General features: G+C 59.7%; 324 protein-coding genes, 4 tRNA genes, 1 pseudogene and 1 riboswitch. Of the genes and pseudogenes, 236 read left to right on the top strand and 93 right to left on the bottom strand.

Annotated features, from left to right (window positions below):
- Window positions 1-231 precede the first annotated feature (231 nt).
- The 3 genes and pseudogenes from EDC14_RS26540 to EDC14_RS01590 form a co-directional block, all read right to left on the bottom strand.
- Complete coding sequence (locus tag EDC14_RS26540; protein WP_165907713.1) at window positions 232-378, bottom strand: hypothetical protein; 147 nt, start codon at window positions 376-378, stop codon at window positions 232-234.
- Window positions 379-523: 145 nt separating this feature from the next.
- Window positions 524-794: pseudogene (locus EDC14_RS01595) on the bottom strand (nitroreductase family protein); the annotation flags it as partial.
- A 34-nt stretch (window positions 795-828) separates the two neighbouring features.
- Window positions 829-1,848, bottom strand: coding sequence for an NADH:flavin oxidoreductase (locus EDC14_RS01590; protein ID WP_132012425.1), 1,020 nt, complete (start codon window positions 1,846-1,848; stop codon window positions 829-831).
- Window positions 1,849-1,972: 124 nt separating this feature from the next.
- On the opposite strand from EDC14_RS01590, the gene EDC14_RS01585 reads away from it, so the two are divergent.
- The gene (locus tag EDC14_RS01585) at window positions 1,973-2,317 is read left to right on the top strand and encodes a winged helix-turn-helix transcriptional regulator (RefSeq protein ID WP_132012440.1); all 345 of its coding nucleotides are present in this window, start codon (window positions 1,973-1,975) and stop codon (window positions 2,315-2,317) included.
- A gap of 679 nt (window positions 2,318-2,996) precedes the next feature.
- Here EDC14_RS01585 and EDC14_RS01580 read toward each other — a convergent pair.
- Window positions 2,997-3,866 (bottom strand): LysR family transcriptional regulator, encoded by an 870-nt coding sequence (locus EDC14_RS01580; RefSeq protein WP_132012424.1) that lies wholly within the window; start codon window positions 3,864-3,866, stop codon window positions 2,997-2,999.
- A 279-nt stretch (window positions 3,867-4,145) separates the two neighbouring features.
- Between EDC14_RS01580 and EDC14_RS01575 the strand changes: the two genes are divergently transcribed.
- The 3 genes from EDC14_RS01575 to EDC14_RS01565 all read left to right on the top strand — a co-directional run bounded on the left by EDC14_RS01575 (window position 4,146) and on the right by EDC14_RS01565 (window position 8,234).
- Window positions 4,146-5,045 (top strand): DMT family transporter, encoded by a 900-nt coding sequence (locus EDC14_RS01575; protein ID WP_132012423.1) that lies wholly within the window; start codon window positions 4,146-4,148, stop codon window positions 5,043-5,045.
- 278 nt (window positions 5,046-5,323) lie between these two features.
- The gene (locus EDC14_RS01570; protein ID WP_165907712.1) at window positions 5,324-6,478 is read left to right on the top strand and encodes an aldo/keto reductase; all 1,155 of its coding nucleotides are present in this window, start codon (window positions 5,324-5,326) and stop codon (window positions 6,476-6,478) included.
- Window positions 6,479-6,734: 256 nt separating this feature from the next.
- Window positions 6,735-8,234, top strand: coding sequence for an MBL fold metallo-hydrolase (locus EDC14_RS01565; RefSeq protein WP_132012421.1), 1,500 nt, complete (start codon window positions 6,735-6,737; stop codon window positions 8,232-8,234).
- Window positions 8,235-8,269: 35 nt separating this feature from the next.
- On the opposite strand, the gene crcB is transcribed toward EDC14_RS01565, so the two are convergent.
- From crcB to EDC14_RS01540, 5 genes are all read right to left on the bottom strand, one after another.
- Window positions 8,270-8,635, bottom strand: coding sequence for a fluoride efflux transporter CrcB (gene crcB / locus EDC14_RS01560; RefSeq protein WP_243662754.1), 366 nt, complete (start codon window positions 8,633-8,635; stop codon window positions 8,270-8,272).
- Between the two features lie 224 nt (window positions 8,636-8,859).
- Window positions 8,860-9,861 (bottom strand): GGGtGRT protein, encoded by a 1,002-nt coding sequence (locus EDC14_RS01555; protein WP_132012420.1) that lies wholly within the window; start codon window positions 9,859-9,861, stop codon window positions 8,860-8,862.
- Between the two features lie 21 nt (window positions 9,862-9,882).
- Window positions 9,883-10,575, bottom strand: a complete 693-nt coding sequence (locus tag EDC14_RS01550; protein WP_132012419.1) for an iron-sulfur cluster assembly scaffold protein — start codon at window positions 10,573-10,575, stop codon at window positions 9,883-9,885.
- Between the two features lie 203 nt (window positions 10,576-10,778).
- Window positions 10,779-11,540, bottom strand: coding sequence for a hypothetical protein (locus tag EDC14_RS01545; RefSeq protein ID WP_132012418.1), 762 nt, complete (start codon window positions 11,538-11,540; stop codon window positions 10,779-10,781).
- Window positions 11,537-12,520: an OmpH/Skp family outer membrane protein gene (locus tag EDC14_RS01540; RefSeq protein WP_132012417.1), complete on the bottom strand. Its 984-nt coding sequence runs from the start codon at window positions 12,518-12,520 to the stop codon at window positions 11,537-11,539. Before EDC14_RS01540 ends, EDC14_RS01545 begins: the two co-directional genes overlap by 4 nt.
- 394 nt (window positions 12,521-12,914) lie before the next feature.
- On the opposite strand from EDC14_RS01540, the gene EDC14_RS01535 reads away from it, so the two are divergent.
- Both EDC14_RS01535 and EDC14_RS01530 read left to right on the top strand, forming a co-directional pair.
- Entirely contained in the window at window positions 12,915-14,783 is a 1,869-nt protein-coding gene (locus tag EDC14_RS01535) for an N-acetylmuramoyl-L-alanine amidase (RefSeq protein ID WP_132012416.1), read from the top strand.
- A 149-nt stretch (window positions 14,784-14,932) separates the two neighbouring features.
- Window positions 14,933-15,520, top strand: coding sequence for a MerR family transcriptional regulator (locus EDC14_RS01530; protein WP_132012415.1), 588 nt, complete (start codon window positions 14,933-14,935; stop codon window positions 15,518-15,520).
- Here EDC14_RS01530 and EDC14_RS01525 read toward each other — a convergent pair.
- The 8 genes from EDC14_RS01525 to EDC14_RS01490 form a co-directional block, all read right to left on the bottom strand.
- Window positions 15,482-16,702 carry an MFS transporter gene (locus tag EDC14_RS01525; protein ID WP_132012414.1) on the bottom strand — a complete coding sequence of 407 codons (1,221 nt, stop codon included), beginning with the start codon at window positions 16,700-16,702 and terminating at the stop codon, window positions 15,482-15,484. The two genes, EDC14_RS01530 and EDC14_RS01525, sit on opposite strands and share 39 nt — an antisense overlap.
- Window positions 16,703-16,916: 214 nt before the next feature.
- Window positions 16,917-17,303 carry a nuclear transport factor 2 family protein gene (locus EDC14_RS01520; RefSeq protein ID WP_132012413.1) on the bottom strand — a complete coding sequence of 129 codons (387 nt, stop codon included), beginning with the start codon at window positions 17,301-17,303 and terminating at the stop codon, window positions 16,917-16,919.
- Between the two features lie 487 nt (window positions 17,304-17,790).
- Entirely contained in the window at window positions 17,791-18,615 is an 825-nt protein-coding gene (locus tag EDC14_RS01515) for a PHP domain-containing protein (protein ID WP_132012412.1), read from the bottom strand.
- A complete protein-coding gene (rpe, locus tag EDC14_RS01510) occupies window positions 18,612-19,313 on the bottom strand; it encodes a ribulose-phosphate 3-epimerase (RefSeq protein ID WP_132012411.1) in 702 nt (233 codons plus the stop codon). The genes EDC14_RS01515 and rpe overlap by 4 nt, the downstream gene beginning before the upstream one ends.
- Window positions 19,314-19,340: 27 nt before the next feature.
- Complete coding sequence (locus EDC14_RS01505; RefSeq protein WP_132012410.1) at window positions 19,341-20,813, bottom strand: rhamnulokinase; 1,473 nt, start codon at window positions 20,811-20,813, stop codon at window positions 19,341-19,343.
- Window positions 20,814-20,832: 19 nt separating this feature from the next.
- Window positions 20,833-21,615, bottom strand: coding sequence for a DeoR/GlpR family DNA-binding transcription regulator (locus EDC14_RS01500; RefSeq protein WP_132012409.1), 783 nt, complete (start codon window positions 21,613-21,615; stop codon window positions 20,833-20,835).
- A 308-nt stretch (window positions 21,616-21,923) separates the two neighbouring features.
- Window positions 21,924-22,529, bottom strand: coding sequence for a class II aldolase/adducin family protein (locus EDC14_RS01495; RefSeq protein ID WP_132012408.1), 606 nt, complete (start codon window positions 22,527-22,529; stop codon window positions 21,924-21,926).
- Window positions 22,530-22,550: 21 nt separating this feature from the next.
- Window positions 22,551-23,486, bottom strand: a complete 936-nt coding sequence (locus tag EDC14_RS01490) for a 1-phosphofructokinase family hexose kinase (protein ID WP_132012407.1) — start codon at window positions 23,484-23,486, stop codon at window positions 22,551-22,553.
- Window positions 23,487-23,862: 376 nt separating this feature from the next.
- Between EDC14_RS01490 and EDC14_RS01485 the strand changes: the two genes are divergently transcribed.
- The 6 genes from EDC14_RS01485 to EDC14_RS01460 all read left to right on the top strand — a co-directional run bounded on the left by EDC14_RS01485 (window position 23,863) and on the right by EDC14_RS01460 (window position 31,140).
- Window positions 23,863-24,867, top strand: coding sequence for a sugar phosphate isomerase/epimerase family protein (locus EDC14_RS01485; protein WP_132012406.1), 1,005 nt, complete (start codon window positions 23,863-23,865; stop codon window positions 24,865-24,867).
- A gap of 35 nt (window positions 24,868-24,902) precedes the next feature.
- Window positions 24,903-25,970 (top strand): zinc-dependent alcohol dehydrogenase, encoded by a 1,068-nt coding sequence (locus EDC14_RS01480; protein ID WP_132012405.1) that lies wholly within the window; start codon window positions 24,903-24,905, stop codon window positions 25,968-25,970.
- Window positions 25,971-26,131: 161 nt separating this feature from the next.
- A complete protein-coding gene (locus EDC14_RS01475; RefSeq protein WP_132012404.1) occupies window positions 26,132-27,373 on the top strand; it encodes an oxidoreductase in 1,242 nt (413 codons plus the stop codon).
- A 131-nt stretch (window positions 27,374-27,504) separates the two neighbouring features.
- The gene (locus EDC14_RS01470) at window positions 27,505-28,446 is read left to right on the top strand and encodes an ABC transporter substrate-binding protein (RefSeq protein WP_165907711.1); all 942 of its coding nucleotides are present in this window, start codon (window positions 27,505-27,507) and stop codon (window positions 28,444-28,446) included.
- A gap of 138 nt (window positions 28,447-28,584) precedes the next feature.
- Window positions 28,585-30,081 (top strand): sugar ABC transporter ATP-binding protein, encoded by a 1,497-nt coding sequence (locus EDC14_RS01465; protein ID WP_132012402.1) that lies wholly within the window; start codon window positions 28,585-28,587, stop codon window positions 30,079-30,081.
- Window positions 30,082-30,165: 84 nt separating this feature from the next.
- On the top strand, window positions 30,166-31,140 hold the full coding sequence (locus tag EDC14_RS01460) for an ABC transporter permease (protein WP_132012401.1): 975 nt from the start codon (window positions 30,166-30,168) through the stop codon (window positions 31,138-31,140).
- A gap of 24 nt (window positions 31,141-31,164) precedes the next feature.
- Here the strand turns inward: EDC14_RS01460 and EDC14_RS01455 are convergent, their stop codons facing one another.
- Window positions 31,165-31,455, bottom strand: coding sequence for a hypothetical protein (locus tag EDC14_RS01455; protein WP_132012400.1), 291 nt, complete (start codon window positions 31,453-31,455; stop codon window positions 31,165-31,167).
- 436 nt (window positions 31,456-31,891) lie between these two features.
- Between EDC14_RS01455 and EDC14_RS01450 the strand changes: the two genes are divergently transcribed.
- Window positions 31,892-32,482, top strand: a complete 591-nt coding sequence (locus EDC14_RS01450; protein ID WP_132012399.1) for a flavodoxin family protein — start codon at window positions 31,892-31,894, stop codon at window positions 32,480-32,482.
- Window positions 32,483-32,710: 228 nt separating this feature from the next.
- A complete protein-coding gene (locus EDC14_RS01445; RefSeq protein WP_132012398.1) occupies window positions 32,711-33,646 on the top strand; it encodes a ketopantoate reductase family protein in 936 nt (311 codons plus the stop codon).
- 179 nt (window positions 33,647-33,825) lie between these two features.
- On the opposite strand, the gene EDC14_RS01440 is transcribed toward EDC14_RS01445, so the two are convergent.
- From EDC14_RS01440 to EDC14_RS01430, 3 genes are all read right to left on the bottom strand, one after another.
- On the bottom strand, window positions 33,826-34,467 hold the full coding sequence (locus EDC14_RS01440; protein ID WP_165907710.1) for an HD-GYP domain-containing protein: 642 nt from the start codon (window positions 34,465-34,467) through the stop codon (window positions 33,826-33,828).
- Window positions 34,468-34,533: 66 nt separating this feature from the next.
- Window positions 34,534-35,061 (bottom strand): PAS domain-containing protein, encoded by a 528-nt coding sequence (locus EDC14_RS01435; protein WP_132012396.1) that lies wholly within the window; start codon window positions 35,059-35,061, stop codon window positions 34,534-34,536.
- Between the two features lie 21 nt (window positions 35,062-35,082).
- Window positions 35,083-35,952, bottom strand: a complete 870-nt coding sequence (locus EDC14_RS01430) for an HD-GYP domain-containing protein (RefSeq protein ID WP_132012395.1) — start codon at window positions 35,950-35,952, stop codon at window positions 35,083-35,085.
- A gap of 628 nt (window positions 35,953-36,580) precedes the next feature.
- On the opposite strand from EDC14_RS01430, the gene EDC14_RS01425 reads away from it, so the two are divergent.
- From EDC14_RS01425 to EDC14_RS01385, 9 genes are all read left to right on the top strand, one after another.
- Window positions 36,581-36,994: a helix-turn-helix domain-containing protein gene (locus EDC14_RS01425; RefSeq protein WP_132012394.1), complete on the top strand. Its 414-nt coding sequence runs from the start codon at window positions 36,581-36,583 to the stop codon at window positions 36,992-36,994.
- 327 nt (window positions 36,995-37,321) lie between these two features.
- Window positions 37,322-39,136 carry a sensor histidine kinase gene (locus EDC14_RS01420; protein WP_132012393.1) on the top strand — a complete coding sequence of 605 codons (1,815 nt, stop codon included), beginning with the start codon at window positions 37,322-37,324 and terminating at the stop codon, window positions 39,134-39,136.
- A complete protein-coding gene (locus EDC14_RS01415; protein WP_132012392.1) occupies window positions 39,136-40,773 on the top strand; it encodes a helix-turn-helix domain-containing protein in 1,638 nt (545 codons plus the stop codon). The genes EDC14_RS01420 and EDC14_RS01415 overlap by 1 nt, the downstream gene beginning before the upstream one ends.
- A gap of 40 nt (window positions 40,774-40,813) precedes the next feature.
- Window positions 40,814-42,094 (top strand): ABC transporter substrate-binding protein, encoded by a 1,281-nt coding sequence (locus EDC14_RS01410; protein WP_165907709.1) that lies wholly within the window; start codon window positions 40,814-40,816, stop codon window positions 42,092-42,094.
- A gap of 41 nt (window positions 42,095-42,135) precedes the next feature.
- Window positions 42,136-43,425, top strand: coding sequence for an ABC transporter substrate-binding protein (locus tag EDC14_RS01405; RefSeq protein ID WP_165907708.1), 1,290 nt, complete (start codon window positions 42,136-42,138; stop codon window positions 43,423-43,425).
- 199 nt (window positions 43,426-43,624) lie between these two features.
- Window positions 43,625-44,398: a polysaccharide deacetylase family protein gene (locus EDC14_RS01400; RefSeq protein WP_132012389.1), complete on the top strand. Its 774-nt coding sequence runs from the start codon at window positions 43,625-43,627 to the stop codon at window positions 44,396-44,398.
- 873 nt (window positions 44,399-45,271) lie between these two features.
- On the top strand, window positions 45,272-46,537 hold the full coding sequence (locus EDC14_RS01395; RefSeq protein ID WP_132012388.1) for an ABC transporter substrate-binding protein: 1,266 nt from the start codon (window positions 45,272-45,274) through the stop codon (window positions 46,535-46,537).
- Between the two features lie 126 nt (window positions 46,538-46,663).
- Window positions 46,664-47,596, top strand: coding sequence for a carbohydrate ABC transporter permease (locus EDC14_RS01390; RefSeq protein ID WP_165907707.1), 933 nt, complete (start codon window positions 46,664-46,666; stop codon window positions 47,594-47,596).
- A complete protein-coding gene (locus EDC14_RS01385; RefSeq protein ID WP_165907706.1) occupies window positions 47,586-48,392 on the top strand; it encodes a carbohydrate ABC transporter permease in 807 nt (268 codons plus the stop codon). Before EDC14_RS01390 ends, EDC14_RS01385 begins: the two co-directional genes overlap by 11 nt.
- A gap of 16 nt (window positions 48,393-48,408) precedes the next feature.
- Here EDC14_RS01385 and yihA read toward each other — a convergent pair whose 3' ends face one another.
- Window positions 48,409-48,996, bottom strand: a complete 588-nt coding sequence (gene yihA, locus EDC14_RS01380) for a ribosome biogenesis GTP-binding protein YihA/YsxC (protein ID WP_132012385.1) — start codon at window positions 48,994-48,996, stop codon at window positions 48,409-48,411.
- Between the two features lie 578 nt (window positions 48,997-49,574).
- Here yihA and EDC14_RS01375 point away from each other — a divergent pair.
- Together EDC14_RS01375 and EDC14_RS01370 are read left to right on the top strand one after the other, a co-directional pair.
- Window positions 49,575-50,300 carry an alpha/beta fold hydrolase gene (locus EDC14_RS01375; RefSeq protein WP_132012384.1) on the top strand — a complete coding sequence of 242 codons (726 nt, stop codon included), beginning with the start codon at window positions 49,575-49,577 and terminating at the stop codon, window positions 50,298-50,300.
- Between the two features lie 124 nt (window positions 50,301-50,424).
- On the top strand, window positions 50,425-51,510 hold the full coding sequence (locus EDC14_RS01370; RefSeq protein ID WP_132012383.1) for a Gfo/Idh/MocA family protein: 1,086 nt from the start codon (window positions 50,425-50,427) through the stop codon (window positions 51,508-51,510).
- 153 nt (window positions 51,511-51,663) lie between these two features.
- Here the strand turns inward: EDC14_RS01370 and EDC14_RS01365 are convergent, their stop codons facing one another.
- Window positions 51,664-51,948: a hypothetical protein gene (locus EDC14_RS01365; protein WP_132012382.1), complete on the bottom strand. Its 285-nt coding sequence runs from the start codon at window positions 51,946-51,948 to the stop codon at window positions 51,664-51,666.
- Between the two features lie 153 nt (window positions 51,949-52,101).
- The gene (locus EDC14_RS01360) at window positions 52,102-53,022 is read right to left on the bottom strand and encodes a DMT family transporter (RefSeq protein ID WP_132012381.1); all 921 of its coding nucleotides are present in this window, start codon (window positions 53,020-53,022) and stop codon (window positions 52,102-52,104) included.
- A 291-nt stretch (window positions 53,023-53,313) separates the two neighbouring features.
- Here EDC14_RS01360 and EDC14_RS01355 point away from each other — a divergent pair, with 291 nt between their 5' ends.
- Genes EDC14_RS01355 through EDC14_RS01345 form a run of 3 tightly spaced genes read left to right on the top strand, consistent with a single transcriptional unit; the run spans window position 53,314 to window position 55,073 of the window.
- Window positions 53,314-53,871: a LytTR family DNA-binding domain-containing protein gene (locus EDC14_RS01355; protein ID WP_132012380.1), complete on the top strand. Its 558-nt coding sequence runs from the start codon at window positions 53,314-53,316 to the stop codon at window positions 53,869-53,871.
- Between the two features lie 18 nt (window positions 53,872-53,889).
- Window positions 53,890-54,345: a hypothetical protein gene (locus EDC14_RS01350; RefSeq protein ID WP_132012379.1), complete on the top strand. Its 456-nt coding sequence runs from the start codon at window positions 53,890-53,892 to the stop codon at window positions 54,343-54,345.
- Window positions 54,345-55,073: a 4Fe-4S binding protein gene (locus tag EDC14_RS01345; RefSeq protein ID WP_132012378.1), complete on the top strand. Its 729-nt coding sequence runs from the start codon at window positions 54,345-54,347 to the stop codon at window positions 55,071-55,073. The genes EDC14_RS01350 and EDC14_RS01345 overlap by 1 nt, the downstream gene beginning before the upstream one ends.
- A 263-nt stretch (window positions 55,074-55,336) precedes the next feature.
- Here EDC14_RS01345 and EDC14_RS01340 read toward each other — a convergent pair whose 3' ends face one another.
- The 3 genes from EDC14_RS01340 to EDC14_RS01330 all read right to left on the bottom strand — a co-directional run bounded on the left by EDC14_RS01340 (window position 55,337) and on the right by EDC14_RS01330 (window position 58,071).
- The gene (locus tag EDC14_RS01340) at window positions 55,337-55,786 is read right to left on the bottom strand and encodes a DUF1284 domain-containing protein (RefSeq protein ID WP_132012377.1); all 450 of its coding nucleotides are present in this window, start codon (window positions 55,784-55,786) and stop codon (window positions 55,337-55,339) included.
- Window positions 55,787-56,171: 385 nt separating this feature from the next.
- Window positions 56,172-57,398 (bottom strand): aldo/keto reductase, encoded by a 1,227-nt coding sequence (locus EDC14_RS01335; RefSeq protein WP_132012376.1) that lies wholly within the window; start codon window positions 57,396-57,398, stop codon window positions 56,172-56,174.
- Between the two features lie 100 nt (window positions 57,399-57,498).
- Window positions 57,499-58,071: a TetR/AcrR family transcriptional regulator gene (locus EDC14_RS01330; protein ID WP_132012375.1), complete on the bottom strand. Its 573-nt coding sequence runs from the start codon at window positions 58,069-58,071 to the stop codon at window positions 57,499-57,501.
- Window positions 58,072-58,487: 416 nt separating this feature from the next.
- Here EDC14_RS01330 and EDC14_RS01325 point away from each other — a divergent pair, with 416 nt between their 5' ends.
- The 13 genes from EDC14_RS01325 to EDC14_RS01265 all read left to right on the top strand — a co-directional run bounded on the left by EDC14_RS01325 (window position 58,488) and on the right by EDC14_RS01265 (window position 71,964).
- Complete coding sequence (locus EDC14_RS01325; protein WP_132012374.1) at window positions 58,488-59,291, top strand: Mrp/NBP35 family ATP-binding protein; 804 nt, start codon at window positions 58,488-58,490, stop codon at window positions 59,289-59,291.
- Between the two features lie 91 nt (window positions 59,292-59,382).
- The gene (locus EDC14_RS01320) at window positions 59,383-59,745 is read left to right on the top strand and encodes a NifB/NifX family molybdenum-iron cluster-binding protein (RefSeq protein ID WP_132012373.1); all 363 of its coding nucleotides are present in this window, start codon (window positions 59,383-59,385) and stop codon (window positions 59,743-59,745) included.
- Window positions 59,746-59,863: 118 nt separating this feature from the next.
- Window positions 59,864-60,352 carry a DUF134 domain-containing protein gene (locus EDC14_RS01315; RefSeq protein ID WP_132012372.1) on the top strand — a complete coding sequence of 163 codons (489 nt, stop codon included), beginning with the start codon at window positions 59,864-59,866 and terminating at the stop codon, window positions 60,350-60,352.
- 858 nt (window positions 60,353-61,210) lie between these two features.
- A complete protein-coding gene (locus EDC14_RS01310; protein ID WP_165907705.1) occupies window positions 61,211-62,323 on the top strand; it encodes a mandelate racemase/muconate lactonizing enzyme family protein in 1,113 nt (370 codons plus the stop codon).
- 152 nt (window positions 62,324-62,475) lie between these two features.
- Window positions 62,476-63,753 carry an ABC transporter substrate-binding protein gene (locus tag EDC14_RS01305; protein ID WP_132012370.1) on the top strand — a complete coding sequence of 426 codons (1,278 nt, stop codon included), beginning with the start codon at window positions 62,476-62,478 and terminating at the stop codon, window positions 63,751-63,753.
- 66 nt (window positions 63,754-63,819) lie between these two features.
- Window positions 63,820-64,719: a carbohydrate ABC transporter permease gene (locus tag EDC14_RS01300; protein WP_132012369.1), complete on the top strand. Its 900-nt coding sequence runs from the start codon at window positions 63,820-63,822 to the stop codon at window positions 64,717-64,719.
- 28 nt (window positions 64,720-64,747) lie between these two features.
- Complete coding sequence (locus EDC14_RS01295; protein WP_165907704.1) at window positions 64,748-65,599, top strand: carbohydrate ABC transporter permease; 852 nt, start codon at window positions 64,748-64,750, stop codon at window positions 65,597-65,599.
- Window positions 65,600-65,729: 130 nt separating this feature from the next.
- Window positions 65,730-66,542 (top strand): GntR family transcriptional regulator, encoded by an 813-nt coding sequence (locus EDC14_RS01290; RefSeq protein ID WP_132012367.1) that lies wholly within the window; start codon window positions 65,730-65,732, stop codon window positions 66,540-66,542.
- Complete coding sequence (gene dapA / locus EDC14_RS01285; RefSeq protein ID WP_132012366.1) at window positions 66,532-67,419, top strand: 4-hydroxy-tetrahydrodipicolinate synthase; 888 nt, start codon at window positions 66,532-66,534, stop codon at window positions 67,417-67,419. The genes EDC14_RS01290 and dapA overlap by 11 nt, the downstream gene beginning before the upstream one ends.
- Window positions 67,420-67,478: 59 nt before the next feature.
- Window positions 67,479-68,426, top strand: a complete 948-nt coding sequence (locus EDC14_RS01280) for an ABC transporter ATP-binding protein (RefSeq protein ID WP_132012365.1) — start codon at window positions 67,479-67,481, stop codon at window positions 68,424-68,426.
- Window positions 68,423-69,256: an ABC transporter permease subunit gene (locus tag EDC14_RS01275; RefSeq protein WP_132012364.1), complete on the top strand. Its 834-nt coding sequence runs from the start codon at window positions 68,423-68,425 to the stop codon at window positions 69,254-69,256. The genes EDC14_RS01280 and EDC14_RS01275 overlap by 4 nt, the downstream gene beginning before the upstream one ends.
- Window positions 69,253-70,638, top strand: a complete 1,386-nt coding sequence (locus EDC14_RS01270; RefSeq protein WP_132012363.1) for a hypothetical protein — start codon at window positions 69,253-69,255, stop codon at window positions 70,636-70,638. The genes EDC14_RS01275 and EDC14_RS01270 overlap by 4 nt, the downstream gene beginning before the upstream one ends.
- Window positions 70,639-70,683: 45 nt before the next feature.
- Window positions 70,684-71,964, top strand: a complete 1,281-nt coding sequence (locus tag EDC14_RS01265; protein WP_132012362.1) for an iron-containing alcohol dehydrogenase — start codon at window positions 70,684-70,686, stop codon at window positions 71,962-71,964.
- 117 nt (window positions 71,965-72,081) lie between these two features.
- Here the strand turns inward: EDC14_RS01265 and EDC14_RS01260 are convergent, their stop codons facing one another.
- Window positions 72,082-72,504 carry a hypothetical protein gene (locus tag EDC14_RS01260; protein WP_132012361.1) on the bottom strand — a complete coding sequence of 141 codons (423 nt, stop codon included), beginning with the start codon at window positions 72,502-72,504 and terminating at the stop codon, window positions 72,082-72,084.
- An 11-nt stretch (window positions 72,505-72,515) separates the two neighbouring features.
- A complete protein-coding gene (locus EDC14_RS01255) occupies window positions 72,516-73,316 on the bottom strand; it encodes an undecaprenyl-diphosphate phosphatase (protein WP_132012360.1) in 801 nt (266 codons plus the stop codon).
- Window positions 73,317-73,670: 354 nt separating this feature from the next.
- Here EDC14_RS01255 and EDC14_RS01250 point away from each other — a divergent pair, with 354 nt between their 5' ends.
- From EDC14_RS01250 to EDC14_RS01210, 10 genes are all read left to right on the top strand, one after another.
- On the top strand, window positions 73,671-74,093 hold the full coding sequence (locus EDC14_RS01250) for a metal-dependent transcriptional regulator (protein ID WP_165907703.1): 423 nt from the start codon (window positions 73,671-73,673) through the stop codon (window positions 74,091-74,093).
- A 152-nt stretch (window positions 74,094-74,245) separates the two neighbouring features.
- The gene (locus EDC14_RS01245; RefSeq protein WP_132012358.1) at window positions 74,246-74,575 is read left to right on the top strand and encodes a FeoA family protein; all 330 of its coding nucleotides are present in this window, start codon (window positions 74,246-74,248) and stop codon (window positions 74,573-74,575) included.
- 2 nt (window positions 74,576-74,577) lie between these two features.
- Complete coding sequence (locus tag EDC14_RS01240) at window positions 74,578-74,814, top strand: FeoA family protein (RefSeq protein ID WP_132012357.1); 237 nt, start codon at window positions 74,578-74,580, stop codon at window positions 74,812-74,814.
- Window positions 74,814-77,153: a Fe(2+) transporter permease subunit FeoB gene (feoB, locus tag EDC14_RS01235; RefSeq protein WP_132012356.1), complete on the top strand. Its 2,340-nt coding sequence runs from the start codon at window positions 74,814-74,816 to the stop codon at window positions 77,151-77,153. Before EDC14_RS01240 ends, feoB begins: the two co-directional genes overlap by 1 nt.
- Before the next feature lie 184 nt (window positions 77,154-77,337).
- The gene (locus tag EDC14_RS01230; protein ID WP_165907701.1) at window positions 77,338-77,979 is read left to right on the top strand and encodes a DUF3793 family protein; all 642 of its coding nucleotides are present in this window, start codon (window positions 77,338-77,340) and stop codon (window positions 77,977-77,979) included.
- A gap of 34 nt (window positions 77,980-78,013) precedes the next feature.
- A complete protein-coding gene (locus EDC14_RS01225) occupies window positions 78,014-78,319 on the top strand; it encodes a DUF2325 domain-containing protein (RefSeq protein ID WP_132012354.1) in 306 nt (101 codons plus the stop codon).
- Complete coding sequence (locus EDC14_RS01220) at window positions 78,316-79,008, top strand: HD-GYP domain-containing protein (protein WP_132012353.1); 693 nt, start codon at window positions 78,316-78,318, stop codon at window positions 79,006-79,008. The genes EDC14_RS01225 and EDC14_RS01220 overlap by 4 nt, the downstream gene beginning before the upstream one ends.
- Before the next feature lie 69 nt (window positions 79,009-79,077).
- Window positions 79,078-79,230 carry a hypothetical protein gene (locus tag EDC14_RS26535; protein WP_165907700.1) on the top strand — a complete coding sequence of 51 codons (153 nt, stop codon included), beginning with the start codon at window positions 79,078-79,080 and terminating at the stop codon, window positions 79,228-79,230.
- A gap of 129 nt (window positions 79,231-79,359) precedes the next feature.
- Window positions 79,360-79,797, top strand: a complete 438-nt coding sequence (locus tag EDC14_RS01215; RefSeq protein ID WP_132012352.1) for a flavodoxin — start codon at window positions 79,360-79,362, stop codon at window positions 79,795-79,797.
- A gap of 102 nt (window positions 79,798-79,899) precedes the next feature.
- Window positions 79,900-80,955, top strand: a complete 1,056-nt coding sequence (locus EDC14_RS01210; RefSeq protein WP_132012351.1) for a helix-turn-helix transcriptional regulator — start codon at window positions 79,900-79,902, stop codon at window positions 80,953-80,955.
- A gap of 21 nt (window positions 80,956-80,976) precedes the next feature.
- Here EDC14_RS01210 and EDC14_RS26530 read toward each other — a convergent pair whose 3' ends face one another.
- Window positions 80,977-81,480 carry a hypothetical protein gene (locus EDC14_RS26530; RefSeq protein ID WP_165907699.1) on the bottom strand — a complete coding sequence of 168 codons (504 nt, stop codon included), beginning with the start codon at window positions 81,478-81,480 and terminating at the stop codon, window positions 80,977-80,979.
- 82 nt (window positions 81,481-81,562) lie between these two features.
- On the bottom strand, window positions 81,563-81,910 hold the full coding sequence (locus EDC14_RS27695) for a hypothetical protein (RefSeq protein ID WP_165907698.1): 348 nt from the start codon (window positions 81,908-81,910) through the stop codon (window positions 81,563-81,565).
- Between the two features lie 384 nt (window positions 81,911-82,294).
- Here EDC14_RS27695 and EDC14_RS01200 point away from each other — a divergent pair, with 384 nt between their 5' ends.
- The 3 genes from EDC14_RS01200 to EDC14_RS01190 all read left to right on the top strand — a co-directional run bounded on the left by EDC14_RS01200 (window position 82,295) and on the right by EDC14_RS01190 (window position 86,758).
- The gene (locus EDC14_RS01200; RefSeq protein WP_132012350.1) at window positions 82,295-83,092 is read left to right on the top strand and encodes a class I SAM-dependent methyltransferase; all 798 of its coding nucleotides are present in this window, start codon (window positions 82,295-82,297) and stop codon (window positions 83,090-83,092) included.
- Between the two features lie 111 nt (window positions 83,093-83,203).
- A complete protein-coding gene (locus EDC14_RS01195; RefSeq protein WP_132012349.1) occupies window positions 83,204-85,000 on the top strand; it encodes an ABC transporter ATP-binding protein in 1,797 nt (598 codons plus the stop codon).
- A gap of 27 nt (window positions 85,001-85,027) precedes the next feature.
- Window positions 85,028-86,758 carry an ABC transporter ATP-binding protein gene (locus EDC14_RS01190; RefSeq protein ID WP_207930690.1) on the top strand — a complete coding sequence of 577 codons (1,731 nt, stop codon included), beginning with the start codon at window positions 85,028-85,030 and terminating at the stop codon, window positions 86,756-86,758.
- An 18-nt stretch (window positions 86,759-86,776) separates the two neighbouring features.
- Here EDC14_RS01190 and EDC14_RS01185 read toward each other — a convergent pair whose 3' ends face one another.
- Complete coding sequence (locus tag EDC14_RS01185) at window positions 86,777-87,436, bottom strand: TetR/AcrR family transcriptional regulator (RefSeq protein WP_132012347.1); 660 nt, start codon at window positions 87,434-87,436, stop codon at window positions 86,777-86,779.
- Window positions 87,437-87,608: 172 nt separating this feature from the next.
- Here EDC14_RS01185 and EDC14_RS01180 point away from each other — a divergent pair, with 172 nt between their 5' ends.
- Window positions 87,609-88,184: a class I SAM-dependent methyltransferase gene (locus EDC14_RS01180; RefSeq protein ID WP_165907697.1), complete on the top strand. Its 576-nt coding sequence runs from the start codon at window positions 87,609-87,611 to the stop codon at window positions 88,182-88,184.
- Window positions 88,181-88,642: a YbaN family protein gene (locus EDC14_RS01175; RefSeq protein ID WP_243662753.1), complete on the top strand. Its 462-nt coding sequence runs from the start codon at window positions 88,181-88,183 to the stop codon at window positions 88,640-88,642. The genes EDC14_RS01180 and EDC14_RS01175 overlap by 4 nt, the downstream gene beginning before the upstream one ends.
- Window positions 88,643-88,696: 54 nt before the next feature.
- On the opposite strand, the gene EDC14_RS01170 is transcribed toward EDC14_RS01175, so the two are convergent.
- The 3 genes from EDC14_RS01170 to EDC14_RS01160 all read right to left on the bottom strand — a co-directional run bounded on the left by EDC14_RS01170 (window position 88,697) and on the right by EDC14_RS01160 (window position 91,553).
- The gene (locus tag EDC14_RS01170) at window positions 88,697-90,598 is read right to left on the bottom strand and encodes a heavy metal translocating P-type ATPase (protein ID WP_132012345.1); all 1,902 of its coding nucleotides are present in this window, start codon (window positions 90,596-90,598) and stop codon (window positions 88,697-88,699) included.
- A gap of 25 nt (window positions 90,599-90,623) precedes the next feature.
- On the bottom strand, window positions 90,624-90,899 hold the full coding sequence (locus tag EDC14_RS01165) for a metal-sensing transcriptional repressor (protein ID WP_132012344.1): 276 nt from the start codon (window positions 90,897-90,899) through the stop codon (window positions 90,624-90,626).
- Between the two features lie 252 nt (window positions 90,900-91,151).
- Window positions 91,152-91,553, bottom strand: coding sequence for a helix-turn-helix domain-containing protein (locus tag EDC14_RS01160; protein ID WP_243662752.1), 402 nt, complete (start codon window positions 91,551-91,553; stop codon window positions 91,152-91,154).
- 213 nt (window positions 91,554-91,766) lie between these two features.
- Here EDC14_RS01160 and EDC14_RS01155 point away from each other — a divergent pair, with 213 nt between their 5' ends.
- The 4 genes from EDC14_RS01155 (at window position 91,767) to EDC14_RS01140 (ending at window position 94,155) form a co-directional block, all read left to right on the top strand.
- Entirely contained in the window at window positions 91,767-92,117 is a 351-nt protein-coding gene (locus tag EDC14_RS01155; RefSeq protein WP_132012342.1) for a hypothetical protein, read from the top strand.
- A 78-nt stretch (window positions 92,118-92,195) separates the two neighbouring features.
- The gene (locus EDC14_RS01150) at window positions 92,196-92,906 is read left to right on the top strand and encodes a methyltransferase family protein (RefSeq protein ID WP_132012341.1); all 711 of its coding nucleotides are present in this window, start codon (window positions 92,196-92,198) and stop codon (window positions 92,904-92,906) included.
- 119 nt (window positions 92,907-93,025) lie between these two features.
- Window positions 93,026-93,226 (top strand): ABC transporter permease family protein, encoded by a 201-nt coding sequence (locus EDC14_RS01145; protein WP_132012340.1) that lies wholly within the window; start codon window positions 93,026-93,028, stop codon window positions 93,224-93,226.
- Between the two features lie 566 nt (window positions 93,227-93,792).
- The gene (locus EDC14_RS01140; protein ID WP_132012339.1) at window positions 93,793-94,155 is read left to right on the top strand and encodes a hypothetical protein; all 363 of its coding nucleotides are present in this window, start codon (window positions 93,793-93,795) and stop codon (window positions 94,153-94,155) included.
- Window positions 94,156-94,250: 95 nt separating this feature from the next.
- Here EDC14_RS01140 and rph read toward each other — a convergent pair whose 3' ends face one another.
- Window positions 94,251-96,917 (bottom strand): rifamycin-inactivating phosphotransferase, encoded by a 2,667-nt coding sequence (gene rph, locus EDC14_RS01135; protein ID WP_132012338.1) that lies wholly within the window; start codon window positions 96,915-96,917, stop codon window positions 94,251-94,253.
- 280 nt (window positions 96,918-97,197) lie between these two features.
- Between rph and EDC14_RS01130 the strand changes: the two genes are divergently transcribed.
- From EDC14_RS01130 to EDC14_RS01120, 3 genes are all read left to right on the top strand, one after another.
- On the top strand, window positions 97,198-97,953 hold the full coding sequence (locus EDC14_RS01130) for a GNAT family N-acetyltransferase (RefSeq protein WP_132012337.1): 756 nt from the start codon (window positions 97,198-97,200) through the stop codon (window positions 97,951-97,953).
- Window positions 97,954-98,009: 56 nt separating this feature from the next.
- The gene (locus EDC14_RS01125) at window positions 98,010-98,837 is read left to right on the top strand and encodes a DNA-formamidopyrimidine glycosylase family protein (RefSeq protein WP_132012336.1); all 828 of its coding nucleotides are present in this window, start codon (window positions 98,010-98,012) and stop codon (window positions 98,835-98,837) included.
- Between the two features lie 332 nt (window positions 98,838-99,169).
- The gene (locus tag EDC14_RS01120) at window positions 99,170-99,532 is read left to right on the top strand and encodes a demethoxyubiquinone hydroxylase family protein (protein ID WP_132012335.1); all 363 of its coding nucleotides are present in this window, start codon (window positions 99,170-99,172) and stop codon (window positions 99,530-99,532) included.
- 234 nt (window positions 99,533-99,766) lie between these two features.
- Here the strand turns inward: EDC14_RS01120 and EDC14_RS01115 are convergent, their stop codons facing one another.
- Window positions 99,767-100,552: a DNA-formamidopyrimidine glycosylase family protein gene (locus tag EDC14_RS01115; RefSeq protein ID WP_165907696.1), complete on the bottom strand. Its 786-nt coding sequence runs from the start codon at window positions 100,550-100,552 to the stop codon at window positions 99,767-99,769.
- 201 nt (window positions 100,553-100,753) lie between these two features.
- On the opposite strand from EDC14_RS01115, the gene EDC14_RS01110 reads away from it, so the two are divergent.
- The 5 genes from EDC14_RS01110 (at window position 100,754) to EDC14_RS01090 (ending at window position 106,212) form a co-directional block, all read left to right on the top strand.
- Window positions 100,754-101,566 carry an alpha/beta fold hydrolase gene (locus EDC14_RS01110; RefSeq protein WP_132012333.1) on the top strand — a complete coding sequence of 271 codons (813 nt, stop codon included), beginning with the start codon at window positions 100,754-100,756 and terminating at the stop codon, window positions 101,564-101,566.
- 367 nt (window positions 101,567-101,933) lie between these two features.
- Window positions 101,934-103,688 (top strand): alkaline phosphatase, encoded by a 1,755-nt coding sequence (locus EDC14_RS01105; protein WP_132012437.1) that lies wholly within the window; start codon window positions 101,934-101,936, stop codon window positions 103,686-103,688.
- A 152-nt stretch (window positions 103,689-103,840) separates the two neighbouring features.
- On the top strand, window positions 103,841-104,242 hold the full coding sequence (locus tag EDC14_RS01100; RefSeq protein WP_243662759.1) for a hypothetical protein: 402 nt from the start codon (window positions 103,841-103,843) through the stop codon (window positions 104,240-104,242).
- A 43-nt stretch (window positions 104,243-104,285) separates the two neighbouring features.
- A complete protein-coding gene (locus EDC14_RS01095) occupies window positions 104,286-105,017 on the top strand; it encodes an ABC transporter ATP-binding protein (protein WP_243662751.1) in 732 nt (243 codons plus the stop codon).
- Window positions 104,992-106,212: an ABC transporter permease gene (locus tag EDC14_RS01090; RefSeq protein ID WP_132012331.1), complete on the top strand. Its 1,221-nt coding sequence runs from the start codon at window positions 104,992-104,994 to the stop codon at window positions 106,210-106,212. The genes EDC14_RS01095 and EDC14_RS01090 overlap by 26 nt, the downstream gene beginning before the upstream one ends.
- Window positions 106,213-106,290: 78 nt before the next feature.
- On the opposite strand, the gene EDC14_RS01085 is transcribed toward EDC14_RS01090, so the two are convergent.
- The gene (locus tag EDC14_RS01085; RefSeq protein ID WP_132012330.1) at window positions 106,291-108,246 is read right to left on the bottom strand and encodes a heavy metal translocating P-type ATPase; all 1,956 of its coding nucleotides are present in this window, start codon (window positions 108,244-108,246) and stop codon (window positions 106,291-106,293) included.
- A gap of 27 nt (window positions 108,247-108,273) precedes the next feature.
- Window positions 108,274-108,639 carry an ArsR/SmtB family transcription factor gene (locus tag EDC14_RS01080; RefSeq protein ID WP_132012329.1) on the bottom strand — a complete coding sequence of 122 codons (366 nt, stop codon included), beginning with the start codon at window positions 108,637-108,639 and terminating at the stop codon, window positions 108,274-108,276.
- Window positions 108,640-110,000: 1,361 nt separating this feature from the next.
- On the opposite strand from EDC14_RS01080, the gene EDC14_RS01075 reads away from it, so the two are divergent.
- The 11 genes from EDC14_RS01075 (at window position 110,001) to EDC14_RS01025 (ending at window position 121,378) form a co-directional block, all read left to right on the top strand.
- Window positions 110,001-110,312, top strand: coding sequence for a hypothetical protein (locus EDC14_RS01075; RefSeq protein WP_132012328.1), 312 nt, complete (start codon window positions 110,001-110,003; stop codon window positions 110,310-110,312).
- An 18-nt stretch (window positions 110,313-110,330) separates the two neighbouring features.
- Window positions 110,331-112,289, top strand: a complete 1,959-nt coding sequence (locus EDC14_RS01070; RefSeq protein ID WP_132012327.1) for a V-type ATP synthase subunit I — start codon at window positions 110,331-110,333, stop codon at window positions 112,287-112,289.
- Window positions 112,289-112,753: a V-type ATP synthase subunit K gene (locus tag EDC14_RS01065; protein WP_132012326.1), complete on the top strand. Its 465-nt coding sequence runs from the start codon at window positions 112,289-112,291 to the stop codon at window positions 112,751-112,753. Before EDC14_RS01070 ends, EDC14_RS01065 begins: the two co-directional genes overlap by 1 nt.
- A 14-nt stretch (window positions 112,754-112,767) precedes the next feature.
- Complete coding sequence (locus tag EDC14_RS01060) at window positions 112,768-113,373, top strand: V-type ATP synthase subunit E family protein (protein WP_132012325.1); 606 nt, start codon at window positions 112,768-112,770, stop codon at window positions 113,371-113,373.
- Window positions 113,374-113,415: 42 nt separating this feature from the next.
- Window positions 113,416-114,396, top strand: a complete 981-nt coding sequence (locus EDC14_RS01055) for a V-type ATPase subunit (protein ID WP_132012324.1) — start codon at window positions 113,416-113,418, stop codon at window positions 114,394-114,396.
- A complete protein-coding gene (locus EDC14_RS01050) occupies window positions 114,383-114,718 on the top strand; it encodes a V-type ATP synthase subunit F (protein WP_132012323.1) in 336 nt (111 codons plus the stop codon). Before EDC14_RS01055 ends, EDC14_RS01050 begins: the two co-directional genes overlap by 14 nt.
- Complete coding sequence (locus EDC14_RS01045) at window positions 114,719-116,473, top strand: V-type ATP synthase subunit A (protein WP_132012322.1); 1,755 nt, start codon at window positions 114,719-114,721, stop codon at window positions 116,471-116,473.
- 3 nt (window positions 116,474-116,476) lie between these two features.
- Window positions 116,477-117,859: a V-type ATP synthase subunit B gene (locus EDC14_RS01040; RefSeq protein ID WP_132012321.1), complete on the top strand. Its 1,383-nt coding sequence runs from the start codon at window positions 116,477-116,479 to the stop codon at window positions 117,857-117,859.
- 36 nt (window positions 117,860-117,895) lie between these two features.
- Window positions 117,896-118,531 carry a V-type ATP synthase subunit D gene (locus EDC14_RS01035; protein WP_132012320.1) on the top strand — a complete coding sequence of 212 codons (636 nt, stop codon included), beginning with the start codon at window positions 117,896-117,898 and terminating at the stop codon, window positions 118,529-118,531.
- Between the two features lie 713 nt (window positions 118,532-119,244).
- Window positions 119,245-120,282, top strand: coding sequence for an aldose epimerase family protein (locus tag EDC14_RS01030; protein ID WP_132012319.1), 1,038 nt, complete (start codon window positions 119,245-119,247; stop codon window positions 120,280-120,282).
- A gap of 118 nt (window positions 120,283-120,400) precedes the next feature.
- On the top strand, window positions 120,401-121,378 hold the full coding sequence (locus EDC14_RS01025) for a carbohydrate kinase family protein (RefSeq protein WP_132012318.1): 978 nt from the start codon (window positions 120,401-120,403) through the stop codon (window positions 121,376-121,378).
- Here EDC14_RS01025 and EDC14_RS01020 read toward each other — a convergent pair whose 3' ends face one another.
- The 3 genes from EDC14_RS01020 to EDC14_RS01010 form a co-directional block, all read right to left on the bottom strand.
- Window positions 121,379-121,741 (bottom strand): cupin domain-containing protein, encoded by a 363-nt coding sequence (locus EDC14_RS01020; protein ID WP_207930689.1) that lies wholly within the window; start codon window positions 121,739-121,741, stop codon window positions 121,379-121,381.
- Between the two features lie 149 nt (window positions 121,742-121,890).
- Entirely contained in the window at window positions 121,891-122,349 is a 459-nt protein-coding gene (locus tag EDC14_RS01015; protein WP_341540137.1) for an Lrp/AsnC family transcriptional regulator, read from the bottom strand.
- Window positions 122,350-123,119: 770 nt separating this feature from the next.
- Window positions 123,120-123,869, bottom strand: coding sequence for an NAD-dependent epimerase/dehydratase family protein (locus EDC14_RS01010; RefSeq protein ID WP_132012316.1), 750 nt, complete (start codon window positions 123,867-123,869; stop codon window positions 123,120-123,122).
- A gap of 544 nt (window positions 123,870-124,413) precedes the next feature.
- Between EDC14_RS01010 and EDC14_RS01005 the strand changes: the two genes are divergently transcribed.
- From EDC14_RS01005 to EDC14_RS00975, 8 genes are all read left to right on the top strand, one after another.
- On the top strand, window positions 124,414-125,286 hold the full coding sequence (locus EDC14_RS01005; protein WP_132012315.1) for a DMT family transporter: 873 nt from the start codon (window positions 124,414-124,416) through the stop codon (window positions 125,284-125,286).
- Window positions 125,287-125,694: 408 nt separating this feature from the next.
- Window positions 125,695-126,012, top strand: a complete 318-nt coding sequence (locus EDC14_RS01000; protein WP_132012314.1) for a hypothetical protein — start codon at window positions 125,695-125,697, stop codon at window positions 126,010-126,012.
- 328 nt (window positions 126,013-126,340) lie between these two features.
- A complete protein-coding gene (locus EDC14_RS00995) occupies window positions 126,341-128,353 on the top strand; it encodes a sensor domain-containing diguanylate cyclase/phosphohydrolase (protein ID WP_165907695.1) in 2,013 nt (670 codons plus the stop codon).
- Window positions 128,354-129,067: 714 nt separating this feature from the next.
- On the top strand, window positions 129,068-129,334 hold the full coding sequence (locus EDC14_RS00990; protein WP_132012312.1) for a hypothetical protein: 267 nt from the start codon (window positions 129,068-129,070) through the stop codon (window positions 129,332-129,334).
- Window positions 129,315-130,586, top strand: coding sequence for an ROK family transcriptional regulator (locus EDC14_RS00985; RefSeq protein WP_132012311.1), 1,272 nt, complete (start codon window positions 129,315-129,317; stop codon window positions 130,584-130,586). Before EDC14_RS00990 ends, EDC14_RS00985 begins: the two co-directional genes overlap by 20 nt.
- 332 nt (window positions 130,587-130,918) lie before the next feature.
- Window positions 130,919-132,097: a Gfo/Idh/MocA family protein gene (locus tag EDC14_RS00980; protein ID WP_132012310.1), complete on the top strand. Its 1,179-nt coding sequence runs from the start codon at window positions 130,919-130,921 to the stop codon at window positions 132,095-132,097.
- Between the two features lie 34 nt (window positions 132,098-132,131).
- Window positions 132,132-132,305 (top strand): hypothetical protein, encoded by a 174-nt coding sequence (locus tag EDC14_RS26520; protein WP_165907694.1) that lies wholly within the window; start codon window positions 132,132-132,134, stop codon window positions 132,303-132,305.
- Between the two features lie 310 nt (window positions 132,306-132,615).
- Window positions 132,616-133,605 carry a sugar phosphate isomerase/epimerase family protein gene (locus EDC14_RS00975; RefSeq protein WP_132012309.1) on the top strand — a complete coding sequence of 330 codons (990 nt, stop codon included), beginning with the start codon at window positions 132,616-132,618 and terminating at the stop codon, window positions 133,603-133,605.
- Window positions 133,606-133,675: 70 nt separating this feature from the next.
- Here the strand turns inward: EDC14_RS00975 and EDC14_RS00970 are convergent, their stop codons facing one another.
- Window positions 133,676-134,152 (bottom strand): hypothetical protein, encoded by a 477-nt coding sequence (locus EDC14_RS00970; protein ID WP_132012308.1) that lies wholly within the window; start codon window positions 134,150-134,152, stop codon window positions 133,676-133,678.
- A gap of 484 nt (window positions 134,153-134,636) precedes the next feature.
- Between EDC14_RS00970 and EDC14_RS00965 the strand changes: the two genes are divergently transcribed.
- The 11 genes from EDC14_RS00965 to EDC14_RS00915 all read left to right on the top strand — a co-directional run bounded on the left by EDC14_RS00965 (window position 134,637) and on the right by EDC14_RS00915 (window position 146,764).
- A complete protein-coding gene (locus EDC14_RS00965; protein ID WP_132012307.1) occupies window positions 134,637-136,382 on the top strand; it encodes a two-component system sensor histidine kinase NtrB in 1,746 nt (581 codons plus the stop codon).
- 404 nt (window positions 136,383-136,786) lie between these two features.
- The gene (locus EDC14_RS00960; RefSeq protein WP_132012306.1) at window positions 136,787-138,451 is read left to right on the top strand and encodes a tetratricopeptide repeat protein; all 1,665 of its coding nucleotides are present in this window, start codon (window positions 136,787-136,789) and stop codon (window positions 138,449-138,451) included.
- A 30-nt stretch (window positions 138,452-138,481) separates the two neighbouring features.
- On the top strand, window positions 138,482-139,249 hold the full coding sequence (locus EDC14_RS00955) for an amidohydrolase family protein (protein ID WP_132012305.1): 768 nt from the start codon (window positions 138,482-138,484) through the stop codon (window positions 139,247-139,249).
- Between the two features lie 3 nt (window positions 139,250-139,252).
- Entirely contained in the window at window positions 139,253-140,509 is a 1,257-nt protein-coding gene (locus EDC14_RS00950; protein WP_132012304.1) for a phenylacetate--CoA ligase family protein, read from the top strand.
- 30 nt (window positions 140,510-140,539) lie between these two features.
- On the top strand, window positions 140,540-141,646 hold the full coding sequence (locus EDC14_RS00945) for a 3-dehydroquinate synthase II domain-containing protein (protein ID WP_132012303.1): 1,107 nt from the start codon (window positions 140,540-140,542) through the stop codon (window positions 141,644-141,646).
- A gap of 53 nt (window positions 141,647-141,699) precedes the next feature.
- The gene (locus EDC14_RS00940) at window positions 141,700-142,494 is read left to right on the top strand and encodes a 2-amino-3,7-dideoxy-D-threo-hept-6-ulosonate synthase (RefSeq protein WP_132012302.1); all 795 of its coding nucleotides are present in this window, start codon (window positions 141,700-141,702) and stop codon (window positions 142,492-142,494) included.
- 44 nt (window positions 142,495-142,538) lie between these two features.
- Window positions 142,539-142,742, top strand: a complete 204-nt coding sequence (locus tag EDC14_RS00935; RefSeq protein ID WP_132012301.1) for a hypothetical protein — start codon at window positions 142,539-142,541, stop codon at window positions 142,740-142,742.
- Window positions 142,743-142,862: 120 nt separating this feature from the next.
- Window positions 142,863-143,411 carry a hypothetical protein gene (locus EDC14_RS00930; protein WP_132012300.1) on the top strand — a complete coding sequence of 183 codons (549 nt, stop codon included), beginning with the start codon at window positions 142,863-142,865 and terminating at the stop codon, window positions 143,409-143,411.
- Between the two features lie 60 nt (window positions 143,412-143,471).
- Window positions 143,472-144,794 (top strand): phenylacetate--CoA ligase family protein, encoded by a 1,323-nt coding sequence (locus tag EDC14_RS00925; protein WP_132012299.1) that lies wholly within the window; start codon window positions 143,472-143,474, stop codon window positions 144,792-144,794.
- 503 nt (window positions 144,795-145,297) lie between these two features.
- Window positions 145,298-146,059 carry a hypothetical protein gene (locus EDC14_RS00920; RefSeq protein ID WP_132012298.1) on the top strand — a complete coding sequence of 254 codons (762 nt, stop codon included), beginning with the start codon at window positions 145,298-145,300 and terminating at the stop codon, window positions 146,057-146,059.
- A gap of 93 nt (window positions 146,060-146,152) precedes the next feature.
- Entirely contained in the window at window positions 146,153-146,764 is a 612-nt protein-coding gene (locus EDC14_RS00915; RefSeq protein WP_341540134.1) for a DUF3298 and DUF4163 domain-containing protein, read from the top strand.
- 101 nt (window positions 146,765-146,865) lie between these two features.
- Here EDC14_RS00915 and EDC14_RS00910 read toward each other — a convergent pair whose 3' ends face one another.
- Window positions 146,866-147,081 carry a hypothetical protein gene (locus EDC14_RS00910; RefSeq protein ID WP_132012297.1) on the bottom strand — a complete coding sequence of 72 codons (216 nt, stop codon included), beginning with the start codon at window positions 147,079-147,081 and terminating at the stop codon, window positions 146,866-146,868.
- 1,060 nt (window positions 147,082-148,141) lie between these two features.
- Between EDC14_RS00910 and EDC14_RS00905 the strand changes: the two genes are divergently transcribed.
- The 8 genes from EDC14_RS00905 (at window position 148,142) to EDC14_RS00870 (ending at window position 155,935) form a co-directional block, all read left to right on the top strand.
- Window positions 148,142-148,942, top strand: coding sequence for a Dam family site-specific DNA-(adenine-N6)-methyltransferase (locus EDC14_RS00905; RefSeq protein ID WP_132012296.1), 801 nt, complete (start codon window positions 148,142-148,144; stop codon window positions 148,940-148,942).
- Entirely contained in the window at window positions 148,939-149,448 is a 510-nt protein-coding gene (locus tag EDC14_RS00900; RefSeq protein WP_207930688.1) for a PD-(D/E)XK nuclease superfamily protein, read from the top strand. The genes EDC14_RS00905 and EDC14_RS00900 overlap by 4 nt, the downstream gene beginning before the upstream one ends.
- 448 nt (window positions 149,449-149,896) lie before the next feature.
- Window positions 149,897-152,029 (top strand): BglG family transcription antiterminator, encoded by a 2,133-nt coding sequence (locus tag EDC14_RS00895; protein WP_132012295.1) that lies wholly within the window; start codon window positions 149,897-149,899, stop codon window positions 152,027-152,029.
- 115 nt (window positions 152,030-152,144) lie between these two features.
- The gene (locus tag EDC14_RS00890; RefSeq protein WP_132012294.1) at window positions 152,145-152,417 is read left to right on the top strand and encodes a PTS sugar transporter subunit IIB; all 273 of its coding nucleotides are present in this window, start codon (window positions 152,145-152,147) and stop codon (window positions 152,415-152,417) included.
- Between the two features lie 35 nt (window positions 152,418-152,452).
- Window positions 152,453-153,715, top strand: coding sequence for a PTS ascorbate transporter subunit IIC (locus EDC14_RS00885; RefSeq protein WP_132012293.1), 1,263 nt, complete (start codon window positions 152,453-152,455; stop codon window positions 153,713-153,715).
- 90 nt (window positions 153,716-153,805) lie between these two features.
- Entirely contained in the window at window positions 153,806-154,639 is an 834-nt protein-coding gene (locus EDC14_RS00880) for a transketolase (RefSeq protein WP_132012292.1), read from the top strand.
- Window positions 154,636-155,568, top strand: coding sequence for a transketolase family protein (locus EDC14_RS00875; RefSeq protein ID WP_132012291.1), 933 nt, complete (start codon window positions 154,636-154,638; stop codon window positions 155,566-155,568). Before EDC14_RS00880 ends, EDC14_RS00875 begins: the two co-directional genes overlap by 4 nt.
- A 106-nt stretch (window positions 155,569-155,674) precedes the next feature.
- Window positions 155,675-155,935 (top strand): HPr family phosphocarrier protein, encoded by a 261-nt coding sequence (locus tag EDC14_RS00870; protein ID WP_132012290.1) that lies wholly within the window; start codon window positions 155,675-155,677, stop codon window positions 155,933-155,935.
- A 78-nt stretch (window positions 155,936-156,013) separates the two neighbouring features.
- Here EDC14_RS00870 and EDC14_RS00865 read toward each other — a convergent pair whose 3' ends face one another.
- The 3 genes from EDC14_RS00865 to EDC14_RS00855 all read right to left on the bottom strand — a co-directional run bounded on the left by EDC14_RS00865 (window position 156,014) and on the right by EDC14_RS00855 (window position 160,602).
- Window positions 156,014-156,637: a hypothetical protein gene (locus EDC14_RS00865; RefSeq protein WP_132012289.1), complete on the bottom strand. Its 624-nt coding sequence runs from the start codon at window positions 156,635-156,637 to the stop codon at window positions 156,014-156,016.
- Window positions 156,638-157,762: 1,125 nt separating this feature from the next.
- A complete protein-coding gene (locus EDC14_RS00860) occupies window positions 157,763-159,706 on the bottom strand; it encodes an endonuclease MutS2 (RefSeq protein ID WP_165907693.1) in 1,944 nt (647 codons plus the stop codon).
- A gap of 458 nt (window positions 159,707-160,164) precedes the next feature.
- Window positions 160,165-160,602 (bottom strand): hypothetical protein, encoded by a 438-nt coding sequence (locus EDC14_RS00855; RefSeq protein WP_132012287.1) that lies wholly within the window; start codon window positions 160,600-160,602, stop codon window positions 160,165-160,167.
- Between EDC14_RS00855 and EDC14_RS00850 the strand changes: the two genes are divergently transcribed.
- The 3 genes from EDC14_RS00850 (at window position 160,571) to darG (ending at window position 162,853) form a co-directional block, all read left to right on the top strand.
- The gene (locus tag EDC14_RS00850; RefSeq protein ID WP_341540136.1) at window positions 160,571-160,987 is read left to right on the top strand and encodes a DUF6713 family protein; all 417 of its coding nucleotides are present in this window, start codon (window positions 160,571-160,573) and stop codon (window positions 160,985-160,987) included. The two genes, EDC14_RS00855 and EDC14_RS00850, sit on opposite strands and share 32 nt — an antisense overlap.
- Before the next feature lie 192 nt (window positions 160,988-161,179).
- Window positions 161,180-161,803 (top strand): type II toxin-antitoxin system toxin DNA ADP-ribosyl transferase DarT, encoded by a 624-nt coding sequence (darT, locus tag EDC14_RS00845; RefSeq protein WP_132012285.1) that lies wholly within the window; start codon window positions 161,180-161,182, stop codon window positions 161,801-161,803.
- 15 nt (window positions 161,804-161,818) lie between these two features.
- Window positions 161,819-162,853, top strand: coding sequence for a type II toxin-antitoxin system antitoxin DNA ADP-ribosyl glycohydrolase DarG (gene darG, locus EDC14_RS00840; protein WP_207930687.1), 1,035 nt, complete (start codon window positions 161,819-161,821; stop codon window positions 162,851-162,853).
- Between the two features lie 251 nt (window positions 162,854-163,104).
- On the opposite strand, the gene EDC14_RS26515 is transcribed toward darG, so the two are convergent.
- The 6 genes from EDC14_RS26515 to EDC14_RS26510 all read right to left on the bottom strand — a co-directional run bounded on the left by EDC14_RS26515 (window position 163,105) and on the right by EDC14_RS26510 (window position 172,392).
- The gene (locus EDC14_RS26515; RefSeq protein ID WP_165907692.1) at window positions 163,105-163,251 is read right to left on the bottom strand and encodes a hypothetical protein; all 147 of its coding nucleotides are present in this window, start codon (window positions 163,249-163,251) and stop codon (window positions 163,105-163,107) included.
- Between the two features lie 516 nt (window positions 163,252-163,767).
- The gene (locus EDC14_RS00835) at window positions 163,768-164,970 is read right to left on the bottom strand and encodes an OmpA family protein (protein ID WP_165907691.1); all 1,203 of its coding nucleotides are present in this window, start codon (window positions 164,968-164,970) and stop codon (window positions 163,768-163,770) included.
- Between the two features lie 188 nt (window positions 164,971-165,158).
- Window positions 165,159-166,352: an ROK family protein gene (locus tag EDC14_RS00830; RefSeq protein WP_132012283.1), complete on the bottom strand. Its 1,194-nt coding sequence runs from the start codon at window positions 166,350-166,352 to the stop codon at window positions 165,159-165,161.
- A gap of 311 nt (window positions 166,353-166,663) precedes the next feature.
- Window positions 166,664-168,202, bottom strand: a complete 1,539-nt coding sequence (locus EDC14_RS00825) for a hybrid sensor histidine kinase/response regulator (protein ID WP_165907690.1) — start codon at window positions 168,200-168,202, stop codon at window positions 166,664-166,666.
- Window positions 168,203-168,415: 213 nt separating this feature from the next.
- Window positions 168,416-171,610, bottom strand: a complete 3,195-nt coding sequence (locus tag EDC14_RS00820) for a PAS domain S-box protein (protein ID WP_132012281.1) — start codon at window positions 171,608-171,610, stop codon at window positions 168,416-168,418.
- Between the two features lie 605 nt (window positions 171,611-172,215).
- Window positions 172,216-172,392, bottom strand: a complete 177-nt coding sequence (locus EDC14_RS26510; RefSeq protein ID WP_165907689.1) for a hypothetical protein — start codon at window positions 172,390-172,392, stop codon at window positions 172,216-172,218.
- Between the two features lie 467 nt (window positions 172,393-172,859).
- Here EDC14_RS26510 and EDC14_RS00810 point away from each other — a divergent pair, with 467 nt between their 5' ends.
- Together EDC14_RS00810 and EDC14_RS00805 are read left to right on the top strand one after the other, a co-directional pair.
- Window positions 172,860-174,578 (top strand): methyl-accepting chemotaxis protein, encoded by a 1,719-nt coding sequence (locus EDC14_RS00810; RefSeq protein WP_165907688.1) that lies wholly within the window; start codon window positions 172,860-172,862, stop codon window positions 174,576-174,578.
- 114 nt (window positions 174,579-174,692) lie between these two features.
- Window positions 174,693-175,193 (top strand): hypothetical protein, encoded by a 501-nt coding sequence (locus EDC14_RS00805; protein ID WP_132012279.1) that lies wholly within the window; start codon window positions 174,693-174,695, stop codon window positions 175,191-175,193.
- On the opposite strand, the gene EDC14_RS00800 is transcribed toward EDC14_RS00805, so the two are convergent.
- The 3 genes from EDC14_RS00800 to EDC14_RS00790 all read right to left on the bottom strand — a co-directional run bounded on the left by EDC14_RS00800 (window position 175,077) and on the right by EDC14_RS00790 (window position 176,708).
- Window positions 175,077-175,556 carry a hypothetical protein gene (locus EDC14_RS00800; protein ID WP_132012278.1) on the bottom strand — a complete coding sequence of 160 codons (480 nt, stop codon included), beginning with the start codon at window positions 175,554-175,556 and terminating at the stop codon, window positions 175,077-175,079. The two genes, EDC14_RS00805 and EDC14_RS00800, sit on opposite strands and share 117 nt — an antisense overlap.
- A gap of 100 nt (window positions 175,557-175,656) precedes the next feature.
- A complete protein-coding gene (locus EDC14_RS00795; protein WP_132012277.1) occupies window positions 175,657-176,259 on the bottom strand; it encodes an ImmA/IrrE family metallo-endopeptidase in 603 nt (200 codons plus the stop codon).
- Entirely contained in the window at window positions 176,256-176,708 is a 453-nt protein-coding gene (locus EDC14_RS00790; protein ID WP_132012276.1) for a DNA-binding protein, read from the bottom strand. Before EDC14_RS00790 ends, EDC14_RS00795 begins: the two co-directional genes overlap by 4 nt.
- A gap of 380 nt (window positions 176,709-177,088) precedes the next feature.
- Between EDC14_RS00790 and EDC14_RS00785 the strand changes: the two genes are divergently transcribed.
- The 9 genes from EDC14_RS00785 (at window position 177,089) to ppsA (ending at window position 186,051) form a co-directional block, all read left to right on the top strand.
- Complete coding sequence (locus EDC14_RS00785) at window positions 177,089-177,433, top strand: hypothetical protein (RefSeq protein WP_132012275.1); 345 nt, start codon at window positions 177,089-177,091, stop codon at window positions 177,431-177,433.
- Window positions 177,423-177,869, top strand: a complete 447-nt coding sequence (locus tag EDC14_RS00780; RefSeq protein WP_132012274.1) for a hypothetical protein — start codon at window positions 177,423-177,425, stop codon at window positions 177,867-177,869. Before EDC14_RS00785 ends, EDC14_RS00780 begins: the two co-directional genes overlap by 11 nt.
- Window positions 177,870-178,135: 266 nt before the next feature.
- A complete protein-coding gene (locus tag EDC14_RS00775; RefSeq protein WP_132012273.1) occupies window positions 178,136-179,011 on the top strand; it encodes a hypothetical protein in 876 nt (291 codons plus the stop codon).
- Window positions 179,004-179,387, top strand: a complete 384-nt coding sequence (locus EDC14_RS00770; RefSeq protein WP_132012272.1) for a hypothetical protein — start codon at window positions 179,004-179,006, stop codon at window positions 179,385-179,387. The genes EDC14_RS00775 and EDC14_RS00770 overlap by 8 nt, the downstream gene beginning before the upstream one ends.
- A 298-nt stretch (window positions 179,388-179,685) precedes the next feature.
- A complete protein-coding gene (locus EDC14_RS00765) occupies window positions 179,686-180,489 on the top strand; it encodes a hypothetical protein (RefSeq protein ID WP_132012271.1) in 804 nt (267 codons plus the stop codon).
- Window positions 180,490-180,587: 98 nt separating this feature from the next.
- Window positions 180,588-181,094, top strand: a complete 507-nt coding sequence (locus tag EDC14_RS00760) for a hypothetical protein (protein WP_132012270.1) — start codon at window positions 180,588-180,590, stop codon at window positions 181,092-181,094.
- A 114-nt stretch (window positions 181,095-181,208) separates the two neighbouring features.
- Window positions 181,209-181,586, top strand: coding sequence for a cupin domain-containing protein (locus tag EDC14_RS00755; RefSeq protein WP_132012269.1), 378 nt, complete (start codon window positions 181,209-181,211; stop codon window positions 181,584-181,586).
- A 217-nt stretch (window positions 181,587-181,803) separates the two neighbouring features.
- The gene (locus EDC14_RS00750; RefSeq protein ID WP_132012268.1) at window positions 181,804-182,121 is read left to right on the top strand and encodes a hypothetical protein; all 318 of its coding nucleotides are present in this window, start codon (window positions 181,804-181,806) and stop codon (window positions 182,119-182,121) included.
- A 1,308-nt stretch (window positions 182,122-183,429) separates the two neighbouring features.
- Window positions 183,430-186,051 carry a phosphoenolpyruvate synthase gene (ppsA, locus tag EDC14_RS00745; RefSeq protein ID WP_132012267.1) on the top strand — a complete coding sequence of 874 codons (2,622 nt, stop codon included), beginning with the start codon at window positions 183,430-183,432 and terminating at the stop codon, window positions 186,049-186,051.
- Between the two features lie 131 nt (window positions 186,052-186,182).
- Here ppsA and EDC14_RS00740 read toward each other — a convergent pair whose 3' ends face one another.
- Window positions 186,183-186,728, bottom strand: a complete 546-nt coding sequence (locus tag EDC14_RS00740; protein WP_132012266.1) for a Spy/CpxP family protein refolding chaperone — start codon at window positions 186,726-186,728, stop codon at window positions 186,183-186,185.
- 528 nt (window positions 186,729-187,256) lie between these two features.
- Window positions 187,257-187,928, bottom strand: a complete 672-nt coding sequence (locus EDC14_RS00735; RefSeq protein ID WP_132012265.1) for a bactofilin family protein — start codon at window positions 187,926-187,928, stop codon at window positions 187,257-187,259.
- 416 nt (window positions 187,929-188,344) lie between these two features.
- On the opposite strand from EDC14_RS00735, the gene EDC14_RS00730 reads away from it, so the two are divergent.
- The 3 genes from EDC14_RS00730 to aroA all read left to right on the top strand — a co-directional run bounded on the left by EDC14_RS00730 (window position 188,345) and on the right by aroA (window position 194,644).
- Window positions 188,345-189,607, top strand: coding sequence for a metallophosphoesterase family protein (locus EDC14_RS00730; RefSeq protein ID WP_132012264.1), 1,263 nt, complete (start codon window positions 188,345-188,347; stop codon window positions 189,605-189,607).
- Entirely contained in the window at window positions 189,594-193,217 is a 3,624-nt protein-coding gene (locus tag EDC14_RS00725) for an AAA family ATPase (RefSeq protein WP_132012263.1), read from the top strand. Before EDC14_RS00730 ends, EDC14_RS00725 begins: the two co-directional genes overlap by 14 nt.
- Before the next feature lie 125 nt (window positions 193,218-193,342).
- The gene (gene aroA / locus EDC14_RS00720; RefSeq protein WP_132012262.1) at window positions 193,343-194,644 is read left to right on the top strand and encodes a 3-phosphoshikimate 1-carboxyvinyltransferase; all 1,302 of its coding nucleotides are present in this window, start codon (window positions 193,343-193,345) and stop codon (window positions 194,642-194,644) included.
- A gap of 85 nt (window positions 194,645-194,729) precedes the next feature.
- Here aroA and EDC14_RS00715 read toward each other — a convergent pair whose 3' ends face one another.
- On the bottom strand, window positions 194,730-195,659 hold the full coding sequence (locus tag EDC14_RS00715; protein WP_132012261.1) for an alpha/beta hydrolase: 930 nt from the start codon (window positions 195,657-195,659) through the stop codon (window positions 194,730-194,732).
- 95 nt (window positions 195,660-195,754) lie between these two features.
- Window positions 195,755-196,387: a TetR/AcrR family transcriptional regulator gene (locus tag EDC14_RS00710; protein WP_165907687.1), complete on the bottom strand. Its 633-nt coding sequence runs from the start codon at window positions 196,385-196,387 to the stop codon at window positions 195,755-195,757.
- A gap of 479 nt (window positions 196,388-196,866) precedes the next feature.
- Between EDC14_RS00710 and EDC14_RS00705 the strand changes: the two genes are divergently transcribed.
- The 12 genes from EDC14_RS00705 (at window position 196,867) to EDC14_RS00650 (ending at window position 205,832) form a co-directional block, all read left to right on the top strand.
- Window positions 196,867-196,943, top strand: a tRNA-Met gene (locus EDC14_RS00705).
- Between the two features lie 15 nt (window positions 196,944-196,958).
- Window positions 196,959-197,034 (top strand) — tRNA-Lys (locus EDC14_RS00700).
- Between the two features lie 396 nt (window positions 197,035-197,430).
- On the top strand, window positions 197,431-197,706 hold the full coding sequence (locus EDC14_RS00695) for a hypothetical protein (RefSeq protein WP_132012259.1): 276 nt from the start codon (window positions 197,431-197,433) through the stop codon (window positions 197,704-197,706).
- Between the two features lie 21 nt (window positions 197,707-197,727).
- The gene (locus EDC14_RS00690; protein ID WP_132012258.1) at window positions 197,728-198,018 is read left to right on the top strand and encodes a hypothetical protein; all 291 of its coding nucleotides are present in this window, start codon (window positions 197,728-197,730) and stop codon (window positions 198,016-198,018) included.
- Between the two features lie 539 nt (window positions 198,019-198,557).
- Window positions 198,558-199,190, top strand: a complete 633-nt coding sequence (locus tag EDC14_RS00685) for a carbohydrate-binding family 9-like protein (protein ID WP_165907686.1) — start codon at window positions 198,558-198,560, stop codon at window positions 199,188-199,190.
- Window positions 199,191-199,321: 131 nt separating this feature from the next.
- Window positions 199,322-200,335, top strand: a complete 1,014-nt coding sequence (gene galE, locus EDC14_RS00680; protein WP_132012256.1) for a UDP-glucose 4-epimerase GalE — start codon at window positions 199,322-199,324, stop codon at window positions 200,333-200,335.
- Between the two features lie 127 nt (window positions 200,336-200,462).
- The gene (locus tag EDC14_RS00675) at window positions 200,463-201,383 is read left to right on the top strand and encodes a nucleotidyltransferase family protein (protein WP_132012255.1); all 921 of its coding nucleotides are present in this window, start codon (window positions 200,463-200,465) and stop codon (window positions 201,381-201,383) included.
- Between the two features lie 3 nt (window positions 201,384-201,386).
- Complete coding sequence (locus EDC14_RS00670; protein WP_132012254.1) at window positions 201,387-202,487, top strand: phosphotransferase enzyme family protein; 1,101 nt, start codon at window positions 201,387-201,389, stop codon at window positions 202,485-202,487.
- 39 nt (window positions 202,488-202,526) lie between these two features.
- Window positions 202,527-203,423: a LysR family transcriptional regulator gene (locus tag EDC14_RS00665; RefSeq protein WP_132012253.1), complete on the top strand. Its 897-nt coding sequence runs from the start codon at window positions 202,527-202,529 to the stop codon at window positions 203,421-203,423.
- A 127-nt stretch (window positions 203,424-203,550) separates the two neighbouring features.
- The gene (locus EDC14_RS00660) at window positions 203,551-204,561 is read left to right on the top strand and encodes a YeiH family protein (RefSeq protein ID WP_132012252.1); all 1,011 of its coding nucleotides are present in this window, start codon (window positions 203,551-203,553) and stop codon (window positions 204,559-204,561) included.
- 66 nt (window positions 204,562-204,627) lie between these two features.
- Window positions 204,628-205,464, top strand: coding sequence for a sulfite exporter TauE/SafE family protein (locus EDC14_RS00655; RefSeq protein ID WP_132012251.1), 837 nt, complete (start codon window positions 204,628-204,630; stop codon window positions 205,462-205,464).
- The gene (locus EDC14_RS00650; RefSeq protein ID WP_132012250.1) at window positions 205,461-205,832 is read left to right on the top strand and encodes a DUF1634 domain-containing protein; all 372 of its coding nucleotides are present in this window, start codon (window positions 205,461-205,463) and stop codon (window positions 205,830-205,832) included. The genes EDC14_RS00655 and EDC14_RS00650 overlap by 4 nt, the downstream gene beginning before the upstream one ends.
- Before the next feature lie 1,109 nt (window positions 205,833-206,941).
- Here EDC14_RS00650 and EDC14_RS00645 read toward each other — a convergent pair.
- The 5 genes from EDC14_RS00645 to EDC14_RS00625 form a co-directional block, all read right to left on the bottom strand.
- Window positions 206,942-208,348: an FAD-binding oxidoreductase gene (locus tag EDC14_RS00645; RefSeq protein WP_132012249.1), complete on the bottom strand. Its 1,407-nt coding sequence runs from the start codon at window positions 208,346-208,348 to the stop codon at window positions 206,942-206,944.
- Window positions 208,327-209,541, bottom strand: coding sequence for an electron transfer flavoprotein subunit alpha (locus tag EDC14_RS00640; protein ID WP_279388719.1), 1,215 nt, complete (start codon window positions 209,539-209,541; stop codon window positions 208,327-208,329). Before EDC14_RS00640 ends, EDC14_RS00645 begins: the two co-directional genes overlap by 22 nt.
- 93 nt (window positions 209,542-209,634) lie before the next feature.
- Window positions 209,635-210,423 carry an electron transfer flavoprotein subunit beta/FixA family protein gene (locus EDC14_RS00635; protein ID WP_132012248.1) on the bottom strand — a complete coding sequence of 263 codons (789 nt, stop codon included), beginning with the start codon at window positions 210,421-210,423 and terminating at the stop codon, window positions 209,635-209,637.
- A 65-nt stretch (window positions 210,424-210,488) separates the two neighbouring features.
- Window positions 210,489-211,184 carry a FadR/GntR family transcriptional regulator gene (locus EDC14_RS00630; RefSeq protein WP_132012247.1) on the bottom strand — a complete coding sequence of 232 codons (696 nt, stop codon included), beginning with the start codon at window positions 211,182-211,184 and terminating at the stop codon, window positions 210,489-210,491.
- Between the two features lie 270 nt (window positions 211,185-211,454).
- Entirely contained in the window at window positions 211,455-211,883 is a 429-nt protein-coding gene (locus EDC14_RS00625; protein WP_132012246.1) for a PspC domain-containing protein, read from the bottom strand.
- Between the two features lie 309 nt (window positions 211,884-212,192).
- Between EDC14_RS00625 and EDC14_RS00620 the strand changes: the two genes are divergently transcribed.
- The 5 genes from EDC14_RS00620 to EDC14_RS00600 all read left to right on the top strand — a co-directional run bounded on the left by EDC14_RS00620 (window position 212,193) and on the right by EDC14_RS00600 (window position 219,478).
- Window positions 212,193-212,933: a lipase family protein gene (locus EDC14_RS00620; RefSeq protein WP_132012245.1), complete on the top strand. Its 741-nt coding sequence runs from the start codon at window positions 212,193-212,195 to the stop codon at window positions 212,931-212,933.
- A gap of 213 nt (window positions 212,934-213,146) precedes the next feature.
- Complete coding sequence (locus tag EDC14_RS00615; RefSeq protein WP_132012244.1) at window positions 213,147-214,181, top strand: hypothetical protein; 1,035 nt, start codon at window positions 213,147-213,149, stop codon at window positions 214,179-214,181.
- Window positions 214,182-214,482: 301 nt separating this feature from the next.
- Window positions 214,483-215,094, top strand: a complete 612-nt coding sequence (locus EDC14_RS00610; protein ID WP_132012243.1) for a TetR/AcrR family transcriptional regulator — start codon at window positions 214,483-214,485, stop codon at window positions 215,092-215,094.
- A gap of 166 nt (window positions 215,095-215,260) precedes the next feature.
- A complete protein-coding gene (locus tag EDC14_RS00605; RefSeq protein ID WP_165907685.1) occupies window positions 215,261-216,319 on the top strand; it encodes an efflux RND transporter periplasmic adaptor subunit in 1,059 nt (352 codons plus the stop codon).
- A gap of 33 nt (window positions 216,320-216,352) precedes the next feature.
- A complete protein-coding gene (locus tag EDC14_RS00600; protein WP_132012241.1) occupies window positions 216,353-219,478 on the top strand; it encodes an efflux RND transporter permease subunit in 3,126 nt (1,041 codons plus the stop codon).
- Between the two features lie 149 nt (window positions 219,479-219,627).
- Here EDC14_RS00600 and EDC14_RS26505 read toward each other — a convergent pair whose 3' ends face one another.
- Window positions 219,628-219,819 (bottom strand): hypothetical protein, encoded by a 192-nt coding sequence (locus EDC14_RS26505; protein WP_165907664.1) that lies wholly within the window; start codon window positions 219,817-219,819, stop codon window positions 219,628-219,630.
- Between EDC14_RS26505 and EDC14_RS00595 the strand changes: the two genes are divergently transcribed.
- The gene (locus EDC14_RS00595) at window positions 219,814-221,322 is read left to right on the top strand and encodes a spore germination protein (RefSeq protein WP_165907715.1); all 1,509 of its coding nucleotides are present in this window, start codon (window positions 219,814-219,816) and stop codon (window positions 221,320-221,322) included. The genes EDC14_RS26505 and EDC14_RS00595 overlap by 6 nt on opposite strands.
- Window positions 221,319-222,518 (top strand): Ger(x)C family spore germination protein, encoded by a 1,200-nt coding sequence (locus tag EDC14_RS00590; protein WP_132012239.1) that lies wholly within the window; start codon window positions 221,319-221,321, stop codon window positions 222,516-222,518. The genes EDC14_RS00595 and EDC14_RS00590 overlap by 4 nt, the downstream gene beginning before the upstream one ends.
- A gap of 10 nt (window positions 222,519-222,528) precedes the next feature.
- Here EDC14_RS00590 and EDC14_RS26500 read toward each other — a convergent pair whose 3' ends face one another.
- The 3 genes from EDC14_RS26500 to EDC14_RS00575 form a co-directional block, all read right to left on the bottom strand.
- Window positions 222,529-222,684, bottom strand: a complete 156-nt coding sequence (locus tag EDC14_RS26500; RefSeq protein ID WP_165907684.1) for a hypothetical protein — start codon at window positions 222,682-222,684, stop codon at window positions 222,529-222,531.
- A gap of 21 nt (window positions 222,685-222,705) precedes the next feature.
- Complete coding sequence (locus tag EDC14_RS00585; RefSeq protein WP_132012238.1) at window positions 222,706-223,806, bottom strand: GerAB/ArcD/ProY family transporter; 1,101 nt, start codon at window positions 223,804-223,806, stop codon at window positions 222,706-222,708.
- An 806-nt stretch (window positions 223,807-224,612) separates the two neighbouring features.
- On the bottom strand, window positions 224,613-227,126 hold the full coding sequence (locus EDC14_RS00575) for a DsrE/DsrF/DrsH-like family protein (protein WP_132012237.1): 2,514 nt from the start codon (window positions 227,124-227,126) through the stop codon (window positions 224,613-224,615).
- 653 nt (window positions 227,127-227,779) lie between these two features.
- On the opposite strand from EDC14_RS00575, the gene EDC14_RS00570 reads away from it, so the two are divergent.
- The 3 genes from EDC14_RS00570 to EDC14_RS00560 are packed head-to-tail and all read left to right on the top strand — an operon-like array spanning window position 227,780 to window position 231,951.
- The gene (locus tag EDC14_RS00570; RefSeq protein WP_132012236.1) at window positions 227,780-228,310 is read left to right on the top strand and encodes an NADH-quinone oxidoreductase subunit NuoE family protein; all 531 of its coding nucleotides are present in this window, start codon (window positions 227,780-227,782) and stop codon (window positions 228,308-228,310) included.
- Entirely contained in the window at window positions 228,300-230,186 is a 1,887-nt protein-coding gene (gene nuoF, locus EDC14_RS00565; protein WP_132012235.1) for an NADH-quinone oxidoreductase subunit NuoF, read from the top strand. The genes EDC14_RS00570 and nuoF overlap by 11 nt, the downstream gene beginning before the upstream one ends.
- Before the next feature lie 10 nt (window positions 230,187-230,196).
- Window positions 230,197-231,951, top strand: coding sequence for an NADH-dependent [FeFe] hydrogenase, group A6 (locus tag EDC14_RS00560; RefSeq protein ID WP_132012234.1), 1,755 nt, complete (start codon window positions 230,197-230,199; stop codon window positions 231,949-231,951).
- Between the two features lie 164 nt (window positions 231,952-232,115).
- Here the strand turns inward: EDC14_RS00560 and EDC14_RS00555 are convergent, their stop codons facing one another.
- Window positions 232,116-232,295 carry a hypothetical protein gene (locus EDC14_RS00555; protein WP_132012233.1) on the bottom strand — a complete coding sequence of 60 codons (180 nt, stop codon included), beginning with the start codon at window positions 232,293-232,295 and terminating at the stop codon, window positions 232,116-232,118.
- Window positions 232,296-232,978: 683 nt separating this feature from the next.
- Between EDC14_RS00555 and EDC14_RS00550 the strand changes: the two genes are divergently transcribed.
- From EDC14_RS00550 to EDC14_RS00530, 5 genes are all read left to right on the top strand, one after another.
- On the top strand, window positions 232,979-235,990 hold the full coding sequence (locus EDC14_RS00550; protein WP_165907683.1) for a methyl-accepting chemotaxis protein: 3,012 nt from the start codon (window positions 232,979-232,981) through the stop codon (window positions 235,988-235,990).
- Window positions 235,991-236,660: 670 nt separating this feature from the next.
- Window positions 236,661-237,779, top strand: a complete 1,119-nt coding sequence (locus tag EDC14_RS00545; protein WP_132012231.1) for a sensor protein KdpD — start codon at window positions 236,661-236,663, stop codon at window positions 237,777-237,779.
- A 35-nt stretch (window positions 237,780-237,814) separates the two neighbouring features.
- Window positions 237,815-238,054 carry a hypothetical protein gene (locus EDC14_RS00540; protein ID WP_132012230.1) on the top strand — a complete coding sequence of 80 codons (240 nt, stop codon included), beginning with the start codon at window positions 237,815-237,817 and terminating at the stop codon, window positions 238,052-238,054.
- Window positions 238,055-238,069: 15 nt separating this feature from the next.
- A complete protein-coding gene (locus EDC14_RS00535; protein ID WP_132012229.1) occupies window positions 238,070-239,941 on the top strand; it encodes a HAMP domain-containing sensor histidine kinase in 1,872 nt (623 codons plus the stop codon).
- 92 nt (window positions 239,942-240,033) lie between these two features.
- Entirely contained in the window at window positions 240,034-240,636 is a 603-nt protein-coding gene (locus EDC14_RS00530) for a response regulator (RefSeq protein WP_132012228.1), read from the top strand.
- Here EDC14_RS00530 and EDC14_RS00525 read toward each other — a convergent pair.
- The gene (locus tag EDC14_RS00525; protein ID WP_132012227.1) at window positions 240,627-242,525 is read right to left on the bottom strand and encodes an APC family permease; all 1,899 of its coding nucleotides are present in this window, start codon (window positions 242,523-242,525) and stop codon (window positions 240,627-240,629) included. The two genes, EDC14_RS00530 and EDC14_RS00525, sit on opposite strands and share 10 nt — an antisense overlap.
- An 821-nt stretch (window positions 242,526-243,346) precedes the next feature.
- Between EDC14_RS00525 and EDC14_RS26495 the strand changes: the two genes are divergently transcribed.
- Entirely contained in the window at window positions 243,347-243,514 is a 168-nt protein-coding gene (locus EDC14_RS26495) for a hypothetical protein (RefSeq protein ID WP_165907681.1), read from the top strand.
- A 384-nt stretch (window positions 243,515-243,898) separates the two neighbouring features.
- On the opposite strand, the gene EDC14_RS00520 is transcribed toward EDC14_RS26495, so the two are convergent.
- On the bottom strand, window positions 243,899-244,282 hold the full coding sequence (locus EDC14_RS00520) for a response regulator (protein ID WP_132012226.1): 384 nt from the start codon (window positions 244,280-244,282) through the stop codon (window positions 243,899-243,901).
- A 398-nt stretch (window positions 244,283-244,680) separates the two neighbouring features.
- Between EDC14_RS00520 and EDC14_RS00515 the strand changes: the two genes are divergently transcribed.
- From EDC14_RS00515 to EDC14_RS00410, 23 genes are all read left to right on the top strand, one after another.
- Window positions 244,681-246,018, top strand: a complete 1,338-nt coding sequence (locus EDC14_RS00515) for a chloride channel protein (protein ID WP_132012225.1) — start codon at window positions 244,681-244,683, stop codon at window positions 246,016-246,018.
- Window positions 246,019-246,165: 147 nt separating this feature from the next.
- Window positions 246,166-246,309: riboswitch (cyclic di-AMP (ydaO/yuaA leader) on the top strand.
- Window positions 246,310-246,488: 179 nt separating this feature from the next.
- Entirely contained in the window at window positions 246,489-246,710 is a 222-nt protein-coding gene (locus EDC14_RS00510; RefSeq protein WP_132012224.1) for a hypothetical protein, read from the top strand.
- Window positions 246,707-247,024 (top strand): asparagine synthase-related protein, encoded by a 318-nt coding sequence (locus tag EDC14_RS00505; RefSeq protein WP_165907680.1) that lies wholly within the window; start codon window positions 246,707-246,709, stop codon window positions 247,022-247,024. The genes EDC14_RS00510 and EDC14_RS00505 overlap by 4 nt, the downstream gene beginning before the upstream one ends.
- A gap of 89 nt (window positions 247,025-247,113) precedes the next feature.
- Window positions 247,114-248,202, top strand: a complete 1,089-nt coding sequence (locus EDC14_RS00500; protein ID WP_132012222.1) for an NAD/NADP-dependent octopine/nopaline dehydrogenase family protein — start codon at window positions 247,114-247,116, stop codon at window positions 248,200-248,202.
- Window positions 248,203-249,753 (top strand): cobalamin-dependent protein, encoded by a 1,551-nt coding sequence (locus EDC14_RS00495; protein ID WP_132012221.1) that lies wholly within the window; start codon window positions 248,203-248,205, stop codon window positions 249,751-249,753. It abuts the gene before it with no gap.
- Window positions 249,754-250,766: 1,013 nt separating this feature from the next.
- Window positions 250,767-251,261 (top strand): hypothetical protein, encoded by a 495-nt coding sequence (locus EDC14_RS00490; RefSeq protein ID WP_132012220.1) that lies wholly within the window; start codon window positions 250,767-250,769, stop codon window positions 251,259-251,261.
- A gap of 59 nt (window positions 251,262-251,320) precedes the next feature.
- The gene (locus tag EDC14_RS00485) at window positions 251,321-252,268 is read left to right on the top strand and encodes a phage tail tube protein (RefSeq protein ID WP_132012219.1); all 948 of its coding nucleotides are present in this window, start codon (window positions 251,321-251,323) and stop codon (window positions 252,266-252,268) included.
- 275 nt (window positions 252,269-252,543) lie between these two features.
- Window positions 252,544-252,801 carry a hypothetical protein gene (locus EDC14_RS27145; protein ID WP_243662749.1) on the top strand — a complete coding sequence of 86 codons (258 nt, stop codon included), beginning with the start codon at window positions 252,544-252,546 and terminating at the stop codon, window positions 252,799-252,801.
- A complete protein-coding gene (locus EDC14_RS27645) occupies window positions 252,729-253,124 on the top strand; it encodes a DUF1799 domain-containing protein (RefSeq protein ID WP_341540135.1) in 396 nt (131 codons plus the stop codon). The genes EDC14_RS27145 and EDC14_RS27645 overlap by 73 nt, the downstream gene beginning before the upstream one ends.
- Before the next feature lie 5 nt (window positions 253,125-253,129).
- Window positions 253,130-254,776, top strand: coding sequence for a hypothetical protein (locus tag EDC14_RS00475; RefSeq protein ID WP_132012217.1), 1,647 nt, complete (start codon window positions 253,130-253,132; stop codon window positions 254,774-254,776).
- Window positions 254,777-254,782: 6 nt separating this feature from the next.
- Window positions 254,783-255,130: a hypothetical protein gene (locus EDC14_RS00470; protein ID WP_132012216.1), complete on the top strand. Its 348-nt coding sequence runs from the start codon at window positions 254,783-254,785 to the stop codon at window positions 255,128-255,130.
- 168 nt (window positions 255,131-255,298) lie between these two features.
- Window positions 255,299-255,790 carry a phage holin family protein gene (locus tag EDC14_RS00465; protein WP_132012215.1) on the top strand — a complete coding sequence of 164 codons (492 nt, stop codon included), beginning with the start codon at window positions 255,299-255,301 and terminating at the stop codon, window positions 255,788-255,790.
- Window positions 255,791-255,860: 70 nt separating this feature from the next.
- On the top strand, window positions 255,861-256,145 hold the full coding sequence (locus tag EDC14_RS00460) for a hypothetical protein (protein WP_132012214.1): 285 nt from the start codon (window positions 255,861-255,863) through the stop codon (window positions 256,143-256,145).
- A gap of 38 nt (window positions 256,146-256,183) precedes the next feature.
- Window positions 256,184-256,843, top strand: coding sequence for a DUF1833 family protein (locus EDC14_RS00455; protein WP_165907679.1), 660 nt, complete (start codon window positions 256,184-256,186; stop codon window positions 256,841-256,843).
- Window positions 256,821-257,255, top strand: coding sequence for a C40 family peptidase (locus EDC14_RS00450; protein WP_132012212.1), 435 nt, complete (start codon window positions 256,821-256,823; stop codon window positions 257,253-257,255). Before EDC14_RS00455 ends, EDC14_RS00450 begins: the two co-directional genes overlap by 23 nt.
- A 34-nt stretch (window positions 257,256-257,289) precedes the next feature.
- The gene (locus EDC14_RS00445) at window positions 257,290-264,609 is read left to right on the top strand and encodes a host specificity factor TipJ family phage tail protein (protein WP_132012211.1); all 7,320 of its coding nucleotides are present in this window, start codon (window positions 257,290-257,292) and stop codon (window positions 264,607-264,609) included.
- A gap of 79 nt (window positions 264,610-264,688) precedes the next feature.
- On the top strand, window positions 264,689-266,401 hold the full coding sequence (locus tag EDC14_RS27135) for a phage tail protein (protein ID WP_243662748.1): 1,713 nt from the start codon (window positions 264,689-264,691) through the stop codon (window positions 266,399-266,401).
- A 502-nt stretch (window positions 266,402-266,903) separates the two neighbouring features.
- Window positions 266,904-268,517 carry a hypothetical protein gene (locus EDC14_RS00435; RefSeq protein WP_132012210.1) on the top strand — a complete coding sequence of 538 codons (1,614 nt, stop codon included), beginning with the start codon at window positions 266,904-266,906 and terminating at the stop codon, window positions 268,515-268,517.
- A 16-nt stretch (window positions 268,518-268,533) separates the two neighbouring features.
- Window positions 268,534-269,577, top strand: a complete 1,044-nt coding sequence (locus tag EDC14_RS00430) for a radical SAM/SPASM domain-containing protein (RefSeq protein WP_165907678.1) — start codon at window positions 268,534-268,536, stop codon at window positions 269,575-269,577.
- Window positions 269,574-270,410: a hypothetical protein gene (locus tag EDC14_RS00425; protein ID WP_132012208.1), complete on the top strand. Its 837-nt coding sequence runs from the start codon at window positions 269,574-269,576 to the stop codon at window positions 270,408-270,410. The genes EDC14_RS00430 and EDC14_RS00425 overlap by 4 nt, the downstream gene beginning before the upstream one ends.
- Window positions 270,407-271,456: a radical SAM/SPASM domain-containing protein gene (locus EDC14_RS00420; RefSeq protein WP_132012207.1), complete on the top strand. Its 1,050-nt coding sequence runs from the start codon at window positions 270,407-270,409 to the stop codon at window positions 271,454-271,456. The genes EDC14_RS00425 and EDC14_RS00420 overlap by 4 nt, the downstream gene beginning before the upstream one ends.
- A gap of 403 nt (window positions 271,457-271,859) precedes the next feature.
- The gene (locus EDC14_RS00415) at window positions 271,860-272,402 is read left to right on the top strand and encodes a peptidoglycan recognition protein family protein (RefSeq protein WP_132012206.1); all 543 of its coding nucleotides are present in this window, start codon (window positions 271,860-271,862) and stop codon (window positions 272,400-272,402) included.
- On the top strand, window positions 272,399-272,953 hold the full coding sequence (locus EDC14_RS00410; RefSeq protein WP_132012205.1) for a hypothetical protein: 555 nt from the start codon (window positions 272,399-272,401) through the stop codon (window positions 272,951-272,953). Before EDC14_RS00415 ends, EDC14_RS00410 begins: the two co-directional genes overlap by 4 nt.
- Here the strand turns inward: EDC14_RS00410 and EDC14_RS00405 are convergent.
- Window positions 272,950-273,135 (bottom strand): hypothetical protein, encoded by a 186-nt coding sequence (locus EDC14_RS00405; RefSeq protein ID WP_132012204.1) that lies wholly within the window; start codon window positions 273,133-273,135, stop codon window positions 272,950-272,952. The two genes, EDC14_RS00410 and EDC14_RS00405, sit on opposite strands and share 4 nt — an antisense overlap.
- Window positions 273,136-273,612: 477 nt before the next feature.
- Between EDC14_RS00405 and EDC14_RS00400 the strand changes: the two genes are divergently transcribed.
- Window positions 273,613-273,816, top strand: a complete 204-nt coding sequence (locus EDC14_RS00400) for a hypothetical protein (protein WP_132012203.1) — start codon at window positions 273,613-273,615, stop codon at window positions 273,814-273,816.
- 174 nt (window positions 273,817-273,990) lie between these two features.
- Here EDC14_RS00400 and EDC14_RS00395 read toward each other — a convergent pair.
- Together EDC14_RS00395 and EDC14_RS00390 are read right to left on the bottom strand one after the other, a co-directional pair.
- Window positions 273,991-274,065 (bottom strand) — tRNA-Thr (locus EDC14_RS00395).
- A gap of 139 nt (window positions 274,066-274,204) precedes the next feature.
- A tRNA-Gly gene (locus EDC14_RS00390) sits at window positions 274,205-274,279 on the bottom strand.
- A gap of 264 nt (window positions 274,280-274,543) precedes the next feature.
- Between EDC14_RS00390 and EDC14_RS00385 the strand changes: the two genes are divergently transcribed.
- Window positions 274,544-274,711 (top strand): DUF362 domain-containing protein, encoded by a 168-nt coding sequence (locus EDC14_RS00385; RefSeq protein WP_132012202.1) that lies wholly within the window; start codon window positions 274,544-274,546, stop codon window positions 274,709-274,711.
- Window positions 274,712-274,806: 95 nt separating this feature from the next.
- Here EDC14_RS00385 and EDC14_RS00380 read toward each other — a convergent pair whose 3' ends face one another.
- From EDC14_RS00380 to EDC14_RS00365, 5 genes are all read right to left on the bottom strand, one after another.
- Window positions 274,807-275,010 (bottom strand): hypothetical protein, encoded by a 204-nt coding sequence (locus EDC14_RS00380; RefSeq protein WP_132012201.1) that lies wholly within the window; start codon window positions 275,008-275,010, stop codon window positions 274,807-274,809.
- 64 nt (window positions 275,011-275,074) lie between these two features.
- Window positions 275,075-275,518, bottom strand: a complete 444-nt coding sequence (locus EDC14_RS00375) for a GatB/YqeY domain-containing protein (protein WP_132012200.1) — start codon at window positions 275,516-275,518, stop codon at window positions 275,075-275,077.
- Window positions 275,519-275,781: 263 nt separating this feature from the next.
- Window positions 275,782-276,243: a cell wall hydrolase gene (locus EDC14_RS00370; RefSeq protein WP_132012199.1), complete on the bottom strand. Its 462-nt coding sequence runs from the start codon at window positions 276,241-276,243 to the stop codon at window positions 275,782-275,784.
- Entirely contained in the window at window positions 276,240-276,380 is a 141-nt protein-coding gene (locus tag EDC14_RS26490) for a hypothetical protein (RefSeq protein ID WP_165907677.1), read from the bottom strand. The genes EDC14_RS00370 and EDC14_RS26490 overlap by 4 nt, the downstream gene beginning before the upstream one ends.
- A 30-nt stretch (window positions 276,381-276,410) precedes the next feature.
- Complete coding sequence (locus EDC14_RS00365; RefSeq protein WP_132012198.1) at window positions 276,411-277,103, bottom strand: chemotaxis protein CheC; 693 nt, start codon at window positions 277,101-277,103, stop codon at window positions 276,411-276,413.
- A 180-nt stretch (window positions 277,104-277,283) separates the two neighbouring features.
- Here EDC14_RS00365 and EDC14_RS00360 point away from each other — a divergent pair, with 180 nt between their 5' ends.
- Together EDC14_RS00360 and EDC14_RS00355 are read left to right on the top strand one after the other, a co-directional pair.
- Window positions 277,284-277,961, top strand: coding sequence for an endonuclease III domain-containing protein (locus EDC14_RS00360; RefSeq protein WP_165907676.1), 678 nt, complete (start codon window positions 277,284-277,286; stop codon window positions 277,959-277,961).
- A gap of 133 nt (window positions 277,962-278,094) precedes the next feature.
- Window positions 278,095-279,096, top strand: a complete 1,002-nt coding sequence (locus EDC14_RS00355) for a DUF2268 domain-containing putative Zn-dependent protease (protein ID WP_132012196.1) — start codon at window positions 278,095-278,097, stop codon at window positions 279,094-279,096.
- Between the two features lie 80 nt (window positions 279,097-279,176).
- Here EDC14_RS00355 and EDC14_RS00350 read toward each other — a convergent pair whose 3' ends face one another.
- Window positions 279,177-279,908 (bottom strand): flagellar motor protein MotB, encoded by a 732-nt coding sequence (locus tag EDC14_RS00350; RefSeq protein ID WP_132012195.1) that lies wholly within the window; start codon window positions 279,906-279,908, stop codon window positions 279,177-279,179.
- 55 nt (window positions 279,909-279,963) lie between these two features.
- Window positions 279,964-280,791, bottom strand: coding sequence for a motility protein A (locus EDC14_RS00345; RefSeq protein WP_132012194.1), 828 nt, complete (start codon window positions 280,789-280,791; stop codon window positions 279,964-279,966).
- Window positions 280,792-280,843: 52 nt separating this feature from the next.
- Between EDC14_RS00345 and EDC14_RS00340 the strand changes: the two genes are divergently transcribed.
- The gene (locus EDC14_RS00340) at window positions 280,844-281,080 is read left to right on the top strand and encodes a hypothetical protein (protein ID WP_132012193.1); all 237 of its coding nucleotides are present in this window, start codon (window positions 280,844-280,846) and stop codon (window positions 281,078-281,080) included.
- 18 nt (window positions 281,081-281,098) lie between these two features.
- Here EDC14_RS00340 and EDC14_RS00335 read toward each other — a convergent pair whose 3' ends face one another.
- Entirely contained in the window at window positions 281,099-281,653 is a 555-nt protein-coding gene (locus tag EDC14_RS00335) for a hypothetical protein (protein WP_132012192.1), read from the bottom strand.
- A 259-nt stretch (window positions 281,654-281,912) separates the two neighbouring features.
- Between EDC14_RS00335 and EDC14_RS00330 the strand changes: the two genes are divergently transcribed.
- From EDC14_RS00330 to EDC14_RS00290, 9 genes are all read left to right on the top strand, one after another.
- On the top strand, window positions 281,913-282,602 hold the full coding sequence (locus EDC14_RS00330) for a hypothetical protein (protein WP_132012191.1): 690 nt from the start codon (window positions 281,913-281,915) through the stop codon (window positions 282,600-282,602).
- A 63-nt stretch (window positions 282,603-282,665) separates the two neighbouring features.
- Window positions 282,666-283,205 (top strand): SiaB family protein kinase, encoded by a 540-nt coding sequence (locus tag EDC14_RS00325; RefSeq protein WP_132012190.1) that lies wholly within the window; start codon window positions 282,666-282,668, stop codon window positions 283,203-283,205.
- A gap of 11 nt (window positions 283,206-283,216) precedes the next feature.
- Entirely contained in the window at window positions 283,217-283,597 is a 381-nt protein-coding gene (locus tag EDC14_RS00320; RefSeq protein ID WP_132012189.1) for a DUF1987 domain-containing protein, read from the top strand.
- 67 nt (window positions 283,598-283,664) lie between these two features.
- Window positions 283,665-285,512: a SpoIIE family protein phosphatase gene (locus tag EDC14_RS00315; RefSeq protein ID WP_132012188.1), complete on the top strand. Its 1,848-nt coding sequence runs from the start codon at window positions 283,665-283,667 to the stop codon at window positions 285,510-285,512.
- Window positions 285,513-285,636: 124 nt separating this feature from the next.
- Entirely contained in the window at window positions 285,637-287,274 is a 1,638-nt protein-coding gene (locus tag EDC14_RS00310) for a diguanylate cyclase domain-containing protein (RefSeq protein ID WP_132012187.1), read from the top strand.
- Between the two features lie 903 nt (window positions 287,275-288,177).
- Complete coding sequence (locus EDC14_RS00305) at window positions 288,178-288,744, top strand: hypothetical protein (protein ID WP_132012186.1); 567 nt, start codon at window positions 288,178-288,180, stop codon at window positions 288,742-288,744.
- A complete protein-coding gene (locus EDC14_RS00300; RefSeq protein ID WP_132012185.1) occupies window positions 288,744-290,222 on the top strand; it encodes an AAA family ATPase in 1,479 nt (492 codons plus the stop codon). The genes EDC14_RS00305 and EDC14_RS00300 overlap by 1 nt, the downstream gene beginning before the upstream one ends.
- A gap of 257 nt (window positions 290,223-290,479) precedes the next feature.
- Window positions 290,480-291,679 carry an AAA family ATPase gene (locus EDC14_RS00295; RefSeq protein WP_132012184.1) on the top strand — a complete coding sequence of 400 codons (1,200 nt, stop codon included), beginning with the start codon at window positions 290,480-290,482 and terminating at the stop codon, window positions 291,677-291,679.
- Window positions 291,676-292,242 carry a DUF4276 family protein gene (locus EDC14_RS00290; RefSeq protein ID WP_132012183.1) on the top strand — a complete coding sequence of 189 codons (567 nt, stop codon included), beginning with the start codon at window positions 291,676-291,678 and terminating at the stop codon, window positions 292,240-292,242. The genes EDC14_RS00295 and EDC14_RS00290 overlap by 4 nt, the downstream gene beginning before the upstream one ends.
- Window positions 292,243-292,504: 262 nt before the next feature.
- On the opposite strand, the gene EDC14_RS00285 is transcribed toward EDC14_RS00290, so the two are convergent.
- Entirely contained in the window at window positions 292,505-292,927 is a 423-nt protein-coding gene (locus EDC14_RS00285) for a DUF5362 family protein (RefSeq protein ID WP_132012182.1), read from the bottom strand.
- A gap of 115 nt (window positions 292,928-293,042) precedes the next feature.
- Window positions 293,043-293,903 carry a hypothetical protein gene (locus EDC14_RS00280; protein WP_132012181.1) on the bottom strand — a complete coding sequence of 287 codons (861 nt, stop codon included), beginning with the start codon at window positions 293,901-293,903 and terminating at the stop codon, window positions 293,043-293,045.
- 393 nt (window positions 293,904-294,296) lie between these two features.
- Here EDC14_RS00280 and EDC14_RS00275 point away from each other — a divergent pair, with 393 nt between their 5' ends.
- The 12 genes from EDC14_RS00275 (at window position 294,297) to EDC14_RS26485 (ending at window position 306,865) form a co-directional block, all read left to right on the top strand.
- Window positions 294,297-294,647: a CidA/LrgA family protein gene (locus tag EDC14_RS00275; RefSeq protein WP_132012180.1), complete on the top strand. Its 351-nt coding sequence runs from the start codon at window positions 294,297-294,299 to the stop codon at window positions 294,645-294,647.
- A complete protein-coding gene (locus EDC14_RS00270; protein ID WP_132012179.1) occupies window positions 294,644-295,333 on the top strand; it encodes an LrgB family protein in 690 nt (229 codons plus the stop codon). Before EDC14_RS00275 ends, EDC14_RS00270 begins: the two co-directional genes overlap by 4 nt.
- A gap of 222 nt (window positions 295,334-295,555) precedes the next feature.
- Entirely contained in the window at window positions 295,556-296,482 is a 927-nt protein-coding gene (locus EDC14_RS00265; protein ID WP_132012178.1) for a pseudouridine-5'-phosphate glycosidase, read from the top strand.
- A 51-nt stretch (window positions 296,483-296,533) separates the two neighbouring features.
- The gene (locus EDC14_RS00260; RefSeq protein WP_165907675.1) at window positions 296,534-297,472 is read left to right on the top strand and encodes a carbohydrate kinase family protein; all 939 of its coding nucleotides are present in this window, start codon (window positions 296,534-296,536) and stop codon (window positions 297,470-297,472) included.
- Window positions 297,473-297,515: 43 nt separating this feature from the next.
- Complete coding sequence (locus EDC14_RS00255) at window positions 297,516-298,148, top strand: SGNH/GDSL hydrolase family protein (protein WP_132012176.1); 633 nt, start codon at window positions 297,516-297,518, stop codon at window positions 298,146-298,148.
- A gap of 264 nt (window positions 298,149-298,412) precedes the next feature.
- A complete protein-coding gene (locus EDC14_RS00250) occupies window positions 298,413-299,690 on the top strand; it encodes an ABC transporter substrate-binding protein (protein ID WP_132012175.1) in 1,278 nt (425 codons plus the stop codon).
- A 195-nt stretch (window positions 299,691-299,885) separates the two neighbouring features.
- A complete protein-coding gene (locus EDC14_RS00245) occupies window positions 299,886-300,788 on the top strand; it encodes a carbohydrate ABC transporter permease (protein ID WP_132012174.1) in 903 nt (300 codons plus the stop codon).
- 40 nt (window positions 300,789-300,828) lie between these two features.
- Window positions 300,829-301,677, top strand: a complete 849-nt coding sequence (locus EDC14_RS00240; RefSeq protein ID WP_132012429.1) for a carbohydrate ABC transporter permease — start codon at window positions 300,829-300,831, stop codon at window positions 301,675-301,677.
- A gap of 193 nt (window positions 301,678-301,870) precedes the next feature.
- Window positions 301,871-303,736 carry a cache domain-containing sensor histidine kinase gene (locus EDC14_RS00235; RefSeq protein WP_165907674.1) on the top strand — a complete coding sequence of 622 codons (1,866 nt, stop codon included), beginning with the start codon at window positions 301,871-301,873 and terminating at the stop codon, window positions 303,734-303,736.
- Window positions 303,737-303,739: 3 nt separating this feature from the next.
- Window positions 303,740-305,371, top strand: a complete 1,632-nt coding sequence (locus tag EDC14_RS00230; RefSeq protein ID WP_132012172.1) for a response regulator — start codon at window positions 303,740-303,742, stop codon at window positions 305,369-305,371.
- A gap of 399 nt (window positions 305,372-305,770) precedes the next feature.
- Window positions 305,771-306,640, top strand: a complete 870-nt coding sequence (gene aroE, locus EDC14_RS00225; RefSeq protein WP_132012171.1) for a shikimate dehydrogenase — start codon at window positions 305,771-305,773, stop codon at window positions 306,638-306,640.
- 63 nt (window positions 306,641-306,703) lie between these two features.
- Window positions 306,704-306,865 (top strand): hypothetical protein, encoded by a 162-nt coding sequence (locus tag EDC14_RS26485; protein ID WP_165907673.1) that lies wholly within the window; start codon window positions 306,704-306,706, stop codon window positions 306,863-306,865.
- An 88-nt stretch (window positions 306,866-306,953) separates the two neighbouring features.
- On the opposite strand, the gene EDC14_RS00220 is transcribed toward EDC14_RS26485, so the two are convergent.
- A complete protein-coding gene (locus EDC14_RS00220) occupies window positions 306,954-308,237 on the bottom strand; it encodes an L-rhamnose isomerase (RefSeq protein ID WP_132012170.1) in 1,284 nt (427 codons plus the stop codon).
- A gap of 168 nt (window positions 308,238-308,405) precedes the next feature.
- On the opposite strand from EDC14_RS00220, the gene EDC14_RS00215 reads away from it, so the two are divergent.
- Window positions 308,406-309,302: a helix-turn-helix domain-containing protein gene (locus EDC14_RS00215; RefSeq protein ID WP_132012169.1), complete on the top strand. Its 897-nt coding sequence runs from the start codon at window positions 308,406-308,408 to the stop codon at window positions 309,300-309,302.
- Between the two features lie 32 nt (window positions 309,303-309,334).
- Here the strand turns inward: EDC14_RS00215 and EDC14_RS00210 are convergent, their stop codons facing one another.
- From EDC14_RS00210 to EDC14_RS00200, 3 genes are all read right to left on the bottom strand, one after another.
- The gene (locus EDC14_RS00210) at window positions 309,335-311,017 is read right to left on the bottom strand and encodes a DEAD/DEAH box helicase (protein WP_132012168.1); all 1,683 of its coding nucleotides are present in this window, start codon (window positions 311,015-311,017) and stop codon (window positions 309,335-309,337) included.
- A gap of 224 nt (window positions 311,018-311,241) precedes the next feature.
- The gene (locus EDC14_RS00205) at window positions 311,242-311,538 is read right to left on the bottom strand and encodes a zinc-ribbon domain containing protein (RefSeq protein ID WP_132012167.1); all 297 of its coding nucleotides are present in this window, start codon (window positions 311,536-311,538) and stop codon (window positions 311,242-311,244) included.
- A 333-nt stretch (window positions 311,539-311,871) separates the two neighbouring features.
- Window positions 311,872-312,252 carry a hypothetical protein gene (locus EDC14_RS00200; protein ID WP_132012166.1) on the bottom strand — a complete coding sequence of 127 codons (381 nt, stop codon included), beginning with the start codon at window positions 312,250-312,252 and terminating at the stop codon, window positions 311,872-311,874.
- A 343-nt stretch (window positions 312,253-312,595) separates the two neighbouring features.
- Here EDC14_RS00200 and EDC14_RS00195 point away from each other — a divergent pair, with 343 nt between their 5' ends.
- The 12 genes from EDC14_RS00195 (at window position 312,596) to EDC14_RS00140 (ending at window position 329,245) form a co-directional block, all read left to right on the top strand.
- Complete coding sequence (locus tag EDC14_RS00195) at window positions 312,596-313,405, top strand: S-adenosylmethionine decarboxylase (RefSeq protein ID WP_132012165.1); 810 nt, start codon at window positions 312,596-312,598, stop codon at window positions 313,403-313,405.
- A 644-nt stretch (window positions 313,406-314,049) separates the two neighbouring features.
- Window positions 314,050-314,682 (top strand): sugar transferase, encoded by a 633-nt coding sequence (locus EDC14_RS00190; protein WP_243662747.1) that lies wholly within the window; start codon window positions 314,050-314,052, stop codon window positions 314,680-314,682.
- Between the two features lie 48 nt (window positions 314,683-314,730).
- The gene (locus tag EDC14_RS00185) at window positions 314,731-316,218 is read left to right on the top strand and encodes a lipopolysaccharide biosynthesis protein (RefSeq protein ID WP_165907672.1); all 1,488 of its coding nucleotides are present in this window, start codon (window positions 314,731-314,733) and stop codon (window positions 316,216-316,218) included.
- 18 nt (window positions 316,219-316,236) lie between these two features.
- Complete coding sequence (locus tag EDC14_RS00180) at window positions 316,237-317,439, top strand: hypothetical protein (RefSeq protein WP_132012163.1); 1,203 nt, start codon at window positions 316,237-316,239, stop codon at window positions 317,437-317,439.
- Between the two features lie 180 nt (window positions 317,440-317,619).
- Complete coding sequence (locus EDC14_RS00175; RefSeq protein WP_132012162.1) at window positions 317,620-318,945, top strand: tyrosine-protein kinase domain-containing protein; 1,326 nt, start codon at window positions 317,620-317,622, stop codon at window positions 318,943-318,945.
- A 51-nt stretch (window positions 318,946-318,996) separates the two neighbouring features.
- Window positions 318,997-320,337, top strand: a complete 1,341-nt coding sequence (locus tag EDC14_RS00170) for a nucleotide sugar dehydrogenase (protein WP_132012161.1) — start codon at window positions 318,997-318,999, stop codon at window positions 320,335-320,337.
- 28 nt (window positions 320,338-320,365) lie between these two features.
- Complete coding sequence (locus EDC14_RS00165; protein WP_165907671.1) at window positions 320,366-321,457, top strand: glycosyltransferase; 1,092 nt, start codon at window positions 320,366-320,368, stop codon at window positions 321,455-321,457.
- Window positions 321,457-322,725 carry a glycosyltransferase gene (locus EDC14_RS00160; protein WP_132012159.1) on the top strand — a complete coding sequence of 423 codons (1,269 nt, stop codon included), beginning with the start codon at window positions 321,457-321,459 and terminating at the stop codon, window positions 322,723-322,725. The genes EDC14_RS00165 and EDC14_RS00160 overlap by 1 nt, the downstream gene beginning before the upstream one ends.
- On the top strand, window positions 322,676-324,040 hold the full coding sequence (locus EDC14_RS00155) for an O-antigen ligase family protein (protein WP_165907670.1): 1,365 nt from the start codon (window positions 322,676-322,678) through the stop codon (window positions 324,038-324,040). Before EDC14_RS00160 ends, EDC14_RS00155 begins: the two co-directional genes overlap by 50 nt.
- Entirely contained in the window at window positions 323,977-326,028 is a 2,052-nt protein-coding gene (locus tag EDC14_RS00150) for an alginate lyase family protein (protein ID WP_132012157.1), read from the top strand. Before EDC14_RS00155 ends, EDC14_RS00150 begins: the two co-directional genes overlap by 64 nt.
- Window positions 326,025-327,128 carry a glycosyltransferase family protein gene (locus EDC14_RS00145; RefSeq protein WP_132012156.1) on the top strand — a complete coding sequence of 368 codons (1,104 nt, stop codon included), beginning with the start codon at window positions 326,025-326,027 and terminating at the stop codon, window positions 327,126-327,128. The genes EDC14_RS00150 and EDC14_RS00145 overlap by 4 nt, the downstream gene beginning before the upstream one ends.
- Window positions 327,129-327,169: 41 nt before the next feature.
- On the top strand, window positions 327,170-329,245 hold the full coding sequence (locus tag EDC14_RS00140; RefSeq protein WP_165907669.1) for a glycosyltransferase: 2,076 nt from the start codon (window positions 327,170-327,172) through the stop codon (window positions 329,243-329,245).
- A gap of 14 nt (window positions 329,246-329,259) precedes the next feature.
- Here the strand turns inward: EDC14_RS00140 and EDC14_RS00135 are convergent, their stop codons facing one another.
- Window positions 329,260-329,703, bottom strand: coding sequence for a hypothetical protein (locus EDC14_RS00135; RefSeq protein WP_132012154.1), 444 nt, complete (start codon window positions 329,701-329,703; stop codon window positions 329,260-329,262).
- A gap of 375 nt (window positions 329,704-330,078) precedes the next feature.
- Here EDC14_RS00135 and EDC14_RS00130 point away from each other — a divergent pair, with 375 nt between their 5' ends.
- The 19 genes from EDC14_RS00130 to rpoN all read left to right on the top strand — a co-directional run bounded on the left by EDC14_RS00130 (window position 330,079) and on the right by rpoN (window position 353,576).
- Window positions 330,079-331,461 carry a lactate racemase domain-containing protein gene (locus tag EDC14_RS00130; protein WP_132012153.1) on the top strand — a complete coding sequence of 461 codons (1,383 nt, stop codon included), beginning with the start codon at window positions 330,079-330,081 and terminating at the stop codon, window positions 331,459-331,461.
- 357 nt (window positions 331,462-331,818) lie between these two features.
- The gene (locus EDC14_RS00125; protein ID WP_132012152.1) at window positions 331,819-333,024 is read left to right on the top strand and encodes a cupin domain-containing protein; all 1,206 of its coding nucleotides are present in this window, start codon (window positions 331,819-331,821) and stop codon (window positions 333,022-333,024) included.
- 1,101 nt (window positions 333,025-334,125) lie between these two features.
- Window positions 334,126-335,151 (top strand): sugar ABC transporter substrate-binding protein, encoded by a 1,026-nt coding sequence (locus EDC14_RS00120; protein WP_165907668.1) that lies wholly within the window; start codon window positions 334,126-334,128, stop codon window positions 335,149-335,151.
- A 60-nt stretch (window positions 335,152-335,211) separates the two neighbouring features.
- The gene (locus EDC14_RS00115) at window positions 335,212-336,741 is read left to right on the top strand and encodes a sugar ABC transporter ATP-binding protein (RefSeq protein WP_132012150.1); all 1,530 of its coding nucleotides are present in this window, start codon (window positions 335,212-335,214) and stop codon (window positions 336,739-336,741) included.
- Window positions 336,710-337,669 (top strand): ABC transporter permease, encoded by a 960-nt coding sequence (locus EDC14_RS00110; RefSeq protein WP_132012149.1) that lies wholly within the window; start codon window positions 336,710-336,712, stop codon window positions 337,667-337,669. Before EDC14_RS00115 ends, EDC14_RS00110 begins: the two co-directional genes overlap by 32 nt.
- A 2-nt stretch (window positions 337,670-337,671) precedes the next feature.
- Entirely contained in the window at window positions 337,672-338,655 is a 984-nt protein-coding gene (locus EDC14_RS00105) for an ABC transporter permease (protein ID WP_132012148.1), read from the top strand.
- A 141-nt stretch (window positions 338,656-338,796) separates the two neighbouring features.
- Window positions 338,797-339,600, top strand: coding sequence for an N-acyl homoserine lactonase family protein (locus EDC14_RS00100; protein WP_132012147.1), 804 nt, complete (start codon window positions 338,797-338,799; stop codon window positions 339,598-339,600).
- Between the two features lie 109 nt (window positions 339,601-339,709).
- Complete coding sequence (locus tag EDC14_RS00095; RefSeq protein WP_165907667.1) at window positions 339,710-340,927, top strand: Tm-1-like ATP-binding domain-containing protein; 1,218 nt, start codon at window positions 339,710-339,712, stop codon at window positions 340,925-340,927.
- 47 nt (window positions 340,928-340,974) lie between these two features.
- A complete protein-coding gene (locus EDC14_RS00090) occupies window positions 340,975-342,228 on the top strand; it encodes a RuBisCO large subunit C-terminal-like domain-containing protein (RefSeq protein WP_132012145.1) in 1,254 nt (417 codons plus the stop codon).
- 59 nt (window positions 342,229-342,287) lie between these two features.
- Window positions 342,288-342,752, top strand: coding sequence for a ribose 5-phosphate isomerase B (rpiB, locus tag EDC14_RS00085; protein WP_132012144.1), 465 nt, complete (start codon window positions 342,288-342,290; stop codon window positions 342,750-342,752).
- Window positions 342,749-343,546: a triose-phosphate isomerase gene (locus EDC14_RS00080; RefSeq protein WP_132012143.1), complete on the top strand. Its 798-nt coding sequence runs from the start codon at window positions 342,749-342,751 to the stop codon at window positions 343,544-343,546. Before rpiB ends, EDC14_RS00080 begins: the two co-directional genes overlap by 4 nt.
- 69 nt (window positions 343,547-343,615) lie before the next feature.
- Complete coding sequence (locus EDC14_RS00075) at window positions 343,616-344,218, top strand: class II aldolase/adducin family protein (RefSeq protein WP_132012142.1); 603 nt, start codon at window positions 343,616-343,618, stop codon at window positions 344,216-344,218.
- A gap of 123 nt (window positions 344,219-344,341) precedes the next feature.
- Complete coding sequence (locus tag EDC14_RS00070) at window positions 344,342-345,079, top strand: GntR family transcriptional regulator (RefSeq protein WP_132012141.1); 738 nt, start codon at window positions 344,342-344,344, stop codon at window positions 345,077-345,079.
- A gap of 564 nt (window positions 345,080-345,643) precedes the next feature.
- Window positions 345,644-346,822 (top strand): ROK family transcriptional regulator, encoded by a 1,179-nt coding sequence (locus tag EDC14_RS00065; RefSeq protein ID WP_132012140.1) that lies wholly within the window; start codon window positions 345,644-345,646, stop codon window positions 346,820-346,822.
- A gap of 144 nt (window positions 346,823-346,966) precedes the next feature.
- The gene (locus tag EDC14_RS00060; protein WP_132012139.1) at window positions 346,967-348,274 is read left to right on the top strand and encodes an ABC transporter substrate-binding protein; all 1,308 of its coding nucleotides are present in this window, start codon (window positions 346,967-346,969) and stop codon (window positions 348,272-348,274) included.
- 457 nt (window positions 348,275-348,731) lie between these two features.
- Entirely contained in the window at window positions 348,732-349,676 is a 945-nt protein-coding gene (locus EDC14_RS00055) for a carbohydrate ABC transporter permease (protein ID WP_243662746.1), read from the top strand.
- Entirely contained in the window at window positions 349,673-350,536 is an 864-nt protein-coding gene (locus tag EDC14_RS00050; protein WP_243662745.1) for a carbohydrate ABC transporter permease, read from the top strand. The genes EDC14_RS00055 and EDC14_RS00050 overlap by 4 nt, the downstream gene beginning before the upstream one ends.
- A 245-nt stretch (window positions 350,537-350,781) precedes the next feature.
- Window positions 350,782-351,852, top strand: a complete 1,071-nt coding sequence (locus EDC14_RS00045; RefSeq protein ID WP_132012138.1) for a hypothetical protein — start codon at window positions 350,782-350,784, stop codon at window positions 351,850-351,852.
- A gap of 284 nt (window positions 351,853-352,136) precedes the next feature.
- Complete coding sequence (rpoN, locus tag EDC14_RS00040; protein WP_165907666.1) at window positions 352,137-353,576, top strand: RNA polymerase factor sigma-54; 1,440 nt, start codon at window positions 352,137-352,139, stop codon at window positions 353,574-353,576.
- Between the two features lie 1,347 nt (window positions 353,577-354,923).
- Here the strand turns inward: rpoN and EDC14_RS00035 are convergent.
- From EDC14_RS00035 to EDC14_RS00025, 3 genes are all read right to left on the bottom strand, one after another.
- The gene (locus tag EDC14_RS00035; RefSeq protein ID WP_132012136.1) at window positions 354,924-356,375 is read right to left on the bottom strand and encodes an extracellular solute-binding protein; all 1,452 of its coding nucleotides are present in this window, start codon (window positions 356,373-356,375) and stop codon (window positions 354,924-354,926) included.
- Window positions 356,376-356,485: 110 nt separating this feature from the next.
- The gene (locus EDC14_RS00030) at window positions 356,486-357,340 is read right to left on the bottom strand and encodes a carbohydrate ABC transporter permease (RefSeq protein WP_132012135.1); all 855 of its coding nucleotides are present in this window, start codon (window positions 357,338-357,340) and stop codon (window positions 356,486-356,488) included.
- Window positions 357,341-357,377: 37 nt separating this feature from the next.
- Window positions 357,378-358,328: an ABC transporter permease gene (locus tag EDC14_RS00025; protein ID WP_132012134.1), complete on the bottom strand. Its 951-nt coding sequence runs from the start codon at window positions 358,326-358,328 to the stop codon at window positions 357,378-357,380.
- Window positions 358,329-358,790: 462 nt separating this feature from the next.
- On the opposite strand from EDC14_RS00025, the gene EDC14_RS00020 reads away from it, so the two are divergent.
- The 4 genes from EDC14_RS00020 (at window position 358,791) to EDC14_RS00005 (ending at window position 363,790) form a co-directional block, all read left to right on the top strand.
- Window positions 358,791-359,768 carry an ABC transporter ATP-binding protein gene (locus EDC14_RS00020; RefSeq protein WP_132012133.1) on the top strand — a complete coding sequence of 326 codons (978 nt, stop codon included), beginning with the start codon at window positions 358,791-358,793 and terminating at the stop codon, window positions 359,766-359,768.
- A 1-nt stretch (window position 359,769) separates the two neighbouring features.
- Window positions 359,770-360,633 carry an ABC transporter permease gene (locus EDC14_RS00015; protein ID WP_132012132.1) on the top strand — a complete coding sequence of 288 codons (864 nt, stop codon included), beginning with the start codon at window positions 359,770-359,772 and terminating at the stop codon, window positions 360,631-360,633.
- 311 nt (window positions 360,634-360,944) lie between these two features.
- Entirely contained in the window at window positions 360,945-362,372 is a 1,428-nt protein-coding gene (locus EDC14_RS00010; protein ID WP_165907665.1) for a GldG family protein, read from the top strand.
- Window positions 362,369-363,790, top strand: a complete 1,422-nt coding sequence (locus EDC14_RS00005) for a DUF4340 domain-containing protein (protein WP_132012130.1) — start codon at window positions 362,369-362,371, stop codon at window positions 363,788-363,790. Before EDC14_RS00010 ends, EDC14_RS00005 begins: the two co-directional genes overlap by 4 nt.
- Window positions 363,791-364,188 lie beyond the last annotated feature (398 nt).

Raw genomic sequence — 364,188 nt, 5'->3', positions numbered from 1 at the left:
AGTGTCAGCCTCCTTCGTATTGTAGCTCTGTTCTAAGCTCTCGCTTAGTTTAACCTACGTTTTGCGAATCGGATGCTGGCACTTCCATTATATCTTACACGGATCCTGGCATCCCTTACAAGGATGAAGAATATCCTAGTTGGACGGAAGACCATACCTGACATGAGGGGAGATCGACTGATATATTAGGTGGGCCGGGATGGAGGACGGAGCGCCGGGGAAGGCGGGTACTCAATACCCGAACAATATTCCGTCCATCAATCCCTCACTGTAAATCAATTCGTCCTGCCGGTTCATCTGATCCATCCGGCGACAATCATAACGGTCCAGGAGTTTTTGGTCGTCGGGAGTCAACTTGGCGGTGAGCTGTTTCAGCAATTGACCCGGTTCCTCGCCCAGTTCCCGGAATTCCGGGTCAAGGTTGACAATCTTCTCATGGATCTGCCAGAGACGATGGAGGATAAATTTTTAAATGCCTTTGCTGTCACCGGTTAACATGGCGGACCTCCTGGCTTCCCATATCTCTACCATCAACTGTTCTTTTCCAACTAATTGTATTGTCATAGCATACAAGTAAAGCTAAAGGTGCTTGAAAATGATATGGTGTGCATGTTTTCAGAATGTCTAAGCTATCCTCGGAATTTAAGCACAAGAATCCGTTGAGATTGATAATTCACAGCCGTTGGTGCAAGTCTGCCCGCTTCCAAAATCAAATCAACCTTTTCTTGCTCCACTCTTTTGTTGTTGAATTTTCTGACCGAACAGCGGTCTTTTACTAAATCTAAAAAATCCATTGTTACCCCCCCCAATCGTTTCCTACAATTTCAATTATGAATGGGCTTTGGCTATTATTTGTGCCGGACATTTTTCGCCATTTGTGAACCATTTACATTCGCGGCATTCAAAGCAGGGCTTATAGTCGCTGTCTTTCATGGAATGCTTTATGAAATCTGAATCGGCTAAAAAGGGCTTTCCATATGCCACAAAATCACAGCAGTTATTTTCAATCAATACATTTCCTCTGTCCAATGTCTTAATGTCATTCACAGCAATGACAGGGATATTTACATGCTTTTTAACATGGCATCCTGTGTAGACTGCATCATTGTATTCAAAAGCCGTAGGCAATTGCAGTTTCCTATCTTCGGGTATTCCAGTAGACACATGCAACATATCAATACCCATATTCTCCAGAGCTTGAGCTGTCTGGACATCTATATCCAGATTGTCACCCCAACCCATTCGATAGGATACAATAAAGTGATCTCCGGCGAAACTTTTAATCGCCTCCGTAATTTCCTTTACCAAAGTTAATCTTCCGATTAAATCACCGCCATAAGCATCCTGCCGTTTATTGGAATAGGACGATGCTATCATATTCAGAAAAAAGGTATGCGCTCCATGCAATTCAATACCATCAAGGCCAGCTTTTTTGCAAATCTCTGCGCCACAAATAAACCCATCTCTAATTTTGACTAAATCATTCTTTGTCAGCTTATTGACATCTTCCGAATTGTTATCATAAAAACTGAAACCAGGTAAACCAAGCTGCGCAAAAAATCTGGTTTCGTTTTTATGACAGGCTTCCGCTATTTTATTTAGATAGCCAATGTGCAGTTCAGAATAAGCGCCTGCTCCGCCTGCTATCTCTTTTTCGGCGGATATGGAAAGCACTTGGCTAATCATTAAGCCGATTCCTTTGTCTGACCGTCCTAAATAATCCTGTAAGAGTTTTTCACCCATAATGCCGTTTTTGCTTGGGTAACCGAAACGCACCATAGGGGCCATAACAACCCTGTTGGCAAAATGAATGTTTTTCACTTGAATCGGACTAAATATATTTGACATACAATCACGCTCCTAAACCTTTCTCAACCTTGAACATATTTACATTTTCTATTATAATGAATTATATTGATAAAAGAAAGTACGCACTATTTTGTAGTATACACACCGAAAGGAGAGTAATGGTATAGAAAATATATGCCGTAGCAAACAGGCCCCGTTTGAAAATACACTTGCTATTATTGGGGGAAAATGGAAATTAAAACTTCTGTATGAATTGGCCTGTGAAACAACATTGAGATATGGTGAGTTAAAGCGAAACATCCCATATATCACCCATAAAATGCTAAGCACGCAACTGAAAGAACTGGAAAATGACGGAATGATTGTGCGCAAGGAATATGCTCAAATTCCACCAAAGGTAGAATATTCCTTGTCCTCCAAAGGGTTATCATTTCTTCCTATATTGGATGAAATGTGCAACTGGGGCAAACAAAATACTTTAGTAATGAAAATAGAGGATAAGGATTAACCATCGGTGATAAACCAGACCAAGGAAGCATAACGACTACCAAGTACTACTTTGATCAAACATCATTCCAAAGTTTTAAAAACCTTCTGACCAAAGAAGATTACGTGATCGTCGAAGCCTGTACCAACGCCGCCTAAGTTTGTTGGAAAGCCGTATGCGGGAAAACCGCACGTACGGTTTGACGAGGGGGGAAGGCATCCGTGCCTTTCTCTACTCTACCATTCTGTCTGGCAACCAAGTTATGGCTTCCGTTGACGACCGCAGTTTTTCATCCTCCGTGCAACGACATGATCTTAAAAGCCATGTGATAAAGTCCTCAAATTCGGAAATCACTCTGTCAAAGGATTAAAAATCGACTTTATCACTTGCTTTTCTGAGCTTTTGTGTTCACCCTGACCTTCGGGCAGGGTTTATCACAACGCTTTTAAATCACATGATTTACGAAAAAACGGTAGATCGTTCGTTATTTTCGCAAATCATATACACTAGGGATTCATGTCGTTGCATTGGGAAAAGATGCGTCGTCCGCCTTCATCCCTGAAGGCGGTTGCTGTTTCGGAAGATAAAAGCTTCTATCGATATGTGAGTTTAATAAGAAATCAAAATTAAAGCAACATCCTGCCGTAATATGGGGACACCTTCCGCAGCCTTCGATCGTTCCGGCGCCGGAAATCGGACTTCAATCGCGATGACGGTACTGCAAATACTGGAGGAACCGTTTGACCGCCAGGGAAGCGGTCTTTGAATCCTTGATCGCCAGGCCGATCTCGCGGTAGGCGGGCACCTCCAGTTCTTTTTGCACAATCCGGTAGGGGTTGCGCTTGAGGATCAATTCCGGCAGGATGCTGATGCCCAGGCCGTTTTCGACCATGGCCATAATCGCATAGTCGTCCCAGGTCGTGAAGCGGACATTGGGGACGATATGATGCATTTTAAGAATCTCCGCGATCTCGCCTCTCCCGCCCTTCTCCAAAAGCATAAAGGGCTCCTCTGCCAAAGCGCCGAGCGGAAAGGATTCTCGTTCGGCCAGCGGATGGTGTTCCGGCAGTATCACCAGCAATCGGTCCCGCTCCAGGAAGACGCTCTCCAGATCGGGGTTGAACGGAAACGTAAGAAAGCCGCAGTCCACGCGGCCTTGGATGATCCAGCTTTCAATCTCGGTATAGTCGCCCAGGAGCAGTTCGAACTCGATGTTGGGGTAGTCCTTTTGGAACGACTTGATCATGTTGGGCAGCCAATGCGTGGCCACGCTGGAAAAGGTCCCGACCCGGATCAGGCCGGAGTTCAGTCCGTGCAACTCCTCGATCTCGGTCAGCAATTTCTGATGCGCGTGACAGACATTTTGCAGATGCGGCAGGATTTTGAGTCCGTCGGAGGTGATCCGCACGCCGGAGCGTTTCCGTTCCAGCAGCGCAATTCCCCACTCGGCTTCCAAGTCGTTCATCATGTGGCTGATTCCCGACTGGGTGTAACCGAGCGCTTCGGCCGCCTTGGTCAGACTGCCGTATTCCACGGTTTTAATGAAGGCCAGGTATTTCTGGATGCTCATCGCAGGAGACCCCATTCCGTTTTCTCATGTTGAAGATGAAGGAGATGCGTTTTTCTAATGGATCAACTTATATTATAATGGTTTAAAAGCCATGTGATAAAGTCTCCAATCCGGACATCATCCTTTCAAAGTGGACTAAAAACGACTTTATCACTTGCTTTTCTGAGCTTTTGTGAACGCCCCGACCTTCGGACGGGGTTTATCACAACGCTTTTAAACAAGGAAGTCAACGTTTCATCGGCGTTTAATCAGCAATTTGAAACGCAGCGGAGAATCGTCATGGGCGCCAGGCTAAAAATCATCGCCGCCATGCTCATCTGGGGCAGCATGGGGCTGCTGGTCCGCAACATCCCTCTGTCGTCGGGCGAAATTGCCCTGGTCCGGGGCGGAATCGGCGTATTTTTTCTTGTAACGGTCAGCTTTCTCATGAAAACCCCGCTTGCCAGGCGAGAGCTCATCCATAACCAACCGGTGCTGCTTGCCTCGGGGATTGCGCTCGGTGTGAACTGGATTCTCCTGTTTGAGGCCTATCAACATACCACCATCGCCAATGCGACGCTCAGCTACTATCTGGCCCCCGTCATCATCACCGTGCTGTCGCGCCTTGTTCTAAAAGAAAAACTGACCGTGATCAAAGGGATTTGCATTCTCGCCGCGCTGACCGGCTTGGCGCTGGTCGCTGGGGTATTTACGGCCGCGCCGCCAACAGCTGGCCATAATCTCGGGATACTCTACGGGGTGGCCGCGGCCGTGGCCTATGCCGGCTTCACGCTGCTGAACAAGTTCCTCAAAGGCCTGACGAGCCTCGCGGCGACCATCGCCCAGCTGGGAGTGGCCGCGCTGGTTCTGCTGCCGTACACGCTTTTCACGGGTGATGCGACCGCTGTCATCGCGGGCCGGACCGTCCTCTTGCTGATCATCCTGGGGATTATCCATACCGGGATGGCCTTCTGGCTGTTTTTCTCCGCCGTCAAGGATTTGAAGGCGCAGACCGTCGCGGTATTCAGCTATATCGACCCGGTGACCGCCATCATCTTGTCCGCCTGCCTACTGGACGAAAAAATGGGACCGGTCCAGATCCTCGGCGCCTGTTTGATACTGGGTTCCACGCTCCTCAGCGAGATCTGCGGCAGTTTCAATCTCCGGGTTGTCGCCCATAAGCCGGTCAAGACGGTGTAGAAGGGCGAGTTAAAACTTGGGGATTCGAGTTCCCCTGAGGAGTACCCAAAAAATTCAAAACCTGCGAATAGCAGGTTTTTTAATTGGTTTGCAGCAGGGGCAATGATCGTTATCAAAGCGGCACTGCGATCAACGCTTGACTTGGAGGTAACTCAAAGGTATAGGATGAAGATAAGGATTCGGATGAGAATAAGGCGGAGCGCTAGCCGCCGGAAGGACCGGATTCAGGAGATCATGCGGGGAATCATCTTCAGCTTGACGATAAGGAGTGGATGGGAATGCAACCATTGCAACGGCGCCGTTTCGGCAAGACCGGCCTGATGGTGACCGAGCTCAGTCTGGGAGCGATGAATCTGCGGCGGGCCGCCCGCTATGACCAGGTGGACCGGGTGGTTCATTACGCCCTGGATCAGGGGGTCAACCTGATTGACACCGCCCGCGCCTATAACGGCCAACTGCCGGGGGGCGAGACGGTGGAGAGCGAAGTGGTGGTGGGCCGGGTAATCGCCGGCCGCAAGGATCTGCGGGAGCCGGTGGTGATCGTCACCAAGGGCCACGGCTATACCCCGGAGAAGTTCGATGCCGATCTGGAGACTAGCCTCGCCAAACTGGGCGTGGCGGGCCGGCACGACTTGCGGATCGGCCCCAACCCCATCAAGCTGGTTTATTTCTTTCACGGTATCAGCGAAGAACGCTGGAGCGAGATGAAGTCCTCGGGCGTGCTGGACAAGATTCAAGCGGTCAAGGAAGCGGGCCTCATTCACTACATCGGGTTCTCCAGCCATTATAAGGATGCCGTCGAGATCCGGGAGGCCATCGAGAGCGACCGCTTCGACGTGGCTGAACTGCCCTATAACATCTTCAACCAGAGCCTGGCGCCCTTGATCGAGCTGGCGCACGGGCACGATCTGGGGATCATCAACATGAAAGCCTTCGACGGCAACGAAATGGCCGAGCTGTTCCGGCTGTTGAGCGAGCATATAGAGATCGGCTACCGCGAGATGCTGCAATTCTGTCTCGCCAACCCGTTCATTGCCACGGTCGACGCCGGTGCCATCTATCCCGAGCAATTCCAGGCCGACATCGCGACCGCTTTGGCGCCGTTGCCGGATGCTCCCCGCTTGGAGGAGTACCGCCGCATCGGTTTGCGGCTGGCGGCCGATCTCAACCTGAGCGAGTTATGCCGCGACTGCCGCCACTGCCAGGAGTATTTCGCCTGTCCCCAGGGGATCGACTTCCCGACGGTGCTGCTGCTATTATCCAGGTACCGCCTGGCCAGGATCTTCGGCAAAGACGCCGCCGCTTACAGCGCCGCCTACCGGGAGCTGAAGCCGGCCGCCGCCCAGTGTCTCCAGTGCGGCCAGTGCGAGCCGCTCTGCGAATACAACCTGAAGATTCCTGCGCTGTTGCAGGCGGCGGAGCGGGAATTATAGAGGTTTTCGGCGAGGACGTTCCCTTTTTTAAGAAAAAGAGCCGTGGATTCCATGGCTCTTTCATTTTTTCAACCCGAATTGCGGCAAAGCTGACTCGCCAATGAGATCGCAATTCTCGGATCGCATCGGTTTCGAGAGGAAAACTCGGAGCCTTTCGTGAATATTCTTATATCCATCCCGGCTTCGAATAATCTAAGCGGCGCAAGAGCGCTTTGCGGGTTATCAAGCATTTGAGGCCGTTACGAGGTGAAGTCCCATGCCGAGCAAAACCTATGTTACCAGCATGCCGGATAAGACCGGCGCTTTTCTGCTGGCCTCGCGCATCATCGCCAAGCATCAGGGCAATATCGTCCGGGTCAGCTATAACAAAGCGGTCGATCTGCATACGCTGTTCATTGATGTCGAGGCGGACGAGGGAAGTCTCGCCGAAATCGCCCGGGAGCTGGAAAGCGTCGGCTATCTCAAACGGGGCAATCCCGAGGTGCGGGTGATCGTCGTGGCCATCAAGCTTCCCGACCGGCCCGGCGCGTTGCTGCCGGTGCTGAAGGTGCTGGACCGCTACGACATTAACATCTCCTATATCAATTCCAGCTCCAATCATACCCCGTATCAGCATTTCAAGATGGGCCTGCTGATCGAGGACCCTCCGCTCATCAAGATGCTGCTGGACGAGATCAGCGAGCTCTACCCGATCGATATCATTGATTACGACGATTCCCAGGAGATCCTGGATAACACCATTTTTTACATCCGGCTGGCCAACGAGATGCAAAAATGCCTGGGCCTCTCCGCCGAAAAAACCATGGAATTCATCTCGGAGTCCAACCGCATCCTCCAGCTGTTGCAGGAGAAAGGCGAGAACCCCGCCAAGGTCTTCGACTCCATCCGGCGCTTCGCCCATTTCATCGGCGCACACCAGGGCAGCCGTTTTCAGGCGGATATCGAAAAGCTGAGGGTGAGCGAGGCGGTCGTCCTTTACAGCATTCAGCCGCCCTGCGGCAGCAATACCTATGTGCTCGAGACCTCCGGCGAGCTGACGCTGATCGATACCGGCTACGCGATCTATGCCGCCGAGATGTTTGCGATCCTGCGGCAACTGTTTCCCGATTGGGAGCGGCGGCTCAAGAAAGTATACATCACCCACGCCGACGTGGACCACTGCGGCCTGCTGTCCAAGCTGCCGGAGGTAACGATCGGCCTCAACCAAAAGAGCGCCGACAGTCTGCGCCGCCAGAGCATCGGAATCCCCGACTACCGGGAAACCCGCGACGCCGGGTTCGGCTACAGCAGGTTGAGCCGGATCATCTCCGGCTATCTGCCGCCGGATGCCGGGCAGTTTGAGCTGATCGATCAGGATACGCCGGGCGAACACGACGAGCTGATTCCCATCGGAAAGGTCGGCTTCGCGGACCTGGAGTTTGAGGTATGGGAGGGGAGCGGCGGCCACCTTGAGGGCGAGATGGTCTATCTTTGCCGGGCGCGCGGGATCGCCTTCACCGGCGACAACCTGGTCAATATCAGCGGCTTCTCTCCGGAACGGGCGGAATTCAATTCTCTGGCGCCTTATTTGATGCGGAGCGTGAATGTGGATTCCGGGAAGGCGACGGCCATGCGCCAGGCGATCATCCGCCTCATCGAGGAGGTCGGCAGGGACAACCGGAAGCCGTGCCTGATCTGCGGCGGCCACGGGCCGCTCTCGGTATACGCCGGGGGGAGGCTCACCGGTATCCAAGGGGGCGAGAAAATCACGCTGTGAGCCGCTCGGTCGGGAGCGGTTTGCGCCCGGAACGCTCAGATCGTCTTGCCGAGCCACAGGCCGAGCAGGACCAGGGCCAAGCCGCCCAGGTTATTGGCCGCGATATTGACCAAGGCCCCCGGCAGCTGGCTGCCCATGAAATTGGCGCTCTCCAGCGCATAAGTGGAGAAAGTGGTTAACCCGCCCAGAAAGCCGGTCATGAATAGCAGGCGGATGGGGGGCGAAAGCAGGTTCCGCCCCGCCAGCGAAAACCCCAGACCAATCAGGAAACAGCCGCTCAGGTTCACACCCAGGGTGCCCAGGGGGAAATGGTTCCCAAACCATTTCATCGCCAGCAATGAAAAAAGATAGCGGCAGGCGGACCCCAGTCCGCCGCCGATCATGACCAATAGGATATTCAACGTGATCCCGCTCCTATCCCGTAAAATCTGAATCGGAGTTGTCAGCCCGAGACAGGAGTGGGCGAACCCCGGTGTTTCTTAGAAGCCATGTGATAAAGTCTCTTTCCAACCGATTCGGTCTGGAAAAGTTTCAAAAAACGACTTTATCCCTTGCTTCTCTGAGCTTTTGTGTTCAACCTTGCCTGCGGCCGGGGTTTTATCACAACGCTTTGTAGAGAGGCGATTTACTTCGCCATGGCCTCTTCGATGGCCACCGCCACCGCGACCGTGGCTCCGACCATCGGGTTGTTGCCGATGCCCAGGAAGCCCATCATCTCCACGTGGGCCGGCACCGAGGACGAACCGGCGAACTGAGCGTCGGAATGCATCCGGCCCATGGTGTCGGTCATGCCGTAGGAAGCGGGGCCGGCGGCCATGTTGTCGGGATGGAGGGTCCGGCCGGTGCCGCCGCCCGAGGCCACCGAGAAATATTTCTTGCCAATCTCGTAGCATTCCTTTTTGTAGGTCCCGGCCACCGGATGCTGGAAGCGGGTGGGGTTGGTGGAATTGCCGGTGATCGAGACATCGACGCCTTCATGATGCATGATGGCGACGCCTTCCCGGACATCGTCAGCACCGTAGCAGCGGACCTTGGCCCGTTCGCCTTTAGAATAGGCAATTTCGCGGACGATATTCAGTTTGCCCGTGGCATAGTCGAATTGGGTCTGCATATAGGTAAAGCCGTTGACCCGGGAGATGATCTGCGCCGCGTCCTTGCCCAGGCCGTTCAGAATGACCTGCAAGGGTTCGGTCCGGACCTTGTTGGCCGACTTGGCGATGCCGATCGCGCCCTCGGCGGCGGCGAAGGATTCGTGCCCGGCCAGAAAGGCGAAGCATTTGGTCTCTTCCCGCAACAGCATCGCCGCGAGATTGCCGTGGCCCAGCCCGACTTTGCGATCGTCGGCCACGGTCCCGGGAATACAGAAAGCCTGCAATCCCTCGCCGATGGTCTCGGCGGCCTCGGCCGCCTTGCGGCAACCCTTCTTGATCGCCAGCGCCGCGCCGACTACATAGGCCCAGCAGGCATTCTCAAAACAGATCGGCTGAATGGCTTTGGTGATGGTGTAAGGGTCGATCCCTTTCTGCTCGCAGATGGCCTTGGCTTCCTCGATCGAGGAAATTCCATATTGAGAAAGAACGGCATTGATCTGCGCGATTCTCCGTTCATAGCTTTCAAACAATGACATGTCGTTTTCCTCCTCTTTGATTTATTCGTACCGCGGATCGATGTATTTCTGGGCTTCGTCAAACCTGCCGTAGCGCCCGGTGGCCTTTTGCAAAGCTTCATTGGCGTCGGTGCCCTTTTTGATCATGTCCATCATCTTGCCGAGGTGCACGAACTCATAGCCGATGATCTCGCCGTTGTCGTCCAAAGCCACCCGGGTGACGTAGCCTTCGGCCATCTCCAGGTAGCGCGGCCCTTTGGCGAGGGTCCCGTACATCGTCCCGACTTGGCTGCGCAGGCCTTTGCCCAGATCCTCGAGGCCCGCGCCGATGGGCAGGCCGCCCTCGGAAAAGGCTGTCTGGGTTCGGCCGTAGGCGATCTGGAGAAACAGCTCGCGCATGGCGGTATTGATGGCGTCGCATACCAGGTCGGTATTCAAAGCCTCCAAGATGGTCTTGCCGGAGAGGATCTCCGCCGCCATCGCCGCCGAATGGGTCATGCCCGAACAGCCGATGGTCTCCACCAGGGCTTCCTGGATGACGCCATCTTTGACGTTCAGCGTCAGCTTACAGGCGCCCTGCTGGGGAGCACACCAGCCCACGCCATGGGTTAAACCGGAGATGTCCTTGATCTCTTTGGCCTGAACCCAGCGGCCTTCCTGGGGAATCGGAGCCGGTCCGTGATTCGGCCCTTTTGCAACACACGACATTTTTTCCACTTCCGATGAGTAGATCATTCTGTGACCCCTTTCGTTCCATGTAATTGGGTTGAGGAAAAACTATTCCAACTTCAAAATATTAGATGAAAAATGCAAAATCCTTCTTTTTCGGTACTTTAAATATTCATAACAAAAAACTCCCCTGTTTTGGAAGCGGACCAAAACAGGGGAGCCTCGGTCTTGCGCGGCGGTTGGGGCCGGGCGGAGGGTCCGGCATCCCGTCACGGGATAAAATGCACCCCGATCGCCACCAGGCTGAGCAGGATGGCGATTCCGGGGAGAAGCCACTGGCGGTTGTTCCGGGGCGGGCTCAGCGGCCGGGGAGTTGGGGCGCTGGCAGCGGCCGCTTGTTTGAAAGCCGTCTGGAGCTCGTTCAGCCGTTGCTGGTTGGAGAGGTCCAGCGAACGCAGCAGCCGGCGGAGTTGATTGCCCTCTTCCTCCTGCTTTTCCCGGAGCGACTGGCATTGCTGGCTGAAGGCATTCTTCCAGCGGGCATAGTCGTGACTGAGCGAGGCCAGCGAACGGTTGAGTTCCTCCAGCGAATCGCGCAAATCATTGGAGAAGGTGACCAGCGAGTCGATCGTCTCTTGCTTGGTCTTCATTTCGACCACGGCTTTTTTGACGGTCAAAAGGTTGCTGAGCAACTCGCCGTCGGTGGCGTTATTCTGAATTTCGCTGATGGATTGGAGCACCAGGTCATACTCCTGCTTCATCGCTCCGGAGATCGCAAACAGAAACATGATCAGATCGAAAGTTTTCTGCTGAATCGTAACGACTTCGCCCACATTCCCCGCCAAGCTTTTGATATTCTCCGATTTATTCCAGAAGCTGTCCCACTTGCCCTGCGTCTTAATGGACAGGGATTGACTGGAGATCTCTTTCAATTTGGCGATGGAATTGGATACGCTGGCGCGGAATTCTCCGGAAAGCCTCGCATTCTTTTCGATTTCCAGCCGTTCCGGGACGGTGATGTCGGAGTTCATTGCAATTCCTCCTTCAATTCTTGGAGCGCCTGTTGCAATTCCAGTTTCCGCCGGCGGATCTCCTGGAACGTCTCGCGCGTCTTCCGGTCATTGCCGGCCCAGTCTTCGCTCAGGATGGAGCGAAACCGGGGATCGCGGCTCAGCTGTTGCAACCGGGTTTCGAAATTCTCCTGCCATATCCTGTCCAGCTCCCGGATGTCGGCCGCTTTGTTTTGGATCTGGCGCATCAGCTTCTGATATTCCAGGCAGTTGTCCAGCAAATGCCGGCCGGTGCAAAGGAGCAAACCGCCGATGGTCGAATGATGAAAGTTCAACAGCTCCATGACCTGGTTTGCGCCCGAGGTGATGGCATTTTCGGTGATATACGCGGAAAACTGGGCGATCATCTGCATGGCGTAAAAGCCGTTCTCCTTGAGGAGTCTTTGATGCGCGGCAAACAAATCCGCAAAATTGGTTTGGAGGCCGGGCGCGGCCAGCGGGCTGCCGGGAATGACTTTGAAGATGAAGGTATATCCCTGCAAGATAAAGCTCATGCAGGCGCAGTGCGGGATTTTTTGGAGATCGACCAGGATCTCGTTATGAAAGAGCTCCATGAAACCGGGCGCGTGTTGCAGCGCGGCGGGGACCTGAAACCCCAGCGACTGGAAGAACTCCAAAGTGCTCCGGTACGCATCCGGCGTCGCAACGGCCAGGGCGGCGCGGCCGGGGTGGATAAGTTGGCCGAATTTCTGGGCGAAGGCCGTTCCCAGGGTCGGGACATCCAGCCTCGGGAATTTCGACTCCCAAAAAAGCTTGGTGACGCCGCTGAGGAGGCCGGCGATGGAAGCGACCAGCACATCCTGGAGTTGGATGCGAATGGCGAATAATTGCGATACTTGGTCGGTCAGGCCGTCGATCTCCTTGCTTTTTTGCTCTTTCAAAGCGAGGAGATCGAATTGATTCATGACAAATTCAAGATCGCCGGGGAGCTCTTGGCTCATCGCGTCACCTTCCTGCCCGGGAAAGACGCTCCGCCGCCGCGTCGGGCGCTACGGCTCGTTTTCGCACGGTCCGATTCCACTAGTAAATTCTGTAAATTTTATTAAAATCCTTCCTGTAATGGAAAACCTGACAAAAAGAGGCGCATTTCCATCCTCATTAGGATCGGGAGCCCCAGCTGGGGAAATCATCCCTGCGGAACAGGCCGCGGCGGCGAGCGTTTCCAATCGGGATAGGCATGGTAATAAATACTTTTCCGGGAATCAGAAGGGGATTTGTTTTGGATATGGAAGTTACAGATAGGAAAGTCCGAAGGAAGAAAACCCTGTAATTGGTTTGAATTGGGATCTGGGGGACGAGGATCCCGACCGAGCAAAAAAAGATGAGGTTGAAGCGATGAAGATCATCCTTGTTTCATTATTTTTAGCCCTGTTGACGATGGGAGCGGTCCTCGCCGATTCCGGGGCGCTCCTTTCCAGCCCCGCGCCGCCGGCCGCTGTCGCGGAGGGGACGTCGCCGGGCGAGCGGATGCCGCTGCCGGCGCAACCGATCCGGATCGTCGCGCCGGCGGAGAACGCACAGCTGCCGGCGTTGGCTGCCACCTTCGTCTGCGGCGCGGTACCGCCGGGCGGGCAGCTCCGGATCAACGGCGCGGCGGTCGAGGTCCATCCGGAAGGCGGGTTTCTGGCCATGGTGCCGCTCGCTCCCGGCCCAAACTTGATCCGCGCCGAGCTGGAATACGGCGGCGCCCATTATGAGCTGACCCGGACCATCCGGGTGGCCGAGCCGGCGCGGCCCGCGCCGGTCCACCCCTTGACCGTCGAGTATGTGACGCCCGGCCAGGACCAGGAGTTGCTCCCCGGCGACGCGGTGACAGTGACCGCCAAGGGCAGCCCCGGCATGAAAGCCTATTTCACCGTGAGCAGAGTCCGCAAACGCTGGCCCATGATCGAGTCCGCGGAGACGCCCGGGATCTATCAGGGAGTCTACCGGGTCGGCGCCAAGGACCGGCTGAAGCAGTCGCGGATCAAGGTCACGCTGGCCGATGACCGGCACAAGCGGCGGTCGGCCGAGGCCAAGGGCGCCCTGTCGCTGTTCCCGGGCGATCTCCCGGTCCTGGCCGAAACGGTCTCCCCGGACGCGGTCCTGCGGGCCGGCCCCGCCGTCTCCGCCTACGACAGGGCCGGTTATCTGATGTTTCCGCCGCCCGGGACGCTCCTTCAGCTCACCGGCAGGAACGGCGATGAATACCGGGTCCGGCTGAACCGGACCCGCAACGTCTGGGTCAGCGCCGGCCAGATCAAGCTGCTCCCCTCGGGGACTCCTCCGGCCCGGGTGGTCGCGGGGAGCGTCGCCATCAGCGCCGTGGACGGCCGTTCGGCCCGGATCCGCCTGCCGCTGGGGCGGAAGATCCCGTTCCTGGTCGCGCCCGATCCCGGCGGACGGTATCTCGATCTCTCGCTCTTCGGCGCTACCTCCAATACCGATCTGATCGCCTATGCCGCAACCGGCCCGATCCGGCGGGTGCAATGGTTCCAGGACGACGAGGAGACCTACCGGCTGCGGATCGCCACCGTTCCCAGGAGTTGGTGGGGTTACGACGTCCGCTACGAAGGCAATGCGTTGGTGGTGGAACTGCGGCTGCCGCCGCCGCTGCCCGCCGGCGCGTCGCCCCTGGCGGGGCTGGCCGTGGCCGTGGATGCCGGCCATTCCCCCGACACCGGAGCCGTCGGCGTCACCGGTTATCTCGAAAAAGACGCCAACCTGGCCATCGCCCTCCAATTGCAAAAGCAGCTGGAGGCCGAGGGCGCCAAAGTCATCATGATCCGCCGGGGCGATGAGGGCGTCCCCTTGAACGAACGGCCCCGGATCGCCTGGCAAAAACAGGCCGACATCCTGGTGAGCATCCACAACAACTCGCTGGGCTACGGCGGGAACCCGCTCCTCAAGCACGGCTACGGGGTATACTATTTCACCCCCATGAGCCAGGCGCTGGCCGGGGAGATTCACCGGAGCTACGGCGAGACCTTCGGTCCCGGCGCCGCCTTCGGCTTGCGGGACGACGGCCTGTACTACGACAATCTGGCGGTCACCCGCGGCCCGCAGATGCCCGCGGTGCTCACCGAGTCGGCCTATCTGATCCATCCCGTCGAAGAGGCTTATCTCCGGAACGATGCCTTCCGCGCGGCCTGCGCCGCCGCGATCCGGCGCGGGATCGAGCGCTACGCCGGCCGCATGCGCCCGGTGATGGCGCCGGCGGAGTAGATTCCGGCGGGCAGCGGGGAACCGGCGCAAAAAAAGGCGTCCCCAAAGTCCCCCGGATCGTGATAGAATCAAAGCGACCGGTCCTTTCCGGTCACCGGACCCTGAAAGGAAGGCCGGGTTTGATAAAGATAGGATAGCGGGTGTTTCCAATGATCTCCATCGGCCGGTTGGCAAAGCAAATGAAAATCTCCCGGACGGCGCTGCTGTACTATGATTCGCTGGGACTCCTGCGGCCGGCGGCGGTCAGCCGGGCCGGCTACCGGATGTACTCGGAACAGGACGTCGAACGGCTGGGCAAGATCCTGGATTACCGCAAGACCGGTCTTTCGCTGGCCGAGATCCGGCGGCTGCTCGATGGGGAGGCGGGGGAGGACCGGGTGGTAGCGCTGTTGCTCAAACGGTTGGGAGAGATTAACGGGGAGATCGCCGGGCTCAAAAAACAGCAGGAGATCCTGATCCGGTTGATCCGGGCCCGGGAACTGCTCCAAACCCTCCGCCGCTCCGATCCCCAAAGCTTCGCCGCGATCCTGGAGAACGCCGGGATCGCCGCCGCGGATTATGACGCCTGGCACCAAAGCTTCGAAGCGCATTCGCCGGAACTGCACGCCCGGTTTTTAGAGGCGGCGGGATTCAGCGCGGCGGATATCCGCGAGCTGCGCCAAGAATTGCGGGCCCAGGCGCCGGCCCCGCAGGGTCATTCACGGCAGGCTGGGGAGGGCCCGGACCCGTTGCTTTAGAAAGCGATTGATCCTTTCCGAGCCGATCAGCATGGCCACGATGTAAAACGCCACCAAAAACGGGAAGATGGCGATGGTGGCGCGCGAGGCGATCAGGCCCAGCAGCGGCGGGAGAAAGGTCGTGCCGGTATAGGCGAGCGCCATTTGATAGCCGATGATCGTCTGGGAATGCTCTTTCCCGAAGCGGCTGGGCGTCTCATGCAACATGCACGGATAAATGGGGGCGAACCCCAGCCCGACCAGCAGCAGGCCGGCCAGCGAGGCCAGGGCCGGCAGCGGCAGCAGGAGCAGCGCCGCTCCTGCCAGGGAGACCAGCTGCCCCAGGCGGATCAGGGTGCGGTTGTTGACCTTCAAGGTAATAAAGCCGGCGATCAACCTGCCGATCGTAATTCCGGCGTAATAGATCGAGACCCATTGCGCCGCCGTCGCCGCGGGCAGTTGCTTCACATTCACCAGGAAGCTGCTGCCCCAGAGGCCCACGGTGGCTTCGGCGCCGCAATAAAAGAGGAAAGAGACCAGGGCCAGCTTGACCCCTTGGATCCGCAGCGGTTTGACGGGGGTCCCGGCCGCTTCGGCCGGAACCCCCGCTGAGTCTTCCGCCGCGGCCGCGGCGGAGCCGTCGTGAATCTCCCTGGCCACCCGGTCCCAGAGCGGCAGGGTGAAAAAGAGCACCCAGACCAGGCCGAACTGGATCGCCGCCACCACCAGGTAGCCTTGATGCCAGGAACCCCGGCCGGCGATGAAATGGGCCATGATGACCGGGCCGAGCGTCGCGCCCACCCCCCAGAAGCAATGGAGCCAGCTCATGTGATGGGCCTTGTAGTGCGCCGCCACGTAACTGTTCAGGCCGGCGTCCACCGAGCCCGCCCCCAGGCCGAGCGGCACCGCCAAGACGATCAGCCACATAAAGCAGGACGCCAGCGAGAACCCGAACAGCGCGCCGGCGGTCATCAGACAACTGATCAGGGTGACCTTGCCGGTGCCCAGCCATTGCAGCATCCTGCCGCTGGCCAGGCTGGAGACGATGGTCCCGCCGGCGATGATCATCGAGAGCAGCCCGGCGGCCTCGAGCGACGCCCCGCATTCATGCCGCATCACCGGCCAGGCCACTCCCAGCAACGAATCGGGCAATCCCAGGCTGATAAAAGACAAGTAGATCACAATCAGGAAAAGTGTCGCCATCGCCGGTCAAACCGCCTTTCAATGATGTAGATTGGGGACTCCGTCCCGGAGCGCCTGGCGGCCTGGGCGTAATGGCCTGAAACCACCGGGGATTTTCCGCTAATATTTTCCATGGAAACAACAGTTTATTATATATCATTCCGGGGGCGCATTGTCAAGCCGATTCCGTGCTAATTGCGGCGGAGGCCAGGCGAGCGATGAGCGGCCGCAGGGCTCAATAGCGCTCCGCGAACCCTCCCGCGATCCGCCATGGGGGCGGCGCGGCATTCTCCGAATAATACTCGGTCAGCTCGCGGATGAGGCCGTCTTCGAAACGGAAAAACGAAGTGGCGTAGAAGGAGGCCGAGCCGTCCGCGGCGGCCACCTCGGCCACGCTGATCACCTGGTCGGCCACGGACCACAGCTGCTCCAGCCGGATGCGCCAGCGCCCCGGATAACTTTGATTCATTTGGATGAAGGATTCGCTGCCGTGGAAGCGTTCCCGGGTGTTGGGCCAACGGATGACCGCGTCCGGCTTCATCAGCTCCCGGACCGCCGCGAAGTCGGCCGCGTCGAAGCACCGCCAGAATTCCCGGACCCGGGTCTCGTTCGAATGGTTCATGAGTTCTCATTCCTCCCGATGGCTGATGTTTCCAATGATACCAAACAAACGTTCGCATGTAAAGCCCCGCTTCTCCGATTGCCATCCGGCCCCCGGAATGGCAATCCTGCCTCCGGAAGTGCTATATCCGGCCGGAGAAAGGCATTTTCCATCCCGAGAATCGCACTTTCGGCTCGGAAAATCGCAATCGCCATCTCGAAAATTGGAATTCCGCTCCTGAGAATGGCAATTTCCATTCCGAGAAGCGTTTTTTCGCCCCGGTGAATTGCAAAATCGCGCCGGGAAATTGCATTTCCGGTCCTGAGAATTGCATTTTTGCTCCGGTAAATTGCAATATCGGAGTTGATAATTGAATTATCAACTCCGATATTGCAAATTCCAGCTTTAAAAATGAGTATTTCTTCAATAGTTATGAAAATTTTGAAGAAAAAAGTAGAAATAAGGGTTTTGAATCGGGAATCCGCAAAAAATAAAACCCGGCGGCGGCTTACCGGGAAAGCGCGATCAGGCCGGCAATAGCAGGGCCCGAACAGGTGAAAGAGCCCAGCGGATGAGGGACCTTGGCGTACGGACCGTGGAAATCGCTGCCGCCGGTGGCGATGAGGCGGTAGCGCTCGGCGATGGCGCCGATCCTGGCGCGGGTGGCCGCATCGTTGCGGGGATGGTTGTATTCGACGCCCCGGACCATCTTGGCGGCGGCCAGCTCCTCCAGCAGATCGGCCGAGTCGAACTGGCCGGGGTGGGCCATCACCGCGATGCCGCCCACTTGCCGGATGAGGCGCGCCACTTCCCGGACGTCGGGGTAGCGGTTCGGCACATAGCAGCTGCCGCGGCTGGAGATCAGCTCCTCCATGAGCGGGCCGATGGCCACGTTGGTATACCCCAGATCGGCCAGGGCCTGCATGATGTGGGACTCGTAGATCGACTGGCTCTGGCTGCTGTAGCGCTCGATATGCTCCAGCGTCACCGGATAGCGCGCCATGATCTTCGCGATCATCTGCCGCTTGGTGGCTGCCCGCGAGCGGAGCGTCCGGTCCAAAAAGGCTTGCAGCGTGACGGGGTCCCGCGGAAAATAGCAGAGCATATGCACGGGGCGATCGCGCTGGTCGTCGCGGCAGGAGATCTCCACCCCCGGAATGACCCCGACGCCCAGCGCCTGCCCGATGACCCGGGCGCGCTCGACTCCGGCCAGCGTATCGTGGTCGGTGATCGCCACATAATCCAGGCCGATCCGTTGGGCGTAGGCCAGAATATCGGCCACGCTCAGGCTGCCGTCCGAACAGAGGCTGTGGCAATGCAGATCGCCGGTCATGCCCTGCCCCCCTTTCCGCCGCCGGCCGCCCCCGCCGCAGCGCCGAGGGTTCGAAAGGCGGCGACTACGTCCGGGAATTCGGCGGGCGGGTGATTGAAGAGGCCGGAGGAGCCGAGGACCAGCACATTGGCGCCGGCCGCCACCAGCCGGGGGGCGGTGGTCTCCATGATCTGCCCGTCGACCATGATGTCCGGCGCCTTGCCGTGCTCGGCCAGGAGCCCGCGCAGCCGGGCCAGTTTCCCAAAGACGCCGGGGATCAGCGTTTGTCCGGCGAAGCCGGGCTCCACCGTCATCACCAGGATGACGTCGAGATAATCCAGGAGATAGGGAAGGGCGTTGATGTCCGTCGCCGGATTGAGGGCGATGCCCGCCTTCCGGCCCTGGCTCCGGATCAGTTTGAGGGTCCGGATGGGCTGGCGCAGCGCCTCCAGGTGCGGGATGAGGATATCCGCGCCGGCGGCGGCGAATTCCGGGATATACCGGTCGGGGTCCTCGATCATCAGATGGACATCCACCGGGAGGCCGGTCGCCTGCTTGACCGCTGCGACGATGCTCTGGTTCAGGCTGAAATTGGACACGAAGTGCCCATCCATTACGTCGATATGAAATTGATCCGCCCCCGCGCGCTCCAGCGCTTTCAATTGGCTCTTCAGCTCCAGGGGAGGGATGCACATCACCGAGGGAGAGATCTTGTTCATCGGCGCGCTCCCCGTCCGGGACCCCTGTTACTCCAGGTGGAATGCTTCCTTGAATTCGGCATACTTCTCCTCCCACAGGCGCGTCTGGCGCGGCTGATATTCGGCGATGGGAAAGGAATTGGCGATGACCGCTTTGCCCTGCTCGATGCCGGCGATCTCCCGGTTGGCCAAGAGCTGCAGCAGGATGTTGCCGAGCGCGGTGGCGTGGGGCAGCCCGGCCAGGACCGGCCGGTTGCAGGCGTTGGCCGTGAATTGGCAGAGCAGTTTGTCCTTGGAGCCGCCGCCGACGATATTGATGCAGGGCAGCGCTTTCCCGCTCAACTGCTCAATCTTCTCAATGGCCCAGCGGTATTTGAAAGCCAGGCTCTCGGCGGCGCAGCGCACGGTCTCGCCCATGGTCTGCGGGGCCCTGCCGTCGGTCTCCAGGCACTTGCGGCGGATCTTGTCCGCCATTCCCTCGGGCGAAAAGAAGAGGGGATCGTCGGGATCGATCCGGTGGGCGAAAGGAGCCGCCTGGCCGGCCGCGGCTTCCATCTCCGCGAAGCTGTAATCCGCGCCCTGGCGGTGATAATCGCTCTGCAGCTGCTGGATGATCCAGAGCCCCATCACGTTGCGGAGCAGGCGGTGCCGGCCCGCCAAGCCGCCTTCGTTGGCGATGTTGTAGCGGTAGCCCGCCGGCTCGATGATGGGCGCCGCCACTTCGGTGCCCACCAGCGACCAGGTGCCGCTGCTGATGATCGCCCGGTCGCCCCGGGATACCGCGGCCAGGAAGGCCGAGGCCGTGTCGTGCTCGCAGACCGCGATCACCTCGAATCCGGCGCTGCCGAGCTCGCGATTGTAGGCCTCCTTGGTCCGGCCGATGGCCGTGCCCGGCTGGACCAGCGGGCCGAGGATCCGCCGGGGGATGCGGTAGGCTTCCAGGATGGCGTCGTTCCAATCGCCGGTCCGGAAGTCGAACATCTGGCTGACCGAGGCGATGGTATACTCGGCCACTGTCTCGCCGGTCAAGAAATGGGCCAGCAGATCGGGGGTGAAAAGCATTTTGTAGGCGTTCTCCAACAGGTAGCCCTGCCCGGCTTCCTGCATCGCGGCCAGCTGCATCAGGGTATTGAAGGGCGCGATCTGGTTGCCGGTCAGCTCGTAAAGCTTTTCCGGGGCCATTTTGGCGTAAATGGCGTCCCGGTGCCGTTCGGTCCGGGGGTCCCGGTAGCAGCGCAGCGGCGTGAGCAGCTCGCCCTGGCGGTCGATGAAGGCAAAATCATTGGAGAAGGTATCCAGCCCCAGGGAAACGAGCGGCCCGGCGGCGAGCCGGGCCGCTTTGCGCACCCCGAGGTTCAATTGGTTGTAGATATGGAAGATGTCCCAGTAGAGGCCGGCGTTGAGGGAGATGGGATAGTTCCCGAAGCGGTGCGCTTCCTCCAGGCTGAGCCGCTCGCCGTCAAAACGGCCCAATAAAAGCTTGCCGCCGCTCCCGCCGAGGTCAAAGGCCAGACAATTCATGATGGCTCTCCTTAGTTGATCATTTGATCACGATCAGTTCGGTTTTATATTTCTTCAGATAGTCCAGGGCGGACAGATCGGTTTTGTTGTCGGTGATGATCGAGTCGATGGACGAGAAATCGGCCAGGAAGATCTGGCCCATTCTCAGGAATTTGGTATAGTCGGCCAGGATGATCACGCTCTGCGAGCGCTCGATCATCATCCGCTTGGTATCGACCTCCGCCGCGCTCGAATCGGTCAGCATCTGCTGTTCAGTAATGCTGGCGCAGGATAAAAAGGCTTTGCTGGGATAGTAATCCTTGGCAATCCGCTGGGGAATGGTGCCGGAGAAGGACATGTTGCTCTCCTTGAAGACGCCCCCCAGGCAGATGAATTGCAGATTGGGATTGTGGACCTGCACCGCCTCAAGCAACAGTTTCAGGGAGTTGGTGATGATGCAGACGTGAATGTCCTTGGGGATATACCGCAGCAGATAGATGGTTGTCGAGCTGTTGTCCACAAAAATGGTGTCCCCGTCGGCAATCATCGCCGCGGCCCGTTTGCAGATGACGAGCTTCTCTTCATAGCGCTGGATCTCGCGGACCGACACCGGGAATTCGACTTGCGCGGTCTTGGATGTGGAAACGTTGAGCACGGCTCCGCCATGGGTGCGTTTGATGACGCCTTCTTTTTCCAACTCGCGCAGATCGCGGCGGATCGTTTCCTTGCAGGCCCCGAACCGTTCGGCCAGAGAGTTGACATCGACCTTTCCGGCCCGTTCCAGAATGTTGATGATTTCCGATTTTCGTTCCAATCCAAACATCGTATCAGTCCTTTAGCGAGATTATCGTGGGATCGCGAAGCGCTTTGCGAAGATCGCGGCGGCCATTGTATCATCCGGTATGCAAGAAAGTATGGGCTAATTCCAGAGCAGTCCGGCGACTCACGAGTCGCTGCTGCCCGGAGATAAACCCGCCGTCGATTCGGCAACGGATCCACTCCTATTTTACCATAAATAGCAAAATTCTGTGGGCGATCCGGGCATTTTTCCGGTTAAAAATCGGTTTTCCGCTCCATCCGTTGGTTTGGGATGCCCGAATCCACGCGGGCTTGCCGCCGGCCGGGTTTTCTTTAGATATTGTTTTTAAAGATGCCGCACATTGCATCGCATTCGATCCGTTCCAGCATGCTGTAGGCCATGAAAATGTCGTCGCCGGAGACGACCACGCCGTGGAGTGGCAGGATGCAGCCGATGGGCTTCTTTTCGGCAATGGCCCGGTGCTCCTCGAAGTATTGGTAGACATTCTCCGATAACTCCCTGGTATAGGCCTTGGTATAGGGAATGCAGCCCACTTCGCCCCGGCCCATGGTGGCCTCGGAAATGTTGGGAATCGGTTTGCTCTGGACGACATACACCATGCAGTACATAGGATGGGCGTGAATGGTGCAGCCGATGTTGTCGAAGTTCTTGAGGATCAATTGATGCATGTAGCTTTCGCGCGAAAGCTTGCCCGTGCCCTCCAGGATATTCAAGTCGAAATCCACCAGCAGCATGTCTTCCACCGCCAGCTCGCAATGTTTGCGATCCGACATCAGGGAGGGGGTGATCAGCATGCGGTCGGGCGCGACCTTCACCGCGAAATTGCCGCCCGCGGCATTGGTCAACCGGCGGTCCCACATCATTTTGGCGACTTTCACCATTTCCTGGCGGGTTTCAATGAACGACAGATTACTCATTATCAAATTGCTCCTTCCACGTTATCCGATCTTTTTCACTTGACATTGGGCGATTAATTGGTCCGCGCGGGCGGGATCGAAGCCCACCGACAGAGAGGACTCGGCGGTGGCCGCCGAAACCGCGGTGGCGGTTTTGATGATCTGCTCGATGGGCGCGCCGGCGTTGAAGCCGTAAATCAGCCCGGCCAGATAACTGTCGCCGCAACCGATGGTGTTGCAGACATTGACCCGGGGCGGAATCGCCTTGAAGATGCCCTGCGGGCATTTGACGATGGAACCGTCCTTGCCCAGAGAGACCGCGATGATCTCCACCTGATACCGGTCCAGCGACTGCAGCGCCGCCAGAACGCTCTGGTCGTCGCCTGCAATTTTCTTGCCGCATAACAGCGATAATTCATCCAGGTTCGGCTTGATCAGAAAGGGGGCAACCTCGATGCATTTGAGCAGCGTCGGTCCGCTGGTGTCCAGGAAGATCTTGAGCCGTTTGTCCTTCAAATGTTCCAGGATTTCGTTATAGACCAGCGGGTCGGAGTAGTTGGAGGCATCGCCGGAGATCACCAAATCATCACCGGGGGCGGTCTTTTCCTTTAATAACGCGACGATTTCGTCCAGGTCCTCCTTGACGAGGGAGACGCCTTTTTCCGCGACGATGGTGCAGTCGTTGCTTTTCTCGACGAATAAATAGTTGGTGCGGCTGTTTTCATTCTTCCGGTGCAGAAAGGCGACATCCAGGTCGTATCTCCGTAGGTACTCGATGATTCGCTCGCCCGATCCGCCGTGGACGATGCCGAAGGCGCGGCTGTTCAGCCCCAGAAGCCTCAGATTGATCGAGACATGGGTGCCTTTGCCGCCGATGACGTCGGTCGAGTGGTCCACCCGGTTGGTGACGTTCTTCTCGAACTTATCCAGATACAAGACTCTATCGATGGCAGGGTTCAAGGTAAGTGTGTTAATCATCTGAAACAAACCCTTTCTGATGTGCGTTTCAAAAAAGCTGCATAAGACAACATTATCTGTGTTTATGCCCGTATCGTAACACCATTCGGGCATAAAGTCAATGTCTAATGTCGGGAAATAATTTGAGACATTTACGGAAAAGATAAGTGACGGTAATCTATACGGGCGAGGTAAATAAGAGATAAGCGGCTAATTGCAAAGACTTTGGGGACGCGGATGTCTCGAAGTTAACTTTTTTTTAAGTATTGCAAACTAACAAAAACGGTGATACAATGACCACGTAAACAAAAAAATGTGCGTTTTTCTGTTTTTGTTTTTGCGTTTGATGGGAGAAGCGGGCTTATCTGTGTTGCATCAATTAAGGAGGTATCCACTGATGAAATTGGGTTTTTTTACTGCCAATTTTACTGAAAAGCCGCTGGAGGATGTCGCCAAGCTGGCCGCAGACTACGGTTACGAATTGTTGGAGATCCCCGCCTATGAGGGAAACGGACAGCTGGAACCGAAGGAGATATTGAAAGGCAACAACGCGGCGGCGCTCAAAAAGATGGTCGCCAGTTACGGCCTGGGAATCGCCGCGCTGAGCAACCATCCCGAATCCTTCCTGATCATGGGTCCGGGCGGCGTTGAAACCGACTTTATTATGAAGGGAACGAAGGAAGAGAAAGTGGCCTTCGGCACCGAGGGCCTGATCCGGACCGCCCAAGCCGCCAACGCTTTGGAGGTTCCGGTGGTGGTCGGCTATCCCGGCATCGACAATTGGGGCCGTTTCTTCCCCTTTCCCTACGGGCAAGGCTGGGCCGATTATGAGGCGGAATTTGCCGCCAAGTTCGTCCCGATCCTCGACAAATTCAAGGAATACGGCGTTAAATTCGCGATCGAGCCCCATCCCAACAGCTTCGTCTATGACATTTATACGGCCGAAAAAGCCATTGAACTGGTGGACCATCATCCCTGCCTTGGCTATAACCTAGACCCGGCCAACATTATTTACCTGGGCTTGCGGGTCGAAAACTTCATTGACCGCCTGGGCGACCGGATCTTCCACGTCCATGCCAAGGACGGGGAGATCGTCGAGCATAATATGCCGACCGGCGGCATCCTGATGCAAGGCGACTGGCAGCGGCTGGACCGCACTTTCCGCTTCCGGATTCCCGGCTGGGGAAGTGTGCCTTGGAAAAAAGTCATCACCGAACTCTCGATGGTCGGCTACCACGGGGTTCTCAGCTATGAGCACGAGGACGTCACCATGAGCCGGATGGACGGCGTGGAAAAGACGGCCGCTTTCCTGAAACCGCTGTTGATCAAGGCCCCCTATGAGGGGAGAACTGATAAACTGTTCAGCGAATTGCAGGCAGGCAAGGTAAAACAGCAATATTGAATAAGGAAAATTCCGATGGTGAGGAGCAATGAAGAATGGGAAGAATGATGCGCGCCCAAGTAGTCGAAGCGCCGAACCGGATGGCGCTCAAGCAGGTCCCGGTCCCGGAGATCAACGACGATGAAGTGCTGATCAAAGTGAAAATATGCGGAATCTGCGGCACGGACCTTAAAATTTACGCCGGTCTGTATGCTGCCGATCATCTGCCGCTGATCTCCGGGCATGAATTCTGGGGCGTGGTGGAAGAGATCGGGCAAAACGTCCGCGGCGTCAAGGTGGGCGACCGGGTTTCGGCCGACATCTGTCTGACCTGCGGGACCTGTTATTTCTGCCGCCGGGGCGAAGGTTTGCTCTGCGAGAGCTTCACCCAGCTCGGCATCCACACCAACGGCGCCTTTGCCGAATATGTCAAAGCGCCGTGGCAAAACTGCTATGTCATCCCGGACGGGGTCAACGATTATTCGGCCGCCTTTATCGAACCGATGACCGCGGTCCTGGAAAGCTCGAAGAAGATGAACTGCACCATCTCGTCGAGCGTAGTGATCATCGGTTGCGGACTGGGCATTCTGCACGCCGCCATGGCCAAACTGCGCGGCGCCGCTCCGGTGATGCTGATCGGGGACAGCCAGTCGCGGCTGGAGATCGCTAAAAAAATGAATGTCGCCGACTACTATATCAATATCCACGAGGTGGACGACGTGGTCGCCGAGGTAAAAAAGCTCACCGGCGGCGTGGGCGCCGACTTTGTGCTGGAAGCGGTCGGGACGCCCGCCACCTATGAGCAGGCTTTCAAGATGGTGCGCCGCGGCGGCGTGGTCGAAGCCTTCGGCGTGGTGCCCCAGGGCCGGACCGCCCAATTCGAGCCCTACGAATTCGTGCTCGGCGAGAAGAAGGTCCGCGGCAGCTGCGCCGGGATCGGCAATGACTGGGCCGAGGTCATCAATCTCCTGTCTTACAAGCGGATCGACCCTACGCCGCTCTTCTCGGAGGTCGTTCCCCTGGAGGAGCTGGAGAATTCGCTGCATGAACTGAAAACCAACAAAGAGATCATTAAGATCTTCGTCTCCCCGGAGATTGACCGCAAGATCAGGATTAATGCCTAAAAGCCATGTGATAAAGTCTTTCGAAACGGAAGTCCGCTTGCAAAAAGATTTAAACGACTTTATCACTTGCTTTTCTGAGCTTTTGTGTTCACCCTGACCTTCGGGCAGGGTTTATCACAACGCTTCTAAAAAACATTGGATTGGAAAAGGAGATTATTCGCATGGGTTATAAAGAAACTTTGCTGAGCCCGATCAAAATCGGCCGGCGCGAGTGTCCCAACCGTTTTTTCATTCAGGCGATGGAGTGCAATGACGAGGATGAGACCGGCAATCCTTCCGAGTCGACCACCGAGCGCTACGAGGAGCTTTTCCGGGGCGAGGCCGGCCTGGTCAGCCTGGAGGCGATCTCGGTGACCCGCGAGAGCCGTTCGCGGGACAACCAATTGATGATCATGGCGCCGAACCGGGAACCGCTCACCAAGTTCGTCCAGCGGGTCAAGGCGGCCAACCCCAAATCGCTGTTTATCTTCCAGCTGACCCACTCCGGCGAGCTGAGCAACCCGGCCTTCTCGCGGCGGGTGACGGTGAAGCCGCTGCCCGGCTACGGCGGGGAGCTCTTGACCGAAGAGGAAGTGGATAAGATCATGGATGGCTTCGTGCTGGCGGCGGAGATCGCGCATGACGCCGGCGCCGATGGTATCGACATGAAGCTTTGCCACGGCTATTTCGGTTCCCAGATCCTCCGGCCCTACAACGACCGTAAGTGGAAATACGGCGGCTCGTGGGAGAACCGCAGCCGCTTCGCGTTCGAGCTGTACGAACGGATCGCCAAGGCGGTCAATGATCCCAATTTCCTGATCGGTTCCAAGATCTCGGCCTGGGAGGGTTTCCCCGGCGGCTTCGGCACCGCCGGCGTGGATTCGCCGGTGATCGACCTGACCGAACCGATCGCCCTTCTGAAAGGGTTGGAGGAGCGCGGCGCGCAATTCTTCATCCAGTCGGCGGGCAGCCCCTCGATCACGATCAGCCTGACCCAGGTCGACAAACATGTGCCGTACTTCGCCTACCTGCACCAGACTTTTTCCAAGGCTTTCAAGGACCATCTCAAGCCGGAAACGGTGGTCATCGGCTCCAACTATTCCGTCTTCCGCAACGGCAAGAACGGCCTCTGCGCCGTGAACCAGGAGGAAAGCTCCCTGTTGCATTTCGGGGCCAAATGCATCGAAGACGGCGTGACCGACATGATCGGCCTGGGCCGGCAGTCTTTCGCCGATCCCTACCTCCCCAAGAAGCTCCGGGAAGGCAAGGAGGCCGAGATCAAGTACTGCACCGTTTGCGACAATTGCCTGGAACTTCTGATTCAGCAAAGCAAGGTTGGTTGCTGCACCTTCAATAAACGTTACACCGATATCCTGGTCCAGACCCGGAAGGAAAAGGGCAAACTGACCGTTGCCCATACCTGATCGCGGCGCTGACCATCCTATTATAGAGAAAGGAGGAGGGCGGTTCAGAGGATAGGTTGATTCGGCCGGCCGGCTTCAGGAAACGGATGGAACCGGCTGACGGGGAATACCAAAAAACGGGAGGTTTTCAGATGAAAAAAATCATAGGCCTGATGATGATCTGCGTAATGATATTTGCCATGACTTTCACCGGCTACGCCGCTCCGAACGGACCGATCGGCATCGTTGTTCCTTCGGCCGACCACGGCTGGATGGCGGCGGTGTCCTACTTCGCCAGACAAAAAGCGTTGCAATTGGGACTCAAAGAGGGCATCGGCTACAAGCTGGTTACCTCGGCCAACGTCAACGAGCAGGCCAATCAGATCGACGAAATGATCGCCTTGAACTGCTCGGCCATTGTCCTTTTGCCGCATAACGACGAGGTATCGGTCGCCGCGGATAAAATCCTCAAAAACAAGATCAAACTGGTGCTGTTCGACCGGAAGGTCTCCGGCGACTACACGGCGTACATCGCCGGCGACAATGTCGGCCTCGGCGTGAAAGCTGCCGAGTATATCGGCAAAAAGCTGGGCGGCAAGGGCACCGTCGCCGTGATGAACACCCCCAGCGTGGGTTCGGTCAGCTCGGAGCGGGTGCGCGGCTTCAAACAAACGGTGGCCAAGAAATTCCCCGGTCTCAAATTGGTGGACGTCACCTCGGGCGGGTTCTCGATGGAAGACGGCCTGAAGATGGCCACTGACATGCTGGTCGCCTATCCCAAACTGGACGCGGTGTTCTCCATCGACGACGAGCCCTCCATGGGCATCCTGCAAGCCATCAAGGACGCCAAGCGCAAAGACATCAAATTGCTCTCCGGCGGCGGCGGAACCCAGACCTATTTCAAAACCATGGGCCAGAACACCGGCATCGACCTGTTTACCGTCACCTATAGCCCGTCGATGATCAAAGACGCCATCCAGGCGGCCTATGACATCACCAAAGGCAAGACCGTCAAGAAGAATACCATCATCCCGCCGACGGTAGTGAACAAAGACAACTTCGCCAAGTTCCTGGATAAAGGTTCGCCCTATTGATGGCCGGCCGGAACGGCGGCCGGAACATCACGGGATGAAGCCGGCTATCGGATTCGCGGCCCAAGGGTACGGACAGACTGAATTTACTGTTGGGGTATGGTGCAAATCATACCCCAACCAGTCATTGGGGTGCAGCAGATGTCAGATTATATTTTAGAAATGAAGTCCATCCATAAATCCTTCGGTTCCAACGAAGTCCTGCACGGCGTGGACTTCCGCCTGAAGCGCTCCGAGATCCACGCGCTTTTGGGCGAGAACGGGACCGGCAAAAGCACGCTGATGAATATCTTGGGCGGCGTTTTTCCGGCCGGGTCGGGGGAGATCCTTCTGGACGGCGTCAGGACCACGATCGCTTCGCCGGCCGACGCCCAGCAGAAGGGGATCGCCTTCATCCACCAGGAGTTGACGCTCATCAACGATCTGGCCGTCTACGAGAATCTGTTCCTCGGGAACGAGCTCAAAAAAGGCGGCTTTCTGGATGTCGCCCAGATGTGCCAGAGATCCCGGGCCGTGCTGGAACGGATGCGCGTCGATCTCGATCCCCGGACCCTCGTCAGCGAGCTCGACGCCTCCTACAAGCAGATCGTGGAGATCGCCCGCGCTCTCTTGCGCAACGCCCGGATCCTGATCATGGACGAACCGACCACCGCCCTGACCGAGGTGGAGATCCGCCATGTCTTCGCGATCATGGCCTCCCTGAAAGAGCAGGGCGTCAGCATCGTCTTCATCTCCCACAAGCTGAAAGAGGTGGTGGAGATCTGCGACAGCTACACAGTGATGCGCGACGGCCACAACGTCATCGCCGGGCCGGTCGACGACCGGGTGGATGAGACGCTGCTCGCCAAGCACATGGTGGGCAAGGAGCTGTCCGACGATGAATTGTATTGCCCGCGCCAGACCGGAGCGACCGTGCTCGAAGCGGTGGGATTGACCCGGGAAGGGGAGTTCCGCGACATCAGCTTCCGGGTGGGCAAGGGCGAGATCGTGGGCTTTACCGGTTTGTTGGGGGACGGCCGCAGCGAATTGTTCATGACCATCTTCGGCTGCAACAAGCATTACAGCGGCGAGATTTACCTGAACGGCGAGCGCCGGACGATGCATACCACCACCAGGGCGTGCGGCTGCGGCATCGGCTATGTGCCGCGCAACCGCAAGGAGAACGGCATCATCCGCGATATGTCGGTGTTGCAAAACACCTCGATCTCCATTATCAACAGCCTGAAACGGTTGCTTTTTATCGACCCCCAGAAAGAGCAGGAATTAACCGCCCAATTTGTGAATGACCTAAATATCAAAGTCAATTGCGTCGACGATTCGATTACCAGCCTTTCCGGCGGGAACCAGCAGAAAGTGGTCCTGTCCAAGTGGCTGGCGGCCAATCCGCAGCTGATCGTGCTCGACAATCCCACCCAGGGAGTGGATGTCGGGGCGAAGCTGGAGATCTATCACATTATTATGAAACTTGCGCAGCAGGGCATGAGCGTTATTGTTCTCTCGAGCGAGGCGCAGGAAGTCCTAAAGCTTTGCGATAGAATTTATGTCATGTATCACGGGGAGATCCGCAAAGAATTCCAGCGCGCGGAGGCGGACGCGGAGAAGATCATGGTCGTCGCCACCGGGGGCGTCGTCGCCTGAGCGGCGCGACGCGGGACCGGGAACGCCCCGGAGCCTGGCTTTTGACCGCGCTGCCGAATATTTATCGAGGGAGCTGAATGAAATATGCCATCCGCAACCAAAAGCTTTCATTTCAAAAAATTCATCGGGAACAACAGTGCCTTCGCAGCATTTGTCTTTATATTTGTGATATCCGTGCTTTTAAAGGGCAGCGTCTTTCTCTCGTACAATAATATCATCAATATCCTGCGCAACAACTCGATCATCGGCATCATCGCCCTCGGCATGACGCTGGTCATCATCACCGGCGGGATCGATCTGTCGGTGGGCTCGTTATTGGTCATCGTGGGCATCGCCGTCCTGGCGGTCACCAATTTCACCGGCAATATCCTGCTCGGGCTCCTCGTGGGCATCGTCGCCGGCATCCTGCTCGGGGCGTTGTCCGGCACTTTGGTGGCCAAGTTCAAGCTGCCCGCCTTCATCGTCACCCTGGGCACCATGAGCATTTACCGCTCCGTGTCGCAATATCTCCTCAACGGCGGCGGGATCATGATCGACGGCCGGGTCAGGGATCCTTTCATCGCCATCTCCAACACCAATCTGTTCGAGGTCCTGCCCATGCCGGTCCTGTACTGGATCGCCATCAGCATCGCCGCCTACCTTTTCGCCATGAAGACCACCACCGGCCGGCACGTCTACGCGGTGGGCAGCAATGAAAAGGCCACCCTGCTCTCGGGGATCAATGTGGACCGGGTCAAGATCATCGTCTACGCCATCAGCGGCTTCCTGGTCGCGCTGGCCGCCATCGTCGAATGTTCCCGGCTGGGCAGCATCAATTCGGCCTCCTCCGGCTCCTCCTATGAGATGGACGCCATCGCCGCCGCGGTGGTCGGCGGAACCAGCATGGCCGGGGGCAAGGGCAAGATCGTCGGCACCTTCTGCGGCGCGCTCACCCTGGGCGTGATCAATAACATGATGACCCTCTTGGGAGTCCCGCCTTTTCTGGTAGGGGCGGTCAAGGGCCTGATCATCATCGCCGCGGTGCTGCTGCAATGGAACCTGAACGAAAAGAACGCCTGACCCGCTTCGAAAATTCAACCGGCTTCACACCCCATCCTGATCAACCATTCCGGGAGCGCTGCTTCCGGAATGGTTTTTTTGGTTGTCAAGCGGGCCAACGCTTCCGGAAAACCGGCCGGATAGGCCGGAAATACCACTTTCAGTCCGGAAAATTGCAATTTCCATTGCGGAAATGCTATTTCCGGTCCGGATAAATGCATTTTCTGAGCGAAGAATTGTAATATCCGACCAGAGAATTGTATTTCCCATCCAGATAATTGTATTTTCGATCGTGACAATCGCATTTCCGGTCATGAGAATGGTATTTCCGATCATGGAAATTGAATTTCCAGTCCTTCAAATTGAAATATCTCGGTTAAAGAATCAATTTTTCATCAAAAAAATAAAATATTCGGTTAAAAATATAGGATAAGCGATTAAAAATGACTTTATGCGGATTGATTCGATAAAACCGGCCGGAAAATAATTCACACTACGAGCCAGGGGCGGGCGGAGAATGGGGCGGCGCGCCAAACCGCCCCTTTTCCGCTTCTCGCTTCTTGAGAACCCATCCGCCGCCAATGGTATATACATGGATACTATACCACCGGAAAGTGCTTACTGGTTTTTCCGGGCACGACCCGGTAAGATTGGGGTGGGGAGAAACTGCCGGGAACGTCCCTCCGGGCGAGGAGCCTGACGCGGGGAACCGCGGGCATTGCCCGAAGTGTGAATAACGGATCCGGCACGATAAGGAAAGGAAGCGAAGCAAATGCCAAAGATTGTCGCGCTCAACGGCAGCCCCAGGAGGCAAGGCAGTACCGCCGCCCTGGTGGAGGAGATCGTCAAGGGCGCCGTCCTGCAGGGGGCGGAGGCCGACATCTATGATCTGAACGGGATGAATATCCGGGGCTGCCAGAGTTGTTACACCTGCAAAAGCGAGGGCCGCTGCGCGGTGCAGGACGACATGCAGGAGTTATACGGCCAGATCGCCGCCGCTGACGGGCTCATCCTGGGCACGCCGGTTTATATGTGGCAGATGAGCGCCCAGCTGAAGCTGGCGGTCGACCGGCTGTTGCCGTTTTTGAAACCCGGCTATGTCAGCGCCCTGGCTCCGGGCAAGAAGGTGGTGCTCGCGGTGACCCAGGGCCGGGAGGGCACGGCCATGTTCCGCCCCTATTTCGAACAGGTGGCGAAAAACCTGCTCTTTTTGGGCTTCGGCGCCTGTGAGATCCTGATCGCCGGCGGCACCCGCCAGCCCGCCGATCTGCTGAAGCAGGCCGAAGTGCTGGCCGAAGCCCGGCGCCTGGGAGAGTGGCTGGCCGAAAGCGGGCCGGAAGATGCCGCGGATTCGCCGGAGTAAACAGAAACTGAACGATGGCTGGCGGTAGTGAAGCATCCGGGAAAGAACAGCAGCCGGAACATGATGAGAGGCGGGGAGGGCGAGGCCGGATCGCTCTCCCCGCTCTCTATTTCCCTGAGCAAAAGGAAACGGCTGAGGGAAAGCGAATAATACGGAAACGGAAAGACGGCTTCGCCAGCCCGGCGGGGTTGAAAAAAGCCATTTTGAGCGGGATAGGAGTGAAGCGACATGAAATTTGCGATCGTGGGAGCCGGCGCCATGGGCTGCCTGGTCGGGGCGATGCTGGCCAAGGCCGGGGCCGAGGTTTGGCTCGTCAACCGGAATGAGGCGATCACCGGGGCCATCCGGCGCGACGGCCTCAAGGTGACCCTGCAAGGCGAGGACGAATGGGTCCCGATCCGGGCGGTGCAGTCGCCGGCGGAGATCGGGGCGACGATGGACGTCATCCTGTTTCTGGTGAAAGGCTGCCATACCGAGGCAGCGGCGGCGGCCGCCCGTTGCCTGGCCGATGAGCGCACCTACGTCATGACCCTGCAGAACGGCATCGGCAATGTGGAGATCCTGGCCCAATGCTTCGCCCGGGAGCGGATTCTCTACGGCCTGCTGGAGTTCGCCGGGAAGATGATCGAGCCCGGCCATGTCCAGGGCTTCATCGGCGCGAATTCGAAGATCTGTTTCGGCCCGGCCACCAAAGTCGTCACCGAGGAGATGGAGCGGATCGCCGCCTATTTCAAACCCGGCATCAAGGTCATCCTGCGTCCGGACATCGACAGCGAGGTCTGGATCAAATTGCGGAACAACTCCGCCAATGTGCTCTTCGGTTTCCTGCGGCTCTCCATCGGCCAGGCGCTGGCGGCGGAAGGCGCCGCCGAATTGATCCAGGGAGTCCGGGAGGAAGTGATCGCGGTGGCCCGGGCCAAGGGGATCCAGTTCACTCCGGAAGAACTCCAGGTCAATGGCGGCAAGACCCCGGTCAATCCCGAACTCTACGCGCATATCCCCTCCACCGCGCTGGACATGAAGAACAAGAAACCCACCGAAGTCGAGTTCCTCAACGGCGCGGTCTACCGCGAGGGCTTGCGGGTGGGAGTGCCCACCCCTTATAATGAATTGCTCTATAAGATGGTCAAGATTTACGAAAATACCTATGAGTTGCAGTTTTGAGGGAGCTATATAAGTTGAATTAAATTTCTATTATGCATCATGTCCCTAAAGCCGGCCATGATGGATAAATTAAGGAATTTAATTCAACTTATTACCGCGGTAATAGGATGAAATAAATTCCGTTTTGATTCCATTTGCATTCGGCCTTAGGAATGCAAATCTTATTAAAGAAATTTATTTCATCCTATATAGCGCGACGGGCCGGCCAATGCCCGCCGCGGAGCGGGATGGGAGTCGAAATGGAAGCCCTGCTCCCGGAAGACCGCCAGGCAGGCGTCGACCACCGCCGGATCATAGCATACCGCCCGGTTGAGCGTGATCTCCGCCAGCGCTTTTTCCATTCCCAGAGCGGGCCGGTAAGGACGGTGGCAGGTCATCGCCTCAACCACGTCGGCCACTCCGAGGATCCTGGCCTCCAACAGGATTTGCTCGCCCCGGAGCCCCCGGGGATACCCCGAACCGTTCCAGCGCTCGTGATGTTGGAGGACGATCGGCGCGACGGGCTCCGGGAACGCGCAGGCGTTGATGATCTCGTATCCGGTCTGGGCGTGCGTTTGAATCAGCCGGTATTCGATCTCGTCCAGCTGGCCGGGCTTATAAAGGATCTCAAACGGGATGCGGAACTTGCCGATGTCGTGAATGAGGGCCGCCCAATAAACCGTACGGACTTGCGCTCCGGGTAGCGACAGCGCCGCGGCGATGGCCGCGGCCAGCTCGGCCACTCTTTCCTGGTGTTCGCGAAGATAGCCGTCGCGGAAGCCCACCAGGTCCGCGAGCGCCCAGATCACCGGCTCCGTCGCGCCGTTTTGCTTCCGCTTCATGATATTGCGCTGCATGTTGAAGATTCGTCCAATCTGTCAAATCGTTTGCTGTGACGGCGGAGCCGGTCAGACCGATATAAGGTCCGCGGCGCGGGGCGACGATTCATTCAGGCCGATCAGGTTCGAGACGTTGAGCAGATAATAGCGCTCATGGAACGGACTGTCCTGGATGGGCTTGATAGTCATCAAGAGCGGCAACCGCTCTCCGTCCTTGCGGAGGCCATCGCTCCGCAGCACCATCTCGCCGCTGGCGGCGGCGTCCAACCGCTCCAGGAATTCAGGATACCGTTCGGCCGGAAAAACCCGAACCACCGGCATCCCTTCCAGTTCCGCCACATCGTCGTAACCGAACAGATGCGCGAAGGAGAGGCTGACCTGATCGAAGACCCAATTCCGGTTCCGGCAGACGAGAAAGCCGGTGTAAGTATGAATATAGGCCAAGCGGTACTTGTGAGTCAACTGGCGGAATTGCTTCACGAGGAACCGGTTGGCCTCGCTCCTCACCTGCAAGACCTGGGCATAGAAAAAATTGAGCCGCCGCATATCCCGTAATTCGGCCATCAGCTGCCGCTTGGTTTTAAACTGGTAGATCATTGTGGAATCCTCCGTGATGGGCTACATTTCCGGCGATGGAGCGGGTGGGGGTCCTTCCCTGAATAATTCGACAAATTTATCGACCACCAGCGGCTGAAAATCGCCGCCCTTCGCCAGCAGCAACTGTTCAATCGCCTCGTCCGGCGATAAGACCCGGTTTTGAAAGATGGCCGAGGTCAGCCAGTCGAAGCGGTTGGCCACGCTGACAATCGCGGCATGAATATGGATCTGGTCTTCCTTGAGGCCGGCGGGATAGCCGCCGCCGGAATGCTTCTCATGATGTTGCAGCGCCACCAGGTAGACGCCTTTGCCCAACTTGTCGGCTGCCAGCAAATCCGCTCCGATCTTGGTGTGCTGCTGATAAATCAGATCCTGCCGCTCGAAGATGCCCGGCGTCTTCATCACCACCGCCGCCGGAAGCATGATCTTTCCGATATCGTGGTACAGGGCGCCCAACGCCAGATCGCGCAATGAACGCGCATCGAGATTCAATTTGTCGGCGATGGCCACCGCCAGCAGGGAAACATTGATCGAATGGGAATAAATGCTTTTGTATCCCTGGATCAGCACCTTTAAATGATTGCTCAACAGGGGGCTTTGATTGGCCTCCCCCAGAATGGACTTCATATATTTGGAGGCTTTTACGATGCTGGATAAGTCCAGTTTGGCGAAACGGGTCTCGAATTGTTTGGCCGCCTCGGTTAATGAATGGGTCGTCACGGCTAGTTGATCCGGGACGATCCGGTAAGGGATCATTTTATCTTCCAACTTCTGAATAATGGCGGGGGTGAGCGCCGCGCCTTCCGCCAACAATAACCGTCCGGAATCGTCGAAGACATCATGGGCGACATAGCCGGTCACAGGGGGCTTGTTTCTTGGCTTTACAGGCATCGTTCGATTCCTCCGAGTCAGATAACCAACGGCCGATCCGGCAGGTAAAGAAGCGAGCAGGTCTTGTTGCGATAGCTTACAACATCCGGGAAACCCATTGGGTTGCAGAATCCCATGCCATAAACCAAGTCTCGTTGGCTCTGCTCATGACTTCAGGGCGACAGGATAAGCTCGGGAAGGAGGAAACGCCAGAGGAAAGTGGTTTGATGGCGGCATCTCATCGTATACGGCGCCTTCGATATGGTATAATAGATGATATCAATCTTTCCAGCTGCGGCCCTTTCACCTCAGTCGGTCAGCCATGGAAGGCTGCTTGCCTTTCTAGACATACGGGATCACTTCATTTTCTGCGGACTTTACTTGCAAAATCGATAAGAGCGTTTCAACTGGGTTACCCTAACCGCGGTGACCGTCTTCCAAATGCGTCCGTAAACAGCTTTGAATACTAGCCATGGCAGGATAGTTGTTTTTGAGAGCCGGGTTCCGGATCAGCCCAAAACGATTGGACCGTTGCATTGATTTTAATGGAAATAGAAAGACGATTCCTTTTTACACTATTTATTAAAGAATTGACTTTATTATATTCTAAATAGGGACAAATGTCAACGGAGGGTTTCTAAAAAGAAACATGAACACCATTGGCGAACGCTTAAAAAAGGGACGTTTAGCGACGAATCTTTCAATTGTCGAAGTTTCGGACAAAACGGGCATTTCACGCGGTAATTTGAGCCGATTGGAAAATGACGTCAATAAACCGTCATCCGAGGCATTAATATTACTTTCCGATTTATATGACGTTTCGGTCGATTGGATCTTAAAGGGTCAGGAATATACCGTTGTTTCTAAAAAGAATCAAAACGAGATCATGGTCGTAGAGGATAAACGGTTGCGGGCTTTTTTGGAGCGGATCAACCGGCTTTGGGCGGAGGGGAACCGGGATGTCAGAGGCTGGATCATCATCCAATTATCGAAAGCTTTTCCGGAAATAGCCGAAGAGCTAAAAAAAGAGAATGAAAATGCTGCAACAGCAGAAACTGCGTAAACGAGGCTGGAAGATTTTTATAAATCGCCTCGTTTGTTTTTTTTGAATCGTTTTTGTTGCAATGATGAACAGTTCGAATACAAGCTCAAGTTTACCTGAATATCCGCTGTAGCAGCCGGTTCCGAGTTCGTAATATTATACCACATATTTCTGTAAAATGTGATGACTGATCTCTTAACGATAGAAAGCAGGAATTTTGGATTGTTTTAGCAAATAATTAAATTTATGGATTTTGCGGTAAGGAGGAGCCGATTTGATACCTGACGAAGGATTATCTCGGGTACTTGTTCCGCTGGCCTTCTTCCAGACCGACCGGAGAGCCGGGGCATGAACCTGCGTTGGATATTTGCAGGGACGCTGCGCCGGCAGTTATCCGTTTCCCTGATACTTTTGGTCGCCGGCGCCGTTTTTGCCATCGGTTTTGCCTCCATCACCATCGCCCAGGAAGTCATCCGCCATCATACGGCCCGGTTTGGCGGCAAGATGCTGACTCAGGCCGCCTACCGCTTGGGGAGTGTCATCGACAACGCGGAAACGACAGTGGATTCGCTGATTCTGGACCGCAGACTGGCGCCATTGCTGCAACGCTTGGCCGGCCCCGATTCGCGCACCAGCCAGGCGGCACGGACTGCGCTTCGCGATCTCCTGATACAGTATAAAGCCTCTCTGCTGCCAGGCGCCGAGCTGGTCGTGGTCGACCCGGCCGGCAATACGGTGACGACATACCTGCAGCAATCAATCCTCAAAAAAATTATCCCGGCCCGCTTCGCGAATCAGTCGAAAGCGTGGCGTTTGCGATATCTCCCCGACTATCAGGCCCATGAGCTCACCGGTTCCGGCCGGCTGCTGGAGTTGACCGCGCGGATTATCAGCCTGCCGGGCCAGGCCCAAAGCGGCTGGATCATCTTGCATCTGGATTACCGGATCGTCGAGTCGATCATGACCAATATCTCATTGCAGGAGAACAGCCTGAGCCGCTTTCAAAGCGACGCGACGGTTTTCGGCCCGGAAAAGCAGGTGATTTTTCCGTGGATTGCCCCCTCCGATCCGGTGGTGGCCAGCGCCTATCGAAAACTGGCGGGGCGGCTTCGCAATACCGAAACGCTTGAGGAAACCGTCGACGGTCGAAGGCATCTGGTCATCGCAACGGCGGTCCCCTGGACTCCTTGGGAAGTCTATATCGCGGCGCCGGCCAGCCGGCTTTATGACGGACTGGAGCACCTTTACGACAGCCTGTTCATCATCGGGTTGATCTGCGCCGTGAGCGCCGGCGGTTTGGCCGCCTTGATCTCGTTTTTCGTTACCAAACCGGTTCACCGGCTCCGGAAAGCCATGCGTCTGGTGGAGGAGGGCCAGTTCTCCGTCCGGGCGCCGGAGGGCGGTCCTTTGGAGATTCAGACCTTGGGCCGGGCCTTCAACCGGATGCTCCGAGAGGTCGACCGGCTGACCAAGCGGCTGGTGGCGGAGGAGAGTGAGCGCAAAACCGCGGTCATCAAGGCGCTGCAGGCGCAGATCGCGCCGCATTTTCTCTTTAACACCCTGGCGGCGCTGGCCGGGATGACCGCGAAGCGCCCTCCCGGGGAAGTGGCCGAGGCTTTACGCTCGCTGCGGCGGCTGCTCTACCTGAGCATCGGCAAATCCGGCGATTTTGTGCCGCTGGCCGAAGAGTTCGAGCATATCCACCATTATTTATATTTAATGAATATCCGTTATCCCGGCCGCTTCTCCCTGCAGCTGCAATTGCCGGAAGAACTGCGGCATTGCCAGACGCTCCGGCTGATCCTCCAGCCGATTGTCGAGAACTGTTTGCAACACGGTCTAAAGTCCCGGAGCGGACTGGTTCAGGTCGTGGCGTCCCGGGAGGGAGACGCCGTGATGATCCGGGTTACCGACAATGGGCAGGGGATGTCCCGGGAAGAACTGAGCGCCGTCTGGCAACGGGACCACCACCGGTCCGGGGTCGGCGTCCGGAACGTCGACGCCCGTTTGAAGCTGAGCTTTGGACCGGATTACGGGCTGGCCCTGGTGAGTTCGCCGGGAGAGGGAACCACGGCTTCGTTACGGATGCCATTCCGGGAAGTCCGCGAACCAGTTCGACTTGATCGGGAACAGGTCGATGAATTGCCAAAGGAGCGGGTGTGATGTGGCGGGTCATCCTGGTCGATGATGAAGAGTTTGTCCGGGCGGAATTGGCGGCGCTCTTTCCCTGGCGGCGGTATCAGTTCGAATTGGCCGGGGAGGCCGAAAGCGCCCAGGCCGCCATCGCTCAGATCGCGGCACTCCAGCCGGATCTGGTGATCACCGACATCCGCATGCCCGAGATGGATGGGCTGGCCTTCATTTCTTGGCTCGGCCGGCATCATCCCCGGCTGGTGGTGGCCGTGGTCAGCGCCTATCATGATTTTCCGCTGGTCCGGGAGGCGCTGCGGCTGGGAGCGGCCGATTATTTGATGAAAGCGGAAGCCACCGCGACGACGGCCGGGGCCTTTCTGGAACGGATCGCCGGCATCCTGGAGCGCCGCCACTCCTCCCGGCACCAGCAGGAGGAGCTAACCAGCAATATGGCCCGTTATCACCGCCTGGCGACCGAATCGTTCTGGCGCGACACTCTGACCCGGGCCTCCGATGAGCCGGAGCTTGAGAGCAGGGCGCGCCAGCTGGGAGTGGTGCTGGAGCAAGCCTGGTTTGGGCTGATCTTCATCCACGTTTCCGGCGAGCGCTCCGGCAGGCTCGATCCAGTCGCGCTCCGCCGGGAGTTGGAGGCCCAGATTGGAACCCGCTGGGATTGGGAGGGGAACTGGAAGCTGATTGATTTCGGGCGGGGCGATTTTGCCGTGCTTGCCAGCCGGATGGGGCCGAGACCGGCCGCGGAAGCCGCTGCCAAACTGCAGGAGATCGCCGGCCGGTTGGCGCTGAATACAGCGGAGGTCAAACGGACTACCTGCGCTTCTTCCGAGCTATGCCCATTCCCCGATCTGCCCCGGAGCTTCCGGGAAGTGCGTCAAGTCAATCTGCTGCGGTTGTACCACCGGGAGGGCGAGTGCATCGAAACAGGCGAGCTGGCAAGGTTGCGGCAAGCGGCGCCGCCCTCCACCCTTGAATTGCTGGCCGCCTGGGAGCGGATTTTGCGGGAAGCCGAGCCGGCGGCGGTCCATCATTTTCTGGATCAGGTCTTCGCGGCGATCCTGCCCCGGTCGCTGAGCCCCGAGGCCGCCCGCGGCTTGGTCCTGGAATTCATCAATACCTTGCGCCGGGTCTCATTAGAATACCAGGTGCGTTGGGAAGAGGGGGGATCCGGTGAGCCGGATCTCCCGGAAATTTTGGAACAAGCCGAATCGATCCAGGACTGGCGGATTCAAATCGAAGACCGGGTCGGCCATTATCTCCGCTCCGTCGGCGCCAATGCCCACCCGCAAGCCTCGGCGACGATCCGTAAAGCGCTGGCCTATATCCAGCTTCATTTCAGCCGCGATCTTTCCCTGGAGGAGGTCGCCAGCCATGCCGGGGTCAGCAAGAGTTATCTCTGCCGGGTTTTCCCCGAGTACGCCGGGGAGCATTTCCGCGACTACCTGCAACGGCTGCGCCTGGAACGGGCCAAGGAGCTGTTGCGGTTCACCAATGATCACATCTATGAGATCGCCGCCAAGGTCGGTTTTTGGAATAGCCGTTATTTCAGCAAGGTCTTTCATGAGGCGGTGGGGATGACCCCCGCCGATTACCGGCGCGTTCCGGTTTACGAAACTTCCGCCGCCCCGGGGTTGAAAGCGGGGGAAGAATGAGCTTCCTATATTTGACCAAACGGGGATGATGGAGGGAAAGATGATCATCCAACGATCCAAAGCCGGGACCATTGGGCGTTTGATTTTGACGGTGTTGTTCGGCTTGCTGTTGATGATCGTTCCGGCAACGGCCAAGCCGGCCGGGATCCGCATCTCCATCTGGACGATCAACCAACCGGGAATGGACGCGGTGGGGAACTGGGTCCAAAAGAAGATCGGCCAGTTCGAGAAGGCGAATCCCGGCATCTTTATCGACCATAGCTTTTGGGAGAACCAATCCTATAAAATTAAGCTGAAAGTGGCGATGTTTAGCGGGAAAGGCCCCGATATCCTCTACAACTGGGGCGGCGAGAGCCAGCTGGTCTATTCGCGCGAGGGTTTGCTGTACGACTTGACCGGGGATTTGGGAAAGCATCGATGGGGGTTGTCGCCGGGGATGTTCGCCACTCATAGTTACCGCGGCCGGATCTACGGTATTCCCATCTTTCCCACGGTCGACGTCGTTTGGTACAATAAGGAGCTTTTTGTAAAGCATGGCTGGAAAACGCCGCAGACCTGGCCGGAATTCCTGGCGCTCTGCGACAGGATCAAGGCCGCCGGGTACATTCCGGTGGCCATGGGCGGGCAGGAAGCGTGGACCATTCTCCATCCCTATATGGATATCGTGGACCGGATCGCCGGGAGCGGGCTTTACCCCGCGGCCAAGGCCCGTCAAGTCAGTTTCACCCATCCGGACTTCGTGGCGGCTTTCCGGATTCTCCAGGGCCTGGCCCAACGAGACTACTTGCCGGCCGAGGTTTTAAGCCTGAATTACACCGAAGCCACGCAACTGATGATGCAGGACAAAGCGGTGATGATGTTCATGGGCGATTGGCAGTACAGCCGTCTAACGAATCAAATGCACCGCGACTTCGATAAATGGGACTTTTTCCCCTTTCCGGTTTTTCCGGGCGGGAAAGGGCTGCCTCGCAATATTATCGGCGCGGTCGACGGCTTTTCGGTCAAAAACTCCAAGCATGCGAAAGCGGCCGTTAAGTTTCTGAAGTTTTTGGCCAGCCGCGACAGTTTGATTGAGAGCTATCAAAAGTCCGGTTTCCTGGTGGCGCTGGCAACGCCCTACCTGGATAAGAACGCCCGCCCCCAACTCAAAAGGATCGCCGCGTTGCTGGCCCAGGCCACTTCGTTGACGCAATGGTGGGACCAGGATCTGCCGGAAGCGGTCACCCAGGTGTTGCTCCAAAGTGCGCAGGATTTGATAGCCGGCCGGTGCAGCCCGGAAGAGGCTGCCGCGATGATTGAGGCGGCTTACCGGAAGAACTAGCTGAAGTTCCAGTTCAAATGGCGAGTCGTTGGGAGGAAAAGATGGCCAGTCGACATTTTCAATTCAAAATGACCGTGCACTGTTTTTTATTGCTGCTTTTATCCCTGGCGGCTGTCTTGCCGACCCTGGCAACGGCGCGGCAGACACGGATTACGGTCTGGTCCATCAACCAGCCGGTGCTGGATCTGACCGGCGACTGGATAGAGCGGGAGATCCGCAAGTTTGAAGCGGCCAATCCCGGAATCATGGTGGAACATCGTTTCTGGGAGAACCAGTCCTATAAGATCAAGCTGAAGGTGGCCATGTTCGGCGGGGAGGGGCCGGACATTTTATTCAATTGGGGCGGGGAAAGCCAGCGAATCTACTCCAGGGCGGGCCTTTTGTATGACTTGACCCGCGATCTGGGCAGGGACAAGTGGGGTTTGGCACCGGGGATGTTTGCCTCGCACAGTTACAAAGGGAGAATTTACGGTATCCCGCTCTTTCCGTCGGTGGAAGTCATTTGGTACAACAAAGAAATCTTCCTGAAACATGGCTGGAAGACGCCGCAAACCTGGCAGGAGTTTCTGGGGCTCTGCGAGCGGATCAGGACGGCCGGATATATCCCGATTGCCATGGGCGGCCAGGAACCGTGGATGATCCTCTATCCCTACATGTATCTGGTGGACCGGTTGGCTGGCAGTGGGCTCTATCCCGCGGCGAAAGCCCGGCAGATCGGCTTCACCCATCCCGATTTTGTGAGGGCTTTTCGGCTTTTGCGCCAGTTGGCCCGGCAAGGGTACTTGCCGGAGGAGGTTCTGAGCCTTAATTATATGGAAGCCACCCAGTTGATGATCCAAAACAAAGCTGCGATGATCTTTATGGGCGATTGGGAGTATCAACGCCTGACCCGGCAGATGCGGCAGGACTTCGACAAATGGGATTTCTTCCCCTTTCCGGTGCTGGCCGGGGGGAAGGGTTCGGCTCAAGACATCATCGGAGCGGTGGCCGGTTTTTCCATCAAGGCTTCCCCCAATTCGCGAACGGCGTTGAAGTTTCTGAAATTTCTCTCCGGCAAGGCCAGCTTGGTTGAGAGTTATCAAATGACCGGCAAAGTGGTGACCCTGGCAACCCCGTATATGGGAGAAAATGACCATCCCCAAATCAAAGGCATCGCCAAGCTCCTGGCCAATGCTCCGGCATTGACCCAATGGTGGGATCAGGATCTGCCGGAACCGGTTACCCAGGTTTTGCTCCAGAGTCTGCAGGATCTGCTGGCCGGGAGGTGTAGTCCGGAGGAAGCCGCCGTTGCCATTGAAACGGCCTATCGCAAAACGAGTGAAAAAAGATGAAACAGCTCGGCCCAGCCGTTTAGACTTGGACCGAACTCAATCTAAAAGCCATGTGATAAAGTCCTCAAATTCGGAAATCATCCTTTCAATGGACTAAAAAACGACTTTATCACTTGCTTTTCTGAGCTTTTGTGTTCACCCTGGCCTTCGGACAGGGTTTATCACAACGCTTCTAAATTGGAGAGGGGATTCATGATTTATGGCTGTTAAAGAAGCTTATCTGACCATCGATGACGCGCCCGGCAAAGATTTTCGCAACAAAGTCGCTTTCCTGGCGCAACATGACATCCCGGCCATCTTTTTTTGCGTCGGGGAAAACATTTTGCAACATGAGGAAGAGGTCATCGCTGCCATCCGCCGGGGCTTTGTCATCGGCAATCATTCCTGGACCCACCCGCATTTTTCCGATTTGCCGGTGGCGGAAGGGCAACAAGAGATCCGGCGCACCGATGAAGCCATCGAAACCGTTTACCGGAAAAGCGGCATCGCCCGGCCGGCCAAGGTTTTCCGGTTTCCCTTTTTCGACGACGGCGGCGCCGCCAATGCGGCCGAGTACGAAGCCCGGTCGGAACAACCGTCCGGGGAAAACCCGGTCTGTCCCCGGGAAGACCGGCGGGCCGCCCTGCAATCGTTTCTCGGCGAATTGGGGTATCGCCAGCCGGACTTCCGCGGGATCAACCTGCAATGGGCCAGCGGGCAAAAGTTATTGGACGGCTACGATGTCCGTTGTACGTTCGACCAGTTGGAATACTGGCTCAATCAACCCGGGGCTCCTGGGGGCCTGAACCAACCCGCGGCCATTCTGGCGCGGATCGAAGCGGACGACCCGGAGAACGGCAAAGCGTTGAATCGCTTGGACACCAGGGATATCATTTTGATCCATGATCACGATCCGGAGGCGTCCGTGGCGCTGTTTTATCAAATCATCCGCCGCTATCTGGAGAAAGGCATCCGCTTTATCACGCCTTTTTGAAAGCGGTTCGGGACCGTCTTGATTTGACAGCGAATCGGGGAGAGTAACACCATTCTCCGCAGCCCAAAGGCCTTTGGGCCCCGGAGCCCGATGGTTTCCCTGCCCGATTCGGGCCGAGGGTTAGGACCATAGACGTCCATGACTTATCCTTCAATCCCTTCCGTGAGTGAGCGGAGCTAACTTGATAATCATTAAGAGCTTTATCCGTCAAAGATAGCTCCGAAGTCACCCAAGATCGATCTGGAATCATCGCAGACCGATCTTTATCCACCAAAGGAACTACGGCGGTAATTGCCGTAGTTCCTTGATTAACAAAAGATCGATCTTGATCCGCAAAAGGAAGATCTTGATCCACAAAAGATCGATCTTTATCCACAAAAGGAACTATGGCGGTGATTGCCGTAGTTCCTTGATTAACAAAAGATCGATCTTTTGTGGATAAGTAAGTTACCGGAATCATCCGGGATGAAACCAGCCAGCCTCCGCCTGACCCCTCCGCGACTTCAATTCCATGGTCATCAATCTTGGCTTGTTTTTCGACGCCTTCCCATCCGGTCAGGTTGATCATAACGCTTTTATATTATTAGGAGAGAATTGCAATTACCATAATGCCAATATATAGTGATAAGCCCCGAATATATTGTGTTGCGAAGTTTTTGCCATGAAATTTGCAATTCGCTCTGTATCAAAGAGCGGTGAATTAACCCGAAAGTTACGGTTTCAAACTTTCGGGTTTTTGTTTTGCCCTGCTTTGAAGAAGTCAATAATTTGGCATATTCGGACAATGTTTGAGCACTGGCCCGTTGTTAACCTTTTTGATACATTGATCGATGGAGAACGTTTCAGACGTTAAGATGAAAAGGGAGGGTTTCGATGAAAAAGAAATTTTGGATGGCGGGAGTATTGATTTTGGTTGTTTTGGTGGCCGGAATGAGCATCGTCGGCGCCGCCGCCCCGGTGAAGCTGACCGTGTGGAGTTTGCAACGGCCCAACGAGACCGACTCACTGGGCTGGTGCATGATGAACCAGATTAAAGCCTTTGAAAAGGCCAATCCGGGGATTGATATCGAGTATAACTACACCGAAAATGAGGCCTATAAAACCAAACTGCAAGTAGCCATGCTGGGCGGCGCCGGACCCGATATCCTCTTTAACTGGGGTGGCGAAACCCAGGCCATCTATTCGCGGGAAGGGTTGCTTTACGATCTCACCAAAGCGGTGGGCAAGGATTACTGGGGTTTATCGAAAGGACTGTTCTCCAATCATGTTTATAACGGGAGGATCTATGGCATTCCGTTCTTCCCGACGGTGAATACGGTGTGGTACAACAAAAAGATGTTCGCCAAATACGGGATCACTCCCCCCAAGACCTGGTCGCAGCTGTTAACCGTCTGCGAAAAGCTGAAAAGCCAGGGCATTATTCCGTTTACCGTCGGCGGCAAGGATTCCTGGACGATCCTGCATGCCTTTATGTACATGGCGGACCGGGTCGCCGGAGCGAAAATGTATCAAGCCGCCAAAGCCGGCAAGGCCCGCTTCGACAATCCGGCTTTTGTCAAAGCCTTCGGATTGCTGGACACTTTGGTCAAAAAGGGCTATTTCCCGCCCGACGCTTTAAACCTGACCTATGGAGACGCCTGCCAGTTGATGATGAAGGATAAAGCGGCGATGATGGCCATGGGCAATTGGCACTTTACCGTGCTCACCAATGAGAACAAGTCGGACTTCGACAAATGGGATTTTTTCACCTATCCGGTGGTCGAAGGCGGTAAAAGCGATCCCCACTCCATTCTGGGCGCAGCCGACGGTTTTTCGATCAACCAATCCTGTAAAAATCCCGCGGCGGCCGTCAAGTTCCTGAAATTCATGGCCAGCAAGGAAAATATGGCCGAACGGTTCCAAAAGTCCAGCAGCCTGGCTTCCCTGGCCACTCCCTATATGGAGGACAACACGCTTCCGCAAATGAAAGGGCTCGCCAACGTCCTAGCGCATGCTTCCTCACTGACCCTGTGGTGGGATCAGGATCTGCCGGCGCCGATGTCCCAAGCTCTGCTCCAGGGGCTCCAGGAGATCATGGGCGGCGCCAAAACGCCGAAACAAGTCGCCACGGCATTTGAGGAAGCCCGTAAACTGAAGTAACGGCTTCCAACACTGGTTCGCTTGGCGGGGAGTGGCCGAAAAGGGGCCCCTCCCCTTTATGAAGTTTACGGCCGCTGTAATCGTGCGGACGAAGTATTTTTTTCAGCGATGAAGGGAGAATGGCTGATGTCAGATGGGGTACCAGCGGTAAAAAAGCACTCTTTCGCTTGGCGGCGTAAGCTGTTTGTCGGCTTATTGATCGGCCCGGCCCTGTTATTGATCCTGACCTTCGCCTACTGGCCGATTCTATCGACGCTGCAGTACTCATTCAACTCATGGAACGGTTTTTCCAAGGAGATGACTTGGGTGGGGTGGGACAATTACCTCCGTTTGTTGCGGGATCCGTATTTTTATAACGCCCTCAAAAACAATCTGCTGATCGTCGCGGTCTCATTGCTCATTCAATTGCCGCTGTCTTTTGTGACGGCTTATACCATTTTTAAGGTGAAGAATCGCTGGGCCGAATTGTCGAAAGTGATCTTTTATATCCCCTGCATTCTGTCGATGGTGATGATCGGCCTCTTATGGCGGTTTATTTACGACTATCAGTACGGCACGCTCAATACATTGTTAAAAGCGATTCATCTGCCGGGATTGGCGCGGGTGTGGCTGACCGATCCCCAAACGGCGCTGGGGGCGATCCTGGTGGTCGTGGTCTGGGTTTATTTCGGCTATCACTGCCTGATTCATTCGGCGGGCATCAATGCCCTGCCCGTGACCATTCTGGAAGCGGCCAAAATCGACGGGGCCAAAGGCTGGGTGATGGTGGGCGGCATCATGCTCCCGATGCTTTCCGAAGTGATCCGGGTTTCGCTCATCATCAGTCTGGTCGGTTCCTTCCAGTTCTTCGATCTGATCTGGATCCTGACCGGCGGCGGGCCCTTCCACCGCACCGATGTGCTGGCCACTTATATGTACAACCGGGCTTTTCAGGCCAGGGAGTTCGGCTACGGCGGCGCCATCGCGGTGGTCATTCTGCTGTGCGCGCTCGGCGCCACGCTGATTCAAAATCTATGGCAGCGTGAGAATGCCAAAGGGGGTCAGGCCAATGAAGTTTAAACTCGCCAAGTTGTTTCTGGCGTTGCTGAGTTTGGTGATCATGGTTCCGCTGCTGTACGTCGTTTATATCTCATTCCAGACTCCGGAGGAGTACTATAAGATGCTTTGGCCCCGGGCGCTCCAGTTTGACAATTACCGGAATATCCTTTGCGCCCCTTATTTCTGGCGCTGGGCCGTCAATTCGGGAGTTATCGCCCTGGGGACGCTGGTGATGGTGCTGATCATCGGGGCTATGGCCGGGTATGTGGTGGCCAAGTTCTCCTCCCGGCCCGTCCGGGTGGTGGCGGTGCTTATTTTGGGCGCCCTGATGATCCCGGTCCATATGGTGCTGATGCCGGTCTTCATCCTCTCCCGCCATTTAGGGATCATCAATACCCCCTGGTCGGTGATGGGCCCCGGCGTGGCCTTCGGCATCCCGATCGCCATGTATATCTTCCGGGGCTTTTTTATGAATATTCCCGACTCGCTCGCGGAGGCGGCCCGGATCGACGGCGCCGGCGAGCTTGGTGTATTCCTGAAAGTGATGTTGCCCATGACCAAGCCGGCCATGGCGACGGTCGGTATTTTCACTTTTCTCGGCGCTTGGAACGGCTTTTTATTCCCCCTGACCCTGCTGCAAAGCACCGAGACGTATACGTTGCCGGTCGGGTTGGCCACCATCGGCACGCAATATTTCACCAATTATCCGGCTCAGGCAGCGGCGATGCTGCTGGTCAGCCTGCCGCTGATTCTGTTTTACGCCCGGTTCAACCGACTGGTGATCCAGGGGATGGTCGAGGGGGCGGTGAAAGGCTAGGCGCGACAGTTCGGTTTTAGAGCCCGATTACCCCCTCGATCTGCCGCCAGATCTCATCCCGGCCCTGCCCGGTCACTGCCGAGAACGGAATGACCGGCGCCTCCGCGGCCATGCCGAGCACCTCCCGGATCGTCCGCAGCCGGATCGGGATCTGGCCGCGCGGGATCTTATCCAGCTTGGTGGCAACCACCAGGCTGGGCCGTTCCTGCGCCGCCAGCCACGCATACATCACCTGATCCTCGTTGGAAGGCGCATGCCTGATATCCACCAGCATCACAATCAGCTGCAACTGCTCCCGGGTCTGCAGGTAGGTCTCGATCATCCTGCCCCAGGCCTCCTTGGCGGCCTGGGAGACCCGGGCGTAGCCGTATCCCGGCAAATCCACAAAGTAAAGCGCCTCATTGACGAGGTAAAAATTAATCTCGCGCGTCTTGCCCGGCGTCGCCGACGCCCGGGCGAGACTCTTGCGGTAGAGCAACGCGTTGATGATCGAGGACTTCCCGACGTTGGACCGGCCGACCCAGGCCACCTCCGGCAGGTAGCGCTTGGGATATTGTTCCGGCTTGACCGCGGTGGTTTCATATTTGGCTTCTTTGATCTGCATGATGACTCCTTCGCGTAGTTTTGCCGCACCCCAAAGCCCGGCGGCGTCGTTGCTCCCGGGTATTCCCCATCGATAGTTTTGGCGATTTTCCGGCAAAGATTCGGACCGGGGCTTCGGCCATCGTTCCCGGCCCGGTCTGATATGATTATACTAAACAAACCGCCGGCGGCAAAGTCCAATCTGGCGGGGCGCCACCGGGGCCTGCGGCGCTACCAAATTTTATAAAAACAGGTTTCCGGAAGATAATTCAAATTATAGTGGAATATCAGAATTAAACATTTCTGAATGAAAATTTATAAATAAAAACAGAATATCATATATCGAAAATAAATTCCGATCGTGAAAATTGAAAAAACGATCTGGACAATTGAAATTTCAGACTTGGAAAGTAATTTTCCATTAATAAAAATCATAAATTTTGGTCCGGAAGGATGGCAATCGGAGTCCGAAAAATCGCCGCCCCGGCCGCAGAATAATTGCCGATGGGGCTTTATTCCAGAACGTATGTTTGCTATCATGGAAACAAACATCTGTTTGGGACGGCGGAAGCGCGGCTCATTCATGAAAGGGGATTCCCGATGGCCTTTGTGTCCAATGGAAATGTAACGATCCACTATGAGGTGGAAGGGGAAGGGGAGCCACTCGTCCTGCAGCACGGTTTCTTCGGCAGTATTCAGGACTGGTACGAATATGGCTATGTGGAAGCCTTAAAGCGCCGGTTTCGGCTGCTGCTGATCGACGCGCGCGGCCACGGCGCCAGCGCCAAGCCGCACCAGCCGGAAGAGTACTCGTTATACCTCCGGGCGCTGGATGTCGTCAAAGTGCTCGACGCCCAAAAGATAGAAAAATGCCATTACCTGGGCTATTCCATGGGCGGCTGGATCGGGTTCGGCCTGATGAAATGGTTTCCGGCCCGTTTTCGCTCTTTTGTCCTCAGCGCCATCCAGCCCTACGCCATGGAGACCCTGGGCATGCGGGAAGCTGTGGCGACGCTCGAACGCTGGGTTCCGCAGCTTCCGATCTCCGAAGCCCGGAAAGAGCGTTTCCTGAGCAATGACAGGGAAGCCTTGCTGGCGGCGGTGGCCGAGAACCGGACCGACAATGCCGAAGCCTTGCGGAACCTTACGGTGCCTTGCCTACTGATGGCTGGGGATCGCGATGCCATCTACCAAGCAGTACGGCAGAGTTCCCGGCTGTCCGGGCGGATTGAGCTGGTGACCATCCCGGGAGCCGATCATAATGCCACGTTATCCCGGAGCGACCGGGTAATCCCGGAGTTGAAGCGGTTTTTGGAAGGGACTTGATTCAGGCCTTCGTGTCATCCCCGGTGGAATATATTTCGAATTAAAAACAAAGAATCGCTTGTAAGACTGCGAAAACTTTACTTGGAACTTGAAATATGAGCCATCATTACAGGAGGACTCCATGATGCAACGTCCCAAGATTGTCTTCGGGATCGCCGGCAGCGGCTGGCGGGCCGAGTGTTTTCTGCAAGTCGCCCAATTGTTGCCGGAGCTTTTTGAGGTTTGCGGGGTGGTTACCCGCAGCCAAACCCGCAAAGCCGAGCTGGAAACGAAATGGGCCGCCCCGGTCTATCCGTCCGTCGCCGCGCTGCTGGCAGCGGCGCAACCCCGCTTTGTGGTGACCGCCGTGGCCCGGGAGGTCGCGGCCCGGTTCATCCTGGAGCTGACCGGCCAAGGCGTGCCGGTCCTGGCGGAAACTCCTCCCGCGGGCGATCTCCGGGAGTTGACCGAACTCTACGGCGCGCTGCGGCCCGACGCCAAAGTGCAGGTTGCCGAGCAATACCATTTGCAACCCATGCACCAGGCGCGGCTGACGCTGGCCGGGTCGGGCCGGCTGGGCGAGATTCATTATGCCCATGTCTCCATCAACCACAGCTATCACGGGATCAGCCTGATCCGCAGGGCGCTGGGGATCGGCTTTGAAAACGCGGTCATCAACGCCTTCGGATTCGAGCATCCGGCGGTGGAAGGGCCGGGCCGCAACGGGCCGCCCGACCGCGAACGGATCGTCCGGAACGATCATCTGTTGGCGGTCATCGATTTCGGGGCCAAGTCCGGCTTGTTTGATTTTGAGCAGAATCAGCACCGTTCCTGGGCGCGTTCCGAGCGGATGCTCATCCGCGGGGTGCGCGGGGAGATCCATAATGATTCCGTGAAGTATCTGCGGGATTTCCGGACGCCCGTCACTTTTGAGCTGAAGCGGCAGAGCGCCGGAGAGTATGAGAACGTGGAGGGCTATTATCTCAAAGGAATTCTGGGCGGCGAAGCCTGGCTGTATACGAACCCGTTTCTGCCGGGCCGGCTGATGGATGAGGAGATCGCGCTGGCGACCTGCCTGATGAAGATGGACCAATACGTCAGCGACGGCACGGAATTTTACAGCCTGGCCGAGGCCAGCCAGGATCAGTATCTGGCCCTGATGATGGAGGAGTCGCGCCGGCTCCGCCGTCCGGTGGAAACGGCCACCCAGATCTGGGCTCCGGCCCGGTAAATCGATCCTTTCGCTCCCCCGCTCTTTTTTACGATTATAGGACGAAAGGATCGCAGTTAGACTTCGAAGCGATTTTCCTGAGCAATCGGGGTGAGGAGCTGAAAGAGCTCATTTTGTGAAGCGCGGATCTCTTTGGACGGCTGAAGAGCTTGCTCAGTCGTTCAAGGAGCTCTTTTTGGGGAAAAAGAGTTCTTTCAATCGCCCAAGGAGCTCTTTTTGTGAATCAACAAGCTCCTTTTGTGAATAAGAGAGCTCGCTCAGTCGCTCAGCAAGCTCTTTTTGTGGATGAGTGAGCTCATTTTGTGACTGAAAGAGCTCTTTTTCGGAAGAATGAGCTCTTTCAGTCGTTGGGCAAGCTCTTTTTGTGAATAAACGAGTTCTTTTGGTGAATAAGCGATCTATCCATCCTAAAAACATCTTCCAACCGGTCCAAAGCAAAAAAATCCACCGAAAAGCACCTGATGAGCTCAGTTGCTTGGGGCGGTTTCTTATCGGCAGCTTACTGCTTCGGCGGAGCGAACTTGATATTCCGTTTTCCCCAAAAACCCGTCACCGTCATCCGAAGGACCGCGGCGGATTTCGTTTTTTCATTTAAGCTTCCATGGTCTCCTCGAGGATTTTCGGGGGCGCCTTTCTGCGCAACTCCGGCAGCTGGGACAGGAGCATTCCAACCAGCATCAGCAGGCAGCCCAGATAGCCCCGGAGCCCCAAGTTTTCCTGCAGAATCAGCCAGCCGCCGAGGCTCGCGAAGACCGCTTCCATGCTGAGGACGAGGGCGGCATGGGAGGGCTTGGCGTGTTTCTGGCCGAGCACCTGCAGGGTATAGGCGACGCCCACCGAACCGATGCCCCCGTAGAGCAGCGGGATCAGCGCCTGTTCGATCCCGCGGAGGGTAATCTTCTCAAAGAACAGGGCCACCGCCATGCTCAACGCCGCGCAGGTCAAAAACTGAACCACGCACAATTGCAGGGCATTCACCCGTTTCGACAAATGATCAATCACCAGAATATGCAGGGCCCAGAAGAAGGCTCCGGCCAGCACCACCAGATCGCTGCCGACAATGGTGAAATCCGCCGTAACGCTGAGAAAGTACAGTCCGGCGGTGGCGACGGCCACCCCCAGCCAGGCGCTGGCATGCAGGCGTTGCCGGAGAAAGATCCCCAGGACGGGGACGAGGACGATGTAGAGCCCGGTGATGAAGGCGGCCTTTCCCGCCGAGGTATGAATCAGGCCGATCTGTTGCAGGGAGGCTCCCATAAACAGCACGCACCCGGCGAGGATCCCGGCCGGGACGACGCTGACCGGTTTGGACCCGGCCGCCCGGCGCTCCGGGGACCCCTTCATGAAATAAAGCAACGGCAGCAAAGACAGACTGCCCAAGGCGAAACGGATCCCGTTAAAACTGAATGAGCCCAGGTATTGGGCGCCGACCCGCTGGGCCACGAAGGCCAGGCCCCAGATGGCCGCGGCCAACAGCAGCAGCAAATTGGCGCGGAGTTCTTGTTTCTTCATGGCGAATTCCTTATGTTTTGAATCTCGTACTCATAACCCATTGATTGTAACATAAAGCAATCCTCGGGGCAATGGAGACATTCCCGCCGCCGGATTCGGATCAAAACCGGCCGGGCGCGCAGGCAAGTACTTCTTTTATCTTCCGCGAGACTCCGGTTACCGGCTGTTCTTTCCCACTTGCCCCGGAAGGTTTGTTATCAAGTCCGGCGTCTGTTATGATGAAGTCAAGCCACGTAGCGAGGAAAGATTGTCAATGTCGTGGCATGCTGAGGCTGGAAAAGGAGGAATTTCATGATGATTCAGCTGTTTTGCTCCAGCGCGCTGAGGACGCTCTTGAGCGGCTACTTGACTTCCCGGGGCTTGGAGGTTGGCGAGGCGGGAGAGGTGGCGCTGGTGGAACGGGGTCAGGAGCCAGCGGGTCCCTTGCCGGGAGTGGTCATCAGTTTTATGCCGGAGCGCTTGGAGCATTTGACAGCGCTATTCGATAGCTTGGCGGGCCGGCGGCGGGAAGGCTTGCCCGGGGTGATCAGCGGCTGGCGCGAAGAGAAAGACACCTGTGAGCTGATTCCTTATGAGCGGATCTTATATTTTGAAGCCATGGGAAACGCGGTGTATCTTGTAACGCCGGAACAGCGGTTGACTGTCAAATATAAACTCTATGAGTTGGAACAAACGTTGCGGCCCCAAGGCTTCATCCGGGTCGGCAAGTCGCAGTTGGTAAATGTGGCGGGGATCCGCGAGATTATTCCCTGGTTTGGCGGCCGTTACATCCTGCGGCTGGCTAACCGGCAGGAACTTGAGGTATCGCGGATCTATGCCAAGGAGTTCAGGGCGTTTTTAGAATTGTAACGTGAGGGGGTTATCATCATGAATCGAACCAATCATCTCAAAGCCTACGGTTGGACGGCGCTGGCGTCCGGAGCGGCCGGATTCATCGTGGGAATGACCGCGTTGCTGACGACGTTTTATCGGCCGGGGATGCTCCGGGTTTTGCTGGCGTCCATTCTGGCCGGGGTAATCATCGGCTCGTTCAGCCAGGCAGTCTGCTCGGGACTGGCCAATCGTATCCATCACCGGCCGCTCTTGCTTTGGGGCCTGGTATTGGTAATCATCGGAGCGGGAACTTTGGGCGCGACTTGGTGCATCGGCGAGCTTCCGCCGGGAAAGGTGGCCATTCTGGTGGCGGTGGCCGAATTGTTGGGTTTGAGCATTGCGTATGCCAATTACCGGCATTTTGTCGTCATCAATCAAAAGTTGCGCCAAAAACAGGAACAGTTGGGAAACGGTCCTGCAGCAAAAAATCTTACAAAGGACAGAAAATGATGAAAAAACAAACCGTACGGAAAACGTTCATATTGATATCGTTTTTGCTATTTCCCATCACCATATTTTATCTGTCGCCCTATTTGATCATCCAGGCCGGCTTAAAGGGGATCGTATCCGGCAGTTTTGTAACGTTTGGCAGCTTGTTTTTAGGCTCCCTCTTTTGGGGCCGGGCATTTTGCGGATGGGTCTGTCCGGCCGGCGGATTGCAGGAATGCTGCGCCGCGGCGGTCGGCAAGAAAGCCAAAGGCGGCAGGCTGAACTGGATAAAATATCTGATCTGGCTGCCCTGGCTGGTGTCGGTTATCGCCGTATTCGTTGGCGCGGGCGGAATTAAAAAGCTGGATTTGTTTTACTCTACCGATCATGGAGTTTCGGTTAGCGGATTGTTGAGTTATATCCCCTATTTGGGAGTGGTTGCTCTGATAGTCAGTCTCTCCCTCGCGTTCGGAAAGCGTTCCTTTTGTCACTATGTCTGTTGGATGGCTCCGTTGATGACGATCGGCAGCCAAATCAAGAATAAACTGGGCTATCCATCGCTTCATCTGGAAGCGGATGGCGAAAAGTGCGTCCATTGCAAGCTTTGCAATCAGAAATGCCCGATGAGTTTGGATGTCCATGAAATGGTGCGCCAAAACAAGCTGAATCATCCGGAATGCATATTGTGCGGTGAGTGTGTGGACTCGTGCGGCAAAAAAGCGATCGGATTCCGGTTTACGCATCAATAGCATCGAATTGTGGGATTTGGGGATCCCGGTGGACCACGATGGTGTCAGGATAATATACATTCCTGGTCAAGCTGCCCAAACCGGGCGGGCTCCTACTGGCTGGAGAGCTGCTATTGCCCTTCACGGATCGGACCGAACTCCCGGATCGGACTGGATGGAAAGAGCCAATTGAAAAGCCAGGGATAAGTCTTTGAAATTATGGAACTGTCTTGAAATTTAATAAAACGGCCGCTTTTAAACCGCGCTCCAAGAATCTAACCGGCTCATTCCGCAGCTCGCTTTTGATACCACAGGCATTGCTCCCGCCAGCGGCAGTCGCCGCAGATGCCTTGCAGAGCGGCGCGGGTCTTGAACGCCGCGTTCACCCGGTCCCAGAGGGAACGGCCGCTGGCGCTGTATCCCGCCTCCAGATTCAGCCTCATTAAGATTTTGGCGTCCATCGACCGGATCGCGGCCGCCGCATCCGGATCTTTTTGACAGCCGGCGACGCCGGCATGGGGACAACAGGCGCAGACATCGTCGTTTTCGGCGACCAGTTCCACGAGTGTCCCGGGGTCGGCGTCCAGGATCGCGACGATCCGGGCCAGATTGGCGGTGAAGCCTTGGCTGTAGCCATAGCCTTGAAAGCCTTGCAAGCAGAGGAGATGGTGGGCCCGCAAGCGGATGCCGGCCGGCTTCCCGCTCTCGCAATGACGTTGTTTTTCCTGATTCATGAGCGGATCACTCCCATCGTCCCGGGGAGCGGGACGCAATGTTGATGATCAGGGATTCGGTTTTGCCGGCATTTTTCCCTGCTTCGCTGAGGCGCAGCGGATATTTTTTCGAGGTTTCGCCCCGGCTGTCCGGGGAGCGGGGCGGCTTTCCATGGATCAGGGAACGCCGGATGATTTAAAAGCCATGTGATAAAGTCCTCAAATTCGGAAATCATCCTTTCAATGGACTAAAAAACGACTTTATCACTTGCTTTTCTGAGCTTTTGTGTTCACCCTGGCCTTCGGGCAGGGTTTATCACAACGCTTTTAATCCCCTTAACAAGAAATCAACCCGGCCGTTGCGCACGGCTGGGTTGATTAGGCGGCCGGCCTTTGTCGGCCCAGGTTAATGTTCCGCCTGACGGGCTCCTTTGAAGAGACCCCGGATCTTGAAGTAGCCGCGAACCAGGCCCATCACGGGCTTGAAATAGAAGCGCTCCATGTCCGCGGCGACCTCCTGCAAATGGCGGCGGATGGGCAACCGCTGCGGACAATGCTTTTCGCACTGGCCGCAATTCCGGCAGAGCGAGGCGTAGGAGGGCTGCCCGCCGTCCACTCCGGCGGTAAAACCCAGATAGTTGAATTGGGGCATCCTGTCGTTGAACAGGTACTTATCATTGTACGAACTGAAACAGAGCGGGATATTCACCCCGGCCGGGCACGGCAGGCAATAGCCGCAGCCGGTGCAGCCGACCTTCATCATCTTGCCGAGTGTCTCCTTGACCTCGCCGACCAGCGCTAGTTCGGCGGCGGAGAGCGACTGCGGGAGGGCTTCCCCGGCGATCCGGATATTCTCGGCGATATGCGACTCCTCGTTCATTCCCGACAGCAGCAGCGACACTTCGGGATGGTTCCAGATCCAGCGCAGCGCCCATTCGGCGGGAGACCGTTTCACCGGGGCCCGGTCCCAGACTGCCTGCACTGCCGGGGGCATCTTGCCCACCAGGAAACCGCCGCGCAGCGGCTCCATGATCGCCACGCCCAAGCCTTTGGCGGCGGCGTATTCGAGGCCATCCCTGCCCGCCTGGTTGTGTTCGTCGAAATAATTGTACTGGATCTGGCAGAACTCCCAGGGGTAATCATCGATGATCCGCGGAAACTGGTCCTTGCCGCCGTGATAGGAGAAGCCGATGCGGCGGATCTTCCCGGCCTGCCTGGCCCGTTCGAGGAAATCCTCCACTCCGAGCTGCTTCAGCCGTTGCCAGCCCGCCATGCCCGTCAGCATGTGCATCAGGTAATAATCGATATGGTCGGTCTGGAGCCTTTTGAGCTGGGTATCGAGCAGCGTATCCATGTCTTTGCGCGAGTGGACCAGGGGCAGGGGCAGCTTGGTGGCGACCAGCACCCGGTCACGGTAGCCTTTGGCCAGGATCTTGCCGAGCACGGCCTCGCTCTTGCCGTTGTGATAGAAATAGGCGGTATCGAAATAATTGACCCCTTGCTCGATGGCCGAGACGATCTGCCTTTCGGTGCGCGCTTCATCGATCCTGCCGTTCTGCTGGGGGAGGCGCATACACCCATAGCCCAGGATCGAGACCTGATCTCCGGTCCGGCCCATCGGACGGTATAACATTCCGCTCAACTCCTTTTCGTCAAGATTTTTCGTTGGAACGAGAGTGAAAAGATTCCAGGAATGAATGTTCATTCCGTAACCGCGAAAAAAAGAGCAACTTTTAGCGTTTGATCATATCCCAGATGGCGGCGAGCCCGGTTTCATACCGGGGATCACCCAGTTGCATCGCCCCGGAAAGCTGCAATTTGGCCAAGGCGGTCACGCTGCTGTAGACCAGGGCGCCGATCATTTCGAACGGCAGCTCCTTTAACAGCTGTTCCGCCAGGGCCCGCCGGAACAGGTCCTGAATGGGCTGAAAGAGCCGGAGCAGCTCGGCGCGGGTGACGGCGGTGATCAGCGGCGAGTTCTCGTACTGTTCGGCGAAGGCGAGCTCCGCCGGATGCGCCACGCAGTAACGGACCAGGGCGTCCAACAGATGTTGAAAGCCCTCCCGGACCGGCAGCTGCTCCGAATAACCCTTGAGGATGCTCCGGGTGAGCCGGGACTTGATCTCAATATACAGGGCATTGATCAGATCGTCCTTGCTGGCGAAGTAGCGGTAGATCGTGCCGACCCCGATCCCGGCCCGTTCGGCGATCCGCGACATCGGCGCGCCGTGGAAGCCTTGCTCGGCGATGAGTTCCAGCGCGGCCTGGAGCGCGGCGGCTTTTTTATCCAGTGCTTCTTCGGTCATGGCCTCTCCCGGAGTTCAATTGGTCAGGAATGAATGTTCATTCCGCCTACCCCTTACTATATTTTATTCCGTGGCAATTGTCAAGCCGGCAGTTTTTTGCGCTCCGTGGCGGGGCGCCGGGTCGCAGTTCGTGCCCGGATAACCGGGCTATTCAGTGGAAAGAATTGAAAGAGTTGCAATTTTCCGAGGAAGAGGCGAATAGGTTATTGACATATGCCCATAATAAATTTAGAATAATTATGGGCATAAGCCAAAATGAATGTCGGACGAAAGCATCACGACCGCCAATCCGTTCGGCATTGCGCCGCGCGGGATCCGTTCGTCGGGACTCCGGTTCCGGCGTTGCATGGATCCAGCCCGGGCTCTACCCTGAATCGGCTTTGCGACGGATATCTTTAACGAATCGAGGAGCGATAATGGCAGATACGGAAGGATCGATCTTTGAAAAGAGCGTCAATCCCTACGGGATGATCAAGCGGGTGGTGGCGGTGATGAGCGGCAAGGGCGGGGTCGGCAAGTCCTCGGTCACGGCGCTGCTTGCGGCGGAGCTGCGCCGTCGGGGGCTGGCCGTGGGAATCCTCGACGCCGATGTGACCGGGCCCAGCATCCCCAAACTTTTCGGGCTCAAAGGCCGGGCCGGCCATAACGGCGTAGCGATGGAGCCGCTGCAGTCGGCCGGCGGGGTCAAGGTCATCTCCATCAACCTGCTGCTGGAGCAGGAGGACCAGCCGGTGATCTGGCGCGGTCCGCTCGTCGCCGGAGTGGTCAAACAGTTCTTTGCCGAGGTGGATTGGGGCGACCTGGATTATCTCCTGGTCGACCTGCCGCCGGGGACCGGGGATGTGCCGCTGACAACGATGCAATCGCTGCCGTTGGACGGGATGATCGTGGTCAGCTCGCCCCAGGAACTGGTGGAGCTGATCGTCAAGAAAGCCGTGCATATGGCGGAGCAGATGCGGACCCCCATTCTCGGGATGGTCGAAAACTATAGTTATCTGGAGTGTCCGGACTGCCACCGCCGGATCGACCTCTTCGGGCCGAGCCGGGCCGAGGCGGTGGCGGCCGATTTCGGCCTGGCCTTGCTGGGGCGGCTGCCGCTGGTGCCGGAGGTGGCGACCCTGGCCGACGCCGGCCGGATCGAGGCGGTGGCGGAGCAGGTGCCGGAGTTTTTCGCGCCGATCGCGGCCCAATTTTTGGCGAAGCTGCCGGCCAAAGCCTGAGACGGTGGTGGCGGCGGGTTCCGGCCAGGCCGGCGCGCCGTTTCCCGGCGGCGGAAGCGGCTCCCCGATAATCAGAAGGAGGAATGGTACCATGAAGATTGCCATTGCTACCGATGGCGGTGCGGTGGCGCAGCATTTCGGCCACTGTGAAGGGTTTACCTTGTATGAGGTGGAGAACGGGACGGCCAAGGAGGAAAAATTCATCCCCAACCCCGGGCATCAGCCGGGTTTCCTGCCCAACTTCCTGCATGAACAGGGCGCGGGGGCCGTCATTGCCGGAGGAATGGGGGACGGCGCGGTCCGCATCTTCCGGGAGCACGGGATCGCGGTGATCACCGGCATCAGCGGCTCCAAGGAACAGGCGATCGAACGTTACAGCCGCGGCGAATTGGTCTCCGGCGGGTCCGTCTGCCACGAGCACAGCCATGCCGGCAGTTGCGGCGGGCACGCCTAAGGAGAACGGAGGGAGGGCCAAAGTCCTCCCTTTTTTGATCCGGGCGGCCGCGCTTGCGGCGGACCCTCCGGAGATGGTAAGATGGACCTGACGAACACTGCAGATGGAGTTGAAATTCATGCCCCGTCCGGTCAAATGGCGTAAAGTTTCATTCATCCCCCCGGTCCGGCGCTTCGTCCCGGCCGGCCGGCCCCAGTGCGGACTGGAGGAGAACCTGTTGAAGGTGGAGGAGCTGGAGGCCATCCGGCTCAAAGATCTCGAAGGCTTGGAGCAGGAGGAGTGCGCCGCGCGAATGGAGGTTTCCCGCCAAACCTTCCAGCGGATCCTGCTCGCCGCCAGGGCCAAGATCGCCGACGCCCTGGCCAACGGCAAGGCGCTGCGGATCGAAGGCGGCAATTTCACCCGTAATATCTGCCCGATGCGCTGCCGGAACTGCGGCAAAGAGTGGCAGGAGAGCTATGAGCATCTCCAGCAGGTGCGGGAGGGTTCCTACGACTGTCCCTCCTGCGGCTCGCCGGAGATCATTTGCCGGTCCGGGAGCGGCCAGTGCTGTTGCGCCGGCGGCTGCCGGCATCCGGGTCCGGACGATCAGGCGCCGCTGGCCTGAGCGGCAATCCGGGGACTCCTTCCGGGTCCCCCAAATCCCCAATCCGTCCCGCCGCCATCCGCAAACTCCTTTTACTCCCCGATCGGGCCGCCTCGGTATGGCGGTTCCTTCTATGGCTGGGCCGGAAACGGCGCCGCTTTTCCGCAAGGGTTTCCTCTCAAAAAATATTATTTCTCTTCCTCGACTCAAATCGTTATTTTTCCGGCGGATTTTTCATCTCATTTGGCAAAAATCTTATTTTATGAGAGGTAATTTGCAATTTCAGGACGGAGAATTTAATTATCGGTTCCGATATTACAATTGTCGGGAGTGGAAATTCAACTCTCCGGATCGAAAATGCGATTTTCTAGTCTGATAATTTAATTCTCAGGACCGGAAATGCGATTCTCCGAATTGAAAATTCCATTCTCGGGATGGCAAATGCAATTCTCCGCGACGGAAATGCGATTCTCGGGCCTGAAACTTCATTTTCTACGAGTAGAATCGCTATTTTCCGGCGGGAATTTGAATTTGCGGCGGCGGAAACTGCCATCGGCCCGCCCCGGAAGGAGCATTCCGGTTAGGGAGCGGGGGCGATCCGCTAGCGCCGGTTTCCCTCTGCCAATCCCTGGAAGAAGCGGCATTTTGCAAAAAAATCTGGTTTGGTTGCAGGAAATCATCCAATTTTGTCAAAATACTTTTTTGATATCTGATATATCAGATATCAAATGGGAAATTTGCCGAATTCTTCAATCCGGACCTTGGCTCCCAAACCGCCGACGATTGCATCCGGGCCGCACACCCAAAAAGAGCCGGGACCCAAAGCCGTGCCGGGGAACGGGCGATTTCCCCCCAATACTGAAATGGAGGTCAGTTGGTTTGAAAATTACCAAGATCGAAACCTATCTGTACTTTTCTTCCTGGCGCAATCTGACCCTTGTCAAGGTGGATACGGATGAGGGCATCAGCGGCGTCGGCGAGGCGACCTGCCGCAACAAGGAGCTCGCCATCCGCGAGGCGATCCAGGAACATATCGGCCCCCGCCTGATCGGTACCTCGCCCTTTGACGTCGAAGCGCTGTTCCATAACTTCTTCACCCGCGACCCGTGGCGGAACGGCGCGGTCTTCAACAGCGCCATCAGCGGCATCGAGATCGCGCTCTGGGATATCATCGGCAAAAAGCTGGGGGCGCCCGTCTATCACCTGATGGGCGGCAAGATGCGGGACCGGATCCGGTTGTATGCCAATGACTGGTTCAAGGGTTGCCGGACCAGCGAGGAGTTTGCCGCCAAAGCCGTCACCACTGTCCGCGATTATGGCTTCACCGCGTTGAAATGGGATCCCCTGAAAGTGTCCGCCGCGACCGACGAGCGGGAGCGGGTCGAGGCCGGACTGGACTGCGTGGCCGCGGTGCGCCAGGCGGTCGGCAGCGAGGTGGATCTGCTGATCGAACTGCACGGCATGCTGAGCTACGACGGCGCGCTGGCCTTCGTGCGGGAGGTGGAAGACCTCAAGCCGCTGCTGGTGGAGGAGCCGATGCATCCCGATAACGGCGACGGCTACCGGAAACTGGCGCTGCGCGCCAACGTACCGCTGGCCGCCGGCGAACGCAGCTTCACCCGCTGGGGTTATCAGTCCATCTTCCAGGCCGGCAATTTATCGGTTATTCAACCGGATATCAGTCATATGGGCGGGATCCACGAGACCAAGAAAGTGGCCAGCCAGGCGGAGACCCTCTACCTGAAGGTGGCCCCCCACAATTCCAACGGGCCGGTCGCCTCCATGGCCAATGTCATGCTCGACGCCACGCTGCCCAACTTCCTGATTCAGGAGTTCATGTTCGAAAACCTGGAGCTGTCCCGGACGTTGCTGTCGGAATCCTTCCATTATGAGGACGGCTACATCCTGCTCCAGGATAAGCCGGGCCTCGGCATCACGGTGAACTTTGACGAGTTGGCCAAAGGGGAGTATAAAAACGTGTTTTCATTTTAAAATCCGCGCCGCGAACCCCGGTCGGGGGAGGCTTTTGAGCGGCAAGCGGCTAGATAGCAATAGGCGGGGATGAATCGTGGGCCCGGCGAAGGAGGTGTCAAGGACGGGAATCCCACCCTATGGAAATTCAAGAAAACAGGAGGTAAGATTGGATGAAAGCGAAAGTTTGTTTGGTTCTGGCATTATGCCTGATCGCTGCCTTGTTTTCGGTGAACGTTTTCGCCGATAGAACCGTCGAGTTGAAGTTCGTGAACAGTTCCGTCGTCCAAGCGCCCGACAAGGGGGCCATGGAAGAACTGGTCGCGCAGTTTGAGAAGGAGAACCCGGATATCAAGATTGTCCATATCGGCAACAATCCGCCCTGGGCCAAATTATTGACCCTGGTGCTGGGCGGCCAGACCCCCGACATCACCCAGATGTACCCGCAGGATATTCCGGCTGCCCGTGAATTGGGAGTCATGGAAGATCTGACCCCCTATATCAAAAAAGAAGGCGCCAAATTCAAGAATTCGCTGGTGCCGAAGATCACCGCTTCCGGCAATTTTGACGGAAAGCAGTTGGTGCTGCCCTTTTTCGCCATGTCTTCGGCGGTGCTGTACAATACCGAGCATTTCAAGAACGCCGGACTGGCGGCTCCCCAAACCCTGGCCGAGCTGACCAAGGCCAGCGTCAAACTGACCGACGGCAAAAGCCGTTGGGGAATGGGGATCGTCGGCTCCAAGGCGCCGAAGGCCGACTCGGCCTATAGCCGCCTCTTCCCGATCATGCGCAGTTTCGGCGCCCAGGTCCTAGAACAAAAGGGCGGCCACTGGAGCGCCGGTTTCAACAATGCCAAGGGCGTCCGCTCGATTCAATACTTAACCGATCTGGTCAACAAATATAAAGTGGTGCCTCCCGGAGTGACCGACGCCAGCTACAACGATGTCCGGGTCGGCTTCGCCAACGGCCGGATCGCGATGATGATGACCTCCAACAACACCGTCGGCCAGGCGGTGGCGGACAATCCCCAGATCGACGGCAAGATGGGCGCCTTCCTCTTCCCCAAGGCCGGCTTCGCCAAGTACGCCAGCATGAACGGCTGCATCTACCTGGGAATTTTGAAGAACTCCAAACATAAGGCGGAAGCCTGGCGCTTCGTCCGTTTCCTGCTGCGCCCCGAGAACCAGGAGAAATTCGCCAAGATCACCTGCCGCCTCCCGGTGACCTCCGCCAGTCTGAAAAAGGATTTCATCCAGAATGATCCGGCCCTGAAGGTTTTCGCCCAGGCCTTGAATTACAACGAGGACTATCCGCCGGTGGCCGAGAACGGCGAGATCGGCGCGGCTTTGGTCGAATGCCTGCAACAGGCCATTCTGGGAAAACCGGTCAAGGAAGCGGTCTCTGAGGCTGCCAAGAAGGTCGACTCCATTATGGAAAAAGCCAAGAAATAACCGCACAGACCCGGGGGATCCCGGCCTTACCGGGATCCCCATCTTTCAATGTTCGGAGGGATATGATTGGTCAGCCGCAATCTTGAGATGAAGGGCTTCTCTTTTTCGGAACGGATGAACGCGTTCGGATTCATCTTCCCGGCGCTGCTGCTCCTGGCGGTAGTGATGCTTTATCCGCTGCTTTACGGGATCTATATCAGCTTTTTCGATACCAACCTGCTCACCAAGTTCGACTTCGTGGGACTCGGCAATTATCTTTCCATCTTCAGCGACCAGGGGTTTTGGAGCAGCATCTGGGTGACCATCGTTTTTTCGCTGGGCACGGTCCTCCTCCAGCTGATACTGGGGATGAGCGTTGCCAGCTATTTGAATACCAGGATTTACGGCCGCAGCGTGTTCCGGGCCGTGCTGTTGATCCCCTGGATGCTGTCGATGGTCGTCGGCGGCCTGCTGTGGCGCTGGATCTATAACCCGATGTACGGGCTGTTGAATAACTTCCTGATCGGTTTGGGACTGCTGGACCAGGGCGTCGCCTGGCTGGGCATCCCGGACCTGGCCATGTTCTCGGTGATCATCGCCTATGCCTGGAAAAGCTTCTCCTTCAGCATGCTGATGATCCTGGCCGGGTTGCAGTCCATTCCCAAGGACCTCTGCGAAGCGGCGGAATGCGACGGCGGCGGCCGCTGGACAGTCTTTCGCCATGTGGTGCTGCCGCACATCGGCAATATCGTCCTCATCACGTCCTTGCTCGACTTTTTCCGCAGTTTCAAGGAGTTTCCGATGATCTTCGTCATGACCGGGGGCGGACCCGGCACCGCCACCAACGTCATCTCCAATTCCGTGCGGCAGGTGGCGTTCGACCAGATCAGATTCGGCTACAGTTCGGCGATGGCCTGTGTGATGCTCCTCCTGCTCCTGATTTCGAGTATTCTGTTGAACCGGATGACCCGTTCGGACTGGCGTTAAAAAAGAAGGAGGCAGGGAGAGAATGCTGATGAATGAGAACGAAAATTACGGCCCGGCCCGGATTGAGCTCAAAGTGGCCTTGAATACCCTGGTCGGAGTGGTCATCGCCTTTCTGGTGCTGTTGCCGTTCTTCTGGATGATCCTCACTTCGCTGAAGACGCCGGAGCAACTTTTCAAAATCCCTTTTCAACTCTTCCCCGAAAAGGCGACGCTCCAGAACTATGTATCGGTCTGGCGCGACTACCCGTTCGTGGAGTATTTCGTCAATAGCGTGGTGGTCTGCATTGTGACGGCGGTGGCGGTGGTCTCCACCAGCTCGCTGGCTGCCTATGGCTTCGCCCGCTTTCATTTCAAGGGGCAATCGCTGGTGGAGATGGTCGTCCTGACCACCCAGATGATCCCGGTGATCGTGGTGGTGATCCCGATGTTCAAGATCATCCGAAATATCGGGTTGTACGACACTCAGCTCGGCCTGATCATCTCCTATACCAGTGTGACGCTTCCCTTTTGCATCTGGATGATGAAAAGCTTCGTGGAGAATATCCCGAAAGAGATCGACCTGGCGGCGATGATCGACGGCTGCACCCGGCTGCAAGCCTTTTGGAAGGCGGTCTTCCCGCTGATGCTGCCGGGCCTGGTGGCCACCACCGTCTTTACCTTCCTGGAGAGCTGGAATCTGTATTTGATCCCGCTGGTGCTGTCCTCGGAAAAATCGATTCCTCTGACCGTAGGAATTGCCGGGCTGATCAGCGAACATAAGATTGATTGGGGCCAGATCATGGCAGCGTCCACGGTGGCCTCGGTGCCTTCGATTATTCTATTCCTGATTTTCGAGCGCTACCTGATCGCCAACCTCACCGCCGGGGCGGTCAAACAATAGGGCCGACGCCCGAAATGCGGTTGGCCGAAGGCGGACCCGGCGCAATGAGCGCGGCGGTGCCAAACGAATCAGCGCCGCATTGGTTTTGGAAGACTTTGAATCCCCGCTTTTGGGAAAAGAGGAGATTAGCATGAAAGAAGATGACTCAATTTCGAATTTAGCTTTTTTGAAAACGAAAATTCCGGGCCAAGTCCGAGACGCGATCCTCAATACGCTCCGGCGGGCGATTATCACGGGCCAACTCAAGCCGGGCCAACGCATTACCGAACGGCAACTGAGCCAGATCTTCAACATCAGCACGACTCCCATCAAAGAAGCGTTGCGGATCTTGGAGGCCGAAGGGTTGATCCAGATCTTCGCCCGCCGCGGGACCGTCGTTTCGAACTTTGCTTCGATGAAGATCAATGAGATATTTCAGATCCGGGCCGCTTTGGAAGGCGTGGCCGCGGCCTTCGCCACTCAAAACGCCACGGACGAGGAGCTGGAAAAGATACGGCTGCATTGGGAGGGGTTGAAGATCCTGCTGGACGCATCCTCGCCGGATCTGATCCGGGCGAACACCCAATTTCATGTCATGATCCGGGCGGCCTCCCACAATGGCTATCTCTTAAGCCTCTTAAACCGGGTGGTCGCCTATGACCTGATCTTCCGGCAGCTGAACTTGCGCTCCGATGAAGAACGGTATCTCGGCTGGGAAGAGCATGGCCGGGTACTCCAGGCATTATTGAACCGGGACGCCGCTCAAGCGGATAAGCTGCTGCGGGAGCATATCGTCCGTTCCGGCAACCGGATCATCAATCATCTCAATGAGGCGCTCAAGCAGAATAACCAGGAGGTCACCAACGAGATCGGCAAGCTCCTGCTGAACCAGGAGAGCCAGCTCCGCGAGTTGGAAACCTTCTTCGCCACTAACTATTTGGAGGACTACGATAATGAATTATAAACCCGCTGGAATTATTCCACCCGTGATCACCCCCTTCACCAAAGAGGGCGCCATCAACCGGCCGGTCTTCCGGCAGTTGCTCAACCGGCTGATCGACGCCGGGGTGCACGGCATCTTCGTTGCCGGCAGCCAAGGGGAGTTTTATGCTTTGGAGCGGGAGGAACGGATCCAGGCGTTTGAGATCGCGGTGGAGGAAGTGAACGGCCGGGTGCCGGTCTATGCGGGAACCGCCGCCATCACCACCGCCGAGACGGTCCGGCTGACCCAGGCCGCCGAAGCGGCGGGGATCGATGCGGTCTCGATCATCACGCCCTTTTTTATCACGCCGAACAGCCAGGAAATATACCAGCATTACAAGACCGTCGCCGAATCCACCCGGCTGCCGGTATTGCTCTATAATAACCCGGACCGGACCAATGTCGGCCTGTCGGTGGCGCTGATCCAGCAATTGGCGCAGATCGACAATATCGTGGGGATCAAGGACAGCAGCGGCGATATGACCATGGTCGGAGAGATCATCCGGAATACCGGCTTCGACTTCCATTTGCTCTGCGGCAGAGACACCATGATCTATGCGGCGCTGAGCTATGGCGGCAGCGGCGCGGTTCCGGCCTCGGCCAACGTCGCCCCGGAATTGGCGGTCTCCATTTACGAGCTCTTCCAAAAAGGCGATCGCCAGGGCGCGCTGAAAGCCCAGTACCGGTTGGCGCCGCTCAGGATCGCTTTCGGCTTGGGCAGTTTCCCGGTGGTGATCAAGGAGGCCATGGAGATCATGGGCTTCGATGTCGGAACCACCCGCGCGCCCATCGGCCCGCTGACCCCGGAGAAACGCCAAACCTTGCTGGGCATCCTGAACGAGCTGGATCTCATCGCCTGAGCGCGCCGCCGGCCGCAACCAATCTACATAAGAAAGCCAACCTGAACGGGAGTGGAGTCATGCTCGTCACCGAGAGTTTGTGCAAGAGCTACCATGGGAAGACGGTCGTGAAGAACCTGAAGCTTCATATCGCCCCGGGAGAGATCTATGGCTTCCTGGGTCCCAACGGCGCCGGAAAGAGCACCACTATCGGCATGATCCTGGGGATCATTCCGGCCACTGCCGGCACCGTCCGGCTCTTCGGCCGGACGCTTGGCGAGGACCCCATCGGGATCAAACGCCGGATCGGGGTAGTCGGCGAGGTCCAGCATTGTTACGCCGAAATGACCGGCTATGAGTATCTGAGTTTTTTTGCGGGCCTGTTCGGCGTCGCGGAGCGGCGCCGCCGCATCTGGGAACTGCTGGACCGGCTCGGCCTGGCGGGCGACGGGCGGTTGCCGGTGGGCGCCTATTCCCAGGGAATGCAACAGAAATTGGGAATCGCGCGGGCGCTGGTCCACGATCCGGAGTTCTTGATCCTCGACGAGCCGGTCTCCTCTCTGGACCCCCAAGGGATCAAAGGGGTGCGCGATCTGATCCTGGAAGAGAACCGGAGGGGCAAGACCTTTCTGGTCTCCTCCCATCTGCTGTCGGAGGTCGAAAAGACCTGCCACCGGATTGGCATTATGAACCGCGGCCGGTTGCTGGCCGAGGATACGGTGGACGACATCCGCGCCAAGCTCTGCAGCGGCGCGGAGATCCAAGTCGAGCTGGCGGAGGAGCTGACTGGTATCGCGGCGGCCTTGAAAACGTTGCCCTTTGTGGACTCCGTGACCGCCAACGGCAACTTATTGATGGTCGGGACCCGGAGCGGACCCGACTTCCGCGCCGACATCGCCAGGTTCATCCTGGACCGCGGCGGCCTGGTCACCCGGATCGCGCGGCGCCAGATGAGCCTGGAGGAAGCCTTTGTAACCATCACCGAGAATAACATCTCACTATTGCACGACGGGCGGGAGGAGCGATGAACATGCGAAATTGCCGCTCCCGGCTAGCCATTGCCGGGCGTATCGCCGGACGGGGCATCCGCGCCGCGCTGCTGGGGTTCGGCCTCTATGGAGTGACCTGCGCCGGAGCCTTGCTGGCGGTGCTGGCCACCGGGGTCCATCTGGGGGCGCTGGCCGAAAACGGTTTATTGGTGATCGCCAACCCCCTTAACTTTCCGTTTTATATGGTGACGGTGTTGAGCGCCATGTATCTGGCGGTGATTGCGGCGATCTCGATCAGCCGTGAACGGGAGCGGGGCACCCTGGAGGTGCTCTTTTACGGACCGGTCGATCCGGTTTCGCTGATGATCGCCAAATTTCTGGAACCGGTCGGCATTTACGGGTTGATCCTGGCCATGGATGCGGTGATCCTGGCGGGATTCGGCAGCGCCACCGGGTTTGGATTTCCGGGCGAAGCCGGGCTGGCCATGTTGTTGGCCCTGGCGCCGCTTTCCTGCATGATCGCCTTGGGCCTTCTGCTGTCGGCGCTGACCGCCAGGATCCGCGGCTCCGTCCTGGCGCTGGTGGCGATCCTGTTTGGGTTGCTGATCATTCAATGGGGGGACACCGTCGTCAACGGTCTGGAGAACCTGCCCCCGGCGCTGGTCCCGGCCAAAGCATTGCTCAGCCTCGCCGCTGGGCTGCTATCCTGGGTTTCCCCTTTCGCCTATCTCAGCCGGGGCTGGGCCGCGATCGAAACCGCGGATCCCGGCGCGGCGCTGCTGGTCCTGGCGGGGTCCCTGGCCTATACGCTAATCCTGCTGGCTTTGGCCGTCCTGAGCTTGAGAGTGAAAGGAGTGAGGACCCGATGAACCGCAGAATCCCGCTGTTGCTGATGCTGGCGGCGTTCCTGGGAGTGGCCGGGTTGGGGCCCACGGTCCTGGCGGAGTCCAAAACGCTCGCCGGGCCTTCCCAAAAGCCGGTCCGGGTCCAGCTGAAACGGGAGTTCGTCTACGGGTTCTTCCTGTTCGACGGCGCCCGGTACGGAACCGCTTTCTGTCCGCAAGCCATCGCTACCGTCTATCTGCAGGCCGATGTCGCCAATGTGGCCACCGTCCACCGGACCGCGGTCTACTTTTGGCCGATCACCCGGGAGTATATGGCCGACTGGGAGAGCTATCAGGCCACGCCGCGCGGCCGGCTCGAAGTGTTGCGCGGCGGCCGGGTCATCCGCAGCCTGGCCCCGACCCGTTTTTCCCTCCGCTATGCGGGGGGAGCCCAGGAAGCGCCGACCGGCTTGCGGAGCGGCGACCGGGCGGTTCGCGCCGTCCGGGCTTACCGGGCGCGCCAGGAGGATTACAACCGGGCGGTGGCCGATTACTATCAACAATACGGCGCCTATCAAAGCCTGGCTAAACGATATCTCCAAAACCCGGCGGCCTTTCCGGCCCCGCCGCAGGAGCCCAGGGAGCCGGAGTCGCCCCGCGAATACTGTTCCGACCTGGATGAAGGCTTTATCCTGAAACTGCCGCCCGGTACGTACCGGATCCGCCTGAGGGATCTAACCGGGAAGATCGTGGCTGGCAGCGAGCGGCGGGTGGTGGCCTTTGCCCCCTCCAAACACGGCGTCGGCTACGAAGTGGTGCCCGAGGAGAAGTGGACCTACCCGCTGCGCAGCGATGATTCCAGCGCCAACCTCTTCATCGGGCGGGGGCGGGTCATCTTCCTGAAGCCCTACGCGGCGGCACGCTATAACCAGTATGCCTACACCAAGCTGACCCGGCTGGCGGCGCCGGAGAGCGGGCGGGGCCAGGAGAACAAGCAGACCTGGGCGGCGCTGGCGCCGCTGGCCGGGAAGGGATTGACCCTGCAGATCCGGAACGGCTCCAAGGTGATTGCGGAGATCGCCGAACGCCCGTATTATGTGCGGCAGAGCTCCGGCCAGGCCCTGGGCTATGATATCGTGGAATACGATCCCGGGGATCCGGCGGCCGGCGGTCCCACGTTTGCGGGGTACAAGATCGCCCTCCGCCAGGGAGCCGGGGATTTCAGCCTGCGCCTGGTCGACGCCGCCGGCCGGGAAGTGCCGGGGAGCCTTCGCCGGCTGCGGGTAGTCTCGCCGTCCCGGAACGCCCCGTTGTACGCGATGGCCCTCTTTCCCTTGCTGGTGGGAGCGGCGATCCTCGGGTTCCGCCGCCGCCGGTCCGGCCGCGGCGACCGGGCGACGGAGAAGGGCGCGGCACCGCCCGGCTGAGAATGTCCTGCGAAAGCATGATCAATATTTTGGAGGCGAATCAAGTTGGAACTTCGAGCAAGAGCAGCCCAATTATTAAAGGAATTCAAAGGAGACGATTACCGGTTCGGGCTTCATATCCTGGAGCAAGTCGGCGAGCTGGCCGCGGGCTTCGGCAAGACGGCCCTGGTCATCGCCAATCAGCGCTTTTTAAAACCGGTGGCCGACCGGGTGGTGGCGTCCCTGGAGCAACACCATGTCACGCTGGCCGGGGGCAAGATCGTGCCCGACGCCGGTCCGAACTGCCCCCGGGAAGATGTTTACCGCATTGAGAGCTACATCCTGCATTACCGGCCGGATTGCCTTATCGTGCTGGGCGGCGGCAGCTCCATCGATGCCGCCAAAGCCGCCAATGTCCTGGCGAGCTTGGGAGAGTTTAGTCCGGAGATTGACAGCTATTTCGGGACCGGATTGGTCAGCGAGGCGCTGCGGCGGACCGGCAAACGGCTTTACCCGCTGATTGCGGTGGAGACCGCCGCCAGTTCCGGCGCGCACCTGACCAAATATTCCAATGTCACCGACCCCGTGGCCGGGCAGAAGAAGCTGATCGTCGATCCGGCGATCATTCCGGCCAAAGCGGTCTTCGACTATGCGGTCACCGAGACCATGCCGGTGGGTCTGACCATCGACGGCGCTTTGGACGGGATCGCCCACTGCCTGGAGGTCTTTTTCGGCGCGGCGCCGGAAAAGTTCGACGCTATTCAGGAAGTGGCCTGCCTCGGCATTGAATTGGTCGTCCGTTACGCCAAGCGGGTGATGGAGAATCCGCATGATCTGGAGGCCAGAGAGGCGCTGGGGCTCGCCACCGATCTCGGCGGTTACGCCATCATGATCGGCGGGACCAACGGCGCGCACCTGACCAGCTTCTCGCTGGTGGACATCGCCAGCCACGGCCGGGCCTGCGGCATCATGAACCCTTATTACGCGGTGTTTTTCGCCCCGGTGGTGGAACGGCAGCTGCGCCTGGTGGGCGGGATCTTCCAGCGGGCCGGCTTTATTGCCGCCGCGCTCGATTCGCTGCACGGACGGGAACTGGGCATCGCCGTCGCCGAAGGCATGGTGGCCTTCAGCCGGAGCATCCAGTCGCCGACCCGCCTGAGCGAATTGCCGGGCTTCAGCGACGAACATATCCGGCGGGCGCTGGCCGCGGCCAAGGATCCGCAGCTGGAGATGAAGCTGAAGAACATGCCGGTCGCCCTGGACGCCACCCTGGTGGACGAGTACATGGAGCCGATCCTGACGGCCGCCAAGAGCGGCGATTTCTCGCTCATCAAGAATCTGGCCTGAGCCGGACCGGTTGGGAAAGCGCTATGAGACACTGAAGCCGCCTTTTGGGGCGGCTTCGGTAATTGTTTGATGAAACGATGGTACCCGGAACTTCTCTTCACAAGTTAGGGGCGGCATTCAGTCCACCTGGTAATCCAGCAGCAGGGTGGGGGCGACGTAAAGGGGGTTTCCGGGGAACTCCAAACGGTCCACGTAAAACTTGACATACCATTTTTGGCGGGCTTGCTGGCCTTGAAAGGAGCGTTGCGGCGCGTTGTTGCCGACAAAAGCGCCGGCGCCGGATTCATTGTAGAGGTACAGGTGCATTCCCGAATAATGCTGTCCCATGGTGGACCAGCGGACCGTGACCCGGGTCACGGTGGCGCCGGCGGGAATCGTCCGGCCCGGATCCCAGACGCCGACCCAGGACCATTCCTGCGGGTGGTAGGCGTCCAGCGTCGCCGGATCCGGCCGGTCCAGATTGGCGCTGTCGGCCCAGACCGTCGTGGCGGCCAGCGCCACCAAGAGCCAGAGGATGAATGACTTGACAATGCTTCTCATGATTCGCTCCGTTAGCGTAAGAAGTGGACCAGCAAAAAGACGCCGAAAAAGATCCGGTAATAACCGAAGAGTTTGAAATCCCGTTTGGCGACGTACTGCAAGAACCCGGCGATCACCAGCCAGGCCACGCCGAAGGAGATGATGAAGCCGGTGAGCAATGCCTGGATCTGCGGGCCGCTCAGAACGAGATCGGTCTTGAGTAGTGAATAAGCCGAGGCCGCCAGCAGGGTGGGCACGGCCAAAAAGAACGAGAATTCGGCGGCGACGGTCCGCGAGGCGCCGAGCAGGATCGCGCCGATGATAGTCGCGGCCGACCGGGAAGTGCCCGGGATCATCGCCAGGCATTGGATGAAGCCGATGGCCAGCGCCGTCGAGTAATTCATCCGGCCGATGGAGCTGATCCGGCTGTGTCTGGCGCGCCCTTCGACCAGAATCAGCACCAGGCCGCCCAGGAGCAATGTCAGAGCGACCACGGTCGGATTGAAAAGATGGGCCTCGATCCGCTTGCCGAACGCCGCGCCGACCAGTAAAGCCGGGGCCACGCCCACCAGGGTCTTTTTCCAGATATCCCAGGTCGCGCTGCGCTCCAGGGCAGTCTGGCGGCGGTTGAATGGATTGAGCCGCTTCCAGAAATAAACGACTACCGCCAGAATGGCGCCCAGCTGAATGACGATATCGAACAGTTTGGCGAAGGGGCCGGTAAAATTGATAAACTCATTGACGACGATCAGGTGCCCGGTGGAGGAGACCGGCAAAAATTCGGTCAGACCCTCGACAATTCCTAAAATAACGGCTTTGATGATCTCGCTCACGTTGGGTAACCGCCTTTATCGAGATTGAACGGTACGATCCGCTCCGGCATGGTGAATCACATATGACTATAGTACCATCTGCAGACAGTTCTGGTAAAGGAGGAATTGATACAGCATTTTGCCAAAGCGTTGATGGGGTTGGAGTGAAAAGGGCGAACGCATCACCGCGCTTTTCGCAGAACAAAGCCCGTTTACGCTTTATCAAAATGCTATAGCGCCGGAGCGCAGGACGGCGAACCCGGAGATAAGTAACAGATTTGAAAAAATTTCAATCTCCGGCTTGACAAGCGGTCTGGGATCCGGTAGATTATAGATGAAGTTAGTTTGTACTAACAAAACGGAGGGATGGTCTATTTGGATTCAACTCCGATCTCTCCATCCTTGGAAGATTACTTGGAAGAGATTCTGGATCTGAAGGCGGAGAATGGAACGATCCGGGTGACCGATCTGGCCGAAAAACTGCAGGTGGCCAAGTCCAGCGTCAACCAGGCCGTGGCGAAGCTGGTCGATCTGAAGCTTTTGGTACACGAACGGTACGGTCCGCTGGAACTGACCGAGCTGGGCGAGGCCAAAGCCAGGAAAGTCCGGGAGCGGCACGAGATATTAAAGAGGTTTTTCAGCGATATCCTGCGGGTCGATCCCAAGACCGCCGAAAAGGACGCCTGCAGCATCGAACATTATATTAGCCCGGTTACCATGGAAAAACTGGTGGATTATCTCACCGGCCTGATACAGTCGGGACCCGGTAAAGGCGGGGGTACCGGCGAGAAGGAATGATTCTAAATTTTTTGGTGTGATGTTAGTTTTAGCTAACAAATTTTTCGGAAAAACACCACAATGAAAAGTTTTGAAGAAGCGGAGTTTTTTTCGGGAAATTTTATTTTTAGGAACTTGTTAGGGATGACTAACTCAAGGAAAGGTGATATACCATGGCGATGTTCTTTGGAGCCTTAAAAAACCGGAGTTTGCTTCGGAAGGATAGCGGCGGAACCGAAAACAGCACCGGACCGTGCACCCTGTGCGATTTGCGTTCGGGAGACTGCGGCACGGTGCAGCGCTTGGAGGGCGGCGAAGACTTCCGATGTAAAATGATGGCTTTGGGGATCGTTCCGGGAAAGACGGTTACCGTGACCCGGGGCGAAAAACACCAGCCGTATGTGCTTCGCGTCGACGACAGCCGGGTGATGGTGGACTGGGGAACATTGGGCCGGATTCACGTCAATTCCGGCGCGGCCACGGCACGGGGAAGGGGGATTTAATGATGACCGATCGATTGAAAGATCTGAGTCCGGGGGATGTTGCCGAGGTCGTGGGCTATGAAGGGGCGGACCCGGCGTACCGCAGCAAGCTGCTGGCGATGGGATTGACCAAAGGGATCGAGGTTAAGCTGCTTAAAATCGCGCCGCTGGGCGATCCGGTGGAAGTCATGGTCCGCGGGTATAACTTATCGTTGCGCAAAGCGGAAGCCGATATTCTGAAGATACGGAGGAAAAGCTAATGGCGAAGGTACAGACCATTGCCGTGGTGGGCAATCCCAACTGCGGCAAGACCACGCTGTTTAACGCTTTGACAGGCAGCAACCAGCGGATCGGCAACTGGCCGGGTGTCACGGTCGAGAAGAAGGAAGGCCGAATGGTTTTGGACGGCGGCGGTGAGGCGATTACCCTGGTCGACTTGCCCGGCATTTACTCCCTGGCGGTGCAATCCGAGGATGAGCGGGTGGCCCGGGACTATATCCTCAGCGGCGAGCCGGGGCTGGTGGTGAACATCCTCGATGCCACCAACCTGGAACGGAACCTCTATCTGACCACCCAATTGGTGGAGATGGGCGTGCCGGTCCTGATTCTGGCGAATATGATGGATTTGGCCGCCGCCAAAGGGATCGCCATCGACCTGGCCGGCCTCGAAAAACGGCTGGGCTGCCCGGTGGTGGGCATCAGCGCGACCCAGAAAAAGGACCTCGGCCGGGTCAAAGAGGCGATGGCCAAGGCTTGGCGGGAACGGACCGTCTCGCGGAAGCTGGCCCAATATCCGGCGGCGGTCGAACAGATCCTGGAAGCCTGGACGCCGAAGCTGAAAGAGGTCGCCAAAACTCTCGGCGCCACCGACCGTTGGGTCGGACTGAAACTATTGGAGCAGGACGCCTGGGTCATCGCCAAAGTGGTCGCCGCGGGCGCGCTGCCGGAGCAGGAGATCCGGGCCGAACTCGCCAAGATCGAAGCGGAGTCCGGCGAGACCAGCGACGTGGTTTTGGCCGATGCGCGTTACCAGTTTATTTACCAATTGACCGAGGGCGTGCTCCGGCGGAGCGCGGCCAAGGAATCGGCCAGCGACCGGATTGACAAGGTCGCCATGCACCGCTGGCTGGGGATCCCGCTCTTTTTGGGAATGATGTACGTGGTCTTTTGGGCCACCATCAATGTGGGCGGGGCCTTCATCGATTTCTTCGACATCCTGTTCGGAACGATCTTTGTCGACGGATTGGGGCACCTCTTGGCGACGCTCAGCGTTCCGGAATGGCTCATCTCGATTGTGGCGGGCGGCATCGGGGCCGGCGTTCAGACCCTGGCTACCTTCATTCCCGTCATTTTCATGCTGTTTTTCATGCTTTCCATCCTGGAGGACTCGGGTTACATGGCGCGGGCGGCTTTCGTGATGGACCGTTTCATGCGCTGGATCGGTCTGCCGGGCAAATCGTTCGTCCCGATGCTGGTGGGCTTCGGCTGCGGCGTGCCGGCGATCATGTCCGCCCGGACCCTGGAGAATAAACGGGACCGCTATCTGACCGTGTTTATGATTCCTTTGATGTCCTGCGGCGCCCGTTTGCCGGTATACGCCTTGTTTGGGGCGGCCTTTTTCGGCGCCGGTTCCGGCAATATGGTTTTCTCGCTGTACCTGGTGGGGATGGTTCTGGCCGTGTTGACGGGCTTGCTGCTAAAGAATACGCTCTTCCGGGGCGAGCCGGCCCACTTCGTCATGGAGATGCCGGCCTATCACATGCCGCGGTTCGGCAACATCATGTCCTACACCTGGAGCCGTTTGAAAGTTTTCTTATTCCGGACCAAGATCATCATCGTGGTCGTCGCCATTCTGGCGCTGCTCAATTCGTTCGGAACCGACGGCACCTTCGGCAATGAAGACTCCTCCAAATCGGTGCTGTCGCAGATCGGACGGACGATCACCCCGATCTTCGAGCCGATGGGGATGGAGAAAGACAACTGGCCGGCGGCGGTGGGCATCTTCACCGGAATTCTGGCCAAGGAAGCGGTCGTCGGTACCTTGAATTCGCTCTACAGCCAGATCGATTATGTGGCCGCGGACGAGAAAGACGCGGCGGCCGGGGAAGAAGAAGGTTTTGATTTCTGGGCCGGCATCAAGGAAGCCGGAGCCTCGATTCCGGATGCGTTGAGCGGAGTCTGGGACAGCCTCCGGGATCCGCTGGGCTTGGGGATCGTCAGTTCCGACCAGGAGGCGGTGGCCGAGGAAGTCGGCGCCGATCAGCGGGTTTACGCCTCGATGAAGCGGTATTTCCCGCAGGGACCGCTGCAAGCCTACGCCTACTTGCTGCTGGTGTTGATTTACATGCCGTGCGTGGCCGCATTGGGCGCCATCCTCCGGGAGATCGGCAAAGGCTACGGTATGCTGGCGCTGGGCTATCTGACGCTTTTGGCATGGATTGTGGCGACCTTGTTCTATCAATTGACCCTGGGTCACCAGGTAATCTGGATCGTCGTTCCGCTGCTGATGTTCGCGGCGATGGTGCTGTACTTCTGGTGGCTTGGCAGGGGCAATCAGGGTTCCTTGAACGACGGCGCCGGGCCGAAACTATCGGTCTGACGAAGCATCCCGGCGCAGGGCTGCAACGAACGGCGGCGCTGGCCTCGCGCCAGCGCCGCCGGGACAGCGCCCGGCGATTGAAAGTATAAAAAAGGGACTTTTTTTTCAAGATAAAGTTAGTCATAACTAACTTTGGTGCGGCGTAAGGATGAAAGAGGGATTCACCGGGACGGGGGCCAAGGACATGAGGAAGGATTTGGAGATCCGTTATCTACAGAATTGGAAGCACCTGCGGAATGAGGAGTATGTCCTGCACGCGGTCGCCTATCATGGCGCCCCGGTCCTCAAGGGTTATAAGCCGGCCGTCATCGTCACCTTCGCCAATGACCGGCGCCGTCTCTTGCGCGACGCCTGGCGGGAGCACCGGACGCTGATTCCCTGGACCGCCGATTTCCGGTATGAGGAGCTTTATCAGACCGCCGCTCAGACGGCGGTGCTCCTTTACCATCCCGGGCTGCTGCGGGAGGTGTTGGTCAACCGGCAGGTGGCGCTGTTCCTGGAAACGCTGGGATACCGCAAAGAACTGACGGTCGAGGGGGCGCTGGCTGATCTGAAGGAACACTACCGGACGGGGTGTCCCCACGAGATCGGGCTGTTCCTCGGCATTCCGCTGCCGGACGTGTTAGGTTTCATCCACCACGGCGGCAAAAGGGCCTTGGCGGACGGCTACTGGAAGGTATACCATGATCCCGGCCGCAAGCAAGCGTTATTCGCCCTATTTTACGAAGCGAAGCTGGAATTCATCCGGTTGATGCTGGCCGGCAATCCGCCCGGGGATTACCTGAGCGGCAAGGCCTCGCGGCTGGCCGACGCGGCGGCCGGATGACGGAGAAAATGATTACAGACAGGGGAGAAGCAACATGTCGATCGTTATTTTCGGTGGAGACCGTTTGGGAAAGATCCCCTCGCTGCTGAAGGCGGAAGGGTTCCATCTGGTGCATCACGTGACCGGGCGGAAGAAGAGCGACATCAAGACGGAGATCCCGCGGGAAGCCGAAGGCGTCCTGGTCCTGGTGGATTATTTGAATCACACCCTGGCGCTGGAAGTCAAGGCCGCGGCCAAGCGCCGCGGGGTCCAAACGGTGTTCGCCCGCCGTTCCTGGTCCGAGATCAGCAGGGCCATCGGCGCGTTGAAGGCCGATGCCGGGAAAGCGTCGCTGCGATGAGCTCCTGGTGGGTGACGGCCGAGATTTACCACGAGATCATCGACTGTCTGGTGGCGGCGCTGGAGGCCAAGGACCCCTACACCAAGGGCCATTCGACCCGGGTGGCGGACCTCGCCTACGAACTGGGCGGAAAAGCGGGCCTGCGGGAGGAAGCGCTGGAAGACCTGCACCTGGCGGCCCATCTCCACGACATCGGCAAGATCGGCATTCCGGACGGGATCCTGAATAAGAACGGGCCGCTGCTGCCGGAGGAGCAAACCATCATCCGCGAGCATCCGGTCATCGGCTACCAGATCCTGGGCCAATCCAGCCAGTTGCGGCATTTGGCGGAGATCATCCTCTATCATCACGAGCGCTGGGACGGACTGGGTTACCCGCTGGGACTGAAGGGCGAAGCTATCCCTTTCAGCTCGCGGATCATCGCCATCTGTGACGCGGTCGACGCCATGAGTTCGGCCCGCCCCTACCGGAAGCCGCTCAGCCCCGAGGAATGCTGGCGGGAGCTCCGGGCCAACCGCGGCCGGCAGTTCGATCCGGCGCTGGTGGAACTGCTGCCGGAGCTGCCCCTGTTTCAGCGGGCCATCGATCACGCCCTGCCGTCGCGGCCGTCGGCGGAAACCGCGGTGACGGGCAGGCTCCAGACCGTGGCGGCGTTATCGGCCAAGCGCGCCCGGGCCCATGCCGGATAGAAACGGCGGGGGCCGGGAATTCAATCCATCAAGAATACGGACGGATAGGTCCGAAAGGAGATTTGAACCATGGATAAATTGATCCTCATCGCTACAGTGGTGGTCTTAGTGGGACTGGCGGCCTGGTACATCAACCGCTCCCTCAAAAAGGGCGGGTGCGATTGCGAATGCGGCGACAGCGCCAACTGTCCGGGCTGCGGACATCATGACCCTCCCAAGTGAGCGGTCGATCCCCGGCAGTGCCGGCGTGCAACGGTCCGTCCTCTCCGCTTCGCGGGACGCGGGCCGTTGCGGATTCGACCGCCCGCGCGGCAGCGGCTTGAATGAACCATCAAACTGGAGGAATTCAAAATGAAACAGGTAGCCATTGTTTACTGGAGTGGCACCGGGAATACCCAGGCCATGGCCGAGGCGGTGGCCGAAGGAGCGCGGGCGGCGGGCGCCTCCGTCACCGTGACGGCGGTGGCCAAAGCCTCCCGGGAGCAGGTGCTCGGAGCGGACGCGGCGGCGCTGGGCTGCCCCTCGATGGGCGTCGAGGTGCTGGAGGAGTCGGAGATGGAGCCTTTCGTGCAAGCACTGGAAGGCGCCGGTCTCCAGGGGAAACCGCTGGCGCTTTTCGGCTCCTATGACTGGGGCGACGGCCAGTGGCTGCGCGACTGGCAGGAACGGATGGCGGGAACCGGAGCCCGGCTGGTCGCGGACGGCCTGGCGGTCAATAACACTCCCGACGAAACCGGCCTGGCCCAGTGCAAGGAGTTAGGCGCGAAACTGGCGGCTGCCGCCGAGTAGCCTGGCTCGTCGTCGCCGGGCCGCATTCCCCGGAACGCGGCCCGGCACGGTTTTCACCGGAAAGCGCAGCTTTTCCCCGGTGAGCGGGCGAAGGCGACGGAGGTGACGAAATTGGCGGCGGAGTGCGACAAGAATTATGAAGTGCTCAATCCCAACGACCGGGAATGCGCCATCTGCGCGGCGCTGAACCGGATCTATCATTCCGACGGCCCGGCCCTGGAGTACCGCCTCCCGGCGGAACGGGGCCGCGGTTCTTACCTGCGGCTGCGCGGCGGCGCCATCGACATCGGTATTTGCGACTTCCGGCTGGAGCGGGAGGTGGTCATGGCCGAGCATTGGAACGACGCCGCCTATCACCTCAGCTTCTGCCTGGCCGAGACGATCGATTTCGCCGTCAACGGCTGCCGGGAGGGGGGCGGGCTGCGGGCCGGCGAGAGCTGCGTCTATTCGGGAGGCCGCGGCTACGGGGTCTGCCGCTTTCTGCCCGGACGCCATTATTACAGCGTCAATATCGGCCTCTTTCCCAGCCGCTTCGGGGCGGTGCTCGACCGCTTCGAGTCCGCCCGGGCCGTCTCCTACCTGCACAACCTCTCGGCCACCTTCCGCAAGTTCCCGGTGACGCCCACCGTCGCGGGAATCCTGCGCCAACTGGTCCATTGCCCCTACGGCGGTTCATTGCAAGATCTGTATTTGGAAGGCAAGAGCCTGGAGCTGGCCGCCGCCTACCTGCACGAGATGGTGGCGGAGCGGGCGCCCGGCGCCGCGCGGCTCAAGCTGACGCGCGAGGACCGGCGCGGCCTGGAACGGGCGCGGCAGATCCTCGACCAAAGGTACGACGATCCGCCGACCCTCGCCGAGCTGGCGAAGCGGGTCTACCTCAACGAGTTCAAGCTAAAGAGCGGCTTCAAGGAAATCTACGGCCGGCCGGTCTACGCCTATGTGCGCGACAAACGGATGGAAGTGGCCCGCGAGTTGTTGGAAGAGGGAAAGCTGCGCATCAAGGAAGTGGCCGGCCGGGTGGGCTACACCAACCTCAGCCACTTCGGCGAGGCCTTTCGCCAGAAATTCGGGATCAATCCCGGCGCCTACCTGCGGAGCGACGCGGCCCGCCACCGGATGGCGCCCGAGCTCGAAGCCTTTTCGTCCCTTGAAGATTAGCGCCACGAGCGAGGCTCCTTTTCATCGCTCCGGCCGCGGCGGGAATCTGCGCTCCAGGTAGCTAAGGGTCAGGGCGAGAATGATGCCATAGGCCGAACTGGTGATGAAGTCGGAATTCGACGTCTGCCATTTGGTTTTGGTAAAAAAGGGGATATCGTAAATCACACCCAGCGAACATAAGAACAGCCAGACCGTGACCCCGAAAAACCACCCCTTAAAGAGCGCGTTGCGTTTGGTGGCGCCGGGCATGGCCCGGACGAAGAGCACACCGAGCAGGCCGCAGAAGAACAACTCGATCCCCTGGGCGAAAAGCGCGTCCCACCAGAACGAGGGCTTCCTGCCGTACAGAATCTGGGCGGCAAAATCCAGATAGCGGTAGCTGGTGAAATGCAGCACCCCGTAAGAGAAGCAATCCAGCAGATCCTTGACGACCCCTGCGGCGACTCCCGCCAAAAATCCCTGGAGCTGTCGATCGTCCATCCCGTCCATCACCTCATCCCGCCCGGCGGCGGGTCTGTCATTCAATATAGCCGCTCCGGAACCGGAGCCCCGGGTAGTGCTCATAGCATAGCCAGTTCTGCCGAAAATCACTCCGCGGCATCCTTTCTCATTGAATCTCAGCCAAGGAGCTTTTCCGGCAACCCCGACGGCATTTAATCCCTTCGGGAATCCCGTATAAGGAATGCCTTGAATGAATCTCTCGATAATCTTCTGAGGAGTAATTCCTACATTCAAAGCGCCATTGATAGTAAGGTCCGGAAACGACCCCAGCAATTACTTGGTTCACCAAAGCTCGTTGCTGATTCGCAACCGGATCGATGGCGGCCGCCGCCGCAGTTCCTTGAGCCATCCAAGCCAGTTCTTTATTCACAGAAGATCGATCTTCATTCACAAAAGGAACACCTGGAACGACGCAAGGAACTCCTTCATTCACAGCCGATCGATCTTCATTCACAAAAGCAACATCCGGAATGATGCAAGGAACTCCTTGAGCCACCCAAGGCGGATCGTTATCTACCCAAGGAACGTCTTGAATGACGCAAGGAACTCCTTTGAACCGTTCAACCGGCGCCGGAGGGAGTCGGGCAAGCGGACGGGATTCCGGGCGATGTCCCGCGGGCTGTGCAGGGAGCTGTGGGGGCCCGGAAACGGGCCGGGCTTTGCGGGACGGACATTCGGACGCCGGGCGGCGGTTCGCGGGATTGGGCCTTGCTACGGAATGGATACCATGCGGCATTGGAAAGCTCCCTTTGGGGGCATTGAAAACTCCCGCCGGGGGTAGAGAAACGGCCTAAAACCCCTTACAATAAATGACAACAAGATAAGAGGGGGAAATACCATGGAACCCAATTTGAGCGGGGTGCCCGAGACGCTGCTGATTCCGCTGTGGGCCAAGGCGGCCGAAACCCGCCGCAAGCGGCCCATCTTCCGCGATGAGCGCGCCGTGGCCATGATCGAGCGGATCGATTACGACTTCTCCCGCTTCGCCAAGGCCTGGCGCTCGCAGATCGGCATCGTGGTCCGGACCGGGATCCTGGACCGGGCCGCCCGGGAATTCATGGCGGAGCATCCGGACGGGGTGGTGATCAATCTCGGCTGCGGCCTCGATACCCGTTTCCACCGGGTGGATAACGGCCGGATCGCCTGGTACGAAGTGGACCTGCCGGAAGTGATCCGGATCCGCCGCCGCTTCTTCGAGGAGAGCGACCGTTACCGGATGATCGCCGGATCGGTTCTCGAAGAGGGGTGGCTGGCGGAGGTTGCCCCCAATGGGCGGCCGGTGCTGATCATTGCCGAAGGCCTCCTGATGTATTTCAGCGAGGCGGAGGTCCGGGAGCTCCTCGGCAGGCTGGCGGCGCATTTTCCGGGGGCCGCCATGCTTTTGGAGATGCTGACGCCGACCTGCGTCAGGCTGAGCGCCCAGCATGACACCGTGAGCCGGATGGGGCTCAGGTTTCAGTGGGGGATCCCCGACGGCCGGGCCTTGGAACGGCTGGATCCGCGCATCCGCTGGCTGGCGGAGTGGAACTATTTCGACTACCACCGGCGGCGCTGGCGGTACTGGGGGTGGCTGGCGCTGATTCCGGCCTTCAAGAACAATTTCAACGGCCGGATCGTCCGGATCCGGTTCGTTTGAACCCGCTGGGCGAACCGCCCGTTTCTTTTTGCGAAACTTGTTAGTCCGAACTAACACCCGACCGGGCGGCCGCTCCCGACGCCGCCGCCTGGAACGAATGGAGGAATCAACATGGAAAAAACCAAACCCGCCCGCAAAGCCGGCCTGGCCCGGCTGCTGGAGATCGCCGGGGCCAAGCGGGGACTGGTCACGGCTGCGTGCGTCCTCTCGGTCCTCAGCACCGTGGCCTCATTTATCCCGTTCGTGCTGATCTACCGGATCATCGCCGAATTGCTGCGGCACGCCGGCGATCTCAGCCGGATCGACGGGCCGCTGCTCCTGAATTACGGCTGGCAGGCGCTGCTGGCGATGGTCGGCAGTTTCGCCCTGATGTACGCGGCGATCATCTGCTCGCACGTGGCGGCGTTCCAGATCCTGTACCAGCTGAAGCTGGCCTTCACCCGGCACCTGGCCGCGCTGCCCCTGGGGTTTCACACCGCCAATTCCAGCGGCAAGCTGCGCAAGATGCTGGACGAGAACATCGAGAAGATCGAGGGTTTCATCGCCCATCAGCTGCCGGATCTGGCCGGGTCGATGGCCGCGCCGGCGGCCCTGGTGGCCCTGCTGCTCTATTTCGACTGGCGGCTGGGCCTCACCTGCCTGGCGCCGCTGCTGGCGGCATTCGTGGTCCAGGCGGTGGCCTTCGGCGGGAGCCGTTCCAAGCAATTCATGGATCGCTACCAGAGCCATCTGGAGGAGATGAACAATTCGGCCGTGGAGTACGTGCGCGGCATTTCAGTGGTCAAGGCTTTCAACCAGACGGTGTTTTCGTTCCGCAAATTTTACGACGCGATCATGGCCTACAAGGATTTCGCCCTGAAGTACACGTTCTCGATGCGCGAGGCCTACGTGGCGTTCATCGTCATCCTGAACTCCCTCTTTGTCCTGGTGATTCCCGCCGGGATCCTGCTGTCGCGGAGCGCCGGCGATTACACCAAGTTCGTCTCGTCCTTCCTGTTTTACCTGATCTTCTGCGGCGCGATCACGGCCACGGTGATGAAGCTGTTGTACGTCTCCTCGTCGGGCCGGATGATCGTCAGCGGCGTGGACCGGCTGGACCAGATCTTCGCCGTTCCGCCGCTGCCGCTGGCCGCCAATCCCCGGACCACCCCGGGCCACGACATCGCCTTCGAGCAGGTATCGTTCGCCTACAACTTGAACGGGGCGGAGGTGGAAGCCCTGAAGGACGTCTCCTTCCGGGCCGAGGCGGGCAAGGTGACGGCGCTGGTCGGACCCTCCGGCAGCGGCAAAAGCACCGTCGCCCATCTGATTCCCCGTTTCTGGGACGTTCAGGAGGGCGCGGTCAAGATCGGCGGCGTCGATATTCGGGCGATGGACCCGGACTACCTCCTGAGCAAGGTCAGCTTCGTCTTCCAGGACGTTTTCCTCTTTAAGCAGAGCATCCTCGAGAATATCCGGGTCGGCGACAGGAACGCCACCCGGGAGCAGATCAGCGCCGCGGCCCGGGCCGCCCAATGCCATGAGTTCATCCTGAAACTGCCGCAGGGCTACGACACGGTCATCGGCAGCCGGGGCGTTCACTTGTCCGGCGGCGAGCGGCAACGGCTGGTGATCGCCAGGGCCATTCTGAAGAACGCGCCGATCATCGTCCTGGACGAGGCCACCGCCTTCGCCGATCCCGAGAACGAATACCTGATCCAGCGCGCCTTCAAGGAACTGGTCAAGGACAAAACGGTGATCATCATCGCCCACCGGCTGTCCACCATCCGCTCGGCCGATCAGATCCTGGTCCTGGACGGAGGCCGGCTGGTCCAAAAGGGGACTCATGCCCAACTGACGGCCGAGGCCGGAAAGTATCAAACCATGTGGGAGAGCTACGCCAAGACATTGAGCTGGGCGATAAGTTAGATAAGTTAGAAAAGGAGGCGCTTGCCGATGCTTCAGAAATTATTATTCTTATCCGATCAGGGCTACCGGGATTTCAAGGCGGCGGTCCGTGCCAATGTGCTGGTCAATCTGAGCTTCATGGCCCCGATCATCGTGATGAACCTGGTGATCATGGAGATCCTCAAGCCCTTTGTGGGCGGGGCCGTGGATTACGCCAGGCTCTGGAGCTATGCCGGGATCGGGCTGGTGCTGGTGATCGCGATGTACTGCGCCAACCGCTATGAATATGGGAAAACCTATGTCGCGGCCTACGCGGCCGCGGCCGAGAAGCGGATCGCCGTGGCCGAACAGTTGCGCCGGTTGCCGCTGAGCTTCTTCAATCAGAAGGATCTGACCGAGCTGACCACCAACCTGATGGCCGACTGCACCAATATCGAGCACACGTTTTCCCATCTTTTTCCGCAACTGGCGGGGAATATCATCACCATTGCGGGGGTGACCGTCCTGCTCTGCCTGTATGACTGGCAAATGGCGCTGGCCATCTTCGGCACCCTGCCGCTCTCCTTCCTGATCCTCTTCGGCAGCCGGAGCCTGCAGCGCCGGATCGGCGAACGCCACGTGGCGGCCAAGCTGAAATCGGCCGAACAATCCCAGGAATACCTGGAAGGGATCAAGGTCATCAAAGCCTTCGGCCTGAGCGGCGAGAAATTCACCAGCCTGGACCGGGCGCTGCGCGACTTCATGAAGCAAAGCATCCGGCTGGAGGCGATCGTCGGCTCCTTCGTGGTCAGCGCCATTGTGATCCTGCGGTTCGGGCTGACGGCGGCGATCTTCGTCGGCGTCCACCGGCTCAGCGGCGGCCGGCTCGATCTGGTCAAATTCGTGGTGTTTCTGATCGTCGGCTCGGGGATCTATACCTCGTTGTCCACCATCATGACGATGTTCGGCGAGATCTTCTATACCCTGATCTCGCTCGACCGCATGAAGGCGCTGCAGGCCCAGCCGTTGATGGAAGGGGACGCCGGGATCGCGCTGGAACGGTTCCATATCGCCTTCGACCGGGTGAGCTTCGGGTACAATCAGGACGAGGTGATCCGCGACGCCAGCTTTACCATTCCCCAGGGCAAGGTGACGGCGCTGGTCGGCCCGTCCGGCAGCGGCAAAAGCACCGTCGCCAGGCTGGTGGCGCGCTTTTGGGATGTGAGCCGGGGCGGAGCCCGGATCGGCGACCGGAATATCCGGGAGATCGACCCGGAGCACCTGCTCTCCTATATCGCCATCGTCTTTCAGGACGTGGTGCTCTTCAACGACACGGTCTACAACAACATCCGGATCGGGAACCCCGACGCCGGTGAGGACCGGGTGATCGCAGCCGCCCGGATGGCCCAGTGCGACGGCTTCATCCGGCGCATGCCCCAGGGCTACCAAACCCTGATCGGCGAGAACGGCTGCACCCTGTCGGGCGGCGAGCGCCAGCGGATCTCGATCGCCCGGGCGCTTTTGAAGAACGCGCCCATCGTGCTGCTGGACGAGGCCACCGCCTCCCTCGATCCCGAGAACGAGGCCGAGATCCAGACGGCCATCTCCAACCTGATCAAGGGCCGGACCGTGGTGGTCATCGCCCACCGGCTGCGCACCGTGGCCGCGGCCGACCAGATCATCGTGCTGGACCGGGGCCAGGTGGTCGAGCAGGGCAGGCATGCCGAACTGATGGAGCGCGACGGCTTATACGCCAGGCTGTACCGGATTCAGCAGGAGAGCCTGGGCTGGGCGATCTGAGAGCCTGACCCGCCGGAATCAACCGCCCGGGCTGAGCGAGTCGTCCGGGCGGACTCCCTGGGCGGCCGGGGTCCCGGAAGGCGCGAACAGATAACTTTCAATCATGTCCGCCAGCGCATCGACGAGTTGCGCCTCGTTTGGCGCTGCGGTGAAGGCAATGGCGTCGACCACGCTGTGGATCGACCAATAGACGACTTTGGCGGCAGCTTCCAGGTCGGTGACGCGTAATTGCGCTTGGATTCCGGTCAGATACCGGCTGATATAGCCGATGCAGGCCGCGTCGTAGGCGGCGACCAATTGCAGAACGGCGGGGTCCGTGTAATACATGGCGGTCAGCTCATGATGGAAGTCCTTGAAGACGCCATGGGCCTTCAGAAAACTGCGGATCATCTCCTTGAAGAAGGGCTTTTGCCCGGCGCCCGCCGTGGAAAGCCTGGCGATCTGTTCCTGGGCGATCTGGTGGAACTGCGCGAAATAGAGGGTCAACGCTTCCATGAAAACCGCCTTTTTATCGCCGAAGTAAGCATAGAAGCAGCCGGTGGCCACCCCGGCCGCCCGGGCAATCTCCTTGGTATTGGTGCCGTGAAACCCTTTTTGCGAAAAGAGCCGCATCGCCGCCTCGATGATCTGCTGCTTCGTCTGGATGCCGCGTTGTTGTTGCGGGACTCTGGTGTTCATTTGCTTTTCCCCTATTCCTTGGTGCGTCGATCTGATCTTATAATTCCCGGACCGGCTGTGTCAATAAAAATGTGAATTATAGTTCACATTCGTCGTTGACAATCGCCACTGCGGCGGATACAATAAAAATATGAACCGAAGTTCATATTTTTACGCGCGGGAGGGAAAGCTGATGGAGGGTAGTCCGGTAAACGCCGCGGCGATGCGCCTCGGGAAAGTGGAGTTCGCGCTGATGAACAATCCGCTGCGGCGACTGCTCCAACGGAAGGTTGAATTCGGCGCTTTTTTGTCACTCCTGGAGAAACAGCGGATCGACCTGGCGGGCAAGGTGATCATGGATGCCGGTTGCGGCTCGGGATACAGCACCGAACTGATACTCAAAGCCTTTCGACCGGCCCGGGTGATCGCGTTCGATCTGATGCCCGAACAGATCCGGCTGGCCGCCCGGAGAGGGCTGCCGGCGGAGTTTGCGGTAGGGGACATGACCCGGATCGATTGTGCCGATGGCTTTTGCGACGCGGCCTTCGTCTTCGGCGTGCTGCATCATATTCCGGAGTGGCGGCTGGCCCTGGCCGAGCTGCGCCGGGTGCTGAAGCCCGGCGGCGTGCTGCTGGCGGAGGAGCCGGAGTACCGTTTTCACTGGACCGAACTGATGGCCGGGATGGGCGCTGCCGGACTGGAAGTCGTCGAATGCCGGGCGCTCTACTGGGGCTATTTTCATACCTATTTATGCAGGAGGGTCGGATGAACCATTGCGATCAGCGGCGGATGCCGGAGCCGCGCCGGCGGTCCCTGGCGCTCCGCCTCAGCTTATGGGGACTGGGCACCCTATGCCTGGGCCTGGGGATTCTGGGCGTTTTTCTGCCGGTCTTGCCGACCACCCCGTTTCTGTTGGGGGCGGCCTTCTGTTACGCCCGGAGTTCGCGGCGCTTCTATGAATGGCTGATGCGGCGGAGATTCATCGCCGCCCGGTTGGAGGAGTTCAGGACGCGGGGCGGGCTGACCGCCCGGACCAAATGGTCGATCTTTGGCGTCGCCTTCGCCATGCTGGCCGGAGCGGTGGTCTGGATCAACAAACCCCTGATGTACCTGGTCTTCGGGATTCTGTTGGGCCTCAAGGGCTGGTACTTCTATTTCGGCATCCCGACGCTTCCCGCCGCCCCGGGCGTGGCGGAACGAGAAGAGCGGGACGGGAATGCCGGGTAACAAGAGCCGTTCAAGGCGGCGCACTCGCGGCAGGCCCGCTCCGCTCATCCGGGCTTAGGCCGCCGCCCGGATCTTCGGCGGAGCCTCGCTGTCCTTCATCTTTAGGAGCAGCGCCGAATTGAGAATCACCGCCACCGAACCGGCATTGTGCACCAGCGCGCCGGCGACCGGTCCCAACAGGCCCAGGGCCGCCAGGATGATCGCGCCGCAGTTGAGCGCCAGCGATACGATGATGTTGGTCCGGATGGTATGAAAGGTCCGTTTGGCCAGCCGCAGCAGGTGGGGGAGGCGGGTAATGTCGTCGTTCACCAGCGCGATATCGGCCGCCTCCACCGCGATGTCGCTGCCGATGCCGCCCATGGCTACGCCCACCCAGGCGGTCTTGAGCGCCAGGGCGTCGTTGACGCCGTCGCCTACCATGCACACCAGTTCGCCGCCGACATTTTGGCAGGAGGCGATGAAGGAGGCCTTATCCTCCGGCAGCAGTTCGGAGCGGACGTCGTTGATGCCGATGCGCTGCGCCAGATGGGAGGCTGCCTGCCGGTTGTCGCCGGTCAGCAGCACGGGCCGGATGCGTTCGGCCTGAAGCCGGTCGACGATGTTCCGGGCGTTGTCGCGCAGGGTGTCGGAGAGCGCGATCAGGCCGGCCGGGGCGGCGTCGATGGCCACAAAAATGACCGTGCAGCCCCGTTTCAGGTATTGGGCGGCGCTGGCGCGCAGCTCCGGCGGCAGCGTGATGCCGCCGCCGGCCAGCAGGTCGGGGTTGCCCGCCAGTACCGTCCGGCCCTGGATCCGGGCGCGCACGCCCCGCCCCGGCAGCATCGCGAATTCCTCCGGTTCCGGCAGCCCGATTTCCAGCTGTTGCGCATGATGAAAGATGGCCCGGCCCAGGGGATGTTCGGAGCGTTGCTCGGCGGCCGCCGCCAGCTGCAACAGTTCTTCATCGGTCCGTTCCGGGACGGCGCTCTCCACCGCGACGACGCTCGGCTTGCCATGGCTTAATGTCCCGGTCTTGTCGAAGGCGATCCGCTTCACCTGGGCCAGCCGTTCCAGCACTTCGCCGGAGCGGATCAGGATCCCGTGGCGGGCGGCATTGCCGATGCCGGCCATGACCGCGGTGGGGGTCGCCAGCACCAAGGCGCAGGGGCAGAAGACCACCAGAATCGTCACGGCGCGGATGATCTCCCCGGTGAAAAGCCAGGTCCCCAGCGCCGCCAGGAGCGCGCCGGCCACGATCCAGGTGGCCCAGCGGTCGGTCAGCCGCACGATCTTGGCCTGGTTGGCGTCGGCCGCTTCCACCAGGCGGATCATCCGTTGCAGCGAGCTGTCCTCCCCGACTTTGGTCGCCCGCATCTCGAAGGCGCCGAATTGATTGACCGCGCCGCTCAGTACCGCGTCGCCCGGCCGCTTGTCGACGGGCAGCGACTCGCCGGTCATCACCGATTGGTCGATGGCGGTCTGTCCGGCGGTGATCACCCCGTCGACCGCGATGGCTTCTCCCGGCAGCACCCGCAGGATATCCCCAAGCCGCACCGCTGCCGCCGGGACCACGGTTTCGGCGCCGTCGCGGACCAGCCGGGCGGTGCGCGGTTGGAGACGCACCAGTTTTTCAATGCCCTGGCGCGCCTTGCGGACCGTGCGTTCCTCCAGCAGCGCGCCGACGGCCATGATGAAGGCGATCTCGGCGGCGGCGAAGGTCTCGCCGATGATCACCGACGCCACCAGCGCGATGGAGACCAGAACGTCGGCGCGGATATCCAGCGCGGTGACGAGGCCGGCCACCGCCCCCCGGATGATCGGCACGCCGCAAAGGAGAATCGCGACCCAGGCGATATCAAACGGCAGGACCCCTTGGGTCCACCCCAAAAAACTGAGCAACACCGCCAGCCCGGAAAGGGCCAGCGCCACGGCGGCGCGTTTTTCCCCGTCCGCCGCCCATTCTTTCAACTTGTCCATGGTCCTTCGTTGCTCCTTTCACCCCTCAAACCATCCGGGAGAACTGTTCGATGGCGTTAGCCAGGTCTTGCAGGGTCTCCTCGACATCGCCGTTTTGAATCCCCTTGACCACGCAGTGGTGGAGATGCCCCTCCAGCACCAGTTGGCCCACTTTGTGCAAGGCCGCCTTGGCGGCGCCGATCTGGATCAGAATGTCTTCGCAGGGCACATCCTTGGCCACCATGGCGCTGATGCCCTGGATCTGCCCGCCAATCCGTTTCAGCCGCGCGGTCACCGCCGGAATATCAACGCACTCTCGCATCGTTCAGACCCCTTTCCATACGATATACCCCCATTGGGTATTAAGGTGATTATATTCCAAAAATTGCCCTTTGTAAAGCGAGAATAGCTTATTTTTAAGTATAGTTTACAATTAAAAAAGAGCGGAATTGTAATATACCCCTATCCGGTACCATGAGAGTAATAAAAAAGGCCGTCCTACGGAGCGATGGGTAGGACAGCCTCGTTGAACCGGGTCATTCGGCGGGAGCGCCGCCGGGGGAGGGCGGGGCCGTTATGCTTCCGGATCATCCAGCAATTTGGTGTAGTTTTTCAAAAAGTCCAGCCGTTTGCGGCGTTCCGCCGGGGTGAGCCCGGACCACGCCCGCTCGATCAGGGCGATGGCCTCGGCCGTTTCCGGCGCGTTCGGGAGCGGATGCGGGCCCGCATCGTAGGAGGCCAGCTCCTCGGCGATAGCCGCTTTCGGTTTGCGATCCGTCTCGCCCAGCAAATAGGCGGTGGGGACCTCCAGCAGCCGGGCGATGCGGGAGAGCGTCAGAAAATCCGGCTCGCGGTAATTCCGCTCATAGCCGGAGATGGTCCCGTTGGTGAGCCCCAGGGATTCCGCCAAATACTGCTGGGTCCAGCCGCGGGCTTCCCGTTCCTCTTTTAAGCGTTGCGCAAAGATCTCACTCAAGTTCTCACCCGTCCCCCCGGATCCGGCCCGGTCCGTTTCGGCCGTCAAGGGGTCTTTCCATGAACAATATAGCATGTCCGGGGGCGCTTCATGAATCTTTTTAAGCGAAACGCGCAAATTATTCTTGCTTTAAACGATGCGCTTAGTTATACTGGAAATAAGATGAAATATTTCCAATGAATTTTCCATCATTCACGCAAAGGAGGACTTCCCTTGTCAATGGCGGAATGTGTCGCGATGCACGATTCGAGCCTGGTGGGCCTGGACGAGTATTTCCGGGATCTGATGGTGGAGCGCGTCGCCGAGCTGGAAGGAAAACTGCTCCGGGCCGATACCGAATGCCGGCAGCTCCGTTCCGGGCTCGACAGCTACCTGGTCGCTCTGGCGGATTACCTGCCGCCCGAGGCGGATCAGGCCCAGATCTTTCTGGAGGCGATCCGCGAGAGTCTGACCTCCCTGGAGTCGCGGGTGGCCTGCCTCGCCTATCAGCAAGGAATGTGGGACGGAGTGGCCTGGGTGAAGCTGCAGGAGACCGGAGGCCGGAGGCGCGGCCCTCATTTTTGAGGCCGTCCCGGCCCGCCCGGCCGGGAAGATAGTATTTTACGAAAAGATTGGCAGGAATTTTGATAGGAAAAGTAGAATATGCAAAAAGGGCCGGGGGAAGCCGCGCCGGACGCGGCGGCGGATGCCGGAATGGCTGGGCGCCGTCCCGGGGCCCGGAATCGCGACCGCGCGGAGGAGGGGTTGTTGGTGGCTGGCCTGAATGTACTGGTCATGATGTTATTGGTCCTCTTTTACCTCTTGTTTCTGGGCCGGAGTCTGCTCCTGATCGGGCAGGGCGTGAATCCCTGGATGCTGGGCAAGGGAAAGCGGGGGCTGCGCCAGGCGGTGGAACTCTTATTTCTGGTCGGGTTGGTCTATTGGACCTTTGAGAATTTCAATGCCGCCCTGGGGTACCGCTGGCCGGTGCTGCCGGAGCTTTTCTACCGGCCATTCTTCACCAGCCATGCGCTGGCGGGCGCCGGCTGCCTGGCGATGCTGCTGGGGCTCTTCCTGTTCAGCTGGGCGCTCTTCTCATTCGGCGCCTCCTGGCGGATTGGCATCGACCGGCATAGCCCCGGGCGGCTGGTGACGGGAGGGATCTTCGGAACCACCCGCAATCCGGTCTTCGTCGCGGTCGACCTCTTCTTCCTGGGGAGCCTGCTGATCTACGCCAACCTCTCTTTCCTGCTGATCTTCGTCCTTGCGGCGCTGGGAATTCACTATCAGATCCTGCAGGAGGAACGGTTCCTGTTGGAACAGTACGGCGAGGCGTACGCACGCTATCAAAAGCAGGTGCACCGCTACTTTTAGCTGAATTTGTCCGGCATGGCCGGACATTTTTTGGTAATCGGGAGAGAACGTTAATATCTACGGTACAGGCTACGCTTAAGGCATTGTGATACCCCTGATCCAAAGCGGGGTGGCCAGTGGTGAGCGTGATTGCCGTCCGCCAGATCATACCGGCGTCGCTGTCGGCCTATGCCCTCGCCCGGCTGCGGTTCTGGGGCGCGGAGGCGGCTTTTGTCGTGTTTACGGTGCAGATCATGCTGCCGTTGGAAGTGATCGTGGTGTTCCTCATCTTCCAGCGGCGGATCTTGAATAATTTTTTGGAGAGCGCGTTCAAGGGATGACCGGATTCACAGCCGGAAGATCTTTATCCACAAAAGTAGTAACTTGATTCGTAAAAGTCAGATCTGGAATCATTCCAGGAAGAACTGGAATCATCGCAGGCCGATCTCGATTCACAAACGATCGATCCTGATTCACAAACGATCGACCTTGATCCCCAAAAGGAACTACGGCGGTGACTGCCGTAGTTCCTTTATCCCCAAACGATCGATCGTTTGGGGATAAGGGAACGGCGGGAAGAATTTACGATCGTGAAGAAATTTCCTGTGCTCTTCCCTTCCCCCGAAAACCGGATATTCAATCCAGCGCCGAAGCCGGAAGGTGGAGCGTTACCATAATTAAACAAAACATTACTTTGAATCAAAAAATCGATTGACTTTAATAAACGGCTATGATATAATCTGTAGGTAATGAAGAATCCTCCGGAGGGTTCGAGACGCAACCAAGCCACATTCGGTTGAACGCTAGTGCTGCAGAGGTTTAATGACTATTTCCTTTGCATGGCGAGCGACTTCAATCGGGTGACTTGGTAATTTTAACCCCAATACGTTTAGTGGAGGTAATGAAAATGAGCGAAGAACTGGTGCAACCGACCCCATCGCTGAAGAAACGGGAGCGTGATCCGCAGACGATTGCCGCCCAATTGGGCCGGACCGCGGAGATGCTCGCCGGGCTCTCGGCCCATGCCGAGGCCATGGCCAGGCGGGGGATTGACGCGGCTTTCGTGACCAGGCTGAGCAGCACCTATCAGCAGAGCCTCGACGCCCATACCGGCCAGTTGGCGTATAAGGCGCGCATGATGGAACAGACCAAGGAACTCCATGACCATCTGGCGGAGCTCTATGACCTATACTCCGAGGCCCGGAAACAGGTGAAGATCGAATTGCCGCAGGAGACCTGGCGGGAGTTTGGCATCGTGGACCAGCGGTAAGGTAAGGAATTGCAACAGGCCGGCAGCCGTGCCGCAGCGCAGGACAGCGCCGTGGCACGGCCCCTTTGCCAAGCTGGCCTCCGCAGATGGCGGCGCTAAGTCGGATCCGGATCGGGTTCCAAAATCTCCACCAACCCCCGCGTGCCATCCACCCGGATTCGCTGGCCGTCCCGGATCCGGCGCGTGGCATTGTCGACGCCCACCACCGCCGGGATGCCGTATTCGCGGGCGACGACCGAGCCGTGGGTCATCAGGCCGCCCACCTCCGTCACCAGGCCGGCCGCCAGCGGGAAGAGCGGCGTCCAACCCGGATCGGTGTACGGCGCCACCAGGATATCGCCCTTATCCATCCGCGCCTCCTCCAGCCGCAGAATGACCCGGGCCCGGCCCTCGACCGTTCCCGCCGATACCGGGCTCCCGGCCAAGGCGCCCGGCTGCGCCTGAGCCCCGGGTTTGACGGTGATGATCTCGCCTTCGCTGGTGATCGCCCGGGGCGGACTCAGCTTCGCGTCCCGTTCGAATTTTTCGCGGCGGACGCCGATGAGCGAGCGGTCGAAACGGCGCGTCTCCATGGCGGTTTTGATCTCCGGCAGCGACAGCCAGAAGATATCCTCCGGATGTTCAAGGACTCCGCCGGCGACCAGGGCGGCGGCCTCCTGCAGCAGGGCTTGCTTGATCAAGTCGAGGTTCTGCACCATGAAGTATTTGGGATGCTCCCTGGCTCCGATCAGGGCCCGGTGCGTCTCGATCAGGCGTTTCATGCGCCTGGCCTTGAGAAAGCCGGCCGGCGTCTCCCGAAGCCGATTCAGCAGCCGGGCCGCGGCCAGTTCCGCCTCAGTCTTGCCGGCCCGGAACGCATGGCGATGCTGCCCCGGCTGGAAGCTTTGGATGTGACTGAGAATGCTCGGGACCAGGGAGGTGGGGACCTCGCGCCAGCGCGGCCGGGTCAGATCGATCTCGCCGGTGCCCCGCATCCCGTAGCGGGCGAAGAAATCCTGGAAGGCCGGCAAAACCTCGGCGCCGCCGGGAACCGCCTTCAGGCCGTCCCAAAACGTCCGGTCCGCCGCCTGTTTCAGGTATTCGATCACCGCCGGATGACTCCGGACCGCATCGGCCACATCCCCCAGCGCCAACCCCATTTCAGTGGTGACGTTCCCGGGCGGGGATTTGCTGATCGCGCGCAACTCGGCGGCGTCGCCCAGCCACCGGTGCGACAGGGTCTCGATGAGCTTGTAGGTCAGAAACGCGGCTCCGACATAGGGGATTGCCTTCGCGGCAATCACTGGCAGGAGGCTGGCGAGGATCTCCTGGATCCGCGTGATCCGCTCCGGGCCGGAGACCGCTTGCAGACGGTCCCGGTTGGCCCGGAGCTGGCCGGCGCTGAAACGGTTCAGCTCCGCAATGGCCCGGGACTGGTCATGGCCCAGAATATTTTTCAGAATGCCAAAGGCTGTCGGAAAGGCCTTTTGAATCAGAGCCAGATCCAGCTTCCGCTCTGGCGGCGGCGCGGCCTGAAATTCCGGACGCCCGATGAATTCCTGCACCGATCGGCCGAGCAATTCGTCGGCAACGGGCAGCAGCTCGGGCAGGACTTTCCTGACCCGCGGATAGGCCAGCAGCGGGGTCAGATCCAAATACAACCGCCCGCCGGCTTCCTGCAAAAGATCGCTTTCGGCCTGGGGCGAATCCTTGCCGGCCGGAACTATCGTCCTCAGTACCGAGATGCCCAGCGGCTTCAGGGCATCGGTCATCATCTGCGGATGACCGATGGAGATAAACAGGTGCAGCTGGGCATCGCTGACCGGGGGAACGGGATAAAGCGTGGTAACCGGCCGGCTCTGCAAGATATAAAATTGCCGGCCTGCGAGACACCATTCGATATCCTGCGCCGTTCCGAAGTGCGCTTCAATGCTTCGGCCCAGCCCGGCCAGCCGGAGGATGTCCGGGTCCGCCAAAGCCTGGGCAGTCTGCTGCGGCCCGGCGATCGCCACCCGGGCTGTCCCGCCCTCGGGCTTGGCGGTCATGGCAACCGTTTTCCGGGCGATCTGTTTTTTGAGCAATTGATCCGCTTTGACCTGGTATAAATCGGCCGAGACCAGTCCGGAGACGAGCGCCTCGCCCAGGCCGAAACTGGCGTCAATGGCCGCGATCTTGCGGTTGCCGGTCACCGGATCGGCCGTGAACATGATTCCGGACACTTCGGGAAAGACCATTCGCTGCACCACGACGGACAATTGGACCTGATCGTGCCCGAAACCGTTCTGACGGCGATAGGCGATAGCCCGGTCGGTAAAGAGCGAGGCCCAGCAGCGCCGGACGCTGTCCAGCACCTCCCGTTCCCCCTTGACATTTAAGAAGGTATCCTGCTGACCGGCGAATGACGCTCCCGGCAGGTCTTCCGCAGTCGCGCTGGAACGAACGGCATAGGCCGCATCGCTGCCGGTCTGCCGCCAGGCCGCGCGGATCTCCTGTTGGATCGGGGCGGGGATCGCCAGGCTCAACAGGTAATTCCGCATCCTTTCGCCGGCTGACTTCAGTTCCTCCAGCGAGCGCGGGTCAACGGCTGCCAAGGATTGGAGCAGCGCGGCAAAATCTTGGCCGGTGCTCACGAAATCGGTATAGGCTTTGGTGGAAACGCAAAAACCGGGAGGAACCGCGATTCCGGGAATATGGGACAGTTCGCCCAGGTTGGCTCCTTTGCCGCCCACCCGGGGCAGGCTAAAACGATCGATCTCCGGGAAATAGAGGACATACTGATTCATGGCGCTCTCCGTAAAGTTTGGTCGATGGACGGTCCGGCGGTCGTCCGCCAAAGGCCGTTCCCATTTATTTTGAATTGAAAACGCCAGGCTATGCACTGGCGGAAATTCCGCTTTTTTCTGTTTTATCTCCCGGCCCGGTGCCTGATTTTCCTCGAACCATGGCCCGCTGGTTTGAAAGATGATCAAATATGACATGCTGTTGTCAGGATGACTGTGTTAATATGGAAGAAGCAAAAGAAGAAGCAAAATAGGTAGCGCGCCTGCCGGAAGGGTCTTGCCAATGACTGATTTCATTACCTTGAACGCGGAGAATATCGCCACGGAGCATATCTGCTGCGCGTTATCCGACCCCAAAGGCCGGTGCGGAAGCGCCGCCAAAAAGGACTGGCTGAGGGAGCGCTTTCCCGAGGGACTGGTTTTCCGGAAGGCGGCGGTCCGCGGCAAAGTTTTCATCGAATACCTGCCGGCCGAAAAGGCCTGGTTTCCGGTGGAGGCGGAGGGGTTCACCTTCATCAACTGCTTATGGGTGGCCGGCAGCTATCAAGGCCAAGGATATGGCCGGAAGCTTCTGGAGGAGTGCGTCGCCGCTTCCCGGGCCAAGGGCAAACGGGGCGTGGTGGCGGTCTCCTCGGCCAAGAAACGGCCCTTTCTGTCCGATAAGCGCTTTCTGGAGAAGCACGGCTTTACTGTCTGCGACCGGGCGGAGCCTTACTTCGAGCTGCTCTGCCTGAAGTTCGACGCCGGTTCCCCCGAGCCGCGCTTCCGGGAGAACGCCCGGTCCTTGACGGTCCCGCAAGCGGAGGGCCTGGCGCTCTACTATTCCCACCAATGCCCCTTCACCGCCGATTACAGCGGAATCGTCGCGCGGCAGGCTCAGGCCCTCGGCGTGCCCGTCTACCTGAAACGCTACGAAAGTTGCGACGAGGCGCAACAGGCGCCCTGCCCGGCCAGCACTTTCAGCCTCTTTTACCGGGGCCGGTTCGTCACCCATGAGATTCCCACCGAGAAGAAACTGCGGACCTTGTTGAACCTTTGAGTGACAACGGGAAACCCGTTTTCAGCGATAATTCAATTTGAGCGAGGTGTCCGAAGATGATCGAATTGCCCGAGGCCGTTACCCTGGCCCGCCAGATCGCCGCCACCATCGGCGGCCGGCGGATCCGGAAGGTGACGGCGGCCCATTCGCCCCACAAATTCGCCTGGTTTTACGGGGATCCCCAGGCGTATCACGACCGGCTGGCCGGCCGGACCATCGAGCGGGCGACCGCTTACGGCGGGATGGTGGCGATCGGCGCCGGAGACGCCGTCATCCTGCTCGGCGACGGGGTGGGCTTGCGCTATCACCCGGCCGGCGCGGCGCTGCCGGAAAAGCACCAGCTCCTCCTGGAGCTGGACGACGGCGCGGCGGTCAGCGCCACGGTACAGATGTACGGCGGGCTGTGGAGCTTCCGGGAGGGCGAGTTTGAGAACCCGTACTACCGGATCGCCCAAGAGAAGCCCTTCCCGCTGTCGGAAGCCTTCGACGCCGCGCATTGGCAGCGGCTGCTGGAGGGGGCCGACCTCCGCAAGCTGAGCGCCAAGGCTTTTTTAGCCACCGAGCAGCGGATCCCGGGCCTCGGCAACGGCGTGCTCCAGGAGATCCTCTGGGAGGCGGCGGTTCACCCCAAGCGCAAGCTGGCCGCCTTGTCCGGCGCGGAGCGGGCGGAGCTGTTCCGGGCGGTCCGGACCGTGCTGGCCCGGATGGCCGAGGCGGGCGGCCGGGACACCGAGAAAGACTTTTTCGGCAAACCGGGCGGCTACGCGACCGTCATGAGCAAGCACCGGGTGGGACGGCCTTGCCCCCGTTGCGGCGGAATGATCAAAAAAGAGACTTATCTTGGCGGCAGCGTGTATTACTGCGAAGGCTGCCAGGCGGTTTAGGTTGCAATTGAGCGACCCAAGCCGGAGGCGGCCCGGCGGCGGGCAGGGGTATGTCAAAGTCCCGTCCCATTCATTCTCCCGCAGCGACGCTGAGAAAAAACGAAACGAGGGTTGTCGATTTTATGCGACTAAACTCCGCGCCTTTGCGCCTCTGCGGGAGTAATAAACCTTAAGACTCGTTTTCGTTTTATTTTGACTTTGACGGAATCCTGCGGCGGCGGACCTCCGGCTTATTTTTTTGAACCGTCGGGGTATAATGAACCATTAAGGTCATACCATAAGTACATACCAAAAAGTTTCCGCCGACAGGGGCAGAAAGGAAGGGAGAAAACATGCCGTCATTTGCCAACCCGTTTCAGGGAAATGTGAACAAGAAGCTCTCCAAGGAAGAGTTGATCCAGGCGGTCCGGCTGGACATCGCCGGCGAGCTGGAGGCGATCTTTATGTATGACGCCCATGTCCAGGCCACCGACGACCCCATTGCCAAAAAGGTCATCGCCGATATCCGCGACGAAGAGAAGGCGCATGTCGGGGAGTTGATGACGCTCTTGAAGATTCTGGATCCCGCCGAAGCCGCTCACTTCGCCGAAGGCGAAGCCGAGGTGCGGGAGATGCTGGAGGCCATCGGCGCGGCTGTCCCCTCCGGCGGCGAGGAAGCGGCCGCCCGTGCGCCGCAGACCGGGCGGTCCCGGTGAGCGCCGAATTCCGCAATATCGACCGGACCATCGGCCGGGACCCGGTCACCGCCTGCCCGTGGCTTCTAGGCGGCCCACCGCCCAACCCCATTGGCTGCGGATCACCAACTTCTTTCCAAACAAATCAAAGCCAAGCGGCTCCCGTTCAAAACGCCGAAGCGGCTTGGCTTTTTTCTGCCCCGCCGGCGGCGGGGTTTTCCTTTTCGGATACGGCCGGGGTCGCCCGAACCGGGGTTAATAGAGGATCTGCTCGTCCGTGAAATAAGTGGTTTTGGAGGCCACTTTTTGCACCCGGATGGCGTGCCCGGTCGGCGACTCCTTCCGCCGCGGCTGGTGCACCTTGAGGAAGCTGCGGATCTCGCCGCTGATGATCTCCGGCGCCTCCCGCCGGATGCTGGCGATGGCCTCCCGGAGGACGCCGGCGACGGCCGCGTGCAGGCGGGCGACGGCCTCGGGCGGCAGTTTGCCGCAGAGCGAAAGCGGCGAGATCCGGCTCTCCCAGAGGATCTCGTCGGCATAGGCGTTGCCGATCCCCTTGACCATCTTTTGATCGATCAGAAAAGCCTTGATATTCATGAGCGGATTGCGGGCCAAACGATCCGCCAGGTACTCCTGGCTGAAGGCCGGGCTGAAGGCGTCCGGCACCTTGGTCAGCTGGGGCAGGAAACGGACCTTGCAGAGCCCGCCCGGATCGCTGACCACCAGGATCAGCTCCTGGAACCGGAACGAAGCGATCCGGTATTTCACGGCCGCCGCTTGCGCCGGCTCGGCGCACAACTGCAGGCCGCCGTTCAGCATCAGATGGACCGCGAAGAACTTGCCCTCCGGAAAGAGGAAGAGCAGCTCCTTGCCGTCCCGCTCGATATCGGCCAGCGCTTTGCCGACGAACTGTTCCAGCACCGGCCCGGCGGCGGGGATGACGTTCCGGGGATGGACGGGCTCGATGGCCAGCAAGGTCTCCCCTACCAAATGTTTTTTGAGATTCCCCTTGAAAACTTCCAGATCCGGCAGTTCCGGCATGACCAGGGCCTCCTCCGCTGCGCGATAACGCGATTTTGCTATGGGATCGCAGGTATTATTCCACCGTTTCCAGCCTTTTTCCTGCCGGCGCGGGCGAAAAGTTTCGAGAGTTGGGAATGGTTTACAACAGAACGTATGTTTGGTATAATGGCATTGTCCGAAAAGCGTGGGAATCATGCCCATTGTAAAGGAGTTGCGGAGATGTTCTGTGAGCTTGAGAAGTTGCGGGTTTATTATGAAACGGCCGGCGCGGGACGGCCGTTGCTGATGCTGCACGGCTACGGGGTCGACCACCATATCATGAAAGGCTGCATGGAGCCGGTTTTCGGGAAGGAAGCCGGCTGGGAGCGGATTTATCTCGATCTGCCGGGGATGGGCCGGACTTCGTCCGCCGACTGGCTCCGGAACTCCGATCAACTGCTCCAGGTGGTCCTGGACTTTATCCAGGCGGTCCTTCCCGGCCGGGAGTTCGCCGTGGCCGGGGAGTCGTACGGCGGTTACCTGGCCCGCGGCCTGGTCCAACGGCTGCCGGAACGGATCGCGGGCCTGCTGCTCATCTGTCCTTGCATCATTGCCGAGAGAGCGCGGCGCGATCTTCCGAAATTTCGCGTCCTGGAGAGCGACCCTCAGCTCATGGCGGGACTGGGCGAAGCGGAGCGGGCCGAATTCGCGGAGCTGGCGGTGGTTCAGAGCGAAGTGACCCTGGAGCGGTTCCGCGCCGAGGTCGTTCCGGGGATCCGTGCCGCCGACGAGGCTTTTTTGACCCGGTTGCAACGGGACGGCTTTCCCTTCTCCTGCGACGTTGACCGGCTGGCGCAGCCGTTTGACAAGCCCGCCCTGATCCTGGCCGGACGGCAGGACCCTTGGGTGGGTTACCGGGACGCGTGGCGGATCCTGGAGAACTTTCCCCGGGCGAGCTTCGCCGTTTTGGACAAGGCCGGCCATAACCTGCAGATCGAGCAGGCGGAGGTCTTTGAGCTGATGGTCCGGGAATGGCTCGCCCGAATGCGATGAAATGAAATGGAACCCGGTCGACCTCATCATCCCTTAAAACTGTGACAAACCCCGTCCCAAAGGTCGGGGTTTGTCACAAAAACGCAGCAAAGGGGTAAAGCCGGTTTTTAATCCATTGAGCGGGTGATTTTAAAGTGTAAAGAGCACATGGCTTTTCAAGAAATCTCTCCCCGGATCCCATTATTGATACTGCCTCTCAAGAAGCGCGTCATTACTGCGGATTAGCCTCCATTTAGCCTGCGGTTAAAACTCATTTAATCCTCCCTTTAACTTGGATTTGTAACATTAGATCCGACGATATCAAAAACCGTAGGAGGTGCTTTATTTGTTGAGCAACAGTCTGAAAACCCGTATCGCGCTGACAGCAATGGTCCTGACCCTGATGCTGACCATGTTGCTGAGCGGCGGCGCCGCGTTTGCCGCCCAACTGCCCAACTTCCCCTATCATTCCATCGACGTACTGCCCATCGACCGCGCCAAGTTCCTGGCCGGCCAAAAAATCGATTTTGAAGTCGAATTAAAAGACCTGGGCACCATCAAATCCGTTGAAGTGCTGATCAATTATAATCCGGCCGAAAAATTCTTCGGCAAGGCTCCGGTCGTCAAATTGGCCGCCGGGGTCAGCAGCTACCGCATCGACCAGGTTTCTTTCGCCAAACCGGGCCCGGTCAATGTCATCGTCAACGTGTTGACGGAGCAAGGCGCCGCGTCGCGCGAAGTCAATTATACCGTGGTCGCTGACAAAGCGCAGAAACTGGCCAAGAACGTCATTCTCTTCGTCGGGGACGGCATGAGCCTGCAAGCCCGGCAAATGGCCCGGATCCTTTCCAAAGGCCTGACCGAGGGGAAATACCACGACTTGCTGGAAATGGAGAAAATGTCCAATCTGGCGCTCGTCACCACCTCCGGAATGGATTCGTTGGTCACCGACTCCGCCAATAGCGCCTCGGCCTATGCCACCGGCAGCAAGAGCGCTGTCAATGCCATGGGCATCTATCCCAACTCCACCGGCGATCCGCTCGATGATCCCAAGGTCGAGAACATCATCGAATTGGCCAAACGTTCGCGCGGCATGGCCACCGGCATCGTCTCCACCGCCAACATCACCGACGCCACGCCGGCCGCGATGGTCGCCCATACCCGCCGCCGTTCCGAGCAGAATTTCATCGCCGCCTCGATGCTCGACCCCGAACACCGCCCCGACGTGATCCTGGGCGGCGGTTCCCAGCACTTCCTGCCCAAGAGCGTCCCCGGTTCCAAACGGAGCGACGACCGCAATCTGGTGGAGGAGTTCAAGAGCCAGGGTTATACCTTTGCCGGGAACAAAACCGAGCTGAATCAGATCCAAAACTCCGCTAAAGTGTTGGGCCTTTTCCAACTGGACAATATGAACGTGTACATCGACCGCGAAGTCACCAAGAATCCGGCGGTGCTGGGCAGCTTCACGGACCAGCCGACCCTGATGGATATGACCAAGCAGGCCATTAACGTTCTGAGCAAGAATCAAAACGGGTTCTTCCTGATGGTGGAAGGCGCCTGCATCGACAAGCAGCTGCATACCGTGGACTGGGAACGGGCCACTTATGACACGATTGAGATGGATAAAGCCATCGGCATCGCCAAGGAATTCGCCAAGAAGAACAATGACACCCTGATCATCGTCGTGGCCGACCACGCCCACAGCGCCAGCATCACCGGGACCTACCACGAGCTGGACGGCAAAACCGGCCGCCAGGCGGTGCGGACGTACGCCGAAGCCGGCTTCCCCACCTTCGAGGATAAGAATAAGGACGGCTTCCCCGACAATCCGGCTCCCGCTGTCACGCTGGCCATTCAATACGCCAATCATCCCGAGTACTACGAGGATTACAAGTTCAATCCGGAACCGATTGCCCCGGCCATTAAGTCCGGCAGCAAAACCATTGCCAATCCCAAGAAAGACGCCAATGGCGATTTGAACAGCAGCAAGCTTCCGGATACGGAGACTCAGGAAGTCCATACCGCCGACGACGTTCCCTTGACCGCCGACGGCCCTGGCGCCGAGTATTTCCGGGGCATCATGGACAACACCGAGGTATTCTTCGGCATGGTGCGCGCCCTGGGCTTGGACGCCGTGAAATAACCGGAGGAACGAAAAAGATGAGCCATCGAACCATGCGCGCAATCGGGATTTTGCTACTCATTTCGCTGATCCTGCCTGCGGCGTGGCACCGGAGGGCGGAAGGGACGGCACCCCAGCGGGGACCGTCCCTTTTCGGCTCACCGGTCCAAGCCATGGCGCTCGGCAATTGGGGGAAAGAAGCGGCGGCGCCCCTCGGCTTTGCCGAGCTGTACAGCGGCGCTTCGTCTTTGGGCATCCAATTCTCCCCCAAATTAAAGTCTTTGAACGGCAAACGGGTCAGCATGGTCGGCTTCATGGCGCCGCCGCTCAAGCCGACCCTGGCCTTCTTCGTGCTGACCAAAGTGCCGATGGCGATCTGCCCCTTTTGCTCCACCGACGCCGATTGGCCCAATGACATCGTGGTGGTGCGGCTGAGCAAGCCGGTCACCGCCTTGCCCTACGACCAGCCGATTCAGGTGACGGGGCGGCTGGAGGTCGGCAGCCAGATTGACCGGGAGACGGGTTTCGTCAGCCTGGTGCGGATCATTGCCGATACGCTGGAACGCGCCAAATAAGTAACGATGAATCCGGCCGCCCGCTTCGGCGGGCGTTCCGGAAATGGATTGCGACCGAACGAGAGAGGTGAATCCGATGCTGGAGATCTGCAATCTTCAGAAACAGTACCCGAGCCCGGACGGTCAGACCATCACCGCGCTGCGGCTCGACAATTTGCGGCTGGAACGGGGCGAACAGGCGGCCCTGGTCGGCCCGAGCGGTTCCGGGAAAACCACTTTGCTGCATCTGGTGGCCGGGCTCCTGGCGCCGACCGCCGGGACCATCTCCCTGGACGGGCAGCGCGTCGACGCCTTGCGCGAAAAGGAGCGCGACGTCTGGCGGGCCCGCAACGTGGGGTATGTTTTTCAAAGCTTTAACCTGCTCCCCAACCTCAGCGCCTTGGAGAATGTCATGGCGGCCCTGGTCTTCGCCAGGGTTGAACGGGAGCGGGCGGCGCGGCTGCGCGCCATGGAACTGCTGCGGGGCGTGGGCCTGGCCGATCGGGTGCACAACCGGCCGTCCCAGCTGAGCATCGGCGAACAGCAGCGGGTCGCCGTGGCGCGGGCGCTGGCCAACCGGCCCCGGCTGATCCTGGCCGACGAGCCCACCGCCAGCCTGGACCGGGAGAACGGCCGGAATGTTCTGGAGATCCTGCAGTGGCTCTGCCGGGAGCAGCAGAGCATCTTAATCCTGGCCACCCACGATCATGCGGTCATGGAGCTCTTTCCCCGCCGGATCGAACTGGCGCGGGCCGTGGAGGTGAGCGCCGATGCGCCTGCGGATAGTGTGGCGTAACCTGAGCGCCAAACCGCTACAGAGCATGGTGACCGTGGCTATCGTGGCCCTGGCGGTGGCGCTGACCGTGACCCTGATGCTACTGGCCGAAGGGATCCATCAGGGGCTGGTCCGCGCCACCGAGCCTTTCGACCTGATCGTCGGCGCCAAGGGCAGCCCGATCCAACTGGTCCTCAATACGGTGTTCCTGCAAGACACGCCCATCGGCAACATCGAGGAAGCGCTGGTGGACGATTTGGCGGCGCGGCCCGGAGTGGCCGCGGCGCTGCCGATGGGTTTCGGCGATAATTACCGGGGCTACCGGATCGTCGGCACCGCGCCGGCCCTTTTTGAGCAGCGAGTCGCCCCGTCCCGCCCGCCCTGGCTGCAGCTGGCGGAAGGAAGACCCTTCCGGGCGCAGTTTGAAGCAGTCATCGGCGCGAAAGCCGCCCGGGATCTGAGGATCAAGGTGGGCGAGACGTTCGCTTCGGTTCACGGATTGTCAGTGCACGAGCAGGGCGAGGCGCACGGGCATAATCCCTACCGGGTGGTGGGAATCCTGAAGCCGGTGGGAGGGCCTTACGACCAGGCCATTCTGGTCTCCATGGAAAGCATCTGGCATATTCACGAGCATCACGAGGCGGAGGAGGACGAAGCGGCAGAGGAGGAACACGACGGCCATGAACACGGCGTCACCGCGATCCTGGTGAAACCGCGGGGTTACGCCGATGCCATGCGCCTGTATCAGCAGTTTCAGAGCGAGCCCCGGGCGCAGCTGGTCTTCCCGGCTCAAGTCATCGTGCAGTTCTTCGCCCTGATGGGCCAGGGCGAGCAGGTCCTGCAGCTCATCGCGGCTCTGGTGATCGCCATGACCTTGCTGACGGTAGCCCTGACGTTGTATGGCTCGGCTCAGAGCCGGAGCCGGGAGCAGGCGGTGCTGCGGGCCATCGGCGCCAATGCCGGCGACATCTTCCGGATTATTCTGCTGGAGGGAGTGGTGACGGTGGGCGCCGGCCTGGTCTGCGGCTTGCTGGTGGGACACGGCCTCTTCGGGGTGCTGGCCGGAATCCTGCAGCAGCAGACCGCGATCACGATCGGGTTGGGCGGTTCCTGGAAGGAACTGGTCCTGGCGGGAGGCGTGGTCGGTTTCGGCCTTTTGGCCAGCCTAGCTCCGGCGGCGCTCGCCTACCGGTTCAATGTGGCCCGGAACCTGTAAGCCGCCTTACCCCGGGGGAATGAAAGCAGGGCCGTCCCGGATCTAAATCCGGAACGGCCCTGAAATTTGCGGGAATCGTCAATACCGCGCCCGTTGCACCCGGATGGCGTTGAGGATCGCCAGGACCGCCACGCCCACGTCGGCGAAGACCGCCTCCCACATGGTGGCGACGCCGCCGACGCCCAGGATCAGCACCAATCCTTTGACCCCCAGGGCCAGCCCGATATTCTGGGCGACGATATGACGGGTCCGTTTGGCGATACGGATCGCCGTGGCCAGCTTGGAAGGCTCGTCGGTCATCAGCACCACGTCGGCGGCTTCGATGGCCGCGTCCGATCCCAGCCCGCCCATGGCCACGCCGACATCGGCCCGGGCCAGCACCGGCGCGTCATTGATGCCGTCGCCGACGAAGACGAGCGTCCCCTTGCCGGACTTCTGCCGCTCCAGCGCTTCCAGCCGGGCCACCTTTTGATCGGGCAGCAGTTCGGCGTGGACTTCATCCAGCCCCAGCGACCGGCCGACCGTTTCGGCCACCGCCCGGCTGTCGCCGGTCAGCATCGCCAGTTTCCGGACGCCGGCCGCCTTCAGCGCGGCGATCGCTCCGGAACTGTCCTCCTTGACGGCGTCGGCGATCAGGATCCACCCGGCGTAGCGGCCGTCTACCGCCACGTGCACTACGGTTCCCTGGGCCTCCACCCCCGGACAGGAAATGGCTTCTCTTTCCAGTAAGCGGCTGTTGCCCGCCAGAATGGTCCGGCCGTCCCGCCGCACCCGGATGCCGTGGCCGGAGATCTCGCGATAGTCGGAGACTGCTTCCGGATCGATCTCCCGGCCGTAGGCCTGGCGGATCGACAGCGCGATCGGGTGGCTGGAGAAGCTCTCGGCGTAGGCGGCGTGTTCCAGCAGCTCCGCCTCGCCGAAGGGTTCGCTCGGCTCCAGGCGCACCACCTGGAAGACCCCTTGGGTCAGCGTGCCGGTCTTGTCAAAGACCACCGTGTCCACCCGGTTCAGCGCCTCCAGGTAATTGCCGCCTTTGATCAGGATGCCGTTGCGCGAGGCCGCGCCGATCCCGCCGAAAAAGCTCAACGGGATGGAGAGCACCAGCGCGCAGGGGCAGGAGACGACCAGGAAGACCAGGGCCCGGTTGATCCAGGCCGCAAAACCGGCCCCCGGCAGGATCAAGGGCGGAACCAGGGCCAGGATGACGGCGGCCAGCACCACCGCAGGCGTGTAATACCGGGCGAACTTGGTGATGAAGTTTTCGGTCGGCGCCTTCTTGGCGCCGGCGTTCTGGACCAGATCCAGAATCCGGGCCACCGTGGACTGGCCGAAACTCTTGGCCACCTCCACCGTTAACAGGCCGGTTTGATTGATGGAACCGGACAGCACCGCGCCGCCGGCCGCCACCTCCCGCGGCACCGCCTCGCCGGTCAGGGCCGAGGTGTCCAGGGTGGAGGCGCCGTCGATGACCGTGCCGTCCAGCGGCACTTTCTCGCCGGGCCGGATGACGATGGTGGCGCCGACCGCCACCGCCTCGGGCGCCACCCGCTCGATCCCGGCGTCGGTCTTCAGATTGGCGAAATCGGGCCGGATATCCATCAGGGCGGCGATGGAGCGCCGCGAGCGCTTCACGGCCAGTTCCTGAAAGAACTCGCCGATCCGGTAAAAGAGCATCACCGCCACGCCCTCGGGGAATTCGCCGAGGGCGAAGGCGCCGAGGGTGGCCAGGCTCATCAAAAAGTTCTCGTCAAAGATCCGGCCGCGCCGGATATTCCGGACCGCCTCCCACAGCACCGTGCCGCCGATCAGGAGATAACTGACGGAATACAGGCCGAACTCCACCCCGAATGAAAACTTGCCCAGCAGCGCCACGACGAAGAGGAGCACCGCCGCGCCGTACTGAATCAGCTCCCGGCGGTCGGGACCGTGATCGTCCGCAGGTTCCCCGGCACCTTCCACGATCTCCGCGCAATGGGCGCAATGGGAACAATGGCTGCATTCCTGCAGGACTTCTTCTTCCCTGTTGGTGGTCATGTTACATCATCCTTTCTCGTTGAATGGTCAGGGTTCGTTGATATGAATCAGGCCGAGGTTGAAGATCTGTTTGACATGCTCATCGTCGAGCGAGTAATAGACGTTTTTGCCGTCTTTCCTGTAATTGACCAGCCGGGCCTGTTTGAGAATGCGCAATTGGTGGGAGATGGCCGATTGGGTCATATTCAGCAGGAAAGCGATGTCGCAGACGCACAGCTCCATCTCGGCCAGGGCCCAGAGGATCTTGATCCGGGTGGAATCGCCAAAGACCTTGAAGAGTTCCGCCAGATCGTACAGGCTCTCCTCCGGGGGCGTCTTCTCCTTGATCCGGTTGACGATATCCAGGTGGATGACGTTGCAACACTGGTTCAGTTCTTCGTTGGGCTCGGACATGGGTACCTCCATGAATATGATTTATTGAACATACGAACAATCATTCATATATTATGGCTTTATTATATGCGCCGCTCCCGCCGCTGTCAACGGTTTTTTCGAAATGAAACAGGACTTTTACCAAGCGGCGCTCCCCGGCGCCGGGCCGGGACGCCGTTCTTGCCGCAGCACGGCCGGCGTTGTGCCGGATGGGTAGAGTCGATATTGAGGGGGATGCAGTGAAATTCCTTTAGAGGACGAGTCATTAGCTTTGGTAGTTGAGAAAAACCGTCTATCCAGCTTACATCCTGTGCCAAGGTCGGCCAGGGGGTTTGGCGGCAAACTCCCTAGGCCGGTACCCCCGCCGCAAGGGGCGAGTGCCCCCTTGACCCCCCATCCCGCTCCTCCGAGTCGCGGGTCCCTTTTCTGGGGAATTGCCGTCCCTGGCGGCGTTGCTTACGGATGCTTCGACGGCGACGTCAGGTGATACGTCCCTGTATCCATTCCGCGCATCCGGCTTCGTGCCGGATTTTGTGGGGTCGAATATTAAGGGGGATGAATTGAAATGTCCTGCGCCAAGAACGGAAGCAACTGCGGCGGCGATTGCCGCGGGATCTTGGTTCACAAATGATCGATCGGCAATGATTCCGGATCGATCTTGATTCACAGAAGATCGATCTGGAGTCACGGAAGTAACTGTGGCGGTGGCCCCCGTAGGATCTTGATTCACAAATGATCGATCGGCAATGATTCCAGATCGATCTTGATTCGCAGAAGATCGATCTGGAGTCACAGAAGCAACTGCGGCGGCGACTGCCGTAGGATCTTGGTTCACAAATGATCGATCGCCAATGATTCCAGATCGATCATGATTCATAGAAGATCGATCTTGATTCACAAAAGATTGATCGGGAGTCACGGAAGCAACTGCGGCGGCGGGGGACGCCGATTAAAAATTTTTCACCGCTTTTGCTGGAGCTTTCCATGGCCTGGAAGGAGGAAGGAAAAGAATTCCTTGTGCCGGCCCTGATCATTTTGCTACAATAAGAACAAATATCCTGTTTCGAAGACATCCTGAGTGAGCACTTTATTGAGATTTTACCGTGGTCGCATGGTTCAATGGAAGTCGTTCAAGCTTTGCGGCGCTAGTCGTTGAGAAGGTTGCCTTTTCGGAATCAACTGCTGTTTTTCCTCAAAAAACACTTCAGGCCGGTCCTCCCGCGGGGAGACTTGGCCGCTATCTCTCATCTGGAACTTGTAAAAAAGATATTAACCTGCCCCTCGATAGGACAGGAGCCGCACTTTAGTTCGAGGGGATAAAGGGATCTCGATTAGTATATACTTCCATTATCTGTGGACGGATACGGATTGGAGTGAAGCGAATGGCCAAAGAAGCCTGGCAAATGATTCAGCAGTCGGAAGCGGAGGCCGACCGGATTCTGGAGGAAGCCCGGCAGCACCGCTCCGAGCTTTTGAAACGGGCCCGGGAGGAAGCGGCCCAACGGGTCCAGCAAGCCGAGGCGGAGGCGATCGCCGCCGGTGAAGCCGCGGTCGCCGCGGCCGAGCGGCGCATGGCGGAATACCGCCGCGGACAGCTGGAGGAGGCCGAGCGGCAGGCCGCCGGCCTGACGGCGGCGGGCGAACGGAATCTGGCCGGGGCCGTCACCATGATCGTCGAAAAGGTTGTGAGCTGAAGCATGAGCGTCACTCCCATGCACAAGGTGCAACTGTTTACGTTGCGCGAAGATCTGGACCGGCTCACCGGCCTCCTGCAGGAACTGGAGATCATGGAGCTGGCGCCATTCCCGGCCGATGCCTCCCAAAACGAAGCGGCGCTGGCCGGATTGGTGGCCGATCTGCAACGCCGGATCGACCGGACGGACCGGCGACTGGGGGAGCTGGGGCGGGCCCTGGCCTTCCTGGATCAGGTGGCGCCGGTGCGGCCAAGCCTGGTGGAGCAGTTTGCCGGGGTCAAGACTTACCTGACGCCCTCCGCCCAGCAGCGGCTGTTGTCCCAGCCGGAGCGGGCGGACCGGGTATTGGACGAATTGCGGCAAATCGAGGCGGAATTGGCGCGGCTCCAGGCCGAGCGGCACCAGGTTCAGACCGTCCATGACCAGCTGGCCCCCTGGCGCGGCTGGGATCTGGACGGCCGGGCCCTGCAGGGGACCGGACGGGTCCAGGTATTCCTGGCCGCCGCCGAGGCTCCGTCGCCGGATTGCCTCGACGAGCTGGAATTGGATTATTATGGCGAGATCGTGGCCGCGGATCAGCGGGGCGTTCTCTTCGCGCTACTGGCCGAGCGGGAGCATTCCGGCCAGGTCCAGGCATTCTTCGCCAAGCACGACATCCACCTGGTGACGCTGCCCGCCTACGAGACCACCGTCGCCGCCAGGCTGGCGGAGCTGGAGGCCCAAAGGGAGCGGCTCGACGCCGCGGCGCAACGCCTGCGGGAGCGGGCGCGCGGCCTCCACGAGGAACGACAGGTATTGCAGGTCTTTTACGACGCCGGCCTCAGCGAGAAGGCCCGGCTGGAGACGACCCGGCAGCACCTGTATTCGGAACGGAGCGCCGCCCTGACCGGCTGGATCCCGGCCGACCGGCTGGAACAGCTCCAGGCCGAGCTGGACCGGAACCAGATCCGTTACGCCTGCCAGACGGTGGATCCCGAACCGGGCGAGGAGCCGCCGATCCGGCTGGCCAACCGGCCGGCGCTGGCGCCTTTCGAATATTTGGTGCAGAGCTTCAGCCTGCCGCGGGCCGGCGAGCTCGACCCGTCGCCGGTGATCGCCCCGTTCTTCTTCATCTTTTTCGGAATCGCCCTGGGGGACGCCGGGTACGGGCTGATCCTCTCGCTGATCTGCGCCGGCCTCTTGCTCAAGTTGAAACTGGGGCCGGTGGGGAGGAAACTCTCCTGGATGTTCCTCCTCAGCGGGCTGGGAGCGGTGCTGGTCGGCCTGCTGACCGGGAGCGTGCTGAGCCTGCCGGTCCGCTTCGGCATCTTCAATCCGCTGGAGAATCCGATCCTGTTGCTCATCATCGCCCTGGCGCTGGGCCTCATCCAGCTGTATCTGGGGGTGATCCTCAGCGCCTGGGAGGATATCCGGGCCGGCCGCTGGGTGGACGCCCTGTTGAATCAAGGGTTCTGGCTGCTCTTTTTGACCAGCGTGGTGCTGGTCCTGGGCAAAGACGCCCTGGGGCTGGCCGGCCAGGGGACGCTCTTCAACTACCTCCTGCTGGTCTCCGCCCTGGGCCTGGTGATCGGGAATGTCCGCTCCAAAAAAGGGATCGTCGCCAAACTGCTGGCGATCCCCGGCAGCTTCTTCACTTTTTACGGCGGTATCGGCTTTTTCAGCGACGTGCTCTCGTATTCGCGCCTGATGGCGCTGGGGCTCTCCGGCGGGGTGATGGGCGGCATCATGAACCAGCTGGCCTGGATGGTCGTACAAAGCATTCCGGTGGCCGGCTGGATCCTGGGCGCGGCCATCTTCTGCTTCGGCCACGCGCTGAATCTGGCCCTCAGCGTGCTGGGCGCCTACGTCCATTCCAGCCGGCTGCAGTATTTGGAGTTCTTCGGCAAGTTTTACCAGGGCGGCGGCCGGCCGTTCGCGCCGCTCAAGGCCGAGCGGAAATATACGTTCGTAATTGACGAAAGGGAGGCTTCATCGTAATGGAACAGAATTGGGGCATTTTCTTGGCCTATGCCGGAGTGGCGGTGGCGGTGTTATTCGCGGGCTACGGCTCCGCTTTTGGAGTGGGCCTGGCGGGCCAGGCGGCTTCGGGAGTGGTCACCGAGGATCCCGGGAAATTCGGCAAGTCGGTGATCCTGGCGGCCCTCCCGGGCACCCAGGGGATTTACGGTTTTGTCATCGGCATGCTGATGTTCACCAAGCTGTCCGGGGCGGAGCAGTTGACAGTGCTGCAGGGGCTGCAATACCTGATCGCCGGTTTCCCCATCGGCATCGTCGGCTGGCTCTCCGGCATCTGGCAGGGCCGGGTGGTGGTGGCCAGCATGGGAATCCTGGCGAAACGGCCGGAAGAATCGACCAAGGGAATCATCTACGCCGGCATGGTCGAGACCTACGCCATTCTGGCCTTTGTCATCTCGTTCTTCCTGGTGAATAACATTCGGTAAAGGAGCGCCCGTCGATGAATGATATTCAAGCGCTGACCGGCGCCATTCTCGCCAAGGCCCGGCAGGAGGCGGCGGAGATCGCCGGGGAGGCGGAACGCGAGGCGGCCCGGATCCGGGACGAAGCCGAGCAGCGGGCCGGGGAACGCCGCGCCGCCGCCGCCGCGACCTACCGCCGCAAGGCCGAGGAGATCGAGCGGCGCGCCAAGATCGCGGCGGAGCTCGAGTTGCGCAAGCGGGTCCTTACCGCCAAGCACCAGCTGATCCAGCGGGCCTTGGCCGGAGCCCGGGAGGCCCTGGCCAAGCTGCCCGCCGAACGGCGCATCGAATTTTTCGCCCAAAAGCTGGCGGATGCCGGGAGGCACGGCGGCGGCACGGTCCGGGGCGCGGGAGCGGCCGCCGAATGGCAGGCCATCGTCCAGAAGGCCAACGAACGCATTGCCGCTTCCGGGAGTCCCTCCCGTTTGAATCTGGCCCCCGAACCGCCGGAGGGCGAGGGCGGCTTTGTGCTGAGCGGTCCAGGATACACGGTCGACGGATCCTATCAGGCGTTGCTGGAAGCGGCCGAGGAAGAGCTGGTGCCGCAGATCGCCGTGGCGCTCTTCCCGAAGGAACGGCCGTGACCCGACGAGATTCGAGACCGGGCCTGAAAGGATGAGAAACGGATGCGGGAACGGGATTTTGCTTATGCGGTGGCCCGGATTCGGGCGCTCGAGACCAAGTTAATCAGCGACGCGCAGCTGGACCGGATGGCTGATGCCCCGAACCTGGCCGAAGCGGTGGCGCTATTGGGAGAGACGGAGTATGCTCCGGCCCTGGCCCATCTCCAGGAAGCGCTGCAATTTGAGACGGCGCTCGACGCCGAGCTGCAACGGGTGTTCCGCCTGGTATTGCAGCTGAGCCAGGACGCTCCGGAGATCCGGCTGCTGATGCAGCGCTACGATGTCGAAAATCTGAAGCGTATCCTGAAGGAGGCCCGGCTCGGAGCGGCGCGGCTGTCGCGGCTGGGGGTCTGGCCGCCGGAGTGGCTGCTGGAGCGGATGGAAGCGGCCGAGCCGGAGCTCCCGGAACCCTATGCCGGGGCGGTGCGGGAAGCGCGCCGGCTCTACCAGGCCAGCGGGGACGTGCAGGAGATCGACCGGATCCTGGACCGGGCCTGGTTCGCGGCCGGCCATCAGATCCTGGGCCGGGGCCGGTCCGACCTGCTGCGCGAGTGGTGGAGCGCGGCCGTCGATCTGACCAACCTGCGCATCTGGCTGAGGTTGCGCTTCATCGGCCTGGGCTTCGCCGACTTTCAGCGCTTCTTCCTGGAGGGCGGCCATTGGCAGCCGGCCGATTTTCAAGCGTTCGGGAATCAAAACGACGATCAGCTGCTGGCCCTGTTGAACCGGAGCCGCTATTCCCGGCTGGCCGGCGCGGGACCGCTCCTCCTGACCTCGCTAAGCGTCCTGGAGCGGGAGTCCGACAATTATCTGACCGAACTGATCGGCCGCGCCAAATATATCGCGCTCGGCATCGAGCCCTTGGTCGGCTATTGGCTGGCCAAAGAGACCGAGGTCCGTTCGTTGCGGATCATTCTGACGGGCCAAAGCAACCGGGTGCCCAACTCCAAAATAAAGGAGCGTTTGCGACGTGCTTACACATAAGATCGCCGCGATGGGCGAGGAGGACCGGATCCTGGGCTTCAAAGCGCTGGGGATCGAGACCTTTCCCGTCGGCGAACGGGACGATCCCGCCGCCCTGCTGGAGAAGCTGATGGAGGAGAATGAATATGCGATCATCTTCGTGGCGGAGTCCCTGGCCGAGCGGGTGGAAAAGACGCTGATCGAGCACGCGGGCGCGCCTTTGCCGAGCGTGGTCTATATTCCGGGCAGCCAGGGCGATCAGGGCTATGCCATGCAGCGAATCCGCCGGATCATCGAACGGGCGGTCGGCGCGGATATCCTGTCGGGAAAAGAGGTTGAGTAGATGAGAGAGGGCAAGATCATTAAAGTTTCCGGACCGCTGGTGGTGGCCGAAGGCCTGACGGAGGCCAGGATGTATGAGGTGGTCCGGGTCAGCGAAAAAAGGCTGATCGGAGAGATCATCGAGCTGCGGGGCGACCGCGCCTGGATCCAGGTGTATGAGGAGACCACCGGCTTGGGCCCCGGCGAACCGGTCTATTTGACCGGCGCTCCGCTCAGCGTGGAGCTGGGGCCGGGATTGATCGAAGCGATCTACGACGGGATTCAGCGTCCCCTCGATCAACTGGTGCAAAAAGTGGGCGATCGCATCACCCGCGGCGTGGAAGTGGCGCCGCTGGACCACGACCGGAAATGGGAGTTCGTCGCCACGGCTGCGCCAGGGAGCATGGTCCAGCCGGGCGATATCATCGGCACGGTCCAGGAAACGGTGGTGGTCTCCCACAAGATCATGATCCCGCCCGGAGTCTCCGGCAGACTGGCGGAGATCCGGTCCGGCGCCTTTACGCTGGATGAGACCGTGGCCCGGGTGGCGACGGCGACCGGCGTCGTCGAGGTCAAGATGCTGCAGAAATGGCCGGTGCGGCGGGGCCGTCCCTACCGGGAGAAGCTGGCCCCGACCGAGCTGATGGCCACCGGCCAGCGGGTGATCGACACGTTCTTCCCGGTGGCCAAAGGCGGCACCGCCAGCATCCCCGGGCCGTTCGGCAGCGGCAAGACCATCGTCCAGCACCAGCTGGCCAAATGGGCCGACGCCGAGATCATCGTCTATGTGGGCTGCGGCGAGCGCGGCAATGAAATGACCGACGTGCTGATGGAATTCCCGGAGCTGCACGACACGCGCACCGGCGAAGTCTTGATCAAACGGACGGTGCTGATCGCCAATACCTCGGATATGCCGGTGGCGGCCCGGGAGGCTTCCATCTATACCGGGATCACCATTGCCGAATACTTCCGGGATATGGGCTATTCGGTGGCGATCATGGCCGACTCCACCTCCCGCTGGGCGGAGGCGCTGCGGGAGATCTCCGGCCGGCTGGAGGAGATGCCCGGGGAGGAAGGGTATCCGGCATACCTGGGTTCGCGGCTGGCCGACTTTTATGAGCGGGCCGGCCGGGTGATCTGCCTGGGCGGCGACGGCCGGGAAGGGACCCTGACCGCGGTGGGGGCGGTTTCGCCGCCGGGCGGCGACATCTCCGAGCCGGTGTCCCAGGCGACCCTGCGCATTGTCAAGGTCTTCTGGGGCTTGGACGCCGCGCTGGCCTACCGCAGGCATTTTCCGGCGATCAACTGGCTGACCAGCTATTCGCTGTATACCGAGCGCTTGGCCGAATACTTCGACCGGGCGGTAGCGCCCGAATTCAACCGCCTGCGGGTCGAGGCCATGCGGATCTTGCAGGAGGAGGCGGAACTGGATGAGATCGTCCGGCTGGTGGGCGTGGACGCCCTCTCGCCCAAGGACCAGCTGACGATGGAGACCGCCCGGTCGATCCGCGAGGATTACCTGCACCAAAACGCCTTTCACGATATCGACACCTATACGTCCTTGGCCAAACAGCACCGGATGCTCAAGTCGATCCTGCTCTTTGACCGCAGCGCCCGGGAGCAGCTGGGGGCGGGCGTTTCCATCAAAAAGATTCTGAATGACCCGGTCCGGGAGCAGATCGCCCGCGCCAAGTATCTGCCCGAAGCCGATCTCGGCCGGATCGACGCGCTGATCGAGGGGCTTGAGGCGAAAATGTCCGCCGGGGTGGAGGGGTAAACGATGTTCAAGGAGTATCAGACCGCCAGAGAATTAGTGGGCCCGTTAATGCTGGTGGAACAGGTGGCGGGGATTAAATTCGGCGAGCTGGTGGAGATTCATTCCGGCGACGGCGAAACCCGGCGCGGCCGGGTGCTGGAGGCGGACGGCGATAAGGCCCTGGTCCAGCTGTTCGAGGGGTCCTCGGGCATGAATCTGCGCCAGAGCAAGATCCGCTTCCTCGGCAAGAGCCTGGAGCTGGGCGTGGCCCCGGACATTCTGGGCCGGGTCTTCGACGGCATGGGGCGGCCCCGCGACAAGGGACCAGCGATCATCCCCGAGCGCAGCATGGACATTAACGGCGCGCCGATCAATCCCTATGCCCGCGATTATCCGTCGGAATTCATTCAGACCGGGATCTCGGCGATTGACGGCCTGAATACGCTGGTCCGCGGGCAGAAGCTGCCGATCTTTTCGGCCTCGGGCTTGCCCCACTCGCAGCTGGCGGCGCAGATCGCCCGCCAGGCCAAGGTGCTGGGGGGCGAGCAGAAATTCGCGGTGGTCTTCGCCGCCATGGGCATCACCTTTGAGGAGGCGGACTACTTCATCGCCGATTTCCGGAAAACCGGCGCCATCGAACGGGCGGTGCTCTTCATGAATCTCGCCAACGACCCGGCCATCGAACGGATCTCCACGCCGCGCATGGCGCTGACCGCCGCCGAGTACCTGGCGTTCGACCTGGAGATGCACGTGCTGGTCATCTTGACCGATATGACCAATTACGCCGAGGCGCTGCGGGAGATCTCGGCGGCCCGCAAAGAGGTGCCCGGCCGCCGCGGCTATCCGGGGTACCTCTACACCGACCTGGCCACCATCTACGAGCGGGCCGGCCGGATCAAGGGCCGCCAGGGCTCCATCACCCAGCTGCCGATCCTGTCGATGCCGGAGGATGACAAGACCCATCCCATTCCCGACCTGACCGGTTATATCACCGAAGGCCAGATTATTTTGAGCCGGGAACTCTACCGCAAAGGGGTCTTCCCGCCCATCGACGTCCTGCCTTCGCTGTCGCGCTTGAAGGATAAGGGCATCGGCAAGGAAAAGACCCGCGAGGATCACGCCGATACCATGAACCAGCTGTTCGCCGCCTACGCCCGGGGCAAAGAGGCCAAGGATCTGGCGGTGATCCTGGGCGAAGCGGCGCTGTCCGATCTGGATAAGAAGTTCGCGCGGTTCGCCGACGCCTTCGAGCGGAGCTACGTCAGCCAGGGCGAGGATGAAGACCGGTCCATCGTCGCGACGCTGGATACCGGCTGGCGGCTCCTGAGCATGATTCCCCGCGGCGAATTGAAGCGGATCCGCGACGAGTATCTCGACAAGTACCTGCCCGCCCCGGCGGAGGCCTGAAGGCGGGGCGCGGCCGCCCCAAACGGAGGATAGAGCATGGAGATACGGGTCAACCCGACCCGGATGGAACTTTTACGGCTCAAGAAACGGTTAAAAGTTGCCGTTCGCGGTCATAAGCTGCTCAAAGATAAATTCGACGAGCTGATGAAGAACTTCATGAAGCTGGTCGAGGAAGAACGCCGGCTCCGCCAGGCCGTGGAAGCGGTGCTGGCCGAGGCGTTGCAGGGTTTCATGATGGCCCGGGCGGTGATGTCCCGGGATTCCCTGGAAGGGGCCATCGCCCGGCCGAAGGTGAAGGCGGAGATCAGCGCCGCCACCAAAACGGTGATGGGCATCGAGGTGCCGGCCTTCACCCTGAAAGAACCGGAATACCGGGGCGGAATCTATCCCTATGGTTTCGCGCAGACCTCCGGCGAACTGGACCAGGCCATCCGCGATCTCTCCCGCAGCCTGAAGGAACTGATTCAACTGGCCGAGGTCGAGAAGACCGTGGAACTCCTGGCGGCGGAGATCGAACGCACCCGGCGCCGGGTCAACGCGCTCGAATATGTGATGATCCCCCAACTGGAGGAGGCGATCAAACGGATCACCATGAAGCTGGATGAGAATGAGCGCGGCAATTTGACCCGCCTGATGAAGATCAAGGATATGGTGCGGGAGAAGCAAACCTAAATAAGTTATTTTAGTAAAGAAATGATTCAACCTATCCCGGCGAAGCCGGAACCAAAAAGAACGTGGAGTTCAATGGAACGAAGAAGAAAGTCCAAAAGCGACCTCTCCCCGGTCCCCTCCCCGGCGAAGCAAATTCTGACGGCGTATCGGCGGGGAGGGGTCAATCGCTTGAAATGAGGGCCAATGTCCGAAGAGGTAAGTCTTTACGCGAATCAACTACGGAAAATTAGGCCAAAGAGAAATCCCCAAAATAGGCAATAATTTGTGGCGATCCACCCCTCCCCGTCGAGTTTACCATCAGCAATAACTTCGCCGGACCATGTCCAGGAAGGATAGAGTCCGGCGGTTCACGGATGAAATACCGCCGGGGAGGGGATAGGGGGAGAGGTCAGGTTTTTAGACAATAGAATGGCAAGGATCGAACGCCATCGATTCTAATCCGATCCGAAAACAAAGGTGTAAATCCTGGCTACCTTTAAGTTCATAAGATTACCTTAAAATATTGTGCATAAAATGAACGCTATTTCATTCGTTAGCCTATAGCGGCGGAGCGGAATATTGCCGGGGCATGAATTAAGCCTTGATTTTGGAAATATTTAAATTTACAATAAATTATAGGAATCGTAACTTTGCTGATCACGATAGGTTGCAATGATTCAAAGCGGGCGGCTCGGGATGATTGCGGCCGGATCGCGTCGAAAGGGGTTTCAGCCATGTTTCTTAGCAGAGAGCCGTTCGGCACCACGGCCGACGGCAAAGCGGTAGAATGTTTCACGCTCCGCAACGATTGCAATATGACGGTCCAGATTATCACCTACGGCGGGATTATTACATCCTTGCGCGTGCCCGACCGCGCCGGCCGCCTCGCCGATGTGGTGCTGGGCTTTAACACGCTCCCCGAGTATCTGGCCGGACATCCGTTCTTCGGCGCGCTGGTGGGACGGTACGGCAACCGCATCGCGGGGGCCCGCTTCACCTTGAACGGCCGCGAGTACCGGCTGGCGGCCAACGACGGCGCCAACCACCTCCACGGCGGACTGGCCGGCTTCGACAAGAAGTTGTGGGAGGCCGAGCCCATCCGGGATGAGCGGGAAGTCGGCGTGAAGCTGACCTACCTGTCGCCCGACGGCGAGGAGGGCTACCCCGGCAACCTGGCCACCACGGTCACCTACCATTTGAACGGGCAGAACGAACTGAGCGTCCACTATGAGGCGACCACGGACCGGCCGACGGTCGTCAATCTGACCCAGCATAGCTACTTTAATTTGGCCGGGGAAGGTTCCGGCACCATTCTGGAGCATGAGATGATGATCGATGCCGACCGGGTCACCGCGGTGGGACCGGATCTGATCCCCACCGGGGAATTGCAGCCGGTGGCTGGGACGGCGCTGGATTTCCGGACGCCCGGAGCCATCGGCGCCGCGATCGCCCGGGTTCCCGGCGGCTACGACCACAACTATGTGTTGAACAAAGACGGCCGGGAGCCGTCCCTGGCCGCCCGGGTCCGGGAGCCTCACAGCGGCCGGGTGCTGGAGGTCTTCACCACCGAACCGGGCATGCAGTTTTATTCCGCCAACTTCCTCGACGGGAGCTTGAAGGGCAAGGCGGGCGCGGCCTATGGCGAGCATAGCGGTTTTTGCCTGGAGACCCAGCACTTCCCGGACTCGCCCAACCAGCCGGCCTTCCCGAGCACGGTTCTGAACCCGGGCGAAACCTACCGGCATTTGACCATCTTCAAGTTTTCGGCCTGACGGCTGCGGGGTGCGGCTTCCGTGACCGCGGCCGGAAGGTTAAGGATTGGAAATCAGTACAGCCGGGGTGGGATTGCTCGTCAGTCGCCCCGGCTGATTTATTGAAGGAGCGTGGGAGATGTTGGATGTAGCGGCATTGGGCGAGATTTTGATCGATTTTACCCCGGCCGGCCGGTCGGCTGCGGGCCAGCGGCTGCTGGAGGAGAATCCCGGCGGGGCTCCGGCCAACGTCCTGGCGGCCCTGGCCAAGTTGGGCAAGCGCACCGCCTTCCTGGGAATGGCGGGCCGCGACCAATTCGGGACCTATCTCCGCGAAGTCCTGCGCAGACAGGGGATCGACGTGACCGGGTTCAAGCTGACCGGGGCGGCCCATACCACCCTGGCCTTCGTCCACCTGAATGAGTCCGGCGACCGCCAATTCAGCTTCTACCGCGATCCCGGGGCCGACTTGATGTTCAGCGAGGGGGATATCGAGTACGACTTGATCCGCGCGGCGGACGTCTTCCATTTCGGCTCCATCTCCATGACCGGCGAGCCGGCCCGGGGCGCCACCCTGGCGGCTGTCAAGTTCGCCAAGGCCCAGGGGAAACTGATCTCCTACGACCCCAATTACCGTCCCCTGCTCTGGCCGGACCCGGCTCAGGCCCAAGCGACCATGCGCCTGGGGCTGGAATACGCCGATCTGGTCAAGGTCTCCGAATCCGAACTGGAGCTGCTGACCGGTACGGCCGATCTCGAGCTCGGCTCGGCCGCCCTGATGGAGTACGGCGTCCGGCTGGCCTTCGTCACCTTGGGCCCCCAGGGCTGTTTCTACCGCGCGCCTTTTGGGACCGGGAGATTGCCGACCTATGCGGTGCCGGTGGTGGATACCACCGGAGCCGGCGACGCTTTCCTGGGAGCCATCCTGTACCACCTCAGCGGCAGGAATGCCGCGGATCTGGAGCAGCTGGACCGGGGCGAGCTGGAGCGGATGATCGATTTCGCCAATGCCGCCGGGGCGCTCACCACCACCCAAAAAGGGGCGATCCCCGCGCTGCCGGGCCTGGAGCAAGTACAGCGCTGCCTGGCGCAGCTGTCCAAGCTGCCGGCCGGCTGATCAAATGCGGTCCACCGCCGTCCGGGTCCGTTCGTTGGTGACGTTGCCCGTATTGACGGTGGTCTTGGACTCGAACAGCAGGACCTCGACTTCCGCGGCGGCGCTGGGCCTGTGTTCCACGCCTTTGGGAACGACCAAAAACTCCCCGGCGGCGAGCCGGACGTCTCCGTCGCGCAATTGGATGGTGAGCTCTCCCTTGACCACCAGGAACATTTCGTCCTCGGCCTCGTGGCGGTGCCAGACGAAATCGCCCAGCAGTTTGACGATCTTGACCTGAAAGTCATTGACCTCGCCCACCAGCCGCGCGTGCCAGTGATCATCCACCCGCCGCAGTTTTTCCGCCAGATTGACCTTTTCCAACATCAGAATCGACCCCTTTCAAAAAAAGCTGTAATAAACCGGCTAAAAAAGCCGGAAGTCTCTGCGTTGCTTTTCTGAGCTTTTGTGTTCATCCTGGCCTTCGGACAGGGTTTATCACAACGCTTTCAAAAAGCTGACCGATAGCGATAAGATTACCGCTGAGCCTCCCCGTCCGGCAACGGCAAGTGGTTCGTCTCCTTCAGGGTGGTAAAGGCGATGGCGGTCCGGGTGGACCGGATCGCGGCAATGCCGCCGAACTTCTCCCGCAGGATCTCCCCCAATTTTGCGGTGCTCTCCGTCCGCACCTTCACCAGGAAGCAATCCTCCCCGGCGATATGGTGCACCTCCTGTACCTCCGGGATGGCGGCCAGCCGCTCGCCGGTGGCCAGCGCTGCTCCCGGACCCTCGATCCGCACGAAAATGAAGGCCAGCAACCCGAAGCCGAGCGCCTGCGGTTGCAAACGGGCCTCGTATTGCCGGATGATGCCGCTCTCTTCCAGCTTGCGGAGGCGCTCCAGCGTGGCCGAGGCCGCCATGCCGACCCGCCGGGCGATTTCCACATTGCTGATCCGGGCATCTTCCTGAATAATATTCAGTATTTTTAAATCAATATCGTCTAAAATTCGGAATCAACTCCTTTGATCGGATTATAATTCTAAGGGAAGGAGTTGTCAACCCATTTTATGGGATAGATTTTCGGGCCCGAGGATTTCGTTGGGGCAAAAAAAACGATGCAGCCCTCACCCCGGCAGCCCTCACCCCGGCGCGAAAAAGCGTGCGCCGACCCTCTCCCGTCAAGGGCCGGTAGAGGGTTTGGGGAACGGATTGGCGAGAATAACGGGCTTTGACACCCTTCTCCCGGCGGCCGGGAGGGCCGGGGATGAGGGGCTGCGTCGAGTTGGCATGACGAAAAGGGAATAACTGACTGCCTTTAAAGTTTCCGGTTCGATGCAGCCCTCACCCCGGCGCGAAAAAGCGCGCGCCGACCCTCTCCCGTCAAGGGCCGGTAGAGGGTTTGGGAAACGGATTGGCGAGGATAACGGGCTTCGACACCCTTCTCCCGGCGGCCGGGAGAAGGGCCGGGGATGAGGGGCTGCGTCGAGTCGGCTTCAACTTTTGCCGTTCGATGCAGCCCTCACCCCGGCGCAAAAAAGCGTGCGCCGACCCTCTCCCGTCAAGGGCCGGTAGAGGGTTTTGGGAACGGATTGGCAAGGAGAACGGGCTTCGACACCCTTCTCCCGGCGGCCGGGAGAAGGACCGGGGATGAGGGGCTGCGTCGAGTTGGCATACGAAAGGGGTTTTCCATGTGAACCAAAATCTCCCGAATCGCCTGATAGCAAGCGAAGCTCAGGGGGCGAGTCGGTGAGGCGAAGGGAACCCCTCAGGGCAGGCTCTGATAATAACGGTAGGTCTCGGCCAGATGCCGGCGGAGGGCGTCGGCCGGGCGGGATGGGTCCGTGAGCTCCGGGAGGGAGTTTTTGAACTGGCGGAGCAGCTCCGCCAGCTCGGCCAGGCCGATGGCGAAGACGGGGTCGACCGCATAATAAAAACGGTTCCCGGCGGCGGGCGGCCCGTCCACGAGCTTTTCGAAGGCGGCGACGACATCGTCGATATAGACCAGCCGCAGCGTCCGGTGGGGGTCGTCGATCCGGATCGGCTGATCGTGGGCGATCCGGTAACAGAAGGTGGCCACCACCGAGTTGTAGTCGGGCCTGGCCCCGCCGCCGAAGGTGTTGGGCAAGCGGAAGAGATAGACCGGGACCCGGTGGCGGAGTCCGTAGCGGATCAGCGCCCGTTCCGCCCGCCTTTTGCTGATGCCGTAAGGATTCTTCAATACCGCCTGGATCGACGAGCTGAAGACGATGGGAATCCTCCGGGGGGCCGCCTCGACGGCGCGGATCAGCGCGAGCGTCAGCCCCCGGTTGACCCGGTCGAAGTCCCCTTCGTCCAGCGGACGGTTGACTCCGGCCAAATGGTAGACCAGATCGGCCCGGCGGGCCATTTCCCCCAGGGCGGCCGGGGAGTCGGTCCGTTCAAACTCCAGGACCGTCAGGTCCCCGCGCCCCTGCAAACGCTGAACGAGATGCCGTCCCATGAAGCCTTGCGAGCCGGTCACCAGTACTCTCTTCATGACGCTCACCCCGCAGACGCCGGCGCCGGCATCGAAAAATCGCCAATTTTAGAATTTCATGCAACTTGCAATGAATCCATCATTCCTTATGGCCGCGCGCCGGGAGAATTGCGCAAAAAGCGCTTCATTTTACCGGATCAGGATATTCTTATGAAAGGCGCCGGCAAAGTGAAACTGGAATGAATTACTTTATTCCCGCCTTTTTGCCGATCGGGCCAAAAAATTGCAGAAAAAAGCCTTCGCTGCCATTTTCGCAAATTTCGTCAAGCGGGGAGGAGCGGTCTCCGCCGGGACGGCGTCCGCGGCAGCCGCCCGCGGGAAAAGGTTGGGCCCCGGCCGGCCCTGTGGTATAATGGACCCAATATGTCTCTAATTTTCCAAGAATACGAAAGGAGGAAGCGCCGATGTACTTCAAGCCGCGGTTTGAGAACGATATTCCAGCCGTCCGCTTCTGACGGTTGGATCGCGCCGCTCTTTTTAGAAAGCTGTTCCTTCCGTCCGAAGCCCATCCATTCAGACATTTTGACGATGGAGGGAATTGAACATGGTAAAAAAATATCTGGGTCCGCTCTGCCTGACCCTGGCCGCCAGCATCTGGGGCGGCATGTATGTGGTCAGCAAAATGGTGCTGGCGTTCGTGCCCCCGCTGGAACTGGTTTGGCTCCGTTATGGGGTGGCCCTGCTGACGCTGGGCGGGATCGTCCTGGCCGCCCGCCAGTCCTGGCGGATCCGGCGCCGGGATATTCCGTTGATTCTGGGCATCGGCATCATCGGCTATTTCCTGTCGATTTGGGCGCAATTCGCCGGGACGAGGCTTTCATCGGCCCAGATGGGCGCGGTGATCACCGCGGCGACCCCCGCCTTTATGGTGATCTTCGCCCGGTTGATCCTCAAAGAGCCGATCACCGCCAAAAAAGCCCTTTCGGTCGGCATGGCCACGGTGGGCGTGGTATTGATCGTCGGCGTGGGCGACCTGGGGAATGCTGCGCAGTTGGGCGGTTTGATCCTGGGGATCGCCGCGTTGACCTGGGCGCTCATGTCGGTGCTGGTAAAACGGGTCCCCGCCGGCTATTCGCCCCTGGTGGTGACCACTTACGCCATTCTGGCGGCGCTCGTGGTCATGACGCCGCTGGTCGGGTTCCAGGCCGACCCGCTGCAATTGGGCCGGGCGCTCGGCCGGCCGCTGGTCCTGGCCGGCGTACTTTATCTGGGCGTCGTCTCTACCGCCGGCGCGTTTTATTTCTGGAACAAGGGGCTGCAGCTGGTCGACGCCGGCCGGGCCGGACTCTATTTTTTCTTCCAGCCGCTGGTCGGGACCTTGCTGGGCTGGCTTTTCCTGGGCGAGCAAGTCGGAATCGCCTTCTGGACCGGCACGGCGCTGATCCTCGGCGGGGTGTTGCTGGTGGTCCGGGAATAGCCGGACCGGAGAAGATTTCATCGAACCGAGGCTCGGGAGTTTCGACTCCCGGGTCTTTTTCTTGCGGGCCGGGGGAGAATGGCGCAATGGAGGGCGCCGCCGCCCCGCGCCGGGGCGGTTCCCGCGGGGCAGGGGGCGTTCCGTTCCCGGAACCGGGCGGTGATGCCCCGGCCGGGGGCGAGCCGGGTCCGGTCCGAGGCGGCGCTTTCCCGGAGCGGGGCGCTCTCCGCCGGACCTCGGGCAACCCATGCCCCCGGGGAGGCGCGGGCGGCGCGGACCCGCCGGGAGGAAAACTGTATTTATTACAGACAATTATTGAATTGTCCAAAAGCAACACATGGTGTATTCTATAGATGAACCAATGGGGCCCTCGACGCCCCATGAGTAAATCTTCGAGGGGGTGAGAACGTGAACAAGAACTATTCCATCGCCGAGCAGCTGAACCGGGCCGGCCTGATGCTGGCGGGACTCTCGGCCCACGCCGAGCGGCTGGCGCGGCGGGGGATCGACCGGGAGTTCATTGCCAGGCTGGAGAGCCGCTACCGGCAGCTGGAGGAGTATCACAGCGAACAGCAGGCTTGCAAGGCCCGCTGGATGGAACAGACCGAACTGCGCCGGGGGGTCCAGGCCGAGGTCGACGCGCTCTGCCGCGAGGCCCGCAAAATGGTCAAGGTCGAGCTGCCGCCGGAGAGCTGGCGGGAATTTGGCATCACCGACCGGTTTTAGGGCGATATATAGGATGAAATAATTTCCTAAACTAAGATTTGCATTCCTAAAGCCGAATGCAAATAATAAAGCGGTATTTATTTCATCCTATTACTGCGGTAATAAGTTGAATTAAATTCTTTAATTTATCCATCATGGAAGGCTTTAGGGACATGATGCATATTAGAAATTTAATTCAACTTATATAGGCTCCTTTCCGGCGAAATTTTAGGGATTTTTCACCGAAATGCCCTAAGCGATCGGACCCGGGGTGACGAAGAGAAGAAAGGGAAGAATTTCTCGAATGCCTGGGCGAATGGTTTGGCGCGTTCGATCGGGGAGGAAACCGATGCAACTGGATTGGCTTTTGCCGTCGCTGGTGACCGTCACCGGCCTGTCCGCGCTGCTGCTGGCGGCCAACGGTTTGTTCGGCGGATGGAAGGAACGGTACTTCTTGGATTGGACCATCGGCTGGTCGCTCAGTCTGGGGCGTCTCTGGGTGGAGGCGGGGCTGCTTTTCGGGCCCGCTCCGGGGGCGGCCGGCATTTTGTGCGATAGTCTGCTGGCCCTGGCGGTATTCTTTTTCTGGCGGGCGCTCTGGGATCTGGAACGGGGACCCGAGGCCGGCCGGCGCCTGCTGTGGCTGCTCCCGGGCGCCGGGATCCTCTGGAGCGCCGTGGCCCATGGCAGCGGCTACCCCTGGCTCGGCGTGGTTCCGGTGGCGCTGGCCGCGGCCAGGATCCAGCTGGGAATCGGCCTGCATTTCATCAAGCTGCAGACCCGCTACAACTATGTCACGCTGCGGCGACTCGGTGGCTGCCTGCTGTTTGGGGGAGCCCAGTATCTGCTGGAAGCGGGGCTGCGGCCGCTGGCGGCGATGCCCGCCTGGGGTTACTGGGTCCAGTCCCTGGCGGCCTTTCTGACGGTGGCCTTCATCCTGTTGCTGCGGGTGGAGAAGTCCTGCCGGGAAAGGGATGAATCGCTCGCCAATTTCCGGGAGATCTTCCGCAATGCCAACGACCTGCTCTTTTTGACCTCCGCCGGGTCCGATGAACGGATCCTGGAAGTGAATGAATTGGCCTGCCAGAAGCTGGGCCGGAGCCGGGAGGAGTTTTTGCGCTTGCGCTGGCCGGATCTCCTGGCCGAGAGCTGCCTGGGGAAAGCGGCGGAGATCCGGCGGGAGCTGGCCGACCGGGGGCGCTGTACCTATGAGGCGGCGTACCGGATGGAGGACGGCGGGGAACTCCCGGTGGAAGTCAGCCAATTCGCCTTGGACGGCCGGGCGCTGCTGCTGTCGAGCGCCCGGGACATCTCGGAGCGCCGCCGCATCGAACAGGCCCTGCGCGAACTGCTTTTCATCGACCCGATCACCGGATTGTACAACCGGACCTATCTGGAAGAGATGCTGCCGGCGTTGGACCGGCCCGCGGAATTGCCGCTGGGGGTGATCCTCGGCGATGTCAACGGCCTGAAACTGGCCAACGACGCCTTCGGCCACCAGGCCGGGGACGAATTGCTGCGGCGCATCGCCGCGATTCTGAAAGCATGCTGCCGCGAACGGGACGTCATCGTGCGCTGGGGCGGCGACGAGTTCCTGCTCCTTTTGCCGCAGACCGGCCTGGAGGGGCTGGCCCAGGTTTGCCGGGCCATTCGCGAGCGCTGCCGGACGGCTCCGCCGGATCCGATCCATCTCAGCCTGGCCATGGGCTTCGCGGTCAAGCAGAACCCCGCTCAAAGCCTGGCCGAGTGTTTCCGGAGCGCCGACGAAAGAATGTACCAACGGAAGCTGCAGGAGAGCAAAGCGGTACGGAACGCGATGATCCTTTCGCTCCAGAAGAGTTTGGCCGAGAAGAGCAACGAGACCGAGCAGCACGCCGAACGCTTGAGGCTGCTGGCGCTACAGATCGGCCGGGAGGTGGGCCTCCCCGCCGTGCTCCTGGATGATCTGGCGCTGCTGGCGTCGTTGCACGATATCGGCAAGATCGGGATCCCCGACCCCATCCTGGCCAAGCCGGGCAAGTTGTCGCCCGGGGAGTGGCAAGTGATGAAGCGCCACCCCGACATCGGCTACCGGATCCTCCTCTCAGTGCCGGAACTGGCCCATCTCGCCAAGGCGGTGCTGGCCCACCACGAACGTTGGGACGGCGCGGGCTACCCCTTGGGACTGAAGGAAGACGAGATCCCGCTCTTGGCCCGGATCATCGCCATCGTCGACGCCTATGACGCCATGACCCACAAGCGGATCTACAAGGAAGCCGACCATCCCGCCTACGCTTTGGCGGAGATCCGGCGCCAGGCGGGCAGCCAGTTTGACCCCCACCTGACCGAAGTGTTTCTGAAACTGATGGCCGCGACAGGTTGAGGGCCCCGGGTCTCGGGCCTGGCCGCTTTGAGAGATGGGGCCGAGGACCCGAAACGCTCCGCCGTATCGCCGGAAGTTCCATACCCGACAGAAAATACTTTTGCCATGTCGCCAAATCCAGGATCACGGCCATATATTATTTTATAAAATAGGTGTCGCTCATCCTCCAACACCCCGAGTCAACAGTGCGACCGATCTTGATACGAATCCGGCGGTAACATGATCCGCTTGAACCGCCGGAGCAATCGGCGCAACAAGTTGCCCGATATCGGCAGAACGACCCAGTCATACTGCTCCAAGCGATACGTTGCGCTTGAAATGAGGAGGTGCCGTGATGGGATTTTTTGGCGGTTGCGGTTTTGACGGCTGGTGGATCTGGATCATCATCATTATCATTATATTCTGCTGTTTCTGCTTCTAAAAGCGTTGTGATAAACCCTGTCCGAAGGGCATGGTGGACACAAAAGCTCAGAGAAGCAAGTGATAAAGTCGTTTTTTAGTCCATTGAAAGGATGATTTCCGAATTTGAGGACTTTATCACATGGCTGCTAAATATCAGATAATTGCAACGGACCACCTGGAAATTTGCGATTCTCTCAATATTGCAATATCCAGCCGGAGTCTTCGAAAAAGGCACCCCTACGGGTGCCTTTTGAATGCGGCGCGGCCGGGCCGGGCTCAAACTCTCCGCCGCGGAATGAGGCCGGTTTTGGCATGAATGGCAACGATTGGACGAAAGAATTTTTCATCAAGAAGGAATCGGCCGGATATAGTAGAATAATCTCACTATATTGTTCGATAATTGGACAAATTGATTTGAATCAGTACCCATCCTTCCGCCGCGCTGTTTTGGGCGGGGACAAACGATTGCGCCGCACCTTGAAAATTGAGATAATGAATATTGATCCGGCGGGACCGGGGAGTTCCGCCGGTCAATCGATCGGGAAAAGGATTGGAATGGATGAGTCAACCGGAAAATGAGAAAAATCCGGTCTTCGGCTGGTTCGGCCCGGCGGCCGGAGCCGCGATTTTTCGGATTATCAAGGATTTTGGGCCGCTCTCCCGGGCGGAGATCGTCCGCCGGACCGGCTTGTCGAAATCGACCGTGTCGCTGCACGCCGAGAAGCTGCTCAAAATGGGCCTGGTGGCGGAGGATCAAAGCCAGCGCAACGGCCTGGGACGGAAAGGGCTGGCCCTAAGGTTCGCGGCCGAGGCCGGACTGATCATCGCGGTCGATCTCGGCGCCACCGGGGTTGAGGTGGGATTGTGCGACCTGGAGGCCCGGATCATCGCCTGCCGTTCCGAGAGCTTGTCGGTTTTGGCGGGGCCGCAACCGGTGATGGAACGGATCTTCGCCCTCATCGACGGGCTGCTCGCCTCCTACCGGGACGGGCCGCGAAAGCTGTTCGGCATCGGCATGGGCCTCCCCGGCCCGGTGGAGTTCGGCTCGGGTCTGCCGGTCTCGCCGCCGATCATGCCGGGCTGGCACCGTTACCCGGTGCGCCAGGCCCTGGAGAGCCGCTACGGGTGCCCGGCTTACATCGACAACGACGTCAATGTGATGGCCTGCGGCGAACGCCACAGCGGTTTGGGCAGAGAGGCCGAGAATTTCATCTTCGTCAAGATCGGGACGGGGATCGGCGCGGGCATTTTCTGCGACGGCAAGCTGTATCGCGGCACGCAGGGCTGCGCCGGGGATATCGGACACGTCGGCGTGGATACGCTGGACACGCCCTGCCCGTGCGGGAACAAGGGCTGCCTGGAGAGCGTCGCGGCCGGCCCGGCCATCGCCAGAATGGCCCGGGAAGCCGCGGCGAACGGCGCCAGTGAGCTGTTATCCCAGCGCCTGCGGGAGGCGGGCGCTCTCACCGCCGCGGACGTCGGAGACCTGGCGGACCACGGCGATCTGGCCTGCGTGGAGATGATTCAGCAGAGCGGCAGGCTTATCGGCCAGGTCCTGGCCAAGCTGGTCAACTTCTTCAACCCTTCGCTGATCATCATCGGCGGCGGCGTGGCCAACCTGGGCGGCCGGTTTTTGGCGGCGATCCGGGAGCAGATCTACCAACGCTCATTGCCGCTGGCCACCCGCGATCTGGCGATCAAACGTTCCCGGCTACGGGAACGGGCGGGAATGATCGGGGCGGCGGCCATGGCTTTGGAAGAGATCTTCTCGCACGGCAAAGTCATGGCGATGGTGGTTCAGGAGGGCAAAAAAGGGCCGGCTTCCGATTGAAGCGGTCTCGCTGCCGAAGGAATTCAAAAGCCATGTGATAAAGTCTTTTGAATCGGCAATTGCCTTGCAAAAAGATATCAAACGACTTTATCACTTGCTTTTCTGAGCCTTTGTGAACACCCCGACCTTCGGACGGGGTTTATCACAACGCTTTCAAAAAGCAACGCACTTCCTTTTCCCTGCGGCGGCCGCGGGGAATTTTTTCGCCAAACCGCTCCGGGACGGCCGTGTCCTGCCCGGCCGGCATGAATTAGGGGCCGGGATCATAAGTTATGGGGGTAGTCCACTGGGTTTGGCGGTGTGGCAAGCCATTCAAATGAGAGGTGAGAAAGATGATTGAAGGGAAAGAGACGCTGTCCGGCGGGGCGGTTTTGCGGTACGGCATGGTCGGCGGCGGAGCGGGTTCGTTCATCGGGGAGGTGCATCGCAAAGCGGTGGCCTTCGACAACACGGCCCGGCTGGTGGCGGGCTGCTTTTCGCGGAATTTCCAGAATACCCTGGCCACCGGCGCGAGCCTGGGAGTGGCCGGCGAGCGGCTTTACCGGGATTACGAGGAGATGGCCGCCGGCGAAGCGGCCCGCCGGGACGGCATCGATTTCGTGGTGATCGTCACCCCCAACCACGCCCATTACGGCGCGGCCAAGGCCTTCTTGACCCGGGGCGTCCACGTGGTCTGCGACAAGCCGCTGACCTTCACCGTGGCCGAGGCGGAAGAGTTGGGGCAGCTGGCGCGGGAGCGGAACCTGCTGTTTGGCGTGACCTACACCTATTCGGGCTATCCCCTGGTCAAACAGGCCCGGGAGATGATCCGGCGCGGCGATATCGGCGCGATCCGGGTGGTGATGGGCGAGTATCCCCAGGATTGGCTGGCCACCCCGGCCGAGGCCGCCGGGAACAAGCAAGCGGCCTGGCGGACCGATCCCCGCTACGCCGGGATCTCCAATTGCGTCGGCGATATCGGCAGCCATATCGAGCATACGGTCTCCTACATCACCGGGCTGCGGATTCAGTCGCTCTGCGCCAACCTGCAATCGTTTGGCCCGGACCGGGCGCTGGACGACAACGGCGAAGTGCTGGTCCGTTACGCCGGGGGCGCCAGCGGGGTCTATTGGTGCTCCCAGATCGCGGTCGGCCACGATAACGGCTTGAAGGTCAGGATCTTCGGCACCAAGGGCTCCATCGAATGGGAGCAGGAGAACCCCAACTACCTGAAAGTGGCGCTCCTCGGCCAGCCGGTGCAGATCCTGTCGCGGGGCTGCGGCTATCTGTACCCGCCGGCGGCCCGGTTGGCGCGGATCCCCTCGGGCCATCCCGAAGGGTACTATGAGGCTTTCGCCAATCTCTACGCGGCCTTTGGCGCGGCCTTGACCAAACACCGGGCCGGCCTGGCCCTGACCGAGGACGACCTGGATTTCCCGACGGCGGCGGCGGGGATCGACGGGGTCAAATTCATCAACTGCTGCGTCGAGAGCAGCCAGCGCGGTTCGGTCTGGGTCGAGCTCGATAGTTAAAGAGTCAAAAGTCGAAGAGTCGAAAGTCAAAGAGTTGAAAGTCGAAGAGTCGAAAGTCAAAGAGTTGAAAGTTAAAGAGTCAAAAGTCGAAGAGTCGAAAGTTAAAGAGTCAAAAGTCGAAGAGTCGAAAGTTAAAGAGTCAAAAGTCGAAGAGTTGAAAGTCAAAAGTCAAAGAGTCAAAGGGTTGAAAGTCAAGGAGTTATCGTGACTTACGACCTTGGACTTACGACTTTTGACTTACGACCTTGGACTTACGACCTTGGACTTACGACTTTTGACTTACGACCTTGGACTTACGACTTTTGACTTACGACCTTCGACCTTTGACTTGCGACTTACGACCTTCGACTTTCGACCTTGGACTTACGACCTTTGACTTGCGACCTTCGACTTACGACCTTGGACTTACGACCTTTGACTTTCGACCTTTGACTTTCGACCTTTGACTTGCGACTTTTGACTTACAACTTTCGACCTTTGACTTTCGACTGACAAAAACGACGAGGAGGTAGATTGGGATGACGAGACCGGTAACACTTTTCACTGCGCAATGGGCGGATCTGCCGTTCGAGGAGATCTGCCGCAAGGCCAGCGGCATGGGGTTTGACGGTTTGGAGATTGCCTGCTGGGGCGATCATCTGGATCTCCAGCGGGCGGCGGAGGACCCCGGCTATGTGGCGGAACGCCAACGGGTCCTGGCGAAGTACAATTTGAAATGCTGGGCATTGGGGGCTCATCTGGCCGGCCAGTGCGTAGCCGACCGCTATGATCCGCGGCTCGACAATTTCGCGCCGGCTCACTGCAAGGGGAATCCGGAGCGGATCCGCGAGTGGGCGATCCGGGAGATGAAGTATGCGGCGCGGGCCGCCAAAAACATGGGTTGTTCGGTGGTGACCGGGTTTACCGGGTCGCCGATCTGGAAGTTCTGGTATTCCTTCCCCCAGACCAGCGAGGAGATGGTAACGGAAGGGTTCCGGGAGGTGGTCCGGCTGTGGACGCCGATCTTCGACGAATTCGACCGCAACGGCGTCAAATTCGCGCTGGAGGTCCATCCCACCGAGATCGCCTTCGACTTTTACACCGCCGCGCGGTTGCTGAAAGAGTTCGAGTACCGGCCGACCCTGGGCTTCAACTTTGACCCCAGCCACCTGCTGTGGCAGGGGATGACGCCGCACCTCTTTATCCGGGACTTTCCCGAGCGCATCTATCACGTCCATATGAAGGACGCGGCCGTCACCCTGGACGGCCGGGCGGGGATCCTGGGCTCCCACATCACCTTCGGCGACACCCGGCGCGGCTGGAACTTCCGCTCCATCGGCCACGGCGGCGTCAATTTCGAGGAGATCATCCGCGAGCTGAACGCCATCGGTTATGCCGGGCCGCTCTCCATCGAGTGGGAGGACAGCGGCATGGAGCGGGAGTTTGGCGCCAAGGAGTCTTTGGAGTATGTGCGCCGGATCGATTTTAGCCCCTCCACGGTCGCTTTTGACGACGCGATCAAGAAATGAGTCTCATTGAGAAGTTGAGCCGGCCCGGTAATGGGCCGGCTTTTTTGCGGTTCGCGGGGCGGGTGAAGCGCTATGGGACCTTCCATAACGCGCGGTTATACCAGGCGACGATGCCCCCCAGCAGCAGGCCGAAGACCAGATGTCCCAGAAGCTGGACCAGAGCGTGCAATGGCTGATGGTCTTGGAGATGGGGGATTCCCAGCGCGGCGCAGAGGCCGCCGTAAACCGCGAACCAGAGCACGGCCCCGAAGAGCACGCCTTTGAACACGACGTAGCGAAAGCCCAGGCGGTCGAGAAGATACACGAAGAGGATTCCCAGGATCATGCTGAAGATGACGCCGGAGAACGTGCTGACGAGCTCCGCCAAAGGACTGTCCAGCAGCGAAACATCGCGGATGAACAGGCTGCCGGCCAATTGGTCCAGCGTCAGCCGGATCCAGCCCTGCTTTTTCATCACGCTCTGCAACCGATCCTGGAGCAGGTCCGCCACCAGGCCCGCCCCGGCCCCCATGAGAATCTTGTCGTGCAAGACAGCCCGCCAATTCATGCCCGTGCTCCGCTTTTAAAGATGAGGAGTGCCTGTTTTCACGTTGCGGAAGTTTGAATGTAGAATCTCCCATCGCCGGACCCCTTATCCGCCCGCGAAATATCTTTTTATTCATATATAATCGAGACCGGCCCACTGGCCGATGATGAATACGAGGTAAGCGAATGAAAAAATTTAGCTGCTTATCCTAAAAGCCCTGTGATAAAGTCCTCAAATTCGGAAATCATCCTTTTAATGGACTAAAAAACGACTTTATCACTCGCTTTTCTGAGCTTTTGTGAACACCCCGACCTTCGGACGGGGTTTATCACAACGCTTCTAAAAGAGCTGTGATAAACCCGGCTAAAAGCCGGAAGAGTCACAGCGATTGCATGAAGCAAGTGATAAAGTCTTTTTTAAACCTTTTTGCAAGCTGATTTCCGATTCAAAAGACTTTATCACATGGCTTCTAAAGACAGATTTGTTATGATTTTCGGGGGGTACCATGGCTCATTCGCTAACGCGAGACATCCAGAAAATGCAACAAAAGACGCTATTGCTCAGCGTCACCTGTGTCATCCTGATCATCAGCTGCCTGCTGTGGAATCAGACCGTCCGGGCCCGCCGGGAGCAGATCGGCACTCTGGCCGGTCTGGTCCGGGTGAGCCTGCAGAAACACCAGGCTTTGCTCCTGGCCGGGGACATGGCCGGATTCAAGCGATTGGCCGGCCCCGAATTGGCGGCGATCATGGACTGCTATCCCCGGGGTTTTACCGCCGGCTTCTACTCGCGGGAGTGCGACCGGATCATTTTGCGCAAATCCAATGTGCGCGACATCGATGTCGATCGCTATATTCCAACGGTGCCGGGACGACGTTCCTGGCCGAGGCTGGAGCCTCGTTATTCTTTCCAGTGGTCGGCCATTTCGCGCCAGTGGATCCTGCAGTGCTTTTACCCGGTGGTGCTCCGGGGCGTGGTGGTGGGCCATGTCTTCGCCAATATTACCTTTTGGGAATTGATCTACCTCTGGCTGCCGATCATCGGCGGCTTGCTCGTCGCCTTCGCCATCTGCGGCTATCTGTCGGCCGGCAACATCACCTGGCTGGCGCGGAAGATTCAACGCAACCTGGATAAGCTGCTGTTGGCGGGCAGGCAGGAGCCGGCGGCGGTTTTGGACTATGAGGAGCTGGAATCGATCTTCCGGCTGAATCAGAAGACCTATCAGAACCTCTACAATACCGAGCGGCACAAACTGCAGATGTTGGAGAATTGCCCCTGGGGCTATTCCGTCATCGACAGCTCCGGGGTTTACGTCGATTTCAACCAGACCGGGGCCCAGATGCTCGGCGCGCGGCCGGACGACTTCATCGGCAGAAGGGTGACTGCGTTCGGGGTGAAGAACCCGCCCTTGCTTGAGGCACTGCTTGAGAAGAAAAAGGTCGTCCGGGAGATGGTCTTTCCGATCCCGGAGTCCAAGCCGAAGATCCTGTTCGCCTATTGTTTCCCCATCAATTTGGAGTCCGGGGAAGAAGGGGCGATGTCCTGGTTCGTCGACATGACCGAACAGCGGCTGCTGGAGATGCATGTGCGCCACATCGAGCGGCTGTCGGCCATCGGCGAGATGGTCTCCACCTTTGTCCACGATGTCCGCAACATGCTGGCCGCCATGAAATGCCTGGCGCAGTACGGTTATCTGATGCCCGCCAGCCAGGATCCCAAGCCGCAATTTCACCGCATCGACGACTTGATCGGCAATGTCAGCGACTATCTCAACCGGATGCTCCGTTTCAGCCGGGCCGGGAACGAGGTTTCCACCACCTGTTCGGTGAAGGAGATGTTCGACAACGCCAAGGTGATCCTGGGCGGCAAGCTGGAAACGGTGACCATCGTCGAGGCGCTCACCGAGCCCGAACCATTGGTGACCATCAACCAGCTGGACTTTCAGTATGTACTGCTGAACCTGCTGACCAACGCCCTGGAGGCAATGACCGGGCCGGGAGAGATCCGGTTCAGCGCCGCTTATACCGACGGCGGCATGGTCCGGATCGAACTGGCCGACAATGGCCGCGGCATCCCCGCAAAGGATATTCCGAAGATCTGGAATATGTTCTTTACCACCAAGGAGAAGGGGACCGGAATCGGGCTGGCGGTGGCCAAAAAAGTGATTGAGCAGTTCCGGGGGGAGATCAGCGTCAGCAGCGTCGTCGATGAGGGGACCACCTTTACCATCCTGCTGCCGGCGGCCAAATAAATCCCATCGTTTGGCTTCCCATTTTTAGAATGGACGTCCAGTCCGATGCCTAAAGCAACTCGAACTTAGAGTTGCTTTTTATTTTCATCGATTTGGCCCCCAGCCCATGAGGATGATTGGCTGCGGCACCGTTTTGGATCGCACTGTTTTCAAGGCGTCGTCCGGGCAAGGGGCAGGCCCTCAAAAACGCGCCGAACCGGGCACGATGCAATGTACCGAATCCATGTAATAATGGACAATCGTCGGGCCTTATTGGCTTGTATTCCATAAACATTGAAAAAAGTGCCGAAAAAAAGGTTCCATTTTATTTCGGAGCACGTATCTTGAATACAGACGCAACAAGCTGTGTTTCAACTGGAACGAACCAGGGTATCATCTGGACATTTGTGGAGAGGAGGCTAGCCATGCGAAAGTTTTCTTTATTGTCACAAATGAAAAAAGCGCCGGCTGACGACTCGGGCGGACCGGACCGGTTTCAGCAAGCCGTGCGGTTGCATCAGAGCGGATTATCCGGCGACAAGCAAGCGGTGCGGGAGGCTTTGAATCTTCTGGAAGGACTCCAAAGGGAACTTCCCGAGCATCACGGGGTGCTCGCCTATTACGGAAGCACCCTTTGCTTGCTGGGCCGGGACCTGACGGACCCGGTGGAACGCTCGGCTACCGTCATCAAGGGTTTGAAGCTGTTGGATCAGGCCGTGGCCAGCGAACCCGATCAGTTTGAGATCCGGATCATCCGGGGCAATGTCTGTCTGAACCTGCCGGAGATCTATTTTCACCGCAATGCGACCGCGGTTGAGGATTTTCAGTATTTGCTTTCCTGCTGTGAAAATTACCCCGATGGCATTCCGTCCGAATTATACCTGGAGATGTTGTATAACTTGAGTCTCGCCTATTCCAATCTGGGGAAAACAGCCGACGCGGCGGCGGTCCGGGACCGGTTGCTGGCGGAAGCCCAGGACCCCAAGTACCGGCTGCTCCTTGAGCAGGAACCGGCCCGGAACGGTTCGGCCGGGCAATTTCTGGTTTTGCTCCAGCCATTGCCTACCGTGCTGGCGGAAGGAGAACGCCTTCATCAGCGGGCCTTGGCCGGGGAGAAACAGGAGCTCCGCCGAGCCATGGACTTTTTCGCCAAAGCCCAGGTTTTCTATCCCGAGAACCAAGTATTCAAAGCCTGCCATGCCGACTGCGTTTCGTTGCTGGGGCGCGACGCCTCGAATACCGGCGAGATGTTCGCCAATGCCATCAAGGCGATGAAAACGATCGACGCGGCGGTGGTCAGTGAGCCCGATAACCTGAAGCTCCGTCTGATCCGGGCGCGCCACAGCATGCGGCTCCCGGAACTATTCTTTGCCCGTACCGCCACCGCGATTACTGACTTTGAATACTTGGCGGAACGCCGTCGCCGGGACCCCGGCCTTTTGACGGAGGAGCAATGGGGGGAGATCTTATTTAACCTCGGACAATGTTACCAGCGTCTGGGCATGGACGCCGAAGCGGAGGCGGTCTATCAGGAGTTGTCGCCCACTGCGGATCCGGAGCTTCAGCGGCGGATCGCGGCGAACATCGCCAACAGCCGTCCGCCCGAGCCGGTGGCCGGGCTATCCCTCAGCGCGGACCGGGCGGGGTTTTATGCCGAAGCCAAGCGGCTGCACGATCTGGGCGTGGCCGGGAATAAAACCGCCGCCCGGATGGGGCTGGAACTGTGGGAGCAAGCCCACTCCCGGGATCCCCAGGATCCGGTGGCCCTGGGCTACTACGGCAGTTCCCTGGCCTTGAACGGCCGGTATGCCTCGGATACCAACGGAATGTTCGGCGCCGCAATCAAGGGTTTGAAGCTGTTGAACGAAGCGGTGAGTCAGGCTCCGGACCATTGGGAGCTCCGGCTGCTCCGCGGGTACCTGGCTTACTCTTTGCCGGAGGCGTTTTTCCATACCACCCGGCAGGCCATCGCCGATTTTCAGTACTTGATCGGAGCTTACCGGCAGGATAACCGGATTTTCCCGGCGGATCTGCAGGAGCGGCTGGTGGCCGATCTGGCCGCCGCCGTGCGCCGGGCCGGATCCGAGTGAGCGGTGTTGTTTACGGAAGGGGTGAACGATATGATAATCGACGGTCATGCGCATATTTCGGAAACCGACTACGGCGGCGCCGAACAATATCTGGTCCAATTGGCGGCCAGCGGGATCGATCAGGGAGTGGTGGTGCCCGGCGGAATGCTGGATGTCCGCAAGATGACGGACTACGTAACGGGAAGGGCCAAACCGGAACATCCGGAACCGAACAACCGCTATCTGCAGGCTTGTTGGCAAAGCCATCCCTCGAAACTGCGGGGCTTGATCTGCATCAATCCCCACGATCCCGACGGGCCGGCCAAGTTGGAAGAGGGGTTTCGCCAGGGCTTTCGCGGCCTTAAGCTATCGCCGCTCTCCCATGAATTCTCCTTCGCCAGCAAAGCCGTAGCCGATCTGGCGGCCTGTTGCGGGGAGCATGGCCTGCCTTTGTATACGCACGTGGTCTATAGTCCGGGGGCTTCCACCGCCCGCTTGGTCGCCTTGGCCCGCCAGTTTCCCGGGACCCGTTTCATTCTGGGGCATATGGGATTCGGTCCGGCCGATCAAGAAGGCCTGGAGGCAGCGGCCAGCCTGGACAATTTTTATCTGGAGACTTCCACCGCCAACTTCCTGCATCTTCAAGCGGCGGTGGCCCGGGTGGGAGCGAGTAAACTGGTCTTTGGATCGGAGTTTCCCTTATCCCATCCCGCGGTCGAGCTGCAGAAGATTTTGCTGTTGAAGCTGGCCGGGGCGGAACAGGATCGCATCCTGGGCGGCAATATCCGGGAACTGCTCCGGCTGTCCGGGGAGGCTTGAGCCATGGATCAGCAAACCACCTTAGCGGCACTCAATGCATTGCTGCAACATTGTCAAAAGGCGCCGTTTTACCGGGAGCGTTTCTCCGGAGAACCGTTGCGCTCTCTGGCGGAGTTTCAGCGGATTCCCCTGGCCACCAAGGCCGAATTGCGGGCGGCTTCGCCCTTCGGCCTGGTTTGCCTGGACCGGAGCGAGCTTTACCAATACCATGAGACGTTCGGGACCACCGGCACGCCGGTTTCCGTCTGGTTATCCAAGCAAGATTATCTGGACAATGCCGCCGCATTGCGCGACTGGGGGGTCGGCTTCCACCCGGATGACCTGGTGATGGTGCGCTTTCCCTACTCGATTTCGTCGATCGCGCATACCGTCACGACCCTGGCCCAGCAGTGCGGAGCCTGTGTGGTTCCGGCCGGGGCCCGCTCCACCGTCAGCCCGTTCCCGCGGATCGTCGATCTGTTGCGGAAACTGCCTGTCACCGTACTGGCCTGCCTACCGCTACAGGCGCTGTTGATCGCGGAGACCGCCCGGTTGCTGGGTTATGATCCGCGCAGCGATTTCCCCTCGTTGCGGGCCATTTGCACCGCCGGCGAACTGCTGGCGCCGGGGCGGCGGCAAACCGTGGCAGAAGCCTGGGGGGTACCGGTTTTTGATAATTACGGCATGACCGAGATCGGGGTGGCGGTAGTGGATTGTCCATTGCAGCGGCCCCATCCTCAAACGGACTATTTTTACTTTGAGATTCTGCGGGAAGACCGGCAAACCCCGGCCGACCCCGGGGAGACCGGGCTACTCGTGGTGACCACCCTGAGACGCCGGGGCACTCCCCTGGTCCGGTACCTCACCGGCGACCGGGCCCGTTTGGTTCCGGGGAAGTGCGCCTGCGGCAGGGAGATGACCATGGAAATCAGGGGCCGGACCGAGGATACCGTGACAGTGGGTGGCCGCCGGTTGGATCTCTGGGATATCGAGGAGATCGTGGCCGCATTGCCGCACCGGCGTTTCTGGGTGGCTGCCGCCGACGGCGACAGCTTGCGCCTGGTGGTCGAGGCGGACGCATCCGAAACGTCGCTCCCGCCGGAGTTGCTAAAAAGCCTCGAGGAACGGTTCGGGATCAAGGTAAGCGTCACGGTCGTCGCCCGGGGAAGCCTTTATGACCGGGATGAACTGCTGGCGGTGGGACTGGTCGGCAAGCCGCAATATATTTACACGGCGCAGGAGATGGCGGAAGAGCGCTATTTGCGATCGGTCCGGGTATAGTGGACCAAACGGAAGAGGTGGGTGATGACAATGGATTCGAAACCGCGCGAAATTTGGTTTGACGGCCGCAGCATCCCGCTTGAGCGCCACGATCTCTGGAGCCTGGTGAATCAATCGGCGCTCGAAAAAATCGTGGTAACCCCGGAGCAGCGCCGCAGCGGCCATTTCCCCCAAAAAACCTGCTTTGTCACTGAGATTCGCGCCGCAGCGGATTTAGCGGATTTGAACCGGGGCGATCTGGTATTCTCCGAATCCCCGGAGTTGCTGGACCGGGCCGGGAGCCAAGGATTCGTCCCTTGTATTTTTTTGGCGGTGCAACAGAAAGAATCGTTGGAGCAAGCGTGCCGGCTGGCCGCCCAATACCGGTACGCGGTGGTCGATTTCGATCTGCCCACGAATATCCCCTTGGAACTCTTTATCGCCCGGTTGGAAGCGAGCGGCACCGCGTTGCTACGGCGGACCACCGGCGCGGCGGAGACCGAAGTCGCTTTCGGCGTACTGGAGAAGGGGAGCGACGGAGTGCTTTTCGCCGGGGAGGATCTGGCCGAGATCAAGCGAGTGGCGGAATTGCTCCGGGAAGAGGCGTCGCCGGTCTTGGAACTGAAGCCGCTGCGGGTTACGGCGGTTCGTCATGCCGGCATGGGCTGGCGCTCCTGCGTGGATACTACCGGATTGATGACTCAGGAAGAAGGGATGCTGGTCGGGTCGACCTCCGCCGGGGGAATCCTGGTCTGCTCCGAGACGCACTACTTGCCCTACATGAACCTGCGGCCGTTCCGGGTGAATGCCGGCGCGGTCCACTCCTACATCTGGATGCCCCGGAATACCGCCGGCTATCTCTCCGAACAGGAGGCCGGCAGCCAAGTGCTCTGCGTCGACTGGCGGGGAGCGACGCGGGTCCTCACGGTCGGCCGGGTGAAGACCGAGATCCGGCCGCTGCTGTTGATCAAAGGCGAGATCGAAGGGACCGAACTGAATGTGATCGTGCAAGACGACTGGCATATCCGGCTGATGGGAGCCGACGGCAAACCGCGGAACGCCACGCTGATCCGACCCGGCGATTCGCTGTTGGGCCATCTCTGCCAGCCCGGCCGTCATGTGGGGATCGGTGTCGGTGAGACCATTATCGAACGCTGAACCATCCGGCGGCTACGGTGGCCCCGGTTTCGGCGGAGAAAGGAGGTGACGGTATGGCGGGAAAGGACCTTAGGCTCAAACGTTTATTCCGGCATTCGGACCGATTGTTCATCCTGCCGTTGGATCACGGCATCACCATCGGGCCCGTACCGGGGCTGACGGATATCCGCCGCACCGTTCAGGCGGCAATCGATGGCGGCATCGATGCCGTGGTGGTCCATAAAGGCTTGGTGGAGCGGATCGACGATCTATTGAGTCCGGCCGGTTGTGAAATGATTTTGCATCTTTCGGCCTCAACCGCGCTGGCCCCCGATCCCAACCGCAAGGAACAGGTGACTTCGGTGGAACGCGCGCTGGAGCTGGGGGCGACTGCAATCTCAATCCATGTCAATCTGGGTTCGGCTTTTGAGGCCGAAATGCTCAAGGATTTTGGAACGGTCTCCGAACAATGCAGCCGCTGGGGCATTCCGCTGCTGGCCATGATGTACGTGCGGGATGGCGCCAAGGACAGCGAGTATGACCCCGCCAAGATCAAACACGCCGCCCGGGTCGCCGAAGAGCTGGGAGCGGACCTCGTCAAAGTGAATTATACCGGGGATCCGGAATCCTTTGCGGAGGTCGTGGCGGCGGTGGCGGTGCCGGTGATCATTGCCGGAGGGCCCAAGCTGAATTCCCCGGCGGAACTTTTGGAGATGGTGGCCGATGCGGTAGCGGCCGGCGCGCAAGGAGTGGCGATCGGCAGGAATATCTTTCAGGATGACCACCCGGCGCAATTGGCCGCTACTGTCCGTCAAATACTGGACCAGAAGAATTCCAAGGGAAAAACTGGCCCGGTTCACCGGCGATAATCCGCGGCTTTGACGGGAGCCGCAACTTGAAAGGGGGTCCTAGCTTGAACCAACGTGTCCAAATCAACGGGGAAGAGATAGCCCGGGCTTTGGCCGAAAAATTTAAAAACTTTGCCACGGCTCAAGGCGACGCGGAGAAGTCCTTCCCGGATATCCAGAATACCATCTTGGAAGTGCTCAGCGCCCATGGAATTGAGATTCCCGACAAAGTTAAACAGGCGATCCTGGAACATTTGCCCCAAAGATAGAGCTGACATCCGCCCGAATATGGGGGAGCTGCGGTTCCCCCATATTCCCCAAGCGCAAAGCAAGAGGGTCCCGATGAAGGGGCGGTTAACCGCGATTATCGACCGGAAGGGGGGATCAAAATGAACCGATGGGGGTCTAAATTTCAGTCCGGCGGCCCGCGCTACGGCGGCTTCGGATTCCCGTTTTTCTTCGATAAAAAAAGGCTCCAGGCGTTGGTCCTGGATGAAGTGATCGAGCTGCACCAACGGGCGGTGCAGGGTGATAAACAGGCTGTCAAGGAAGCGTATTCCTTGGTGACGCAGATCCGCCGGCCCGAACTGCCCAATCATTTGGTGGAGGCCTACTATGGGAGCGTCATGACCCTAATGGGCCGGGATGCGATCGATCCGATGGAGCGCCTCGATTACGTGCGGCAAGGCTTAAAGTCCCTGGACAAAGCCGCGCAAAATGAACCGGATAACGTCGAGATCCGGATATTAAGAGGCTATGTCTGCTGCCGCCTGCCGGAGGCTTTTTTCCACCGCACCGCCATGGGAGTGGCGGACTTTAAGTATCTTATCGACCGGTATCAGAGAGAGCCGCATATTTTTAGCGCCAAATTCTACGAGCAGCTGCTCCGCGATCTGGCCTCGGCCGAGCGAACTTTGGAGCGGAACCGGAAGGAATGATGGGGCGGGCCGGTTGTCCGAGCATGACGCAAGGGTAGCGAAGGGAGGAGACTGGAGCGAATGAGTTCGCGTTTTGAAAAAAGGCTTGCGAAGCTGGCAAGACCGCCAGTGTTACAAAAGTATTTCGCCGTAGAAGGCGAGTTTCCGGAGACCCTGCCGCAGGCGAGGCTCCGGGAGTTTCAAATGGAATCGCTGCGGGAAGTGATTGCCCGGGCTTACGAGCGTTCAGCCTTTTACCATGACAAGATGGCCCGGGCCGGGGTGACCCCCGGTGATATTCATGAATTTGCCGATCTGAGCCGGATCCCTTTTACCACCAAGGATGAATTGCGCGGCAAACCGTGGGCGCTGTTGGCCTGCGACAAACAGGACATCGCGCTGGTCCAGGTCTCGACCGGCACCACCGGCGGCGATGAGATTTATATCATGTACTCCTGGGAGGATTTCTACCTCCATGACCTGGCTCCCGGGTATCCGTCATTGGTGCCGGTGGAGCACGGCGATATCTGCTTTAATGCTTTGCCGTATGAAATGAGCTCGGCCGGACTGGCCTTTCACAAGACATTCATCGAGAGCTGCGGGGCGACGGTGATCCCGGGTGGCAAAGGCGGGGCGTACTCGACGCCGGCCAAGTCCGTCAAGATGATGCGCGATCTCCAGCCGACGATCCTGATCACCACTCCTTCCTGGGCGGTCTACCTGGCCGAGGCGGCGGAGGAAGCCGGCCTTGAGCTCAAAGAGCTGCCCTTGAAGAAGATGTGGCTGACGGGTGAGGGTTGCTCCCCGGCTTTCCGGGAACGGATCGAGCGGATCTGGGGCACAGTGGCCAATTTTTACTACGGATCGTTGGAATGCGGCTGTATCGGAATTGAATGCGATGTCCACCAGGGCTACCATACCACCCAGGGGCACATTTATGTGGAAATTGTGGATCCCCGGACTGGGCAAGTGCTGGAGCCCGGCGAGATCGGCGAGATCGTCGTCACCTGCCTGTTGCGCTACGACACGCCGCTGTTGCGTTACCGGACCCAGGATCTGGGTTATATCGATCCGGAGCCGTGCCGCTGCGGCGTGCTGATGCCCCGCCTTTTTCTGCGGGGGCGGCTCGTCGATCAACTGGAGATCCGGGGGACCTCGTTTTCCCCATACTATTTGGAAGAGTTCCTGATGCGCCTGCCGGAGGTGGGAAACTGGTATCAATTCGTGCCGGGTGAGGAGGATCTGCTCATCCGCTGCGAGTTGGCGGCCGGAATCACACCCGGCCCGGGCCTCGCTGAATCGCTGGCCAGCCGGATGGAGTATAGCACGGGCGTCCCTTGCCGTTTTGAACTGGTTGACAGCCTGCCCCGGCCCTCCGGCAAAACCGTCCGGGTGATTCACTGAATTTTGCTGCTGTCTTGCTGCTCCGGCGATGGGATCCCCGAAAAAAATATTGGAAATCGCCATGCCTTACGCGTTTTCCCCGAATGATTTTTGGGAATTGCCTTGCCGGAATCATAGCCCATCTTTTCGGCATTTCGCAGCGAAGGGAGGTGGCAAGTCAATGTTTTTCCCTCAAAGGACAGTGCAGAGCCCTATCGAGCAGTTTGTAGGGCGAGTCAAAGAAGCAGTAAAGGGGCCGAATGCTGCTCAAGAGATCCAAAAAGCAGTCTCGCTTTTACTCAGTAACTATCAGAGCGATATTCCTACGCGAAGATAAAGCACACTCCTACGAGAGGCAGGCAAAACCTGCCTCTTTTCCATGGCTTTGTTCCGAAAGGCGCAGGGAGCGTGATGGGAACCGTTTTGCCATAGAAAATATTCTAAAATCTTTCAACCGCCATACGCTTTTATAGGATGTCTTTGGCGAACGGACAACGGATGGGGCAGCGGAAAGAGGCGGGAAGATGGGCGGCGTAACGGTGAAACGAAGCTTCATCATCAAGTTTGAACCGGATCGCGCCAGTTGGCTGGCGATCATTCTGGGGCTGAGCGCGGTGGCCTTGAGCGTCGGCATGAACTTTTCGGCAAATCCGGTGCTCAATTACTTGTTGCGGGACGTCTGCCAGATTATGCTGGTGGGCGTGGCGGCGCCCCTGATCCTCCTCGGCCGGGAGGGAAACCTCGGCCGGGCGGGGCTCCGGTTCGACCGGCCCTGGCGTTATCTGGCGATCAGTTCGGTATTGGGGGCGATGCTGGCCTGGAGGTTCATTTCCCAGACACCCGACGGTCCCGGGCTCTACTTTCGGGCGGCGAATATCGGGCCGGCGGTTTATATCATGGCTGCCAACCTTTACGAGGTGATCTTCTTCTTCGTTTTCCTCCGGTTTTATCTGGAGAAATCTTTCGGCCTGCTGCCAGGGATCCTGATCGCCGCGGCGTTTTATAGCCTGCATCACGCCGGATTTCAACCGAAATTCCTGGAACTGTTCCTGGTGGGATTGGGGTATATCGCCTTTTTCCGGATCTTTGACCATTGGCTGGTCTGCTTTCCCCTCTGGTGGGTCGGCGGCCTCGGCGATCTGCTCGGTCCGGCGGCCGGTTTGACCCGGACGGCCGCGCTCCAGGGATGGCGGGCGCTGCCCATCCTGGCCCTGGTCTTCGGAATGCTGTTGCGAAGTTGCCGATCGCGGCCGTCACCGAACCGTGGCGAGGACTCAATCCTTTAAAGAGGCTCAAGCGGAGGACAATGAGAGAAGGTCCTTTTTGTACCTAAATCCCAACTTCCCGAATAGACTGTAGGAGATTTCGGGAAGGGACGGATGATGATGGAAAATAGCTTGCCGGTGCGGATCGAAACCGAGTTTCTGAATAAGCCGCGCTTGAAATTCGCCTATCCGCGGGTGGCGGGCCTGCGCAACTCCAGGGCGCAGCGGCAGATGAACGAGGCCATTCAGCGTCTGGTCAATCAATTGATCAGCGAGACGGATTACGATCGCAACCAGGATGTCGACATCACCGGAACCTACGAGCTGAAGACCAATGAACGCGGCGTGCTGAGTCTGGCCATCATCAATTACTGGTACTCCGGCGGGGCGCACGGCATGACGGTGGTCAAATCGCTGACCTTCAATGTGGAGACCGGACAGTCCTACACCCTGGCCGAACTCTTCAAACCCGGCAGCGATTATGTACGGGTCATTTCGGACCAGGTACGGCGGCAGATCGAGCAGCGGCAGATTCCGTTGTTGACGGAGTATCGAGGGATCGCGCCCAATCAGGATTATTACATCGCCGACAAGAGCCTGGTCGTCTACTACCAGTTGTACGAATTGGCGGCCTATGTCTACGGGATCCTTTATTTTCCCATCTCCGTCTATGATCTGCAGAGCCTCATCAATGAGAACGGGCCGTTGGGCAACATGCTGTATTAGCAAAGGCTGACGGCGCCAGGTCCGTGCATTCTGAAAAATTTGGAGGGGTGGGTCCGCCGCGCAGTGCGGCGTTTGGTTGGCCGGGGATTCGAAAAGCGGGGTTATTCGGCAGACTGCCGGCTGGCGGAATGATCTTGGGTCTCAATCATTTCGAACTCGGCGTGCGATAAGGCTTTGATCTTGCCGATCACCATCCGGGACTCGATCTTGCCGGGTTCGTTCTGATCCCAGTAATAGATCTTGTTCCAGCCGTCGGCCATCGGAATGGTGCCGAACAACAAATAGCGGTGGCCGTTGAATTGCAGGTATTTTCCCATAAGCGTACTCTCCCAGGACGTAAATTTATATTGATTATAGCGTAAGAATGCTAAAAACAAAGGTAATTCATTTGAAAACTGCAATACATTTTTGTTAAAAAATTCAGGCCAATTAGGCATTTAGCGGCGAATTTGCGATTTTGAAACCTTTTTGACGGAACCGAAGCCCCCGCGGTCCGCGGCCGCGGCTCCTGGTCCCGCGCCGGGCCGGGACCAGGCAGCGTCCCCCGCTGAACATATTTTGGCTGAGGGGTTGAAAAACATACCCGGATTGACGATAATCGTAGTATTCCCACGGCCGATGCAGATCCCGGGCGGCGGGACCGAAAGGACAGGATTATGGTTCCGGCCGCGCTGTCCATCCTCTTTCCCGTCCCCTTCATCCTTATTTACCGGCCCGTTCCCGGCCGGGGCCGGGTCTTGCTCCCGGTCTGCGACGTCTTGGAAGCCGGCTATGCTATTCTGCCGGGCAAGCCCTGCTTGGCCGTGTCAGGGATGGTCCTTGGTCCAGCTCGGATCTTCTTCATCCTTGTCAGGATCAAAGCCATCCTTGTTAGGGATGCCTCGATCCTTCAAGGGATCCCGCGATCCTTGTAAGGAATGCCTCCATCCGTGTCAGGGATGGTCTTCATCCTTGTAAGGGATCTCACGATCCTTTCAGAGGATCCTGCGATCCTTTCTTCCCGAAACGTCATCCTAACTTCCCGAAGGCTTCGGGAAGCTTCTCCGGGGCTTCTGGATAAAGGACCGGGGTTCCGGGATAAAGGACCCATGCTTCGGGAGCTTTCCCCGAACCTTCGGGAAAGAGGACCAAAGCTCCGGGAAGCCTCGACAAGATTGGGGGATGCATCCCCGGCGCTCATCCCGGGGTCCCTAACCCATGCCCCGGCGGAATGGCGGGAATGCGATAAAAATCGCTGTCAATCATTTAAATCAGCTTCCCGGTATGTTAGAATCTGATCAATATGCGATGGTGTTGCAAAATGGCCCGGGAGCGCGCGGCGTTTGCCGCTCCTTCCGGATGCGGATTGCGGGCCATCGGTGAAAGCGGGATAGCAGGATGAGACCTTTCTTGAAATGGGCCGGGGGCAAGTACCGGCTGGTGGAGCGGATCAAGGCGCAATTGCCCGCCGGACGGCGGCTGCTGGAGCCGTTCGCCGGCAGCTGCGCCCTGGCTTTGAATACGGAATACGCTTCCTATTGGCTCAATGACATCAACCCCGATCTGATCCATCTGTATCAGACGTTGCAACGGGAGGGCGAGGGGTTCATCGCCGCTTGCCGGAGCTATTTCACGGCCGCCAATAATCAGCCGGAACGCTACTATCAGTTGCGCCAGGCTTTCAACGCCGAGCGGGATCCGGCGGTCCGGGCGGCGCTCTTCGTCTATCTGAACCGCCACGGTTACAACGGGCTCTGCCGTTACAACGCCGGCGGCGAATTCAACGTGCCCTTCGGCCGCTATCAAAAACCTTATTTTCCCGAGGCGGAGCTGCGCTACTTTTACGACCAATTCGGGCAGGCCCGTTTCAGTTGCATCGATTTTGAGGAAATGATGCGCGCCGCCGAACCGGGCGATGTGATCTATTGCGACCCGCCCTATGTGCCGCTCACCCGGACTTCCAACTTTACGGCCTACAGCTCGGGCGGATTCGGCGCGGCCGACCAGACCCGGCTGGCCGAAACGGCCGCGGCCATGGCCCGCCGGGGGATCGTGACCCTCATTTCCAACCATTATAACGAGTTTATCGCCACCATCTACCGCGAGGCCCGGATCGAGACCTTTGCGGTGCAACGCTTCATCAGTTGCAACGGGGACAACCGCAACGCCGTCCCCGAGGTGCTGGCGGTCTTCGAATGACGGAGGAAACCATGGACAGGCAGGGCGGATTGGCCAACAGCCAGGGCCGGACCCTGGAGCAGGTCGTGATCGCGACCTTGCAACAGAAAGGCTTTCAGGTGCTGCCGTATGCCAAATATCAGGGAACGCTGCTGGAAGGGGTGGCCGACGATCTGCTCCTGACCAACGTGCCGTTCGAAAACATCTACGGCCAGCAGAGCAAGACCGAGTTCAAGCTGGTCTCGCGGCGCTGGGGCGAGTACCGGATCGAATGCAAATGGCAGCAGTCGGCCGGCAGCGTCGACGAGAAGTTTCCCTATCTCTACCTGAATTGCATCGAGAAGATGCCGGAAGCGAATATCATTCTGATCGTCGACGGCCAGGGCGCCCGGCCGGGGGCGGTGGAATGGCTGCGCCGCGCCGCCCGCGAGCGGCTATACCAGGACGGGCTGCGGCAACCCAAGAATATCCAGGTCTTTTCCATGGCCGAGTTTGTGATCTGGGCCAATAAGACGTTCCGGGGGTAGGCCGGAGAGCGGCGCCCCTTCATTCATCATTACGGCGCAAGCGGCGAGCAAGAACCTTTCGTAATGAAACGAAAGGTTCTATTTTATTGGGCGCGGCATATCGCTAAATCAAACCGGTTGTGACATACATCGACACACCGATAGGAATAGCCGCGCTTGACGCTGGGACGGGCCATGCTGAAATGCGACGTTTTTTGTAACAATTTGGCAAGAAGCCATGTGGTAAAGTCTCTTTCACTTCGATTCGACCTGCAAAAGGATGTTAACATCGACTTTATCACTTGCTTCTCTGAGCTTTTGTGTTCACCCTGGCCTTCGGACAGGGTTTATCACAACGCTGCTAGATTAAACGATATAAGTCTAAAATTTCCGGAATGGTTGGAAAATTAATTTGTTAAAACCATGTTATACTTAGGTAAAAATCCGATTGCAATCGAGGAATGATGAGATGGAGCTGAACGGACGCTGCCTCGAGATCCTGCGGTTTTTGAAGGAAAAAGACGATTTTGTAGCGGTCATGGATATCGCGGCGCCATATGGCTTGACGGCGCGGGCCATCCGCTATGATCTCGACCGCATCGAAAGCTTTCTGGTGAAAAACGGCTACGGCTATCTGGAACGGCGCCATAACAAAGGGATCAAGCTGCCGCAGTCGGGAGGGCTGGACCGGCTGATCGCCTCCTTTGTCAAGACTTGCTCGCCGCAGAAGTATTCGTATTCCAGGGAAGAACGCCTGGCCTATTTGAAGGCCAAGTTGTTGCAGACGGCGGCTCCGTTGCAGCTAAAGTATTTCCAAAAGGAATTGGGCGTTTCCAAAAACACCGTCCTCAAGGAGCTGGACCCGGTGGCCGGCTGGCTGAAAGCCCGCAACCTGGCGCTGGTCCGGAAGCAGCGCGTCGGAGCCTGGGTCGAGGGTGCCGAATATGACAAACGAGAGGCGATCATGGAGCTGAATGCCATGGCCTTCTCCTCGGACGAGGTTTTAAGCTATCTCAAGGAGAACGCCGCCCGGTCCAAGCTGAACAGCCTCCAGTTTCAGCTGCTCTTTGCCGATATCGATCTGGACTTCCTGGACCGGCTGGTGAACCTGGCCGAACAGGAACTGGGCCGTAAATTCAGCGATACGGCCTATGGCAATCTCATCACCCATCTGGCGGTGATGGTGAAGCGGCTCCTCTCCCAAAAGAACGTCAACCTTCCCGAACTCCAGCTCGACGAAGACGCCGAGTTCAGCCAGGCTTACGGCGCGGCCGAACGGCTGGTGGCCCGGATCGAGGAGCGCTATTCGTTGCGGGTGCCCCGAACGGAGATCCATTATATCACCCTGCATCTCTTGAGCGCCAAGTTTATCAAGGAAAACGCCCCGGAATGGGCCTGCGACGAGCTGTACCAGGTGGTCCTGGGCATGACCGAGGAGCTGGAGCAAATCTACGGCGTCCAATTCGGCCCCAAAAAAGGGCGGATCATCGCCGGCCTGATCACTCATTTGCGCCCCACCATTTACCGGATTAAGTTCAAGTTGAAACTGGTCAACCCGATTTATGAGGAGATCATCAAGAACTATTCCGGGCTGTTTCAAAACACCCGCCGGGTGGCGCGGCGCCTCGAAGCATACCTGGGAGAGCCGGTCGACGATCAGGAGATTTCCTATTTGACCATGCACTACGGCGCGGCGCTCGAAAATGCGGCGCCCCTGCCGCAGAACGTCCGGGCGGTCATCGTCTGCGGGACCGGGATCGGCACGGCCACCCTGGTCGCTTCCCAGTTGGAACGGAAATACCAGGTGACGATCGTCGATATCGTCTCCTGCCGCGATCTGGTTTCCCGGGAGACGCGGGACGATGAGCTGGTGATCAGCACCGTGACCATCCCCGGCTGGCCGCGGGAGGACTATATCAAGGTCAGTCCGCTGCTGTTGCGGGAGGATGATGCGAAACTCCAGCGCCGGCTGGAACGGCGCTATAACGCGGCCGACCAGGAACGGGAGCTGACCATGGTCAGCCGCCTGCTGGATATCGTGGCCAAATACTGTGAGATCCGGGACGAACAACAGCTCCAATACGAGCTCTTATACGAACTGAAACGGGATCAAGAAGACTTTGGGAAAAGAAGGTCGGTCAAGATGCTGAATGAACTGTTGACAAAGGATACGATCCGGCTCAACCTGGCGTGCCGGGATTGGCGGGAGGCGATCCATTGCGGGGTGGCGCTGCTGCTCAGCCGGGGCGCGGTCGAGGAGTGTTATGAAACGTGCATTCTCAAGAACTTCGCCGAAATGGGCCCGTATATGGTGGTTGCGCCCGGGGTCGTCCTCGCCCACGCGCGGCCGGAGAATGGCGTCAAAAAACTGGCCATGAGCCTGATCACGCTGGAGCGGCCGGTCCGCTTCGGCCATGATCTGAACGATCCGGTCAAACTGGTCATCACCCTGGCGGCGGCCGATAATGAAAGCCATTTGAAGGCCCTTTCGCAGCTGATGGAGCTATTGATGAACAGCGGGGACCTGGAGCGGGTTTGCCAGGCCGAGAACAAAGAAGCGGTGCTGGAGATCATCCGCCGCTATTCCCGGGCCGGACAATGAATGGCGAACCGCCGGGCGGCCGGGCGCGGCGCGCCGGTACGAAGCAACGGAGAGGGAGGGGTGATAGGGTTTTTCGGAAGCGGGCTCAACCAATGACGATGGGTGGTGAAGACAAATGAAGATCCTGGTTTGTTGCGGCAGCGGGCTTGGCAGCAGCTTTATGATTGCCATGAATGTCCGGAAGATCCTGGACGACCTGCATATCAAGGCGGACGTGGAGCACTCCGACCTGTCATCGGCCAAGGGCATGAAGGCGGATCTCTACATCGGGACCCGGGATATCGCGGGGCAGTTGAATTCCACGGGAGGGAAGGTCATCTCGCTCAACAGCATGGTCGACCTGAAGGAGCTGGCCGACAAGCTGAGCCAGGCGCTGGCGGAAATGTAGTCATCCTAGCCAAAAAACGAAACGGAGGGAATCCTATGTTAAAGGTCATCCTGGATATCCTGAGTGTCCCGGCGGTCCTGGTCGGCCTGATCGCGCTGATCGGCCTCGTCGCTCAGAAGAAGGAAGGCACCGAGGTCGTCAAGGGCACCATCAAGACCATCATGGGCTTTTTGGTCCTGGGGGGCGGCGCGGCGATCGCCGTCGGCGCCCTGAGCCACTTTGGCGCGATGTTTCTGCACGGTTTCGGGGTGAAGGGGATCGTACCCCATAATGAGGCCATTGTGGCGTTGGCTTTGAAGGAGTATGGCGAGCAGACCGCCTTGATTATGACCTTCGGCATGGCCGCCAATATCCTGATCGCCCGGTTTACCCCCCTGAAATACATCTTCCTCACCGGGCACCATACGCTGTACATGGCCTGCATGATCGCTGCCATTCTGCTGGCGGGCGGGATCAAGGGCGCGGCGCTGGTAGTGGTGGGATCGTTGATTCTCGGGCTCACCATGGCCTTCTTCCCGGCCATCGCCCAGCCCACCATGCGCCGGATCACCGGCATCGACGACGTGGCGTTCGGACATTTCGGCACGGTCGGCTATGTGCTTTCGGCCTGGGTCGGCCGGCTGCTGGGGAAGAACTCCCCTTCGACCGAGGAGCTGAAATTCCCGCAAGGCTTGGCCTTTTTGCGGGATACCTCGGTCGCCATCTCGCTGGTCATGGGCATTCTCTATCTGGTGGTGGCCCTGGCCTCGGGCAAGCATTTCATTGAGACCACGGCCAGCGGCGGCCAGAATTTCATCGTCTTCGCGCTGCTGCAAGCCATCACCTTCGCCGGAGGCGTCTATGTCATCCTGGCCGGAGTGCGCCTGATCATCGGCGAGATCGTTCCGGCGTTCAAAGGGATCGCGCTGAAGATCGTGCCCAATGCCAAGCCGGCGCTGGACTGCCCGGTGGTCTTCCCCTACGCGCCCAACGCGGTGCTCATCGGCTTCCTCAGCAGCTTTGTCGGGGGAATCGTCGGCATGATCATCTGCATCCTTTTGAAAGCGCCGGTGATCCTGCCCGGCGTGGTGCCCCACTTCTTCTGCGGCGCGACGGCCGGAGTCTTCGGCAACGCCACCGGCGGCCGCAAGGGGGCGGTCTGGGGCGCCTTCGCCCACGGGCTGCTCATCACCTTCCTGCCGATCCTGCTGATGCCGACCCTGGGGAACCTGGGCTACGCCAACACCACCTTCAGCGACGCCGACTTCGGCGTGGTGGGGATCCTGCTCGGCAATGTGCTGCGAATCTTTATCCATTAAGCGAATCGGCCGCTGAAGAGAAATACGGGGGGACCTCTACCCGGGCGGCCAACCGTTTGGGATGGGCGCCCCCGTTTTTTGGAGGGAAACATGGAAGAAACCAGAATCAAGGAACTGCAACGGCTGGCCATCGCAGTCCGGCGCGACGCGCTGCGGGTGCAACAGACGGTGGGATCGGGCCATCTGGGCGGCGCGTTCTCAGCGGTGGAACTGCTGATCTACCTCTATTTTCAGCGCATGCGGCTCGATCCGGCGCGGCCGGACTGGCCGGAGCGCGACAGCTTCATCCTGAGCAAGGGCCACGCCGCCATCGGTTATTATAGTGTGCTGGCGCGGCGGGGCTTCTTCCCCCACGCCGAACTGGACAGCTACCGCCAGCTGGGCTCGCGGCTGCAGGGCCATACCCAGCTGGACGCGGCGCCGGGAATCGAGGCGAGCACCGGATCACTGGGCCAGGGCTACTCGTTCGGCTTGGGCATCGCGCTGGGAAACCGGAAACAGGGGCGCCAAAACACCGTCTACGTCATGGTGGGCGACGGCGAACTCGACGAGGGGCAGGTCTGGGAGGCGGTCCGGCTCCAGAGCCGCCTGAAGCTGGCGGGTCTGGTGCTGATCGTCGATGACAACCAGCTGCAGCTCGACGACTATACCCGGAACGTCAACGGCGCGGCGGATCTGGCGGCGGTCTTCCGGGCCTTCGGCTTCCACCCGGTGCCCACCGACGGCCATGACTTCGCCGCGATCGAGCGCGCCTTCGCCGCCCTGCGGCCCGACCGGCCTAACGTGATCATCGCCCGGACCGTCAAGGGCAAGGGGATCTCTTTCATGGAAGACCGGATCGAATGGCATGCCCAAAAGGTGAACGAGGCCGAATACCGGCAGGCCCTGGAGGAGCTCCGGCAACAGGAGGTGGCGTTAGCATGAACGGCTGGCAGGCGCCGCGGGACAGTTTCGGCCAAACCCTGGTCGAATTGGGCGAAACTCACCCCGAACTCTTTGTGTTGAACGCCGATGTGGCCAAGGCGACCAAGACCGAAGCCTTCGCCGCGCGGTTCCCCGATCGCTACCTGAATGTCGGCATCGCCGAACAAAACATGGCCGGGGTCGCCGCCGGACTGGCGCGCAGCGGCCTCGTCCCGGTCATGAGCACCTTCGCCTGTTTCGCGCCGGGCCGTTGCTACGACCAGATCCGCCAGTCCATCGCCTATTCGAACTTGAATGTGAAGATCGCCGCCACCCATCCGGGGCTCTCGGTCGGCATGGACGGCGCCATTCACCAGAGTCTGGACGATCTGGCCCTGATGCGGGCGTTGCCGGGCCTGGTGGTCCTGGCGCCGTCGGACGCGGTCCAGACCCGGAAAGCCCTGATCCGGGCGGTGGAGCATCAGGGCCCGGTTTACTTGCGCATCGGCCGCCTGGAATGCCCCAACCTCTTCCCGGCGGCGGAGGACTTTGTAATTGGCAAGGCTTATACGCTTCGGGACGGCAGCGACGTCACGCTGATCGCCCACGGCGCGACGGTGCAGCTCGTCTGGGCCGCAGCGGCGGAGCTGGAGCGGAGCGGCGTCAGCGTCAGGGTGTTGGATATGCCGTCCCTCAAACCGCTGGACCGGGAGGCGTTGCGCCGGGCGGCCCGGGAGACGGGGCGGATCGTCACCGTCGAGGATCATTGGCTCTGCGGCGGACTCTACAGCGCGGTCTGCGAGGAATTGGCCGCCGGGGGTCCGTGCCGGATTCGCGGCATCGGCGTGGGGGATGTTTTCGGCGAGTCGGGCGCTCCCGGAGCGCTCTACGCCAAGCACGGGCTGACCCAGGAGCGGCTGCTGCAGGAAGTGGCGCGGCTCCTGGCCTGACCGGAGCCGGGAGGACGGCGGCCGCGATGCAACGGCAGGATTTGGACGCTATTGCGGTCAGGATTCAGCGCATGGCAACGAAAAACGGATTCATGAGGGGAGAAGCATGCAAGAGCGGAGAATCACGATCAAGAATCCCACGGGCCTTCATGCCCGTCCCGCCTCGCTCCTGGTGAGAGAGGCCCAGCAAATGCAGTCCGAGCTCACCATCGAGAAGGACGGCAAGACCGTCAATCTCAAGAGCCTGATCAGCCTGTTGAGCCTGGGAGTGGCCATGGGCGACACGGTTCTGATCCGGGCGGCGGGGGCGGACGAGGCTGAGGCCTTGCAACGGTTGGAACGGGTGATTGAGGACTTTCAGAGCTAAACGAAGGAAGTAGCCCTCCAAGGAGCCGGAGATGATTCTCCGGCTCCTTGCACGGAACGGACTCCGCCGTCCGATAGCTTAATTAAAATCATGTCTGGACTGGTCGCGCAACTCCTCCGGGGTCAGCTCGCGGACTGCGGACCCGGCAAGGGGGAGTTCAAACGTTCCGCGGTGGATCTCCAGCCAGACGGTGTAGTCGTTCGCGACATAATGGGAGACGGACAGCAGCAGATATTTATCAGCCAGCTGCCACAGTAAGAAGGGATACTGGCGGTCGTCGCCGAGGTCCGCTTCCGGGGGCAGTGGGATGGGACTGCCGGCGCCGTACAGTTCGGCGAAGAGCTGCCGTAGATTTTTGAGATAATCCGTAGCCAGCGTCTCGGCGAGATCGGAGCCGCTCTCCACCTGAAAATCCAGGTACTCCAGCAGCCGGTCGCCGTCGAAATTCACAGTGGTGTAAACATCCTTCCCCAACAGGCTGGCGTAAAAGCGGATATACCCGCTGTCGGACCTTTCGGCGTCCCGGATCCGGGAGGTCCGCAACAGATAATTGATCTTGTCGACGGTCACGGCCTCGCTGTCGCCGAGGCGGAAGATCAGGTAGTCGCCCTTGACGTTGGCGTAATCGGCGGCCCGGGCGGCGCCGGCCGCTCCCAAAAGGGTGATCAGCAGCAAAAGCAGCAGTACCGGAAGCTTTTTCATGAGGACCTCCTTCTCGGGTGTGGGATGGCGGGCCAAAAGGGAATGATATGATCATTATAACTCAACTTTCGCAGAGAAAAAAGCCATCGAAACCATGATATATAAGCATTAAAAATAAAACAGAAAGATACCTTGACAAACAGCCTAAAACCAGATCCCTTGCCCTTTAAAAGGGTAACCGCCATTCTTCGTAGGCTAAAAGAATTTTACGAAAGATCGGGATAATCTGAATGCTTAACAAAATCCATTGGCGCTAAAGCCCTGTTCTTTTAATGCTTTTTATCGTATAAAGGTTCACGACGATATAACGCGGACTTCGCCAAACTCCGTATTATATTTCTTTAACTGAGTATCAGTTAGCTCCGCTCACTCACGGAAGGAATTGAAGGATAAGTCATGAAGTCTATGGTCCTAACCCTCGGCCCTTTCCGAATCGGGCAATGTCATCAAGTGATGATTCCATATCTTGGAATTTGGTTTCAACGGTGCCTACGATGTAGACGATATGCGGGCCAACCGGGGCATGAATGCCCCGGCTACAAGATGGAAGCCTTCCGTGGCTAATTTTCAGCAGAATATTTTATCCCGTTTTTTAGGGCCTTTCAAGGTCCTTTCGCCTTGTAGCCGGGTGATTTATCGCCCGGTCGGCGTTCAATTCGTCAGCGAAATTTTTCCACGATAGCTTGATGACATTGCCCGAATCGGGAAGGGGAACCACCGGGCTCCGTGGCCCAAAAGCCTTTGGGCTGCTGAGAATGGTGGTTACTCTCCCCGATTCGGGCCATAACCAGGATGGTTTACGCACGGCGGTCCATGGATGGATTACCGCCGGGGAGAGCCAAGAGAGCTGCGGCCTAGACCTAACCCCTATCATGTTTACGATTTTCTTGCGGAGCTAACTCGATCATCTTTCTTTAAATAGACTCCGGAGGATGGTGGTTACCCTTTTAAAGGGCGAGGGATCTACAATTTTGAACTGCGAGATGGACCGTTTCTTTCCAATCCATTATCGGATCCGCCGCTCAAAAGCGGGCCGCGGCGCGGGAGCAACTTTCGCTTCCCGCGCCGCGGCGGTTTGTGGGGGCGGTGAGGGCCGGCCTTTACCATGGTTTTTTCGGCAGCGGCTCACTGTTCCTCCGGGCTCACCACCCGGGCCACGCCCGGCAGGTGTTTCCGTCCCATCTGGTGTTTGAGGCGGCGTTCCTCCTTGGTGAGCAGCACGATATTGAGATCGTAGTCCGCCGGGTACAGCTGTTCGGCGGGGATGAGCAGTTCCACCCGCTGCAGCGGCAGCTCCATCTTTTTGCCCTTGATCAGCACCCGGATCCGGCCCTTGGCGTCCGGCGCGGTGCAGACCACTCCTTTTTCGGCCAGGAAGGGGACGCTCACCATGTCGCCGATCTTCACGGCCGGTCCGGCAGGGGTGACCGCTTCCGGCGGGGCGGACGCTGCGGGCGGCGCCGGTTCGACGGGGCCGTCCGGTAGCGCCGAAGCCTCCGGGGGCGCCGCCGGGTCCGGCTGGCGCAAGGAGCTGGCTCCGGCCAGCCGCGCTTCCGCGTTGGCCAGGATCTCCGGGAACATGCCCAGCTTGGCGGCGATCCACAGCGCCTGGCTGGCGCCGGGTTGGCCGACGACCAGCCGGTAGAGGGGCTTCAGATTTTGGCGGTCGAAGGCCATGGCTCCGTTGCGGAAGCCCGGCGCGGTCAGCGCGTACTGCTTGATCTCCGGGTAGTGGGTGGAGGCCAGGGTCACCGCGCCCCGCTGGTACAGGTATTCCAGGATGGCGGTGGCCAGGGCCGCGCCCTCGGCCGGATCGGTGCCGGTCCCGACCTCGTCGATCAGGACCAGGCTGCGCTGGCCGCACTGCCCCAGGATGGCGATGATGTTGGTGATATGGGCCGAGAAGGTGCTGAGCGACTGGGCGATGCTCTGCCCGTCGCCGATGTCCGCCAGGACCTCCTCAAAGACCGCCAGCTCCGAACCGGCCGCCGCCGGAATGTGCAGCCCGGCCTGGGCCATCAGGGTCAGCAGCCCCACCGTCTTCAGGGCGACCGTCTTGCCGCCGGTGTTGGGGCCGGTGATCACCAGGCTCCGGTAGTCCTGGCCGATGGCCAGGTCCAGGGGGACCGGCGTCCCCGCCAGCAGCGGATGCCTGGCCCCGGCCAGCCGGATGCGGCCCGTCTCGTTCAAAGCGGGCGCCACCCCGCCGCTGGCCCGGCTGAAGCGGGCCTTGGCGAAGGCCAGGTCGTATTGGGCCATGATCTCCAGATCCCGGGATAATTCGGCAATGCGGGCGGCCACTTCCGCGCTGAGCTGGGCCAGGATCCGGCGGACCTCCTCCTGCTCGGCGGCTTCCAGCTGGCGCAGCGCCGCGGTGTACTGGGTCACCGCCTGGGGCTCGATGAAGAGCGTGGCTCCGCTGCCGGAGCTGCCCACTACCGCGCCGGGGACCTTCTGCCGCTGCGCCGCCTTGACCAGCAGCACATAGCGGCCTTCCTTGAAGCTCACCACCGCTTCCTGCAGCCATTCCCGGGCGGCGGGCGCGGCCAGCAGCTGCTGGAGCTTGCTCTGGATCCGATCCTGCAGGCGGGCCATCTCCCGCCGGGTGCGGCGCAATTCCGGGCTGGCGTCGTCCGCCACCTGGCCGTCGCGGATGCAGCGTTCGATCTCCGTCTCCAGCTCGGGCAGGGGAACCAGGCCCAGCGCATAACCGGCCACCATGGCCGCCTGGGGCTGGTCCAGCCGTTTGAGCATGAATTCGCGGGTTTTGCGGCAACCGCGCAGGAAATCGGCGATTCCCTGCAGCGCCAAAGGATCGAGGACCGCGCCGATCTCCGCCCGGCGGAAGGTCTCGCTCAGGTCGGCCAGGCCGTACAGGGGCGGCGCGCCCGCCGACTCCAGGATCCAGCGGGCCTCGCTGGTCTCCCGGAGCAACTCGGCCACTGCCGCCGCCTGGGTCCGGGGGGTCAGGGCCCCGGCCAGGCTCCGGCCGAGTCCGCTGAGGGCCAGGTCCGCCACTTGGGCGAGGATGGCCGGAAATTCCAATATTTGAAGGGTTCGGTCGTTCATAGGGGATCTTCCTTTCGTCTGCATCGTTTTTCGGGCAAACAAAAAAGCCGCGTTGCATCACGCGGCTTTGGACAGCGCCAAAACACTGCCCGCCGGTGCCGGGACGCCCGGACCGGGGCAGCAAAAAGCCGCGGACAGCTCTGCCCGCGGCGTAAACTCGTTCCTGCTCGAAAAAACGAAAGGAAAAACTACGCACCCATCCAGGCAGAGCTGTGCAAGACGCTGCTAACGACGAAGATGTAGGCCGACATCAACTCCACCTCGATTTCTATCATGAATTAATTTTCATTAAACCACAGATCCAGAAAAATGTCAACTCCTGAAAAATGTCAACCGGGAATGGCGAAAGGTCAGGGTTACGCAAAGTCATTCCAAACATCGACTCGCGCGGAGACGCAGCGGCGCAGAGAATTGTGATTCAAGGCCAAATTAGGCAAATAACCCGGTTTATCTTTCCGTCATTCCTCCATTCCTTTGCGCCTCCGCGCCTCTGCGGGAGATTCGATATCAATCCCTCCGGAAGCCCGGGCGGTTCCGCCGCGCAGCCCGGAGGTTCCACCGGAGCCCGCAGCGGAGTCGCGCTCCGGCCGGGAAGGACCGCCGGGGCCCTGGGACGACCGTCCCGCCGGAATTCCGGGACCGGCCCGTAGCGCGGCGGCTCCTCCGGGAGCCATGGCAGGAGCGCGGAGCATCCGGGCGGACCGGCGCGGGCGGCAACCGGGCCGGAGAGTCATGATGGGGGCGAGCCATTCAAAATCATTACTTCGGGAGGGGGAACCGATGGTATAATGAAATGAGAAGAAGGGTTGCAACCGGCGCGGCCTAAGGCCGGGGCCGGCGGAAGGGGCGATGGGCGTGGCGGCAATGGATACCGTGGCCCGGTGGGTGTTTTTCATCAACTTATCCTTGCTCTTGCTCCATGAAATGGATGCCGTGCGCCGGGGGGAGTGGCGGATGTTCCCCTTCCTCAAAACGCTTCCGGAGGAACGGGCGTACCGCCTCTTTACCCTGCTGCATCTGCCGCTCTACACCCTGCTGCTGTGGTTGTTGGGCGAGGGGGCTCCAGTCCCGGGGATGGCTGCGGTCGATCTGTTCCTGGTGGCCCACGCCGTGCTGCACCGCTGCTGCGAACGGCATCCCGGCTACGGTTTCCGGAGCCGTTTCTCCCGGAGCATCATCTACGCCATGGCCGGCCTGGCCCTGCTCCACCTGGCGCTGGGAATCGCTCCCGAGAGCGTGGATCTGTTCTGGAAGGTCCGTTTCAAGGGGATAGCGGTTTGAAGGGGATATGCTTTCAAATGATACGGAGTGTTTTAAATATGGGGCCTCGGGGCCATGTTTTGAAGGGCTTTTTTCAAATCATGGAGAATTATGAACGTTGCGACAAACTCCGGCCGAAGGCGCGGAGAAGCCACAATAGCCCGGAAAACAAGGGGTAAAGTCATCGGTTGAATCTTTGGGGATGAATGAATCATGAAGAAAAAAATCCTCATTTTCCATATCACTCATATTGAAAATCTGGATTCGATATTGCGCTGCCAAGGGATTTTTTGCAAAAACAGGCAGCCCGAAGGATGCCGCAATATTGCCTACGAATCCATTCAGGAAAGACGCGCCAGCACCGTAGTTCCGCTTTTTCCATATGGTATTTTACAAGATTATGTTCCTTTTTATTTCGCACCGCGCGCTCCGATGCTATATACGCTTCACAAAGGAAATGTGGCGGGGTTTGCGGAGGATCAGGGAAGAATCATTCATATCGTATCGTCGGTTGAAACCGTCGAAAAAACCGGATTGGCCTATGTCTTTACCGACGGGCACCCGATTATGGGTCTGAGTGAGTTTTACGCCGACCCGTCGGATTTTGACAAGATTGATTGGGAGATAATGAATACGGATTATTGGGCCGATATACCGGAAGACGGGGATCGGAAGCGCAGGCGTCAAGCGGAGTTTTTGATTCATCAGTTCTTTCCGGTCGGCGCGATTCTTGGAATTGGTGTCTTCGATCAAAATATTCGGAACGAAACAGCGGCGATCGTCGCCCGGAACGGGATGGAGATCCGGGTGGAAATCCGCCGGAATTGGTATTATTGAAACAGGGTGAGGACGATGATTGAAATTCGGCAAGCTGGGAATCTCCTGCGCGAAAACGTGGAGGCGTTGGTGAACACCGTTAATTGTGTCGGTGTAATGGGCAAGGGGATTGCCCTCCAGTTCAAACAGGCGTATCCCGAGAATTTTAGCGCTTATAAAAAAGCTTGCGCCCGTCATGAGGTCAAAACCGGGCGGATGTTCGTCTTTGCCACGGGGGCGTTATTCGGGGTCAAATATATTATCAATTTTCCCACTAAGGATCATTGGAAGGAACGCTCGCGGATCGAGTATATTGAGGAAGGGTTGAGCGATCTCCAACGCGTGGTTCGGGAAAACGGAATTTGTTCCATTGCCGTGCCGCCGTTGGGTTGTGGAAACGGCGGGCTGGATTGGGAGCGCGTCAAACCGCTGATCCTGCGGAGCTTCGCAGAACTTTCGGATATCCGGCTCATCCTGTATGAACCGGTTGGAGCGCCGAAACCGGATATGCTTCCGATTCGAACCACGGAGCCGAAAATGACTCCGGGCCGGGCGGCTTTGTTGGGGTTGTTGCGGCAATATGAGATCCCTGGCTATGATCTGACACTGCTTGAGATCCAAAAGCTCATGTTCTTTCTGCAAGAAATGGGGGAGCCTTTGCGGTTGAACTATGTGAAACAAAAATACGGTCCCTATGCAAACAATTTGAACCATGTATTGCAAGCGCTAGACGGGCATTATATTACCGGTTACGGCGACCGCTCCCGGCAGGCGTCAATCCGGGTGATACCGGAACGGTTCGGGGAGACGGATGTTTTTCTGCGTCAGCATCCCGAAACGGAGCAACGGTTTGAAAAGGTGAAGAATCTCATCAGCGGATATGAAACGCCTTATGGCCTGGAGCTGCTGGCTACGGTCTATTGGGTGGTTCATAAGGAAAAGATCCGTGACGAATCGGAGATTATCAAGTCGATCCAGAGCTGGAATGAGCGGAAGAAGATGTTATTTAAGAAGGAGCATATCTTGAAGGCCTTGACGAAGTTGAGGGTGGCGGGAGTGCTTGAGAAATAGCGGCGGGAGTGGCCGCTGCTGCCTCGTCCCATCATTCTTGTCGGCTACCAATGGGTCTACTAAAATCGTAGAAAGACCGGATTTTGCACCGCGCCCCCGCCGTCAGGGCAATGTCATCAAGCGATAATACATATTTTGGGAACGAAGCACTATTCGTCTAGTATACAGCGATAAATGCGGGAAAAGCTTGAGATGCCTAAGAACAACCTCACCCCGACCCTCTCCGACGAATAGTCTTCTTCGAATCGGCTTTATCCCACGATGACTTGATGACATTGCGCCGCCAGGGAGGGCGGCGCCGCGGCGTTGATGGCGGATGAAATCACCGCCGTCGGCAGCGGGGAACCGACCCGGAAGCCGCCGGTAAGGGAGGCCGGCGGCAAACCATCAATGTCCATTTACCTTACCGGTCCAAGGACGGACCGGCCGTTGGAGGGGATACCCAAGGGGAAGCATCGTCCCCTTGGGCGGCCGGGTGCAGGGAGTGGCCGATTCACTCCCTGCCCGCCTCCAGGCGGAAACACAGCGGAGCCGACATCCCTGAATCGCCGGAAAAAAGCCCAGAAAAAAGGAAAACGCAAAATAAGAAGCTGCCAAAACGGCTATCGTGAAGTGAAGTTTGGCGGCTCTGGGGTCCACCCCTCAATCTATCTTTCTCCGTTCGGCTGGCATCCATCCCTGGATGCCTCACGCTGAAGCCCTCCTGGCTTCTGGCCTCAGGGAGAAACGAACCGTCATTCTGCGGGTCTCTATTCTCTGCCTGTTCAGGGAGTGGCGACTCACTCCCTGCCCGCCTCCAGGCGGAAACACAACGGAGCCGACATCCATGAACCGCCCAAGAAAAATCTTCAAAACAAGAAGCTGCCCGCGGAGGGCAGCTTCTTTCAATAAAAGGAGGTTCGTGAAATGCTCGGTTATTCGGTCCGGATGCCTTGTTCCCGGGTGGGATGGGACTCCGCGACCAGGATATCGGCCCGGCGGTTGAAACGCCAGGCGGCTTCGGCGTGTCCTTTGCGCAGAGGATGGGCTTCCCCGTAAGCATAGGTCTTGATCCGCGCCGCGGCGATGCCCTGACGGACCAGGTAGTCCTGGACAGCCTTGGCCCGGCGGGCGGAAAGCTTGAGGTTATAGGCGGCGGCGCCCCGTTCGTCGGCATGGCCGCCAATCAGGATGTACAAGGCGGAATTCGCTTTGAGGTGAGCGATATTGGAATCCAGCGCGGCGAGTTGGTCCGGCCGGAGGATTGCCTTGTCGAAATCGAAATAGACCGCTTTCAAAAACCCGTTCGGGTTTTCGGTAGCTGCCGGGGCGGCGGGAGCCGGGACCGGAGCGGAATGCTGCGCCGGGGTTGCAGCGGACCCTTCCGCCGGAGCGGGCGTCGGAGTGGTCTCCGGCAGAGGCGCCGGAGTCGCGGACGGAGCTTCCGGAAGGGTTTCCGGTTCAGCCTCGACTTCCTCTTCCTCCGGAACCGGTTGGGCCACGACGGCTTCGGTTACTTCAAAACCGGCGCTCAGCACGGCGGTTTTGCCGTCGGCATTGGCCACCAACAGGTCATAGACAGCGGGTTGAATCGCCTGCAGATCAAAGGTGCATTGGAGATGGCTGTCCGAAAGCAGTGTGACACTGGAGGCGGAGAGGGCGGTCGCCCCGTTCGTCGCCAGCTGGACCTGGGCTCCGGGCCGGAAGGCGGAACCGAAGATATTCAGGCTCACGGTGGCGTTGAGCTGGCCGGACGGAGGTTCGACCGCGCGAATGGCCGGCGCCGGATTCTCGATGATAAAACCGCCCACCAGCATGCCGGACTTCTCTTTCTTGGAGAATTTCCGGGTATGGGTGACGACCACATTCCAGGGACCGGCGGCTTTGCCGTTCAGGTCGAAGCTGCAGTCGATCCGGGATTTCGATACCACCTGCACGTTCTGGGCAAGGATATCGGGCTCTCCGTCCCGGGTCAGCTTCACCTGGGCCGACTTGGCAAACTTGGCTCCGGTGATGCTTACCTGGACGGTGGAATTGTTGATGCCGGCGGCGGGGGCAATCGCGGCCGGCTGAGGCGTCGCGGGACCGAATAATGCGATAAACAAGCCAACGACCGCGACGATTACGGCTTCCTTCATGATGATCATTCCTTTCAAGTATGATTGGCTCGCTGAAGTTAGGTCATGGCGACACCTCCTTCAATTATTCAATCGACCCGCGCCGGCCCGGACTTTAGCGCTTTCCGAAAGGCCCGGTCCTAAACCGGCGGGGGAAGCTTGGCGGAATGATGCTGACGCCGGCCCGTGGCGGGCGGCGCCGGAAACGCCTATCCCAGCTGTCTTTCGACCCAAAGAGTCGCCGCGCCCATGGCGATGGCTTTATCGCCGAAATAGCCGCCCTTGCTGAAGACCACTTTTTGCCGCTCATCCAGGTTCAGCTTTTCCAAGGCGACCCGGACGGCGGTGGTATAAAACAGCTCGGAGTGGGAGACCAGCGGGCCGCTCAAAATCACCAGGCTGGGATTGAGCAGCTTGATGTAGTTGGCCAGTCCCGTCCCGAAATAGCAGGCGGCGTTGCTGAGCACCTCCCGGGCCAGCGCGTCGCCCTTGGCGGCGACGTTGCAGATATCGGTGTAGCGGATCGCCGTCAAGGGCTTGACGACCATGGAGGTCCGGCCCAGCTTCAGGCCTGCCACGAATTTCTTGACGATGGCGATGATCGAGGCGTAGGCCTCGATGCAGCCGAAATTGCCGCAACTGCAGGGTTCGCCGTCGACGGCGATCACCATGTGGCCGAAAGCGTCCTCGGCGCCGCGAATGCCGCGGACGATCCGCCCCGCGGCGGTGGCCCCGGTGCGGATCCCGCCGCTGCAATGGAAGAAGGCCATATTCCGGTGGTCGCGGCCCAGGCCGAAGAGGTTCTCGGCCAGCACGGCGGCAGCGGCGCCGAGATCGACGGCGACCGTCACTCCCAAAACCTGCTCCAGCATGGTCTGGATCGGCACTTCGGTCCAGCCCGGCGCCTTGAAGTTCCGGGGATGGAGCATCAGGCCCCGCTCCGGATCGAGCGGGCCGGCCGTGCCCAGTCCGGCGCCGATCAGCTGTTCATCAGCGATCCCGAGCTGGCCGGCCAGCCGCCTGACGGCCTCGCCGATCAGGCGCGTCGTCTTCTCGGGGGTGCAGGACTCGTCCATCTCAAACTGCTCGCGGGCCATGGGCTCCATTTTGAGGTTGGCCAGCACCACCTGGGTGTAGGGCCGGGAGATGTCGAGGCCCGCGACATAAAAGTCCCGGGGATTGATGTCGTAGAGCACCGGTTTCCGGCCGCCGGTGGATTCGCCGATCCCGACCTCGGCGATGAGCCTGGCCTCCAGCAGGGGCCGCATCATCCGGCTCAGCGTGGCCACATTGGTCTGAAGCAGGGATAACAGATCGGCGCGGGCGATCGGGCCGCGCCGCTGAATCACCTGGAAAAGATGCTTCTTCTCCGGGTCCAGCTGAATCAGAGGATTGTCTGTCACTACCTGCTCCAACCCCTTTTGGGACAAGGTTCCTTTCCTACTATTATAGTTACTTCCTTACAGATTGTAAACAAGTATTCCAAATCCTGATGGCATTTTAGGAAAAAGCTCCCGGCCGGGTCGGAGAAAATCCTTATTTTATAAGGTGATGGGCGGGTCAAAACGCAATGGAAGAAGGATTGTCAGGGGAACTTCTTTGCAAAAATAATATAAAGTAGGGAGAAACCGGGCGGGATCGGAAAGAATGGGCAGCCTCGGGAAGCAGGAGGCGGCGGGCGGGCCGTGGGGGCAACAGGAGCGGGCCGGCCGGTTCAGGCGATGATCTGGCGCAGGATCCGGTCCAGGTCGTCGATGGGGTAGGGCTTGACCAGTGCGCCGCAGAAGCCGTGCTTTCGGAAGTCGGAGAGGACCGGGTCGTTGGCGTAACCGCTGGAAATGACCGCTTTGACCCCGGGATCGAGGCTGCGGAGGTGGGCCAGGGCCTCCAGGCCGCCCATGCCGCCGGGGACGATCAGATCCATGATCACCGCCTGGAAAGGCTGGCCCGCTTCGAGCGCCTGGCGATAGGCGGCCACGGCCGCCTGGCCGTTTTCGGCCAAGGCCACCTGGTAGCCGTAGAAGGAGAGCGTTTCGCCGACCACCTCCCGGATCAGCGCTTCGTCGTCCATCAGCAGGATCCGGGCGCCGGCCCGGTCGGAGGAGGAAGCGGCGGCCGGCTCCGGGTCCGCCGGCTGGGCCGCGGCGGCGGGCAGATGGATGACGAAGGTCGAGCCCTGGCCTTCGGCGGAGTCCACTTCCAGGTAGCCGTGGTGTTTCCGGATGATCGAATAGGCGGTGGCCAGACCTAGGCCAACGCCGTCCTTTTTGGTGGTGAAGAAGGGATCGAAGATCCTGGACAGGTCCTGGCGGGGGATGCCGATCCCGTTGTCCTGGACTGCGACCCGGATGAAACGGGCCGCTTCGCCGTCCCCGGCGCTCAGGGCGGCGTTGGAGGCGCTGACCCTGATGGTCCCGCCGCCGGGCAGGGCTTGAAGGGCATTGATCAAGAGATTCTGAAGCACCTGGCCGATCAGGCCCTCGTCGATCTCGGCGCCCCAGAGATCCGGGGCGATCGTCACGGTACAGTTCACCGGGGAATCCCGGCGGAGCGCCTCCACCGCCTCTTGGATCAGCCGGCCCAGGGCCGTCGAGTGCTTGCGGAGCGGCGCGCCGCCCTTGGCGAAGGTCAGCAACTGCTTGGTCAGCTCGCTGGCTTTGAGGGTGACTCCGACCGCGTCGGACAGGCAGTGGTGGGGCTGGACCCCTTGCTCCAGCTTGAGCAGGGCCAGTTGCAGGTTGGCGAGGATCGCCTCCAGCGCGTTGTTGAAGTCATGGGCGATGCCCCCGGCCAGCACCCCCAGGGATTCCAGGCGCTCGGCGGTGAGGAGCTTCTGTTCCTTGGTGAAATCGGCCAGCATCAGCCAGGCGTAACGCCTGCCGTCGTGCTGTAACGGCCCGGCGTTGATGTATCCAAAGAGCGGCCGCGGCTTGGGGAGGCAGGGAATGGCCGGTTGGCCATGGCGGGAGATGTTCGCCCCGGCCAAGGCTTCGTGGGCGGCCCGCCATAGATCGCAGCCTTGGCAGGATGCGCGGGCTCCGGTCCGGCAACCCGTCGCAAGGATGCAGTCAAAAGCGCCGTTTTCTTCCCGCGCGGCGGGGGACGGCGCTGCCTGGTCCGTTCCGGCGAATTGGATGGCCGCGGGGTTCATCCTGTGGATCCGGCCGTCCGAATCGACGATCAGAAAGACGAAAGGAACGGCGTCAAATAAAGCTTCGAAAAAGGGATTCTCTTCCCATGACGCTTTCAGCAACTTCGCAACCGTCTCTCCCTTGAGTTCGAGGTAGGCAAGAACGGACGACGCGCCGCCGCCTAACATTACCTCTATCATACTACAGCGCAAGGGTTGGAGGAAACCACTTTTTTACAAATTTTGATAAAACGTTCCAATCCGGCCGCAGAGCGGCGGGGAACGAAGAAGGGACGGGAGCGAAAAAGCGGAAGATGCGGAAGGGCCGGCCGGTATTCAGTCGGAGCTCCGGTCGGGCGGCCGGGCTACCCGTTTCAGCACTTTGTGGAGTTCGTCCACCTTGTAGGGCTTGGAGACCACGCCGTCGAAGCCGTGCGTCCGGTACTCGGCCAGCAGCGGGTCATTGGCGTAGCCGCTGCTGACAATGACCTTGGCCGCGGGGTCGCAATTTTTGAGGAGCGGCAGGGTCTCCTGGGCCCCCATTCCGCCCGGCACGGTCAGGTCCAGGATGACCACGTCGAACGGCGCGCCGCTCTGTTTGGCCTGCCGGTAGAGGGCCACCGTCTCCGCGCCGTCCCGGGCGAAGGTGACCTGATGGCCGTAGTAGCCCAGCATCTCGCCGATCCGGTGCAGAATCATCTCCTCGTCGTCCATCAACAGCAGCTTGAGGCCAGGACCGGAGCAGGCCGTCTCGCTGCGGGTCTCGGCCGCTCCCCCCCATTTTGTGGCGGCCGCGGCCGGCAGGTAGATGACGAAGGTGGTCCCGTTGCCCGGCTCGGACTGGACTTCGATATAGCCGTTGTGCTTGTTGATAATCGAATAGCTGGTGGCCAGGCCCAGACCGGTCCCCTCGCGCTTGGTGGTGAAGAAGGGATCGAAGATCCGGGAGAGGTTTTCCTTGGGAATGCCGACCCCTTGATCCTGAAAGATCAGCCGGATGTAATTGCCCGGCCGGTAGATGCTGCCGGACGGAAAGACGGCGTTTTCAGCCCGGATGTCGATGACGCCGCCGCGGGGCATGGCTTGCTTGGCGTTGATGATCAGATTGTAGATCACCTGGCTGATCTGGCTCTCGTCCACGTCGGCCGGGCAGAGGTCTTCGGCCAGGTAAAAACGGGCCTTGATCTTGGAGCCGCGCAGCGCGAACTGGGTGGCGTTCCGGACCAGCTCCCCGATGGGCGTGGGCTGGCGCACCGGCACGCTCTCCCGGGCGAAGGTCAAAAGTTGCCGGGTGAGATCGCTGGCCTTGCGGGTGGTCTCCACGGTGTCCTGGAGATAGGCCCGGATGTCCTGGCCCTTCTCCAGCTTCATCTGGGTCAGCTGCAGGTTGGCCAGGATGGCGGCGAGCAGATTGTTGAAGTCATGGGCGATCCCTCCGGCCAGGGTGGTCAGGGACTCGAGCTTTTGCGCCTTGAGCAGTTCTTGTTCGGTCCGGAGCCGCTCGGTGATGTCCTCAAAGGTCAGGACCACGCCGTATTCGTTGCCCTGATCGCGGATGGGCGCGCAATGGACCGCGATCCGCAGCTGTTGCCGGTCCCTGGTGACGAGCACCGCGCCTTCGGGATCGCTCTGCTCCAGGATATCCAGCGGCCGCCCCCCGGTGTCGCTGATCCGGAAGACCTCCGCCAGCGGCCGGCCCGAGGCCTCGACCATGTCGTACCCCGTCAGTTGCTCGGCTTTCTCATTCATCAGCACGATCCGGCCGTCCTGATCGGCGGCGATGACCGCCTCGCCGATGGAGCGCAACGTTACCAGCAGCCTTTCCCGCTCGGCGGCCAGATTTTGGCGGTCGGCCTTTTGCTGGGTGATATCCCGGTGAATGCTGCACATGCCGATGATCCGGCCCTCCGGATCGCGGATGGGGGCGTTTTTGATGGAGACATTGAGCAGCGTACCGTCGCGGCGCACCCGGACCGTCTCGAACAGGCGGGACTGGCACTCCTGAGCCAGCTGGAAGAGGTCTTGCCGGCCGGCCGGGTGCCGGTCGTCCGGATGAATGATCGCCAGCGGCTGGCCGACGGCATCGGTGGCCGGGTAGCCGTAGATCTGCTCCGCGCCCCGGTTCCAGCTGAGGATGATCCCGGCCGTGTCGGTGCTGATGATGGCGTCCTCGGAGGACTCGACGATCAGCGCCAGCTGATTGTGGGTCGCCTCCAGCTGCTTGCGCTCGCTGATGTTGTGAAAGAAGACCGACAGTCCGTTCCGGGAAGGATAGACGTGAAACTGGCACCAGAAGCCCAGATCCGGCGATTCAAAGCAGGCCACCCGTTCCTCGGTCATGGCCCGGCGCAGCTCGGCGACGGTGGTGGCGCTGAGGCCGGGGAAGACCCGCCAGATGTCCTGGTGCAGCAGGCGCTCCTTGGCCATGCCGATCTGACGCTCGGCGGCCTGGTTAACGTAGCTAAAGCGCCAGAGGCGATTCAGGCCGAAGAAGCCGTCCGTGATGCTCTCGACAATGTCCAGAATCGCCTGGCGCGAACTCTGCAGCTCGGCCTCGGCCACCTTTTGGTCGGTGATCTCCCGCAGAAAGACCGCCAGCCCCTCCTCGGAGGGGTAGGCGTGGATCTCCAGCCACCGGCCGGGTTGATGGACCATTTCATACTGAAAGTGGACCGCGACATTTTGATCCAGCGCCCGCTGGTACTCGCGGCGGAGTCGGCCCTCCGCCAAGCGGGGCAGGGCCTCCCAGATATTCCGGCCCAGGAACTCCAGGCATTGGCCGTCGAATAGCAGCTGGGAGGCTGCGGGATTGATGTGGGTGAAGCGCCACTGGCGGTCCAGCTTGTAGCAGCAGTCGGTGATGCTTTCCAGGGTCATGGCCAGTTCCCGGCGGGAGCGCTGGATGGCCTCGCCGTAGCTCTGGTCCAGCCGCTGTTGGACCCGGCGGCTGACCCGCCTGCAGCAGGCCAGCGCCAGCGGGCAGGAGACCAGGATCAGAAGCAGTACGCCGCCGAAGAGGTAGAGATAGCAGAGGAACAAGTCTGAGAGGGTGACGTTGGCAAAACTATAACCTACGAGCGTGCCGTCACGGGTCAGCGGCTGAACGTACTGCAGCAGCCAGGTCCGCCGGGACGGCGACCAGAAAAACCAATGCCGCGCCCCGCCCTCGAGGTCGGACAGCCGCTCCTCGTCCGCTGCTACGCGGCCCCGGCGGACGCTGGCCGCCAGGACCCGCCGGTAGCGAGAGGAATAAAATCCTGCCGCATAGTTGCGGGGGAAGGACTGAATGATTCCGGCGATGGCCGGCCTTAACTGGCGTTGAATGGCTGCCGGGTTTTCCCGGCGGAGGATGGCGGAGTTTTGTGAGACGACCCGATTGACGAGGGAAGTAAGGGTCTCCAGGCGGTCCGATTTCAGGTGAATCACGGAATAGCCGTGATAGATCGTGACCAGCAACAAGGAGACCAGGCAGAAGATGAGGGTCGCCGCCCAGGGAATGCGCTTTAGGTCCGAAACGAATTCGTTTTTCAAGGGAGCCTCCCGGCTTTTTCAAGATGCCATGCAACCCCGCGTCCAAGCGCGACAAGACGCCCCCGGCGCCTGAACCGCCGGCCGAAATGCCGCTGGGCCGTCCCGCTCCTCACGCGCAGGTTCCAATCGAAACAAAGCTGCCTATCTTATTCTACCAGATAATTTACAATTAATTAATATGGAATACCATAATAATTTGGGTTTTTCCAAAAAAATTATGTTGCATTTGGGCCCGGCCGGTGGAGGGCAGGTCCGGGGCGATTTGTGACTTTAGCGGGGGAAACTGTACCATGGGCAGCAGTGCAAATCTAAGCCGCGCTCATAAGATATAACAAGTCACATGGATGGATGAAAGACACCTCCGGGAAGAAAAGTAAGCGAGGTGAACAATATGGGTGTTTATGATGGAGCCGGCGTTGGCGGCGGTTGGTGGATTTGGATCTTCTTCTTCATCATCATTTTCTTTTTCTTGTTTGCTGGCGGTTGGAATAGTGGCGGCTGTTGCCGGTAAATTCAGGGGGAAGGTGCTAAGGATATCCGCGCCAAACGGCGCGGATATCCTTATGTTATCGCGGTTTGGGATACCAAGGGCAAACCTGGTGAAATTACGGTTCGAACGACAGGCCGGACTGTTGGCGTTCCTGGCGAATGCGTTCCATGATCCGGAAAGCCCGGTCCAGATCGCCGGCGGCGATGGCCCTGAAGAACAGGTTGACTTCCCGGTCCAGCAGCACTTGATAACGGCTCCGGCGGTATGCCTCAAGCGAGATGAGATTATCCATAGCACCTCCGTGGTTTGTGCCTCGCCACCGTAGTATGCCCCGGGACGGGATTCTTATCGCTGTCCCGACTGGACGGCCCTTTGGAGAGGCCGCCCGCCGGGACTTTGCGCAGCCGGTTTGAGCCCGGACGAATTTCAGGCCACCGGCAGCAGGAATTTTGAGGAAAAAGTATAAATACCTTGTAGTGGAAATCCGAATATAAACAATGAAAACGCTTTTTGAGCGGTTCATTTCCGTTGACTCATTCAATTCAGCCATCCGGCCCCGGATGGCGAAAGGGGCATGATCGTCCAAAATTCCTGGTTTTCTATCCGAATCCCTCCGCTGATTCAAAAAACAGAGAGAAAAAGCGATTCCAAGGAGGTCTTGCGGAGGCAAGCAGCGCGGGTCCGCCGGACGGTCCGGGCCTTCCGGGGACAAGCGATCGCGATAGACCCATCAAGGGCAGATTCAAGGGAGGCATGGCAATGGGCAAGTTGAAGTTGGGCTTTATGGGCAAGCGGGACGGGCTGATCTTTTCGTTTTTGTCCCGTTTCAAGGTCTTGCACCAGATCTTGGCGACGGTGGTGATTCTCATCCTCTTTCTGGCCATTGAGGGCTATTCGAGCCTGGGGATCATCGACCAGATGCAGGAGGTGACCCGCAAGGTCTTCAACCAGAGCACCCAGGCCGCGGCGACGATCAATGCCGCCAAGGAGGCGATGAGCCGCTTGCGCCAGGATTATCTGGCGGTCCTGGCCGGGGTGGCCTTTATGAGCGCTCCCGGCACCGAAACGCTGAGCACCGCGCTGTCGGGCCTGGTGTCGGGGTATCCCGAGGAAGCCGAGCGCGTGCGGAAGCAGGAGCAGAAGATCCGGGAGCTGGCGCAGCAGCCGGTCAACCGCGAAAACTTCGAGCAGCTGGACAGGGAGCTGAATATTCTGGGCATCATCGTCAATTCGCTGCAGGACAAGAATACCAGCGGCGCCCTGACGGCGATGAATTTCGGCAATCAGTATTCCAGCCAGGCCCGTTGGGTGACCACGGTCACCCTGGTATTGTGCATCGGAATCGCACTCATTCTGGGCTTTTTGATCGCTTCCTCCATCTCCCGGCCGCTCAAACGGATGGTGGAAGCCTCTTATTCGCTGGCCTTCGGCAACCTCTCCCAGAAGGTTCAGGGGGAAGGATGCCACGAGGTGAAGGAAGTGGTGAACGGCCTGAACCACGCCATCGAAGGGCTGCAAAAACTGATCCGCGACATCCACGAACGCTCCGAGGTGCTGCTGGCGGCCAGTAAGGACCTGCACGTCGCGGCCGCGGAGTCGGGGCGTTCGGCGGGGGAGGTCTCCCGGGCCATGGAGGAGCTGACCCGGGGCTCGTCCGAGCAGGCCAACCAGGTGATCGAAGCGGTGGCCGCGGTCAACCAGCTCTCCGAGCTGGTGCGGCAAGTAACGGCCGACGCCGAGGCCATGGCCGAAACCTCCGGCAAGGTGGCGACTTCGGCGGCTTCCGGCCAGACCGTCACCCGCAACGTTGCGGCCGAGATGAATGAGATCTACGGCTCGACCCAGGCGGTGGCGGCGGTCATGGGCGAGCTGACCCAGGCCTCGGAGAAGATCGACGAATTCACCGCGGTCATCCAGGGAATCGCCGAGCAGACCTCGCTGTTGGCGCTGAACGCCTCGATCGAGGCCGCCCGCGCCGGCGAACACGGCCGGGGCTTCGCGGTGGTGGCCGAGGAGACCGGAAAACTGGCCGAGCAGTCCAAGACCGCGGCGCAGATGATCGTGGGAGTGGTCGAGGAGATGCGCGGCAAGACCCGCCACGCGGTCCAGCTCAGCCAGACCGGCATCACCCGGGTGGAGTCGGGCAAAAACCTGACCACCGCCGCCATGACCACCTTCGACGAGATCTTCCGGGTCCTGGACAAGATGGTGACCCAGACCGAACGGGTGGCGGGGTCGGTCCGGCAGATGGCGGAGAAGAACGAGAAGGCCATCGCCGCCATGACCACCATCGCCGCGGTCAGCGAGCAGAGCACCGCCAGCACCCAGGAGGTCTCCGCCACCGCCGAGGAACAGAGCGCCGGTTCGGAGCAGGTGATGGCGCTGGCCGAAAATCTGGCGGGCGTGGCCAACAGCCTGAAGGAATCGGTCTCGGTCTTCACCATCGACGCCGAGCCGCTGCCGGATCAAAACCGATAATCCATTACGCGCAGGCGCTGACGCCCACGGACCCTCCGGCCCGTGGGTTTCTTTTTGGTTTGGGAACGGACCCTTGTGACACATAAGCGCCGGGCCGGGTGGAAGGCTACGCCCATGGAAGATCGGTTTGTGCGGGGCATCGTCGGCGGCCCGTTCGCCTTGGACCGGCTGCCAAGGGGCCTGGCCGGGCATAGCTACGCCTTCATCCCGCAGCTCCTTTTCAGCATGTTCCTGGGCGTGGTCTTCGTCTATCTGGCGCCGCGGATCGCCAGCCGCCATTATCTGATCAAGGGCGCTTTCTACGGCGGGATCGTCTGGTTTTTTATCAAAACGGCGGTACTCCTGTACCACCTGGAGCTCCTTTACTTCAAAAACCTGAGTTCGGCCGTTGAAAATTTGGCTGATTCGGTCCGCTACGGGATTCTGCTGGCCTGGATCGTCCGGCGGTTCGAGCGGCGGCGGCAGCAAGAACAGGGGCGGCCCGGAAGGGTTGAAAGGCTAGGACAAACTTTCGGTACGGCTGTTCAGCCGATGGTCGATGAAGGCGACCAGCCAGCCGTAGCAGACCGACATCGCCAGGGTGCTCAGAGGGGTAATCGGGTTTTTGGGCATTAATTCGGTGATGCGGTACAGCTTGATGATGGAGATCAGAATAAACCAGCAGGAGCCGCCGTAAAAGACGCCGCGCACCAGATGGTGCCGGGTGGGGAAGAGCGGCGCCACAATACAGGTAAAGACGGCCCCCAGCCCGATACTGAATCCCAATTCGATCAGAAAGGCGACCATTTCTCCGCCGAAATTCCGCGGCATGCCCCCGAGCGCCATCTCGCCGAGGTAATCCCAGAAATCCAATTGCTTGACATGAAACCATTTCCGCGGCAGAAAATCCGGGATATCCTTGATGAACCCGGCGATTAACCCGGCAATCAAGCCCCGGAGGAAACGATCGTCCACGGGTTTCCATAACCACTTCAGCATTGCGGCCCGTCCCACTTTTTGAAAACAGTATTCCCAGTATTCCCAAACTTTAATCCAGATATTCCCAAAAGATCGTTGATGGGACGAGCGCGCCGGAAATTTAACGGGGAATGCCGCTCAGGCCGGGAAGGTAGACGGCGGCGGTTTCGGCCGCCTGGAGCGTCCGGCTCGGCCGGGTCGGCTCAGCCAGGTCCGGTTCGGCCGGGTCCGGCTCGGCCAGGCCCAGCCGTTTCAGCCGGATCGCCAGCGATTGGCGGGAGACGTCGCAGATCCGGCGCAAGGCGTCGGAACCTTCCTCCATGTGGCCGCGGAGGAACGCCTCCGGCATCAGGAGTTCCTCCGCGAAGAGGTTGGCCTCGCGGTTGATCACCCAGGCGACCTGGCGGCCCAGCTTCGAGGCTGCGCTGAAGCTCAGGTCGTACTCCTCGAAATGGCCCAGCAGAATATGGCCCAGCTCGTGGGCGATAGTCCAGCGCAGCCGGCAGGAGGCCGTGCGGCCGCCGGTTTTTTTCAGAAAGATCAGGTAGCGGTCGCGCAGATAGTAGGTGACCGCTTCTTCGTTGTCGTCGAGCGCGTCGTCGTGAAACCGCAGGATGTAGCCGCAGGCTTCGCAGACCGCCAGGACGTCCACTGGCAGAAACTTGGGGAGCTTCTCCTGGACGCGGCGGGCGGTCTGGCGCGCCCGATCCTCTCTGACGTTCATTCCTTGTCCTTTTTTTCGCTCCGTTCCACTTCATCAATGATCCGGAGAGAGATTTTGGCCAGTTCCAGTTTTTTCTTGCGTTGCTCCGGTGTAAGCTTGGACCAGGACCGCCGGATGAAACTGATCAGCTCCGCTTCCTCGTCGGTGATCGAGCTGATGTCGTAGCGGGCGGTATGGGGGATCTTGCCGGTGTCGAGACGGCTGTAGCTGGGCAGCCAGTCGGGGGTCAGGTGTCCCGCGACCACCATCATCTCGTCGTAGGTGACGCCGTTATGGGCTTGGTCGGCCAGTTGCTTGATGGTCTGGGGGTTGGGCGGGGCGTCCAGTAACGCCCGGGACAACCGGGAGATGTGCGCCGAGGAGATTCCGGTCTGCCGGGCATATTCGTTGAGCGACCGGTCGCCTTGAGCCCGGATCAGCAATGCGGCAAATTTTTCTTTGTCAAACATTTCACACCGCTCCTTTATTACCAGTACTACTACGCCGGCCATTCGCCGGGACCGCGTTTTTTGGAAGGGTCCGGAAAAATGACTCGGTACAATAACCTTATTATAGCATGTTTGTTTACCATAATCAACCTTTTTATTAACCTCGATCAATAAATTGTTGTTGACTCCGTGTACGGGTGGTGCTATAGTATTGCTTGAGGACAATATTAATTCGACACAACAATCTTTCGGTCCGGTGGAAGCGCGCTACGGGCCGGGGGTTTATTGTGTCAGCTCTAGCAATGACGCCTTTTTACGCCGTTCGACGGTGTTTCCGGAAAGGCTGGCGGATTTTTTTTTGCCCTGCATATTACATATATACAATGAAGGAGTGTCGGATCATGGCTGGTACAAGGCGAAATTATCATCGGAATGAGGGGGCGTTTTGCAAGGGTTGTTGCAGCGCGATCGCCCCCGGGGAGCTGGGGCTGGAATTCAGTCTGCACGTGCCGTTGGCGGGATGGGTGCATCTGACGGCCCATGACGACCCGCTTTGTCTGGCGGAGGCGGCCGGGGCGATGCGCGGCGCGGGCCTCCCGGAGGTCCCGGCCTGCCACGGCTGCGGGCTGGAATTCGGCCCGGGCGAGGCTTGGCTGAGCTATCACAACGGCCGGCGCCGGGTGTGGGTCCATGATGAGCCGGAATGTTTGAAGCAAGCATTGGGGGTGCGGTTCTATGAGGGATGAAACGGTGGGGCGGTTGTCCCGGCATGTGCTGCGGTATGTGGAGGAGGAGTTGGCCAATTACCCGTTGTACCGGACGGCAGCCCGGGAGCTGCGGCTGGATCTGGAGGATCTGCGGCAGCGGGTGAACGGGGCGCGGCTGGACGAGGCGGGGGTGCGGGGCTCGGGGAGCGGCGACCCCGTGGCCGACCGGGCGCTGCGGATCATGCTCCTGGAGGAGCAGTTGCGGCGGAAGGAGGAGCGGGTGCAGCGGATCGAGGCGGGGCTGGCGCTGTTCCGGCCGGAGGAGCGGGAGCTGGTGGAGGCGCGGTATTTCAGCAATGCCGGCCGCAATCATGAGCAGGCTATGATGGAGCTGGGGTTCAGCCGGAGCCGGTACTACCAGATCCGGGAGGCGGCGGCCTATAAGATGGCGGTGGTCCTGGGCCTGGCGGAGTGAGAAGGGAGTTCGGGGTTGGTGGGTTGGAGAGTTCGTGGTTCTTGGTTGGTGGGTTCGTAAGTTCGTAGTTGGTAGGATCTTAAGTTCGTGGTTAGTCGTTAGTCGTTGGTAAGTTCGTGAGTTGGCAAGGTGGCTTAATGACTGAAACAGGACCAAGCTACCAACTCAACCACCAACCACTAACGACCAACGACCAACCACTAACCACGAACCACCAACCACCAACCCAATTCCAGCCATCAATCACTACACAAAGGAGGCATTCCATGCGGGCGCGCAATATTAAACCGGGGTTTTTCAAGAATGACCTGTTGGGAGAGGTGGATCCCCTGGCCCGGCTGTTGTATATCGGGCTGTGGTGTCTGGCCGACCGGGAGGGGCGGCTGGCGGACCGGCCGCGCAAGATCAGGGCGGAGATCCTGCCCTATGACGATTGCGAGGTGGAGGGGCTGCTGGAGGAATTGCACCGGCTGGGGTTTATCCGGCGTTATGCGGTGGACGGCGAATGGTACATCTGGATCCCGGCCTTCCGGGCGCACCAGAATCCCCATCCGCGCGAGGCGGCCAGCGTCATCCCGCCGCCGGAGGGAGCATCCGGCCGCGGAATTTCCACGGCCGGCCCGGCGGATTCTCTGAATCCTGAACCCGGAATCCCGGATCCCGATGACGATCGCCGGCCGGACAGGTCCGGCGGGGGAGGGGATCATGGCGTCGTCGTCGCCGGTACGAATGAGGCTGGCACGGGCGCTGCGGACTGGGCCTCGGCCGTGGCCGATCTGGAGGCGCATTTTCTGGCGGCCGGGGGCAAGCGGACGGCCAATGCCCGGGACCTGGCCGCGATCCGCCAGGCGCTGGCCCTGGCCGGCGGCGACGCGGGGCTGGTCCGGTCGGTGATGGATGAGGCGTTCCGGCTTTTTAAGCCGAAGTTCGCCGCGGACCGGATCGTCTCGTTCGCCTATTTTCTGCCGGTGTTGGAACATCATCTGCAGCGCCGGGCGGAGGCGGCGGCCGCGGGGGCGGGGGCCTCGGGCGGCGCGGCGGAACCGGAATTCGACCCGGAGGCCCGTGCGGCGCTCACGGCGGAACTGCTGCGGCTGTTGGAGGAGTTTCCGGGCGGGGCGGAGGTGGCGGAGAATGGCTGAGCCGGCCGGCGCGGACCGGGTGTTGCCCGGGCGCTTCCGGGAGCGGGCCCGCCGCCGGGTGGAGGAGGATCCCGATCTGGCGCTGCGCTTTGCCCCGGTGCTGCGGGGGTTCGAGCAGTACGGGCTGGCGGCCCGGGTCGGGGAGTACCGCTATCAGTTCGAGGAGGCGTTGCGGGATCTCCTGGCCTGTGTCCGGTGCGAGGGCCGGTGCCGGACCGGGCTGTATATCCCGGGCGGGCTCCCGCTCTATCTGGCGCTGGACCGGGCGGCGATCCGGGCGAGCCGGGAGCGGCTGCCGTATTTCAAGGCGTACCGCTGTCCGGGGGTGGAGGAGCGCAAGCGCCGGATCCGGAAGCTGCTGGTGGCGGGGGAATAAGTCCTCTCGCTCGGCTCTCTCTGCAGCGGGACCATGGCTCCCCTTTCGTAAGACCGCTCGGCGCAGCCCTCATCCCCGGCCCTTCTCCCGGCAGCCGGGAGAAGGGAGTCGAAGCCCGTTATCCTCGCCAATTCGTTCCCAACCCTCTACCGGCCCTTGACGGGAGAGGGTCGGCGCACGCTTTTCGCGCCGGGGTGAGGGCTGCGTCGAACCGGAAAAGTTTGAAGCAGCGAGGGGGACCATGGCCGAACCGCAGCAGGGGTAGAATCACTCATCAAAAAATAAAGGAGGAATCTCAATGTTGCAGACAGTCAAAGAACAGCTGGTCCGGATGGTGCCGGCGGCCGGGGGGCGTTGTTACGGGCCGGAGGAGGTCCCGCCGCTGCCGGCTAAGCCTTTTGTGGTGGTGGCCGAGGTTTTCGAGCATGACCCGGCTTGGAGCGGACTGCGCCGGGTGGTGGCGGTGCGGATCGGCATGGCGCCGGAGACCGGGCCGGCGGAGCGGGCCGAGCTGGCGCTGGCGGTGGAACGGGCCCTGGCGGGGCGGCTTTTGACCGCCGGAGCGGGCTGGGCCGCCACCGGGCTGCGCCTGGGAGCGGGTGCGGGCGAGGCCGAGGACGGCTATGAGCCGCTCTGGGGGGCGGTGGTGCGCGAATTGCGGTTTGGCATGGTCATCCTGCAACCGGCCTGGGATGGCGCGGAGCCGCCGGAAGCCTGGCTGGAAGCGCTGCTGGCGCTCTCCCGGACCGTTTTGGGCGAGGAATGGTCGGTCCAGGCCCATCTCTGGCCGGCCGGGGGCCAGTTGCCGGCGCTGCTCTGGCGGCCGGCGGGCGTCGAGGCGCTGGCCAAGAGCAGCGGCCTCTTCGAGATTCGCAAGGCGTTCCGCGCCGAGTTGCGGGGCAGGAGCGCCGTCGAGCAGCTGGAGGGGGCGGAGCGGCTGGCGGCCGCCCTGGGCCGGGCCGGCAAGCTCCCCTGCGGCGAGAGTCAGCTGCTGGTGAAAGAACCCATCCTCAGCTACCGTCCGGCTGCCGGCGAACCGGCCCGGATCGCGGTGACGCTCAGCCGGACCGCGGCAGCGGCCAAGCTGGCGGAGCTGGGCTGATAGCGCGCCGCCCGGAATGGCGCGGCCGGCTGCATAAAATGGGGATACTTGTTAAAAATAGGAAAAAAGAATCGCTGTATTCGAGGAGATGATAGCCGGTGGGGCGGATGCCGGTGGAGCTGAATTACCAGCTTTTCGCGTTGTTTCTGGTATTGCTGGTGGTGCTGTTCGTGAAGAAGGACCGTTTTATCCCCTTGTTCTGGCCCAGCTTCATCTGGGGGTTTCTGGCGGATGTGGTTTTCGTGATGTTTTTCGGCCGGTGGCTGGGGCTGTTCCAGTGGGTCCGGACCCTGCCCTTTGATTTTTACGGTTCGCCGGTCTGGGTGAATTTCGCCTGGATTCTGGCGATGATGCTCTTCTTCAATTTCCTGCCCAAACGGAACGGAGGCTATGTCCGGCCGCTGTACTTTTTCGCTTTCGCGCTGACCGCCGCGCTGATCGACCAGGTCTTTTACCATATCGGCTTGCTGAAGTACATCCGCTGGAGCCCGTTCTGCCGTTTCGCGACGGTCCTGGTCTGGGAGATCCTCGCCGCCTGGAATTATACCCGGCTGAATCCGGCGGAGTTTCGCGGCCGGCCGGAGCGAGATTCCGGCAAAACTTGAGCGGGCGGCGGCAGGATCCGGGGCTAAAAGGGAGTATAAGTAGATCCAGCGAGAGCTTCTCTCGAAGGAGCCGGAGCAATCCGTCCATGGAATCGACAACAAAGGAGTGTTCGCATGTTTTCCAAGCATGTTTCGGAAGTCCCGGGCACCGAGTTCCCGGCCGGCCGCCTGACCCGGGTGGTCATCGGGCCGCAGTGTGAGATCAAGGCCCGGCACATGGTGCTGGGGCATGTCACCATCTACCCCGGCGGTGCGGTGCCGCTGCACCAGCACGAACAGGAAGAGGTCTACACCGTCATCGCAGGGGAAGGGGAGATCACGGTCGGCGGCGAGACGCGGCCGGTCCGGCCGGTCTCGATGACCTACATCCCGTCCAATCAGCCGCACAGCCTGGTCAATACCGGGACCGCCGATCTGGTAATGCTCTTCGCCTACTCCCCGGCGGGCATCGTCGACCACTGGCAGGAAGAGCTGGAAGGAAAGTTGAAATAAAGGTTCCTCATTTTGGAAAGACGGCGGCGTCCCGCCGTACAAAAGCGGCACGCATCCGATACTTCCAACCCGGCCCGCCGTGGTATAATGGTATCATCGGCAGAGCCGCAAGGCATCCGGAGCCAAAGAAACCAGAACGTCCGTTTTCGAAGAGAACGGGCGTTTTTTCATGCCCGGACTGCGCCCCGGCATGCCGGGAAAGGAGGTGCATCAAACGATGGACAAATTGAAGAATCTGGCGGCCTTCATCGAGGCGGCCCGGCTGATGCTGGCGGGCCTCGCCGCCCACGTCGAGCAGCTCGGCGCCAGGGGCCTGGACGCCGCGTTCCTGACGGCGTTGAGCGCCAAGTATCAGCAGTTGCTGGACTCCCACGAGGAACAGCAAGCGCTCAAGGCCCGGCTGATGGAGAAGACCCAGGAACGCCAGGCGATCCAGCGGGAACTGCTGGACCAGTACAGAGAAGCCCGCAAAACAGTCAAGATCGCCCTGCCCAACGAGACCTGGCGGGAGTTCGGCATCAGCGACCGGTTTTAGGAACTGTCATTCTGTGGCCTCAACACATGCCCGCCGCCAGGGAGGGCGGCGCCGCGGCGTTGATGGCGGATGAAGTCACCGCCGTCGGCAGCGGGGAACGAACCCGGAAGCCGCCGGTAAGGGAGGCCGGCGGCAAAATAGAATGTCCATTTACCTTACCGGTCCAGGGACGGACCGGCAATTGGAGGGGATACCCAAGGGGAAGCATCGTCCCCTTGGGCGGCCGGGTGCAGGGAGTGGCCGACTCACTCCCTGCCCGCCTTCAGGCGGAAACACCCCGGAGTCGACATTCATGAACCGCTGAAAACCTCACGCTGAAGCCCTCGTGGCTCTGGGGTCCACCCCTTATTCTATCTTTCTCCGTTCGGCTGGCATCCGTCCCTGGATGCCTCACACTGAAGCCCTCCTGGCTCTGGCCTCAGGGAGAAACGAACCGTCATTCCGAGGGTCTCTATTCACTGGCGAAGTACATCCCAGGAGCCCCCGCCGCCAGGTCAATGTCGTTAAGCTAACGCGGAAAAACTTGGCTGACGAAATTGAATGCCGACCGGGCGATAAATCACCCGGCTACAAGGTGAAAGGACCTTGAAAGGCCCTAAAAAATGGGAAGAAATACTCTGCTGAAAATTGACCGCGGAAGGGGCTGCGCGGATTTACCTAATCGGTCTAAGGACGGACCGGCCACTCGCGGGGATACCCAAGGGGAAGCATCGTCCCCTTGGGCGGCCGGGTGCAGGGAGTGGCCGAATCACTCCCTGCCCGCCTTCAGGCGGAAACACAGCGGAGGCGACAACGGAGAACCACGAGAAAAAAGGCTCACGCTTTCTATAAGAGTTCTGACGAAGCTCTGTGATGTCGTTGCAGGTCAATGCCCCCACCCATCAGGCAAATTCAGGATTGTAACCCTCCCCCATCACGCTCGAAAAGCACTCGCTATGGGGGAGGGCGAAATAAGCCTAAAAGCTTAACCATTGATGGTTTTAGGCAGCTACGTTCCCTCCCCCATAGCTATCGTTTTTTTAATCGCGTCATGGGGGACCAGAACCAGGAAGGCTCAAGATCCGGCGTCCAGGGTGAGGTTGAAGGAAGAAGATACAAGGTACTGCTCAAAACAGTTTCATCCTCAGAGAAGGGGGCCTATAGCCGCCGGCATTTCTGCCGCCCAATTCCCCAAATGAAATGAGGAAATTGAGGGATAATAAAGCATCTCAAGGAACAACGCGAGATATCCAGAACGCGGCGGGCGGCATGGACCCGGACGCCGATGCCTTTGAAAGCTGTTTCCGAACCGTGCGGGAGGGCAAGAAGATGAACGCTTACGTGCTTGGTTTCGCGGAGATCGATCAAACAAAGCTGATGGAAGTGGGAGGAAAAGGCGCCAACCTTGGGGAGCTCTCCCGGATCGACGGGCTCCGGGTCCCGCCGGGCTTCTGTGTCACCACCGCGGCCTACCGGCGGATCATCGGGCAAACGCCGGAGTTCGGCGCATTGCTGGCCGAACTGTCGCAACAAAGCGCGGACGACCGGGAAAAAATCGGCGCAATCAGCGGCAGGCTTCGCAGCGTCATCAGCGAAGCCGCCATCCCCGGCGCGATCCGGGACGAGATCCTGCGCCATCTCACGAAGCTTGGCGAAGCCAACGCCTATGCGGTGCGTTCCAGCGCCACGGCGGAGGATCTGCCCTCGGCCTCCTTCGCCGGCCAGCAGGACACCTATTTGAATATCCGGGGCAGCGACGCGGTCTTGCGCGCCATCCGCCAGTGCTGGGCCTCGCTCTTTACCGACCGGGCCGTGATCTACCGGATGCAAAACGGCTTCGACCACAGTGAAGTCTATCTGGCCGTGGTGGTTCAGCGCATGGTGTTTCCGCAGGCCGCGGGGATCCTGTTTACGGCCGATCCGGTCAGTTCCAACCGCAAAGTCCTGTCCATCGACGCCGGCTTCGGGCTGGGCGAGGCGCTGGTCTCGGGCCTGGTGAACGCCGACAATTACAAGGTGCGGGAGGGCCGCATCGTCGACCGCAAGATCGCCGCCAAAAAACTGGCCATCGCTCCCGCAGCCGCAGGCGGGACCGGGGCGCGGGAGATCGAGCCCGAACTGCAGGAGGTCCAGACGCTGACCGACGGCCAGATTTTGCAGCTTGAGCGGATCGGCCGGACGATCGAGGGGCATTTCGGCTGCCCGCAGGATATCGAATGGTGCCTTGCGGAAGAGGAGTTTTTTATCGTCCAAAGCCGCCCCATCACCACTCTTTTTCCCATTCCGGAGCATGACGGCGGGAACCGGATCTATGCCTCCCTGGGTCACCAGCAGATGATGACCGATGCCATCAAACCCTTGGGGCTATCCTTTTTCCGGCTCTTATCCAAGAAGGTCCCGCTCTATGATGCCGGCGGAAGACTGTTCTTCGACTTGAGCCATGATCTGGCCTCGCCGCTCGGGCGGCAGCTCATCTTCAAAACCTGGGGCAAGGCCGACCCCGCCATGCTGAACGCCATCGAGAGCTTAATGGAGCGCCAAGAGTTCAGGCGATCCCTGGCGCGCGGCCGGCGCTATATCAGGATGGGCACCGAGGGAATGACCTGGGACCTGCCCGTGCAGGCGTTGAAGGTCTATCTTCAAAACGATACCGGGGTCATTGACGAACTCGTTTCCCAGAACGAGCTCTCCCTCCAAAAGCTGCGGCAAGCGATCGTCAAGCGTTCCGGCACGGCACTTTTTCCCTTCATTTTGGAAGACCTTGAGCAATTTAAGAAAATCATGTATGATCCGCGGGGCATGGGCGTGATCCTCGTCGGGCTGTATGCGGCCAACTGGATCAATAAGCATATGGAAACATGGCTCGGCGAAAAGAGCGCCGCCGACACGCTCGCCCAATCGGTGCCCAACAACATTACCTCCGAGATGGGCCTGGCGCTGTTGGACGTGGCGGACGTCGTCCGGCAATATCCGGCGGTGATGGAATATTTCCAGCATGCCAGCGACGAGCGCTTCTTCGAGGAACTGGCCCCTTTGGAAGGCGGAGCGGCGGTGCAGCGCGCCTTAGAGGGTTTCCTCGACCAATACGGAATGCGCTGTCCCGGGGAGATCGATATCACCCGGCCCCGCTGGAGCGAGAAACCGACGGCCCTGATTCCCGCGATCCTCAGCAACATTAAGAATTGCGCACCAAACGCCGCCAGCGTCAAGTTTGAACAGGGACGGCTGGAGGCGGAGCGGAAAGAGCGGGACCTGGTAAGCCGCTTGGAAAAATTGCCCGGCGGCAAGCGAAAGGCCCGGAAGACCCGGCGGATGATTAGCTTGTTGCGCCATTTCATCGGCTATCGGGAATACCCCAAGTATACCTTCATCCAACGGTACTGGATCTATAAACAGGCGCTGTTGCAGGAGGCCGCCAAGCTCGTGCGGAACGGGCTCATCCGGGAGAAGGAGGATGTCTACTATCTTGCCTTTGACGAATTCCGGGAGGCCGTTCGCACCAACCGCTTGGACTACCGGGTGATCGCCGAGCGGAAAGCGCAGTACCAAGGCTATGAAAAGCTGACCCCGCCGCGGGTGCTGACCTCCGAGGGCGAGAATGTAGCGGGCGCCTACCGCACCGGCCATCTCCCGCCGGGCGCTTTGCCGGGCATCCCCGTCTCGGCCGGGGTCATCGAAGGCCGCGCCCGGGTGGTATTAAAAATGGCGGACGCGGTGATCGAAAATGGCGACATCCTGGTGACCGTCTTCACCGATCCCAGCTGGACGCCGGTGTTTGTATCCGTGAAAGGCCTGGTGACGGAAGTGGGCGGGATGATGACCCACGGCGCCGTGATCGCCAGGGAGTACGGCCTTCCCGCGGTGGTCGGCGTGGACAACGCCACCAAGTTCATCCGGGACGGACAGCGAATCCGGGTCAACGGAACGGAAGGATATGTGGAACTGCTATAAATGCCATTCCCAGACTTCATAGGGATAGAAAAAGCCCGGCGTAGAGGCCGGGCTTTCATATAGATAAGTTATAGAAGCAACTTCGCCGATATTCTGGCCCGCAGTGACTGCGTGCCGGCGAGACGTGGTTTTTACTCCCTGGGTTCCGGTCCCTGCGGGGCCCGACCGGGTTCTGCGGCTCCCCTCCCGGGTTTCGGAGCAGCCATCATCAACTCTTGCAGCTGTTTCTGCTGTTCGGGCGCTAACACCGCATGAATCTGATCCAGCATCGCCCGTTCCGCAATCCTGATCTTCACCCGCGCGGCAGCGCTTTCAAGCTCTTTGCCTTCAATCGCCTTGGGGTCCAACTTCTTCTCACTCCATAATTGCCGCAACTGGATCTCGTTCTTCTGGATCAAAAAGTGCAGCGGTTGCACGGATTTCTCAAAATTCTGCCGGATCTCCAGGACTTTCATTTGTTGTTCAAAGGATAGATTCAGACGGTCCAACCAATCGCCTCTCCGGGGTCCGCACTTCGGCCGTTCCATATCCGGCGCCGGTCCTTCCGGCCGTTCCATTTGAGCTTGAGATCCCGGGGGAGGCGGCGTTTGCGCATCAGGACCCTTAGCAACCGCCGCCAATGAGACGGATCCGACTAACAGCGCCAGCGTAAGAAGGATGAAACCGAGTTTTTTCATTCCGCTCAACTCCTTTAATAATTGAATTCAACTTCAGGATAATCCTTCCGTGTGTCGATTCTGTGTGGAATTGATGGCAGAATGATGTTTTTATGGCTGGAAAATCCTTAGAAACCATGGGATCGTCCTCAGCCGGATTCGATTGATATTTTGCCATACAAAAACGGCATTTCATCGCAGGTTTTTTATGGTATAATATGGATAATCGGGGCTTGATTTACTGGAGAGTCCGTCGAAAACCGACGGACTCTTGTTACAGGAATCGGGTTCTTGCGGATGCCTCAATTATAAGCTCCGATATGGCGGTACCGCTGATGTAATACGATCCGAAAATTCATGAGCCAATGGAGATGGGATGATGAGAGTGAAAAACGTAGCCGGTGCACCTCTCGCGGGTGCTTTTGGTGGAAACTCATGACATACAATCCGAATATCCATCACCGCCGGTCGATTCGATTAAAGGGTTATGATTATTCATCACCGGGAATGTATTTTATTACGGTTTGTATTCAGAACAGAGAACGTCATTTATTCGGAAAAATCGATCACGGGAAAATGGTACCCAATCATTTTGGTGAAATCATTCAGGAACAATGGCATTTGATCCCGAATCGATTCAGTCATGTTACGATTGACGAATTTGTCGTGATGCCCAATCACATCCACGGCATTTTGCATTTCGTAGGGGCACCCCTTGCGGGTGCCCCATGCCAAAACGGTGCCCCATGCCAAAACGGTGCCCCATGCCAAAACGGTGCCCCATGCCAAAACGGTGCCCCATGCCAAAACGGTGCCCCATGCCAAAACGGTGCCGGTGCCCCATGCCAAAACGGTGCCCCATGCCAAAACGGTGCCCCATGCCAAAACGGTGCCCCATGCCAAAACGGTGCCCCATGCCAAAACGGTGCCCCGTGCCAAAACGGTGCCCCGTGCCAAAACGGTGCCCCGAACCAAAACGGTGCCCCGAACCAAAACGGTGCCCCGTGCCAAAACGGTGCCCCATGCCAAAACGGTGCCCCATGCCAAAACGGTGCCCCATGCCAAAACGGTGCCCCGAGCCAAAACGGTGCCCCGAGCCAAAACGGTGCCCCGAACCAAAACGGTGCCCCGAACCAAAACGGTGCCCCGAACCAAAACGGTGCCCCATGCCAAAACGGTGCCCACGGACCAACGAATACCCATGTCAATGCGCATACCCATGACCGAAATATCATACCCGCAAGGGCGACCGCGAGGGTCGCCCCTACCCAAACACCCGACACGATGCAACCGACGGTTGGGGATGTCGTCGGGGCATATAAATCGTTATGTATCCATGAATGTTTGCAATGGATAAAATCCAATGAACCGCAATTTAGATTAGGAACCTTGTGGCAACGTAATTATTGGGAACATATTATCCGAAACGAGCAGGAATTCAATAGGATTCGTGAATACATCCGGAATAATCCCCTAAAATGGGAAACGGATAGTTTATATGGTTGATAAAAGTTTAGGGACATGAGTCCTCCCTTACCTTTGGCTTCATTCGGATAGTTCCGGGCTGACTTATCCGGCAGGATTCTGTCTTCTTTTGCCGAAAAATTTTCCGAATGAATTTTGGATAGGAGCATCCCATGAAAATATTGCACACCTCCGACTGGCACCTCGGCAAAACGCTGGAGAACCGGGACCGGTTGCCGGAGCAACGCGAGGTCCTGGACGAGGTCTGCCGGATCGCCGAGGCGCGGGCGGTCGATCTGGTCCTGGTCAGCGGCGACATCTTTGATACCTATGTTCCCCCGGCTGCGGCGGAGGAACTTTTTTATGACGCGGTGGAACGGCTGGCCGCCGGGGGACATCGGGCGGTGGTGATCATCGCCGGCAACCATGATAGCCCGGACCGGCTCTGCGCGGCCCGGCCCCTGGCCGACCGGAACGGCATCATCCTGCTGGGCCTGCCGGGGAGCCAGGCCGGACTCACCGCCACCGCGGCCGGGATCCGGGTGGTCCGGTCGGGCCCGGGCTGGCTGGAGCTAGCCCTCCCCGATGTCGCCGAACACGCCGTGATCATTGCCCTGCCCTATCCGTCCGAGGCCCGGCTCGATGAGGCGCTGGCCGAGAGTTTGGACGAGGAGCTGCTGCAACAGGCCTACTCGGCCAAGGTCGGCCGGATCTTTCAGGAGCTGGCGGGGCAGTTCCGGCCGGACACCGTCAACCTGGCGCTGAGCCATCTCTTCGTGATGGGCGGCGAGGGTTCCGACTCGGAGCGCCCGATCCAGCTGGGCGGGGCGTTGACGGTGACCCCGGACCAGTTGCCGGGGGACGCCCATTACGTGGCCCTGGGCCACCTGCACAAGCCGCAGCGGGCGCCGGGCTTCAAGGGCGCGGCGTATTACGCCGGTTCGCTCTTGCAGTATAGTTTCTCGGAGAGCGGTTGCCAGAAGGCGGTCTTTCTGATCGAGGCCCGGCCGGAAGCGCCGGCCGCGGTCGAGAAGGTGCCGTTAGCGAGCGGCCGGCCGCTGGTCCGCTGGGTGGCGAAGGAAGGGGTGGCCGAGGCGGTTGCCTGGTGCCAGTCCGGCCGGGACCCGGGGGCCTGGATTGACCTGGAGATCTGGGTGGACGGGCCGCTTTCCCAGGAGGAGATTAAGACCCTGCGTAACGCGCGGCCGGAGCTCATCGGCATCCGGCCGGTGATCGTCAATCCGGCTGACCCGGCCGGAGCCGAGGAGAGCCGGCTGGCCAAGCCGCTGCCGGAGCTGTTCGCCGGATTTTACCAGGCGAGGACCGGCGTGCCGCCCAAGCCGGAGCTGCTCGACTATTTCCTGGAGATCGCCGCCGGGGACCCGGGGCGGGCGGAGGAACGAAGCGCGGGAGGTGAGCCGGATGCGACCGCTTAGGGTAGCCATCGAGGGTTTACATAGTTTCAAGGAACGGCAGGAAGTGGACTTCGCCGAGCTGGCCGGGGCGGGATTGTTCGGAATCTTCGGCCCCACCGGCAGCGGCAAGTCGACCATTCTCGACGCGATCACCCTGGCCCTGTACGGCTCGGTGAAACGGGCCGCCAAGAATACCCAAGGGATCCTCAACAGCCAGAAAGACCGGCTGGAAGTGGCCTTCACCTTCGCCATCGGGCCGGCGGAGGACCGGCGCAGCTACCGGGTCGAGCGGAGCTTCCGGCGGAATAAAGAAAAACGGGACTCGGTGACGGCCGGGGTCTGCCGTCTTATCGAACTGGGAGCGGGCGGGGAAACGATCCTGGCGGACGGACCGACCGAGGTCACCCGCAGGGTCGAGGAGATCATCGGTTTGACCATGGAGGACTTCACCCGCTCGGTGGTATTGCCCCAGGGGGAGTTTTCGCAGTTTTTGAAGCTGCGCGACGCCGACCGGGTGCGGATGATGGAGCGCATCTTCGCCCTGGCCGAATACGGCAGCAAGCTGAGCGAGAAGGTCAAGGGGGAGCGGGAGCGGCTCGGCGCGGAGCTGGACCGGGTGGACGGGATCCTGCGCGAGCTGGGCAATGTCTCCGGCGAAACCCTGCAGCAACTCCGGGAGGAGCTGGAGCGGAAGGAAACGGAACGCCGGGCGATCGTGGTCCGCGCCGAAGCGGTGGAACGGGATTACGCGAGAGTGGCTGCGCTCTGGCAGCTCCAAGAGGAGTTGGAGCGGTTGCGCCAGGCCGAGCGGGAACACCTGCGGGAGCAGGACGCCCACCGGGAGCGTTGCGGGATCCTGCGCCGCGCCGAGGCGGCCGAGGCGGTCCGGCCCTATGACGAAGCTCAGCGGCGGGCTGCCGCCGCCTGCCAGGACGGCCGGCGCGAGCTGGAGGCCGCGGCCGCGCTGTATGAGGCGGAGGAGGCGCGCCATGGCCGTTTGGCGGCGGCCCTAAACGCCGCCGAAACCGCTTTCCGGGAAGGACAGCCGGAGTGGATCGCCCGGCAGGCGCGGCTCCGGCCGTTGGTGGCCGAAACGGCGGAGCTGCGGCGGAAGGAGGAGGACCTGGCGGCGCTGGTCGCGGAGCAGAACGGGTTGGCGGCGCGGGTCGCCGAGCATCAGAGCCGTTTGGCCAAGGGCGAAAAGTACAAGGCGGAGAAGGAGGCGGACCGGAAACGGCTGGAGGCGGAGCTGGCCGGCTTGACGGTCCCCGTCGAGCTGCGGGAGCGGGTTCAGACCGGGGTGCGCCTGGAACAGGAGTACGTCAACCGAAAGGCGGAGGTCGCCAAGCTGAGCGCGGCGCGAACCGATGAGGCAGCGAGCCGGGATGCTCTGGCGGAGCGGTTGACGGCGGAACGGACCGCTTTGGCGGAAGTGCTGGAACGGACCGGCCGGCTGGAGACGGACCGGGCCGGGCATGCCCGGGCCAAACCGGGCGACCTAAGCAGTTACGCCGCTGAGCGGGAACGGCTGAGCCATTTGGAACGGCAACTGGATGCTTTGTCGGCGTTGTCGGCTGCCATTCAAGCGGGCCAGGACGAGCTGGACGGCCTGGATGAGCGGCTGCGGGAATATGAACGGCGCTTGGAAGAGGGGCGGACCCGGAGCGCGGAATGGGAGCGCCGGTCGGCCGGTCTGGAGACGGAACGGCAGCGCCGTCAGGCCGCGCTGCAAGAGCATGAAACCGCCAACGCCGCGGCGGTCCTGGCGGCGGGCCTCGCCGCGGGGACTCCCTGCCCGGTTTGCGGTTCGGCGCATCATCCGCACCCGGCGGCCGGCCTCGATCCGGCGGCATTGGAACGGGAGCGGGCCGAACTGGCGGAGCTCGAAACTCAGCTGGAACGGCTGCGGCAGGCCGCCGACCAACTGAACCGGGAAATGCTGCAGCATCAGACCCGGCGGGCGGGCGACGCGGAACAACAGGCCAAGCTCCGGGAGAAGCAGCAGGCGGCGTTGGAACAATGGACGGAGCTTCAAGCGGGCTTGCCCGCCGTCTGGGCCGGCCAGCCTTCCGAGCGCTGGCCGGAGTTGTTGCAATTCGAAAAAGAACGCCTGCAGGCGCTCCATGAAGCCATCGCCGCCTGGGAGAAGCGGGACGGCGAATGGGAGCGGGAACTGGCCGGGCTGCGGCAGCAACGGCTGGAGCGGGAGCGGGTCGTGGCCCAGCTCGGTGCGGAACTGGATGCCTGCCGGAACGGCCTGGACCGCCTGGAACGGGAACTGGCCGGAGCCCAAGACGCCTCGGCGGGCCTGGCGGCCGAGTATGAAGCCCTCCGCGCCGCGCTGGGCCTGAGCGCCGGATTCGTGGAGCGATCGCAACAGATCTCCGCTCAGGATAAAGCCTCGGAGGAAGGCCGCAAGAAGCTGGCCGTCATCGCGGGGGAACTGGAAAAAGCCGGGCAGCTTTATGAAAAGCTCCAAACCGAGCTGGATACGGCCCGCGCCGAATGGACCGGCCGGGAAGCGGACCGCCGGAATCTGGAGCGGGAGCTTCAGGAGCGCCAGGACAGGCTGCGCGCGGTCACCGGCGGCCGGCCGGTCGAGATTTTGCTGGCCGAGGCCGAGGGGGCCCTGGCGTTGCTGGAGCGGAACCGGACGGAGGCCAAAACGGCCTACGAAGCCTCCCGGGAAAGCTTGCAGGCCTTGGCCAACCGGCGCTCCGCCGCGCTGCAGCGGCAGGAATCGGCCCAAGCGGCGCTGGACCATGCCGGAGCGGCGCTCAACGAGCAGCTGTCGGCTCACGGTTTCGAATCCGCCGCGGCGTTCGCGGCGGCGCTGCGGACAACGGCCGAACGGGAACAGCTCAAAGCGGCCTGCGCCGCCTTTGAGGATGCCGCCAAAAAGCTGGCGGCCCAGATCGAGCAGAACCTGGCCAAGCTGGACGGCCAAACCGTTCCTCCCGAAGCCTGGGCGGAGATCCAGGCGGTCCGGGGCCAGGCCGGAGCGGCCAAGGAACGGATCGCCGGCGAGATCGGGGGACTGGAGTCCACCCTGGCCAATATGGCCGCCAAATATGAGCGGATCCGCCAGTATCAAAAGGACCGCGGACGGCTGGCCGGCCGCAAGGCGCAGGCCGACGAGATGCACCGCCTGCTGCAGGGCGACGCCTTTGTGGCCTACATCGCCGAGGAGCATCTGCGCTATATCTTGCAGGACGCTTCGGGACGGTTGCAAAACCTGACCAACGGCCGGTACCTGTTGAAGCTGGACGAAAACAAGGACTTCATCATCTGCGACAACGGCAACGGCGGCCTGGCCCGGCCGGTCAGCTCGCTCTCGGGCGGCGAAACGTTCCTGGTCTCGCTGGCGCTGGCCCTGGCGCTGTCCGCCAAGATTCAGCTGAATGGGCGCAATCCGCTGGAATTCTTCTTCCTCGACGAAGGCTTTGGCACGCTCGATCCCGGCCTGCTGGAAGTGGTGCTGGACTCGTTGGAGCGGCTCAGACAGGAGCATTTGGTGATCGGCCTCATCAGCCACCTGCCGGAGCTGCGCAACCGGATCCCGCGGCGGTTGATCATCCGCCCGGCCGGCCTGGACGGAGCCGGCAGCCAGGTCCGGGTGGAACGGGGTTGATCCCGGCCCGGCCTGCCGCACAGCGCCGAGAGCCGCCTAATTAACTTCTTGTTTACCGTTCATTGGCTTGCGGCGGTACGATGGAGTGATATAATAAAGGGGCTGATGAAATCGAGGTGAACAGGATGGCAAGACCTTACGCGGTGCCGCCGGCGAGGCGGCCGGTAGACGCCGTGGTGGAGATCCCCGGTTCCAAAAGTATTACCAACCGGGCATTGCTGTTGGCGGCCCTGAGCGACCACATGGTCACGCTGGATAACGTGTTATTCAGCGATGACAGTCGCAATTTCCTGCAGTGTCTGGTCAAGCTGGGTTTCCCGGTGGCTTTCAATGAAACCAACAAGGCAGTGCAGATCATCGGGCAAAATGGCGCGATCCCCAAGCGGACGGCAGCCATTTACGTGGGCAGCGCCGGGACGGCGGCCCGTTTTTTATCGGCGATGCTGGCCGCGGGCCGCGGCGAATACCTGGTGGAAGCCTCGGAGCAGATGAGCGCCAGGCCGATGGCTCCGCTCGTCGGGGCCCTCCGGGAGCAGGGAGCGGATTTCAGCTTTCCGGGGAAGCCGGACGCGTTGCCGTTCCGGATCAAAAGCAACGGGCTCCAAGGCGGGCGGGTACGATTGGCCGCCAGCCAGAGCAGCCAGTTTTTGAGCGCCTTGTTGATGGTGGCCTGTTTCAGCGCCGCCGATACCGAGATCGCGATCGAGGGGGAACTCCCCGCCAAACCGTTTGTCGCCATGACCCTGCGGATGATGGCCGATTTCGGGGTCAAGGCCAGCCACCGGGATTTCAAATCGTTCACTGTCGCCGCCGGCCAACGCTATCAGGGGCTGGATTACGCGATCGAGCCGGACCTCTCCAATGCCGGCTACTTCTTTGCCATGGCCGCGCTCACCGGCGGGACCGTGCTGGTCCGCGGCGCCAGCCTGGATACTTTGCAAGGCGATATTAAGCTGCTGGATATCCTGAAACAGATGGGCTGCAAGGTCCGTCCCGAGGAGGACGGGATCCGCCTGACCGGTCCGGCGGGCGGCCGTTTCCCCGGGGTGGACGTGGATATGAGCGGCTTGCCCGACCAGACGCCGACCGTGGCGGCCCTGGCGCCCTTCGCCGCCTCACCGACGATCATCCGGAATATCGGCTTCATCCGCTATCACGAATCCGACCGGCTGACGGCGATCGTCAATGAACTGACCCGCCTGGGCATCCGGGCCGAGGTGAACGGCGACGGCCTGGTCATCTATCCGGGAACCCCGCAGCCGGCCGAGCTGGAAACCTACGACGACCACCGGATGGCGATGGCCCTGGCCCTGGTGGGCTTGCGGGCCCCGGGCATCCGCATCAAGCACCCCGAATGCACCGCCAAGACGTTCGAAAACTATTTCGACCTCTTTGACCGGACCGTGCAGGGCGTGGACTCTCATTGAGCTTGCGAAATGTTTCCCCATAAACTACTCGTCCATAAAAAAGAAGACCGGAGGCTCAGAATGGCTTTCCGGTTTTTTTATTGAATTATGATTTTACCAGCGAATCCTTTTCAATCAGGTGCTTTCTGATGAAAGCGCAAATCTCTTTCATGGCCGCTTTTGCTTCGGGAATCACAGGGGGCAGGAAGGGGAAACAATGCATCATTCCTTCCACCACTTGTAGCGAGACATCGACCCCGGCCTGGGTGGCCTTCTCGGCGAACCGGACCGCGTCGTCCAGCAGGATTTCATCGCCTCCGGCATAAATGAGCAGCGGCGGAAGACCGCCAAGCTCTCCGTAGAGCGGAGAGATGTACGGCAGGGCCGGATCGTTGCCGGCCACATAATATTGGCTAAAAATCGTCCAGGAGTTTTTGGGCGACAGGCAGACCCCGGCATTGGTCCGGTACGACGCTCCGCTACACTTCAGATCGGTCCAGGGCGAGACCGCCACCGCCGCCGCAGGCAGGGGAAGGCCCCGATCCCGGAGCGCCAGCAATGTCGCCAGGCATAATCCCCCTCCCGCCGAATCGCCCGCTATCACGATATCCGATGCCGCGGTACCCTGGTTCAGCAACCAGCGGTAGACGGTGACCGAGTCCTCGATAGCCGCCGGATAAGGGTGTTCCGGCGCCAGGCGGTACTCAAAGAGCAGGGCGGCGATGCCGCTTCCCCGGACAACTTTGGCGGCATGAACCCGGTGATCGGCGCAGGATCCCGAAACATAGCCCCCGCCGTGGCAGAACAGGATGACTTTATCCCTGGGAGCCCCGGAAGACCGAAGCCATTCCGCGGCAATCCCCTCGATCGAGACGGGTGAAACCGTCAAGTCGTCCGGTATTTTACCGAACCTTTTGGCCCCTTCCTCGCAGGATTGGCGAAACGCGGCCACCGAGGTGTTTTCATCCCATACCACTTTGGTGGCGGGGCTTTTTCGTAACAGAGCGACAAAGAGACGATTGCGCAGACTGGACATGATATCCTCCTATCGTTTTCATGAATCCGGTGGTTCAATGGCCGAATTACAATTTTGGAAAACGCGTTAAAGCATCGCGATTTTCCAAAATTCTTCTAGATGTGTTTAACCACCGGAGTAGCAGCTCCATCCATGAACAAATCCACACACTGTTCAATGACGGTGCGGGAATTGAACGCTTCCGGCGCGGCATAAAATTGTTGGGCGACCTCGACGAAGATGAAGTCGAACAGGGCCTTGAGGATGCCGAACGGCAGATCGCTCCGGATCTCGCCGTTTTTTTGGCCCAGTTCGATAATTTCGCTTCCCAAGAGTTCAAACCCGCTTTTCACACCGGCGTCGGGATGGAGTGAGATCATATTCTGAATCTGGTAGATGAGATATTTTTCGAAAATTTCTTTTTGAGGCCGGATTCCCGCCATTAACTCCGCTAAGATAAGAACCATCCGCGAGCGGGTGTCGGGCATTTCCCGCAACCGCAGGATTCGCTCGGAACTCTTTTCCTGGAAGGAACGCCGGATAAATTCGCTGATGATAGCCTCTTTGACCGGAAAGTAGTTATAAAGCGTTCCTTTGGCGATATCGGCTTCATTGGCGATCTGTTCCATGGTGGTCCCTTCTACGCCCTGGTTTTTAAACAGGGACATGGCCACCGCGATAATTTTCTGTTTCATTTCTTCCTTTTTTCGTTCCAACCGGGTTTCGCCGGAGGCGCTATGACTTTCCATCTTACAACTCCTTGGACTGAGTATTATTATCCATAGTATAAAATTGTACGTCGTATAAATATGATTGATGTCTAAAAGACTATCACCGTTTCGCTGTTTTGGCAATACCTTTTCGGACTTTTTCGGGGACTCCAAAATGATCCAGGGTTTTTCCTCCTCGAGATATTCACAATTTCGGACAGCAATGATATCATGTTTAAAAAGCGGATGACGATACGTAATTCTTGCATCCATGGGGAGTCTTTCGGCACTTGGGGGATTGGCCGTTCCGCGCTCAATCGGGATCGTTTCGGTGCAGCCGTGCCTGTCCGGGGGTTTGGACGGGAGGCCCGGGTACGGCAAAAGGGAGCCGTTGGAAGAACGGTGCGCGGCCGGAGCGGGGCTGACGAAATTCGGTCGCTTTCCCAGAAAAAACTAGTGCTTGCCCTATTGATCTATTGCTGAGTTTATAATATAATACTCTATGCGTTCGGTTTTACGGCGGTGTAGCTCAGTTGGTACGAGCATGCGGTTCATACCCGCAGTGTCACTGGTTCGATCCCAGTCACCGCCACCAAATTTTCTCATTCCTGGACCACTAGCTCAGTTGGTAGAGCAGCTGACTCTTAATCAGCGGGCCATAGGTTCGAGTCCTATGTGGTCCACCAGTTAATTATCAAGGGTTTCCGAGATTTCGGGAACCCTTTGTTTGTGTCTTATGCCTCCCGGTTGCCGGCGGAGCGGATACTAAGGCACCCGTTTTGGCAATAATGCTTACCGATCCGATACTTCGCCCGGCGATTTCGTATCATAGTAAGTTACATAACATCCAAGCCAGACATCCGTTCCCCGCGCGGGAGCGGATTTTTTTTATGACGAAACATCCGGGTCTCCGCAACGCAAGGAAATGATTCCCAAAAAGCACTCATCAAAACCGGCGGGGCCGAATAGGATTAGATCACTAATTTTATAAAAAAAAGGGGGAAACATGATGCCCGATGAACCGGTCGTCGATCACGAGGAGAAACAGGAAAAAGAAGTAGAGCACCCGCGATTTCCAGTCAATGTGGAGCAAGAAGGACGAGATTAACATTGGTAGCTCAAAAAACGGTGGCCCTCACTGCAAAATAGCGGCGGTGAGGGCTTATTCTTTTCCTGCAAGCCGGGACCCATCCAGGAAGAAAAAAGACCTGGCGGATGTTTATGGCGCCTTCTTAAAAAAATCTCTGCCTTTGCGATCCCTTCGCAAAGGCTTTTTTATTGGGCCCGATGATTTCGGCGGGATGACCGGGATTGATTCGGCCTTAAACTTGCATACTAAAGAAAACAAGCCCTCTTAACGAAATCAGGTGAATCATTTGGTGAAACGGCACTACCGGCTATGGCTGCTCTTCGTCATCGGGATTCTGGCATTCGGCGCGGCGATGTTGCTGGCGCGCTGGTCCAGGCCCCGTTCCCAGCCGCCCCCCGCGCCGGATCGGCCGGCGCCCGCCGAGTACAGCTACTATATCATCATTGAACAGGAGACCGGCCGGACCATCACCTATGTTTCGGTCCCGGTAACCGTCGGGGACGAATATCTGACCTCCGAGAATAAAATGTACGTTGTGACGAGGGTGGTCGGCAACAAAGCCTACGCGCGCCTGAAGTGACAGCTCGGGACTTTGCCCCGGTATCTTCATGCTTTTCCGGTGCCCGACGCACGATCCGGGTTCCCAAAGTCCCCGCCGGCATGGGCCGGCATATAATAGGAATGAAGCGCTCCCGGGAAGGCCGTCTCCCATGGCATGCCGGCTCATTCCCATCAGAAGGGCCGGAAGGGTGGAGCAGCCGTAGACCGGTCGCCTTTTGGAAAGAAAGTGGCTGGGCGGAAGGAGTCGCTCGCGTTGTCGTTAAAAAATGGTCGGACCCCCGAGGACTGGCCTGGAATCCAAAGAGGTATAACGTCACGGTTATACCTTTTTGTTTTTGAGCGTTCCCGGAAGGTTGAAAGAGGGATTAGCGGTCCAATGTCGAACGATCAAGCGTATTATTTAACTTTGCCGGAAACCTCTGACAGGGAAGAAAAAATCATCTCGGGCGGCGGGACCGTTCCGAAACCGCGCGGCGGCTTTTTCAGGCATTCGGGCCGGCTCCCGGCGCGGCTCCGGGATGCGCCGGTTTTGTTATGCCAAGAGAAGAGGGAGGCCCCATGCCGACGTATGATTGCCGAAAGATAACGGCCCCGTTCCCGGTGGACGGGGATCTCCATAAGCCGGCCTGGCGGGCGGCGGAACCGCTGGAACTGGTGGAGAACGTCTCCGGCGGCCGGCCGCGCCAGGTGACCCGCCTGCGGATGCTCTGGAATCCGGAGTATCTTTTGGCCGCCTTTGAGTGCCAGGACGATTTCATTCAGGCGTCCTGCCGCGATTTCAACGGCCCGCTCTACGAGGAAGAGGTCGTCGAGCTGTTCATCGACGACAACCGGGACCGCCGGACCTATCTGGAGTTTGAGGTCAATCCGCTGAACGCGGTATTGCACTATGCGATCCACCATCCGTTGGATGGGCAGTTTCTGCAGTTCGCCCGGACCCAAGAACGCCTGACGACGGCGGTGCGCCGCGCTCCGGCCGGCCGGGGCTGGGACGTGGAGCTGGCCATTCCGTTCAGCGAGTTTGTGACCGCGCCGCACCTGCCGCCGCAGCCCGGCGACAGCTGGTTTTTCAACGCCTACCGGATCGACCGGCCGAAGGAAGGCCCGGCCGAGTATTCGGCCTGGTCGCCGACAGGGGCGGTCAATTTCCATCTGCCGCAGTACTTCGGCGAGCTCCGCTTCGTCGAATAGCGGGCCGGCCAAAGTCCGGCCCTACCCGCGACGGCGGAAGGCGGATTGGGGGCAACCGCCCTTTCCCAAACAGGTTTCAACCGATACGGACTTGACATCATCATAAACTTCGACGATTTGGAGGAAGACACATGGCAATTTTAGTCACTGGCGGCGCCGGCTATATCGGCAGCCACACTTGCGTGGAGCTGTTGGAGGCCGGATACGAGCTGATTGCCGTCGATAACCTGGTGAACAGCAAGGAAGAATCGTTGCGGCGGGTCCAGGAGATCACCGGCAAGCCGATCCGGTTCTACCAGGCCGACCTGCTGGACCGGGCGGCCCTGGAGGAGATCTTCGGCGCGTCGGCCATCGAGGCGGTGATCCATTTCGCCGGGCTGAAGGCGGTCGGCGAGTCCGTGGCCCAGCCGCTCCGCTACTACCACAACAATCTCACCGGCACCATCAACCTCTGCCAGGCCATGCAGCAGCACGGCGTCAAAAATCTGGTCTTCAGCTCGTCGGCCACGGTCTACGGCGATCCGCACACGGTGCCGATCACCGAGGACTTCCCGCTGTCGGCCACCAATCCTTACGGCCGTTCCAAGCTGATGATCGAGGAGATGCTGCGCGACCTGTACCGGGCCGATTCCGGCTGGAACATTGCCATCCTGCGCTATTTCAACCCGGTGGGGGCCCATCCCAGCGGCCGCATCGGCGAGGATCCCAACGGCATCCCCAACAACCTGGTGCCCTACATCGCCCAGGTGGCGGTGGGCAAACTGCAAGAGCTGGCGGTCTACGGCGGGGACTATCCCACGCCCGACGGCACCGGGGTCCGGGATTACATTCACGTCGTCGACCTGGCCCAGGGCCATCTGAAAGCCCTGGAGAAACTGCAGTCCCGGCCGGGGCTGGTCACTTATAATCTCGGCACGGGCCGCGGCTACAGCGTCCTGGAAGTGGTGGCGGCCTTCGCCCAAGCCGCCGGCAAGGAGATCCCCTACCGGATCGTCGGCCGCCGGCCGGGCGACATCGCCGTCTGTTACGCCGATCCGGCCAAGTCCGAACGCGAATTGAACTGGTCGGCCCGGCGCGGGATCGCCGAGATGTGCGCCGATTCCTGGCGCTGGCAGACCCAAAATCCCAACGGCTATGACAAGTAAGCGCCGCGCCGCCGGATTCAAATCGCGGTTGGCTGCCGGTCGCGCCGTGAGGCGGATTGCTGCGGCGGAAAGTTTCGATAGCTGAATCGTTTCATAATAGAAAAAGAATCGAGGGAGTTCGATAGCGATGGCAAAACCCACTCTGGTGGTGATGGCGGCCGGCATCGGCAGCCGTTACGGCGGATTAAAACAGGTTGACCCGATCGGCCCCCATGGCGAGCTGATCATCGATTATTCGGTCTATGACGCCATCCGGGCGGGCTTCGGGAAAGTGGTCTTTGTGATCAAAGAAGAGCTGGAGGAGATCTTCCGCTCGCGCATCGGCCGTCGGATCGAGCAAAAGATCGAGACCGCCTACGTCTACCAGCGCTTGAACGACTTGCCGGCCGGTTACAGCGTTCCGGCGGAGCGGCAGAAGCCCTGGGGAACCGGCCATGCCGTGCTCTGCTGCAGGGACGCGGTGGATACGCCGTTCGGGGTGATCAACGCCGACGACTTTTACGGCGCCACCTCCTTTCGGGCGCTGGCCGATTTTCTGGCGGAGGCCCGGGACGGCGGGGCAGTCTACCAATACTGCCTGGTCGGTTTCGAGCTGGAGAATACTCTGACCGAACACGGCTCGGTGGCGCGGGGGATCTGCACGGTGGATTCCGAAGGCTACCTGCGGGAGATCCACGAACGGACCCGGATCGAAAAGTGCGGCGTTGCCACCCGCTACACCGAGAACGGCCAGGACTGGGTGGAGATCCCCCGGGGCAGCACCGTCTCCATGAATACCTGGGGTTTCACGCCCAACTTCTTTGGAGAACTGGAGTACGCTTTCGGGCAATTCTTGGAACGGAACCGGGCCAACCTGGCCAAAGCCGAGTTTTACCTGCCCGAAGTGGTCGGCGGCCTGCTGGCCCGGGGCAAGGCGCGGGTCAAGGTGATCCCCTCCCATGAACGCTGGTACGGCGTGACCTACCAACAGGATAAGCCCCGGGTCAAGGAGGCCATTGCCGCTCTGATCGCCCGGGGAGCCTATCCGGCCGATCTGTGGGGGGAATAGGCCATGGCTCACGATCTGGAACCGATTGTCCGGCAATTTCAGTTCGGCGGCGCGGCCCGGCGGATCGAGCCCCACGGCTGCGGCCATATCAACGATACCTACGCGGTGGCGATCGGGCCGGAGGATGGCCCGGCGCGCCGCTATATCCTGCAACGCCTCAATCACCAGGTCTTCCACCAACCGGAGCAGGTGATGGCCAATATCGAGGCGGTCACCCGCCATTTGCGCCGGAAGATCGCGGCCGCCGGCGGCGATCCGGACCGGGAGACCCTCAACCTGGTCCCGGCCGTGGACGGCCGGAGCTTTTACCGGGATGGGGACGGCAACTACTGGCGGGTCTATGCCTTCATCGGCGGAGCCCGGACCTATCAGGTGGTCGAGAGCCCGGAGCATCTCTACCACGCCGGCCGGGCCTTCGGCAAGTTCCTGCGGATGCTGGAGGACTTTCCCGCGGCGCGGCTCCATGAGACCATCCCCGACTTCCATCATACCCGCCAACGGTTCGAACGGTTTCAACAGGCCCTGGCGCGGGACAGCGCCGGCCGGGCCCGCGCGGTCGGGGCGGAGATCGACTTCGTGCTGAGCCGGGCGGCCGACACCGCGGTGCTGGTGGAGCTGATCGCCGCCGGCCGGCTGCCCTTGCGGGTCACCCACAACGACACCAAGTTCAACAACGTGTTGATCGACGACGCCACCGGCGCCGGGCTCTGCGTCCTCGATCTGGATACGGTCATGCCGGGCCTCTCCCTCTACGATTTCGGCGATGCGATCCGCTCCGGCGCCACCCGGGCCGCGGAGGACGAACCGGATCTGGCCAAGGTGAGCCTGGATATGGCGCTCTTCGAACAATTCAGCCGGGGGTACCTGGCCGAGGCCGGCCCGGTCCTGACCCCGCTGGAGCTGGAGTACCTGCCGTTCGGCGCCAAGCTGATGACCCTGGAATGCGGCATCCGTTTCCTCACCGACCACCTGGAGGGCGATGTTTATTTCAAGATCCACCGCCCCGGCCACAATCTGGACCGGGCCCGCACCCAGTTCAAGCTGGTGGCGGAGCTGGAAAAGCACTGGGACCGAATGGCGCGGCTGACGGGCGAGTACCGTTAAAGGCGAAGAGCGGATTTTTGGCGGGGAGAAGCGCTACCCATGAATGAACGGAGCCTGAGAATCTTTTACGAAGTGGCCACCCGCCTGAACATGACCGAGGTGGCCGAGAACCTGGCCATCAGCCAGCCGGCGGTCAGCCAGACCATCCGGGAGCTGGAGACCGAGTTCGAGGTGCGGTTCTTCGACCGGATCGGCCGCCGCTTGTACCTGACCCGCGAAGGCGAGCTGTTCCTGGAATACGCGCGGCGGATCCTCAATCTCTACCAGGAGTGCGTCCAGACCATCGGCGAGTTGCGGGGGCTCATGAAAGGCCGCCTCAACGTGGGGGCCAGCACCACCATTGGCATCTACATCCTGACCGACATCATCGGCCAGTTTCAAAAACTGAACCGGGGGATCGAGGTGGCGATCAACATCGAAAACACCCGGATCATCGAGAATTTCATTCTGGAGAACCGGATCGATTTCGCCTTCGTCGAAGGCCCGGTCGGCTCGGCGGAGATCGCGGTCGAGTATTTCTGCGGCGACGAGCTGGTCTTCATCGTCCCGCCGGAGCATCCCTGGACCCTGCGCGACCGCGTCGACCTGGCCGACCTGGCGCGGGAGCGGATCCTCATGCGCGAGGAGGGCAGCGGCACCCGGGCGGTGATCGAGAATGCGCTGCGCGCCGCGGGGGCGGAGTACCGCATCGGGATGGAGCTCGGCAACACCGAGGCCATCAAACGGGCGGTCGCCGCCGGGCTCGGCATCTCCTGCGTATCCAAGCGTTGCATCCGCCAGGAGGTGGCGGACGGGCGGCTGCGGATCGTTGCAGTGGCCGGGCTGGCCGTTCACCGCGATTTGAACTTGATTTACCACCGCGACAAGTATCTGTCGCAGCTCTTCAAGTCCTTCATCGAATTTTGCAAGACAGCGGCCAACGCCAACCTTTCGTAACGGGGGCCGCTTTTTTTTGGATATGTAATAAGTCAAATGTTATGATTTATATACAGAAAATTATATTTTACTTATCCAAGAAATGCTTTTACAATAAGATCATTCACTGCAACAGGAGCTGGTTCACATGTCAAAACTTCCGCAATACGCTCCCGGGCTCGGCCTGGCGCTGGGAATCGCGCTCATCGCCCTGGGGCTGGGATCGCTATGGCCGCTGGTCGGGGGGCCGGTCTTCGGGATCGTGCTGGGGATCGCCGTCGGCAGCACCGCCGGGCGTCCGGCGCGCGCCGTTCCCGGCTTGCAATTCGCCGCCAAACAGCTGCTACAATGGGCCATCGTCCTGCTGGGGGCCGGGTTGAGCCTGACCCAGGTCTACCGGGTCGGCCGGGAATCGCTGTGGGTGATGGCCTTCACGCTATCGGGGGCTTTCATCACCGCCTACGGCCTGGGCCGTTTGCTCGGGACTCCCTTCAAGCTGACCAGCCTGATCGGCATGGGCACGGCCATCTGCGGCGGCTCGGCCATCGCCGCCATCGCGCCGATCATCGAGGCCGAGGACCAGGAGATCGCCTACGCCATCGGCACGGTCTTCCTCTTCAACATCGCGGCGGTGCTGATCTTTCCGCCGCTCGGACACTGGCTGCATTTTTCGGACCGGGCCTTCGGCCTGTGGGCCGGGACCGCCATCAACGACACCTCTTCGGTGGTGGCCTCCGGCTATGCCTTCAGCGACGCCGCCGGCAGCTATGCGACCATTGTCAAGCTGACCCGGAGCACCATGATCATCCCGATCTCGCTGGTCTTCGCCGTCCTGACCGCGTTGCGAAAACGCTCCGCCGCGGCCGGCGGCGGCGGAGCGGTGGACTACCGCCTGGGCCGGATCTTTCCCTGGTTTATCCTCTGGTTCCTGGTGGCCGCGTTGTTGCATACCGTCGGCATCATCTCCGGTCGGGCCGGCAGCCTCTTGACCGAGGGGGGCAAGTTCCTGATCATCGTGGCGCTGGCGGCCATCGGCCTGAATACCGATCTCCGCCGGATGCGGGCGATGGGGCTCAGGCCGGCCCTGTTGGGCCTCGGCGTCTGGTTCGCGGTGACTGTCATCAGCCTGGCGGTCCAGTTCGCGGGCGGGTTGATCTGAAAAATCCGCTCCGCTCCGGTTAGCCGTGATTTGCGGTGGCAGAATAGATGGGTAAAGGAGTTCACCATGGGTTTGGAAATCAGCATCATCTTTGGCATTTCGATTCTGGCGGGGCTGTTGGGCGCGCTGCTTGGCCTGGGGGGCGGGATCATCGTCACGCCCGCGCTGACGCTGCTCCTCGGGATCCCGATCCAGCACGCCATCGGCGCCAGCATCGTCTCGGTCATCGCCACTTCCAGCGGCGCGGCCATCGCCTATGTCCGAGACCGCATCACCAACCTGCGGGTGGGGATGTTTCTGGAGACGGCCACCACCACCGGGGCGATCAGCGGCGCTTTCATCGCCGGGCTGATCAGCCCCCATTATTTGTACATCATTTTTGGACTGCTCCTGCTGTATTCGGCCATCGCCATGATCGGCAAGGCCCGCCAGGAGATTCCCGCGGCGGTGCGGGCCCATCCGCTGGCGGAGCGGCTGCGGCTGAACGGCGAGTATTTCGACATGACGCTGGGCCGCACGGTCCGGTACCCGGTGAGCGGCGTCTACGGCGGTTTCGGCCTGATGTACGTGGCGGGGGTGGTCTCGGGGCTGCTGGGCATCGGCAGCGGCATTCTGAAGGTGATGGCCATGGACATGATGATGAAGCTGCCGCTGAAGGTCTCCACCGCCACCAGCAATTTCATGATCGGGGTGACCGCGGCCGCCAGCGCCGGGGTCTACCTGATTCGCGGCACCATCGATCCGGGGATCGCCGGCCCGGTGGCCCTGGGGGTGCTGGCCGGCGCCACCTGCGGCTCGAAGCTGATGACCCGGATGAAGAGCACCACCATTCGCAAGCTGTTCATCCCGGTCCTGATGTACGTGGCCGTGCAGATGTTATGGGAAGGGTGGGTGAAACGATGAATGAGCCTGAAACGGAACAAACGGTAGCCGCGGCGGAAATCGCCATCAGCAACCTGCTCCGGGTCGGAGTGCTCCTCAGCGCGGCGGTGATCCTGGCCGGACTGCTGCTGTTGCTGGCCACCGGCCGCAGCGGCTACGCGGCGGGGTTCTATCCGACCGCGCCCGTCGCGATCCTGCGGGGAGCGGCCGCCGGCAAGCCGTACGCGGTGATCCTGAGCGGGCTGCTGCTATTGATTCTGACCCCGGCGCTGCGGGTGGCGGTCTCGATCCTGCTTTTCCTGCGCCAAAAGGATTACCTCTACGCCGGGATCACCGCCGCCGTCCTGGCGGTCCTGGCGATCAGCTTCGCCCTGGGCAAGATCGTCTGACCCCGGCCCGGCGGCGGACCATCCGCGGCCCTCGGCAATTCCGCCGGAGGCCGTGGCGGTCCATCCGGGCGTTACAGCGGGACCGCCCGGACGTTCGGCGGTCCCGCGATTCGCTCCGGCGGTTCTTGCCAAGCCTCGGGAAAGACCGCCCGGGGGCTGGACGGCGGTTCCGGGCCATCCGGAGGAACCGCCGGCTTTTTGGCCCGGGGATTCACCTCTTGAGCAGGCTTAATGATTATCACTCAACTTTCGCAGATCAAATATACCGGTAATCCTTGAAATCATCAGGTATGGCATTCATAAGAAGAAATCATCTTGACATATCAAGAAAATAAGGAACTGGGCTTCGAAGTAAAAAACAAGCAAATGATTTTCTCTGCCAAAGTTGAGTCAAAAAGATTCAAATAACCACTTATTCCGGCACGATGCCGGTTGCGCGGAATCGATACAAGGACGTATCACCTGACGTCGCCATCGGAGCATCCGCAAGCAACGCCGCCACGGATGGCAATTCCAGCAGTGAGGGACCCGCGACTCGGAGGAGCGGGATGGGGGGTCAAGGGGGCACTCGCCCCTTGCGGCGGGGGTACCGGCCTAGGGGGTTTGCCGCCAAACCCCCTGGCCGCCCTTAGCACAGGATGTATTTGGATAGACAATTTTCTCAACTTCTAAATTATCTACTCAACTTCGCAGTGCCAAAACAACGAAAAAGCTTAATAATTAAGGAATGCACCTTTCCCGTTCGAGGCAGCCCTCACCCCGGCGCAAAAAAGCGCGCGCCGAACCTCTCCCGTCAAAGGCCGGTAGAGGGTTTGGGGAACGGATTGGCAAGGATAACAGGCTTTGATACCCTTCTCCCGGCCGCTGCCGGGAGAAGGGCCGGGGATGAGGGGCTGCGTCGAGTTGGCATACGACCGTTCGAGGCAGCCCTCACCCCGGCGCGAAAAAGCGCGCGCCGACCCTCTCCCGTCAAGGGCCGGTAGAGGGTTTGGGGAACGGAATGGCGAGGATAACAGGCTTCGACACCCTTCTCCCGGCCGCTGCCGGGAGAAGGGTCGGGGATGAGGGGCTGCGTCGAGTTGGCATGACGAAAGGGGCTCCGGCCCGGCCTAGCGGCCGCAGACCTTCCCCGGATTGAGGATCCCTTGCGGATCGAAGGCCTGTTTGACCGCTTGGATCAGGTTGAAGTAGGTCTCGCCTTCGGACTGCCGCAGGAAGGGCACCTTGGCGTGGCCGATGCCGTGTTCGCCGGAGACCTTGCCGTCCAGTTCGATGGCTTTGTCGTAGAGCTCCCGCATCACCCGGTCCAGCTTCTCCCGCCAGGCCGCCTCGGACAGATCGTCCTTGCAGACGTAGATGTGCAGGTTGCCGTCGCCGGCATGGCCGAAGCTGCGGATGCGGATGGCGTGCTTCCGTTCCAACTCCTTGACGAATTTCACGAAGACCGCGATGCGGTTTCTGGGGACCACCACGTCGCATTCGTCCATCTCCGGGGTGGAGCTTTTGATGGCTTCCAGGAAGGCGCCCCGGGCGCTCCAGATCGCTTCCTGCCGCTCCTCGGTGTCGGAGATCAGCACATCCACCGCGCCGGCCGCCAGGCAGATCTCCGCCACCTGCTCGGCCTGGCGCTCCACCTCGGCGGCGCTGTTGCCGTCGAAGGTCAGCAAGAGATAGGCGTCGGAGGATTTGTCGGGAAAGCTCTTGCCCAGGTACTCCTCGGCCGCCACGATCACTTCCCGCTCCATGAATTCGATGGCGGTGGGGACCGCCTTGGACTTGATGATCTGCGGCACCGTGCCGATGCAGCCGTCGAGATCGGGGAAGGGCACCAGGAGGCTGATGACCTTCTTGGGCAACGGCACCAGCCGCAGGGTCAGCCGGGTGACGATCCCTAAGGTGCCCTCGGAGCCGATCAGCAGATCCTTCAGGCTGTAGCCCGAGCTGTTCTTGGCGATCTTGCCGCCCAGCTCCAGCAGGTCGCCGTTGGGCAGCACCACTTCCATCCCGCGTACGTAGTCGCGGGTGACGCCGTATTTGACCGCCCGCATGCCGCCGGCGTTGGTCATGACGTTCCCGCCGATGGTGGCGCTCTTCTCGCCGGGGTCGGGCGGATAGAGCAGATCCCGCTCCAGCACCGCCTTGGCCAGCTCCATCAGCAGCACGCCCGGCTCGGTGGTGACCGTCAGATTCTCCTCGTCGATCTCTAGGATCCGGTTCATCCGGGCGGTGGAGAGCAGGATGCCGCCCCGGACCGGGACCGCCCCGCCGCAGAGGCCGGTCCCCGAGCCGCGCGGCGTGACCGGGATCCGGCGTTCGCTGGCGTAGCGCATGATCCGGGCGATCTCCGCCGCGCTTTGCGCCTCCACCACTACTTCGGGCGGGAACTTGCCGTACTCGGGCATTTCGTCGTGGTGATAATCCTCATTGATGGCCGGGCCGGTCAGGACCCGTTCCGGGCCGCAGATGGCCTCCAGGGCCGCGAGGTCGGCGGCGCTCAGCTGTTGATAATCGGGCATGATTGCGGTCCCTCCTTCTGAATCCGGTCGATCAGCTCCGGCAGGATCCGGTACAGATCGCCGACGATGCCGTAATGGGCGATCTTGAAGATCGGCGCGTTTTTGTCGCTGTTGATGGCGATGATCCGTTCCGCCGTGTTCATGCAGGCGGTGAATTGCACCGCTCCCGAGATGCCGCAGGTGATGATGAGCTTCGGCTTGACGGTCCGGCCCGAGAGGCCGATCTGCCGGGTGTACGGCGCCCAGCCCGCCTCGACCAGCGGCCGGGTGACCGCCAGTTGTCCGCCGAGCAGCGCCGCCAGGTTTTGGATTAATTCGAGATCGGCCGGGTTCTTCACCCCGCGGCCCGCCGCGACCAGCACTTCGGCATCGGAGATGCTGGGCTGCTGTTCCTTGCGCTCCACTTTGAGCACTTTGATCCGCGACTGCAGCCGCTCCGGGTCCAGGGCCACCGTCTCGACCACGCCGCCGGGATGGGCCACGCAAGCGGCGGGATCCATCACTTTATAGCGGACGGTGGCGAATTGCGGCCGGTGCCGGGTGGTTATGATCTGGGCCATGATATTGCCGCCGAAGGCGGGCCGGATCTGCACCAGATCGCTGTTGGGCTTCACCGCCAGCTGGGTGCAGTCGGCGGTCAGGCCGGTGCGGAAGCGGGCCGCGACCCGCGGCGCCAGCGACCGGCCGACCGAGGTGGCGCCCACCAGCACGATGGAGGGCTGCAACCGTCCGATACAGTCTTCGAAGACATTGGCGTAGACATCGACCCGGTAATGGCGGAGCGCCTCATCCTCGTAGACCAGCACTTTGTCGACGCCGTATTGCAATAGCTCGGCGGCCTGCTTTTGAATGGCGGCCCCCATGAACAGGGCGTAGACCGGATAGCCCAGCGGCTCGGCCAGCGTTCGGGCCTTGCCGATCAGCTCCAGCGTGACCGGATGGATGGCGCCGTCGAGATGCTCGACGAAGACCAGGATCCCCCGCCATTGGTTCTTGTCGATCCCCTGGCGCGCCGGGGCGTCGGCCAGGGTGATGGCTCCGGCGGGACATTGCTTGAGGCAGATCTTGCACAGCTTGCAGGCGGCATTGATGACCAGGGCGCCCGCTTCCTCGGCGATGGCCCCGAAGGGGCAGGCGCTGGTACAGTTGCCGCAGCGGTTGCATTTTGCCATGTCGATATGGAGATTGGACACTTTCTCACTCCTTCGGTCCGGCCGGCCTTTCCGGTTTGGGGAACGGTCCGGCGGGCACTTTTGTTCTTGATATGGAAGCAACGGCGTCCGGGCTCAGATGTATTTGGCCTCGCGCAACAGTTGCCAGAGTTTGGCGGTCAATTCCGGCGCCTCGCCCTCCCAGAGCACCTGTTCGCTGCGGACTTCGGGCGGGAAGATCCGCTCCACCTGGGTCGGCGAACCATTCAGACCGTAGCGCAGCTCATCCTGGTCCTGCAGCTCGCGGCGGCCGATCATCCGGACCGGGCGGTCGGCGGTGGCCAATTTGCGGCGGTAGGACGGGAGGCGGGGCTGGTTGATGCCTTTTTCGACCGTGATCAGGCAGGGATAGGCCAGCTCGACCAGCTCGTAGCTGTCGGCCAGATCCTGTTCGACCCGGAGCCGTTCCGGGGTGGCTTCGGGAATGGCGCGCACCCAGGTCACGTGGGGGATGTTCAGGAATTCGGCCAGGGCCGGGCCGACTTGGGCGGTATCGCCGTCGGTGGTCTGTTTGCCGCAGATGATCAGGTCGAAGGGCCCGAGCGCCCGGATGCCCTGGGAGAGGGTGTAGGAAGTGGCCAGCACGTCGGAGCCGGCGAACTGGCGGTCGGAGATCAGCGCCCCGGCGTCGGCTCCGAGCATATAGGCTTCGCGGATGACCGCTTCCGCCTGGGGCGGTCCCATCGAGACCACGGTGACCGTGCCGCCGAGCGCCTCGCGGAGCCGCAACCCGGCCTCCAGGGCATAGAGGTCGTACGGGTTGATCTTGCTCTCGACGCCGTCCCGCTTCAATACGCCGGTGCTCTCGTCGATGGCCACCTTGTTGGTGCCGGGGACTTGTTTGATACAAACGATAATCTGCATGATTCACCTCGCGACCAGCGGCCGGGTTTTTCATCCGGCCGGCTTGGTATTTTTGGAAAACCGGGTCAGGACATCTCTTTGACCAGATGCAAATGTTTGCGCATCAGTTCCTGGGCCGCCTCCGGCTGGCGGGAGAGGATGGCCTGGTAGATCTGCTGATGCTGTTCATACAGCACCCGGGCGTTGGCGGCGTCCATCAGGATCTTGGACCGGTTGAACTGCACCGAGACCTCCAGGATCGAGGAGATGCATTCGGCGGCCTTGATCAGGATGGTATGGCCGGTGAGCGCGAAGATGCCCTTGTGGAAGGCGATATCCGCCTCGGCGCCGGCCTTGGAATCGTTCCTGGCGATGGCCTCGGCCATCGCTTCCAGCTGGGCGTCGAGCGGCGCCAGATCCGGCGCGGCGGCCCGGGCGGCCAGCGCGACGGCTTCCAGCTCCAGCAACCGCCGCAGATCCAGCAATTCATCCTCCATGTGGCGGTTGTCGATGAACAGCGGCGCAATGGCGTTGATGAAAGGGGCGATATTCAGATCGGTGACGAATGACCCTTCGCCCGGCCGGACCTCGATCAGGCCGATGATCTCCATGGCGCTGAATGCTTCGCGGAGCGAAGCCCGGCTCACATTGAACAGCTCCGCCAGGGTCCGCTCCGGGGGCAATTTATCGCCCACCCGGATCTGGCCGGTCTTGATCAGCTGAATGAACTGTTCGATGATGGACTGATAGTTTCGTTTCGCGTTGATGGGATTGATCTCCAAAAGGTGCCCCGCCTCCTCATCAGGTAGTCTGGTGGTCTGACCACTGTACCAAAAAATTCGTGGCGGTTTGTGAAAATCCTGCTACATTTGTGTAATTTTTTATGGGCGAGGCAGCTCCCGGAGCGCGGCATCGGCTTTGATCCTAAAAGATATGCGCCAAAGTTATCCTTATGCCCACAGATTTTGTCCACAGCTGTGCATAACAAGAAAGAACCCGCCTTTCACCAGCGGGTTCTTTTGCGAAAAATTGTTTTGGAATGGCAGTCCGGCTCAGGACCGGCGGCGATTCGGCACCAGCAGCGCGATTCCCAGCAGGACCAGGAGCAGCGGCCAGAAATAGCGGGTCAGGTGCCACGGGATAAAGGTCCGGATCAAGAAAAAGATGCCGAGCAAAATCAGGAAGATCCCGACATAGCTAATCTTGGAGGAGCGGTCCGGAGTGACGTCGATGGTCTCTACCGCAGGCTCGGACGGAGCGCCGCCGCCAGCCTCCGTTTCGGTCTCGGAACGCGTGGGCTGATCGGGAATGACAATCCAGGCGATGATGTAGGCCAGGATGCCGCTGCCCCCAAAGATGACCGCCAGAATCCACAGCAAACGGATCAAGGTGACGTCAACGGCGAAATATTCGGCCATGCCGCCGGCGACCCCGGCGATCCGCCGGTCCCGGACCGAGCGGTACAAACGTTTGGTACTCATCCAATTCCCTCCCAGGATCAAGTTGCCCGGATGACCCGGGAATTATTCGAAGACGCTTGAGCGAGTGTTAGCTGGTTGCAATCATGGAGTATCTTCATTATAAAGAGAAGGGCGCGGTGTTGTCAATCGCCCGGATCAAAAGGCGCGGCGGGGATATTCTATAGCGGAAGTGGACTTTTTCGTTCCGGAAGCCCGGACGGAACGGAAAAAATGGCAAAATTTCCGTTGCGCCCGAAAGAAGTGATGGATTGTCACCCTTGGCGTAGCTTCCGAATATGATTGCATTATCATATTTTGGAGCGTAGCTGGATGATGATGCAAACGATCGATCGGGAACTCGTTACCTTGCTGGGTAATTGTATCATTCAGGCTTATGAACAATTTGAGACCGGCGGGGATTTTGAAATTCCGGCCGGTTTCCGGCTGGTCACGGAGGTGGCGGGCCAGTCGGAACTCTTTCCCGCGCTGATGGGTTACATTATCGAATCGGATTCCCGGGTGATACTGGTCTTCCGCGGCACGCGCACGGTGGGGGAGTGGCTGAAGGATCTGGCGATCCGCCAGACGGAATACCCTTATTACCTGGCGGGCAAAACCCATTCCGGTTTCACCGAACTGTATGAGACCGTCCGGGATACGATCCTCGCCGCCTTGCGGCTGCTGCCCCGCTGGAAACAGCTGTTGGTTACCGGCCATAGCCTGGGCGCGGCCCTGGCGACGCTGGCCGCGCTGGACCTGGCGGTCCATGCCGGATTCCTGAATCTGGCAATGGTCAATTTCGGCAGCCCGCGGGTAGGCGACAGTCAATTTGCAACCACGTACGATCAGATCGTGGGGGCCAGTTGGCGGATGGCGAATTTTTTTGACCCGGTCATCCATGTGCCGCCCGAACGAGCCAAGCTGCCGTTTTCCCAGGAAACAGTCGAATACCAGCACGTGCAACAGGAAATGCTGCTCTGGCTGCCAACCAAAAACGTGCTGCAAAACCACGATATGCAAACGTATCTGAGTGCCTTCCGGCAGGACGACGCCGCCCAGCCGGCCGGTTGAGCCCCGGCAATGGCCGGGACGGTATTTCCGGTTTGCATGGCTGTGACTCTGGAAAGCCGCCGTTTTGGAAAGGGGAAACTCAGCCGAATATCACAGGTCTCTCTTTTATAGAATTTTCCAAATTTTTTTTGTAATTCCGTATAATATGCTTCATTCGGTAACAGAATAGACGTAAACCTGGTCTTTGGTGATTAACATGAAGGAGTGAAGCGAATGTCCAAGCAAGCTCTCGCTGTAGCAAAATCCGCAACAAAACCCGTCTTGAAAGTGAAACCGCGTTATACGGATGACGAAAATCAGTTATTATTCGATTCATGGTGGCATCCCCAGAAGCGGCGCGAATTGTCGGCCAAGTTGGGCCGGGCGATGAGCGCCCTCCGCAGCCAGTTTTGCCGGTTGTTAAAAGAGAAAGGCATCTCCAATCAGGATTATTATAAGTTGATGCAAAAGGAGCACGCCGTGGAGTCCGGCAGCGAGATCCGCAAACGGAACCCGGAATCGAAAGCGGTGGACCGGATCATTCTGGAGACCTTCTGCAAGCACCAGGCGCTGGGCAACTCCCGGACCCAAGCCTGCCTCGAATTGCAACAGATCTTAGGCGGGAGCTTCACGGAAGCCGCTCTGAAACTGCGTTTTTATCGGCTGGTCAAGATGATGGGCTACCGGGATGACGACCTGTTGCGGATGGGCCGTCAATTATTAGGGGACCCGGCCGCCAAAGCGGAAGCGGCCGACAATGCCCGGCCGGTGCCGGCGCAACAGTTGATGGAGGAGAGGGCCGCGCCGCCGGCCCGGGGCGACAATTCTCTTCCGGCCGTCACAAATCGTAATGGTGACAATTTCTTGTATGCCATTTCCTCGCTGCCCGAGACGGTGCAACACCATGAATCCCGCCTGGTCAAGCTGGAGGAGCAACAGCGCCACCAATTGGATCTGCGCGGTTTCATCGAGCATCTTTTGGCGGTGGAACGCGACTTGAAACGGGAAGATAAACTGATGGAAGAGATCCAGATCCTGAGCGACGAGAATGAGAACCTGCGGACGCTCATCGACAAGGAACGCGAAAAACTCAAGAAACGCGAAACGGAGCTGGCCGAGGTTTATCAGCTGCTGGAGAAGACGTTGTCCGATTTCATGAATCTGGAGAGCGTCTCCAAACTGGCCTCGTTGGGCGATTTCATGCACCGGCTGGAGATCACCGTCGATCAGTTTGGCAACGTCCTGAAGAGCAAACGGGTCTTGATGTAACGAGACGCTTCCCGTTGCCCGGCCAATGCAATTGCAAAATATCAGGCGGCAGAAAACCCGGATGTTCACCGGGTTTTTATGTTGTTCGCGGCGGGAAATTTTTTGGGGGCGGAAAGCTTGACGGCGTGCCAAAATCCGCCTATAATGGAAACTATAAAAACCGTTGGAGTTTCCTAAGAGCTGATGCGGAGGTTTCCCGCCGGAGCGGATTGCCCGCCGGGCCCGCCCGCGAGGCGTGCGTTGGCGCAAAGATGCAACTTCCCGGAACTCCGTTATCATAAATTGTAAAGAAGGCCATACCATGATGGATGAGGATAAAGCGAAGTCGCTGATCATCGATGGGGCGAGCGAGTTATTTTTCAAGTTCGGCTTCTCCAACACCACCACCCAGCAGATCGCCGAGGAACTGGAGATCAGCAAAAAAACCATCTATAAATACTTCCCGAGCAAAGAAAGCCTGCTCGAGGCGGTGCTGGAACGGGAGCACCTGGAGATGGAGGCGCAGCTGTCCCAGTTGGTCAACCAGGACGACCTTGATTTTCTGGAGAAGACCCGGCAGCTCTCGGAACTGCTGGTCTTCGGCAACTCTAAGTTCGGCCCGCAGTTTGTGAAGGAATTGCAGCGGTATAAGTTCAGCAATTGGTCGTATCATTGCCATGCCCACCACCGTTTGCTGGTCTATTTTGAAAAACTGCTGCATCAAGGGATTGAACAGGGCTTCATCCGCGAGGAAACCAACTTGCCGGTGGTACTCCTCATCATCGATTGCCTGCAGGGCCACTTGAACTTCGATAAGCTCTCCCAGATGGATATGTCGTTGAATCAAGCAATTGATGAGATTATCCAGGTGATCATGAACGGCATCATCACCGACACGGGCCGGGAAAGACTGGCCAAGGCGGGCCGGCTGTAAGGGCGCCGGTCCGGCGCTCGCCGTTTGAATCCGGCCCGTCCCCCGGACGGCCGGTTGGTTGACACGGAAAGGCTTATTTTTTTGGGCTCGTGGAAACTTAAGAAACCATAATAGTTTCCGCGAGGTAAAAAATAGGTTACAAATGGCAACGAAAGGAGTTTTTCACATGCGCAAAAGACTCATCGGAATCATCGGCATTCTTTTGGTGCTGGGGGGGATCGGCTATGTCCTGGCGGCCAACCGGGCCCGGATGGCGGCGCGGAGCGAGAGCTTCGAATTGACCGCCTATCCGGTCGCCGTCGTCCCGGTGGTCCGGCGGGACCTGGCCGTTCCGTTGACCCAGATCGGAGAGATCGCCGCCCGGAAGGACGTGGCGGTCATCTCCGAGACCCAGGGCAAAGTGACCGCGGTCTATGTCGATATCGGTTCCAAAGTGGCCGCCGGCTCCCTATTGGCCAAGGTGGACGACGAGTTGCCCCGGGCCAATTTCCTGACGGCCCAGACCAGCTACGAGAAGGCCCGGAAGGATTTGGAGCGGCTGGAATCGCTGTACCGCCAGGAGATCATCGCCCTGTCGGAGCTGGAAGCGGGCCGGCTGGGGCTGAGGTCGGCCGAGGCCCAGTATACCTCGGCCCGGCGCCAGTACCGTAATGCGGGGATCACCTCGCCCATCGCCGGCCAGATCAGCGCCAAGGCCATCGAAGTGGGCACGATGGTCGCGGCCGGGATGGCGGTGGCCAATGTGGTCGATATCAGCCAGTTGAAGGTGAAGCTGAATCTGGCCGAGGCCGACGTCTTTCAGGTGAAACCCGGCGATCCGGTGACCATCCGCACCGACGTCTATCCGGAGCGGGTGTATTCGGGCCAGGTGGCGACGGTCAGCGCCAAAGGGGACGAGGCCCATACCTATCCGGTGGAGATCCGCTTCCAGAATGATCCGCAGTATCCCCTGAAGGCCGGGATGTTCGGCCGGGTCACCTTCCGGACCCAGGCGGCCCGGGACTCGCTGGTGATCCCCAGGGAAGCCCTGGCGGGCAGCGTCAAAGATCCCCAGGTGTATGTGGTGGCGGGCCGCGTGGCCCGGCTGCGCCGGATCGTGATCGGCAAGGAAGCCGGCTCCTACCTGGCGGTGCTCCAGGGCCTGCGCGAAGGGGAACGGGTCGTGGTCAACGGCCAGAACAATCTGACCGACAACGTCCGCGTGACGCTGGTCCAGTCGCGTTAGGCGGACCGGCCAGAAGAGAATGGGGTGGTATCAATGTCCATTACCGAACTGGCGATCAAGCGGCCCTCACTGATCATTGTGCTCTTCATCGCCATTACTTTGCTGGGAATCTTCGGCTACAGCCAGCTGAAGTACGAATTGCTGCCGAATATCAACATTCCGGTCATCAGCGTCATGACCTCCTATCCCGGCGCCTCCGCCGGCGAGGTGGAGACGTCGGTCACCAAGCCGGTGGAGGACGCGGTGTCGGCCCTGGATAAGGTGAGCACGGTCCATGCCACCTCGCAGGAGGGCGTCTCCATCGTCACCGTCGAGTTCCAGCAGGATGCGAACCTCGACTTCGCGATGCAGGACGCGCAGCGGAAACTGAACGAGATCGCCGCCGACCTCCCGGAGACCGCCAAGGCGCCGTCGTTGTCAAAACTCTCCCTCAATGAACAGCCGGTGCTGCGGATGGGCGCGACTTCGACCATGGGGACGCGGGAGTTCAGCCACTTTTTGCAGGAGACGGTCCAGCCCAAGCTGGCGCAGGTGGCCGGGGTCGGCCAGGTGACCTTGGTCGGCACCGCGGAGCGGGAGATCCGGATCAATGTGGACCCCCAAAAGCTGCGGGGCTACGGGCTGTCGCTGCTTCAGGTGGCCCAGGCGGTGCAAGCGGCCAACCTGGACTTTCCCACCGGGAAGGTGAAAGACCGCGACGCGCAGTTCGTGGTGAGGCTGGCTGGCAAATTCGCCTCTCTGAATGAGTTGCGGGCGCTGATCGTCGGCCGGTCGCCCGCGGGCGGGGATATCCGGCTGGGCGATATCGCCGAGGTGCAGGACGGCGCGGCGGAAATGACTAATTTCACCCGGATCAACGGCCGTTCCGCCGTAGTGATCCTGGTGCAGAAACAGTCCGACGCCAACGCGGTCGAGGTCTGCAAACAGGTGCGCCGGGCCGCCGCCCGGCTGGAACGGGAGTTCGCCGCGAACCGCCTCCGTTTCGACGTGGCCCAGGACAGCTCCATCTATACCATCGACGCCGCCAATGCGGTCAAGGAGGACTTAGGCATCGCCATTCTGCTGGTGGCCCTGGTGATGCTGCTCTTTCTGCACAGCCTCCGCAACTCGCTGATCGTGATGGTGGCGATCCCGGCCTCGCTGGTGGCCACGATGATCGGCATGTGGGCCCTGGGCTATTCGCTGAATCTCATGACGCTGCTGGCGCTCTCCCTGGTCATCGGGATCTTGGTGGACGACTCCATCGTGGTCCTGGAGAATATCTACCGCCACCTGGAGAGCGGCGCCGGGAAACGCCGCGCCGCGCTGGAGGGCAGGAACGAGATCGGCTTCACCGCCCTCTCCATCACCATGGTCGACGTGGTGGTCTTCGTGCCGCTGGCGATGGTCTCCGGGGTGATCGGCGGCATTATGCGCGAATTCTCGCTGGTGGTGGTCTTTTCCACCCTGATGAGCCTGTTCGTCTCGTTCACAGTCACCCCGATGCTGGCTTCGCGCTTCAGCAAGCTGGAACAGCTGGACGCCGGATCGCTGCTGGGCCGGTTCGGGACCTGGTTCGAAGGGCAGTACCGGCGGTTGACCCAGTCGTACCTGCGGTTGCTCCAGTGGAGCCTGGGCCACCGCTGGCAGGTGGTGCTCGGCGCGCTGCTCTGCTTCGTGGCAGCCGGCAGCCTGCTGTTTTTCCGGTTCATCGGCGCCGAGTTTTTGCCCCAGACCGACCGGGGCGAGTTTGCGATCACCTTGGAGCTGCCGCCCGGCGTGAAGCTGGCACAGACCAACGCCGTGGCCCACCGGGTCGAGGCGATGCTGGCCCGCTACCCCGAGGTGCGAAAGCTGATCGTGAATGTCGGCGCATCCAGCAGCGGTTTCATCGGGATGTCCTCCGACAACATCGCCGAGATCCAGGTGGTGCTGCGGCCCAAGGAGGAGCGGCGCCGCAGCACCGACGCGGTGGGCCGGGCCATCCGCCGGGAAGTGCTCCTGGGAGTGGCCGGGGTGAAATGCCAGGTCAATCCGGTGGCCATCTGGGGCATGGCCGGGTGGTCCCCGATCGAGCTGGCGATCAGCGGCAGCAGCTGGGAGGAGACCTACCGCGCCGCCAAGCAGGTGGAGCGGGTGATGAAGCGGATCCCCGGCACCGCCGACATCAGGCTCTCGGCGGAGGAGGGCAACCCCGAGACCCGAGTGGAAGTCGACCGCGAGAAGCTGGCGGCGCTGGGCCTGACCATCGCCGACGTGGGCTCGGTGCTCCAGACCGGCCTGACCGGCAATGATGACTCGAAGTACCGCGACAGCGACGGCACCGAGTATCCGGTGCGGGTGATGCTGGACGCCGGGGACCGCTCCGCCACCGCGGACCTCGGGGAACTGGCGGTCATGAACCGCTTCGGCCGGCCGGTCCCGGTGAAGCAATTCGCCCGGGTCTATCAGGCGCTGGGCCCGACCAAGCTGCAGCGGATCGACCGCAGCTACGGCATTACCGTCTCCTCGCAGGCGGTCGGCCGGCCCAGCGGCACCATTGCCGAGGATATCCAAAAGGCGCTGGCCTGGGAGCAGCTGCCGCCCGGGATCGAGCTCTCCTTCATGGGCGACGTCGAACAGCAGCAGGACTCCTTCGCCAGCCTGGGCCTGGCCCTGGTGGCGGCGATCATCTTCGTCTACCTGATCATGGTCGCCCTCTATGATTCGTTCATCTACCCCTTGGTGGTGCTCTTCGCGGTGCCCCTGGCGGTGATCGGCGCCCTGCTGGCGCTGGCGCTGACCATGAATTCGCTGAATATCTTCACCATCCTGGGGCTCATCATGCAGATCGGGCTGGTGAGCAAGAACGCCATCCTGCTGGTGGACTTCGCCAACAAGGCCCGGGCCGAGGGCCGGACCGCGCCGCAAGCATTGCTCGAGGCCGGCCGGGAACGGCTGCGGCCGATCCTCATGACCACGCTGACAATGATCTTCGGCATGCTGCCGATCGCCCTGTCGGACGCGGCCGGGGCCGAATTCAAGCAGGGCTTGGGCTGGGCGCTGATCGGCGGCCTGAGCGTGTCGATGGGGATGACCCTGGTGCTGGTCCCCGTGATCTACCTGATGGTGGATACTTACAGCGCCAAGTTGAAGCGGGTCTTCCGGCGCGGCAGGGCCGCGGCGGCGGAGGGGGGTTGATCTAGTCTCTCAATCACCCAGACCCCGGAAAGCCATTCCCGGGGTTTTCTCGTTGGGGTTCACCGCTCCACCGCGACGGAGACTCCGTCGCCGGCGCGTGAATCCCCCTTCTTTAAGTATTCCTTTGCCGGTTGCTGGACAGAATAGGATCATTTCCAATATTGTTCCATTTTGTAAAAAGCCGTTATATCCCCTGAACGGCGCTGATCTTCCAATGGAAAAGGTGAATCATCGTGTTTGGCAAAATCATCAAAGCCATCAAGTTTTTCAACCGCCGCCACGCCAAAGAACAATCCGGCCGCCAAAAGGGAAAAAATGTTGCGGGGCAGACCGTTATTCATAAAAATATCGAATCCAATCTGGCAAACCTGAAGCATGTTTTGGGAAAAAGTAACGATGTCATCTTCAGAGAATTTGAAGTGGGGAATAAAAAGCCAACCAAAGCGTTTGTCTGTTTTATCGATGGCTTGGGAGATAAAAACTTAATCAATGAGTTCATAACGAAAGCCTTAATGGTGGATATCCATATTATCCATCCGGATGAGAATTTTTTGTCGCCCAATATTTTGGCGCTGGTGAAAGAGAAGGTATTGAGTGCTACCGAGGTAACGGAGGCGGATTCATTCGACCGGGTTTTAGACGGCATTTTGTCGGGGGATACCGCTTTATTCATCGACGGCTCCATGAAAGTGCTGCTGATCAGCGCCAGGGGCGGAGAAACGCGAGCGGTCGCGGAACCGGATACCGAAGTATCGGTCCGGGGCCCCCGGGATGGCTTCACCGAAATCCTGCGCGTCAATACTTCATTGTTGAGAAGAAAAATTAAAAATCCCCGCTTGATCTTCGAACCGCTCCGACTGGGAAAACAGACCCGAACGGAGATTAACATCGTCTATATTGAAGGGATTGCCAATCAAGAAGTTATTGCGGAAGTGAGAAGGAGATTACACCGCATCGACACCGACGTGATTTTAGAATCAGGGTATCTGGAGCAATTCATCGAAGACCACCCCTTTTCCCCCTTTGCTACCATCGGAAACAGCGAAAAGCCGGATAAAGTCGCCGCAAAGCTATTGGAAGGAAGAATCGCCATTCTCTGCAATGGCACGCCTTTTGCACTGACAGTGCCTTTTTTGTTTATTGAAGCCATTCAAGTAAGTGAGGACTATTATTCCCGGCCTTACCTGGCCTCCATTACCCGGGGGTTGCGGCTGATATCCTTTTTGGTTACATTAATCGTTCCCGCTCTCTATGTAGCAGTGGAAACATTCCACCAGGAGATGCTTCCCACCGTCCTGCTCATCACGATGGCTGCAGCCAGGGAAGGAATCCCTTTCCCATCGTTTGTGGAAGCAATGATCATGGGGACGATCTTTGAAGTTCTGAGGGAGTCGGGGATTCGCCTGCCGCGCCAGGTCGGACAGGCGGTCAGCATCGTAGGGGCATTGATTATTGGCGAAGCGGCTGTCAATGCGGGAATCCTCAGCGCTCCCATGGTGATCGTCGGGGCTCTGACCGGAATCACCAGTTTTATCGTTCCGGCGCTGTTGGATGGCATCATCCTATTCCGGATTTTTTTAGTTTTATTGAGCGCGGCGTTTGGATTATACGGAATCGCGATAGGCCTGATTATAATGCTGGCCCACATGTGTTCATTGAGTTCCTTCGGAACGCCTTATCTGGCGCCCATGGCTCCCACCGTCTGGAAAGATTTGCAGGATACCCTCATCCGGGTCCCGCTACGGCTGATGAAATCTCAAGCGAAATCGATTTCCCGGCCCAATGGGGGCGGCCGGGAATTTTCAGCGCCGCCGCACCGGCGTCATGGCGGTGAGGATGATTGAAGCGAAAATTGAAAAGAAAGCTGTTTCCCATCGCCTGTTTTTTTTGTTGCCTGATGCTGGCGGGCTGCTGGAACCGGAGAGAACTGAACGAGCTGGGGATCGTGCTGGCAATCGGTATAGATAAAGACCGCCGGACCGGGGAGGTGATTCTGACTTCCCAGGTGGTAAGGCCGGGGGCCTTAAAACAAGAAAGCGCCGCCGAGAAATCTCCCGTCGAAATCACGATGACCCGGGGAAAAACCGTATTTGAAGCCATGCGCAACATTACCAAGCAATTCGACAGAAAGGCTTATTTTTCTCATGATAAGGTGATTGTCATCGATGAACGGCTCGCCCGGGAAGGGATTCTCAAGGTTATTGACGTTTTTGTGAGGTCCCAGGAAATACGCCGCCAGGTTTGGTTCATGGTCGCCAAAGATACAACGGCCGGAGAAATACTGGGAGTGGAACACGGAATCGAGACGGTGCAAGCGACTTATTTGGAAAGCATGATCAAGAGTAAAAGCAGAAATTCCGAAGTAAGCGCCCCCAGTTTGCTGGAGATTGTCAAAGCGGTATCGGGCGGTGGAACGAATCCCGTTGCCGGAGTCATGGAGATGATCGAACAGCCGAATCTGCCCGCTGAAAAAGAAAAGGAGCCGAGCTCTCAAGGGGTCAAGCTTTCCGGCACGGCGGTATTTAAAAAAGATAAACTAGTGGGCTATCTCAATGATCGGGAAACCCGGGGCTTGCATTGGGTAACCGGAAAGGTTCAAAGCGGGGTGATCCAGGTCCCCGCCCCCGGCGAACCGGGCCGGTTGATTACCGTGGAGATAAAAAAGGCGAGCAGCAGGATCAAACCTGAAATAAAGAACGGCCGGATTTCATTCCACATCGCCGTGAAAGAAGAAGGAAACATCGTGGAACAGCAAAGCATCATCGACAGTTCGAAGCTGAAAACCTTTGAAAAAATCGCGGCCGCACAAAAAAAAGTCATTGCCGACGAAATCGGGGCGGCTGTCGCCAAGGTGCAGAAACAACTCGGTTCGGATATTTTCGGGTTTGGCAGCCTCTTGAATCAAAAATATCCTCAGGAGTGGGAGAAGATAAAAAAAAATTGGGATGCCCTATTTCCGGAGGTGCAATGGACGGTAACAATCGACGCAGAGCTGAGAAGGTCGGGATTGTTGCTCAAGCCTGTCAAGCGCGGCGAATAACAGAAAATGCTCAGGAGAGCTTTTTGAGCAAATACCAAAAGATATGATAAATCAGCACCAGGATTAAAATGATTACCCAGATCCAACCGGAAATCACCAGGAACGACGGGAGCAACCCCCGATTTTCCAAGAGCTTTTGAACGGAGGCGATGGCTTGGCTGAACATCGGATTTACTTCCTTTCGCGATTATTTGATTTGGAAGGGAGCGCTCTTCTTTTTGATCCAGTGGATCAGAAGCAGCAAGACGGGAATGACATGCAGGAATGCGGGATAAAAGTAATCAGTGTCAAAAGGAAACAATTGGGTGCGGTGAAAAATATAGCTTGGTTCAAAAACCACGGCTACCCATAACACCAAAAAACCGGTGGAAATCAACAGGATTTTGCTGTTTTTCGTTTTGAACAAGGTATTGTAGATCGAAACAATTCCGTAAAATAATAAGGACATTTTATAAAAACCGCCCAAAAAGATGATGATGATGCCCAGGGCGTCCAGATTCGTTAAAATATCTCCGATGTTGATCAGTTTTATCACTTCAAATAATGGAATCGTGGCGCTCGCAGTATATGGCACGCCCAATACCGTGACATCGATGATCAGTGTAGCCGCGAGCAGGATGCCGGAGGCCGCGGCCGCCGCCATCGTCGCCTTTCTGACCCGGTGTTGGCGATCGGCATAGCACCAGTACATCGAAAAAATAAATATCTCACCAAAAGGGAATATGGAAACGGTCGGATAGACTGCCGATAAAACCGGCTTGATCCCATGGCTCAATACCGGCTGTAAACTTTGCCAATCGACTCTGCCCGACAGAATGATCATCAGGAACATGCCCATAAAAAAGCTGGCGATGACCGGCATGGTTATTTCACCGGTGCGGGCCAGCACCTGAATGCCCAGCGCCAGAACATAGATGCTTGCCAGCATGAAAATAAGGAGCACAATGGTTAAAGGGGTGTCCTGGAGACTGGTGATGACGATCAGTTCGCCAAATTCACGAAGATTGCGGCATGCCGGATAAAGCCAGTAGATGGAGTAGTTGATGGCGAGAAGGGTGCCGCAAGGTTTTCCCAAAATGGCAATCAGGATCTCCGCCAAATTCTTATCCGGGAATTTGCTTTGCAACTCGGTGTATATCCAGATAAAAGCCAGTCCTACCAGCAAAGATGCCAGTATCACTATCCATGCGTCTTGCTTTGCCTCAATTCCCAGGGCGAAAAGGGTCGTGCTGCCGACCTCGAATATGAACATTAAGCTGAAAAGTTGATGGATGCTAAGGCGTGTCATTTTTTTATTATTTCCATTTTATCCTAAAATAATTTCCTGTCTTTTCCTGTGGGAGGGTCGGTCCCGCCGTGGGACCGCCCGCGAAGGCATTTGGGAGGCACTTCATCCATTACGGCAGCTTTTGGGGTTCGCCGTTTCACCGCGCCGGTTGACTGCCTCCGAAGCCTTGGGGAATCTTCCCCGAGGCTTCGGAGAATCGTCAGGAGGAACCGGAGAATCGTCAGGAGGAACCGGAGAATCGTCAGGAGGAACCGGAGAATCGTCAGGAGGAACCGGAGAATCGTCAGGAGGAACCGGAGAATCGTAATCGTCAGGAGGAACCGGAGAATCGTCAGGAGGAACCGGAGAATCGTCAGGAGGAACCGGAGAATCGTCAGGAGGAACCGGAGAATCGTCAGGAGGAACCGGAGAATCGCCGGGAAGAGCCGGCGGGCGGTCCGGAGCTCCGGGAGAAAGACCCGGCGCCCCGTCGCGGCCGCGCCGCTGAAGCGCCGGGTCCTGATCCGGTTCCGCTCCGGAGGGGTGAAGGAGAGGCGTCCGGCCGGGGCGGCTAGGTCAGCAAATGAATTTGCTGCGCGTTCTTAGCGAAGTTAACCGCGGCTTAGGACGCAGATGCTCCCCTCGCTGCTGAACTTCAAACTTTTGCCGTTCGAGGCAGCCCTCACCCCGGCGCAAAAAAACTGCGCCGACCCTCTCCCGTCAAGGGCCGGGAGAGGGTTTTGGGAACGGATTGGCGAGGATAACGGGCTTCGACACCCTTCTCCCGGCAGCGGCCGGGAGAAGGGCCGGGGATGAGGGGCTCGGGGTCAGATGAACAGATTCACGTTGCCTTCCTCGGCCGCCGCCAGGTAGGAGGCGACGCCGCCGATCTCCACCCCGTCCAGCAGCTCCGCGGGCTGGATGCCCATGACATCCATGGACATCTGGCAGGCCACCAGGCGGATTCCCAGCGCGCGGGCCTCGGCGATCAGCTCCTCCAGCGAGGCGATATTCTTGCCGCCCATCACCATGCGGATCATTTTGGGGCCGATGCCGGCCATGTTCATCCGGGAGAGGCCCAGCCGCGTCGAGCCGCGCGGCATCATCAGGCCGAACATCCGGCCCAGCGGCGTTTTCCTGACCTTCACCCGCTGCGGGCGGCGCAGGATGTTCAGGCCCCAGAAGGTGAAGAACATGGTGACTTTCCTGCCCATGGCCGCGGCGCCGGTGGCGATGATGAAGGAAGCGATAGCCTTATCCAGGTCGCCGCTGAAGACGACGATGGTTTTGTCCTGTGGCAGGCCGGCTCCGGCCGGGGCCGGGGACGAGTGGGCGGCGGGGGTGTCGGCTCCCGGAGCGCCGCCTTTGCGGATCCGGGCGGTGATCCGGCCCGGCTCCCGGTCCAGCTGCAACAGGGTATTGCCGGTCCGGGCGCACCAGGCCGCCACGTCGTTGGCGAAGCCGGGATCGGAGGCGGCGATCTCCAGGGTCCGGCCCTCACTTAAAGTTCCCATGGCCTGGTAGAGCTTGAGGATGGGCCCCGGGCACTGCAGGCCGCAGGCATTGACCGGAACCGGCGGTTCGTCCGGCCCGGACGGCGCCGGCCCAGTGGCGGGGGCGCTTCCCGGCCCGGCGGCGGTTCCGGCCGTCTCGCGGCGGGCCGTCCCGGCCAGCAGCTCCCGTTCCTGGAGCGCCGCCCGGAGGGTCTTGTAGCCGCCGCTCAGGTTTTGGACCCCGGTGAAACCGTGCTGCATCAGGATGCGGGCCGCTAGATACGCCCGGAGCCCCACCTGGCAGTAGGCGACGATGGGCCGGTCCTGCGGCAGCTCCGCCAGGCGCTCCCGGAGCTGGTCGAGGGGGAGGTTGACCGCGCCGGGAATCGCTCCCAGCTGAAATTCGACGGGCTCCCTGACGTCGAGCAGCAGCGGCTCCCCGGAGCCCGCCGGCTCTCCGGCCACTTGCTCCCAGGTGGCGACGGCCACAGCCCCGTCCAGAATGTTCGACGCGGTGTAGCCGGCGATATTGACCGGATCCTTGGCCGAGGAGAAGGGCGGCGCGTAGGCCAGCTCCAAGTCGGTCAAGTCGTAAACCGTCTTTTCAAAACGGATGGCGGTGGCCAGAATATCGATGCGTTTGTCCACGCCCGCCGCGCCGACGGCCTGGGCGCCCAACAGCCGGCCGTCCTCCGGCGCGAAGAGCAGCTTGATGGAGAGCGGCGTCGCGCCGGGGTAGTAGCCGGCGTGCGAATTGGAATGGGTGATCGAGCTTCGGTAGGGGATGCCCCATTGGCGCAGCGTCTTTTCGTTCAGCCCGGTGGAGGCGGCGCTGAGGTCGAAGACCTTGACGATGGCGGTGCCCTGGGCCCCCGGGTAGCGGGCCTCCCGGCCGGCCAGAATATCCGCCAGCAGCCGGCCCTGGCGGTTGGCCGGCCCGGCCAGCGGCAGCCAGGCCGGACGGCTGGAGATCCACTCGCGGACCTCGACCGCGTCGCCCACCGCGTAAATATGGGGGTCCGAGGTCTGCAGCCGCTCATTGACCCGGATGGCGCCGGTGCTCCCCAGGGCCAGCCCGGCCGCTTCCGCCAGCCGGGTCTCGGGCCGGACCCCCACCGCCAGGATCACGATATCCGCGACCAGTTTGGTTCCGTCCCGGAGGGTCGCCGCCAGCCGCGGGCCGGCCTGTTCGATGGCGGCCAGGCCGTGGCCGAGGAGGAGCTCGATCCCTTGGTCGCGCAGCTCCTGCTGGACCGGGGCGGCCATCTCGTAATCGAGATTGGCGAGCACCTGGTCGGCCAGTTCCAGCAGGGTGACCCGTTTGGCCGTATGGGCCAGGTTTTCGGCCATTTCCAGGCCGATGAAGCCGCCGCCGACCACCAGGGCCGATTCCACCGGGTGCGCGGCGAGGTATTCCTTGATCCGGTCGGTGTCCGGGATGTTGCGCAGGGTGAAGACCTGCGGCAGCCCGGTCCCGGGGATGGGGGGGATGAACGGCGCCGAGCCGGGGGAGAGCACCAGCTCGTCGTAGCGCTCGCTGTAGGTCCGTTCGGCCTGGTGATCGCGCACCGAGAGCTCCCGCCGGGCGGGGTCGATCTGCAACACTTCGTGGCGGACCCGGACGTCGATGCGGAAACGCCGTTTCATCCCCGCCGGGGTCTGCAGGAACAACTCCTCCCGCTCGCTGATGGTTCCGCCGATGTAATACGGCAGGCCGCAATTGGCGTAGGAGATGGCCGCTCCTTTCTCCAGCAGGATAATCTCGGCCGTTTCATCCAGCCGCCGCAGCCGCGCGGCGGTGCTGGCCCCGCCGGCCACGCCTCCCACGATCACAATCTTTTTTGCCATGATCATTCTCCTCCTTGCGCTATTCCTGCCGGCCGCGCCGGCCCGTGATTCATGCCGTTGCCCGCAAACCGACGGCGAGACCGGCGGATGAAGCGGCCGGGCCGCCGTCCCCGGTTTGTTACCGCCGTCACAAACTGGCGGTTACTTCCGATACATCTATTATATTCAAATAATACGATATATTCAAGTGAAAGATTCCTGCCGCCGGTCATGATTTGCAACCGGGGGACGGTCCGGAGGTTATTTCCGGCAGACCGGCCTTTATCTCCCAATTTGATTACAAATCTTTAAACTTTGGGACTGGTTTTTATCTTGCCTTTCCGAAACTTTCGTGCTTAAATAAGTATATTAACAAAATTGTAACATTGTAACACTTTTCACGATCTTTTTGCACCGGGGTCGTTGCAAGATTGGGTGATTGCAACCCGGAAAGAAGGGGTGGATCGGAGTTACTTTGTTCCCGATTTCACATCTTACTTTGTTCCGATTTTCACAGCATTGGTTTTGCAAGACATGAGAGTTGCATAGGTTTTTCATGAACCCGCTCCGCCATGAAACCATACCGCCGGGCCCGCGCGATGCTCCATGGCGGCAGGTTCCAGAGGAACGATGCCATTCTCCCCATCACAAACTTTGAAAGGGATGATCATTGCATGCCCAAAACAGGGGTTCGCGCCCAAACCATCAGTGTCAAGGATCTGCCGCCCGAGAAATTCACCCGGCTGGACGAGTATATCAACAGCCTGCCCAGTACCAAGGGTGCGCTGATTGACATCATCTACAAGGCCCAGGAGATCTTCGGTTTTCTCCCCCGGGAAGTGTTGTTGCATATCGCGCGGAAGATGGGAATCTCCGGAGCCGAGGTCTTCGGCGTGGTCAGTTTTTATACCAATTTTACCATGAATCCGCAAGGCCTGCATACCATCAGCGTCTGTATGGGAACCGCCTGCTTCGTCAAGGGCGCCCCGGCCTTGGCCCAGCGGCTCCAGGAGAAGCTGGGGATCCATGAGGGAGAGACCACCAAGGACGGCTTATTCACCCTGAAAAACCTCCGCTGTGTGGGGGCCTGCGGTCTGGCGCCGGTCGTGATGATCGACGACAAGATCTACGGCCGGCTGACCGTGGCGGAATTGGACCAGATCATTGAGAGCTATCAAAAGGAGGCGGCCGGAGTTGCGCATTAATACACTGGAACAATTGAAGGAACAACGCATCCAGGCGGAAAAGACCATCCAAAACCGGATCTTCGGCCAGCCTTCGGCCAGGCCCGAAGTGCTGATCGGCATGGCCACCTGCGGGATCGCCGCCGGCGCCGGTGAGGTCAAGGAGGCGATCGAGGAAGAACTGGAACGCCTGAAACTGACGGACATCAAGATTGTGCCGGTCGGCTGCATCGGCTATTGCCATTCGGAGCCGCTGGTCCAGGTGAATCTGCCCGGCCAGCCGCCGGTGCTGTACGGGAACGTCGACGCCGCGAAGGCCCGGGAGATCGTCAAGGGCCACCTGGTCGGCCAGCAGTTGCTGGCGGACGGAATCACCGAGCCCAATTTCGAACGGGTCAACCTGGAAGAGGCCAAGGCTTTCGAGCCCACCGGCCAGAGAAAGCAATTGCGGATCGCCTTGCGCAACTGCGGCGTGATCGATCCGACCAGCATCGACGAGTATATCGCGGGCCACGGCTACGAGGCCTTGGGAAAGGCCCTGACCCAGATGACCCCGGAGACGGTCATCGACACCGTCAAGCGCAGCGGCTTGCGCGGCCGGGGCGGCGGCGGCTTCCCCACCGGCCTGAAATGGGAGTTCACCCGGAAATCCCGCCCCGGGGTGCAGAAATATATCTTCTGTAACGCCGACGAAGGCGACCCCGGCGCCTTCATGGACCGCAGCGTGCTGGAGGGCGATCCCCACAGCGTGCTGGAGGCGATGGCCATCGGCGGCTACGCCATCGGCGCCTCGACCGGCGTCATCTATATCCGCGCCGAATACCCGCTGGCGATCAAGCGGCTGAAGACCGCCATCGCCCAGGCCAAGGAGTACGGGCTGCTGGGAGGGAATCTTTTCGGCACCGGGTTCAATTTCGATATCGAGCTGCGTTACGGCGCCGGCGCCTTCGTCTGCGGCGAGGAGACCTCGCTGATCAATTCCGCCGAGGGCAAACGGGGCGAGCCTTCCAATAAACCGCCCTTCCCGTCGGAGAGCGGCTTCTGGGGCCAGCCGACCTGCGTCAACAATGTCGAGACCTACGCCAACGTCGCGCCGATCATCCTGAACGGCGGCGACTGGTTCGCGGCCATCGGCACCGAGCGCAGCAAGGGCACCAAGGTCTTCGCCCTGGCCGGCAAGGTCAACAACGTCGGCCTGGTGGAAGTGCCGATGGGCACCACGCTGCGGGAGATCATCTATGAGATCGGCGGCGGGATCAAGGACGGCCACCGCTTCAAGGCGGTGCAGACCGGCGGTCCCTCGGGCGGCGTCATCACCGAGGACTACCTGGATACGCCGATTGATTACGAGAGTTTGAAAGCGATCGATTCGATCATGGGGTCGGGCGGGATGATCGTCATGGACGAGACCGACTGCATGGTCAATATCGCCAAATATTATCTGGAATTCACCCAGGATGAGTCCTGCGGCAAGTGCACCCCCTGCCGGGTGGGGACCAAACGGCTCCACGAGATCCTGGAACGGATCACCGAGGGCAAGGCGGAGATGGCCGACATCGACAAGCTGACCAAGCTGGCCCGGACCATCAAGGACGCGGCCCTGTGCGGCCTGGGGCAGACCGCCCCGAATCCGGTCCTCAGCACCTTGAAGTTCTTTGAGAACGAATATTTGCAGCATATCCAGGAACACTACTGCGCCACCGGCTCCTGCAAGGCGCTGGTCAAATACTCCATTGACAAGGAGCGCTGCATCGGCTGCACCGCCTGCGCCAAGGCGTGCCCGGTGAAGTGCATCTCCGGCGAAGTGAAGAAGGTTCACGCGATCGATCAGACGAAATGCATTCAATGCGGCGCCTGTTTTACCACTTGCAAGTTCGGCGCAGTGATTAAACCATAGAGAGGTGCAGATGATGGCTGACAATAAGCTTGTAAATATGGTAATCAACGATCAGGCAATCAGCGTTCCGGCCGGCTCGACCATTCTGGAGGCAGCCAAAACCATCGGAATCAGCATTCCGACCCTGTGCCATTTGGATCTGAAAGAGTTCAAAATGGTCAACAAGGTCGCTTCGTGCCGGGTTTGCGTGGTCGAGGTTCAGGGCCGTCCCAGCCTGGCGCCGGCCTGTTCGACGCGGGTGATGGAGGGCATGGTGGTCCGGACCGATACCGCGCGGGTGATCCAGACCCGGCGGATGGTGGTGGAGCTGCTCCTGTCCAACCACCCCAACGAGTGTTTCACCTGCCCCAAGAACCTGGACTGCGATCTGCAGTCTCTGGCCCAGCGGCTGGGGATCCGCGAGATCGAATGGACCGGGGCCAAGATGAATTACGAGAGCGACATCTCCAGCAAGGCGATTGTCAAAAACCCCAATAAATGCATCATGTGCCGGCGTTGCGAGACTATGTGCAACGAGGTCCAGACCTGCGGCATTCTCTCGGCGGTGGGCCGGGGCTTCGACGCCTTCGTCGGTCCCGCCTTCAACATTCCGATCGCCGAATCGTCCTGCACCTACTGCGGGCAGTGCGTGGCGGTCTGTCCGACCGCGGCCCTGACCGAGGTCAACCATACCGGCAAGGTCTGGGCGGCCTTGAACGACCCCGATAAATACGTGGTGGTCCAGACCGCTCCGGCGGTGCGGGTCGCCGTCGGCGAACTCTTCGGCATGGAGCCGGGCTCCATCGCCACCGGCAAGATGGTGACGGCCCTGCGGCGGATGGGCTTCAACGCGGTCTTCGACACCGATTTCGCGGCCGACCTGACCATCCTGGAGGAAGCCTCGGAGCTGGTGCACAGGATCCAGCATCACGGCCGGCTGCCGATGCTGACCAGCTGCTGCCCGGCCTGGGTCAAATTCTTTGAGCACCAGTTCCCGGACCTGTTGGATATCCCGTCCAGCTGCAAATCGCCGCAGATCATGTTCGGCACCATCGCCAAGACGTATTACGCGGAGAAGCTGGGGATCGATCCGGCCAAGATGGTAGTGGTCTCGGTGATGCCCTGCGTGGCCAAGAAGGCCGAGGCGGCCCGTCCCGAGCTGACCAAGGAAGAGCATAGCAACGTCGACCTGGTGCTCACCACCCGCGAGTTCGGCCTGATGCTGAAAGAGGCGGGAATCGATTTCATGAACCTGCCGGAGAGCGATTTCGATAAGATGATGGGCGAGAGCACCGGCGCCAGCATCATCTTCGGCACCACCGGCGGCGTCATCGAGGCCGCGGTCCGCACCGCCTATGAATGGATCACCGGCGAGGAGCTGGAGAACGTCGAGTTCACCGCGATGCGCGGCGTCCAGGGCATCCGTGAGGCCACCGTCAAGGTCGGCGATCTGGAGCTGAAGATCGGTATCGCTCACGAGCTGGGCAACGCCCGGAAGCTGTTGGAGGATATCCGCGCCGGCAAGTCGCAATTCCACGCCATCGAGATCATGGCCTGCCCCGGCGGCTGCATCGGCGGCGGCGGCCAGCCCTACCACCACGGCGACATCGAGATCATCAAGAAGCGCCAGGAAGCGATCTATGCCGAGGACCGCAACAAGGTCAAACGCAAATCGCACCAGAACGAGGAAGTGCTGCGCCTGTATAAGGAGTATCTCGGCGAGCCTTACGGCGAGAAAGCCCATGACTTGTTGCACACTTACTACGAGGCGAAAGAGAAGATCTGAAGCGGCCCGTCCCAGCGGTCCGCCTGAATAAGCCAGGCAAGGAGAAGCCCCCGGTACGTTCATCGTTCCGGGGGCTTCGTCCATCGGCGCCCTGGGGAATTCTTGAAAAAAGAACGCCTTACCGAAAATAAAGCGTTCAGAACTGATGTTTTCGCAAGACTGGCTTAATTGACCTGGTCGAGCTTGAGAATCTTCTTGGCTTTGTACAAATGTTTCAAAGCCTGGTCGACTTCCTCCCGGGCAGTGGCGTCGACATCGGCCACCTTGTCGAGGAAATACTGGATCTGTCCGATCTGCAAGATGAGTTCCGCCTCGAGTAAACATTTGGGTATCTTGTTAAACACTGAATCCCCCTCCCTGATGGTACATTCCAATCCGTTGAGTTCACCTTGAATTCACCTTTTTCTAGAGTCTGATTTCTTCATCGGCCGGTTTCGCCAATCTCTTTAGCAAGTTTATTCCGGGAAGACCGTTAGCTGAGCAAAGCCTTCGCTTCAAGGATCCGGGCCGGTGGGGCGGCCGGCTTCCCGGGAAGGGACCGTAATAAAACCCCGCCTTCGCGAGGCGTTAAGAACAGTTTAACATCGGATGAATAGCGGATGAAAAAACCGCCGGACCGGAACCGCGGCTGCGGAAGCAAAGCGGGCCGGAGCGGCTGGCGGCGGGGCCTCCGCCGCCTTTGAACCCCGCGGCCGGGCGGGCTTTGAATGGCCGGATTTGGCAGGATGATAAAAAATTTTACAATATTTTGTTAAGAACTTAGGAAAGCTTACCGAAATTACAATTGTATACCTTCACTGGAGGATTGGGCTTTATCACGAAAATGTTGTTTGAGGATCACCAAAATCGGCAGGCCGGGGCCTCGTATTAGGCTTTGGCCTGATGAAACGGAGCAACGGTTCTTCAACCAGCCCGGGCCTTACCATGGTGCGGCAGGGAAGTCCCGGGTCATGGAATGGCTATCCCCAACGAAAAACGTAAGGCTACTTTCGGTGCAAGGAATTCACGGTTTCAGGGAGGAAAACAAATGGAACAGCTTTTGAAAGTGGGGAAGGCCGTCGGGGCGGCTCTCGGCCGCGTCGCCAAGGTCTTTGCCAAGGTCTTTGGCAAATTGTTTCGAACCATTGGGCCCTGCTTCAACTTTTTGACCAAACGGTTCAGCAATTTCAAGATCGGCGTCAAATTGACCCTGGGCTTTGCGATCGTGGCGCTGATCGCCGGAGCCATCGGCCTGGTCGGAACCCTCAACATCTACCAGATTAACCGGGCGTCGCAGCTGGTGTACAAGGACAACATCCTGTCATCGGAACCGCTGTACCGGTTGGCCATTCAGTTCCGGCAGCTGCGGGCGGACACCTCCTTCGCCATCATCGACCGGCGTTCCGGCTCGATGTATGAGCCTGCCATCAACCTGGAATTGATGGAAATCGACGCCGCACTCAACGAATATGCAAGCAAGCTGGCTCTTCAGGGCGGTTCAACCGGTTCGGACCAGATTGAAAGCCTGAAAGAGTATCTCCAAAAGTATGCGACGGAACAGAAGGCAGTCATGGACCTGGTCAAAGCGGGCAAAAACGACGCGGCCACCGAACGGATGCTGAATAATCTGAAGCCGCTGGCCGGAGTCGTCGCCAGCTCCATTGACGCGCTTTATCAGCAAAACACCATGACGGCGCTGGAGCGGACCACCCGCAACAACAACGCCGCCGCCAGCAGCACCTGGTGGATGGGGATTCTGGTGGCTATCGGAATGCTGGTTGCCGTCGGCTTGGGAATCGGCATCTCCCGCAACATCAGCAAGCCGATGCGCCGTCTGACCGAGGCCGCTCAGAAACTGGCCGTGGGCGACGTCGATGTCGATGTCGATCTGACCGATGCCAGCAAGGATGAGACCGGAGTGCTCTTGAGCGCCTTCGACCAGATGGTCGGCTCCATCCGCGAGCAGTCCGAGGTAGCCGAGCGTTTGGCCGCCGGCGATCTGAACGTAACGGTCAACGTGCGGTCGGAGAACGACCTCTTGGCCAAGAGCATCAAGGTCGTAGTGGAAACCCTGCAAGAACTGGTCTCCGAGACCAACAAACTGACCGCTGCGGCCGGCGGCGGCCAATTGGCCGTCCGGGGCGAGGCGGACCGCTTCACCGGCGAATACCGCCGGGTGGTCGAGGGGATCAACGAGACCCTGGACGCGGTGATCGGCCCCTTGTACATGGCCGCGGCCTGCGTCGAGCAGATCGGCAAGGGCACCATTCCGCCGCCCATCACCGACGACTACCAGGGCGATTTCAATACCTTGAAGAACAGCCTGAACGCTTGTATCGAAGGGCTGGGCGCCTTGACCGAATGCAACGAAGTGCTGCAAAAGATGGCCAACAACGATTACACCGAAAAAGTCACCGGCGATTATCAGGGCGTCTTCGGCGATATCGCCACCGCCTTGAACCTGGTCCATGATCAACTGCTCTACCTGCAGATCATCTTCGACAACATGGCCCATGGCGACTTCGGCGACCTCACCGACCTGAAAACCATCGGCAAACGCAGCGAGAACGACCAGTTGATCCCGGCCTTCATTCAATTGATGGAGAATGTGCTGGCCCTGGTGAACGAGTCGGTGCGGCTTTCGGAGTCGGCCAGCTCGGGCCAGTTGGAGACCAGAGGCGACGCCGCTCAATTCACCGGCGAATACCGCCGGGTGATCGAGGGCTTCAACGCCACCCTGGACGCGGTGATTACGCCGTTGACCGAGGCCGGAACGGTCCTCGGCCGGCTGGCGGTGAATGATTACACGCTGGAGATGACCGGCTCCTACCAAGGCATGCTCCACGAGTTCGCCGGGCAGATCAATCTGGTCCGGTCCCAGCTCCTCGGAGTGCAGGATGTTTTCATCCGGCTCTCCCAGGGCGATTTCAGCCGCTTCCAGGAACTGAGCGAAGTCGGCAAACGCTCCGAAAACGACCAGATCATGCCGGCGGTGCTCCGGACGATGCAAGTGATCCAAGATGTCATCGACGAGACCAACCGGATCTCCGAGGCGGCCGTCGCCGGCCGGCTGGAGGTGCGGGGCGATTCCGAAAAATTTGTGGGTAAATACCAGGCGATCGTGGTCGGCTTGAACCAGCTGCTCGACGCGATGGTGCAGCCCATCGCCGAGGCCGCGGCGGTATTGGACGAGATGGCCCAGGGCAACCTGGAGCGGAGGGTGCAAGGCGACTACCAGGGCGATTACGCGCGGATCAAGAACGCGCTCAACGGCACCATCGATTCCTTCAACCAGATCCTGGGCGAGATCAACCGGGCCGCCGGTCAGGTGGCGTCGGCGTCGCGCCAGGTCTCCGACGGCAGCCAGGCGCTCTCGCAGGGCGCCACCGAACAGGCTGCCACCATTCAGGAGTTGTCGGCGTCGATCGCCGAGATCGCCTCCCAGACCAAGGAGAATGCCTCCCGGGCCGGCCAGGCCAATGAGCTGGCCGGCCAGACCAAGGTCAACGCCCAACAGGGCAACGACCGAATGCAGGAGATGCTGACCGCCATGCGCAGCATCAACGAGGCAGCCACCAATATCGCCAAGATCATCAAGGTGATCGACGAGATCGCCTTCCAAACCAATATCCTGGCCCTCAACGCGGCGGTGGAAGCCGCCCGCGCCGGCCAGCACGGCAAAGGCTTCGCGGTGGTGGCCGAGGAGGTCCGCAACCTGGCGGGCCGGAGCGCCCAGGCGGCCAAGGAAACCGCCGAGCTCATCGAAGGCTCGATCCGCAAGATCGGGGACGGCGCCAAGATCGCCGGCCAGACCGCGGCCTCGCTCACCCAGATCGTCGGCGATGTGACCCAAGCCGCCGACCTGGTCAAAGAGATCGCGAACGCCTCCAACGAGCAGGCCACCGGGATCGCCCAGCTGAATCAGGGCATCAACCAGGTATCCAAGGTGACCCAGACCACCACCGCCACCTCCGAGCAGAGCGCCTCCACCAGTGAGGAGCTGACCAGCCAGGCGGAGCATCTCCGGGAGATGGTGGGCCGTTTCCGTTTATTGAGTTGACCCGGGGCGGCGTCCACGCCGCTCCCGCCGTTCTTCGCCCGCCCGGGGGATTTCCCTCGGGCGGGCTGCTTTTTATTTAGAAGTTGAGAAAATTGCCTATCCAAATACATCCTGTGCTAAGGTCGGCCAGGGGGTTTGGCGGCAAACCCCCTAGGTCGGTACCCCCGCCGCAAGGGGCGAGTGCCCCCTTGACCCCCCATCCCGCTCCTCCGAGTCGCGGGTCCCTCATGAAAGGAATTGCCATCCCTGGCGGCGTTGCCTGCGGATGCTGCGACGGCGACGTCAGGTGATACGTCCGTGTATCCATTCCGCGCGTCCGGCGTCGTGCCGGACTTTGGGTCGAATATTGAGAGGATATAGTGAAAACCTTTTGTAGGACGGGTTACCGGCGGGGAGAACCAAGAGACGGATGCAGGCTAAACCGAACCCTACGCCCGGGAGACCGTTTCTTCCGGGCGCTTTTTTTGCGCGCGCCGGGTGCCAAATTGGCGAAAACCGGCCATTGTGGTATAATCTCATCAAATGAGAGAATTGCATAATTTCCATAATAAGCTTTGGTCCACAACATATCGATAGGTCTATCCGGACTTTGCTCTCTATCGTGTGGCCACAGGGCTTGTCACGGGAATGATGCAATTCTCTGATATTCCCAAAAAGAGGAGTCCGGCGGATGAACCAGCGGGAAGCAGGGGCCGCGCCCGGGCGCGGCAAGTTGAAGATCTTCATCGGCTACGCTCCCGGCGTGGGCAAGACCTGCGCGATGTTGAACGAGGCCCAGCGGCGCGCCGAACGCGGCCAGGACGTGGTCGTAGGCTACGTGGAGACCCACGGCCGCCCCGAGACCGCCGCCCAGATCGGCGGGCTGGAGGTCCTGGACCGGCTGCGCCTGGAGCATGAGGGAACCGTCCTGGAGGAACTGGACAGCGCGGCGCTGCTGGCCCGCGGCCCAGAGCTGGCGGTCATCGACGACCTGGCCCACCCGAGCGCCCCAGGCGCCCGCCATGCCCGACGCTATGAAGACGTGCTGGAGCTGCTGGACCAGGGGATCAGCGTCCTGACCACGCTGGATATCGGGCAGCTGGAGAGCCTGAACGACGTGGTGCGGGAGATTACCGGCCTGACGGTGGCGGAGACCGTGCCCGACCGGATCGTCGACGCCGCGGCGGCGGTGGTGGTGGACATTACTCCCGACGCCCTGCTCAACCGGTTGCAGCGCGGCGCGATCTACCCCTTGGAGCGAATCAGCCCGGCAGTTAAGAATTTCTTCCGCCCGGGGAACTTGAACGCCCTGCGCGAGCTGGCGCTGCGCCACGCCGCCGAGGAGGCGGACGAGGATCTGGAGGCGTACCTGGCGGAGCAGGGGATCCGGGCCAATTGGCAAGCGGCCGAGCGGGTGATGGTCTGCATCGCCGCCGGCCCCACGGCCAAGATGCTGATCCGGCGCGGCGCCCGCATCGCCAAACGCTACCGCTGCGAATGGCTGGTAGTCTACGTCGAATGCACCCACCGCTTCGCTCCCCCGCTCACTCCGGGCGACCGGGAACGGCTGGAGGGGCATTTCAAGCTCGCCCGGCAGCTGGGGGCGGAAATTGTCGTCCTCCGGGGCCAGAGCGTCTCCGCCGCCCTGGCTGGGCTGGCCCAGGAGCGGCATGTCACCCAGATCGTCATCGGCCATTCCCGGCGCTCCGGCCTCCAGACCCTGCTGCGCGGCTCGACCATTTACAAGCTGCTGCGCCAGGTCAGCGACGTGGCGGTGCACGTGATCCCCACCGCCGGCCGGGAAGGGTAGGATGACGGGGACCGCCCGAGGGGCGGGGGAGGCGTTTGGAACCATGGCTGTGCCGCCCGGCGGAACCGCCGGCGCGCAGGGCGGCGGTGCGGACCCCCGGAGCGGGGCCGGCCGGGCGGCCGGAGGTTTCGCCGGGGACCGGAGCGGTTCCGGAATGGGGCCCGGCGGTTCCGCCGCAGCCATCGGCGGGTCGTCCGAACGGCCGGGAGGTTCCGCCGGACGGTTTGGCGGAGGCTGCCGGGAGTCCGGCGGTCCGGCGGGAAGCATTGCGATGAGAGATGAGTGGCATGATGAAAACCTTCAAGGGCAGGATCACCCTGATCTATCTGGCGCTGGTCCTTTTGAGCGCGGCCATCGGCCTGACGGCGGCCTTGAATCTGTTCCGGCTGAGCCATACTATCGGCGGCCTGCTCACCGCCAATTACGGCAGCATCAAGCTGGTCCATCAGATGCGCCAGAGCCTGGACCGGCAGGAGCAGGCGCTGGAACTCGATCTCCGGGCGGGCGGCGGCCGGGGGCGGGCGGCCTTCGGGGAGCAGCGGGAGGAGTTCCTGGCCGCCCTGGGCAAAGAGGAGCGGAACATCAGCGAGCCGGGCGAGCGGGGCGTCGCCGTCCGGCTGCGCCGGAGCTACCTTGAGTTCGTGAGGCTGGCGGCGCGGCTCCGGACGCTGCGGCGGGAGGCGGGGGAAGGCCCGGCGCGGGTCCTTTACGACGGCGTCGTCCGGCCCCGACTGCAGGAGATCCGCCGCTGCCTGGACCGGGTGGAGACCCTCAACGAACGGGCGATGTTCCGGAGCAAGCAGCGGGCGACGGCCCACGCCCGGCAAGGGCTGGCCCTGGTCCTGGCGGTCTCGCTGGCGGCGGTGGCCGGCGGTTTCGGGGCCTCGCGCTATTTTGTGGACCGCTTCTTCCGCCCCATCGACCAGTTGAAGGAGACGGTCAAGCGGGTGCGTGCCGGCGACCTGGGCCAGCAGGCGCAGATCGTCTACCGGGACGAAATCGGCGAGCTGGCGGCGGAATTCAACCGCATGACCCGGCGGCTGATGCAGTTCGAGCAGAGCACCGTCGGCCAGCTGATGGCCGAGAAGCACCGGTCGCTGGCCATCGTCAAAAGCATCTCCGATCCGCTGATCGTGCTGGACGCCAATGATCGGATCCAACTGCTCAATCCCGCCGGGGAGGAGCTCTTCGCCACCGCCGAGGGGGAGGCGCTCCAGCGGCAGTTACCGGAGGTAATGACGCTCCAGCGGCAGCTACTGGAGGTGGCCCACGACGCCGGCCTGCTGGAGCTGGTGGCCGCCGCCCGGGAGGGGTCCGGGAGCGGCGGGGAGGACCGGCAGCTGCTCCGGCTGCCCGGACCCGCTCCGGACGAGGACCGCTATTACCACGTCATCGTGCGGCCGGTGCCGGGCGCCGGCGCCGCTGCCGACCACCTGGTGGTCCTGCTCCAGGACATCACCCAGATCAAACGGCTGGAGAAGGTCAGGACCGATTTTATCGCCACCATCTCCCATGAGTTCAAGACCCCGCTGACCTCGGTGATGATGGGCCTGAGCCTGCTGGCGGAGGGAAAGATCGGCACGCTGGACGCCAAGCAGCGCGAGCTGGTGGCGACCCTGAACGAGGACAGCGAGGCCCTGGCCAAGCTGGTCAATGACCTCCTGGAGCTCTCCAAGATCGAGTCGGCCCGGGCGCTCTTCAAGTTCCAGCCCTGCGCGGTGGGGGGCCTTTTTGAGAAGGCGGTCAAACAGTTCCTGGGGATCGCCGCCGCCCGGGAGGTCAGCCTGAGCTTCGACGCCCCCGACGACCTGCCCCGGGTGATGGCCGACCCCGAGAAGATCAGCTGGGTATTGAATAACCTGATCGGCAACGCCCTCAAATACACTGGCGCCGGGGACGAGATCCGGGTCAGCGCCGGCCTCCGCCAGGGCCGGGTCTGCGTGGCGGTGCGGGACACCGGCCTGGGCATTCCCTCCGAATATCTGGATAAGCTGTTCGACAAGTTCGTTCAGGTGCGGGGGTACGATCTGGAGGTGCGCGGCACCGGCCTGGGGCTGGCCATCGCCAAGGAGATCGTGGCCGCCCACGCCGGGACCATCTGGTGCGAGAGCCGGATGGACGAGGGCAGCACCTTCCTGTTCACGCTGGGGCTGGCGGAGTAGCGGGCCGGAGGGGTCAGTTCGATGGATCCCTCCGTCTACTCAAGTTAACTTGATAATCACAGATTATTTTATTGGAATGAGGTGACGGACCCATGCGGCCCAAAGTCCTGGTAGTCGACGATACCAAGAACATCCGGACCCTGCTGACGACCTGTCTGGAAGTGGAGGGGTACGAGGTGCGGACCGCCTGCGACGGCCAGCAGGCGCTGGCCCTGGCGGCGGCGGAAGCCTTTCAATGGATCTTCCTCGACATCAAGCTGCCCGAGCTGAGCGGGACCGAGGTCCTGCGCCGCCTGCGCGGCCAGGGGATCGCCACGCCGGTGATCATCATGACCGCCTTCGCCACGGTCAAAAACGCGGTGGACTGCACCCGGCTCGGCGCAGTGGCCTATCTGCAGAAGCCTTTCACCGCCGCCAAGATCCGCCATGTCCTGGCGGAACTGGCCCAGGAGGCGCCGGCCGGACCGGAACCGGCTCCGCCGCCGCCCGAATCGGCCGCCGCCTGCCTGGCAGCGGCCCGCCGGCTGCTGGCGGAGGGAAACCCCGACGAAGCCTACGCCCAGCTCAAAAAGGCGTTGGCCATCGACCCTTCGGACGGCGCGGTCTATGCGCTGATCGGCCGGGTCCACGAGGCCCGGGGCGAGCTGGAGGAGGCGCGGCGTTTTTACCGGATCGCCGCCGAGTTTCAGGGGTGAAGCGGCCGGCGCCGCGGTTGCGGCTGCGGGTCCCGGAGGACCTCCCGGTCCAGTCTCAGCTGGAGCGGCATGGTCGCGACCACGATGTGCTTGTGCCGGAGCAGGCTGCGCTGGATGAAGAGCCGGCTCTGGTTGTGCAGGAACCACTGCCACGGCGAGCGCACCGTGAATTGGGGCAGGATGACGGTGATCATGTCGCCTTTCCGGTAGTTGTGGAGCTCGTAGGACTCGATGAATTCCAGCAGCGGTTCGATGACCTTGCGGTAGGTCGAGTATTGGACCACCAGCGGAATGTCGGTGTTCAGGTGGGCCCATTTCTCGCGGATCCGCTCCTCCGCCTCGGGCGAGGTGGCCACGTTGAAGGCGACCACGTTGCCTGAGATGGTCCGGGCGTAACGCAGCGCCCGGACGCTGGCCCGGTTGACGCTGGCGACCGGGACGATCACGTGGTTGCGGTAGGACTCCCGGGCGAAATCGATCGCCTCCAGCTCCTCCGGGGAGAGCCGCAGCTGCTCGGCGACTGCCAGGTAATGGCGCTTGATCTTCAGCAGCACCGTCATCAGGAATGGAATGACCACGATGATGATCCATGCGCCGTGCAGGAACTTGGTGACGCCGATGACCAGCACGGTGACCAGCGTGACCAGGGCGCCGAGGCCGTTGACCGCCGCCTTGAGCAGCCAGCCCGGCTCGCGGGAGCGGATCCATTTCAGGGTCATCCCGGTCTGCGACAGGGTGAAGGAGAGGAAGACGCCCACCGCGTAGAGGGGGATCAGCTGGGTGACATTGGCCCGGAAGGCGATGATGAGCAGCGCGGCCACCAAGGTCAGCACCAGAATGCCATTGGAATAGCTCAGCCGCTCGCCGCGCTGCGACAGCTGGCGGGGGGCGAAGCCGTCCCGGGCCATCAACGAGAAGAGCATCGGGAAGTCGGCGTAGGCGGTGTTGGCCGCCAGGGCCAGGATGACCATGGTGGTGAACTGGACGAAATAATACATGAAGCTGTGCCCAAAGATCTGGGCATTGATCTGGGAGAGCACCGAGTTGCTCTCCGAGGGCACGACGTGGTACAGGTTGGCCAGGATCGTGAGGCCGCCGAAGAGGATCAGCACCACCAGGGAGAGGCTGAAAAGGACCTTCTGAGCATGGCGGGCGGCGGGCTCCTTGAAATTGGGCACCGCGTTGCTGACCGCCTCGACCCCGGTCACCGCCGCGCAGCCCGAGGAGAAGGCGCGCAGGAGCAGAAAGAGGCTCAACGGTTCCATCCCGGCGTGGCTCAGGACCGGCTCGGGCGGGACGTAGCCGAACAGCTTCACCTTGGCGATCCCGGCTACGATCATGCTGATGATGGCGAACATGAAGGTATAGGCGGGAATGCCGAACAGCTTGGACGATTCGCTGATGCCCCGCAGATTGCCGATAAAGATGATCAGTAGGAAGAGGATGGCCAGCTCCACCTGATAGGGGAGGAGGACCGGAAAGACCGAGGCCAGGTTGAAGACGCCTGAGGAGATGCTGACCGCCACCGTCAGGATATAATCCAGGGCCAGCGCCGCACCGGCGGCCACCCCGGCCCGGGTGCCCAGGTTGTCGGAGGCCACGATGTAGGCCCCGCCGCCGCAAGGGTAGCTCCGGATGGTCTGGCGGTAGGAGACGGTCAGGATCGCCAGCAGCAGAATGATCGCCCCGGAAATATAGGATAAATAATGGTAGGATAACAGCCCCACGGCAGGGATCAGGACCAGCAGGATCTCTTCGGTGGCATAGGCCACCGAGGAAATGACATCGCTCGACAGGATCGGCAACCCCCAAAAGACGCTGTATTTCTCGTGTTGCAACGCTTCATTCTCCAGAGGCCGCCCGATGATGAGCCGCTTTAACCAATTCATGCTTTCTCACCCGATTTCGTTTTTCCACAAAAGTCCAAAGTCTAAAGTCGAAAGTCTAAAGTCTAAAGTCTCTAAAGTCGAAAGTCGAAAGTCCAAAGTCCAAAGTCCAAAGTCCAAAGTCCAAAGTCCAAAGTCGAAAGTCCAAAGTCCAAAGTCCCAAGTCAAGTAGGCCAAAAACGTAAGTCCAATGTCGTGGAAGGCTGGGGGAGATTCCTGCCCTGCCTTTGACTTTGAACTTGTGACTTTTGACTTTTGACTTTGAACTTATGACTTTGAACTTATGACTTTGAACTTATGACTTATGACTTCAAACTTGTGACTTTTGACTTTGAACCGCCCGTCTGCCTCGGCGATCCATTCTAATACTATAGCCCCGCCGGGGGCGGAAATAAAGCCGCCGGATCGGGGCTCTGGATTCTTCTCCGGGCTATGGCGGGCGATCTGCCGCAAACAGCGGGGCGATTCACAGGCAAACCTCGTTTAAGCTTTACTTTTTGTGGGTATGGTTTGGAGAGGCGGCAATTTGAAAAGCGCCGTCTGGTTGGGGATGTCGCGGCCACCCCGGTACAGGCGCCCGGATTGTCGGAGACGTATACGACATATAAAATCTTTCAGCCCGCCGGCGGTGGGGCAATTGTATCCACACTGGCATGATAAGAAAACGAGCCGGAAATCCCCGAAGCCAAAGGCTCGAAATCCGCTCGGCAGAAGGGTTTCGAAGATGTCCCAGCTAGAAAATTTTAACAAATTTGTGACTTGCCTTTTCGAGTCAATGCGATATAATTTTTAACGTGTGAAAAAACGATGGGGAGTCGAGTGCAGTGCGTAGTTTGAAAGATGTAGACAGGCGGTTGGAAGAGATTAAGAAGCGGCTGGGCAGGTTGTTTGAACAGAAAGGCCAGACCGATTGGGAGGTTTTACGCCTGGGCGACGAAGTCGACCGCTTGCTCAACGAACGCGATCGTCTGGCGGAGGAATTGGCCAGTTAAAACCGGAGAAAGCCCCGGTTGGCGTGACGGCAGCGCTGTTTTCCCGAAGAGAACGAAACGATTGGACAAGTTTGACCCCTTGCTTTACCGCTCCGACCATCGTTTGTAAGCTCACCTCACACTCTCCTCCGGCGTGGCCGTCCCAAGCATGGCAAAGCTATATAAGTTGAAATAAATTTTTGAATAAGCTTTTCCAGCCGTGAAAGAGGCCGGAAAAGGACAAATCGCGGTATTTATTTCAACTTATGAATCAAGGAAATAGGTTGCAATGATTTTGAATGGATAAAAACTGATTGCAACCTATATGCCGCTCCGAGCGGCGGAGCGTGATCCGCCCCGGCCAGCGAAGATTGGTACACCCCTGGCGTAGGCCAAGGGCTTGGTTTAGCTCACTTTCGCCGCATTCCCGGCAATCAGCGCCGCCACCCGCTGGAGCAGATCGTTGATGTCGAAGGGTTTGGCGATGGAATCGGCATAGGTGCCTTGAGGCGGAAATTCGCTGGGGTCGGGGATGGTGCCGGTGACCAGGATCACCGGAATATCCCGGAGTTCGGGAATGGCGCCGAGCGCCGCCAGGAACTCTTTCCCGCCCATTTGCGGCATGTACAGGTCGACCAGGATTAGCCGGGGCGGCGGCTCCCGTTTGAGTTTTTCCAGGGCGGCGGAACCGCTGGCCGCGGTGCTCACTGCATAGCCCGCCTCGCACAGGATCTCCTCCATCACGGACAGAATCGTCGGCTCATCGTCAATGATTAAAACGCTATCCATCTATGCGCCCTCCTTTGTAACACCCGGATCATTCGCTGTCCTTTCCATCAATTCCTACATTATCCATCCAATTTGTAAAAAAAATTTACAATCCCCGCGCCGGCCCGGCTTTTTTTCAAATAAAAATTTTTAGGGGTTCACCTCCGGATTCTTTGTTCCAGCCGGTTGCAAACTTGAAAATTGCAGCTACGAGGGGTAAAATAAGAAATGGGTCTCGGATTTTTCCACCCGGAAAGCCATTTTGCAATCCGCCGCGATCGGGTCGGACGCCCATCGCGGTATTTGGCGTGTTTTCGAGTCTGTTCCAGTCCGTCCTGGCAATTGAAGCCAAAATTTAAGCGATGGAGATGAGGCGCGGCGGGGCGTCGCTCCATCCGACGATTCCATTGGGGGATATCATGCGCAAGACTTTCTTAGAGGAAACGGTATTATTCGTGAGCATCATCAAATGGGCGATCCTGGCCACGCTGGTCGGATTGGTGGTCGGGCTGTCGACGACCGTCTTCCTGAAGGCGCTGGGCCTCAGCGGCGCGGCGGTCCAGGGGCACCGCTACTATTTCTTGCTGCTGCCGCTGGCGCTCTTCCTCAGCAGCCTGCTGGTGAAGCATCTGGCGCCGGACGCCGAAGGGCACGGCACCGAGAAGGTGATCGAGGCGGTTCATAAACGCTGGGGCAAGATCAAACTGATGGTGGTGCCGGTGAAGCTGGTCGCCACCATTATCACGCTGGCCTTCGGCGGTTCGGCCGGCAAAGAGGGACCCTGCGCCCAGATCGGCGCGGGCATGGCCTCGTCCATGGCCGATCTCCTGAAACTGACCAAGGAAGACCGCAAGAAGCTGGTCATCTGCGGCATCAGCGCCGGTTTCGCGGCGGTCTTCGGGACGCCCATCGCCGGGGCGCTATTCGCCGTGGAAGTGCTGGTCCTGGGCAAAGTCCTGCAGGAAGTGCTGTTTCCGGCGCTGGTGGCGGCCATCGTCAGTTTCCAGATCGCCACCAGCTTCGGGATTCACTATTTTCACCAGGCGATCCTCTTGCCCCGCTTTTCGCAGTTGCTCCTCATGGAGATGCTGTTGGCCGGGGTCTTCTTTGGCCTCGTCGCGTTATTGCTGGTGGAAGCCCTAAAGCTCGCCGAGACCTACGCGAAGAAGTTGCCGGTCGGGAAGCCGTGGCTGGGATTGGTCGGCGGCGCGATCTTGGCCGGACTGGCCCTGATCTTCTCCCCGCTCTATCTGGGGCTCGGCGTCGAGACCCTGGAGGCGGCCATCAACGGCGGCCCGGTGCCGCCTCTGGCTTTCCTGGGCAAAATTCTTTTCACCGCGATTACCTTGAGCATGGGTGGGAGCGGCGGCATCCTGACCCCGGTCTTTTTCATCGGTTCCACCGCCGGGAGCGCGTTGGCCCAGCTCTTTCATTTGAACACCGGCGCTTTCGCGGCCATCGGCATGGTGGCCCTGCTGGCCGGGGCGGCCAACACGCCCATCGCCGCATCGGTCATGGCGATTGAGATCTTAGGACCGCAGATCGGCCCATACGCGGCCATTGCCTGTCTGGTCAGCTACACCGCGGCCGGCCATCGTAGCGTCTATGCCAGCCAGATTCTGGGGGTTAGCAAAAGCGCCTCGATCAACGTCCCCTTGATGAAAGAGCTTGAAAAAGTGGATGACCTGGAGATCCGGAATCAGCCGGGCAAGATCCTGTATTTGCTAAGGAAGGCGCTTTTTCACAAAAACAGCTGAGCCGGCGCGGGTTTGGGGCAGGCGCCGCAGCCGGACGGCAATAGGGTCAGATTGACTTTTTTGGTCAACTTTGTTAAAATAAAGCTTAACCACTTCGCGCCGTGGCTGGCTTGAAGCCGGACGCGGCCTCGCCAAACAACCGCATAATTGCCAGGAACGCTTAATCCCCATAACCGGGGAACGGGGGAACCAATTTCCGGGGTGAATGACGGCCGAACCCCTCGGCCGGCTAGGGTTACTCTTCAATCCGAACCCGTCAGCTAACTTCGTCAGCGTTGCAAGAGAGGTCAAACTGGTTTTTTAGGCCATGGTCTTTCCTCCATGGCCTTTTCGTATCCCCGGAACGGAATCCCCTATACTTTTCCCCCGGCCGAAGTTTCGGAAGAGCCCTCTCCCGCGGGGTGCGGCGTATCTCAAACCGTTTTCCGGGGCGTCGGCACGACACGACGACAATCTAAGGAGGAATTTTGATGTGCGGCATCTGTGGCTATTTTGGGAATGACATCGCGGCGCTGCCGCTGCCGCTCTTTAAGTTGAAACACCGCGGCCCCGACGACCACGGAGTGGCGGTCGGCGACTGGTTCAAGCTGGGCCACACCCGGCTGGCCATCGTCGACCCGGCGGGCGGACAGCAGCCGACCAGGACTGCCAGCCCTACTACCGGATGCCGCGCAAATTTGAAGCCGAGATGAGCTGGGAGGAGCGCCTGGCCGAATTCAGGGCCCGGCTCCGGGCGGTGGTCCGCAAACGGCTCATGGCCGATGTGCCCCTGGGCAGCTTTCTCAGGGGCGGGCTGGATTCCAGCCTGATCACCGCCCTGATCCGCGAGGACCGGACCAAGATGCACACTTTCAGCGTGGCTACGGAGGACGGCGCCGACCGGGATTATGCCCAGCATGTTGCCGGACTTCTGGGAACCACCCATCATGAATACCTATTAAAGCCGGTCGAGATCTGGGAGGCGCTGCCGGCTGACTTTATCACTTGCTTCAAGCAATCGCTGTGACCCTTCCGGCTTTTTAGCCGGGTTACCACAGCTCTTTGAGAGACCTATCGGTTACCAAAAAACAACCCAAATGAAGGGGGTATCCGAATATGAGTCAACTCCGTTTTGCAGTATTGGGAGCGGGCCACGGCGGCATGGCCATGGCCGGACATCTGGGATGCATGGGTTACTCGGTGCGTTTGTTCAACCGCAGCGAGGCGCGGCTGATTCCGATCCGCAACGCCGGCGGGATCGAGCTGTCGGGCGTGGTGGAAGGAAAAGGTCCGGTTGAGTTGGTGACCTCGGACATTGCCGAGGCGGTCCGCGACGCCGATGTGCTGATGGTGGTGGTCCCGGCCAGCGGCCACCGCTATCTGGCCGCGGAATTGGCCCCCCATCTCCGCGACGGCCAGGCGATCATCCTGAACCCCGGCCGGACCGGCGGCGCCTTCGAGTTTCGCCAAGTCTTCAAAGAGGCGGGCGTCCACCAAGAAGTATTGCTGGGGGAGGCCCAGACCCTGCTCTATGCCTGCCGCAACACCAATCCGGGCCAGGTGAAGGTCTTCGGCATCAAAAACTCGGTGCCGCTGGCCGCCCTGCCGGGCCATCAGACCGTCGACCTGCTCGAACGGATCCATCCGGTCTTCCCGCAGTTCGTGCCGGGGGATAATGTCATCAAGACCGGCCTCGACAATATCGGCGCGGTCTTCCATCCGGCGCTGATGGTGTTGAACGCGGCCCGGATCGAGTCGACCCGGGGCGAGTTCCAGTTCTATTTCGAGGGGATCACCAAGGCTGTGGCCCAGGTGCTGGAGCGGGTCGACGCCGAACGGGTGGCGGTGGCGGCGGCGCTCGGCATCCGGGCGATGACCGCCCGGGAGTGGCTGTATATGGCCTACGACGCCCATGGCAAAACGCTCTACCAGGCCATCAGGAATAACTCCGGCTACAAGGGGATTCAGGCGCCGGCCACCATCGACCACCGCTATCTCTGGGAGGACGTGCCGATGAGCCTGGTGCCCATCGCTTCCATCGGCGAGACCCTGGGCGTGGCCACGCCGACGATCCGGCACCTGATCGGGCTGGCCGGACTGATGAATGAGTGCGACTATTGGCGGGAGGGCCGGACCGTCGAGCGGATGGGCCTGGCCGGCCTCACCCAGAAGCAGATCCGGCATATCGCATTGGAGGGATTTTAGATGAAGGTGAACGGCTTGAAGATCTGGGGTTGCACGCTTGGCAACTGCATTCACGTGGCGGGGATCCACCGCTTTCTGCAGTTGGCCGAGGAATGCGGCTATCAAACCGTCTTCGCCGGAGTCGGCTGGTCGGTGGCGGCGATCCTGGAGGCGGTGGCCGCCGAACGGCCGGACTTTGTGGCGCTCAGTTACCGCCTAACGCCCCAGGTGGCGGCGAAACTCTTTGCCGAGTTGGCCACCAGGCTCCGGGAGGAGAAGCTCGTGGAGAAGACGGTCTGGCTCTGCGGCGGAACCCCGCCGGTCTGCCGCGAGGCCGAACAGAGCGGAATCTTTGCCATGACTTTCGACGGCACGGAGAACGAGGCCGAGGTCCGCCGTTGGCTGCAGGGCAAGCCGCACGCCCCCGGAGAGAATTCCTGGGGCCGGACTTTCCGGGAGCGGATCGCGCTGCAGGAGCCGTACCCGATCATCCGGCACCATTTCGGACTGCCCGATCTGGAGGAGACCGTCCGCGGCGTGGCGACGCTGGCCGAATCCAAGGCGCTGGATGTGATCTCGATCGGCCCCGATCAAAACGCCCAGCAGTTTTTCTTCCGGCCGGAAAAGATGGACCCGGCTCAGCAGGGCGCCGGAGGGGTGCCGCTGCGCCGGCCGGAGGATCTGGGCCGGCTGTACCGGGCCGCCCAGACCGGCAACTATCCGCTGCTGCGCATCTATAGCGGGACCCAGGACCTGCTGCAGTGGGCGGAGTTGAGCGTGAGGGAACTGCACAACGCCTGGGCGGCGATCCCCCTCTTTTGGTACAGCGCCCTAGACGGCCGTTCGGAGCGGCCGCTGGAAGCGGCGATCCGCGAAAACCAGGCGGCGATGGCCTGGTATGCCCAACGCCAGCTGCCGGTGGAGGTGAATGACGCCCACCAATGGAGCCTGCGCGGCGCCGCCGACGAGGTGGCCGTGGGAGCGGCGTACCTGGCGGCCTTTAACGCCAAGGCTCAGGGCGTGAACGACTTCATCCTGCAACTGATGTGGAATACGCCGGCGGGGATCGCGCCAGCGGCCGATCTGGCCAAGATGCTCGCCAAGCTGGAGATCGTCGGGCAGCTGGCGGACGACAACTTCCGGATCTGGCGCGAGGTCCGGGCCGGACTGGCCAGCCTGGCGCCGCAGCCGGCCATCGCCAAGGGCCAGCTGGCCGCCACAACTTTATTGTCGCTCCAGGTCCGGCCGCATATCGTCCACGTGGTGGGCTTCTGCGAAGGGGATCACGCGGCCACTCCGGCCGAGATCGTGGAGAGCTGCCAGATCGTTCAGGGGGTGATCCGCGACGCCTGGCAGGGCATGCCCGATATGCGCCACGAGCGCTCGGTACTGCTGCGCAAGCGGGAACTGCTCGACCAGGCGTTGCGGATCATTGAGGCCGTCGCCGGACTCAGCCAGGATCAGCCGTTGACCGACCCCGGGGTGCTGGCGGCGGCGGTCCGGCGCGGCATCCTGACCGCGCCGCAGCTGCTCCGGGAGCCGGAGCCGGCGCAGCGGCGGCGGACGGGGTGAAGCGGGAATAGCGCGGCGTCGCTGGCGGATGAAATCACCGCCGTCGCGCGGCATTGACCCGGATACCGCCGGTAAGGGAGGCCGGGCGCGGGGAGTGATACCCAGTCGCATGATGATTATCAAGTTATCCGCCAAAGAATAAGAAACTGGCTCTGGGACCCACCCCTCATTCTATCTTTCTCCCTCAGGGAGAAACGAACTACAGTGCGGTGGAGCCTTTTGGGGGTTAAGAAGTTTGGCGGCCTACAAGACCTTCGTTTCTCCTCGGGGCCGGGAAGGCCAGGGACGGCCGACGCGAGTCCAATGTCGGGAAGAAAGCAAGAATGAGGGTTAGAGCTCAGGGAAAAGGCTGGGGAAGAACGCCGTACAAACCGGATACGGAAGCGATACTCCAAACCGGGTTCACCCGTGATATAATGGTACCATCGCCAGAATCGAGAGAAGCTCAATCCATCCTTAACTAAAGCTGGCGGATTTTTTGTTTCTGCTGTTCACTAATGAGAAGACCGGAGCGGGGAACGCCGTACAAACCGGATACGGAAGCGATACTCCAAACCGGGTTTACCCGTGATATAATGATACCATCGACCGAAAAGAAAGAATCAAAGACACTATCATCCGCTTTGAGCCGTTTTGGCCGGCGGATTTTTTGATGCCCGGCGTCCTCCGGCCGGGCTGGGTCGTTCATCCGTTTTTCCGGCGCGGCAGCCGATCGAAGGATCGGCGGGACCGGTCCCGGGAGCGGATTCGACATAGATGGCTCCGGCGCCGCGCGCGCCGGACCGCGACCGTTGCCCATCGTCCGGACGATGGGGAGCGGTTTTTTTACGCGGCGGTTCGAGAAGGAACGGCCGCGCCCCGCGAAACGCGGAACCGAAAAGAAGAAAGCCAGAAGCAGAAGAACGTAGGCCTACCAAAGAAAGTAAAACTGCAGTTCCAAACAGAAGTCGCTGCCGCTCCCGTCCCGGATTCCAGGATCCGGGACGGGAACGGCGGGGAAAGGGGGAATCCCAATGGTTCCAGGTTTGTTACTCACCGGCATTATCGCCGGCTGGCGGGACCGGCTCCGGCAGAGCCAGACGATTCATGATTTTTGTCAGGCCAAGTACGGCAAGGCCCCGGCCATCTTCGTCGGGAGCGATCCGGCTCGGCCGCCGGCCGACGCCGACTGCCCCTATATCCTGATCCAGCCCGGCTGGAAGACGGAGGGGACCGACCGCAAGCAATACCGTTACGCGGTGCCGGTGCAATGGGCGATCGTCAATCCCGACCGGACCGCGGCCGACGGCGTCACGGAGCTGGCCGGGATCTACGACTGCGACCAGCTCGGGCAGTTGATCCTGGATGAGATCGCCCAGGCCAGCCCGGCCAATCCCATCTCCTATGTCAAGTATTTCCCACTGACCGAGGAGGCGCTGGCGTCCGGCGGCTATTCGCCGCGCTTCACCGGCGCGATGGAGGTCAAGCTGTATATCGTGCCCGCCATGGGCGGCGGGCTGAACTATTAATGCCGCCATTTCATCCCTTGGATTAATATTGAATTCAATAAAATAAGGAGGCCTATATCATGGCACAAGCAAGAGGTTTCAAAGCGCAATTGGTGGCGGGTTTCGAGTCCGGCTACGGGCAGACCCCGGCTTCGCCCACCGGATTCAAACTCCCGGTCAACTCGGCCCAGGTCAAGTCCAAACAGAATCTGGTCGATTCGGCCACCGTCAGCGGCCGGCGTGATCCGGCCGAACCGGTCCGGGGCAATATCGATGTCTCCGGGACCGTGGTGGCGCCGGTGGACGAAGTCGGCATCGGTTATTGGCTGAAGGCGATGTTCGGCGCGCCGGTCACCACCGGCAGCGCCGACCCCTACAGCCACGTTTTCAAGGCCGGGGACAGCCAGCCGTCGCTGGTGCTGGAGCAAGGCTTCCCCGATATCGGGGTCTACGAGCTCTTTAACGGCTGCAAGGTCAACAAGTTCGCCCTCAACCTGGGCGGCGACGCCGAATTGGTCGCCAACATCGACATTCTCGGCGCCAAAGAGACTGTCGCCACCGCCAGCTTCGTGGCCAGCCCGACCGCGATCAACCTGGCCCGCTTCAATAATTACCAAGCCTCGATCCAGGAAGGCGGCGCCAGCATCGCCACGGTGACCAACGCCACCCTGAATGTGGAGTTCGGCCTGTTACCCGAGGGCTACACCCTGGGCGGCGGCGGCTACCGGACCAGTCTCCCCGAAGGCCAGATGAAGATCTCCGGCGAGATCAAGGCTTTCTTCGAGAACAAGGCATTACTCGACAAGGCGCTGGCCGGGACCGAATCCTCGCTCTCGCTCAAGCTGACCAACGGCGCCCATAGCCTGGAATTCCTGCTGCCGGAGATCGTCTACGAACGGAACGCCCCCGGCATCGAAGGCTCCAAAGGGATCCTGGTGGAGCTGCCCTACCGCGCCTTCTACGGCAACAACGCCCAAGGCGGCGCGCTGGTGGTGACCCTGAAGAACGGCCAGACGACCTACGCGTAAGGCGGAACGATCTATCCTCTCTCTCGGCTCTCCCCCGGGTACTCCATCCATGGACCGGGCTTGAACCAGCGTGGCTCAGGCCCGGACCTGGGCGAGCAACCGATATCCTACGAAGCCCAAAGGCTTTTGAGCCCCGGAGCCCGGTGGTTTCCCGATCCGGGAAGCCAGAGCCAGGAAGGTTTAAGCTTGCGGCGCCCAAGGACGGACATCAGCCGCAAAGGGCCGAGGGTTAGGAGATAGGCATATCATTCAAATCAACCAAGGAGGAATCTGCTATGAATCCAACGATGCCGAAAGCCCGGGCGCTGACCCGGGCCGAGATCAAGGCGCTGCGCGAGGCCGGGCTCGATCCCGCCTTCCGCGCCGACGATCTCACCATGAAGGTGAACGCGGAGATGGTCGACTGGATGCTCGACCATGTGTACCGGGACTTCGATTTCGGCAATACCCCGTACTCGAGCTGTCTGGAGCTGGCGACCCGCACCTATCAGCTGACCTACAGCGTGAGCGAGGCCGCGGCAAAAAACTCCTGACGGTCTGGTCCTGGTGGGCGGAGGGGCGCAACCGCTATTGCGCCCTCTGCCACGAGACCCAGGACCGGACCGGCGTCCGGCATGACTGCCAGTCCTGCGAGGACCGCTGCCCGGAGCTCCTGCCCGAGAACGGGCCGGCCTGGAAACTCTGGCTGCTCGCCAATACCCAGTGGCGGATTGGCCTGGGCGCTCCGGTCGGCCTGGATTACCCGGCGGTGCTGCAGATCGCCGCGATCCACGGGATCGAGGTCACGCCGGCGGTCTTCGGAAAGCTGCGCCGCTTGGAGATGGGAGAGATGGAGAGATTGAGGAAGGAGGGGTGATCGTTTTGAGTGAAATGGATCAAACCATAAGTACACAGCTAAAGGCATTGGCCGATCTGTCGGAAGCTTCTAGTAAGACGCTCCAGCAGATCAGTGAAACCTTGAACAAAGTATCAACGTCGGTCCAGGAATTGGTGAGCAAAAGCAAAACCACATCGGGTTCCGGCGGCACAACGCCGGCCAAGGAAGGCGGCGCTGGTGAAACGGCCGGAGAAACGCTGACCGATCAGATCATGAAAATCATTCAGGATAACCTGAAACGTTCTACCAAAGATCTGTTGAAGAATATTCTCAGCGGTAAATCCCTGGATGAAATTTGGCAGGATCTGAAGAACAAGATCAGGGATGCGATCAATAAGATCCCCATCGCCGACAAGAAAAAGGAAGAGCCCCAGCCGGAGAAGAAGAAGGAGTCGCCGAAGCTTACGACTCAACCCGAAGGGACCAAGACGGAACCGGAGAAAACCGATCCGGCTAAGGAAAAACAAGCCCTAACGGATCAGATTTTAAAAATCATCCAGGAGAATTTCAAGAACTTCACTTCAAACATTTTCAAGAATATTCTTACCGGAAAAGAGCTCAAATTCGGCGACCTTTGGCAGGACCTGAAGAAAAAAATTAGGGAAGCCATCGATAAACTTGGCGCCGGCGGCGAGAAGACAACGCCGACTCCCACTCCGACCCCGGCCCCTACACCTCAGACGCCGGTGAAGGCGCAGTCAAGCGCCGGGAATACGCCGGAGGCCGGAACCGGCGCTACGGAGCAGAAAACGCTGTCGGAGCGGATCGACCAGATCGTCGAGGATAATTTCAAGGCCTTTGCCAGCAGTATTATTACGAATATTCTTACCGGAAAGGAATTACACCTGGACGATCTTTGGAAGGACTTCAAAAAGAAGATTAAAGAGGCCATCGACAAGCTTCCCATCGCCGAGAAAACATCCACGACAACCCCGGTGACGACCGATCCCAAAAAAGCGACGGAGGGCGGAAGCACTCCCGCCAAAGACCAAACACCCGCGGCCGACCAACCGGGCGCGAAGAACGGTGATGGGAAGAATGGTGGCGAAAAAACGGGCGAGACCACGGATCCGGGTCAGACCGGAGATAAATCCGACAAATCAGATAAATCCGAGTTGACGACCTCAAAGCCAATGCCGATTACTGGCATCGGAGATGCCTGGCAGAGAGGGGTTCAGACGGCCGCCAGCACTACCGTTGATGCTATATTCCAAGATGTTTTAAACGGTAAAATGAAAAGTTTCGGTGATTATCTGAAGAGTCTCGCCAATAACGTTGTTCAATCGTTCGCGAATAATATGCTAAACATGCTTGTGAATAACTTAACCGGCATATTCTTCAAAGCCGAGGGCGGCTCGGTTACCGGGGGAAGTACCTATATCGTTGGCGAGCGGGGACCGGAGGTGTTCGTCCCCAATACCAGCGGGACGATCATTCCCAATCACCAGCTGGGTTCGGGCAAGCAAGCCGCGCCGCAGGTGACGGTGAACGTCATCAACAACAGCGGCCAGCAGGTGACGGCCAAGCAGGAATCGCACTTCGACGGCCAGCGCTATGTGGTCGACGTCTGGCTGGACGCCCTGGCCCGCAATGTCGGCGGGGTGCGCGACGTCGTATACGCGGGGAGGTAGAGCAAAATGAGTGAGATCGTATTTCCGGCCATCGCCGCGCCGGTCTATCCGTTGACCGAGGAGTGGGAGGATGTCGGGATCGCCAGCAGCTTCGAGGACGGCAGCGAGATCAGCCGGCCGCGCTTCACCCGCTCGCGGGGCAAGTGGACTCTCTCCTGGACCGCGCTGCGCGAGGCCGACTATCAACAACTGATGACCTTCTGGCGGGACACCGCTAGGGGCAAGAGCATGGTCTTCGACTGGACCCATCCGGTCACCGGGATCACTTACACGGTGCGCTTCGCCGAGAAGCAGCCCTTCAAGAACATCGCGCCCGGACTGTGGTCCGGGGAAGTGACCTTGCGGGAGGCGTGAGGAAGCGTTAAGCGACCTAACCTCCAATTCTTTCCCTGCCAAGGAGGAGAGGAGGAAAGGCCTGACAACAAAGTTTCGACCTTATGATTCGGCAAACGACACCCACATAGCCGGTACCCCCACGGGACCGGCTTTTAACATGGCTTTTTTGTAAAAGGAGTGAACCGTATGGACGATAAAGCATGGCTGATTCATGTCCTGCAACGGCTGGCCGAGTTTCCGCTGGCCAAGATCGTGGCCGGGGTCGGCTTGTGGCTGCTGAAGCTGCTCTTCGGGCCGGTCTTCCGGCCGGTCTATGGCACGGTGATCCTGTTGTGGCTGGCGGATTTCGGCACCGGGTTTTACCATGCCCGGGCCAATCCGGCGGTCCGGCCGGACAGCCGCCGCCTCTATCACGGCCTGGTGAAGCTGGGTATCTACTTATTCCTATTGATCCTGGGCAACTTCTGCAGCCAGACCGAGCTGACCGCGGTGATCCGCACCGTCATCGAGAGCTTCATCATTTTGACCGAGAGCTACTCAATTCTGGAGAATCTCCAGAAGATCTGCGTCTTGAAGAATTGGCCCGCGCCGTTGCTGGACCAGATCATGAAGACGATCCAGGGCCGGCTGAACGATTCCGGCGGCGACGCCGCGAATGACGGGCCCTGGCGCGGCTGAAACCCAAAAAAGGTGCATTTTCATGATGCACCCGGATCCGGGTGAAAAAACGAAAAGGAGACGAACTGTCATGAACCAAAATCCCGTGGTGGAATTGATGCAACGGTATGGCTATAACAACGGCCAATTCTGCCTGGCCGCCGACATCAGCTATTCCAGCCTGTATTATCTGAAGCGGGGCTTCTCCAAGCGGCTGCCCGCCGGGGTGAGGTGCTTTCTCGCAGCCAAGGGGCTGGAGGCTGCGGAGTTCGAGGCCGAATACCGCGAGTACCGCCGGAACGAACGGGAATATCTATTGCGGCGCACCCCCGGGAAGCCCCCGGTCCGGCTCCGGCGCCGCTCCCGTTGCAAGTGACGGACGTTCTTCCATAGCATGATAAAGGAGGCATGGATATGCAGAGACTTCCCGCCGCGGCGATCCTGGAGAAGAACCGGCTCGCCAGCGACAGCCCGTTTCTGGTGCTGCTCCGGATCGACATTCCGGACCTGGAACCGATCCGGGTGGTTCACAATAACGAGGATATCGAATGGCCGGCCGGGTCCGGCGACACCTGGACGGCCTTTCCCTTTCAACTGGATGAGATCACCGAGGACGGCAAGGAGCTGTCCCGGGTCGATCTGAAAGTTTGCAACATCGACCGCACCATCTCGCAGTATCTGGAGGATACCAACGGCGCCACCGGGACCCAGGTCACCCTGTACGTGGTGCACGCCGCCCATCTGGACGCGGCCGACGGGCCGCTGATCCGGGAGAGCTTCGCGGTGCAGCAGACCAGGGCCGACGCCAACTGGGTCGTCTTCACCCTGGGACCGGACTTCACCACCATCCAAAGGGTGCCGGCCCGCCGTTATCTGGCGGATTTCTGCCCGTTCTCCTACGGGCCGGAGGACCCGGAGTGCGGCGTCAGCCAAGCCGTCAAGGAGGTGTACCCCGACTGCCCCCACACCCTGGACGGCTGCCGCGCCCGCCAGAACGCGGCCCGTTTTGGCGGCGAACCGACACTGAATCCGGGCGGCTTTTACCGTTCCAATGAACCCGTCCCCAGTAGCTGATCTGGTCGGCAAGGCTTTCGCCGACGGCGGCCGGGGGCCGGAGGCATACGACTGCTGGGGGCTGGCTCTGGAGGTCTTCCGCCGCTTCGGGGTGGAGCTGCCAGACTACCGGATCGGGGCCTACGACAGCGCGGCCATCTTCCGCACCTACCAGCGGGAGAAACGGCGCTGGAAGGAGATCACCGCCGGCGAGCCGCCGGTTCCGTCCCTGATCTTCATGCGCTTCAACTCCGCCGTCGGCAATCACGTCGGCGTCTACCTGGGTGCGGGCCGCTTCATCCACGCCCGGGAAAAAGCCTTCTCCTGCATCGAACGGACCGATCACCTCTATTGGAAACAGGCGATCGTCGGCTATTATGTGCCGGGGGAGGAGTTCAAAGAGACGGCGGGGCAAGCGGGACCGAGGAAATGACTTGAAATGATCCTTTCTTGAAAGAGGTGATGGCTTGAATCAGCTTACACTGGTAATCATTAAGAATCCTTTCGATATCGAACGGGACCGGGTGGTCCGTGAGCTCTCTTTCGTCCCCGGCCAGCCGGTCTTCGACTATCTGCGGGGGAGCTATCCGGCGGAGCCGGCCGAGATCGACATCGTTCACAACGGCCGGATCCTGGCGGATGACGAATATGGCCGGACCACGCCCGGTCCGGGCGACTTCATCGTGGCCATGCCCCGGGTGGCCAAAGGGAGCTCGAAATCAAAGAATATCCTGTCAATGGTGGCCTCCATTGGCTTGATGATGCTGTCGATGGGTGTTGGAAATTTAGTTGAATCAGGTCTTTGGCGGGGTATAGGAGTTTCGTGGTCCAATCCATGGAGTTACGCAGCTGCTATGGCGACGAATCTAGTGGGCGGCATCGCCATGTCTCATTGGTTCCCCCCCGCCAAGCTGGATATGAAGCAAGAGAGCCTCACTTACGGCTGGAACGGAGTACAGAATCAGATCGGCCAGGGCAATCCGGTCCAGATCACTTTCGGCAGAGTCCGCACCGGCGGGCAGCTCTTGCAGTCCCATGTCTCGGTGGAGGACGACAAGCAGTATCTGAACCTCCTGTTCTGCGGCGGCGAAGGACCGTGCCAATACGATGGCGACGGCGAGTCCAACCCGGATGATCCCGACGATGCGGTCGATCATGTCCCAGGCATCGCCGCGATCCAGATCAACGGCAATCCGCTGGAGAACTACAGCGGCGTGAAGGTTTACAAACGGGCCGGACTGAATCATCAGAGCGTCATTCCGGGCTTCGCCGATGCCTATGTGGAGCAGCCGCTGAGTTTCGCCCTTTCAGCCGAGTACGCGACGGCCACCACCACCGGCGACAACGTACAGGGCCTGGAGATCGCGCTCGACTTTCCGACCGGACTGTACCGGATGGATGACGGCGAGGTGAAGTCCGGCCAGTTCCGGGCGGAGATCCAATACCGCCTGCACGACGCGCCCGAGGGAAGCGCCTGGAACACTAAGGAGTGGTCCTTCTCGCGAAGCACCCGGATGCCCTTCAAAAGCACCATCTCCATCGACCATCTGAATCCCGGCCAGTATGACGTGCGCGTGAAATGCCTGGCGAAACCCAATTCCGAATTGGTCATCCAGTGGTCGAACCTGGCCCAGATCATCTATGATGATTTCGTCCGGCCGGGCAAGATCCTGCTGGCCATCAAGGCGCTGGCCACCGACCAGCTCTCCGGCGGGCTGCCGACGGTCACCTGGGAACAGACGCGCGATCAGGTTTGGGTCTGGAATCCCAGGGGCGCGGCGGGCGGCTGCTATGAAACGCGCGACGCCGACAACCCGGCCTGGGCCTGCTACTGGCTGATCCACCGGCTCTACCGGCTCACCGACAGCCGGACCGGAGTCCGCCACGATGTGGTGCGCGGCGTCCCGGCGGATCGCATTGATTACGACGCCTTCGCCGAATGGGCCCGTTGCTGCGACGGGGTCCGCCTCGACGACCCGGCCGGAACGCCCGACCCCAAACGACGGCTCCGGGTCAACCTGGTCCTGGACACCGCCCAGAACCTCTGGGAAGCGCTGCGGCTCATCGCGCCGCTGGGCCGGGGCAATGTCTTTCTGAAAGGCACCCGCTACAGCTGCGTCTGCGATCAGCCGGGCCAACCGGTGGTGCAACTTTTCAACATGGCCAACATCGGCCTGAATTCGTTCAACGAGCAGTTCGCCGACACCAAGGACCGGGCCAACGCCATCGAGGTGACCTTCTTCAATAAGGGGAAGGACTACCAGCGCGACACGATCACCGTTTATGCGGCGGACTACAACACCGCGGCCACGGTGCAAAATCCGACTCAGGTCACCCTGCGGGGCTGCGTCACGCTGGAGCAGGCTTACCGGCACGGCCGCTATCTCTTGCGGACCAACCGCTATAACACCCGCACCTGCTCCTGGTCGGCGGAGGCCGACAGCATCGCCTGCACCATCGGCGATGTGGTGGCGGTCCAGCACGACGTGCCGCTCTGGGGCGCCGGCGGCCGGATCGTGGCGGCCGAGGCCGGCGGAGTGACCCTGGACCGGCCGGTCCGGCTGGACGAGGGGCAGAGCTACGCCCTGAAGGTTCGCCTGGCCGACGACACCCTGGTCGACAAGGCCCTGGTCAACACCTGCCCGGGCGGGGAGAGCTTCATCGAGACCGCGGCCTTGCAGGTGATCACCCCGTTTGACGCCGTTCCGGCGGCGGGCGATCTCTACTCCTTCGGCGCGGTGCAAAAGGTGGCTAAACCCTTCAAGATCCTGAGCATCACCAAGGATCACGTCAACCAGCGGCGCAAGATCAGCGCGCTGGAATATAATGAAGCGGTCTACGACGAGAGCGGCGACGAACCGCCGGCCTTGAATTATAGCGCCGGCAAGGAAGCGCTCTCGGGACTCATCGCCAGCCATCATATGGATGGAACGGGCGCGGTCTGGCTGGATATCGCCTGGACTCCGTCGCGCGGCATGTACTATGGCGCGCAGGTGGAGATCGACGGCCGCAAGGTCCAGAAGATCGAAGCGCCGCAGGCCGCTTTCTCCTGGCAGGTCGGCGTGCCCGGACAATACGCGATCCGGGTGGCCGCTCTCGATCAGTTCGGTAACCCCTGCGGCGCGGCGACGCTCACGTATACCGCCACCGCCAAGCCGGCCCCGGCCGACGTCAGCGAGGTGCGGCTCAGTGAGAATACCTTTCTGCTGCGGGACGGCACGGCGCTCTCGGACATCCGGGTCAGCTTCCGGCCGTCCGGGGAGATCGTCAGGGAATTCCGGGTCTATTACGCGCTCGACGGGAGCGCCGTCTGGAATTTCGCCGGAGCCACGCCCGAGCCGGCCTATACCATCAAGGCGATTCCCAATACCCAGACCGTCACAGTCAAAGTGTGCGCCGTGGACCGCCTGGGCAACGAATCCGCGGGCACTGTTTCGGAAGCGTTCCGCCTGACCGGCAAGTCCGATCCGCCCGGCGACGTGGCGGGCCTGACGGCGGTCCAGGACGACTACAACCGGGCCCGGGTGATCCTCACCTGGCCGGCGCTGGATCCCGTGCTCCATCCCGACCTGCGCGGCTACGAGGTCCGGGTCGGCGCTTCCTGGAGCGCCGGGACCAAGATCGGCGGCCTGACCACCGATTTGACCTCCTCCTACACCGTTCCGGCCAGCGGCAACTATGCCTTTTGGGTCAAGGGAGTCGACAACTCCGGCAACAGCTCGGTCAATGCCGCCGGGAAGAGCCTTTATGTCGAGGCCAAACCGAACGCGCCGACTGCCGGGACGGTGCTCCAGGACGCCAATGACCGCTCCAATCTCCTGATCTCCTGGTCGGCCGTATCCGACAAGGACCTGGCGGCCTATGAGGTCCGGCTGGGGAACAGTTGGGACAGCGGCGCGGCGGTCGGCGTCACCAAAGAGACCGGCCTCCAGTACCGAATCGGCGCCAGCGGCGTCTATAATTTCATGATCTGCTCGCGCAATACCGCCGGGTTCCGCTCCACTGTCCTGAATTTAGCGTTCAACGCCGGCGTCGAACCGTCCAATGTGACCGGCTTTGTCGTGGAGCAAAGCGACACCGACCGGCGGATTTTGAAATGCCGCTGGACCGGGATTGCAGACAAGGACCTCGCCTATTACGAGATCCGCAAGGGCGCCCTCTGGAACAGCGCGGCCGTGGTGGCGACCAAGATCGGCAACCCTTACTACGACGATGTGGCGACCGCCGAGGAGACCGCCACCTTCTTGATCAAAGCGGTCAATAAGGCCGGTTTCGCCAGTAACGACCCGGCGGCGCAGATCGTCAGCGTGACGCTCACCCCGAATCAGCCGGGCGGCGGCAGCGTGCTTTCGGACTATGACAACCGGCTCAAACTGAAGGTTTCCTGGGAAAAAGTGCCCGACCTGGATATCGACTATTACGAATTGAAGTATGAGAATACCGTCATCGCCCGGACCAGCGAGACGAGCTATCCATTTGCCGTCGGATCGGGCGGGGTCCACCATTTCGCGGCGCGTTCCCGCAACAAGGCCGGCTTTTATTCGTCCGCGTTGAATCTGGCCATCACCATTCAGGCGGAACCGGCCGCGGTGACCGGCTTCACCATCCAGCAAAGCCCGCTGGACCGGCGGATTTTGCAATTCGCCTGGAATCCGGTGGCCGACAGCGACCTCAGCCATTACGAGATCCGGAAGGGCGCCAATTGGGACAGCGCCGCCGTCTTTGCGACCGGGCTGAAGACGACCGCCCTGGAAAAGATGGTCACGGCCGAGGAGACGGCGAACTTCTTGATCAAGGCCATCACCAGCGGCGGAGTCGGAAGCGCCAATGCCGCCGCCAAGTCTCTCGCCATCGCCCTCAAGCCGAGCAAGCCGGGGCCCGGAACCATCGCTCCCAGCCCGGCCAACCACGCCCAGCTGGTGCTCACCTGGCAACCGGTGGCCGATACCGACCTGGTGAACTACGAGATCCGCCGTGGCGGCGCCTGGGAGTCGGCGACGCTCATCGGAACCACCCGCGAGTCCAGCTACACCTATTCGGTGACGGCCAGCGGGAGCTATACCTTCCTGATCTGCGCCAAGAACGTGGGCGGGCTGTATTCCAATCCGCTGAGCCTGGCGACGGTGGCCAACATCGAGCCCTCGGATGTCGCCGGTTTCGCGGCGGAACAATGGGGGAACGACCGCAGCAAAGTCCGTTTGACCTGGAACGCCATTCCCGACCTGGATCTGGATTATTACGAGATCCGCGAGGGGGCCAACTGGGACCTGGGCACGGTGGTTGCCACCCGGCTGACCGGACTGGTCTGCGACGCGTCGATCGCCGCCGAGCGGCTCTACCGTTTTTGGATCGCCGCGGTCAATAAGGCCGGCAAGACCAGCCTCAATCCGGCGCCGGTGGAGGGCAGGTTTGACCTGAATCCGTCTCCGCCGCAAGGCTTGACCGTCGCCGCCGATCCCAACGACCGCTCCAACCTCCAGATCGCCTGGACGGGAATTACCGATCTGGACTTGCAGGATTATTCGCTCAAGGTCGGGCTGGACTGGGATAGCGGCGCGGAGATCGCCCGCACCAAGGAGCTGAAAACGGCCTGGAAGCCGCCGGCCAGCGGGACCTACAAGTTTATGCTGCGCGCCCGGAACAACGCCGGTTTTGAATCGGATGAGATCGCCGCGGTGTTTGAAGCCAGGATCGAGCCGGCCGATGTCACCGGGTTTGTAGCCTATCAAAATGGCACGGTCGTCGCCATGTCCTGGGATAAGTCCTTGGAGAGCGACGTGGTGGCCTACGAGATCCGGGAGGGCGCCACCTTCGACAATGGCGCGGCGCTGGTGGTGACGGGATTGTCGGAGACGAGCTACAGCGTTGCCGTGGATACCGAGACCAGCAAAAGATATCATATCAAGGCCATCAACCGGGCCGGATACTACAGCCGGGAGGCGGCCTCGGCGGGGGTGACCATCGCCAATCTGCCGCCGAAGAACGTGATGTTCGATTACAATGAGATTGAGCTGCAAGACGGGAGCCACGAGAACACTGAATTCGGCGAAAGCCAATTCAACTACGCCAACTTCGGCGGCAGGTTCATGGACTACCCCAACATCAAATTCGCCGAGGTCGGCGGGCAGACTGTGCTGAAGCTGAAGAAGATTCCCATAACATTCAGTAGAAACTCTATGGCTTATCTTACTGATGGAACAGCGGTAGGAATCGACCAGCCAAGATTTGAGACGGTTGACGGCAAAGCAGGGATCTTCGTTGAAGAGGGTACGACCAATTTAATTACAAGTGGTGCAGTTGATGCTAGTGGGTTGGCACCTATGAATTATAGCGGGTCTAGCATTACACGAACCATTGTTCAGGATAATTTTTTTGGTACAGTGATTAATGTGTCTCGGGTCGTTAATGCTACGAGCAACGGTGATTTCAGAATCTCTATTACAACCGCAGCATCCGTAAAAGGTAGAGCATTTACAGGTAGTATATGGCTTAGAAGCAATACAGGATCAAATCAAAACCTGGCTCTATGGTTCGCGCAAGCCGCCGATACTGAACTAACAGTATCTTACATTACAGTCACTCCGACATGGCAAAGATTCACAATCAATCATCCTTCATTTACACAGGATGGAATGCAATTGCGGTTTTACGTCGCCGGTTTTAAGGAGATCTCGGCGTGCTATGCCCAAATCGAAGAAAAGCCCTACGCTACGTCTTTCACGATCAACACAAGGAATTCAGAAGATCTATCGGTTCCGATGGATGGAATGAGTCCGAGCAAAGGAACGATCGAAATCACCGCTAACATCAATGCACGGTTTCATTCAGCGACAAATCCACGCTGGTCGATGATTCTTTCGACTGGGAAAATACCGGGTGGTACGAGTTTGGAGGTTAATCAAATATCGTTTCGGCGATCTCCGAATTCGACGCGTTGGAGTTGTGTGGTTAGCAATAGCGCTGGCACCACTTATTCCATACCGTTTGCTAATGTAATACCCGACGGAATACATCGTTTTAAGTTTTGCTGGGACGAGACTGGCGGAAAGGCGTATTTGGATAATGTGTTAGTTGGTACTTGTGATGCGAGTTATCTACCGAATCAGTTCGAATCCGTTTTATATGTTGGCAGATGGATACAAGGCGGCTTGCAAATAAATTCATACATTTCTGATCTCCGCCTTTCCAACATCGCCCGAACCGATGCGCCGGATTTGACCAAACCGCTACCAGTGGATGAGTATACCGTCGCAAAATATGATTTTACTTCGAGCTTAGATGCATTTTATAAATCCGGTACGTATCTTTGCGCCCGGAAAGACATGGGCAGCGTGATCACTGCCAATATCGTCACCCAGTTTGTCTCGACGGTATTGCTCCGTTCGGGAGTCTCGGCCAAGCTGCAATACCGGGTCAGCCGCGACGGGACGCTTTGGACCGAGTGGCAGGATTTCGCGCCGGTCCTGACGACCTTCCGGTACGCCGAATTCCGGGTGTTGCTGAACGCCTCGGATACCGCCAGAACCCCGGAGGTCAATATCCTGCGGGAGATTATCGACGTGCCCGACGTGGACCGGTACGGCGCCGCCGTCATCCCCGCCGGAGGGACGGACGTGGCATACGGCCGCAAGTATTGGGAAGCTCCGGTGGTGAATCCGGCCGCGATCGGGCCGGGACTCCGGGCCGAACTGATCAGCGTGGGGAAGGAGCAGTTCCGGGTGAGGGTCTTGAACGCCGCCGGCGCGGATGTCGGCGGGACCATCAACTGGCTGGCGAGAGGCTTCTAACGGAGCCTCTCGTTTTTTTAGCCGCGACGGCCAGGACGGCGCTTTATCGAAAACGAATCCATCGAAGGAGTGAAGAATCATGGCATTCGATCTGAATAAACCGGCGGACACGCAGACCATCGCCGCCGGACCCGGAGACATCCGGGAGAATTTCCGGGCCTTGAAGGAGGACCGGATCGTCGACGCCCAAAAGGTGGCGGGACTCAGCCCCGGCAACGCCAGCAGTAATATCCCGATCGCCAACGGCACGCTCTGCGTCAACCTCAACGCCGACAAGCTGGACGGCAACGACTCCAGCGCCTTCGCTGCGGCGGGCCATACTCACGGGACGGCCACCAGCTCCAGCAACGGCCTGATGTCCAATACCGACAAGGCGAAATTAGACGGCATCGCCGCCGGCGCGGAGGTCAATCAGAACGCCTTTAGCAACGTCAAAGTGGGAACGGCCACGATCCAAGCCGACTCGGAGAGCGACACGCTGGAGATCGCGGCAGGGACCGGGATCACCTTGACCCCCGATGCTACCAACGACAAGGTAACCATCGCCGTCACCCAGGACGGCCACAGCCACGCCGCAGCGACCGCCTCGACCCCCGGCTTCATGGCGGCGGCGGACAAGAGCAAGCTGGACGGCATTGCCGCCGGCGCGCAGGTCAACCAGAACGCCTTCGCCAATGTGGTGGCCGGCGGAGCGACGATTCAAGCCGACGGCGTCACCGACACCCTGGCCATTAATGCCGGAGCGGGAATCACGATCACCGGCGACGCTACTAATGACGCCCTGACCATCGCCCTTACTGCCAACGGCCATACCCACTCCGAAGCGACCACCTCGGCCGGCGGCTTCATGTCGGCCGCCGACAAGAGCAAGCTGGGCGGCATTGCCGCCGGCGCGCAGGCCAACCAGAACGCTTTCAGCAACATCCTGGTGGGCAGCGCCACGGTGAGCGCCGACGGGCCTACTGATACGCTGGAGTTGGTCGGAGGAACGAATATTGCCATTACACCTGATGCCACCAATGACCGGGTAACGCTCGCAGTGACTGGCACGGTGCCCAGCGCGGCGGCCTGCACGGGCAATGCCGCAACGGCCACGAAGTTGGCGACGGCCCGGACCATCGCCCTGACGGGCGGGGTGACCGGTTCGGCGACCTTCGACGGGTCGGCGAATGCGTCGATTGCGACGACGATTGCCGGGAATGCGCCGACTGCCACCAAGCTGGCGACAGCGCGGACGATTAACGGCGTCGCCTTCGACGGCAGCGCCAATATCACGGTAACGGCGGCGGCGAACGGTGGGAATGCTGATACCGTTGATGGCAAACACGCTAGTGATTTTGCCGCTGCGACATCGGGCATACCTCCTGGAGCGGTCACGTATTTTGCCATGAGCACGCCCCCGACGGGATGGTTAAAGGCAAACGGGGCAGCCGTATCACGCACCACTTATGCCGCTTTATTTATTGCAATTGGGACAACTTTTGGCGCAGGTGATGGTTCCACCACATTTAATTTGCCGGATTTGCGCGGGGAGTTTATAAGAGGCTATGATGATGGGCGAGGGGTAGATTCGGGACGCGCATTCGGAAGCAGCCAGGCCGACGATATCAAAAGCCATTCACATCAAATTAGAGGTTCGGGATGGGGAAATAATACCGATAATTATAATCCCAATAATGGCGCTGCTAGTGCAGATGCTACCATAGGAATGTTTGACGGGGGCATCGGCAATACAGGTGGGACAGAAACCAGGCCTCGAAACATTGCTTTATTGGCTTGTATCAAATATTAAACAGTGGATAGGGATGAGGGAATGGAAGACTTGCAAGTGTTTTTACACTTTCGGTGACGGCTTGATGAGATCTCTCGTTTACAAATGTGACAAATTTTAAAATCTCAATCAATGAGCACATAACAAATAAAGGCTACCGAAGGGCAGTTCGAAGTCGAAAAAAGAACAGAAGGTAGCTTGGGAGTATTTAGAAAACAACCAGAAGCTTCAAGAGCGTGTTTTCGTTCGAGAGAATTATCAATAGCAGCTGGAGGCGATCATTCATGGCTTGGCCGTATTGCACGAACTTTGGAAAGAAGAACGCCGGCAATTGTACCGGCAAGGATTGTCCGGGGCAAATAGGTAGCGTTTGCGATGGAATCTTAGATCAAGAAAGCAAAAGGGGGAACCTTGCTTTATTGGCATTTTCGTAACTGTGTAGGACGAAGAGAACAGTCGAAACATGAACACTAGCGCATGGATTAATACATGAATATCAAATAGACAGAAGGAGTGAAGAATCATGGCATTCGATCTGAATAAACCGGCGGATACACAGACTATCGCCGCCGGACCCGGAGACATCCGGGAAAATTTCCGGGCCTTGAAGGAGGACCGGATCGTCGACGCCCAAAAGGTGGCGGGACTCAGCCCCGGCAACGCCAGCGGGAATATCCCCGTATCCAACGGTACGCTCAATACGAACCTCAACGCCGACAAGCTGGACGGCAACGACGCCAGCGCCTTCGCTGCGGCGGGCCATACCCACGGGACGGCCACCAGCTCCAGCAACGGCCTGATGTCCAATACCGACAAGGCGAAATTGGACGGCATCGCCGCCGGCGCGGAGGTCAACCAGAACGCCTTCGGCAACGTCAAGGTGGGGACGACCACGATTCAGGCCGATTCGAAGAGCGACACGCTGGAGCTGGCGGCGGGGACCGGGATCACCTTGACCCCCGACGCCACCAACGACAAGGTAACCGTCGCCGTCACTCAGGACGGCCACAGCCACGCCGCGGCCACCACCTCCACCGCCGGCTTCATGGCGGCGGCGGACAAGAGCAAGCTGGACGGCGTCGCCGCCGGCGCGCAGGTCAACCAGAACGCCTTCGCCAATGTGGTGGCCGGCGGGGCGACGATCCAGGCCGACGGCGTCACCGACACCCTGACCATCAACGCCGGCGCGGGGATCACGATCAGCGGCGACGCCACCAATGACGCCCTGACTATCGCCCTTACCGCCAATGGCCATAGCCACTCCGAAGCGACCACCTCGGCCGGCGGCTTCATGTCGGCCGCCGACAAGAGCAAGCTGGGCGGCATCGCCGCCGGCGCGCAGGCCAACCAGAACGCTTTCAGCAACATCCTGGTGGGCAGCACCACGGTGAGCGCCGACGGGCCTACGGATACGCTGGAGATCGTGGCCGGGACCGGGATTACCCTGACTCCCGATGCCACTAATGACCGGCTGACCATCGCCGGCCATTCCAACGCCAACGACCCCACGGCCGACCAGAAAGCCGCCCTGGCCGGGACGAGCGGGACGCCGGCCAGTACGAATAGGTATGTGACCAATAGCGATCCGCGGTTGAGTGATGCGCGGCCGGCGAATGGGGGAAGTGCAGCAACAGCCACCAAGCTCCAGACAGCTAGGACAATTAACGGCGTCGCTTTCGATGGCAGCGCCAACATCACGGTAACAGCTGTAGCAAATGGTGGTACTTCAACGGCTTGCTCTGGGAATGCAGCCACTGCCACGAAGCTTGCCATCGCCAGAACGATCAACGGCGTACCCTTTGATGGCAGCGCTAATATTACTGTCACACAGGTGAATGGCAAAACGATTGCCACCACCGATCAACTTCTTGCTGAACAGAATGTTAATAGCAATGGATCACTTCAGACTGACAAAGGGTTGGGTGCTGCTACTTCTTTCGGCTCTGTTGATATTACAACCGGAAGTGGAAATATTGCTAACTATTTATTTCACACAATAAAAGGAGTATCGGCAGGAACATATTCGTTAGCTGCCCTTATTGAACAGCTCGTTCAAAAATCCCATTCCCACACGTTAGAAAAGGTCCTTAGTAACTGCAACTGCAATTGCCAGTGCGATTGTTATAGTGATTGCTAACAAAGGGGGCATGGAAATGCCGATTCTTAAGTATTATTTAATATTTGACAGAAAGTGTAATCTATCTTGCGTTTATTGTGCCCAGGGAAAAGATAAGACTCATTGCAGGGTTTGCGAAAAAATTGCTCCAAAGAAAGTGGCCCAATATTTCCCTGAGCCGAATGGAGTGCGATATAAAGTAGTATTTTATGGTGGGGAGGCGTTTATATACTTTGACTATATGATGGAGATTGCTCGGGAGATTAAACAGAGAAATCCCTTTGCAGAACTGGGTGTAGCAACGAATGGAACACTCTTAACGCTTGAGAGAGCCAAATTATTAAACGAAATAGGAATAACATTGATAATGTCCCACGATGCTTATGCTTTTGAAGAAACAAGAGGAGTTCCAGATTTTTTAAAGTACAACCCTGAACCATTTTTAGCGGTGAACGATAAGAAAATTGTTTCTACCATTTCGGTTAAAAATTGGAATTATTATCAGATATGGGACTACTTCGAAAACTTTCGGGTAAAACATGGCCTAACGAAAAGAATCATGATCAAGTTTTGTCATCTCAAAGACATTGATGGATATACGGATACTTCTCTAATGCTTTATCAGCACAAAGAATGGGAAGCCATGCTGGATAAGGCTATGCACAACTTAGAAATTACGATACGGGATGGTACTTTTGATTCCTATGAATATGACAGGTATCAATTCATAATCGGTAAAATATATTCTCGAATGATTAAAACGGAATTGGCTGCATGGTGTGGAACGGAAGATGATTTTTTGAATATCGATGTCGAAGGGAATCTTTACGATTGTCACAATTGTCATAATCCGGTAGGCCATATAACAACAGGTCCAATTAAGATAATGAATTCATTTAAAGATACAGAAGAATGTCAAAGATGCCCAATTCTAAAAATATGCGGCGGTGGCTGCATTAAAGCTGTCTCTGAAAAACGAAAATATTTTTGTTATGTGATGTTACAGGAATATACCAAGCTTTTAAACATGTTACAAAGAGTTGTGGATTATAAGAATATCCAAGGAGGAGTTTTACAATGAGCAATATTTCATTTTCTAAGAAATACCCTTATGACGGAATGAATGAAGAGTATTACTTAATTGTACAAGAAAATGCCGATTCGGTAATTTTTGAACTATGCCAAAAATCAGCCTTGGCTTGTGATTTCAATAATTCAAGGTTTGAGGGGGTTTTCCAGGGGAAAGACAGCATGGAAAAGGAACAGTTTGCATTGGAAAAAGTTCTTAGTGATAAACAAGTTGTATCGCAATTAACTATTAACCTTCAAGAATTGTTTCAAAGCATGACTACTTTTTGTATCTACAAGAACATAAAAAAGGAATTAGTCCCTCCAATAAGGGCATCCGTATCAAGGGATAGCGATACTATGGAAAGATCGAACTACCGAATAAGTGATGGGGAAGTTCCATTGGCATATCTATATTTTCATGAGCAGCCGAGCGAATATTTGATTATCTGTCATATTCCAGTGGTACCGGAAAACTATGATCAGGAACGTTCTCATTTCAATGCGGTTTCGGAATATATTATGGAAAAGTTTCCCGACTATAAAGGTAAGCTTAATATTATAGATGCCAAAAGGAAACTATTATGCGAAATTGATCCCAATGAGAGCTTGTCAGCGATAGAAGCTCAACTTGATTTGCTGAGTTTAATGGTATTTCGCATTATTGAAACAATACCCGAACCAAAAAAGTATTTTGCAGATTTTGAGGATTTCAGGAAAACATTCGACCAGACCAGTGTTTTAACGGTAAAATCGATGGATAAATGCCTGAAAGAAATGACTGGGATCAAAAAGTTAATTCGAACGCTTCAAGAGGAGTATTACGAAAAGAAGGATAAACTATGAAAATACACACAGTCTATATCAACCTGGGAAGCAACTGCAATTTCAATTGCCTGTATTGCATACAACACAATGCGATTAACAGCGAGATAAAAGCGAACGATAGATTTGATGCTATTAAAGAATTCATCTTGATGAACGATATCAAACGTTTTTTGCTTTGGGGCGGTGAACCGTTAATTTATTGGGAAGTCATCAAAGAATTGGTTCAATATATCGAATTTGCGAAACCCAAAGCCAAAATAGTCATTGTAACCAATGGCAGTCTTTTAACTGAAGAAAAAGTTGATTTTTTTAACGAGCATTCCATTGGAATCGGCTTGAGCCATGATGGCCCTGTTACGGAAATTAGTAGGGGAAAAAACGTTCTACACGACAAAGCGAGACTCGATTGTTTCATGAAATTAAAGGAGAAGAGTATTTCTTGTGTTGTTTCTGCGCTGAATCAGGATATTTATAGTGTTTATGAGTACTTTGACTCATTATTTGGAGAGTATGGCCAATCTATCGATATCAATCTTGATTGGTTAATAGATCACGACCAGTCACAACTGCTTAATGAGTTTGACTTCAAGAAGCTTGAGCAAACTCTGGATAGATTTATGCAGCGATTCAGGGAGGAAGCCACAAAAGAACAGCCGTGTTCGCGAGAATTCAGTTATTTGCTGCAACGCCTTAGAATGGTTCAAAAAGCAGTGGCACAACCTCAATCTTTAAACTACCCGATCTGTGGCGTAATGTATGATACTCTTAACATAGATCTTTGGGGTAACGTATTACTTTGTCATAATTCGGATACAGTCATTGGGAGTATTTACAATATCGCCGAAGCAGAAGAAAATTTTTTAAAAAACTATAATTATAACCTACAAGATCCAAAATGCCAACAATGTGAAAAGTTTATTGTTTGCAGGGGCGGCTGTCCGCTACAATCAATACAATCAAAAAAACTGACATGTCGAATTAATAAAATGATTTACGGAAAACTCCTTACTGCTCTATATGAAATTGATAGGGAGTGGAAGGGAAAAGAAAGGAGGAAGATTTAAATATACTTGTGATTTACCGATCAAGGACGCCCGAGAACTAGTAAGTGCATTGAAATAGGACCATAAACAAAGTTTTTAGAATAAATAAACGTAAATTATGAAAGCCACCCGTTAATCGGTGGTTTTTTGATTGGAGAGATAACGTTACAGCAATACCAAGTATATCGCCAAGGTCTGTCTACATTCGAGACGTACTTAGGTTTTGAAGGAATTAGATCATTTCGCCCAAAAACTAAAGGATTTGAGCCCGGCAACGCTAACGCAGTATTGTACCCAACGGCAACTTCAACGTCAATCTAAACGCCGAGAAGCTCGGCGGCTACTGAGGTTCATCTTAGGTAAACGACAAATAATTAGAAGTGCCTGTTGAAAAAATGATTATCCCAAAGGAGGTACCCCAACCATGCTCCCCATCCAAGACCTGCTTCTCAGCCCGGGCCCGAACCGCCCGGGCGATTTGATCCGTCCCCGGCGGATCATCATCCACCGCACCGGCAATCCGGGGACCACGGCGCTGCAGAACCGGAACTATTTCGAGAGCCTGAACCATCCGCCCAAGGCGGGCCAGATCTATGCCTCGGCCCATTACATCGTCGACGGGACGGCGATCGTCCGCTGCATCCCCGAGAACGAGCGGGCCCATCATTGCCGGGGCGCCAATTTCGACGGCATCGGCATTGAGGCGTGCGAGCCGCTGAATGAGGCGATCTACCGGAATGTGCTGGCCCTGATCGTCGACATCTGCCGGCGGCGCGGCTTTCAGCCGACGCCTGACTTCATCCAGCCCCATTCCAAGTTCGAACCGGTCAACCGGCGCTTTGACCCCTATTTCTGGGGGGATTTCCGGAACGGCAAGGCCAATCCGGGCCGGGATCTCTGCGATCCCTTCGTTTTCTACGCCGACTTGGGCAAGGCCTTCGCGGCCCCGGGTGGGAGCCTGTCATGAGACAGTTGCTGTGGGGGATCTGCATCGGCGTCCTGGGGACCGCGCTGGCGGGGGCGGTCTATCTCCGGCCGCAGCCCAAGGCGGCCGGGATTCAGCCGGCCGGTCCCGCGGCGCAGCTGCGGCTCCGCAGTGAGCAACAGGGAACGCTGGCCGGAAAAGGGGCCTTGCCGCAAGCGGCTCGGGTTCCCGCTCCGGACGGCTCAGGGCAGCCCGTCGTCCGGCCGGTCGAAGTGCCGGTCCGCGGGACCTTAAAGACCCGGTTGCGGGACGAGCGCACCGGAACCACCCTGGCCGAAGTGGAGCGGCCCATCGCCGGAACCACCGCCGTGCGGCTGGGGCCGGAAGAGATCGCGGTCAGCACCCAATTTGAGGATACGGCGGAGATCGCCGTCCGATTGCCGGAGCGCCCCTGGTCGGTCAGCCTGGGGCCGGACGGCGCCGAGCTCAAGTGGACCCGGCGGCTGGGGGATCGCTGCTTCCTCAGCCTCGGCGCGGAGCGGGAGTTCGGCGAGGGCTGGCGGGCCAAGCTCCGGGTCGGGGTGGAGTTTTAGTGCTTGGTTTCGGGGTCGGTCAGCGGCAGCTGAAAGATGACCTCCTTGATCTGGTCCAGAGGCACCGTCTCTCGCACCTCATCGGTCCCGGCGATCTCCACGATATACTCGGGAGTCCCGCCGGTGTGCAACACCCCCACCACCGTGCCCTCGCTCCCGTCGATCAAGCGGATCATATCCATCGGATGAATCTCCTGATTCTGCATCACGGCACCGTCTTTCCAAAAATTCACTCGCGGCTTGGCAAGGACCGGGCTTTTTCGCCGGCCATGACCCCGCGCAGCGCGGCAATACTGAGTATAGTGTAACCCATCCCGGCCAAAATAGACCGCGCCGGAGGTCAAATGGGCGGAAACAATGATCCAATGCAGGAAGAAAGTGTTTCTAAAGCGGCGCCGGGATGCGGCCGATGTTAGGGATGCAACCTGCGGAAACGATATGAATCCGGTGGTTTAGAAGCGTTGTGATAACCCTGCCCGAAGGTCAGGGTTATCACAAAAGCTCAGAAAAGCAAGTGATAAAGTCATTTAAATCTTTTTGCAAGCTGACTTTCGTTTCGAAAGACTTTATCACATGGCTTTTAGTGGATGAATTCCCATCTATTCCTTGCGGATGAAGTTGCCCCCGGGAATCAATTGTCAAATGATGGAGGAATAGTTTTGAACTGCCCAACCGCGAAGACCGAACATGATCCCATCCCCAAGAGCTTGCTTGAGGCGGAACTTATCTTTAAGATCGGCCAAATGAAAACCTTTATGGACAAAGCCGCCGACATTGATGAAAAAGTCAAGGACGAGATCCTTAGCGCCATTCAACATTTATACCAGGCCAAAAAGCTGTTGATCATCGAGAAAGTGCATTGACGGCGACGGCACGGGAGAATTAGGAGAAGATAAAAAGCTCCAAAGATTCCGTTAGGTATGGACGCCGATGCCCCATTCCCTCGCAAGAGGGAATTTTGCTGGAAAATGGACAATTTATGAAAACAAAAGAGCAAACAAAAAAGATCCGCCACGGCGGATCTTTATTTTTTTAACTGGAGCTGGTGATGGGATTCGAACCCGCAACCTGCGGTTTACGATACCGCTGCTCTGCCATTGAGCTACACCAGCATTTGAAATGGGGTCAAAGGTGTTTTTGGTTTTGCGCCTTCCTATTTTACCATAGGCGGCGGTTAAAAATCAACCGTCGTTCTTACGGAAGCTCCATGAAAAAACTTCCGGTCCTCCCGGAAGTCGACTTTGACATTGTTGGAGCGGGCGACGGGATTCGAACCCGCGGTCCTCGGCTTGGGAAGCCGATGCTCTACCACTGAGCCACACCCGCAACGTAGATATATTATAACCAATAACCGCCCAAAAATCAAGCGGCAATGGCCAGGAAAGTTATGCCGGAACGGCAGAGTGCCGGAAAAAGCGTCAGAAGTTGGCAAGGAACCCCGTCCCGGGGGCGGATAAATATTTCGTTAAAACCATGAAAAAGCCGCGGCCCCGAAAAAGGATTTTCAGTCCGAGAGTCGAATCATGAGGACGAAAGACATATTTCTTGCAAAAGAAAATATGAATTACCGAAAACAATAGGAGGTGCCCTATGAGTTACAAGATTAGCGACGAGTGTATCGCCTGCGGCGCTTGCCAGTCCGAGTGTCCGGTCGAGGCTATCAGCGAAGGCGATGTTTACACCATTGATGCTGGCAAATGCATTGACTGTGGCGCTTGCGCTGGCGTTTGCCCGGTAGGCGCTCCAAAGCCGGAGTAAGAAAAGACAGGACTTAGGTCCGAGTCAACCCGGCCGAAAGCGATTTTACGTTGAACGCCAAAAAAACCCCCTCGGTGCGCCGGGGGGGTTTTATACTAGAGTATCAGCGGCGCGGCCAGGTCGGAGACGGCTTCGTCGATCGCTTTCTCCTCGACGTACTCGGCGATCAGCCGGTGGACCGTCTCGGTCATCGAGACCCGCTCATAAAAGGCGAGATGCCGGAATTTCTCGTACAGTTCGGCGTCGATCCGGATATGGAGATCCTTTTTAGGGGGCGACGGCTTCCCATTCGTATTCATACCCAAAGTCTCTCCCGCAGATCATACTTTTATACGGGAAGGGGAATGGTCATTCCGCCGCCGGCTATTCCAGGATCGAACCGACGATTTGGTTGACCAGCTTGCCGTCGGCTTTTCCTTTGACCTTGGGCATCAGGGCCGCCATTACTTTGCCCATCTCCCGTTTAGAAGTGGCGCCGACTGCGGCGATAGTCTCGGTCACGATCTGCCGGACCTCCTCCTCGGAGAGTTGGGCGGGGAGATATTCCTGGAGGATCGCCAGCTCCTGGCGGAGACTCTCCACAATGTCGCCGCGACCCGCTTTTTCATATTCGGGGATAGAGTCGGTGCGCTGTTTGGCCTCTTTGGCCAGAACCTCGATGAGTTCCTCGTCGGAGAGCTGGTGGCCGCGGGCGATCTCCGCGTTCATCATCGCCGCCTTGGCCAGCCGCACGACGGAGAGCCGGACCGCCTCCTTGCTCTTCATGGCGTTTTTCAAATCGTCTTGCAGTTTTTCTCTCAGGGTCATGAATCATTCCTCCGCTTCGATACATCCAGCGAAAGCGTTGTCCCCGCCGGGGCGCTCCCGCTGTGGGGCTACATTCGTAGACCAATTCGCGATTGGGATTGTAAATCCTGCCATTGGCCGATCATTTGGAGCATGAGTAGTCTATGCGGCCGGGCCGCCGCCGGGCAATGTCCGGCGGTCATAATGAAAAGGGGCGGATCGATTCCGCCCCGGGCGAGTGGTTTTCCCGCCGTCACGGCAGCCTGAGGATGGGCTGCGAAAAGTTACAGTGCAAAGGAATGCTTGCCGATCCGTTGAATGATCCGGCGGGTCCAGACATAGGAAGGGCCTTTCACTTTGGCCGCGTTGAAGAAGAACAGCGCGCCGCCGGAAGGATCCCAGCCGCTTATCGCGTCCCGGGCGGCCTTGCGGCAACTGGGAGTCGGAGTCCGGTTAATCTGGCCGTTGCTAACCGACTCAAAGGCATGGGGCTGATAAACCACGCCGGCGATGGTCTTGGGAAACTTCGAGCTCTGGATGCGGTTCAGGATCACCGCGCCCACCGCCACCTGGCCGGTATAGGGCTCGGCTTCGGCCTCGGCCCGGATGACCCGCGCCAGCAGCTCGGTGTCGCCGCTTGCCCGGGAAGGTGCCGGCTGAGCCTGCACGGCCCAGACTCCCAGCATCAGCCCACCGATCAGAAACGGGATCAGCAGCAAACGGCCTGTTTTGAGATTGCGATTCATTCCAACACTCCCTTATGCAGAAATCGCCGGTCCAGGCGGCAACGGTTGGGGACGACCCCGGCAAATTGCCGCGTATTCTCCTGGCGGCTGCGATGGGGCGTCGCTTCGGAAGCGTTCCGAGGCGAACTTCGCGCCATCGATATATTTCTGCTCCGGAAGGGAGACGTTTATGCATCGGTTCCGGCGGCGGCGACCGGGGCCAGGAGCGTTTCCTCCGGCGCCGGAATGCGGCTGAGTCCCTCCAGTAGCCGGGCGAATGTATTCTGGCTGGGCAGGAAGACATATTGGAAACGGATCCCGCTGCCCGGGATCAGGAATTCGAAATGGATCAACAGCTGATCCAGATTGAAGACCTTGGCCGAATAAGCGAGCGACCGGGCCGGATCATTCACCCGGGCGGGTGGGGAAAACCACCAGTTGAGGGCGGTTTTCTCCGACATCGCCCGCCAAAAGGAGTTGGCCATGATGTGGATCATCTCCGCCAGGACCGAGACCTCCAGCCGGTCCAGGGGCTTGCCGGACTTGCGTTTCGCGCCGAGCATCCGTTCGATGATGAGGAACGCGTCCCGCTCGCGCATCAAGGTATAAATTTCCCCGGAGATGTCGCCGGAGAAACGGAGATGAAAGCCCAGATTGTCCTGGTAATACAGGCGGATCCGGTCCAGCAGGACCGAGACCGGAAGGAATGACAGGCAATTCAGCTGAATGTCCGAGCTGGTGCCCAAAAAATCCCGCAATGAAGCGACCGCGCCGGTGGCGCCGGCCTGCGCAATCTCAAAGAGCTCCTTCAGTTCCTGCTGCGGGAGGACCACCGCCTGGCCGATGGTATCCCGGTTTTGCTCGATGGCGATGTAGGCCATGCTCGATTCTCCTTCGTGAGATTGGTTTTTTTGGATTCTTTTTACAAACAAAGATTCGGGATGGGCCGCGGAATTCCTTTATCGAAAGTCCCCGAAAAACGAGGTATATTAACGGTTTGCGGCAATTTTCGCGGCGATTCGCCGGATCCGTCCGATAAACAGTTGAAAAGAGGGATCCCATTGGGACAAACGGATTTTGAAACGATCGCCGCCAAGCTCCGGGGAGCGCTGGGGAGTCCGGCCGAGCTCCACCGGGTCAGCCCCTTGAATTGGTGTCATTCGCCACTGGAGGTCCTGCTGGCGACGGTACTGACCCAGGCGACGAACGACACTAATGCGCTGCGGGCTTGGCGAAACTTTACGGCGCGTTTTCCCGAACCGGAAATGGCGTTGGAGGTTCCGCCGGAGGAGTTGGCGGAGGTGATTCGCCCGGCGGGACTGGCGGCGCAGCGGGCGGCGGCCATTCGCAGTATTCTGGAAGGAGTGCGGGAGCGATTCGGCCGGTTCTCCCTGGACGATCTGGCGGACGACCCGGCGGCGGCCTGGCAGTTTTTGACCGGGCTGCCGGGAGTGGGGCCGAAGACCGCCGCCTGCGTGATGCTGTTCGGCATGGGACAGCCGATCTTCCCGGTCGACACCCATATCCACCGGGTGGCCGGCCGGCTGGGCTGGGCGGCACCATCCTTGGACCCGGGCAAGATGCAACGGCTGCTGTCGGAACAGGTTCCGGTCCCGCTTCAGGCCGAACTGCACATTTTACTGCTGAATTTGGGCCGTCGCTATTGCCGGCCGCATCAGCCCGCCTGCGCCTCCTGCCCGTTGCAAGCCGATTGCCCGGCGGCTAAAAACTTTACATAACGTTACAATTATGCTATAATCGGAGTCCTGCGCCATGCTGCCCGCGTAGTGCGGGTGGTTTGTCGCGGGCGAATGATCCGCTTAGCAATGACGAGGATGATTTTGAATATAAAACAGAAAGGAGCGAGCCGAAATGAAAAAGTTCGCCTGGATTGCCGTGGTTGCCGGCTTGGTTGCAACGTTCGGCAGTTTGACTGCATCTGAGAATCGAACGATCGCGGCGACCGCGCCGAGCCGCGCGGCGGTGGTGGGTGAAGCGACCCGGCTCGCCGCCGATCTGGAACGGGCCGAGGAGCGGCTGGCCACGGCCGGCCCGGCCGGGGTGAAGATTTACAGCCCCGGGGCCACCGGCCAATTGCTCGGCAAATACCAAGCACTCGCCGCCAAGCTAGCCTATTTGCAGGGCGGGGTGGCGGAGGCGGCGGCCCCGGGTTGGGGAGGCTATACGTTCAGCGGCCCGGGCGGAAGCTACGACCCGTCCGAGGTGGCGCGCGCGGTGCGGGAGATCGCGCCGGCGCTGCCCGGACAATTTTTGCGAGGATTGCACATCTTTTTGTTGCCGGAAGTGATCCCCGAGGTCAGCGGACTGGGAGGTCCCGGCTACACCGTATTAGGCGGTCAGGCCGACCCCGAGAACCTGAGCGGCGAATCGCTCCGGGTCACGCTCTATCATGAGCTCGGACACAGCGTCCATATGAGCTATATGGACCGCAACCGGCCCTCGGGCCTGCGGCGCTGGGATTCCTATCTCAGGCTGCGCGGCGGAGTCTGGCATGGCCCCGGCGCGGTGAATACCGCCGGCTGGAGCGCTTCCAGCGAGGAGACCTTTGCCGAGGATTTCCGGATGCTGTTCGGCAAGGACCAGCCGTTCTACGGCGACATCCGCCTGGGCGACCCGCGTCGCGATCCGGCGCAGGCGGCGGCGGTCAAGCGCTTTATGCAGGGCCTGGCCGTATCGGCCCCGCAGATCGGCTACCAATCGCCCTGGCTCCCAAAGGAACTGGCCTTCTGGCAGTTCCAGCCTTGGCTCATCGCCGGCCTCTGGGCGATGCTGGCCGCGGGCCTGTTGGCCCTGAGGCCGGAGCCCGCCCGGCTGGAAACGGAGCGGGCGCTGTCCAATTTAACGGAGTCATGAGATACAAGGAGAGGTTGTCCTCTGACGGGACGGCCTCACCTTGTATCTCATATACTTATAAAATCGGTCATCGGCCGGCTTCATTCCTTCAACACGACAATGTCGATGCGGCGGTTCTTGGCGCGATGGGCCTCGGTGTCATTGGGCGCTATCGGCTTGAACTCGGAGTTGCCGGCCGGCGTGAGACGCCTGGGATCCAGCTGGCATTGCTCGATCAGGTAGACCACGATATTGGTCGCCCGCTTGGTGGAAAGCTCCCAATTGGACGGGAATTGTACGGTCTTGATGGGCCGGTTGTCGGTGTGCCCTTGGATCAGAGTCTCCCGGTCCAGCTCCTTCAGGAATAGGCCGAGTTTATTCAGGATTTCCTTGGCTGAGTCCTTAATCTCGGCGCTGCCGCTGTCAAAAAAGATCACCGAATCCACCCGAAGCGTGATCGCGTTCTTCTCCTCGATCACCTTGATCGACCCTTCCAATTGCTGCGCCTTGATGGACTCCTTGATCTTCAGGAGCGCCTTGTCGATGGGGATCGGACGCTTTTGGAACGACTGCCGCGGCAGCGACTGGTTCTGGGTGATCAGGGCCAAAAGGTCTCTACCCGTGTGGGTATCGAAACTTTCGCCCGCGCCGACGAAGGTGTTGCGCAGCGCATTGGCGATCTGTATGAATTTCTGCTGGTCGATAGCTGCCATGGAGAACAGCAGGATAAAGAAGGTCAACAGCAGGGTGACCAGATCGCTATAGGTGGTCATCCATTCGGGCGCGCCTTCGGGCGACTCTTCTTCGGCTGAACTCCGCTTGCGCTTGCTCAAATCGTCATTCTCTCCTTTGCGTCAGGGTGAGCGGGGAGGCAGAGGGCCTTCGCCGCTACTCGGCGGCAACCGTGTCGCCGACCGCGGAAGAGGACTGCTCCGGCCGGGGCCGCTCTTTCCACTTCTGGTATTCCGCCTTTTGGGAGGGGGAGAGGAAGTTCAGCATTTTTTTCTCGATCATCCGGGGGTTGGAGCCGCTTTCAAGCGCCAGAACCGCTTCGAGTATCATCTCTTTCAGTTGGATCTCCTCTTTGCTCTTGATCGCCAGCTTGTTGGCGATGGGCAGGCAGATAAAATTGGCCAGGATGCTGCCGTAAAAGGTCGTGACGAGGGCCACGGCCATCGCCGGGCCGATCTTGGAGGGATCGTCCAGCGAGCGCAGCAGATTGATCAGTCCGATCAGCGTTCCAATCATGCCCCAGGCCGGGAACATGCTGCCGAGCGTTTTAAACAGCGCTTGTCCCTTGGCGTGCCGGGCTTTCAGGCTGTCCAGTTCGGCCAGCATGGAGTCGCGGATCGATTCGGGCTCGTCGCCGTCGATGACTAGTTCGAGCGGGTTTTTGAGAAAAGCATCGTTCATCTGCTCGATTTCGGGTTCGAGCGACAGGAGCCCCTCCTGACGGGCTTTATTGGCCAGATGGAGCAGGAACTCCATGGTGACGAAGACGGAATCCTGGCGATGGGTGAAGGCGTTGGCGACGACTTTGCTGATCTTGGCGATCTCGCCGAGGCGGTAGCTGATCAAAGTCGAAGCCAGGCCGCCGCCGAGCACGATGAATAACGACGGCAGGTCCCAGAAAGCCCGGGGGCTCCCGCCGCTGGCCAGACCATACCCGATACAGATGAGACCGGCAAAGATGCCGATGAGGGTTGCAATGTCCATGTTACCTCCATAATCAATCCTGGAATGCCGCCTCCGGCGGAAAAATTGCCGGTTGGAACAACGAGAACATTTCATAAATGGAATATTAGCAGGTATAACCCATTTAAATAATTATCGGCAGATTGTCGGGTGTTTTGAAGGGTTAAATCGCATGACGCCGGATTTATCCGGTGAAATCTCCGCAATTCCCGCTCTGGCTGCCGCTGAAGCGCTCTTAGCGGCCATGGCGTTTTGTTCCGGTGTTGAAAAAAGCTGCCCTGGTTGGAGAGCAGCTTTTTGGTCGCTATAGGAAGCTTTGGGATGGCGTTCAATAACCGACATTCAACCATTCGCGTTGCAGCCAGCCGCTCTTGGGAAAGGTCTCGGCGAATAGCCGGCGCAGTTCTTCCGGAGCGCCGTCCCTAATAAAACGGTAGTCTTCCGTGGTTTTGTTGGCGATCCAACAGAGCGAGCCCAGATTGGTGACCTTGCCCGGCGCGATTTCGAACGGGGGCAACGGAATCCGGGCCTTGCTGGTCAATTGGGACCAGCCGCTGCTGCCGGTGGCCTTGAAAGAGAGTTTTTCAATGACGTAAAGACCGGGTTCGGGATTGCGTACGCCGAAGAAGCCGTGGGGTTCGGTTTGTACGTGATACAGCTTTTGGGTGGCTTCATTCCGCAGATTCATAAAGACGCTGACCTTCTGGGTGCCATTGACAGTGGTCCCGGTAGAGGTATCGGCCCAGCCTTCCGCCTGCAGGGTCAGCCTGCCAATGAGCAGCGAATCGCCGGGTTTCGAGGGATCGGCCAGGCTACAGCCGGCCAACGCTAACGCCAGGAAGAGCAGGGTGGCGATAAACCTTAGTTTGGAAACGTTCTTCATTTCGCACCTCCTTAATGATGAAAGGATTGATTCTAAATAATTCCATATTATGATATAAATTTCCTTTTTAAGGAAGGAATTTTCCGAGAAGGGTTGAGCCCGCTTTTTCAATGCTGTGGAACCGGCACTGCCAAAATCCAGAAATTTTCCGGCAAACCGGTCGATATCTTGCCAAAACTGGCAGGATTTTTCGGCAAATTTCGCGAAAAACCGATCAAAAATTCGCGACCATTAGGGCGGCTTTCGGGGTGAGCGGCGGATGGCGGAGCGGAGCTATGATCAGGTATTTTTGCGCTTTGCGGAGCTGATCAATCAGAATATGCGGCGGGAACTGGACATTCGGGACCGGGCCATTGCCGAGCTGCGGGAGCAGCTGCATCTGGCCCATGCCCGGCTGGATGAGGCGCTGGGCGTCATCCAGGCGTTTCAGGATAAGTTGGCGGAGTACGAGAAGGTTGGGCCGCCGGCTGCCGATCCGTCCGCTCCCGCCGCGGGGCCTCGGCCGGCCCGGAATAGTTATGTCGGGATGAGCGTGCTGATCGATAATTACAACCGGGTCGTAGCTCAGCCGGAATTGGAGAATGATTTCCGCGACAAATACGGCCCGATCCGCTTTGAGGTGGCCAACCGCCGCGACCGGCGGCTCGATCCGGAGTTGGCTCCGGTCTTTGCCAAAGGCGGCGGCGATTATTGGGGGATCGCCACCAAGACCCCCAACCATGTGCTGATTGTCCCCGGCTTCGGGCTGGACTATGATGAAGAGCTGCTCCGCGCCGGGGCGATGGGTGAAGTCTTCCGGGTCGACGGCTACCGGCCCGGCGCGGGCCGCGTCCGGCTGCGCCTGATCCGGCCGGCGGTGATGTTGTTCGCCGAGGAGCGCTGGGAACTGAGCGAGCCGGGAGAGCTCCGGCTGGAGGAGGCTTCGTCCCCGGCGGACGAAGCCGGATGAGCGGGCGGTGGAAGCCGGATGGAATAGCTTGCCCCGCTTAGATATGGAAGGAGGCGTTTGGGGATGAAACTGCTCCAACTGCAAGAAAGATTGCGCGATTTCGGAGTGCTGATCAGCTTTTCGGGACGTTTTTCGCAAGGAATCATCGAGGAACTGGGCGAAGCGATCAAAGAATACATGGAGGCCGACGAACGGCCCAAAAACGACATCTATAACGTCTTTGCCGTCTTCATCGAACAGACCCAGAATATCAAGAACTACGCCACCCGCAAGGAAGGCTGCCCCCAATTCGAACGGATCGTCAACTCGGGGATCGTCTGTATCGGTAAGAACAGCCAGGGCTACGTGGTCTGGGCCGGCAATCTGGTGGAGAACCGGGATCTTCCGGCGCTCTCGGCCAGGCTCGAGTCCATCGTCCGGCTGAGCAAGGAGGAGCTGAAAAAGCTCTACAAAGAGCAGCTCAAAAAGGAGCTGCCCGCCGAGAGCGGCGGGGCCGGCATCGGGCTAATCGAGATCGCCCGCAAGGCCGGGGCGCCGCTGGAATACTCCATCGAGCCGATCGATCCCGAATTCTCCTTTTACGAGTTGAAAGTCATCATATAGGGGGGAACATCATGGAAAAGCTCTTTATCGAACAGACCAAAGGCACTCCCCAGATCGACTTCGACCCCGACCGCAACGAGCTGCGGATCAAAGGGCAGTCCTATCCGGAGAACGCTTTCAAATTTTACGAGCCGGTGCTGGAGTGGGTAGATCAGTATCTGACCGTGGCCGACGGGCTGATAATGCTGCGGATTGAGTTCAGCATGCCCTACATCAACACCAGCAGTTCCAAATGCATCATGATGCTCATCGAAAAGCTGGAACAGGCCTACCTGCACGGCCACAAGATCGTTGTCCACTGGTATTACGATCCCGAGAACGAGAGCAGCCTGGAATGCGCCGAGGAGTTTAAGGAAGACTTGCAGCTGCCCTTCGAGATTATTCCTGCCTAACTCCCCGGGAGCCTGCGGTCGGCGCGGAAACGGCCGGCCCGATCAACGACAGAAAGCGGACGGACCGATGCTGAAAATGATGCGCGCCCCCCGGCGCCCTGCCGAGCCGGGTCCGGCGGAACTGTTTGACAACGGCACCTGGAAAGTGGTCATCCTGGCCAGCGCCATCATTGGACTGGCGGTAGTGCTCACCGGGACGCTCAGCTCCATCATTGCCGAGCGTGCGCTGGTGCAAAAGCTGAAATCCAAAGACCTACTGTATATCGCCGAATCGATCACCGCCAAGATCAACGGCCGGATCGAACGCGCCAAGGAGACCGCCTTGCTATTAGCCCGCGACCCGGGGCTCAACCAGTGGGTGGCCGGCCGCGAACAGGACCGGCGGCTGGGCGAGGCGGCCCGGACCAAACTGGCCGACGTGGCCGAGAATTACGACTATGACAATTCCTTTGTGGTCAGCGCGGTCACCGGCCATTACTGGGATGAGAAGGGCCGGATCATCGACACCATGAATCCCGAGGATCCCGACGACTCCTGGTTCTTTGCCACGCTGGCCGCCGGGCGGCCGGTGTCGATTGTGATCGACTCCAATAACGAGCGGGGCAGCACCTTTGTATTTGTCAACGCCTTGATGGGCGATGTCGCCCGGCCGAGCGGCATCAGCGGTGTGGGTCTGGACCTGCGGGACATCAGCCGCGAGTTCCAGAGCTACAAATTCGGCAGCCGGAGTAACCTGTGGCTGGTGGACCGGACCGGCCGGATTTATATCTCCGAGGATACCGAGCACCTGAATCGGAATATCGGGCGGCTGCTGCCGGCGGGGATCCGCCGTCGGGTGCTGGACCGATCCGGCGCGGACGGGGCCGGTGGCACGGTCCTTTCCTACCGTAACGACGCGGGGCTACTCTACGATTTGATCACCCTGCCGATCCGTTCGGCCGACTGGAAGCTGGTCTTTCAGATCCCGCGGCGCGAAAGCATCGCCATCGCCGCTTCGATCAAGTTTCATACCGCTCTGGCCGGTTTGATCATGCTGGTGTTGATCGTACTCCTATTTTACTGGGTGTCGCGGAAGATCGCCGACCCTTATCAGCGGGCGGTCCGGCTCAGTAAGGAGCTGGAGGCCAAGGTGGCCGAGCGTACCCGGGAACTGGACGAGCAGAACCGCCGGATGAAGGAGAGCATCGAATACGCCCGGATCATCCAGGAATCGATCCTGCCCAGCCCGGCCGAGCTGGCGGAGCATTTGGGAGAGCATTTTCTGATCTGGCGCCCCCGCGACCTGGTGAGCGGCGATTTTTACTGGGTCAAGCGGCTAGACCGGGGCGTGCTCCTGGCAGTGGGCGATTGTGCCGGCCATGGAGTGCCCGGCGCGCTATTGACCATGACGGTCCATTCGATCCTGAATCAGATCGTGGCCGACCGCGACACGGCCGGGGATCCCGCCTTGATCCTCGCGGAGTTGGACCGGGTGTTCGAGGCGACAATGCGCCGGGGCGACGCCGCTCCGAGCGGCGCGGGATTGGATATCGGCCTGGTCTACCTGGGTGAAAGCGAAGTATTGTTCGCCGGGGCCAGGACCGTCCTTTACCTCCGCACCGCCGCGGGATTGCAGATGGTGAAGGGCAATCCCCGCAGCATCGGGCAGCTCCGCCGGTCCGGAACTTCCTATCAGAATCAGCGCCTGGCCCGGGAAAGCGGGGCCATTCTCTATTTGGGCAGTGACGGCCTGATGGACCAGAATGGCGGCGAGCGCGATCTGCCTTATGGCAGGAAACGTCTAGTGGCGCTAGTGGATGAGTACTATTCCGAGCCGCTGGAACGGCAGGGGCAACAGATCGAAGCGGAGCTTCGCCGCTATATGGACGGCCGGGAGCAACGGGACGATATCACGCTGGTCGGGGTGAGACTCTAACGCGGATTTCGCCGGGCCGCACGATGCGCTTGCGGTGAGGCTCCGGCCGGGGAGCGGACGCCTTGGCTGGCGAATCGAACGATGTTGAGAAGCAGCCGCGGCTGGCAACGAGGCGGAGGACGGCATGAGAAAAGAATTGCGCCAAGAGCTGTTCGGTGAAGAGCTCAAAACACTCCAGACTGCGCTGGAACGGTTACGCCGGGGTGAGCACCGGGAGACGCCGCTTTTCGGAGAGTATCAGGAGCTGGCCTTGGGTTACCAGAAACTGCTCCGGCTGACCAGCAAGATTTTTATGATCAGCGACAGCCAGGGCAAGGAGTTGAAAAGGCGCGAGATTGAATTCAGGAACATTCTGGATCACGCTAGCCAAGGCTTTTTGACCTTCGGCCCCGACCTGGCGGTGAACCGCGAATTCAGCGCCGAGTGCGCCCGGATCTTCGGCGGCAAGGTCGCGGGCCGCAACATCCTGGAGTTGCTCGCCGGAGGCGATGCCAAGCATCAGGAACAGTTCGGCGCGGCTTTCGCGGCGGCGTTCCGGGAAGCTGATCCTCGCCTCGGCCAGCAGCGGCTGGAACAGTTGCCCAGCACGCTCAGGATCAAGGACGGCTTCATCCATCTGAAATACAAGTTTCTCCGCCGTGACGGCGAAGACGCCCCGGACCGGATCATGCTGATCCTCACCGACATCACTGAACGCCGCAAGGTGGAGGACCGGATCCTCTTCTACAGTTTCCACGACAACCTGACCTCGCTCTATAACCGGGCCTATGTCGACAGCATCCTGCCCGAGCTGCTACGGGAGGCGGCCTTGCCGCTCAGCCTGATCATGGCCGACCTGAACGGCTTGAAACTGGTGAACGATGTCTGGGGTCACGCCCAGGGCGACCGGTTGCTGGTGGCCTTCGCCGACCTGCTGCGCCGGTGCTGCCGCCGGACGGACATCGTCTCGCGTTGGGGCGGCGATGAGTTTCTGGTGCTGCTGCCGGCCACCGACGCCGCGGACTGCGCCCGGCTCTGTGACCGGATCGGCCGGCTCTGCCACCGGGCGGCGCTGGAGCCCATCGGCCTGAGCGTCGCCCTAGGAACTGCGACCCTGGTGACGCCGGATGAAAGCATCAGCGAACGGTTCGCGCAAGCCGAAACCATGATGTACGAGCATAAATTGGCCAGCCGCGGCCGGGTGAAGCGGAGCGTCATCACCGGTTGCGTTAAATTCCTGCAGCAGCATTGCTTAGAAGACGCGGGCCACCTCGACCGGGTCAAGCGGTTGGCGCTGGCCTTCGCGGGGCTCCTGCCCTACGATGCCAAGACGTTGGACCGCAAGCAGCTGGCGCTCCTGGCCACGCTGCACGACGTCGGCAAAGTGGCCGTGCCCGAGACCATTCTCGGCCGGTCGGCGGCCTTGACCGAGGCGGAATGGCGGATCATCCGGAACTATCCCAAGGTCGGCTTCAGAATGGCCAACGCCATCGGCGAGCCTGCGGTGGCCCAGGCCATTTTGGCCATGCGAGAACGCTGGGACGGCCAGGGCTATCCTTACGGCCTCAAGCAAGAGCAGATCCCGCTCGGCGCGCGAATGGTGGCCATTGTAGACGCCTTCGACGTCATCACCCACGGCCGGCCCAACCGAGAAGCGTTGCCACCCGTACGCGCCGCCGCCGAGCTGCAAAACGGCGCGGGCAGCCAATTCGACCCCGAACTGGTGGTAGCCTTCCTCGAATGCCTCAACCTGCTGCTGGCTTCCCTGGAGCCGCCACAGTAGCGCCAGGGAAGCGATTGTTCGAATCTGTTAAGGTTCCGTTCATCGGGATGTAATATGAATCGGCTATAATGAAATTACTTCAACTACCTCCCTTTTTTGAAACCTCCGCTTGCGGGGGCTTATTTTTTTGTGGTATATTTGTGTTAAGTTCGGCAAGAAAATTTGTTTTTCATCTGTTAAGTTTCCGTTTATCGGATTGTAATATGAATCGGTTATAATGAAGATACTTCAACTTACCTCCCTTTTTTATGATACCCCCGCTTGCGGGGGATATTTTTTTATGGCAATTCATTGTAAAGTTTGACGGTGATTTGTTTTTCATCTATTAAGTTTTCGTTTATCGGATTGTAATATCGATCCGTTATAATAAAAACAACTTCAACTACCTCCCTTTTTTTTAATACCCCCGTTTTGGGGGATATTTTTTTGCTTTTTCAGCGATAGCACTTTCTGGAAATGTTTCCATTTGTTAAGTTCGTGTTTATCTTTTTGTAATATCCATCGAATATAATAAAGGTACTTCAACTACCTCCCTTTTTTGAAAACTCCCAGTACGGGGGTTTATTTTTTTGTCCGCCGTTCCTTCCTCTTTCCAGCAATCGCCACTATAATTACAGAAATGCCCGTGTTACAATATCTTATGTTAATTTTAGGCCGTTCCCTAGCCGACGGCTTGATATGTCTTGGGCCGCCCACGGTTGCGGCGAGGCTAGCCCGCCCCAATGAACTGACGCGTGCGCAGGGATGTTGGCGCATTTTTTTTCGCCAGGCGGGAGCGGGTTCCAAAGGGGCGGATCAGCACACGAGAGAATTGTGTGGAAAAACGCCGGGGTCATCCGGGGGTATCGTTAGAACTTTTGAGACCGCGGCGCAATGAAACGGAATATCAGGAGGGCCAAGCGAATGAAATTTGGAAAAATCAATAAGCAACAACTGATGCTGGCGGCCGTAGCCTTTCTGGTTACAGTGGGGGCGCTCTTCGGCGGCCAGGCGCTGAATTCCAAATTTCGGGTGGCCGACCCTTTGCACAAAGAGGTCCTGGCCATTCAGGGAGTGCAGCGTTTTACGGTTCATGAGGAGAAAAACCGGCTCCGGGCGGAGCTGCAGCTGGCGAAGGTCGCCGACCTCCAGCAGGTGCTGGAGCGGGTCGACGGCGCGGTTCAGCGGTATTACGGCCGGCCGCTGGACGAGTACCGGATCGCCGACCGTTCCGACGCCCGGTTGCGGACGGCGCGGTATCAGTTATCGTTCTATCTGGAGGAGGCCCAGGTATCGGGCAGTTACATCCAGCTCAAAGAGGAATTGGATGCCTTGACCGGCGTCAAGGCCCGGGTTTATTTGGGCCAGAACTTTATCTTTATTCAGATGGAAAACGGTTCGCACTATCTCTACCAGGCGCTGCCCCGCGCGGAGCGGACGGCGGCCGCCGGTAATCCGGCTGCGAACCCGACAGGAGGTGGCTCCGTTTGATGAAACATTGGGAATGGCCCGCCGGTTGCGGGCTGGGCATATTGGTTTACCTGATCTGGCGCGGGGTTGACCTCACGCCGCTCCTGGCGATCGGAGGAGCGCTCTTGCTGCTGTTCATGCTGACGCAAGGCCGTTTCCGGAGCCTGGAGACCCTGGGCGGCCAGAACCTCAGCCGGAGCGAGAGCGGCATCGGCTTTGACGATATCGGCGGCCAGGAAGTCGCCAAAAGAGAGCTTCTGGAGGCGCTGGACTTTGTCTGCGATGTCAATCGCACCAAGGCGCTGGGGATCCGGCCGCTGAAGGGGATCCTGCTCACCGGACCGCCGGGCACCGGCAAGACGCTGTTGGCCAAGGCGGCCTCCAGTTATACCGATTCGGTCTTCGTGGCCGCTTCGGGTTCGGAATTCATCGAAATGTACGCCGGCGTCGGCGCGCAGCGGGTGCGGCAGCTCTTTACCAAGGCCCGGCAGCTGGCGGCGCGGGCCGGCAAGCAAAGCGCCATCATCTTTGTGGATGAGATCGAGGTCATCGCCGGGCAGCGGGGCAGTCACAGCTCGCATCTGGAGTATGACCAGACCCTGAACCAGCTCTTGGTGGAGATGGACGGCCTGAAGCCCAACGAGGCGGTGAAGATCCTGGTGATCGCCGCCACCAACCGGGCCGATCTGCTGGATCCGGCCATTTTGCGGCCGGGCCGTTTTGACCGGCAGGTCAAGGTGGATTTGCCCGACCGCGAGGGACGGCTGCATATCCTGAAGATTCACGCCAAGGATAAACCGCTGGCCGACGAGGTGAGCCTGGAGGAGATCGCCAAGGATACCTTCGGCTTCTCCGGCGCCCATCTGGAGTCCCTGGTCAATGAGGCCGCCATCCTGGCCTTCCGCAAGGAGCGGACCGCCATCGGGATGGAGGAGTTCCGCGAGTCCATCGACAAGGTGATGATGGGCGAAAAGCTGGAGCGGCGGCCGCAGCCCGACGAGTTGCGGCGGGTGGCGGTTCACGAGACCGGCCACGCCATGGTCAGCGAGCTGCTCCGGCCGGAGTCGGTGGCCACCCTGACGGTGATCCCGCGCGGCAAGGCCCTGGGCTTCATGCGCCAGACCCAGACCGAGGAGCAGTATCTGTACACCCGGGAATACCTGGAGGATCAGATCGCGATCTGCCTGGGCGGGGCCATGGCCGAAGAGCTGGTCTATGGCAATTGGAGCACCGGCTCGGCCAACGATTTCGAGCAGGCGACCGCCATCGCCCGGCAGATGCTGAAGACCGGCCTGACCCGGCTGGGGATCATTCACGAGGAACTGGCGGGCAGGGAACAAATGCACGAAGTGGTCACCGAGATCATGGAGGCCCAGAAGGTCCGGGTCCGGGAGCTGTTGCAGCGGAAGGAGTCGTTCTTCCGCGAGGTCATCGACGACCTCCTGGAGCGGGAGAAGGTCTCCGGCGAATGGTTCCGGGAAAGACTGCAATGCGCGTAAGAAAAGGCTGTTGGCAGCGATGCCGATGGCCTTTTCGGCTTGTCGGGGCTTAAACCTTTTTGCATAACTATGAAAGCTTATGGACCACTTGGTCCAATTTTACGTATTGAAGAATCCATACGCAGGAAAAATATGGCGTGTGTCGAAAATGAGACTGAGTAAACCGGTGAAATCTCTTGGAGCCGCTGTTTGGAATAAGCTGGTCGATAAGTTTACAAGTTTCGGTTATCGGCCGGAATGCTTAGGGAGGTTGTACGATGCGAATTGAGACCATTCGAGTTCAGAATTTTAAGGCCTTAAAAAATGTCTATATTCAGAATTTGCCGGCTTTATCCATCAACGTGGGCGCCAACGGCAGCGGCAAAAGTACTTTCTTTGATGTGTTCGGTTTTTTGAAGGATTGTCTGACCTATAACGTGACCCGGGCGATGCAGAGTCGTGGTGGCTATGCGGAACTGGTATCGCGGGGTCAAGCCGGTCAGGATATCATGATTGAGATCCAGTACCGGATGCTCATCACTGGCAAAGAGCGATTGGTTACGTATCGATTGGAGCTTGGCCTGGACCACGGAGATAAAGGCAAACCTTGTGTAAAACGGGAAATTTTACGCTATAAACGTGGCGCTTCGGGATCACCGTTTCACTTCCTGGATTATCAATTGGGTCAGGGCTATGCGATTCAAAATGAGGAAGATTTCGATGAGACTGACAAAGCTTTGAAACGCGAGAGTCAGACATTAGAGCGGGCCGATATCTTGGCCGTCAAGGGCTTGGGCCAGTTTCAGCGGTTCAAGGCCGCCAACGCGCTGCGCCAGTTGATCGAAGGTTGGCATGTATCCGATTTTCACATCGATATGGCGCGTGGCAGTAAAGATGCGGCCGGTTTTGCGGAGCACCTGTCGGTTACAGGAGACAATCTGCAAATCGTCGCCAATAACATTTATGAGAATTACCCGGAAACGTTTCAGCAAATCCTGGCGAAGATGAAACGGCGGGTTCCGGGGATCGGAGACATCATTCCCGAACCGACCCAGGACGGCAAGCTGTTGCTTAAGTTTCGCGACGGTTCGTTTAAGGATCCGTTTATCGACCGGTATGTTTCGGATGGGACCATCAAAATGTTTACCTATCTTATTTTGCTGCATGATCCGGAGCCCCATCCCTTGCTGTGCATCGAAGAGCCTGAGAATCAACTCTATCCCAAGTTGCTTTGGGAATTGGTGGAGGAGTTCCGCGACTACGCCAGACGGGGAGGGCAGGTATTTGTCTCCACGCACTCCCCAGATCTGCTGAATGCGGCTCGACTGGAGGAAGTATTCTGGCTGGTAAAAGAGGATGGCTATACCCAGATCCGGCGCGCTATGGATGATCCTCAGATCCGGGCCTATATGGAGGCAGGGGACCAGATGGGGTACTTGTGGAAAGAAGGGTTCTTCAAGGGGGCCGATCCCCAATGAACGAGCTGGTCTTCTTTTTGGAAGAACCGTCGGCCGCGGCGTTGCTGGAAGGGCTGTTGCCGCGCCTCCTTCCGCCAAATTTTACATGCCGGATGATTGTATTCGAAGGCAAGCAAGATTTGGAGAAACGCCTGGTCAAAAGATTGCGCGGCTATTTAAATCCCAAGGCCCGTTTTGTAGTTTTGCGCGATAAAGATTCCGCGGATTGCCGTGAGATCAAAACGAACCTCCGTCAAAAAGCTGATGAAGCCGGCCGGCCCGATACACTCATCCGGATCGCATGTTACGAATTGGAAAGTTGGTATCTCGCCGATCTCGCGGCCGTCGAAGCGGGCCTCCAGATCGCGGGACTCACCGGCCGCCAGAATAAACGGCTGTTTCGGAACCCGGATGTCATTCCAAACCCTGCCCACGAATTGCAACGAATTGCTCCTTCCTACCAGAAATTAAGCGGTTCTCGCGCGATTGGCCCCTATCTTGATCCGGAAAACATGCGCTCCGATAGTTTCCGCGTATTTATCTCCGGGATCCGGCGTTTGTGTTCCGATGATTTTGAGCCGTAAAATTACAGCGCGATGCTGAAATCATGCGTTAGCCGTTTCCAAACGTGCTCGAGCGCTTTCCGGTTCGTCTGGCCTTGAACGAAGGGCTTCCGTCCGGTTTTCCGGATCCGCCGCGCGGTCCGGACCCTCGTCCGTCCCGGCGCCCGGTTCGTCCCGCTGGGCGCGCCCCATTGCGCCGCCGCGGGGCGGAACTGCCGGCGCGGAACGACGCGGGGCCGGGCGTCCCGGAAAGGCTGCGCTCCGGGACGGACGGAGTGATGCATTAAAAAATGTGGTTGAGCTTGCCCTGGAGCAGCGCGGAGAGGCCGAAGGCGATTCCCAGCGCCAGGAGGATGAGGCTCAGGCCGATGCTGATGACAATGATGATGCCGTTGGTTTTGAAGTAGGAATTCAGATTGGCGAAGACTTCGCCCAGCAGCTGTTGCTGGTTGCGGCCGGCGGCTTCCTTGGAGAGGCTGACCGCCTTGAGCAGCTTGACGCCGGCGATGATCAGCGGCACGCCGATGGCCGCGGTGATGATGCCCACACACCACATGGCGCCGCCGATGATGGTGAGGACTCCGAGAAAAGTGGCCCAGCCGTTGAGGGGCGGGATCAGACTTGGCGCATAAGCGCCCGGCGCCGGGGGAACCGGCGCCGCCTGAGCCGGCTCGGGCGTAGCGGTTGTTTCCAGATGGCTGTCCATAATTCGCAAAAACCCCCTTGGTGAATTGATCTTCCAAGCTTCCATTATACCACGGGGGGCCGGGAACGGCGCATGTTTTTGCTTTTTGCGGCCGGAAAATCATGTTCCGGCCCGCTCAGGGCGCGTCGATCACAATCACCACCGCCAGGCTGCCCAGAATGTCGCTTTGGACCACGGCCGCCCGGAAATGACGGGCCGCCCGGAGGCCGAGCACCGGATCGGTGGCGGTTCCCCCGTCCGGCTCGGCCTGGGCCGCGGCGGCGGTCAGAAACAGCGGATTATTGCCGATGCGCGGCAGGGACTGGGCCTGTTCCGGGGAGCGGGAATAGGCGACGATGGTTTGGGCCGGGTCCGCCGCCGGCTGGGCCAGGCCCGGGCCGTAGAGCAGATAGCCCCGGCTGTCGAGGATCTGGGGATAGAGCGCCGGACTGAGCCCGGTGCGCCGGGCGTCGATGATGATGCCGCTGTAGGCCAGCGGGGCCATGGGGGCCATCGGCGCATTGGCCGGGGGGAGCGCCGCGGTCCGGCGTCCGGCCCGTCCCGCCACCGGCGCGACCTTGGCGGAGAGTTCGCCCAGGGGCAGGAGATAGGTGATGCTGCAGATCCCGCCCGGGGCAAAGCGCGGCTCGCCGAAACGGCCGCTGTTTAAGTAGTCCTCGATGCCGGAGACGCTGAGATCGCCGGCCAGGAGCAGCTGGGCCACGGTGGTGGAGCCGTTCACCCGGACTTGGGTGACCAGCTCCAGGGCGTTGCGCAGCGCGTCGGCCTTGGCGGCCCAGATGGCCGGGGGAGCGCCGTCGGCCCCGTTCCGGTCCGACGGCGGGCTGCCGTAGCCGACCACCCGGATCAGGCCCTGTTCCCAATCGATCGCGCCTTTGTCATAGGGTTCCAGCAGCGCGGCGGAGGCTGTCCGGGCGGTGAAGGCCAGGGTCAGCAGGGTTAGGATGATGGTTTGGAGCGGCAGCAGGGAGCGCATGGTTCATTCCTCCTGAGATGGGGTAGATTGGGGTGGGATGGGACTTCGCTCTTTTTTTATTAGACGGGGCGGAATTGAAAAATGTTCCATCAACGAAAAGCCCGGTACCGGTCTTTTTTCGATGGATTCGAAACCAGTCCCTGATGAATTCAGTATGTTTTACTGGGAAAGCATCGAAAATCCCGCCTTCCGTGTCCCGGAACAAACTCAAAGGGCTTTGAGGGCATCGACTTCCTCCGGCTTCCCCCGGGTTTCCCGGCCGCAAACATTGGGTTAAGAAACGGTGAAATCCTGTCAAATTGGCCGGGCCAGGTTGAAGCGGGATCGGGAGCGTGTTACAATGGTCGTGGTGCCGCTCAGGCGCCATCGGCTACAAGAATTGAAGGGACTTTCATGAAACTGCTGCGACAGGCCGGGATCATCACCGGCCTCTGTTTCCTCGGCGAACTGCTGCATGCCTGGCTCCGGCTGCCGATACCCGGCAATGTTCTGGGGATGCTCATTCTCTTCGGCTGTCTCTGCGCCGGGATCATCAAACTGGAGATGATCGCGGAGCTCAGCGACTTTCTCCTGGATCACCTGGCCTTTTTCTTCATCCCGGCGGGGGTGGGCGTCATCGCCTGCCTGGGCGTGCTGCGCGGCCAATGGCTGGCGGTTTTGGGCATCTGTCTGGTCACCACCGCTCTGGTGATGCTGGTCACCGGCCACGTCGTCCAATGGGTCAAGCGGGGTGCCAAACGATGAAAGCATTATGGCATTCGCCGCTCTTCGGAATCCTCCTGTCGGTGCTGGCCTTCGAGATCGGGCTCTTCATCAACCGCCGCACTAAGCTCGCGGTGTTGAACGCCTATCTGATCAGCGTGCTCCTAATCATCGGCGTGCTGCTGCATTTCCGGATCAGTCTGGCCTCATTCAACGTTGGCGGCCAATTCATCTCATTGTTCCTGGGACCGGCCACGGTGGTCCTGGCGGTGCCCCTCTACCGGCAACTGCCGCTGCTGAGGGCGAATATCGTTCCGATCATGGCCGGAGTCGGAGCGGGCAGCGTCACCGCGGTGGCCAGCGCCCTGGTCTTTGCCAAATGGTTCGGCCTGGACCCGGCGGTGGGCATTTCGCTGGTTCCCAAGTCGGTCACCACGCCGATCGGAATCGAGGTCGCCAAGGAGCTGGGCGGCATTACCCCGATCACGGTCGCCGCCATCATCGTCAGCGGCATCGCCGGCGCGGTGATCGGGCCGGCGCTCTGCAGGTGCTGCGGGATCCGCGACAAAGTGGCCGTGGGAATCGCCATCGGCACCGCCTCCCACGCCATCGGGACCACCAAAGCGCTGGAACTGGGCGAGACCGAGGGAGCCATGAGCGGACTGGCCATCGGCATCGCCGGGCTGGTCATCGTGTTGCTGGCGCCGCTGCTGGTCCGGCTGATCTGAGCCCCCGGCCGGCTCATGGCGGCGTTTCGCCGGATAATCCGATAAGGAAAGGGCAGGCCCCCGGGTCGCCCTTTTGCTGTTTTTTAGGGATTTTTCGAGGAAAGTTTTGGTTAAAGAAGCGGCCGCGGCGATCAACTGGACTGTAAAATATGGTAAAATGGCATCATGGCCCGGCGCTGCCGCCGGACCGATTCATTAACAAACGGCAAACGGAGGTCAAACATGGCAGATTTCGCAAAATATCTTGACATCCATCCGGAGGTGGCGGCGGCCCTGGCCGGGAACCGGCCGGTGGTGGCGCTGGAATCCACCATCATCTCGCACGGGATGCCCTACCCGGAGAACCTGAATACCGCCAAACAGCTGGAGGCCATTATCCGCGAGAATGGCGCCGTGCCCGCCACCATCGCCATCATGGCGGGCCGAATCACCGTCGGCCTGAACGAAGAACAGCTGCAGCAGCTGGCCACGGCCCACGACGTCTTGAAAGTGAGCCGCCGCGACATCCCGTACGCGGTGGCGCTGGGCAAGACCGGCGCGACCACCGTGGCGGCGACCATGATCGGCGCGGCCCTGGCCGGCGTGCGCTTCTTCGCCACCGGCGGAATCGGCGGCGTCCATCGCGGCGCCGCTCAATCCATGGACATCTCGGCCGACCTGACCGAGCTGGCCCAGACCAGCGTGGCGGTGATCTGCGCCGGCGCCAAATCGATCCTGGATATCGGACTGACCCTGGAGAAGCTGGAGACGCTGGGCGTGCCGGTCCTGGGCTATCAGACCACCGAATTTCCGGCCTTTTATAACCGGAAGAGCGGTTACGGCGTGGATTATCCGGTGGCCACCCCGGAGGAATGCGCCCGCATCTTGCAGGCCAAATGGGAACTGGGACTGGACGGCGGGGTGGTGATCGCCAATCCGGTGCCGGAAGCCTTCGAAGCGCCCGCCGCGCTGATCGATGAAGCCATCGCCGCCGCGCTGGCCGAAGCGGCGGCCGGCAAGGTCAAAGGCAAGGAAGTCACGCCCTTCCTGCTCGCCAAAGTCAAGGAGCTCACCGCCGGAGAGAGCCTGGAGACCAATATGGCGCTGGTGAAGAACAACGCCGAACTGGCGGCGCGCATCGCCGTGGCCTATAGCGGCCGGCCGCGCTGAAACGGGCGGGGAGCCATGCCAACGCCATGTGAAAGATGGGGTGAATCCGGAATGAGCCAGCCCGAAGTGGTGGTGGTCGGCGGGATCAATGTCGATCTCAAAGGCCAAACCAGCGGCCGGTTTGAGCTGCGCACCTCCAATCCCGGAACCCTGCAAGCCACCCCCGGCGGGGTGGGCCGCAATATCGCCGAAAACCTGGCCCGGCTGGACGTGGCGGTGACCCTGCTGAGCGCCGTCGGCGCCGACCCGGAAGGGGAACGGATCGTCCGGGAGACCGCCGCGGCCGGCGTCGATCTCCGGCATCTGCTCCAGCTGGAAACCGAACGGACCGGAACCTATATCGCCCTGCTCGATCGGGACGGCGAGCTGGTGGCGGCGCTGGCCGACATGGCCGTGCTCGACCGGCTCAGCGTGGAGTATCTCCAGTCCAAGCTGGCTCTGTTTCGCGCCGCCCGCTATATCGTCTGCGACGCCAACATTCCCGAAGCGGCCATCGCTTTTCTGAGCGCCTTTTCCCGGATGTCCGGGGTGCCCCTGGCGGTCGAGCCAGTATCGGTGGTCAAGGCGCAACGGGTCGCCGCCCATTGCGGCGGGATCAGCCTCCTCACGCCCAACCTGGACGAATTGGCGGCGCTGACGGGAACGGAGCCGGAGCGCCGGACGGTGGCGCGGAGCGCTCAAGTGCTGGTGGACCGGGGCGTGGCCACGGTCATCACCACCCTGGGCGAGGCCGGCCTCTGCTGCACCACCCAAGCCGGCAGTCTCCTGCTGGGGAGCTACCCCGCGACGGTGGCGGAAGTGACCGGAGCCGGCGACGCGCTGACCGCCGGGGTCATCTATGGGCTGGTGCGCGGGATGGAGCTGGCGGAGGCCTGCCGGCGCGGCCTGGCCGCGGCCGCGCTCACGGTTGCCGCGCCGGAGACGGTGAACCCGCGGCTCAGCCGCGCCCAGGTCGAAGCGCTCGCCGCCGCGCCGCCCGTCCGGCCATGACCGGGGGGCGGAGCGCTGAATGAATGAAGGAGGAAGGTTGACCATGAAGACGATTCTCTGCTATGGCGACTCCAACACCTGGGGCAGCGATCCCGGGGGCGGGGCCCGTTTTGACCCGGAGACGCGCTGGCCGGGAGTGCTCCGCCGGGCGCTCGGCGACGGATACCGGGTCATCGAGGAAGGCCTCGGCGGCCGGACCACGGTCTGGAATGATCCGATCGAGGGCTACAAGAACGGCAAGGAATATTTGATACCCTGCCTGGACACGCACCAGCCGCTCGACCTGGTCATCATCATGCTGGGCACCAATGATTTGAAACACCGCTTCTCCCTGACGGCCTTCGATATCGCCCAGGGCGCGGGCGTGCTGGTGGAGGTGGTTCAAAACTCCCGGGCCGGACGGGACGCAGGGCCGCCCCGGGTGTTATTGCTGGCCCCGCCGCCGGTGGCTACATTACATGAGCGTTTTCAGGAGATGTTCAAAGGCGCCGCGGCGAAGTCGCGGCAGTTCGGGAAGTACTACCGCCAGGTGGCGGCGGAACGGGGCTGCGATCTGCTGGATACGGCGGAGCTGGTCCGTTCGAGCGAGCTGGACGGGATCCATCTCGAACCGGGCGAGCATGCCAAGCTGGGGCTGGCAGTGGCCGAGCGGGTCCGGCTGATATTGCCGGACTAAAGGGAGGGAGCGGTTCCCGCCATTCCCAGGGGCGAAAACGGACCTGAGGCAAGCGATCAGAGACGGCTGAAAGAAGGCCGTCTTTTTCCATGCCCGGAAACCGCCGGACGGACCCGGCGAATGGGATGGGAATTTCAATACTGTTGCATGATGGTAAACATTCGGTTACAAATTTATAGTAAAAGGTAAAAAAAATGGAGTGAGAACGATCGGGCGCTGTCTTATAATAAGGGTGTCGTAACCAAAAATATAGGAGGAGATTGTATGAGAAGAATTACCGCATGGTTGTTAATTCTTATCGTCGCGCTGGCCATGGCCTTCCCGGGCTACGCCGCTCCCAAAGCGACCACCCTGACGTTCTGGACCTTCCAGGAGTTGCACAAGGGCTTCTGGGATGACGCGGTAGCGACCTGGAACAAGGCGCATCCGGCCCAGCCCATCGCCCTGAAGACCGAGGTCTACAACTACGATGAGATGCACAACAAACTGTTGGTGGCGTTGCAATCCGGCGTGGGCGCTCCCGACCTGGCCGACATCGAGATCAGCAAATTCGCCAACTACCTGAAAGGTAAGACTCCGCAACTCGTCTCTTTAAACAGCATCGTCAAACCGGTGCTCTCCAAATGTATCAAAGCCCGTTTCGACAACTACGCCAAGAACGGCCAATACTACGGCGTCGATTACCATGTGGGCGCCACCGTCATGTATTATAACAAAGAGTACCTGGACAAAGCCGGCGTGGACGCCAACAAGATCCTGACTTGGGACGATTACGTGGCGGCCGGTAAAAAAGTGGTCGCCGCCACCGGCAAACCCATGACCACCGTGGAAGTCACCGAACAATGGACTTTCTATCCCCTGCTCAGCCAGTACGGTTCGGATATCTTCGCCAAAAACGGCAAGGTCATTCTGGACTCCCCGGCCAATGTGAAAGTGCTGACCTTCTTGAAGGACATGATTTACAAAGACAAGATCGCCATCCCGGCCCCCGGCGGCTATCATCACTCCGAAGAGTACTGGGCGTTCATGAATAAAGGCGGCGCCGCTTCGCTGATGATGCCGATGTGGTACATGGGACGGTTCGTCCAATATATGCCCGACCTGAAAGGCAAAATGATCATCCGTCCGCTGCCGGCCTGGAAGAAGGGCGGCAACCGCTCCGCCGGCATGGGCGGCACCGGAACCGTCATCACGGCCCAGTCCAAAAATAAAGCGCTGGCCCTCAAATTGATGGCCGCCGCCAAACTCTCCAAGGAAGGCGCGATCAAGACCTGGACGCTGTTGGGCTTCGACCCGATCCGTTGGGACGTCTGGAGCGATCCGGCCATGAAGGCTGACAACCAGTACACCAACTACTTTGGCAAGGACATCTTCAACATGCTGACCGATATCAAGGATGAGATCGGACCGACGGTGATCACCGAGAAATATCCGCTGGCCATCGACCTGATCAAGAAAAACGTGAGCTTCAAGGCTCTGAAGGAACAGAGCGCCACTCCGGAGCAGGTATTGAAGGAAGTCGCCGACGAACTCCGGAAATAAGCTCGGTCCCTAAACGGTAAGGAAAGCCGGCGCTCGTCGCAGCGCCGCGCCACCAGAATACGAAAAGGGCTGTAAAAGATTCACCGCCAAGCCGTTACGCAGCGCCAATTTACAGCCCTTCTCGACTATTCCCGGCGGATTGGAAACTCTCGCGCAGTCTCACAGAATCTTACGAAAAAAATTTGGTGATGAGATATGAAAAAATCGTTATGGCGCTCCCTTTTGAACTCACCCAAGGCGGTGCCGTATTTCTTCGTGGCCCCCTTCGTCCTCTCCTTCCTGCTGTTTTATCTGTACCCGTTCATCGCCACGATCCAAATGAGCTTTCAGCGGATCGCCGGCTTTGGCGACGTGACCTTCATCGGCTGGTCCAATTACGGGCGGCTGCTCAACGAACATTTCTTCAATGCGCTGCGCACCACCAGCCAATACACCTTCTGGACCATTCTGGTGCTGGTGCCGCTGCCCATCCTGCTGGCGGTGCTGGTCAACCACAAGCGTGTCCGGTTCACCGGCTTTTTCAAATCCGCGCTGTTCATTCCGGCGCTGACCTCGGTCATCGTGGCCGGCATCTTCTTTCGCTATTCCTTCGGCGAGCAGGCGACCACCCTGGCCAATGCGGTCACCGGACTCTTCGGCATGAAGCCCATCACCTGGCTGCAGATCAAAGGCCCGGCCATGTTCGCCCTAGTCCTGCTCTGCACCTGGCGCTGGCTGGGCGTGAACATGGTCTATTTCTTATCGGGGCTGCAGGGGATCTCCCAGGAATTGTACGAGGCGGCGGAGATCGACGGCGCGGGCGCCTGGGACCGCTTCCGTTGCATTACGCTGCCCGGCTTGAAACCGGTGATCATTTACGTGATCACCATCAGCGTCTACGGCGGATTCTCGATGTTCGCCGAGAGTTACGCCTTTTGGAAAACGGCCACCCCCGGCGATATCGGGATGACCATCGTCTCCTACATCTATCAGATGGGTTTCAACAATTTCGACATGGGTTTCGCCTCGGCCATCGGAATTACGCTGGTCATTCTGGTGATGCTGGTCAATCTGATCCAGTTGACCTGTTTTGGATTCTTCAAGAAGGATAGTGATTAAGATGAACCGTTCCATGGAAATGTCGGCCGCAGCGGACCCGATGGCCCCGAAAAAACGGCAGTTCCGGCCTGCCACCCTGGTCGCCATGCTGGTATTGCTGGCTTTTTCCCTCTTCACCCTGGCGCCGTTCTACTTTATGCTGGTCTCCTCATTCAAACCGGGGGCGGAGATGATCCGCAACGGGATCAACGTCAACCTGCAGCCGGAGATCATGTCGCTCCAAAATTATGGGGCGCTTTTCACCGGAAAAGAAGGAATTTACCTCCATTGGTATAAAAATAGTGTGATGATCACCTTCTTCCAGACGGTCGTCTCGATCTTCCTCAGCGCCATGGTCGGCTACGCCCTGGCGGTTTACAGATTCCGGGGCCGCAACCTGATCTTCGTCTGCGTGCTGGTGGTGATGATGGTGCCGATCGAGATTTTGATCCTCCCGTTGTACCAGCTGATCGTCTCGATCCGGCTGATCGACACCTACGCCGGGGTGATCCTGCCCTTCGCCGTGCCGCCGGTGGCGGTCTTCTTCTTCCGGCAGTTCGCGGTGGGCCTGCCCAAGGACTTGATCGACGCGGGCCGGATCGACGGCTGCTCGGAGTTTGGGATCTATTTCCGGATCATGATGCCGATCATGAAGCCGGCCTTCGGAGCCATGACCATCCTGCAGGCGATGTTCAGCTGGAACAGCGTGGTCTGGCCGTTGATCGCCCTTCGTAGCGATGAAAATATGACCTTGCCGATCGGGTTGGCCTCGTTGATGACCCCTTACGGCAACAATTACGATATGTTGATGTCCGGGGCGGTACTGTCCGTCATTCCCATCATTATCGTCTTCTTCTGCAACCAAAAGGCGTTCATCTCCGGTTTGACGGTCGGCGCCATTAAGGAATAGGTCCGGGCCGGCCGCGGTTTCGGGTGTTTGCTTACTCCGGTCATCCAACGGGTCAATCGGTTTCCGGCCAAGCCGCGCTTTGAAGGGCGGTCCCGGAAGCGGATTGCGGCATGGACCGGAGTAATCGTTTTCCGGAATGGGAGGTTCCCGCCCCTTTCATTCGATCGATCATGAAACGGAAGGCCGGAGGCCGATGCATCCCATCTTCCAGCGCGTCAACCTGAAAAACCTGGCCAGCCTGAGGCGGAAAGCCGGGTACGCCATCCGCAGCATCCGGATCCAGACCCGGCTGATTCTGCTGTTTTTGCTGCTTTCGCTGTTGCCCATGGTCATTACCGGGCTCTACTCCTTCCGCCAGTCGAGCATGGCGATTCGCAACAAGATCAACACCTATTCGATCCAGGTCGTCAACCAGGTGTGCCAGAATATCAGGGTCCAGATGAACCGGATGGAGAACGATACCATCGACGTGGGGTTCTCGGAGATCGTCCAGCACACGCTGATCCATTTCGACACCCTCAGCGACTGGCAGGTGCTGGACGCCAAGTACAGCATGCGCACCATGATGGTGAATAAGTTCTCCTTTTTGCACGATATCTCGGACGTGCTCCTCTTCACCCCCCGGGGCGGCAAGATCATCGCCTACGGCGACGAAAACTACAAATTGAATTTGAAAGCCGGATACCAGGAGCGTTTTTTGACGGAGATCCGGGCCCGGAACGGCATTCCGGTCTGGCGCGCCCTGGGCTGGCAGGATGAGGACCATCTGGTCAACCGGGTGATCGACTTCGAGAACGGGCTGCTGGTGGGCAGGGCCATCAAGAGCCTGTATGAAGGGGAGTATATCGGCGCGGTGCTGATCCGGACCGACGAGAAATTCTTCTCCCAGATCTACCAGGATATCGACATGGGGCGGGGCGGCGAGATCTTCATCCTGGACGGCCGGGGCACGGTGGTGTCCAGCCGGACCGCGGCCCTGCCTTTCAAAAAGCCCTACCCCGAACGCTCCTTAATCGCCGCGTTGCACGCCGCGGAGCGGCGGGGCCGGAACACCTTCAGCCTGAAAATCGGAGAGCAGCCGCATCTGGTGGCGTTTTCCCCCATTCAGAACGCCGGCTGGTACGTGGTGACCACCATTCCCTACTCCTATCTGAATTACGAGTCGGGCCGGATCCGCAACGGCATCATGCTCCTGGGCATCGGCTGCTTTTTGCTGGCGGTGCTGCTGTCGGTGATCTTTACCCGGAGCATCTCCGGCCCGCTGAATAAGCTGATTCATGCCATGACCGAGGTGAAGAAGGGCAATCTCGGGGTGGCCGTGGCCGATGAGAACCGGGACGAGATCGCCGAGGTGACGCGGGATTTCAATGCGATGGTCACCGAGATCCGCAACCTCCTGGCCGATATCCAGCAGACCGAGGCCCAAAAACGCACCGCCGAGCTGAAAGCGTTGCAGGCCCAGATCAACCCCCACTTCATCTCCAACGTGCTGAATACGGCCAAGCTGATGGCCAACGCCCAAAAGGCCGGGAACATCGAATCCCTCCTGACCTCCTTGATCCAGCTACTCCAGGTGAGCATGGGCAAGGAGGACGATTTCATCACCGTCGGGCGCGAGCTGGAGTATCTCCGCAATTACCTGAACCTGCAGGAGTTCCGGTACTACGACAAGTTCCAGGTGGATTTGGCCATCGAGCCGGCCCTGCTCGAGCACAAGCTGCCCAAATTCCTGCTCCAGCCGATCCTGGAGAATGCCATCATCCACGGCATCGGGCCCAAGAAAGGCCCGGGGGTCATTCAGGTCAAGGGCTTCAGTTTCGCGGAGCGGATGATCTTCACCATCACCGACGACGGGATCGGCATGACCCAGGAGATGATCGCCCGGGTGCTTTCGGAGGAGAATGTCTCGGGGAATCATTTCTGCGCCATCGGCATCAAGAACGTCCAGGAACGGATCCGGCTCTATTTCGGGAATGATTACGGCTTGCGCATCGAGAGCTGCCCCAACCTTTTCACCACGGTCGAAGTCAGTCTGCCGCTCGACGGCAAGGAGGCGTAGCAGGTGCTCAAAACGCTGCTCATCGACGACGACGTCTTTGTCCACACCCATTTGAAAAAGCTCATCCCCTGGGAGGAGGAAGGCTTTTACCTGTGCGACGCCGTGACCAACGGCGCCGAGGCGATCCGGGTCATCGAGGCCGAGCTTCCGGACCTGATCATCACCGACATGAATATGCCCGGCGTCGACGGGGTGATGATCATCCAATACGTTCAGGAGCACTATCCCCAGATCAAGGTGATCGCCCTGAGCGCCTACGACGATTTCCAGTACGTCAAGGAGAGCCTGAAGCGGGGAGCCTGCGACTACCTGCTGAAACACACCGTCACCGCCGAGAGCCTGCTGCAGCTGTTGCGCGCGGTCGGGGAGAGCATCCGCCGCGAGCGGCGGGCCGACGCCGAGCAGCGGCGCCTGGCCGAACAGCTCCAGACCGGCCGGGCCGTGCTGCGCCAGAACTTCATCGGGCGGCTGGTCCGCGAAGGGCTGGCCGATCCGGACGAGGCCCGGCGGCAGATCGCCGCGCTCCATCTCGACCTGGGACTGCGCAACCTGGTGGTGGCGGCGGGGGAGATCGACGATTATGTGCTGCTGCGCGAGAAATTCAGCCCCGGAGAGCTCGACAACCTCTTGAAATCCTTCGCCGATATGAGCGCCGAGATCTTGCAGGACATGGGCAGGGCCCTCATTTCGCTGCTGGAGGAGGGGCGGTTCGTGGTCATCTTCTCCTTCGCGGAGCTGCACAGCACCCAGGAGATGTACAATGCGGTCTTCACGGCGCTCAACCGGATGAGGAGCACCAGCAAGCGCTATCTGAATATCACCGCCTGTTTCGGCCTGGACGGAGTCTGCCCCGGCCTCTCCGAAGTCTGCGGCCATTACCGGAAAGCCCGGCGGCTGCTGGGCCAGAAGTTTTACGAGGGGAAGGACCGCATCTTTTACGATCCGGCGGTGGGAGCGGCCCAGCCGAATCTGCCGGTCCTGGAGATCCAGGATGAGAAGCGCATTCTCGAGCTGATCAAGGGGTACGAGCGGGACCCGCTGCGGCAAAGCGTGGCGGAGATCTTCCGCCGCATCCAGCGCTACCAGCCCAACCCGACCTCCATCAAGCTGGCCCTGGTGAGCCTGGTCAATATCATCACCAAAATTGCCCGGGACTCCGGCATCGACACCGCGCTGATCTACGGCGACGGCCAGGACCCCTATGCCCAGCTGGAGAAGTTTGACACCCTGCAAGAAATGCGCGACTGGCTCCTGGCCGGCTATGAAAAGCTCATCGACCTCCTGGAGCTCTTCTGCCTGAACCCCGGGTACGACGAGGTCACCCAGAAGGCCATCGCCTATATCTACCGCCACTACCGGGAGGAGCTCTCCCTCGGCGCCATCGCCCGTCATACCGGGGTCAACAGCTCCTATCTCAGCCGCAAGTTCAAGAAGGACAGCGGCAAGGGCGTCATCGAGTACTTGCACTGGATCCGGATCGAAAAGGCCAAGCTGCTGATGGCCGAAGGCCGCAAGAGGGTGAAAGAGATCGCAAGCGACGTCGGATTTCAAAACTACAACTACTTTTTCAAGGTATTCAAAGACAGCCAGGGTATGACCCCGCTGGAATACGAGAAAGCCTCGCGGGATTCCTAAAGCGGATAACGGCAGAGAGATGCTCGGGGGGTGAGTCGGGTTTTGGGCCCACAGAACTCACCCCTTGAACTTTTCCCCACCTCTTCCAATCCTGCCGCTTCCCGCAAAGCGTCCGGCCGCACCGCCGGACCGTTTCGCCGGCCTTCTAAAGCTTCGGGAGGAGGGTCCGGGGCCTTCGGAAGGTCCGCCGCAGGCTTCGGAGGATCCGCCGCAGCTTCCAGAAGCCCTTCCCGGGGCGCGGGCGGATCGGCGGCGGGCCTCGGAAGGGGCGAGGAGCGTTCCGGCGGCCGCAAATCGCGAAAGGAGATTGCGACCGGATTGCGAATATTGTTAGGAAAAGCGGACGTGCCGGAAGGCCGGACGGCCGCCCAACGAAACATTGGCTAAGGAGGGGTGTCCATGCCCGCGGAGCAGAATTACCGGGCGGAGCTGGTGGGGGTTTTCGGTTGTCCGGTGGCGGAGAATCCCACCGTGGTGATGCAGGAAGCCGCATTCCGGGCGGCCGGATTGAACTTTCGTTATCTCACCGTCGAGGTGAAACCGGAGGACCTGGAGGCGGCCATCCGGGGCATGCGCGCCTTCAATATGCGGGGCGTCAACCTGACGATCCCGCATAAGGTCAGGGTCCTGGCCTACCTGGATGAAGTGGAGGACGACGCCCGCCTGATGGGCGCGGTCAACACCGTCTACCGCCGGGGCGACCGGCTGATCGGGGCCAATACCGACGGCAAGGGCTTCCTGCAATCGCTGCGGGAGGAGGCGGGGACCGACCCGTCCGGCAAGCGGGTGGTGATCCTGGGAGCCGGCGGGGCGGCCCGCGCCATCGGCGTGGAGCTGGCGCTGGCCGGAGCGGAGCGGATCACCGTCGTCAACCGCAGCGCCGGCCGGGGCCGGGAGCTGGTCGAGCTGTTGAACCGCAATACCGGCGTCCGGGCGGAGCTGGCGGCCTGGGACGCGCCCTATGCCGTTCCCGCCGGCACCGACGTGCTGATCAACGCCACCTCGATCGGGCTCTATCCCGACGTGGCGGCTAAGCCGGAGCTGGTTTACGACACCATCGGCCCGGGCCTGATCGTCTGCGACGCCATTCCCAACCCGCCGGACACCGCATTCCTGAAGGAGGTCCGCGCCCGGGGGGCCAAAGCCCTGGACGGCCTGGGGATGCTAGTCAACCAGGGGGCGATCGGCTTTACGATCTGGACCGGTTGCGCGGCCCCGGTCGCCGCGATGCGCCGGGCGCTGCTGGAAGAGTTCAAGGCGGACGGCTGACCGGCCGCGGGCAATGAAAAGCGGCGGCCGGAAGCACCGACCGCCGCGGACGGGAGTTGGATGATGAAAAAATACTATGCGGACCTTTTATTCGCGGCCGTGGCGGTGTATTGGTTCACCAAGCTCGACTTCGCCAGGATCACGCCGCTGCAATACGCCATCTTCGGCCTGATCGCGGTCTGGGCGGTCCTTTTCGTCATGAAGCTGCGCCGGAACCGCCGCTGAGGGCCGCCGGACGGCCCCGGAGGAGGGAATGCCGCCGCTCGGAGGCAGTGGCACCCGCTCGTCGGGACGAGGCACGAGGCGGCCTGGATCAGCGGCCGCGCTTGGCCAGGACGTCCCGTTCGTAGGCGGCGACATGGTCCAGCCAGGCGGTTCCCACGGGCACGTTTTGGGTGAGGCAGTATTGATGCCAGACGGCCCCGAAGGGCAGGGTCTTCAGCTCTTCCAGCAGGGCGAGGCGGTTGCCGAGATTGCCCCGGGCCTCCTCCGCCGCCAGGCGGTCGGTCGGCTCCAGCATCGCGTAGAGCAGCGCTTTGAGCGTGGCGCGGGCGCCGATGACCCAGGCGCTGATCCGGTTGATGCTGGCGTCGAAGAAATCCAGGGCCAGCGAGATCCGGTTCCAGGCGTCGCAGCGCTTGATCTCGTGCGCCAGGGCGATCAGGTCGTCATTCAGGATCACGACGTGGTCGCTGTCCCAGCGGACGCCCCGGCTGACATGGAGCAGCAGGTGGGGAGCGAAGAGCAAGAGGGCCGAGAGCTTGTCGGCGATGCTTTCGGTGGGATGGAAATGGCCCATGTCGAGGCAGATGGCGATCTGCCGGCTGAGGCCGTACCCCATGTAGAATTCGTGCGAGCCCACCACGTAGCTCTCGGAGCCGATCCCGAAAAGCTTGCTCTCGACCGCGTCGACCAGTTGGGCCCGGTCGTAGGAGACCGCCAGGATTTCATCCAGGGACTCCTTGAGCAGCTGGCGGTGGACTAGCCTGTCGGCGGGCAGGTCCTTGGAGCCGTCGGGGACCCAAATATTATTGACGCAGGGGCTCCCCAGCCTGGCGCCCATCCGGGCCGCGATCTCCCGGCAGCACTGGGCGTGGCGGATCCAAAAGGAACGGATCGCGGGATCGCGGCTCGACAGGGTGAAGCCCGCGGCCGCCTTGGGATGGGAGAAGAAGGTGGGGTTGAAATCCAGCCCGATCCCCTGTCCCTCGGCCCAGGCCAGCCAGTTTTGGAAGAGGTCGATGGTCAGCTGGTCGCGCTCGACGAAATCGCCGCCGGTCTCGGCATAGCTGGCATGGAGGTTGACCCGGTGCTTCCCGGGGATCAGGCCCAGGGCCGTGCCGAGGTCCTGGCGCAGCTCTTCGCCGTTGCGGGCTTTGCCCGGATAATTGCCGGTGGCGAGGATCCCGCCGCCCGAGAGTTCCCCGGCGCCGGCCTCAAAGCCGCCGACATCATCGCCCTGCCAGCAATGGAGCGAGATCTGCACCCCGGCCAGCTGGTCCAGGACCTGGTCGGTGTCCACCCCGTATGCGGCATAGATCTCCCGGGCGGTTTGGTAGCCGTCGCGTACTTTCGCTTCCAAAATCGTATGGTTCATCTGATAAACCCGCCTCCCTTGATACAATGAATGTCGTGAGTTGCCCTGCGTTGCCGGCCCCCAGGGCTCTCCTCTCATTATAACCGCGGCCCGGCGGGTGGGGCGCGGGAGGATGTTATGCTGTTTTTGGGTGATTTTCCGATATCGGGCGCAAGCGAGGATGACAGGATGAAGCAAGGCCATTATCCGCTGCTGGAGGGGAAGACCCTTTTCCGGGCGGGCGAGGAAGTCTATATCAACCGCTCCACCGAGCTGGAGGAGTATTGCAACCGGCTGCACCGGCACGATTTCATCGAGATCGCCTATGTCAGCGCGGGCAGCGGCATTCATATCGTCGGCGACCAGCAGTACCGGACCGGCAAAGGGGATCTGTTTGTGATCCACGACGACGTGCCGCACGGCTTCTTCGCCGATCCGGGGCGGGGCGCCGAGAACCCCGTGGTCTACAACTGCGTTTTCACGCCCAAGTTTATCGACGCCTCGCTCCTGGGCAGCAGCCATTTCTCGGCGCTGGCCTCGTCGTTCCTGTTCAAGTCGCTCTTTCCCCGGGAGTATACGCCCATTCCCGACTTGAGCCTGCAGGGGGTGGAGCTTCACGAGGTCGGAGAGCTGTTCGGGAAGATGTACCAGGAGTACCAGGCGATGCGCAAGGGCTATCTCGATCTGATCCGGGCCTACCTCATCGAGCTGATCATCAAGATCTTCCGGGCCATGGAGCTTTCGAGCGCCCGGAACCCCTCGCCGCAGCACCGCCAGATGATCGGCAAAGCCATCGACTATCTGAAAGGCAACTACAATACCCAGGTCAAGCTGGAGGACCTGGCGGTCCGTTCCTTCATCAGCAAAAACTATTTCAGCAAACTCTTCAAGGAAGTGAGCGGGCTCAATTTCAGCGATTACATCCAGAAGCTGCGGATCGAGGAGGCCTGCCACCTGCTGCAGACCACCGACCTGAAGGTGATCGATATCGCGGCCCAGGTGGGGATCAAGGACTTGAAATTCTTTTATGAAGTCTTTAAGAAGATCACCGGCCGGACCCCGGGCGACTACCGCAAGGGCCAGTAGTCGCCGGGAGCGGGCCGCGGTCAGGGGGGCGCTCAGGGCCGGGGCGTCTTGACCCGGTTGAACCGGGCCCGGGGGTTTCGGGAGGCCTGGCGGTTGGCTTTCTCGATATTGATCCGCCGGCCGTTGAGGCGGTTCATCTTCAGCGAGGACATCACCTCGTCGGCGTAGGCCCGGGGCACATCGACAAAGGTAAACTTGTCGCAGATGTCGATGGCGCCGATCAGGTTCCGGGGCAGGCTGGTATTGCCGGCGATGCTCTCGATGACATGGCGGGGCTGGATCCGGTCCTGGCTGCCGGCATTGATGAAGAGCCGGACCATCTCGCTCTCTGCCCGGGAGTCGAAAGGATCCGGGGCCGGCGCCGTTTCCTCGCCCGCGGCCGCCTTGTTGGGGCTGACCGCCAGCTTGAGCAGCGCGGCGGCGATATCCAGGGTGGTCAGATCCGCCAGCTCGTTCTCCTGCTCCCCTTCGAAAGCGTTCTCCTCCGCCGCCAGCTTCTCGATGTAGGCGATATACTTGGTGTGCTGGCCGGCGCGAATGGTCTCCCTGAGCCGGTCGATGACGTTGCCGACCTTGCTCTCCTCCACGTCCAGCAGCGAGGGTGGCTTCATGAAGGCCACGGTGGAGCGGGTATAGCGCTGGATATCCTTGAGCTTGAAGAGCTCCCGGCCGAAGATGAAGGTATAGGCCTTGCCGGTCTTTCCGGCCCGGCCGGTGCGGCCGATGCGGTGCACGTAGTACTCTTCGTCGCTGGGCAGGTCATAGTTGAACACCGCCTCGATGTTGTCGACGTCGATGCCCCGGGCGGCCACGTCGGTGGCGATCAGGATCTCGATGGTCCCTTCGCGGAAGCGGGCCATGACCTTGTCCCGCTGGGCCTGTTTCATGTCGCCGTGCAGCGCCTCGGCGGCGTAGCCGCTGGCCCCCAGCTTGGCGGCGAGCTCATCCACGCGGCGTTTGGTATTGCAGAAGACCAGGGCCAGGCGGATGCCGTTGGCGTCGATCAGCCGGGTCAGCACATCCAGCCGGTGGGCTTCCCGGACCTCCAGGTAGAATTGTTCCACCCCGGGGACGGTCAGCTCCTTATGGGCGATTTTGATGAAGACCGGCTCGCGCTGGTATTTGGCGGTCAGCTCCATGATCGGCCGCGGCATGGTGGCCGAGAAGAGGACGGTCTGGCGTTCCTGGGGCACCTGCTCCAGGATGGTGTCGATATCCTCGCGGAAGCCCATGTTCAGCATCTCGTCCGCTTCGTCCAGGACCAGCATCTTCAGGCCGGAGAGCCTCAGGGTGTTGCGGCGCATGTGGTCCATGACCCGGCCCGGCGTGCCCACGATAAGCTGCGGATTGTTGCGCAGCGCCATGATCTGGCGTTCCATGGACTGGCCGCCGTAGATCGGCAGGATGTGCAGGCCCCGCTTGTATTTGGCGACATTCTTCAGCTCCTCGGCGGTCTGGATGGCCAATTCCCGGGTGGGGCAGAGGATCAGGACTTGCACCGCCCGCAACTGCGGGATGATCCGCTCAATGGCCGGAATGCCGAAGGCGCAGGTCTTGCCGGTGCCGGTCTGGGCCTGGCCGATGAGGTCCTTCCCCTCCAGCGCCGGCGGAATCGCCTGGGACTGAATGGGGGTCGCTTCTTCGAAGCCCATCTCGGCGATGGCCTTCAGCGTCTCTTTGGATAGGTTTAACTCGGAAAAAATGAGATTGTTCATGGATCGTTCCTTTACGCATTGAATTCAGATCGGACGGCGCGCCGGAGCGGCACCGTTCATTTTTTTGGGAGGGAGCGTCCTGTTTTGGTTATTTTCGGGCGGCCGGGCCGCCCCCATCCGCGCCAACCCCGGAATAAGACAAATCCCCCGCCACGATAGCAATTCTGCCGCGTTGCTCCGGCAACGCGGCAAAGATGGCAAGGGATTCCGGTCCTGCGGTTATTCTAATACGAACGGCGAGGTTGGAAACAATCGCGGCAATATACCGGTTTGTCACCGCTGGGTTGAAAGGGAACCGTGGCCGGCTTGCCGCAAGCGTGGCAGACCGCGGTGTACATTTGCCGGTCCGAACGGCCCTGATTGCGGCCGCGGCCGGACTGTTCCTTCCGGGCGGCCCGGCAGGCGGGGCAACGACCGGGCTCATTGGTGAACCCTTTCTCTGCGAAGAACTCTTGCTCGCTGGCAGTAAAGGTGAAGTCGTTCCCGCAATCTTTGCAGGATAAGGTTTTGTCTTGAAACATAAAAGACCTCCGTTTTAAGCCTGGTAGGCTGTTTTACCTTCCCTCGGGCTTATATAGGAGGCAATTTCCGGATTTGAACTTGCGAACCATACGAACCTTAGTTTAGGCATTGTATTTATCATATCATGAATTCCCAAGAATTCAAGTTAAAAAATGGATCCGGGGGAAACGACCCGGAAGCGGAGCCGAGGGGCAGGGCCGACCTTTTTGCGCCCGGGAACCCGGAGCGTCACGAGGGTAAACCGGGGCAAAACAAACTACACCGAAAAGCATTCCCGGAGTTGTTGCACGGAGCAACGGAGCAGGATATGTTTTTCGCGGGGGCGCGTTCCGTCAAGACCGGGCATCGACAATATTGAAGATCCAGGCGATGAAGTAGGCGATTGCAACGATCCACCGGCCACCCGGCAGATCGGCGGTGAATGCGCCGACGAGAATGAGCCCCACCACCATGGCGATCATGATGATAACGCCCTTGCCCAATTCACCTTTGAAGATCTGTCCCAGGCCGGGGATGAGAAATGAAAAAACCGTGGCCAGTCCGATATGTTGAGCCTGAATTTGGCCCATTACTTCGACCATTTCCTGGTGGGTGGCGGGCCGGCTCATTGGCAATGTCTCCTGGGGTACGACGGGGATCAACTCTCCGCCGCATTTTTCACAGCGGACCGCGGTATTGAGATTACTCGTATTGCAACCGGTGCAGATTTGCATGGGATACCTCACTTTTCCCCATTAACGGTAATTTTTCCCTCTTCCATTGTACTGGCTTCCCTGATCCGTTGCAACTCCTTTTTTACCGGTCCGGTTTCCCGGGCCGGAGCGCGCCGGGTCCCGACGCTATTTTACTGAAGCCGTTTCCAGCGAAAAAAGTATTGACGCTCGGCGGCCATAGTATATAATGTAATTTGTTTTCTATTTGTATCAGCCTGGCAACCATCGGAACCGGTGGGTTGCATATTTTCAGGGATGGATCAATAAGATGAAAAAGTCCAGTCTCCGGCATTCACGGCCGGTTGCTTGGGACGAGAAATAAAACGCTGAAGGAGGGGTTCGGATGTATCATTTTGTGATGGATGCATTTCGCGGGTATCGCTCCCGTTTGGATGATATGTTGCTGGTATACGAGGCGCTGGAGGAGATTCCTCAGAAATTGGGGATGAAGACGGTGATGCCCCCGATGATCCTGCCCTATTACAATGGCGTGGTGCCGGAGGATTGCGGAATTAGCGCCTTTGTTTTTCTGGCGGGCGGCCATTTTACGATTCATACCTTCTCTTTCCGGGAGACTTACTTCGTCGACCTGCTTTCGCCGGAACCATTCGACGCCGTCGAACTGGAACGGTTGCTGCGCAACGCCTTCCCGGCGGAGAAAGTCTCCACTTATCAATTGGAGCGGGGCAGGAAAGAGAGTTATCCGTCGCCGATCGAGATCCATGAAGCCTTGGATTTCGGTCCCCACGTTTTCCTGGATATTCAGGAATATAACGGCCCGCGGAGCATGGACGATCTGTTCCAGCTCTTCGATACGATGCCGTTTCAGATCGGGATGACGCCGATCATCCGGCCTTACATGGTCAAGAACCGGGCCGGATCGGAACAGGTGACCTCGGTGCTGACCATGATCGCGGAGAGCCATATCAGCCTGCATTACTTCGCCGAATCCAAACGGGCCTATTTCGACCTTTTTTCCTGCCGCTTCTTCAACTACGACGAGGTGCTCGGCAAGTTGAAACAGGTCTTGAACAGCCCGATCGGCAATGAGGTTTTGATATCGCGCGGCAGCAAGTATCAGCAATACAAGAACGATGCCGCCGCTCCGGCGGTGGACACCCGGGCCTGGCTGGCCAATGTATACCGGCGCTGACGACGGGCGCTTTGTGACGATCAGCGATCCGGTGGGACCACAATAGAAGATTTTCAAAACATGCCATTCGCTGGAGGCATCGAAGGTTGCGGGAAACCGCAGCCTTTTTATTTTTTTGATTCCCAAATCCGCGCCGCCCCTGTTTCCCCACGCAATGACTCGATCCGTATTCCCGTTTGTGAATCGGAAAAATCAATGACATAACAAAAAGCCAATTCGAATATGTATAACGTACCGGGGACAAGGATTCCGGTCTCCGGCAAGTTTTGGGTGGGCGCCCGTCGGGCTCGGGGCAATGTCATCAAGCTATTGTGGGAAAATTTAGCTGACGAAATTGAACGCCGACCGGGCGATAAATCACCCGGCTACAAGGCGAAAGGACCTTGAAAGGCCCTAAAAACGGGATGCAATATTCTGCTGAAAATTAGCCACGGAAGGGGCTGCGCGTACTGCCATCCCTGGCCGCTTGCCTTTAGCCGTCCTGACTCGGACTTCCATCTTGTAGCCGGGGCATTCATGCCCCGGTTGGCCCGCATATCGTCTACAGTGTAGGCACCGTTGAAACCAAATTCCAAGATATGTAATCATCGCTTGATGACATTGCGGGCTCGGGGGAGGGAAACCCGCCGGGGGAGGTTTCGCAAGTGAAAGAGGTTGCCTTATCCCCGGCATTATCCCAGCGAATGGGCGATGGCCGGGTTTGGTACCCGAGAATCAAACGGCTGCTGGATGTGGGGTTGTCCCTCGTCGGACTGGCATTGGGAGCCCCGCTGCTGCTATTTTTCGGGGCGCTGATCCGCCTCGAATCCAAAGGGCCGGTATTCTATAAGCAAGTGCGCGCCGGCCTGGATGGCAAGCCCTTTATCATCTTGAAGCTGCGCTCGATGGTGGTGCGAGCCGAGAGCAACGGCCAACAGTGGGCGGTGAAGGATGACGTCCGCGCCACCCGGGTGGGACGGTTCATCCGGAAAACCAAGATCGATGAGCTTCCGCAATTAATCAATGTGTTACGGGGGGAGATGAGTATCGTCGGTCCCCGGCCGGAAAGACCGGCGCTGATTGTATCGTTCAGCCGGGAGGTAGCCGGTTTCAAGGAACGGTTGCGGGTGAAGCCCGGCTTGACGGGTTGGGCCCAGGTCCATGGCGGCTATGAATTGTCGCCTGCGGAAAAACTGCGGTTTGATCTGTACTATATCCGCCATCAATCGCTCGGACTGGACCTGCGGATCATTGGCAAAACCTTTGGAGTATTGATCGGCGGCAAAGGCTCCTGGTGAAGCGTCAAGGAAAGGAAACCGGCGAAGGGCATGGAGAATTGGGGCGGCATGTTCAAAAAAAGCTTGGTATATCTGGGGTCGTCGCTGCTGGTTCAGATCTTGAACCTGTTCCTGATTCCCATCTATACCCGGAACTTTACCCCCGGCCAATTCGGGGAATTTACCCTAGTGACCTCGTTTCAGAGCATCTGCACCGCCTTGACCGGCTTGGGGATATTCTCGGGATACTCGCGCTTTTATTACGAGAGCGCCGAACCCCAGCGCTTAAAGAACACCGCCTTGACGTTCGGCATCTTCTGGGGCGTGTTGAATATCCTGATCATTCTGGCGGCCGCCGGGCCGCTCTCCGCCAGGGTGTTCGGGAGCAATCCCCATGGTCCGGAATTCATCGGGCTCAGCGCCGTCAATGCACTCCTGGCCTCCTTGATCAGCATTTACAGCGCGGACATGACCATGCGCTACCAGGCCTGGCGGAGCAGCCTGGTGACGCTGGCCAATCTGTTGCTGGCGGTGGTTCTGACCTTCTGTTTCTTGACCCTTCTCCATGGAGGAATCCCCGGCGCCGTCAGAGCCCAGACTGTCGCCTCCGGCACCGTGCTGGGGGCGCTGCTGCTGGGGGACATCAAGCATTTCCGGCCGGTGCTCGACCGGCCCGGTTTGGCCAGGATGCTCGCCTACGGACTGGGGCTACTGCCGGGCCAGATCGGCGGGTGGGCGCTGACGCTGCTGGACCGGTACCTGATGAAAGATCTAGTCAATCTGAGCGCGGTCGGGGTTTATTCCATGGGGTACAAGATCGGAATGCTGATCCAGCCGCTGTTGCTGAACCCGTTCAAGAATATTTTCACCCCGTATAAATTTGCCATTTACCGGGAAGCGGACGGTCGCCAAAGACTGCGGCGCATCTACGCCTATTACAATTTCACCGGCTGGTGGGTCGTTTTGGGGCTGGCCCTTTTCGCCGACCCCGCCCTGCGGATCTTGACGACCCGGGCGTACCTGGCCGCTTTTACGGTGGTCCCGCTGATTGCCACCGGGTATTTCCTGTGGAGCCTGGCCGAGTTTTACTCCCTGGGATTGCACGTCGCCAACCGGACGATGCTGGATTCGCTGATCGTGATCGGCGGCGCGCTGCTCAACATCGGACTGAACCTGCTCTTCATCCCGCGCTGGGGGATGCATGGCGCCGCCGCCGCCGCGCTCGGCGCCTACCTGGGAATGAGCGGGACGTATTTTTGGGCCGGACAACGCTATTACCGGATCGGGATCCGTTTTTGGGAGCCGGCCAAGTACTGCGCGCTGGCAACCGTGATTTATCTCGGTTACCGGTACGCCAAAATGAGCTGCGGCGGTTTGGGTCCGGAGCTTTTATGGGGTGCCGGCCTGTGGCTGAGCTACGGCTGGGCCGGTTACTGGCTGGGGTTGGTTCCCGCCGAGGCGACGCGGGTATTGCGGGAGCAACTCTGGCGGGGCAGACGCCATTGCGGGCAAATGGGCCACAAGGTACTGGGCTGGCTGGGCGTATCCGGGAAATGAGTCAGAGGAGGCGGGAGTGTGCTTGAAGTCTGTAAATGGAAGAATAACGCCAATTCGCCGGTCCTGCTGATGGTCGACGATCTCGCCAACGTCTGGGTGGACAGCGACGGGAACGGCCGGGTCGATCCCGGCGAAGACTGGGGTTATGCCAAGGACGGGCCCAATTCGTCCTTCCGCTACCTGAATGAGCGGATCCTGGGGGATTTTCCCCAAGTGAAGACGACCTTCTTCACTCCGGTCGGAGTGCGGGCCGGCCTGGTCCCGGACGGGCCAATCCCCAGCGTCGCCCGGCCGATCGACGCCGATCCGGAGAGCCGCGCCTTTTTTCGCATGATTCACGCGCAGCCCCGGTTCGAGATCGCCTATCATGGGACCACTCACGGCCGGACTGGCGCCAGCGCCCGGAAGTTCCAGCAGGAATGGCTGACCTATCCCAGCCTGGCGGCAGCCAAAGCGGCGATCGCCCGGGGAAAGGAGATTTACCGTGAGGTTTTTGGGGAGTATCCCAGCGGGGGAAAGTACTGCGGCTATCTCTCCAACCAGTTCTCCGACGCCAGCATCGAGCAGAGCGGCTTCTTGTGGTGGTGCCGCTATTGGAATCGCGGCTTGTTTGCGGAGCGCCATTGCCGGACCGGCGGGTCGGACACCAATCCCTTGACCGCCTTCGATCTCAAATACTTTCCCAATCAAACCGTGCTCGATATTCCCTCCACCCTGGACGGCGGCTTATTTACGGATGTAACCGGCCCGGCGGAGCGTTCCTGGAAGAGCCGCCTCAAAAGGGCGCTGAGGAATCAATTGATTTCGAAAAGACTGGAATCAGTCGCCTATCTCGTCAAACACCGGCTGGTCGTCAGCATCCAGGAACATATCGCGCCGGCCCGGGATGACGGACAGCGGCAACGGCCCAATCTCTTCGACGATGCCGAGAGCCTGTGGCTGATCTTCGCTTATTTACAGACTCAAAATGTCTGGTACTGCACAGGGACTGAGCTGGCCGAATATGCCTGGCTCCGCGATCATGTAACCGTCGCTTGGACCGGGCCGCGCGCTTTCCGGCTCGCTTCGAGGAGCGGGCGTCCGCTGCGGTGTCCGGAAATCACCCTAAAGCTTACCGGACCACCCTGCCAGGCCCTGATCACTCCGGATGGTCAGAAAGCGCATTGGCAGGACGGGGTCGTCACCATTCCGGTTCAAGACGGCGAGTATCAGGTGGTTTGAGAAGAGGAGCGCCAGGCCGGTTTGAAAGGTTACGGCCGGCGCTACGGATAACGCCTCATCCCGACGGGATGCAAGATAATTTGAGACAAGGCCGGTTCTACTATCCGGAGCGCTTCATATAATAAAACATCAGCGGATTCTCTTCCGGGATGCAACCATCGATCGCAAGGAGTACAAGCTATGGCTCAGGAGCATGGCATGAATCTTCAGGAAACGATCGCCATCTTCAAAAAGGACTGGCGTTTCATCGTGCTCGTCACCGTTTTGGCCACGATCGTCACGGCCGCTTTGAATTATGGGGTGATTCCGCCGACCTATGAAGCGGCGACCAGTGTGATTGTGGGACAAGGCAACCGGCCCGATCAGGAACAGTTGCAATACGATGCGATCATGATGTATCAGCGGCTTACCCGGACTTACATGGAGATCGCCAGGTCAAAAAGGGTGCTCTCCGAGACGGCCAAGCTCATGGGAGGAAAGTTTTCCGAGCGCGAATTGGAAAAGCGGGTCAACGCGACGACTTTGGAGGGAACCCAGATCCTCATCCTGAAAGCCCGGAGCCGCCGGCAGAAAGAGGCATTCGCCCTGGCGAACGCCTTGACCCGGAGTTTTATCGGGGAATCGCAGCGGGTGTACCCCTTTGCCAAGATCCAGATCCTGGACCAGGCGGAAATGCCGAAAAAGCCGGTTCAGCCTCATAGCCTCATCAATACCATCACGGCATTGCTATTGGGATTCATCGCCGCATTGGGCATGACTTTGGCGCGGGAAACGCTCTGTGACACCTTTCGGACGCCGCAAGACGTGGAACGGGAGTCGCAAATTCCGGTGCTCGGCGCCATACCCCGGGCATCGCGGCAACAACATCTGAAAGAGCGGGAACTGGTCGTCCAAAAATATCCCGCCTCCGCAATGAGCGAAGCGTACCGGATTCTGCGCACCCGTCTTTTTTGCACGGTGACGGCTCAACCGGACCAACCGCTCAAAACGCTCTTGGTCACCAGCGCCCTGCCGGGCGAGGGGCGGACGTCGGTAGCCGGCAATTTGGCGCTGGTGATCGCGCAAACCGGCAAAAATGTGCTGCTGCTCGACGGCGATCTCCGGAAAACCCGTCCCGGCAAAGTTTCAGGCCGTTTCGACGATAAAGGGCTTTCCCATTGGTTGACGGGCAAATACGGCAATGTGGCCATGAAACAGCTCGCCGTGAATCTCTATTCTTTCCCGGCGGGGTTCTCGCCCAACAACCCCACGGAGCTGTTATTATCGCCCACTATGAAAGATTTTGTGGTAAAGAGCAGGGAAGCATTTGACTATATTCTGATTGATTCCCCGGCGTTGTCGGGGACCGCCGATGCACAGATCCTGGCGACCATGGCTGATGGGGTGCTGCTGGTCATCGGCGCCGGCGAATCCCGGATGGAGGCGGTCCAAAAGGCCAAAAAGGATCTGCTGAGCGTCCAGGCCAATCTGATCGGCGCGGTGTTTAACAAGAGCAAAGCCGGTTAGGCCCGGGCTGGTTTGAAGCCGGTCGAAAAAACGGAAAGCGGGGGGATTGGCATGGAACGGCAAGCGGCGTTGCCGCGCCTCGAGGTGGCGGTCAAACGGCGGGTGTGTATTTTTGGACAGGGTTTTGTGGGTTTACCCTTATCCCTCAGTTATTCGCTCCGCGACTGTCAGGTCATGGGGGTGGATGCCGATCCGTCCCTGGTGTCCCGGCTCAATGATGCCGCCACGGATCTGCAGGAACATTACCTCGGCCAGAGCATCCAGACCGTGCTGGCGCGGCAGTTGCAGCAGGGTCGCTACCTGGCTACCACCGATGCCCCGGCCGCGCTGCGGGAGTGCTCCGATATCATTGTCACGGTGGGCATTCCAATCGTTCAGGGCGAGCCGTCGCTGCTTCATCTGAAAACGGCTTGTCAGACCATCGGCAGGGATTTAAAACGGGATGATCTGGTGTTGATCCGCAGCACGGTCATACCGGGAACCACCGAAGAGCTGATCCTGCCGCTCCTGGAGGCGGAGTCCGGGCTGCGGGCGGGCCGGGATTTTTATTTGGCATATGCGCCGGAACGGATTGCCGAGGGCCGGGCCTTTGAGGAGATTGCCGACATGCCGACCCTGGTGGCGGGGATCAATGCCGAGAGCGCCGCCCGGGCCAAGGAGTTGCTGGCCGAGGTCTGTCAGTCCGAGATCATTGTGGCCGACAGCATCCGGGCCATTGAAACCGCCAAACTTTTCGAAAACCTGCAACGGGACGCCAACATCGCGATCGCGCAGGAATTGGCCAGGTTCACCGAAGCCATGGGGCTGGATATCCTGGAGGTGATCCGGCTGGCCAACACCCACCGCCGCGTCAACCTGTTGCAGCCCGGGCCGGGAGTGGGCGGCTATTGCATACCCAATGCCTATCATTATTTGGCCAAAAAGGCGGAATCTTTAGGGGTGGAGCTGCCGCTCATGAAGTTATGCCGGGAAAAAAACGCGGCCTTACCGGAGTTCTTTGCCGCTAAACTGGAGGGTTTGCTACAAACGGCCGGCAAATCACTGCCGCAGTCGCAAATTGCAGTGCTCGGCCTGGCGATGAAAGACTGCTCCAATGACGACCGCATCAGCCCGCCGGTGGATATCTGCCATATCCTGCTCGCTAGGGGCGCGGCGGTCCGCGCTTATGACCCGCTGGTGACCACCGCTTATCCTTTTAAAGTGCCGACTTTGCCGGAAGCACTGCGCAATGCCGACGCGCTGTTGATCCTGGCGCGCCAGCCCGGATTCGAGGCGTTGGACTGCGCGACCATCGTTGAACTGATGAAACCCGGCCCGGTCTGCCTGGATACGCGGTCGGTGATTGGGCGGGAGGACGCCGCCGGCCATGACCTGGTCTACTGGCGGATCTAAAATTGGCTATCGGGGGTGGAGGGTTGACATGCGAATCCTGCACGTAATCAATGATTTGGGCCCCGGGGGAGCCCAAAAACTGCTGAGCAATTACCTGTTGCACTCCGATGGCGCGCTGCAGCACGACTTGTGCCTGCTGTATCCCACGGAATCCCCGCAACTGGCTTGCTTGAACCACCGTCCGATCCGGGTCCATGCTTTCAATTTGACCCGCAAGTATAGTGTCCAGGCGGTCCTCCGCTTGGGACAACTGATCCGGAAAAACCATTATGATCTGGTCCATGTGCATCTGTTCCCGGCCCAATACTTCGCGGCGCTGGCGGCCCTCTTTTTTCCGGGGACGCGCTTCGTATTCTCGGAGCATAATTCCTTTAACCGCCGGCGCAGTCATCCGCTCTACCGCTGCGCGGACTGGCTCGCTTATTTGCCGTATCAAAAAGTGATTTGCGTCAGCGAAGACACGCAAAAGACTCTGTTGGACTGGCTTCCCGGCTTGAAGAGCAAGGCGGTGATCCTTTATAACGGCGTGCCGCTGGGTCCGCTACGGCAAGCCGATCCTCAGTTCGATATGCTGTTGATCGGCTCCTTGCGCAGCCATGTCAAAGGCGTGGACCTGCTGCTCCGGGCCGTCGCCGGGCTGGGCGACGCCGTCAGCCGGGTCGCCATTGCCGGAGAGGGCAAGCTCCTGCCGGAGCTGCTCCGGCTCCGCGACGAACTGGGATTGACGTCCAAGGTCCATCTTTTAGGCAACCGGGACGATATTCCGGAGTTGCTGGCCCAGTCCAAAATGCTGGTCATGCCTTCGCGCTGGGAAGGATTGCCCATTGCGCTCCTGGAAGCGATGGCAGCCGCCAAACCCATTGTCGCGACGCCGGTGGGGGGGATCCCCGAACTGATCGAGAGCGGGCGCAACGGATTATTGGTGCCTCCCGATGATGTGCCGGCACTGACCGCAGCCATCCGGCGGCTGTTGGCGGATCCCGCCGCTGCGGCGGAGTTGGGCAAGCACGCCTACCAGGATGTGTGCGCGAAATTCGCGCTGGAGAGGTATATCCGGGGGCTGCGGGAGCTGTATGACGGGCTGGTCCCGTGTAAAGAGCCGGTAATGGAGGGTTTGTAATGCTTTACTATCTCAATTACGATGGCTTCCGTTGCAGCGTCTTTGAGTCCCAGGTGTTGACGCCGTTGTTGCACCTGAAGAAACAGGGCCGGAAGGTCCGGCTGATCGATTATGAGAAGAAGGCCGATCTGCCCGGCCTGGAATCGTACAGGCAACGATGCGCGCTGGCCCTGGGCGAGCCGCCGCTGATCCTGCCCAAATCGAAACGCTGCAATTTTATCATTTCAGCGCGGCAAATCCGGCAATTGGCCAGTGTACTGCGGCAAGCAGCGGCCGACAGTACGATCGTGCTGCATGGGCGGGGGTGCTTCGCCGGCTACATGGCATTGAAAGCGCGGGAAATGTTACAGCATGATCCGGTCCGGATCAAAGTGATTACGGACTTCCGCGGCCTGGTCAGCGCAGAGTATCAACTGGAGTGGGAACGGCACCGGCTGCTCCGTGGGCCGGTGGCCTGGGTGGCCCAGGGAGTCCGCCGGATCGAGCAGTACGCCGCGGAGCATAGCGACCATTTGCTTTGCGTATCCCAGCCGTTCCGGGATTATCTGGTCCGCCATTATCCGGTCCTGCAAACCAGGATTAGCGTCATCCCGGCCTGCGTCGACCGGCGGAAATTTCAGTTCGACCCCGCCGCCCGGGAATGCCTCCGGGCCGTTTACGGATTGGGCCGAAGTTTTGTGGTGGCCTATAACGGCGGGGCGCAACGCTGGCAAAGCCCGCGGCTGCTGATGGAGACCTTCCTGAAGATCCGGGCCCGGATCGCGAACGCCAAGTTACTATTGATCACCAATGAGCCGCAGCGCTTTGAAGAATATGCGGCGGAATGCGGTTTGCAATCCGCAGATTATCTTATTTTTCAGGTGGGACACCAGGCGGTCGCGGAGTATCTGAGCATGGCCGACTGCGCGTTGCTGGTCCGGGAGCCCCACCCCGTCAACGAAGTGGCCAGTCCCACCAAGTTTGCGGAGTACCTCAGCTGTAACCTCCCGGTCGTCCTCTCCCGGGGCATCGGAGACACCGCTGCAGTGCTCCAGACCCACCCGGTGGGCTGTTTCACCGATCAGCTGGAAAAAATCCCGGAATTGAGCAAGGGCGGCCGCTGGGAAATCTTCCAGAGCGCAGTGAGCCGCTATTACAGCTGGGATGCTCATGGGAGCCGGTTGAATGCGGTCTACGAGAGTCTGCTCACCGCGGAAAATACCGAAGAGGGGTGGGATATTGCTTACCAACCTGCTCTGCGCGGCATTGGGAATGATCGCCGGTTATAAAAACCGCGCCCATCTGCTGTACCTGTATCTCATCCTCTACCCCTTCGACGGCGCCGTTTTGAACGGCACCGGCATCACGGTCTTTCATGTCATCAGTTACGGCGTGCTGGCGCCGTTAATTCTCTATCTGGGTTACGACCTGCTGACCTTGGGGAAAAACGATGAGCGGGCCCGCTTTGCGACGGTATCGTTGAGCCTGGGGCTCCTCTACATCTATATCTTCTGCCGCTACCTGGCGGCGCTGAATCCGAAGCGGGATTCCTATTTCCTGGTTTTGACATCGGGCTTTGTCCTGATCTTCGGCGTCCTGTACTATTACCGGCAGCTTCAAACCGGGAGAATCATCCAGATCTTCAGACTGCTGATCCTGGTCGAGCTGGCGGTGGTGGCGCGGCAAGCGCTGTTTGGAGCCGAGCCTGGACTGGTCCTGGGGGTCTTCGACTTCAGCCGGATGGAACCCAAAGTGATTCTGGCCGAGGATTATTACCGTGCCACCGGAACGTTTCAAGATCCCAATTATTATGCGCTGTATCTGGCGGCGATCAGTTCGTTTCTGATGCTCCGTTTTTCATGGTTGAACGCGGGCGTCGGTTGGCTGGGGATCATCGGCGTACTGCTCTCCTTTTCCCGGATGGGCGTTCTGCTGAGCGGCGTGTTGTCCGTCTATTGGCTGATCCGGCTGGTAAAATCCAGGCATCCCCGCAAGTATCTCGGCCTGTGGTTCGCGGTGCCGCTGCTGGCCGCGCTCGTCCTGCAGCTGGTCGTCCATTTCCCATTGCAAGCGCGCTTCGGTTTGGAACAGGCTGTGGGCGCGGTCCAGGCCCGGTTCGGCGCGGGCGATGATTTTGACGTCGGGGGCCGGGGGTTTATCGTCGACGCCTATTTCCGTTCGATGCTGAAATTCTCCAATGTCTTTCTGGGTTTGGGCTTTTTGAATTTTCAGATGGTTCTGGAGGAGGTCGCCGGAGTCAATCTGGTGGCGCACAACGAATACCTCCAGATCTTCGCCGATCTGGGGCTGGCCGGGTGGCTGATGATCGGCCTGATCCTTTACCAACTGTTTCAGCACGCCCAATCGCGCGGCGCAAGCGCTCCGAATCCCTATGCTTTCCCGGTGGCAGTCATTTTGCTGGGGAACCTGTTTTTATCGACGACGCTCTATAACTACGTCTATTTTTTCTATGCGCTCTACGGCGCGTTTGCATTGTACCGGCAGCGCGACCAAGGACGGGAATTACCGGAGGTGAAGCCATGGGCAATCCAGCCGCGAGGCTCTGCGGCACGTTGCGCCGGACGCCGCTTCTTTTCCTGGTGAAAAAAATACCCGGCGCGCTTTACCGGGCGATCGCCGCCCAAGTGCGCAGCCGGACGATCCGGCGGCGACCGGTGACCATCGCCGCCGCCAATTTTGAAGATTTCACTCCGAAATGCCGCTGCCTTCCGGAGGAGGACGGCAGGGAACGCTCCCGTTATCTGACGCTGCTCAAAGCGTGGGGAGCCGATGCCTATCCGGTCGCCGAGGCGGACCGGATCGTGGACCATGTTTTCAACCTGCTGGGTTCGGGGGATCGCTCCTTGGGAGAGCGGATCGCCTGGAACGTCGATTTTAAAACCGGATATGGCTGGGAAAACGATTATTTTGGACGCATCCGGCTGCTCGATCCCGACAGTCCGGCCGATGTCAAAGTAGTCTGGGAATTGTCGCGCTTCCAGCATCTTTTTACGCTGGGCAAGGCATACTGGCTCACCGGCGCGGCGAAGTACGCGCTCGAGTTCCGCCGGCAGATCGAAGACTGGGCGGAGCAAAATCCGGTGGAGCTGTCGGTGAATTGGACCTGCGCCATGGAGGCGGCGATCCGCGCCGTCAACTGGATCGCGGGCTACGCCTTTTTCAAGGACGCCCCGGCGCTGGACGGCGTGTTCTGGAGCCGCTTTCACCAGCTGCTGTACCTGCACGGCCGGTTTATCATGGCCCACCTGGAGAACCGCTCCCGGTACAACAACAACCACTATCTGGCCGACCTGGCCGGTCTGATCTGGCTCGGAATCTATTTCGGCGATCATTATGTCTGCGGCGAGCGCGCCGGGAACAACCCCAAAGTCTGGCTGACCTTCGCTGTGCGGGAACTGGAGCGGCAGCTGTTCATCCAGGTGAATCCCGACGGCACCGATTACGAAACCGCCACGGCCTATCACCGCCTGGTCACCGAGATCCTTCTGCTGACGGCCATCTTGTGCCGGAAGAACGGGATCGAGTTTTCGGAGGCTTTCATGAAACGGCTGCGGAGGATGGCCGGGTTTCTGATGCGGCTGACCAAGCCCGACGGGACCATCCCCGGCGTGGGCGATGCCGATGACGGGCGGCTGCTCATCCTCACCCATTATTCCGGCTGGAACCGGTGGGATTGCCGCGATCTGCTGGCGATCGCCGGGGAGTTCTTCGACGACGACCGGTTGCGTTTTTACGGCGCCGGCCACCGGGAAGCGGCGCTGTGGGCCGCCGGCTCCTGGCGGCAGCCCTTCATTCAGCCGCTGCCCCTCGGTTCGCAGGCCTTCCGGCAAGGCGGTTATTATCTGCTCCGCAATGAACGGGTCTATTGCCTGATCCGCTGCGGGGAACTGTCCTGCCGCGGCGAGGGGGGGCACAGCCATAACGATCAGCTGAGCCTGGTCCTGAACGTCCAGGGGACGGATCTGATCGTCGATCCCGGACTCTATGTGTATTCGGCGGACTACCGGATGCGCAACCTCTTCCGCAGCACCGGGGTTCATAATACCTTGTGCGTCGCGGGCTGCGAGCAAAACCGCTTCGATCCCGGGGAGCTGTTCGCCATGGAAGAGGAGAGCCACGGCGAATGCCTGGCCTTCCGGTCCGATTATTTTTGCGGACAGCATCGCGGCTATCGGAGCAGCGCCGGCCTGATTCACCGGCGCAGCGTCCATCTGACGCGGGACGGCATCACCTTGGACGATCAGCTCTTCGGCAAGCCCGGGCGGGGGAACTGGCATTTGAACTTCACGTTGGCGCCGGGGGTCTCCGCCCGGGTGGAGGGGTCCGAAATTGAGCTGGCCAGGGACGGCGTGGCGGTGCGGATCGGCGGCGGGATGAACGCCGCCGCGGCCGTCGGCCAGGGCTGGCTGGCCACCTCCTATGGCGCCATCGTCCCGACCCGGCGCTTGACCGTCCGCAGCCTCAGCCCGGAACAGTACCGGCTGACGCTCCGTTTCACCCTGGCGCGGCGGGCGCGGGAATCCTGCGCTTGCGAAAGGGAACTCCTGGCGAGAAGGGGTGAATTGGGATGATCGTTCAAGTCGGGCCCTTTCCCGGCCCTTTGGGCGGCGTATCGGTATACGTGAAACGGATGAAAGATTATCTGGACCGGGCGGGCGTCGCCAATCAGGTCTGGGACATCGGCGCCGCGCCCGCGGCGGACCTCCCGCCCGGTGTCCTGGCCACGGCTATTCGCCGGGCGCCGTGGCAATTGCTGCTGCGCAAGGATGTCCGGTTGATCCATTATCATCTCTACACCCGGCGCAGCAGGATCTATATCGGATACTGCAACGCGGCGTTCTGCCGGGACCGCTCCAAATTTCTGACTCTCCATGGCGAAGCGCGGCGGATCTGCGGCGCCGGCGACCGGGCGCTGCGCCGCGCCCTGAACAGTTTTGACGCCATTCTCTGCGTCCGGCCGGGCGATGGCGCCTACCTCGCCGCCCAGGGGGTGACGGCCGCCATTCACGAGATTCCGGCCTTCATCCCGCCCCGGCCGGCCGGGCCACAGCCGCCGCCCGCGCCGGAGATCGGAGACTTCCTGGCCCGGCATCCCTTCATGATTTCCGCCAATGCCTCGGCGTTGCGCTTCCATGACGGCGCCGATCTGTACGGCGTGGATCTCTGCATTGAGCTGACGGCGCGGCTGCGGCGGGAGCATCCCGGGCTGGGGGTGGGCTGCCTCTTCGGCCTGGCCGAGGTGAGAGAGGCAGGCTATCTCCGGCGGCTGCGGGAACGCATCGCCGCCCTGGGAATCGGGGATGATTTCCTGCTGATGCAAGGCGGCGCCGAGTTTTACCCGCTCATTCAAAAAAGCCAGCTGTTCATCAGACCGACCAATACCGACGGCTACTCGCTCTCCTTGGCCGAGGCCCTTTTCTTCCGGGTGCCGGCCCTCGCCAGCGACGCCGCCCAACGGCCTCCGGGAACGCTGCTGTTCCGGTCGCGGGATCCGGACGACCTTTACCGCCAAGCGGCCCGGGTCATGCAGGAGCATGCCGCCTACCGGGCGCGGGCGCAAAGTTTCGTCCCGCCGGACTATGCCGGGGCCATTCTGCAACTGTATCAGGACGCGCTGTCCAAGCCGGCCCGGGCGATGCCTACAAGGCGAAAGGACCTTGAAAGACCCTAAAAAGCGCTGGATAAACTATGCTGCTAAAGGGTGGGATGATGATGCGGGGAATGATCGGGCTCAAAAAGGCCGCCAAATATCTCTTGCTCCCGCTGGGTTGGGTGATCCGGACGGTATGGCCGCGGCGCGACGAAGTGATCATTCTGATGTACCACCGGGTGTGCGCGGGGGTCGGCAAAGAGCTGGCCGTCACCCCGGCCGATTTCGCCTGGCACCTGGATTACCTGCGGCGGCATCATTATGCCGTGATCCCGCTGGACCGGGCCTGGGAGATGCTGCGGGCCGGGACGGTCCGCGGCAAATCCGTGGTCTTGACCTTTGACGACGGTTACGCCGACTATGATCAGAACGCCCGGCCGCTCCTGGAAGCGCTCGGTTACCCGTCCACCCTGTACCTGGTGCCCGGATGGATCGGGACCGGCCGGGTATTCCCCTGGGACCGCGACAGCGGGGAGAGCCCGTTGCTGGGCTGGGAGCGCCTGCGCCAGTTGGCTGCCACCGGGCTGGTGAGCTTCGGATCGCACACCCTCGACCATATCGATCTGGCCGGGCTGGACGAGGCGGCCCTGGACCGGGAAGTGGCCGGGTCCCGCCGGCTGCTGGAGCAACGCCTGAAGCAGCCGGTCCGCCACTTCGCCTACCCCCGCGGCATCTCCGACGGCCCGGCGGAACGGTGGGTGGGAGCGCATTACCAGACCGGCGTGCTGATCTCCACCGGCCGCCGCGTTGCCCGGACCATCCGGCCGGAAGACCGGGTCCGGCTGAAACGGGTTCCCATCCAAAACAGCGATGGCCGGTGGTTATTCGTCGCCAAGCTGAAAGGATGGCTGATCGGCGAGGAATGGCTGCGGCAATGGACCTGGCGCCTGCTGCACCGTCCGGCGCGGCCTCAAGCCGCGGGGGCCGGCCCCGCGCCGCGCCGCTGCCGGCTCTTGATGGGGGTCACCCTGTCGGAGCTGGGAGGCGCCCAAAAAGTCGTCTTCGAATTGCTCAAGTCCCTGGGGGAGGATGAGTACGAGACGACCGTGGCGACCGCTCCCGGCGGCGAACTGCTGCAGTGGATCGCCCAATTGAACGCGGCGCGCCGGACGCCGGTCCGCGTCGTCCTCCTGCCGTCGCTGCGGCGGGAGATAGCGCCCTGGAATGATCTGCGGACCCTTTTCCGGCTGTGGCGCCTCTGCCGGGCCGGAAAATATGACGTGGCCCACTTCCACAGCTCCAAGATGGGCATCCTGGGCCCCATCGCCGCTTTTGCCGCCGGCGTGAAACGCAGCTGCTTCTCGGTGCACGGCTGGGGGATCCAGGAAACCCAGGGCCGGGTGGTCCGGGCCGGTTTGGGCCTGCTGGTCAGGCTGGCCAATTCGCTCTGCGCCGCGGTGGCCTGCGTCTCCGAAGCCACCCTCCAGCAGGGGCTGCGGCATCACTGGCTGGATCCCCGGAAAAGCCGGGTGATTCATAACGGGTTGGCCGAAGCGCCCGCGGCCCGGGGCAAGCTCCGGCGGGAGCTGGGCATCGGCGCGGCGACGCCGGTCCTGGGGACCATCCTCCGCCTGGCGGAGCAGAAAGAACCCCTGGCCCCGGTGCGGCTCGCCCGGTTGCTGCGGGAGCGGGGCCGGGAGTTCCGCCTGGTGATCATCGGCGACGGGCCGCTGCAAGAGGAGTGCCGGCGGGAGATCCGGCGCTGCGGTTTGGAAGCGGTCGTGCTGCTGCTGGGGACCCGCCACGATGCCCGGGAATTGCTGAACGACTTTGACATCGCCCTGCTCTTTTCGCGCTGGGAAGCGCTGCCCCTGATGGTGATCGAGGCGATGCTGGCCGGCAAGCCGGTGGTCGCCAGCCGGGTGGGAGGGCTCCCCGAATTGGTGCGGCACGGGGCGACCGGCTATCTGGTCGGGGACGATCAGCTGGAAACCGCCGCGGCCTATGTCGAGGAGCTGCTGGACGACGCCGCGCTCCGGAAACGCATGGGAGAAGCGGGGCGATCCCTGGCGGGCCGGCAATTTTCGGATCCCCAAATGGTCGCGGCCTACCGGGAAATGTACCGGGGCGAGCCTCCGTGCGGCGCGGCCGGCTCGCCCGGACTGCCCGGCGCCGCCGCCGGCCCCGGGAAGGGATAGGGCCGGAGGCGGCGTCAATAGAACAGGTTAATCCCCTGTCGCTCCATGTCTTGGACGTATTCGTCCTTGCAGTCGCATGCGGTTTTGCACTGGCAGAAATCGGCGTCGATCGCCTGCACCAGGTTCCGGCGCAAGCTTTCGAACTCCTGCTTCAGCCGTTGATAGTCCTTGGACCGGTAGTAGGCGATCACCGTGAAGATCAGGAAGGCCAGGAAGGCGACCCCATCCACGATCGCCATGAATTGCGGGGTGTGCAGCGGCGCCGCCAGGATAAAAGGGGTTTTCAGCATCAAATGGTAGAGGTAGAAGAAATAGCGTTCGTTGAACCAACAGATGTACAGCCCCAGAACCCCGGCCACGGCGATATATTTCAGGTGCGGTTTCGGATCGAGCCTGGCTTTGAGCTCCAGCAGCTTCTCGGTTTTTTTGCGCTGAATATAGCTGAGATGGTAGGGCATGGACGCGAACCTCCGAAAAGGGTATGGCATGGCCCGGACGCCCGGCGGTCGGAAGACTCCGGAGCGCCGTCCGAATGGCCCGTTGAGGTCATGGACAACGCTGGACCTCTATAGCTTATTTGCCCCGGGGCCGATTTATGCCAGGAGAAGCGGCGGGCCGGGACAGGTTCCGAGTTGTTTTGTCCGGACGGACGCCGTATAATGAGAGGGAAACGGAGAGCGGAGCGGCTGTTTCTTCCCCGGAACGAGTTTGGCATGGGACGGCTCGGGAAGCTTGGATCCTGTTTTCGCGGTGTGCGGCCCGGATGGATCGAGCGGTTTGGGAGCGAAGCCGGTTGAAAACGTGCAAATCGCCCCAAGAAAGGATGAGCAGCAATGAAACATGTCAGTATGAAATTGGGCGCGGAACGGATCGCCGTCCCGCTGCCCGACCGGACCGAGGTTTTGGCCATGGCCACGCCGGAGCCGCTGGCCGATCCGGCCGCAGCCGTCGCGGCGGCTTTGGAGCATTCCAGCGGCGCGCCGGGCCTGGATCGGCTGATCCGGCAGAAACTGGAGGCGAAGCCCGATCTCCGCGCGGCGGTGGTGGTCTCCGACAATACCCGGCCCGTGCCCTACCGGGGCGAAGCCGGGATCCTCTGGCCGATCCTCCGCAACCTATTGGACCGGGGCGTCGCGGCGGAACGGATCGTGGTGATCGTCGCCAACGGCACCCACCGCAGCCTGAATCCGGATGAGCTGCGGGCCATGCTGGATCCGCGGGTCTTTGAGGCCGGGATCCCGGTGGTGAACCACGACTGTTTCGACCGGGAGTCCCTGGAGTATCTGGGCGAGACCCGGCGCGGCAGCCGGATCTACATCAACCGCGAGTATCTGCGGGCCGATCTGAAGATCCTGACCGGGCTGGTGGAGAGCCACTTCATGGCCGGATTCTCCGGCGGCCGCAAGTCGGTCTGCCCCGGCCTGATCGGCGAGGAGAGCACCTACGTCTTTCATAGCGCGCCGATGCTGGCCTCGCCGCTGGCCTGCGATCTCAGCCTGGCGGGGAACCCCTGCCACGAGGAGGCGCTGGAGGTGGCCAGGAAAGCCGGGGCCGACTATATCGTCAACGTCACCCTGGACCACCAGTTCCGCCTCACCGGCGTCTTCGCCGGCGAGCTGGAGCAGGCCCATCTCCGCGCGGCGGAGCAGGTCCGGAAATACGTCGCCATCCCCGTGGCCCGGGAGTACGACCTGGTGGTCACCCACGCCGGCTTCGTCGGGATCAACCATTACCAGGCGGCCAAGGCCGGGGTCGCCGCCAGCCGGATCCTGAAGCCGGGCGGGAGCCTGATCCTGATCGCCGACAACTGCGACACGGATCCGGTGGGCAGCGCCCGCTACCGGACGGTGCTGCACCTGCTGCGCCAGATCGGGGCCGAGCGCTTCAACCGGCTGATCCTTTCGCCGGACTGGACCTTCATCCCCGAGCAATGGCAGGTCCAGATGTGGACCAAGCTACTGGCCAAGATCCCGCCGGAACATTTCATCTATTACAGTCCGCAGCTGACGGCCGCGGACTACGAATACCTGCCCGGAACCGACGGCAATCTTTTCCTGCCGGAGGCGGAGCGCTACCGGGGCGATCCGGCGGCCGCGGCCCGGGTGGTCGAGCTGGCGGTCGCGCATCAGCTGCGGGCGGCGGAGCGGGCGGGCCGGGAACCGCTCTCCATCGCCTATCTGGCGGACGGCCCCTACGGCATCCCCGTCCTGGAGTGAAGCCCGCGCCGCGCGGCCGCTCTCCCCGAAAAACCAGTGCACGACTGGACTTACGACCAGGTCCCCCGATGAACGGGGGCCTGGTTTTTTATTTTCTCAAGGAACCGCGCCGGAACGCGCCGGCAAAACATCCCGCCTCCCATCGGGACAAATTCCCTATGCCCCCGGTCTTTCATACTTAATAAGTGAACCCATGGGACGTTGGGGCAACTGCGGGATCCGCAGCCCGCGCCCGGCGAAAAAAAGCCGCGGCCGCCGCGTTTTCGGCAAACCTTTCGAGGAAGGGGCGCCGTTGCCGGTCCGCCTCGCCAAAACGTCCCCCGTTCCAAGACTTCAAGCAATCAGGAGGCAGTTTTGATGGATAACCGATCACCCAATCATCCGGCCGATGGCGGGTTCGAGATCCCCCAGCCCATCCGGGATGACGGCGCCGGCGCCACCGACCCGGGGCCCCGCGACATGCTCCGGGATCTGGAGAACCCCGACATGCTCGTTCCGCCGGCCACCGACGCCGGCTTGCTTCCCAATCTGAAATTTTCCTTCTCCGACACCAGCATGGTCCTGAAGCCGGGCGGCTGGTCCCGGGAGATCACCGCCCGGGAGATGCCGGCCATGACCACCCTGGCGGCGGTGAATATGCGGCTGACCCCCGGCGGGGTGCGCGAAGTCCACTGGCACCTGGCCTCGGAATGGTCCTATATGCTGGTGGGCAAGGCGCGGGTCACCGCCGTCGACGAACGGGGCCGCAATTTCAGCGCCGACATCGGCCCGGGCGATCTCTGGTATTTCCCGCCGCGCCTGCCCCATTCGCTGCAGGGCCTGGAAGAGGGGTGCGAGTTTCTGCTGCTCTTCGACGACGGCCATTTTTCCGATCTGAACACCCTGTCGCTCTCCGATCTCTTCGCCCATTATCCCAAAGACGTTCTGGCGGCCAATTTCGGGGTGGCGGCGTGCGAATTCAACACCCTGCCCTCGGGTCAGGTCTATATCTACCAGGGCACCGTTCCCGGCCCGCTGGAGTGCGAGGCGGTCCGGTCGCCCTACGGCACCGTTCCCCGAAGCTTCAAGCACCGCTTGCTGGCGGAGACCCCCATCCTCTCCCCGGGCGGCAGCGTGCGCATAGCGGATACCTCCAACTTCCCGGTCTCCGTCACCACCGCCGCGGCGCTGGTGGAGATCCAGCCCGGCGCGCTGCGCGAGATCCATTGGCATCCCAACAACGACGAGCTCCAATACTATATCTCCGGGCAGGGGCGGATGACGGTCTTCGCCGATAACGGCCGGGCCCGGACCTTCGATTACCGGGCCGGTGATATCGGCTACGTGCCCGTGGGCAACGTGCACTATGTCCAGAATACCGGCGATGGGGCGCTTTGGTTCCTGGAGGCTTTCAGGAGCGATCGCTTCGTGGAGGTGCCGCTCAACCAGATGATGGCGCTGACGCCGCGTTCGATCGTGGCCGGCAACCTCTGCGTCGGGCCGGAATTTCTGGGAGCCCTCAGCCCGGAGCGACGCCCGGTGGTCCGGACGTGCGGCCCCGGCTGGTCTTCCTGCCATTATTGATGAGCAACGGCGAGCGAGCGGTGGCAACGGTTCCGGGACGGCCCCGGATCATGGCAATCGCTTAAAAAACAAGAAAGCTTCAAAGAATTTAAATTTTCTCATAGAAATTGAAAAATAACCAACGAAAATCGAAATATTACCTCCGAAAATCACAATATCTCTGCCGATAATGATATTTCCGGTTCTGAAAATCACATTTCCGGTTCTGAGAAATGCATTTTCGGTCCTGAGAATTGCAATAGCGGTTCCGGAGATCGCAATTCCCCTTCCGGAAATCGGCTTTCCGGTTCCGACAATGCAAAATCCGCTCCGGAGAAAGGAATTTCCGGTCCGGAGAAGCGAAGATCCCGCCCCGGAAATGCAATATTCATGATCGAAACGGCCAATGGCGGCGGTGGCGCTCCGGCCGGCGGAGCGGCTCCCGTGCCGGCGCTCAGTGCGGCGGTCCTCCCGGATCGGTTCATGTCATCAAGCCGCTGTGGAATAAAAAAGAAATTATACATCATGGTAAGCCGCGAACTTCAAAAACGACCTCTCTCCCGGCCTCTCCCCGGCGATGTCGATTCGAAGCAGAGTATTCGACGGGGAGAGGTGAATCGCCCGAAACTCGGGCCCATCTTTTAGGCCAATCGATGAAACTTTTAAAAGACCCAAGTTTCCAGCTTCGCCACCCCTCCCCGCCGATAAGACAGCCTGAATTGCCGCGCCGGGGAGGGGCCGGGGGAGAGGTTGTTTTTAGGCATCTCAGACTTTTGCCGCATGTATCGTCGGGTAATGGACGGATAAGGTTTCATTTCAAAATATGTTATTATCGCTTGATGACATTGCTCGGCTCGGGCGGAGGGGTCGCCCGGGATCCGCCGGTCCCGGGGCTTTTGCAACCGGCGTTGCAACGGAACGGAGCTGATCAAGAAAATTGTTAATATGTTGTTGACAACTTGTGACGATGATTATAAAATAATATTGGATCCAATATCACAGTATCACATTTTCAATTCATTTTCCGCGGCGCCGGCTCCCGGCGCCAGCACCATAGGGAGAAGGGAGGAACGCCGTCATCCAAAGGGGCTTACGGTAGAGAAAAAAGGGAGGTCGTTGCAGTTGAAAAAGTTGAAGTGGCTGTTGGCCGGCGCGTTGATTCTGGGTCTGGCCATCCCCTACGGTTATGCCGCCGAAAAAGTAACCTACCCCATCTCCGGTTTGGGCCTGCAAGTGAAGACCAAAGTCAAGGCGAAAAAGAAATATGTCATCGCCTGCGTGGTCAAGAATTCCACCAATCCGTACATGGTCAAGCAGTTGGAAGGCTTAAAGAAAGCCGGCAAGGACATGGGCTTCGAGCCGGTGGTCCTGGCCCCGGCCAAACAGGACAGCATCGAGGAACAGGTCCGAATCATTGAGGATCTGCTGCAACGGGGCATCGACGCCCTGGTGGTCCACCCCTCCGACTCCAACGGGATCGTCCCGGCGGTGGAGAAGGCGGTGGCCAAGAACGTCCCGGTGGTGACCATCGGCACCCCGGCCAACTCCGACAAACCGCTCTTCCGGACCGGCGTCGATTATACCGAGACCGGCGCGGTGATCGGCGAATGGATCGCGGGGAAATTGAAAGGCAAGGGCAATGTGATCGTGCTGGAAGGCCCGCCGCAGGCCCAGAACGCCCGGGAACGGAACGCCGGGATCAGCGAGTCCCTCGCCAAATACCCCGGCATCAAGATCCTGGCCTCGCAACCCGCCAATTTCCAACGCCTGATGGGTATGCAAGTCATGGAGAACCTGCTGCAGAAGTACAACAAGGTGGACGCGGTGATCGCCGCCAATGACGAGTCGGCGCTGGGCGCGGTGATGGCCATCAAGGCCGCCGGCCGCAGTGAGGACGGCATTCTGGTGGCGGGCTTCGACGGCAATGAGGATGCCAGCTGGGCGATTAAGAAAGGCCAGATGGCCGTCTCCTACAACACCGATCCCATCTCCAGCGCGTATTGCGCCGCCGCTTACCTGGTCCAGTACTTAAATGACGGCTCCAAGCCGCCGGCGAAATTCCTGCCCTACCCGTCGGCGCTCAACAAGCCGTTGATCACTAAAGATAACATCGATTCCTACATCTCCAAATTCGCTTGGTGGAAATAAAGGGTCACGCTCACGGGGAGGCGGGGTTTCCCGGCCTCCCCCCGGATAAGGAGGGTTAGCATGAATCAGGAACCCATTCTCCAAGCGAAGGGAATTTTCAAGGGCTTTCCGGGCGTCCAGGCCCTGGAGGACGTCAGCTGCGATATTTATCCCGGCGAAGTCCACGTGCTGATCGGCGAGAACGGCGCCGGCAAGAGCACGCTCTCCAAGATTTTGATGGGGGCCTACAGCCATGACGCGGGCCAGCTCTTTCTCGAAGGCCGGCCGGTCCGGTTTCAGCGGCCGCTGGATGCCTTGAAAGAGGGGATCGGCGGGGTCCATCAGGAACTGATGCTGGTGCCCTGGCTGAACGTGGCCCAGAATATCTTCTTGAACCGCGAGCCGCGCCGGGCGGGACTCTTCATCGACCACCGCCGGATGCACGAGGAGAGCCGGCGAATCCTGGCCGAGCTCGATGTGACCATCGACACCGAGACCCCGGTCAAATACCTCAGCACCGCGCTCCAGGAGATGGTGGAGATCGCCAAGATTCTGGCCTTCAACCCGCGGGTGCTGATCCTCGACGAACCGACCGCGGTCCTGACCGAGCGGGAAGTGAAAAGCCTGTTCCGGCGGATCCAATGCCTCAAGGAAGCGGGCGTCGCCATCATCTATATCTCGCACCGCCTGCCGGAGATCCGCCAGATCGGCGACAGGATCACCATCCTGCGGGATGGCCGGCACGTTAAGACGGTGCCGATGGCGGAGATCACCAATGACCAGATCGTCCAGCTGATGGTGGGTCGCAGCCTGACCAACCTCTATCCCCGCCGCCGCCGTGCGCCGGGCGAGGAGGCGCTGCGGGTGGAGGATCTGACCGTCAAGTCCGGCCCCCGTTCCGTCGATCTGGAAGTTTACAAGGGCGAGATTGTCGGCATCGCCGGCCTGGTCGGCGCGGGCCGGAGCGAGGTGGCCCGGGCGGTATTCGGGATCGACAAGATCGAAAAAGGCCAGGTCTATTTATTTGGCGAGCCGGTGACGCCCCGCTCGCCGTTCCAGATGGTCCGCCAAGGGGTGGGCCTCATCCCCGAGGACCGCAAGCTGCTCGGTCTGGCCCTCAAGACCACCGTGGCCTGGAATACGGTCATGGCCAGCCTGCGCAAGTGTTTTCCGAAAATGGTGGTCAACGACCAAAAGATCCGGGGGATCGCCGAGCATTTCGTGAAGGAGCTGCGGATCGCGACGCCCGATGTCGGGCGGCAGGTGCGCTTCCTCAGCGGCGGCAATCAGCAGAAGGTAGTCCTGGCCAAATGGCTGAACACCGAGTCCAAATTGTTGATCTTCGATGAACCGACCCGGGGCATCGATGTCGGCGCCAAGGTCGAGGTCCATACGCTGATGGATCAGTACGCGCAGGAGAACGCGGTATTGATGATCTCCTCCGACTTGCCGGAAGTGATCGGCATGAGCGACCGGATCTATGTGATGTACCAGGGAAGAATCGTGGGACATTTTCGGCATGAGGAAGCCACGCAGGACAAGATCGCCTCCTTGATGCTGGGAGTAGGAGTGACAAACGATGCCTCAAAAGAGTGCGCTAACCGTTCGTAGTTTGCCGCCGGTGGTCTGGGTGATCGCCTTGATCTGCGCCTTGTACGCGATCTTCGCGCCTGGCTTTTTCTCGCTGAACAACCTGTATAATATCGGAATCCAAGCCGCTCCGCTGCTGATCATCGCCATCGGCACCACCATGGTCATCCTGACCGAGGGGATCGATCTGTCGCCCGGCAATGTCCTGAGCCTCTCCGGCGTCTGCCTGGCGCTGCTGCTCCAGCGCGGCGTGCCCTTCTTTTACAGCGCGCTCATCAGCATTCTGGCGGGCGGCGCCTGCGGCCTCTGCAATGGCTGGCTGGTGGCCCGCCTCAAGCTGCCGCCGTTCATCGCCACCCTGGGAATGGGCAGCGTCATCACTGGCGTGGGCCTGGTGCTCACCGGCGGACTGTCGATCCCGGCCCGCGACCCGGCGCTGGAATTCATCGCCTCGGGGACGATCCTCGGCATCAAGCTGCCGATCCTGATCGCCCTGGCGGCCTTCGGGATCATTTGGGTCCTGATGCACCAGACGCCCTATGGCCGGAACGTCGTCGGCCTGGGCGGCAACGCCGAATCGCTCCGCCTGGCCGGAGTCCGGACCGAGCGGGCCCTGGCCCATGTCTACCTCGTGGCGGGACTGCTGGCCGGATTGAGCGGCGTCGTGGTCGCGGCGCGGATGGCCTCGGGCCACATTTCGGCCGGCGTGGGTTGGGATTTCGACGCCGTGGCCGCCACTATCATCGGCGGAACCTCATTTGAAGAAGGAAAGGGCGGCATCGCCAATACGGTTTTGGGGGTCATCCTCATCGCGGTGCTGCGCAACGGCCTGAATGTCGCCGGAATCCCCAACATGTACCAGTTCGCCATCATCGGCCTGGTGGTGCTGGGCGCGATCATTCTGGATACGGTCGTGCGGCGTTTCGCCCGGACCGGGGAGGTGTGTTGACAATGAACCAACTGGCGGCGGGTAAAAATATGGAGACTGGTAAACCGGGTTTCGATTTCAAACATTCCCTGGCTCCCATGGTCCGTCTGCTCAGCCTGCTGGCGCTCTGCGTCTTGCTGAGCTTTCTCAATCCGAACTTTTTGACCCTGAAAAATATCATTAATGTCCTGCGGCAGACCACCATCCTGGCGGTCCTGGGCCTGGGGCTGACGGCGGTCATTCTGACCGCCGGGATCGACCTTTCGGTGGGCGGCGTCATCGCCCTGGTGGGCTGCTTGACCGCCCAACTGATCATCAATCACGTCCCGATTGCGGCAGCCATCCTGATCGGCGTCGGCGTCGGCGCGTTGATCGGCGCCTTGAACGGCGTCATGGTCGCCAAGATCGGCCTGCCGGCCTTTGTGGCCACGTACGGCATGATGTGGATCGCCCAGGGCCTGGCGCAGATCCTGATGCAGGGCAAGATCGTCTTCGGCCTGCCCGAGGAGTTCCTGTGGCTGGGAACCGGCTATATCGGCATCATTCCGGCGCCGGTCATCATCACGCTAGTGCTGGCGGTGGTGTTCCACTGCTTCCTGCACCAGACGGTCTACGGCCGGGAAATTTACGCCCTGGGCGCCAACCGCAGCGCCGCCGATTATTCGGGGATCCGCACCACCAACACGCTAATCATGGTCTATACCTTGAGCGGCGTCACCGCGGCCATCGCCGCGCTGTTGATGACGGCCCGGCTGGACGCGGCCGAGGCCGGCATGGGTGAGCCCTTTCTGATGCAGAGCATCGCCACCGTGGTGATGGGCGGCACCTCGCTCTTGGGCGGCGAGGGCGGAATTCCGGGCACCATGATCGGCGCCCTGATCCTGACCCTGGTGGTCAACGGGCTGAATCTGATGGGCGTCTCGTCCCTGATCCACCCGATCGTCACCGGCGCCGTGATCCTGCTGGCCGTCTTCTTCGACATCGTCACGCGCCGCTGGTCGGAGTGACGGGGAGGACGCTCCCGGCTTGAAAGCTTGTAAACAATCGTTTTCCCAAGTACTTACCATCGAACAACAGGAAATCTGAGCTTTTGCAATCAACCTGACCTACGGCCAGGGTATATCACAACGCTTCTAGGAGGAACAGCAATGTCCAAACTCACGGTTCGACCCATCAACACGGGCTATGTCCCGACCTATCCCAAGCAGTACCACTACCATCATTCGGTCTTCAAGTACCGTCCCAACATCAGCGAGGAGAAAGTCCCCCTGCCGGTCTTCACCTTCTTGATCGAAGGCGGCCCGGAGCTGATCCTGGTGGATACCGGCATGGCCTGGACCGAACGGGCCAACGAGTACCATCATCCCGGCTCCTACCAGCCGGAGGGTTTCGCCATTCATGAGCAACTGGCCAAGATCGGCTACCGCTGCGAGGATATCGGCAAGGTGATCTTCACCCACCTCCACTGGGACCATATGTTCTACATGGAGAAGTTCACCCGGGCCCAATTCATCGCCAGCCGCGCCGAGTACGAATTCGCGCTGGATCCGATCCCGCTGTATTATAAATCCTATGAGCATCCCGCCCTGGGAATCCGCCGCCCCTTTGAAGGGCTGAAGTTCGATCTGGTCGACGGCGAAACGGAGATCGTGCCGGGAGTCCGGGTCTTCCCGACGCCGGGGCATTCGCCCGGGCATCAGTCGGTGGAGGTCGATACCAAGGACGGGGGGTACATCCTGGCCGGCGACTCCATCTTCATCCTGGCCAATCTGGAGCCGGTTCCGGAGATGCATTATCCGATCACCCCGCCGGGCCGCTTCGCGGATATCATCGCTTGCTGGAAGAGCATCGAGTTGCAGAAGAACCGGGCCAAACGGCTCGATCTGATTCTGCCCTGCCATGAGCCTGCCATTGAGGAGCGGGTCAAGCAGACTCCGGTATTCGGGTTATAAAATACAGCGCGCGAGAGCGGAAGGAGTCCGGCGCCCAAAGTCCGGGCCGGGCCGCGGACCGGAATTTTTGCCGGCTGCGGCCGGCCGGGCGGCGCGCCCGGAGGCGACCATGAAAAGAACGATTGCAATCATCGCCAGTTTAGACTCGAAGGAGCAGGAGGTCGGCTTCGTCCGCGATTTCCTGGCGCGGCTGGGCCACGGGGTCCTGCTGATCGACGTCGGGGTCCGTTCCCGTTCCGGAATCGTCCCCGACATCTCCCGCGAAGCGGTGCTGGAGGCCGCCGGGGCGCCGCAGACGCTGCTCGCGACCGGCCAGAAACACGAACGTCTGGCGGCCATGGCCCGGGGCGCGGCGCGGCTGGCCACGGTCCTGTACAGCCAGGGCCGCTTCGACGCCCTTTTCGCCCTGGGCGGCGTCCAGAATACCATCATCGGGACCAGCGCCATGAAGGCGCTGCCCTATGGCGTGCCCAAGCTGGTGGTCTCCACCGTCGCTTCGGGCAACCGCACCTTTGACCCGCTGGTCGGGACGAAGGATATTCTGCTGATGCCGTCCATCGCCGACATTGCCGGCCTGAATTCCGTCACCCGGATGGTGTTGAGCAACGCCGCGGCCGCCTTGGCCGGCATGGCGGAGCACGCCGGCGAGCCGTTGCGGCCCGGGGCCCGAACCATCATCGGCGCGACGATGATGGGCGTCAGCGGCGACGGCGTGGCCCGGGCGGCCGGCCTGGTGGAACGGGCCGGTTACGAAGTGATCTCCTTTCACACCACCGGCGTGGGCGGCCGGGTGCTGGAAGAACTGATCGGCCAGGGTTTCATCCAGGCCGCCATGGACCTGACGCTGCACGAGATCACCGCCGAGTATTTCGGCGGCGGCTTTTCGGCGGGCGCTCCCGGCCGGCTGCTGGCGGCGGCCCGGGCGGGCATCCCGCTGGTGGTGGCGCCCGGCGGGCTCGATTTCATCGATTTCGGAGTGCGCGAATTGCCCGAGGATATCGATTCGCGCCAATATATCCTGCACAACTCGGAGATCGCCCATATCAAGATTCATCCGGCGGAGATGATCCCCATCGCCGAACGGGTGGTCGAACGCTTGAACCAGTGCACCGGTCCGGTGACGCTGCTCATTCCGGAGCGCGGCTTCCGCCAGGCGGCGGCGCCGGGCGAACCGCTGTATAATCCGGAGGTGGACGCGGCGTTTACCCGGGTAGTCGCGGCCAAGCTAAAGCCGGGGATCCGCGTCATTCGGGTCGACGCCAACCTCAACGACCCGGCTTTCAGCGCGGCGGCGGCCGACGCTCTGTTGGAATTGCTCCGGAAATGACCGGGGCGGAACGCGCAATATACCTTTGATAAAGGCGGGGATATCGGATGTTACCCTATTTTGATCTGCCGTTTGATCAGCCGGAGTCCGTGGCGGACGGCGCCTACGTCATCGCAACCTATCTGGCCTACGGCCTGGATGAGGCGGCGGCCCTGAAACGGGCCGGCAATTTCGCCACCGGCCAGACGGTCGGAACCTGGCTGCCCTTGCCGGGGGTGACCCGGAGCATGGTCGAGGAGTATCAGGCGCGGGTGGTCGGCTGTTATCCGGCCGGCGGCGGAGCGGAGCCGGTTTTCCTGCTGCGGGTGGCTTTCCCGCACCATAATTTCGGCGGCAGTTTCGCCCAGCTCATCACGGCGCTGCTCGGCAACGACGTCTCGACCGCCATCCGCATCAAGCTGATCGATCTGGAATGGACGACGGGAGCCCGCGCCGCCATCGCCGGGCCGGCCCAGGGCATAGCGGGGCTGCGCGAGCGGACCGGCGTCCGGGGCCGCCCGCTGGTGATGAATATGATCAAGCCCTGCATCGGCTTTTCCCCGGCCGCCGGGGCCGAGCTGTTTTACGAGTCGGGCAGCGGCGGAGTCGACCTGATCAAAGACGACGAACTGCTGGGGAACACCGGCTTCAGTCCGGTGGCCGAGCGGGTGCGCGCTTACCTGAAGGCCGCCGCCCGGCTCCGGGAGGAGCAAGGCAAGGCGCCGCTTTACATTGTCAACATCACCGACCGGCCGGACCGGATGCGGGATAACGCCCGGGCGGCCCGGGACGAGGGAGCCCGGGCGGTGATGGTCAATTTCGTCGCCGCCGGCCTGGACGCGCTGGCCGCGTTGACGGAGGAGTTCGGCCGGGACCTCTTCTTCCTGGGCCATTACGCCGGGGCCGGGATCATGAACGCCCCCGCCCAGGGCATCAGCGCTCCGCTGCTGCTGGGGAAACTGCCGCGGCTGGCCGGGGCCGACGGGGTGGTCACCATGTATCCGGGAGCGGGAGCCGGTCCGGCCCAGCTCGAATATTACCAGACGGTCCAGGCCCAGCGGCTGCCTCTGGGCGGGCTGCGGCCGGCGGTGACGGCGGTGGGCGGCGGGGTCACCCCGCTGAACGTGGCCGCGATCTACCGCGAACTGGGGCCGGACGTCATTCTGGCGGTAGGCGGCGCGGTGCAGGGGCATCCGCTGGGAACCGCCGCCGGCGCCCGGGCGATGATGCAAGCGGTCGCCGCGGCGGTCGCAGGGATCGCCCCGGAGGAAGCGGCGGCCGGCTGCCCGGAACTCCGGGCGGCGCTGGAAGCCTGGGGCTGAGGACGGTTCCCGGCCACAGAGAAGAATGAATTCAAAGGCTTAAGGGAGGCTGATTTGGCATGGCGCAGAAGCAATTCGTGATCGGCTGCGATAACGCCGCAGTGGAGTTGAAGAAGGTCATCATCGAAGTATTGGAGGAGCAAGGGCTGGCCTATGAGGATGTCGGGGTCGACAACGCCGCCGACGAGACCATCTATCCGGAGATCGCCGAGCGGGTGGCCCAAAAGATCATCGCCAGCGATTATCAGAAAGAAGGAATCCTGATCTGCGGCACCGGGATCGGCATGGCCATCACCGCCAACAAATTCCCCGGCATCTACGCCGCGGTCTGCCACGACAGCTACTCGGCGGAGCGGGCCCGGCTCAGCAACAACAGCAACGTCATCTGCCTGGGCGCGCGGGTCATCGGCCCGGAATTGGCCAAGCTGATCTTCCTGGAATGGCTGCGCCTGGAGTTCCAGGGCGGCCGTTCCCTGCCCAAAGTGGCCAGGATCAAGGAGATCGAGCGGCGGAGCGCATTATGACGGAGCGGCGCAAGGTCTATCTCGGCACCAATCTGAAGATGTACAAGACGATCGGCCAGACGCTCGCTTTCCTGACCGAGCTGGCGGAGCGGACCCGCGATATCCCCCGCGAACAGCTTTGCCTGTTCGTGATCCCTTCCTATCTGGCCCTGCCGGCGGCGACGGGGGCCGTCGACCAGGACCGGATCGGGCTGGGTGCCCAGAACATGCATTGGGAGGATTCGGGCCAGTTCACCGGGGAGGTCTCGCCGCTGATGCTGAAAGAGCTGGGGCTGCGGCTGGTGGAGATCGGCCATTCGGAGCGGCGGCAGCATTTCCGGGAGACCGATTGCGAGGAGAACCTGAAAGTGCTCAGCGCCTTACGGCACGGTTTCACCGCCCTGCTCTGCATCGGCGAGACGGGTCAGGAAAAGGAGCTGGGCATCAGCGACGAGCGGCTGCGGCAACAGCTCAAGCTCGGCCTGCGCGGCGTGGCCGAGGCCCAAGCGGACCGGGTCTGGGTGGCCTACGAGCCGGTCTGGGCCATCGGCGTTCAGGGCACCCCGGCCAGCCCGGAGTATGCCGGCGCCAAGCACCAGCTGATCCGGGAAACGTTGCTGGAGCTCTTTCCGGAGCGGGGCAGGGAGATCCCGGTGCTCTACGGCGGAAGCGTCAACCCGGAGAATGCCGCCGCGCTCAGCCGGCAGCCGGCCATCGACGGCCTCTTCATCGGCCGGGCGGCTTGGGAGGCCGAGCGCTTCGAGACTTTGATCCGGCAGGTCTGGCCGGTTTGGCGGGAAAAATTGAACCTTTGAAGCCGAAAGCTTGCTCGTAAAAAAGATCGCATCGACTCATTACGCATGGAGGTGGTCCTTTTGGGCCTGATGTCCGAGAAAAAACAGGATTTGATCGTCGCGGCCAAGCGGGCGTACACCCGGGGCATTCAGACCGGGAGCGGCGGGAATATCAGCGTGCGCGTGCCGGACCATGAATTGATGATCGTCAAACCCAGCGGAGTTTCATTCATCGACTGCAGCGAGGAGAACCTGGTGGTGACCGATTTTCGCGGCAATCTGGTGGACGGCAAGTACCAACCGACCCGCGAGGCCTTGCTGCACGGCGTCCTCTACCAACACCTGCCCGAGGTCGGCGCGGTGGTGCACTGCCATTCGCCCTGGTCCATCGGCTGGTCGTACTCCAAGCGCGACCTGCCGGCCCTGACCTACCACGCCCAGCTGAAGTTCGGCTGCCCCGTGGCCACCCTGGACATTGACGCCCCGGTGGTTCCGGAGGAGGAGATGCCGCGCGTCTTGGAACTGTTCGCCAAGTATCCGAAGCTGCCCGCCTTCCTGCTGGTGGCCCACGGCGTAGTGGCCCTGGGCAAAACGGCGGTCGACGCCGAGCACGTGGCGGAGATGGTGGAGGAGACGGCCCAGATCGCCTGGCTGCAGCAGATCGGCTTAAAAAACGGGCTGATCGCCGGCTGAGGCCCCGCCCGGGCGGCCGGACGGAACCCGCCGGCGCTGCGGCGCTTGAAATTGCTTTGGCATTTCGCGGTTTTTTACGGTATAATTAATGGCAAATATTGATAATTACTAGGTGGGGTAAACATGGCTGGCACGAAAAAAGACGACTTGAGCGCGGTTTTGCCGGAAAAACCATTGCGCCAAAAATATCAGCGCCTCTCGGAACTGGTGGTGGAACAGATCATCAGTTGGATCATGGATGGAACGCTCCGGGCGGAACAACGCCTGACCACCGACGAGCTCGCCGAGAAACTGGGCGTCAGCCGGATGCCGGTGCGCGAGGCCCTGCGGATGCTGGAGCGGACCGGCCTGGTCCAGTCCGAGCCGTATCTGGGCGCGCGAGTCGCCAAACTGACTCAGGAGGACATCGAGGAGATCTACATGCTGCGGCAGATCCTCGAGTCCACGGCCGGCCGGTTCGCGGCCCAATTGATCCAGGACGACGAGATCGCCCAGCTGGAGGCGATCCAGGAGAAGATGGAGAGCCTGATCCGGCAGGACGCCAAGGAAAACCGGAAAGAAGTATTTCATCTGAACCGGGAATTTCACCAGACGCTGTACGAGGCCTCCCGTAAGCCGCGGCTCTGCGAGTTCATCGGCAACCTCTGGGACAGCATCGCCTATTACCGGCTGATCTCCGCCTCCAGCCAGGACTATGCCATCTGGATGAAGAACGAGCACCGCAGCTACATCGCTGCCTGCAAGAAACATGACGGGCCGCTGCTGGAAGGGCTGATCCGCCAGTCGTTGCAGAACCATATCAAGGATCTGCCGCAGAATATCGAGAAATTCTATCGGATGATCGAGGCCAGGAATCAATAACCGGCGACTAAGCGCCGGTCCCAAAGAATCCCCCCGTAACGAGGGGATTTTTTCTTTTGGGGCCTGGCGGCAAGAAATTCTCCGATGAAGGACCGGATTTTCGATCGGCAGAACCGGATTCTCCACCGGCAGAACCGGATTCTCGATCGGAAGAAGCGAATTTGCGATGGGAAGAACCGGATTTTCGATCCGCAGCAATGGATTTTCGATCGGCAGCACTGGAGTATGGATCGGCGGCAGTGGATTTGCGATCGGCGGAACCGGAATCGCCGCCGGAAGGATGAGATTTTCGATCGGACGGACCGGAATGGCGATCGGAAGCAGGGAAACGCGGCGGAGATGGCTGGCCGGCGGTGGCCGGGGAAGTTGCAACGGCCGGCGCGGATGTTTCCGGAATGTTTCATTGCACGAAAAGTTATTTTCATTGCGAAAATAAAAATTATCCCATTTAGCATTGGAGATGATACGAATTTTTGCGATAAGTAACTGCTTGACACCATTTTAAATCAGTGTTACAATCAAATTAAATATTTTCACATTGACAAAAAGTAGGGATTTTCATTCATGAGTAGACGAAGTCGCGTTTTGAGCAGCACCCGCCTGATCCGTTCCTTTAACGCTATCGCGGTACTCCAAACCCTGTACCAGGAGGGCAGCGTATCGCGTTCCCGCCTGACCGAGGTGACTAAGATGAGTCCGTCGACGGTGACCCGGATCATCGCCGAACTGACCGAGCAGGGGTTGATCACCGAGGAGTGCATCGGCGAGTCCAACGGCGGCCGCCGGCCGGTGATCTTCCGTTTGAACTACAATAATCTTTTCGCCGCCGGGGTGCAGATCCTGCGCGACCGGGTGGCCATCGCCATCTCCGATGTCAAGGGCAATCTCCTGGCCCGCCAGGTATTTCAACAGTATTCACTGGAGCCGGTCACCCTGGTCCAGGAGATCGCCGTCGAATTTCAGAAACTGTTGGCCTCCAGCGCCATTGATAAGGAAAAGATCCTCGGCGTCGGGGTGGCCATCTCCGGCATCGTCGACAGCGAGAGCGAGACCCTGATTCAGTCGGTCAATCTCGGCTGGCGCGACGTCAAAGTGGCCGAGCTGCTTGAAAAAGCGTTGGGCCTGCAAGTGCTGATCGAAAACGACGCCAACGCCGCCGCGCTGGCCGAATTCTGGTTCGGCGGGGCCAAGGACGTTTCCAGCATGATGTATGTCAAAACCTCGACCGGCGTGGGCGCGGGCATCATCTCCGAACGGCGGCTGTTGACCGGAGCCGGCGGCATGGCCGGCGAGATCGGACATGTGCCGCTGGTCCCGGGCGGCCGGCAATGCCGTTGCGGCCAGTCGGGGTGCCTGGAGACCTATCTGTATCTGGCGGATGTCCTGCGCCGCTACGAACAGGAGACCGGCCAGGCCATCGCCGGGAAAGAGGAGTTTTTCCAAAAAGCGGCGGCGGGCGACGCCGTGGCCCGCATGCTGATTCATGAGGCGGCCGACGCCTTGGCGACCACCGTCTCCTTTGCCGAGGTCCTGCTGGACCTGGAGATGATCGTGGTGGGCGGGCTCTGGGGCAGCCTCGGCGAAGTCTTCCTGGGCCGGATCGAGCAAAAGCTCCAGGGCTTCCTGGAACGCACCGGCCTGACCAAGAAAGTGATCTTCCGCGGCTCCGCCCTGGGCGAAGACTCGGACTTGCTGGGAGCGGTGGGCCTGGTGATCAATGAATGGTTTACTCCGCCGATCTGAGCCGTCTTTTTCCGTTCACTTCATTTCACTATGAAAATAATCCTTTCCGGGAATTAAGGCTGCCAAAGGGGGTGGGCTTGGAAACGGGAAACGGTTGAATCATGGACATTCCAGCGGCTCTATAATTAAGAAGGAGGGAAACTGATGAAGAAAGGTCTAAGTTTGGCTTTGGTTTTCGTTCTGGTCATGGTTTGCTCCCTGAGCACGATTTTTGCCGAAGACACGGTCACCCTCAAGGTCCTGAACTACATGGATCTGTCCAGCCCCGGCGCGCAGACGGAGATCAATCAGATCTGGGGCGACTTTGAGAAAGCGAATCCCAATATCAAGATCGAGCGCGAAGATCTCTTCAACGAGCCGTTCCACCAGAAGACCGAGGCTTACGCGGCAGCCGGCAAACTGCCGGATGTCATCTACATGTGGCCCGGCGGCCGTTCCACCACGCTCCATACCCGGCACCTGGTCAAAGACCTCCGGCCTTTCCTGGGCAAGGACGCCAAAAACTTCTCCGCGGCGGCCCTGGTCCCGCAGGCCGGCGGCTATCTGGGCGAGATTCCCATCGGCGTCACCGCCACCCATGCCTTGTACGTGAATAAAAAGATGCTCGCCGACCTCGGCATCGCGCTCCCCAAGACTTACGCGCAGCTGGTGGCGGCGGCCAAGCAACTCAAGACTGCCGGCAAAGGCGCCATCCTGATGGGCGCCCAGGACGACTGGGTGATGCAGTCCTGCCTCTTCAGCATGATCGTCGGCCGGATCTGCGGCGATGATTATGTGGCCGGCTTGAAAGCTGGAAAGATCAAATTCACCGACGCCCAATTCGTGAAAGCGCTCAAATTTTACGCCGGACTGTACCGCGATGGCGTGCTGGATAAGAAGAACCTCCAGACCGCTTACAACGACGTGAACGGTTTGTGGGCCTCGGGCCGAGCCCCGTTCATGGTCGACGGCGACTGGAAAGTCGGCAACTTCCTGACCGATCCCACCACCAAACAGGCGCTGATTCCCGTCGCGGAACAGGCCAATTATGCCATGACCATCTTCCCCCGCATCCCGGGCGAGAAGAACCACCAGACCACCTCGGTCGTTCCGGGCGTCGGCTTCGGAATGAACGCCAAGATCCCGGCCGGCTCCGCCCGGGAGAAAGCCGCCTGGAAGCTCATCTCCTGGCTGGTCAGCCCGGAAGTCCAGAAGATCCGGCTGGAGACCGGCGCGGCCTTCCCGTCCCGTAAAGGCGTCACCAGCGACAAGCTGGAACCTCTGGCCCAGGAGCGAGCGCGTTTCTACGGTTCCTTCAAGGGGACTTGCGTGCTCGACAACGAGCTGGACGCCAAGGTGTACGCCCCGATCAACACCGGACTTCAGGAGATCGGCCTGGGCGTCGCCACGCCGGAACAGGTGGCGGCCAATGTTCAAAAAGCTTATGAACGCTGGAAAACCGGACAAAATTAAAAGAGCTGTGATGAACCGGCTAATAAAGCCGGGAGGTCACAGCGATTGCTTGAAGCAAGTGATAAAGTCGCGACTTTATCACCTGGCTTCCAAGCGGTTTTCCGAAAGCATTGCCACGGCGGGCTCGTAACGGACCCATGGGTGAGCGGCTCGTACCATCGTCAAAGGCGCGAACCGCTCTTCCCGGAGGGGAGGCGGCGGGCGGAATGACTCCACCGGATTCATCCCGCCCCCGCTCCGTCCGGCCCATGCCGCTCTCCTCGGTACCGCTCCGCCGGCAAGGATCGTCCGAACCGTTTTCGCTTTGCTTTGAGCCAGCTTTTTTGCACGGATGTTGTGTTTCCGGCTTCCAATCCGGGCAGGGCCACACGGCGGCGTCCGCCGCGAGAGTCCGCGCCTCTCCCCGGGTCTGAATGGCCGGTCCGGTGTAAGCTCGATTTTTGCGGAGGTGATGATCTTGAACCAAGAAATGACTCTGAATAAGGAAAAGTGGCTGAAAGTAAAGGGCAAAAAGTTTTGGACCGAGGAGCGCCGCGCCTATCTCATGCTGGTGACGCCGGCGGCACTGCTCTATTACGCGGTGATGGCTTTCCCTTTCCTCTTCTCCCTGGTGCTAAGCTTCACCAATTATACTTCGGGAGAACTCGTCACCACTCCCATCCGTTTTATCGGCTTGAAACATTACTTGGATATGTTGGCCGACCCGTATTTCTGGATATCGCTGACCAATAACTTTTATATCGTCTTCATCTCGGTCTTTGGTCAGATCCCGCTGGGCTTCGTCATCGCCTATATTCTCCATCGCAAGCATGTCAAAATGACCGGTTTCTTTCAAACGATGATCTACTTTCCGACCATCATCTCCACCATCGTGGTCGGCATCCTCTGGCAATCGTTTTTCTCCCCCTATGGTCCGCTGACCGAGATCATTCAGCGCATCATCCCGGCCTGGGAGAACAACCTGTCGGTGGACCCCAAAACCGCCATGATCCCGGTGCTGCTGGCCGTGCTGTGGATGTACACCGGAAACTATCTCATCATCTTCCTCGCCAACCTGCAGAAGATCGACCCCGAGGTGATGGAGGCGTCCAAGATCGACGGCGCGTCCGAGGGGCAGGTGTTGCGGTACATCGTCTTGCCGGCGCTTTCGGGCGTCATCGTGACCTGCGCCATCCTGGCCATCTCCGGGTCGCTGAACAGCTTCGGGCTGATCTTCGCCATGACCCAGGGCAACCCGGCCCGCCGGACCTCGGTGCTGTCCCTCTACATGTATGACAACGCCTTCCGGGGCGCGCCCGACTACGGACTGGCCAATGCCATCTCCATTTTCATGGTCCTGATGAGTTTCGCCATGATCCTCATCACCAAAGCAGTGGAGAAAAAGTTTGGAGGTAGAGAATGATGCGGGACGGAGCGCTACGCGGCAAACGGCGGAGCGGCGAAATCAGCGGGACCACTCGGGCGCTGCTCTATATCGTGCTGATCGCCTTCACCGTGCTGACCATCTATCCGTTGATCTGGCTGACGATCAGTTCTTTCAAGACCACTCAGGAGTTCCAGCTCAACAAGCTGGGTTTGCCCATTCACTGGACGCTCATCAACTATCCCATTGCCTGGCAGATTGGCAATTTCGGCACGCTCTTCATGAACAGCCTGTTCTATACGACCGCTTCCACCTTGGCGGTGGTCTTTCTATCGCTGGCGGCGGGGTTCGCCTTCGCCAAGATCCGCTCGCGGGCCACGCCGCTATTGCACGGCAGTTTCGTCATCGGCATCCTGCTGACTATCCAGTCGCTGATGATACCACTTTTTCTGGTGGCCTCCGTCACCCGGCTGGTCGACACCCGGCTGGGGGTGCTCATTCCCTATGTCGGCATGGGGCTCCCTTTGGGCATTTATCTCTGTACCGAGTACATCAAGGGTTTTCCCGACGCGATCGTGGAATCGGCCCGGCTCGAAGGGGCCGGCTACCTCAAGATCTACGCCGCGATCATCGTGCCCATGGCCAAGCCGGTCTTCACCACCGTGGCGGTATTGAACGTCGCCGGCGTCTGGAACGAATTCATGCTCGTCAACATGCTGGTCTCCAAGGATGCGTTGCGTTCGTTGCCGGTGGGCATCTTCCGATTCTCCGGCGCGCTGGCCTCGGATTACGGAAAACAATTCGCCGCCTTGATGATCGGACTGATTCCGATGATCATCTTTTTCCTTTTCTTCCGCAACCAAATCACCAAAGGGGTATCCGCCGGAGCCGTCAAGTGAGGGAGTTTTGGGAGCGTGAGGCTCTCCGAAGCCGGTTTACTCTGACGGCGGTCGGCGCAGGATAAACCATCCTCAAGCATTGGAGTGAAAAAACCGGGGAAAGAAAGGAGTGATGGCGGTAGGGACAAGTAAAAAAGAAAAACCCAACCTGACGGGCCTGGCAGCGGGTCGGGTTGGGAACCGCGACAGAGAGACTCTGTCAACAGTATTACCTCTATTATAAACATTAAGGGGGATGACATTCAATGAAAAAGTTCGTCATTTTATTGACCGTAGCGCTATTACTGACGATAGCTTTTCCGGCGCTGGCCGTGGATTGGACCTTCAGCGGCTGGGCCCATTCGGAGAATACGATTGGGGAGAATGTCGACTGGAGTCCGACGCTTTCCGACGGCAAGACCAATAATCCTCACTATCTACAGACCAATGACGATCCTTCGGAATACGCCTTGGAAGCCCGTTTTACCGTAAACGCCAAAATCGACGACCAACACAGTTTTTTGTATCAGATCCGGACCAAAGGTTTCTACAATGACGGCGGTTGGAGCACCGGAACCAGCGGCGACGGCGTCGTTACCCGTTTGGCCTATGCCACCTGGAAACCCAGTGACAAATTGAGCATTGTCGCCGGAAAAAACGCCTACTGGTTGGCTAGTGGTCTACTCATGGACGACTTCGTCCGCGGGGTCAACCTCAACTATCAACTGACTGATAAGACCAGTCTGTTCGGGTTGATCGGCCGGTACGAATCGGGTTTGTCCACTCAAATTTACGCCGGCGCGCTCAATACCAATTTGGGTGGCGTGGATCTGGGCCTCACCGTATTGGGAAGCAATGATACCATTCAAGGTGGCGCCAAAGGGCTCGCCAACGCGACAAGCGATAAGTACGACGGTACTTTGATTTATGCGATCCATGGCGGCAAAAATATCGCCGAAGGATTGAATTTATCCGCGGCTTACGCTGTCAACAGCAAAGCGGAGGACGCATGGAAAACTGCCCGGGATAAAGATGAGAATAGCGCATACAAGGTTCAACTCGGGTACGGCGGGATCAAGAATCTCGGCCTGTATCTCCAATACTTTCAACAGGATGCCTTCATGATGTGGCCGACCGAGACCGGAAACCATATGGGCTGGTGGGGCGATATGTACAGTGCACCCACCGGGATCCATGGATTCAGGCTGATTGGTGAGTATAAGGTCAGCGATTATGTCGGTTTAACCCTTGCTCATGGCAGCTACAAATTGAACGATTCGTCATACAACGATGACACTTTCACCAAAACCACCTTGGAACTGACGATCGGATTCTAATCAAATTCAGCCGGAACCCCGCGGCTTTTCGCGGCGGGGTTTTCCATACCTCCGACGGCGACTTTCCTCCTTTGATCTGGCCTCTACTCCGGTAGAGGTATTTTTTTTGACAAGGGGCGGGGAACGGCGGGCATGGAGGGTTTTGCCATAAACTCCAGCTGAATCTGGGCCGAACCGGCAGGAGATTTCGGGCGGATTCCGTAATACATACCACAGAAGACAGGCGGCAGCGCCGCCGGAATAGCTGTCTTTGGCATAAAGCCGATCAAAGGGGTGCAGGAAGGTTGAACCCGGTCCAACATCAGAATCTGGAGACTGTCCAAAAGCTGGCGCTCACGCCGGAACTCCGCCAATCCCTGGCGGTTCTGCAGATGACAGCCGCTGAGCTCCAATCGTTCCTGGGCGAGCAGCTGGCGGATAATTGCCTGCTGGAAGTGGAGGAAGCGGCGGATGCGGGGCGGGAAGGGCCGGACGAAGCGGACGGGGCCGATGCTCCGGAGAAGCCCCAGGACGTCGATGTCCGGGAGTTAGCTGCCTATCTGCTGGCAGATGACGAGCGGGAGGAGACAGCGGCTTTCTCCGCCGGGCGGCGGGAGGAGGCGCCGGTTTATCCGGAAGCCTGGACCGACGAGAGCCAGTCGCTCCAGGATTACCTGCTGCAGCAATTGCGTCTTTGCGCCGGGAGCGGGGCCGAACTGGCCATCGGCCAATACCTGGTGGCCCATATCGACGACGACGGTTATCTGCGCTGCTCCACCCATGAAGCGGCGGCGGTTTTTGGAGTGGAAGACGCGCGGGTGGAGAAGGTGGTCCGGTTGGTGCAGAGTTTCGATCCCGCCGGAGTGGGGGCGCGAAGTATCTCGGAATGCTTGAGTCTGCAGATTGAGGCCGCCGAGGCGGCGGAGTCTGAAGCGGAGCTTCGCGCCATCGCCGCGGCGATCGCCCGGGATTACCTGGAGGAGCTGGCCGGCCGGAAACTGAATCAGATCGCGCATCAGCTAAAAAAACCGCTGGAAAAGGTGCAGGCCGCGGCCCATTGGCTCCGGAGCCTGAACCCCCGGCCGGGCCGGCTGATCGGCACTGCGCCCTTGACCGAGTATATCATCCCCGACGTGACCATCCGGGCCATCGGCAATGATTGGCTGATCGCGGTGAATGAACCCGATTCGGCCCGGCTCCGGGTGAGCGCCGTCTATCGCCAAATGCTCCGGCAGGAAGGGGCGATGGACCGGCAGAGCCAGGATTTTTTCGAAAAGAAACTGCGCGCCGCGGTCAGCCTGATCAAAGCGGTCGAACAACGCCGCGCGACGCTTTATAAAATGGCCGAGGCCATTCTCCATCTCCAGGGGGCGTTTTTCAGCCACGGGCCATCCGGTCTGAAACCCTTGACCCTAAAGCGGGTGGCGGAGGAGGCCGGATTCCACGAATCCACCGTCAGCCGTTCCCTGGCTGACAAGTATGTGGCGACCCCGTTCGGGGTGTATCCGTTTCAATACTTCTTCACCAGCGGCATCGCCACGGATGATCAACAGGCGGCCTCTTCCACGGTGATCAAAGGATTGCTCAAGCAGATCATCGCCGGGGAAGCGAAAGCGGAACCCTTCAGCGATCAGCAATTGGCGGAGGTCCTCAAAGAGCGCGGGGTCCGGATCTCCCGCCGGACCATCGCCAAATACCGCGAAGAGCTGGATATCCCGCCGTCGAATCTGCGCCGGGCGTATTAAGAGTTCGCCGGGTAAATAAAAAAACTGAGTATCAAGTCATTACCGCAGTAATAGGCAGTAATAGGATGAAATAAATTCGTTTTGATTCCATTTGCATTCGGCCTTCTATGTAAACGGCTTTGTTAAAAGTCGTTTGCATTAGGAATGCAAATCTTAATAAAGAAATTGAATTCAACCTATCCCGGCGAAGCCGGAACCAAAAAGAACGGGGAGCTCAATGTGGCGATGAAGTAAGCCCAAAAGCGACCTCTCCCCGGTCCTCTCCCCGGCGGTATTTCATCCATGAACCGCCGGACTGTATCCTTCCTGGATATGGTCCGGCGCGGTAAATTTTGAGGGCTCATTCGACGGGGAGGGGTCAATCGCTTGAAACGAGGGCCAATGTTGATGTAAAAAGGTAAGTTCTTTACGCGAATCAACCACGGAAATTAGGCCAAAGAGAAAGTCCCCCAAAAAGGCAATAATTTGTGGCAATCCACCCCTCCCCGTCGAGTCAACCATCAAAAAGACTGCGCCGGGGAGGGGACGGGGGAGAGGTCAGTTTTTAGACAATCAGCGCGGCAAGGATCAGTTTGATTCTAAAAACGTCGCTGTATAACCTTGTTACGCTTGAGTTTTCAAGATCACTTTAAAATATTCTACCCAAAATGAACTCAATTTCGTTCGTTATTATAGATGGCCTATATAGCTCCGCTCACCCTCTGACTGTACCCGGTTTTCGCCGCACTTCCCCGACTTATCCACAGCCAAAACCGTTAATCCGGTTAAACGGAACCGTTTATCCACAAAAATAGATCGCTTATCCACAAAAAGAGCTTGCTGAACGACTGAGCAAGCTCTCTCATTCACAAAACCAGCTTGCTTATCCACAAAACGAGCTTGCTGAGTGACTGAGCGAGCTCTCTCATTCACAAAACAAGCTCTCTTATCCACAAAACGAGCTTGCTGAGCGACTGAGCGAGCTCACTCATCCACAAAAAGAGCTCTCTTATCCACAAAACGAGCTTGCTGAACGAATGAGCTCTTTCAATTACCCAAAGCGATCTTGATTTACAAAACGTTCTCTTTTAGCTCCTCAACCCGGTCATGTATCCGCAAAATGAAGCGAAAAGGTAAATCCGCAAGAAACTACGTAAGCATAATAAGGATTAGGTCCAGCCTTCCTCCTCTCTCTTAGCTCTCCACGGCGGTAATCCATCCATGGACCGCCGTGCTTAAACCGTCCTGGTTCTGGCCCGGAATCGGGGAGAGTAACCAGGAAGGTTGTATTTTCTTGCGGTGGTATCTTGATGCTCAGTATAAAAAAAACCTCCGCACCGGAGTCCGGCACGGAGGTTTTTTGGAAGCTTATTTCTTTTTGGTATTCAACTCTTTGATGATTTGATCGCCGTTGATGCTCTTGAAGAAGGCCTCGTATTCCTTAAAGCCCTCTTCGATGGAGGAGGTGCCCAGAATCATCTTCAGGGCCAGTTCCTGGCGTTTCTTGACCAGAGACGGTCCGACCCGGTCGTAGGTCGGGGACGCGCCCGCCGGCACGACGTGTTTCGGGCCGGAATACTTGCTGATGTCTTTGGTCAGTTTCAAATAGGTGGAATTCATGTCCTCGTTGGGGAATTTGAATCCGAAGTTCAATTGGTCGACGTCGACGAACATCTTCATCACCTGGGTCAGATCCAGCGTCATTCCGCCGCTTTCCGCCTGCGGAGTCAGCTTGGCGTTGTTGCCCTCAATGGTGTAGTGTTTGCCGGGGAGACCGATCCGGACCGCTTTTAAGCCATCCGGAGTATAGTACATCCAGGCGATCAGGTCGGTGGCTGCTTGCGGCGCCTTGGATTTGGGAGAAACGGCATAGGCGTCTTGAACCGCCTCATTTAAAGTTCCGCCCAAGCCCTTCGGACCGGTCAACCGGAAAAGCGGATGGAGATCCGGTTTGATATTGGGGGTCAACCGGGTGATTTCGCCGTAATAGTAGAAATAGCGATTGTCGTAGTCCAGGTTGACGGCAGCCTTGCCGGAGATCAGATTGTTCCGGAGCGTGGTATTGTCGCAAGTCGGGAACTCTTTATCGAGGATCCCCTCTTTATACAGCCGGTTGACATACTTCAGGCATTCCTTCATTTCCGGAGAGTTGAAGGCGTCATAATACTTGCCCCGCTTGTTCTTGATGAACTCGTCATAAGCGCCGAACGTGCTGTAGAAGAACGGCATGTTATCCATGAATTTCGGGAAAGAGAGCGGGATGATGTCTTTTACCTTTTTCATTTCATTGTAGAATTCCTCAGTGGTCGGAGTGCTGGAAAGTTTGACGCCGTATTTGTCGAGGATATCCTTCCGCGTCCAGAGGACTTTCTCGGATTCTTTTCCCATCGGAATGGCATGAATCTTGCCGTTGACTCTCATATAGTTGAAGTATTTGCGATCGATCTTCCGGAATTCTTTAACCTTCCGGACGTACTTATCCAACTCGGCGGTATAGCCCCGGTTGGTGTACGCCTGGACATTGACCATGGCTTTGGTCACCCGGTAAACATCGGGGATGTCTCCGGAAGCCAACAAGACGTTGATCTTGTCGGAATACGCATTCATCGGGATGGCCAGCATCTTGATGGAGGTTTTCGTCTGTTTCTCCATGTAATCCTTGACCGCTTCCTGCAGGCCGGGGTCGGTCGAAGCGCCCCAGTTGGGCATGCACACCGTCAGATTCGCGGGGGCCTTGGCCGTAAACCCGGCCGCGCTCATCAGCGTAAGCGTCAATAAACCAATCACTACCAACAATACGGTCCTCTTAGCATTCCACACGCTTCCTACCTCCTAATTCTTTTTGGATTGGGGATGGGGCACGGTTTTTAGAATCCGGGCGTCAACTCCTTTCCGGTTCGGGATATCCCGGTGTATGATGAAGATTAAGCTCATCCCTTAATCGATCCCAGCATGATTCCGGAGACGAAATGCCGTTGGATGAAGGGATAAAGGATCAAAACCGGCAACATGGCCACGAGCATGACGGCCATCTTAAAGTTGCTGTATACGCGGTTCGCTCCCGACTGGATCGAAGCGTTGTCGAAGACCAACTGACGCAGCAGGACCTGGATCGTATATTTGGTGGCGTCATTGATGAACATCAGCACGTTAATATACTGGTTCCAGTAGAATACGACATAGAAGAGGGTGATGGCGGCGATGATCGGGATGGAGACCGGAATGACGATCTTAAAGAGGATCCCGACCTCGGAACAACCGTCCAGCCGGGCCGATTCCATCAAACTCTCCGGAATGGACATCATGTAATTTTTCACTAAGATTAGATTATAGGTCGAGACCAGGACCGGGATGAATAACGCCGCATAAGTATCGATCAGCTTCAAGCTTCGCACCACGACGTAAAAAGGCATGATTCCGGCGTCAAAGACCATGGTCACGAAGATGAAGCCCATGAAGAACCTGCGGAAGACCAAATCCTTTTGAGCCAACACATAACCGGCGAGCAGGGTCAGGACCATGGACAATGCCGTGCCCACGACGGTTACGAAGATCGAATTCAGAAATCCCCTCATGTATCCGCTCTGGAAGACGACCGCATAACAGTTGAAATTAATCTCCGTCGGAAGCATGATAAAATCCCGGTAAATCACTTGATGGTCCGGGGCCAGGGAAGTGACCAGGGCCATCCACAATGGAAAAAGGACCGCCAGCGCAATCAACACGCACAGGGTGACATTGAGAACCAAGAATACTTTTCGGCCCAAACTGAGCTGATAAACCATCTTCTCCACCTCGTATCAAGAATTGAAAATTATTTGATTACAAAATGCTTTCGTGCATGACTTTTTTGCTCAAGCTGTTGGTGCCGAATACCAGAAGTAAGCTGGTAATGGAGGTAAATAGGCCGATGGCGGTGGCGAAACCGATGTCGCCGTTTAAAAGCCCTTCCGTAAACGAATAGGTCTGCAACACTTCGGATACTTGGTAGACGGCCGGGTTATACATCACCAAAATCTGTTCGAACACCCGCAAAATATTGGATACTTGCAACAGCAGGACTACCGCGATGGTACTGCGCAGACAGGGCAGGGTGATGTGCCAGAGCCGACCCCAGTATCCGGCGCCGTCCACCAGCGCCGCATCATAAAGCTCGGGATCGATGGTAGCCAGCGTCGCGATATAGATGACCGTTCCATAGCCGACGTCTTTCCAAAGGTGGGACGAGACCAGAATGGAACGGAACCAGTCCGGGGAAACCATGAAAAAGATCGGCTTTCCACCGAAGATTTTGATGATCTCATTGACAGGGCCCGAACCGGGGGAAAGAAGCATTACAAAGAGGCTGCCGACGACCGCCCAGGAGAAAAAGTGCGGGATATAAATGGTGAATTGCAGGGCCCGTTTGAAGCGGACGCTGCGGAACTCGTTTAGCAGCAGCGACAGAATGACCGGGACCGGGAAATAAAAGATCAGGTAATAGGCGCTGATAATCAACGTATTACCAAAAGAAGTCCAAAAGCCGGGCGACTGAAACAAGCGCCTGAAATTATCCAGGCCGACAAAAGAGATGTTGGCGGAGAGACCCGAATCGGTAAAGGCCAGATACGAGCCGATCATGGGCAGGTATTTAAAGATAATATACCAGATCAGGGTCGGAAGCAGCATTAATAACAGAAATCGCTGCTGTTTCAGCCTGATCAGGAGTTTTGACGGCGTCCTCTCAGTCATAAACTCCAGGCTCTTTTGGGCTTGCGCCGAATTGTTCATCATTGGCTCACTCCTTGAAGTATCGTTAGATTTGATTTATGATTAAATAAAATTTAACTTTGACTTTGGATTTGTGTTAACCGAAGCCTAGATAGTGTTATTGCTTCCTTGATCTGGCTTGACCACTCTAACGTAATTTTAACATTTTGCAATAGGGGCGCAAAGCAAGATATGCGGTTTATTTTTAATATTCACAAAAAATGCATGAGTTTTAGTCCAGCCCGCCGGATGAAACGGGCGTATTCCCAAACTGTTGCCGTAAAACCCCATTGCGAGCAGGAGCATTCCGCAAAATCCCCCTAAAAAAGTCGCAAAATGGACAAAAATGATGCAGATTTAAAACGCAAAAATGAGTATCATAGAAAGTAGCGATGGAACGCCCGCGTTTCAAAGCCGCCAAAAAGTCGCAAGACGGGATGCCTTCGGGGCAATCCCTTTCGACGAGGAAGAGCAGGAGGGGTCCGCTTGATTGAAGTGGAAAATGTCACCAAGCGGTATGGCAGCCGGCTGGCTGTCGACCGGTTAAGCTTCACCGTCAACCGGGGGGAGGTCCTGGGTTTCCTGGGACCGAACGGCGCTGGGAAAACCACCACCATGAATATTCTGACCGGCTACATCTCGGCCAGTTCGGGAAGGGTCCGGGTGAACGGGCTCGACATCCTGGAGGCGCCGTCCGAGGTGAAGCGGACGATCGGATACCTGCCGGAAACGCCGCCGCTCTATCCGGAGATGACGGTCCGGGAGTATCTGAACTTCGTCGCCGAACTGAAAAAAGTATCCCGGGCCGACCGCTTTAGGAACTTGGAGCGCCTCGTCGACCTGGTCAGGCTGCAAGAGGTCTGGCCCCGCTTGATCAAAAACCTCTCCAAGGGGTATAAGCAGCGGGTGGGCCTGGCCCAAGCGCTCATCGGCGCGCCGGAGGTTTTAATCCTGGACGAGCCCACCGTCGGTCTCGATCCCAAACAGATCATCGAGATCCGCAATCTCATCCGGGACCTCGGCAAGGAGCACACCATCCTTTTGAGTTCCCATATTCTCTCGGAAGTCAGCATGGTCTGCGAACGGGTTCTCATCATCAACCGGGGGCGGATCGTCGCCGGGGATACCCCGGAGAATCTGACGCGCAGCCTCGCCACAGGCAGCAAGCTGGCCCTGCGGATCGCCGGTCCCCCGGAAAGCGTCGCCGATCTGCTGCGCCGGATTCCCGGCGTCAAGTCCCTGGAGGCCCAGGGGGTCCGGGAACCGGGAACCATTGATCTGCTGGTCGAAGCGGAGTCGGAGGCCGATATCCGCCGCGCGGTCTTTGCCGCCCTGAGCCAGGCCGGGTATCCGCTGTTGATGATGCGCGCCGTCGATCTGAGCCTGGAGGAGGTTTTCCTCCAAGTCACCGGCGACAGTGCGCCACCGGCCGGCCAACCTTCGCCCGAACGGGAGGTGTCGTGAGATGGGCGCGATTATCAAACGCGAATTGAGAGCCTATTTCGGAACGACCATCGGCTATATCTTTCTGGGCTTTTTCTTATTGGTCGCCGGAATCTTCTTCACCATGGTCAACCTGCTCCCGGCGAATCCCGATTTTAACGGCACCCTCAGCACCATTAATTTCGTCTTCATGCTAGTCGTTCCGGTCCTGACGATGCGGCTCTTCGCCGAAGAGTCCCGCCAAAAAACGGATCAGCTCCTTTTCACCAGCCCGCTTTCGCTCACCCGGATCGTGCTCGGCAAATACTTCGCGGCCCTGACCGTGTTCCTCTGCGCGTTGCTGATCACCGGCCTCTATCCGTTGCTGCTCAATTTTTTCGGCAGCATGGCGACGGGGCGGATCATCGGCGGCTATCTGGGTTTTTTCCTGCTGGGCGCTTGCTTCATCGCGGTCGGCCTATTCATCTCCTCGGCCACGGAAAACCAGGTGAGCGCGGCGGTAATCACCTTTTCGGCGTTGCTCTTCTGCTGGATGGCGGAGCTGATCGCTCCGGCGCTGCCGGACAGCGGCGCCAGCGGACTGGTCTTCATGGGACTGGTGGTCCTGGGCGTCGCCTGGCTCCTCTTCCACATCACCCGGGACCGTTACCTGCCGTTCCTCGCCGGAGCGGCCGGAGCCGGCTCGCTGGCGCTGGTCTACTGGCTGGCGCCGGGCTGGTATGACGGCATCGTGAGCAAGGTGCTGGACTGGTTCTCCCTGTATAAACGGTATCATAACTTCGCCCAAGGCAATCTGACCCTCGGCGGTCTGGTGTACTATCTGACCTTTGCCACGGCTTTCGTCTTTTTGACAGTGCGGCAGATTGAGAAACGGCGTTGGAGCTAGGCCGCGGTCCAACAAGAACTTCCGCTTTATAAGCCATGTGATAAAGTCTCTTTCCAAACGATTCGACTGGCAAGAGGATTTCAAAACGACTTTATCACTTGCTTCTCTGAGCTTTTGTGTTCACCCTGGCCTTCGGACAGGGTTTATCACAACGCTTTTATAAGCCATGTGATAAAGTCTCTTTCCAAACGATTCGACTGGCAAGAGGATTTCAAAACGACTTTATCACTTGCTTCTCTGAGCTTTTGTGAACACCCCGACCTTCGGACGGGGTTTATCACAACGCTTTTAGTAGACGAGGAGGAATCAAGGTGAAAGTCGCTGATATCCGGCAATCTTTTACGGATCCCAAGTTCCGCCACGGCGGTTACGCCGCGTTGATCACTGCCATCGTACTGGCGATCCTGGTGGTCCTCAATATCGTGGCCGATCAAACCGCGCTCAAATGGGATCTCTCCGAGCACCGCTGGTTTACATTGTCCCCGCAGACCCAGGCCGCGCTGGAACGGTTGCGGAAACCCGTCACCATCTACCGGCTGGGTACGGCCGGCGGCGGCGACCCGCTGGTGAAGGAGTTATTACAGCGCTACCGGGACCGTTGCCGGTTCATTACCGTCCGGGCCGTCGATCCCGACCGGAACCCGGGTTTTGTGGAGCAATTCCGCGGCGACGGCGGGGACCTGACGGCCGGCAGCCTGATCGTCAGCGCCGGGGCGCGCTACAAAACCATTCGCGCCGAAGACCTCTTCCATTACGACGACAGCGTTCCCGGGCGGCGGCAGGTGACCTCCCTGGCCCTGGAACAGCGGGTCACCGGGGCGCTCCTCTATCTGGACAGGGCCCGCAATCCGGTGATCTACACGCTCTCCGGCCACCAGGAGGAGCCCCTGGATGACGATATCCTCCGGCAGCTGGAGGCGGAGAATTATACCGTCAAGGAACTGTCGCTCTTCACCCGGTCCATCCCGGGAGACGCCGACATTCTGATGGTGGTCTCGCCGAAACGGGACCTGACCGCCGCCGAGGCGGCCAAGCTCCGCGACTTCCTGGCCGGGGGCGGCCGGGCCGCCCTGCTGATCGATCTGACCCGGAGCGATTACCCGAATCTGGGATCGGTTCTGGCCGGCTACGGGGTGGCCGTCCGGCGGCTGATGGTGGTGGAGGACGACAGTTCGTTCAACGCCGGCAACCCCATCTTCCTGCTGCCGCGGCTGGCCGCCCATCCCATTGTCGCCGCCTTGCGGGAGCAGAAAATGCCGGTGCTGATCCCGGCCAGCCAGGCCATTCAGACGCTGGAAGTCAAGAAACGGACCGTGACGGTGGAGCCCCTGCTGACCACGTCGGCGAAGGCCTGGGGCCAAACCCGTTTCGGCGACGCCGCCCTTCAGCGGAGCGACGCCGCCCCGGCGGGGCCCTTTACGCTGGCGGCGGCCGTCAGCGACTCGCCCGGCGCCGGCCGGAGCCGCGCCGCCAAACTGGTGCTGATGGGCAGCGCCTTATTCCTGAACCCCCAATTTAGCGGGAGCGTCCCCGGGAATACCAGTCTGTTGACGAACAGCTTGAACTGGCTCTCCGACCAGCAGGGCGGATTGTCGATCCAACCCAAAAGCCTGCTCTCGCTCCGGCTGAATATGAACGGGTTTCAGGCGTTAATCTGCGCGGGGATCGCCGTGATCCTGATCCCTCTGGCGGTGCTGGCCGCGGGAGTGACGGTCTGGCTGAGAAGGAGGCACCGATGAGCGGAGCGACGCGGCGCGGCCGGAACCTTTTGATCCTGGGCGGAATCCTGCTGGTATTGCTCGGTTCCTGCGCCTATTTGCAATTCCAGGCGCGACAGGGAGCGGGGGCGAAAACCGCCCCGGATCCGCCGCCGCGCCTCATTTCCCGGCTGGACGAGGCCCGGATCGCCCGGCTCGTCCTGGAATCGCCCCAAGGGAAGCTGACCCTGGTGCAGCGGGACGGGGCTTGGAATGTCGACGCGCCCTATCCGGTCAAGCTGGATCCGGTGGCCCTCTATGGGCTGGTGGCCAACTTCACCGCGCTCCGGGCGCGGGAAGTGATCGACCCGCGGCCCGGGGATCTGGCCCCCTACGGACTGGCCCGGCCGGCGCTGACGGCCAGCGCCGTGCTGACCGACGGGACGGAGCGCCGCTATGCGCTGGGCGATCTGGCTCCCAGCGGCGCGGGATATTATCTGAAGGCTCCGGCCGACCCCGCCGTCTACCTGATCGCCGCTTCCGACGGCCGGAAATTCCGGTATTCGCTGGCGGATCTCCGGGACCGGGAGCTGCCCGCGGTCGCGCCCGAGCGGCTCAATTATTTTAAGCTCTCCCGGAGCGGCGGGGCAGCCATCGAGATCGTGCCCGACGACAGCGCCGGGGGCGGGAGGTCCGATAGTCCGCTGAGCGTCTGGAAGATGGTCCAGCCCTACCGGGAGCCCAAACCGGTCAACAGCGACCGTTTCAAGCCGGTCCTCGACGCCTTGGCCGGACTGAGCACCCTGACCGAGGTGGTGGCGGACCATCCGGCCGATTTGGCCCCATACGGCCTGGCGCCGGCCCGGGCCGAGCTGATCGCCGGAGACGGCCAGACCCGTCTCCACTTGCTGATCGGGAAGGAACGCGACGCGGAACAGGTCTATTGCAAGCTCGCCGACGAAGCGCGGGTCTTCACCCTGCCCCAGGCCGGCCTGGCCTTTGTGGAGACCAAGCCCTTCGCTCTGATCGAGCGCTTCGTCTGTCTGGTCAATATTGACGCGGTGGAGCGGATCGAGGTGGCCGCGGCGGGCCGGACCCGCACCATCGCCATCGTCCGGAAACCTTCCGCCGCGACCGGGGGCGAGGCGGCGACGTTCCGGGTGGACGGCAAGACGGTCGCCGCCGCCCCGTTCCGTAAGTATTACCAGAGCCTGATCGGGCTGATGGCCGAGGCCGAGAACGACCGGGGGCCGGTGCGGGAAGCCCCGGAGGTGAGGACCAGCTTCTTTTTGCGCCAGGGCCCGCAAGAAGGGGAACGCCGCGTCCTTACGGTCAATTACCTTCCCTACAACGCTGATTTTTACGCCGTGGAGCGCGACGGCCGGACCGAGTTTCTCATCTCCAGGGAGCAGGTCGGGGAGATGCTGCGCCGGCTGGCGGCGTTGGCCCGGGGCCGGTGACGGAGGATGATATGAAAAAAACCCAGTGAAGACTGGGTTTTTTGTTTGCGGTGGAAACGGCTTCCACCGTGCTGCCTGCAGTAAAGCTCAGGGGGAGAGTCGATTTTGGGCCAAAGAACTCACCCCTTGAGTCACCGGAGAGCCAGTAGTCACCATAGTACCTTTCCCCCCTTTTTGAAGCAAGCCGGTTCAGAAAGCGAAAAAAGGGAACCTTGTATTACCGGGGCTTCCCCGACTTATCCACAGTCCAAATTCATTAACCATATTCAACGAAACCATTTATCCACAGCAATAGATGGTTTATTCACAAAAAGAACTCTTTTATTCACAAAAAGAGCTCGCTCAGCGACTGAAAGAGCTCATTCTTCCGAAAAAGAGCTCTTTCATTCACAAAAAGA

The sequence above is a fragment of the Hydrogenispora ethanolica genome (assembly GCF_004340685.1).
GTDB lineage: Bacteria > Bacillota > UBA4882 > UBA8346 > UBA8346 > Hydrogenispora > Hydrogenispora ethanolica.
Note: the sequence above shows the minus strand (reverse complement) of the source record. Positions and strands in the feature narration are given on the sequence as shown.

What these genes read in the sequence shown, in the direction of transcription:
- EDC14_RS01230 (WP_165907701.1), top strand. Translation starts at nt 77,338, where the DNA reads ATGAGGAAGGATTTGGAGATCCGTTATCTACAGAATTGGAAGCACCTG.
- EDC14_RS01520 (WP_132012413.1), bottom strand. Translation starts at nt 17,303, where the DNA reads ATGAACCATTCGAACGAGACCCGGGTCCGGGAATTCTGGCGGTGCTTC.
- EDC14_RS01340 (WP_132012377.1), bottom strand. Translation starts at nt 55,786, where the DNA reads ATGAATCAGGAAAAACAACGTCATTGCGAGAGCGGGAAGCCGGCCGGC.
- EDC14_RS01185 (WP_132012347.1), bottom strand. Translation starts at nt 87,436, where the DNA reads ATGAACACCAGAGTCCCGCAACAACAACGCGGCATCCAGACGAAGCAG.
- EDC14_RS00050 (WP_243662745.1), top strand. Translation starts at nt 349,673, where the DNA reads ATGATGCGGGACGGAGCGCTACGCGGCAAACGGCGGAGCGGCGAAATC.
- EDC14_RS01430 (WP_132012395.1), bottom strand. Translation starts at nt 35,952, where the DNA reads ATGCCTGTAAAGCCAAGAAACAAGCCCCCTGTGACCGGCTATGTCGCC.
- EDC14_RS01125 (WP_132012336.1), top strand. Translation starts at nt 98,010, where the DNA reads ATGATCGAATTGCCCGAGGCCGTTACCCTGGCCCGCCAGATCGCCGCC.
- EDC14_RS01195 (WP_132012349.1), top strand. Translation starts at nt 83,204, where the DNA reads ATGGAAAAAACCAAACCCGCCCGCAAAGCCGGCCTGGCCCGGCTGCTG.
- EDC14_RS01040 (WP_132012321.1), top strand. Translation starts at nt 116,477, where the DNA reads ATGTTCAAGGAGTATCAGACCGCCAGAGAATTAGTGGGCCCGTTAATG.
- EDC14_RS01500 (WP_132012409.1), bottom strand. Translation starts at nt 21,615, where the DNA reads ATGTTTGGATTGGAACGAAAATCGGAAATCATCAACATTCTGGAACGG.
- EDC14_RS00870 (WP_132012290.1), top strand. Translation starts at nt 155,675, where the DNA reads ATGCAAGAGCGGAGAATCACGATCAAGAATCCCACGGGCCTTCATGCC.
- rph (WP_132012338.1), bottom strand. Translation starts at nt 96,917, where the DNA reads ATGAATCAGTATGTCCTCTATTTCCCGGAGATCGATCGTTTTAGCCTG.
- EDC14_RS01215 (WP_132012352.1), top strand. Translation starts at nt 79,360, where the DNA reads ATGAAACAGGTAGCCATTGTTTACTGGAGTGGCACCGGGAATACCCAG.
- EDC14_RS00410 (WP_132012205.1), top strand. Translation starts at nt 272,399, where the DNA reads ATGAGACAGTTGCTGTGGGGGATCTGCATCGGCGTCCTGGGGACCGCG.
- EDC14_RS00890 (WP_132012294.1), top strand. Translation starts at nt 152,145, where the DNA reads ATGAAGATCCTGGTTTGTTGCGGCAGCGGGCTTGGCAGCAGCTTTATG.
- EDC14_RS00645 (WP_132012249.1), bottom strand. Translation starts at nt 208,348, where the DNA reads ATGCCCGATTATCAACAGCTGAGCGCCGCCGACCTCGCGGCCCTGGAG.
- EDC14_RS00255 (WP_132012176.1), top strand. Translation starts at nt 297,516, where the DNA reads ATGAAGACGATTCTCTGCTATGGCGACTCCAACACCTGGGGCAGCGAT.
- EDC14_RS01335 (WP_132012376.1), bottom strand. Translation starts at nt 57,398, where the DNA reads ATGTTATACCGTCCGATGGGCCGGACCGGAGATCAGGTCTCGATCCTG.
- EDC14_RS01260 (WP_132012361.1), bottom strand. Translation starts at nt 72,504, where the DNA reads ATGAGAAGCATTGTCAAGTCATTCATCCTCTGGCTCTTGGTGGCGCTG.
- EDC14_RS01070 (WP_132012327.1), top strand. Translation starts at nt 110,331, where the DNA reads ATGCACAAGGTGCAACTGTTTACGTTGCGCGAAGATCTGGACCGGCTC.
- EDC14_RS00560 (WP_132012234.1), top strand. Translation starts at nt 230,197, where the DNA reads ATGATGGCTGACAATAAGCTTGTAAATATGGTAATCAACGATCAGGCA.
- EDC14_RS01115 (WP_165907696.1), bottom strand. Translation starts at nt 100,552, where the DNA reads ATGCCGGAACTGCCGGATCTGGAAGTTTTCAAGGGGAATCTCAAAAAA.
- EDC14_RS01475 (WP_132012404.1), top strand. Translation starts at nt 26,132, where the DNA reads ATGGGTTATAAAGAAACTTTGCTGAGCCCGATCAAAATCGGCCGGCGC.
- EDC14_RS01405 (WP_165907708.1), top strand. Translation starts at nt 42,136, where the DNA reads ATGGCCAGTCGACATTTTCAATTCAAAATGACCGTGCACTGTTTTTTA.
- EDC14_RS00960 (WP_132012306.1), top strand. Translation starts at nt 136,787, where the DNA reads ATGCGAAAGTTTTCTTTATTGTCACAAATGAAAAAAGCGCCGGCTGAC.
- EDC14_RS27135 (WP_243662748.1), top strand. Translation starts at nt 264,689, where the DNA reads ATGGCATTCGATCTGAATAAACCGGCGGACACGCAGACCATCGCCGCC.
- EDC14_RS00810 (WP_165907688.1), top strand. Translation starts at nt 172,860, where the DNA reads ATGGGCAAGTTGAAGTTGGGCTTTATGGGCAAGCGGGACGGGCTGATC.
- EDC14_RS01530 (WP_132012415.1), top strand. Translation starts at nt 14,933, where the DNA reads ATGATCTCCATCGGCCGGTTGGCAAAGCAAATGAAAATCTCCCGGACG.
- EDC14_RS01120 (WP_132012335.1), top strand. Translation starts at nt 99,170, where the DNA reads ATGCCGTCATTTGCCAACCCGTTTCAGGGAAATGTGAACAAGAAGCTC.
- EDC14_RS00510 (WP_132012224.1), top strand. Translation starts at nt 246,489, where the DNA reads ATGTGCGGCATCTGTGGCTATTTTGGGAATGACATCGCGGCGCTGCCG.
- EDC14_RS00660 (WP_132012252.1), top strand. Translation starts at nt 203,551, where the DNA reads ATGTCAAAACTTCCGCAATACGCTCCCGGGCTCGGCCTGGCGCTGGGA.
- EDC14_RS01345 (WP_132012378.1), top strand. Translation starts at nt 54,345, where the DNA reads ATGAAAAAACAAACCGTACGGAAAACGTTCATATTGATATCGTTTTTG.
- EDC14_RS00915 (WP_341540134.1), top strand. Translation starts at nt 146,153, where the DNA reads ATGATGATGGAAAATAGCTTGCCGGTGCGGATCGAAACCGAGTTTCTG.
- EDC14_RS00075 (WP_132012142.1), top strand. Translation starts at nt 343,616, where the DNA reads ATGTCCGAGAAAAAACAGGATTTGATCGTCGCGGCCAAGCGGGCGTAC.
- EDC14_RS00330 (WP_132012191.1), top strand. Translation starts at nt 281,913, where the DNA reads ATGGCGGAGCGGAGCTATGATCAGGTATTTTTGCGCTTTGCGGAGCTG.
- EDC14_RS01470 (WP_165907711.1), top strand. Translation starts at nt 27,505, where the DNA reads ATGAAAAAAATCATAGGCCTGATGATGATCTGCGTAATGATATTTGCC.
- EDC14_RS00325 (WP_132012190.1), top strand. Translation starts at nt 282,666, where the DNA reads ATGAAACTGCTCCAACTGCAAGAAAGATTGCGCGATTTCGGAGTGCTG.
- EDC14_RS00205 (WP_132012167.1), bottom strand. Translation starts at nt 311,538, where the DNA reads ATGTTTCAAGACAAAACCTTATCCTGCAAAGATTGCGGGAACGACTTC.
- EDC14_RS00175 (WP_132012162.1), top strand. Translation starts at nt 317,620, where the DNA reads ATGGCTCAGGAGCATGGCATGAATCTTCAGGAAACGATCGCCATCTTC.
- EDC14_RS00570 (WP_132012236.1), top strand. Translation starts at nt 227,780, where the DNA reads ATGCCCAAAACAGGGGTTCGCGCCCAAACCATCAGTGTCAAGGATCTG.
- EDC14_RS01165 (WP_132012344.1), bottom strand. Translation starts at nt 90,899, where the DNA reads ATGCGAGAGTGCGTTGATATTCCGGCGGTGACCGCGCGGCTGAAACGG.
- EDC14_RS01455 (WP_132012400.1), bottom strand. Translation starts at nt 31,455, where the DNA reads ATGATCGGAAATACCATTCTCATGACCGGAAATGCGATTGTCACGATC.
- EDC14_RS00530 (WP_132012228.1), top strand. Translation starts at nt 240,034, where the DNA reads ATGCGGCCCAAAGTCCTGGTAGTCGACGATACCAAGAACATCCGGACC.
- EDC14_RS01505 (WP_132012410.1), bottom strand. Translation starts at nt 20,813, where the DNA reads ATGAATTGTCTGGCCTTTGACCTCGGCGGGAGCGGCGGCAAGCTTTTA.
- EDC14_RS00095 (WP_165907667.1), top strand. Translation starts at nt 339,710, where the DNA reads ATGAAAAGAACGATTGCAATCATCGCCAGTTTAGACTCGAAGGAGCAG.
- EDC14_RS00940 (WP_132012302.1), top strand. Translation starts at nt 141,700, where the DNA reads ATGGCGGGAAAGGACCTTAGGCTCAAACGTTTATTCCGGCATTCGGAC.
- EDC14_RS00185 (WP_165907672.1), top strand. Translation starts at nt 314,731, where the DNA reads ATGTTCAAAAAAAGCTTGGTATATCTGGGGTCGTCGCTGCTGGTTCAG.
- EDC14_RS01415 (WP_132012392.1), top strand. Translation starts at nt 39,136, where the DNA reads ATGTGGCGGGTCATCCTGGTCGATGATGAAGAGTTTGTCCGGGCGGAA.
- EDC14_RS00210 (WP_132012168.1), bottom strand. Translation starts at nt 311,017, where the DNA reads ATGAACAATCTCATTTTTTCCGAGTTAAACCTATCCAAAGAGACGCTG.
- EDC14_RS00030 (WP_132012135.1), bottom strand. Translation starts at nt 357,340, where the DNA reads ATGGTTTATCAGCTCAGTTTGGGCCGAAAAGTATTCTTGGTTCTCAAT.
- EDC14_RS01440 (WP_165907710.1), bottom strand. Translation starts at nt 34,467, where the DNA reads ATGAAGCGGAAGCAAAACGGCGCGACGGAGCCGGTGATCTGGGCGCTC.
- EDC14_RS01385 (WP_165907706.1), top strand. Translation starts at nt 47,586, where the DNA reads ATGAAGTTTAAACTCGCCAAGTTGTTTCTGGCGTTGCTGAGTTTGGTG.
- feoB (WP_132012356.1), top strand. Translation starts at nt 74,814, where the DNA reads ATGGCGAAGGTACAGACCATTGCCGTGGTGGGCAATCCCAACTGCGGC.
- EDC14_RS01060 (WP_132012325.1), top strand. Translation starts at nt 112,768, where the DNA reads ATGAATGATATTCAAGCGCTGACCGGCGCCATTCTCGCCAAGGCCCGG.
- EDC14_RS00270 (WP_132012179.1), top strand. Translation starts at nt 294,644, where the DNA reads ATGAAAGCATTATGGCATTCGCCGCTCTTCGGAATCCTCCTGTCGGTG.
- EDC14_RS01190 (WP_207930690.1), top strand. Translation starts at nt 85,028, where the DNA reads ATGCTTCAGAAATTATTATTCTTATCCGATCAGGGCTACCGGGATTTC.
- EDC14_RS00970 (WP_132012308.1), bottom strand. Translation starts at nt 134,152, where the DNA reads ATGAATTGGCGGGCTGTCTTGCACGACAAGATTCTCATGGGGGCCGGG.
- EDC14_RS00685 (WP_165907686.1), top strand. Translation starts at nt 198,558, where the DNA reads ATGCCGACGTATGATTGCCGAAAGATAACGGCCCCGTTCCCGGTGGAC.
- EDC14_RS01555 (WP_132012420.1), bottom strand. Translation starts at nt 9,861, where the DNA reads ATGTCATTGTTTGAAAGCTATGAACGGAGAATCGCGCAGATCAATGCC.
- EDC14_RS01525 (WP_132012414.1), bottom strand. Translation starts at nt 16,702, where the DNA reads ATGGCGACACTTTTCCTGATTGTGATCTACTTGTCTTTTATCAGCCTG.
- EDC14_RS00450 (WP_132012212.1), top strand. Translation starts at nt 256,821, where the DNA reads ATGAACCCGTCCCCAGTAGCTGATCTGGTCGGCAAGGCTTTCGCCGAC.
- EDC14_RS01490 (WP_132012407.1), bottom strand. Translation starts at nt 23,486, where the DNA reads ATGATTAACACACTTACCTTGAACCCTGCCATCGATAGAGTCTTGTAT.
- EDC14_RS00380 (WP_132012201.1), bottom strand. Translation starts at nt 275,010, where the DNA reads ATGAATACGAATGGGAAGCCGTCGCCCCCTAAAAAGGATCTCCATATC.
- EDC14_RS01575 (WP_132012423.1), top strand. Translation starts at nt 4,146, where the DNA reads ATGGGCGCCAGGCTAAAAATCATCGCCGCCATGCTCATCTGGGGCAGC.
- EDC14_RS00300 (WP_132012185.1), top strand. Translation starts at nt 288,744, where the DNA reads ATGAAACATTGGGAATGGCCCGCCGGTTGCGGGCTGGGCATATTGGTT.
- EDC14_RS00670 (WP_132012254.1), top strand. Translation starts at nt 201,387, where the DNA reads ATGGCTCACGATCTGGAACCGATTGTCCGGCAATTTCAGTTCGGCGGC.
- ppsA (WP_132012267.1), top strand. Translation starts at nt 183,430, where the DNA reads ATGAACGCTTACGTGCTTGGTTTCGCGGAGATCGATCAAACAAAGCTG.
- EDC14_RS00065 (WP_132012140.1), top strand. Translation starts at nt 345,644, where the DNA reads ATGAGTAGACGAAGTCGCGTTTTGAGCAGCACCCGCCTGATCCGTTCC.
- EDC14_RS00900 (WP_207930688.1), top strand. Translation starts at nt 148,939, where the DNA reads ATGACGGAGGAAACCATGGACAGGCAGGGCGGATTGGCCAACAGCCAG.
- darT (WP_132012285.1), top strand. Translation starts at nt 161,180, where the DNA reads ATGAAGAAAAAAATCCTCATTTTCCATATCACTCATATTGAAAATCTG.
- EDC14_RS26490 (WP_165907677.1), bottom strand. Translation starts at nt 276,380, where the DNA reads ATGGCGCGAAGTTCGCCTCGGAACGCTTCCGAAGCGACGCCCCATCGC.
- EDC14_RS01240 (WP_132012357.1), top strand. Translation starts at nt 74,578, where the DNA reads ATGACCGATCGATTGAAAGATCTGAGTCCGGGGGATGTTGCCGAGGTC.
- EDC14_RS00335 (WP_132012192.1), bottom strand. Translation starts at nt 281,653, where the DNA reads ATGAAGAACGTTTCCAAACTAAGGTTTATCGCCACCCTGCTCTTCCTG.
- EDC14_RS00620 (WP_132012245.1), top strand. Translation starts at nt 212,193, where the DNA reads ATGATGATGCAAACGATCGATCGGGAACTCGTTACCTTGCTGGGTAAT.
- EDC14_RS00715 (WP_132012261.1), bottom strand. Translation starts at nt 195,659, where the DNA reads ATGTCCAGTCTGCGCAATCGTCTCTTTGTCGCTCTGTTACGAAAAAGC.
- EDC14_RS00025 (WP_132012134.1), bottom strand. Translation starts at nt 358,328, where the DNA reads ATGATGAACAATTCGGCGCAAGCCCAAAAGAGCCTGGAGTTTATGACT.
- EDC14_RS00165 (WP_165907671.1), top strand. Translation starts at nt 320,366, where the DNA reads ATGCGAATCCTGCACGTAATCAATGATTTGGGCCCCGGGGGAGCCCAA.
- EDC14_RS01045 (WP_132012322.1), top strand. Translation starts at nt 114,719, where the DNA reads ATGAGAGAGGGCAAGATCATTAAAGTTTCCGGACCGCTGGTGGTGGCC.
- EDC14_RS01225 (WP_132012354.1), top strand. Translation starts at nt 78,014, where the DNA reads ATGTCGATCGTTATTTTCGGTGGAGACCGTTTGGGAAAGATCCCCTCG.
- EDC14_RS00770 (WP_132012272.1), top strand. Translation starts at nt 179,004, where the DNA reads ATGGCTGAGCCGGCCGGCGCGGACCGGGTGTTGCCCGGGCGCTTCCGG.
- EDC14_RS00895 (WP_132012295.1), top strand. Translation starts at nt 149,897, where the DNA reads ATGGAGCTGAACGGACGCTGCCTCGAGATCCTGCGGTTTTTGAAGGAA.
- EDC14_RS00070 (WP_132012141.1), top strand. Translation starts at nt 344,342, where the DNA reads ATGGCTGGCACGAAAAAAGACGACTTGAGCGCGGTTTTGCCGGAAAAA.
- EDC14_RS00235 (WP_165907674.1), top strand. Translation starts at nt 301,871, where the DNA reads ATGCATCCCATCTTCCAGCGCGTCAACCTGAAAAACCTGGCCAGCCTG.
- EDC14_RS00455 (WP_165907679.1), top strand. Translation starts at nt 256,184, where the DNA reads ATGCAGAGACTTCCCGCCGCGGCGATCCTGGAGAAGAACCGGCTCGCC.
- EDC14_RS01465 (WP_132012402.1), top strand. Translation starts at nt 28,585, where the DNA reads ATGTCAGATTATATTTTAGAAATGAAGTCCATCCATAAATCCTTCGGT.
- EDC14_RS01330 (WP_132012375.1), bottom strand. Translation starts at nt 58,071, where the DNA reads ATGACCGAAGAAGCACTGGATAAAAAAGCCGCCGCGCTCCAGGCCGCG.
- EDC14_RS01435 (WP_132012396.1), bottom strand. Translation starts at nt 35,061, where the DNA reads ATGATCTACCAGTTTAAAACCAAGCGGCAGCTGATGGCCGAATTACGG.
- EDC14_RS26535 (WP_165907700.1), top strand. Translation starts at nt 79,078, where the DNA reads ATGGATAAATTGATCCTCATCGCTACAGTGGTGGTCTTAGTGGGACTG.
- EDC14_RS01320 (WP_132012373.1), top strand. Translation starts at nt 59,383, where the DNA reads ATGAAGATTGCCATTGCTACCGATGGCGGTGCGGTGGCGCAGCATTTC.
- EDC14_RS00355 (WP_132012196.1), top strand. Translation starts at nt 278,095, where the DNA reads ATGAAAAAGTTCGCCTGGATTGCCGTGGTTGCCGGCTTGGTTGCAACG.
- EDC14_RS00855 (WP_132012287.1), bottom strand. Translation starts at nt 160,602, where the DNA reads ATGAAAAACACCCACCGGGCCACGGTATCCATTGCCGCCACGCCCATC.
- EDC14_RS00460 (WP_132012214.1), top strand. Translation starts at nt 255,861, where the DNA reads ATGAACCAAAATCCCGTGGTGGAATTGATGCAACGGTATGGCTATAAC.
- EDC14_RS00550 (WP_165907683.1), top strand. Translation starts at nt 232,979, where the DNA reads ATGGAACAGCTTTTGAAAGTGGGGAAGGCCGTCGGGGCGGCTCTCGGC.
- EDC14_RS00930 (WP_132012300.1), top strand. Translation starts at nt 142,863, where the DNA reads ATGAACCGATGGGGGTCTAAATTTCAGTCCGGCGGCCCGCGCTACGGC.
- EDC14_RS00125 (WP_132012152.1), top strand. Translation starts at nt 331,819, where the DNA reads ATGGATAACCGATCACCCAATCATCCGGCCGATGGCGGGTTCGAGATC.
- EDC14_RS00275 (WP_132012180.1), top strand. Translation starts at nt 294,297, where the DNA reads ATGAAACTGCTGCGACAGGCCGGGATCATCACCGGCCTCTGTTTCCTC.
- EDC14_RS01065 (WP_132012326.1), top strand. Translation starts at nt 112,289, where the DNA reads ATGGAACAGAATTGGGGCATTTTCTTGGCCTATGCCGGAGTGGCGGTG.
- dapA (WP_132012366.1), top strand. Translation starts at nt 66,532, where the DNA reads ATGAATTATAAACCCGCTGGAATTATTCCACCCGTGATCACCCCCTTC.
- EDC14_RS00425 (WP_132012208.1), top strand. Translation starts at nt 269,574, where the DNA reads ATGAGCAATATTTCATTTTCTAAGAAATACCCTTATGACGGAATGAAT.
- EDC14_RS00285 (WP_132012182.1), bottom strand. Translation starts at nt 292,927, where the DNA reads ATGGACAGCCATCTGGAAACAACCGCTACGCCCGAGCCGGCTCAGGCG.
- EDC14_RS00495 (WP_132012221.1), top strand. Translation starts at nt 248,203, where the DNA reads ATGAAGGTGAACGGCTTGAAGATCTGGGGTTGCACGCTTGGCAACTGC.
- EDC14_RS01110 (WP_132012333.1), top strand. Translation starts at nt 100,754, where the DNA reads ATGTTCTGTGAGCTTGAGAAGTTGCGGGTTTATTATGAAACGGCCGGC.
- EDC14_RS00955 (WP_132012305.1), top strand. Translation starts at nt 138,482, where the DNA reads ATGATAATCGACGGTCATGCGCATATTTCGGAAACCGACTACGGCGGC.
- EDC14_RS01270 (WP_132012363.1), top strand. Translation starts at nt 69,253, where the DNA reads ATGAACCGCAGAATCCCGCTGTTGCTGATGCTGGCGGCGTTCCTGGGA.
- EDC14_RS00995 (WP_165907695.1), top strand. Translation starts at nt 126,341, where the DNA reads ATGCAACTGGATTGGCTTTTGCCGTCGCTGGTGACCGTCACCGGCCTG.
- EDC14_RS00860 (WP_165907693.1), bottom strand. Translation starts at nt 159,706, where the DNA reads ATGAACGACCGAACCCTTCAAATATTGGAATTTCCGGCCATCCTCGCC.
- EDC14_RS00780 (WP_132012274.1), top strand. Translation starts at nt 177,423, where the DNA reads ATGAGGGATGAAACGGTGGGGCGGTTGTCCCGGCATGTGCTGCGGTAT.
- EDC14_RS00765 (WP_132012271.1), top strand. Translation starts at nt 179,686, where the DNA reads ATGTTGCAGACAGTCAAAGAACAGCTGGTCCGGATGGTGCCGGCGGCC.
- EDC14_RS00800 (WP_132012278.1), bottom strand. Translation starts at nt 175,556, where the DNA reads ATGCTGAAGTGGTTATGGAAACCCGTGGACGATCGTTTCCTCCGGGGC.
- EDC14_RS00490 (WP_132012220.1), top strand. Translation starts at nt 250,767, where the DNA reads ATGGTTCCAGGTTTGTTACTCACCGGCATTATCGCCGGCTGGCGGGAC.
- EDC14_RS00980 (WP_132012310.1), top strand. Translation starts at nt 130,919, where the DNA reads ATGATTGAAGGGAAAGAGACGCTGTCCGGCGGGGCGGTTTTGCGGTAC.
- EDC14_RS01480 (WP_132012405.1), top strand. Translation starts at nt 24,903, where the DNA reads ATGGGAAGAATGATGCGCGCCCAAGTAGTCGAAGCGCCGAACCGGATG.
- EDC14_RS01495 (WP_132012408.1), bottom strand. Translation starts at nt 22,529, where the DNA reads ATGAGTAATCTGTCGTTCATTGAAACCCGCCAGGAAATGGTGAAAGTC.
- EDC14_RS00925 (WP_132012299.1), top strand. Translation starts at nt 143,472, where the DNA reads ATGAGTTCGCGTTTTGAAAAAAGGCTTGCGAAGCTGGCAAGACCGCCA.
- EDC14_RS00665 (WP_132012253.1), top strand. Translation starts at nt 202,527, where the DNA reads ATGAATGAACGGAGCCTGAGAATCTTTTACGAAGTGGCCACCCGCCTG.
- EDC14_RS01370 (WP_132012383.1), top strand. Translation starts at nt 50,425, where the DNA reads ATGCAACGTCCCAAGATTGTCTTCGGGATCGCCGGCAGCGGCTGGCGG.
- EDC14_RS01275 (WP_132012364.1), top strand. Translation starts at nt 68,423, where the DNA reads ATGAACATGCGAAATTGCCGCTCCCGGCTAGCCATTGCCGGGCGTATC.
- EDC14_RS01055 (WP_132012324.1), top strand. Translation starts at nt 113,416, where the DNA reads ATGCGGGAACGGGATTTTGCTTATGCGGTGGCCCGGATTCGGGCGCTC.
- EDC14_RS00365 (WP_132012198.1), bottom strand. Translation starts at nt 277,103, where the DNA reads ATGGCCTACATCGCCATCGAGCAAAACCGGGATACCATCGGCCAGGCG.
- EDC14_RS00405 (WP_132012204.1), bottom strand. Translation starts at nt 273,135, where the DNA reads ATGGATATGATCCGCTTGATCGACGGGAGCGAGGGCACGGTGGTGGGG.
- EDC14_RS01220 (WP_132012353.1), top strand. Translation starts at nt 78,316, where the DNA reads ATGAGCTCCTGGTGGGTGACGGCCGAGATTTACCACGAGATCATCGAC.
- EDC14_RS00975 (WP_132012309.1), top strand. Translation starts at nt 132,616, where the DNA reads ATGACGAGACCGGTAACACTTTTCACTGCGCAATGGGCGGATCTGCCG.
- EDC14_RS01200 (WP_132012350.1), top strand. Translation starts at nt 82,295, where the DNA reads ATGGAACCCAATTTGAGCGGGGTGCCCGAGACGCTGCTGATTCCGCTG.
- EDC14_RS00245 (WP_132012174.1), top strand. Translation starts at nt 299,886, where the DNA reads ATGAAAAAATCGTTATGGCGCTCCCTTTTGAACTCACCCAAGGCGGTG.
- EDC14_RS00740 (WP_132012266.1), bottom strand. Translation starts at nt 186,728, where the DNA reads ATGAAAAAACTCGGTTTCATCCTTCTTACGCTGGCGCTGTTAGTCGGA.
- EDC14_RS01315 (WP_132012372.1), top strand. Translation starts at nt 59,864, where the DNA reads ATGCCCCGTCCGGTCAAATGGCGTAAAGTTTCATTCATCCCCCCGGTC.
- EDC14_RS00535 (WP_132012229.1), top strand. Translation starts at nt 238,070, where the DNA reads ATGAAAACCTTCAAGGGCAGGATCACCCTGATCTATCTGGCGCTGGTC.
- EDC14_RS01075 (WP_132012328.1), top strand. Translation starts at nt 110,001, where the DNA reads ATGGCCAAAGAAGCCTGGCAAATGATTCAGCAGTCGGAAGCGGAGGCC.
- EDC14_RS01350 (WP_132012379.1), top strand. Translation starts at nt 53,890, where the DNA reads ATGAATCGAACCAATCATCTCAAAGCCTACGGTTGGACGGCGCTGGCG.
- EDC14_RS00375 (WP_132012200.1), bottom strand. Translation starts at nt 275,518, where the DNA reads ATGACCCTGAGAGAAAAACTGCAAGACGATTTGAAAAACGCCATGAAG.
- EDC14_RS01030 (WP_132012319.1), top strand. Translation starts at nt 119,245, where the DNA reads ATGTTTCTTAGCAGAGAGCCGTTCGGCACCACGGCCGACGGCAAAGCG.
- EDC14_RS01020 (WP_207930689.1), bottom strand. Translation starts at nt 121,741, where the DNA reads ATGTTGGAAAAGGTCAATCTGGCGGAAAAACTGCGGCGGGTGGATGAT.
- EDC14_RS01025 (WP_132012318.1), top strand. Translation starts at nt 120,401, where the DNA reads ATGTTGGATGTAGCGGCATTGGGCGAGATTTTGATCGATTTTACCCCG.
- EDC14_RS00605 (WP_165907685.1), top strand. Translation starts at nt 215,261, where the DNA reads ATGCGCAAAAGACTCATCGGAATCATCGGCATTCTTTTGGTGCTGGGG.
- EDC14_RS01460 (WP_132012401.1), top strand. Translation starts at nt 30,166, where the DNA reads ATGCCATCCGCAACCAAAAGCTTTCATTTCAAAAAATTCATCGGGAAC.
- EDC14_RS00290 (WP_132012183.1), top strand. Translation starts at nt 291,676, where the DNA reads ATGAACGAGCTGGTCTTCTTTTTGGAAGAACCGTCGGCCGCGGCGTTG.
- EDC14_RS01130 (WP_132012337.1), top strand. Translation starts at nt 97,198, where the DNA reads ATGACTGATTTCATTACCTTGAACGCGGAGAATATCGCCACGGAGCAT.
- EDC14_RS00775 (WP_132012273.1), top strand. Translation starts at nt 178,136, where the DNA reads ATGCGGGCGCGCAATATTAAACCGGGGTTTTTCAAGAATGACCTGTTG.
- EDC14_RS00725 (WP_132012263.1), top strand. Translation starts at nt 189,594, where the DNA reads ATGCGACCGCTTAGGGTAGCCATCGAGGGTTTACATAGTTTCAAGGAA.
- EDC14_RS00370 (WP_132012199.1), bottom strand. Translation starts at nt 276,243, where the DNA reads ATGAATCGCAATCTCAAAACAGGCCGTTTGCTGCTGATCCCGTTTCTG.
- EDC14_RS00950 (WP_132012304.1), top strand. Translation starts at nt 139,253, where the DNA reads ATGGATCAGCAAACCACCTTAGCGGCACTCAATGCATTGCTGCAACAT.
- EDC14_RS01580 (WP_132012424.1), bottom strand. Translation starts at nt 3,866, where the DNA reads ATGAGCATCCAGAAATACCTGGCCTTCATTAAAACCGTGGAATACGGC.
- EDC14_RS00520 (WP_132012226.1), bottom strand. Translation starts at nt 244,282, where the DNA reads ATGGATAGCGTTTTAATCATTGACGATGAGCCGACGATTCTGTCCGTG.
- EDC14_RS00005 (WP_132012130.1), top strand. Translation starts at nt 362,369, where the DNA reads ATGAGCGGAGCGACGCGGCGCGGCCGGAACCTTTTGATCCTGGGCGGA.
- galE (WP_132012256.1), top strand. Translation starts at nt 199,322, where the DNA reads ATGGCAATTTTAGTCACTGGCGGCGCCGGCTATATCGGCAGCCACACT.
- EDC14_RS00420 (WP_132012207.1), top strand. Translation starts at nt 270,407, where the DNA reads ATGAAAATACACACAGTCTATATCAACCTGGGAAGCAACTGCAATTTC.
- EDC14_RS01035 (WP_132012320.1), top strand. Translation starts at nt 117,896, where the DNA reads ATGGAGATACGGGTCAACCCGACCCGGATGGAACTTTTACGGCTCAAG.
- EDC14_RS01445 (WP_132012398.1), top strand. Translation starts at nt 32,711, where the DNA reads ATGAAATTTGCGATCGTGGGAGCCGGCGCCATGGGCTGCCTGGTCGGG.
- EDC14_RS00905 (WP_132012296.1), top strand. Translation starts at nt 148,142, where the DNA reads ATGAGACCTTTCTTGAAATGGGCCGGGGGCAAGTACCGGCTGGTGGAG.
- EDC14_RS01485 (WP_132012406.1), top strand. Translation starts at nt 23,863, where the DNA reads ATGAAATTGGGTTTTTTTACTGCCAATTTTACTGAAAAGCCGCTGGAG.
- EDC14_RS00220 (WP_132012170.1), bottom strand. Translation starts at nt 308,237, where the DNA reads ATGAACCATACGATTTTGGAAGCGAAAGTACGCGACGGCTACCAAACC.
- EDC14_RS00575 (WP_132012237.1), bottom strand. Translation starts at nt 227,126, where the DNA reads ATGGCAAAAAAGATTGTGATCGTGGGAGGCGTGGCCGGCGGGGCCAGC.
- EDC14_RS00945 (WP_132012303.1), top strand. Translation starts at nt 140,540, where the DNA reads ATGGATTCGAAACCGCGCGAAATTTGGTTTGACGGCCGCAGCATCCCG.
- EDC14_RS00885 (WP_132012293.1), top strand. Translation starts at nt 152,453, where the DNA reads ATGTTAAAGGTCATCCTGGATATCCTGAGTGTCCCGGCGGTCCTGGTC.
- EDC14_RS01080 (WP_132012329.1), bottom strand. Translation starts at nt 108,639, where the DNA reads ATGTCCGAGCCCAACGAAGAACTGAACCAGTGTTGCAACGTCATCCAC.
- EDC14_RS01355 (WP_132012380.1), top strand. Translation starts at nt 53,314, where the DNA reads ATGATGATTCAGCTGTTTTGCTCCAGCGCGCTGAGGACGCTCTTGAGC.
- EDC14_RS01535 (WP_132012416.1), top strand. Translation starts at nt 12,915, where the DNA reads ATGAAGATCATCCTTGTTTCATTATTTTTAGCCCTGTTGACGATGGGA.
- EDC14_RS26500 (WP_165907684.1), bottom strand. Translation starts at nt 222,684, where the DNA reads ATGTTCAGCCAAGCCATCGCCTCCGTTCAAAAGCTCTTGGAAAATCGG.
- EDC14_RS01515 (WP_132012412.1), bottom strand. Translation starts at nt 18,615, where the DNA reads ATGACCGGCGATCTGCATTGCCACAGCCTCTGTTCGGACGGCAGCCTG.
- EDC14_RS01170 (WP_132012345.1), bottom strand. Translation starts at nt 90,598, where the DNA reads ATGGACAAGTTGAAAGAATGGGCGGCGGACGGGGAAAAACGCGCCGCC.
- EDC14_RS00015 (WP_132012132.1), top strand. Translation starts at nt 359,770, where the DNA reads ATGGGCGCGATTATCAAACGCGAATTGAGAGCCTATTTCGGAACGACC.
- EDC14_RS00080 (WP_132012143.1), top strand. Translation starts at nt 342,749, where the DNA reads ATGACGGAGCGGCGCAAGGTCTATCTCGGCACCAATCTGAAGATGTAC.
- EDC14_RS01410 (WP_165907709.1), top strand. Translation starts at nt 40,814, where the DNA reads ATGATCATCCAACGATCCAAAGCCGGGACCATTGGGCGTTTGATTTTG.
- EDC14_RS00545 (WP_132012231.1), top strand. Translation starts at nt 236,661, where the DNA reads ATGAACCAGCGGGAAGCAGGGGCCGCGCCCGGGCGCGGCAAGTTGAAG.
- EDC14_RS01010 (WP_132012316.1), bottom strand. Translation starts at nt 123,869, where the DNA reads ATGAAGAGAGTACTGGTGACCGGCTCGCAAGGCTTCATGGGACGGCAT.
- EDC14_RS00415 (WP_132012206.1), top strand. Translation starts at nt 271,860, where the DNA reads ATGCTCCCCATCCAAGACCTGCTTCTCAGCCCGGGCCCGAACCGCCCG.
- EDC14_RS00130 (WP_132012153.1), top strand. Translation starts at nt 330,079, where the DNA reads ATGAAACATGTCAGTATGAAATTGGGCGCGGAACGGATCGCCGTCCCG.
- EDC14_RS01395 (WP_132012388.1), top strand. Translation starts at nt 45,272, where the DNA reads ATGAAAAAGAAATTTTGGATGGCGGGAGTATTGATTTTGGTTGTTTTG.
- EDC14_RS00795 (WP_132012277.1), bottom strand. Translation starts at nt 176,259, where the DNA reads ATGAACGTCAGAGAGGATCGGGCGCGCCAGACCGCCCGCCGCGTCCAG.
- EDC14_RS00505 (WP_165907680.1), top strand. Translation starts at nt 246,707, where the DNA reads ATGAGCTGGGAGGAGCGCCTGGCCGAATTCAGGGCCCGGCTCCGGGCG.
- EDC14_RS00260 (WP_165907675.1), top strand. Translation starts at nt 296,534, where the DNA reads ATGAGCCAGCCCGAAGTGGTGGTGGTCGGCGGGATCAATGTCGATCTC.
- EDC14_RS01245 (WP_132012358.1), top strand. Translation starts at nt 74,246, where the DNA reads ATGGCGATGTTCTTTGGAGCCTTAAAAAACCGGAGTTTGCTTCGGAAG.
- EDC14_RS26485 (WP_165907673.1), top strand. Translation starts at nt 306,704, where the DNA reads ATGAAAAAATACTATGCGGACCTTTTATTCGCGGCCGTGGCGGTGTAT.
- EDC14_RS00110 (WP_132012149.1), top strand. Translation starts at nt 336,710, where the DNA reads ATGCCTCAAAAGAGTGCGCTAACCGTTCGTAGTTTGCCGCCGGTGGTC.
- EDC14_RS01140 (WP_132012339.1), top strand. Translation starts at nt 93,793, where the DNA reads ATGAGCGAAGAACTGGTGCAACCGACCCCATCGCTGAAGAAACGGGAG.
- EDC14_RS00785 (WP_132012275.1), top strand. Translation starts at nt 177,089, where the DNA reads ATGGCTGGTACAAGGCGAAATTATCATCGGAATGAGGGGGCGTTTTGC.
- EDC14_RS01590 (WP_132012425.1), bottom strand. Translation starts at nt 1,848, where the DNA reads ATGTCAAATATATTTAGTCCGATTCAAGTGAAAAACATTCATTTTGCC.
- EDC14_RS00140 (WP_165907669.1), top strand. Translation starts at nt 327,170, where the DNA reads ATGCGGGGAATGATCGGGCTCAAAAAGGCCGCCAAATATCTCTTGCTC.
- EDC14_RS00485 (WP_132012219.1), top strand. Translation starts at nt 251,321, where the DNA reads ATGGCACAAGCAAGAGGTTTCAAAGCGCAATTGGTGGCGGGTTTCGAG.
- rpe (WP_132012411.1), bottom strand. Translation starts at nt 19,313, where the DNA reads ATGAACAAGATCTCTCCCTCGGTGATGTGCATCCCTCCCCTGGAGCTG.
- EDC14_RS26510 (WP_165907689.1), bottom strand. Translation starts at nt 172,392, where the DNA reads ATGGATAATCTCATCTCGCTTGAGGCATACCGCCGGAGCCGTTATCAA.
- EDC14_RS00755 (WP_132012269.1), top strand. Translation starts at nt 181,209, where the DNA reads ATGTTTTCCAAGCATGTTTCGGAAGTCCCGGGCACCGAGTTCCCGGCC.
- EDC14_RS00150 (WP_132012157.1), top strand. Translation starts at nt 323,977, where the DNA reads ATGGGCAATCCAGCCGCGAGGCTCTGCGGCACGTTGCGCCGGACGCCG.
- EDC14_RS00920 (WP_132012298.1), top strand. Translation starts at nt 145,298, where the DNA reads ATGGGCGGCGTAACGGTGAAACGAAGCTTCATCATCAAGTTTGAACCG.
- EDC14_RS00090 (WP_132012145.1), top strand. Translation starts at nt 340,975, where the DNA reads ATGTTACCCTATTTTGATCTGCCGTTTGATCAGCCGGAGTCCGTGGCG.
- EDC14_RS00200 (WP_132012166.1), bottom strand. Translation starts at nt 312,252, where the DNA reads ATGCAAATCTGCACCGGTTGCAATACGAGTAATCTCAATACCGCGGTC.
- EDC14_RS00835 (WP_165907691.1), bottom strand. Translation starts at nt 164,970, where the DNA reads ATGAAGGAAGCCGTAATCGTCGCGGTCGTTGGCTTGTTTATCGCATTA.
- EDC14_RS01420 (WP_132012393.1), top strand. Translation starts at nt 37,322, where the DNA reads ATGAACCTGCGTTGGATATTTGCAGGGACGCTGCGCCGGCAGTTATCC.
- EDC14_RS01400 (WP_132012389.1), top strand. Translation starts at nt 43,625, where the DNA reads ATGGCTGTTAAAGAAGCTTATCTGACCATCGATGACGCGCCCGGCAAA.
- EDC14_RS00650 (WP_132012250.1), top strand. Translation starts at nt 205,461, where the DNA reads ATGAATGAGCCTGAAACGGAACAAACGGTAGCCGCGGCGGAAATCGCC.
- EDC14_RS27145 (WP_243662749.1), top strand. Translation starts at nt 252,544, where the DNA reads ATGAATCCAACGATGCCGAAAGCCCGGGCGCTGACCCGGGCCGAGATC.
- EDC14_RS00600 (WP_132012241.1), top strand. Translation starts at nt 216,353, where the DNA reads ATGTCCATTACCGAACTGGCGATCAAGCGGCCCTCACTGATCATTGTG.
- EDC14_RS00045 (WP_132012138.1), top strand. Translation starts at nt 350,782, where the DNA reads ATGAAAAAGTTCGTCATTTTATTGACCGTAGCGCTATTACTGACGATA.
- yihA (WP_132012385.1), bottom strand. Translation starts at nt 48,996, where the DNA reads ATGCAGATCAAAGAAGCCAAATATGAAACCACCGCGGTCAAGCCGGAA.
- EDC14_RS00305 (WP_132012186.1), top strand. Translation starts at nt 288,178, where the DNA reads ATGAAATTTGGAAAAATCAATAAGCAACAACTGATGCTGGCGGCCGTA.
- EDC14_RS00385 (WP_132012202.1), top strand. Translation starts at nt 274,544, where the DNA reads ATGAGTTACAAGATTAGCGACGAGTGTATCGCCTGCGGCGCTTGCCAG.
- EDC14_RS01005 (WP_132012315.1), top strand. Translation starts at nt 124,414, where the DNA reads ATGGTAAAAAAATATCTGGGTCCGCTCTGCCTGACCCTGGCCGCCAGC.
- EDC14_RS00790 (WP_132012276.1), bottom strand. Translation starts at nt 176,708, where the DNA reads ATGTTTGACAAAGAAAAATTTGCCGCATTGCTGATCCGGGCTCAAGGC.
- EDC14_RS01100 (WP_243662759.1), top strand. Translation starts at nt 103,841, where the DNA reads ATGGCGCTCGGCAATTGGGGGAAAGAAGCGGCGGCGCCCCTCGGCTTT.
- EDC14_RS00610 (WP_132012243.1), top strand. Translation starts at nt 214,483, where the DNA reads ATGATGGATGAGGATAAAGCGAAGTCGCTGATCATCGATGGGGCGAGC.
- EDC14_RS00465 (WP_132012215.1), top strand. Translation starts at nt 255,299, where the DNA reads ATGGACGATAAAGCATGGCTGATTCATGTCCTGCAACGGCTGGCCGAG.
- EDC14_RS01565 (WP_132012421.1), top strand. Translation starts at nt 6,735, where the DNA reads ATGCCGAGCAAAACCTATGTTACCAGCATGCCGGATAAGACCGGCGCT.
- EDC14_RS01180 (WP_165907697.1), top strand. Translation starts at nt 87,609, where the DNA reads ATGGAGGGTAGTCCGGTAAACGCCGCGGCGATGCGCCTCGGGAAAGTG.
- EDC14_RS01290 (WP_132012367.1), top strand. Translation starts at nt 65,730, where the DNA reads ATGAAAGAAGATGACTCAATTTCGAATTTAGCTTTTTTGAAAACGAAA.
- EDC14_RS00160 (WP_132012159.1), top strand. Translation starts at nt 321,457, where the DNA reads ATGCTTTACTATCTCAATTACGATGGCTTCCGTTGCAGCGTCTTTGAG.
- EDC14_RS00655 (WP_132012251.1), top strand. Translation starts at nt 204,628, where the DNA reads ATGGGTTTGGAAATCAGCATCATCTTTGGCATTTCGATTCTGGCGGGG.
- EDC14_RS00910 (WP_132012297.1), bottom strand. Translation starts at nt 147,081, where the DNA reads ATGGGAAAATACCTGCAATTCAACGGCCACCGCTATTTGTTGTTCGGC.
- EDC14_RS00315 (WP_132012188.1), top strand. Translation starts at nt 283,665, where the DNA reads ATGCTGAAAATGATGCGCGCCCCCCGGCGCCCTGCCGAGCCGGGTCCG.
- EDC14_RS00865 (WP_132012289.1), bottom strand. Translation starts at nt 156,637, where the DNA reads ATGAAAAAGCTTCCGGTACTGCTGCTTTTGCTGCTGATCACCCTTTTG.
- EDC14_RS01305 (WP_132012370.1), top strand. Translation starts at nt 62,476, where the DNA reads ATGAAAGCGAAAGTTTGTTTGGTTCTGGCATTATGCCTGATCGCTGCC.
- EDC14_RS00100 (WP_132012147.1), top strand. Translation starts at nt 338,797, where the DNA reads ATGTCCAAACTCACGGTTCGACCCATCAACACGGGCTATGTCCCGACC.
- EDC14_RS26505 (WP_165907664.1), bottom strand. Translation starts at nt 219,819, where the DNA reads ATGAATAACGGTCTGCCCCGCAACATTTTTTCCCTTTTGGCGGCCGGA.
- EDC14_RS00805 (WP_132012279.1), top strand. Translation starts at nt 174,693, where the DNA reads ATGGAAGATCGGTTTGTGCGGGGCATCGTCGGCGGCCCGTTCGCCTTG.
- EDC14_RS01545 (WP_132012418.1), bottom strand. Translation starts at nt 11,540, where the DNA reads ATGAACTCCGACATCACCGTCCCGGAACGGCTGGAAATCGAAAAGAAT.
- EDC14_RS00135 (WP_132012154.1), bottom strand. Translation starts at nt 329,703, where the DNA reads ATGCCCTACCATCTCAGCTATATTCAGCGCAAAAAAACCGAGAAGCTG.
- EDC14_RS01375 (WP_132012384.1), top strand. Translation starts at nt 49,575, where the DNA reads ATGGCCTTTGTGTCCAATGGAAATGTAACGATCCACTATGAGGTGGAA.
- EDC14_RS00430 (WP_165907678.1), top strand. Translation starts at nt 268,534, where the DNA reads ATGCCGATTCTTAAGTATTATTTAATATTTGACAGAAAGTGTAATCTA.
- EDC14_RS00875 (WP_132012291.1), top strand. Translation starts at nt 154,636, where the DNA reads ATGAACGGCTGGCAGGCGCCGCGGGACAGTTTCGGCCAAACCCTGGTC.
- aroE (WP_132012171.1), top strand. Translation starts at nt 305,771, where the DNA reads ATGCCCGCGGAGCAGAATTACCGGGCGGAGCTGGTGGGGGTTTTCGGT.
- EDC14_RS01550 (WP_132012419.1), bottom strand. Translation starts at nt 10,575, where the DNA reads ATGATCTACTCATCGGAAGTGGAAAAAATGTCGTGTGTTGCAAAAGGG.
- EDC14_RS00435 (WP_132012210.1), top strand. Translation starts at nt 266,904, where the DNA reads ATGGCATTCGATCTGAATAAACCGGCGGATACACAGACTATCGCCGCC.
- EDC14_RS01360 (WP_132012381.1), bottom strand. Translation starts at nt 53,022, where the DNA reads ATGAAGAAACAAGAACTCCGCGCCAATTTGCTGCTGCTGTTGGCCGCG.
- EDC14_RS01175 (WP_243662753.1), top strand. Translation starts at nt 88,181, where the DNA reads ATGAACCATTGCGATCAGCGGCGGATGCCGGAGCCGCGCCGGCGGTCC.
- EDC14_RS01090 (WP_132012331.1), top strand. Translation starts at nt 104,992, where the DNA reads ATGCGCCTGCGGATAGTGTGGCGTAACCTGAGCGCCAAACCGCTACAG.
- EDC14_RS00115 (WP_132012150.1), top strand. Translation starts at nt 335,212, where the DNA reads ATGAATCAGGAACCCATTCTCCAAGCGAAGGGAATTTTCAAGGGCTTT.
- EDC14_RS01390 (WP_165907707.1), top strand. Translation starts at nt 46,664, where the DNA reads ATGTCAGATGGGGTACCAGCGGTAAAAAAGCACTCTTTCGCTTGGCGG.
- EDC14_RS00105 (WP_132012148.1), top strand. Translation starts at nt 337,672, where the DNA reads ATGAACCAACTGGCGGCGGGTAAAAATATGGAGACTGGTAAACCGGGT.
- EDC14_RS01540 (WP_132012417.1), bottom strand. Translation starts at nt 12,520, where the DNA reads ATGAGCCAAGAGCTCCCCGGCGATCTTGAATTTGTCATGAATCAATTC.
- EDC14_RS00625 (WP_132012246.1), bottom strand. Translation starts at nt 211,883, where the DNA reads ATGAGTACCAAACGTTTGTACCGCTCGGTCCGGGACCGGCGGATCGCC.
- EDC14_RS01450 (WP_132012399.1), top strand. Translation starts at nt 31,892, where the DNA reads ATGCCAAAGATTGTCGCGCTCAACGGCAGCCCCAGGAGGCAAGGCAGT.
- EDC14_RS00295 (WP_132012184.1), top strand. Translation starts at nt 290,480, where the DNA reads ATGCGAATTGAGACCATTCGAGTTCAGAATTTTAAGGCCTTAAAAAAT.
- EDC14_RS00635 (WP_132012248.1), bottom strand. Translation starts at nt 210,423, where the DNA reads ATGCAGATTATCGTTTGTATCAAACAAGTCCCCGGCACCAACAAGGTG.
- EDC14_RS00310 (WP_132012187.1), top strand. Translation starts at nt 285,637, where the DNA reads ATGAGAAAAGAATTGCGCCAAGAGCTGTTCGGTGAAGAGCTCAAAACA.
- EDC14_RS01280 (WP_132012365.1), top strand. Translation starts at nt 67,479, where the DNA reads ATGCTCGTCACCGAGAGTTTGTGCAAGAGCTACCATGGGAAGACGGTC.
- EDC14_RS00345 (WP_132012194.1), bottom strand. Translation starts at nt 280,791, where the DNA reads ATGGACATTGCAACCCTCATCGGCATCTTTGCCGGTCTCATCTGTATC.
- EDC14_RS00265 (WP_132012178.1), top strand. Translation starts at nt 295,556, where the DNA reads ATGGCAGATTTCGCAAAATATCTTGACATCCATCCGGAGGTGGCGGCG.
- EDC14_RS00195 (WP_132012165.1), top strand. Translation starts at nt 312,596, where the DNA reads ATGTATCATTTTGTGATGGATGCATTTCGCGGGTATCGCTCCCGTTTG.
- EDC14_RS00060 (WP_132012139.1), top strand. Translation starts at nt 346,967, where the DNA reads ATGAAGAAAGGTCTAAGTTTGGCTTTGGTTTTCGTTCTGGTCATGGTT.
- EDC14_RS01150 (WP_132012341.1), top strand. Translation starts at nt 92,196, where the DNA reads ATGCAAAAAGGGCCGGGGGAAGCCGCGCCGGACGCGGCGGCGGATGCC.
- EDC14_RS01085 (WP_132012330.1), bottom strand. Translation starts at nt 108,246, where the DNA reads ATGACCACCAACAGGGAAGAAGAAGTCCTGCAGGAATGCAGCCATTGT.
- EDC14_RS00850 (WP_341540136.1), top strand. Translation starts at nt 160,571, where the DNA reads ATGGATACCGTGGCCCGGTGGGTGTTTTTCATCAACTTATCCTTGCTC.
- EDC14_RS00880 (WP_132012292.1), top strand. Translation starts at nt 153,806, where the DNA reads ATGGAAGAAACCAGAATCAAGGAACTGCAACGGCTGGCCATCGCAGTC.
- rpiB (WP_132012144.1), top strand. Translation starts at nt 342,288, where the DNA reads ATGGCGCAGAAGCAATTCGTGATCGGCTGCGATAACGCCGCAGTGGAG.
- EDC14_RS00170 (WP_132012161.1), top strand. Translation starts at nt 318,997, where the DNA reads ATGGAACGGCAAGCGGCGTTGCCGCGCCTCGAGGTGGCGGTCAAACGG.
- EDC14_RS00990 (WP_132012312.1), top strand. Translation starts at nt 129,068, where the DNA reads ATGAATGGCAACGATTGGACGAAAGAATTTTTCATCAAGAAGGAATCG.
- EDC14_RS26515 (WP_165907692.1), bottom strand. Translation starts at nt 163,251, where the DNA reads ATGGACATTGATGGTTTGCCGCCGGCCTCCCTTACCGGCGGCTTCCGG.
- EDC14_RS00585 (WP_132012238.1), bottom strand. Translation starts at nt 223,806, where the DNA reads ATGACACGCCTTAGCATCCATCAACTTTTCAGCTTAATGTTCATATTC.
- EDC14_RS00735 (WP_132012265.1), bottom strand. Translation starts at nt 187,928, where the DNA reads ATGGGTATGCGCATTGACATGGGTATTCGTTGGTCCGTGGGCACCGTT.
- EDC14_RS01095 (WP_243662751.1), top strand. Translation starts at nt 104,286, where the DNA reads ATGGATTGCGACCGAACGAGAGAGGTGAATCCGATGCTGGAGATCTGC.
- EDC14_RS00730 (WP_132012264.1), top strand. Translation starts at nt 188,345, where the DNA reads ATGAAAATATTGCACACCTCCGACTGGCACCTCGGCAAAACGCTGGAG.
- EDC14_RS00965 (WP_132012307.1), top strand. Translation starts at nt 134,637, where the DNA reads ATGGCTCATTCGCTAACGCGAGACATCCAGAAAATGCAACAAAAGACG.
- EDC14_RS01105 (WP_132012437.1), top strand. Translation starts at nt 101,934, where the DNA reads ATGGTCCTGACCCTGATGCTGACCATGTTGCTGAGCGGCGGCGCCGCG.
- darG (WP_207930687.1), top strand. Translation starts at nt 161,819, where the DNA reads ATGATTGAAATTCGGCAAGCTGGGAATCTCCTGCGCGAAAACGTGGAG.
- EDC14_RS00470 (WP_132012216.1), top strand. Translation starts at nt 254,783, where the DNA reads ATGAGTGAGATCGTATTTCCGGCCATCGCCGCGCCGGTCTATCCGTTG.
- EDC14_RS00615 (WP_132012244.1), top strand. Translation starts at nt 213,147, where the DNA reads ATGTCCAAGCAAGCTCTCGCTGTAGCAAAATCCGCAACAAAACCCGTC.
- EDC14_RS00750 (WP_132012268.1), top strand. Translation starts at nt 181,804, where the DNA reads ATGGACAAATTGAAGAATCTGGCGGCCTTCATCGAGGCGGCCCGGCTG.
- EDC14_RS00145 (WP_132012156.1), top strand. Translation starts at nt 326,025, where the DNA reads ATGATCGTTCAAGTCGGGCCCTTTCCCGGCCCTTTGGGCGGCGTATCG.
- EDC14_RS00215 (WP_132012169.1), top strand. Translation starts at nt 308,406, where the DNA reads ATGAAGCAAGGCCATTATCCGCTGCTGGAGGGGAAGACCCTTTTCCGG.
- EDC14_RS00675 (WP_132012255.1), top strand. Translation starts at nt 200,463, where the DNA reads ATGGCAAAACCCACTCTGGTGGTGATGGCGGCCGGCATCGGCAGCCGT.
- EDC14_RS00500 (WP_132012222.1), top strand. Translation starts at nt 247,114, where the DNA reads ATGAGTCAACTCCGTTTTGCAGTATTGGGAGCGGGCCACGGCGGCATG.
- EDC14_RS00525 (WP_132012227.1), bottom strand. Translation starts at nt 242,525, where the DNA reads ATGAATTGGTTAAAGCGGCTCATCATCGGGCGGCCTCTGGAGAATGAA.
- EDC14_RS01325 (WP_132012374.1), top strand. Translation starts at nt 58,488, where the DNA reads ATGGCAGATACGGAAGGATCGATCTTTGAAAAGAGCGTCAATCCCTAC.
- EDC14_RS00250 (WP_132012175.1), top strand. Translation starts at nt 298,413, where the DNA reads ATGAGAAGAATTACCGCATGGTTGTTAATTCTTATCGTCGCGCTGGCC.
- EDC14_RS00710 (WP_165907687.1), bottom strand. Translation starts at nt 196,387, where the DNA reads ATGGAAAGTCATAGCGCCTCCGGCGAAACCCGGTTGGAACGAAAAAAG.
- EDC14_RS00240 (WP_132012429.1), top strand. Translation starts at nt 300,829, where the DNA reads ATGGCCCCGAAAAAACGGCAGTTCCGGCCTGCCACCCTGGTCGCCATG.
- EDC14_RS00280 (WP_132012181.1), bottom strand. Translation starts at nt 293,903, where the DNA reads ATGCGCTCCCTGCTGCCGCTCCAAACCATCATCCTAACCCTGCTGACC.
- EDC14_RS01570 (WP_165907712.1), top strand. Translation starts at nt 5,324, where the DNA reads ATGCAACCATTGCAACGGCGCCGTTTCGGCAAGACCGGCCTGATGGTG.
- EDC14_RS00985 (WP_132012311.1), top strand. Translation starts at nt 129,315, where the DNA reads ATGAGTCAACCGGAAAATGAGAAAAATCCGGTCTTCGGCTGGTTCGGC.
- aroA (WP_132012262.1), top strand. Translation starts at nt 193,343, where the DNA reads ATGGCAAGACCTTACGCGGTGCCGCCGGCGAGGCGGCCGGTAGACGCC.
- EDC14_RS01425 (WP_132012394.1), top strand. Translation starts at nt 36,581, where the DNA reads ATGAACACCATTGGCGAACGCTTAAAAAAGGGACGTTTAGCGACGAAT.
- EDC14_RS00320 (WP_132012189.1), top strand. Translation starts at nt 283,217, where the DNA reads ATGGAAAAGCTCTTTATCGAACAGACCAAAGGCACTCCCCAGATCGAC.
- EDC14_RS01295 (WP_165907704.1), top strand. Translation starts at nt 64,748, where the DNA reads ATGAATGAGAACGAAAATTACGGCCCGGCCCGGATTGAGCTCAAAGTG.
- EDC14_RS00515 (WP_132012225.1), top strand. Translation starts at nt 244,681, where the DNA reads ATGCGCAAGACTTTCTTAGAGGAAACGGTATTATTCGTGAGCATCATC.
- EDC14_RS00695 (WP_132012259.1), top strand. Translation starts at nt 197,431, where the DNA reads ATGTGGAGCAAGAAGGACGAGATTAACATTGGTAGCTCAAAAAACGGT.